Raw genomic sequence first — 446,672 nt, forward strand, 5'->3', positions numbered from 1 at the left:
TTTTCCTGAGCCTGGAGACGAGCCACTTCGGGATCGACGGGTTTGCCGTGACGCCACTTTCCCTCGAAGCGGCGGCCATCGTGAGTTACGAAAACACCGCTCCCTTCAGGCACCCCCTCGGTCCAGTTACCCTCGTACTGGCCATGCGGTCCCCGCGCGATGCCTTTGCCCGTGAGTTGCCCTTCGTACCAGCGCTCTTCCAGACGGTACCCACCTGGCGCCGTCAGCACGCCCCTGATCCAGCGTCCCCTGTCCCATCTGCCGCTGTATCGCCGACCATCGGGATAGGTCGCAACACCTTCCCGCAGCTCGCCATCGTTCCACACGCCGTCGTAGCGGACCCCGTTCTCGGTCCACTCTCCGCGTCCAGTTACCCGGCCCTTCTCCATCTGCCCCGAGAAGCGCACGCTCAACCTCCCGTCGCTGAACCATTCCAGGACACCCAAACCTTGAGCGCGACCATCGACGCAAGGGCCCGACCAAGTGGCGGTCAGCTTGGCTCTCCTCCATTGCTTGCCGCTGTACGGATTGCGCACGTCGCACTGATTGCCCGCGTCGACCCAGCGTGGCGCCGCCAGGAGGACAAAGGGCGCCGTCAACAGGGCGACGATCAGGATCACTGCCACGGCGGAGGGCACCCGGAGTGGCGACCGGTCGAAGACGAGCCAATAGCTCCTCTCTGGCCGCGGATCGGGATTGGCTGTCCCCCATCTACGGATCCCGTCATCGACAAGCTCGAGCAGTTTCAGTCGCACGATGTCCAGTTCGCCGGAAAAGATCGGATAATAGGTGAGGTGTGTCCCAGCATCGCGCCTGAGCCACCGACGCTTACTGCTCTCGAGGCGAGCATAGAAGGAGCGTGGATCGACGAGTTGCAGCGCCACGATCTCGAAGCTTACCCGCCCGCTCCCCATGGTGGCGGTATGCGCCCCCCTGATATCGGACCACCGCACGAGGTCCGTCGAATCCCTGCCAAACACCGTGATCCCTTCGCTGGAAATCACGAGGACGATCGGGCGCCGGATCGCATCCTTTATCCCATTCCAGAGTCCGAGTGCCGCGCCGCCGATGAAAATCGCGCCGTAGGCATACGCGCCGAGCGGATCCGTCGAGACGGTAGACCACCACAAGAGGGCACCGAAGCCTGCAATCACGAAGGCTGTGGCGATTCCCTTCCAACCGAGCATCGCCTTCTGGCGAACAGCGATCGGTTCGGTCGGGTCGGGCCGAGGTTCCTCTGCCGGTGTTGCGGAGATCACCGGTTTCGACATCTCGCCGTTCCGACACCGCTAGAGCGGTCTCCGAATCGCCTTGAGGCGCTATCCCACAGGCAATCCCATTTTTCCTTCTCCTGGAGGCGAGCTACCTCCGGATCGACGGGCCGACCATCACGCCACTGTCCTTCAAACCGCCGGCCATCGCTTGTCACGAAAACGCCCGTGCCTTCAGGAACACCATTGGTCCAATTGCCTTCGTACTGCCCCTGAGGTCCGCGAGCGACGCCCTTGCGCGTAAGTTGCCCTCGATACCAGTGGTCTTCCAGGCGGTAGCCGCCTGGCGCCGTCAGTACACCTCTCGTCCAGTCTCCGCTGTCCCACTTGCCGCCGTATCGCCGGCCGTCGGGATACATCGCGACTCCTTCGCGCAGGTCGCCGTCCTTCCACGTGCCTTCGTAGCGAATTTGGCTTTCGGTCAACTCCCCGCGCCCCGTGATCCGGCCTCCTTCCATTTGCCCCGAATAGCGCACAGTCAAAACGCCATCGCGAAACCATTCGAGGACACCCAAACCTTGAGCGCGGCCATCGACGCACGGTCCCGTCCAGGTGACGGTCGTCGTTTTCGCGCGTCTCCACTCCCGACCGCCGTACCGATTGCGCACTTCGCAATTCTCAGCCGCTTCGACCCAGCGCGGCGGACTGAGAAGGGCGAAGGGTGCGGCAAAAAGGGCAACGAAGAGTACCAAGCCTATCGCGAACGGCGCTCGCCCCGGCAAGCGCGTAAACAGAGCTTGAAAGTTCGCTTCGGGCGACGGATCGGGATCGGCCGTCCCCCACCGGCGGATCGCCTCGTTGACGGCCAGGAGCATCTGCTCCGGCTCCATGTCGAGTCCGGTGGACGCGAGCGCGTAGTATTTGGGGCGCAGTCCCGTATCTGGACCGAGCCAACGTGGCTTGTCGGCATCCAGCCGGGCATAGAAGGATCGAGGATCGACCAGTTCCAAAGCGACGATCGGCACGCTTACCCGTTGACTGCTCTCGACCGCGGCATGGGCCCCTTTGATATCGGACCACAGGATGAAATCGGGAGAGCGCCCCCGGTAGGCCGTGATCCCCTTGTCGGAGATCTGGATCGCAAAAGGCACCGGCCGGATCAGATTCCTGACGGCGAGACAAAGACCCAACGCACCAGTCGCGACGACAATGAAGCCGTATAAGTGGGCCGCCGCCGGGTGCGTCGGGACGAACGAATGCCACAGCCACCAGCCAAGTGCCGCGAACCCGATGGCCATCGCGATGGCGATCGTCCCGCTCACGAACCGCGAGCCGAACGGCATCTTCTGATGAATGGTGATTGTCTCGGACGGGGAAGGCCTGGCCCCTTCCCCCGGCGTTGCCTCGGCTTGCGCCGGTTCGCTAATGCGAGGAGCCCTCGAGCGACTTCACGATGTTCTCGCACATCACCTTGGCGTCGGCGAAGAGCATCATCGTGTTGTCGCGGAAGAACAGTTCGTTGTCGACGCCGGCATAGCCCGACGACATGCCGCGCTTCACGAACAGCACGGTCTGCGCCTTCTCGACGTCGAGGATCGGCATGCCGTAGATCGCGCTCTTGGGGTCGGTCTTGGCGGCCGGGTTGGTGACGTCGTTGGCGCCGATCACGAAGGCCACGTCGGTCGAGGCGAAGTCGCGGTTGATGTCGTCGAGCTCGAAGACCTCGTCGTAGGGCACGTTGGCCTCGGCCAGCAGCACGTTCATGTGGCCGGGCATGCGGCCGGCCACCGGATGGATGGCGTAGCGCACCTGCACGCCCTCCTTCTTCAGGAGGTCGGCCATCTCGCGCAGCGCGTGCTGGGCCTGCGCCACCGCCATGCCGTAGCCCGGGACGATGATGACCGACTGGGCGTTCTTCATCAGGAAGGCCGCGTCCTCGGCCGAGCCGGCCTTGACCGGCTTGTCGTTCTTCACCGCCGGCCCGCCGGCCGCCGCGCTGTCGGTGCCGAAGCCGCCCAGGATCACGTTGAAGATCGAACGGTTCATGCCCTTGCACATGATGTAGCTCAGGATCGCGCCCGAGGAGCCGACCAGCGCGCCGGTCACGATCAGCGCCGTGTTGCCCAGGGTGAAGCCGATGCCGGCCGCCGCCCATCCCGAATAGGAATTGAGCATCGACACCACGACCGGCATGTCGGCGCCGCCGATCGGCAGGATCAGCAGGAAGCCCAGCGCCAGCGACAGCACGACCAGCAGGACGAAGGTCGAGGTGTGGCCACGCATGGCGAACCAGACCAGCAGCACGACCAGCGCGATGCCCAGCAGCGCGTTCAGCGGATGCTGGCCCTTGAAGACCAGCGGTGAGCCCGAGACCAGGCCCTGCAGCTTGGCGAAGGCCACGACCGAGCCGGTGAAGGTGATGGCGCCGATCACGGTGCCCAGTCCCATCTCGATCAGGCTCTGGGCCTTGATCTTGCCGGGCAGGCCGATCCCGAAGGCCTCGGGCGAGAGGAACGCGGCGGCGGCGACGAACACCGCGGCGAGACCCACGAGCGAATGGAAGGCCGCCACGAGCTGCGGCAGCGCCGTCATCTGGATGCGTAGCGCCACGAACGTGCCGATCGCGCCGCCGATCACCAGGCCGGCCAGGATCAGCCAGGGCGAGAGGACGCCGGGCGACAGCACGGTGACGCCGATGGCGACCACCATACCGACGATGCCGAACAGGTTGCCCTGCCGCGAGGTCGTCGGCGAGGACAGGCCGCGCAGCGCCATGATGAAACAGATGGCGGCGATCAGATAGCCGTAGGCGGCCAGTTCCTGGGTGAACATCCCTTGCTCCCGCCGACTACTTCTTGACCGGCTTCTTCTTGAACATCGACAGCATCCGGTGCGTGACGATGAACCCGCCGAAGATGTTCACCGCGGCCAGAGCCACGGCGATGAAACCGAAGAGCTGCGCCGCGCCCAGGCCCTTGAGGCCCGCCGCCAGCAGCGCGCCGACGATGATCACTGAGGAAACCGCGTTGGTGACGGCCATCAGCGGCGAATGCAGCGCCGGGGTCACCCGCCAGACGACGTAGTAACCCACGAAGCAGGACAGCGCGAAGATGGTCAGCAGCGCCACGAACGGCATGTGGCCGTCCGGGATCGCGACCGGGCTCGCCGCCGCGGCGTCGGTGATCTGCTGCGCCAGGGCCTTGAGTTGGGCGGCGACGTCCTGCGCCTGGGTCGCGAGCTTGGAGGCCTCGCCTGCGATCTTGTCGTCCATGGAGCCGCTCCTAAGCCTGGGTCAGCGAGGGATGCACGATCTGCCCGTCGCGGGTGACCAGCGTGCCCTTCACGACCTCGTCCTCGAGGTTGATCGTGAGCGCCTTGGTCTCCTTGTCGACCATCGGCGTGATGAAGTTCAGCAGGTTGCGCGAGAACAGCGCCGAGGCGTCGGTCGCCAGCTCGCCCGGAAGGTTGGCCGGCCCGACGATCTTCACACCGTACTTCTCGACCACCTTGCCGAACTCCGACAGCGGGCAGTTGCCGCCCTGCTCGACCGCCATGTCGACGATCACCGAGCCGGGCTTCATCGTCTTGACCATCTCCTCGGTCACCAGCACCGGGGCCTTGCGGCCGGGGATCAGCGCCGTGGTGATCACGATGTCCTGGAGCTTGATATGGTCGGCGACGAGGGCGGCCTGCTTGGCCTGGTACTCGGCGCTCATCTGCTTGGCGTAGCCGCCCGCCGTCTCGGCCGCCTTGAATTCCTCGTCCTCGACCGCGACGAACTTGGCGCCGAGCGACTGGACCTGCTCCTTGGTCGCCGGGCGCACGTCGGTGGCGGTGACCACGGAACCGAGGCGCCGTGCCGTGGCGATCGCCTGCAGTCCGGCGACGCCCACGCCCATGATGAAGCTGCGCGACGGCGCGAGCGTGCCGCCGGGCGTCATCATCTGCGGGAAGATGCGGCCGTAATTGTTCGCCGCCACCAGCACGGCCTTGTAGCCCGCGAGATTGGCCTGCGAGGACAGAATGTCCATCGACTGCGCACGCGTGATGCGCGGAATCAGTTCGAGTGCGAACGAGGTGACGCCGCGCGACGCCAGCGCCTGCACCAGCTCCTTGTTGGTCAGCGCTCCGAGCGGCGCCATCAGGGTCTGGCCCTGGCGCAGCAGGCCGAGCTCGTCGAGCCCTTCCTCCGCCGTCATCGGCCGCTGGATCTTGAAGACGATGTCGCCCGCGGCGATGGCCGACGCCGCGTCCGGCACGATCGTCGCGCCGGCTTCGCTATAGGCCTGGTCCGTATAGGCGGCGACCGTTCCGGCGCCTGCCTCGATCGTGATCTCCGCGCCCAGCGCCTTCAGCTTCTTGACCGTCTCGGGAGTGGCGGCCACACGGGTTTCGTGGGGCATGCGTTCTTTGACGATAGCGATTTTCATGGGGCGCTTCAGATCCGTTTGACCGCGGCGGGACGCTTCGTGCGCTGCACCTTGCACAGCGATCTGTTCTTTGCCAAGCCGGTTTTTCGCCGCGCGGACGCCTTCGGCTTACCCGCACCCATGTCCCATGCTACGCCTCGACCATGGCTGACCAACCGCACATCCTGACCGGCTTCCATTTCACAAAGGCGACGCTCGCTTCGTTCGGTGAGCGCTGCACGATCATCGGGCACATGGACAATCCCACGCCCACCGTCGCCGACATCCCGCCCGGCACCGCCGCCACGGTGCAGGCGATCGTCAGCACCGGCAGCGTCGGGCTCTCGGACGCGATGATGGCGGCCCTGCCTAGGCTTTCCCTCTTCTGCTGCTACGGCACGGGCTACGAGCGCGTCGATCTCGAAGCGGCCCGCCGGCGCAACATCCTGATCACGCACGGCGCCGACGCCAATGCGCCCGACGTGGCGGAACTCGCGGTCGGCATTCTCCTGGCCTCGACCCGCCGCCTGGTGCGCGCCGACAAGATGATCCGGCGCGGCGAGTGGAAACAGCGCATCCCCAATCGCTTCGGCGCCATCGCCGGCCTGACCGGCGGCAGGGTCGGCATCCTGGGCCTCGGTGCAATCGGCCTGGAGGTCGCCCGGCGCCTCAAGGGATTCGATGTCGAGATCGGCTACTGCAACCGCAGTGAGCGCAGCGACGTCGACTTCCCCTACTTCCCGAACGTGATGGCGCTCGCCACCTGGTGCGACTACCTGATCGTCTGCCTGCGCTCGGATGCCTCCAACCGGCACATCATCAACGCCGACGTGCTGAAGGCGCTGGGTCCGCGTGGCCACGTCGTCAACATCTCGCGCGGCTGGGCGGTCGACGAGGCGGCCCTGGCCGATGCGCTGCGCAACGACATCATCGAAGGCGCGGCCCTCGACGTGTTCGACGAGGAGCCTTACACCGGCACCGAGCTTCTGGAACTCGACAAGCTGGTGATGACGCCGCATTTCGGCGGCGGCACGCAGCACGCCCAGCGCCGCATGACCGACCTCGTCTGCCGCAACCTCGACAACCATTTCGCCGGCAAGCCGGTCGTCTCCCCGGTGCCCGAACTGCGCGACTGGGCCAACTCCCCCGACGCGCCCAAGCCTCGTTAGCGCTTCTCGGTGCCGTTGCCCTACAGCCTCATCCTGAGGAGGCCCGAAGGGCCGTCTCGAAGGATGGGCAACAGGCAAGGTGCGCGCTCCCACCCTTCGAGACGCATCGCTGCGCGATGCTCCTCAGCGACTGTGTCTGAGGTCAAGCGTTTTGCCATGGTGTCCTGTCTCTGAGGATGGCGTTGAGGATGACAAGAAGTTTGCGGGCGACGGCGATGGTGGCGACCATCTTGGTCTTACCGGCGGCGATGAGGCGCTCGTAGAAGGTTTTCAAGGGTGGGTTCCAGCGCTTGGCGACTTGGGCGCCAATGAAGAGGGCCGTTCGGACCACCGCCCGTCCGCCCCCGATGCGGGCCTTGCCCTTCCAGAGACCGGACTGGCGTGTGTAGGGAGCCAGGCCGGCAAGCGCTGCAATTTTTTTATGATCGAGCCGCCCCAACTCGGGCAGTTCGGCCAGCAAGGTCCTGGCGATGATCGAGCCAATGCCTGGCACCGATGCCAGCAGGTCTTCCTTCTCCCGCCACAGCGGTGAACCGCGCACGGCGCCATCGATGTCATGGTCGATAGTGCCGAGTTCGCGCTCAAGAGCCTTCAACAATCGCTCGATGCTCTTGCGCACGCGCGGCGGCTCGGTGCGATACAGGCGCTGACGTTCGGACGCAATCATCTCGACGATCTGGCGCCGGCGCGCCATCAGATCGGAAAGCAGGCGAGCGGCCCCATCGGGCAGCAGCCGGATCTGGGGCCGGGTGGCCTCGGCGAAGCGGGCGATGACCGACGCGTCGATCGGATCGGTCTTGGCACGCTGTCCCAGCGCCTGGGCAAAGGCCCGGACCTGTGCCGGATTGACGATCACCACAGGCATGCCGTGGTCCGAGAGGGTCGCGGCGACGAGGGTCTCGTAGCCGCCAGTGGCTTCGACCGCCACGAGGTCCACCGTGTCGCCCAGGCGGCGGCACAGCTCGACGAGGCCTGTTGCGTCGCGGGAAACCGCAAAGGCCTCCTGCGACGGCAGGACATGCACATCCAGTCGGTCCTTCGACACGTCGATGCCGACAATGCGACGGTGTTCCATGGCAACCCTTCCTTGCGAAAGCGAGCTCGCGATGCGGCCCACGCGACTGTTCGGGTTCGCTGGAACGACGGACGGGCGACCTTGCTGAGGAACGAGCTTCGACGCCCCGGGGTGAGTCGGTCTACCCGCCGCCACCGCGCCGGCTAGTCTAGCCGATCCGGCAGACGCCGACTTACAAGGGTGAGGTCATTGCTTGGACGTCAAGCATGGTTGCTTCGCTGCGCTCAGCAACCATTAAGAATGCACTATGCGGCGACGCGGCGAGATGAGATCCACGGGGTGCCGCGGGCGACGACGGCGTTGACCTGGATGAGCATCTTGCGCGCACAGGCGATCATGATCTTACGATGGGGTTTGCCGGCGGTCTTCAGGCGTTGATACAGCGCCTTGATGGCCGGATTCCAGCGGAAGGCTGCCGCGAGGCTGGCGGCATAGAGCGTGCGACGCACCCGATCGCGGCCGCCGCCGATGCGGCTCTGGCCTCTCCATTTGCCCGACTGCCGCACGAAGGGAGCCAGCCCCGCCAGGGAGACAATCGGTTCACGCTCGAGACGCCCGAGTTCGGGCAGCAGCAGCAGCAGGCTGAGCGCGGTGCGCTCGCCGACCCCGTCGACGCTCTGGATCAGTTGCAGCCGGGCCAGCAGGTCAGGCTCGGCGGCGATGCTCTTCATCAGCAGGATCCGCTCTGCCGCCTCGCGCCGTTCCAGCCGCTCGACCTCCCGGCGCAGGAAGCGGCGCACATGCGCCAGATGCGCGGCCTCCAGGCGCGTCTTGGCCCGCACCACGTCGCCCTCCAGCTGCTCGATCAGCCGCAGATGCTCGGCAAGGGGAACCAGCCGCGCATCCGAAGCCTCGTGCACCTTGTCGAGCAACGCCGCGCAGGTGGCGATCAGCGCCGCATCCAGTGGGTCACTCTTGGCCCGGCGCAGGCGGTATTGCGCGAACGCCCGGACCTGTAGGGGCTGCAATACCGCTACTTCGAAGCCGGCCTCGCGCAACGTGCCAGTCACTTCCTGCGAGTACGAACCGGTGGATTCCAGACCGACCCGCACGACCTGCGCCGCGCGGAGCCATTGGATCAGCTGGTGATGGCCGGCCGCACTGTTGTCGAACGCCATGCGGTCTGCCGCGCCGTGCAGCGCCACGTCCAGCCGCGCCTTGCCGATGTCGATCCCGGCTACGACCATGCTAACATCGCTCATCTTCGTCCATCCTGCCTCGTCTTCGAACCTGGAGTTCGGGCAACCATCCGGATCGGGTGAAGAGGCCGGCCGCGATCTTGCTGAGCTCATCCCCCAAAGGGATCAGACGACGTCGATCCGACGACCGGCCGCGCGGGCCCGGATGGCCATCCGGGCCCGCGCGCTCCTTGCGAAGCGTCTAAAGGCTAGCCGTTTTTGCTAAGACGAGGACGACATCAATTCGGCGGATCTTTTCCAATGGCGATGCGCGCGCCCGTATATTTCGGCGGCGTGTCGAACCAGACGTCGACATAGGCGCGCAGGGCCGAAGGGTAGCGCCGCAACTCGGTCATGAGGCTGTAGGCCCGCGTCACGTCCTGCGCCTCGAAGCCCCAGGCCTCGATGCCCTGCTCGCGCGCAAGGAAAATCGCGCGTGAGAGGTGGAAGCGCTGGGACACGATGATCATGCGCGTCTGCCCGAAGACCGATTCCGCCCGCAGGATCGAGTCCAGCGTGCGAAGCCCCGCGAAATCCCGGTAGATCGCCTCGGGCGGCACACCGCGTTTGATCAGCCCTTCGCGCATCGCCGTCGGCTCGTCATAGTCGGCACGGCTGTTGTCGCCGCTTACCAGCAGGTATTTCACCTTGCCGGCCTTGTAGAGCGCAGCGGCCGCGTCGAGCCTGTAGACGAAGTAGCGATTGGGCCCGCCCTCCGGACCGATCGGCGCGGCCCCCAGCACGAGCGCCACCGGCACGTCGGGCAGCCTCTTCGGATCGTCGGTGATGTACGCCGCGGCCAGCGCTTCGAGCCGGCGTTCGGCGGCCCATGACAGGAGAGACATCAGGAGGGCCATCGCGCCGAGCGCGAGCACCGCGTACAACATCAACCGCATGTCATCGCCTTGATCACACTCCCGACACCCGCTCGTCACCCTCCGTAGAGAGCCCGCATGCCCCGCCTCAGCACCGCCGAAGCCACGGTCGAAACCCTCCTGCTGCACGGTCTCGACACGGTCTATGCCCTGCCCGGCCTGCATCAGGATCCGCTGTTCGACGCGTTCTATCACGCTTCGGACCGGCTGCGGGTGATCCATCCGCGCCACGAGCAGACGGCGGCCTACATGGCGCTGGGCGCGGCGCTGGCGACCGGCAAGCCGCAGGCCTTCGGGGTCGTACCCGGTCCCGGCCTGCTCAATGCAGGCGCCGCTTTGCTCACGGCCTATGGCATGAACGCGCCGGTGATCGGCCTGATCGGCCAGATCCCGCAGGCCGACATCGACAAGGGCCATGGCCACCTGCACGAGATCCACGATCAGCTGGGCCTCATGCGCCACATCACCAAATGGGCCGAACGAATCCGCAGCCCGCAGGAGGCGCCGACCCTAGTGAGCCAGGCGATCTGGCATGCCACCTCGGGCCGCCCGCGTCCCGTCGCGCTGGAATGCGCGCTCGATACCTGGGCCAAGCGCAGCGAGGTGGTGATCCCCGATGCGCCGCTGCCCCTCCCGCCGGAAACGATCGACGACGAGGCGATCGAGACGGCCGCGCGGATTCTCGGGCAGGCCGAGCGACCGATCATCGTATTGGGCGGCGGCGCCATGGACGCCTCAGACGAGATCATCAGGCTGGCCGAGATGCTCGAGGCGCCGGTCAGCTCCTACCGCCGCGGCCGCGGGATCGTTCCCTCCTCGCACCGGCTCGCCGTCGACATGCCGATTGGCCATCGCCTGTGGAAGGACGCCGATGCCGTACTGGCGGTCGGCACGCGCTTCTTCATCCAGAACGGCAATTGGGGGATCGACGACAGGCTGAAGGTGGTGCGGGTCGACATCGATCCCGACGAGCCCGAGCGTTTCCGCAAGCCCGATGCCGCGCTGGTTGGCGATGCCGCGCCGCAGCTTCGGGCGCTGATCGCGGCGCTTGGCCGCCACAACCGCAAGCGTGCCTCGCGCGCCGAGGAGCTGAACGGCCATCGCGCCTGGTTCGCGGGCCGGCTGTCCAAGCTCGAGCCGCAGCTCTCCTTCCTGAAGGCGATCCGCAACGCGCTGCCCGAGGACGGCATCTTCGTCGACGAGGTCTCGCAGATGGGCTTCGCCTCGCGCGTCGCGCTGCCCATCGAGAAGCCGCGCACGTTCCTGTCGCCGGGTTACCAGGACAATCTCGGCTGGGGATTCGGCACGGCCCTCGGCGCCAAAGCCGCGATGCCCGACCGCAAGGTCCTGGCGATCGCCGGCGACGGCGGCTTCATGTACCAGGTGGGAGAGCTCGCCACCGCCGCTCGGCACAACATCGCCGTGGTCGTCGTGGTGTTCGACAACGGCGCCTTCGGCAACGTGAAGCGCATCCAACAGGAGCGCTACGGCAACCGGCTGATCGCCTCGGACCTGCAGAATCCCGACTTCGCCAAGCTGGCCGATTCCTTCGGCATCGCCTCGTTCAAGGCGTTCGACGCCAGGCAATTGGAAGACGCCCTGCACAAGGCGTTCGCGCTGAACGCACCCGCGCTGGTCTGGGTCCCCCATGGCGACGTCCCCAGCCCCTGGGACTTGATCATGATGCCGAAAGTACGAGGATGATGAAGCTTCCACGACGCCCGCAGGCCGTTATCTTCGACATGGATGGCCTCATCTTCGATACCGAGCAGCTCTACCAGGAAGCGATCATGGCGGCCGCGGATGAAGTCGGGCAACCCATGACGCCCGACATCTTCCTCGCGATGATCGGCCGCCCGTGGATACGGTCGCGCGAGTTCCTCGTGGGGCACTACGGACCGGGCTTCGAAGTGGACGACTTCAGGGCGGCCTGGAATCGGCACTTCGACTTGATCGTGGATGCCCGACTCGCGTTGAAGCCCGGCGTCGTCGAACTGCTGGATGCCCTCGATCAGCTCGCCCTCCCGCGCGCCATTGCGACCTCGTCGACCCATCACACCGTCCGCCATCATTTGAGTGCGCATGATCTCACCGGACGTTTTCACCACGTCGTGGCGCACGGTGACTATCTGAACGGCAAGCCCGCACCGGATCCCTATCTGAAGGCGGCTGGATTGGTGGGCATCGATCCCGTCTGCTGTCTTGCGCTGGAGGATTCACACAATGGTGTCAGGTCGGCAGCCGCTGCCGGCATGATGACGATCATGGTGCCTGACCTTCTCGACGCAACCGACGAAATCAGAGAATTGTGCGCTCTGGTCGTGCCCGATCTGCACGCCGTTCGCGGCCTCGTCAGTCGATAGCGTCGGCGGTCTTGTCGAGCGGATAGGCAACGACGTCGCCGGCCACCGGGACAATCTTTGCCGTGGCGCTGGTCACGCGGACGGGGAACGCCACCACGCCACAGCCGGACAGGGCGACCGCGACGGTCAGGAGGACCGCAGCGCTCACGAATCGCTTGGGAGAGAGAATGCGGGTCATCATTCCGATGAAACGCCCTCCAACCGGATTTGTTGCCGCTACCGCAACCCTGCGAGGATCTCGGCAAAGTCCGTGCGGCACCTGAAACCCAACACACACTCCGCCTTGCCGGCGTCATAGACACGGTCAATCGTGTCGAACATGGTCCAGCCACGCTTTTCATAGAGTGCGCGATAGTCGGGGAAGAGGCGCGCCACGACCGCCGGCGCATCGGTGATCAAGTCGTGGCAATCGTCGCGCGTGAACGGCGTCGGTGCCGAGACGATGAACGTGTCGAAGCCGATCTCTTGCGCCTTTGACAGCGCGACGACATGCGCCTCGGCGGCATCCTCGACGCTGAGGCGGCGGAACAGGAACTCGTTGGCCTTGGTGTTCTCGCCCGACTGGACGATGGCATGGGCCATGTCGTCTTCCTCGGGAAAGAAACGCGAGGTGCGCAGGATCAGGACCGGCAGCTTGTGCAGGTGATTGAACAGCCGGCACAGTTCCTCGGCAGCGAGCTTGGTGACGCCGTAGATGTTGCGTGGCCTGAGCGGCGTCATCGTCTCGTCGATCCACACCGCCTCCTTCGCCCCGCCGGCCTTTCCGTCGCGAATCTCCTGCGAGATCATGAGCGAGGTCGTCGAGGTGAACACGAAGCGGTCGACGGGCGAGCCCGGCGCGACCGCTTCCTCCAGCAGGTTCAGCGTCCCCTGCACGTTGACGGCGACGAACTCGGAATTGTCATGGGTCTCGATATGCGGCTTGTGGCGCGCCGCGGCATGCACGATGGCGGTGATGCCCTCGTCGCGGATCACGCGACGGACCAGCGCGCGGTCGACGACCGAACCCACCACGCTCGTCGTGGCACCCGGTTCCGGATCGAGGCCCACGACCTTGTGGCCGTCGCGCGCGAGCCGCGGCACCAGGGTCTGGCCGAGCCAGCCCGAGGAGCCGGTCACCAGGATGTTCACGGCTGGCTCGCGTCCTCGAGTCCGGCCTCTTTAAGCGCCAGGTCCTGCCGCTGGGTCAGCGCATCGACATCGAAGCCGTCGATCAGCCCCTCGAAGAGCTGGTGCCAGTTGATCGAGGCGCGGAGATGGATGAACACCGAGCCCAGTCCGATGGCGGCGCGGTCCATGAACACGAACTCGCGCGGCGGCCGCACGCCGCCCATCTTGCGCAGCTCGCCGAACACGTTCTGCGCCATCTCGCGGCCATAGCCCTCGGCCATCCCCTCGGTGAGACGGCGCGGACGATCGTCCATCAGCGGCCCATAGAGGAAGGCGGCCCAGCGATTGAGGATCGCGATCATCTCCTTGGTCAGACCCGTAAAGCCCCAATCCTCGTAGGCCGCGACGGCGCGCGCCTCGTCGTCGGTCATCAGCGCGCGATAGAGCTCGATCGAGCCGCGCACGAAACGCGGCGGGAAGATGCGGATACAGCCGAAGTCCATCAGGTTCACCGAACCGTCGGGCCGCACCGAATAGTTGCCGAGATGCGGGTCGCCGTGGATGGCGCCGTAGAAGTAGAACGGCACGTACCAGGCGCGGAACATGGCGATGGCCAGTGCATCGCGCTCTTCCTGCGAGCGGGTCTTCCAGTTGAGCAGCGGCTCGCCCTGCAGCCAGTCCATCGTGAGCAGGCGCTCGGTCGAATGGGAGGCGACGACGGCCGCCACGTGGACCTGGGGCTCGTCGCGCAGCATGTGGCGGTAGAGCGCCGCGTGCCGGGCCTCGCGGCGATAGTCGAGTTCCTCGCGCAGGCGGCTGGTGATCTCGGCATGGATCTCGTCGGTGCGGATCGCCGGATCGACGCGCTGGCCGATCGCGAACACGAGCTTCAGCTGGTTGAGGTCGGCCTCCAGCGCCGAGGACATGTCGGGATACTGGAGCTTGGCCGCGACCTCGCGCCCGTCCAGCAGCGTCGCGCGGTGGACCTGGCCCAGCGAGGCGGCGAACGACGCTTCCTTGTCGAAGCGGGCGAACTTGGCCTGCCAGTCAGGGCCGAGTTCCGAGGCCATGCGGCGGCGCACGAAAGCCCAGCCCATCGCCGGCGCGTTGGCCTGCAACTGCGCCAGCTCGCGGGCATATTCCGGCGGCAGCGCGTCCGGGATGGTGGCGAGCAATTGCGCCGCCTTCATCAGCGGGCCCTTCAGCCCGCCCAGCGCCGCCTTCAGCTCGCCGGCATGCTTGTCGCGGTCGAGGTTGAAGCCGAGATAGCGCTGCCCCGCCAGCTTGACCGCCAGCCCGCCGACCGACGTGCCGACCCGGGCATAGCGCCCGAGCCGTCCGCCCAGGGAGTCACCTTCATCTGCCATCGCGGCCTACAGCTTCTCCAGCTCGTCGATGAAGCCCGAGATCACCTCGAGGCCCTTGTCCCAGAAGGCGGGATCGGAGGCGTCGAGACCGAACGGCGCCAGCAGCTCCTTGTGCCGCTTCACGCCGCCCGAGCGCAGCATGTCGAGATACTTCTCCTGGAACCCGTCGGGCTGGGCCTGGTACGCCGCGTAGAGCGAGTTCACCAGGCAGTCGCCGAAGGCATAGGCGTAGACGTAGAACGGCGAGTGGATGAAGTGGCCGATATAGGACCAGTAGTGCCTGTACTCGTCGTCGAAGGTGAAGGCCGGACCGAGGCTCTCCTTCTGCACCGCCATCCAGATCTCGCCGATTGCGTCCGGCGTCAGTTCGCCCTCGCGGCGCGCCATGTGGAGGCGCGACTCGAAATCGTAGAACGCGATCTGGCGCACCACGGTGTTCAGCATGTCCTCGACCTTGCCGGCCAGCATCGCCTTGCGCGTGGCCTTGTCGGGCGCGGTCTTGAGCAGCGACTGGAAGGTCAGCATCTCGCCGAACACCGACGCGGTTTCGGCGAGCGTCAACGGCGTGTCGGCCATCAGCGGGCCCTGCTTGGCCGCCAGCACCTGGTGCACGCCATGGCCCAGCTCGTGGGCCAGCGTCATCACGTCCCGCACCTTCCCCTGGTAGTTCAGCAGAAGATACGGATGCGCCGACGGCACCGTCGGATGGGCGAAGGCGCCCGGCGACTTGCCCGGCCGCGCCGGCGCGTCGATCCAGCCGGTGCCGAAGAACTTGCGACCGACATCGGCCAGCTCCGGCGAGAACGCGTTATAGGCGTCGAGCACGATCTTCTCGGCCTCGGGCCATGGGATCGTGCGATCGTCATGCTCGGGCAGCGGCGCGTTGCGATCCCAGTAGGGCATCGTCTCGACGCCGAACCACTTGGCCTTGAGCTTGTAGTAGCGATGGGCGAGCTTCGGGTACGCCGCCTTCACCGAGGCCGCGAGCGCATCGACGACCTCGTCCTCGACCACGTTGGCCAGGTTCCGGAACGATTGCGGTCGGGCGTACTTGCGCCAGCGATCGTCGATCTCCTTGTCCTTGATCAGCGTGTTGGTGATCAGCGAGAAGACCGCGATGTTGTCGCCCTGGACCTTGCCGAACGACTTGGCGGCCTCCTTGCGCACCGCGGCATCCTTGTTCGACAGCTTGTCGAGGATCTGCGGCTCGCTCAGCATCTCGTTGCCGAACGGATAGCGCAGCCGCGCGATCGTCTCGTCGAACAGGCGCGACCAGGCGCTGCTGCCGACCACCGACTGGTCGTGCTGGAACTTCTCCAGCTCGTCGGAGAGCTGATGCGGGCGGAACAGGCGCGCGTCGCGCAGCCACGGCCCATACTTCGCGAGTTCCGGTGCCTTCAGCTTCTCGGCGAGGTCGGCATCCTCGATCTTGTTGATCTCGAGCCGGAAGAACAGGAGCTTCGAGCCGATGTCGTTCAGCTTCTCGGAGATGTCCTGGGCGAACCGGTTGCGTTCCGGGTCGGACTGATCCTGGGCGGAATAGAGCTGGGCATAGGAGCCGATCCGCCCCAGCAGGTCGCTCATCGCCTCCAGGCGAACGATCGCCCCACCCAGCGCCTTGCCGTCGAGCCCGACGATCTTGCCCTGGTAGTCCTTCTCGAAAGATTCGGCCTCTGCGGCGGCGCGCTTCAGGTCGGCGTTCAGGTCCGTCCCGCCCGGGCTCGAATAGAGGTCGGCCAAATTCCAGGTCGGCAGATCGCCCAGCACAACGTTCATCCAAAAACTCCCTGCGTCGCTACTGATATGGGGCGCGCCCCGCTTCGTGACCAGAGGCCCCACTTCGTGCCTAGAGGGAAGTACTAGAGCGAACGCCGGATCGCAGCCACCCGATCTACCACGCTTCCGGGCTCGACGGGCACCAGCTCGAAGCCATGCGCACGATAAGTGCGCTCATGCACCGCCTCGAAGCGCCTTGCGTCCTCCAGGCCGATCCGCCGCGCCGCCGTGGCCTCGATGAATCCCATCAGGCGCACGAAGAAGACGCGACGCTCGTAGAAGCCGGAGCGCTTCAGCTCTTCGATTTCATTACGCAGCAGATCGGACGGCGGATGGCCGAGAAACGCGGCCAGCGCCTCGGTGCAGAAGGCCGACCGGTCGTGGAACTGGACCTCTCCCGACACGGCCAGCCGCCGCTGCCGCTGCAGCGCCACGATCCGGTCGATGAAATCCGGATCGGTCCAGGGCTCGGCGACGCCCTTGGCCTGTTCGAGGGCGATGACGTCGGTCGCCGCCTCCTCGACCACGGCGAGGCCGTCCACCTCGAGCTGCCGCACCACCGCCGTCTTCCCCGCCCCCGGCGCCCCGGTGAGGATGAACCTGCCCGTCCTCATGCTGTCTTCCCTTGTCGCGTATGAGGTAAAGGTCCCTCGCTTACGCTCGGGATGACAACTTTGCTGGGGTTTGCGCAGTGCGCCGATCAGACAAACGGTGTCATCCCGAGCGGGTTAACCACCGCCCTGGAGCGTAAGCGAGGGACCCTTCTGTTCTTCAGGTGCCGAGCTTTGCTCGGCTCAGAGCCGGTTGTAGGCCTTGAACCAGTCGACGAAGAGCGGGATGCCCCTCTCGACGCTGACCTTGGGGGTCCAGCCGAAGTCGCGGGTCGTGGCGTCGATGTCAGCGGCGGTTTCCGGCATGTCGCCCGGCTCGCCCGGCTTGAGCTCGATGACGGCCTTCCGGCGCAGGGCCTTCTCGAACAGGGCGATGACGTCGAGGATTTCCTCGCTGCGCGACCCGCCGAGATTGTAGAGCCGGTGCCCGGCGGTCGCGGGCGGCTGGTCGAGGGCCGCCAGCGTCCCGGCCGCGATATCGTCGATGTAGGTGAAGTCGCGCTTCAGCTTGCCGTGGTGATAGAGCGGGATCGTGCGGCCCTCGTGGATCGCCCGGGCGAAGATATAGGGTGACATGTCGGGCCGCCCCCAGGGTCCGTAGACCGTGAAGTAGCGCAGGCCGGTCGCCTTGAGGCCGTACTGGTGCACGTAGGTCTCGGTCATCAGCTCGCCGGACCGCTTGGTGGCGGCGTACAGCGAGACCGGATGGTCGACCCGGTCCCCGACCGCGAAGGGAATCTTGTCGTTGCCGCCATAAACCGACGACGAGGACGCATAGACCAGGTGCCTGAGCTGCGATCCCAGCTGGCGCGCCAGCTCCAGCACGACGAGATGCCCCATCACGTTGGTCTGGACGTAGATGTAGGGGTCGATCTGCGAATGGCGGATGCCCGGCTGGGCCGCCAGATGGACGATCCGGTCCAGACCGCCGTGGCGGTCGGCCAGCCCCAGCATCGTCGCGCGGTCCGATATGTCGCCCTCGACGAAAGTGAAGCCGGCGGTCTCGCGCAGGGGCTTCAACCGGGCGAACTTCAGCACCGGATCGTAATATTCGCTGAAATTGTCGATGCCCACGACCCGATCGCCGCGCGCGAGCAGGGCCCGGGCGACGTGGGAGCCGACGAACCCGGCAACACCTGTAACAAGGACTGAAGTCATGGCGGCGGACGCTTACAACATTTCACACCAGGGTGACACCTTGAAACGGCAGCGGGTTGCCGCCCGCCCCGCCTGACCTAAACCGTCGTTTTTCGGCCACGGCCGCCTTCCGCATTGCCTGCCGCGTGCAAACGTCGCTACCGTCCCCATATTGAAATGTCAGGGAGGTTGCCATGCCCCTCGCGGTAACCCTAGACGACAAGTACGTTCTCGAACGCGGACGCGTTTACCTCACCGGGACGCAGGCGCTGGTGCGCCTCCCCATGATGCAGCGCCAGCGCGACCTCGCCGCCGGCCTGAACACCGGCGGCTACATTTCCGGCTATCGCGGCTCGCCGCTCGGCGGCTTCGACCAGGCGCTGTGGCAGGCCAAGAAGTTCATCAAGAAGAGCCACATCGAGTTCCAGCCGGGCATCAACGAGGACCTGGCCGCCACCGCCCTGTGGGGCACCCAGCAGATCCACCTCTATCCCGGCGCGCGCTACGACGGCGTGTTCGGCATGTGGTACGGCAAGGGACCCGGCGTCGACCGCTCCGGCGACGTCTTCAAGCACGCCAACTATGCCGGTACCTCCAAGCATGGCGGCGTCGTGGCCCTCGCCGGCGACGACCACATGGCGAAATCCTCGACCGTCGCCCATCAGAGCGAGCCGGCCTTCATGTCGGCCGGCATGCCGGTCATCCACCCCGCCGGCGTCCAGGAATATCTCGACTGGGGCCTGCACGCCTTCGCGATGTCGCGTTACTCGGGCCTGTGGGTGGCCTTCAAGGTGCTCAGCGAGACGGTCGACAGCTCGGCCTCGGTCTACATCGACCCGCACCGGGTCGAGATCCACACCCCCACCGATTTCGTCCTGCCGCCCGACGGCGTGCACATCCGCTGGCCCGACGACTGGCTGGGCCAGGAGCGCCGCGTCGTCACCATCAAGCAGCCCGCCGCGCTGGCCTACTGGCGCGCCAACAAGCTCGACCGGCTGATGCTCGGCCGGCCCGACGCCCGCTTCGGCATCGTCACCGTCGGCAAGTCCTATCTCGACGTGCGCCAGGCGCTGGACGAGCTAGGGATCGAGGACACCGAAGCCGAGCGCCTGGGCCTCGCCATCTACAAGGTGGGCATGGTCTGGCCGCTGGAGACCGAGGGCGCCATCGCCTTCGCCGCCGGCAAGCGCGAGATCCTGGTGATCGAGGAGAAGCGCAACCTGATCGAGCAGCAGCTCAAGGAAGCGCTGTTCAACGCTCCGGCCGACCGCCGCCCCGTCGTGGTCGGCAAGACCGACGAGCGCGGCCAGATGCTGCTCAAGACCGACGGCGAGCTCACGCCCTTCGAGATCGCCTCGGCCATCGTCGCCCGCTTCGGCCTCGATTCGTTCAGCGGCCGCACCAAGGAGCGCTTCGAGGCGCTGAAGCGCCGCGCCGGCCGCCAGGTGCGCAACGAGGCCGGCCTCGCCCGTGTCCCCTATTTCTGCTCCGGCTGCCCGCACAACACGTCGACCAAGGTGCCGGACGGCTCGATGGCGATGGCCGGCATCGGCTGCCATACGCTGGCCATCGGCATGGAGCGCAACACCAAGACCTTCACCCACATGGGCGCCGAGGGCGCGCCGTGGGTCGGCGCCAGCCACTTCACCGACATGCCGCACGTCTTCCAGAACCTGGGCGACGGCACCTACTTCCATTCGGGCTATCTCGCGATCCGTCACGCGGTCGCGACCAACACCACCATCACCTACAAGATCCTCTACAACGACGCCGTCGCCATGACCGGCGGCCAGCCGCACGACGGCAACGTCCATCCCTGGACGATCAGCCAGCAGGTCCATGCCGAGGGCGTGGGCCGCATCGCGCTGGTGAGCGACGAGCCGGACAAATATCCGGTCGGCACGCCGTGGGCGCCGGGCGTCACCTTCCATCACCGCGACCAGCTCGATGAGGTCCAGCGCGAGCTGCGCGAGGTCAAGGGCGTCTCGGTCCTGATCTACGACCAGACCTGCGCCGCCGAGAAGCGCCGCCGCCGCAAGCGCGGCACCTTCCCCGATCCCAACAAGCGGCTCTTCATCAACGAAACCGTCTGCGAAGGCTGCGGCGACTGTTCCGTGAAGTCGAACTGCCTCTCGGTCGTGCCGGTCGAGACCGAGTTTGGCCGCAAGCGCGCCATCGACCAGTCGTCCTGCAACAAGGACTTCTCCTGCCAGAACGGCTTCTGCCCCTCCTTCGTGAGCGTCGAGGGCGGCACGCTGAAGAAGGGCAAGGCGGTCACCGCGAAGAAGACCGACGGCGCCGCCGCGCCGGAGCCGGAGATGCCGGCCGCGCCGACGCTTCCGTCGGTCGAGGACAAGCCCTACGGCGTCCTCATAACCGGCATCGGCGGCACCGGCGTCGTCACCATCGGCGCCATCATGGGCATGGCCGCCCATATCGAAGGCAAGGGCGCGACCGTGCTCGACCAGCTCGGCATGGCGCAGAAGGGCGGCGCGGTGATCAGCCACGTCCGCATCGGCGCGACGCCCGAAGCCCTGCACGCCGTGCGCCTGGCCGCCGGCGGCGCCAACGTGCTGCTGGGCTGCGACCTGGTCGTCAGCGCCAGCCCCAACGCGCTGGCCAGCCTCGAGCCCGGCGTCTCGCACGCCGTCGTCAACACGCACGAGACCATCACCGGCGAGTTCACGCGCCATCCCGACCTCGCCTTCCCGACCAACACGCTGAAGCTCTCGGTCGAGGCCGCGGCCGGCGCCGACGGGGTCGATTTCCTCGACGCCACCGGCATCGCCACCGCGCTGATGGGCGATTCGATCGCCACCAACATGTTCGTGCTGGGCTACGCCTACCAGAAGGGCCTGATCCCGCTCGCGCACGAAACGATCGAGCGCGCCATCGAGCTGAACGGCGCCGCCGTGCCGATGAACCTGGCGGCCTTCCGCTGGGGCCGCCGCGCCGCCGCCGACCGCGCCGCGGTCGAAAAGCTGGTCGCGCCCAAGGCGACCAAGGATAACGTTGTCGCCTTCACGCGCAGCCAGCCGAAGACGCTCGACGAGATCGTGGCCTCGCGCACGAAGCACCTGACCGGCTACCAGAACGCGGCGCTGGCCCAGCGCTACAAGGCGCTGGTCGACAAGGTGCGCGCCACTGAACAGAAGATCGGCCAGACCGGTCTCGCCGAGGCCGTCGCGCTCTACTACTCGAAGCTGCTCTCCTACAAGGACGAGTACGAGGTCGCCCGCCTCTACACCGAGACCGCCTTCCAGGCCGGCCTCAGCAAGCAGTTCGACGGCGACTACAAGCTCAAGTTTCACCTCGCCCCGCCGCTCTTCTCCAGCCGCGACCCGCAGACCGGCCAGCTCATCAAACAGGAGTTCGGTGCCTGGATGCTCCCGGCCTTCCGCGTGCTGGCGAAGCTCAAGGGCCTGCGCGGCACCAGGTTCGACGTGTTCGGCTACACCGAGGAACGCAAGACCGAGCGCAAACTGATCGCCGACTACGAAGCGCTGATCGACGAACTGCTGGCGACCCTATCCGCCCAGAACCACCCGCTCGCGATCAAGCTCGCCTCCATCCCCGACGACATCCGCGGCTACGGCCACGTGAAGGACGCGCACCTGGAGAAGGCCAAGAAGAAGGAAGCCGACCTGCTCCACCAATGGCGCAACCCGGAGGCGATGAAGGCGGCGGCGGAGTAAAACCAGACATATCTTTGCCAACTACCGCCATCGAAGTTGGTCCAGAACTTCGCGCTTATAGGCATCAGCAATCGCTACAAAACGCTCGATTGATCCTTGAAACATACCCGCAACAAGTGGCCCCCAGGCGTTCCCACGCTTTTTCGCCTCTGAAACCAGAAGATCATAGGCACTAGCTCCGTGTCCGCGACGATACTTCCAAGCAAATCGGCCGGGCGGCCCCCAGACGAATTCCTTCTGTCGATCCCGTTCGTCCGCAAAAGCCAATGCCAGAATTATTTCAAAGCGATCGAACAATCCTTCATAGGAACGTCCAAGAAATAGCGCTTCCTCAAGTGGCGATTGCAGAGTTGAGAACAAGTGCTCGCTCACAGGTGCAAAATTGCGCTCTCGACCAGGTAACAGCTTAAAGTGTTCCGACACATCACTAACGTTGTCGACCACAGGCATGAGCAAAGGCACATCAATTTGCCCTCGCATACTGCTGTCCAGTTGCACATGTCTCGTCAGGATTGCCGCTAACGAATCGAATCGCTCGTCCGCCAATGCAGCAATCCCCCCCGCATACATCAAACAGAAAACTGGATACCATGCTAGGTTGATCCAGATAGTTATACCTCCACCCGATCGTTCCGCATCCGCTAACCGCGCGAAGAGTCTTCCCAACAAAGCGAGCTGTCTCGTATCTGCCCAACGAGATAGCATTATCGTGATGGTGCGAAGATCTTCGATTGCGCTTTCGTATCTGGCAATTCTCTCTACTACCATCTCGTTGGAGATGGGACCGCTGACGGGAAACTCATCGCCCTCTAGCCATCTGAGAGTTTGCTTGAGATTGGAGGAAACGAAGTCATCAAGGCGAATATGCAACGTCGGATCGGAGAGGAGAGTTTTTATTTTTTCCCCAACATCCTCTCCCGAATTAGTCGCGGTCCCAATATCTGGAGTAAGCCTGATCAGAAGATCGGTACCAATTTGATCTTCCATACTCAGCGCTTCGAGCCCTTTCATTGTGAATATGAAATCTCCATCCCCGTCTACATAGCCGTAGTGCGGTGTTTGTTGAGATTGCGCGTCGTTTCCTACTTTATCTTGCACATAGGCCATTACTCGACTGGCCGTAATTATCCCCTCTTCGGAAGCTGCCGATCCCGAGAGAGCGTCGAGAACATGGCTAGTAAAAATTGAATGCCCTGGCCGCGTCCCATGGCCATCAGAAACAGGCTCGTCTCCCTTGCCTGCGGTCAATACTTGGCGCGAGTATCGCTGAAGCATGTCCCGTAGAAATCGCATGCTACCAGGCGATGCGGGCTTTCGGCTCAAAGCTAGACCACCGTAGCAGGCGTCCATGATGAATAAGATGTGCTTTGCAGGGATGAGTTCACTGTTCCTGGTCAACTCATCCCATCGGATAAGAGTCGAAAGATCTGCACTCTTGCCGTCAACCGGAACGAGAAAGCCAATTTCTCCTCTCCTGCCGGGTTCTGTATGGCCATGACCAGCAAAGAAGACGACAATCCGATCATCAGCGCTAGCCGATGGATCTTTAGCGAATCTCAGGAAAGTCTCCATAATTGCCGATTTCGTAGCATGCTCATCCAGCAGCAGTTCAACGTTGTCGGATGCAAAGCCAAAATCGGAGACAATTGCATCGGAGAAGGCCTGCGCATCATTGCGGGCGTATGCTAACGGCGGCTCGAAGCGATATTTGTTTACACCAATCACCAGCGCCCTACTGTTTAGGTATTGAGGGCGGTAAACCTGCATATCGGCCATCTATGACTTTCAGGGTTATCTGCTGTGAAATGCTACTATTCGTTGCGCTAAAAGACCAACGCGATCTCTGAGGATGATTCTTCCTAGTCCAGCATTCTTCCATAACGATGGCAGAGGCTTTACCTGAATACCGCCGACCAACATCCTCTAACTACAATAACCTGCCACCAATCTCTGCCAGCGAAACACACATCCACGCCCTATTTTGATCGGCTGCATTTGCCGCCATGTTTTCTCGTGTAGGAAAGCACCAGATTCTGCATCTTCTACGAGCTGCAGCTGCCCGCCCGTGGGCGCCGGGTGACGAGCATCGGCTCTATCAGAACGCGCTCGACCAGATCGAGCTGGCGGACCGGCTGGGCTACGACCATGCATCTCAGGTCGAACATCACTTCCTCGAAGAGTTTCCCCACTCACTGAGCCCTGAGTCCTTCCTCGCGGCGGCGAGCAAGCAGACCAAGATTTTCGCAAGCTAAATAATATAGCGCCAGCTAGGCCATCGAATAGCCCGATCCTGGCGAATAAACGAAATAAACGCAATAAACGAATCATTCGAAATGAGAGTCGCACCCCCCGGAACAGGTATCCTGGTACCGCTGCCGGGCCGGTCGCACCCGCCGCCACGTGCAAAGAACCCGTTCTAACGTCCTTTTAGAGCCCCTTTCGCCGGGCCGGCCGCCCTATCGCATCACCTTTTCGAAGCGGAAGGCCTCACCGTCGCCGGGCAGGTCATCGGGGCTCGGTCGATGCGGGTCCGGGTGATGCCGGTTGAAGAACTCGACGATCCTGAAGCCGCACTTGTTCACATAGAAGTGGATGTTGCGCTTCTCGAAGTAAGGCGTGTGCGTCTGCCACACGAGGGTCTGCGGATACCGCGCCTCGATGGCCTGCCAGGCCGCGTGCCCGATGCCCCTTCCATGGCCGCCGAGCGAGATGAAGAAGAGGTCCAGTGCGTTGCGGTGCGTGGCTTCGTCGATCATGACCACCGCACCGCCGACTTTGCGGCCTTCGGAGAGAATGCGCAGCGTGACGGCGCCGGGCGCGGCCAGCGAGGCGTCGAGGTCTTCGTCCGAAGGGATCGGGCCATCCGGCAGCGAGCCGAATTCCTCGATGACGGCCACGGCGAACGCTTCCTGCAACTCCCTCTTGAAGGCGGGAAGGTCGGCGGCCTCGGCGACGGCGAGCGTGATCTTCTTGCTGTTCATGCCGCGCTTCTAGTTCATGGCCGCCCCCGATGTCGCTTCATGGAGCGAAATAGGAGGACGCCCCCTCTTGCGGCGGGTCCATTGTCCGTCATGCTCTCTCCAAAAGGAGGGAACGCCATGAAATTCGGCATCTTCTACGAGCTGCAACTGCCCCGCCCGTGGGCCCCCGGTGACGAGCATCGGCTGTATCAGAACGCGCTCGACCAGGTCGAGCTGGCGGATCGGCTGGGCTACGATCATGCGTGGCAGGTCGAGCATCACTTCCTCGAAGAGTATTCCCACTCGCCCTCCCCTGAGTCCTTCCTCGCGGCAGCGAGCCAGCGGACCAAGAACATCCGTCTGGGCCACGGCATCTTCCAGGTGACGACCAACCATCCGACGCGCGTGGCCGAGCGCGTCGCGACCCTCGACCTGCTGTCGAACGGGCGCTGCGAGTTCGGCATGGGCGAGAGCGCCTCGATCACCGAGCTCGAGCCGTTCGGCGTCACCATGGAGAACAAGCGCGAGATCTTCGAGGAAGCGGTCCGCGCCATCATGCCGATGTTCAAGGACGGGCCCAGCGAGCACGCGGGCAAGGTCTGGAACATTCCCCTGCGCATGGTCGTGCCGAAGCCGCTGCAGAAGCCACACCCGCCGCTCTGGGTCGCCTGCTCGCAGCTGCAGACGCTGACCAAGGCCGGCGAATGGGGCATGGGGGCGCTGGGCTTCCAGTTCGTCTCGGCCGATGCCGCGCATGCCTGGGTGCACGCCTACTACAACGCCTTCGTGAAGCGGCAGAAGAAGCTCGCCGACTACAAGAGCAATCCCAACATCGCGCTGGTCAGCTTCTTCATGTGCGCCAAGACCGACGAGGAGGCGCGCGCCCGCGCCGACGGCGATACGTTCTTCCAGTTCGCGCTGCGCTTCTACGGCCAGTCGTCCGACCGGCGGCGGCCGGCCGCCGGCACGGTCAACATGTGGGAAGAGTACGAGAAGTGGAAGAAGGCCAACCCGGAGCAGCACGCGGCCTCGCTGCGCGGCGGGCTGATCGGCTCGCCGGACACGATCCGGCGCAAGCTGAAGAAGTTCCAGGAGTCGAACATCGACCAGGTCGTGCTGCTGAACCAGGCCGGCAAGAACCGCCACGAGGATATCTGCGAATCGCTCGAGCTGTTCGCGAAGGAAGTGATGCCCGAGTTCCAGGGCGCCCATCCCGAGTTGCTGAAGTGGAAGGAGCAGGTCCTCAACCGCGAGATCGACCTGGCGGAAATCGACACGACCGCCTTCACCGACCGCTACGGCGGCACGATGAAGGGCATCGCGCCGACGACACAGGCTGTCCCGCAGGGCGTACGCGCCGCAGAGTGAGGCGGCTCAGGGTACGACCATCGCATATGAGGTAAGGGTCCCTCACTACGTTCGGGATGACACCGTTTGTTTGATTGGCGCACTGCGCAAATCCCAACAAAATTGTCATCCCGAACGGAGTGAGGGACCTTTCACTTTCTTGGAACCGCCAACTACTCCGGCCTTACCAAGCCATATGCGATTGCCCTAGCTCAGGGCGCCAGATGCCCCAGCGGCAGGACGGCGCCTGCCTTCAAGGTCTGGATCGCGATGGTGCTCTTCACCTCGCGCACCAACGGCAGGTTGAGCAGCTTGCCCACCAGGAAGCGCTGATAGGCGTCGAGGTCGGGCACGGTCACCTCGAGCAGATAGTCGGCGTCGCCGGCGACCATGTGGCAGGCGACGACTTCCGGAAAGGCGATGGCTTCCTCCTCGAAGGTCGTGGCGCGGTCGTCGGCATGGCCCTCGATCTTCACGCCGACGAACACGGTGAGGCCTAGCCCGATGCGCTTGCGGCCGAGCATCGCGCGGTAGCCCTCGACATAACCCTCGCGCTCCAGCCGGTTGACCCGGCGCAGGCAGGGCGACGGCGACAGGCCCACCTTCTCGGCGAGATCGACATTGCTCAGCCGTCCGTCGGCCTGAAGCGCGGCCACGATGCGCCGGTCGATGGCATCCAGCTCTTCGATTGGCATCTTCGACTCTCCTGGCACGTACAGACGCTATCTCGTGCCACTGCACTGGCTTCCATGAGCCATGAAAGCAAGGACATGCCAACCGCGATCGACGAAAACTGACCTCGTTCCCCAAGGAGGACAGCATGACCGACCAGACTGAAATCGAGAGCTTCGCCGTACCCGGCGCCATCGCAGAGACGCTCCAGCGCTACATCGACGGCGCGCGCACGGGCGACATCGCCTTGCTGCGCTCGGCCTTCGCCGAGGGCGCCCGTGTGAGCGGCAGCTATGGCGGCAAGCCCGTCACCTGGAGCCTGGAGGAGTTCTGCGAGGCCGTCGCCAAGGGCGGGCCGGCGCCCGGCCTGCAAACCCGCATCGTGGTGATCGAGGCAGCCGGCGGGGCCGCGATGGCGCGGCTCGAGGCGCTCGACTGGCGTGGCACGCGCTACACGGATTTCTTCGTGATGGTCCGGCGCGAGGACGGCTGGCGGATCGACAGCAAGGTCTTCCATGCCCACACACGCGCCTGAAGGGCTGCCAGGAGGTCGCAGGAAAGTCACAGGAGACGTCATACGCTCGCCGCTTCCGTCAGCTAGTTAACGCCCACAAGACAAACCGCACCGGAGATGCGGCCAGTTTATCTTGCCCTGCGAACGGGATTGGGCCTCTAGTTGTGCGAGGGGAAGACGATGTCACGCAGCCTGGATGCTCCACTCAGTCCGAACGAGGAAGTGACATTGCGACGGGTCGCTCTCGGCATCTCGCCGCTGAAGGACCTCGCGCCGCGCGATCTCATGCGCCTGACATCTCTGTCGCTGGTCGAGATCGACGCCGGCGTGCCGCGCCTCACCGAGTTCGGGCGCCAGCGCTACCGCGCCCTTCCCCGTGCTGCAGACGTCAAGGATGTCACTCTGGAAGCGATGATCGCCGCGGTCGGCGAGAGGCTGCGCAAGACGACGGATTAGGCGGCGACAATGTGAAGTCTTTGCGACCTCCGCAACTGCCCGGGAAAGCTCGCGTTCATCACGCGACCCTTCCCAAGCAGGAGAGAGCAATGACCGACCTGACCCTGACTCCGAAGAACCTGATCGCCGCCGAACGTGTCACCGGCACCGACGTCTACAATCTGCAGGGCGACAAGCTCGGCACCGTCGAGGACATCATGATCGACAAGGTAAGCGGCCGCGCCATCTATGCCGTCATGTCGTTCGGTGGTTTCCTCGGCATCGGCGAGAAGCACCATCCCCTGCCGTGGTCGACACTGAAGTATGACGAGCGCCAGGGCGGCTACGTGGTGGCCCTCGACAGGAAGATCCTCGAAGGCGCCCCGACCTACGACGGTGCGGAAGACTTCAGCTGGACGCCCGACTACGGCCGCCAGGTCGACAAGTATTACGGCGTGCCGACCTACTGGTAAGGCACAGCGTCAATGATGCCGGCCAGATGCCTCATGCCGGGGCGACTGGCCGGCATTTTTTATGGCGTGACCTTCTGGCAGCCCGCCCCCTGCCAGCGGTAACCCTGCGCCGAGCCCGAGACCATCGTCCACTCGACGATGCAGCCCTGGCGCACCAGGGTCGGCGGGAAGCCGCCCATGGGCATCCACAGGCCACCGCCCCAGCCCCATCCCCAGCCGCCGAAGCGCTGGTACATCGGCGGCATGCCGGGATCGATGTACGACGTGTCCCATCGCCATTGCAGGATCTTGCTGCCGTCCTCGAGTTGGTAGCTGTTGTCGGGAATACGGCCCATGCTGTTCAGCAGCCCGGCCTCTGGCGCTCCGGCCATGGCGCGGAGCTGACCGTCGAACGCGGCCTCGCGTTCCGCCCGCGTCTCGCAGCCGGGCAGCAGCGTCAGAACGGCGAGGACCGCCAGAAGCGGTTTGAGTGTCATGTGGCGATAGTAGCGCGACATGGCTTGGCATTCACGCGCGGCTCGGGGATGTTCGCGGCGGGCGAACTCGGTTCGCTGAAGAACGGGAGACCGGATGGCATCGGCGTTGAGGTGGCTCGCCTTCGCAGTTTGCGTGGCGGGACTGGTGATGGGCCCGTTCCAGCGGACCTTCGAGGATGTCCGGCGCTACGGCTATCTCACCGACATCATGCCGTCCGACTGGCGGGCCACGAACGTCTGGCTCGACAGTAGCGAATGCACCGTGTCGCGCGGCGCGTGGCTGGCGGTGTGCGAGAACGACCGCCTGATCCCGATCTCCGAGCGGGCCATCGCCGACGATCCCGGCCATGCCCTGCTGCTCAGCGCCTGGGCCGCCCTCACCGGCGAGCGTGCCAGTCTGGTCGACGTGGCGCGGCTGAATACGCTCCTCAACCTGGCCGGGCTCGTGGCGCTCGCCGCCCTGCTGTTCTCCCTGCGGGCTTGGATCACTTCGATCTTTCTGCTCGCCCTGGGACCGGCCGAGTTCCTGGGATGGATGGGCACCTCGCCGCACTGGGCCTTCATCGGCATGGTGAGCCTGGCCGGAATCCTGCCGCTGGCGATCGCCACCCGCAGCAGCGCCGCGTGGATCGGGGGTGGGATCATCGCGCTGGCGCTGGTGACCCTGGTTCGCGAATCGATCGGCCTGATGGGCTTCGCGCTCACATTGGGCGCGGTGTGCGCGACGGCGCTTCGCGCGCCGCGCACGTCGCGGGCCCTGCCCCGCCTGGCGCTGATCCTCGTGCTCGCGGCCGGCGCCCTGCTCGCACCGAAATGGGCGACGATGGCGCGCGACGCCGCGCTTCCCATGGCGCCCGCCGAACGGCTTCAGACGCATGGCCTGTCGCACACGCTCTATCTCGGCCTGGGCTTCGTCGAGAACAAGTGGGGCATCCGCTACGACGACGACTACGGCGAGGACCTCGCCAACAAGGCCGGCATCGTCTTCTGCTCGCCCGAGTACTTCCGCATGATGTGGAAGCTCTATCTCGCGCGCATCGCCGAGGATCCGGTCGAGGTGGCCCGCATCTACTGGGAGAAGGCGGTGCGCCTGCTGGTCGTGCCGACGCTGCAGCCGGGACCGCCCTTCGGACTCGTCCTCCTCATCGGTCTCGCGCATCTGCTGGCGGCGACCTGGTTCGGGGCGTGGCGGCGCGTCGGCTTTCCGCAGGGCCTGGAGATCGAGTCGGTGTCGCTGGCCTTCCTCGGCCTCTTCCTCGCGCAGGCGATCCTGGCCTTGCCCAGCCACCTGTATGCCGTGCCGGTGAATGCGTTCATCCTGGTACTGTCCGGCGCGATCGTGGAGTTCTCCGCCCGGGCGCTGTGGACGGCGGTGCCGATCCGCCGGCGCGCTACTTGATCGCGCCCAGCGCCTTCTTGCACTCGTAGGTGAGCTGGTTGGTCCGCTGTTCATCGCACGGCTTCTGCCGCTCGATCATCAAGGCGATCACGTAGAAGGCGAACACGCCCAGGATCCAGGTGGTGATCGACCAGCCCATGGCGCTATCGAGCCGCCGGTGGAAATCAGGCGTGGCGCGCGACGGTGCCGCCACCGAAACGGCGCCGCGCACGAGCATGATCGTGAGGGGGAAGCTCGCCGCGCCGCAGGCCAGGTAAAGCAGAAAAACGTCGAGGGCGCTCATCTCACCAGGAAAGCTTGGGCATGGGAATCGGCCCGTTCTGCTTGGGTGCCCAGCCGCGGGCTTCCATGCAGCGCGCCATCAGGCGATCGAAGTTGTACTTGTACCCCTGGTTGGCCATGTCGGAGTACAGCTCCTGCTGACCGAAGCGTTCGCGCTCGCCCGAGAAGACGGCGCGGCGCTGATCGTCGATGTTGCGCTCCTGTTGCGTCATCGCACGCACCTGGGTCCGGCACTGCGACTGGTCCTTCGTGAACTGCTCGGCGTCGGCGCCTTCCTTGCTGAAGTCCCTGGGCGCGCAAGCCGACATCGCCGCCGCAGCCAGTACGAGGGCGATTGCGAGCTTCATGGGGTTCCGGCCAGGGCCGCCTCGATGGCCTTCAGCGCGTCGGACGCCTTGGCCCCGTTGGGACCGCCGCCCTGCGCCATGTCGGGCCGGCCGCCGCCGCCCTTGCCGCCCAGCGCCGCCACGCCCGCCTTCACGAGTTCGACCGCACTGTGGGTCTTGGCGAGATCCTCGGTGACGCCGACGACGGCCGAAGCCTTGCCATCCTCGACACCGATCAGCGCCACGACCCCCGAGCCCAGCTTCTTCTTGAACTCGTCGGCCATGCCCTTGAGGTCCTTGCCCGGCACGCCATTCAGCACCCGGCCGATCAGCTTGATCCCGCCGACATCGCGCACCTCGTCGGCCGCGGAACCGCCGCCCGAGCCACCGCCAGCCAATGCCAGCGCCCTGCGCGCATCCGACAGTTCGCGCTCGATCCTCTTCTGTCCCTCGACCAGCGCCGCCAGGCGCGCCGGCAGGTCCTCGGGCCGCACCTTCAAGGTCGCCGCGGCCTGGGCCAGCAGGTCGGCCTGATGGCGGACATGCGCCTCGGCCGCATTGCCGGCCAGCGCCTCGATGCGGCGGACACCGGCCGCGACCGCGCCCTCGCCCACGATCTTGAACAGGCCGATATCGCCGGTCCGCCTTGCATGCGTGCCGCCGCACAGCTCGACCGAGTATTTTTCGCCACCGGGGACGTCGGCATCGCCGCCCATCGTGAGGACGCGGACCTCGTCGCCGTACTTCTCGCCGAACAGCGCCATGGCGCCCGCGGCAATCGCCTCATCCGGGGTCATGAGGCGCGTCTCGACCGCCGAATTGTGGCGGATGCGGTCGTTCACCTCGTCCTCGACGTGGCGCAGCTCCTCGGCGGAGATCGCCTTGGTGTGGCTGATGTCGAAGCGCAGCCGGTCTGGCGCCACCAGCGAGCCCTTCTGCGTGACGTGCTTGCCGAGATGGCGGCGCAGCGCCTCGTGCAGCAGATGGGTGGCCGAATGATGCGCCCGCAGCTGGGCGCGGCGGACCGGGTCGATCGTCATGACCAGATCGTCGCCGACCTTGAGTTCGCCCTTCTCGACCGTGGTGTGATGGGCGTGGAGGTCGCCCACCATCTTCTGGACGTCGGCGACCGACGCTTCGTTGGCCCCGCTCGCCAGACGTCCCGCATCGCCCTGCTGGCCGCCCGACTCCGCATAAAACGGCGTTTGGTTGGTCACGATCCAGCCGGTCTGGCCGGCCTTCAGGGACTGGACTTCCTTGCCGTCGAGAAGGATCGCCTTGATCTGGCCCTCGGCGCGCTCGGTGTCGTAGCCCAGGAACTCGGTGGCGCCGGCTTTCTGGCGCACGTCGAACCAGATCGCCTGGTCCGCGGTCTCGCCGGAGCCCGCCCAGGCGGCCCGCGCCTTGGCGCGCTGCTCGTCCATCGACTTCTCGAAGCCGTCCGTGTCGACCTTGATGTCGCGCGCGCGCAGCACGTCCTGCGTGAGGTCGAGCGGGAAGCCGAACGTGTCGTAGAGCTTGAACGCGACCTCGCCCTTCAGCGTGCCGCCGGCGGTCAGCTCGCGCGTCTCGTCCTCCAGCAGCTTGAGGCCGGTGCCCAGCGTCTTCTTGAAGCGAGTCTCCTCGAGCTTCAGCGTCTCGGTGATCAGCGGCTGGGCGCGCGACAGCTCGGGATAGGCGTCGCCCATCTCGCGTACCAGCGTCGGCACCAGCTTGAAGACCACGGGGTCCTGCGCGCCCAGGATGTGGGCGTGGCGCATCGCGCGGCGCATGATACGGCGCAGCACGTAGCCGCGGCCTTCATTCGACGGCAGCACGCCGTCGGCGATCAGGAACGACGTCGCGCGCAGGTGATCGGCGATGACCTTGTGCGAGGCGCTCTGCTTGCCGTCGGGATCGACGCCGGTCTCGTGCGCCACCGCCTCGATCAGCGCGCGGAACAGGTCGATGTCGTAGTTGTTGTGCTTGTGCTGCAGGACGGCCGCGAGACGCTCGAGGCCCATGCCGGTGTCGATCGACGGCTTGGGCAGCGCGACGCGCTCTTCCTTGGTCACCTGCTCGAACTGCATGAAGACCAGGTTCCAGATCTCGATGAAGCGGTCGCCGTCTTGGTCCGGGCTGCCCGGCGGACCGCCGGGGATGCCCTCGCCATGGTCGTAGAAGATCTCCGAGCACGGGCCGCAGGGGCCGGTGTCGCCCATCGCCCAGAAATTGTCCGAGGTCGGGATGCGGATGATCTTGTCGTCGGACAGGCCCGCGATCTTCTTCCAGTGGCCCGCCGCTTCGTCGTCGGTGTGGAACACCGTGACCAGCAGCTTGTCCTTGGGCAGGCCGTAGTCCTTCGTCAGAAGGTTCCAGGCCAGCTCGATCGCGTGTTCCTTGAAATAGTCGCCGAACGAGAAGTTGCCCAGCATCTCGAAGAAGGTGTGATGGCGGGCTGTGTAGCCCACGTTCTCGAGGTCGTTGTGCTTGCCGCCGGCGCGGACGCACTTCTGCGAGGTCGAAGCGCGCGAATAGGAGCGCGTCTCCAGGCCGGTGAAGACGTTCTTGAACTGGACCATGCCGGCGTTCGTGAACATCAGCGTCGGGTCGTTGCGCGGCACCAGGGGGCTCGACTCAACGACTTCGTGGCCGTTCTTGCGGAAGTACTCTAGGAAGGTACGACGGATTTCGCTGACGCTTTGCATGCCGGCCTTGTAGCGTGCGCCCACCCGCCAAGTCCAGAACAGGGAACCCAGGGGAAATGGCCGCCGAGGCCCATTCTACCGCCACTCTTCGCCTCTCCGTGGGCGACCTCCGGATCGTCCATCCGATCACCGTACCGACCAGCCCCGTGCCGGCGGCTGACGTCGTGCCGGCCCTGCAGGGGCTGGTGAACGCCGTGGTCGCGGCCGCCGAGGCCGGCAAGGCGATTTCCTGCCGCAAGGGCTGCGGCGCCTGTTGCCGCCAGCTGGTGCCGGTCTCGCGCACGGAAGCTGAACGCCTGCTGTCGACGGTCGCGGCCCTGCCCGCGGAACGGCGCGCCGCGCTGGAAGGCCGGTTCGCCGCCGCCGAAGCCGCCCTTGCCGCCGCCGACCTCAAGGAGCGCAAGGGCCGTCCCGACCGGGAACTGTCGAAGGCCTACTTCGCGGTGGGCATTCCCTGCCCCTTCCTCGAGGAGGAGAGCTGCTCCATCCATCCCGACCGGCCGCTTGTCTGCCGGGAATATCTCGTCACCTCGCCCGCGGAACTCTGTGCCGGGCCCGAGCAGGAAGGGGTGACGCCGGTGCCTGTGCCCAAGGTCTCGCTGGCGGCGCGTGGCCTGCAGGACGAGCGCGAGGACTGGTTTCCGCTGGCGCTGCTGATGGATTGGGCGAAGAGCCGCCCCAAGATTGGGGCGCGGCGCACGGGACCGGAGTGGATCCAGCGATTTCTGAAGGGGATGTCGCGTAAGGCTTGAGGGGAGCGCGGCGCACTCGTGTCTGTTCTGCGCCGTGCGGGCTCTCGCGCCTCGCGCCTCGCGGCTTGTAGCCAAGCCGCTTGCAGGCGCTGCCGCGCGCCCCGCCCATTTTCTTATGCGCCTTGCGCATAAGAAAATGGGCGGTACCGCGCGTGGGGTGCGGTACCGCCCTTAGGGACCCGGAGACAGGGGATCAGGGTCCGCTATTCCTCGTCGTCGTCTTCCTTGCCGCCCTCCATCAGGGCGTTGGCGAGGATGCCGGCGTTGGCACGCACCTTGTTCTCGATCGCATTGGCGACCTCGGGGTGCTCCCGGAGGTAATTCTTGGCGTTCTCGCGGCCCTGGCCGATGCGGGTGCCATCATAGGAGTACCAGGAGCCCGATTTCTCGACGACGCCGGCCTTCTCGCCGAGATCGATCAGCTCGCCATTCTTGGACACGCCCTCGCCGTACATGATGTCGAATTCGACGACCTTGAACGGCGGCGCCACCTTGTTCTTCACGACCTTGACGCGCGTGGCATTGCCGACGACCTCGTCCTTGTCCTTGAGCGCACCGATGCGGCGGATGTCGAGGCGGACCGAGGCGTAGAACTTCAACGCATTGCCGCCCGTCGTCGTCTCGGGGCTGCCGAACATGACGCCGATCTTCATGCGGATCTGATTGATGAAGATCACCAGCGTGTTGGACTTGGAGATCGAGGCGGTGAGCTTGCGCAGCGCCTGGCTCATCAGGCGGGCATGCAGGCCCGGCAAGGAGTCACCCATCTCACCTTCGAGTTCGGCGCGCGGCACGAGGGCAGCGACCGAGTCGATCACCAGAACGTCGATGGCACCGGAGCGCACCAGCGTGTCGGCAATCTCGAGCGCCTGCTCGCCGGCGTCGGGCTGCGAGATCAGCAGGTTGCCGATGTCGACACCCAGCTTCTTGGCATAGCCCGGATCGAGTGCATGCTCGGCGTCGACGAAGGCGCAGGAACCGCCCTTCTTCTGCGACTCGGCAATCACGTGCAGCGCGAGCGTCGTCTTGCCCGAGCTTTCCGGTCCGTAGATTTCGACGATACGGCCCTTGGGCAGGCCGCCGATTCCCAGCGCGATATCGAGGCCCAGCGAGCCGGTCGAGATCGCCTCGATCTCCAGCGCCTCGCGCTGGCCCAGCTTCATGATGGAACCCTTGCCGAAGGCGCGCTCGATCTGGGCGAGAGCGGCGTCCAGCGCCTTGTTCTTGCTTTCCATGCCTTCTTTTTCGACCACCTTGAGCATCGCCGACATTGGCTCTCTCCTTCTTCCCATGCCCCTGTCAGGAGCGGCAATGCGGATAAGTCCGCAAAGGGTCTGGTCATCCAGTGGCGCCACTGTACCCATTTTGTTCCACACCGCAACGGAACAAATAAGTCACTGAAAGAGCTAATGTTCTTGACACAAGTTCTAGATACGTTCCTGTGCGTGACCTGTGGATAATTTGCCTTGAGGCCGCCCTCCATCGGGTCATCCGCCTATCGCGCGCGCTACCGAGATGTACAGGGGGATGCCGAACAACAGGTTGAACGGGAAGGTCACGCCCAGCGAGAGCGTGAGCGGGATCGCCGCGTTCGCCTGAGGCAGGGCGAGCCGCATCGCCGCCGGGACCGCGATGTACGAGGCCGAGGCCGCGAGCGTGATGAAGACGGCCATCCCTCCGGTGGACAATCCGATCCAAGGCGCAAGAAGTGCTGCACACGTGCCGCCGATCAGGGGCATGACGATCGCGAACACCGCGAGGCGCACCGACAGCAGCCGCCGCTCGTCGCGCAGCCCCCGGCCGGCCACGAGTCCCATGTCGAGCAGGAACAGGCAGAGGAAACCTGGAAAGGCATCGACGAGGAAGGGCTTCAGCAGCACCTGCCCCCGATCGCCGGTGATGACGCCGATCAGGAACGAGCCGAGCAGCATGACGACCGCGCCGTTCAGCAGGATTTCGCGCACCAACTCGATCCCCCGCCCCTGCGCCTGCCCGCCCCGCGCGAGGAGGAGTGCGCTCAGGATCGCCGGCGTCTCCATCGCCGCGGCAACCGCGATCATATAGCCCTCGAACGGAATGCCGAGTTGCCCGAGGGCGCTCGTAACCGCGACCAGTGTGACGGCGGAGATCGAGCCGTAATGGGCCGCCACAGATGCCGCATCGGGGACCGAGAGCCGTGTGGCCGCGCGCAGCAATGCGAAGGCCACGAACGGGATGGCGAAGGACAGCATCACGCCCGCCGCCAGGGCGGTCGCGAGGGTGGCGGACAGCCCATGATGGGCGACCTCGACGCCGCCGCGGAAGCCGATCGACATCATCAGATAGAGCGACAGCAGCTTCGCCACCGAGCCTGGAATGGAGAGATCGGAGCGGGCAAGGCTGAGGGCGGCGCCGAGCACGAAGAACAGCACCATCGGCGACAGGATGTTCTGGCCGGCGAGATCGAAGAAGGACATGGGGGGCCTCGGCGTTTTCGGTGCCCTCCATTAGGCGGTGGCGTCTCCACCGGGAAATTGATAGTTGGCGGCATATTATTGAGGAAAATTGATAAATCATGACCCGGCTGCACAACCTGGACGTCGATCTCCTCCGGGCGTTCGTGACGGTTGCCGACCTCGGCAGCTTCACGCGCGCCGCCGAAACGCTGCTGCGCCGCCAGTCGACGCTCAGCCTGCAGATCAAGCGCCTCGAGGACGGGCTCGGCAAACGCCTGCTCGACCGCGCGACGCGCCACGTCCGCCTCACTGCCGAGGGTGACGCCCTCCTGCCGCATGCCCGGCAAATGCTTGAATTGAACGATCGGCTGGTCGCCAGCCTCGCGCAGCCCGCGCTGGCCGGGATCGTGCGCCTGGGCACGCCGGAGGATTTTGCGACCAGCTACCTGCCGCAGGTCCTGGCGCGGTTCGCACAGGCCTATCCCGCCGTGCAGCTCGAAGTGACGTGCGACCTCACGCTCACCCTGGTCGAGCGTTTCCGTGAGGGCGCGTTCGACCTCGTGCTGGTCAAGCGCGAGCCCGAACGGTCCAACCGGGGCGTCCGCGTATGGCGCGAGCCGCTGGTGTGGGTCGCCGCCGATCAACGGGTGCTGCCCGAGGAGGGTCCCCTGCCCCTCGTCGTCTCGCCGCCCCCTTGTGTCTACCGCAAGCGCGCCACGGATAGCCTGAACCGCGTGCATCGCCGCTGGCGGGTTGCCTACAGCTGTGCCTCGCTTGCCGGCCAGCACGCCGCCGTGAAGGCCGGCCTCGGCGTCACCGTACTGCCGAAGGACATGGTGCCGGCCGGACTCACCGTGGTGGAAAGGCGCTCGATGCTGCCGGACCTGCACGACACCGAGATCGCCCTCCTCGCCGCGCGCGGCCTGGGCGCACCGGCCCGCAGGCTGCACGACCACATCGTTCGATCACTGGAAGACGTCGGAAGACTCTGACGGAGTCTTCTTCAAGGGCGCCTCGTTGCGCTATTTGGGTCCGAGCAGCCCGGCCGTCTTCAGCCCGTCGATGCCCGCTGCGTCATAGCCGATCTCCGCCAGCACCTCGTCATTGTGCTGGCCGATCTCCGGCGGATTGGAGACGAGCGGCGGCCGCCAGCCCATCATCTGGAAAGGCAGCAGCGGCAGCCGCGTCTGCACGCCGCCGGACAGAGTGGTCGGCGCCAGCGAGCCGTTCGCCAGCAGGTGCGGATGTTCGAACAGGTCCTGCGGCCGCGCGACCGGCGCGAAGGAGATGTCCGCCTCGAGGCACATCTGCTCGAGCGCCTCCTTGGTGTAGGCCTTGAACACCTCGGCGACCTTCGGCACCAGCCATGGCCGCGCCTCGATGCGCAGGTTGTTGGTGGCGAGCTTCGGGTCGGCAGCCAACTCGGGCTGCTTGAAGAATTCGCAGAAGCGCTTCCACTGGCCGTCGCTGGTGATGCCGACGAAGACCTGCAGATCGTCGGCCGTGTTGAAGATCTCGTAGACCGCCCAGGAGCTCACCCGCTCGGGCATCGGCGGCGGTGCAGCGCCGTTGATCGCCGTGATCGCGAGATGTTGGCCCATCAGAAAGACGACCGATTCGAAGAGCGCGCTCTCGACCAGCCCGCCCTTCCCCGTCCGGTCGCGCTGCTTCAGCGCCAGCACCGTCCCGAAAGCGCCGAACATGCCGCCGACGATGTCGATCACCGAGGTGCCGGCACGCAGCGGTCGCCCGCTGGGGCCGGTCATGTAGGCGAGCCCGCCCATCATCTGCACGACCTCGTCGAGCGCCGGCCGCTTCTCGTAGGGCCCAGGCAGGAAGCCCTTCAGTGCGCAATAGACGAGACGCGGGTTGATCTTCTCGAGATCCGCCGGCCCGAGCTTGCGCTTGGCCATCGAGCCCGGCGCGAAGTTCTCGATCAGCACGTCGGCCTTTTCGAGGAGCTTCACCAGCACCTTGCGACCCTCGGGCGAATCGGCGTCGAGCGCCAGGCTCTTCTTGTTGCGATTGAAGTAGCCGAAGAAGCCCGCACCGAAGCCGCGCAGCTTGCGCGTGCGGTCACCATCGACCGGCTCGACCTTGATCACCTCGGCGCCCAGGTCGGCCAGGATCATGCCGCAGGACGGCCCCAGGATCGTGTGGGTGAGTTCGACGACGCGGACGCCCTTGAGGGGCGGTTCAAACGATGAGGTCATGCCCCCTCAGATACCTCACCCCGTCGGGGCGAGCCACGTGTCGATATCCTTGGTGAGCGGCAGACCGGCCGCCTCGGCGAGGACCCGATGGCCCATGCTAGCACCGACCATGAACGCCTCCTGGTGCGGCAGCGCGTTGGCCTTGAGCATCGCGCGGATGGCCGGCCCGTCATGGCCCCAGCCGACCGCCTCGACCTTGCCGTCGAAGGCGCGGTTGAGGATCGCCAGGAAGCCGGCGCGCTCCTCCTCGGAAAGACCCGGCACGGCGTCGATGTCGCCCAGGATGAAGAGACGGCCGCGGAACTTCGCCACCAGGGAGGCGACGGAATTGCGCGGCTCGACAATAATTTCGCGGTTCGGACCGCGGCGGACACGTGCAGCCAGCGACAGCGGCATCACGGCGGCGCTGAGATGGGCGCCCGAATCCATGATCACAGAGGTGAGTTCACGATAGGTGATTCCGAGCCGCTCGGCCCGCTTCAGCCGCATCATCGCCACTTCGGGTTTGGGCGTCTTCCAGGCCTTGGCGGCGGCGCGGCGCCACACCCAGGCTTCCCACGACATGTCGAAGGTCGGCCCGTTATTGTGCCCGATGCCCGGGCGGCGTAGCAGCACCTCGACATTTGCATGCCGGACTGCAAGACGGTCGAAACGATCACCCATCGGGTCTATTCTAGAGCAGTTCGGGCGCAGGTAAAACGCGCTATACGAACGCCAATGACCTCCTGCTGAGGAGCGAGCGCAGCCAGCGTTTCGAGGCATGGGAACGAGCCCTTCGCTCGTTGCCCACCCTTCGAGACGCGGCCCTTCCGGGCCGCTCCTCAGGATGAGGTCCAGGTCAGGTGAGGAGCGAGGCGTGGACGATTTTCAGGTCGATGTACTGGTTGTGGGTGCGGGCAATGCCGCGGCGTGTGCGGCTCTGGCGGCGCGTGAGACGGGCGCGTCGGTGGCCATGCTGGAGGCGGCTCCCGAGGCCGAGCGCGGCGGCAACAGCACCTATACGGCCGGCGCGATGCGCGTGGTCTTCCACGGCGTCGACGATCTGGTGCAGCTCTACGACCTCACCGAGGACGAGAAGCACGACGTCGATTTCGGCAGCTATACCGCAGACCAGTATCTCGACGACATGGGCCGGGTGACCAACTACCGCTGCGACCCCGAACTGACCGACATCCTGATCGGCCGCTCCTTCGAGACGATGAAGTGGATGCGCTCCAAGGGCGTGCGATTCCAGCCCTCCTACGGTCGCCAGGCCTTCAAGGTGAACGGCAAGTACAAGTTCTGGGGCGGCCTCGCGGTCGAGGCCTGGGGCGGCGGACCGGGCCTCGTCGATCTCGAGCACAAGGCCGCCGTCAAGGCCGGCATCCCCATTCATTACGAGACGGCGGCGGTGTCGCTGATCGAGGAAGACGGCGTCGTGCGCGGCGTCATCGCCCGCCACAAGGGCCGCAAGGTCAGGATCGGCGCCAAGGCCGTCGTGCTGGCCTGCGGCGGCTTCGAGAGCAACACCGAGATGCGCACCCGCTATCTCGGACCGACCTGGGATCTCGCCAAGGTGCGCGGCACCCGCTTCAACACCGGCGCCGGCATCAACATGGCGCTGGCGATCGGTGCCAAGCCGCACGGCAACTGGTCGGGCGGCCACGCCGTCGGCTGGGACATGAACGCGCCGGAATTCGGCGACCTCGATGTCGGCGACAATTTCCAGAAGCACTCCTACCCGCTCGGCATCATGGTGAACGCCAACGGCCTGCGCTTCGTCGACGAGGGCGCGGATTTCCGCAATTACACCTACGCCAAGTACGGCGCGGTGATCCTGGCGCAGCCGCAGCAGTTTGCCTGGCAGATCTTCGACTCGAAGGTGCTCGACAAGCTGCGCGACGAATACCGCATCAAGCGCATGACCAAGGTGCGCGCCGACACGATCGAGGAGCTGGCGAAGAAGCTCGAGGGCGTCGACGAGCAGCAGTTCCTGAAGACCATCAAGGAATGGAATGCCGCGGTGATGACCGAGGTGCCGTTCAACCCGGCGATCAAGGATGGCCGCGGCACGCGGGGCCTCGCCGTTCCGAAGACCAACTGGGCCAACACGATCGACCAGGGACCGTTCGAGGCCTATGCCGTGACCTGCGGTCTCACCTTTACCTTCGGCGGTCTGAAGATCAGCAACGAGGGCGAGGTCGAGAACACCGACGGCCACGCGATCCCGGGCCTGTTCGCCGCGGGCGAGCTCGTGGGCGGGTTGTTCTATCATAACTATCCCGGCGGCACGGGTCTGGTCTCCGGCGCGGTGCTGGGCAAGCTCGCGGGCGACGGCGCCGGCAAGTACGTCGCGGGAAAGAACTGAGCCCCGCTTGCCGCTCGCCGGAATTGGCTTCAAGGTCCGGGCAAATTGAGGTTGCGCGACGCGGATGAACCGCGCGCGCCACAGGAGGAAGAACATGTTTCCCATCACCCGCCGCCACGCTCTGGCCCTCGGAGGCTCGTCCCTGCTGCTGCCGTCGACCTTGCGTGCCCAAGCCGCATGGCCAGCCGGTCCGGTCACCTTCGTCGTCGGCTATGCCGCGGGCGGCAGCACCGACATTAACGCCCGCGAACTGGCGCACGTCATGACGCCGGTGATCGGCCAGCAGATCATCATCGACAACAAGGGCGGCGCCGCCGGCTCGATCGGCCTGCGCGCGGTCGCGAACGCCAAGCCGGACGGACAGACCATATTTGTCGCCGTTGGCACGAACGTGATCATCAACCCGCACGTCCAGAAGGGCATGATCGACACCCTCGCCGCCCTGGCGCCGATCTGCCAGATCACGGACTACCAATACGTGCTGGTGGTGGGTAACTCGGTGCCGGCCAAGAATGCGGCCGAACTGGTGGCCCTGGCCAAGAAGGATCCCGACAAGCTGACCTATTCGTCGTCGGGCGTGGGCGGCAACAACCACCTGGCGGGCGCGCTGTTCGCGGAAGCTGCCGGCGTCAAGCTCACCCACGTGCCCTACAAGGGCACCGGACCGGCGGTGGCCGACGTGATCAGTGGCCAGATCACCATGAACTTCTCGTCGCTGCCGCCGGCGGTCTCCCAAGTCAAGGGCGGCAACCTCAAGGCGCTGGCGGTGACCGGCAACAAGCGCATCAAGTCGCTGCCCGACGTACCGACCTTGAAGGAACAGGGCATCGATGTCGTCGTCACCAGCTGGCAAGGCCTGTTCGCCCCCGCCAAGACGCCACCGGACATCCTCGACAAGATCGACAAGGCCGCCAAGGAAGCGATGAAGAACCCGAAGTGGGAAGAAGCGCTTGCCCGCGACGGCCTGGAAATGCCGCCCGATCGGACGCGCGCCCAGTTCACCAAGTTCGTCGCCGACGAGCATGCCTTCTGGGCCACGACCCTGAAGAAGCTCAACATCCAGATGGAGTAGCGGCCGCGGACCGCCTCAACCGGGCGTCCGTGCCTGCGCCTGTGTGCGCCGCCTCTTTTCGCCCACTGCCCTGAGGCGCTCGACATCCTCAGGCTTCACGCGCCCATAGCGCGGGCGCCAGTCATCGTTGGACGGCCAGAGCACATCCGACCGCCGCGTGGTGCGCGGCGCGTCGGCATCGCGCAGGAGTTCCAGCGCCTGCCCCGCGATCATGCGCTGCAGGTCCCGTCGCCATGGCGGGCCACACGGATTGCCCAGCGGGAAATCCGTGAAGAGGAAGCGCGGCACGCCGCAATATTCGACGATGTCGCGAGCCGAACCGACGATCACGGTCGGCATTCCGTTGGCTTCGAGATGACGAGCGACCAAACTCACGGTTTGGTGGCAGACGGGTCAAAGCGGTGAGAGCAAAGCCACGTCGGCGCCGTCGGCGCGCAATCGCGCCAGAACCTGCGGCGCATCGATCTCGATCGTCTTGCGCTGGCTGTACTCGGTGGGCACGCCATGGAAACGCGCCGCCACACCGCCGACCAGGCCCTCTGTCGCCCATTGCTGTACGGCCTCGATCGGCAGGAAGCTGGCCCGGTCGTCGGTATGGGTCGATTCCTTGTCCCACGCGAGATTGTCGGTAAAGAGTTTGGCCGGCGCCGGCGAGACCGCGCTGGACCAGACCTGCCGCGTGCCGGACGCATCGCGATTGCCGAGGTCGGGCGGACTTGCCGTGGTGACGAGACCGATCCTCGCCTGGGACAAGGGCTTGGCGAGAGGCGCGAACGGCACCGTGTCGAAGCGCGACCAGACATAGTCGGACGGATAACCGAGCGCGCGATAATAGTCCCTCGTGCGATCCCTGTAGCGGACGGTCTCGGTCATCGTTTCCTCGGGCTTCTATTGTTGCCGCCAGTCTAACCGCGTTTGGGCACCATGCAGAAGCCCTGCGCCTCGATGCCCAACGCCGGATTGAACTTCGAGCGGAAATTCTCCATGGCGATAGCGGCCGTCAGCTCGACGATTTGCGCCTCGCTGAAGTGCGTCTTGAGCTGGGCGACCAGCGCATCGTCGACCTTGCGATCGGTGTAGGTGATGCGCTCGGCATATTCGAGAGCAAGCCGCTCGACCTCCGAGAAGAGCGTGCTCTCGCGCCAGGTCGTGACCTCGGCCAGCTTCTCCATCCCGCCTTCCGTCGTTTCCAGCACACGGCCGGAATTGATGTCGATTCAAAACGGGCAGCCGTTGATGGTCGCGACGCGCACGTAGAGCAGTGCCGGGAGCCCCTTCGGCAGCAGCCCCGATTGCTCGATCGATTGGCCCAGCATGCCGGCAGCGCGAAGGATCGGCGGACAATGCGCCATCACCTTGGTCGGATTGAGCAGGCCGCCAAACATCTCGCGCTGGCGATCGAAGACAGCCCTCAGAGTCGGATCGCCGCCATCCTCTTCAATCTCGCTGACACGGGGCATCGTGCACCTCGCTGTTGCTGGGAAGCGAACGTTAGCGTTCGCGCGCGCGCCAAAGCGACGAACATCTTCTCATGACGCCATGAGACCGCCGAAGGCTTCGAAATGACCAGCCCAGCCAGCGCCCGGATCAAGGCCGCTGGAGATCGGGCCGCGCGATCCACCAGAAAGCCATCGCGGAGCCCAGCGCGCAGACGAGCACGAACGGGAGCAAAAAGGCGAGATTGGCCAGCAGATTCAGCCAGGCGGGATCGGCTGCATCGCCCTCGAAGCCCGCCAGCCCGGCAAACAGGCCCAGGAAAACAACCCCCAGCACGATCCCGGCCATCGCATAGGCGCGCCACCCGTCCCAGCCTCTGCGGCGCATGACAAGGAAAGCCGGCAGGCCGACAAGCAAGGCAAAAGGATAGGCAATGTAGCCCGCAAAGGCCGCGTACCCGAGCGTCTGCGCATTGCCGCCGGCAGCCAGCACGATCCCAGCGAGGATCAGCGCCGGCATCATTGGCGCAATGACGAAGCCCGCCACGGTGCGATACGCCCAGCTACGCGCGGACGGCATCCAACCCGTCCTGGCGCCCGAGCTTGCACGATCCGGTTCGGGCCATCGTTCTAGCGTCAGACGATCATGAAGTCGGTGTGATCCAGCGCCACGCCGAGGTTTTGCATCGTTGCGAAGACCACGGCCACTCCGGCACCGGAGCCATCGGCGTCGTAACTCACATTGCCCGTGGCGGCGTTGAAGATGATACGATCGCTCGCGTCCAGGGCTGCGGCGCCGTTTACGAAGGCCCCCGCACTGAGCGCTCCCTCGGCCCCGAGCTGCGTGAAAATCGCATTGTCCAGGTTGAAATGATCCTGGCCGTGCGCAAAGCCGGAGATCGTCGCAAGGTTGCCGGCGCCGATCGCAGAGTCGAAGACGAAAGTATCGCCCCCGCCGTTGCCGATCAGCGTGTCCACGCCTCCCCGGCCATTGAACACATCGGTGCCGTTGACACCGTCGATGACATTGTTCGCGCTGGTCCCGATCAGCGTGTCGTTCCAGAACGTTCCACCGAGATTCTCGATCGAGACATACGTATCTCCGGCTGCATCGCCGGTATTGATCGAAGCGTTGTCCAGCGATGCGGTAACGCCGGCTCCGCCAGAGACGCTGTATTGATAGTAAGAGACCGTATCGGTCCCGTCGCCGCCGTTGAATGCATCGGCACCCGCCCCTCCTTCGAGGAAATCGTCACCCGAACCGCCCAGAAGTTGGTCGTTGCCATCGCCGCCGGAAAGCGAATCGTTGCCGAAGCCACCGGACAACATGTTGTTGCCAGCATTTCCGATCAGGATGTCGTTGAACGACGAACCGCTCAGCCCCTCGATGGATGTGTAGACGTCACCAGCCGCCTCGCCAGTGTTGGCTGAAGGGTTGAGGAGCGATGCCGTCAAACCAATCGTGGAGTTCCCGTAGCCCGCAGTGTCAAAGCCCGCGCCGCCATCCAGTTGGTCGGCGCCACCACCTCCAAGCAGCCAGTTATCACCACCATTGCCGACGAGGATGTCGGCAAACACCGAGCCGGTGAGCCCTTCTATCTGGGCATAGGTGTCGCCCGCCGCCTCGCCTGTATTGATCGTCGCATTGGCCAGAGACGCGGTGACACCCGTGGTCGCGTTGAAATAGGACGCGTAATCGAAGCCCGCCCCGCCGTCGATATGGTCGGATCCAAGATTTCCCTGGAACGTGTTATCGAAAGCGTCACCCGTCAGGATGTCGTCAAAATTCGACCCCGCGAGAGACTCGATCGAGAGATAGGTATCGCCCGCCGCGTCCCCCGTGTTGATGCCTGGATTCGATAGCGAAGCCGTGATGCCAGTTGTGGCGGTAGTATAGCTCGCATAGTCGCTGCCGGCGCCGCCGTTGAGGACGTCGGCGCCCGCGTTGCCACGCAGCGTATTGGCACCGGCGTCGCCGACCAGGGTGTCATTGAAGCTGGAACCTGCCAGTCGCTCGATCGAGATATAAGTATCGCCGGCGGCTTCGCCAGTGTTTGCCGACGGGTTGGCAAGCGATGCGGTGACGCCGGTGGTGGCGTTGACATAGGAGGCGTAATCTCCACTTCCCGCGCCGCCACTCAGGATGTCGCTCCCGACGCCGCCGATCAGCATGTCATCGCCGTTGCCGCCTACCAGCGTGTCGTTGCCGGCGAGACCGCTCAGCGTATCGCCCGAGTCGCCACCAGTGACTACGTTGTCCAGATCATTGCCGGTTCCCGAGAAAGGTCCTGTGCCAATGAACCTCAGATTGTTGGCGAAGGAGTCGAGCGTATAGCTCGCCATCGTCGTCTCGATCGTGGTGGGAAGGACGGCCACGACCTCGTCGATGCCCTTGCTGGCCAGGGCAGCGTTCTCGGCCGGCGTAAGCGCCGCGAGGTTCGCCGAGGTGTCCGCCAGGATCACATGATCGGCGAGGGTCAGCGCGACTGTCCCCAAGGCTCGATACTGTGCCACGCTGAGCGTCAGCACGCCATCAGCTGCATCCACCCGGTCGATGCCCTTCGCCGCAAGCGCCGCGATGGCCGAGGCGGTGAGCGCGCTGATATTGGCACTGCTGTCACTCAGGGTGATGAGATCATTCGCCGTCAGGCCAATGCCATGTAAGGCGTCGTACTTAGCCACGGTAAGGGTTAGTGAATCGTTGTTCGCATCGAGGCGGTCGACGCCCTTCGTCCAAAGATCGAAAATTTGATCCGGTGTGAGCTTCGTCAGCTGCGAACCAGTGTCTGCGACGACGACCACAGCGGCATCCGCGAGCGATATTGCGCGCAGCGCCAGAGCCTGGGCCTTTGTCAGCGTCAGCGCACCGTCGGTGACATCGAGCCGATCCACGCCCTTCGCCGACAGGCTGCTGAGCTGCGCCGGCGTCAGCGCCCCGATCTCGGCGCCGGTACCGGCCACCGTCACCTTGTCCGCAACGGTGAGACTCACGGCTCCCAGCGACTGGACTTGTGCCAAAGACCAGGTGAGTGCGTTGTTGGCCACATCGATTCGGTCGACGCCCCTGCCGGCGAGCCCAGCGATATCGGACACGGACATCGCACCGAGCGCAGCGGCGGTATCGGCGAGCGTCACCGCGTCCCCGGCCGTCAGCTCGATCGTGCCGGCAATGGCGCGATACTGTTCCACGGACAGGGAGAGCGCATTATCGGTTGCATTGATCTTATCGACACCCGCCGCTACGGCGGCAGCGAGCTCCGCCGCAGTCAACGCCGCGAGATTGGCCCCGGTATCGGCGAGGGTCACGACGTCTTCGCTCGTCAGGGAGATCGGACCAAGTGCCTGGAACTTCGCCACGGTGAGCGCCAGCACGTCGTCCGTCGCATCGAGCATGTCAACGCGTTCGGCCATGTCGGCTAGCTGCTCCTCGGTGTAGCGCTGAAGCCGGACGCCGGTGTCAGCCACCGTTACAGAGATATCGCTCGCGATCGACGTGAATTTGGCATGTTGCGCCACGTTCATCCGGACATTGCCGGACCCCGTCAGAATGAGGGTCTCAACTTCGGACAGGCGCGGGAAGCGTATCGTCAAATCGACATCGCCCGCGGTCTCCACATGCAAGACGTCCGAGCCCAGCCCCAATTTGAAGACGTCCACCTCAGCGAACTGCTCGACCGACACTCGGAGCTGGTCGTCGTCCGCCCCGCCAAGGACCCTCAATCTCTCGGTATTCGTAAGGTTGAACCACGCCCCCGTCGTCACATCAGAAACATCCTGGTCTCCAATGCTCCTCAGGCTCAAGATATCGGTGCCGCCATCGCCATCGAACGTGCTGAAGGCGGTAAAGTCTCCCAGATTGAGAGTAATCTTATCGTCTGAATTCGTCCCGACGAAGGCTTCGACGTCGGAGAGTAAAGTTGAAGACAAGTCGATCGTCGTCGAGCCGTAGAGGCCAAGCGTGTCGAAGCCATCGCCTCCATAAAGTCGATAACCGTTCGCCCTGCCGCCCACATAGAGATAATCGTCATCCTCCTCGCCGAACAACGACTTCGCGCCGCCGTCTTCTGCGATCAACGTATCGCTGCCACTCCCACCGACCGCCGCACTCGTACCGCGGCCGTTGATGTGAAGCGTATCGTCGCCGCCGTTGCCGTTCAGTGTATCGTTGCCCCCGTCGCCGATCGCCGTATCGTTCAACTCGGTGCCGTCAAAAGTCTCGTTGGCCGAAGTGCCGATGAAACTCGCCATGCCCAGCTACTCCTGAAGATCACGCCCCACACCAAAACGGCCGCCTCTGGCGGCCGAACGAACTCGGTTGTCGGGGTCCCCTGCGCCGCGCGGCCGACGGCCATGCTGCCGAGAGGGCTTCAGCCGGAGCCCGCCCAAGTTCCCGCAATAAGAGAATATTCGGCACAAAATTCCCACAGAACGATGTTCTGTAAGTTAAGGGGCAATCGGTGCGATTGTAAATCGCAATCTATTGGCAACTAATGCAAGGTACGCTGGCAAACGTCAGATTTCGGACACGCGAACATGCCTGGCGGAAGTGCTTCCGCCTTCAGCCGGTGCGCCAGCGCCAATAACTCGTCGATCTATCTTGGAGGGGCTTCGACCGATAGCTGGGAAGCCTTCTGAGCGGTTCGCTCAAGAGCACCGCGAAGGTCCGCCCAGCGGACCTTCGCGTCATCAAACAGCAATCAGAATCCCAGCGCCTTGGCCTGCACCACGCCTTCGATGCCGACGATCTTGCCCATCAGGTCATCGGAGATCGGCTGGTCGACCTGGACCAGCGCGATGGCCGATCCGCCCGGCGTGTCGCGGCCGAGATGGAAGGTGGCGATGTTGACCTTGCCCTCGCCCAACAGCGTGCCGAGGCGGCCGATGAAGCCCGGCTTATCGTCGTTGGTGATGTAGAGCATGTGCGGCGCGAACTCGGCGTCGATCTCGATGCCCTTGATCTCGACGATGCGCGGATGCTTGCCGCCGAACAGCGTGCCGGTGACCGAGCGCGTGTACTTCTCGGTCGTGACCGAGAGGCGGATCATCGAATTGTAGTCAGTCTCGCGCTCATGCTTGACCTCCGCCACCTCGATGCCGCGTTCGCGCGCGATGACCGGCGCATTGACCATGTTCACCGAGGTGAGCTGCGGGCGCAGCACGCCCATCAGCGCGACCTGGGTCAGCGGCTTGACGTTGAGCTTCGCCACCTGGCCCTCGAACTCGATCGAAACCGCCTTGATGTCGGTGTCGGTGAGCTGGCCCGCGAACGAGCCCAGCTTCTCGGCGAGGTCGAGGTAGGGCGCCAGCTTGGGCGCATCCTCGGCCGAGACGTTCGGCATGTTGAGCGAGTTGGTCACGGCGCCCGTCAGCAGGTAGTCGGCCATCTGCTCGGCGACCTGCAGGGCCACGTTCTCCTGGGCTTCCACCGTCGAGGCGCCGAGATGCGGCGTGCAGACGAGGTTCGGCGCACCGAACAGGACGTTGCTCTTGGCCGGCTCCTCGACGAACACGTCGAAGCCCGCGCCCGCGATATGGCCCGAGACCAGCAGGTCGCGGACGGCCAGCTCGTCGACCAGTCCGCCGCGCGCGCAGTTGACGATGCGCACGCCCTTCTTGGTCTTCATCAGGTTGGCGCGGGAGAGGATGTTCTTGGTCTGCTCGGTGAGCGGCGTGTGCACCGTGATGAAGTCGGCGCGGGCGAGCACCTGCTCGAGCGTCGCCTTCTCGACGCCGAGCTCGGCGGCGCGCTGGTCGCTCAGGAACGGGTCGTAGGCCACGACGCGCATCTTCAGGCCGATGGCCCGCTCGGCAACGATCGAACCGATATTGCCGCATCCGATCAGGCCCAGCGTCTTGAAGCTGAGTTCGGTGCCCATGAACTTGTTCTTTTCCCACTTGCCGGCCTGGGTGCTGGCATTGGCCTCCGGCACCTGGCGGGCAACGGCGAACATCAGCGCGATGGCGTGCTCGGCGGTGGTGATGGCATTGCCGAACGGCGTGTTCATGACGACGACGCCGTGCGAGGTGGCGGCCTTGATGTCGACATTGTCGACACCGATGCCAGCGCGGCCGACGACCTTGAGCTTCTTGGCCACCGCCAGAACCTCGGCCGTCACCTTGGTGGCCGAGCGGATCGCCAGGCCTTCGTAGTTGCCGATGATCTCGCGCAGCTCGGCGGGCTTCAGGCCCGGCTTGAAATCGACGTCGCAGCCTCGTTCCGAGAAGATCTCGACGGCGCGGGGGGACAGCTCATCGGAGATGAGAACCTTGGGCTTGGCCATGGGATGACTCCAATTTCTTGTGCTGGGGGCGCGCCACTCCAGTGGCGCGATCATGATTCAAGAGGAAGACGCGTCACTGGAGTGACGCGCCCCCGGCTATGAAAATTCGCGCTCGATCTCGCCGTAGGCCCAGTCGAGCCACGGCAGCAGCGCCTCGAGATCGGCCTTCTCGACCGTGGCGCCGCACCAGATGCGCAGGCCCGGCGGGGCGTCGCGGTAGGAACCGACGTCGTAGCCCGCCTTCTCGGTCTCGAGCAGGTCGCCCATTTTCTTGGCCGCCGCAGCCTGCTTGTCGGCCGGCAATGCCGTGAACCACGGCGCCTTGATGACCAGGCACACCGACGTGTTGGAACGGATCGCCTTGTCGGCCGCCAGGAAGGCAGCCCAGGGCCGCTGCTCCACGAACTTTTCCAGCACGCCGAGATTGCCCTCGGAGCGTGACATCAGGCCCTGGAGCCCACCGACGCCCTCGCCCCACTTCAGACCGTCGATCGCGTCCTCGATGCACAGCAGCGACGGCGTGTTGATCGTGTCGCCCTTGAAGATGGCTTCGGAGAACTTGCCCCCCGAGGTGAGGCGGAAGATCTTGGGCATCGGCCAGGCCGGCGTGTAGCTTTCGAGACGCTGGATGGCGCGCGGCGACAGCACGAGCATGCCGTGCGCACCCTCGCCGCCCATGACCTTCTGCCAGGACCAGGTCACGACATCGAGCTTGGCCCACGGCAGGTCCATGGCGAACACGGCCGAGGTCGCGTCGCAGATCGCGAGCCCCTCGCGGTCGTCGGCGATCCAGTCGCCGTTGGGGACCTTCACGCCGGAGGTCGTGCCGTTCCAGGTGAACACGACATCATGCGTCCAGTCGACCGACTTCAGATCGGCGATCTGGCCATAGGGCGCCTTGAGCGTGCGGGTGTCCTTGAGCTTGAGTTGCTTCACCACGTCGGTGACCCAGCCTTCGCCGAAGCTCTCCCAGGTCAACATGTCGACCGGGCGGGCGCCGAGCAGCGACCACAGCGCCATCTCGACCGCGCCGGTGTCGGACGCAGGAACGATGGCGATGCGATGGTCGGCCGGGATGCCGAGGATCGCGCGCGTGCGGTCGACCGCCTCGACGATCTTCTTCTTGCCGAGCTTCGACCTGTGGGACCGCCCGACGGCAGCATCTTTGAGAACTTCCGGTGTCCAACCCGGACGCTTGGCGCAGGGGCCCGAAGAAAAATCGGGACGCGCGGGACGCAGAGACGGCTTTGTCATTGTCATTCTCCCTTACAGAAGAAATGCACTCCGGTGGGGGAGCGTGGCCCGCGGCCCGTATACGAGCCGGCGGGGGTGCCGTCAATGTGGAGAGATTGTCGCGCGTCGGCTCAGCGGCGCTGCAACTCATAGTAGGTCCCGGCGGTCGAATCTCTGAACACCTCCGTTGCGCGGTAGTCGTCGTGCAGCATGCCATAGATGGCATCGCTGCGGTTGGATGCCGCAACGGTGCCGAGATAGGCCGCCAAGATATCGGGCGGCCATGACCACATGTCGGAGACGATGACGCGATAGCCTCGGTCGAGCGCCAGGTCGATGTCGCGCTTCAAGGCCGCTGCATGTTCAGCCGCCGTCCAGCCGGGATGGCGGATCGCGCCGGCATTGACGGCAATCCACTTGAACTTCGGATCGGCGGACGGCGCTGGTGGGATCGCGACCTTGTTGTCCCAATCCCAGGTACGACTCCACAGCGCATACTTCCACGTCGTGATCGACTCGTAGCCGAAATAGAGGAAGACGCTGGAGTCGGGGGGGAAGCGCTTCTCCAGCGCCGCCGTCGCCGCGAGCCAACGCGTGTCGTCGCCGCGCCACCTGGCCAGCGCCGAAACGTTCCAGGCGAACGGCGCGAACGACAGGACCGCGAGCGTGATGGCCACACCACGGCGCGCCGGAAGCCATGCCACGAGCAGCAACGTCCAGGCCACGGTGAGCCATGGCATGACGTTGAGCTGCATCTGCGGATCCTGCGGCTGGGAATAGAAATTGAGGACCTGCCCTGCCCCCAGTGTGCCGAGGAAGACGATGGCGACCGCGCGCAGGCGGGGTTCGTGCCGGCGCGGCCACAGCACGATCACGCTGGCAAGAAAGATCGCAGCCTGCAGCACGACGGAGAAGGATAGCGGCGCCAGCGCCTCGCGCGCCGACCGCGGATCGACGAAGCCTCCGACCAGCACCAGGTAGTTACCGACGCCGGACAACATCATCCAGGCCTTGTCCCAGGAGAAGCCTGCCCAGCCTGTGGCGACACCCTTCCCGGTCCACAGGATGTCGTGCAGCCCGATCGCGCCGTTATGGCCTTCCCACGAGAGCTGCACGATGCCCGACGTCGCGAGGATCGACGCGACGAGTACGAGCACATGGCCAAGGCGTCGCCGCATCGGCTCCGGCGCGACCAACAGCGCCAGCACGAGCGCCGGCAGGGTCGGGAACATCAACCGCCATTCGATCAGCCAGCCGAGCGTGAACAGCACGCCGACGAGAGCTATCCGCTTCCCTGTCGGCCGGTCGAACCAGAGTCCGGCCAGCGCCATCGAGGCCAGCACGAACACATAGCCCGGCATGATGTCTTCGCTGATGACCGACAGCAGCAGGACGAAGCCGCAGCCGAGATGGAACACCGATGCCAGCCCCGCCACGAGCGCACTCCCCGTGAGCCGATGCGCGAAGGCGTAGATGACGACGGTGCCGAGGCTTGCCCAGAAGGCATTGAGATAGGCGAACTGCTTCCACGGCACGCCGCGCAGGATGCCCAGCATGTCGAGCAATCGGGCGCTGACGCCATAGAGCGGGAAGAACAGGTAGTTCGACGGGTCGAGCCGCGCGGTCGACGGGCTGGCGATCCAGGGCTCGGCCTGGATGCTCTTGTACATCCCGTTCGAACTGATGATGTGGACGTTCTGCAGCCACCCGATCAGCACGCACAAGGTCGACAGCGAGAGCGCGAAGGCGAGCAGCAGCTGCCAGGCGGGCGTCGTCCTCGTCACTAGTGCTTGCGGCCGACCAGGGTCACGGCGCCTTCGGCCCCGAAGGTCTCGGTGTGCGGGCAACCGCGCGCCATGGTGAAGATCTCACCGGGGCGAAAGGTCTGCGTCCTGCCCTCCCAGGCCAGCGTGATCGCGCCGTCGATCACCATCGCCTTCACGTCGTAGGGATGGCTGTGCTCGGCGTTGTGCTTGGGGCCCTGCGTCGAGCCGGTCAGGACCTCGTCATAGCCTTCGCGCTTCAAATCGGTCTCGAATGACTGGCGATCCATCCATCCCTCCTCAAGCCGCTTTGCGGGCCGTGACGGCATATTGCGCGCCCATCGGTAGCCATGCCAGCAGGGGATCGATGCCGCGCAGGAAGGCCAGGCCGGGCGGCATGAACATCAGGTAATCGGTATCGAGCGCATAGCGTGCCGCGTCGAGCAGCCCGTGCCGGACCTCGCCCGCATCGAGGAGGATGGCATTGCGGTCGATCGGCGTCCGGGCGGTGACATAGCGCACCAGCGGATTGCGTGGATTGTGCTCGAAGACGTAGATCCGGCCGCCGGGCTTGAGCACACGACCCAGCTCGGCATAGACCGCTGGCCGTTCGGCGACGGGCACGTGATGCAGCACGGCGCTGATCATGACGATGTCGAAGGCGGCATCGGCGAACGGCGTGCGGGCGCCCTGCTGCGGGGCCAGTTCCGGCGGGGCGCCCAGCTCACGGGGCCAGCGCCGTTCGACCTGTCGCAACATACCGGTCGAGATGTCGCAGCCGGTGAACGATCCCTTGGCGCCGAGCCCGATCAGGACGCGCATCAGGCTGCCGACGCCGCAACCATAGTCGAGCACGGAAAGCCCGCCGGTCCGCAAAGCGGGTTCCCGCCGCAGCAGCCAGCGCGCCTTCACCGCGATGAACTGGTCGGGCGAGCTGCCCATCAGGCGCTTGATGGGATTGTCGAGGCCGCCCTCATACTCGGCCGCGTAATCGTCGAACTCCGACGGCTCGCCCGACCAGGATTGCGGATCGGACCCGTTCACTTCGGGTCCCCGGGCTGACCGCCGACGATGTCCCGGATCATGAACAACGGCCGGCCCTTGCTCTGGTCGTATAGGCGGCCGAGATAGGCGCCGATGATGCCCAGCATCAGGAACTGCATGCCGCCCAGCAGGCCGACTGCGGCCATCAGCGACGTCCAGCCCGGAAGCGTGTGACCGTTCCACCAGCCCACGATCGAGTAGAGGAAGAAGCCGAAGCCCAAGGCGGCCATGACCCAGCCGATGGTCATCGAGGCCATCAGCGGCACGACCGAGAACGAGGTGATCGCGTCCGCGGCGAAGCGGACCATCTTGGCGAGCGGATACTTGCTCTCGCCCGCCACACGTGCGTGGCGGTCATAGACCAGCGGCACCTGGCGGCCGCCAATCCAAGCCACCATGCCGCGAATGAACCGGTGGCGCTCGGGCATGGCGAGCAGCAGGTCGAGGACACGCCGCGTCACGAGCCGGAAATCGCCGGCATCCGGCGGAATCTGAACGTCGGTCAGACGGCCGATCAGGCGATAGAATCCGGCGGCGGTGGCGCGCTTGAACAGGCTCTCGCCCTCGCGCTGGCGACGCTGGCCGTAGACGACGTCGGCTCCCTGATCCATCAGCGCCATCATGGCCGGCAACAGCTCGGGGGGATCCTGCAAGTCGGCGTCGATGATCAGGATGCGCTCGCCCCTGCATACCGACAGGCCAGCAGTGAGCGCCAACTGGTGCCCGTGGTTGCGCATAAGGCGCACGGCGACGATCCGCGGGTCACGGCCGGCCGCGGCCGCCAGTACATCCCAGGTGCGATCGCGCGACCCGTCGTCGACCAGCACGATTTCAACGGAGCCCCCGACCCCATCCAGGACGGCGCCGACCCGGCGCAGGAACTCGGGCAAGGCATCCTGCTCATTATAGCAGGGCGCCACCACGGAAACGGTCGGGCGTGGAGCGGGACTCATGTCGGGCAGCAATAGCCCATGCGCGCCGGGAAAACGAGCGGCCCTCCGCCTCATCCAGGCGTCTCCCCAAGCGCGCCGCAATGGGCTATCAAGCGCCACCATGACATCCAACGACAACGACCATCGCGGCCTGCTGCCGGCAGGGCTCGCCGACCTGCTGCCTCCCGACGCGGCGCGCGAAGCACGCGCCATCGACGTCGCCATCGAACGCTTCGCCGCGTTCGGCTACGAGCGGGTGAAGCCGCCGCTGGTCGAATTCGAGGAGTCCCTGCTGGGCGGACCGGGCGCCGCCCTCGCCTCGCAGACCTTTCGCCTCATGGACCCGGTCTCGCAGCGCATGATGGGCGTGCGCCCGGACATGACGGTCCAGGTCGCCCGCATTGCCGTGACACGTCTCAAGCACGAGCCGCGGCCCCTGCGCCTGTCCTACGGCGGCAACGTCATCCGCGTGCGCGGCAGCGCGCTCAAGCCCGAGCGGCAGTTCGCCCAGGTCGGAACGGAGTTGATCGGCGTCGACAGCGCGGAGGCAGACGCCGAAGCCGTCCTGCTGGCGGTCGATACGTTGCGCGCCATCGGCGTGTCGGACCTCACGGTCGATCTCAACCTGCCGACGCTGGTCGCCGCCGTGGCCAACGGCCTCAAACAATCCGGCGAAACGCTGAAACGTCTGCGACGTGCACTCGATCGCAAGGACGAAGGCGGCATCGCCAAAGCCGCGGACGACCAGCAGGTGGCGGAGCTTTTCGCCGGCCTCCTGCGAGCGGCAGGCCCCGCCGACCAGGGTATCGCGCAGCTCGCAAAACTCGAACTGCCGGAGGCCGCCGCCGCGGAGGCCGCACGCCTCGCCGAAGTCCTGAAGCTCATCGTCGCGGCCGAGCCAGACTTGCCGCTGACGATCGATCCCGTGGAGTATCGCGGCCTCGAGTACCAGACCGGCGTCTCCTTCTCGGTATTCGCGCTCAAGGGCCGCGAAGAGCTGGCACGCGGCGGACGCTATTCCGCGGGCTATCCCGAGGACGGGGTCAGCGAGCCGGCGACCGGTTTCACCGTCTACATGGACGCTGTGCTGGCGGCCTCCGAGCCGCCGCCGGAACGGCCGCGGCTCTATGTCGGACTTGGAACGCGCTGGGATGACGCCGTGCTCTGGCAGGCGAAGGGCTATGCCGTCGTGCGCGCTGTGGTCGCAGCGCCTGAGCCGCGTACCGAAGCCAAGCGCCTGCGCTGCAGCCACGCGCTGATCGACGGCGAGGCGGTACCTCTCTGAGGATGGAATTCGCCTCGCTCCGGGCGAGGGGAAGTGCTATCCGACATCACGCCTCTCCGGAACCGGCCCCGGGGAGGCGTTTTCGTGTGTGAAGGGAACCGGCCGAAGGAATCAGGCAATGGCCAATGTGGCAGTGATCGGCGCCCAGTGGGGCGACGAAGGCAAAGGCAAGATCGTCGACTGGCTGAGTGAGCGCGCCGAAGTCGTGGTGCGCTTCCAGGGCGGTCACAATGCCGGCCATACGCTGGTCATCGGCAACCAGACCTACAAGCTGGCCCTGCTCCCCTCGGGCGTGGTCCGTCCGGGCAAGCTCTCGATCATCGGCAACGGCGTGGTGATCGATCCCTGGCACTTCCTCGAGGAAGTGAAGAAGGTCACCGAGCAGGGCTTGTCGGTGACACCGGCCAGCCTGAAGATCGCCAACCATGCCGTGCTGATCCTGCCGCTGCATCGCGACCTCGACGGCTGGCGCGAGGATGCCCCCGGCGTCATCCGGGTCGGCACGACGCGCCGCGGCATCGGCCCCGCGTACGAGGACAAGGTCGGCCGTCGCGCCATCCGCGTCGGCGATCTCGGCGAGCCGGACATGCTGCCGCTCAAGGTCAATACGCTGCTGGCGCATCACAATGCCCTGCGCAAGGGACTGGGCCAGCCACAGATCGATGCCGCCAAGCTGACCGCCGAGCTGCTCGAGCTGGCGCCGAAGATCCTGCCCTTCGCGGAAGATGTCTGGGAGCGTCTCGCCGGGCTGCGCGCCGCCGGCAAGCGTATCCTGTTCGAGGGCGCTCAGGCCACGATGCTCGACATCGACCATGGCACCTATCCCTATGTCACCTCGTCCAACACGGTGGCGGCGCAGGCGATGATCGGCAGCGGCATGGGCAACGGTTCGGTCGGCTACGTGCTGGGGATCGCCAAGGCCTACACGACGCGCGTAGGCGACGGCCCCTTCCCCACCGAGCTGACCGACGAGATCGGCCAGGGTCTGGGCGATCGCGGCAAGGAATTCGGCACCAACACCGGCCGCCGCCGGCGCTGCGGCTGGTTCGACGCGGTGATGGTACGCCAGGCAGTGAAGCTGAACGGCATCGACGGCATCGCCCTCACCAAGCTCGACGTGCTCGATGGCGAGAAGGTCATCAAGGTCTGCGTCGGCTACGAACTCGACGGCAAGCGCATCGAGCGCTTTCCCTTCACCATGGGCGCGCAGGCCAAGCTGAAGCCGATCTGGGAAGAGTTCGAGGGCTGGAGCGAAAGCACCCAGGGCGCCCGCTCCTTCGCCGAGCTGCCGGCAACCTGCATCAAGTACGTGCGACGCGTCGAGGAACTGGTCGGCTGCCCGGTGGCGCTGCTCAGCACCAGCCCGCAGCGCGAGGACACCATCCTGATGACCGATCCGTTCCGCGACTGATCGTGGAACAGCTCAACGAGCTCCTCGCGCGGGCAAATCTCGGTCCCTGGGACAGCTGGAGCATGCAGTATCGCGTGCTCGCGGTGGTCGTCGGACTGCTGGCCGCCTACTGGGTCCTGCAGTTGTTGCTGCCGGTCGTATTTCGCGTCCTGCGGCCCTTCATCTTCTTGGCGGTGATCCTGGCCGCCGTCTGGGCCCTCTTCCCGACCGAGACCTGCTCGATCGAGATTTTGTCGAAGATCCCGAAGCTCTGCGTGCGTTGACGGATCTCCGTCGCCTTGAGCGGAGCGGAGCGTAGCCCAAGGGCCTCTTTTTCTTCCAACCGATCCGGCGTCGGAAAAGAGGTCCTTCGACTACGCGCCTGCGGCGCTCCGCTCAGGACGACGGCTCTAACCTACTTCAGGCTGACGTTCGTCAGGTCGACGAACCAGGACTGCGCCGGGACGAAGCCCTGCACGTTCTTGCTGAAGGCGCGCGGATTGAGGTCGTGCACGATGTAGAGCCAGGGCGGATTGTCGACCAGCCGCTCGTGCGCCACCTTGAAGTTCTGCAGGATCGTCGCGTCGTCCGTCGCCTCGGCCAGCGTCTTCAGCGCGGTTTCGAACTTCTCGTCGTTCCACTGCTCGAAGTTGGATCCCGTCGGCGAGAAGTTCGCCGCGGCGAAGTAGCGGTACATCATGCCGATGTCGCTCGACGGCGAGCTGACGTTGAGCGCCATCGCCCCATTGAGCGACGGGGCATCGGGCGTGGCGCGGCTGGCGTTCAGCAGCACCTGCCACTCGACGGCATCGACCTGGACGTCGACGCCGCAGGCCTGCTTCAGGTTCTCCTGCAGGGCCTCGTTCATCGGCAGCGGCAGCATCTGGCCCGAGCCCGACGTCGAGATCATGACTTTGAAGGAAAGCGGCTTCTGCGGCGTGAAGCCGGCCTCGGCCAGCAGCGCTTTGCCCTTGGCCGGATCGAACGTGTACTTGTTCACCGGATTGCCGAAGGCCGCATCCGTGGGCTTCAGCCAGCCGACCGACGGCTCGGCGGTGCCGTTCAGCATCGAGACGATGGCGCCGCGATCGATGCAGTAGTTCAGCGCCTGGCGTACGCGGACGTCGGCCAGCGGGCTGTTCTTGGCGGCCATGTTGTAGAACCACGGCCAGACATGCGGGTAGGAGTTGGTGGAGATCACGTAGCCCGCCTGCTTCAGCGACGGGATTCCGTCCGGCGGCGGCACCTCGATCCAGTCGACGCGCCCCGAGCGCAGCGCCGCCAGGCGTGTGTTGGCCTCGGGGATCGGCAGCAGCAGGACCGCATCGACCTTGGCCTTCTTTCCGGCATCCCAATAGTCGTCGTTGCGGCCCAGTGAGACCGACTGGCGCGGCACGACCTTGGTGATCTTGAACGGTCCGGTGCCGGCGCCGCCAGCCGCGGCCACCTTGTTCCAGTCCTTGCCGGCCTTCTCCCACTGCGTGGGCGAGGCGGTCAGGATGTAGGGCACCATCCAGGGGAAATATGAAGCAACGACGGTCGTGGTGAGCGCCACCGTGTTGTCGTCGATCTTCTTGTAGCTGGCGAGAATCGGCACGCGCGAGCGCATGATGCCGGCGGCGTTTGCCTCGAACTGCGGACTATCCTTGTTGAAGATGCGCTCGAGATTCCAGATCACCGCGTCGGCGTTGAAGTCGGTGCCGTCGTGGAACTTCACGCCCTTCTTGAGATTGAAGATCCAGGTCTTCTTGTCGTCGGGTGCCTGCTTCCAGCTCTCGGCGAGGCCCGGCCGCAAGGTCGCGAGCTGGTCCGACTTCGACAGGTCGAACAGGACGAGGCCCTCGAAGATCGGAAAGCCCAGGAAGCGCATGCCCTCGAAGCCGTTGTTCGGCATGCCCGTGGTGGTCGGGATGTCCGACGCCGTCATGGCAATGCGCAGCGTCTTCTCCTGGGCCTGCGCGGCCGACAACGGCAGCAGGGACGCGGCGGCCAATGCCACAGCGAGACGGAATCGGCGAAGGCTCATGCATTTGCTCCTGAAGTCAGCTCCCCAGCAGCGACATGCAATCAGCGGGCCATCAACTCCTCGAAGCGCTTGAGATAGTCGCGCGCATGCGCCTTGTAGTCGGCGCCGGGTATCTGCAGGTGGATGTCGGATACCATCGCCCAGGGGGCTTCGCGCAGTGCACTAGCGGCCTTTATCGCCCGGAAGGCGCGGCGCAGGTCGGACGGGACCTTGCCCTCGAAATAGGCATCCAGAAGCACCTCGTCCTCGGCTTCTCCGAACGAGCCGTTCGCCGACAGGTTGGCCAGGTCGAACAGGGCGGTGCCGAACCCGCCATATTCCCAGTCGATGAGCCAGAGGCGCTTGCCATCTTCCATCACATTGCCCGGCAGAAGGTCGTGATGACCGAAGACGATGGGCATCGGGACCTGCGCTGCTTCCAGCGCCCTGTTCGCTTCCAGGTAGCGCGGCACGTTGACGGCGAACGGGCTCTGCGATCCGGCGATGATGCGCCCGTAGTCGCGAATCACGTGGAAGACCCAGAAGAAGTTTGCCGGACCGGCGAGATGCTCTCCAACGGAGCGATGGCATTTGCGCAGGAGGGGCGCGAGGCGCGGGATATTCAGGCGCAGATCAGTTTCGGTAAAAGTCCGCCCATCGACGTGGCGCATCACGAGGATGCCGGGTTCGGTGTGGACCACCTCCGGCGAAAGACCGGCGGCATGCGCGGCGATCGAGGCAGCACGCTCGCGATCGCGGAAGACGTGATGGACCGGAATGTCGTCACCGCAGCGCACGACGAATTTCTCGCCGGAATCCTCCACAAGGTAGGACAGATTGGTCAACCCGCCCAGCAGCGGCGCCATCTTCACTCGGCCGCGCCAGCATGTCAGGGCCGCGATCCTCTGCTCGAGGTCAGTCACGGGCTTTTCGCATCGCGCGTGGTCTTCCAACCGTCATGCACTCGATCATTTCACGGGCCATCCCGCCACGCTACCCTCCCCGCCATCTCAAGGAGGAAATGAATGCCCGACGCACAGGTCCCCAACACCATCACCGGCCGCGACGCCTTCCTGCGCGTGTTGAAGGACGAGGGCGTCACCAAGATGTTCGGCAACCCCGGCACGACCGAGCTGCCGATCATGCATGCGCTCTCCTCGGCGCCGGAGATGGGCTACGTGCTCGCCCTCCAGGAGGCCGTCGTGATCGCCATGGCCGACGGCTATGCGCGGGCCTCCGGCAAGCTGGTCTCCTGCAACGTCCACGTGGCGCCGGGCCTCGGCAATGCCATCGGCTCAATCTACACCTCGATGATGTCGGGCACGCCGATGATCGTGACCGCCGGGCAGCAGGAACAGGGCCATGGGCTGACCGAGCCCCTCCTCTACGCGCCGCTGGTGCCGATCGCCCAGCCGGTCGTGAAATGGGCCACCGAAGTGAGCCGCATCGAAGACCTGCCGCGCATCCTGCGCCGCGCCGCCAAGGTTGCCACGACTGCCCCGACCGGGCCGGTCTTCATCTCGCTGCCGGGAGACATCCTGAACAACGAGGCCGCCATCGACATGGGCGAGGTGACCCGCGTCGACACGGCGGTGCGCCCGAGCGATGCCGCACTGGAACAGCTCGCGAAGCGTCTGCTCTCGGCAAAGAAGCCCGTCATCCTGGCCGGCCACGAGATCGCCACCTCCGATGCCTTCGCCGAAGCCGCGGCGCTCGCCGAGACGCTGGGCGCGCCGGTGCTGCAACAGACCGTGGCCTGGGGCGCACATTTTCCCTCGGAGCACCCCGCGTATCTCGGCGCGCTCAACCGCGACCAGAAGCATGTCCGCCGCGTGCTGTCCGACTACGACCTGATGCTCTGCGTCGGCTCCGACGTCCTCAAGATGTCGGTTTGGAGCGAGACCGAGCCGCTGCCGGAGACCACCAAGGTGGCGATGATCGGGCTGCGCGACTGGGAGATGGGCAAGAACTTCCCGGCCGAAATCGCACTCCGCGCCGACGTGAAGGAGACGCTCAAGGCGCTTGTGCCGCTGCTGAAGAAGCTGGGCGGCACCCAGCTCGCCCAACAGGCCAAGGCCTCTCTGGCCGAGATTTCCAAGCGTAACTGGAGCGCCCTGCGCGCGCAGAAAGCTGCCAAGGTCACGACGCCGACGACGGCGCCCCTGCCCGCCGAATGGGTGATGATGCGCCTCAGCGACAAGCTGCCCAAGGATGCCATCGTCGTCGAGGAAGGCCTTACCAGCACCGCGACCTTGCCGAGCTACTTCCCCTTTCGCGACCGCAACAGCTTCTTCGGCAATGTGAGCGGCGGCATCGGCTGGGGCATCGCCGCGGCCGTCGGCGTGCAGATCGCCGAACCGACGCGCCGGGTCGTGGCCGTGATCGGCGACGGCAGCGCCATGTACTCGATCTCGGCGCTGTGGAGCGCCGCCAACCAGAAGCTGCCGGTCATCTTCCTGATCACCAACAACGAGGGTTACCAGATCCTCAAGAACCGGCTGAAGCTGTTCCACGGCAACGACACGCCGATCGGCATGGACTTCAACGACCCGCCGATGAACATCGCCAAGATCGCCGAGGGCTTCGGCCTGCCCTCCGAGCGGGTCGACACGGCGGAAGGCTTCGATGCCGCCCTCGACAGGGCGCTCGCCCGGACCGACGGTCCGACACTGATCGAGGCCATGGTGAAGAAGGGCTGACGAGGAGACGCATCATGCGGGACGTCAGGCACGCTTTCGTCGAGACGCGCGGTTTCCCGACCCATGTGGCCCAGGCCGGCCGTGGCGCGCCCCTGCTCCTGCTGCACGGATGGCCCGAGTTCTGGGCGACCTGGGAGCCGATGTTCGAACGCCTGTCCGATCGCTTTCGTTTGATCGCGCCCGACTTCCGCGGCTTCGGCGAAAGCGGCAATCCCACATCGGGGCCCTCCGACCAGGCAGGTCCCGACGTGCTGGCGGACGATATCGTGGCCCTGCTCGACCGGCTGGGAATCGCCAAGGCGGGCTTCGTCGGCCACGATGTCGGTGCCTATGTGATGCAGCGGCTGGCGATCCGGCATCCGGACCGGGTGGCCGGGCTGTTCTTCTTTAATTGCGGCACGCACGGCGTCGGCGCGCGCTGGCGCGAGCCTGAGCAGATCAACGAGATCTGGTACCAGACCTTTCATCAGATGCCGTTTGCGCCCGCGATCGTCGGCGCTTCACGGGATTCGTGTCGCCATTATTTCCGGCATTTCCTGACGCACTGGTGCCATCGCAAGGACGCGTTCGACGGCGTCTTGGAGCGCTGGATCGACAACTTCATGCGCCCCGGCAACCTCCAGGGCGGCTTCAACTGGTACATCTCGCAGAATGCAGGGCGGCTTGCCGTGATGGCCGGAACGGCGCCCAAGCCGCCGATGATCACCCAACCGACGCGTGTCCTCTGGGGCCGCCACGACCCCGTTTTGAAGTCGGCGTGGATCGACGTCGTGGGAAACTATTTCCAAAACGTAGAGGCCGGCATCGCGGAGGATGCCGGTCACTTCGTTCACTATGAGCGGCCCGATCTCGCCGCCGAGGAGATCGCGAAGTTCTTCGAGCGGATCGGCCACCGCGCATAACGATGAAGGTTCGTCTCGATGAAGGCCATACAGACCGCTGATCTCAGCTCCATCGACAACTATGCCCTGGCCGACTTGCCCGTGCCCCAGCCGGGCGAGGGCGAAGTTCGCATCAAGGTCGCTGCTTGCGGGGTCGGGTTCGTCGACTCTCTGGTCGCGCTCGGCCGCTATCAGGTCAAGCCACCCTTGCCTCACGTGCCCGGTGGGGAGATCGGTGGCGTAGTGGATGCGCTGGGGCCAGGGGTCACGCGATTCGCACCCGGAGAGCGTGTTCTGGCACAGGTGCGCGGCGGCTTTGCAGAGTATGCAATCGCCTCCGAACGGGCCGTCAGCCGCATTCCCGACCGGATGAGCATGAACCAGGCCGCCGGATTTCGTGTCAACTACGGCACCGCCCTGCACGGGCTTCGCGATCGCGCGGCACTCAAAGCGGGGGAAACCTTGGTCGTGATCGGCGCGGCCGGCGGGGTCGGATTGGCCGCGGTCCAGATCGGTCGGCTGCTCGGCGCGAATATCATCGGTGTCGCCTCGACCGAGCAGAAGCGCCTCTTCGTGAAAGAGGCTGGCGCAGGAGTCACCCTCGACCGAACCGCCGAAGGATGGCGGGAACGGCTGAAGGCGGTGTCCCCGAACGGCGTCGACGTCGTCTTCGATCCGGTCAGCGGCCCCCTGCTGCAGCCTGCCTTCCGTTCGCTCGGATGGGGCGGGCGCTATCTCGTCGTAGGCTTTGCGGGCGGCGACATTCCGGCCCTGCCGGTGAATTTGCCACTCCTCAAAGGAGCAGCCCTGATCGGCGTGGACTATCGTCAGTTCGGCGCCGTGTTCGAGGCCGAAGCGGCCGCCAGCGAACTCGAGGAGCTGCTCGCCTGGGTCGCGAAGGGCGAACTCAACGTGCCGGTCGGCAGAACCTTCCCATTCGGCGAACACCGCGAAGCCCTGGAGTATGCGCTCTCCGGTGACGGAACCGGCAAGACCATTCTGGTGGTCGATCCGAGCCTCACCTGAAGCGGACCGGAGGTCGTTGGTAGGCGGTTCAGAAGCACTGACACGCAATATTGTTGCGCCGTCGGTCGCCCCACACCGGAAACAGGGGGTGCGACATTGGCTTCGATTGTTTCGTTTATTTCGTTTGTTTCGTTTATTCGCCGCGACTCGGACCTTTCGACGCCCGCTCGGTCGCCTTCTTGTGCTTCTGGATGGCCGGCATCAGGCCGGTCGGGTCGACCAGCTTGCCGTGCGCTAGCATGTTGTGGGCATGGGCCAGGTGGTGGAGCGCGAACGAGGTCTGCATCGCCCCGACCCGGCCCTGTGCGTCCTGGGCCGCATTGATGGCCTGCTTCACCAGCTTCAGCGCAAACAATGGCTTCTGGGCGATGCGTTCGGCCATTGCCAGGCCGAAGCTTTCGAGTTCGGCGCGCGGCACGACATGGTTCACCATGCCGAGGCGATGCGCCTCGGCGGCCTTGATCCAGTCGGCGGTGAACAGGAATTCCTTGGCCTTGCGGATGCCCATCTCCCAGGGATGGGCGAAGAACTCGGCACCGCCCACACCCATGGCCACCGAATGGTCGAGGAACTCGGCATCCTCCGAGCAGACGATGAGGTCGCACGGCCACATCAGCATCAACCCGCCGATCATCACCTTGCCGTGGACCAGCGCCAGCGTCGGCTTGGGAATGTTCCGCCAGCGCTCGCAGAAGCCGAGGTAGATCTCCTGCTCGCGCGCATACTGGGCCTCGGCGCCGGGCTTGCCGAAGCCGCCCCAGGTGCCGACGGTGTCGTGCCTGGACATATTTCCGTGCCCGTCGACCTCGCGCAGGTCGTGACCCGAGGAGAAGTGCGGGCCGTTGGCCGACAGCACGATCACCTTCACCGTGTCGTCATGAGCGGCGCGGTCGTAGGCCTCGTTGAGCGCATAGAGGAACGCCGTGTCCTGCGCGTTGCGCGTGTCCGGCCGGTTCAGGACGATGCGCGCGATCGCGCCCGGCAGGGTCTCGTAAAGAATGGGCGAGGTCGTCATGGCAGGCTCCCGGGTGATCCCGGGAGCCTACCGTACACAACGTTTCTCGTCGCTCAGGCGCGCGCCGGCTGAGTGGTCGGGCGGGCCGCCGCCTCGACGACCATGTTCTTCATGGCCTTCTGGAGCTTGTCGAAGGCGCGGACCTCGATCTGGCGCACCCGCTCGCGGCTGATGCCATACTTGGCCGACAGGTCCTCGAGCGTCTTCGGCTCGTCGACCAGACGTCGCTCGACGATGATGTGGCGCTCGCGGTCAGTCAGCTGCTTGAGGGCGGCAGCGAGCATGCCCTTGCGCTGGCCAAGCTCCTGGCTCTCGCCCAGTCGCGCTTCCTGGTTCGGTGAATCGTCGACCAGCCAGTCCTGCCACTCCATGTCGCCTTCGGCCTTCACCGGGGCATTGAGCGACGAGTCCGGGCCGGAAAGGCGGCGATTCATGTTCACCACCTCTTCCTCGGGGACGCCGAGGCGGGTCGCGATCTTGGTCACCTGCTCGGGCGTCAGGTCGCCCTCCTCGATGGCCTGCATCTGGCCCTTGAGCTTGCGCAGGTTGAAGAACAGCTTCTTCTGCGCGGCGGTCGTACCCATCTTCACGAGCGACCAGCTGTGCAGGATGTATTCCTGGATCGAGGCGCGGATCCACCACATGGCGTAGGTCGCCAGGCGGAAGCCGCGGTCGGGATCAAACCGCTTCACCGCCTGCATCATGCCGACATTGCCTTCGGAGATGAGCTCGGCGACCGGCAGCCCGTAACCGCGATAGCCCATGGCGATCTTGGCCACCAGGCGAAGATGGCTGGTGACGAGGCGATGGGCTGCTTTGGAATCGCCGTGTTCACGCCAGCGCTTGGCCAGCATGAACTCTTCCTGGGGCTCCAGCAGCGGAAACTTCCGGATGTCCGACAGGTATCGGCTGAGATTGCCCTCGGGCGTCAGGGACGACGGCAGGGCGGGAAGGTTTGCGGTGGCTGCACTCATGGCTACTCCCCCTTTCGTACGCGGGATCGCCGGTGAACGAGTGTTTAGCACTCTCGTCCCCCGACTGCTAAAACCGACTCTAGAAGTCGGAATGACCCCGGGTCAATATAATTCCTACTAATCCCCTCGGGTATTGGGGGCTTTACTTAACGCTGTTCAGCGTTCCGACCAACTTCCTGAAATCTTCAGGCAATTCTGTGGCAAATCTTACGTGCTCCCCCGTCTTTGGATGTCGAAAGGCGAGCACAGATGCGTGAAGAGCCTGCCGGGGGAACAGTTTCAACGCCTCGGGTGCACCGCCGTTGCGGGATTTGCGGCCGTAGACCGGGTCTCCCACCACCGGGCAGCCGATATGGGCCATGTGGACACGGACCTGATGGGTCCGGCCTGTCCCAAGCTTGGCGCCCACGAGACTTGCGATCGGCGCCAGAGGCGGCCCGAAGCGCTTCTCCAGCCAATATTCCGTGAAGGCGGCCCGCCCGCCGCTCGTGCGCACCGCCATGCGCTTGCGATCGACCGGGTGCCGTCCCAGCGCCTCCTCGACCGTCCCGCGCGGGGCCTTGGGGGCGCCCCAGACCAGGGCCGTATAGATGCGCTCCAGGTCGTGGGCGGCAAACAGCTTGGAAAGCGCATGGTGGGTCGCATCGTTCTTGGCCACGACCATGACCCCCGACGTGTCCTTGTCGAGCCGGTGCACGATCCCGGGCCGGCGCACGCCGCCGATGCCGGACAGGCTGTCGCCGCAATGGGCCAGCAGCGCATTGACGAGTGTCCTGTCGGGATTGCCGGGCGCAGGGTGCACCACCATTCCGGCAGGCTTGTTCAGGACCAGCAGATCGGCGTCCTCGAACAGGATTTCCAGCGCCATTTCCTGGGGCTGCGGAATGGCGGGCTCGGGTTCCGGAATATCGACGATGAAGACATCGCCTGTTTTGACCTTGCGGGACGGCTCTTCTATCGTCTGCCCCCCCGCAAGCGCTACGCAGCGGCCCTCGATCAGCGCCTTCACCCGGCTTCGCGTCAGGGAAGGCAAGGCAGCAGCCAGCGCGCGGTCCAGCCGTTCGCCGGCGGCGCTCTCATCGAAGGTCACGGTGTGGCGACCGGCGTCGCTCATGGAGTTTTCTTGGCGTCCCCTGCTCAGGCCTCTGCACCACTCTGGCTGAAGGTGCTGGTGATCGGAATGGGCCTGCTGATTGTGGTGGGCTTCGTCGTCGCGGTCGCCGAAATCGCCCGGCGCATCTCTACGCCCAACGCCGGCCGTTCGCCAGCATCGGAAGGCAGCCGCTTCACCGAGCGCATCGCGCTGCCCTCGGGCGCCCGAATCGTGTCGATGAACGCCGTCGGCGATCGCCTCGTCGTCCATGTCGAGACGCAGGGCGGGCCGACCTCGGCCTATGTCGTCGACCCGCGCAGCGGCGCTCTCCTGGGCACGATCGAATTCCCGCCCGGCGCCGGCCGCTGAGCACAACGACATCCGTACGAGGACAGGAATGAATTTCCGAAGCGACAACGAAGTCGGCGCGCATCCCGTCATTCTTGAAGCGGTGACGCGTGCCTTCTCCGGCGGCGGTACGGCCCCCTCTTATGGAGCCGACGAGTGGACACATCGGGTCGAACGCCGCCTGCGCGATATCTTCGAGAAGCCCGACCTGGTGGCCTTCCCGGTGGCGACCGGCACCGCCGCCAACTCGCTGGCGCTGTCCTGCTGCACGCCCGCCTGGGGCTCGATCTACTGTCATGCCGAGGCGCACATCGTCGTCGACGAGGCCAACGCTCCAGAATTTTTCACCTCCGGCGCCAAGCTCTCTCCGCTGCCCGGCGCCGCCGGAAAGATCGACCAGAAGAAGCTCGCCGAGGCCCTTGCCCAGCCAGTTTACGGTGTCGTGCATCATCCCCAACCGGCCGCCGTCAGCATCACGCAGGCGACCGAATGCGGTACGGTCTACGGCCCGGACGAAGTGGCCTCCATCGCGACCACGGCGCACCGGCACGGGCTCAAACTGCATATGGACGGCGCGCGCTTCGCCAACGCCCTCGCCTTTGTCGGCTGTTCGGCGGCCGAGCTTTCCTGGATGTCGGGCGTCGACGTGCTGAGTCTCGGCGCCACGAAGAACGGCGCCCTGGCGGCCGAGGTCGTGGTCTTCTTCGAGCCGGAACTCGCCCGCGAGTTCGAGTTCCGCCGCAAGCGCAGCGGCCATCTCTTCTCCAAGATGCGGTTCCTGTCGGCGCAGCTCGAGGCCTACCTGGCCGACGGGCTGTGGCTCGACAACGCCAATCACGCCAACGCCATGGCACGCCGTCTTGTGGCCGGCCTGACGACGCTCAAGGGCACGCAACTGCTCTATCCTGTCCATGCCAACGAGATCTTCGTCATCCTGCCGGCACAGATGCATGATGCGTTGCGGGCCGCAGGAGCGCAGTATCATCCTTGGCCGTCCGACCGGCCGGGCGAGCGTGCCTTCCGCCTCGTCACCGCCTTCGACACCGAGCAGGCGACCATCGATCGGTTCCTGAGTATCGCCAAGACAGCAGCGTGAGAGTCCCATGACCCACCAGCGTACCCTGACCGCCGCCCACTGGGGCGTCTACGAAGTCGAATACGACGACAAGGGCCAGGCAACGAAGCTTCACCCCTTCTCGCAGGATCCCGATCCTTCGCCGATCGGCCTGCACATGCTGTCCGACGAGGTCGCGCGGATGCGGGTGCGCCGGCCATCCTTCCGCAAGAGCTGGCTCGAGAAGGGCCCGGGCGCCGCGACCGACAAGCGTGGCCAGGAACCCTTCGTCGAGGTGCCGTGGGACGAGGCGCTCGACATGGTCGCCGGCGAACTGAAGCGCGTGAAGGACGCGCACTCGAACCGCGCGATCTTCGGCGGCTCCTACGGCTGGTCGAGCGCGGGACGCTTCCATCACGCGCAGAGCCAGGTCCATCGCTTCCTCAATGCGCTCGGCGGCTATGTGCGCCACCAGGATTCCTACAGTCTCGGCGCGGCGCGCGTGCTGATGCCGCACATCGTGGCCAGCATGGAAGACCTGATGGCGATGCACACGACGTGGGACGTGCTGGCCGAGCATTGCAAGCTGTTCGTCACCTTCGGCGGCGCGCCGCACAAGAATGCGCAGATCAGTGCCGGCGGGGCGATGGTGCATCGCCTCAAGGACGGGCTTTACGGCATGCGCGCCAAGGGCGTGCGCTTCATCAACATCACGCCGACCGCCGAGGACCTCGACACTGGCGGCGACATCGAATGGCTGGCGATCCGGCCGAACACCGACGCCGCGATGATCCTGGCGCTCTGCCATGTGATCTACACCGAGAAGCTCTACGACCGCGAATTCCTCGACCGCTGCACCGTGGGCTTCGACAAGTTCGCGCCGTCGCTGGCCGACAAGACTCCGGAATGGGCCGAGAAGATCACGGGCATATCCGCCCATCGCATCCGCGCGCTCGCGCGCGAGATGGCGGCGACCCGCACGACCGTGAACATCAACTGGTCGCTGCAGCGCTCGCACCACGGCGAGCAGCCCTTCTGGGCGCTGGTGTCGCTCGCCTGCATGCTGGGCCAGATCGGCCTGCCGGGCGGCGGGTTCGGCGCCAGCTATGGGCCGACCAACGGCATGGGCAGCACCGCGCCGCTGCTGTCGGGCCCGACCCTATCGCAGGGCACTAACGCGGTCTCCGACTTCATCCCGGTCGCGCGCTTCACCGACATGCTGCTCAATCCGGGCGGCAAGGTCCCGTACAACGGCCGCGACATCACCTACCCCGAGATCAAGCTGATCTACTGGGCGGGCGGCAACCCGTTCCATCACCATCAGGATCTGAACCGGCTGCGGGTTGCGTGGCAGAAGCCCGAGACCATCATCTTCAACGAGCAGTTCTGGACGCCGGCGGCGAAGATGTCCGACATCGTGCTGCCCGCGACCACCGGCCTCGAGCGCAACGATATCGGCTACGCGCGCCGCGAGCCCTTCCTGATCGCCATGAAGAAGGCACGCGAGCCCATCGGCGAGGCGCGCGACGACTATTGGATTTTCTCGGAGATCACCCGCCGTCTCGGGGCCGGCGATGTCTACACCGAAGGCCGCGACGAGATGCAGTGGCTCGTCCACATGTACGAGGAGGGGCGCCAGAAGTCGGCCAGGATGGACGTGCCCCTGCCCTCTTTCGAGGAATTCTGGGAAGCCGGCATCACCAAGGTGCCGGGCGAAAACACCGACCCGGTGATGCTCGCGAAGTTCCGGGCCGATCCGGCGGCCAATCCGCTCAAGACGCCATCGGGCAAGATCGAGATCTTCTCCGAGAAGATCGCCTCGTTCGGCTACGACGACTGCCCGGGGCATGCGACCTGGATGGAGCCGATCGAGTGGTTGGGCTCCAAGAAGGCGGAGCGGTATCCGCTGCACATGCTGTCGGACCAGCCGGCCGACAAGCTTCACAGCCAGCTCGACCACAGCCCGCACGCCAAGGCGACCAAGGTGAAGGGCCGTCAGCCGGTCACCCTGCATCCGGAAGACGCCGCCGCGCGCGGCATTGCCGAAGGTGATCTGTTGCGCGTCTTCAACGACCGCGGCGCCTGCCTCGCGTCGGCGCGTCTGTCGGACCGCATCCGCCGCGGCGTGGTCCGGCTATCGACCGGCGCCTGGTTCGACCCGGAGGATTCCGGCTCGAACGTGCCGCTGGAAAAGCATGGCAACCCGAACGCGCTGACACTCGACATCGGCTCATCGAAGCTCAGCCAGGGCTGCATCGCACAGACCTGCCTGGTCGAGATCGAACGCTTCGACGGAGTTGCCCCGCCTGTGACGGCGCACCAGCTGCCCTCCTTCACCGGCCGGTAGAGCTGCTCTCCGACTTCGCTTCGCCATTGACATCGCAGGCGCTTTATCTGCAAATGCGAGTGACTTGCAACAACATGGCGAGGCGAAGATGGATCAGATGATGCAGCTGCATTCCGCAGGTGACGTTTCCCGTGCGAAGCCCGAACGCGACGCCGCGAGCATCGAAAGCAGCCAGCTGATGGCCGGCCGCCGCGAGCTCCTCATTCGCCACGGCGCCAGCACCTACCGGCTGCGCGTGACCGCGTCCGAGAAGCTGATCCTCACGAAGTAGCCGTCGCAGGACAACACGGGCGCCTCCGCCGAGCGCGCTCGCCCTGCGACGCGGCTGCGGGCCTCGGCCCAGCTTCGCCATCTTGAGGCCGTCCAGTTTTTTTGTTGGACGGCCCGTCGGCGACACAAGACAGTCCCACCAGTAGGGGCTGGATGACGCCGGAAACATGACTCCCGATACCCTCGCAGAAGTGACCCTGCCGCCGTCGCCGGCCGGGTAGCCACCCGCATGGCTCCAACGGAGACAACGGCCCCTCGCAGCGTCAGCATCGTGACGCAGACCTGCGTGCGGCCCGAGCGCAATGAGGATTTCGCCCGCTGGCAGGATAAGACCAGCGCGTTCATCCAGCACTTTCCCGGCTTCATCGAACAGAAGCTGCTGCCGCCCAATCCGCCGCTGCAGGTCGACTGGGTCATCCTGCAACGCTTCGCGAGCCTGGCCGACGCACAGCATTGGCTGGGGTCCACCGAGCGCCAGAAGCGTATCGACGGCGCCGCGCCCATGCTGATCGGCCGCGATGACGTCCATATCGTCCAGGACGAGGCCGGCGGCATCAAACCGGCCCCTGTTTCGGCCATCATCTCCACGCGCGTAAAGCCCGGCAGGGAAGGCGAGTACCGCGCCTGGGAGCGCAAGATCGCCGCCGCGCAATCGAGGGCGCCGGGCCTGCAGGGGTATCGGTTCGAGCCGCCCGTGCCCGGCGTGCAGGAGGACTACGTCGCCATCCTGCGCTTCGACACGCAAGCCAATCTTCAGGCCTGGCTCGACTCGCCCGTCCGACAGGCCCTCGTCGAGGAAGCCGCGCCCCTCACCCACGAATTCCATTCCCGCATCGCAAGCTCCGGCTTCGAGCAGTGGTTCAGAGACAGTTCGCCCGGCAACGCGAGCCCGCCGGCGTGGAAGATGAACATGCTCGTGCTGCTGATGCTCTATCCGATCGTCATGCTGTTCGGGATCTTCGTCGGCACGCCCTTTCTCGACCGGGCGCTTCATCTGCCCTTTGCCGTCGCCCTGTTCCTGGGCAACGTCGTGAGCGTCGTGCTGACGGGCTTCCTCGTCCCGTGGATCGCCGGCCATTTCGGCTGGTGGCTGCGGCCCGCGCCCGAGCGCAAGCTGCAACTCAACCTCCTTGGCGGCGCGATCCTGCTCGCGACCTACGCCGCCATGGTGTTCCTCTTCTTGCGCCTGTTCTGAAGGCCCGCCAGACTCGGCCCTTCCAGCACGGTGGAGGTCTCATGGCCGGACGTCTCACTGCCGACGAGTTGTCGCGCTATCGCCGCGACGGGTTCCACTTTCCGATCCGCGTCCTGTCACCCGCGGAGGCACGCGCCTGTCGCGAGCGACTGGAGGAGCACGAGCGTGCGGCCGGCGGGCCGATCGCCGGCGACATGCGGCACAAGGTGCATCTCCTCTTCACCTGGGCCAATGCACTGGCGCGTCATCCCGCCATCCTCGACGCGGTGGAGGACGTCATCGGGCCCGACATCCTCTGCTGGAGCAGTACCTTCTTCATCAAGGAGGCACGCTCGCCCTCCTTCGTCTCGTGGCACCAGGACGCGACCTACTGGGGTCTCAGCACCGACGAGGTGATCACCGCCTGGGTGGCCCTCTCGGACGCCCCCGTCGAAAGCGGCGCGATGCAGTTCTGGCCGGGCAGCCATCTCAGGAATCAGATCGAGCATCGCGATACGTTCGACGAAAACAACCTTCTCAGCCGCGGTCAGGAGATTGCCGTCCAGGTGCCGGATGGCGCCGGCGTCGACGTCGCACTGAAGGCCGGCGAGATGTCGCTGCACAATGTGCTGCTGGCCCATGCGTCGGGGCCGAACACGACGGACGACCGCCGCGTCGGACTCGCCCTCCGCTACATCCCGCCCCATGTCCGCCAGCTCAAGGTCCGCGATTCCGCGACCCTGGTCCGCGGACGCGATCCTTATGGAAACTTCGATCCCGAGCCCGCACCGAAGGCCGACCTCGATGCGGCCGCGCTCGCCACTCATCGCGACGCCGTCGAGCGGTCGGCGAAGGCGCTGTATTCGGGCACCGACCGCACGACCTTCCGCGCCTAGCCGCGCAGGAGAGAGACGTGAATTTCGGGAAACCGGGTCGTCGCCTCCTGCTGGCCGGGCTCGTGACCGGATTGGCCCGGACCGACGCGTCGGCGCAGGCCGCCACAGCGCAGGCGTTCGTCGAAAATCTGTACCGCCCGTATCTCGCCAAGGGCTTCCGGGGACAGCCTTACGACGATACAGCCCGTTTCTTCGTTCCGGCCCTCGCCCACGCCATCGACCGCGATAATCGCGAGGCCAAGCTGCGGAACGAGGTGCCGACCCTGAATGGAGATCCCTTCGTCGACGCCCAGGATTGGGAAATCTCCAGGCTCTCGATCGACGTGACGGCCAGCGGTGATGCCGCAACGGCCCGGGTCTCGTTCCAGAACTTCGGCGAAACCAAACGCGTCCTGCTGGAGCTTGCGAAGACGCCGGCGGGCTGGCGCATCGCGGAGATCAAGGCGCCAAGCGGCTCCCTGAAGGCGCTATACAAACTCAAGTGATCGTCAGTGCCGCCAGGTCGAATCGACCTTGTCGAGCTTGCGCACCAGGGCGGCGAATTCAAGATCGCCGATGCCCACCGCCGACTCCATTTCCGAGAACCGATCCATGTCGGCGCCGGACTTGGCCGCCAGATTGTCGCCCAGGACGTTGAGCGTGCCGGCTGCCGCCGCATCGAGCTGGATCTGGCAGGCGCGCTCCAGACGATAGAGGCGCAGGAAAGCCTCGGGCACCGAGCGGCCCGTGGTCAGCAGGCCATGGTTGCGCAACATCATCGCCTGGTTGTTGCCGAGGTTCGCCAGCAGCCGCTCGCGCTCGGCGAGATCGAGGCTCGGGCCCTCATAGTCGTGATACGAAAGCCTGCCATGGAAGGCGGTCGCCACCATCGACACCGGCAGCAGCCCGTCCTTCAGCGCGCAGACCGCCATGCCGGCCCGCGTATGCGTGTGCATCACGACCTTGTGGCGCTCGGCGTGGGCCATGTGGACGGCCGAATGGATGATGAAGCCGGCATAGTTCACCGGATGCGGACTCGGCTCGACGATCTTCCCGTCGAGGTCGATCTTGACCAGGTTCGAGGCGGTCACCTCGTCGTAGTTCAGCCCGTAGGGGTTGATCAGGAAGTGCGGCGCCTCCCCCGGCACGCGCGCGGTGAGATGGCCGTAGATCAGCTCGGTCCAGCCGAAATGGTCGACCAGCCGGTAGGCGGCCGCAAGCTGGCGGCGCAGCACCCACTCGCCATCGGCGGGCGGCAGCGAATGCACGTCAATGCCGGTGAGCGGCAGTTCGGAAGCGATCGGCATGTCCATGGCGGGCCCTCCAACGGCAGCGACGAAGCTTAGGCCCGCGCGCTATGGTCGGGCAACCAAAGAGGGAACGCCAGAATGCCGGATGCCAAACGCCTCGACACGACGCGGTTGCAGAAGATCGCCCAGGCCTATTGGGAAAGCGCCGCCCTGATGGCCGCCGTCGAACTCGAGATCTTCACCGCGATCGCCCACGGGCACGACACCATCGCTGCCGTCGCGAAGGCCGTGGGCATTTCCAATCGCAACGCCGAGCGGCTGCTGACCGTGCTGGCGGCGATGACGCTGCTGTCGCGCGACGGCGAACGCTTCACCAATGCGCCCGACGTGCAGCGCTTCCTGGTGAAGGACGGCGAGCGCTATGCGGGCCCGTGGATCCTGTTCACCAAGCCGCGCTGGACGGCCTTCGGCGAACTTTCGGAGCGCCTGCGCGACAGCCAGGAGAACCGGCTGGGCGCCTATGTGGACTTCACGGTCGAGGATGCACGGCGCTATCACGCAGCCACCTATTCGATCGGCATGGGTGCGGCCCGCCTGTTCAGCCGCAGCGTCGATCTGTCGGGCCGCAAGCGGATGCTCGATCTCGGCGGCGGCTCCGGCGCCTACAGCATCGTGGCGACCCAGACCTACCCCGGCCTAGAGGCGATCGTGCTCGACCTTCCCCCGGTCACCGTGGTCGCCGACGAGTATATCGCCGCCAACGGCGCGAGCGGTCGTGTGCGCACCCTGCCCGGCGACTTCACCGAGACCCCGTTTCCGCAGAGCGTCGACGTCGTCGTGATGGCCAGCAACCTTCCGCAATATGAGCCCGCCCTGATTCGACGGGTGGTGGCCAAGGCGTTCGAGGCCCTCGTGCCGGGCGGCGAGATGCATCTGATCGGTGAGACCCTGCACGACGACAGGAACGGCCCGCTCTCGGCCGCGCTGTGGGGTCTGAACGAGGCCATCCAGAACAGCACCGGCCTGGCCCACACCGAATCGGAAGTGAAAGGATACCTCCAGGAGGCGGGCTTCGCCGAGGTGGCCGTCCACCCCTTCGTCCCGGGCGTCCTGTCGCGCATCGCGGGTCGGAAGCCCGGCTGAACGCTCCCGAACGGGGTTGTCGACGTATTCTCGGAAGTGAAATACCGCACAATCCAGCGAAAAGGCTGGCGCTCCCTACGGGATTCGAACCCGTGTTTTAGCCTTGAGAGGGCCACGTCCTAGGCCTCTAGACGAAGGGAGCATAGGGCCAGGAGCGGACTGATAGTCGAATGGCCGCTTGGACGCAACCCGGTTCTTGCCATCTTCCATTCTTGTTCAGGGGCGGCGAAATCCGCTCAAATAAAAGCGCCGGCGCGATAAGCCGCGCCGGCGCCCAAACTCTAATTTCGACCGAGCCCTACCAAAAGCGCGTCGCGCCAAGGAAGCTCACGGCGGTCCGCTCGTCGCGATGACGGGCGCCCAGCCCGGCACCGGCACAGGCCGCCGCACAGCCGATTGCCAGGGTGGCGGCCGCCAGGAAGGCCGCGATGATGGCCGTCTTGCGGGCGGCGTCCGCGGCATCGCGAGCCTTCTGCTCCGCAGCCTTCAGCTCGGCATAGGTCTCATCGACCCGCTTTTCGGCGTCGGCTTGTGACATGCCCGTCTGCTCGGCAACCACGCGCGCCAGATAGGTGCGGTCGCGAGCGTCGAGCTGCGGCGTCGTGAGGCTGCCCGCCAGGGCGCGCACCATCGGACCTTCGAGATCGGCACGCGTACGGCGAGCCTGCATAGCGGGCGCCGGGGCGCCCGTCGCAGGAGCGCCGGTCGCCGCCGGGTCAGCGGCTGCGCCAGTCGGCCCGGGGGCCAGCAGGCGATCGATCGCATAGTCGGTCGGCTTCAGCGAAAGCTGGCCCATCGCCGGATTGGACGCCGCGCCCGCCGTGCCGGCCGCCGCGATAGCGGTCGTGGCTTTGCCGGCGGCAGAGACGACGGCACCGACCCCGGAAGCCGCAAGCGCCGCGCCGAGCAGCACGCCGATCGACCAGACGCCGAAGCCATGGGCGCCGTCGCGGAAGTGGCTCTCGGTTTCATCCGTCGTACGCCAGGGTGAACGCATGCGGCCGGCGATGTAGCCGCCCGCCGCAAAGCTCGCGACCATGACGAGGGCCAGATAGACGGCGGCCAGGATGGCAGCGCCCTTGGCCGAAATGCCAGCGTAGGGATAGGGCGATACGACACTGAGGCCGAGCGCCGACCCGAACGCAAGCAGGACGACGGACATGGCCGCCGCGCCCAAAGCGCCAAGGATCACCGGACCCCAGTCGAGATAGCGGAACGGAGCGGCCTCGACTGGCACGGCGGTAGCGGGAGTGGTGATGGTAGCGGTTGCCATGATCGCTTCCTACCGGAGACCGAGGAAGGACAGGACGAACATGACGACGACGACGAGACCGACCAGATAGATGATGCCATTCATTGCAGATTCTCCTCAGTTGAGGAGGGGAACGCCATCTTCCCGCCTGAGTTCCGCCGGTTTGTGCAGATGAGTTGGACGGTTATATCGTTATCTAATACTCGCGGGCCGGGCGCCACTCCGGCTGACCATGTTTGGCTACCTACGCACCGTGAGGTCATGGTCGCTGCCAATCGGATATCCGCTTTGGGCGTGCCCCCGCTCAAGGTGGGCCCTCCCCGGCTCCCGTGCGTCGAGCTGCGTGTCTGCATTCCACGCCGCCGCGAGTGTCATCTGCATTACACTTAGCGCGGTGTGGCCACCAGACGCGTTATCAACAGACGCCTACCCTGGCGAAACGGACGAGAGGAGCGCGACAGGCAGCTCTTTCCAGAGAAGGTCGAGGCCGGGTTGTGATGGCAGATCCATGCTGCAAGCGCGAAGAACATCGTGCGCTGTCGTCCCGACTGGACGATCCAGCTTGAGCGACGTGCCAGAGCATGCGTCGGGACCAAAAGCGAGGGCGCCCTTCTCCGACATCATCGGCGCGACGAGACGCGGAACGGCGACCAGCATCCAATCATCGCCCGCTTGCCGCAGGAAGGCGACAACGGAGTGACGCGCCGGCCCCTGGACTTCGATCGCCTGGTAGGTGCCCTCGGAAAAAAGGTGCGGAGCGCGTTTGCGCAACGCAAGGGTGCGCCGAATCAACGCCTGCTTGATTCGGCCGTCGCGCCAGTTCCGGGCGAGGTCCGGCAGTGGCGCAGCATCCATCTTCGCGCGGGCCGCAAAGTCCACCGGTCGGCGATTGTCGGGATCGACGAGGCTGAAATCCCAAAGGTCGGTGCCCTGATAGAGATCGGGCACTCCCGGCACGGAGAGCTTGAGCAGACATTGCGCCAGCCCGTTCACCGCACCGGCGGGCGCGATCCGATGAACGACCGCCATCAGCTCGTCGAGGAGATCGGGCATGGCGGCTTCCGCCACCAGCCGCAGGGTGAAGGACCGTGCGGCCTTTTCATAAGCGTCATTAGGGGCGGCCCAGTCGCTCTCCAGTTTGGCCTCTCGCAACGCCTTCTGCTGCCAGCCGCACAGCCGTTCGGCGAAGGCTGTCCGGCCGGCCAGGTCGTCTCGCTGGAGATCGAGCGGCCAGGCACCGACCACCATCTGCAGCAGCATCGCCCTGTCGCCTGGGGTCAGCTTCGAGCCGCCCGTATCGATCCAGCGCGACAACAGATTGGTCCAGTCGGGCGCGAGTTCGCTCACCACCGCGAGCCGTGCCCGCAGATCCTCGCCGCGCTTGTGATCGTGCGTGGCCGTCGCCAGCATCGTATGCGGATAGTCGGCGCGCCGGCGCTGCATACGCGCATGAAAGGCGTCGATATCGAGCGAGAAGGTCTCGATGTCGAAGCCGACATCGTTGCGCGAAAGAAGGCGACCGTAGCGATAGAAGCCGGTGTCCTCGACCGACTTGGCAGCCACCGGCGCGCTCAATTGCTGGAGGCGCGCCATGGCACGCGGCCACGAGCCGGATGAAATTTGAGGGGCCAGCATCACTGCAAGCAGCGGCTCGACGGCCCAGCGATCCGTCGGAAGGCAGGTTCTGCTGACCTGCTTCCCTGCCTCGCGCAGGATCTCCGCATCGTGGTCGGAAAGCACATCGCCCGCGCCATAGGTACGATAGACCGGCACGTGCGCCAGAAACTCCCCAAGCAGCCGGCGCAGGGTCGGCCGCGGCACGAGGTCTCCCACGAGGCCCTGCCAGGCCGCGGCGCAGGCTTCGAGTTGCGCGGAGAAGCTTCGCGCCACGATCTCGCGGCGTGCCATCAGCTCTTCGTCCGCGAAGCTTGCAGGCCGGCCGCTCAGCTGCGCCCAGGTCTTCGCGAGAGCTGCCTCGCCTCTCGGATCGTGCTGGAGTGCGCTCACCTCGTCCATGAAGTCGTAGCCCGTCGTGCCGTCGCAGCCCCAGTCTTTGGGCAGGGTCTCGCCCTTCAGCAGGATCTTCTCGACGACGAGCCAGGCGCGAGGCCGTCCATGCTCCTTGGCCAGCGTATCGAGCCGCTCGCGCAACAGCCGGCAATAGCCCGCCGGATCGGTCAGTCCGTCGACATGGTCGATGCGGAGACCGTCGATCACCCCCTCGGCATAGAGCCGCAGCGGCAGAGCGTGGACTGCCTCGAAAGCCTCCGGCCGTTCCATCCGCAGGCAGACCAGCTCGTTGATGTCGAAGAAGCGGCGCCAGTTGATGCGATCGCCCGCCACCCGCCACGAATCCAGCCGATAGTGCTGCCGCGCCAGCAGGTTCGGGAGGCTGCCACGGCCTTCGACGCTGCCCGCGGACAGAGGAAAGCCGTTCTCGAAGTAGCGCAACTCGGGCCGCCCATCACTGCCCTGCGCGACCGAGAGTTCCCCCGCTTCAATGACTTCGGAGAGCGGCCGCCCGAGGACGGGCAGCAGGATCTTCGCCGGTCCTTCGTCCGTCGGCTCCCAGTCGATATCGAACCACCCGGCATGCGGACTCGCCCGCCCCTGGCGCAGCACGTCGCGCCACCAGGAATTGCGGGGATCGGCGGCCATGTGATTGGGCACGATGTCGAGGATCAAGCCGAGGCCCACGGCCCGCAGCGCTGCCGCCAGCGCGAGCAGCCCCTGCTCCCCGCCCAGCTCCGGATTGACGATGGTCGGATCAATCACGTCGTACCCGTGCATAGACCCCGGCCGGGCGACGGCAATGGGCGAAGCGTAGACGTGGCTAACGCCCAATGCCGCGAACCAGTCCGCATGGCGGGCGGCATCGGCAAAGGTGAAATCGCGATGGAACTGCAGCCGCAGCGTGGCGCGCGGAATCATGGGCGGCGCGCGACGATGGCGGCGGCGCGGCGGGCGACCACCGGTTGGTCGAACAGTTGCGCCGCTGGCGGTTCGAGCCGGCGCCGCCAATTGGGGTGCTGATCGATCGTACCCGGCAGGTTCGGCTGATCGGTCAATCCCAAGAGATCCTCCACCGGTGCAAGCATGAGCGGCGCCGGCGAGCTGGCGACGAAAGCCAGCGCCGCGTCGACGGCGGGCGCCGGATCGTCCGGTGCGGGAGCAGGTCCTTCAGCCGTCCCGGCTGCAGAGAATGCCCGCCACAGCCGACGACGATCCCTCTGCCGGTCCTCGGTCTCGCCGCCGCCGGAAAGGCCGAGTGAATGCCTGACCTCGATATCGCTTCCGCTCCACCAGCCGGCGACGGTGGGTAGGTCGTGCGTCGTGGTCATCGACACGGCATCCCGCCGCCAGCGCGCCGGTGTGCGGAAGCTGCCGCGATTGCGCTCGAACCACATCACGTCCATTCCGGCGATGCCCGCCTCGGCGATGCGGCGGCGGAAACCGCGGGGCACGGTCCCGAGATCCTCGCCAATCACCACCGCGCCGTGCCGGTGCGATTCGAGAGCCAACAGGCGCAGGAAGTCGTCCAGCGGATATTCGAGATAGGCGCCTTCCGCAGCCGACGCGCCTTCCGGCACCAGCCAGAGGCGCTGCAGACCCATGATATGATCGATGCGGACGCCGCCGGCATACCGCATGGCCGCCCGCACGGTCGAAAGAAACGGATCGAAGCCCGTCGCCACGAGCGCCTGCGGCGAGAAGCCCGACAGGCCCCAGTCCTGTCCCGCACGATTGAACTCGTCGGGCGGCGCGCCGATGTTGAGCCCCAGCAGCAGATCGCTCTGCCGAGACCAGGCGTGGCTGCCGGCGCGGTCCATGCCGATGGCGAGGTCGCTGATCAGGCCGATCTTCATGCCTGCACCCACCGCCGACGCTTGCGCGGCTTCGAACGACCGCGCAGCCAGCCACTGCAGGAACTGGTGGAAACGGACCATGCGTCCTTCGGCAGTCAGAAAGGCGGCCATCTCCGGATCGTCCGGTCGAGTCAGTCCCTGCCGGAACGACGTGGGCCAATCGCGCCAATTGCCGAGCGCCGGCTGGCTGCCCATCCACTTGCCGTGCAATGCCTCGAACAGTGCATGGCCCTGCAGCAGGTCGCCGCCCTCGCGCACAAAACCGTCGAATGCCCTGGCGAGTTCGGATCCGCCGGCAATCTCCTGTGCTTCGAAATCCTCATACAGGCGGCGCAGCAGGCCAAGCTTGGCCTCCGCCGCCGGCCGCCAATCGACCAGCGCCGCCTGCTCCAGGGCCATGCCCTCGCGTCGATGCTGGGCGACGCGCTCGGGTCCGAAGACGATCTCGGGATCGGCAAACAGGGGGTTGAAGAAGAGACGGCTCGACGGTGAATAGGGTCCATATCGGCCAGGATCGGCAGCGAACAGACTGTGCACCGGGCTGAGCGCAATCGCATCCGCCCCGTGTCGAGCCGCCCCCTCGGCCAGCTGGCGCACCGCCGTCGCATCGCCGATGCCACCATCCCCGGCGCGCCGCAGACTGTAGATCTGGGCCGCAACACCCCAGAGATGCTTGCCCTCGGCGCGATCCTCTATCGTCACGCACCGCGGCGGCGCGACCGCGACCGTGAGTTCGCGATCGCCGAATTCCAGCCGGTGATAACCTACGCGATCGAGAGCGGGCCCGACCAACCGGTCGCCGCGCATTGAGAATCTGAGCGTCGCAACGCTGCCGTCTTCGTAAGTGATTTGTCCGCGGGCAGCGCCCCCGGCACGGCCCGGAAGCGTGAGGCGGGCCCCCGCTTTCATCGTGACCAAGGGTGGCAAGGTATTCGGCCGACCGACTTTCTGCCGACTGGCCTCGATGTCGGTGGCTGTTGCCGTCCCTAACCCGAGGGCGTCCAGAATGCGGTGGAGCGACTCGATCGACACCTGCTGCGGGATGCCGAGCGCATCGGTCCAGCTCTCGGCGAGGCCGGCCGCGCGAGCAAGCTCGCGGATGTCCTCGTCGCTCACGGTGCCGGCACCAGAAGCGCCACCGTGGTGGCGCCGGCGATCCGGCCACCACGCACAGAGTCCACCGCGCCGGGGCGCGATTCGAACAGCAGATTGCCCTGCACCTGCTCGATCTGTGCGGAGTCGCGCCCGAGATTGGAGGCAACGACAAGCGTCGTGCCATCGCCCAGCCGCCACCGGGCCACGACCGTCGAAGGCTCCACGGCAGAAGAGCCGAGCGACCTCGCACCCTCGAGCCTCGGCGTCAGCGCCTCGCGACGAATGTTGAGAAGCTCACGGTAAAGACGTTGACGCGCCGCGCCGTGCCTGGCATCCGGCACGAGACGGCTTCGCTCGAACGTTTCGGGCTCGTTGGGGTCGGGAATGCTCGATGTCCCCTCTCCCGGCGCAAACCCCTCGAAGCCGGCAAACTCGCGGCGGCGCCCTTCACGAACCGCATCGGCGAGATCGCCGGTATGGTCGGTGAAGTACAGGAACGGCGAGGTGGCGGCCTGCTCTTCGCCCATGAAGATCATGGGCACGTGCGGGCAGAGGAGTTGCAGGGCAATCGCGGCTTCAAGCCGGTCCGGGTCGACCTGGCTGGTCAGACGGTCTCCGAAGGGACGGTTGCCGATCTGGTCATGGTTCTGGAGGAACAGAATGAAGGACGTGGGCGGCAGGTCGCTGCTGGGTGTTCCGCGCGCCTCGCCCTTGCGATAGGCAGAGGGATCGCCCTGATAGACGAACCCCTCGGAGAGCGCACGGGCCAGTCGCTCCGACGGCCGGTCCGCATAGTCGGCGTAATACCCGTCTTTCTCACCCGTCAGCATTGCATGCAGAACGTGATGCGCATCGTCGTTCCACTGCGCATCGAAGTCCCGGCGCAGGTGATCGGCCACGTTGCCGTCATGCTCAAGGACGAGATGCACATGCCGGCCGGGCTCAACGGACCGGCGAACCTCGGCCGCCATCTCGTCCAGCCACTCGGCTTCGGAGATCGCATGCACCGCATCGAAGCGAAGTCCGTCGAACCGGTACTCCTGCAGCCAGTACAGGGCGTTCTCGGTGAAGTAGCGGCGGACTTCGGGTCGGCGGAAGTCGATCGCCGCTCCCCACGGGGTCGCGATATCGTCGCGGAAGAAGGCCGGCGCATAAGCGGAGAGATAATTCCCGTCGGGCCCGAAGTGATTGTAGACCACGTCGAGGAACATCATCAGCCCCAGACCGTGCGCTGCATCGATCAGTGCCTTGAGCTCATCAGGCGTTCCGTAGCTCCGGTCGGGGGCAAAGGGCAGCACGCCGTCGTAGCCCCAGTTCCGGTGCCCCGGAAAATCGTTGATCGGCATCAGCTCGACGGCCGTGACGCCGAGTTCGGCCAGCACCGGCAAGGCCGCCTGCACGCCTGCGAACCCCCCGAAGGCGCCGGCATGCAGTTCGTACAGCACCGTCTCGTGCCACGGACGACCCCGCCAGTCCGGATGCCGCCAGTCATAGCCGCGAGGGTCAAAGACCAGACTCGCTCCATGAACGTCTTCCACCTGACCGCGCGAGCCTGGATCCGGCACCGCCACGCCATTTTCCAGGCGATAACGGTAGCGCGCACCCGCCGCGCAAGGAGCTTCCGCTTCGAACCATCCGCCGTCGACCGACTTCATCGAAAGGGGCGCGGCGCCGTCGATCTCCAGGCTGACATGCTTCTGGACCGGGGCCCAGAATCGGAAGCGCGTCGCGCCCGAGGGGAGCAACGACGCGCCGAACGGCAGGTCATGGACGAACTGGTTCTTCATCCGTGCGCCTTGGTGGCCAGCGCCAGCACCACACTGCGAGGTCCGACCATCAACTCATCCTCCTGCAACTCGCGCTCCGGGGCTTCGGGCGCAGCGCTGTCGAGGACAATGCGCGTCGGCCAGCGCGGTTGCGGCAAAAGGAATTTGTGCTCCGCACTATCTGAATTGAAGAAGGCGGTCAGCATCGTCACCGAACCGTTGTCACGGCTCGCACGCCGCAACACGAGGCAGCGATCCTCCGCGTTGTTCCACGACTCGGTGGACACGACCTCGCCGGAAGCATCGAACCAGGCGATATCGGCAACGGCTTCGGCCGGATGTTCCAGACCGTGCAGAAAGTACGGCGACCGCAGCACCGCATGTTCGTGCCGCAGCGCCACGATGCGGGCCACGAAGGCGGCGAGGCTCCTGCCCTCCGCCTGCTCGATCAACGACCAATCCAGCCACGATGTCTCGTTGTCCTGGCAGTAGGCATTGTTGTTGCCGTTCTGCGTGCGACCGAATTCGTCGCCGCCGAGCAGCATCGGTGTCCCCTGCCCGAGGAAAAGCGTCGCCAGCATGGCGCGCTGCAGCCGGCCCCGCGTATCGAGGATGCCCGGGTCGTCGCTCGGCCCCTCCACGCCCCAGTTGTCGGTGTAGTTCTCGCCGTGACCGTCCTTGTTGTCCTCGCCATTGGCTTCGTTGTGGCGCTCGACGTAGCTCACAGCGTCCAGCAGCGTGAAGCCGTCGTGAGAGGCCACGTAGTTGATAGAGGCCCAGGGGCGGCGATGGCGCCGATCGAACAGATCGCTGGACCCCGCGAGGCGGGCGGCAAAATCGGCCCGCTCACCCGGATCGCCGCGCCAGTAGCGCCTGACGCCGTCGCGAAACCGGTCGTTCCATTCGGCAAATCCCGGCGGATGGTTGCCGAGCTGGTAGCCGCCGGGTCCGATGTCCCACGGTTCGGAGATCAGCTTCACTTTCTGCAGCACGGGATCCTGACGAATCGCGTCGAAAAAACCCGAGCATGGATCGAACCCGTGCGCCTCGCGGCCCAGAGTGACTCCGAGATCGAAGCGAAAGCCATCGACGTGGAACGCCGTGACCCAGTAGCGAAGCGAGTCCATCACCATTTGCAGCACACGCGACGTCGACAGGTTCAGCGTGTTGCCGGTGCCGGTGTCGTTGATGCAGTGCCGCGGATTGTCCGGAAGGAGACGATAATAGCTGGCGTTGTCGAGGCCACGGAAGGAGAGCGTCGGCCCAAGTTCGCTGCCTTCGGCCGTATGGTTGTAGACCACGTCCAGGATGAGCTCGAGCCCTGCCGCATGCAGACGACGGACGGCAATCCGAAGCTCGTCGAGCGTTCCGTCGGAGAGATACCGCGGCTCCGGCGCGAAGAAGCCGATGCTGTTGTACCCCCAATAGTTCCGCAGGCCCTTTTCAAGCAGCGAGCGATCCTGGACGAAGGCATGGATTGGCAGCAACTCCACCGTCGTCACGCCGAGCCGGCGCAGATGGTCGATGAACACAGGGTCGCCCAGGGCCGCGAAGGTGCCCCGCTCGTGGGGACGCAAATCCTGGCGCATCTGGCTGACACCCCGGACATGGGTCTCGTAGATCACCGTGTCGGACCAGGGCACCGCGGGCGGCCGGTCGTCGGCCCAGTTGAAACTCTCATCGGCCACCACGCCCTTCATGACACCGGGCGCACTGTCGCGCCGGTCGAAGGACAGGTCGGCCCGCGGAGAGTTCACCCGATAGCCGTAGAGCGCGTCGGCATTGCGCATTTCGCCGGTGAGACGCCGGGCATAGGGGTCGAGCAACAGCTTGTGGGGATTGAACCGATGGCCCGCCTGCGGCTCGTAGGGACCATGCGCGCGATAGCCATACACCAGGCCCGCCCGGGCGTTCGGCAAGTACCCGTGCCAGACCTCGTCGGTGCATTCCGGCAAGTCGAAGCGTGCGATCTGCCTTCGCCCCGAGGGATCGAACAGGCACAGTTCGATCCGGGTCGCGTGCGCCGAGAAGACCGCAAAGTTGGTGCCGAGACCGTCCCACGTGGCCCCGAGGGGATAGGACGAACCCGGCAGGAGCCGGTCGGGCCACGACGAGGCCACCAGCTCAATCCTCGCTGCGCAGGATCACGGTCGAGAGCGGCGGCAAAGTGAGTTGGATGGAATGGGAGTGCCCGTGTGACGGCGTTTCGACGGCCGTCACGCTGCCGTCGTTGGCCAGGTCGCTGCCGCCATAGAAGCGGGAATCGGTGTTGGCGACCTCCCGCCAACGGCCCCCTTTGGGCACGCCGATGCGATAGGCGTAACGCGGCACCGGCGTCATGTTGCACACGACGAGGAGCGGCGGGGCCGAGGATGAGGTGCGAAAGAACGCGTAGACCGAGTTGGCGCGGTCGTCGCCCACGATCCAGGAGAAACCCGAAGGATCGCAGTCGGTCTCATGCAAGGCAGGCTCGGCGGCGTAGAGGTGGTTGAGGTCGCGGACCAGGCGCTGAATGCCGGCGTGCGCCCCGTCGTCGAGCAGCTGCCAGTCGATTTCGGTGTCGTGGTTCCACTCGCGCTCTTGGGCGATTTCGCAGCCCATGAACAGCAGCTTCTTTCCGGGATGCGCCCACATGAATCCGAAATAGGCGCGCAGGTTGGCGAATCGCTGCCAGCGGTCCCCGGGCATCTTGCCGATGAGGGACCCCTTCCCGTGCACCACTTCGTCGTGGGAGATCGGCAGCACGAAGCGCTCGGAGAAGGCATAGACCAGACCGAAGGTCATCTTGTCGTGATGGTAGGCGCGATAGATGGGCTCGTGCTCGATGTACTGCAGAGTGTCGTGCATCCAGCCCATGTTCCATTTGAACGAGAAGCCGAGCCCCTCCGGCAACGGCGCCGTGACGCCGGGCCAGGCCGTCGATTCCTCGGCCACCACGATGGCGCCAGGACAGCGCTCGCCGACGACGGCGTTGAGATGGCGCAGGAAGCCGATCGCCTCGAGATTCTCGCGTCCGCCGTAGACATTGGGAATCCATGCATCAGCCGGCCGGCTGTAGTCGCGATACAGCATCGAGGCCACGGCATCGACGCGCAGCCCGTCGACATGGAAGCGCTCCAGCCAGTGCAACGCGCTGGCGATCAGGAATCCCTGCACCTCACGCCGGCCGAAATTGTAGATGTAGGTATTCCAGTCGTGATGGTAGCCCTCGCGCGGATCCAGATGCTCGTAGAGAGCCGTGCCGTCGAAGCGCGCCAGCCCGTGAGGGTCGGTCGGGAAGTGTGCGGGGACCCAGTCCAGAAGCACACCGATTCCGGCGCGATGGGCTTCGTCGACGAAGCGGGCGAACGATTCCGGCGGGCCATAGATCGCCGCAGGCGCGAACAGGCCGAGCGGCTGATAGCCCCACGAGCCGCCAAACGGATGCTCCGTCACAGGGAGCAGTTCGACATGGGTAAAGCCCATCTCCTTGACGTAAGGGATGAGCCGCTCCGCGAGGAAATCCCAGAGCGGACGCTCTGCAGCACCCGCCCCTGTCTTCTGCCTCATCCACGAGCCGGCATGCACTTCGTAGATGGAGATCGGAGACGCTGCCGACTGCCGGTCGGCCCGACCGGCCATCCAGTCCTCGTCATTCCAACGCAAGCCCGCAGCCGGGGCAGCGACGATCGACGCCGTGCCAGGCGCCAGCTCCGCCTGCTGGGCGACCGGGTCTGCCTTGTCGGGCACACGTCCGCCGTCCGGTCCGAGAATGTCGAACTTGTAGCGGGTTCCCGCACCCAGACGCGGGATGAAAATCTCCCACACGCCCGCAGATGGCCGCAGGCGCATCGGATGCCGGCGCCGGTCCCAGGAATTGAAGTCGCCGATCACCGCCACGCGTTGGGCATTCGGTGCCCACACCGCAAAACGCACGCCCTCCACCCCGTCCATCGACAGGGCATTGGCACCGAGGGCTTCGGCCAGTTCGAAGTGTCGCCCCTCATTGAACAGATGAAGATCGAGGTCGCCCAGGGCGGGGCCAAAGGCATAGGGATCTTCCGTCTCCTGGAGGGCGCCGGGCCACTGGATCCGCAGCAGGTAGGCGCCAGCCCGCGCGACCGGTCCCTCGAACAACCCGGACACGAGTCCCGCCGACAACGTACCCAAAGATCGCCCGTCGTCTCGCCCCACGATCTCGACCCCCTCGGCGCCCGGCACGAACACGCGCACGATCCGGTGAGAGCCGTCTTCGTGCGGTCCGAGCGCGGCGAATGCGTCGAGGGGCCTCCCAGCCGCCAAGGCCTCCGCCGAATGTCGATCGAGCTGGCCCACAGGCGTTACCCCGCTCATGCGCTTTCCTGAGGAGGCGTTTCCCTCAGCAAGCGGGCTGCGAGGCGAGACAGGCCAGACATCGGGATCGGTATCCATGCCGGCCGGTTCGCGGCCTCGTAGCAGATCTCGTAGGCAGCCTTCTCCGCCAGGAAGAAGTCAAGGAGGTCGCCGCGGTCCATGCCCGTCAGGCCGACCGTGGCCGCGCGATAGGCCTCGAGGAAGGCCCGCTGAGCACCCCTGCGCAGCCGGGTCACAAGCGTCAGTCGGCGCGCCGGTGGGATCCGGTTTGCGATCAGATTTTTCGGATCGAGGGTCGCGGCAGCCGCATAGTCGAACGAGCGCAACAGACCCGCCACGTCGCGCATGGGACTAGCCTTGCGCCGTCGCTCCTCCAACGGCCGGGCGGGTTCACCCTCGAAGTCGATGATGTACGCGTCGGCGCTGGCGATCAGTACCTGACCGAGATGGAAGTCGCCATGGATGCGCGTAACGACCGAGTCGAGGCCGCTCTCGACGAGTTGCTGAAGCAGCGCCGTCAGCGCCTTGCGCCGCTCGAGAAGGCGCCTTGCGTCCGCCGCCGCCGCCTCGTTCTCCCAAGTCGTGACGCCCGCAATCGCGTCCATCGCCTGATCGAGCAGTGCAACCGCCCGCGCGCTCCACGCCGCCACGTCCTCCGGACCGGCAGTGCGCGGCGAGAACGCTTCGTTGTCAGTCGGGCGGGCAAGGACCTGGTGCATGGCACCAAGCTGACGGCCGATCGTCCCCGCGAACGCGTGATAGTCCTCGATATCGTCGTCACGCGAGTCGGCGGTTGCCTCCCGGCTGGCGAGATTGTCGAGGGCGCGGTTGAACTGGTTCAGAGTCCAGGTCCAGGCATCCCCCTGGTTCCGCACGAAGGCCTGCGCGATGCCTAGGGCATGACGTTCGCCGTCAGGCCCGATCCGGCTCACTTCGCCCAGCAGCGCCGGCGAATTGGCAAAACTCTGGCTGGTGAGATAACGGCTCATCTCGGCCTCGGGGTGTTCACCCGCCTGAATGCGCCGGAATATCTTCAACATGACCGCATCGTCGACGATCAGGGAGCTGTTCGACTGCTCCGCGGTGAGCCACATGACTGCCGCATCTGCCGGGCGGTTCAATAGCTCCGCCTTGTCAGGCATGGACTCGAAGACGATCTTGCCCTCCGGCCCGTCGATCGTGGCCCCGGTCGCCATGGCAGCCAGCATTTCCCGCGCGAACTCAGGTACTGCGAAGGCATCGGTGAGCAAGCCGATACGGCGTCCCTTTCGTACCCGCGCCAAGGCAAGCTGCGAGGGCAGCGCCGAACTCTGCTCGTCTTCCCAGCTCACCGACAACGGCAGCAGCCAGCGGCCGGTCTCGTCGCCCGCCGTCACCTCGATCTCGCTCATGAGAAGGTCGCGCGTACCCCCCCCGGGGAGCCGTGCCAGATAGGCGAAGCGCGAGGACTTCAGGGGCTTGTCCTTGGCGCCGAACCACCGCCGCTTGGCAAGATACGGTGGCAACGACTCCCGCTCCAACACAGGCGCGGCAGCCTGCACGCCCTCACCCAACGGTCCGCGCAGCACGACGGTGACGTAGTCGGGCAGCGGTTCCGGCGCAGGTGTGTGCCACGACGGCGCCTCGGTCTCGCTGGCCAGGATGAACCAGTAGAACCCGTACGGCGACAGGGTGAGCAGATAGGTGAGCTGGCCCACTGGCGGAAACAGCGACCCGCCATTCAGCTCGATCGGCACACGGCCCGCAAACTCCGAAAGGTCGAGCTCGACTGCCTGAGGCGTCCGCGAGACGTTCGCGACGCAGAGAATGACTTCGCCGTCGAGTTCGCGAAGATAGGCCAGCACCTTTCGATTCTTTGGATAGATGAAGCGCAGCGTGCCTCGCCCGAAAGCCGCATGGGTACGCCGTACGGCAATCATCTTTCGCGTCCAATGCAGGATGGAATGCACGTCCCGGGTCTGTGCCTCGACATTCACCGTTTCATAGCCGTAGAGCGCATCCATAATCGTGGGCAGAGCGAGTGCCGCCGGATCCGCTCGCGAGAAGCCGCCATTGCGGTCCGGCGACCATTGCATCGGGGTGCGCACGCCATCGCGGTCGCCCAGCCGGATATTGTCGCCCATGCCGATCTCGTCGCCGTAATAGATGACAGGCGCCCCCGGCATCGAGAGCAACAGGCAGTTCATCAACTCGATCCGGCGTCGGTCGCGCTCGAGCAGCGGCGCGAGCCGGCGACGGATGCCGAGGTTGAGCCGCGCGCGCCGGTCGGTGGCGTAAGTCTCCCACAGATAATCGCGCTCGGAGTCCGTCACCATTTCGAGCGTCAGCTCGTCGTGGTTCCGCAGGAAGATCGCCCATTGGCAATTGTCGGGGATCTGCGGGGTTTGCCGCATGATGTCGGTGATGGGAAACCGGTCCTCGCGCGCCAGCGCCATGTACATGCGCGGCATCAGGGGGAAGTGGAACGCCATGTGGCATTCGTCTCCCTGGCCGAAATATTCCTTGGTGTCTTCGGGCCATTGATTGGCCTCGGCCAGCAGCATGCGCCCCGGATAGGCCCTGTCGATCTCTGCCCTGATACGTTTCAGTACCTGATGCGTCTCGGGCAGGTTCTCGTTGTTCGTGCCCTCGCGCTCAACGAGATAGGGTACGGCGTCGAGCCGCAGCCCGTCGATGCCCATGTCGAGCCAGAAATGCATCACGCCCAGGATCGCCTCGAGCACGGCGGGGTTGTCGAAATTCAGATCGGGCTGATGGGAGTAGAAGCGGTGCCAGAAATAGGCCTTGGATTCGGGGTCCCAGGTCCAGTTGGACCGCAGGGAATCGATGAAGATGACGCGCGTGCCTTCGTATTTCTGGTCGGTATCCGACCATACGTAGAAGTCGCGCTCAGGCGATCCCGGCGGGGCAAGACGGGCGCGCTGAAACCAGGCGTGCTGGTCGGACGTGTGATTGATCACCAGCTCGGTGATGACGCGGATGCCAAGCTTGTGGGCCTCCTCGATCAGGCGCTTCACGTCGTCGAGCGTCCCGTACTCGGGATGTACGGCGGTATACTCCGCGATGTCATAGCCATCGTCCCGGCGCGGCGACGGGTAGAACGGCAGCAGCCAGATCGTATTGATGCCCAGTTCGGCAATGTAGGAAAGGCGCGAGATCAGGCCAGGAAAATCACCGATGCCGTCGTTGTTCGAGTCGAAGAACGACTTCACGTGAAGCTGGTAGATGATCGCGTCCTTGTACCATTGCGGGTCGGTCGCAACTGGAAGCGTGACGGGGGTATCGGCGACAGGTGCGTTCATGCGGCGCTCCGGGGCGACAGGCGCCAGATGGCAAAGGGAAGGATGGTTGGGTCGAGGCGAAGGTGCTGGTTTTTGCCGTGCCAGGCGAAGCGGTTTCCGCGCACGAGATCCTCGGCCTCGATGGTACCGTCGTCGGGCAACTTCCATTCCCACAGGGGGATTTCGAACCCGGTTTCCTGAACACGATGGGGATCGAGGCTCACGGCGACGAGAACCATGTCTGCGGCGCCTGGGACGCGCTTGCCGTAGACCAGGATCTGGTCGTTTCCGGCATTGTAGAAAGTCACCCCAAGATGGCTCTGCAGCGCTGGATGGGACTTGCGCAGCCGGTTTAGCATCGTGATTTCCGCCACGATGTTCCCCGGCCCGTTGAAGTCACGCGGCCTGATTTCGTACTTCTCCGAGTCGAGGTATTCCTCGCGACCCGGCAGCGCCGCGGCTTCGCAGATCTCGAAGCCTGAATAGACACCCCACAGGCCGGACAAGGTGGCGGCAAGAGCGGCGCGGATCAGAAAGCCCGCGCGACCGGAGCTCTGCAGGAAGAACGGATTGATGTCGGGCGTATTGACGAAGAAATTTGGCCGGAAGTAGTTCGCGACCTCTGTCGTCGACAGTTCGACGAGATAGTCGGTGATCTCCTGCTTGCCATTACGCCACGTGAAGTAGGTATACGACTGCGAGAACCCGACCTTGGCCAGCCGGTACATCATGTTCGGCCGGGTGAAGGCCTCCGACAGGAACATGACGTCGGGATGGCGACCGCGGACGTCGCCGATCATCCAATGCCAGAACGGCAACGGCTTGGTGTGGGGATTGTCGACGCGGAAGATCCGGACGCCCTCTTCCACCCAATGCAGCACCGCGTCGCGCAGAGCGAGCCAGAGCGACGGAACCGCGCCCTTGGCGTAGAAGTCGACATTCACGATGTCTTCGTACTTCTTGGGCGGGTTCTCGGCGTACTTGATGGTGCCGTCGGGCCGACGCTTGAACCAGTCCGGATGCTCTCTCAGCCACGGATGGTCAGGAGAGCACTGGATGGCGAAGTCGAGAGCGATCTCGAGCCCCTGCTCTCGCGCCGCGACAACAAGGCGGCGAAAGTCTTCCGGGGTGCCAAGCTGGGCGTGGATCGCGTCGTGCCCACCGTCCTCGCCGCCGATCGCATAGGGGCTGCCGACATCGTCGGGGCCAGGCGTCAGAGTGTTGTTGGGTCCTTTGCGGTTCGCCCTGCCGATCGGATGGATCGGGGGGAAGTAAAGAACGTCGAAGCCCATTGCCCGCACGCGCGGCAAGGCGGCAATGACGTCGTCGAACGTGCCATGTCTGCGAACGTCGTCCGTGATCGAGCGCGGAAAGAGTTCGTACCAGGCGGCGAATTCGGCCTGCGGCCGTTCGATCTCCACCGGAAACGGGCCTTCGTCAGTGCGAAACCGCCGTTCGGCAGCGGCAGCGACGGTCGCGCGGGAGTCGACGGACGTGAGCAGCGCAACCGAGGCGGCCGGATCCGAGGCCTTCGCCTCGGCAAGTAGCGCCTTGATCTTCGGTGCCTTGGCCAGCTCCTCAAGGAAGAGGGTTGCTTCCGTCAACTCGACGGCAACATCGATCCCGGCGCGATGCTTGACCTCCAGGCCGTGTGCCAGACTGCCATATTCGTCGCGCCACGCTTCGACGGAGAAATAGTGGCGGCCGACCCGGTCCGGTGTGATCGTCGCGCGCCAGCGATCGTTGGCGATATGAGTTAGCTTCGCCGACCGACGTTCGTCTTCGTCCGCTGACCACCAGATGACTTCAGCGCTCAGCAGATCGTGGCCGTCGGCGAAAATATCGGCCTCGATGACCATTGGCCGGCCGACCACATGCTTGGTAGCAAACTCACCTGCGTTTACGGAAGGGCTCACGCGTTCGATGACGATGGGCGATTTTGCAGCGGCGGCACCGGCTTCGCGCTTGCCGGACTTCTTGCCGTTGCGCACTGGTGGCGTCGGTCTCACGTCGAGCACACGAACTTCTCCCGGTTCCAGACTGACGGGCTCGCTGCCGTCCATCACGCCCAAGGCAGCACCCGCTACCGGCGGCAGGATTGCGAGATCCAGAGGCAGATCACGAGTCGCGAATGGATCAGTGTTGAACGCGATGATGCTGCAGTGGCTGGCTGTGCGCGCATCGGCGGAATCGGTCCGCAGCAGGACGGTGACGGCTTCCGCCGGGCTGGTGAGGGGACGCAGCCCCCCGACCCTGCCCTTGCCAGCTGTTTCATCCGAAAGGCTGATGGCCTGCCGCAGCATTTCGGCGGCGCATCCCTGAGGAACCAGCAGACCATCGGACGTTGCGGCGGCCACCATCAAGGTCCGGGCAGCCAGGTTCGGCGGTTGGGCTTCCGCATCGAACGGTGCGCGCGCCACACCGATTACAGGGGCTATCCGCCGCAGCAATTCATGTTCTTCGACGTACCAGGTAGCCCGGCCGTCCCACCAACAGGTCGAAGCGAATACCGCCGACAAACTTGCATCAACCAGTTCGTCGACGCGGGACCACGCCAACCCGGGCGTCCACCCCCAGAAGGCGCAGGCCGTCTTGCTGCGAGCACGGTCCAGAATCCGAGGCAACGCATAGGGAGGGAGGTCCGAAAGCCCGACGATGCGAAACCCTTGGGCACCCGCGGCCACTAGTTCCGCAATCCGCTGCGCCCACCATTCAGAGGCGGGCTCCTCCGCATCTGCGCGCAGGAGGAGAGACGTCGCCACTCGGCGGTCAACCCTGGGATCGAGCGGATTGACGCCCGGCTGGCTGTCGTAAATGCCCCTCAGCGCCTTCGCAGATGCCCCGCCCGCGGAGATGCGAGCAAGAACGATATCGACGAACAGAGCGAGTCCCGCCCTTTCACAGGCCTGCCTCAGTGCTCGCACGAGCACCGCCGGCGTCCCTATCTTTGCCAAGGAGGTAACCGAGCGGGCGTGATCCGAGACCAACAGAGGGTCGGCGCCCGTGCCAACGTCGAAAACGGGCCCGACACAGATATGATTGAACCCGATGGCGGCAGCCTCGCGCACGATCGTTTCGAAGGTGCGCATGTCGCCCAGCCGACGCAGGTCAACATGGAGCACCGTAACGGCACTCCCCTTCACGGTGGCGGGCACGACCGGCGCCCCCAAACTCGTTCTCTCCCTCATGGTCAAGAAACCCCGCGCTTTCCAAGAGGTTGCACGGCGAAGATCGCCCGGGCGCACGGAACAATTCGCGAGCAGGCACGTTCGCATTACCAATGCCTCTCCCACCGTCCGAAAACTTGCGCGACCGCGACGATCTCCTGTCCCTCGCACGACGGGCAGAACTGGGCTCGGTCAACAGTCATATTAAGCAGGGCGGGTTGGACGCGGCCGTTGTTGGCCTGCGAAGGGAATGGCTGTCCAAGGCGCACCGTCCGGCCGATGCAACCTTGAAAAGCCCGTGCGAAGGCGAAGCGTCGCGCATGCCCGATGGCGAGAGCGTCAGATTCGGCTACGAGCGAGATCTCGATCCCGACTGGCTCGAAAGGCGCACGCCGCTGTGTCACCCCGTGCCATCCGGCTGGCAGTCCGTGCGCGTTCTGTGCCGGAGCGGACAAGCAGCACTTTCGTGCCTTCTCCACCTGATCGCCCGCAGGGCGTCATCGGGTCCCGGCGCGCCCTCACGCCCTCTCACGATGCTTCACGCCGGTCGGTATTTTGAAACCACGGGACTGCTCGCTCTGTGGCCTCGCAGTGTCTTCGCACCTGCTGATCCCAGCGAGGCACGTGTCGATGTGCTGATTGGCGAACCCGTCCATTGCGACGGTCAGTTCGGGCTTTCGGATCCGGCTCTCGTACCGCGCGCTCGGCAGGCATTGTTGCTGGACACGACGCTAACGGGCTTGGATGTGGATTTGTCGGGTTGGCTGGCAAGCCTCGAAGGGTCGTTCGCCGCAATCTTCAGGTCCGGTCTGAAGCTCGATCAGGCGGGGTTGGAGCTGGCGAATGTCGGGATCATCCAGCTCTTCGTTCGGGTAGGATCCGCGTTCGACGCTGTATCGACGGCAGACGAACTCAAGCATATCCGCGCCCTCACCGGCAGCGGCCTGACCCTCGACGAAATGGGAGCGCTGTCGGCACCCTGGTTCCTCGATCGCTCCTATTTGGCCCAGTACACCAGCCGCCTGTTCGCCAACAATGCCGCGCTGGCAGCGGCAATCGGTACAGGTTCGATCCTGTTTGACGATCGATGCCATCCCTCTCTGATCTCGCCGGGCGCCGTTGCGCCCTTCTGCGCGATCAGACTGCGGAATGGCGATGCGTCGTCGCATGTTCGCCTGCTCCATCGCGTCGAGGACGAGATCGCCCGCAGGACTCTCAAACTCGACAAAGGCGGATCCTTTGGCTCTCGCGCCGACCGCTACGAGCTCATCGAGCCCGATCCTGAAGCCGGACAGCCGTTCCTGCGGGTGGCGATGGGCTATCGCGGCGGCGCCAACCGCGACGGCATAATCGATCTCTTTCACGAACTCGCTGCACTGCCTTCCCTGCCCTGATCGCCCCCCAGCGTCGGTCAGCGCCGCGCTCGAAGGCTCCGAACGATCTCGCTCACGATCGCCGATGGAAGCGGGCCGACATCGACGATGATCGGCCGTTCGTCCTCCGCTGGCTCCTGCAGGGCGGCGAACTGGCTGTCGAGCAGGCCGACCGGCATGAAATGCGAGGTTCGCGCCACGAGACGGTCGTGGATCAGCGCCTGGGTTCCCTTCAGATAGACGAGGCTCGCATCGGGGCGCCCGCCGATGACTATTTCGCGATAAGCGCGCTTCAGCGCCGAACAGGTGACGACGCCCGACTCCCCCCTCTCCCGCCAGCCATCGAGGCACCTGCCGATGGCCTCCAGCCAGGGCAGGCGGTCGGCGTCGTTCAGCGGTGTACCGCTTCTCATCTTCTCGACGTTCTGGCGTGGGTGAAGATCGTCGCCATCCTGGAACGCGCAGCCGAGCCGTTCGGCCAGCAGGCTGGCGACGGTGGTCTTGCCCGATCCCGAGACGCCCATCACGACGACGATGGTCTTCATTGCCGGTCAGCTTATCATGGGACCGGGATCAGGAAACGCAGGGGAGAGAAGAATGCAGCTCGGCATGATCGGCCTGGGGCGGATGGGCGCCAACCTCGTGCGCCGGCTGGTGCGGCACGGACACGACTGCGTCGTCTTCGACCAGAACCCGGAGGCGGTCGCGGCTCTCGTCGGACATAACGTCACCGGCGCCGCCGATCTGGCCGATCTGGTCGCCAAGCTGGCCAAGCCACGCAATGTCTGGGTCATGCTGCCGGCCGGCGAGATCACCGAGCAGACCGTGGCCGAGTTGGGCCGGTTGCTGGAACCCGGCGATACGATCATCGACGGCGGCAACGCCTTCTTCCAGGACGATGTCCGACGCGCGCGCGAGATGAAGGAAAAGGGAATCCACTATCTGGACTGCGGCACCAGCGGCGGCGTCTGGGGCCTGGAGCGCGGCTACTGCCTGATGATCGGCGGCGACAAGGAAGCTGTTGAACGGCTCGACCCGATCTTCGCCGCGCTCAGTCCAGGCGAAGGCACGATCCCGAAGACGCCCCGGCGCGAGGCGCGCGATCCCCGCGTCGGGCGCGGCTACCTCCATTGCGGCCCGAGCGGCGCCGGCCACTTCGTGAAGATGGTGCACAACGGCATCGAGTACGGGCTGATGCAGGCCTATGCCGAGGGCTTCGAGATCCTGCGCAAGGTCTCCTCCGAAGCGATACCGGCGGAGCGGCGCTACGACCTCGACCTCGCCGACATCGCCGAGGTCTGGCGGCGCGGCAGCGTCGTCAGCTCCTGGCTGCTCGATCTGACCTCGGCAGCTTTGGCGGAGGACCCTGCCCTCTCCAAGTACTCGGGCTTCGTCGAGGATTCCGGCGAAGGCCGTTGGACGATCAATGCCGCCATCGAGGAAGCCGTGCCGGCCGATGTCCTGTCCGCGGCGCTCTACGCCCGCTTCCGCTCACGTGACCGCGAAGGCACGGCCAACAAGCTCCTCTCGGCCATGCGCCACGCCTTCGGCGGCCACGTCGAGCCGAAGAAGTAAGTCAGAGAAACGACAGTCCGCCGCTCAAGCCCACGGTCTGGCCGGTCATGTAGGCATTGCCGATCACCATCAGGACCGCCTGGGCACATTCCTCCGAGGTCCCGAAACGGCCAAGCGGAATGCGGTCCGGCGATGAAGCGAGGCCTCCGCGGACCATGTCGGTCTCGATCAGCGAGGGCGCCACGGCATTAACGGTGACTCCGTCCTTCACGACCCGCGCGGCATAGCCCCGCGTCAGTCCCTCCATGCCCGCCTTGGAGGCATTGTAGTGCGGGCCGATGCCGCCCGCGCCGCGGGCCGCGCCCGAGGAAATGTTGACGATGCGGCCCCATTTGCGAGCCCGCATGCCCGGCAAGACCGCCTTGGTGCAGAGGAAGGCCGACTTGAGGTTGACCGCGATCGTGCGGTCGAACTGCTCCTCGGTGAGATCGTCGATGCCGGTCATGATCGCCAGACCAGCATTGTTCACCAGCACGTCGATCGGCCCCAGCTCGCGCTCGACCGAGGCGATCATGCCGGCGACAGCTCCGCCATCCGACACGTCTGCCGCCACGGCCATCGCCTTGCCCCCGCCCTTGCGGATGGCCGTCACGACCTCGTCGGCATCGGCCGCCCGCTCGCGATAGTTGACGGCCACGGCAGCGCCCTCCCGGGCAAGCGAGAGCGCCACGGCGCGCCCGATGCCGCGCGAGGCGCCGGTCACCAGCGCGACCTTGCCGACGAGCGAGGTCATGGCTCAGATCTCGTCAACGCCGAAGGCCTGGCGCATGGCCTTCACGCCTTCCTGATGCGGCGTCCACAGGCGGCCGCCGACCAAGCCGCCATCGACCACCAGGTCGTGCCCGTTGATGAAGGTCGAGTCGTCCGAAGCCAGGAAGACAGCCGCCTTGGCGATGTCGTCGACGACGCCGGCGCGCGGGATCGGCTGGTTATTGGCCATGCTGGCCTTCATGGCTTCGGCGTAGGAATCGGCTTTGTCCGGCGGCAGGCCCAGCGCCTTGGCGAAGATGCCAGTGGCAATGCCGCCCGGGGAGATCGAGTTCACTCGCACGTTCTTCTCGCCGAGCTGCATGGCCACGCACACGGTCAGATGATTCACCGCCGCCTTCGCGGCCCCGTAGATCATCGAAGTCGAGTAGCCCGCGCGGCGCGCGGCGACGCTGCCATTGTTGATGATGCTGCCCGAGCCCTGCTCCATCATGAGCGGCGCGGCGTGCTTCATCCCCAGCATCACCGAGCGGACGAGAGTCGCCATCGCCGCGTCGAAGCCCTCGACCGGCACCGTCTCGATACCTCCGACCGGCGCCGGGCCGCCGGCGTTGTTGAACAGGCAGTCGACCCGGCCCCACTTCGACAGGCAGGCGTCGAACACCCTCTTCACATCGTCCTCGCGCGTCGCATCGGCGGTCACGAAGAGACAGTTGTCCTTGCCGAGGGCGGCCTCGAGCGTGCGCCCCAGCTCCTCGCGCCGGCCCGTGGCGACGACCTTGGCCCCCTCCTGGACGAACAATTCGACGGCGCGCCGCCCGATGCCGCTGGTCGCGCCGGTAACGATGGTGATCTTGCCCTCGAGCCTGCCCATGCCTCTCTCCCCTTTGCCAGACGGGAATGATACACCACCGCCAACCAGGAGAAGCATATGACGGTGTTGGGAATTCTCGGCGGCAGCGGCGTCTACGACATGGCCGGTCTCAAGGACCCGGAATGGCGCCGGATCGACTCGCCCTTTGGCGAGACATCCGACGAGTTCCTGTTCGGCGTCCTGGACGGGCTCGACGTCGTCTTCGTCCCCCGGCACGGCCGTGGCCACCGTCATTCCCCGAGTTCGATCAACTACCGGGCAAACATCGATGCCCTGAAGAGGGTCGGCGTCACGGACATCCTGTCGCTCTCGGCCTGCGGTTCGCTGCGCGAAGACCTGCCGCCGGGGCACTTCGTCATCGTCGACCAGTTCATCGACCGGACCTTCGCCCGCGAGAAGAGCTTCTTCGGCGAGGGCCTGGTCGCGCACGTTTCGATGGCGCAGCCCACCTGCAACCGGCTGGCCGAAGCCGTGCACGCGTGCGCGCAGAAGGCCGGTTTCCCGGTTCGCAAGGGCGGCACCTACATCGCGATGGAGGGTCCGCAATTCTCCAGCCTGGCCGAATCGAAGCTCTATCGGAGCTGGGGCTGCGACGTGATCGGCATGACCAACATGCCGGAGGCCAAGCTCGCCCGAGAGGCGGAGATTTGCTACGTCACCGTCGCCATGGTCACCGACTTCGACTGCTGGCATCCCGACCACGACCATGTGCAGGTCGCCGACATCGTTCGCGTGCTACTCGAGAATGCCGAGAGGGCCAAGGCGCTGGTCGCCATGATCGCGCCGCGCCTGCGGGAATCGCGGCCGACCCCCTGCCCGTCGGGCTGCGACCGCGCGCTGGAACACGCGCTGATCACCTCGCCGACAGCCCGTTCGGACGAGATGGTCGCCAAGCTCGATGCCGTCGCAGGTCGGGTTCTGAACGGGTAGCGATCAGCGGGCGCGGGATGGCGCGCCCATGAGCCGCGAGATCTCGTCCGCCGCCGCGGTTAGCAGCGGAATGTAGCGGCTCATCACCTCGGGCTGCAGCCGCTCCACCGGCACTGTCAGCCCGAGCGCCGCCGCCGGTCGCCCGGCATGATCGTAGATGACCGCCGCTGCGCCGCCCACCTGCTCGCGCCACTCGCCGACATTCGTCGAATAGCCATCGCGACGGGCTTTCTCCAGCGCCTCGAGCAACTCGTCGCGGCGATAGAGTGTGTACGGCGTGAAGCGCTGCAGCTCCTCCGGTAGCGACCTCAAGGCTTCAGGCGACTGTGCGGACAGCAGCGCCTTGCCTGTAGCCACGCAATGCGCGGGCGTGCGCTGGCCGATCCGAGAATAGGCACGTACCGGCTGGGCGCTCTCGACATTGTGGATGGAGACGACCTCGCAGGCGGCCATGTCCAGCACGGAGAGATGCGCGGTCTCGTCGACCTCGGCAACGAGACGCTGCATCACCGGCGTGGCGACCTGCGCGACGTCGAGGCGGCTGATGACCATCGCGCCCAGTTCCCACAGCCGGGTCGTCACGGTGTAGCGCTGGTCGACCTGGGTGACATAGCCACGGGCCGCCAGCGTCTGCAGCAGCCGGTGCACGTTGCTCTTCGACAGGCCGAGCCTGGTCGCGAGCTCGGTCACGCCGACCGGCGTCGCACTGGCAGCCAGGGCCTCCAGTACTGACAGCGCCTTGACGACCGTCGTGTCCATGCTGCTCCGTTCCGTTCAATCGAGCGAGATGTTCAGCGAGCGGACCAACGGCTCCCAGAGCGCACGGTCCTTCGCCATGTACTTGTCGGCCGAACCCGGCTCCTGAGGTCCGGGGATCACGATCGCCAGCGGCTCGAAGCGCGCCTGCAGGACCCCCGAGGCCAGGATCTTGTTGATGGCGGCCTCGATGCGCGCGACCACCGCGGCGGGTGTCGCCTTGGGAACGGCGAGCGCGTACCAGCCCAGTGCCTCGAAGCCGGGGTATCCGCTCTCCGCCACCGTGGGGATCGAGGGAGCGACCGCCAGACGCTTGGTGCTGGTGATCGCAAGCGGCGCGACGGTCTTCTGGTCGATCTGCGGCAGAGCGCCGGAGATCACTTCGGAGAACATCTGCACCTCGTCGGCCAGCAGGGCGCGCATCGCGCCCGCGCTGCCCGGATACGGCACGTGGGTCATCTTGATGCCGGCGCGCTGGGCAAACAGTTCGGCCGCGAGATGGAGCGAGGAGCCGAGGCCCGAGGACGAGAAATTCACCTTGCCCGGATTGGCCTTCGCATAGGTGACGAACTCCGACAGTGTCCTGGCCGGGAACTTCGGATTGACGATGAACGCCACGGGGACCTCGGCGATGATCGACACCATCTTGAAGTCGCGGTCGGTATCGTAGGCCAGGCCCTTCTTGAGCAGCGGGTTCAGCGTGTAGGTCGTGCCCGTTCCCAGCAGCATCGTATAGCCGTCGGCCGGCGCATTGGCCGCCGCCGTCGCGCCGATCGCGGTGGCCGCACCACCCTTGTTGTCGACGATCACCGGCTGCCCCAGTTCCTTCGCCAGCGGCTCGGCGAGCACGCGCGCCAGCAGATCGTTCGTGGCGCCCGGCGGATAGGGCACGATCAGCTTGATTGGCTTGTCGGGATACGACTGCGCCGGCGCGGTGCCGGCGATGCCAAGCGAAAGGGCTACGGCGCCCGCGAGGGCGACGCAAAACTGTTTCCTGAACACGTTTCCTCCTGTTTGACGTTTGTCTTTTAGTTAGGCGGCCGCCGCGCATTCTCGGTCGATCTCAAGGGCCCCCGCCTTCAGGCGCGGGATCAGTTCGCGGCCGAAATCGCTGACATCGCCCAATGGGTCGAAGCCCCGGATCAGGAACGAGCCCACGCCAAGGCGGTAGTATTTCAGCATTGCCGCCGCGACCTGCTCCGGCGTGCCGACGAGGCACGAGGTGTTGCCCTTGCCCGCGGCCGCGCCCGCTACCGGCATCCACAGCCGTTCGTCATGCACGTCGCCGCGCTGCGCCAGGGCAACGAGACGTTCGGCCGACTTGTCCTGCGCCTTGCTCGGCATGGTCCCGCTCGACTTGAGATCGTCGAGGATCTTCTTTGCCTTGTCCCACGCCTTGCCTTCGGTCTCTGCGATGATCGGCCGGAACGAGACGTTGAAGCGCGGTGTCCGGCCGAACGGCTTGATCATGCGACGGAACTCTTCCATGCGCTCCGCCGTCTCGGCCAGCGGTTCGCCGAACATGGCGAAGGTATCGCAATGCTGCGCACCCATCTCCATCGCGCCCGGCGAAGAGCCCCCGAAGAACAACGGCGGATGCGGCTGCTGGAAGGGTCGGGCCTCGGAGAACACGTCCTTGAAGCGGTAGAACTTGCCCTCGTAGTCGAACGGCTTGGTCGAGGTCCAGACCTTGCGCATCACGTCGAGATACTCGGCGGCGCGCACGTAGCGCTCTTCCTTGGGCGAGAAGTCACCCTCGCGCTGCTGGTCGGCATCGCTGTTGCCGACGATGATGTGAAGCGCAAGGCGGCCGCCGGAGAGCTGGTCCATCGTCGCCGCGGCCCGCGCCGCCAGGGTCGGCGAAACGACCCCCGGCCGGTGGGCGATCAGGTAGCGAAGCTTCTCGGTATGGGCCGCGGCATAGGTCGCGACGTTGAAGCCCTCCGCCGAGGAGGCGTAGTAGCCGACCAGCACATAGTCGAATCCGGCCTTCTCGTGGGTCTGGGCGAACTCCCGAAGGAACGACGGCGAGATGCCTCCAGCGATCACGTGCAGCGAGGTGCCCTGCGGGGGCGCCACACCGATCATGCCGATCACATTGACGGGCATCGTATTCCTCCATTTGTTCTATATATTGGAACGTCGTTCCAATATACTCGCGGGCGTGAACTTTGCTGTCAAGGCGGAGCCCCTGCCGTCTATAAGGACCGCCCATGACCCAGCCCCTTCCTCCGCTCGACACCCTCCGCGACACCTGCACCAACATCGCGGAAGAAGCCGCACGCGAGATCATGCGGATTTATGCCGGCGATCACGGCGTTCGCGACAAGGAGGACAAGAGCCCCGTCACGGATGCCGACCATGCCGCTGAAGCGGTCATCCTGGCCGGCCTCCACAAGCTCACGCCCGGCATCGTGATTATTGCCGAGGAGGAAATGGCGGCCGGCCGAATCCCGTCGCTCGATGACGGACGGCCTTTCTGGCTGGTCGACCCGCTCGACGGCACCAAGGAATTCATCAAGAGGAATGGCGAGTTCACGGTGAACATCGCCCTCATCGAGAACGGCCGCCCGACCCTCGGTATTGTCCTCGCCCCCGCCACCGAAACGCTGTGGCGCGGCGCCCTGGGACTCGGGGCGGACAAACGCGAGGGCAAGGGCGCCTTCACGCCGATCCGCACGCGTACGCCGCCGCCCGAGGGGCTGACGGCCTGTGCGAGCCGCAGCCACGGCACCTACAACGACCTCGACATCTGGTTCCGCAACAACAACCTCACCGTGTCCGACCGCGTGCAGGCGGGCTCGTCGCTGAAGTTCTGCCTGATCGCCGAAGGCAAGGCCGACATCTATCCGCGGTTCGGACCGACCATGGAGTGGGATACCGGCGCGGCACAGGGCGTGCTCGAAGCCGCCGGCGGCGAAGTCGTCACCGTGGACGGCAAGCCCCTTCAGTACGGCAAGCCGCGCTTCGCCAACCCGCACTTCATCGCCCGCAGCCTGGCGGCGCGATGAGCCTGGTCGAGGCGACGGCGCAGTCCATCGCGCGGGCCGCAGAAACGCTGCGCGACGGTGGTCTCGTCGCCTTCCCGACCGAGACCGTCTACGGCCTAGGGGGTGATGCCACCAACGAGCGTGCCGTGGCAGCCATCTTCGAGGCCAAGGGCCGCCCTCAGTTCAATCCGCTGATCAGCCACGTGCTTGACGCCGCCGCCGCGCGTGCCTTCGTGCGCTGGAGCGACACCGCGGAGAAACTCGCGGCGCGTTTCTGGCCGGGGCCGCTCACCCTGGTGCTGCCCCGCTCCCCGGGCTCGACCATCGCCCTGCTCGCAACCGCCGGCCTCGACACGGTCGCGATCCGGGCGCCCTCCCACCCGGTAGCGCAGGCCCTGATCCGTGCGACGGGGCGCCCGATCGCGGCGCCATCGGCCAACCGCAGCGGCGAAGTGAGCCCGACCCGTGCCGAGCATGTGGCGCAATCCCTGGGCGCACGGGCGCCGATGATCCTCGACGGCGGCGCCTGTCTCGTCGGTGTCGAATCGACGGTGCTCGATCTCTCGACGGAGATCCCCATCCTGCTGCGTCCCGGCGGCGCGACGCGCGAGGCGATCGAGGAGGTGATCGGCGCCATCGCGCTCAGCGACGCCCTCCCGAGCGGCGACGCGGCGCGCAAGTCGCCCGGCCAGCTCCATAGTCATTACGCCCCGTCGCGTCCCGTGCGGCTGGAGGCGACATCAGTTTCGGCGGATGAAGGCCTGCTGGCCTTCGGCGGTACGGTGCCGGAGGGCGCCATGCTGACGATGAATCTCAGCCCGTCCGGCGATCTTGGCGAGGCCGCCGCCAACCTCTTCGCCATGATGCGGTTGCTCGACCGTCCCGGCATCGGCCGCATCGCCGTAGCGCCCATTCCGCATACCGGCCTCGGGCTCGCGATCAATGACAGACTAAGGCGAGCCGCAGCGGATGACGGCTCCCACAGGCAGCGCTAGTCTGCCGTCAAAGTGAGGAAACAATGCCCGACACCGCGATCATTCCGACCATCCCGACGGCCCCCGTCACGCCTGCGATCCTGGAGAGCCTGCGCGCCATCGTGGGCGACAAGGGCCTGATCGCCGACGACCAGGGCAAGCAGCCTTTCGTCACCGACTGGCGCGGCTCGATCGTCGGCAACGCCGCCGTCGTCGTGCGCCCGGCCAATGTCGAGGAAGTCTCCAAGGTGGTGAAGCTCTGCTACGACAACGGCATCGCCATCGTGCCCCAGGCGGGCAATACCGGCCTGATGGGCGGCGCGACGCCCTGGCCCTCGCACACCGGCATCGTCCTCTCCGTCGGCCGCATGAACAAGGTGCTGAACGTCGACCCGGTCGGCTATTCGATGACCGTCGAGGCGGGCTGTGTGCTGCAGACGCTGCAGGAGACGGCAGCCAGCCATGACCGCTTCTTCCCGCTGTTCCTGGGCGCCCAGGGCTCGTGCATGATCGGCGGCAATCTCTCGACCAACGCCGGCGGCGTTCAGGTGCTGCGCTACGGCAATGCGCGCAACCTCGTCATGGGCCTCGAAGTGGTGCTGCCGAACGGCGACATCTGGAACGGCCTGCGCGCGCTCAAGAAGGACAATACCGGCTACGATCTAAAGCACCTGTTCATGGGCGCCGAAGGCACGCTGGGCATCATCACCAAGGCCGTGCTGAAACTGTGGCCCGCCTCCAAGGACGTGGCCACCGCCTGGCTCGCCATCCGCGATCCGCAGGCCGCCATCGAGATCCTGTCGGAGGCACACGGCGCCTCCGAGGACAATGTCGGCTCGTGCGAGCTGATGAGCCGGACCTGCACCGACATGGTCCTGCGCAACATCCCCGGCACTCAGGATCCGCTGAAGGCCGACACGCAATGGTTCCTGCTCTTGGAGTGGACGTCGGCACGCCCCAAGGCCGAGGGCGCCGAGGGCATGTCCGAGAAGATGGAGCAGTTCCTCGCCGACCAGATGGAAGCCGGGCGCGTACTCGATGCCGTGATCGCCCAGAGCGAGGCGCAGGCGCGCAACATGTGGGTGATCCGCGAGTCGGTGGCACCCGCCTCCCGCGCCGAAGGACCGGGCCTCAGCTACGACATCTCGGTGTCGATCTCCAAGGTGCCGGAGTTCATCGAACGGGGCCTCAAGGCCGCGCTCGACATCCTGCCCAGCATCCGCCCCTACCCGCTCGGCCATATCGGTGACGGCAACATCCACTTCTCCTTCATGGGACCGAAGGGCATGGACCGGCCCACGCTCAGCCAGTACTCGCCCGCCATCACGCGCGCGGTGAACGACCTGGTGACCAGCCTCGACGGCTCGATCTCGGCCGAGCACGGCATCGGCATCGACAAGCTCGACGAGCTTGCGCACTACCGCAGCCGGATCGAACTCGACACGATGCGCACCATCAAGCGCGCGCTCGATCCCAAGAACATCATGAACCCCGGGAAAGTTCTGCGTATCTGATGAGCGATTTCATCGAAAAGCTGCGCGCCATCGTCGGCGACAAGGGTCTGATCACCGACGAGCAGGGCAAGCATCCCTACGTCACCGACTGGCGCGAGAGCTTCGTGGGCAATGCGCTCGCTGTCGTGCGGCCGGCCAACACCCAGGAAGTCGCCGACGTCGTGAAGCTGTGCGCGGCCGAGAAGGTCGCGGTGGTGCCCCAGGGCGGCAACACGGGCCTGGTCGGCGGCGGCACCCCGGACGAAAAGGGCCGGGAGATCGTCCTGTCGCTGAACCGCATGACGCGCATCACCGACATCGACCTCATCGGCTATTCGATGACGGTCGAGGCGGGCGTGATCCTGAAGACCATCCAGGAAACGGCCGCGCAACACGACCGTCTGTTCCCGCTGTCGCTGGCCGCCGAGGGAAGCTGCACGATCGGCGGCAACCTCTCGACCAATGCCGGCGGCGTGCAGGTGCTGCACTACGGCAACGCCCGCCAGCTCGTCCTCGGCCTTGAAGTGGTGACGCCCCAGGGCGAGATCTGGAATGGGCTGCGCGCGCTCAAGAAGGACAATACCGGCTACGACCTGCGCGACCTCTATCTCGGCGCCGAAGGCACGCTGGGCATCATCACCCGTGCGGTGCTGAAGCTCTGGCCCAAGCCCAAGGACGTGGCGACCGCCTGGGTCGCCGTCCCCTCACCCGAGGCCGCTGTCGCCCTGCTGAGCGGCGCGCATGCTGCGTCGGAGGACAATGTCACCTCCTGTGAACTCATGGGCCGCCAGGGCATCGACCTCGTGCTGCAGCACATCCCCGGCGCGGCCGATCCGCTGGCCGAGCGCCACGACTGGTACGTGCTGCTCGAATGGTCCTCGACCCGCGCCCGTCGCGACGGCGAGAACGCGGAGGGCTTGCGCGAAAAGATGGAAGCCTATCTCGGCGAAGCGATGGAACGTGGCCTCGTCCTCGACGCCACCATCGCGCAGAACGAGACACAGGCGCGCGCGCTGTGGAGCCTCCGCGAGAACCATACGGAGGCCTCCAAGAAGGAAGGCCCCTCCGTGAAGCACGACATCTCTGTTGCCGTCAGCAAGATCCCCACTTTCGTCACCGAAGGGCTGGCAGCGATGAAGAAGGCGCTCCCTGAAGGCCGGCCGGTCACCTTCGGCCATGTCGGCGACGGCAACCTCCACTTCAACTGCCAGGCGCCCGCAGGCTGGGACAAGGCGCGCTTCCTGCCGCACACCCATGCCCTGAACGCTGCGGTCTATGATCTGGTCGTCAGCTATGGCGGATCGATCTCGGCCGAGCACGGAATCGGCCTGCTCAAGGTCGACGAGCTCGCCCACTATCGCAGCAAGATCGAGATCGACACGATGCGCACGATCAAGCGCGCGCTCGATCCGCAGAACCTGATGAATCCGGGGAAGATCGTTCGGGTTTAGGACTCATCGGAGCGCGCCACTCCAGTGGCGCTCATGCATGGCGCCACTGGAGTGGCGCGCTCCATTGATAACCGGGTTTGTTCTATGGCCGCGGCGTGCGGTCGTTGGTTCGATCAACGATCTCGTACTGGACGTCGGTGATCTTGCCGTCGTGGTGACGCGCCGGCGGCGCAGGCTCGATGTCGCGGCCAAAGAAACCCAGGATCCAGCTCTTGGCCTTGAAGCCGAGCAACAGCACCAGCGCGACGGCCGCGATGCCCGCGATCACGGCGAAGCCCAGGACCGCCAGCACGATGAAGGCGATCAGACCCAGGATCGCCTGGATCCATACGCGGGCCGGCAGGCGCGCCAACAACTCGAGGAACTGCTTGCCGTTCATGTCGCCCAACGCTTCTCGAAGTCCCAGACCTCGGGGAATCCCATCAAGCCATGGATGTCCTGATATTGCGGCAACGGATCGCCGACACTGGTGCCGCTGTCCTTGAGGTGCGCGAACGACTGCCGCATCGCCTCGGCGGCGACGGTAAGGCCGAGGACGGGATAGATCGCGAGATCGAAGCCCCACTTCTTCAGACGGTCGACCTCGGCGCGCGGCGTCTTACCGAACTCGACCATGTTGGCGAGCAGCGGCTTGCTCACCTCGCGGCCGATACGCTCCAGCTCGGCCTCGCTCTCCGGCGACTCGACGAAGATGATGTCGGCGCCGGCCTCCTCGTAGAGCCTGGCGCGGCGCAGCGCTTCGTCGAGCCCCAGCGCCGTACGCGCATCGGTGCGCGCGACGATCAGCGTCTCCTCGTGCCGGCGCGCCTCCGCCGCGACCCTGATCTTGAGCGCCATCTCCTCGGCCGGCACCACGCGCCGTCCCGGCGTATGGCCGCACTTCTTGGGCGTCTCCTGGTCCTCGATCTGGATCGCCGCGACGCCCGCCGCCTCGTAGCCGCGGATCGTGCGCTGGACGTTCAGCAGCCCGCCATAGCCGGTGTCGGCATCGGCGATGAGCGGCGTCTCGACCACGGAGCAGATCATCTCGGCGCGGCCCAGCATGTCGGAGTAAGTCGCGAGGCCCGCATCGGGCAGGCCCAGCATCGAGGCCGTGGCGCCGTATCCCGTCATGTAGAGAGCGGGAAAGCCCATGCGGTCCGCGACGCGCGCGGAAATGCCGTCGTAGATGCCCGGCGCCAGGATGAACTCGCCCCGCGCCAGGAGCTCCCGCAGTTTCGCTGCCTGTCGATTGCCTGCCATACCTCTCTCCTCGCTCAGGAAAATGACCGAGTTGTGTCGATCGGACCAGCCCGACGCACACGAAAACGGCCGGCGATCGGGACCGCCGGCCGTTCCGTTCAGGAAAGTGTCAGCCGATCAGACGGAAACGGGCTTCAGTTCCTGCGAGCCCGCCGACTTGCAGAAGGTCGTCGTCTCGGTCGTGGTCTGGCCGTTCTTGGTCGCCGTCAGCTCGATCGGCCGGCAGGTGCTGCCGTCCGCGCGGCTGCTGGCCGGCGCGACCGGCTTGGCGCTCACGACGGTCGGCGGCGCCGTCGTCGCGGCCGAAGAGGAAGTCTTGGTCGGCTCGACCGTGTACGTCGTCGGCACGTTGTTTTCGGCGACGAAGGCATACTGCGTGGCTTCGGCCAGACGGCGACGCTCCTGATCGTCGAGCGCGCGGCCGACGAGATTGCCGGCCAGGCCGCCCACCAGCGCACCACCGACTGCGCCACCGACGGACCCGAAGGCCAGGCCGCCCACGACACCACCCAGCGCCGCGCCCATGACGGTGCCGGTCGTCTGGTTGGTCGGCTGCCCGCGATCGTCCGTGCAGGCGGCCACCAGCCCGAGGGCTGCGATCACGCCTACGATCCGGACGACGATCTTCCTGCCGGAGAAGAAGGCCGTGTCAGCAGTCACTGCAGTCATCTGGTGCATCTCCTTTTGTATTCAGGAACGTTCACTCTACTCCAGAGATATTGCTTGCTGCCACGGGCATCGTCCTCCGCATCCGCATAGGAGCGCGGAGCATCGCACGAGGCCAGCAGCAGGCCGGTCCGGACCAGGACGAGCGCGAGATCGTCGCGATCCGAGTCCGGTATGTCGGCAAGCGGGTCCTTGGAGTTGCGTTTGGTGATCAGGCAGCGATAGAGCGGCGTGCCATCGGTCAACCGGTCCGTCTGACGGCAGCGCAGGTTGCGCGGCTGGGCGGCCAGCGAATCGGCGGCAAGCTTGTGAAGCGCCGGATCGTCCACAACGTCGACCCCCTGCAGCCTGATCTCGCCCGTGCGGTCCTTGAGGCCGATCATCATGAGCGTCTTGCCGAAATGGTCGAAGTTGCCGGCGACAAACTCGGTCGCCTTCCGTGCGTCCTCGATCGCCTTCTGCCGGGCAGCGGCCTCCTCGGTGGCCTTGCGCTGCGCCTCCTCGTCGGCGCGCTTCCTATTGGCGATTTCCGCCTCGACCTTGCGTCGCGTCTCTTCTTCGATCTGGCGCTTGGCGGCATCGGCTTCGGCCTTCTGCCGGGCCGCGAGATCGGCTTGTGCCTTGGCGTCCTGCTCCGCCTTCGCTTTGGCCTCCTGCTCGGCCTTTGCCTTGGCTTCCTGTTCGGCCTTCTCGGCGCGCAGCTTGTCGGCTTCCGCCGCCGCCTTGCGACGCCCCTCCTCGGCCGCTTCGGCCGCGGCGCGCGCCTTCACCATTTCCGGGTCGGGCCCGCGCGTGGCCATCGCATAGTAGCCACCGCCCCCGACCGCCAGCAGGACGAGCGCCGCGATGCCGGCCCACATGCCGGTCCGGCTCTTCGCAGCCGGCGGGGGTGGAGCGGTCGGCGACACGGTCGCCGGTCCGAGAACGGACACGCGCGCAGCCGGCGCGTCGTCGCCCTTCCCCATAACCATGGTAGCGTTCGGCTCCGGCGCGGCCGTCATGCCGAGGATCGGCCGCCAGCCGGCAATCGACTGCGGACGGTCGCGCGCGGCGACGGTGAGACCGGCATCCACCCCAGCCAACACGCCCGGCGAGAATCCGTGCGGCGCCAGCTTGCCGAGCGGCTCGTAGCCGTCGTCCAGCATGCGGTCGAAGGCATTGGGCGGCGCCTTGCCCGCGATGGCGTGATAGATCGTGGCGGCGAGACCGTAGATGTCGGTCCACGGCCCCTGCTTGGCCGACGTCATCTGCTCGGCCGCGGCGTAGCCTGGGGTAAAAATCGCCGTCATCGCCGCCGTCCGGCCGACCATGGCCGCGCGCGACGCGCCGAAGTCGATCAGGGTCGGATTGCCGGCGGCGTCGAGCAGGATGTTCGCCGGCTTGATGTCGCGATGCAGGAAGCCCGCCGCATGGACCTGCTCCAACCCGTCGAGCAGCGGCCACAGGATGCGATTGATTTCCTCGGGCTTCAGCTTGCCGCCGGTGTTAATGCGCTCCTCGAGCGTGGCACCGCTCAGGAGCTCCATCACGATATAGGCAGTGCCATTGGCTTCGAGGAAATCGAAGACCTGCACGATCGCCGGCACGCGATGGAGGCTGGCGAGCGTGCGGCCTTCGGTGACGAAGCGGTCGCGTCCCCAGCCGAAATCGTCGGCCATCTTGGTCGTGCGCGGCAGCACCGTGGAGCCGTCCTGCCGCACCGCCAGGGCCGACGGCAGATACTCCTTGATCGCGACCTCGCGCCCAAGCTGGACGTCGCGGGCACGGTACGTGATGCCGAAACCGCCCTGCCCCAGTACCGATACGATCTCGTAGCGGCCGATCAGCTGGCCGGCTTTCAGCGAGACATAGTCGACCTCGGGCGGCGGCGTGGCACCGGAGACGGTCGTGGGCTCGTTCATGGGCGCTCTACGCCGCTAAGTGTGATGAACGACCAGCTCGACATCGCCGAGCCGCAACTTCGATCCTGCCTGCAGGGCAATCGGAGCGCCCGCCTTGAGAGCCGTACCGTTGACCGCGGTCCCGTTGGTCGAGCCGAGATCCTCGACCTGCAACGCCTCGCCGGCGACGCTGAGCCTGGCGTGTCGGCGCGAGACGGTCGGATGCGGCACGACGAGTTCGCACTGGTCGGCGGCCCGGCCGATGCACATCCCCTGGCTCTGGCCAACCAGTTTTTCCAATGACACTTCGAACGTGTGCTTGCGCCCCGCCGAATCGGGCCCTTCGAAGCGCAGCGTAATCTGAGGCACCATGCGCGTCGTCGTCCCGGGCGAGGCGAGCTTCGCCTGCCTGACGTGGAAGACCTGCACGGACCGGCTGACGTTCTTGAGCTGGTGCTCGCCGCCGTCATGGAACACGTACTCGGTGCGCAGCTCCACGAGGTCGCGGACGGCACGCGACACCGCGATGCCGCCGGGTTCCGCCAGCGTCTGGATGCGGGCGGCGAGATTGACGCCATCACCGAAGATGTTCTGGTCCTCGTCGTCGATGATGACTTCGCCGAGATGGACGCCGATGCGGAACAGCATGCGCTGCTCCTCGCTGAGCAAATCGTTGAAGCGGGCCATGCGCTCCTGGATATCGATCGCCGCGGCGACCGCCGAGACGGCCGAGCCGAACTCCGCCAGCATGGCATCGCCCGCCGTCCCGACGAGACGGCCGCGTCCGGAGTCGATGGCCGGACGCCAAACCTCGATCTGGGCTGACTTGAGGTGGCGGAACGTGCGCGTCTCAGCACCCTCCATCATCCGGGTGAACCCGGCGAGGTCGGCGTGGACGATGGCGGCTAGGCGGCGTTGCATGGTCTCTTCGGTTCAGCGGCCCTATCTCGATCTACCGCCCGGCTGCAATATACCTTGCCAAGCGGCTGTCGGCACGGCCCCAGATACTGCCGGCATCCTGCATTGAATCGCGGCAATCTTGGGACAACCGGAGCGATCAGATGCGGATGCCCCTCCGTCACCGGCCCGTAAACGACGGAGTACGACGTTCGCCGAGCGCAGCCAGACCTTCCTTGAGATCGTCGGAGGTCGCGCAGGCCCGCTGTGTCTGGCGGATCGAAGGCATGTCGGGAGCCGCCTGTGCGAACTGCTCGATTGCCCGCTTCATGCCCGACATAGACAGTGGCGCGAGGCCCGCCAGCCGTGCGGCCTTCTCGGCGACCTTGTCCTTGAACTCCGCGCGCTCGACCAGCCAGTCGAGATAGCCGACCGCCAGGAGCTCGGTGTCGTGGAAATCCTCCGACAGCAGGAACGCACGCTTGGCGAAGCTCGGGCTCACCTTCTGCGTGTAACGGCGCAGGCCGCTCGGATAATAGTGGAGGCCGAAGCGCGCCGCCGGCATGAAGAAGCGCATGCCCTTGACGCCGAGGCGGAAGTCGCAGGCCAGCGCCAGATCGGTGGCGCCGCCATAGACACCGCCGTTCAGCGCGCACAGGGTCGGCATGCGCATCGCCTCAATGCGGTCCATGACGACTTCGAATGTATTGTCGCCGCCCTCGTCCTTGCGCTCGCCCGCGGGGATCGAGCCGAGGTCGTAGCCGGAACAGAAGGTCTTGTCGCCGGCGCCCGTGATCACGGTGGCGCGCACGACCGGATCGGCGTCGACCTTCTCGACCGCCTCCCGAAGCAGCTTCAACCCCTCGGGGTTGAGGCGATTGTGCTTCGCCGGATCGTTCAGCGTGATGGTGGCGATGGGGCCGTCGATCGACAGCAGGACTGAGTTTGTCATGTGGCCTCCAAAATAGCCGAGCCGGTCGCCAAAAGCGACCGAGCGCGCCATATTGCGGAACGGAGGATTTTACATGACTTACACTGCCCCGCTGGCCGACATGCGTTTCGCGCTGCGCGAAGTGGCCGGCCTTTCCGGCGTCGCCGCCCTGCCGGGTTACGAGCATGCGACGGACGACACGATCGACGCCGTGCTCGAGGAAGCCGCCAAACTGGCCGGCAATGGCCTCGCACCTCTCAATCGCGACGGCGACAAGGTCGGCGCCAAGCTCGAGAACGGCGTGGTCCGTACCGCGCCCGGTTTCGCCGCGATCTACAAGGAGTTCGTCGAGGGCGGCTGGAACTCGCTCCCCTTCGATCCGGAGTTCGGCGGCCAGGGCATGCCGTGGCTGCTGGCGACCGCCGTGCAGGAGATGTGGCAGGCCGCCAACATGGGCTTCGGCCTGGTGCTGCTGCTGAACCAGGGCGCGATCGACGCGATCCACCATCACGGGTCGGAAGAGCAGAAGGCGACCTACCTGCCCAAGATGATCTCCGGCGAATGGACCGGGACCATGAACCTCACGGAACCGCAGGCGGGCTCCGATCTCGGCCAGCTCAAGAGCCGCGCGGTGAAGAACGGCGACCACTATCTGGTGACGGGCCAGAAGATCTATATCACCTACGGCGAGCACGACATGGCCGAGAACATCGTGCATCTCGTGCTGGCCCGGACACCCGACGCGCCGGCCGGCGTCCGCGGCATCTCGCTGTTCATCGTGCCGAAGTTCCTGGTCGGTGCCGACGGCAGCCTGGGCAAGCGCAACGACCTGCGCTGCGTGTCGCTGGAGCACAAGCTCGGCATCCACGCCAGCCCGACCTGCGTGATGTCGTTCGGCGACGATGGCGGCGCGGTCGGTTACCTGGTTGGGGAAGAGGGCCGCGGCCTCTCCTACATGTTCACCATGATGAACAACGCCCGCCTGTCCGTCGGCATCCAGGGGCTGGCCATCGCCGAGCGCGCCTACCAGCAGGCGGCCGCCTTCGCGCGGACCCGCGTCCAGTCGAAGGACGACGGCAGCGCCGCGCCCGCCTCCGTTTCGATCGTCCATCATGCCGACGTCCGCCGCATGCTGATGAGCATGCGCGCGCAGATCGAGGCGATGAGGGCGCTGGGCTACTACACGGCCGCCGGCATCGACGGCGCGCTGAAGCAATCGGACAAGGCGGCGGGCCGCAAGATCCAGGACCGGGTCGACCTGCTGATCCCGATCGTGAAGGCCTGGTTCACCGACCTCGGCAACGAGATCGCCTCGACCGGCGTGCAGATCCACGGCGGCATGGGCTTCATCGAGGACACCGGCGCGGCGCAGCACCTGCGCGATGCCCGCATCCTGCCAATCTACGAGGGTACCAACGGCATCCAGGCGCGCGACCTGGTGGGCCGCAAGGTCGCCAAGGATGGCGGCGAGACCATGCTGGCGCTGGTCGCCGAGATGCGTGCCACAGCCGAGGAGATGAGGGCCGCGCCAGGCGACGATATCGAGGCGATCCGTGCGGGCCTCGTGGCCGCCGCCGACGCGCTGGAGGATGCGACCCGGTGGGTCGCGCAGTCGGTCAAGGCCGAGTTGGTGAGCGCCCTCGCGGGGTCCGTGCCTTTCCTGCGCCTGGCCGGCACCGCCCTGGGTGCCTGGCTGCTCGCCCGCAGCGCCCTGGTGGCCCAGACGCGGCTCGGCCAGCGTGACGGCGATCCTGCCTTTCTCGAGGCCAAGCTGGTCACGGCACGCTTCTATGCCGAGGTGATCCTGCCCCCGGCCCTGGCCCAGCTCGGCCCGCTCAAGGCGGCGGGGCGGACGGTGTTCGCGCTGTCAGAGGAGCAGTTCTAAAGGCCGCCCGCTACAGCGCCTTCGCCATGTGGACGCGCATGTGCGTGTCCTTGCCATGGTCGGGCAGGCCGCGATGGACGACAGCGAAGCCGTGGCTGCCGTAGAGCCTGATGAGATGATCCATCATCTCGGCCGTGACCAGCGAGACGGTGCGGTCACCGCGTGAACGGGCGACCTCGTCGAGCCGCTGAAGCACCCAGCGTCCAAGGCCCGTGCCCTGCTTCGACGGGTCGACGGCCAACCGGTCGAGAAAGAGTTCCGCCTCCCGCCGCTCGGTGGCGGCAACTCCGACAATCTGGCCGCCCTGCTCCGCCACGAAAACGTCGCCGCGCTCGATCGAGGCCGGCAGCCACTTGTAGTAGTCGGCCGAAATTTTTCGCCCGAGCTTGGCGAGATAGGGCGCGAACGCGGCGCGCAGGACGCGGTCGGCATCGGCGCATTCCGCTAGTTGGGCAGTCCTGAAGATGAAGCTCATGCCCCAGCTTAGTCTTCCACTGAGGGCGCGCCACTGGAGTGCCGCCCTCAAAATAAGAAAACGCCCGGGCTTTCGACCGGGCGTTCTCAATTCGGTGCGAAGAAAGTGGGCTTTACGCCGCTTCCTGCCGCGTCGCCTGGTCGGCCGACGGACCGCTGTCCTGGCCCTTGGCATTGGTATCGCGCTCGACGAACTCGATCACGGCCATCTCGGCGGCGTCGCCGAAGCGGTAGCCCGCCTTCAGCACGCGGAGGTAGCCGCCGTTGCGCTTGGAGTAGCGCGGTCCGAGCGTCGTGAAGAGCTTGTCGGCCACGTAGGGATCGCGCAGGAAGCCGATCGCCTGGCGACGGGCGTGCAGGCCGCCGCGCTTGCCGAGCGTGACCAGCTTCTCGACGATCGGACGCAGGTCCTTCGCCTTGTGAAGCGTGGTCGTGATCTGCTCGTGCTTGATGAGGGCACCGGCGAGATTCATGAACATCGCCTTGCGATGCTCCGCCGTGCGGTGGAACTTCCGGCCGCGATTATTGTGACGCATGACTTCTTTCCTTCTACCGGCCTAGTACGGCTCTTCCAGCCGCTTGGCCATTTCCTCAATGTTGTCCGGCGGCCAACCCGGGATTTCCATTCCCAGGTGGAGGCCCATGCCGGCCAGCACTTCCTTGATCTCGTTCAGCGACTTGCGACCGAAGTTCGGGGTGCGCAGCATCTCCGCCTCGGTCTTCTGAACGAGATCGCCGATATAGATGATGTTGTCGTTCTTCAGGCAGTTGGCCGAACGGACCGACAGTTCCAGCTCGTCGACCTTGCGCAGCAGGTTGCGGTTGAACGGGAAGTCGTCCTGCTGCTCTTCCCTGCGGACCTCGCGCGGCTCCTCGAAGTTGATGAAGAGCTGGAGCTGGTCCTGCAGGATGCGAGCGGCGAGCGCCACGGCATCGGCCGGCATCGTCGTGCCGTTGGTCTCGACCGTCATCGACAGGCGATCGTAGTCGGTGACCTGGCCGACGCGGCTGTTCTCGATCTTGTAGGACACGCGCTTGACCGGGCTGAACACCGAATCGACCGGAATCAGGCCGATCGGAGCGTCTTCCGGACGATTCGCAGAGGCCGGAACATAACCCTTGCCCGTGGCGACCATGAGTTCCATCGAGATCGAGGCACCGTCGTCGAGCGTACAGATCAGGTGCTTGGGATCCATGATCTGGACGTCGCCCGGCAGTTCGATCATGCCGGCAGTGACCTCACCGGGACCGACGGCACGGAGGTAAAGACGCTGCGGGCGATCGCCCTGCATCTTCACGGCCATCGCCTTGATGTTGAGCACGATATCCACCACATCCTCGCGGACGCCCGGAATCGACGAGAATTCATGCAACACGTTGTCGATCTTGATCGACGTGACGGCCGCACCCTGGAGAGACGACAACAGGACGCGCCGCAGCGCATTGCCGAGCGTGAGACCGAAACCGCGCTCGAGCGGCTCGGCGACGATGGTCGCGGTGCGACCCGGATCGACGCCGGCTTCGGTGACAAGCTTCTCCGGCTTGATCAGGTCCTGCCAGTTCTTCTGAAGCACGTGGGCTACCCCTCTAGACCGGTTCAAGCGAGCCCCTCGGGACTCGCCGTACATTCTCCATGAGCGGGCGGCGCCGGCGGCGCCGCCTCCACTCGAAATCAGACGCGGCGACGCTTCGGCGGCCGGCAGCCGTTGTGCGGGATCGGCGTCACGTCGCGGATCGACGTCACGGCCAGACCCACCGCCTGCAGCGCGCGCAGAGCCGACTCACGCCCCGACCCGGGACCGCGCACCAGGATCTCGATCGTGCGCATGCCGTGTTCCATCGCCTTGCGGCCGGCGCCTTCGGCGGCCATCTGTGCGGCGAACGGAGTCGACTTGCGCGATCCCTTGAAACCCTGCTGCCCCGACGATGACCAGGCGATGGCGTTGCCCTGGGCATCGGTGATCGTGACGATGGTGTTGTTGAACGAGGCGTTCACGTGCGCGACGCCGGCGATGATGTTCTTGCGTTCCTTGCGACGGGGACGCGCGGCGCCGGTGGCGGCTGCAGCTTTGGCCATGTCCGTGATCCCTTCTTACTTCGTCACTTTTTTCTTGCCGGCGATCGGCTTGGCCGGGCCCTTGCGGGTCCGCGCATTGGTATGGGTGCGCTGGCCGTGGACCGGCAGGCCGCGACGATGCCGCAGGCCGCGATAGCAGGCGAGATCCATCAAGCGTTTGATGTTCATCGCCACTTCGCGCCGCAGGTCGCCCTCGACCGTGTAGTCACGGTCGATGGTTTCGCGGATGCGGATGACCTCGTCATCGCTCAGCGTGTTCACGCGGCGCGACTCGTCGATCCCAACTTTTCCACAGATCTCCTTGGCTTTCGCCGCACCGATCCCATGGATGTACTGAAGCCCGATCACGACACGCTTGGCGGTCGGAATGTTCACACCGGCTATACGAGCCAAAGTCCCAACTCCTTCAAAGACTTATGGCGCGCTCGCGCGCGCCCGTCACATATTCCGCTGGCCCCGGAAAAGCGCGCGATTATAGGTATCCGCACCCCCGAGTCAATGGAACTCACCCTTGTCAAGTCCCCGCCAGAACTCCTGCGATCTGGCGGTAAACCTCGTCCATCGCGGCCATCCCGTCGACCTTCCGAAGCACCCCGCGGGCGCTGTAGTAGGGCAACAAGGGCTCGGTCTGAGCCCTGTAGGCAGCCATACGAGTCTTCATAGTCTCTGCATTATCATCCTTGCGGCGCGTGAACTCCGTCGACCCGCAGACGTCGCACACCCCGTCGACCTTCGGCCGCTTGAACTTATCGTGGTAGCCCGCCCCGCACTTGGCGCAGGAGAAGCGGCCGACGATGCGCTCGGTCAGCGCCTTTTCATCGACTTCCATCTCGATCACCCGGTCGAGCTCCTTGCCCGATTCGGCCAGCATCTTGTCCAGCGCTTTGGCCTGGGCCTCGGTCCGCGGGAACCCGTCCAGGATGAAACCCTGTGCGCAGTCCGGCTGGGCGATACGGTCGCGGATCAGGCCCACCATCAGCTCGTCGGGGACCAGTTCACCCCGTTCCATGATGCCCTTGGCCTTCTGCCCGAGTTCGCTACCCGAAGCGACGGCCGCGCGTAGCATGTCGCCGGTTGAAAGCTGGATCAGCCCCCGCTCCTGCTGCAGCCGCTGGGCCTGCGTCCCCTTGCCGGCACCCGGCGGTCCGAGAAGAATGATGTTCATCGGCCCTTGCCCCGCAGCCGGGCCTTCTTGATGAGCCCCTCATATTGGTGGGCGAGCAGATGCGCCTGCACCTGGGTCACCGTATCGAGCGTGACGGACACCACGATCAGGAGGCTGGTGCCGCCGAAGTAGAAGGGCACACCGCCGCGGGCGATCAACAGCTCCGGCAGGATACAGACAGCCGAGAGGTAGAGCGCTCCGATGACCGTGAGCCGGTTCAGGATGTACTCAAGATATTCGGCCGTGTTCTTGCCCGGGCGAATGCCCGGAATGAACCCGCCGTTCTTCTTCAGGTTGTCAGCCGTGTCGACAGGATTGAACACAACCGTCGTGTAGAAGAAGCAGAAGAAGACAATCAGGCCGATATAGGCAATCAGATAGGCCGGCTGCCCGTGGCCGAGATGGGTCGAGAACCACTGGATCCAGCCCGGCTCGCCCGTGCCCTGGAAGGACGCGATGGTCGCCGGGAACAGCAGCAGCGAAGAGGCGAAGATCGGCGGAATGACGCCAGCCGTATTGATCTTGAGCGGCAGATGCGAGGCCTCGCCGCCATACATGCGGTTGCCAACCTGGCGCTTGGGATACTGGACGACGATTCGTCTCTGCGCGGTCTCGACGAAGACGACCACCGCCACGACGAGCACGATGCCGATGATCAGGGCGATGATGAACAGCGCCGACAGGGCTCCGGTACGACCGAGCTCGAGGGTCTGCACCAGGGCGTCCGGAAGGGCCGCCACAATGCCGGCAAAGATGATCAGGGACACGCCGTTGCCGACGCCACGGGCCGTGATCTGCTCGCCCAGCCACATCAGGAACAGCGTCCCACCGACCAGCGTCACGATGGTGACGAAGCGGAAGAAGACGCCCGGATCGATCACGACGGGCCCGGCCGAGGCGACCTGACTCTCAAGTCCGACTGCGATTCCGTAGGCCTGGAAGGTCGCCAGGACCACCGTACCATAGCGAGTATACTGGTTGATCTTCTTGCGGCCGGCCTCGCCTTCCTTCTTCAGCGCCTCGAGCGACGGCACGACCGTCGTCAGGATCTGCATGATGATGGACGCCGAGATGTACGGCATGATGCTGAGCGCGAGCACCGACATGCGTCCGATCGACCCGCCGGAAAACACATCGAGCAAGCCGGCGATACCGCCGGCATTCTGCTTGAAGATCTCGGCCAGGGCGGCCGGATCGACACCAGGGACCGGAATATAAGCGCCGACACGGAAGACGACGAGCGCGGCCACGGTGAACCACAGTCGCTTCTTCAGCTCGGTCGCCCTACCGATCGAACCCCAGTTCAGGTTAGATGCAAGTTGCTCGGCGGCGGATGCCATGGAACCTCACGCGTGAACGACACAAGGGGGAAACGACGCCCCCGTTGACGCCGTCCGGTTCAGGCCGCGTCGGCGACGGGCTTGGGCGGCAGTTCGACCTTACCACCGACTTTCTCGACCGCGGCAATCGCCGACGCCGAAGCGCCCGCGACCTTCACGTCGATCTTGGTCGTCAGCTCGCCCTTGCCAAGAAGACGGACACCGTCCGCGGCATTCTTGATCAGGCCGGCGGCGATCATCGCCTCGGCGTCGATCAGCTTGCCGGCGTCGAGCTTCTTGTCGTCGATCGCCTTCTGCAGCGTGCCCAGGTTGATCACCTGCCAGGTCTTCTGGTGGGGCGGACGGAAACCGCGCTTGGGGATGCGCCGGTAAAGCGGCATCTGGCCGCCCTCGAAGCCCTTGATGGCGACGCCCGTACGCGACTTCTGGCCCTTGACGCCACGACCTGCGGTCTTGCCCTTGCCGGAGCCGATACCGCGGCCGACGCGCATGCGTCCCTTGCGGGCGCCCGGATTGTCGGAGATCTGGTTCAGTCTCATGGTCTTTTACCTCCGCGCCACAGCCCTGGGGCTAGCGCGTTTCCTCTTCGACGCGCACGAGATGGCGCACCTTGTTGATCATGCCGCGCACTTCCGGCGTATCCACGAGCTCGCGGGTACGGTGGCGCTTGTTCAAGCCCAGGCCGATCAGCGTTCCGCGCTGGTCTTCCGTGCGGCCAATATGGCTGCCGGTCTGGGTGATCTTGATGGTCTTGCCCTGGGCCATGGTCCGCTTCCTTAAGCCGCCGCTTCGGCGGTGGTCTCGTCGCGACGGCCCAGCAGGTCACCGACCTTCTTGCCGCGGCGCGTCGCCACCATGCGCGGCGAGTTGAGCTGGTCGAGCGCCTTGAAGGTCGCCTTGATCATGTTGTGCGGGTTGGACGTGCCGACGGACTTGGCCACGATGTCCTTGATTCCCAAGGTTTCGAAGATGGCGCGCATCGGGCCGCCGGCGATGATGCCGGTACCTGCCGGAGCCGCGCGCAGCGTCACCTTGCCGGCGCCGAAGCGACCTTTCACGTCGTGGTGCAGCGTGCGTCCGTCGCGCAGCGGCACGCGGATCAGACCACGCTTGGCGGCTTCCGTCGCCTTGCGGATCGCTTCCGGAACCTCGCGGGCCTTGCCGGCACCGTGACCGACACGACCACGCTGGTCGCCGACGACGACGATGGCGGCGAAAGCGAAGCGACGACCACCCTTCACGACCTTCGCGACGCGATTGATCGTGACGAGCTTGTCAGTCAGTTCATTGTCCTCGTCGCGGTCACGGGGCCGATCGCGATCGCGAGGGGAACGGCCGGAACCACCGGGTGAACGAGCCATATTCTAACTCCCGATCAGAACGACAGGCCGCCCTCACGGGCGGCATTGGCCAGCGCAGCGATGCGGCCATGATACGTGTAGCCACCGCGGTCAAAGACGACTTCCTTGACACCGGCCGCAACGGCGCGAGCGGCAATCAGCTTGCCGACTTCGGCCGCTGCGCCCTTGTCGGCGCCGGTCTTGAGCGAGCCCCGGACGTCCTTGTCGAGCGTCGAGGCAGCGGCCAGGGTGACGCCCTTCCGGTCGTCGATGACCTGGGCGTAGATGTGCTTGCCCGAGCGGAAGACGCTGAGGCGTGGACGGCCGTTGCTGGCCTGGCGCAGCGCGTAGCGCGTGCGCCGCTGGCGACGGGCGAAAAGAGCATTGCGGTCGGACATGATTCTCTCGCCTCTACTTCTTCTTGCCTTCCTTGCGCCGGATCGTCTCAGTCGAGTACTTGATGCCCTTACCCTTGTAGGGCTCGGGCGGACGCAGGCTGCGGATCTCGGCCGCAATCTGGCCCACACGCTGACGATCGGAACCCGATATCTCGATCTCGGTCGGCTTGAGCGCCTTGATCTGGATACCGGCCGGAATGGGAATCTCGACATCGTGGCTGAAGCCGAGCTGCATCTTCAGCATCTTGGCGTCGGCCGCGGCGCGGTAACCCACGCCGTTGATCTCGAGGTTGATGGTGAACCCGTCGGAAACGCCGCGAATGACGTTGCTCGCCAGGTTCCGCGCCGTGCCCCACTGCATGCGGGCGCGGCGGCTGTCGTTACGCGGCTTGAAGACCAGTCCCTCGCCTTCCTTGGCGATGGACACGTCGTCATGGACGACGAGCTGGAGCTCTCCCCGCTTGCCCTTGGCCTTGAGATGCTGGCCCTTGAGCTCGATGGTGACACCGGCCGGAATGACGACCGGATTTTTGCCGACGCGCGACATGCTCAGAACACCTTGCAGATGACTTCGCCGCCGACATTGGCGGCACGCGCCTCGGCGTCGGACATGACACCGCGCGGCGTGGACAGGATCGAGATGCCCAGCCCGTTGAAGTGGCGCGGCAGCTCGCGGATCTTGGAGTAGACGCGACGTCCCGGCGTGGAGACACGCTTGATCTCCTTGATGACCGGACGGCCATTATCGTACTTCAGTTCGATCCGGAGTTCCCGGACGCCCGGCCGAAGCTCTTCCTCGAACCAGCCGCGGATATAGCCCTCGCGCTGGAGCACGTCGAGCACGCTGGAGCGGAGCCGCGAAGCCGGCGCCGTCACGCTCTCGAGGCGCGCCGACTGGCCGTTACGGATGCGGGTCAGCAAATCGCCGACGGGATCTGTCATCGCCATGGTCTACGGTCCCCGTTTACCAGCTCGACTTCACGACGCCGGGCAGAGCGCCCAGCGACGCGAGCTGACGCAGCGCAATGCGCGACAGCTTGAACTTGCGGTACACGGCCCGCGGACGGCCCGTGAGTTCGCACCGGTTGCGCACCCGCGTCGGCGAGGAATTGCGCGGCAGTTCCGCCAGCTTGAGGCGGGCCCCGAAACGCTCTTCCGGCGTCAACTTATCGTCGACCGCCATTGCCTTCAGCCTGGCGCGCTTGCCGGCGAATTGCTTCGCCATCTTAGCGCGACGGTTGTTCTTCTCGATCGAACTCGTCTTGGCCATGTGTTTCTCCGGCCTCAGTTCACGAACGGGAAGTCGAATGCGCGGAGAAGCGACCTTGCTTCCGCGTCCGTCTTCGCAGTCGTGCAGATGATGATGTCCATACCGCGCACCTGATCGACCTTGTCGTAGTCGATCTCGGGGAACACGATCTGTTCCTTCAGGCCCATGGCGTAGTTGCCATTGCCGTCGAACGACTTGCCGTTGAGCCCGCGGAAATCGCGAACACGCGGCAGGGCGATCGTGATCAGGCGATCGATGAACTCGTACATGCGGTCGCGGCGCAGCGTGACCTTGGCGCCGATCGCCATGCCCTCGCGCAGCTTGAAGGTCGCGATCGACTTGCGCGACCGGGTGATCACAGGCTTCTGGCCGGTAATCGCCGTGAGGTCGGCCACGGCGCCATCGACGGCCTTGCGGTCGTTGACCGCCTCGCCGACGCCCATGTTGATGACGATCTTGTCCAGCTTCGGCACCTGGAACGAGTTCTGGTAGGAGAACTCCTTCGTCAGCGCCTCACGCACGGTCTTGATGTAGTGTTCTTGCAGACGCGCGGGCATGGCCCGTTCTCCTAGCGGTCGATGGTCTCGCCGGAGGCACGCGCGATGCGCACCTTGCGGCCGTCTTCAAGGAACCGGAAGCCGACTTTCGTCGGCTTATCCGATTTGGGATCCAGCAGGGCCACGTTGGAGACGTGGATCGTGGCCTCGCGTTCGATGATTCCGCCGGCTTCCGCGCGGCTCGGCTTGGTGTGGCGCTTGATCATGTTCACGCCGGAAACAATCACGCGGTTCTCCTTGGGAAGAACACGCAGGACGTCGCCTACCTTACCCTTGCTGCCACCGGTGATGACTTTCACCCGGTCGCCCTTCTTGATCTTGAGTTTAATTGCCATGGCTAGAGCACCTCAGGCGCAAGCGAGATGATCTTCATGAACTTCTTGGCGCGCAGCTCGCGCGTCACCGGTCCGAAGATACGGGTGCCGATCGGCTCGTCCTGCTTGCTGATGAGCACGGCGGCGTTGCGGTCGAAGCGGATCGCGCTGCCGTCCTGGCGGCGCAGCGCGAAGGAGGTGCGGACGACGACGGCACGATGCACCTCGCCCTTCTTCACCTTACCGCGCGGAATGGCTTCCTTGATCGACACTACGATCACGTCACCCACGCTGGCATACTTGCGGCGAGAGCCGCCCAGCACCTTGATGCACTGGACTCGACGGGCGCCCGAATTGTCGGCGACCTCGAGGTTGGTTCGCATCTGAATCATGTCTGTGCTCCGATCCGCCTAAGCCTTCGCGCCTTCGACAAGAACTTCCCAGCTCTTGGTCTTGGACAGCGGACGGCATTCGCGGATGCGCACGATTTCGCCGATCTTGCCCTTGTAGGCATTGGCCTCGTCGTGCGCGTGATACTTCTTCGACTTGCGAATGAACTTCTTGTAGATCGGATGCTGAATGCGGCGTTCGACCTTCACGACGATGGTCTTGTCCATCTTGTCGCTGACGACGACGCCTTCCAGGATACGCTTCGGCATTTCGTGCTCCTTAACCGGCGGCCTTTTCGCCCAGCACCGTCTTGATGCGGGCGATGTCGCGGCGCACCTGGCGCGCGCGGGCAGTCTTCTGCAGCTGGCCTCCAGCCTTCTGGAAACGCAGGTTGAACGCTTCCTTACGAAGGTTGCCGAGCTCGTTCTTCAGCTCGTCCTTGGTCTTGGGGCGCAGATCGATGGCCTTCATGTCCTTCTCCCTCAGCCTTCGGCGCCGACGCGGGAAACGAAGCGGGTCTTGATCGGCAGCTTGGCCGCACCGAGAGCCAGCGCTTCCTTGGCGATCGTGCCCGACACTCCCTCGAGCTCGAACAGGATGCGGCCCGGCTTCACGCGCGCCGCCCAGAACTCGGGCGCGCCCTTGCCGGAGCCCATGCGGACTTCGGCAGGCTTCTTAGACACCGGAACGTCCGGGAACACACGGATCCAGACGCGGCCGGCACGCTTCATGTGACGCGTGATGGCGCGGCGGGCCGCTTCGATCTGGCGCGCCGTCAGACGATCCGGCTCCATCGCCTTCAGCCCATAGGAGCCGAAGTCGAGGTTGAAGCCGCCCTTGGCAGCGCCGCTGATACGACCCTTGAAGGCCTTGCGGTACTTGGTGCGCTTGGGTTGCAGCATGATGGATTACGCGTCCCTCTGCTCGGTGCGCTCGACGCGCGCCGGCGTACGTTGCGGCGCGGCTTCCTCGGCGCGCTTGTCGTGCGCCATCGGGTCATGCGCCATGATCTCGCCCTTGAACACCCAGACCTTCACACCGCAGGTGCCGAAGGTCGTGAACGCGGTGGCGGTGCCATAGTCGACGTCGGCGCGCAGCGTGTGCAGCGGCACGCGACCTTCGCGGTACCATTCCATGCGGGCGATTTCCGAACCGCCGAGGCGTCCCGAGCAGTTGATCCGGATGCCGAGGGCGCCCAGGCGCATCGCCGACTGGACGGCGCGCTTCATCGCGCGGCGGAAGGCGACGCGGCGCTCGAGCTGCTGGGCGATGTTCTCCGCGATCAGCGTGGCATCGATCTCGGGCTTGCGGATCTCGACGATGTTGAGGGCCACTTCGCCCTTCGTCATCTTGGCGAGATCGCCGCGCAGCTTCTCGATGTCGGCGCCCTTCTTGCCGATCACCACGCCCGGACGGGCGGTGTGGATCGTCACGCGGGCGCGCTTGGCCGGCCGCTCAATGATGATCTTCGCGACGCCGGCCTGGGCCAGCCGCTCGCGCAGCACCTTGCGGATATGGATGTCCTCATGGAGCATCTTCGCGTATTCGGCGCCTTCGGCGTACCAGCGCGAGTCCCAGGTACGGTTGATCCCGAGCCGCAGGCCGATCGGATTGACCTTCTGACCCATTACTTGTCCTCCGCCTCGGCGCGCTCACGCACCACGATGGTGAGATGAGCGAACGGCTTGACGATACCCGCAGCCCGGCCGCGGCCGCGCGTCTGGAACCGCTTCATGACCAAACCCTTGCCGACCGACGCCTCGGCGACGACCAGACGGTCGACATCGAGGTTGTGGTTGTTCTCGGCGTTGGCGATGGCCGAATTCAGGGCCTTCTTCACGTCGCGGGCGATCCGCTTCTTGGAGAAGGTGAGCTCGTTGACCGCAGTCGCGGCCTTCTTGCCACGGATCGTGGCGGCCACGAGGTCGAGCTTGCGCGGGCTGATGCGCACGGCGCGCAGGACAGCCTTTGCTTCATTGTCCGCCTCACGGCGGGGAGCGGATGGCTTGCTCATCGCGCGTTAATCCTTCGACACTTTCTTGTCACCGGCATGGCCGGTGAAGGTGCGGGTCGGCGAGAATTCGCCGAGCTTGTGACCGACCATTTCCTCGGTGACGTTCACCGGGATGAACTTCTTGCCGTTGTAGACGCCGAACGTCAGACCGACGAACTGCGGCAGGATCGTCGAGCGACGCGACCACGTCTTGATCACTTCGCTGCGGATGTTCCCGCGCGACTTCTCGGCCTTCTTGATCAGGCTGCCTTCAACGAAGGGGCCCTTCCAAACGGAGCGTGCCACTGTCTATCTCCTAGCGCGTCGCATGCCGGCGGCGGATGATCATCTTGTCCGTCGCCTTGTTCTTGCGGGTCTTCTTGCCCTTGGTCGGCTTGCCCCACGGCGTCACCGGATGACGGCCACCCGAGGTGCGGCCTTCGCCGCCGCCGTGCGGATGATCGACCGGGTTCATGACCACGCCGCGAACCGTCGGGCGACGGCCGAGCCAACGCTGGCGTCCGGCCTTACCGATGACGATGTTCTGGTTGTCGGGGTTCGACACTGCACCCACGGTGGCCAGGCACTCGCCCGGCACCAGTCGCAGCTCGCCCGAGCTCAACTTGATCTGCGCATAGCCCGCGTCCTTGCCGACGAGCTGGGCGTAGTTGCCGGCAGAGCGCGCCAGCTGGCCGCCGCGGCCCTTCTTCAGCTCGACGTTATGCACGATCGTACCGACCGGCATGTTGGCGAGCGGCATGGCATTGCCCGGCTTGATGTCGACGCGCTCGCCCGAGACGATCTCGTCGCCCGCCTTCAGGCGCTGCGGCGCCAGGATGTAGGCCAGTTCGCCGTCGGCGTACTTAACCAGCGCGATGAACGCCGTGCGGTTCGGGTCGTACTCCAGGCGCTCCACCGTCGCAGCGACGTCGAACTTGCGACGCTTGAAGTCGATGATGCGCAGCCGGCGCTTATGACCGCCACCCATGTGATGGCTGGTGATGTGGCCGTGATTGTTACGGCCGCCGGTGTTCGACTTGCCGCGCGTCAGCTCCTTTACCGGCTTGCCCTTCCAGAGGCCGGTACGGTCGACGATGACCAGCTGTCGCAGGGACGGCGTGATCGGCTTAAATGTCTTCAAGGCCATTTTTCTGTCTCCCGTCCTACAGGCCCGTGGTCACGTCGATCTTGTGACCCTCGACCAGCGAGACGATCGCCTTCTTCCAGTCGCTCCGCACGCCGGGACGGCCGCGGAATACCTTGCTCTTGCCCTTGACCGTGACGGTGTTGACCGCCTTGACCTTGACCTTGAACAGACCTTCGATGGCCTGCTTGATCTCGGGCTTGGTCGCATCGGCCGCGACCTTGAAGGTCACCTGGCTGTGCTCCGAACCGTTGGTCGTCTTCTCGGTGATCAGCGGCGCACGAATCACTTCGTACATACGCAGGCGCGAGACGGTTTGGGGGATGTACCGCTTGGCGCTCATTGCAGACGCTCCTCGAGGTGCTTCACGGCATCCTTGGTGAGCACCAGCGTATCGCGGCGCAGGATGTCGTAAACGTTTGCTCCCTGCTGCGGCAGCACATCGACATGGGCGATGTTGGCCGCCGCGCGGGCGAAGTTCGTGTCGATCTCGGCGCCGCCGATGATCAGGGCGCTGGTCAGGCCCAGGGCGCCGAAGTGGCCTTTGAGCTGGGCAGTCTTCGGCTCAGCCAGCGCGGCGGCATCGACGACGATCAGCTTGCCTTCGGCCGCCTTGGCCGACAGCGCGGTGCGCAGCGCGAGCTTGCGAACCTTCTTGGGCAGGTCGCTGGCGTGGCTGCGAACGACCGGACCGAACGCCTTGCCGCCGCCACGAAACTGCGGGGCCGCCTCGTTACCGTGACGGGCGCGACCGGTGCCCTTCTGGGCATACATCTTCTTGGCCGTCGCCGTGATCTCGGAGCGACCCTTGGTCTTGTGCGTGCCCTGCTGACGGTGCGACAGCTGCCACACGACGCAACGCTGCAGGATGTCCTTGCGGACGGGAACGGCGAATACCGCGTCGGCGAGATCGATCTCGCCGGCGCTGCCGCCTTCAATGGTCTTGACCGCGATCTTCATGATCTGATCCTTAAGCCTGCGGAGCGGCTTCAGCCGCCGGAGCCGCCGCCTCGGCAGCAGCCTTGCGCAGGCCGGCCGGGTACGGAGCATCCTTGTGACGGGCGCGCTTGGAGGCGTCCTTGACGATGATGTAGCCATTGGCCGGGCCCGGAACCGCGCCGGAAACCAGCAGCAGACCCTTTTCGTCGTCGACGGCGACGACCTTAAGGTTCTGCGTGGTCACCCGCTCGTTGCCGTAGTGGCCAGCCATCTTCTTGCCCGGGAAGGTACGGCCCGGATCCTGGCGGTTACCGGTCGAACCATGCGAGCGGTGCGAAACCGACACGCCGTGGCTGGCCTCGAGGCCGTGGAAGTTCCAGCGAACCATCGAGCCGGTGAAGCCGCGGCCGATCGTGGTGCCGACGACATCGACGAACTGGCCCGGCACGAAATGGCTGGGCACCAGCTCCGCGCCGACTTCGAGGACCGCGTCCTTGGCGACCCGGAACTCGACGAGCTTCTTCTTCGGCTCGACCTTGGCCTTGGCGAAGTGACCGCGCATCGGCTGGGTCACATTCTTCACCTTGGCCTTGCCGTAGCCGAGCTGCACAGCGGTGTACTTGTCCTTCTCTTCCGAGCGGACAGCAACAACCTGCAGCTGATCCACCTTCAGAACGGTGACGGGAACATGCTCCCCGGCGTCGTTGAAGACGCGGGTCATGCCGACCTTCTGGGTGACGAGACCGCAACGCATGGTCTTCTTCCTTCTTTCCTGGTCCGCTCTAGGCGCCGAGCTTGATTTCGACGTCCACGCCGGAGGCGAGGTCGAGCTTCATCAGCGCGTCCACGGTCTGCGGCGTCGGGTCGACGATATCGAGCACGCGCTTGTGCGTACGGATCTCGAACTGCTCGCGCGACTTCTTGTCGATGTGCGGCGAGCGGTTGACCGTGAACTTCTCGATTCCGGTCGGCAGCGGAATGGGCCCGCGCACCTGCGCGCCCGTCCGCTTGGCCGTGCTCACGATCTCGCTGGTCGACGAATCGAGCACGCGATGATCGAAGGCCTTCAGCCGGATCCGGATGTTTGTGTTGTCCATGGCCATGATGTTCGCCTTGTCGCGTCGGTTACGTTTTTACTTTACGACTTTGGTGACGACGCCGGCGCCGACGGTGCGTCCGCCCTCGCGGATGGCGAAGCGCAGGCCCTCGTCCATGGCGATCGGCTGGATCAGCTCGACCACCAGCCGCGCATTGTCGCCCGGCATCACCATCTCCGTGCCTTCCGGCAGCGTCACCACGCCCGTCACGTCCGTCGTCCGGAAGTAGAACTGCGGCCGGTAGTTCGTGAAGAACGGCGTGTGACGGCCGCCCTCTTCCTTCGTCAGGATGTACGCTTCCGCCTCGAAGTTCGTGTGCGGCGTGATCGCGCCCGGCTTCGACAGAACCTGCCCGCGCTCCACGTCCTCACGGCCCACGCCGCGCAGCAGCGCACCGATATTGTCGCCCGCCTCGCCCGAGTCCAGCAGCTTGCGGAACATCTCGACGCCCGTAACCGTCGTCTTCGTCGTGGCCTTCAGGCCCACGATCTCGACTTCCTCGCCGACCTTCACGATGCCGCGCTCGACGCGACCCGTCACCACCGTGCCGCGGCCCGAGATCGAGAACACGTCCTCGATCGGCATCAGGAACGGCTTGTCCTTGTCGCGCGCAGGCTGCGGAATGTACTTGTCGACCTCTTCCATCAGCTTCAGAACCGCCTGCTCGCCCAGCTCGGGGTTCTTGTCTTCCAGCGCCATCAGCGCCGAGCCACGCACCACCGGAAGGTCGTCGCCCGGGAACTGGTAGCTCTTCAGCAGCTCGCGCACTTCCAGCTCGACCAGGTCCAGAAGCTCCGGATCGTCGACCATGTCGCACTTGTTCATGAACACCACCAGCGCCGGAACGCCCACCTGGCGCGCCAGCAGGATGTGCTCGCGCGTTTGCGGCATCGGGCCGTCGGCCGCCGAAACCACCAGGATCGCGCCGTCCATCTGCGCCGCACCCGTGATCATGTTCTTCACGTAGTCGGCATGGCCCGGGCAGTCCACGTGCGCGTAGTGACGGTTCGCCGTCTCGTACTCGACATGCGCCGTCGAGATCGTGATGCCGCGCTCGCGCTCTTCCGGAGCCTTGTCGATCTGGTCGTAGGCCGTGAACGTCGCGCCACCCGTCTTCGCCAGGATCTTCGTGATCGCAGCCGTCAGCGACGTCTTGCCATGATCGACGTGACCGATCGTTCCGATGTTGCAGTGCGGCTTGTTCCGCTCAAACTTTGCCTTCGACATGTTCGTCTTCCTTACTTCAATCGTTTGTTAGCCAGCCAGCTTGGCGACGACCTTGTCGGCCTCGGCCTGCGGCACAGGTGCGTAGTGGTCGAATGTCATGCTGTAGGCCGCGCGCCCCTGCGTCATGGAACGCAGCGTGTTCACGTAGCCGAACATGTTGGCCAGCGGCACCATCGCGTCGATGACCTGCGCGTTGCCACGGGCATTCATGCCCTGGATCTGGCCGCGGCGGCTGTTCAAGTCGCCGATGCAGTCGCCCATGTAGTCGTCGGGCGTCACAACTTCGACCTTCATGATCGGCTCGAGCAGCTTGCACTGCGCCTTCGCCAGACCTTCCTTGAACGCCGCCCGGGCGGCGATTTCGAAGGCGAGCACGCTCGAGTCGACGTCATGGTAGTTGCCGTCGGTCAGCGTGACCTTGAAGTCGATCACCGGGAAGCCGGCGAGAACGCCGGTCTCACGTGACGCTTCGAGGCCCTTTTCAACGCCCGGAATGAATTCCTTGGGAATCGAACCGCCAACGATCTTGTTCTCGAACGAGTAGCCCGATCCGGCTTCGCCCGGCTCGAAGGTCAGCTTCACGCGGGCGAACTGCCCCGAACCGCCGGACTGCTTCTTGTGGGTATAGTCGATCTCGGCCTTGCGGCCCAGTGTCTCGCGATAGGCGACCTGCGGGGCGCCGACATTGGCGTCGACCTTGTAGGTACGGCGCAGGATGTCGACCTTGATCTCGAGATGGAGCTCGCCCATGCCCTTGATGACGGTCTGACCGGTTTCCTGGTCGGTCGAAACGCGGAACGTCGGATCTTCCTGGACCAGTCGGCCCAGCGCCTGGCCGAGCTTCTCCTGGTCGGCCTTCGACTTCGGCTCGATGGCGAGCTCGATGACGGGATCCGGAAAGTCCATGCGCTCGAGGATCACGGCGTTCTCGGGATCGCATAGCGTGTCGCCGGTGGTGACGCTCTTGAGGCCGGCCAGGGCGATGATGTCGCCAGCGCGGGCTTCCTTCACGTCTTCGCGGTCGTTGGCATGCATGAGCAGCATGCGGCCGATGCGTTCCTTGCGGTCCTTGGTGCTGTTCAGCACGCCGGTCGCAGACTGGAGCACGCCCGAGTAGACGCGGGCGAAGGTGAGCGAGCCCACGAAGGGATCGGTCATGATCTTGAAGGCGAGCGCGGACATCGGCGCATCGTCGCTCGACGGCAGCGTGATCGGCTCGTCGGTGCCCATCTTCACGCCCTTGACGTCCTCGACGTCGGTCGGCGCCGGCAGATAGTTCACCACGGCATCGAGCATGGGCTGCACGCCCTTGTTCTTGAAGGCCGAGCCGCACAGGATCGGCACGAACGCGTAGTTGATCGTGCCCTTGCGGATGCACTTGATCAGCGTGTCGTAGTCGGGCTCCTCGCCGTCGAGGAACTTCTGCATCGCATCATCGTCCTGCTCGACGGCCATATCGAGCAGCTTGGCGCGGTATTCCGCCGCCTTTTCCTTCATGTCGGCAGGGATCTCGACGACTTCGAACTTCGCGCCGAGCGTCTCTTCCAGCCAGATGATCGCCTTGTTGGCGACCAGGTCGACTAGGCCCTTGTACTCGCCCTCGGAGCCGATCGGGAGCTGCGTCACCAGCGGCTTGGCGCCCAGGCGATCAACGATCATGTCGACGGTGCGATAGAAGTTCGCGCCCGTGCGGTCCATCTTGTTGACGAAGCAGATGCGCGGCACGCCGTACTTGTCGGCCTGGCGCCACACCGTCTCGGACTGCGGCTCGACGCCGGCCACCGAGTCGAACACGCAAACGGCACCGTCGAGAACGCGCAGCGAACGCTCGACCTCGATCGTGAAGTCGACGTGGCCAGGCGTGTCGATGATGTTGACGCGGTAGTTGATGCCGGCGTTCGGGCCAGACTCAACCGTCCAGAAGCAGGTCGTCGCGGCGGACGTGATCGTGATGCCGCGCTCCTGCTCCTGCTCCATCCAGTCCATCGTCGCGGCGCCGTCGTGGACTTCGCCGATCTTATGCGACTTGCCGGTATAGTACAGGATGCGCTCGGTCGTCGTGGTCTTGCCGGCATCAATGTGCGCCATGATGCCGATGTTGCGGTAGTGCGCGATGGGGGTCGTGCGAGCCATGGAGAGGGGCTTTCTAGGAAAAGGCCTGGAGTTCGCTTACCAGCGGTAGTGAGCGAACGCCTTGTTGGCGTCGGCCATCTTGTGAGTGTCCTCGCGCTTCTTCACCGCGTTGCCGCGGCGATTGAAGGCGTCGAGCAGCTCGGCGGAGAGCTTCTCGGTCATGCTGTGGCCCGAGCGATCGCGCGCGGCCTGGATGATCCAGCGGATCGCCAGCGCCTGGCGGCGCTCCGGACGAACTTCCACGGGAACCTGATAGGTGGCACCGCCGACGCGGCGCGAGCGGACTTCGACGGCCGGCTTCACGTTCTCCAGCGCCTCGTGGAAGGCGGGGACCGGATCCTGCTTCAGCTTGGCCTCGACCTCGTCGAGAGCGCCATACACGATGTGCTCGGCGACCGACTTTTTGCCACGCTCCATCAGCGTGTTCATGAACTTGCTGAGGACGATATCGCCGAACTTTGCATCCGGCAGAACGACACGCTTTTCAGCTGCGCGACGACGGGACATGCTCTTCCTCCCCGTCCTACTTCGGACGCTTCGCGCCGTACTTCGAACGGCGTTGCTTGCGGTCCTTGACACCCTGCGTATCGAGGGTGCCGCGAATGATGTGGTAACGAACGCCCGGAAGGTCCTTCACGCGACCACCGCGGATCATGACCACCGAATGCTCCTGCAGATTGTGACCCTCGCCCGGGATGTAGCTCACCACCTCGTAGGCGTTGGTGAGACGAACCTTGGCAACCTTACGCAGCGCCGAGTTCGGCTTCTTAGGAGTCGTCGTATAGACGCGGGTGCAAACACCGCGCTTCTGCGGGCAAGCCTCGAGCGCCGGCACCTTATTGTGAGCCTTCAGGCCCTGGCGCTGCTTGCGGATCAACTGGTTAATAGTCGGCATTGATTTCCGGTTTCCTTAACGCCGTCTCGGGTCCGCCCAACATCGACGCAAAGACACAAAGCAATTGCGCGGGCATAGCGGCTAAAGCGCAGCCCCGCGCGAAAAGTTACTTTGTGGCCTAATGGCCTGACTTGTAGCGGTCCTCGGCGTCAGGCTGCGTTTTGGCTTACGCCAACCACCAGCCCCTCCGACGAGGTGGCGCGCTTATATGGCCGCTGTTCCTAGGCGTCAAGCACGCGACGCCGCTTTTCGCATTGATATCGTTGGATATTTCTGAGTCGCGGGATTCTGACTCGTTCCTGACTCGCATCCTCCGAAGGGCGCAAGAATCTAACAACCATATCTGGTGGTATTGCGGCAGCGAGGCCACAATCGAAGAAGGCCGCCCCCTTCCGAGGACGGCCTTCCCAGTTACTCGCTCAACGGCCGGGATCAGTCGGCCGCGCGCTCTTCCTCGAGCGTCGGGACCGGCAGGTCCTCGCCTTCCACGCCGGCGGCCAGGATCGCCCGGTCGCGCTGGGCGGCGATCGCCTTGAGACGGTTCACGACTCCGCCAGTACCCGCCGGGATCAGACGGCCGACGATGACGTTCTCCTTCAGCCCCTGCAGGGTGTCGACACGGCCGCCGACCGCTGCCTCCGTCAGCACCCGGGTGGTCTCCTGGAAGGAGGCCGCCGAGATGAAGGACTTGGTCTGCAGCGACGCCTTGGTGATGCCGAGCAGCACCGGATCGGCCTTCGCAGGCTTCAGTTTCTCGGCGAGGATCTTGGCGTTCTCCACTTCGAACTCCGCCTTGTCGATCTGTTCGCCGATCAGGAAGGTCGTATCGCCAGCCTCGGTGATCTCGACCTTCTGCAGCATCTGACGCGCGATCGTCTCGATGTGCTTGTCGTTGATCTTCACACCCTGCAGTCGATAGACCTCCTGGATCTCGTTCACGAGGTACTCGGCCAGCTTCTCGATACCCAGCACGCGCAGGATGTCGTGCGGCACCGGGTTGCCATCGATCAGCAGATCGCCGCGCTCCACATAGTCGCCTTCCTGGACGGCGATGCGCTTGCCCTTCGGGATCAGGTACTCGACAGGCTCCGCGCCCTCGCCTTCCGGCACGATCAGGACGCGACGCTTGTTCTTGTAGTCCTTGCCGAACTCGATGCGGCCCGAGATGTCGCAGATGATCGCGAAATCCTTGGGCTTGCGCGCCTCGAACAGCTCCGCCACGCGCGGCAGACCGCCCGTGATGTCGCGGTTCTTGCCGCCCTCGCGCGGGATACGCGCGAGGATGTCGCCGGCATTGACGTCCTGCCCGTTCTCGACCGAAAGCACCGAGTCGAGGGACAGCAGGTACCGGGCCTCCTGACCGTTGGCCAGCATGATCGGATTGCCGTCCGCACCGTGGATGGCGATGCGCGGACGCAGGTCGCCGCCGCGCGGCTGCCCCTTCCAGTCGACCACGACCCTGTTCGAGATGCCCGTCGAGTCGTCGATCACCTCGCGCATCGACACGCCCTCGACGAGATCGACATAGACCGCCTTACCCGCCTTTTCGGTGATGATCGGCAGGGTGTAGGGATCCCATTCGGCGAGCTTCTGGCCCTTCGTAACGAGGGTGTCGCTGTCGACCAGCAGGCGCGCACCGTACGGAACGCGATGCTTAGCCCGCTCGCGCTGCGTGCCGTCGATCAACACCAGCTCGGTATTGCGGCCCATGACGACCGGCACGCCCGAGCTGTTGATCACGACGTTGCGGTTGCGCACCTGGATGGTGCCGTCGTGGCTGGCTTCGATGTTCGACTGCTCCGCGCCGCGCTGCGCGGCGCCGCCGATGTGGAAGGTACGCATCGTGAGCTGCGTTCCCGGCTCGCCGATCGACTGGGCGGCGATGACGCCCACCGCCTCGCCGATGTTGACCGGAGTACCACGCGCCAAATCACGGCCGTAGCACTTGCCGCAGACGCCGATCTTGGTGTCGCAGGTCAGTACAGACCGGATGCGAAGCTCCTCGATGCCGGCCTTGTCGATCAGCTCGACCTTGACCTCGTCGATGAGTTCGCCGGCCTTGCTGATCACCACGCCCGTCAGCGGATCGACGATGTCGTCCAGCGCCGTGCGTCCGAGGACCCGCTCGGAGAGCGGCTCGATCACATCGCCGCCGTCGACGACCGCGCGCATCGTGAGGCCGCGCTCGGTGCCGCAATCCTCTTCGAGGATGATGCAGTCCTGCGCCACGTCCACGAGACGCCGCGTCAGGTAACCCGAGTTCGCCGTCTTCAGCGCCGTGTCGGCCAGTCCCTTGCGGGCACCGTGGGTGGAGTTGAAGTACTCCAGCACGGACAGGCCTTCCTTGAAGTTCGACAGGATGGGCGTCTCGATGATCTCGCCCGAGGGCTTGGTCATCAGACCGCGCATGCCCGCGAGCTGCTTCATCTGCGTCGCCGAACCGCGCGCGCCGGAATGGGCCATCATCCACACCGCGTTGACGGGCTTGCCCGGCGCCGGCGTCGAGATGCCCTTCATCATTTCCTCGGCGACCCGGTCCGAGCAACGCGACCAGGCGTCGACGACCTTGTTGTACTTCTCGCCGGAGGTGATCAGGCCGTCCTGGTACTGCTGCTCGTATTCCTTCACTTCCTTGTTGGTCTGGGCGACCAGCTTCACCTTGGCGGTGGGAATGACGAGGTCGTCCTTGCCGAACGAGATGCCGGCGCGGCAGGCGTGATAGAAGCCGAGACCCATCAGGCGATCGGCGAAGATCACCGTCTCCTTCTGACCGCAGTGGCGGTAGACGGAGTCGATGACGTTCTGCAGGTCCTTCTTGGTCAGCAGGCGGTTGATCAGCGAGAACGGCAGGTTCTCGTGCTTGGGCAGGATCTGCGCCAGCAGGATGCGGCCCGGCGTGGTCTCGACGACGCGCTTGGCGAACACGCCCTTTTCGTCGTAGGCCTCCAGACGCATCTTGATGCGCGCATGCATCGAGAGCGTGCGGCTGTGCAGGGCATGCTCCAGTTCGCCGATCTCGGAGAACAGCGAGCCTTCGCCCGGCTCGCCCTCACGCTCCAGCGTGATGTAGTAGATGCCGAGTACGATGTCCTGCGACGGCACGATGATCGGCTTGCCCGACGCCGGCGACAGGATGTTGTTGGTCGACATCATCAGCACGCGCGCTTCGAGCTGGGCTTCCAGCGACAGCGGCACGTGGACCGCCATCTGGTCACCGTCGAAGTCCGCGTTGAAGGCGGTGCAGACCAGCGGATGGAGCTGGATCGCCTTGCCTTCGATGAGCACCGGCTCGAACGCCTGGATGCCCAGGCGATGCAGCGTCGGCGCACGGTTCAGCAGCACGGGATGCTCGCGGATGACTTCCTCGAGGATGTCCCACACTTCAGGCCGCTCCTTCTCGACCATCCGCTTGGCGGCCTTGATGGTGTTGGCCATGCCGTAGTTCTGCAGCCGCGAGTAGATGAACGGCTTGAACAGCTCGAGCGCCATCTTCTTCGGCAGGCCGCACTGGTGCAGCTTGAGTTCCGGACCGACCACGATGACCGAGCGGCCCGAGTAGTCGACGCGCTTGCCGAGCAGGTTCTGACGGAAGCGGCCCTGCTTGCCCTTCAGCATGTCGCTCAGCGACTTCAGCGGGCGCTTGTTCGCGCCGGTGATGACGCGGCCGCGACGGCCGTTGTCGAACAGGGCGTCGACCGACTCCTGCAGCATGCGCTTCTCGTTGCGCACGATGATGTCGGGCGCGCGCAGCTCCATCAGGCGCTTCAGGCGGTTGTTGCGATTGATGACGCGGCGGTAGAGGTCGTTCAGGTCCGAGGTCGCGAAGCGGCCGCCGTCGAGCGGCACCAGCGGGCGCAGCTCGGGCGGGATCACCGGAACCAGCTCGAGGATCATCCACTCCGGACGGGCGCCGGACTCGATGAAGTTCTCGCAAAGCTTCAGCCGCTTCACGAGCTTCTTGCGCTTGGCCTCCGACGTGGTCTCACGCAGCTCCTCGCGCAAGCGCGGACGCTCCTCGTTGAGGTCGATCGCCTGCAGCATCCCGCGGATCGCCTCGGCGCCGATCTCGGCCTCGAAGGAGCCCTCGCCGTACTCGTCGAGCGCGTTGAGGTACTGCTCTTCGTTCAGCAGCTCGCGGTACTTGAGCGGCGTCAGGCCGGGATTGCTGACGACGTAGTTCTCGAAATACAGAATGCGCTCGAGGTCGCGCAGCGTCATGTCGAGCAGCAGTCCAATGCGGCTCGGCAGCGACTTCAGGAACCAGATGTGCGCCACCGGCGAGGCCAGTTCGATGTGGCCCATGCGCTCGCGGCGCACCTTGGTGAGGGTCACCTCGACGCCGCACTTTTCGCAGGTGATGCCGCGGAACTTCATGCGCTTGTACTTGCCGCACAGGCACTCGTAGTCCTTGATCGGCCCGAAGATGCGGGCGCAGAACAGGCCGTCACGCTCCGGCTTGAACGTACGGTAGTTGATGGTCTCCGGCTTCTTGATCTCGCCGTGGCTCCACGTGCGGATGCGCTCGGGGCTGGCGATCGAGATGCGGATCTCGTCGAAGGTCGGGGTGCCCTGCGGCTGGCCCAGTACGTTGATAAGGTCGGTCATTGTTGTCCTACTGTTCTGTGGACGTAATTCTCGAAGTCGGGAGGCCGATCACCCTCAGGTGATCGACTGGTTCAATTCGACGTTGAGGCCGAGGGAGCGCAGCTCCTTGACCAGCACGTTGAAGGATTCGGGGATGCCCGCCTCGAACGTGTCGTCGCCGCGCACGATGGCCTCGTAGACCTTGGTGCGGCCGGCCACGTCGTCCGACTTGACGGTGAGGATCTCCTGCAGCGTGTAGGCGGCGCCGTAGGCCTCCAGCGCCCACACTTCCATCTCGCCGAAGCGCTGTCCGCCGAACTGCGCCTTGCCGCCCAGCGGCTGCTGGGTGACCAGGCTGTACGGTCCGATCGAACGCGCGTGGATCTTGTCGTCCACGAGATGGTGCAGCTTCAGCATGTAGATGTAGCCGACGGTCACCTTGCGGTCGAACGGCTCGCCGGTGCGGCCGTCGACCAGGGTGACCTGGCCGGACCGGTCGAGACCGGCCATCTCCAGCATCTCGACGATGTCGGGCTCGTGCGCGCCGTCGAACACCGGCGACGCAAAGGGCACGCCCTTGCTCAGGTTGCGGGCGAGCTCGATCGTCTGCTCGTCGCTGAGATCGGCGATGTCGGCCTTGAAGCTCTTCTCGCCATAAATCTCGCGCAGCTGCTTCTTGATCTGGACCACCGACACCTCGCGGGCGTCCTCGAGCATCTTGCCGATCTTCTTGCCGAGACCCGACGCGGCCCACCCGAGATGGGTCTCGAGGATCTGACCGACGTTCATGCGCGACGGCACGCCGAGCGGGTTGAGCACGATGTCGACCGGGCCGCCCTCCTCTAGGTACGGCATGTCCTCGAGCGGCATGATGCGCGAGATGACGCCCTTGTTGCCGTGACGGCCGGCCATTTTGTCGCCCGGCTGCAGCTTGCGCTTGGTTGCGACGAAGACCTTGACCATCTTCATCACGCCCGGCGGCAGCTCGTCGCCGCGCTGCAGCTTGTCGACCTTGCTGTCGAACCGGTCCTGCAGGCGCTTCATCGACTCGTCGAACTGCTTGTTCAACGCCTCGATCTCGGCCTGCTTCTTGTCCGCCTTGACGGCGATCTGGCGCCACTGGCCAGGCGTGTACTCGCCCAGCACGTTGTCGGCGATCTTGGTGCCCGGCTTCAGGCCCTTGAGGCCACCGGCGACCACCTGGTTCATCAGCATTTCCTGGAGCTGGCTGTAGAAGCTGCGCTCGAGGATGGCCTTTTCGTCGTCACGGTCCTTGGCGAGACGCTCGATCTCGTCACGCTCGATGGCCAGCGCGCGCTCGTCCTTGTCGACGCCGCGGCGATTGAAGACGCGGACCTCGACGACGGTGCCTTCGACGCCCGGCGGCACCTTCAGCGACGTGTCGCGCACGTCCGCGGCCTTCTCGCCGAAGATGGCCCGCAGCAGCTTCTCTTCCGGAGTCATCGGGCTCTCGCCCTTGGGCGTCACCTTGCCGACCAGGATGTCGCCCGCCTTCACCTCGGCGCCGATATAGACGATGCCCGCCTCGTCGAGGTTCTTGAGAGCCTCCTCGCCGACGTTCGGGATGTCGCGGCTGATCTCTTCCTGGCCGAGCTTGGTGTCGCGGGCCATGACCTCGAACTCCTCGATGTGGATCGAGGTGAAGACGTCATCGCGCACGATGCGCTCGGAGAGGAGGATCGAGTCCTCGAAGTTGTAGCCATTCCACGGCATGAACGCGACGAGCACGTTGCGGCCGAGCGCGAGCTCGCCGTTCTGCGTCGACGGTCCGTCGGCCACGATGTCACCCTTCTTCACATGGTCGCCGACCCTGACGAGCGGCTTCTGGGTGATGCAGGTGCTCTGGTTGGAACGCTGGAACTTCAGCAGATTGTAGATGTCGACCGCCGGCCGGTTCGGGCCGACATCGTCCGTCGCGCGCACCACGATACGCATCGCGTCCACCTGGTCGACGATGCCGGTGCGACGCGCCGAGATGGCGACGCCCGAGTCGCGGGCCACCACCTCTTCCATGCCGGTACCGACCAGCGGCGATTCGGCCTGGATGAGCGGCACCGCCTGGCGCTGCATGTTCGAGCCCATCAGCGCGCGGTTGGCGTCGTCGTTCTCGAGGAACGGGATCAGCGCCGCGGCGACCGACACGATCTGCTTGGGCGAGACGTCGACGAAATCGATCGTCTCCGGCCGGCCGAGGATGTACTCGCCGCCCTTGCGGCACTGCACCAGCTCCGACACGAACTTGCCCTTGGCGTCGATCTCGGCGTTGGCCTGGGCGACCGTATAGCGGCCCTCCTCCATCGCGGAAAGATAGACGACCTCGTCGGTCACGTGACCGCCCGAAACCTTGCGGTACGGGCTCTCGATGAAGCCGTACTGGTTCACGCGGGCATAGGTCGCCAGCGAGTTGATCAGGCCGATGTTCGGGCCTTCCGGCGTCTCGATCGGGCAGATGCGGCCATAGTGCGTCGGATGCACGTCGCGCACCTCGAAGCCGGCGCGCTCGCGGGTCAGACCGCCCGGTCCAAGCGCCGAGAGACGACGCTTGTGGGTGACTTCCGACAGCGGGTTGGTCTGGTCCATGAACTGCGAGAGCTGCGAGGAACCGAAGAACTCGCGCACCGCAGCCGCCGCCGGCTTGGCGTTGATGAGGTCGTGCGGCATCACCGTGTCGATGTCGATCGAGCTCATGCGCTCGCGGATCGCCCGCTCCATGCGCAGCAGGCCGACACGATACTGGTTCTCCATCAGCTCACCGACCGAGCGGACGCGGCGGTTGCCGAGATGGTCGATGTCGTCGATCTCGCCCCGCCCGTCCTTCAGCCCGTGCAGGACCTTGACGACCGCGAGAATGTCCTCACGCCGCAGCGTGCGCTGCGTGTCGGGCACGTTCTCGAAATCGAGGCGCATGTTCATCTTCACGCGGCCGACCGGCGACAGGTCGTAGCGGTCGATGTCGAACAGCAGGCCCTGGAACAGGGTCTCGGCCTGCTCGAGCGTCGGCGGCTCGCCCGGACGCATGACGCGGTAGATGTCGAGCAGCGCTTCTTCGCGGTTCGAGTTCTTGTCGGCGGCCAGCGTATTGCGGATGTAGGGGCCAACATTGACGTGGTCGATGGCCAGGGTCGGCAGCAGGTCGATCCCGTTCTCGTCGAACATCTCGAGCACGGCCTCGGTGATTTCCTGGCCGGCTTCGACGTAGATCTCGCCCGTCTTTTCGTTGATGACGTCGAGCGCGGCGTAGCGGCCGATCAGCTCCTCGGCCGAAACGCGGACTTCAGTCAGGCCGGCTTCCTTGAGCTTGTTGAGCAGGCGCGGCGTCATCTTGGTGCCAGCCTCGGCGACGGACTTGCCGGTCTTCCCGTTCACCAGGTCGTGCGTCAGCTTCACGCCGCGCATCGACTCGGAGTCGAACGGCGTGTTCCAGCCGTCCTTGTCGCGCGTATAGACGACCTGACCGTAGAACGCCGACAGGATCTCCTCCGGCGACAGGCCCTGGGCCTCGGACGGGTCGAGCGTCTGGCCCTTGGCAATCGCGGCCGTGCGCTTCTTCCAGGTGGCGTCGTTGTCCAGCGCCAGCAGCAGCGTCGTCACCGGGATCTTGCGGCGACGGTCGATGCGGACGTGGATCAGGTCCTTGGCGTCGAACTCGAAGTCGAGCCACGAACCGCGATAGGGAATGATGCGGGCGGCGAACAGGTACTTGCCCGAGCTGTGGGTCTTGCCCTTGTCATGATCGAAGAAGACGCCCGGCGAACGGTGCATCTGCGAGACGATCACGCGCTCCGTGCCGTTCACGATGAAGGTGCCGTTGTCGGTCATGAGCGGCATGTCGCCCATGTAGACTTCCTGCTCCTTGATATCGCGGATCGAGCGCGAGCCGGCTTCCTCGTCGATGTCCCACACCACGAGCTGCAGCGTGACCTTGAGCGGAGCGGCATAGGTGATGCCGCGCTGCTGGCATTCCTCGACGTCGTACTTGGGCTCCTCGAACTCGTACTTCACGAATTCCAGGCTGGCGCGCTCGGCGAAGTCCTTGATCGGGAACACGCCGCGGAAGACTTCCTGAAGCCCCGACTGCGTGCGCTTGGGTGCCGGCGTGACGCGCTGAAGGAAGCTCTCGTACGAGCTCTTCTGAACCTCGATGAGGTTCGGCATCGGCGCCACCGATTCGATGTGGCCGAAGAAACGACGAATCCGTTTGCGCGTGTTGAAGGCCGTGGCCATCCTGCGTCCTCGAAGGTTCAAGGGCGGTGATAAACACCCGCTGCTTTCTCGGAGCTCCCGGCCCGCCAGCCGTTCGCCCCATCCGTTGCAGAGGGCCACTTGTCGGAACGGACCCCACAGGGAAGTCCGTTCGGAGAAGAGGCCCGAACGGGCCGGCCTCCCGAAGGAAGCCGGCCCGGCCGGTAAAATTTACTACTTGAGCTCGACCTTGGCGCCTTCGGCCTCGAGCTTCGCCTTGAGCTTCTCGGCATCGGCCTTCGGCACGCCTTCCTTGACCGCCTTCGGCGCGGCTTCGACCAGGTCCTTGGCTTCCTTGAGGCCGAGACCGGTGATCTCGCGGACAGCCTTGATGACGTTGATCTTCTTGTCGCCGGCGGCGGCGAGAACGACGGTGAACTCGTCCTTCACTTCAACCGGAGCAGCAGCGGCGCCAGCGGCCGCGGCGACCGCGACCGGAGCGGCGGCGCTGACGCCCCACTTCTCTTCCAGCAGCTTGCTGAGCTGAGCGGCCTCGAGGACCGTCAGGGCCGACAACTCTTCGACCAACTTCTCGAGATTAGCCATTTTAGTCTCCTGTAACCCGAACTTCGATAAACGTGATGTCGATTTGATAAAGACTTACGCTGCCTTCGCGTCGTCTTCCTTGGCTCCATAAGCCCCGAACACACGAGCCAGCTGACCGGCGGGCGCCACGAGCACGCCAGCGACCTTCGTCGCCGGGGCCTGCAGAAGACCGATGATCTTGCCGCGCAGAGCATCGAGAGACGGCAGGGTGGCGAGAGCCTGGACGCCTTCGACGTCCAATGTCTCACCATCCAGAGAACCGCCGACGATGGTCAGCTTTTCGTTGCCCTTGGCATAGGCCGCGACGACTTTCGCCGCTGCGACCGGATCCTTGGAATAGGCGATGGCGGTCGGTCCCGTAAACATGGGGCCGAGCGCCGTGAAGGGCGTGCCCTCGAGGGCACGCAGCGTGAGCCGATTCTTCGTGACCTTGTAGCTTGCGCCGGCTGCCCTGATCTTGCGACGCAGGTCCGTCACTTCCTGGACGGTCAAACCTGACTGGCGGGTAACCACCATCAGGTTGGCGTCCTTGAAGATCTGGTTCAGCTCGACGATCGCTTCGGCCTTTTCCGAACGATTCACGGCTTTCTCCAACTATGGTCCAACCCGGAGGATCCGGATCGGACCGGCTGCGTTACAGACTGCGCAGCCTCCGTTAGCGGGTTAGCGCGACACGGAGACCTTGCGGTCCGGTTCGCCTGCCCCGGAAGTTCGGGCACGTGCGCGCACCTTGAGGTGCAGCGTCGATTCCCTTGCCCCCGTCTGCACTGGCGGGTTTCCCCTTTACACCTTGCCCCGAAGGGCCCGGTACCGGTGGTCTCGGACAGGTGGAGCTTAAAGCCTTGCGGCCTCTTCGCTCCTTCCGCTGCGGGCCTCGCGGCCCTCAGCGAAATCTCTAAAAATCTGCGACCGCGGCTCAGTTGAGCGCGGTAGCCGGGTCGAGCTTGATGCCCGGACCCATCGTCGAACTCAGAGACACCTTCTTGATGAAAGTGCCCTTGGCGCCGCTGGGCTTGGCCCGGTTGATGGCCGAAATCAGGGCCTTCACGTTGGCGGTGATCGCCTCCTCGCTGAACGAGGCCTTGCCGACACCAGCATGAACAATGCCAGCCTTCTCGGCGCGGAACTCGATCGAGCCGGCCTTGGCGGCCTTGACGGCGGCGGCCACGTCCTGCGTCACGGTGCCGAGCTTCGGGTTCGGCATCAGGCCGCGCGGGCCCAGCACCTTACCGAGTCGGCCGACGATGCCCATCATGTCCGGCGTGGCGATGCAGCGCTCGAAATTCATCTCGCCAGCGTTGATCTTCTCGGCGAGGTCTTCGGCGCCGACGATATCCGCACCGGCAGCCTTGGCTTCCTCGGCCTTCGGGCCACGGGCGAACACCGCCACGCGCACGGACTTGCCGGTGCCGTTCGGCAGTTCGATCATGCCGCGAACCGCCTGGTCGGCGTGGCGCGGATCGATGCCGAGGTTCATCGCGACCTCGATGGTCTCGTCGAACTTCGCCTTGGCGTTCGCCTTGACGATCTTCACCGCCTCTTCGAGCGGGTACATCTTCTCGCGGTCGACCGTGGCGGACGCCGTCTTGTAACGCTTGCCCTGGGCCATGGTCCTACTCCACCACCTGGAGGCCCATCGAGCGGGCCGAGCCCACCACCTGGGCCATCGCCGACTCGACGGTATCGCAGTTGAGATCGGGCATCTTCTGCTCGGCGATCTCGCGAACCTGCTTCGTCGTCACCTTGCCGACGATCTGCGTACCGACCGTCTTGGCGCCCGACTCAATTCCGGCCGCCTTCTTCAGGAAGTAAGTCACCGGCGGCGTCTTGGTGACGAAGGTGAAGCTGCGGTCCTGGAACACGGTGATGACCACCGGGATCGGCATGCCCGGTTCCATCTTCTGCGTCTTGGCGTTGAACTGCTTGCAGAATTCCATGATGTTGACGCCCTGCTGACCGAGCGCAGGCCCGATCGGCGGAGACGGATTGGCCTTGCCAGCCGGCACTTGCAGCTTGACGTAGGCTTGGATCTTTTTAGCCATGCATGCCCCTTTCTGTGGGCGGCGCGGTCCGGCCATGGCAGGCCTCCCGCACCAGAAAATGGTCAAGCCCTTGATCCGTAAGGATTTTTGGCTCAACCCACCTCATGAGAAAAGGCCGGCGCACGGCCAGCCCTCCCAAGGGCGCGCGATCTACCAAATAAGATCGCCCGCCACAACCCCGATTTTGTCCCCCTATATGGGGACGAATCAGATCTTTTCCACCTGTGCGTAGTCGAGTTCGACCGGGGTCGACCGGCCGAAGATCGAGACGGCGACCTTGAGGCGTGCCCGTTCCTCGTCCACATCCTCGACAGTGCCGTTGAAAGAGGCAAACGGACCGTCCGCCACCTTGACCTGTTCGCCGATCTCGAAGCTGACGGCGGGCTTGGGACGCTCCACGCCCTCCTGAACCTGCTTCAGAATACGGCTGGCTTCGGCCTCGGAGATCGGTACCGGCTTGCCGCGGCCACCACCGCCCAGGAAGCCCGTGACCTTGGCCGTGTTCTTGACCAGATGCCAGGAGTCGTCCGTCAGGTCCATTTTCACGAGCACATAGCCCGGGAAGAACTTGCGCTCGGTGTTGACCTTGCTGCCGCGGCGGACTTCCACGACTTCCTCGGTCGGAACGATGACCTCGGTGATTTCATCGTCCAGGCCCTTCTTTCCGGCCTGTTCACGGATCGACTGAGCGACCTTGTTCTCGAAGCCCGAATAGGCGTGAACGACGTACCAGCGATGAGCCATGTCAGGAAACCCCGAGGAGAAGCTTCACGACGAAGCCAATGACCTTGTCGGCCACCAAAAAGAACAGCGACGAGATGACGACAAAGATGAACACCATGCTGGTGGTGATCATGGTTTCGCGCCGCGTCGGCCAGGTGACCCGGGCCACCTCGGCGCGGACCTCGCGGGCGAATTCGAGAGGATTCTTTGTCGTCATGATCGCCAATCTTCAAAAAATGGCAGGAGCGGAGGGGCTCGAACCCCCGACCCTCGGTTTTGGAGACCGATGCTCTACCAACTGAGCTACACTCCTGCAGACCATCACCGCCGGATTGGTGCCGGCGGCGATCCTCTATAGCACTACTTTACGACTTTGGTGACGACGCCGGCGCCGACGGTGCGTCCGCCCTCGCGGATGGCGAAGCGCAGGCCCTCGTCCATGGCGATCGGCTGGATCAGCTCGACCACCAGCCGCGCATTGTCGCCCGGCATCACCATCTCCGTGCCTTCCGGCAGCGTCACCACGCCCGTCACGTCCGTCGTCCGGAAGTAGAACTGCGGCCGGTAGTTCGTGAAGAACGGCGTGTGACGGCCGCCCTCTTCCTTCGTCAGGATGTACGCTTCCGCCTCGAAGTTCGTGTGCGGCGTGATCGCGCCCGGCTTCGACAGAACCTGCCCGCGCTCCACGTCCTCACGGCCCACGCCGCGCAGCAGCGCACCGATATTGTCGCCCGCCTCGCCCGAGTCCAGCAGCTTGCGGAACATCTCGACGCCCGTAACCGTCGTCTTCGTCGTGGCCTTCAGGCCCACGATCTCGACTTCCTCGCCGACCTTCACGATGCCGCGCTCGACGCGACCCGTCACCACCGTGCCGCGGCCCGAGATCGAGAACACGTCCTCGATCGGCATCAGGAACGGCTTGTCCTTGTCGCGCGCAGGCTGCGGAATGTACTTGTCGACCTCTTCCATCAGCTTCAGAACCGCCTGCTCGCCCAGCTCGGGGTTCTTGTCTTCCAGCGCCATCAGCGCCGAGCCACGCACCACCGGAAGGTCGTCGCCCGGGAACTGGTAGCTCTTCAGCAGCTCGCGCACTTCCAGCTCGACCAGGTCCAGAAGCTCCGGATCGTCGACCATGTCGCACTTGTTCATGAACACCACCAGCGCCGGAACGCCCACCTGGCGCGCCAGCAGGATGTGCTCGCGCGTTTGCGGCATCGGGCCGTCGGCCGCCGAAACCACCAGGATCGCGCCGTCCATCTGCGCCGCACCCGTGATCATGTTCTTCACGTAGTCGGCATGGCCCGGGCAGTCCACGTGCGCGTAGTGACGGTTCGCCGTCTCGTACTCGACATGCGCCGTCGAGATCGTGATGCCGCGCTCGCGCTCTTCCGGAGCCTTGTCGATCTGGTCGTAGGCCGTGAACGTCGCGCCACCCGTCTTCGCCAGGATCTTCGTGATCGCAGCCGTCAGCGACGTCTTGCCATGATCGACGTGACCGATCGTTCCGATGTTGCAGTGCGGCTTGTTCCGCTCAAACTTTGCCTTCGACATGGTGTCGCGACCCTCGTGATGCTTCAGCTTCTACACAGACCGAACTTAACTGGCCGACTTAAGCCAAACCTGGAGCGGGTGAAGGGAATCGAACCCTCGTCGTAAGCTTGGAAGGCTTCTGCTCTACCATTGAGCTACACCCGCTACACCCAAACAAGCCAATCTCGCGCTATGATCCGTTGGTGGAGGGGGAAGGATTCGAACCTTCGTAGACGCGAAGTCGGCAGATTTACAGTCTGCTGCCATTGACCGCTCGGCCACCCCTCCGAACCTGCGGCGCATGCGCGAGATATAGCCTGTTCGGCCCGCTATCAACGGGCGCGCGTTGCTCGCAAATCCAATGGGTTGCGTCAAGTCCAAATCCCACGAAGAGGCAGGATTTGCCCCCATCCGCTCCGCGCCATACAAGGCTCACCATGCGCCCCCGCCCCAATCGTCCCCACCGTCAGTCCCGCACCGGCAACCAATCCATATGGATTTTTGGCCGTCACGCCGTGCTCGCCGCCCTCGCCAATCCCGACCGGCGTATCGAGCGCGTGTTCGTCACAAAGGAAATGGCCGACACCCATGCCGCCGAGATCGGCAAGACGGCCATGACCATCACGTCGCGCGAGGACCTGAACCAGCGGCTGCCCAACGGCTCCGTCCACCAGGGCATCGCGGCCATGGTGGCGCCCCTGGACGATCCCGGGATGGAAGACATCCTGGCCCGCTGCGGCGACAACGCCCTGGTCCTGGCGCTCGATCAGGTGAGCGACCCGCACAATGTCGGCGCCATCCTGCGCTCCGCGGCGGCCTTCGGGGCGGCCGGCGTGATCGTCACCGACCGCCATACCCCCTCCGACACCGGCACCCTGGCCAAGGCCGCCTCCGGAGCACTGGAGATCGTACCGCTGGTGCGCGCCGTGAACCTCGCCCGCGCCCTGGACCAGCTCAAGGAAGCGGGTTTCTGGACCTACGGGCTGGCCGAAAGCGGCGACACGCGCATCGGCGACCTCGATCTCAAGGGCCGCACCTGCATCGTGCTGGGCGCCGAAGGCGAAGGACTGCGCCGGCTGACGGCGGAGAAGTGCGACCGGCTGGTGACGATTCCCACCAGCGACGCCCTCTCGGCCCTCAACGTCTCGAACGCCGCCGCGGTCGCGGCCTACGAATGGGCCCGTCAGCGACCGAAGTGATGCGACATTCGCGGAGTTCGGTTATCTATCCGTCGAAGGCAGGCCTAGGGCCGGGTTAGCACAGCGGTAGTGCAGCGGTTTTGTAAACCGAAGGTCGGGGGTTCGATCCCCTCACCCGGCACCAGCCTTCATTTCGCCGCGTCGGTCAGGCGGCGATCCAGCAGTTCCAGAGCGAGCAGGACTTCTGCCAGCAGGCGCTGGAAGGCGTAGAACCAGCCGGCCTTTCCGTCGAGCACGGCCCCCTTGGCGAACAGAACGTAACCCAGCACCAGGATCGGCGCGGGCCAACCCAATAGGCGGATTTTGTCGGCCCGGCCCAGCCGCTCGCGCGGGCTTTCGAGAAGGTGCTGCGCCTCTCGGGCGGCATATTTGAGCTGCGACCCCAACCAGCGCGACAGCGGCTTGCGGTCGTCGTGATAGATCGCGCCGGCGAGGGCTGAAATCCGGCCCTGCAGGCGGATGCGGTGACCGTGGCCCTCGTTCTCGTAGTGCGCTCCCTCGACGCGATAGAGCACGGTGCGCGGCGGATAGAGCGTCCCCCGCAGCGGACGGCCGTGGATCCGATAGACGAATGCCGCCTTGTAGCCCGCGTCCCGCGGCTCCGGCTGGAGGCGCGCCAGCTCGGAAATCAAGCCGTCGCTCAGTTCGTAATCGGCGTCGAGCGACAGGACCCAGCCCGTGCGGATCTGTGTCAGCCCGAAATTGCACTGTTGGGCGAAGCTGTCGAACGGCCGGTGGACAATTTCCACACGCGGATTCCCGGCCAGCACGTCGAGCGTGCCGTCGGTACTGCCGCTGTCGATCACGACGATGCGTCTGGCCCAGTCGAGCTTCGACAACGTCCGTTCGATGTTCTGGATTTCGTTGAAGGTGATCAGCAGCGGCGTGATGGTGTCGCGGTCCATGCGCGGCGAACCTATCGGGCCCCGGCCCGCATCGCCCGCCCGCGACTGTCCGTCATCCATGTCCAGGCGCTGCCGATGATGTCGTCGATCGCCGAATGCGCCGGTTTCCAGTCGAGCGCCTGCCGGGCCAGCGAGACGTCGGCCACCAGCACCGGCGGATCGCCCGCACGGCGCGCGGCTCGAACGGTTCGAATCTCGCGGCCGGTGAGAACTTTTGTACGCGCGATCAGCTCGCCAATGCTCGCGCCTTGCCCGCCCCCCAGATTGTACGCCTGGAATGTGCCGGCCTTGCACCGCGTCACCGCCGCGACATGCGCCGCCGCAAGGTCGGTCACGTGCACGTAATCGCGCACGCAGGTGCCGTCCGGCGTGTCGTAGTCGGTACCGAAGATCGAGATGTCCGGCCGGGTGCCCTGCGCGGCCTGCAGCAGCAGCGGGATGATGTGCGTCTCCGGATCGTGCTCCTCGCCCAGTTCGCCCTCGGGATCGGCGCCACCGGCGTTGAAGTAGCGCAGCGCGATGGCGCCCAGACCGTGGGCGGCACAGGCATCGCGCAGGATCTGCTCGCCCATCAGCTTGGTGCGGCCATAGGTGTTGATTGGCCGCTGGCATGTGCCCTCGACCACCGGCAAGGCATCGGGCACGCCGTAGGTCGCGCAACTGCTGCTGAACACGATCGAGCCCACGTCGTGCGCCCGCATGACCTCGATCAGCGTGATCATGCCGGCAACGTTGGTCCGATAGTAACGCACCGGTTCAGCCATCGACTCGCCGACATAGGCGAGCGCGGCAAAGTTGATGACCGCGTCAGGCCGATGCTCGCGGATCGCAGCGGCGAGCGCGACGGGATCGCCGATGTCGCCCTGGACCAGCGGTCCCCATTTCACCGCCCAGGCATGGCCGGTGTGCAGGTTGTCGTAGGCGATCGGGAGGTGGCCTGCGCGGGCGAGCGCCTTGCATGTATGAGAGCCGATATAGCCCGCCCCCCCAGCCACCAGTACACGCACTATCTCGTCCCCCGCTCGAATGCTCCCGGAGCAGGATAGACCAATTGCACGGTCAGCGCTGAATAAGCGTGTCGCCGAGCACGAGGACATCCATCTTCGTGCGGAGGAAGCAGTCGATCGCCTCCTCGGGCTTGCAGACGACCGGCTCGTTCTCGTTGAAACTGGTGTTCAGCACGATCGGCACGCCGGTGAGGTCGCGGAAGGCCGTGATCAGCCGCGCGTAGCGCGGGTTGCCCGCCCAGGTCACGGTCTGGAGGCGGCCGGTCCCGTCTACGTGGGTCACGGCCGGGATCTCCTTGCGCTTTTCCTCTCGGATGCGGAACACCTGCATCATGAAGGGCACGTCGTCGTCGGTCTCGAACCAGGCCGGCACCGCCTCGCGCAGGATCGACGGCGCGAAGGGCCGGAAGGATTCCCGTCGCTTGATCTTGAGGTTGAGGATGTCCTTCATGTCGGCGCGACGCGGATCGCCCAGGATCGAACGGTTGCCGAGCGCCCGCGGCCCCCACTCCAGGCGCCCCTGGAACCACCCGATCACCTTGCCTTCGGAGATCGCCTGGGCGGTATGCCGGCATAGCGTCGCTTCGTCGGCAATGCGCTCGATGCGGCAGCCCGCCGCGTCGAAATCGGCCCGGCGCCGGGCGATGGCGGCCGCGATCTCGTCCGGGGTCGCCGACGGCCCCCAATAAGCGTGATCCATCACGAAATGGCGCCTGGCGGACGGCCCGCCGGTCTTGTGCCAGGTCGCGAAGGCGGCCCCGATCGCTCCGCCGGCGTCCCCGCCTGCCGACTGGACGTAGAGCTTCTTGAATGGCGAGCGCTCCAGGATCTTGCCGTTGGCCACCGAGTTGTAGGCACAGCCGCCCGCCAGCACGACGGCGTCGGCACCGTAGCGGGCATGCAGCGCGTTCAGCAGGTTGAAGAAGGCGTTTTCGTAGGTGACCTGGGCCGAGCGCGCGATGTCGCGGTGCTTGTCCTCGAGTGGGGCCTCCGGGTCGCGCGCCGGCCCGAGCAGCTTCACGAGCTCATCGCTCCACAGGCGGCCGCCCGACGGGATGCCGTCCTTGACCTGATAGTTCGCACCCTCGCCCGAGGCATGCCGGAAGTAGCGCAGGGCGAGTGCGAAGGTACCGTCGTTCCGCAGGCGGACGATCTCCTTCATCTGCTCGACATAGGTCGGCTGGCCGTAGGGCGCGAGGCCCATGACCTTGTACTCGTCGCCGTAGTGCGGAAAGCCGATGAACTGGGTCATCGCCTCGTAGAAGACGCCGAGAGAATGCGGAAAGTAGACTCGGCCGTCGACCGACAGGGTTCCACCCTCGCCCAGGCCCCAGGCCGCAGAAGAAAAATCGCCGAAACCGTCGACCGAAACCGCCACGGCCCTTTCGTAGGGCGAGACCAGGAAGGCCGAAGCGAGATGGCAGAGATGGTGCTCGACCGTGTGCGCCGTTCCGCGGAACTCCTGCTCCGGAAGATGGCGCTTGAGGTTGCCCGCGATGTCGGCGCGCTCGCCGCGATTGCGCAGGCGGCTCATCACGTAATTGAGGCTGACACCCGACGTCAGCGCGAAGGCGAGCTTGCGCCAGCGGTTGGCGGTATTGTCGCTGTTGACCGCGACATGGTCGACATCGGCCAGCGAAATGCCTGCTTCACCCAGGCAATAGCGGATCGATTCGCTGGGAAAGCCGCCCCAGTGCTTGATGCGGCGAAACCGCTCCTCTTCGACCGCTGCGACCAGTTCACCATCCTTAACCAGGCAGGCGGCCGCGTCGGCGTGATAGGCGTTAAGCCCGAGAATGTAGGTCATGCAGCGATGTCGATCATCAGGAGGTCATTGCGCCCGGTGGTTTCGTATAGGCCAATTCTCGCGAGGGACCATCATTTTCACGGCTCCGCGCCTCCAATACGCCGCGCTTCGTCAATCCTCACGCACGAACCGTGCGACTCGCCGACGGCTTGACGAGGCCGACACTTCCTATCAAACGGACAGCCTCGAGCGGCTCCCTCTGTCCCCGGGGCCCCGATCGCGTGCTCGACCGAGGCGCGTCGCAACCCTCGCAAGTCGTTGACAAGTCGGATAAAACCCCTCGCTTCGATCGAAAGGCTTTCGTGCATGTCCAAGAATGATCTCGTCGTCGTGACCGGCGCCGGTGGCTTTATCGGGGGCCACCTTGTGAAGGTCCTGCAGCAGCGCGGGCACACCAAGATTCGCGCAGTCGATGTGAAGCCGCTCGAGGAATGGTACCAGAAGACGCCGGGCGTCGAGAACCAAGTGGGCGATCTCGCCCTGCTCGAGCCCTGCCGCAAGGCCGCCAAGGGCGCCGCAATGATCTACAACCTCGCCGCCGACATGGGGGGCATGGGCTTCATCGAGACCCACAAGGCCGAATGCATGCTGTCGGTGCTCGTCAGCACCCACATGCTGGTCGCCGCCAAGGAAGCCGGTGTGCCGCGCTTCTTCTATTCGTCCTCGGCCTGCGTCTACAACGGCGACAAGCAGACCGAAGCCAACGTCACGGCGCTGAAGGAAGAAGACGCCTACCCCGCCCTGCCGGAGGACGGCTACGGTTGGGAGAAGCTGTTCAGCGAGCGCATGGCCCGTCACTATCGCGAGGATTACGGCATCGCTACCCGCGTGGCGCGGTACCACAACGTCTATGGGCCGCAAGGCACCTATGACGGCGGCCGCGAGAAGGCCCCGGCCGCCATGTGCCGCAAGGTCATCGCCGCCAAGCTCTCGGGCAAGCACGAGATCGAGATCTGGGGTGACGGCGAGCAGACCCGTTCGTTCATGTACATCGACGACTGTACCGAGGGCACGATCAAGCTCGCGGAGAGCGACATCATAGAGCCGCTGAACATCGGCAGCGACGAACTGGTGAGCATCAACACGCTGGTCGACATGGTCGAGAAGATCGCGGGCATCAAGCTGAAGCGCAGCTACAAGCTCGACGCGCCGAAGGGCGTGCGCGGCCGCAACAGCGACAATACGCTGATCAAGAAGGTGATGAACTGGGCTCCTTCCATCCGTCTCGAGGACGGGATGGAGAAGACCTACAAGTGGATCTACGACGAGATGACCTCGGGCAAGGAATCGGTCGTCAACGCCCTTCCGAAGCAGGCCCTCGCGGCGCAGTAGGCTTCCGCGAATATCCAGACCTCGAACGCGCCGCGAAGGAACCTTCGCGGCGCTTTGCATTGGGGCTAACGTCCGATACCGCTCAGGCCCCTGTTGCTCTTCAGCAGCTCGTCGAAGAAGGCAATCGTCTTCGTCAGTCCGTCGTCGAGGGGAACCTTCGGCTCCCACTTCAACATCTCGCGCGCCAGGGTGATGTCGGGGCAGCGCTGCATGGGATCGTCGACCGGCAGCGGCTCGAACACGAGCTTGCTCTTGCCCCCGACTTTTTCGAGGATCTTCTCGGCCAGGTGCCGGATCGGCATCTCGACCGGGTTGCCGATGTTGACCGGCCCGGTGAAATCGTCAGGCGTATGGTCCATCAGGCGCAGCCAGCCGTCGAGCAGGTCGTCGACGTAGCAGAAGGCCCGGGTCTGCATGCCATCGCCGTAGATCGTGATGTCTTCCCCCTTCAGCGCCTGCACGATGAAGTTCGACACCACGCGCCCGTCGTTCGGGTGCATGCGCGGTCCGTAGGTGTTGAAGATGCGCGCCACCTTGATGCGAAGTCTGTGCTGGCGGTGGTAGTCGAAGAACAGAGTCTCCGCGCAGCGCTTGCCCTCGTCGTAGCAGGCGCGCGGGCCCAGCGGATTGACGTTGCCGCGGTAGCTCTCGACCTGCGGGTGCACGGTCGGGTCGCCATACACCTCGCTGGTCGAGGCCTGGAAAATCTTGGCACGCACCCGCTTGGCCAGCCCCAGCATGTTGATGGCGCCATGGACGCTGGTCTTGGTCGTCTGCACCGGATCGTGCTGGTAGTGGACCGGCGAGGCCGGGCAGGCGAGATTGTAGATCTCGTCGACCTCGACATAGAGCGGAAAGGTCACGTCGTGCCGCATCAGTTCGAAGCGCGGATTGTCGAGACAGGCCAACACGTTGGCCTTGCTGCCGGTGAAGTAGTTGTCGACGCAGAGCACGTCGTGGCCGGCCTCGAGCAGGCGCTCGCAGAGATGCGAGCCAAGGAAGCCCGCCCCGCCGGTGACCAGAATCCGCTTGCCCATGATGCCCCTCGGAACCGCCTCTTACGCCGCGGTCGACACTAGGCCATCAAGCTCTTGAATTCACTTCAAAATCACCGAAGGATGACGCTGCCCGGCCGCTGCGAGGACGGGCCAATACTGCAGGGGAAGCGTCCTATGAGCATCGAGATGGTCGGCCTGGCCGACATCGTGCGCGTCCATGGCGCCGCGCGTGCGGACACGGTGGCAGTCGTCTATGAAGGCCGGCCGACGACCTACGGTGGGCTCGATCGTGCCTCGAGCCGGATCGCCAGCGGCCTCATCGCCGAAGGCATCAAGCCGCAGGTCCGCGTCGCTCATCTCGACAAGAGCAGCGACCTGTTCTTCCAGTTGCTGTTCGGTGTCGCCAAGGCCGGCGCCGTGATGGTCTCGGTGAACTGGCGCCTGGCCGCGCCCGAGGTCCTCCAGATCGTCAATGACGCCGAGGCCGAGATGTTGTTCGTCGGCGAGGAGTACTTCCCCGTCGTCGAGGCGATCCGCGACCAGTTGAAGACCGTCCGCAGGATCGTGACCCTGGGGACGCGCCACGGCGATTGGGAGGCCTTCGGCGAATGGCGCGACCGGCACCCGGACGCCGACCCCCGCCTGCCTGCCCGGCCCCAGGACACTGCGGTGCAGTTCTATACCAGCGGCACCACCGGCCTGCCGAAGGGCGCCGAACTCACCAATGCCAACTTCGCCTTCATGTTCGAGCAATGGACGCGCAGCTGGCTCCTGGAGCCCGGGACCCAGAACATCGTCTGTCTGCCGATGTTCCATATCGGCGGCGCGGGCTGGGCCATCGCCGGCCTCTTCGCCGGCGCGACAAACCATGTCGTAAGGGAATTCATCCCCGCACGGGTGCTCGAGATCATCGAGCGCGACCGTATCGAGGTGATGCTGCTGGTGCCGGCCATGATCCTGTTCCTGGTACAGGCGCCGCAGATCCGAGAAACCGACCTGTCGAGCCTGCGCCTGATCGTCTATGGCGCGGCACCGATCCCGGGCGAACTGCTGAAGCAGGCCTTGTCGATCTTCGGCTGCGGCTTCCAGCAGGTCTATGGCCTGACCGAGACGACCGGCGCCATCACCCTGCTGCCGCCCGAGGATCACGACCCGTCGGACGCGCAAAAACTGCTGTCCTGCGGCTATGCCCAGGTCGGCGTGGAGTTGCGCATCGTGGACGAAGCCGGCGCGGACGTGGCTGCCGGCACGGTCGGCGAGATCGCCGTCCGGTCGCCGCAGGTGATGGCCGGCTACTGGCGGCTGCCCGATGCCACCCGGCGCGCCATCCACGGCGACTGGTTCTTCACCGGCGACGCGGGCTTTCTCGACGAAAAGGGCTATCTGTTCATCCATGACCGCGTGAAGGACATGATCGTGTCCGGCGGCGAGAACATCTACCCGGCCGAGGTCGAGAGCGCGCTGTTCGGCCATCCTGCCGTGGCCGACGTCGCGGTGATCGGCGTCCCCGACCAGCGCTGGGGCGAAGCCGTGAAGGCCATCGTGGTGCGCAAGCCCGGCGCCGACGCGACGCCGGCCGACCTGATCAGCTGGGCGCGCGGCCGCATCGCCGGCTACAAGCTGCCCAAGTCGGTCGATTTCATCGACGCCCTGCCCCGCAATCCGACCGGCAAACTCCTGAAACGAGAGCTGCGCAAGCCCTACTGGGAAGGCCGCCAGCGCAACATCAACTGAACGTCTCGATGTGACCGCCCTGCGGACCCGATCGCAAACGCGTCTCGAAATCTCGAAGCCACGGTTCTAGAACAGTCCCATGTCCACCCTGCCCGACAATCTCACGCCCGTCCGCGCCGCTCACGTTTTCGACGAAGCCAGGCTCGCCGATTACATGAAGGCCAATGTCGAGGGCTATCGCGGCCCGATCAGCATCCTCCAGTTCGAGGGCGGGCAGAGCAACCCGACTTTTCACCTCACCGACGCCGGCGGCAACATGTACGTGCTTCGCAAGAAGCCGCCGGGCAAGCTGCTGCCCTCGGCCCACCAGGTCGACCGCGAGTATCGCGTCATCAAGGCGCTGGCCGACCATACCGACGTGCCGGTGCCCAAGCCCTACGCGCTCTGCCAGGACGATTCGGTAATCGGCACCACGTTCTACATCATGCAGTTCCTGCCCGGCCGGGTCTTCGCCGACGTGCGGATGCCGGGCGTCTCGCCCGCCGATCGCGGCAAGATCTTCGATTCGATGAACGACGTGCTGGCACGTCTGCACAATGTCGACTATCGCGCCGTCGGCCTCGGCGACTACGGCCGCGAGGGCCAGTACATCCAGCGCCAGCTCGCGCGCTGGTCGAGCCAGTACGATCTCGCCCGCACCGAAGAGATCGCATCGATGGAAGCGCTGAAGAAGTGGCTTCCGGAGAACATCCCGCCGGGCGACGAGACGCGCATCAACCATGGCGACTATCGCCTCGGCAATACGATCGTGCATCCGACGGAGCCTCGCGTGATCGCCGTGCTCGACTGGGAGCTTTCGACGCTCGGCCATCCGCTGGCCGACCTCGGCTACAATTGCATGATGTATCATTTCGGCGAGGGCTTCGGCGCTTCCGGCGGCTATGCCGGCCAGGACCTGAAGGCTTTCGGCATTCCGACCGAGCAGGAATATCTCGCCGCCTATGCGCGCCGCACCGGCCGCAAAGAGGTGCCGGCCTGGACCTTCTACCTCGCCTTTTCCCTGTTTCGTCTCGCCGCCATCGTGCAGGGCGTCTACAAGCGCGGCCTCGACGGCAATGCCTCGTCGGAGACGGCCACGAAGTACGGCAACCGCGCCCGCGCGATGGCCGATCTCGCCTGGTCGATGGTCGAGAAGCGCGCCTGAGCGCGCTTCGCCTTCCTACTCGTCCCTATTCGTCGGTGTAGGGAACCATCGAAGTGTCGTTGCCCTTCGGGCAATTCGCGCTGTCGATGACGGCGTTCGCCGGGTTGCGATAGCGCTGGATGTCGTAGGGCGCGCTGTCGCTCGGCGGCCTCGGCGGGGGCGTCCGCAACGTCCATGAAACCAGCTGCTTGATCACGCTGCCCAAGGCCTGGTCGAACGCCTCGACGACTTTCGGCACCTTGTCGGCACGTGCCCGGACGCACCGCTCGAAGGAGGCGACGCCGATGATCTGCCGGTCGGGCATGCGCACCAGCTTGGCGATGATGCGGACCTTCACGATCGGCGGCTGGCCGTAGAAATACATGGCCTCGAAATTGCGCAGATCGGGCTGCAGCACGTAATTGGCGCGCAAGGCGATCGATTCGCGGGAAACCGCCACGATCTTGCGCGTGTTCTCGAACGAATCGACGATACGGGTCTGCACCATCAACGGCGCCCGGTCTGTCCATGCCGCCTTGGCATAGTAGTCCGTGGAGGTCGGCGTCATGGCGATGGCGATGCGACCGGTATCGAGGTTCGCGGCCGCCACCGGCGCCTCGACCGCAAGCTGCCAGTAGACCGACGGCAGGTCGGCGTCGAAGGTGCTCTTGGGCGAGACGGTGTAGAGGTCGGTCGGGTCGCCTACCGAGTCGACGGCACTGACGAACGAGCAGCCCGACAGGAGGGCAACAACAGCCGCGCAGACGGCCAGGCAACGGATCATTTCGGCGTGTATCCCTGCTTGCCGCTGAACACGAAGTTAGCCGGGTCGCGCTCCAGTCGTGTGGCGATGACGTTCAGATTGGCGGTGAGCTGGCGCAGATCCCGCAGCGCCAGCGAGAACTCGGTGAGGCCGATCTCGGTGAAATTCTTGATCGGGCGGCTGTTGTCCGTGACCAGCTTGTTCAGCTGTGTGGCGGCGGCGTTGATGTTGGACAGCGCCGCGCGGGTCTCGTTCAACGTCTTGCGCAGCTCGCCCGGATCCTTGCCGGCAAGAGCCTTGCGCGTCTCGGCGTCCTGCGGGCCGATCTCCTTGGCAATCAGGGTGAACGAGTTCGACAGATCATCCAGCTTGGTGAACGTCCTGCGGAAATCGGCGATCGCCCCCGGCAGTTCGGCCAGGGTAGTCTGGATGGCGCCATCGGACTTGGCGAAAGCGTTGGTCGCCGTCTGGAGGTTGCGCAGCGTGTCGGTGACCGCACCGATATTGTCCGGGCTCAACAGGTCGTTCAGCCGGTCCACGGTCGTGCTGGCCTTGGTCAGCAGCTCCTGCGCCGAGGTCGAGGTTGCCTGCAGGAACGAGGCGCCCTCGCGAATCTCGGGGTAAGGCTTATCACCCAGCTTCTTCTTGGGCTTCACCTGATCGACGTCGAGACGTCCCACGATCTGGATGAAGGGCGAGCCGGCGATGAACGGCTTCTCGAAGACGGCATAGGAACGGTCGCGGATGTCGATCGACCAGTCGACCGCCACCGTGACCTCGATCTTTTCCGTCAGGCGCTCCCGACCGGTCGAACGCTGCGTATCGACCCGGGAGGTGAGCTGGATGTTGACCACGCGGCCGACGCGCAAACCGCGGTAGAAGACCGGCGAATCGTTGGTCAGCCCCTGTACGTCGCCCGAAAAGAGAATGTCATAATAGGCGTACGATGTGCGGTCGCCTGCGCGCAGCTTCCAGATGACGAATCCGGCAAGGGCGGCGACGAACAGGATCATCGCCGCGCCAATCAGCACGTAGGGCGATTTTCTTTCCATCCGGTACTACTTCTGCTCCCGCCGCGCTGCGCGCCCTCTCGGTCCGTGGAAATATTCCCGGACCCAGGGATGATCGTATTCCAGCAATTCCGCCATCGTACCCACCACAACGCGCTTGTCGAGCAGGACTGCAATGCGGTCGCAAATTGCATTCAGGCTATCCAGGTCGTGCGTGACCATCAGAACCGTGAGCCCGAGGTTCCGGCTGAGGCCCTTGACGAGTTCATCGTAATGGGCGGCGCCGATCGGATCGAGGCCCGCCGTGGGCTCGTCAAGAAACAAGAGTTCCGGATCGAGAGCGAGCGCGCGGGCGAGGCTGGCGCGTTTGCGCATGCCGCCTGAAAGTTCAGACGGCTTCTTCTCCCCGGTGTCGGCCGGAAGGCCGACCAGAGCCACTTTCAGCGCCGCGATCTCGCGCATCGTCTGTTCTTCCAGCTCTGCATGCTCGCGAATCGGAACGATGATGTTTTCCGTGACGGTGAGCGAGGAGAACAATGCACCGTCCTGGAACTGGACGCCGGTACGGGCCAGCATCTGGCGCTGGGCCTTGCCGTGCAGGGTGCTGGTATCGACCCCCAGCATCTCGATGGTGCCCTCGCGCGCTTCGTTCAGGCCGATGATGGTCCGCAGAAGGACCGACTTGCCGGTGCCGGATCCGCCGACCAGACCGACAATCTCGCCTCGGAATACGTCGAAATCGAGATTGTCGTGGATCACCTTGTCGCCGAACTGTGTTCGGATTCCCCGCAGGCGCAAGACGACCTCCCGGCCGTCGCTGTGATCGACGATCTGCCCCCCTTCCACCTTGGCGCCTTCGGCCATCAGACGCCGGCGAGCAGGAAGATGATCGAGAACACCGCGTCCAGCACGATCACGCAGAAGATCGATTCGACGACGGACTTGGTCGTGAGCTGGCCCACGCTCTCAGCGCTGCCGCGCACCTGGAGCCCCTCGAAGCAGCCGATCGTGGCGATCACGATGCCGAACACCGGCGCCTTGATCATGCCGGTGTAGAAGTGCCAGGCACCGACCGTGTCGCGCAGCCGGTCGAAGAACTGCACGAAGGTGAAGTCGAGATAGACGGTGCAGGCCACCGCGCCGCCCAGCAGGCCCGCCATGTCGCCCCAGAAGGCCAGCAGCGGCATGGAGATCAGCAAGGCGCTGATGCGCGGCAGGACCAGCCATTCGATCGGATTGAGGCCGATCGTGCGCATGGCATCGACCTCCTGGTTGACCTGCATCGTGCCGATCTGGGCCGTGAAGGCGCTGCCCGAGCGGCCGGCGACGATGATCGCCGTCAGGAGCGGTCCCAGTTCGCGGAACATGCCGATACCGACCGCCTCGACGGTGAAGGTCTCGGCGCCGAACTGGCGAAGCTGCTGGACGCCCTGGTAGGCGATGACCACGCCGATCAGGAAGCACAGCACGCCGACGATCACGAGAGCTCTGATCCAGACCTCGTACATCTGCTGGATGATGGCATTCGGCCGGAAGCGCCGGGGCTGCAGAATGGCTTCGACGACGACCACCAGGATTTCGCCGAAGAAAGAGCAGAGATTGAGGATCTGCTTGTAGAAGTCGATCGTTCCGCGGCCGATCTCCTCCAGCCAGTGCGCCAGCCAGTTGACCTTACGGTCCGGCTGGGCCTGGCACATGTTCTCGCGGACCACCTTGAAGAGGGCAGCCTGCGCCTCGCTCCGGGTCTTCACCTCGGCGTCGGGGCCGCACCCGGCGAGCTCCAGGATTTCGAGCGCCCCGGCCGTGTCGACTCTCTCCAGGCCCGTCGCATCGACGGCTCGACGATCCTTCGAGCGGGTACCGGCGGCCGCGAGGGCGCTCTCGGCCTTCTTGCGGATTCCGCGGACGCTGAACACCGTCCAGGTCCCGCCGACTTCCACGACGGGCTTCCCCGCGTGCTCGGTGTAGCGAATTGTGGGTTCCGTTTCGGCCATCGGCGAAGATTAGTCGTCGCGCCGGTTAGCGCTGTCAATCTCCCTGCATTGCCTCTACGCCACGCCGCTGTCACGATCCGGGCAGGAGGACGGAATGGGCAAATGGCCACGACTGGACAAGATCGAGATGATCGACGGTCCGATCGACAAGCAAAGTTACGAACGCCAGATCAAAAAATTACAGGATCGGCTGCTCGAACTTCAGATCCACGATCTGCGAACCGGTGGCCGCGCGCTGATCTGCCTCGATGGCTGGGACGCCGCCGGCAAAGGCGGCCTGATCGAACGGCTGGTGGCGGGACTGGAGCCGAAGTCGGTGCAGGTCTGGCGCATCGGCGCGCCGACTCCCGAAGAGCAGGGCCGGCATTATCTCTGGCGCTTCTGGAACCGGCTCCCGGCGCCCGGCAACTGGGCCATCTTCGACCGCACCTGGTACGGCCGCGTTCTGGTGGAGAGGATCGAGGGCTTCTGCGAGAAGTCGGCCTGGGAGCGCGCCTACCGCGAGATCAACGAATTCGAGTGCCAGCTCGCCGACGATGGCGTCCGCATCGTGAAGCTGCTCGTGCATGTGAGCGCCGAGGAGCAGAAGCGGCGGATGATCGAGCGGCTGAGCAAGCCCAGCAAGCACTACAAGATCGGACTGGAGGATTTTCGCAACATCGCCAAGCGCAAACAGTATCTCGAAGCCTACGACGACATGCTGGAGCGCACCGACACCGAGCATGCCCCCTGGCACGTCATTGCCAGCGACGAGAAGATGCATGCCCGTCTGAAGGGCCTGCGGATCATCGCTGACAGGCTGGGCGAAGGCGTCGAGATCGGCGACCATGCGCTGGACCCGAAGATCCTCGAAGCCGCCTACGAAGCCTGGGGATGGCGGCCCGAGAAGAGCAGCAACGGCAAGAAGTAGCGGCGAGATATCGCTCGACTAGGCCTGGGTCGGCGCGCCCTTCGGCGACACGAAGAAGCTCGACCTGGCCCCGTCGCCGAGACGGGCGGCGATCCAGGGCAGCGCCTCCCGCATCGCCTCTTCGAATTTCCAGGGCGGATTGATCACGATGAGCCCGCACGCCGCGAGCTTGCCCTCGGGAGCGCGCGGCCCCAGTTCGAGTTCCATGCGCACGTATTCCACCTCCGCCAGGGACGCGACGAAGGACGAGACCGCCGCCTCGTCCTTGATCGGATACCAGATCGCGTAGCAACCGGTGGCGAAGCGGCGCAGCCCGTGCCGCACGGCGCGCGTCAGCACTTCGAATTCGTCGGTCGCCTCGAAGGGCGGATCGATCAGCACCAGGGCGCGGCGCTCGACCGGCGGCAGCGTCGACTTGATCGCGTGATAGCCGTCAGCCTGCCGGACCTCGACCGCGCGGTCGCCGGCGAACTCGCGCTTCAGCAGCAGCGCCTCCTCAGGATGCTTCTCGCAGGCGACAAACCGGTCGCCCGGCCGCAGGGCCGCCCGGACCAGTCGTGGTGAGCCGGGATATCGATGGAGAGCGCCCCCCGAGGGGCCGAACTTGCGGGCGTAGGCCTGCACGGCCGCGAGATAGCGCACGACGGAAGCGGGCATCCCGGTCCGGCTCTCGGCCATCAGGCGGCCGATGCCCGCCTCTGCCTCGCCCGTGCGGCGCGCCTGCGATCCGGCGAGATCATAGCCACCGGCCCCGGCATGGGTGTCGAGCACGAACAGCTTCTTGTCCTTGGCCGTCAGCAGGCGCAGCAGTTCGCAGAGCGCGGTGTGCTTCAGCAGGTCGGCAAAATTGCCGGCGTGATAGCCGTGGCGGTAGTTCACGGTGACATTCTCGGCCGATTTGAGATGATTCCCCGGGCACGGTATGTGCTTCGGGCGCAGGACACTACATTTGAGGATCGAAATGGCCAACCACGAGCTGCATTCTTCGCCCGAGACCTGCCACTGGGGCTATTTCGACAGCCAGCTCCCGCCGCAGCTTCGCATCAAGTCGGGCGACACGGCCACGATCCATTGCGTCTCCGGCGCCGCCGAAATCCTGCCGGGCGAGCCTTACAACGTGCTGCCCGAGCATCGCGAGATCCTCTCCAAGCTGAAGCCGCATATCGGCCGCCACATTCTGACCGGGCCGGTTCATGTCGAAGGCGCCGAGCGCGGCGACGTTCTGGCGGTCGAAGTGCTCGACATCAAGTTCCGCACCAACTGGGGCTGGAACGTGCAGCGGCCGCTGATGGGCACGCTGCCCGAGGATTTCCCCTTCTTCCGCCTGACCCACATCCCGATCGATTCCAACCGCGGCGTCTGCACCATGCCGTGGGGCACCGAGATCGAGCTCAAGCCGTTCTTCGGCATCATGGGCGTCGCCCCGCCGCCGGAATGGGGCCAGTGCAGCTCGGTCGAGCCCCGCGCCTTCGGCGGCAACATCGACAACAAGCATTTCCGGGTCGGCACCACGGTCTACTTCCCCGTCTTCGCCGACGGCGGCCTGTTCTCGACCGGCGACGGCCACGGTGTGCAGGGCGACGGCGAGGTCAACCTGACGGCGCTCGAGACCAGCCTCAGCGGCACCTTCAAGTTCACCCTGCACAAGGGCATGAAACTCAACAATCCGCGCGCCGAGACGGCGACCCACTGGATCACCCACGGCTTCGACCAGGACCTCGACGACGCCGCCAAGGAAGCCCTGCGCGACATGATCCGGCTGATCACCGCAAAGACAGGCCTCAAGCCCGAGGACGCCTACATGCTCTGCAGCCTTCAGGCCGACCTGCACGTCACCCAGACGGTCGACGGCAACAAGGGCATCCACTGCATGATCGAAAAGAAGATCATCGGCGGCTGACGTCGGGAACCGGGTACCGGCGGGCGCGACCATGACGCATATGCAGCTTCTCGACGAGGCGGTTGCCCGTCACAACGATGCCGAATGGTCCCGCCGCGCCCTGGATCTGATCCGCAACGACCAGCGCCGGTCGGCCGACACGCACCTCTTGCGGCTCGACCTGCCGGTGCTCGAGGGGATCGACGTCTATCTCAAGGACGAGTCGACCCATCCCACCGGCAGCCTGAAGCACCGGCTGGCCCGCTCTCTGTTCCTGTACGGCATCTGCAACGGCCGCATCCGCCAGGACACGCCGATCGTCGAGGCCTCTTCGGGCTCGACGGCGATTTCGGAGGCCTACTTCGCCCGTCTGCTGGGCCTGCCTTTCCATGCCGTGATGTCGGCATCGACCTCGGCGGAAAAGATCGCGGAGATCGAACGCCAGCACGGGAAATGCCATCTGGTAGCCGACGGTCGCGGGATCTACGCCGCCGCCGAGGCGCTGGCGACCGAGCTGCGCGGCGTCTACGTCGACCAGTTCACCTATGCCGAGCGGGCGACCGACTGGCGCGGCAACAACAATATCGCCGAATCGATCTTCGAGCAGATGAGCCGCGAACCTCACCCGGTGCCGACCTGGATCGTCATGAGCGCCGGGACCGGCGGCACCACGGCGACGCTGGGCCGGTACATCCGCTACATGCGCTACGCCACCCGTCTCTGCGTGGCCGATCCGGAGTTCTCGTCCTTCTTCGAAGCCTTCGCCACGGGCAACCTCCAGGCGACCTGCGAGCGCGGCTCGCGCATCGAGGGGATCGGGCGCCCCAGGGTCGAGCCGTCGTTCCTACCCAACATGATCGATCGCATGATGCGCGTTCCCGACGCCCAGTCGCTGGCCGGCATGCGCGTGCTGTCGCGCCTGCTGGGCCGCAAGGTCGGCGGCTCCACCGGCACCAACTTCGTGGCCCTCTGCATCCTCACGTCACGCATGAAGGCCGAAGGCCGCACGGGCTCTCTGGTGTCGCTGATCTGCGACGCCGGCGAACGCTACGGCCACACCTACTACAACGACGAGTGGGTGGCCGCGCAGGGCCTCGATCTCGAGCCGCACGAGCGTGCCCTCGAAGCCTTCCTGAAGGACGGCGACGCCATCATCTAGCTACTGCCTGTAGCTACTGGCGAGGGCGTGCCGGCGGGGCGCTGGCCGGGGGCGCAGCTGGCCGCGCGGGAATCGGCGTGTCCAGAAGCGGGGACTCGCGGTTGCGCGGCACTTCGCTGATCTCCTCGGAACCCGGCATCGGCAAGTTGGCCTGGTTTTTCCAGTTTGGACCGGCTGTCGCACCGCCACCCCCGGCGACCGGAGGGCCAGCTTCCTGCATCGTGCTGAAGTCGGAGTTGAAACGCTGGGGCTGGGCATGAGCGGCGCCGCCAACCACCGCGAGGACCGTCAGGCCCGTCAGGGCTACTTTCATTGGATTCTCCGGGTTCTGTTACCCGATCAACTCGCAGAGAGGTGCCTGCGTTGCGCGTCCTGCGCAGATTTAGCAGGCTTCAAACAGGTTTTCAGAAACACCCGCGACAGACATCGATCCGTCAACGGTCGGCGCGACACAAGATCCAGGGCTGCGACACCGGCTTCGATTGTTTCGTTCATTTCGTTTGTTTCGTTTATTTGCCAGGGCTGCGGCTTTTTCAACGGCCTCTCGGTCTATGCCGGCAGGGCTTGCGGGGCGCTCTGGGCGGACGATGGCGTCGGGAAAGCCAAGGCAATGGCGACGGCCGCCAGTCCCATGCCGAACGACGCGATGTAGAGATAGCCGTAGCCGTGGAAGGTATCGAAGATCCAGCCGCCGACCGCCGGGCCCAGCGCCATGCCGAGACTGGAGATCATTGCCGCGCCGCCGAACACCGTTCCCATGATGCGCAGGGGAAAATACTCGCGGGCCAGCACGGCATAGAGCGGCATCACCCCGCCATAGGCCATGCCGAACAGGATGGCGACGCCATAGAACTCTCCCGCGTCGCGCGTGAAATAGTAGCTGCCGGCCCCCACCGCCTGAAGCATCAGCCCGGCGACGACGACCCTGCGCGCGCCGAACCGGTCGCCCAGCAGGCCGAACAGGACACGGCCGCCCAGGCCCGCCAACCCTTCGACGCTGTAGATCGCGACGGCCGTCATGGCCGGCAGGCCGCAGGCGAGCGCGTAGCTCACCGTGTGGAAGATCGGCCCGGAATGCGCGGCGCAGCAGCAGAAGAAGGTGAGCGAGAGCACGATGAACTGCGGTGAACGCAGCGCGCGCCCCACGGTCATCCCCTCCCCGCCTTCCGCCGCCATCCCGGGCGATGCGGCAGTCGTCTCAGGCGGACGGCGGACCAGCAGCGCCGCCGGCACCAGGAGAACCCAGGCGACGATCGCGATGGTGAGTTGTGCCGTTCTCCAGTCGTAGGCGGAGATCAGCCACTGCGCGAAGGGCGAGATGGTCATCGGCGCCACGCCCATGCCGGCCGAGACCAGCGAGACGGCAAGGCTGCGATGCCTGTCGAACCAGCCGGTGACGGTCGCGATCATCGGCGCGAACACCGCACCGGCGGCAATGCCGACCACGATGCCGTAGAGGAGCTGGAATTCGAGCAGGCTGGTGGCCCGGCTGGCCAGCGCCAGGCCAAGGCCCAGGAGGACGGCACCCGACAGGACGACGATGCGCGGACCGAAGCGGTCGCTGAGCGCCCCCCACCCGAAAGCCGCGACGCCCATGGTCAGGAAATCCAGCGTCATGGCGCTGGAAATGCCGGTGCGCGACCAGCCTGTCGCTTCCGACATGGGCTGAAGGAAAACCGCGAGCGAGAACAGCGCCCCGATCGCCACGCATCCCATCAGCGCGCCCGCACCGACGATCACCCAGCCGTAAGACCGTTCCATCGCGATCCTCCTCAGGTCGGGTCAATACTTAACCAAACAGTTAATAATTGACAAGGAGGTCGGAGACGCGTCACTCCGGCTTGATATTGGCCTCGCGGATCAGGCGGCCGAAACGCTCGTACTCCTGGGCATTGTAGCGCGCGAACTGTTCCACGCTCATCGTGCCGGGTTCGCCGCCAAGCCCACGCAGCTTCGCCTGCACGTCGGGCAGCGCCACGATACGCGCCAGCTCGGCCTGCAGCCTGGCGACCACGTCGGGCGGCGCGCCCGCGGTCACGTAGACGGCATACCAGGTCGTCATGTCGAAGCCGGGCAGCCCCGCCTCGCCGAGCGTCGGCACGTCGGGCAGTTCGCTGCTGCGACGCGCCGAGGTGACGGCCAGCGGCTTGAACTTGCCGGCCCTGATCTGGCCCATCGACGAGGAGGTCGTGTCGAACATCATCTGCACGTTGCCGCCAATGATATCGAGATGCGCCTGTGCGCTGCCCTTGTAGGGCACGTGCATGCCCTTCACGCCGGCCGCCATGTCGAAGGCCTCGCCGGCGATATGCTGCGTGCTGCCGACACCCGACGAGGCATATTTGAACTCGCCGGGCCGGGCTTTCATCGCGGCGATCAGCTCGGCCACGGAATTCACCGGTACCGAGGCGCCGACCACCAGGACGTTGGGCACGCTCACCACGAGGCCGATCGGGATCAGGTCCTTGATCGGATCGAAGCCGAGCTTGAGCAGATGCGGCGCGATCGCCTGCCCGGTGTTGGTGGCGACGAGAATGGTATGGCCGTCGGGCGACGCCTTGGCCGTGAGGTCGGCGGCGATCGTGTTGGAGGCGCCCGGCTTGTTCTCGACGACGAAGGTGCCCTTCATCGATTCGGCGAGCTTATCCGCCAGCATGCGGGCCACGATGTCGGTGCCGCCGCCCGCACTGGCCCCAACCATCAGGCGGACCGTCCTGGTCGGATAAGGCGTTTGCGCGTGGCCAGCCAGCGGCGCGAGCAGGGCCGGGAGCGCCAGCAGGGACCGGCGCTTCAGGGCGCCGGCTCCACGGCAAGTTCGGTGCCGCTCACCGATTTCACGCGCACCTTCGCGCCCTTGAACATGTCGGGACCGGTGACGCTCCAGCTTCCGTCTCCCAGGATGACGCGGCCGCGACCGTTCAGGATGGGTTCGTCGAGCACGATGATCCGGCCGACCAGCGCCTCGCCGCGGGCATTGAGCGTCGATGTCGCCGGATTGTCCGCGTGCTGCAGGCGACGCAGCGTCCGGCGCAGACCGATGGCGGCCACGACGGAGATCACCGCGAAGGTCAGGAGCTGAAGCTCGATCGACAGATCGGACACGACCAGCAGGAACAGGCCCGCGGCCGCCGCCCCGATGGCGAGGAAGAGAAAGACCACGCCGGGCAGCATCATCTCGAAGACGAGCAGCACGGCTGCGACCGCCCACCAATACCAGAAGACGATCTTGAACATCGCCGGCTAGCCCGCGGTGGGAACGGAGCCGCGAGGCCGCGACCCGGTCGCCTCGACACCCCTCGCCTGCGCCTCCTTGGCGAGTTCTCCGATGCCGGCGATCGAGGCCATGACTCCCGCCGCCTCGACGGGCAGGAAGAACACCTTGGCATTGGGACTGGAGCCCATCTTCGCCAGCGCCTCGACGTATTTGGTACCGAGGAAGTAATTGGTCGCCTGCACGCCGTTGCCGGCGATCGCCTCGGCCACGACCGAGGTCGCCTTGGCCTCCGCCTCGGCCATGCGCTCGCGCGCCTCGGCGTCGCGAAAGGCTGCTTCCCGGCGGCCCTCGGCGGTAAGGATCGCCGACTGCTTCTCGCCTTCCGCGCGCTGTATGCTGGACTCGCGAATGCCCTCGGCCTCGAGGATCGTCGCCCGCTTCTCGCGCTCGGCCTTCATCTGACGGCCCATCGCCACCACGATATCCTCGGGCGGGGCGATGTCCTTGACCTCGATGCGCAGCACCTTGACGCCCCAGGGGCCGGTTGCCTGGTCGATGACCGCGAGCAGCGTGTTGTTGATGTCGTTGCGCTTCGACAGAGCCTCGTCGAGCGCCATGTTGCCCATGACCGAGCGGATGTTGGTCAGCACGAGGTTGGTGATGGCCTGATGGAGGTTCTGGACCTCGTAGGCGGCGCGGGCGGCGTCCACCACCTGATAAAAGGCCACGGCATCGACCTGCACGGTGGCATTGTCCTTGGTGATCACCTTCTGCGCCGGAATGTCGAAGACATTCTCCTGCATGTTCATCTTGCGGCCGATCGTGTCGATGAAAGGCACGATGAAATGCAGGCCGGGGGCCAGCGTGCGCGTGTAGCGGCCGAACCGCTCGACCGTCCAGTTCGTGCCCTGCGTCACCGTCTTGACGCCCGCGAAGATCAGCACCAGCGCCACGAGGACGACGGCCAGCACGAAGATCAGCGCACCCGATAACATTCAGCGTCTCCTCTTGATTGGCGGAGACACTAGCCCAAGGCCGGGCGCAGGACCATCGCGGGGCTAGTCGGCGGCGGCGGCGACCTCGGTCCGGAGCACGGGAACTTCCTTCGACACCGGCGCGATCCGCTGATCGGTGGCGAGCCAGCGATCGAGGAAGCCGTTGATCCAGCGGTCGAGCGGCGGATCGTAGAGGGCATGCATGGACAGGTGGACACCACGCTGTTGCGCGCCCGGCATCTTCAGGCGTTCGGCAGCCTTCAACGTCCAGATGGTCTTCATCTCGAGCGTCACCTCGGGATGGAACTGGAAGCCGAAAGCGTTGGGACCGCAGCGGAAGCCCTGCACGGGATAGCGCTCGTTGGTCGCCAGCAGCTCGCAGCAATCCGGGATGGTCATGCCCTCGCGGTGCCACTGATAGACCTTCATCGGGGACCTGAACCAGGCGCGGCCCGCTTCCGTCGGCTCGACGTCGACATAGCCGATCTCGACCACGCCCTCGGGATGCGGGGCGACCCGGCCGCCGGCCGCCCGCGTCAGGAGCTGGGCGCCCAGGCACAGTCCGAGAAAGGGAACGCCGGCATCGACGACCTTGGGGATCCACTCGAGTTCGCACTTGATGCCGGCCAGGGTGCCGCAATCGTTGGCCGACATGGGACCGCCGAAGACCACCACGCCCGCATAGTCGGACATGTCTTCGGGCAGATTGCACCCCAGGTTGGGGCACAGTCGATGGAGTTCGAAACCGCGCTTCTCGAGCAGTGCGCCAACCCGTCCGGGCCGCGAGTGCTCCTGATGCACGACGATGGCAATCTTTTTAGGGCCCATTTCTCTACACTGGCCAGCCGGTACCGTCATGGATTTGCAAGATACGCGCCAGCTGTGGCAACGACAAGGCAACCGGCGGCGGAGGGACGAAATGGCGCTAACTCTGGACTTCTACTTCGATTGCTCGAGCCCGTGGACCTATCTGGCGTTTCACGCGATCCAGCCCCTGGCGAGAGAAGCGGCAGCCGAGATCATCTGGAAGCCGATCCTCGTGGGCGGGGTGTTCAATGCCGTCAACCAGACGGTCTACGAGAACCGCGCGAAGCCCAACCCCTTGAAGCAGGCCTACAGCCAGAAGGACATGCAGGACTGGGCCCGGCTCTACGGGCTCGCCATCAAGTTCCCGCCGACGGTCTTCCCCGTGAACAGCGTGAAATGCATGCGCGGCGCCTTCGTGGCGCTCGACGAGGGCAAGCTCGCGCCCTACGCCACGGCCGCCTTCGAGGCCTATTGGGGCGAGGATCGTGACCTCGCGAAGGAGGATGTCCTGGCCGACATCGCCTTGAAGGCTGGCATCGAGCGCCAGCGCTTCTTCGCCGGCATCGAGAGCGAGGCTTGCAAGGCGCGCCTGCGCGCCAATACCGACGAGCTGATCGCGCGCGGCGGCTTCGGCAGCCCGACGATCTTCGTCGGCAACGACATGTTCTTCGGCAACGACCGCATGCCCCTGGTCAAGGCCGCGCTGGAGGCCGCATGAGCCGCAACAGAGATCCCGACTTCTGGGCAAGGGCCAACGCCCATCTGGTCCGTTATGGCGGCGCCTTCGCGCCGCTCATCGCCGAGAGCGCGGCGGGAAACTATTTCACAGACGCCGACGGCTGAAAAATCCTCGATTTCACCTCGGGCCGGATGAGCGCCATACTGGGCCACAGCCATCGCGAGATCGTCGAGGTGGCACGGCATTATATTGGCGAACTCGATTTCGGCTTCGAACTCGTGGACCGGCAGTCGAGAGGCGCGCTGGCCGCCTGCATCGTCGAGCCGATCCTGAGCTCGGGCTGCGTGCTGGAGCCGCCCGAAGGCTGGATGGCGGAGCTGGCCGCCAAATGCCGCGAGCGCGACATGCACCTGATCTTCGACGAGGCACAGACCGGTCTCGGCCGCACCGGCACCCTCTTCGCCTGTGAGCGGGCGGCGTGGTGCCGGATTATCTCACCCTCTCCAAGACCCTGGGCGCCGGCCTGCCCCTGGCCGCCATGCTGACGACGCCGGAAATCGAGGATGTCGCCGCCGAGCGCGGCTTCCTGTTCTACACGACGCATGCCTCCGATCCCCTGCCCGCCGCCGTCGGCCGGAAGGTCATAGAGGTCATTCTCCGCGATCGTTTCACGGAGCGCGCGGCAACTCTCGGCCCCCGGTTGAAGGCCGGTCTGCAGGCGCTGCAGCAGCGCCACGAGTGCATCGGTGACATACGAGGGCGCGGGCTCCTGCTCGGGCTGGACCTCGTGAAGGACCGGCGCTCGCGCCAGCCTGACCCTGAACTCGCCCAGCAGGTTGCGCAGAATTGCCTGGAATTGGGGATGATGACCAGCACGGTGCGCGGCGGCTTCGGGATTTTCCGCATTGCACCGCCCCTCACCGTCGAGGAGGCCGAAATAGACCTGGGTCTCGAGATCTTCGATCGCGCGCTCACCAAAGCTTTACGTTGAGAATTGAGGGAAATAGGCGCATCTGGTCCCGCAATTGGTATTAGCGTTTGAAACGGGCGGCTAACTGTTGTACCCGCTGGCGGTTTCCGGCCAACGGCGTTTGGAGTTTACGGATGTTCAAGAGGCTTACACAGGCGGCAATTCTTGCGGGGAGTGTCCTCGCCTTGGGCGCCTGCACGCTCGGCGAATCCAAGACAGCGGCTGCGCCCGTGAAGCCGCCGGCGGCCGACTACCAGGCGCCCGTTCCGCCGTCGCCTCCCGCGGCTCAGACCCGGGCCATCTGCTACAATGCAGCCGACCTTGAGATCGTGCGCTCCCGCATGGTGCAGCAGGAATTGCAGGTCGTGACACTGCAGTGCCAGGGTCCTGGCGGAGCCCGCGCCTACGAGAAGGTCTATGCCGACTTCGTCGGCAAGTTCCGCGCCGAGTTCGCGACCAATGCCCGCTCGCTCTCGCAGATCGCCAGCCGCAAGCGCTTCAACACCGACGTGTTCGTGACCGAAGTCGCCAACCGCACGGCGCAGCGCGCACCGACCGACAAGGAATTCTGCTCCCGCGGCAAGCGTGCCTTCGACTGGGCGATGGACCCGAAGGTCACGGCCCTCTCGCAGGTGCCGCCGCCGTACGACCTCGGCCCCGAAATGAACATCTACGCCTGCCCGGCCCAGTAAGCGGTCGAGGCAAGCACCAATCGAAAAGGCGGTCCCACGGACCGCCTTTTCTTTTGCCCTCCACCTGACACGGCAGGAGGAACTCAAATGTGCTGCGCGCCCCGTTCGCCACGACCGCGCCCGTTGGGTAATGCCCCCGACGTCGCGGCCTTCAGGACGGCGAGATAACCCGGCTTCAGTTCCATCGACGGGCCGCGGCCCGCCTCCAGCAACGCGCGATGCGCTTGCGGCAGGCGCCAGCAGGGAACGAACAGGAACAGGTGATGCTCGAGGTGGTAGTTCACCCAATAGGGCGCCACCAGCAGCCGCATCAGCGGATTGGCGTACGTGGTTCGCGTGTTGCGCAACGGATCGTCGTTGTCCGGCACGACGGCGTGCTCGGCGATGTTCCGGATGCGGCTCACGAGCTGGTACCAGGTGGCGAGCGGCAGAAGCCACATCGTGGGGTAGAGCCACCAGTAGCCGGCGGCCGATAGACCGGCGAACACGACGAGATTGGCGACCAGCGAACCTTTTTCCCTGGCCCAAAGAGTCCAAAGCTGCGAGGCAAGCGGCGCATCTGCGGGACCGAGCGCCCGGCGGATTTGCTCCCCGCGCCGGAGGAACGCCGTCTGCCCCGTAAGATCCCGCACGATCTTGCGTCGCAAACTGGTCCGGCTGGTCGGGAAGGCCTGGGACAGGCCAAGGTCGGGATCCCCGGCTTGCTGGGTGAACCGATGATGCTGCAGGTGATACGGCCGGTAGAGCGCAAGGCTGGTAAACACCGGGAAGGCGCAGAACCAGCTTCCCACCCGGTCGTTCAGGCGACGATCGGCGAACAGCAGCCCATGGGCGGCATCGTGCATCAGGATGGCGAGGCCGAGCTGGCGTCCGCCGATCACCATGACACCGAGCAGGAAGGTGAAAGGGTTGGGCCACCAGGCGAACAGCATCATGCTGCCCGCGATCAGCGCCCAGGCATGCAGGACGAGCAACCCGCCGACGAGGTTCGACTTGGCGCCGAGCCTGCGCGCCTGCTCCAGGGTGAGGAATTCGCCGATCCGGCTCATTCTTCGAGGCTGGTCGCGGCACGCGCGGCTGTCAACGGCGCCCGGAGGCCGCTATATGTTCAGCATATGCACCGCAAATCCATCCGCACCGACGTTCTCGACGTCACCTACGAGGAACACGGGCCTGCCGACGGCGCCCCCGTGATCCTGCTGCATGGCTTCCCCTACGACGTGCGCGCCTACGACGAGGTGGCTCCGGCGCTGGCAGCCGACGGCAATCGCGTGCTGGTTCCCTATCTGCGCGGCTATGGCCCCACCCGCTTCCTGTCGCCCGAAACGCCGCGGTCGGGTGAACAGGCCGCGCTGGGCCACGACCTGCTGCAGCTGATGGACGCGCTCGGTATCCAGCGGGCCGCCCTCGCCGGCTACGATTGGGGCGGTCGCGCGGCCTGCATCGTGTCGGCGCTGTGGCCCGAGCGCGTGCGCTGCCTCGTGAGCTGCACCGGCTACAACCTGCAGAACATCGCGGCCTCGGTCGAGCCCGCCGCCGCCGCCGCCGAGCACCGCCTCTGGTACCAGTACTATTTCAACACCGAGCGCGGACGCGCCGGGCTCACCAAGAACCGGCGCGACGTATGCAGGCTGTTGTGGAGCCTGTGGTCGCCGGAATGGACATTCGACGACGCGACGTTCGAGGCGACTGCGGCCTCGTTCGACAATCCGGATTTCGTCGACGTGGTGATCCAGTCCTATCGGCATCGCTACGGCTACACGAAGGGCGATCCCGCGCTCGAGCCGCTCGAGGCCCGACTGGCGAAGCAACCCGCGATCACTGTGCCCACCATCAATCTCCACGGCGCCGCCGACGGCGTCGGGCCTGCGTCCGACCGCGACGGCCAATCCGACAAGTTCACCAGCGTTTATGAGCGGCGCATGCTGCCGCGCATCGGCCACAACGTCCCGCAGGAGGCGCCGGCGGAGACCGTGACGGCCCTGCGCGACCTCATGAAGGGAATTCCGCAATGACCGCCATCGCCCTGATCGGGTCCACCGGCAATATCGGCAGCCGCGTCCTCGACGAGGCGCTTGCCCGCAAGCACAGCGTCACGGCCATCACGCGCGACGCCTCCAAGCTGAAGCCGCGCGCTGGCATGACCATCCGGCAAGGCAGCACGACCGACGTCGTCTCGATGTCCGCCATCCTCAAGGGCCACGACATCATCGTGGCTTCGGTGAAGTGGAACGAGGCCAGCGTCCATCACGTGCTGGAGGCGGTCCGCAAGAGCGGTGTGAAGCGCGTCCTGTTCGTGGTCGGCGCGGGCAGCCTGTTGAGGGCCGACGGGCGCACCCACCTCGATCACATGGCCGATCGCGGCATTCAGCCCCCGACCTCGAAGCCGGCATCGCTGGCGCTGGAAGAGGTGCGCAAGGCCAAGGATCTCGACTGGACGGCGATCTCGCCCCCCGCTTCGATCCAGCCCGGGGACCGCACCGGCAAATTCCGCCTCGGCAAGGATCACCTGCTCGAGGACAAGGAAGGCCAGAGCGCCATCAGCCGGGAAGACTTCGCGGTCGCCATCCTGAACGAAATCGAGAAGCCCAAGCACCTGCACAAGCGCTTCACGGCGGCCTACTGAGCCGCAGCAACGGCCTCAGCCTCTCTTGTCATCCTGAGGAGCGCAGCGAAGGGTCTCCCATCCGCTGCGCACACGTCTGACCGCGATGGGAGGTCCTTCGCTGCGCTCCTCAGGGCGACAGCGGCAGGACGTGCCTAGTCCAGCGTTTCCAGCAGGCGCGCGCAGAGATAAGTGCGCGGCTGCAGCGACGAGTAGTAGATCTGCTCGGTGATGGCGTGGGCGCCCTTGCCGTCGGCGCCCAGCCCGTCGAGCGTCGGGATGCCGAGGGCTGCCGTAAAATTGCCGTCGCTGCCGCCCCCGGTCAGCGGCACGTCGTTCAGTTCCTTGCCGATCTCGCGATAGATCGCCTGCGCCTTCTGGAAGAGATCGGTGATGCCGGCATCCTTCTGGTAGGGCGGCCGGTTCATGCCGCCTTCGACCGTAAGCTCGACCTCCTTGCCGATCGGCTCGAGGTTCAGGAACCAGTGCGTCATCTCCTCGGCGAGCTGCATGCTGGGCACGCGCAGGTCGACGTCGATCGAGCATTCGGCCGGTGTCACGTTGACGCCCGAGCCGCCACGGATCAGGCCGACGTTGCAGGTGATGCCGCGGGCATAGTCGGTCTTCTCCTCGATGCGCACGATCTGTCGGGCCATCTCCAGGATGGCGCTGCGGCCGTCCTCATGACGGACACCCGCATGGGCGGCACGGCCCTTCACTTTAAGCGTGAAACGCCCGACGCCCTTGCGCGAGGTCACGACCTTGTCGCCGTCGCGGCCCGGCTCCATCACCAGCGCGTATTTGTGTCCCTTGGCCGCCTCTTCGATGCTGGCGCGAGAAGTCGGGCTGCCGACTTCTTCCTCGGGAATGAACAGGAAGGTTACGGGCAGCTTGGTGCGCTTGCCCTGACGAATAAGGTGGCGCAGCGCGTAATAGGCGATGTAGCCGCCCGCCTTCATGTCGTAGATCCCGGGACCGTAGACGCTGTCGCCTTCCTGGCGGATCTTCAGGTCCTTTTCCTTCATCCCGATCGGATGCACCGTGTCGAGATGGGCGAGGATCAGGATGCCCTTGCCTTCGCCCGTGCTCCAGTCGGCCGGCGTCCTGGCCTCGAGAATGTCGCCGAAGCCGTCACGTCCCGGGGTTCGCTTGAGGTCGAGGCCGAGGTCGCGGAACTGGCCCTCGACCTTGTCGACCATGACATTGACCGCCTTGCCGTCGTGGCTCGGGCTCTCGATCTCGATCCACTCGACGATGCCCTCCAGGATCTCCTTGGGGTCGATCTTGGGCTCGTTCTTCAGCTCGGCGGCCATGTCTCTCACTCCGGTTGTCGACCCTCACCCGGGAAGAGGTCGCCTTCCCGGGATGAGGGGCTATTGGCTCTTGGGACTTAGATCGGATCCCAGGTGAAGTACTCGGGCGAGCGCTTCAGGTCGGTGAAATAGGGCTTCATCGACGGCACCGCGTGCTCGGCGATGTCCTCCAGGGTCCAGCCTTCGGAGTTATGCACGGACCGTACCGGACGGTTGGCGTTGAACAGCATGATCTCGTTCATGCGCACGCCGAAGATCTGCGAGCTGATGCCCTGCTCCTGCGCCGAGTCCGACAGCAGATATACCGCCATCGGTGCGATCTTGGCCGGGGTCATCTTCTTCGAACGCTCCAGGCGCGCCTTCTGGGCCTCGGTGTCGGCGGGGATGGTGCCGATCATGCGCGTCCAGGCGAACGGCGAGATGCAGTTCGAGCGGACGTTGAACGCCGCCATGTCGAGGGCGATCGAGCGCGACAGGCCGATGATGCCCATCTTGGCCGCCGAGTAATTGGCCTGGCCGAAGTTGCCGACGAGGCCTGAGGTCGAGGTGAAGTGCACGAAGGCGCCGGACTTCTGCTCCTTGAAGTAGTTGGCGGCCGCGCGGCTGGTGTTGAACGAGCCGTTGAGATGGACGTCGATGACCATCTTCCAGTCCATGTGGCTCATGCGATGGAAGATGCGGTCGCGCAGGATGCCGGCATTGTTGATGACGCCGTCGATGCGGCCGAAATTCTCCACGGCCGCCTTGACCATGCGCTCTGCGCCGGCAGGATCGGACACGCTGTCGCCGTTGGGGACGGCGTGGCCGCCGGCCGCCTTGATTTCTTCGCAGACCTTCTCGGCCGCCGTCGCGCTGCCGCTGCCCTCGCCGTCGACCGCGCCGCCGAGATCGTTGACCACGACCTTGGCGCCTTCCTTGGCCGCCAGCAGCGCCATCTCGCGGCCGATGCCGCCGCCCGCGCCGGTCACCAGCACGACCTTGTCCTTCAACATGTTCGCCATAGTCTTTTCTCTCCCTCTTCTAACGATCCAGTTTCGGGGCCCGCGGCTCACCGCGCAACAGTCGGGCGCTCAGCACCGTCGCGATTGCAAACGGCGTGAGCCCGATCACCATGGGCATCGCGATGTAGCGACTGCCGACCACGGTCAGGGCCGCGACCGCGACCGTACCCATGGCGCCCATGCCCATCTGCGCAAGGCCGGCGAGCGACGAAGCCGTGCCGGCGAGACGCGGATAGAGACCCACGGCACCGGCATTGGCATTGGCCACGATCATGCCGGTGCCGAAGCTCAGCAACATGTGCGGGCCGACGATGGCCCACCAGGTGACGATGCCGGACAGCGAAAGCGCCGCCATGCCGACCAGTGCCGCCACGTGAAACCAGCCCGAGAACATGATGATGTCGACGGGCGCGACGCGTCCGACCAGACGGTTGTTCACGAAAGTGCCCAGCGTGAATCCGCCGACCGACAGAAGAACGATCAGGCCGAACTCGCGCGGGCTGAAGCCCATGCTCTCCTGCAGGATGAACGGGACGCCCGCCAGCATCCCGAAGTTCAGCGCGAAGGCGAAACCCAGCGGCAGGATGTGGCCGAGGAAGCGGCGGTCGCGGAGCATTTCGCCCGAGCCGCGCAACAGGCTCGAAATGTCGATGCGCTCGCTGCGGAACTTGTTGGTCTCGCGCAAGCCCGCCAAGGTCACCAGGAAAAGGATCGCGCCGAAGCCGCCCACGAACCAGAACGTCGCCCGCCAGCTCGCCCATTCGCCGAGGAAGCCGCCGATCGTCGGCGCCAGCGACGGCGCGATGTTCTGTCCGAGCGATATCCAGCTCATGACCAGAGGCATCTCCTTGAACGTGTAGGCGTCGCGCGTCAGCGCCCGGCCGAGCACCGAGCCGGATGCCGCGCCAAGCCCCTGCAGGATGCGCAACCCGATCAGCCCGCCGATCGACGGCGCGAAGGCGCAGGCGAAGCTGGTGATCGTAAAGAACAGAAGGCCGCCCAGCAGGATCGGTCGCCGCCCATAGCGGTCGCTGAGCGGGCCGTAGAAGAGCTGCCCCACCGCAAAGCCCAGCATGTAGGTGGTGAGCGTCAGCTTCACGTTGTCCGGCGTCGCCAGCAGCTCGTGGCCGACCGACGGCATCACCGGCGTGTAGATGCTCATGGTGAGGGGGCCGAAACTGCCCAGCGCCACCAGCAGCGCGATGTAAGCGGGCGACCGCGGTGTCAGGTTCACTTGCTCTTCGCCCCGCCCGTTGCCTCTGCTGCACCCTCCGCGCCGAAATCCCCGCCCAGCGCCATCTCTTCCTGGGCCTTCGTCATCCTCGGGTAGTAATGGCGGAAGGCGCCGCGGATCTCGTCGAACGGGATGTCGGCGAAGACACCGCGGTAGGCGAGATATTCCATGTGTCGGCGGCCGCTGAGATCGAACGGATGATAGATCGAATCGCCCACCGCATCCCAATCCAGCGGCTTCAGGCCGAATTTGTCGGTGAGTTCCCGGTTGAAGGCCGGCGTCGCTTTGACCCAGCGACCCTCCAACCAGACGTCGGTGTAGCCGTGATAGTAGAAGACGTCGCTGCCCATCAGCTCGGACAGTCGCTGTGTCGTCATGTGATTGCGCACGTCGGCATAGCCCAGCCGGGCGGGAATCCCGACGGCGCGGCAGACCGCGGCCATGACGCCCGCCTTGTTGACGCAGTAGCCGTGCCCCGCCGCCACGGTGGTGCTGGCGCGATAGGCCTCGCGCTTCATTGGCGTGTTGTAGGGATCGTAGCGCAGCTCGTCGCGCACGGCGTAGTACAGGCGCAGTGCCTTGTCCCGGTCACTGCCGTCCCCGGCCACGCGCCTTGCGTAGGCCACGATTATCGGGTGTTGTGAATCGATCAAGTCGCCTGGAAGCCGGTAGGCCTCGAAGCTGGCGTCGTCACGAACGACGTCGTCGGCCGGGGTTTTGAGCGATTCGTAATCCATGTGCGGCGTTTTCTTTAAGGCAAGAGGCAGGAAAGTCCATGAGCGACGGCGCGCAATTCACCCATGCGCATATGGTGCGCTTCGAGCGGCATCTTCCCGGCCCGCCACCGCAGGCTTGGAGTTTCCTGGCCGACCCCGGCCGCCTGCCCGGCTGGTACGGCGAGGGCAGCATCGAGCCGAGGGTGGGGGGCGCCGTCTCGCTGATGGGCGGCCATATCCGCGGGGTGGTCACGCAATGGCAACCGCCGGGTCGGCTTGCCTACACATGGAATGTGTACAATCCGGGTGACGCGACCTCGCCCTACCCCGAATCCTACGTCATCCTGACGTTGGCAGCCACCATCGAGGGCACCCTACTGACGCTGGAGCACCTCCCGGTGCTGGAATCGTTCGTCAAGCTGAACGCGATGGGCTGGCATAGCTTCGTCGACATGGTCGACGCCGCCGTTCGCGGCGAGCCCGTCCACGGCCGGGATCACTACATGGCGCGCAACGCCAAGCAGTACGGCGTCGACCTGAGCCATCCGCTGGGGTGACCTACTAAAGCGACGGCGGGGCGTCGGCGTCGGACGTGACCAGGAAGTGGGCATTGGCGGTGGCGACGGGTCTCGACCGGTCTTCCTGCCAGGCCTCGGCGAAGACGTTGACCATGCGCCGGCCCTGCTTCGTCACCTTGGCGCAGGCGATCACGTCGACCGGGCGGGCCGAGCGCAGGTAGTCGACGGTGATGTTCACGATCTTTGGCACCGTCTCGGTCTCCGTCTCCCACAGGAGATGGAAGATCGCCGCCATCTCGAGCATCGCACCCAGCGTGCCGCCATGGATCGCCGGCAGGAAGGTGTTACCGATCAGCTCCGGGTGATAACGCATGCGGGTCAGCAGCTCGCCCGTGCCGTTCTCGGGGGCGATCTGCATCCACCGCGCATAGGGGATGGCCTCGGCCAGGCGGGCGACATTGCCTTCCTTGCGCGCTTCGGCGAGGCGGCTGAGCAGCGCGCTCATGGCTTGTCTCCCAGCGGCGGCCGGGTCGCCTTGCCCTTGGTGCCCAGCATGAAGGTGCCGGCGGCGGCCGCGATCGGGTCCTTGGCATCGCCGTGATGGGCGAAGGCGCGGGTGAAGGCGACCGACCGCGTGATGCGATAGCACTCGGCCTCGGCGATCACCGGCTTGCCGGGCTCGGCCGGCCGCACATAGTCGATGCGCAGGTCGAGTGTCGCGAAGGGCTCCGGTGCCTTCAGCATGGTCGCCACCGACATGCCGCAGCAGCCATCGAGCATGGCGGTGAGCGGACCGCCCGCCAGCACGCCGGTCTCGGGATTGCCGACCAGCTCCTCACGCCAATCGAGCTGCATCGAGGCGAACCCGCGCGAGGCGCCGATCACCTTCAGGCCCAAGGCCTTGTTGTGCGGGATGTTGTCTGAGAACCATTGCTGGAAGAGCGCGATGCGCGCGTCCTTTTCCATCTAAAACCCCATCTGGCGGGCGGCGAGATCCTTCATGATCTCGGTCGAGCCGCCACCGATCGACATGACCTTGGTCTCGCGATAGATGCGCTCGACCTTGGCGCCGCGCAGGTAGCCGGCGCCGCCGAATATCTGCATCGCCTCGTTGGCGCAATACTCCATCGTGGACGTCGCGAGGTTCTTCAGCATGCAGATCTCGGCCACCGGCTTCTCGCCCTGTCCGACCCGCCAGGCCAGCAGTTCGAGCGTCGACTTCACGGCGTTGATGCGCATCGCCATGTCGACCAGCCGGTGACGCACGACCTGGTTTGCGATCAGCGGCTTGCCGAAGGTGTGGCGCTCTCGGGCATAGGCGATGGCCTCGTCGAGGCAGACCCTGGCGTAGCCGCAGGCGCCGGCCGCCATGCCCAGCCTCTCGGAGTTGAAGTTCAGCATGATGCCGATGAAACCGCGATTCTCCTCGCCGATCAGGTTCTCCACCGGGACCTTCACATTCTCGAAGAAGAGCTGGGCCGTGTCGGACGCCCACCAGCCCATCTTCTTCAGCTTGGTGCGCGCGAAGCCGTCCCGGTCACGCTCGATCAGCAGCAGGGAGACGCCCCCCGCCCCCGGCCCGCCGGTGCGGACCGCGACGGTGTAGTAGTCGGCGCGCATGCCCGAGGTGATGAACATCTTGGAGCCGTTGACGACATAGTGGTCGCCCTCGCGCCGCGCGGTGGTCCTGAGGTTGGCGACGTCGGAGCCACCGCTGGGTTCGGTGATGGCCAGAGCGCTGATCTTCTCGCCGGCCAGGACCTCGGGCAGCACCTTGCGCTTCATCCACTTCGGACCGAGCGCGGCGATCGGCGGGGCGCCGATCGTGTGGCTGTTGAGGCTGGCGTTGAGACCGCCGCTGCCGTGGCGCGCCATCTCCTCGGCCTTGACGATGCCGAAGAAGGGGTCCGTGGGGACGCCGCCATACTCTTCGGGGAAGCCGAGCTGCAGCAGGCCCGCGGCCGACGCCTTGCGATACAGCTCGCGCGGGAATTCTTCGGCCTCGTCCCACTGGTCGACATGAGGCATGAGCTCGCGATCGACGAAGCGCCGGACGGTGTTCCGGAACGCCTCATGCTCCTCGGTGTAGAAGGGCGACGGCGGCCGGCTCGACAGGATGGCCTGCTCGGCGAGCGACATGGAATTCTCCGGTAACGAGCGTTCGATCGGCCAACAGTACAGCGCGCCCGTTGAAAATCCATTGACTCTCCGCAGGGCCGCCATGTCTTATGATTCACGTTAAACGCGAAGCCACCAAACGGCCGGTTTACAGGGTTAGGGAATGCTCGACTTCATCCAGCAGCTGGTGAGCGGTATCGCGCTCGGCTGTGTTTACGGCCTCATCGCACTGGGCTTCGTCCTCATCTACAAGGCGACGGAAGTCGTGAACTTCGCCCAGGGCGACCTGATGATGCTGGGCGGCTTCTTCGTCTTCACCTTCATCGGCCTGATCGGCCTCGACTACTGGCTGGGCTTCCTGTTCGCCGTCTGCGGCATGGCGGTGTTCGGCATGGCGACCGAACGCATCCTGATCCGGCCGATCCTGGGCTATCCGCAATTCTCCATCGTCATGGCCACGATCGGGCTCGGATACTTCCTGCGCTCGGTCGCCGGCATGATCTGGGGCACGGACGACCTCAAGATCGAGACCCCCTTCTCGACCGGCGTTTTCAAGCTGGGCGACCTGGTGATCGCCCACGACAAGCTGTCGGTGATCGTGGCCACCGTCATCCTGTGCGCGGTGCTCTACGCCTTCTTCAACTACACGCGGATGGGCACCGCCATGCGCGCCACGTCCGAGAACATGCTGGCCGCCTATTACATGGGCATCCCGGTCAAGCGGGTGGTCTCACTGATCTGGGCGATCAGCGCCGCGGTGGCGGCGACCGCCGGCGTGCTGCTGGCGCCGATCACCTTCATCCATTCCAATGTCGGCCTTGCACTGGGCCTGAAGGCCTTCCCGGCGGCAGTGCTGGGCGGCTTCGGCTCGATCCCCGGTGCGGTCATCGGTGGCCTGATCATTGGCGTCATCGAGACGCTGGCCGGCTTCTACCTGCCGCAGGGCTGGAAGGACGTCGCCCCCTACGTCGTGCTGCTGATCGTCCTGCTGGTCCGGCCGCATGGGCTGTTCGGCCCCAGCATGCGCAAGAAGGTCTGAGCCCATGCGTTTCGTCTTCAAGACAGACTACAACCAGGACATCCGCCTGCTGAAGCACAGCGGCTACTGGTGGTCCTACGGCGTGCTGCTGGCGGCCCTGATCGCCTTCCCCTACCTCGTCGGCAGCTACCTGCAGAGCCAGATCGTCTTCGTCTTCATCTACGCTATCGTCGGCGTGGCGCTGATCATCCTCACCGGCTTCACCGGCCAGGCCTCGCTGGGCCACGCCGCCTTCCTGGCGATCGGTGCCTATACCGCCGGCTTCCTGCAGAGCCAGGGCCTATCCTTCATCGTCTATTTCCCGGCGGCGGCCATCATCACCGGCGCGGTGGGTGCCATGGTCGGCTTCCCCGCCCTGCGCCTCAGCGGCATCTACCTGGTGATCGCCACCATCGCCTTCGCCTTCATCGTCGAGGAGATCCTGGCGCGCTGGGAATCGGTGACCCACGGCAACGAGGGCATGCGGGTCCGCACGCTCGACTTCCTCGGCCAGCCGGTGCCGCGCGACGGCGACGCCTTCTACTTCCTCTGCCTGCTGGTGCTGGTGGGATCGATCCTGCTGGCGCTGAACCTGCTGCGCTCGCCCACCGGCCGCGCCTTCATCGCCATCCGCGATTCCGAGACGGCGGCCAAGAGCATGGGCATCGACCTCGCCGGCTACAAGGTGAAGTCCTTCGCCATCAGCGCCGCCCTCACCGGCATGGCGGGCGTGCTGTTCGCCCACAAGATGTCCTTCATCTCGCCCGAGATGTTCACCCTCCTGCTCTCGATCGAGTTCATCATGGTGATCATCATCGGCGGCGCCTTCGGGGTGCATGGCGCGGTGCTGGGCGCGATCTTCATCGTCATGGTCGATCCCTTCCTGACGGCCCTGAAGGACGACGTGCCGGTGCTGGGTGCCAGCCTCGCCACGACGCTCGGCATGGCGCCCGACGCCGCGGGCAAGCTGCGCGACACCATGTCGGCGATCGGCTCGGCGGCGGGCCTCAAGGGCGCGATCTACGGGCTGATCATCATGATGTTCATCCTGTTCGAGCCCTACGGCCTCTACGGGCGCTGGCTCAAGGTGAAGCTCTTCTTCCAGCTGTTCCCGCTCTACAAGAAGGCCACCTTCAAGCGCCAGAAGACCTACGTGAAGTCGGAGCGCAACCGATGAGCTTCTTCACGGTCGACGGCATCTCGCTGCAGTTCGGCGGCCTCAAGGCGGTCGACAGCGTGAGCTTCAGCGTCGAGAAGGGCGAGATCTTCACCATCATCGGCCCCAACGGTGCCGGCAAGACCTCGATCTTCAACCTGATCTCGCGGCTCTACGATCCGACTTCGGGAAAGCTGTTCTTCGAGGGCCGCGACATCACCGAGGTGCCGGCGCACCAGATCGCCAAGCTCGGCATCGCCCGCACCTTCCAGAACATCGAACTGTTCGAGAATGCCTCGATGCTGGCCAATCTGCTGGTCGGCCGGCATTGCCACGCCACCACGCAGCTCTGGCAGGAAATCCTGTTCCTGCCGTCGGTCCGCCGGGCCGAGAAGGAGCACCGCCGCAAGGTCGAGGAGGTGATCGAGTTCCTCGACCTCCAGGCCTATCGCGACAAGCTGATCGCCGGCCTGCCCTACGGGGTGCGCAAGGTGGTCGAGGTTGCCCGCGCCCTCTGTTCGGAGCCGAAGCTGATCCTGCTGGACGAGCCCTCCTCCGGCCTCAACGTCGAGGAGACCGACGACATGTCGTTCTGGATCCGCGACATCCGCACCGAGCTCGGCGTCACGGTGCTGATGGTCGAGCACGACATGACCCTGGTGAACCGCGTGTCGGACCGCGTGCTGGCGCTGAACTACGGCAAGGTGCTGGCCTCCGGTACGCCCGCCGAGGTGCAGGCGCATCCCGACGTCATCGCCGCCTATCTCGGCGCCTGAGAGGAGCGGACATGAGCGACGACCCGATCCTCAAGGTCTCCAACATCGAGAGCTACTACGGCCCGATCATGGCGATCCGCGGCGTCAGCCTCGCCGTGCCGCGCGGCAAGATCATCACCGTGCTGGGCGCCAACGGCGCCGGCAAAACGACCATCCTCAAGACCATTTCCGGCGTGCTCGACCCGCTCAAGGGCACGATCGAGTTCGAGGGCAAGGCGATCCAGCGCATGGATGCCGACAAGATCGTGCGGTTGGGCCTCAGCCACGTGCCGGAAGGCCGCGAGGTCTTCCCGTTCCTGTCGGTGCGCGAGAACCTCGCGATGGGCGCCTTCCTGCGCAAGGACCGCGACGGCGTCGCCCGCGACCTGGAAAAGGTCTTCGTCTACTTCCCGCGCCTCAAGGAGCGCATCGACCAGCCGGCCGGCTCGCTGTCCGGCGGCGAGCAGCAGATGCTGGCGATCAGCCGCGCGCTGATGAATCGGCCGAAGCTGCTGCTGCTCGACGAGCCCTCGCTCGGCCTCTCGCCGCTGCTGGTGAAGGAGATCTTCAGCATCATCCGCCGGGTCAATGCCGAGGAAGGCACGTCGATCCTGCTGGTCGAGCAGAACGCCAAGATGGCGCTCGAGACGGCCCACTATGGCTACGTGCTCGAAGTCGGCCGCGTCGTGATGGACGACACCTGCGAGCGGCTGATGGGCAGCAAGGACATCCAGGAATTCTATCTCGGCGCCAAGGAAGAGAGTGCCCGCGGCGAACGCCGCTGGAAGAAAAAGAAGAACTGGCGCTGACGGGAACGAGGAAACCATGCCCACCAAAGCGACGCTGACGGTTGCCGAGACCCTGCCCAAGAGCTTCCTGCTGTCCTGCCGGACGCGCGGCGACAAGCCGGCGATGCGCGAGAAGCTCTACGGCATCTGGAACGCCATCTCGTGGACCCAGTGGCTGGAGCGGTCGAAATCCGTCACCTTCGCCCTGCACGAGATCGGCTTTCGGCCGGGCGACGTGGCCTCTGTGCTGGCCAACACCGTGCCGGAGTGGAACTACGCCGACTTCGGCATCCTGTGCGCGGGCGGCGTCTCCTCGGGCATCTACCCCACCGACTCGGCCAAGCAGGTCGAGTATCTGCTCAACGATTCGAAGACCTCGGTCCTGTTCGTCGAGGATGACGAGCAGCTCGACAAGGCGCTCGACGTGCGCGAGCGCTGCCCCAGCTTGCGCAAGATCGTGGTGTTCGACATGGAGGGCCTGCGCACCTTCGACGATCCGATGGTCGTCTCGCTGGACGAGTTCATGGCGTCGGGGCGCAACTACGGCCAGGGCAAGGAGGCGCTGTTCGAGGAGCTGGCCGCCTCGCGCACGCCGGACGATCTCGCCATCCTGGTCTACACCTCGGGCACCACGGGGCCGCCCAAGGGCGCCATGCACAGCCATCGCAACGTGGTCTACACGATGCAGAACTGCATGCATCCCGAACTGTCGCTCTCCTGGTACGAGGGCGACGAGCGACTGGCCTTCCTGCCCCTCTGCCATGTCGCCGAGCGCATTGCCGGCAGCTACTACTCGGTCGCGACCGGCGTCTGCAGCAACTTCGCCGAGAGCCCCGAGACGGTGCCCGACAATATCCGCGAGGTGCAGCCCACCCTGTTCGGCGCGGTGCCCCGCGTCTGGGAGAAGTTCTACGCCGGCATCACGATCGCGCTGAAGGACGCCACGCCGCTGCAGCAATGGGCCTACCGGCGCGCGATCTCGGCCGGCCTCGCCATCGCCGACGCGCGGCTGGCACGGCGCGAGCCCACCATTCTCGAGAAGCTGCACTTCCAGGCCGCCTACTGGCTGGTGCTGAAGAACATCCGGCGCATGATCGGCCTCGACCGCTGCCGCTGGCTGTTCACCGGTGCAGCACCGATCTCGCCCGAACTCATCCGCTGGTATCTGGCGCTCGGTCTCGACATGTACGAGGTCTACGGCCAGACGGAGAACTGCGGGCTGGCGACGGCGATGCCGGCGAACGCCATCAAGCTCGGCACCGTCGGAAAGTCCGTGCCCTACGGCCAGGTCGCGATCTCGCCGCTCGGCGAGATCCTGATCAAGGGCGACATGGTGTTCATGGGCTACCTGAACCAGCCCGAGAAGACCGCCGAGACGGTCGACAAGGATGGCTGGCTGCACACCGGCGACGTCGGCCTGATCGACGAGGAAGGCTACGTCAAGATCACCGACCGGATGAAGGACATCATCATCACGGCCGGCGGCAAGAATATCACGCCCTCGGAGATCGAGAACCTGCTCAAGGCGTCGCCCTATATCAGCGACGCCGTCGTGATCGGCGACAAGCGCGCCTACCTCACCTGCCTCGTCATGATCGAGCGCGAGACGGTCGAGAAGTTCGCCCAGGACATCGACGTGCCCTTCACGAACTACACCAGCCTGTGCCGCGCCAAGGAAGTGCAGGACCTGATCTGGTCGGAGATCGAGAGGGTCAACGCCAACTTCGCCCGGGTCGAGACGATCAAGCGCTTCTTCCTGATCGAGCAGCAGCTCACGCCCGAGGACGAGGAGCTGACGCCGACCATGAAGCTCAAGCGGTCGTTCGTGAACAGCAAGTACAAGGAACAGATCGACGCGATGTACCGGCCCCAGGCTGCCTGAGCCGGGGCGGTTCGAGGTCACGAAACGGGGAACAAGTAAACAACCTGGAGGAAATCGAAGTGATGCGTTCGTTTTGCGTAAAGGCCGCCCTGCTGGGCGGCGTGTTCGGCCTCGGCGCCCTGCCCGCGCTGGCGCAGCAGACCAAGGTTACCAATCAGGGCATCACGCCCACCGAGATCGTGCTCGGCACGCACCAGGATCTCTCGGGCCCGATCAAGTCGTGGGGCGTTCCCGTCACCAACGGCATGAAGATGGCCATCGACGAGGTCAACGCGGCGGGTGGCATCAACGGACGCAAGCTGAAGCTGATCGTCGAGGATGTGGGCTACGATCCCAAGCGCGCCGTCCTCGCGACCCAGAAGCTGGTCGAGAAGGACAAGATCTTCGCCATGCTGGCGCCGCTCGGCTCGCCGACCGTGCTCGCCGCGCAGGACATCCTGCTCGAGGCCGGCATCCCGCAGCTGTTCCCGGTCACGTCGGCCGAGTTCACCTACAAGATGGACCCGAAGAACCCGCAGGACCGGCTGAAGTTCAACAACGTGCCGCCCTACACCGAGAGCGTGCGCGCCGGCGCCCGCCACCTGATGCAGGAAAAGGGCAGCAAGAAGCCCTGCGTGATCTATCAGGACGACGAGTTCGGCAAGAACGTGCTCGACGGCTTCAATCAGGCCGTCAAGGACGCCAAGCTCACCGTCGCCTCGACGACCAGCTACAAGCGCGGCGCCTCGGACTTCTCCTCGCAGGTCGCCAAGATGAAGTCGGACGGCTGCGATCTCGTCGTGCTCGGCACCATCGTGCGCGAGACGGTCGGCGTCATGGCCGAGGGCCGCAAGATCGGCTTCTCGCCGGTCTACTTCGGCAGCACCGCGGCCAACGTCGTCGAGGTCCCGGCGCTCGGCAAGGAAGTGACGGAAGGCTTCTATGCCGTGGGCGGCATGGAAATCCCCTATCGCGACACCTCGACCGGCAAGGCCAAGGAGTGGGCCGAGGCCTATTACAAGCTCTACAACATGGAGCCGAACACCCAGTCGGCGCTGGGCTACAACGAGGTCATGACCTTCGCCCACTATGCCAAGCTGGCGGGCAAGGACCTGACCGGCGCGAAGTTCCTGGCCGCCATGGAGTCCGGCGATGTCTTCCAGGACATCTTCAACTCGCCGCCGGTGAAGTTCTCTCCAACGGAGCATCTCTCGGCCACCGTCTACCTGCTGCAGCAGGTCAAGGACGGGCGCTGGGTCGTCCTGAAGCGCGACCTCAAGAACTGACGCAACTCCTCCTCGATGGAAAAGGCCCGGGCCAGTCCCGGGCCTTTTCTTTTGCAATACGGAATCCTCCGTTTCGCCGTGCATAATCTCTGCGAAACTGGTCTAATTCCGCACAAGTCGCGCAAAGCGATGACGGAGCGGGTCGTGCGCGCCGCCCGCCTGAGAAGCAAAGAGCGCAGCAGTGGAGGAAACGAACAATGCATCTCAAGGCATTCGCGGTGACGCTTGCCTGCACGACGACGCTGGCGGCCATGCCGGCTCTCGCGCAGACCAAGGTTACCAACCAGGGCATCACGCCGACCGAAATTGTGATCGGCACGCATCAGGATCTCTCCGGCCCCATCAAGACCTGGGGCGTCCCCGTCGCCAACGGCATGAAACTCGCCGTCGAGGAAATCAACGCGGCGGGCGGGATCAACGGCCGCAAGCTGAGACTGATCATCGAGGACAGTGCCTACGACCCGAAGAAGGCCGTGCTCGCCAGCCAGAAGATGATCGAGAAGGACAAGGTGTTCGCCATGATCGGCGGCATGGGCTCCGCGCCGGTGATCGCCGCGCAGGACATCCTGTTCGACGCCGGCGTGCTCCAGCTCTTCCCGCTGACCGCCGCCGAATTCACCTACAAGTTCGACGCCGGAAAGCCGCAGGAACGGCTGAAGTTCAGCAACCTGCTGCCCTATGTCGAGAGCACCCGCGCGGCCGTGAAGTACATGGTCGAGTGGAAGAAGCCCACGAAGCCCTGCCTGATGTACCAGGATGACGAGTACGGCAAGAACGTGCTCGACGGCTTCACCCAGCAGCTTGACGTCATGAAGCTGAAGCCCGCGTCTGTCACGACCTACAAGCGCGGCGCCTCCGACTTCAGCGCCCAGATCGCCAAGATGAAGTCCGATGGCTGCGACCTGGTCGTGCTCGGCACCATCCTGCGCGAGACGATCGGCGCCATCGCCGAGGCCAAGAAGCTCGGCTGGGACGTCACCTTCCTCGGCGCGACGCCGACCAACATTCCCGACACCATCTCGCTCGGCAAGGACGTGGTCGAGGGCTTCTACGCCGCCGGCGCTTTCGAGACGCCCTATGCCGACACGGCCAAGGGCAAGGTCAAGGACTGGGTCGAGGCCTACAAGAAGATGTTCGGCACCGACGCCAACACGCAGTCCGTCATCGGCTACAACGCCGTCATGACGTTCGCGCACTATGCCAAGCTCGCGGGCAAGGACCTGACGGGCCAGAAGATGCTGGACGCCCTCGAGTCGGGCGACCCGTACCTCGACATCTTCAGCTCGCCGCCCAGCAAGTTCTCAAAGACCAACCACCTCGCGAACACCATCACCCAGGTGCAGCAGGTCAAGAACGGCCGCTGGGTGGTCATCAAGGAAGGCCTGGGCTTCTAGCCCTCGGCGCCTGCCACAGACACGAAACCCGGACGGGCGACCGTCCGGGTTTTTCTTGTCCTTGCGCAACATGAGAAGTCTTTCGTCGTCTCTCCACTTCGCGCCTTCGGCGCTGCGGTCGAGGCGACGAGCTGGCTAGACCGGCGGCACCGGCACCTTGTTGCGGCGGAGCTCCTGCTGCAGCACCGGAATGGCAGCGCCGGTCTGGCCCTCGTGGCATTGGGCGATCGCCACGCGCGCATTGATGTCTGCGTTGGTGTCGTCGTTGTCGCCCGCGCTGTCGCCCATGCCGCTCGCGACATACTCGCCGTAGGCCCAGCTGAGCTTGGTGCAGTAGGCGGCGGCCTGCGCCGCCGTCATACCCGGCGGCGGACCACCCGCTGTCTGCGTGCACGCCGCCGCGAGCAGCGGCAGAAGCATCAGTCCGGAAAGCCGGACCAAGTGACGATGGGCGCTCACGGGGGCGGAACCTCGACCTTGTTGTTGCGCAGCTCGCGCTGCAGCACCGGAATGCCCGCAGCGGTATTGCCCTCCTGGCACTGGGCGACCGCGACGCGGGCATCAATGTCGGACTGGCCGCCGCCTCTGCCGACGCCGCCCATCGATGTGCTGAGGCCGGCGACATATTCGCTGTAGACCGTCGTGAGCTTGGTGCAGTAGGCCGCGCCCTGCGCCGCCGTCATGCCCGGCGGCGGACCGCCCGCAGTCTGCGTGCATGCCGCCAGCGCGAGCGGCACTCCCATCAGTCCAAGAACCTGCGTCAACTTCACCATGCGATCCTCCTCAACGAGAGGCTAACGCACTGCGTGTCGAGCGGCTATGATCGCGTCGCAATGAGCGATGAACTTTCCGGGAGAGTGGCGGTCGTCACCGGCGGCGGTTCGGGCATCGGCGCCGCCTCGGCCGCCCTGCTCGCCGCAGCGGGTGCCGCCGTAATCGTGGCTGACGTCGCCGAGGGCTCGAAAGAGACGCAGGTCGGCCGCTTCGTGACGCATGACGTCGCATTGGAGGAGTCCTGGCAGTCCCTGCTGGCAGACATCCTCGAGCGCGAAGGGCGGCTCGACATCATGGTCAACAATGCCGGCGTCTCCGGCGGTCCCGGCAATCCGGAGACCACGACCGTCGAGAACTGGCAGCGGGTCCAGGCGATCAACTCCGAGGGCGTGTTCCTCGGCTGCAAGTATGCGATCCAGGGCATGAAGAATCTCGGCGCGGGCAAGACGGCCCCCGGGGGCTCGATCGTCAACATCTCCTCGATCGCCGGCCTGGTCGGCGGCGCCGGCCCCACGGCCTACACCGCCAGCAAGGGCGCGGTGCGGCTGCTGAGCAAGAGCGTGGCGCTCTACTGCGCCGAACAGAAATACGGCATCCGCTGCAACTCCGTGCATCCCGGCGGCGTCGACACGGCGATCTTCAACCCGTTGTGGCAGGCTGTCGGCCACGAACAGGGCAAGGCCTTCCTGGGCTCCCGCCATCCGATCGGCCGCATGGCCGAGCCCCAGGATCTCGGCGAACTCGTGCTGTGGCTGGCCTCGGACCGCTCTTCCTTCGTAACCGGCGCGGAGTTCACTTCCGACGGCGGCGTGACCGCCGGACTCATGAGGAGGTCGCTCCTTGCCCCGTCTTGAGAACAAGGTCGTCCTGCTGAGCGGCGGCGCGTCGGGCATTGGTGCGGCGACAGCGCGCATGATCGTGCGCGAGGGCGGCAAGGCCGTGCTGGCCGACCGCGACGAAGCCAAGGGCCGTGCTCTGGCGGCCGAGCTGGGCGACGCGGCGCACTTCGTGCCGCTCGACGTCGTTCAGGAAGAGAGCTGGCAGGCCGCCGTTGCGGCCTCCGTCGAGAAGTTCGGTTCGCTGCACGGACTGCTGAACGCGGCCGGCGTCGGCGTGCGCAACTCGATCGAGGACTGCACCCTGGCGGAGTACCGCCGCGTCAACGACATCAACTCGCTGGGCACGTTCCTCGGCTGCAAGCACGCCATCCCGGCGATGAAGGAGTCGGGCGGCGGCTCGATCGTCAATATCTCCTCGGTCCTGGGCCTGCGGGGCGCGTCCTACGCCATGGCCTACTGCGCCTCCAAGGGCGCGGTGCGCACGCTCACCAAGAACGTTGCGCTCCACTGTGCGCAGCAGAAGTACAACATCCGCTGCAATTCCGTGCACCCGGGCTACATCGACACGCCGATGATCGCGCCGAGGCTCGACGGCAACGTCGGCAACATGACCGGCCGACAGGCGCTGGAAGAACTCCACCCGCTCGGCCGCCTCGGCCAGGCCGACGAGGTGGCCCACATGATCCTGTTCCTGCTCTCGGACGAGTCGACCTTCTCAACGGGGTCGGAGTTTGTCTGTGACGGTGGCTTGACCGCGTAGGTCGAAACAGAAGGGTCCTTCGCTGCGCTCAGGATGACAACGGGGCTGGAAGTAGCGCAGTGCGCCAATCCCTCCAAAGCTGTCATCCTGAGCGAAGCGAAGGACCTTTCGTCTTTCCCCCTTAAGACTTCATCCCCGTGATCGATCCCGAGACGGCACGCGGGTCACGCTTGGGCCAGCGGCCGGCTTCGACCTGGGCGATGAAGTCGCCGACGATGCGGTTGAACTGGTCGGGGTCCTCGAGATTGATCGTGTGCCCGCAGTTCGGCATCACCGCCAGCGCCGCTGACGGGATCTCGCGCTTCATCAGCATCGAGGGGGCAAGGCAGGGCCAGTCCTCGTCGCCGGTCAGCACCAGGGTCGGCACCGTCATCGCGCGCATCTTGTCGACCAGGTCATAGAGCGAAGGCCGCTCGCCCTGGCAGCCGAGCTGGGTATTGGCCGAGCCCAGCGCCGAATGCTCGGCCAGCGCCTTCTTGAACTCGGCGAATCCGCGCGGGTCCTTGTTCTCGAACTGAACGCGCGTCGGGCCGTAGGCGTACTTCTCCGCGAAGGCCGCCATGCCCTCCTCGGTAAGCGACTTGGCCACGATGCCGACCTCGGCTTTGAACTTCGCCGTCTCGTGCTTCTCCGCGCCATAGCCGACGCCGGCGACGACCAGCGAGCGCGCCCGCGTCGGATGGCGGAACCCGAAATGCAGGCTGGCGAAGCCGCCCATCGAGAGGCCGACGACGTGCGCCTTCTCGATCTTCAGATGGTCCATCACCGCCGCGATGTCGTCGGTGGCGCGATTCTGGCTGTAGCTCTCGGGCTTCTCCGGCACGTCGGACGGCGGATAGCCGCGCGCACCGTAGGTGATGCAGCGATAGCGCTGGCCGAAATGGCGCATCTGCATCTCCCAGGAGCGATGGTCCGCGGCGAACTCGTGCACGAACACGATGGGCGCGCCCGCTCCCGTCTCCTCGAAGTAGAGCTTCACGCCATCATCAGTCGTCGCATAAGACATCAGTCGATCTCCCTGTCGGCGCCGACCAGCCCGCGCAGCTCGCGGGCCAGGGCAACGAATTCCGGCGATTGTGACGTACGCGGCCGTGGCAAATCCACCTTGATGTCAGCCGCTATGCGGCCCGGCCGCGGGCTGAACACGAGGATGCGATCGGCCAGCAGCAAGGCCTCGTCGATCGAGTGCGTGACGAACAGCACCGTCGTGCGCTGCTTCTCCCAGATCTGCAGCACCTCGTCCTGCAGCTTGCCGCGCGTCTGGGCATCGAGCGCACCGAACGGCTCGTCCATGAGCAGCGCCTTCGGCCGCGTCGTCAGCGCCCGCGCGATGCCGACCCTCTGGCGCATGCCGCCCGAAAGTTCATGCGGATAACGGTCGGCGAAGCCCGTGAGACTGGTCATCTCGATGAACTGCGTCGCCGTCGCGCGCCGCTCGGCGGCGGGCGTGCCGCGCGCCTTCATGTTGAACTCGACGTTCTTCTGCACCGTCATCCACGGGAAGAGGCCATGATCCTGGAAGACGATGGCGGCCTCCGGAGACGGGCCGTCGAGTTCGCGATTGGCGATCACGATCTGCCCCGCGGTCGGCTTCTCGAGCCCCGCCACCATCTGCAGCAGCGTGGACTTGCCGCAGCCCGAGCGGCCCAGCAGGCAGACGAAGTCGCCGGCATCGCAGGCGAAGTCGATGCCGCGCAGCGCCTCCACCGGCTCGGTCTTGCCGGGATAGATCTTCCCGACGCCGATGCATTCGAGGAACTTGCTCATTCGGGCGACGCCGTGAGGCCCTCCTGCCAGCGGCAGACATGGGCGCGGACCATGCGCACCGCCTGGTCGGCCAGCAGGCCGATCGCGCCGATCACGATGATGCCCGCGATGATGAGGTCGGAGCGGAAGGTGAGCTGGGCATTCAGGATCATGTAGCCCAGCCCCGACTTCACCGCGATCATCTCGGCCGTGACCACGGTCAGCCAGCCGCCGCCGACCGCCAGGCGAAGGCCGGTGAAGATCGCCGGCAGCGAAGCCGGCAGGATGATGTCCTTCATCACCAGGAACTCGCTGGCGCGCGCCGCCCGCGCCACCTTGATGAGTGTCCGCTCGATGCCGCGCACGCCGAAGATCGTGTTGATCAACAGTGGCCAGGTACCCGCCAGGAAGATCAGCGCGATGGCCGGCTTGTCGCCGATGCCGAGAAACAGCAGCGCCATCGGGATGAGCGCGATCGGCGGGATCGAGCGGAAGATCTGGATCGACCAGTCCGTCATCGTATCGAGCAGACGGTAGCGGCCGATCATCAGCCCCAGCGGCACCGCGAACAGGAAGGCGAGCGAAATGCCCACGGCCACGCGGCTGATGCTGGCCAGCGCATTGCCGAGCACCGTGTCCCAATCGTCGACGAACACCATCAGGACCTTGGCGGGCGGCGGCAACAGGACAGGCGGATAGACCTTGGCCTGCACCGCCAGTTCCCAGGCGAGCAGCAGCAGCGCCAGGGGCAGCAGCCCCAGCGCCCGTCGGAACGGCATCAGACGAAACCGAGATTCAGGAAATTATCCCAGTCGGGTTCCTTCTCCAGCATCTTGTCGTCGATCATCATCTTCGCGAGCGACTTGAGACCGCTGACGAAGGCGGGGCCGGAGTCGGCGCTGAAGAACAGGTTCTTGGTCGAGAGCTCGGCCACTTCCTTGGTCATCTTGAACTGCTTGATGGTGGTCTCGATGGCGATCGACGGATTGGCCGCCATCTCCTTGGTCGCCTTCACATGCGCCTGCACCATCTTCTTGGTCAGGTCGGGATCCTTCTTCACGAAGGCCGAGGAAGCCACGAAGCCCAGGTTGGTCTTGCCCATGGGGGAATCGTACGGCACCCACAGGCGCTTGCCCCAGCCGTTGACTTCGGCGAGCGCCGCGTAGGGTTCGAACACGCAGATGGCGGCGACGTCGCCGCGCATCAACGGGATCGGCTGGTCCTGATTGTCCATGAAGGCCATCTCGACCTTTCCGAAGACGCCTTCCTGCTTCAGCTTCCAGTTCAGCGACACCAAGCCGATCGAACCATTCTGCACGGCGATCTTCTTGCCGACGAGATCCTGGAAGCTCTTGATCGACGGCTGGGCCAGCACCATCCAGCCGCCATCGCAGCCATTGGCCAGCACCTGCATCGGGAAGCCCTTGGTCGCGACCTGCATGGTGGCCGAGAGGCCGCCATTGCCGATATCGACGTCGCCCGAGGCAACGGCCTGCATGCGCTGCACCAGCGAGGGAAACATGACCAGCTCGAGGTCGATGCCTTCGGGCTTGAGCAGCGCCGGCATCAGGAAGGCGGCGTTGGTCGTGGTGGTGAAGGCCGAGCCCATCTTCACCTTGCGGAGGTTCTGCCCAAGCGACGCGCGCGAGACGATGGCGGGGGCGGCAAAGGAAGCGGCAGCGGTAGCGAGGAGCTTGCGTCGCAACATGTATGAATCTCCATGAGCCGCGGAGGCGGCAGGGCAGCGGTGACGGAGCGCGCTCTGCAATCGCTGGGCCAATCCCTAGAAACCTTCATGCGCCTCAGATGCGGAATGATGGCGCCGTAATGCTAAGGTAACCGACATGAGTGAAATCGGTACCGGCCTGCAGAACGCATCAGGCATCCGCGCCGCCGTCGAGCGGGCGGGTTATGCCTTCGTCGAAGCCTCCGACATGCGGACGGCCCTCGCCCGGTTCGGGTCGCTTGCCGACTGGCCGGCTTTCGCCGAGAGCTGGAACGATCTCGAAGTCGACACCTACATGGGTGATGGCGGCCGCTACCGGAAGCGCCGCTTCGGCGTCTATGCGGCCGAGCGCCAGGGTGCCATCGTGCGTGGGCCCCATCAGCCGCACTATCAGGGCCTCGACTACAACAACCTGAATGGCGGCATCGAGCGCTGGTTCAAGCCGGTCAGGGACGAGATCGGCGACGGCGCATCGATGCGCACCATCCTCGAATATTGCCGCGCCCTGTTCGGCCGCCTCGCGCCCGCGGCAGCCAAGTGGCACATCGAGATCCATCAGTTCCGCATCGAGGCCAAGACCGGCGAGGCCGGCAAGCCGACCCCCGAGGGCCTGCATCGCGACGGCGTGGACTATGTGCTCGTGCTGCTGATCAATCGCCGCAATATCGCGAGCGGCACCACCACGGTGCACGATCTCGACAAGCGCGCCCTGGGCAGCTTTACCCTCACCGATCCGCTCGATGCAGCTCTGGTCGACGACTCCCGCTGCTACCACGGCGTCACGCCGGTCGAGCCGGAGAACCCCGCCGTGCCCGCCTATCGCGACGTTCTGGTCGTGACGTTCAAGAAGAAGCCGTAGCCGTTCAGGTCAGGCAACGGGGAGCTGAAAGCTGCCGAGCGTGCAGCTGACCGCGAAGATCGGGACCGGCTCGCAGAAGTCGACGGTTCCCTGAGCCCCCTTCGCCGCCGCCGCTGCGGCAATGAACGTTCTGATCTCGAAGCCGCCCTGCCCCGCTTCGCGATAGGTTTCGGCGTCGGTGTAGGAAAGCAGTGACTCGCGGTCATTCGCCGTCCAACGGCGCAGGAATTCCTGGTCCCATTTCTGGTTGATCTTCCCCGAGTCCGGCGTGGCCGGCCAGTGCGAGAGGCCGCCGGTGCCGATCAGCGCGATGCGCTCGGGAACCGAATCGGCGGCTCGCCGGAGCGCCTCGCCGAACGCCCAGGCGCGGGCCAGCGGGGCGAGCGGCGGGCCCTGGCAGTTGATGTTGGCCGGGACGATCGGCAGGTCGTAGTCGGGCGTCAGGAAGTGCAGCGGCACCGAGATGCCGTGATCGAACTTCCATTCCTCCGCGTAGGCCACGTCGACCGTCTGCATCACGTTCTCGATCAGCCGGCGCGACAGGTCCTTGTTGCCCGATACGGTCGTGCGCTTGATACGCAGGAACGCTTCGTCCTCGATCGGGCCCTCGTAGCTGTCGGCCATGCCAATGGCGAAGGCCGGCATGTTGTTCATGAAGAAGTTCGCGAAATGCTCGGCCGCGATGACCACCAGCGCGTCGGGCCGGGTGGCGCGGATATCGTCGCCCATGCGGCGGAACGCGCTCTCCAGTGCCTGGCGCGTCTGGGTGTCGGCGCGCTCGGCGCGGCCGGTCATGCCGGGGGCGTGGCTGCAGGCGCCGCAATAGACCAGGGGCATCAGCGCGTCTCCCGTTCGGCCTTGAGGCGCGAATCGTGCGCCTCGACGCCCTCATAGCCGGTGGCGGCATACACGCCCTCGCGCACCGGGCCGTACTCCTTCAGCCCCTGCCGCATGCGCTCGAGATAGTCGGTCCACTCAATGCGGTGCAGCGCCGCAAAGTGCATCAGGAGCTGGCCGTTGACGCCGAGCACATAGAGAAGCCCGATGTCGGGCTTCTCCAGCGCGCCGATCTCCTCCGGCGTGAGGTCGTAGTCGCCGAGCACGGCGTCGCGCTCCTCGGCGTAGCGCTGCCGCGTGCGCGGATCGCGGTTGAGCTGATAGATCAGCTTCTGGACCTGGTAGAGGCTCATCCCCAGCCCTCCCGCGATTCCGGACGGCGCGGTTACCCGCCGCTGCCGATGGTCACGCCGGCATCGGCGATGATGGTCTGGCCGGTGATGAAGGCGCCGGCCTTACCGGCCAGCATCACCGCAATGCCGCCGATATCGTCCGGCTCGCCGATCCGGCCGAGCGGCGCGCCCTTGAGGCGGACGGCGAGATACTTGGGATCGTCCCACAGCGCCTTGGCGAAGTCGGTCTTCACCAGCCCGGGGGCGATCGTGTTCACGCGAATATTGTCCTTGCCGTATTCGACCGCGAGGTTGCGCGCCAGCTGCATGTCGGCGGCCTTGGAGATGCCGTAGGCGCCGATCACCGGTGTGCCGCGCACGCCGCCGATCGAGGAGACGATGATGATCGAGCCGTCCTTCTTGGCGCGCATGTCGGGCAGGCAGAAGTTGATCAACCACATGCTCGACAGGATGTTGTTGTGCATCACTTTCATGAACACGTCGTCGGGGAGCTTCTCGTTCGGCCCGTAATAGGGGTTCGAGGCCGCGTTGCAGACCAGGATATCGACCGGCCCGAGTTGCTTGTTGGTCTCGGCGATCAGCTTCTGGCACTGCTCCTTGTCGGAGATGTTGCAGGGAATGACGATGGCTTCGCCGCCGGCCGCCTTGATCTCCGCCGCCGCTTCCTCGCAGGCCGGCGCCTTGCGGCTCGAGACCACGACCTTGGCGCCCTGCAGCGCGAGATGCAGGGCGATCGACTTGCCGATGCCCTTGCTCGAGCCGGTGACGACGGCGACCTTGCCGGTAAGGTCGAAAAGCGGCGATGCCATTGAGCTGTCCTCCAGAAGATTTCAGCTTCTTGTGTGGCATGAACGCAAAGAATCGAAAACCCCGGAACCATGGCCAGGGCCGCTCACGAAGGCCTGATTTGCTGTGTCGAAGATCACGACCCTAGTTTGGCGTCCAGTCCACAGGAGTTATGGATGCGCCTCACCACCAGGATCGGCGCCGTGCTCGCGGGTCTCCTCGCCCTGCCAGCCCTCGCGGTCGCCGCCACGATCGGCGGCGTCTACTATGCGCCGCAATATGATTATCGCGACTTCTTCGCCGCGACCGACGGCAAATCGTTCCCGGTGATCCTCGCGGGCGATGCCTTTCCCGGGGTCGATCCCGGCAAGGTGGCGCGCGACCTGCTGCCTGCGATGCAGCGCGCCAAGCCCCGCCCGGCGCTCACCTTCACGTACGACCGCCCAATTCCACCGGCGAGCCCCGACTACCGGCTCGTCCTGGTGTTCGATCCGGCCAACAATCTCAATGCGGATCCGGTGTGTGCCGGCGCGCCTCCCCGGTTTCAGCCGGGCACGCCGGGTCGCTTCTACGTCTATGCGATCTACTGCCGGAACGACCGGGCCATGTCCTTTACCACCGCTTGGACACAGGCGACCGGTCCCGACGATCCGCGCCTCGAGCGGCTCTTCCGGGAACTGTTCATGGTCATTTTCACCGATCAGCAGCGGCGTTTCGCCCAACTCGACCCCAGCCTGGTCCCCTGAAAGAGCCTGGACGACGACTGGGCGGTGTCGCGTAGACGGGCGGCAGAACGCATCCCTTTTTGGCGCCGCGCGTTGTATGGCTGGCGTGGCATGTCCTTGGTAAATCGCGAGTTCCTGCGCTGGGTGCGCATATGCTGCTTCGTCTCGATGATTTGGGCGGGCATGGCGGGCTTTTGGCTGCGCACAGCCGAGGCACGCACCGGCAAGGTCGTGCTAACGGTGACCGGAGACGAACGCATGTCGTCCGATCTCAAGGAGCTTTCCGAAGATTTCGAAAAGCAGCAACCGCTGACGGGCGATGCCCTGGGCGTCCTGCAGGGAGCTCAAGCGGTCGCCTCGCGGCTCAATACCGCGCTGCGATCACGCGGCTACTATGACGCGACGCTGAGCGCCACGGTCGATGGCAGGCCGATCGCCGACGCCTCGGCCCTGGAAGCGCTGGAATCGCGGCCCGATACCGAGGCAGCGACCGTCAATATCGCGATCGACACCGGCCCACGCTATCGCATCGGGTCCATCGCCATCCGCCCACCCGGTGCGCAGCAGTCCCTACCCGGAATCGACCGCGCGGAGTTGGGCATCGCCCCCGGCGACCCCGCGGATGCCTCCGCCATCATCGCCGCTCAGAACAAGCTGCTGGACGAACTGCGCAAGCAGGGCCACGCCCTGGCCGCCATCAAGGACCGCGAAGTCATCGTCGATCACGCCACGCGCGAGGCCGAGATCACTTTCATTGCGGAGCCCGGTCCGCTCGCCAAGATGGGCCCGGTGCGCTTCACCGGCACCGAGAAGGTCGATACCGTCTGGCTTCAGCGCCGCGTGCCCTTCAAGGAGGGCGAGCCCTACTCCCCGGCCAAGGTCGAGGAGTTGCGCGGAAAGCTCACCTCGCTCGGCACCTTCAACGCGGTTCGCCTGAAACCCGCGACCGAACTCGGCGCCAACGGCGAGTTGCCGATCGAAGCCGAACTGACCGACCGGCTGCAGCGTTCGTTCGGTTTCGGCGTGAGTTACGAGACACAGCTCGGCTTCGCGGTCGAGGGCTTCTGGGTCCACCGCAATCTGTTCGGCCAGGCCGAAAGCCTGCGCCTGTCCGGCGAGGTCAACCACATCGGCCAGGGCTACGCGATCCTCGATACGGGCTTTGCCTTCCGGGCGGCCTTCCGCAAGCCCGACTGGTGGCTTCCCGGACAGGATCTCCGCCTGGAAGCGGCGGCGCTGCGCGAGGTGCTCGATGCCTACACGCGCAAGGCCGTCACCTTCTATGGCGGCTTCGACCGCACCTTCTCACCGCGATGGCAAGCCCGACTGGGCTTCGCCGCTGAGGTGGCCGACATCACCCGCAACGGCATTACGCAGAATTATCGGCTGCTGGGTCTGCAGGGGACGCTTCTCTACAACAGGGCCAACAGCGACCTCGACCCGACGCGGGGCTATCGCATCGAATTCAACGTGCAGCCCTGGGTGGACACGGGGCCGGGTGGCGACATGTTCACCATCCTGCGCCTCACCGGCCGCCACTACTGGGATATCGCCGAACCCGGTCGCACCGTGCTGGCGACCCGCGCCTCGTTCGGTACGGAGCCCGCCATCAGCATCGCCGGCATCCCGCCCGACAAGTTGTTCTATGCCGGCGGTGGCGGGTCGGTACGCGGCTTCGTCTACCAGACCGCCGGACCGCTCGACGCCTATGGCAACCCGCTGGGCGGCGCGAGTGTGGTCGAGGCCAACGTCGAACTACGCCAGCGCATCGGCAAGGCGTTCGGCGCGGTGGCTTTCGTCGACGCCGGCAGCGCCTACCCTGATTTCCTGCCAAACTTCTCGCAGTTGGGCCCAAGGGTCGGCGCCGGGGTCGGCATCCGCTACTACACCGACTTCGGGCCGATCCGGGCCGATGTCGGTGTCCCGCTGAACCGCCGGCCAACCGATCCGCCGTTCGGCATCTACGTGAGCCTGGGACAGGCCTTCTGATGCGCGCGCTTCGCCTCTCGGCCTATGTCCTCATCGCCCTCGTGGCGGTGCTTGGTCTCGCCTTTGCCGTCGTGCAGACCACGCCGGGCAAACGGTTCCTTGCCTCCCTCGCATCCGACCTCGCCTCTTCGCCCGATCAGAAGATCACCATCACCGGCATCGACGGGTTCGTGCCGACCGACCTGCACGTGGCGAGGGTCGAGATTGCCGACCGCACCGGTCCGTGGCTGCAGGTCGAGAATGCGCAGCTGTCGTGGTCGTTCGCATCGCTCCTGCAGCGTCGGCTGCGCATCAACCTCCTGTCGGCCGCCAAAATCAGCGTGCTGCGCGCCCCGCAGGAAGAGAAGAAGGAGGCAACGCCTTCGAACGGTGGCCTCCGACTCCCCTTCGACATCGATCTGCGGGCGCTGCGCATCGACGACCTCCAGCTGGCGGCCGCTCTCGGAGGCATTGATTCGCACTGGAAGATCGGCGGCGAGGCCGCTGTCGCCAGCGACCTGGGCGAGATTCGCGCCAAGCTCGGGGCCGACCGGCTCGAAGGCCCCAAGGGCAAGCTCACCGCCGACGTCCGGGTCGACCGCTCGCCGCGCAAGATCGCTGCCGACATCACGCTCGACGAGGATCCGGGCGGCATGGTCGCGGCCCTGATGCAGCGGCCGGACTTGCCCGACATCTCGCTCAAGCTCTCCGCCCAGGGCGATCCGCGCGACGGCACCGCGACGCTCACGGCGAAGGCCGGCGACAAGGCGACTGCCAGGGGCAATCTGCGGTGGATGCCCGATGGCAGCGACACCAGTTTCCAGGCCGACCTAGATGCCGGCCCGATCGATGTGCCCGCCCAGGGTGTCGCTTGGAAAAGGCTGCATCTCGAGGCGGGCGGCAAGCTCACCGACGCGATCCGTGTGCAGGGCCAGGTCGAAGAGCTGAAGCTTGCAACGCTCGATCCTCGCTTCCCGCAACCGGGTACCGTCACGGTCGATGCCACGGTGTCTGATCTTGTCGGCGGCAAAATTAAAGTCCGGTCGTTCGAGGTCGGTATGCCGCTCCTGCGCCTGAAAGGCGACGGGGACTATGTCCCGGCGGACGACAAGGGCGAGGTCCGCGCGACCCTCGACCTGCCGAGCCTCGAGCCGCTCTCGGCTCTGGCGGGACGTGCCCTGAGCGGCAAGGCAGAGGTCCAGCTCACCGCAGGGATCGACAAGGGCAATCTCTCTGCCCGGTGGCAGGGCCGTATCGACGGTTTCGGTGCCCCCGACGTGCCGAAGGACCTGGTGGCCACCGTCAACATCGCCGGCAACGCCACCCTGGCGCCCGACGGGAACTGGACAATCCGGGACGCGAAGCTCGGCAGCGACAGCGGCACGCTCACCGTGTCCGGTCGCGGCCGCGAGCAGGCGGGCACCCTCGACCTGGCCCTCGATCTGCCCCGCTTGGCCGCCTTCCGGGCCGAGGTGGGAGGCGCTGCGACCGCGACGGCAACCGTAGGCTTCGGCGGACCCGAAACCTCGCTCAAGCTCAAGGTCGAGAGCCGCGACGTTTCCTACCAGAAAGTCACCTCGCGGCACCTCGTACTCGACACCGGCGTGTCGCTGGCAACCGACGGCAAGCTGGCGGGTACGCTCAAGGCCGAAGGCGACGTAGCTGGCCAGCCCCTCTCGCTCGATGGACGCTTCTCGCACGATCAGGCCGCCGGCCTCTCGGTCCCGAGCCTCCAGGGACGCTGGTCGAGCGCCGTGCTCGACGTTGCCAATCTTGCCATTGCCCAGACCCGCACCACCGGGCATGCGCGCCTGGCCATTACCCAGCTCAAGGACATCGAGGCGCTCGCCGCGCTGGGGCTCGAAGGGTCGCTCGTGGCGGAAGTCACCGCCGATCCCAACGCGCCTGCGGGCCGGCTCGACGTGTCTGTGAAAGGCACCGACCTGGCGGGTCAAGGTCTGGGCGCCGGCACTCTTGACCTCAGGGGCCATGTCGAGGATCCGGCCGGCCGCGCCGCCACAAACCTCACCCTCGACGCCACCCGCCTGCGGGGAGCCGGCGGGCTGTCGACCCTGAAGGCAACGGCCAAGGGCGATCGTCCCACCGGCATCGACGTCGCCGTTCAGGGCTCGGGACCGGAACTCTCGGCGGACGTCGCGGCCAGGATCGAGTTCCTGGCCGAGGAGATCCGGGTCGCGCTGTCCAGATTCACAGGCCGCTACCGCGACATCCCCCTCGGCCTGAATGGGTCGACCAAGGTTACGGTGGCCGGTGCACGCATCGTGATCGATCCGACGAGCCTGCGCGTTGGCGCCGGTCGGGTCGCCGTGCGCGGCACGCTCGATCCGGTGGCGAGCGACCTGCAGGCCGAGATCGCCGGGCTGCCGCTCGCCCTGCTCGACACCTTCGCCCCGGGCACCGGGCTCGAAGGCACGCTGCAGGCCAAGGTCCGCGCGACCGGGGCAATGGCGACGCCAAGGTTGGAGGCCACCTATAGCGCGGCGGGGGTGCGCGTGCGCCGGCCCGACGCGGGCTTGATCCCGGCGCTTTCCCTCCAAGGCACGGGCTCCCTCGTCGGCCAGCAGGCGAGCCTCGATGCGCGACTGTCGGCCGGCGGCAACACGAACTTGACAGTGAAAGGCACGGCTACGGTGCCGGGCGGCGGCGGTTCTGTCGCCGCCAGGATCGCCCTTGACGGCTCGCTGGACATCGCCCCCTTTGCGCCCCTTCTGGGCAATGACATTCGCAATGTCAGCGGGCGGCTGCGGCCCAACCTGTCGATATCAATCGACGGCAAGCAGATCACCGGCACCGGCGCGATCGACTTCGAGGGTGGTGCCGTGGCGATGCCGGAAACAGGCCTGAGGCTCAGCAACGGCCAGGGCCGCTTCGTCCTCCAGGGAGACACTCTGCAGGTCCAGAGGCTCACCTTCCAGGCTGGCACGGGCACGGTGACGGGCAGCGGCTCGATGCACTTCGATGCCGAGCGCGGCCTGGTCCTCGATCTCGGCCTCGCGACGCAGCGCGCATTGCTGGTCAGCCGGCCCGACATGGTGGCGACGATCTCCAGCACGCTCAAAATCACGGGGGCGACCAGCTCGGGCATTGAGGTTTCGGGACCCGTCACGATCGACCGTGCCGAAATCTCGGTGGGCGGCGGCCAGACCGCCTCCTTCCCGACCCTCGACGTGCGCGAGATCAACAAGCCGGGCGCCCCCATCGCCGCGGCGCAGCCTGCACCCGGACGGAGGGCCGCCAAAGCCCCGCCGCCCCCCGATGCCACGCCGATCAAGCTCGCACTGGATGTGCGGGCGCCGCAGGCGATCTTCGTGCGCGGTCGCGGCCTCGATGCCGAGATGAGCGGCCAGCTGACCGTCGGCGGCAGCCCCAGCGCGCCGGCGGTGATCGGCGGCTTCACCATGCGCCGCGGCACCTTCAGCCTGGGCAGCCGCCGGCTCACCTTCTCCAAGGGCATCGTGACCCTGGACAACCTCAATACAATCGACCCGCGCCTCGACTTCCTGGCGACCACGACGGCCAATTCCACGACGATCGGCGTGGCCATCACGGGGACTTCGCGCGAACCCAAGATCGAGATCACCTCGACGCCCTCCATGCCCCCCGACGAGGCCATGGCCCTCCTCATCTTCGGCAAGCCGGCCTCCCAGCTCGGCGCTTCGGAGCTGATTCAGGTTGCTCAGGCGCTGGCCGAGCTGGCCGGCCAATCCCCGGGCGAGGGTGTGTTGGGTCGCCTGCGCAAGGGGCTGGGGCTCGACCAGCTGAGCATCGGATCTTCGTCCTCCAAGGGGGAGCCCACGGGCGCGGGCGCCAACGGGGTATCCCTGGAAGCAGGCCGGTACGTGGCCCCGGGTGTCTATGTCGGCGCCCGACAGGGCGCCGCCGGCAATTCCAGCCGCGGCGTGGTGCAGCTCGATGTCTTCGACAACATCAAGGTCGAGGGCGACATCGGCGCCAATTCCACAGGTCGCGTGGGGGTCAAGGCGGAGTGGGATTACTGATCCAGGCGATGGCCGGATCGGACATCCGGACGGCGCAAAGTTTCTTTGTGCACGCCTAGGAACTTCTCTTGCGGCTGCGCGTTTAAGCCGACGGACGGACCCGCCGTGGGTTCAGATCCGAAAATCGAGGGAAACCACTCCATGCTCAGAAAACTGCTGGTCGTCGCCGCGGCGACATTCCTGTTGGGCGCTTGCGCGTCGGAGCCGCCTCCGCCGCCGCCTCCCCCGCCGCCGCCGCCGGTCCAGGCACAGACCTTCATGGTCTTCTTCGATTGGGATCGCTCCAACCTGACCAGCCAGGCCGTAGACACCGTCCGTCAGGCCGCCCAGGCCTTCAAGACCCGTGGCAGTGCCAACATCGTGGCGACCGGTCATACCGATACCTCGGGCTCGCCGCAGTACAACATGGCGCTGTCGCTGCGCCGCGCGAACTCGGTCAAGGAACAGCTCGTCCGTGAGGGCGTGCCGGCGACCGCCATCACGGTCAACGGCCGTGGCGAAGAAGGCCTGCTCGTGCAGACCGGCGACAATGTCCGCGAGCCGCAGAACCGCCGCGTCGAGATCGTCGTGGGTGGCCAGACCACGGTCAGCACCGTGTTCTCCGACCCGCGCTCGTACTGCAAGGCGCTGAGCGACAAGTGGCGCCAGTATCGCACGTCGGTGATCGGTTCGCCTGAGGCCGCCGCGATCGCGAAGTGCGAAGCGGGCGACTATGCCGGTGGCATCCCGACCCTCGAGGACGCCCTGATCTCGGCGAAGATCCCGCTGCCGGCTCCCGGCTATCGCTGGCCCGGCCGCCCGATCGGCCCGGCCTAGATCCGTCACCCAGACGATAGAAGGCGGCCCCTCGCGGGGCCGCCTTTTTCGTTGTAGGCAGGGCCCATGTTCGATGGCGACCTTGCCTCCTTCCTGGATTTCATTCGCCGGCATGGCGACGCCGCCTACAGTTTCCTCGCCATCTATTCGATGGCCAACAGTCTCCTGCTGGCCCTCTTCGCCGGGTATGCCGCGCAGGCCGGTGCGCTGGGCTACGAGCAGGCGCTGGCGGCCTGCTGGGCCGGGACGTTCACGGGCGACGCCCTGCGGTTCTGGGTCGGTCGGCGCTTCGGCACCCGCTGGCTGCGCCGCATCCCGCGCCTCCAGCGGGCCGTCGAGACGGCGGCACGACTGGCCGACCGCCACCATGTCTGGATGATCCTGATCCACCGCTACCCGCGCATCATCCGCAACGTCGCAGGCTTCGCCTACGGCGCCTCCACGCTGAGCTGGCCACGTTTCCTGGCGCTGAACTTCATCGCCGCCGGCCTGTGGGCCGCGATTGCCGTCTCCGCGGGATTCGGCTTCGGCTTCGTCTCGGAGAAGACGATGACCGATGCCCTCTCGGCGTTCGGCATCGCCATGCTGGTGGCCTTCCTCGCCCTGGGATGGTTCCTGACGCGACGTCTGGAGCGCGTGATGGAGCGCAACTAGGGCACCTGTGGACTGGCGACCCCCCGGTCGCGATGGCATAAGCCGCGCCTATCCACTGCCGGACGCCAAGATGAATCCTTTCTGGAGCCAACTCGCGCGCGAACTGTCGCCCTACACGCCGGGCGAGCAGCCGCGCATCGCCAACCTGGTGAAACTCAATACCAACGAGAGCCCCTTCGGCCCCTCGCCCCGCGCCGAAGCCGCGATGCGAGCAGCGGCCTCGGAGTCCCTGCGGCTCTATCCCGACCCCGAGGCCGTGGAATTGCGTCAGGTGCTGGCGGACCATCACGGCGTGCAGCCCGCACAGGTGTTCGTTGGCAACGGCTCGGACGAAGTGCTGGCTCACGCCTTTGCCGGCCTGCTGAAGCAGCAGCAGCCGCTTCTCTGTCCCGATATCACCTACAGCTTCTATCCGGTGTGGGCCCAGCTCTTCGGAATCACCCTGGAGACCGTACCCGTGGCCGACGGGATGGGCGTGCGCATCGAGGACTATCGACGCGGAGCCGGCGCCATCGTGATCGCCAATCCGAATGCGCCGACCGGCATCGCCCTGCCGCGTGCCGAAATCGCCCGTCTGCTGCGAGAGCATCCCGACATTCCCGTCCTGATCGACGAGGCCTATGTCGATTTCGGCGCCGAGAGCGCTGTGCCGCTGATCGCCGACCATCCGAACCTGCTCGTCGTTCAGACGATGTCGAAATCGCGCGCCCTGGCGGGCTTGCGCGTCGGCTATGCGCTGGGCGACGACGGCCTGATCGAGGCGCTACGCCGCGTGAAGGACTCGTTCAATTCCTATCCACTGGGCCGCATCGCCCAGGCCGGCGCCACGGCCTCGGTGCGCGACGATGCCTGGTTCCGCGAAAGCTGCAGCAGGATCGTAGCGACGCGCGAGGAGATGACACGCGAGCTGGCGGCCCTCGGGTTCGTCGTCCTGCCCTCCAGCGCCAACTTCGTCTTCGCCCGCCATCCTTCGCTGGGCGGCGCGGAATTCGCCGCCGCCCTCCGCGATCGGGCGATCCTGGTGCGGCACTTCAACAAGCCCCGCTCCGCGCCCTACGTGCGCATCACCGTCGGTACGAGGCATGACGTCCAGACGTTGATCGCGGCGGCATCGGACATCCTGAAAACCCCGTGATCGAGCTCGTACGACGGCGGCCTGTTGAAGCCGCCGTCACGATTGCTATGGTGCCGCACAGCCCGCGCACCATAATAAGCAGTCTGACACATGCCTCTAGGGCCGACTTTCGAAGACGAAGTGACCTTCCTTGTCGGCGTCGACGACGCTGGCCTCGTCGCCTCGCCGAGCTTCCAGACCTGGGACTACAAGGTCCCGCCCGGCTACAACCTTGAATCCTATTCCATCAAGTGGGGAGATCCCACGCCCGGCACGAGCGGCGGCGACGTAACTTACTGGTTCACTGACGCCTCGAACTGGTCGAATACCGAGAAGGCCGCATGGGAAGGCGGACTTTCACTCTGGTCTGCCGTCGCCGACATCGATTTCTCACTGGCAAACGACGTCAGCACCGCCAATTTCGTCATCACGCGCGGCAGCGACGGCAAGGCCTACCAGCAATTCGGCACCCCCCACACCGTCGTCGACGTCGGCAGCCCCACCCTGTCGACGCCACCGGCCACTGGCTCGCTTTTGTCGATCGATCCCAATGGTCGCGGCTACGGCCCGATCGGCGCGGCGCTCGATGTTGCCGGCGGCTATCCCTATTCGACGATCGTGCACGAGATCGGCCACATGCTCGGCATCGGGCATGGCGGCTACTACAATGGCGGCCAGAACGTCAGCGGCGAGCAGTTCAGCGCCTACGACACGACGATGTGGACAATCATGTCCTACATCTCGCCATGGGACGTGACGGCAACTTATTACGCCGACTACACGGTCACCGGCACGAACTGGGGCTCGACCCTCCCCAATACGCCCGACCACGCTCCGGACATTTTCAACTACGACCCGCTCACGCCGATGATGCTCGACATCCTCGCGGCGCAGCGGCTGTACGGCGCGCCGACCGGCGGACCGTTCGACGGTGGCGAGACGTTCGGCTTCAACGCCAGCATCGACGGTTACATCGGCCAATTCTACGATTTCACGGTCAACACTCATCCCGTCATCACGCTGTGGGATGCCGGCACCGGCAATACGCTCGACCTCTCGGGTTTCTCCGAGGCCGCGACCGTCAGCCTGACGCCCGGCACATTCTCCAGCGTCGGCGGCCTCGCCAACAACGTCGCCATCGCGCTCGACACCGTCATCGAGACGGCGATCGGCGGCAGCGGCAACGATTCCATCACGGCGTCGGACGTGGACTCGTCGCTGAGCGGCGGTGAAGGTAACGACCTGCTCACCGGCGGGGCGGGCGACGACACACTGATCGGTGACTACGGTAACGACGTCCTGGTCGGTGGTGCAGCCGCCGATCAGCTCTTTGGCGACTTCGGCAACGATATCCTCGACGGCAATGAGGGCGTCGACACGCTGAACGGCGGTGCCGGAGTCGACACCTTCGAATTCGCGGCCGGCCAGAGCAATGGCGACACGATCGTCGATTTCTCCGGCAGCGGCGGCCAAGGCGATCATCTGGTCTTCTACGGCTATGGGCTTGCAAGCCAGGGTGCCAGCTTCACGCAGGTCGACGCCACCCACTGGAGCATCAATTCGTCGGACGGTACGGTTCACGACGTGCTGACGATCGAGAATGGCGCCGCGATCGCAGCCGGCGACTACCGATTCGCGCCGGAATACGTGGAACTCGCCAATTCCAGCTACCTCGATTTTGCGAGTTGGCGGACCAACGCCAGCGCACCAAGCGGCGGCACGCCGCTGGAGAGCTTCTCCTTCAACATGGCGCTGGTTCTCGACCGGGCGAACGATCCGACCGAGCTGCTGGCCTCGAACTGGGCGACGCGGCAGGCCGCACTCGCCGACCAGAGCACGATCTGGTCGACTTATGGCGCCGATCCGACGGCCTACACCAACGTCGTGAACTACCTCGCCGATCTGGGGATCACGACCTACTACACGCCCGGCGCGCCAGCGAACCAGCAGTACGTCTCCTCTCCCGAATCGCGCACGATCTGGATCAACGTCAACGAAGGCAACTTCACGACGCTGTTCGGTCCCGGCGCAACCCTGATGACGACGGAGGTGGCGTCACCTCTCCCCGGCACGACCACGCAGACCGTCCACTACTGGAACGGCAACCTCGCGCTGCCGAGTGAGCTCGCGACCAACGGTGTCACCGGCCTCTGGTTCGACTACTACGGATTCGGCCAGTACCCCGACAACACCCCTCCTCAGACGCCGGGGGTTACCCTGCCGCAAGGTTGGCAGAGTCCGGGCAACTCTGCCGGGACAGCTACGGTTGACGCCAATCCTCAAGCCATTGCGCAGGACTACTACAACTTCCCCTTCAAGGGCTCGCTGTGGGATCCGACCTCGCCGACTTCGGTGGCCACGGGCGCCATCGGGCTCGTCGAGCCGGGCGTCGGCACTGCCCTCCCCGGCGATCCGGCCGGCTCGGGCTTCCTGGCCGCGCTCAACGCGTATCGCACCTCGATGGGCGTCTCGACTCCAGCAAACGTGATTTCCATCGCGACCGGCGGGCAGGAGTACCCGACCGTCACGCCCCCTGCCTTCAATGCCGCCGGCGAACGCTCGCTCGATGTCGGTATCGTGACGGCGGTCAACCCGCAGAGCCAGCTGATCGTCTACGCCGGCTCGGGCACGGCGAACGGCGCGCACAGCAACGGCTTCACCGCCTACCAATCGGCGTTCTGGGATACGGTCAACAATCCCGGGGTCATCACCTCGTCCTTCAACTACGCTTCGCTGTCGGCACCGGACTCGCCGTTCCTGATCGCCTCCAACGGCCTCTATGTCGATGCCGCCCTGCGCAACATCTCGGTTTTCAACGACGCCGGCGACGGCGGGTCGGGTGAGACCTTCGGCAACGGCTTGCCCAACGCCAGCTCGACCCACAACAGCCAGTATGTCGTCAGCGTCGGCGGCACGTCGATCAGCACCGTGTCCGCCGCGCGGGCGGACAGCACACTGAACGGATGGATCGCCAATGCCGGAGCCGGCGATCTCTCGACGCTGTGGCAACTCATCGCCGGAGGACTGACCCAGCTTCCGGCCAGCGGCGACATGAACAAGCTGATCGAGACGGTCTGGAATCGCTACTACGTCGACGGCAACGCGATCGCCAATCCGCGGGACACCGGCTACATCCACAACAATACCGGCGCGAGCGGCGTGGACACCAGCCAGCCCACGCCCGGCTACCAGGTCGACTACGGCCTCGATCCGAGGACTTCCGATCCCTCGCGTCAGCCGGGCCGCGGCATACCTGACGTCTCGGCCAACGCCGGCGGCAACATGCTGTATGTCGTTCCCAGTGCGGCGATGACGGAAAACCAGGACGACGACGGCACCAGCGCGGCGACACCGCTATGGGCCACGCTCGCCTCGCAGATCAATGCCGTCTTCAACGACCAGGGCCTGCCCGACCTGGGCTACATGAACGACCTGCTGTACATCGCGGCCGTCATCGCGCCGGGATCGTTCAGCGACATCACGATCGGAAACAGCACGTCGTCGTTCCTCTACAGCGGCAGCTACACCAGTGACGGCGTCTACGTCACGCCCACCGGCTACGGCTACTCGGCCGAGTCAGGCTACGATCTCGTGACGGGACTGGGAACGCCCAACGGCACACTGCTGGCGCGGGCGCTCACGCAGATCGCACATACCCAGACCTCCTTCGCTTCCACGCCGGACCTCATCCAGTCCGACGGCGCGGGCGGATGGACAGCCGGCGCCAGCCAGAGCCTGCTGATGCAGGGCAGTTCGGGCTTCAATGCCGGGGTACACGTTACGCTGGGCGGCGACGATATCGGCTTCTCCACCGGCACCAGCTCGAGCTTCGCCTGGACGGCGCGCATGGCCCAGCAGGTGCTGCAGCCCGAATTCGATTCCAACCTCGTTCGCATGTTCGACAAGTTCGGTCAGGGATCTCTTGCCCAGGCCGATGTCGGCATGGGCGACGTCGTTTCCGTGTCGATCGGCGGCACCAGCGGCACCGCCACCCAGGCCGGGCTCAGCGCTTCCTATGGGTTCGCCGACTTCAACCAGGGCGGAAGCACGGTGCGGCTGGCGCTGCCGGTCGCCATCGCCGAGACCGCCGGCGCCGCGAACGACCAGAACGCCGTGGTGCGCATCCGCCAGAACGGCGAGGACAGTCTTGCCGTCAGCTTCTACAAGGTCGACGATCTCGCAGGCACCATTGGCGGCCTCGCGCCGGGCGCGGCCGGATACGGGGCTGCCGTCGCCGGCCGCGCCTACCAGACGATCAGCGGCGGAACCGCAATCGGCGGGCCCGGCTACGGCAACTACACGCAGAGCGAACTCGTCCACGTCAACGCCGGCGACATCGTCGCCATGCAGCTCACCAACGGCAGCCAGGGCCAGGTCTACTACGCGTTCTCGCAGGCCAATTCCGACGGAATCGCGCACCTCTGGAACTACGGCGCGAATACCTGGGGCTGGGAAGACACGCGGGGCGGCGGCGATCACGATTTCAACGACCTGCTCGTTCAACTCGACTTCACCAGCGCCGCAGGACATGGTTGGCTCGTCTAGGCAACAGCGGCGGCGGCATGCGATGAAGACGTCCGAACAATGATCACGCGACGACGGAATCTTCTCATCGGCGCTTCGGCAGGCCTGTTTGCCCTACCCGGAGTCGCCCGAGCCCAGGAATTGCGCGTCCTGGACTCTGCGCCCAAAGCCGATGCGGTGATCGGCGGTCGCAGCAGCGCCTTCTATGTCCGCTTCAACCGACCCGTGGACCATGAGGATTCCCGCCTCGCCATCAAGCAGGGCGGCAAGATCATCGAGATCCTGCGTCCGCGTCTGGAATCGGCGCCGGATGTGCTGTTCGCCCGAGCGCCCACCCTGCAGCCGGGCCGCTACAGCCTCCATTGGATCGTAGGCGGCAATCCACAATTCGACGGCGAAATCCCCTTCACCGTCGGCGACGACTGAAGGTCAGTCGAGCAGCTCGCGCAAGACGCGGCCGGTGGCCGTGATGGCAAGCAACGTCGGCACCTTCAGCACGGCCTTCACCGCAGCCTTGGTCGCGGGCCCGTAGCTCATGCAGTCGAGCGCGACGAGGTCGGGCTTGGTTACGGCCAGGCGGCGTGCCACCGCGGCCGCTTCCTCCGGGCCGGCGCTGGGCACCAGGGCTTCGACCGTGACGGCCACGCCGTTGCGCGCCCATTTGGTGGCGAGCTTCTCGCCCTGCTCGGCGAAGGGCACCAGCAGGCCGAGCCGGCCGCGCGGCAGCAGACCCTCGGCGATGCCACTCAGCACCCGTGACGGGAAAAGGACGCCGGCATCACCTTCCATCGCAGGAAATTCACCGGTACAGGCATAGACGATGGCATCGCAGCCGTCGGCGCGCAGCTTGGCCAGTGTCTCCGGCGATCGGGCGATCACGGCCTGCTTGGAGATCTTCACGTCGCGGCCGCCGCGCAGCCGCGTGTAAAGCGTGTCGGCGCCGTTGAGCGGCGGCACCGCATCGACCTCGGCGTCGCTCAGGCCGTCGAGCGCGCCGCGCAGGATCACCTTGGTTCCGGCCGGCGCCTGGGCGGCAAACAGCTCGACGATGTCGTCGCGCGGCGCCTGTCCGATGGTGACGATGCCCAGGGTGCTCATGCTTCAGCCCTCCAATGCCACGGCGTCGCTGTCGTTCCAAGCCAGCCCCACCGCATCGCCCGGCGCCCGCGACGCCCGCTCGCCGGCATGCGTCTCGCGCACCAGCATCGACGCGCCGTTGCCGGGCTGAACGCGCAGCAAGGTCGAGCCGCCGAGATAGTTAGAGGTCTCGACCGTCCCCGACAGGCGCGCGCCCTCGGCGGCCACGAGCCGGATCTTCTCGGGACGCAGCGCACGAAGTCTGCCGCCTTCTTCGAGAATGTTGATCTCGCCGATGAAGTCGGCGACGAACCGCGTACGCGGCCGTTCGTAGATCTCGGTTGGCGTGCCGACCTGCTCGACCTTGCCGCCGTTCATGACGGCGATGCGGTCGCTCATGGCCAGCGCCTCCTCCTGGTCGTGGGTCACGAAAACCAGGGTGACGCCCAGCCGCTTCTGCAACTCCTTGAGTTCGAACTGCATCTGCTGGCGCAGCTTGCGATCGAGCGCGCCCAGCGGCTCGTCGCAGAGCAGCACCGGCGGCTCGACCACCAGCGCGCGGGCAAGCGCCACGCGCTGCTGCTGGCCGCCCGAAAGCTGACCGGGCTTGCGTGTTTCGAAGCCCGTCAGCGCCACCTGAGCCAGCGCCGCCGCGACCCGTCGCTCGATCTCCGGCTTCGGCACCTCGCGCATGCGCAGGCCGAAGGCCACATTCTCCGCCACCGTCCGGTGCGGGAACAGCGCATAGGACTGGAACACCATTCCCATGTCCCGCCGGTGCACCGGCAGGTCGGTGATGTCGCGGCCGCCGACATGGACGCGGCCCGAGTCGGGGTGCTCGAAGCCCGCGATCATGCGCAGGCTCGTCGTCTTGCCGCAGCCCGACGGCCCCAGCAGCGAGAAGAACTCGCCGGCGGCGATGTCGAGCGTGACGGAATCGACGGCCATGACGCGGCCGTCGAACGTCTTGGTCACCTGGTCCAGCTTGATGGCGGCGGAGGTCACGTACGCACGCCGCCCGTCAGCCCTTCAGGATCTTGGTGACGCGGGCGTCGATGTCCTCGCGGCGCGCATTGTACCATTTCCAGTCGGGCTGGATCAGAGCCGCGACCTTCTCCGGCGTGGTGAGGAGCTTGGCGTCGTACTTGGCGTCGAGCTTCACCTTCTTGTTCGCCGGCGAGTACCACACGGCCTCGGCCAGCAGCTTCTGCACGTCGGGCCGCAGCATGTAGTCGATATAGGCGAAGGCCAGCTCCTTGACCTTCGAGCCCGGCGTGACGTTCAGCACCTGCTCCAGCGCCAGCACGCCCTCGGAGGGGCTGGCAAAGTCGACCGGCTGCATGTTGGCGCCCTCGTAGCGATAGACGCCCGAATCGTGGATCACGCCCATCGACACCTCGGCCGACAGCAGCATCTTTTCCATCTGGCCGGTGAAATCGACCAGCTTGATTGGCTTCAGCGCCTCGAGCGCCTTGTAGGCGGCGTCGAGGTCGGTGAGGCCCTTGCCGTAGACCTTGCCCAGCATCATCAGGTGCGCCTGGCCCAGGCTATTCACCGGGATGAGATAGCCGCCGCGCGCGCCCGCCAGCTTGGGGTCGGCGAGGTCCTTCCACGAGGTCGGCTTGGTCAGGCCCTTGTCGGTGCGATAGCCAAGGCCGATGGCGCTGGTGAAGATCGTGACACCGACGATCTTGTCGCTCACCGCGTAGGGATAGACGTCGGCGATGTTGGGCACTTCCTTGGCGGTGATCTTGTCCATCACCAGCCCCTCGGTGACGGCGTTCCACTGCTCGTTCGAGTTGGCGTGCAGCACGTCGTAGATCGGATCGTTCTTCGAACTGACCTGCAGCTTGGGCAGGAACGGGAAGGCCTGGTCGGCCGACACCGTGCACTTGAACTCCTTTTCGAAGGCCGGCAGCACCGTGGCCTTCATGACCTCGCCCCACTTGCCGCCCCAGGTCGTGATCTTGAGCGTCTTCGTCTGGGCATGAAGGATCGATGGTGCCCCCACCGTGGCGAGGGCCGCAAGACCCGCACCGGCACGCAACGCTTTGCGACGTGAAATCATGGCAACCCCCTGTTCGTTCCCATCACAGCTTAACGTAGGCCTTGAGGCCGATCAGCCTCTCCAGCACCAGAACCACCGACAAAGCGAGCAAGATCGAGACCATCGAGGCCGCCGCGATGGCGCCATCGAGGTCGAATTTCATGTAGTTGAACAGCACCACCGGCAGGGTCTCGCCCTTGGGCACCACCAGGAACAACGAGACCGGGAACTGGTCGAACGACACGATGAAGGCGAAGACGCCACCGGCGAAGACGCCCGGCCGGATCAACGGCAGGGTGACCTCGAAGAAGACCCGCGTCGGGCTGGCGCCCAGCACGGCGGCGGCCTCTTCGATGCGGCGGTCGAAATTATGCAGGACGGCCAGGGTCGTGCGGATGACATAGGGTACCGCGACCAGCGTGTGGGCGGCGATAAGGCCCCAGACCGGGCGTCCGATCCCGGACAGGAGATAGGCCTGGAACAGCGCCAGGCCGGTCAGGATGGCCGGCACCATCAGCGGCGACATGAAAAAGGCCGTCATCACCGCGCGTCCCGGCAGGTTGCCCCGCGCCAGGGCGAGCGCGCAGGCACCACCGATCACGATCGACAGCACCAGGACCACGGAGGCCACCCATAGCGACAACCAAAGCGCATTCATGAACTCCGCACTGCCGAAGAACTTCTCGAACCAGCGCAGACTGACACCGACCGGCGGGAAGGAGATGTACGGCGTCGGATTGAGCGCGAAGACCAGCACGATGACGATCGGCAGCAGCAGGAACGCCAGCAGAAACGCGTTGAGCGTGAGATAGGCGGCGCGGCCCGCGTCGAACGGCCGGCGGTTGGGCGCGGCGCTCATGCCATCCCCTGACCGCCCGCCAGGCGCGCCAGAATGCGATTGTAGGCAACGACGATGGCCAGCGAGACCAGCAGCAGGATGACGCCGAGCGCGCCCGCGAAGTTCGGGTTGAAACTGGTGCCGACCTGCTGGGCGATCAGCATCGGCAAGGTCAGCACGTCGGTGCCGCCCATCAAGGAGGGCGTGACGTAGGCGCTGATCGACAGGGCGAAGACCAGCAGCGACCCCGCCAGGATGCCGGGCAGGCTGAGCGGCAGGGTCACCTCGACGAAGGCGCGGAAGCGTCCCGCGCCCAGGCTGCGCGCCGCCTGCTCCAGCCGCTCGTCGATGCGGCCGATCACGCCGGTCAGCGTCAGCACCATGAACGGCACGTAGATGTGGACCAGGGCAACGATGGTACCGAACTCGTTGTACATCAGCGGCAGCGGCTTCTCGATCAGGCCCCACTGCATGAGCGTCGTGTTGATCACGCCCTTGTCCTGGAGGATCGTCATCCAGGCGAAGGTGCGCACGACGATGCCGGTCAGCATCGGCGCGATCACCGCCATCAGCACCAGCGCGTGCCCGAGCCGGGACTGCATGCGCGCCATCCAGTGCGCCAGCGGATAGCCGATCAGCAGCGAAATGACCGTGGTGATGAGGCCGATGCGCAGGGTCGACCACAGGGCCTCGTGGAAGATGCCGGCCGTGTCGAAGATGAAGCGCTCGTAGTGACGCGTCGTCAGGAAGGCGTTCGGGTTGGTGACGGGATTGCCGGAATAGAACGACATCGCGGTCATCACCGCGAACGGCAGCACGAAGAACAGGACGAACAGCAGCGCGGCCGGGGCGATCAGCCAGGCGATCGGCGACGGGCGGGCGGCGGTCGTCATGCCGTCACGGTCACGAGGTGGCCGCAACGTCGCCCACGACCCGGACGCGCACGCGCACCGAGTTGCCGGGCAGGTAGGCGAGCGGCATGTCCTCGCTCTCGATCGTGTGCAGGGTCGCCCGGTCGGCGCCGGCCGCGACGGCGCGGTCGTTGGCGATGTGCTGCGCCGCTTCGATCGCCTCGACACGGGTCATGTCCTTGAAGATCTGGTCGCATTCACCCGAGACCTGCGCGATGGCCGCGCCCACGGCATTGGCGCAGTCGCCATGCTCGACATGGATCACCTGCGAGACGCCCGCCATTTTCTCGGGGATCAGGAACGCCCCGCCGCCGACCGCGATCAGCGGTACATCGCCCGCCTCGGTCTTCATGCGGTCGACCGCCTCCTCGGCAAGGCGCGCCGCCTCGGAAAACACCCGGGCGCAGGTTGCCGCATCGAGATGCGCCACCTTCGTCTTGTCGCCGAGATCGAACACGCCGGCCGCCACCGCCACATCAGTGGTGGTGAGCTGCGTGCCGCCAAAAGCGAGCGCGTCGGTCAGCAGGCGATAGCCCACCGAGACCGGACCGATGGAGAGCGGATCGAGCACCACATGACTGCCGCCACCCAGGCCGATCGACAGCAGGTCCGGCATGCGGAAGAGCGTGCGAACGCCGCCGACCTTGACCACCGAATTGGCCTCGCGCGGGAAGCCGAGCTTGAGCTGGCCCACGTCGGTCGTGGTGCCGCCGACGTCGATCACCATCGCGTCGCTGAGGCCCGAGAGATAGGCCGCACCGCGCATCGAGTTCGTGGCGCCGGAGGCGAAGCTGTAGACCGGCAGGCGCCGCGCCTGGCTGGCTTCGGCCACGGTGCCGTCGTTCTGGGTGATGAAGAGCGGCGCATCGATGCCGGAATCGCGGATCGCCTTCTCGAAGGCGGCGATCGTGTCGCGCGACAGGTCGGCCAGGGCCGCGTTCAGCAAGCCGGCATTCTCGCGCTCCAGCAGGCCGATGCGGCCGAGATCGGACGAACAGGTGATCGCGGCATCCGGAATCACCGAGGCCACCAGCTCGGCCGCGCGCTTCTCGTGGCTGGGATCGAGCGGCGAGAAGACCGACGAAATGCCGACCGCGCGCAGGCCGGCCGCCTTCATCTCCTGCGCCGCCTTCAGGACCGCGGTCTCGTCGAGCGGCATGAACGGGCGTCCGTCATATTCATGGCCGCCTTCGACCATCCAGACCCCGCCACACACCAGTTCGCCGAGATCCTCGGGCCAGTCGCAGAACGGCGGCAAGGAGGCGCCCGACGGGAGGCCGAGCCGCAGCGCGGCCACTTTGGTGAGATGCCGGCGCTGCACCACGGCATTGATGAAGTGCGTGGTGCCGATCATCACGCCGTCGATTTTCTTCAGCGCGCCATCGGCGCTCTTCAGCACGCCGGTCGCGGCAAGCTTCTTCAGGGAGTCGAGGATGCCCGTCGTCACATCCTGGCTGGTCGGCGCCTTCACCGCGCCGGAAACCCTGCCCTCCTCAATGAGGACGGCGTCGGTGTTGGTGCCGCCGACATCGATACCGATTCGTCTCATGACGCGAACACGCTCCTGAAGTCGAGATCATAGCCAAAGGCCCGCGGACCGACATGCGCCAGCCCCTCGGGGGTGAGGAAGATGTCGGGGCCGGGCAAGGCGATCACGGTGACCCGCTGCCCGTAGCGAATCGTTTCCGTGCCGACCGCCTCGCCGGAAACCGAGTCGAGGACGCAGATCAGGTCGGGCGTCATGGCGATCGGCCCGTCATCGCGAGAGGCCACGATCCATTCGTTCTGGAAATGGATGCGAAGGGCCGACCCGCGCCAGTCGTCCATGCCTTCGAATCGCGCGACGCCGCGCAGGAAGCCTTCGGTCGCCCGCCGTTCGACGTCGACGACCTTGCCCTTGTAGAGCAGCCGCCCCGGCTCGACGGTGAGGATGGCCGCTACCGGATCGTCGTGCGTCCGCTGCGCCTCGCGCACGGCATGGCCGATCGCGATCGCCTTGGTGGTGGTGCCATGGATGCCCCACGTCTTGACCTCGGCCCCCGTGCGGGGCGGCTGGCAGGTCGGTGCCGTGGAGCCGTATTCGACGCAGATCTTGCGAACGATCCGTTCCGCCCATTTCCACGAGGGCACGGTATCGACAATCGATTCGAGGCCGCGCACGTCGACCGCCGTGAGCGGACAGGGCTTGAGGCCGCCCACCGCCACGGAGGTCATCTGCGCCTCGGGATAGGCGCGGCCCATCGTGTCCGAATCGACGACGGGAACGCCGAGATGGGCCGCGACCATGAGCGGCCGCACGCCGTTGCCGCCGCCGATCTCCATCCCCATCACGGCGTCGAACCGTCGATTCGTATGACGCTCCATGAGGCGCGCGGCGCGGGCGATGGTCTCATGGTCGGTAAGCCGCTCGATACCGACGAGCGGCGCGCCCATGTTGGCGATGACACCGACCCAGTCGTCGTCGCCGAGCTCCGACGCCGGCATGAGCTGCACACGCCGGCCCTCGCGATAGAGAACCCGCATGTTGAGCAGCGACAGATAGGGATTGCCGCCGCCACCGGTGCCCAGGATCCAGGCGCCGACGGCCAGCGATTCAATGTCGTCCTCGGTGATGTCCCGCCGGCTCACCCGAAGACGCTCTTGAACTCGATGTCGTAGCTGAAGGCCCTGGGTCCGACATGCTGCAGACCCTTGGCACTGAGGAAGACCGGCGGCGGCGGCAGCGCGATCACCGTGACGCGCTGACCGTAGCGGATGGTCTCCGTACCGACCGCCTCGCCCGAGACGGAATCCAGCACGCAGATCAGGTCGGGCGACATGGCGATGGGCTTGCCATCGAGCCACGCCACGATCCACTCGTTCTGGAAGTTGATCTCCATGGCCGAGCCGCGCCATTCGTCCATGCCGTCGAAGCGGGTGCGGCCGCGCAGGAAGCCTTCGGTGGCCCGCCGCTCCACGTCCATGACCTTACCCTTGTAGAGGACCTTGCCCGGCTCGACCGAAAGAATGGCCGCAATCGGGTCCTCGTGCCGGCGCTGGGCCTCGCGCACGGCGTGGCCGATGGCGATGGCCTTGGTCGTGGTGCCCTGGATTCCCCACTTCTTCACCTCGGCGCCGGTGCGCGGCGCCTTGCAGGTCGAGGCGATCGAGCCGTACTCGACGCAGATCTTGCGGCTGACCCGCTCCATCCACTTCCAGGTCGGCACCTTCTCGACGACGGACTCCAGGCCGCGCACGTCGACGGTCGTCAGCGGACAGGGTTCGAGATCGCCGACCGCGACCGACGTCATCTGCGCCTCGGGATAGGCGCGGCCCATCATGTCGGCGTCGATCACCGGGCGCTTGAGGTGGGCCGCCGCCATCAGGGGCTGGATCGAATTTCCGCCGCCGATCTCGAGCGCCATGATCCCGCGGAAGCGATAGCGCGTGTGCCGCTCCATCAGGTCGACGGCGCGGGCGATGGTGCGGCTGTCGGTGAGGCGCTCCTGCCCGACCAGCGGCGCGCCCATATTGGAAACGGCGGCGACCCAGTCTTCATCGGCCAACTCAGACGCCGGCATGAGCTGGACGCGATAGCCCTCCTTGTAGAGGGCCCGCATGTTGAGCAGGCCGAGATAGGGGCTGCCGCCGCCGCCGGTCCCGAGGACCCAGGCGCCAACGGCCAGCGATTCGATGTCGTCGAGAGTAATGTCGGTCAGGGGCATGGGCCAATTCTTCGGGCGCGTTCGCTCTTGTCGGGTCAGACGAGGTCCGCCGGAGCCAGGCCTTGCAAGATCGGGACCATCGACGCAGCGTGTCTCTTCGCGTGATGAGTTCCAGTCCGCATGACATCCTGCCCCGTATTCAGGCATGTCTACGGATCGAGCAGTCAGTCATCAATACGTGCGAGCACGTATGAGGAGAACGCAGGTGGGGACCAGGCGCACGCCGCGCATTGCCGTAATCACGATGGGCCACGCGCCGCGTCCCGACGTGATGCAGGAAATCGCCCCCCTGCTCGGCGACGCCGAGTACGACGAGTTTGGCGCCCTCGACAACGTTCCGGAGTCGATGATCGCGAGCATGGCGCCGCGCGGCGACGAGCTGAGCTACCTGACGCAGCTGCGCGACGGCCGGCACGTCATCGTCGAAGCCGGATTCGTGACCAACCGCACTGAGGTGCTGGTCGCGGAACTCGACGGCCGCACTTACGATCTTCTCATTCTGGCGATGACCGGCATGCGGGCGCGGCTTTCGACACGGACGCCGCTCATCCACGGCCAGGACGCGCTCGATGCCTGGATTTCCGCGCTGGTCGCCAGCAACTCTCGGATCGGCATCATATTCCCGCTGGCAAGCCAGCAGTCGGCCGCGAGCGAGAGCGACTATGGCACCATGCTGAAGAGCTCTCTGGCGACCATCGGCGGCAGCCAGAGTTCCGATCTCACGCAGGCCATCGACCGCGTGTCCGGGGCGGACCTGATCGTGATGAATTCGGTCGGCTATACCGGCGAGATGGCGCAGCAGGTCTCGCGCACCAGCGGCAAGCCGGTCGTCACCGCCTGCCGCATCATCGGCAGCACGGCGCGCCTGCGCCTGTCAGAGATCGCCGGCAAGCCGCTCGATCTCCCCAGCACGACCTATACCGGCACCGAATTGTTGCGACGACTTCCGCAGGCCGCCCTCGAGACGCTCACACGACGCGAGACGGAAGTCCTGGTCCAGGTGCTGGAGGGCGCGGCCAACAAGTTCATCGCGCGAGCGCTGGGCATCAGCCACCGCACCGTCGAGATCCACCGCGCCCGCGCGATGCTGAAGTTGGGCGCGACGTCGACCCCGGAACTCATCCGGCGTGCGTTGAGGCAACCGGAACGCTGAGGTTTAGCGGCGGACCTCAAGGCGCGAGCGGCAGCAGGGCGGCACGGATCGGCGCGCTCGAGATCTGCATGAGGCCGGAAAACGGCTCGACCATCTCGATGATCAGGAACAGGGCCGCCGACGCCGAAAGGGCGACCAGCACGAGCGCCACGGCCGATGTCGGATTCACCGGCGAGAACAGGCAATAGCTGGCGAACAGCACGGTGAGCCAGAAAATCAGGACGATGAGGGTCGGCACGGGCAACCCGGACGTCGACTGTTCGAACAGAGCGAGCCTGGCCTGCGAAGTCGAAACCGTCAGCTGCAGGGCCTCCGCGACGAGAGCCGATTTCACCGGGGTTCCGGTTGGTAGGGCGTGGAGGCCGGCATAGAGCCTCGACGCCAGCGTCCCGCTCCCATACAGCCCGGCACTATCCCTCGACACCTTGTCGCCCCAGATCCTGTCGATCATCTGGCCGACGGCTTCCCTCAGCAGCACGCGGGTCGGCTTCGCTTCAGGACCGTATTGATCGAGCACCGCGTCGAGCAGGATGAGGTTGGCGGCAATCTGCCGGATTTCGCCGCGCTGGGCCTCGTAGCTGCTGCTCGCCGAGTTGATCAGGAGGCCGAGGACGAGGGCCGCGATCGTGCCCACCAGGCCGGCCCCCAGTCGGACGATGTCGCGGGCATGGTCGTTGAGATGTTGGTCCGGCAACAAGCGGCGCAGCGATGCACCGATGAGCGCGCCGAGGAGCATGACCCCGCAAGCCGCGAGCGAGATCCAGATGGGCTGCACGAAATCGACCTTTCCTGGGACCGCACGGTAGGGGCGGCCTCCAGAATTCTAGCACTCCTGCGAAACGGACACGGCTTGCTTTTTGCAGGGCCTCGGGCGTGCGTGTTAGCGTTCGCGTATCGCTTTCGGAGGTCGTCGATGCAGCCATCCATCCAGCCCGTGAAGGGGCAGCCCGTCGCTCCTCCCCTGATCGGCGGCGAGATTCCGCTGATCGACGTCGCGGAGTATCTCGCGGGTGTGCCGGGCGCCGCCGAAAAAGCCGCCGCCGAGCTGCGCTACGCCTTCGAGAATGTCGGCTTCTACTATCTTGCGGGCCACGGCGTGCCGCAGACGCTGATCGACGCCACCTACGAAGCGGCGGCTCGCTTCCATGCCCAGCCGATGGAGGCCAAGCTCGCGGTCAAGGTCGACGAGCACAATATCGGCTACATGCCGATCGCCCAGAAGGCGCCGCCCAATGCGGCCGCGCAGGGCAAGAAGCCCAGCCAGAACGAGGCCTATTTCCTGCGCCGCGAGCGCGACGCCAGCGACCCGGACGTGATCTCGGGCCGCCGCTTCCATGCGCCGAACAAGTGGCCGGCCGACCTGCCCGGCTTCCGCGAGACAACGCTGGAATACATCGCGACGCTGGAGAAGCTCTGCCAGAAGCTGGTGAAGCTCTACGCGCTGGCGCTCGATCTCCCCGAGACGTACTTCGATGCGTGCTTCGCCAAGCCGCACATGATCCTGCGCATGTCGCGCTATCCCCAGATCGACGGCGCCGACGAGAGCGTAGAGAGCCTGGTGCCGCACACCGACTCCGGCTTCATGACCCTGCTGCCGCCCAACAAGGTGCAGGGCCTGTCGATCCTGCTGCCCGACGGCCGCTGGATGGACGCGCCCGGCCTCGAGAACGCCTTCGTCGTGAACGGCGGCGACATCCTCTATCGCTGGAGCAACGAGCGGTTCCTCTCGACGCCGCACCGCGTGCGCAACGTCTCGGGCCAGCTCCGCTACGCCATCCCCTTCTTCTGCGATCCCGACCACGACACGATGATCGAGTGCCTGCCGTCCTGCCAGTCGGCCGGGAAGCCGGCCAAGTATCCGCCAATCAAGTTCGGCGACTATGCGCTGTGGTTCGCCGCCCAGCGCTACGGCCACATGTCCAAGGTCCAGGCGCCCTCCGAGGCCGAGATCGCGCCGGGCGAGCGCGCCACCTCACGCTGGCAGGCCTGAACCGATGCTCTTTCGTAACCTGCTGGCGGCGGGCTCCACCGCCGCGCTTCTGCTCGCCTCGCCCGTTTTCGCCCAGACCAAGACCATCAAGGCGGTGATGCATTCGGACCTCAAGGTCCTCGACCCGATCTGGACGACCGCCAATATCGTGCGCAACCACGGCTACATGGTGTGGGACACGCTGTTCGCGATGGACGAGAAGCTGCAGCCGCAGCCCCAGATGGTCGACACCTGGACCCTGAGCGACGACAAGCTCACCTACACGTTCACCCTGCGCGACGGACTCAAGTGGCACGACGGCAAGCCCGTCACGGCCGAGGACTGCATCGCCTCGCTGAAGCGCTGGGGTGCGCGCGATTCGACCGGCGTGAAGCTGCTGAGCTTCGTGTCCTCCTTCGAACCGGTGAACGACAAGACCTTCAGGATCGTGCTGAAGGAGCCCTACGGCCTGGTCATCGATTCGCTGGCCAAGCCGGGCGGCTCGACCCCGCTGATGATGCCCAAGCGCATCGCCGACACCGATCCCGCCAAGCAGATCTCCGAGTTCGTCGGCTCCGGCCCCTTCATCTTCAAGGCCGACGAGTGGAAGCCCGGCGACAAGACCGTCTATGTAAAGAACCCCGACTACAAGCCGCGCGCCGAACCCGCCTCCGGTCTGGCCGGCGGCAAGGTCGCCAAGGTCGATCGCGTGGAATGGCTGGCCATCCCCGACCACCAGACAGCGGTGAACGCGCTGCTGGCCGGCGAGATCGACTATATCGAGGCGCCGCCGCACGACCTGAAATCGCTGCTGCTGGCCGACAAGAATGTCAGGCTCGAGGTCTACAACAAGATCGGCGCGCAGTACGTCTTCCGCTGGAACACCGTCGTCCCGCCCTTCGACAACGAGAAGGTACGACGCGCCGCGGAATACGCCTTCGACCAGAAGGCCTTCCTTCAGGGCGTGATCGGCGACGAGAAGTATTACCAGACCTGCGACGCCATGTTCGTCTGCGGCACGCCGCTCGAAAGCAATGCCGGGATGGACGGATTGGTACGCGGCAACTTCGCCAGGTCGAAGGAGCTGCTCAAGGAGGCGGGCTATGACGGCACGCCGATCGTGATGCTGCACACCACCGACATCGCGGTGCTGACCAATGCCGGCCCGATCGCCAAGGACCTGCTCGAGAAGGGCGGCTTCAAGGTTCAGATGGTGCCGCTCGACTTTCAGGCCATCGTCGCACGCCGCCTGCGCAAGACGCCGCCGCAGGATGGCGGCTGGAACGGCTTCATGACGTCGTGGCTGTCGGTCGACATGATGAACCCTCTGACCAACAGCATGCTCACCGCCTCGTGCGACAAGGCCAACTTCGGCTGGCCCTGCGACGCCGAGGTCGAGCGGCTGCGCGACGCCTTTGCACGGGCACCCGATCTCGAGAGCCGCAAGAAGATCGCCGCCGACCTGCAGGCGCGCGCCATCACCTATGGCACTCACGTTCCGCTCGGCCAGTATACGTTGCCGACGGCGACGCGCTCGGACCGTCTGAGCGGTGTCGTGACGAGTCCCATTCCGGTATTCTGGAACATAGAGAAGAAGGGCAACTAACGCCGATTGCACCGGGTCGACGATGTTTTCCGAGAAGACCCGAATCGTCGGCGCCAGTGCCATCGGCAACGTCCTCGAATGGTTCGATTTCGCGATCTACGGCTATTTCGCGATCACCATCGGCCAGGCCTTCTTTCCGCATCAGGATCCGGTGGCGCAGCTGCTGTCGACCTTCGGCGTGTTCGCCATCGGCTGCCTGATGCGACCGCTGGGCAGCCTTCTGTCGGGCAGCATCGGCGACCGTTTCGGCCGGCGCGCCGCGCTCACCGTTTCGATGACGGCGATGGCCTTCTCGACCTTTCTCGTTGGAATCCTGCCGGGCTACGCGTCCCTGGGAATGGCGGCTCCCCTGCTCCTGACGCTCCTGCGCATGGTGCAAGGCCTGTCGCTCGGCGGCGAGTGCCCGACCGCCTTCATCTTCATGATCGAGCATGCGGGCGCGCGCAGGCGTGGCCTGGCCGGCGCGATGGCGACCGGCGGCGGCGCGGCCGGCCTCCTCCTCGGATCTGCCTCCGGCGCGCTCCTCACCGCCGTGATGCCGCCGGAGTTTCTGCAGGACTGGGGCTGGAGACTGCCGTTCCTGCTCGGCCTTCCGGTCGGGTTGATGGGCCTCTGGCTGCGACGGGGTGTACCCGAGCCACCGAGGGAAGCCGGTGGCGTGGCGGCCCCGGTGCGGGAGGTATTCAACCACCATCTCTGGCTGTTGGCGCGCCTGGCGTGCATGGCTTCGCTGGGCGCCGTGACGTTCTTCATCGTCTTCCTTTATCTGGTGAGCTGGCTGCAGTTGGTCGATGGCGTCTCGCCGGTGCGCGCCCTGGGCTTCAGCTCGATTGCCATGGCCGCGGCTCTCCCGATCTACCTTTCCGCAGGCTGGTTGAGTGACCGGATCGGCCGGCGGAAGCTGCTCCTCGGCGCGATGGCGGGGGCCCTGGTGGGCGCAGTGCCGCTGTTCTGGCTCATGCACCACGCCGATCCCGTCCTGGTCCTCGCCGGAGAACTGGGCTTCGTTCTGATCATCGGCACCGTATTCGGCATCGAACCTGCCTTCATGGTGGAAGCGACCCCCGCTCCGATCCGCTGCACGGCGGTCGCACTGGCCTTCAATCTCCCGGCAGGCATCCTGGGCGGGCTCGCGCCGCTCGCGGCGACCTGGCTGATCCATCGAACGGGCAACGACCTCAGCCCCGCCTTCCTCGTCATGGCGGCGGCGGCGGTTTCCCTGGTCGCCACGGCTTCGTTTCGTGACAGGACCGGGATGCCCGACGGCCAGCCTGCGGACGCTTCGAAGAGGTGATGCCTGCCGCTCATCTCGTGGCATAGTTCGGCGAGATGAACCCTACCAGCACTCGCCGCATCGTTGCGGCCGGCACCATCGGCAACCTGCTCGAATGGTACGATTTCGCGATCTATGGCTATTTCGCCGCCACCATCGGACGTGTCTTCTTCCCCGCCGAGAATCCAGTGGCGCAGGTCCTGGCCGCCTTCGGCATCTTCGCGCTGGGCTATCTGATGCGCCCGCTGGGCGGCATCGTGGTCGGCCATATCGGCGACCGGCTCGGAAGACGTGCCGCCCTCACCTTCTCGATTGCCGCCATGGCACTCCCGACCTTCCTCGTGGGCCTGCTGCCGGGCTACGAGACGATCGGCATGGCGGCGCCCATCCTGCTCACGCTGCTGCGCATGATCCAGGGCCTGTCGGTCGGCGGCGAGGCCACCACCGCAATGGTCTTCCTGGTCGAACAGGCCCCGCCCGGACGCCGCGGCCTGGTCGGCAGCTTCTGCTCGCTGGCCGCCACCGGCGGCTTTCTCCTGGGCTCGGGGATCGGCGCGGCCTTCGCCGCGCTCCTGTCGCCAGAGGCGCTTGCCGCCTGGGGCTGGCGCGTGCCGTTCCTGCTCGGTCTGCTGCTGGGCATCGTCGGCTGGTGGATCCGCAAGGTCCTCGTCGACGAGGCGCCGCCGAAGTCGGGCCACGGGTCGCCCCTGATCGAGACCTTGCGTCACCATGGCCGCGCCGTGATGCGCGTGGCCGGCATCACGGTCTTCAATGCCGTCGGCTTCTACCTGATGTTCCTCTACGTTGTGACCTGGCTTCAGACCGTCGATGGCATCGCCCCGGCGCGCGCTCTTGAGATCAATACCGTCAGCATGGTCTTCCTGCTCCCGGTAATGCTCCTGTCCGGCTGGCTGTCGGACCGTCTGGGCCGCCGCCCGCTGATGTTTGCCGCCATGGTCCTGGGCTTCGTCGGCGCGCTGCCGCTCCTGTGGCTGATGCATCACCCCGATCCGAGGCTGATCCTGCTAGGACAGCTCGCTCTGGTGGTGCCGGCCGGCATGGGCCTCGGCATCATCCCGTCCCTGCTGACCGAGGCGGTGGCTGGCCGTGTCCGCTGCACCGCCATCTCGCTGGGCTACAACATCGCCTTCGGCGTGATCGGCGGGCTGACGCCGCTCACCGCCGCCTGGCTGATCGCCCGCACCGAGATGGACCTGAGCCCGGCCTGGCTGTTCATGGGTGCCGCCGCCATTTCCATCGCCACCCTCCTCACCTTCCGCGAGACGTCGCGCGACGCGACGCTGCCGCCGTGAAGATCACGCGTCGCGCGCTGGCGCCGATCGCGCTCGCGGCAGCCACGCACCCGGCCCGGGCGGCGCTTCCTCCCTGGATGGACGCGCACACCCACGCCTTCGTGCGCGGACTGAAGCTTGCCGTCGATGCGCGCTACGCGCCGAACTACGACGCGTCCTGGGAGACATTGCTGAAGCTGGCCGAGGCCAACGGCGTCGGCCGTACGGTGCTGCTGCAGCCGTCATTCCTGGGCTACGACAATTCTTATCTGTTCGGTGCCCTGAAGGCCGAGCCGCAGCGTTTCCGCGGCGTGCCGTGGATTTCGCCCTCGGTCGAGACACGCCCCGAAGACTGGGAGGAGATGGCGCGGATCGGCGTGCGAGGCCTGCGCTTCCCGATCTTCGGCCTGCCGACGCCGCAATGGTCCGCCTATCACGAGATGCTGGGCGAGGCGCTGAAGCGGGACTGGCCGATCCACCTCTATGTCGAGAGCAGGCGCCTGCCCGAGATGCTGCCGTTCCTGCTCGACGGCGGCCACAAGGTCGTCATCCCCCACTACGGCCTGTTCGATCGCACGCTGGGACCCGCGCGCGATCCCGGCTTCAAGGTCCTGCTGGAGAGTGCGAAAACCGGCCGCGTCTTCGTCGTGATGTGCGGCGCCTATCGTGTCGGCCCGGAGCGCGCGCGGATGGCGGCCCCGATGCTGCTCGATGCCTTCGACCCGGAACGCCTGATGTGGGGCAGCGACTGGCCGCACACGGATACCGACCTCAACCGCGTCACGACCTATCCGATCACGCTCAGGACGTTCGAGGACTGGGTGCCGAACGAGACGGCACGGCGCGCCATCCTGATCGACACGCCGTCGCAGCTTTACGGTTTTTAGGACCTAGCGGAGCGACCGAAGTACTACGTGGCTAACGCCAGATCCTTCGCTTCGCTCAGGATGACATGGGCTACGCCGACCCACCCTCGACCGCGCGGCCTTCGGCACGCCAGCGCAGCATGCCGCCCGGCAGGTTCGCGACGTCGGTGACGCCCGCTTTCTGCAGGATCGCGGTGGCATGGGCGGAGCGGCTACCGGCGCGACAGACCGCGACGACCGGCTTGTCCTTCGACAAGTCCTTCGCACGCGCCGCCAGCTCGCCCAGGGGAACGAGCGTCGCGCCCCGGATATGTCCGAGAGGGCCTGAGAACTCGGCCGGTTCGCGCACATCCACGACCTGCACCTTCGCCAGATTCTCCTCGAGCCAGTGCGGCTCGACTTCCCAGACTCCGCCGAAGGTGAAGCGCAGCGGGGCCCAACAGGGCTCGGCCGGCAGTCCGGCGCCGTTGCCGGGCTGGCCGCACCGCAGATTGGCCGGCACCGCCTCGTCGATCTTCTTCGGATGCGGCAGGTCGAGGTTCTTCATGTAGCCGACATAGTCGGTCTCGCCGACTTCGCCGCCCAGTCGCGGGTTGAACCTCTTCTCCTCGGCGACGCTGCTCACCGTGAGGCCTCGGTAATCGTGCGCGGGATAGAGCAGGCAGCTCTCGGGCAGCGCGAAGATTCGCGAGCGGACGGAGCGATAGAGAGCGCGTGGATCGCCCTGCTGGAAGTCGGTGCGCCCCGAGCCGCGGATCAGAATGCAGTCGCCGGTGAAGGCCATGCTCTCATCGTCCAGCACGTAGGTGACGCAGCCCGAGGTGTGGCCCGGCGTGGCCCGGACCTCCAGGGAACGACGGCCGAACTCGATGCGGTCGCCGTCCTGCAGCAGCCGGTCGGCCCCCGCCGCGCCCGACGCCGCCGACAGCGCGATTTCGCTACCCAGCCGCTGCTTCAGCAGCCAGGCGCCGGTCACATGGTCGGCGTGGACATGGGTATCCAGCGTCGAGACGAGTGTGAGGCCTAGTTCGCCGATCAGCGCTGCGTCGCGCCGCGCCTGCTCGAATACCGGATCGATCAGCAGCGCCTCTTTCGAGACGCTGCAGCCGAGCAGATAGGTGTAGGTCGACGAGGTCGGGTCGAAGAGCTGGCGAAAGACAAACATAGGGCCCTCCCGTCTCAGGCCGGTGCACTGGCCTTGTCGAGGGCGGCGACCGACTCGGGATCGAGCTCGAGGGTCGTCGAGTTGAGCACGTCGTCGAGCTGCTTGAGACTCGTTGCGCTGACGATCGGCGCGGTGATCGCCTTGCGCTGCAGCAGCCAGGCGAGCGCCACCTGCGCCAGCGTGGCACCGTTGCTCTTGGCGGCGTCGTCGAGCGCCTTCAGGACGGCCGTGCCCTTGGGATTGATGTACTTCTTCACGCCCGCGCCGCGCTGGGCGCTGCCGACATCGGCTTCGGAGCGGTACTTGCCCGTCAGGAAGCCGCTGGCCAGCGAGTAGTACGGGATCACGCCGATCCCCTCCTTCAGGCACTCGTCCTCCAGCGCGCCCTCGAACAGGCCGCGCTCCATCAGATTATAATGCGGCTGCAGGCTCTCGTAGCGCGGCAGGCCCTTTTCCTTGGCGATCTTCGCGGCCTCGGCAAGGCGCGGCGCGTCGAAGTTGGAGGCGCCGATGAACCGGATCTTGCCGGCCTTCACGAGCTCGCCGTAAGTCGAGAGAGTCTCCTCCTGGGGCGTGTCCTTGTCGTCCTTGTGCGACTGGAAGAGATCGATGCGGTCCGTGTTGAGCCGCTTCAGCGAGGCGTCGACCGACTCCTTGATGTTCTTGGCAGAAAGCGCGCCGCTCGGCAGGCCCATGCCGCATTTGGTGGCGAGCACGATCTTCTCCCGCTTGGACGGGTCCTTCTTGAGCCAGGTGCCAATCACCGTTTCGCTCTCGCCGCCCTTGTTGCCCGGGAACCAGCGCGAATAGACGTCGGCGGTGTCGACGAAGGAGAAGCCGGCATCGACGAAGGCGTCGAGAAGCTTGTGCGAGGTCGCCTCGTCGGCGGTCCAGCCGAAGACATTGCCGCCGAAGGCGATGGGAACAAATTCCAGGTCGGACTTTCCGAGTTTGCGCTTCTGCATCTGTCTCTCCTCTGGGTTCTATTCCGCAGCCTGGGGCGGCGCCTCGGCGGCCGTCGCAGCCTTGGAGGTCGGCTCGGCTGCCTGTGGCGGTGCGCCCGGCGTTGCTGGCAGCGGAAATGGATAATTGTTGCCGGTGGCGAACTGAATGCCAAGCGCCGGGAACTGCTCGTACATGCGCCGGATCACCATGCGCTGGACCAGGGTCGGGTTCTTCGGGCGCGCCATGAACTTGAAGCGCACGATCAGAGAATTGTCCTTGATGTCGACGACACCCTGCATCTTGGGCGGATCCAGCAGGATCGGCTTGTAGGCTGGCTCCTCCATCATCGCGAGGCCGATCTTCTTCACCGTCTTGCGCAGAAGCTCGATGTCGGTGCCGTTGGCGAAGGCGATGTTGAACTTCACCACCGTCCAGTCGCGGCTGAAGTTGGTGATGTAACCGACCTGGCCGAACGGCACGATGTGGAGTTGGCCGTTCTGGTGGCGCAGCTTCAGCGAGCGCACGCTAAAGTCCTCGACCGTGCCCTTGACCTTGCTGCAGTCGACATACTCGCCGATGCGGAAGGCATCCTCGGCCAGAAAGAAGATACCCGACACGATATCGCGGACCAGCGACTGGCTGCCAAAGGAGACGGCGAGGCCGAACACCGAGGCGCCGGCGATCAGCGGCGTGATGTTGACACCGAGCTCCGACAGAACCAGCAGACCGCCGACGACGGCAATGGTGGAGGCGGCGACGACGCGCAGCAGCGGCATCAGGGTGCGCAGGCGAGAGGCGGCGACCTGGACCTCCTCCTCGGAATCGCCCGATACGTCCGCCGAGGGCAGCGGATTGGAGGCGATGTAGGAGTCCATGCGGTACTTCAGAAACCGCCAGCCGGCGTAGATCGCCACCGCACTGATCGCCGCCATCTTGGCCCCGCGATCTTGCGCCACCCATTCTTCGGCGGTCGCCGCGGCCAGGACGCGGACCATCACGGCCTCGGCGATCAGGATCGCAACATAGAGGCGCACGAGCAGGCGCAGGCAGTCGGCCACCACGTCGCCCGCCATCGGCAGTTCGGAGACGATGTGCCTTGTGATGCGGTGCATCAGCGTCTCGAACAGCAGCAACGCGATCAGGGCCGATTCGATGGTCGACATGCCGCGCGCCGCGGTGCCGCTCTCCGTCAGGGCAGCGTAGACCGAGGCGACGCCCAGCAGCGCGTAGAAGAACAGGCCGCCCATCCACCAGTTGCGCGCCGCATCGAGCTTGAGTTCGCGGCTGAAGCCGGTCGGGGGCACCATGGCCGTCAACCAGGCCGCCATGTCGAAACGCCAGCGCCAGACGATGACGAGCAACAGTACCGAGATGAGCGGTACGTAGAGGATGATGGCGGCACTCGTCATTTCGCGGTTTGCGCCCGTCGCCTCGAGCGCGCGCGCCGCGAGACTGCCCACCAACGGCAGCAGAATCACGAGGTCCAGCGCGGCCAGCAGGCGGCGCGCCGTACCGTCGTCGACTGGTGCGATCCGGCCCTCCGGCAGGTGCGGGCGCAGGAACGCGCGGAACACCAGGTTGAAGGCGCGCCAGTAGACGAGTGTGTGGAGCACCATCTGGCCGAGCTTGGCGCCCAGGCTGTCGGACGGGCCGAGCTGGCCCAGCACCAGCCTGCCGGCAACGGCCAGCGCCACCAGCGCCAGCGCGTCGAGCAGCAGGGCGCGAAAGAAGGCACGCAATGGCGTCTTGCTCGCCAGACGGTCGAAGGCGCGGACCCGGGCGCGGCTCAGGATCTGGCGGGCGATGGCTTCGGCCACGAGGCCGGCGACGACGATTCCGGCGAGAAAGAGCGCCGTCATGCCGCCGATCGCCTGCGGCAGGCCCAGGAGATGCGTGCCGAGTGCAGGAAGCTGGGCGACCGTGAATTCGAACCGTTCGGTCAGCAGCAACAGGAAACCGGCCGCGGCGGTGTGGCCCCCCGTCACCGTCTGGGCGATCGCCGGAAACGCCCAGGTGGCGGCGAACGCACCCATCGTCAAGGCGCCGCCACAGCTTGACCGTTTCATCGATTCTCCCCCAAAGGATGTCTTCCCGAACCTAAGGCAATTGGCGCCCAGCCGCCAGACGACACGACAGGAGAGACGCCCCGATGCTCGGCCTCATGCAGGATCGCCCGCTTCTGATTTCGCAGCTCATCGAGCATGCCGCCCTCAACCACGGCGACACCGAGATCGTCTCACGCACCGTGGAAGGCCCGATCCACCGTTACACCTACCGCGATGCGAACAAGCGCGCGAAGAAGGTCGCCGAAGCCCTGCTCGGCCTCGGCATCAAGGTCGGCGACCGCATCGGAACCCTGGCCTGGAATGGCTACCGGCACTTCGAGCTCTACTACGGCATCTCCGGCATGGGCGCGGTCTGCCACACGATCAACCCGCGGCTCTTCCCCGAGCAGATCGTCTACATCGTCAACCACGCCGACGATCAGCTCCTCTTCGTCGACCTCAACCTGCTCCCGGCCGTCGAGAAGCTGCTGCCGCAGATGAAGGGCGTGCGCCACGTCGTGGCGATGACCGACCGCGCCCATCTCCCCAAGGACTGCAACATCCCCAACCTGCTGGTCTACGAGGAGCTGATCGCCGACAAGCCCGGCACCTACGAATGGCCGGAGTTCGACGAGCGCACCGCCTCCTCGCTCTGCTACACGTCGGGCACGACGGGCAATCCCAAGGGTGTGCTCTATCACCATCGCTCGACGATCCTGCACGCCTACGGCGCGGCGCTGCCCGACACGCTGAACCTCTCGGCCCGTTCGGTCGTGCTGCCGGTGGTCCCGATGTTCCACGTCAACGCCTGGGGCCTGCCCTATTCGGCGGCCCTGGTCGGCGCCAAGCTCGTCTTCCCCGGTGTCGCCCTCGACGGCGCCAGCCTGCACGAACTGTTTGAGAAGGAGCGCGTCACCTTCACCGCCGGCGTGCCGACCGTGTGGCTCGCGCTGCTGAACCACATGAAGGCCAACAAGCTCAAGCTCTCGACCGTGAAGTACGCCGTGATCGGCGGCTCGGCCGCCCCGCCCGCGATGATCGAGACCTTCGACAAGGAGTTCGGGGTCGAGGTGCTGCATGCCTGGGGCATGAGCGAGATGAGCCCGCTGGGCACGGTCAATCATCCCAAGGAAAAGCATCTCGACTTCTCGCCGGCGGACCTCCTGGAAGTCCGCCTCAAGCAGGGCCGCCCGCCCTACGGCGTCGAGATGATGATCGTCGACGATGCCGGCAACGAACTGCCGCGCGACGGCAAGGCGTTCGGCGACCTGCTGGTGCGCGGCCCCTGGATCACCTCGGGCTACTTCAAGGGTGAAGGCGGCGAGGTGCTTCGCGAAGGCGGCTGGTTCGCCACCGGCGACGTCGCCACCATCGATCCCGACGGCTACATGCAGATCACCGACCGTTCCAAGGACGTGATCAAGTCCGGCGGCGAGTGGATCAGCTCGATCGACCTCGAGAACGCCGCCATGGCGCATCCCGGCGTCGCCGAGGCGGCGGTGATCGGCGTCGCGCACCCGAAGTGGGACGAGCGCCCGCTGCTGATCGTGCACAAGAAGCCCGACGCCCAGATCGACAAGCAGGAACTGGTCGAGTTCCTCGCGACCAAGGTCGCCAAATGGTGGCTGCCCGACGACGTGCAGTTCGTCGAGGCGATCCCCCACACCGCCACCGGCAAGATCCTGAAGACCCGCCTGCGCGAGGACTTCAAGGACTACAAGCTGCCGACGGCTTAATTGTCGTCCTGAGCGGAGCGAAGGACCTGGCGGAGCGACCGAAGAACTCCCTGGCGCGCGTGAGATCCTTCGCTTCGCTCAGGATGACATGATTTATCAGGCTCGCGCCGAATCTCAGCTCAACGCCGCCCACAGAAACAGCAAGGTGGCGCCGACGCCGAGCATCGTCCGCTTGACGTGCAGCTTGCCCCAGCGGCGCAGCAGCGTGTGGCTGTCCTCGCCGGCATCGTCGAGTTCGATTGCCTTCAGCTCAGCGTTGACGGGCAGGATCATCAGGGCCGTATAGGCCCAGTTCGAGCCCAGCATGATCGCGCCGACGATCCAGAGTTCGTCGCGCGTCTGCCACCACGCCGCCATGCCCAGCACGAAGCCCAGGGCGGCAAGTGTGCCCTGCATGATCGCGCCGCGCTTGTAGGCGGGCTTCCACTGCTGGAGCTGTGCGCGATCGTCGAGTTCGGAGCGGGCCGGATGCTCGGCGAAGCTCACGTAGAAGGCCGCACCGGCAAAGAGCGACGCCGTCACCAGGGCCAGAATTCCGAAGATCATGACATTCCTTCCGTGCGCGCTGGACCGCGGCGCCGTGGGAGCATTATCGTCGGTTCCGGGCGAAATAGGGAGCCCGAGGAGGAGCAGACCGTGGCCACCGAAACGATTCCCGTCATCGACCTCGGCCCCTACCTCGCGGGCGAACCCGGCGCGATGGACCGCACGGCCAGGGAGCTGCGCTTCGCGCTCACCGAAATCGGCTTCTACTTCATCGTGAACCACGGCATCGCGCGCGAGAAGATCGCCGCCATGTTCGCCGAGGTGAAGCGCTTCCACGACCAGCCGGTCGAGAAGAAGCTCGAGCTGAAGCTCGACCAGCACAATACCGGCTACCTACCGATGCGGGGCAACACGCTGCGCACCTCGACCGTCCAGACGGGCACCAAGGCCAATCTCAACGAAGCCTTCTTCGTGAAGCGCGAGATGGCGACGGATCATCCCGACGTGCTGTCGGGCCGCCGCTTCCGCGGCCTCAACCGCTGGCCCGACCTGCCTGGCTTCCGCGACACCGTCCTCGACTATTGCAACGAGATGGAGCGGCTGGTGCAGAAGATGGTGCGGCTCTACGCCCGCGCCCTCGACCTGCCGGCCAACTATTTCGACACCGCATTCGCCGAGCCGATGTTCTCGATGCGCATGACGCACTATCCGCCGCAGGACGGTCCGGTGGACGACGAGTTTGGCCTGGCGCCGCACACCGACACCAGCTTCCTCACCCTCCTTGCCCCTAATGAAGTGCAGGGCCTGTCGATCCGCAGCCAGAGCGGCAGCTGGATCGACATGCCGGCGATCGACAATGCGTATGTCGTGAATGGCGGGCAGATGCTGCAGCGCTACACCAACGACCTGTTCCTCGCGACGCCGCACCGCGCCATCAACAAGACGGCCGGCGCACGCTATGCCCTCCCCTTCTTCTGCGACAGCGGCATCGACTGGCCGGTCGCCGCCGTACCGACCACGGTCGGCCCCGACAAGCCGCCAAAATATCCCACGACCTGGTACAGCGACTACATGACCTGGTACCTGAAGCGGAACTACGACGTGCTCAACACGGAGGCCCAGCAGGCTGCCGAATGACCCCGCGCGCCGACGCCATCCCCATCATCGACGTCGGCCCCTGTCTGGCGGGCGAACCTTGCGCAGTCGAGCGCGCCTCCCGGGAGCTGCGCGCTGCGCTGACTGAAATCGGTTTCTATTTCGTGGTCAATCACGGCGTGCCGCCGGATCTGATCCGCAACACTTTCCATCAGGCCGCACGGTTTCATGCCCTGCCGCTGGACCGCAAGATGGACGTCAGGATCGACAAGCATAATGTCGGCTACCTGCCGATGCGGGGCGACACGCTGCGCACCTCCACGGTCCAGACCGTAACCAAGCCCAATCTCAACGAAGCCTTCTTCGTCGCGCGCGATCTCCCGGCCGACCACCCCGACGTCCTGGCCGACCGGCGCTTCCGCAGCGCCAACCGGTGGCCGTCGGACCTCCCGGGCTTTCGCGAGGCCGTCGTCGCCTATTGCGACACCCTGGAGCGGCTGGTCGGCAGGCTGATGCCGCTCTATGCCCGCGCCCTCGGCCTGCCGCCGGCATATTTCGACGCGGCGTTCGCCGAGCCGCAATACAAGCTGCGCATGACGCATTATCCCAACCAGCCGGCCCTCGCCGACGACGAGTTCGGCATTGCGCCGCACACCGACACCAGCTTCCTCACCCTGTTGGCGCCCAACGATGTGCCCGGCCTGTCGATCCGCAGCCGGGACGGGCGCTGGATAGAGGCACCCGTCCTGCCCGACGCCTACCTCGTAAACGGCGGACAGTTGCTCCAGCGCTGGACCAACGATGTCTGCCTTGCCACGCCGCATCGCGCCGTCAATCGCAGCGGCGGCGAGCGCTATGCGCTGGCCTTCTTCTGCGACAACGCCATCGACTGGCCGATCGCCGCGGTGCCGACCACGGTGGGCCCCGACAGACCGCCGAAGTACGCGACGACCTGCTACACCGACTACATGGTCGAATATCAGAAGCGGACCTACGACCTGCTGAACTCCGACGCGAAGGCTGCTGAATGAGCGATGCGATGAAGCTTGGACCCGTCATTCCGATCCTGCGCATCTTCGATGTCGCCAAGGCCAAGGAATTCTACGTCGACTTCCTGGGCTTCACTTGGGATTGGGAGCATCGCTTCGACGACAATGCGCCGGTGTACGCGCAGATTTCCCGCGCCGGCGTCGTGCTCCATCTCACCGAGCATCACGGCGATGGTGCGCCGGGTGCGGCGATGATGATCCAGACCAAGGGCATCGTGGATCTCCATCGCGAGCTCACCGAGAAGAAGTATCGCTACGCGCGCCCGGGTCTCGAGGACCAACCGTGGGGTGCGCGCACGGTCACGGTGACCGACCCGTTCGCCAACAAGCTTACGTTCAGCGAACCAAACGACTAGACTTTCTGCGCCACCGGCAGAAAGCCGGGGCTCGGGAGGCAAATGTGACTATTAGCGGGGCGACCCTCGCCCGCGTCGAAGCCCACGTCTTCCGCACCCCCATCGCGGAGCCCGTCCGCACCTCCTTCGGCACCATGACCGAACGCGCCGCCGTGTTCGTGAAGGTCGAGGATTCCGACGGCGCCCGGGGCTGGGGCGAGATCTGGTGCAACTTTCCCAACACCGCCGCCGAGCATCGCGCGCTGCTGTTCGCCGACATCGTGGCGCCGCGCGCGCTCGGCAGATCGCTCGACGATCCGATCGGCCTGTGGAGCGAGATCGACCGGGCGCTTCACGTCTTGCGCGTGCAGAGCGGCGATGCCGGCGCGCTCTCCGCCGCAGCGGCCGGCCTCGACCTGGCGATCCACGACCTGCGCGCGCGCAAGCGCGGCCTGCCGCTGTGGCGGGCGCTCGGCGGGACCGATAATACGCCCGTCCCCGTCTATGCGTCGGGCCTCAACCCCGGCAGCGCGGCCTACGACACGGTGGGCCGCATGCGCGCCGCGGGCTATCGCGCCTTCAAGATCAAGGTCGGCTTCGGCGAGGAGACCGATCTAGGCTCGCTGCGCCCGGTGGCTGCCGAGTTGCAGGAAGGCGAGCGGCTGATGGTCGACGCCAACCAGAGCTGGGACCTGCGCAGTGCGTGTGCGATGGCACCCCGGCTTGCCGAGTTCGGACTGGACTGGATTGAGGAGCCGCTGATGGCGGACCGGCCGCTGTCCGAATGGACCCAGGTTGCCGCCATGGCGCCGACCCGGCTGGCCGGCGGCGAGAATATGCGTGGCGCCGGGCCGTTCCAGGAGATGATCGACAGCGGCCTGTTCGGGGTGATCCAGCCCGATGCCGCCAAATGGGGCGGCCAATCGGGCTGCCTGCCGGTCGCCCGCGCCGCCCTCGCGGCCGGCCGCACCTTCTGCCCGCATTTCCTGGGCGGCGGCATCGGCCTTCTTCACTCGCTGCACCTGCTGGCCGCGGTGCGCGGCCCCGGCCTGCTCGAGGTCGATGCCAACCCCAATCCCCTGCGCGAAGGCATCCTGCAGGATGTTTTTTCGGTCCGTGACGGCCGCGTCAGCCTTCCCGGCGGGCAAGGACTCGGTCTAGAACCGGACATCAAGCCGCTCCTAACCCTAAGAAGCCTACATATCGAGCGGCGCGCGTAAGAGAGGAAACGCCATGCTGGGTTTGATGCAAGACCGTCCGCTGCTGATCTCGCAGATCATCGACTATGCGGCCGCCGCCTATCCCGACGTCGAGATCGTGACGCGAACCGTCGAGGGGCCGATTCACCGCTACGGCTACAAGGACGCGCACAAGCGCGCCAAGCAGCTCGCCGAGGCGCTGCAGGGGCTCGGCATCAAGCTGGGCGACCGGGTCGGCACCATCGCGTGGAACACCTACCGGCATTTCGAACTCTATTTCGGCATCTCCGGCATCGGCGCGGTGCTGCACACGCTGAACCCGCGCCTGGCGCCCGAGCATGTGGCCTATATCGCCAACCATGCCGAGGACCAGATCCTCTTCGTCGACCTTAACCTGATGCCGATCGTCGAGGGCGTCTGGGACCAGCTCAAGACCGTGAAGCATGTCGTGGTCATGACCGACCGCGCCCACATGCCGACCTCGACCAAGATCCCCAAGCTGCTCTGCTACGAGGAGCTGATCGCCGACAAGCCGGGCACGCTCACCTGGCCGGAGTTCGACGAGAAGACCGCCTCGTCGCTCTGCTACACGTCGGGCACCACGGGCAATCCCAAGGGCGTGCTCTACTCGCATCGCTCCACGATGATCCATTCGATGATGATGTGCTCGGGCCCGGTGCTGGCGCTCGACCCCGACACCACCATCCTTCCCGTCGTGCCGATGTTCCACGCCAATGCCTGGGGCCTCGTCTATGCCGGCCCCTTCTGCGGCACCAAGCTGGTGTTCCCCGGCTTCAAGCTCGACGGCGCCAGCATCTATGAGCTGCTCGACAAGGAGCAGGTGACCCTGTCGGCCGGCGTGCCGACCGTGTGGCTGGCCCTGCTCGACTACTGCCAGCAGAACAAGCTCAAGATGTCGTCGGTCAAGCGCACCCTGATCGGCGGCTCGGCCGTTCCCTACGCCATGATCGAGCGCTTCTGGAAGGAGCATGAAGTCGAGGTCGCCCAGGGCTGGGGCATGACCGAGATGAGCCCGCTCGGCACGTTGACGCGGTTCAACAGGGGCGAGCGTAACCTGCCAGATGCCGAGCGCTTCGCCATCACCGCTAAGCAGGGCCGCCCCGTCTTCGGCTGCGAGATGAAGATCATCGACGATGCCGGCAACGATCTGCCGCTGGACGGCAGCGTCTCGGGCAACATGGTCGTGCGCGGTCCGTGGATCGTGAAGGGCTATATGAAGGGCGACGGCAAGAGCCAGTTCCTCGAGAACGACTGGTTCCATACCGGCGACGTCTGCAAGATCGAGAGCGACGGCTCGGTGGTCATCACCGACCGCTCCAAGGACGTGATCAAGTCGGGCGGCGAGTGGATCAGCTCGATCGACCTTGAAAATGCCGCCATGGGCTGCCCCGGCGTGGCCGAAGCCGCGGTGATCGGAGTAGCTCACCCCAAGTGGGACGAGCGCCCCCTGCTCATCGTCGTCCGTCGTCCCGACGCCTCGGTCGAAAAGGGCGATGTCCTGAAGTTCCTCGACGGCAAGATCGCCAAGTGGTGGATGCCCGACGACGTGCAGTTCATCGAGGCGATCCCGCACGGCGCCACCGGCAAGATCCTGAAGACCGCCCTGCGCAAACAGTTCGAGGACTACAAGCTCCCGACCGCGTGAGCCTTGGTCTCGGGTGGGGCCTCCCGGGACTGACGCAGCTCTGCAATCGCATGGCGCGTCACCTGGAAGGCGCCGACCAGGGCGAGGCCGGACATGATCGCGGCGACGACATAGTCCGGCCAGCCGGTGCCCGAGCCGAACACGCCCGCGGCGGCGACCAGCACGGCCACGTTGCCGATCGCGTCGTTGCGCGTGCAGATCCACACCGAGCGCATGTTGCTGTCGCCCTCGCGCCAGCGATAGAGCAGCAGCGCCACGCCGAAGTTGGCGGCCAGCGCCAGGGCGCCGACCACACCCATCACCGGCGCCGCCGGCACGGTGCCGGCCAGTGCGTGATTGATCGTGGTGATGGCGATCCACAGGCCGAAGGCGCCCATGCTGGCGGCCTTGAGCAGCGAAGCGCGGGCGCGCCACTGGATCGCCATGCCCAGCACGAACAGGCTGATGCCGTAGTTGCCGGCGTCGCCCAGGAAGTCGAGCGAGTCGGCCAGCAGCGAGACCGACTGCGCGGCGACACCGGCGCTGATCTCGATCGCGAACATCGCGAGGTTCACCGCCAGCGCGATCCACAGGATGCGGCGGTAGGCGGGCGAGGAAGCTGCGGCGGCGCCGTGATCATGACTGTGCCCCGGACCGTGCGAATGAGAGTGGCAGCTCGCGCTCATGTCAGTGCTCCGCGATGTGGTTGACCATGTCCTCGACCATGCGGCGAACATGGAGGTCGTCGGCCTCGTAGTAGACCTGCTTGCCCTGCCGGTCGGCCCGTACCAGACGCGCGCCCTTCAGCAGCCGCAGATGATGGCTGACCAGCGACACCGAGAGGCCGAGCCGCTCGGCGATGTCCGACACCGCGAGCGGCGTGCGCAGGCAGGAGACCACGATCTTCAGCCGGGTCGGATCGCCCAGCAGCCGAAACAGGTCCGCCAGCGCCACGGCGTGGTCGTCGGAGAGGAGGGTTTTCTTTGCTTTCGACATTTGAATAACTGTTCAAATGTAAGAAGCACGTAGCCTGCCGTCAACCCGCGAGAATCGTTACGTTATTGCCTCCTGTGGACGGCGGATCGCGATGTCGCAAACCACGGCCGCAACGACGATTGCCCCTCCCGCAAGGGTCGTCCAGCCCGGCTGCTCGGCGAAGGCCAGCCAGACCCAGAGCGTGCCGAGCGGCGTCTGCAGCACGCCGATCAGGGCGCCGCGTGTCGCGGACACCAGCGGCGTGCCCAGGGCGAGCAGCAACAGGCCGAGGCCGAACTGGCTCGCGCCAAACAGGGCGAGCAGGAGCAGTTCCTCGCCGCTCACCGACAGCGGCCGCGCGAACGGCACCACGATCAGCGCACAGAGGAAAGCCGAAGCCCCGACCGCCGGTAGCATGCTGATCCCGGGATTGCGCCGGATCAAAACCAGCACGACCGACATCAGCACAGCCATGCCGAAGGCCAGCAGGTTACCCGCCACTCGTCCACCCGACGCCGCTGCCCCCATCATCACGGCCACACCGACGACGGCCGCGACCGTGGCGGCCAGGGTCACCCAGTCCTCTCGTTCGCCGATCACCAGCCAGGCGATGCCCGCCGTCACGAAGGGGATGGTGGCGTCGATCACCAGCACATCGACCACCGTCGACAGGCGAAGGGCATTCAGAAAGCAGATGGTCGCCAGCGCCGAGCACAACACGATCAGCAGACCGTCCCGGCCGATGGCGCACACTGCCGGCACGATCCGCCCCTGCTCGCGCCACGCCAGCATGGCAGCGAGGAACAGGCCACCGAAGACGCCGCGCCAGAACAGCATCGTCCACGCGTCGAGGTCGATCAGGCGCGTGTAGAAGCCGGCACTCGAATAGGCGACGGCCGAGGCCGCAAGCAGCGCCGTGCCGACGAAAGCCTGCCTAGTTCGCGAGGGCGACACAGTCGATCTCGAGATCGAAGGGACCGAACCAGCCTGCCGTGCACACGAAGACACGCGCGGGCTTGTGGTCTCCGAAATACTCGGCGTAGACCGTGTTGATGGTCCCGAAATAGGCCGGTTCGAGCAGTAGACGTTGCACTTCACCACGCGATCCAGCGCCGAGCCCGCCGCCTCCAGGCACGACTTCAGATGATCGAGCACCCGCCGCGCCTACGCGTCGATCGGCAGGATGTCGTAGCCGCCGGTCTCCGGATTGACCGGCGGCAGGCCCGAGACATAGACCCAGTCGCCCGCCCGAACGACCGGCGAGGTTGGGACTGTGTTGCGCCGGGCGAACTCGGACAGCGCCGGCACATGCGGCATCGTCATTTCAATTCTGGGCATCGGTCTCTCCCGCGTTTGGCAATGCCGACACCATACGGAGGGCCTGCTGACAGCGTTGTGTCAGTAGTAAAAGAGGCCCATAAAAAAGGGCCCGATGCGCCGCTCCGACCGCCTGTTCGACATCATCCAGCACCTGCGGACAGCCATGGGGCCGGTGACCGCTGCGACGCTCGCAGCCGAGCTCGAAGTGACGCCGCGCACCATCTATCGCGACATCGCGACCCTGCAGGCCCGCCGCGTCCCGATCGATGGCGCCGCCGGGATCGGCTACGTGCTGCGCAAGAGCTTCGATCTGCCGCCACTCATGTTCACGGAAGACGAGGTCGAGGCCATCGCCATCGGGGCGCGCCTGGTCCGCCGCCTGCGCGATGCCAAGCTGCAGGAGGCGGCCGACAGCGTCTTCTCCAAGGTGACGGTGGTGCTCCCCGAAGCGCTGCGCCGGCAGCTCACCTCGACGCCCTTCTACGTCTCGCCCGGCGACACGGTCGAACCACGCGGCGTCGACCTCGCCGACGTGCGCGCCGCGATCCGCGACAGCCGCAAGCTCCACATCGCCTATGCCGACGCGAAGGGCCGGCGCACCAACCGCACCATCTGGCCGATCGCCATGGCCTATTATGTCGACGTCACGCTGGTCGGCGCCTGGTGCGAGCTGCGCAACGGCTATCGCAACTTCCGCGTCGAACGCATCCAGTCGGCGACGGCCCTCGACGAGCATTTCGACCAGGATAATGGCCGCCTGTTCCGCGAATGGTCGGAACTGCCGAAGGCGCGGCCGGCCGAGAGAGCACCGGAGCCCAATCCGAATTAAGAGAAATACAGCGCCGCCACGTTGACGATCGCGCCGCTCCCCAGCGCCCACAGGGGATTGCGCCGTGTCGTGTAGACGAAGACGGTGGTGGCGAGACTGATCAGGACGGTGACGACGTCGTGGTCCACGGTGCGCATCATCGAGAGGCCGGAAGCCAGCATCATGCCGAGCGCGACCGGTATCAACGCGTCGCGCAGCACGGCCACGGCCGGATGATATGACCAGCGCGTGAGCGCACGGGCGGCGAAATAGGCGAGCGCGCTGGACGGAATCAGGAGGGCGAGTGTCGCCACCAGCAGGCCCGACAGGCCCGCAACCTGCCAGCCGATCAGGCTGACGAAGATAACATTGGGACCGGGCGAGGCATTGGCGATGGCGAAGGCAGTCGCGAAGGCCGCGTCGGTCATCCAGCCGTGGATGTCGACGACCTGGCGGTGGATCTCGGGCAGCAGCGCGTTCACGCCGCCGATCGAGACCAGCGACAGCAGCGCGAACGTCCGTGCCAGTTCGGCGAGCACGCCGGTCACTTGCGGCGCTCCCACAAGGTCGCGGCGAGGGCGGTCGGCACCAGCACGAGCACCACGGGCACGAGCGGCCAGCGCAGCAGCCCGATCGCGGCGAAGCCCGCCGCGCCGATCGCATAGGAGAGCGGCGTCGGCCTTATGTTGCGGATCATCTTGAGCGCCGTGCCCAGAACCAGACCGGCGGAGGCCGCCGCCGCTCCGATCAACGCGGCTCCCACCTCGGGGATGGTGGCGACACGTTCGTAAACGATGGCCAGGAGGGTCACGATGACCAGGGGCATCGCCATCTGGCCCAGAAGGCAGAGCAAGACGCCGACGATCCCCTGGTTGCGGTCGCCGATGATGACGGCGGCGTTGATCGTGTTCGGTCCTGGCAGGACCTGACCGATGCCCAGGATCTCGGCGAACTCGCGGTCGGTGAGCCAGCCCCGCTCCTCGACGATGATGTGGCGGGCCCACGGCGCCACGCCGCCGAAGCCCAGCAGGCCGATCTTGAGGAAGCCGAGGAAGAGTTCCGCCTTGCCGATGGTGCGGCGCGGCGTAGCCGACGAGTCATGCTGCATTGCGGGCAAGAATAGCAAAATTCAGTCCACGCGCCTCGCCGGCCGTTCCCAAGCGCGCTAGCCTCTACCGACCATGAGCAAAGCCATTCGCCCCCTCGATCCGCAGAACCGTCCGTTCTTCGCCGGCGAAGTCTCGGGCATCGACCCCACACGGCGCCTGAGCGACGAGGACGTCTCCTTCATCCATGACGGGATGAACCAGTACGGCGTGCTGGTGTTCCGCGACCAGCATCTCGGCGACGAGAGCCAGCTCGCCTTCAGCCGCCAGCTCGGACCACTCGAACAGGCAACCGGGGACATCATGCCGCCCGAGGAACGGCGCATGAGCATGGACCTCAACGACATCTCGAATCTCGACCGCCACGGCAATGTTCTGGCGCGCGACGATCGCCGCCGTCTGTTCAGCCTCGGCAACCAGCTCTGGCACTCCGACAGTTCGTTCAAGGACGTGCCGGCGCTCTACTCGCTCCTCTCGGCGCGCACCATTCCGTCGGCTGGCGGCAACACCGAGTTCGCCGACATGCGCGCGGCCTACGATGCGCTCAGTGAGGCAGAGAAGCGCGAGGTCCACGACCTCATCTGCCTGCACAGTCAGATCTATTCGCGCGGCATGCTGGGCTTCGAGGACTTCACCGAGGCCGAGCGCGCGAAGTGGGCACCGGTGCGCCAGCGCCTGGTGCGCCGCCATCCGGGCTCCGGCCGCCTGTCGCTCTATCTCGCCAGTCATGCCGGCGGCATCGAGGGCTGGCCGATGCCCGAGGCGCGCGCCTTCCTGCGCGATCTCACCGAACACGCCACCCAGCGTCCGTTCGTCTACGCCCATGTCTGGCGGCCCTTCGACCTCGTCATGTGGGACAACCGGGCCACGATGCATCGCGCCCGCCGCTTCGATTCGGGCGAGGTGCGCGACATGCGGCGCACCACGCTCACCAACATCGTCTCGAGCCTGGAGCAGGCACCCTAGAAGATGCGTTTGCAGTTCCTCGGATCCGGCGATGCCTTCGGCAGCGGCGGACGGTTCAACACCTGCTTTCATATCGAGCGCGCTCGGCACGGCAACCTGCTGGTGGATTGCGGCGCCTCGTCCATGGTCGCGATCCGCAAGTGGGAGGTCGAGCCCAATGCGATCTCGACCGTGCTGGTGAGCCACCTGCACGGCGACCATTTCGCCGGCCTGCCCTTCTTCCTGCTTGATGCCCAGCTCGTCAGCCGCCGCACCGCCCCTCTCCTCCTGGCGGGACCTCCTGGCTTTCGCGACCGGCTGATGACCGTGATGGAAGCGATGTTCGCGGGCTCGACCCAGGTGCAGCGCAAATTCGCCCTGGAGATCCGTGAGCTGGAGCTGCACGAGCGGGTCGAGGTGAACGGCCTTACCGTCACACCCTACCTGATGAAGCACTATAGCGGTGCACCTTCCTACGCGCTCCGCATCGAGACGGAGGGCAAGGTGCTCACCTACTCGGGCGACACCGAATGGGTGGAGGAGCTGATCCCGGCAGCCCGCGACGCCGACCTCTTCATCTGCGAAGCCTATTTCTTCGACAAGGCGATGAAGTACCACATCGACTACACGACGCTGGTCAATCACCTGCCCCGGATCGGCGCCCGGCGCACCATCGTCACCCACATGAGCGCCGAGCTCTTAGGCCGCGGTTCGGAGATCGCGCTCGAAGCGGCGCATGATGGGCTGGTAGTCGAGTTTTAGCGGCTCCTGTCATTCTGAGCGCCGCGAAGAATCTTACGCCAGCAACGGAGTCCTGCGGTCGATCCGTGAGTCCTTCGCGGCGCTCGGGACGACAGGGGTTAGCCCTTGGGTACCCACTCCTCGAGCCGAGTGTTCGTCACGGGGTCGAGCATGCGGGTGGCGCGCAGGACCATGCCGTGCCTGGCGAACACTTCCTCCGGCGTCGCGCTCTTGCCGACGCCCGGAAAGACCGGCCGGCCACTGGGTACGCTGGCGTCGGTTCGGGTCAGGAAGAAGACGTCGTAGCCGATGTTGAGGAACAGGCCGAACACGTCGGTACCGCCGACCACGGCCAGGGTTCCGTCAGCGAGATTGAGCTTCATCCACGCCTCTTCGAAGGGCGCCGAGGCAGGATTCCAGAGGATTGCGTTCGCGTTGTCGGGATCTGGGACCACACGCTCGACGCGGCGGGTCAGGACAATGCGACGGCGCGCCGCTTCCTTCGAACCACCTTCCGCGGAGTGCCGGCCGTTGGCGACAGCGGCCGCCCGATCCACCGAGTCCTGATAAAATCTCTGGTCGGCCGGGATCTTCAGGTTCTCCGGGAAGGACCCGTCCGACGCCGCGATCATGCCCTCGCGGGAGATGATCGCGAATCCCTCGATGCGTGGCCGCCTGCTGGTCATGGACTGCCCCTGAGATCACCGTGAATGCGCCGGACAACGAGCGTCCCGGCCAATGGATGCGGGGCACCCTAGCGCAAACGGAAGCGGCGGGGAAAAGCCCCGCCGCCCCTCATCGCAAGAAGGGAGCTCAGCCCTTCGGCAGGAGAACCGTGTCGATCACGTGGATGACACCGTTCGACTGCTTCACGTCGGCGATCGTCACCGTGGCAACGTTGCCGTTCTCGTCGGTGAGCGTGATCTTGTCGCCCATCATCTTCGCCTGCAGGACGCAGCCGCCGACCGTCTTGACGGGATGCGTGCCCTTGTCGTCCGCGATCATCTTTGCGATCGCCGGTGACATCGCATTGGCCGACACGACATGACAGGTGAGGATCTTCGTGAGCTTGGCCTTGTTCTCGGGCTTGACCAGCATCTCGACCGTGCCCGCCGGCAGCTTCGCGAAGGCGGCGTCGGTCGGCGCGAACACGGTGAACGGGCCGGGCCCCTGCAGCGTCTCGACCAGGCCTGCGGCCTTCACGGCCGCCACCAGCGTCGTATGGTCCTTCGAGTTGACCGCATTCTCGACGATGTTCTTGTTCGCATACATCGGCGCGCCGCCGACCATGGGATTTGCCGGGGTCGAGGAGGACGCCGGGGCCATGGTCTGGGCAAAGGCCGGCGCGACGGCAACCAGGGACAGGGCGGCGGCTGCGATAAGCGTGTGACGCTTGAGCATGATTTCTCTCCAGTTGGATTGGGGTTCTTCGAGCAGTGAGGCCGACGCCGGCGCGCTCGCCGTCGGCCCGACAGGGCGGCATCTCTTGCAGCCTTGTCGTTGTGTGGTACGCCCGTATTCCAAAGCCGGTTCATCGCGCCCCTCACACACTATCGTGACGGAACCAATGTCGACCGAGGCAATCTAACGGGAGTGAGACAGGCATGCGCGTCACCGATCTCAGGACAATCCTCGTCGAGGTGCCGCTCGACCGGCCGACGCGCAACTCGAGCGGCGTCAGCAACGACCGCATTGGCGCCGTATTGATCTTTGTCGACACCGACATCGGCGTCACCGGCGAGAGTTTTCTGTTCACCCTGGGCGGACGGCGCATCGAGGTGCTGCGCGCGATGGTCGACAGCCTGAAGCCCGCACTTCTTGGCGAAGACATCCGCTACGCCGAGCGCTTCTGGGAAAGGATGTGGCGCGAGCTCTACTTCCTCGGCCACAAGGGCGTGACGATCTTCGGACTCGCCGGCGTCGACACCGCGCTGTGGGATGCCAAGGGCAAGGCGCTCGGCCAGTCGGTCACCCACCTGCTGGGCGCCGCGCGCGACCGCATCCCGGTCTATTCCAGCGCCGGCCTGTGGCTGTCGGCGACGCCCGACGAGCTGGCGAAGGAAGCCGCCGGCTACGTCGCCGAAGGGTTCCGCGGCGTGAAGATGCGGGTCGGCAAGGCGCATGTGGAAGAAGACGTCGAGCGGGTCGCCGCCGTGCGCAAGGCGATCGGGCCCCGCGTGTCGCTGATGTGCGACGCCAGCCGCGGCTTCACGGCCGATCATGCGATCCGGCTCGGCCGCAAGCTGGAAGACTTCGACCTCACCTGGTTCGAGGAGCCGGTGGCGCCCTACGATCATCGCGGCTCGGCCCGGGTCGCGGCCGCGCTCGACACGCCGATCGCCAGCGGCGAGACCGAGGCGACGCGCTACGGCTTCCGCGAGATGCTGGCGCACGGCGCGGCCGATATCTGGATGGCCGATCTCGCCCGCGTCGGCGGCGTCAGCGAGTTCGTCAAGGTGGCGCATCTCGCAGCGGCGCACGACATCGCCATCTCCAACCATCTCTTCACGCAGCAGAGCATCGGCCTGCTGGGCGCCTTCGCCAACGCGACCTGGCTGGAATACATGCCCTGGACCTCGAAGCTCTATCGCGAGGCGATCGCGGTCGAGGACGGTCACATCGCCGTGCCCGACCGTCCCGGGCTCGGCTTCACCTTCGATCCCGACGCGATCGAGCGCTATCGGGTGCGCTGACGCATCGTGTTAGGGTCGCTCCCTTCCATAGGGGACCGACCGACGATGACCGCGTACAGTGATTTCAAGCCGCTTACCTTCCACGACGCCACGAAGCGCTTTGCCGAGGGCAGCGACACGCCGCGTGCCTATCTCGAGCGCTGCCTCGAGACCGTGGCCGCGCGCGAGCCGGTGGTGAAGGCTTTCACGGCCATCAACGAAGCCGGCGCCCGCGACGCCGCCGACGCCAGCAGCGCGCGCTGGAAGGCCGGCAAGCCGCTCTCCTCGATCGACGGTATGCCGCTCGCCATCAAGGACCTGCTCGAGACCAAGGACATGCCGACCCAGATGGGCTGCGAGGCCTTCAAGGGCAACTTCCCCAAGCGCGACAATGCCGCCGTCTGGGCGCTGCGCCAGGCCGGCGCGGTGATCCTCGCCAAGGCGGTGACGGCCGAGCTGGGCGGCTCGCATCCCGGCGCCACGACCAACCCGTTCGATGCGACGCGCACGCCGGGCGGCTCCTCCTCCGGGTCGGCCGCCGCGGTGGGCGCCAACATGGTGCCGGCCGCCATCGGTACGCAGGTCGGCGGCTCGATCATCCGCCCCGCCGCCTATTGCGGAAACTTCGCGCTGAAGCCGACGCAGGGCGGCATCAATCGCGGCGAACGCCTGGCCACCAGCCAGAGCACGCACGGTCCGCACGCCAACTCGCTGCAGGACATGTGGCAGGTCGCCATCGAGATCGCGCAGCGTGCCGGCGGCGATCGCGGCGAGATCGGCCTGATGGGCCCCTCGACCCTGCCCGCCGCCATCAAGCCCAACCGCCTCGTCGTGCTGGAGACCGAGGGCTGGGTCGAGGTCGACGACGCAACCAAGGCCGCCTTCGACGGCCTGCTGAAGCAGCTCCGCGATGCCGGCGTCGAACTGATCCGCCGCAAGGACCATCCCTGGATCGACGCCCTGGAGAAGTCGATCGCCAACGGTCGTGCCGTCTGCGGCGGCGTCACGAGCTGGGAGAATCGCTGGAGCCAGCGCGGCATCGTCGACAGCAATCCCGCCGGCGTCAGCGAACGGGCCAAGGCCACGCTCGCCAAGGCCGAGAAGATGACGCTGGACGACTATCGCATGGCGCTGCTGGCGCGCGGGGATGCCCAGCGCATTCATGCGACCATGGCGCAGCTGGCCGACGCCGCGATCACGCTCGCCTGCCCCGGCCCCGCACCGGTCTGGTCGGGCGACGTGCCAGGCCAGCCGCTGGCGCCGTATCCGACCGGCAATTTCGTGTTCAATGCACCCAGCTCGATGCTGTTCGCGCCGGTCGTCACCGTGCCGCTGATGAGCGTCGGCGGCATGCCGGTCGGCCTGCAGCTGATGGGCCAGCAGCACGAGGACGCCCGCATGACCGGCCTCGCGCGCTGGTTCGACGAGACGCTGACGCGGGTCTCCGCCTGAGGGCCCTCATTCTCACCACCCCCGTTTGACGGGGGAGGTGAGATTCGTGATCGTCAGACCGGCTGAATGCCCAGCGCGACGATGCGCGGGATGAGCGTCTTCTTCAGCCGCTCGTAGTCGATCATGACTTCCTCGTGGGGCATCGGCTTCTCCACGAGGGCGAAGCTGTCCATCATCTTCTTGCCGGGCTCGGAATCGGCAGCCGCGACCCAGAGGTCGGACATCCGCTTGACGATGTCCTTCGGCGTCGCGGCAGGTGCCGCCAGCGCCAGCCACCCAGATACGGTGAAGGCGTCGTCGGTGAAGCCCTGCTCCTGCGAGGTCGGCACGTCGGGAAGCTGGCGGGCACGCACCTTCGACGGTGCGGCAATGCCACGGACATCGCCCTTCACGATCAGGGCGTTCATCGCCTGCGGGCTGCCCATGGCGGCCTGCAGCTGGCCCGCGCCCATGTCCTGCCACATCGGCGCCTCGCCCTTGTAGGTCACGATCTCCATCGTGAGCCCGTACTTCTCGTTCAGCGTCTGGGCAAAGATGTGCGCCGAGGAGCCGAGCGCCCACGAGCCGAAGTTCACCTTGTTGGTCTTGGCGTATGCGATGAACGACTTGAGGTCCTTGACCTCGGCCGGCAGCGACTTGTGGACGACGACCGGCAGCACGCCCGAGGAGGTGCCCGAGACGATGGTGAAGTCCTTGTCGGGATCGAAACCCAACGTCTTGAACATCACTCGGTTCTGAATGAGCGTGCTCGAGACCGAGTGCAGGAACGTGTAGCCATCGGCCGGCGCGCGGGCGACCTGCGCCGCGCCGATATTGCCACTGGCGCCGGGCTTGTTGTCGACGATGACCTGCTGGCCGGTGGTCTGGCTGACAGATTGGCCGAAGGCGCGGGCGATGCCGTCGGTGAGGCCGCCGGCGGGAAAGTTCACGACGATGGTGATCGGCTTGTTGGGCCATGCGGCACCTTGTGCACGCACGATCGACGGCGCGGCGACGATCAGGCTGGCGCCGGCACCGGCCCGCAGCAGGCCGCGACGGGTGGTCGTTGCTTTGGTCATTTTTTCATAGCCTCCCAGTTTCGTTTTTAGGGGGCGATGCATAGCGTCTGACTTTGTCAGGAACTAGGCTGTGTACCTGCACCTATCTCCGCAAAGCGAAACGCAAGGCCGCTGGGCGGGGCAGCCAGAGCTTGCTAAGACCACCCGTCCGTTACGGGTCTCACTCAGGGAAGAACGTCCATGTCCGACGCTGTCATACGCTCCACAGAGGGGCGCATCGGAATCCTCACCATCAACAATCCGCCGGTGAATGCGCTGGCCGCGGCGGTACGCGCCGGCATCAAGGACGGCGTCGAGGCGTTCGGCCGGGATTCGAACGTCGATGCCATCGTGCTGATCGGCGGCGGCCGCACCTTCATCGCCGGCGCCGACATCCGCGAGTTCGGCAAGCCGCCGTCGGGCCCGAACCTGAACGACGTCATCGCGACCATGGAGAACTCGCCCAAGCTCATCGTGGCGGCGCTGCACGGCACGCCGCTGGGCGGCGGCCTCGAGACCGCGCTGGGGGCGCACTATCGCGTCGCGCTGCCGACCACCCGCATGGGCCTGCCGGAAGTGCATCTCGGCCTGCTTCCGGGCGCCGGCGGCACCCAGCGCCTGCCGCGCCTCACCGGCGCCAAGTACGCGCTCGACGCCATCCTGTCGGGCCGTCACATCCCAGCCGCCGAGGCCAAGAGCAAGGGCATCGTCGATGCCATCGTCGAAGGCGACCTGCTGAAGGGCGCGATCGCCCACACCGAGATGCTGCTGGCGCAGAAGGCGCCGCTGCGCCGCGTCCGCGACCTCACCGTGACGCTCGAGTCGCCGGAACTGTTCGCCGAGACCGAGAAGTCGATCGCCCGCAAGGCGCGCGGCTTCAAGGCGCCGTGGAACATCATCAAGTGCGTTCAGGCCGCCGTCGAACTGCCGTTCGACGAGGGCATGAAGCGCGAGCGCGAGCTGTTCAGCGAGCTGCTGACCTCGCAGGAATCGGCCGCCCAGCGCTATTACTTCTTCGCCGAGCGCGAGGCCGCAAAAGTCAAGGACGTGCCGGCCGACACGCCGCAGCGCGAGATCAAGACCGGCGGCATCATCGGCGCCGGCACGATGGGCGGTGGTATCGCCATGAACTTCGCCAACGCAGGCGTCCCCGTGACGATGCTCGAGACCAGCCAGGAAGCGCTGGATCGCGGCCTCAAGACCATCCGCACCAACTACGAGAACACCGCCAAGCGCGGCGGCATGAAGGCCGAGGACGTCGAGAAGCGCATGGCGCTGATCACGCCGACGCTCGACTACAACGATCTCAAGGATGCCGACGTCATCATCGAGGCGGTGTTCGAGACGATGGAAGTCAAGGAGACCGTCTTCAAGAAGCTCGACGAGGTCGCCAAGCCGGGCGCCATCCTGGCCACCAACACCTCCGGCCTCGACGTCAACCAGATCGCCACCTACACCAAGCGGCCCGGCGACGTGATCGGCATGCACTTCTTCTCTCCGGCCAACGTCATGAAGCTGCTGGAGAACGTGCGCGGCAAGGCGACCGAGAAGGACGTCATCGCCACGGTCATGTCGTTCTCCAAGAAGATCGGCAAGATCCCGGTCCTGGTCGGCGTCTGCGAAGGCTTCGTCGGCAACCGCATGCTGCGCATGCGGGGCATCCAGTCGGCCTACATGATGGAGGAAGGCGCCCTTCCCCAGCAGATCGACAAGGTGGTCTACGACTACGGCTTCCCGATGGGCCCGTTCGCGATGAGCGACCTCGCCGGCAACGACGTGGGCTGGCGCATCCGCCAGGGCAAGAAGGACAAGGAACAGCGCAACGTGCGCTACACCGGCTACGTCGCCGACGCGATCTGCGAGCTGGGCCGCTTCGGCCAGAAGACCGGCGCGGGCTACTACAAGTACAATCTGCCCGACCGCACGCCGATCCCCGATCCCGAGGTCGAGAAGATCATCGAGGAGACCTCGAAGAAGCTCGGCATCACGCGCCGTGCCATCTCCGACCAGGAGATCCTGGAGCGCGCGCTCTATCCGATGGTCAACGAGGGCGCCAAGATCCTCGAGGAAGGCATGGCCCAGCGCTCGCTCGACATCGACGTGATCTGGGTCAACGGCTACGGCTGGCCGGTCTATCGCGGCGGCCCGATGTGGTGGGCCGACAACGTCGTCGGCCTCAAGACCATCCACGACGCGCTGGTGAAGTATCGCGACCTCTCCGGCGACCCGTTCTGGGAGCCTGCTCCGCTGCTCAAGAAGCTGGTGCAGGAAGGCAAGAAGTTCTCTAGCGTCTGATCTAACGCGTTCGGGGCTTTCCCCCTCCGCCCTTCGGGCACCTCCCCCGTATGACGGGGGAGGAATTATTCCCACCTCCCCCGTCAGACGGGGGAGGCCGGGAGGGGGAAGGCAACAACAAGGTTCTATCTGGAAGGAAGCTCAAATGGCTGATGCAGTAATCGTCTCCACCGCCCGCACGCCGATCGGCAAGGCATTCCGCGGCATCTTCAACGACACGCACGGCGCCGACATGGGCGCGCACGTGATCAAGCACGCCGCCGAGCGCGCCAAGGTCGACCTGGCCGAAGTCGAGGACGTGATCCTGGGCTGCGCCGCGCCGGAAGGCACCACGGGCTCCAACGTCGCGCGCGTCTCGGCCATGCGCGCCGGCGCCCCGGTCAGCGTCTCGGGCGTGACCGTCAACCGCTTCTGCTCGTCGGGCCTGCAGACCATCTCGATGGCCGCGCAGCGCGTGCTGGTCGACAAGGTGCCGGTGATGATCGCCGGCGGCCTCGAGTCGGTGTCGCTGGTCCAGGGTCCCCCGGGCGGCAACAAGAACCGTTTGGTGAACCCGTGGGTCCAGGAGCATGTGCCCGGCATCTACCACGCCATGATCACGACGGCCGACACGGTCGCTGCGCGCTACGGCATCAGCCGCGAGGCCCAGGACGAGTACTCGCTGCAGAGCCAGCTTCGTACGGCGGCGGGCCAGCAGGCCGGCAAGTTCGACGACGAGATCGTGCCGATGGAGACCACGATGCTGGTCACCGACAAGAACACCAACGAGACCACCCGCAAGACGGTCAAGCTCACCAAGGATGAGGGCAATCGTCCCGAGACGACCCTCGAGGGCCTGGCCAAGCTGCAGCCGGTCGCCGGTCCCGACAAGTGGATCACCGCCGGCAATGCCAGCCAGCTCTCGGACGGCGCCTCCGCCGCGGTCATCATGAGCGACACCGAAGCCGCCAAGCGCGGCCTGAAGCCGCTCGGCATCTACAAGGGCCTGGTCGTCGCCGGCTGCGAGCCCGACGAGATGGGCATTGGCCCGGTTTACGCGATCCCGAAGCTCCTGAAGCGCTTCGGCCTCAAGATGGACGACATCGACCTCTGGGAGCTGAACGAGGCCTTCGCGGTGCAGGTGCTCTACTGCCGCGACAAGCTCGGCATCCCCAACGAGAAGCTGAACGTCAACGGCGGCTCGATCTCGATCGGCCATCCGTTCGGCATGACCGGCGCGCGCTGCACCGGCCACGCCCTGATCGAGGGCCGTCGTCGCAAGGCCAAGAACGTCGTCGTGACGATGTGCATCGGCGGCGGAATGGGCGCCGCCGGCCTCTTCGAGGTCGTGCAGTAACTGCACTCGTCTTCCCTCTCTTACGCCTCTCCCCCACTCGGGGGAGAGGTTGGGTAAGGGGGTTGCGCACTTCGTGGTACGCTCCAGGATGGCCGGGCGGAAATACACGATCGACGATATAAAAATTGTTGGCGATCCACTTACGGTAATTCGCAAGCTTTACAGCCGCGCCGGAATGGAAGCGCCGGGAGCGTCATTCTGCGCAGCTGCTCTTGTACAGCAGCTTCTATTGATGGCTGCGACACCCGCCCAAGTCGACCAGCGTAACGCCTGGATTTTCATCTCTTCAGACCGAGATTGGCTGAAGGCTGAGGATGGCAGCGTATCCAAACGCCCGTTTCTCCATATCGAGCCGCTTTTGCAAGCCGGTTCAAATTCGCATCGGATGGAAGTCCTTCTAACTGCTTTTGCGACCGCCGTTGTGACGGCCGGCACAGACGGCACGGAATGGATTGTCGGCGACCAGGGACGCCATCCATTGCCGGCCGGCGTGACCCTCGAAGAATTCCAAAGGGGATGTGGTCGAGTGGTCGCCTTTGTTTTTGCCGAGGGCGTCTCTTAGGCGAGGGCTCTTCGTACCCCCTCACCCCAGCGTGATGCCGAGGAACCTCATCACCACGAGGCCGATCATCAGCTGGTCCCGCCGTAACTCAGCAGAGCGCCGGCCAGCCTACCGCAAGTAGTGGCGCCGCACGGACTTGCCGATGGCGCCGTAAAGGTCGGCAATTCCAACCTTCCATTGCGCCGCCAGTTCCTCGAGGCCGATCTCGTCGGTGCCCTGGCGTCCGAGAAACACGACCTCGTCGCCGAGCCTGGCTTCGGGCACGTCGGTCAGGTCGACACGCAGCATTTCCGAATGCGTCGGGCCCAGCAGACGCACGCGCTTGCCGTGCAGCAACGCCGTTGCATTTTCGGGGATCTTGCGCGGATAGCCGTCGGACCAGCCATAGGGGACGAGCCCGATCTTCATGCCGGGCCGGCGCGGCAGGAACGGCGCGGGCATGACGTCGCCGATATCTTCGAGCGACTTCACCATCACGAGATGGCTGCGCAGGCCCACCAGCGCATGGCGCCAGACGCGCTCGCGTCCGGCCGACGCGGGAAAGCTCTGCCCGATGGCGAGGCGTCCCGGATCGACGGCATTCAGGTCGGCGTCGGGATGGCTGAGGATGATGGCCGAGCTCGAGACCATGCGGATGGGAACGTCGATACCGGCGGCTTCGATACGCTTCAGAGCGTCGATGCAGGAATTGACCTGCGCGTCGGTATAGACGGGATCGACCGGGCCGTAGGACGCCATGGGGTGGCCGTAGGCGCCGGCCAGTTCGAGCGTGTTGCTGTCCGCGATGGCCCGCGCCACGGCCGGCGCGTGATGGGGAAAGGCACCGGCGCGGAACCCGCCGCCGTCGAGCTTCAGGAACACCTTCAGCGACTTGGCATGAGACGACCATGCCGCCACGTCCTCGAGCGTCGAGAGCGTGGGCATGAAATTGTGCTCCTCCAGCGCCGGCGCGGTATCCGGCAGGCAGGTCGGATAGAGCAGGATCGGCAGGCGCACGCCCGCCTGACGCGCAGCCATCGCACGATCGAGGTTGCCGAAGGCTGCACCGGCGGCGCCGGCTTGTTCGGCCGTGCGGGCCACCTCGATGTCGCCGCAGCCGCTGGCGTCGCCCTTGACGCAGACGAACACACCGACCTCGGGGCCGACCAGATCGCCCAGTGTGGCGAGATTGTGCCTGATGGCCGAGAGGTCGATCTCGCACCAAGTGGGGCGTTGGGCGTGCATCATGGGTTTCCTGCAGAGGGTTGGCTAAATGCGGTGCGCCGCCTGGTAGCGGGCGAGAAAGGAGCGCAGGCGGTCGCTCTTCGGAGTGCCGAACAGTTCGGCGGGCGATGCGAGCTCGACGATCTCGCCTCCCGCCATGAAGGCCACGCGGCTCGAAACCTCGCGGGCAAACTGCATCTCGTGGGTGACGATCATCATGGTCATGCCGTCGGCGGCGAGCGATTGCACGACATCCAGCACCTCACCGACCAGTTCCGGATCGAGTGCCGAGGTGACCTCGTCGAGCAGGATGAGATGAGGCTCCATCGCCAGCGTGCGCGCGATGGCGACGCGCTGCTGCTGACCGCCCGAGAGCGCCGCCGGATACTGAGCCGCCTTTTCGGAGAGGCCCACGCGCTCGAGCAGCGCCATCGCCTTCTCCCGCGCCTGCCTGAGCGGCAGGCCGCGCACCTTCACCGGTGCTGCCGTCAGATTTTCGAGCACGGTGAGATGCGGAAAGAGATTGTAGCTCTGGAACACCATGCCGACGCGCGCCCGCATCGCGGCGACCTCGCGGTCGGGCCGCGCCTTGCGACTCCCGTCGGGGCGGATGCGGATGCCGACGGTTTCGCTGTCGATGCTGATCGCGCCGCTGTCATAGGTCTCGAGATAGTTCACACAGCGCAGAAGCGTGGTCTTGCCGCAGCCGCTCGGCCCGATCAGCGTCACGACCTCGCCCTTGCCGACGGTGAGCGACACCTCCTTCAGGACCCGGTTGGTGCCGAACGACTTGCCGACGCGGTCTATGACGACGAGCGGCTCGGGGAGAGGCTCAGGCATGCGAATGGCGCTCCAAGTAGCTCGCCAGCCGCGCCAGCGGAAAACAGATCAGGTAGTACCCGGCGGCGACACCGAGATAGGCCGGCATGAGTTCGCCCGTGCGCTCGCCGATCTCGCGGCCGGTCGAGAACAGTTCCCATCCCCCGATGGCGCTGATCAGGGACGTGTTCTTCACGACAGAAAGCGAGGTGTTGAGAAACGGCGCAACGCAGAGCCGCCGCGCCTGCGGCAGGATGACGATGCTGAAATTCTGGAGGCCGCGGAAGCCGACGCTGCGGCCCGCGTCCCATTGCGTCCGTGGCACCGCCATGAGGGCACCGCGGAACACCTCGCCCATGTAGGCGGCGAAATAGAAGCCCATCACCACGATGGCGGCGGCATAGACCGGCAGCGTGATGCCAAGATAAGGCAGGCTGAAATAGCAGCCGATCAGAAGGACCAGCAGCGGAATGCCGCGCGTGATCAGCGCATATCCCGCCGCCAGCACGCGCAGCGGCGGCCAGGCGTAAAGCCGGGTCAGCGCCAGTCCCATGCCGAGCACCGAACTCAGCAGGATGACGGCTGCCGCAAGCATCACGGTCACGCTTGCACCCCAGGCCATGTAGGTGAGCACGGACAGCTTCATGTGCGCACCGGAAAGCGCCAGGCCAGCAATCTCATCGCGGCCAGAATGATGGCCGCCATCGCCAGATAGAGCGCCGCCATCATGAAGAAGGTCTCGTAGGGCGCCGCGCTGCGATCGAGCAGCAGCTTGCCGGCCTGCGTCAGCTCGGCCACCGAAATCGTCGAGGCGATCGAGCTGTCCTTGAGGATCACGACGGCCTGGTTGCCCAGCACCGGCAGGACACGGCGCAGGGCCTGCGGCAGGACGATGTCGAACAGCGCCCGGCGCGGCATCATCCCGAGCGACAGGGCAGCCTCCGTTTGCGTGCGCTTCACCGACTCGATGCCCGCACGGTAGATCTCGCCGGCATAGGCGCTGTTCTGCAGCACCAGCGCGATCACTCCGCAGGCGAACGCCTCCGGATAGAGACCGATCTCGGGCAGGCCGAAATACAGGATGAAGATCTGCACCAGGACCGGCGTGTTTCGCATCACGTCGATGTAGGCGATCGTGAGGGCACGCACGGCGGCAAACCGGCTGCGCCGGCCGGCGGCGACGATGAGACCGCCGATCGCCGCGCCAACCAGCGCGAGGGCCGTCAGCGCCACGGTGATCTCCAGCCCTTCCAGCAGGGCCGGGAGAATGCGCAGGAGGAAGGCGGTGTCCACTGAACGAATACCGGCGCGATCGGAATCAGCGAATCGACTGGATCACTTCGCCGAGTAGAAGCGCGCCGGCGGCGGTGGGGCGCCGAACCACTTGCGGTAAAGCGCTTCGTATTCGTCGAAGCGCGAGCCATGCGTGTATTCGCCGACGATCGTGTCGAGGCAGAGCCAGAGCTGGAAATCTCCGGGCTTCATGAACAGCGCATTGCCGTTCAGGCTGCCAAGCTGACCCGGCAGCTTGACCCAGGCCCCGTTGGAACGGGCGACCTGAAATTCGGCGGCGGCCGAATCGGCCTGCACGGCGCCCACCCGCCGGCTTTTCAAGGCCTGGAAGGCCGCGCTGTCGGTATCGAAATACATCGCCTTGGCCTTGGGGGCGTAGCGCTTCGCGCGATCGATCATCGCGGCAGTGTTGGTGGCGCCGAAAACGACGTCGGCGCTGTCGAGATCCTCGATCTTCTTGATGGGCGAATCCTTCGGCACGACGACGAACGTGGTCGAATCCATGTATGGCCGCGTGAAGGCAAGCCGCACGGCGCGATCGGGGTAGATCGTGGCCGATGCGATGCCGAAATCCACACGCCCGGACAGCACGGCCGGGAAACGCCCGGCCGCGTTCACGACGACGAATTCGATCTTGTCGGGACTGCCCAGGATCGACTTGGCGAGCAGACGGGCAAACTCGATCTCGAAACCGGTATGGGTGCCGTTGTCGTCGATGAAGCCCGTGGGCATCGTGCTGTTGCTCACGGCCACGATCAGCTTGTCACGCTTCAGGATGGCATCCAGGCGCGACTCCTGTGCCTGGGCAGCGCCCAGCCCGACGGCGAAGGTCACGAAACCAAGGACAGCAGCGAAGCAAAGCGAAGTGCGATGGTCGAATCGCATCCATTTGAGCAGCGAGCGGCAAAAGCCCATAATTTACTCCCCCAACGCAGCAAATAGCCCGTAGCCAAGAGTTCAACACGTTGCGCCAGGACGGCAAAGCGCGTTAATCCCATGCTGAGCATCGCTAAAAGCGATGCTCGGTCACATTCGGGAGTCGCCGATGCTGCGGGAGTTCCAGACCTTCCTGGCGGTGTGCCGCTGGGGCACGTTCACCGCCGCCGCCCAGCGCCTCGGCATGACTCAGTCGGCGGTCAGCGATCACATCCAGCGACTCGAAGAATTCACCGGCGTGCAGCTCTTCCACCGCACCGGCCGATCGGCAACGCTGAACGCCGCCGGCGAGGCGCTGCGGCCGCTGGCCGAGGAAGCGCTGCAGATCACCGACCGCATGCGCACGGGCCATGGCGCGGACCAGCTGCGCGGCAGCCTGCGGGTGGGCACGATCACCTCGGTGCACAACAGCCTGATGGCGCGGGCGCTCGTCGCCTTTCGGCGGGCTCACCCCGCGGTAACGATCCGGCTCATTCGCCGCGAAGGCCCGATGACGGGCGATGTCGAGCGCGAGGAGTTCGACCTGGCCGCGTCCGTTCTGCCCAACCTGCCGTTGCTGCGCACGATCCGCTGGATCCCGATGTTCCGCAAACCCTTCGTGCTGATCGCGCCCGCGACGACACGCGCCGGCACCTGGCGCGAGGCCATGGCGATGCACACGTTCATGGGCTACGACCTGTCGTGGAGCGCCGGCGTGCAGATCGACGATTTCCTGTCACGCATGGGCGTGCCCCTTCGCGACACGCTCTGGGTCGACTATCTCGACACCATGATCACCCTGGTCGCGAGCGGCGTCGGCGTCGCCATCATCCCGCGCACGCCGCTGGGCGAATCCGCCGGGCTGGTGCGCGAATTCGAATTCGGCGCCGATACTTTCTATCGCGAAGTCGGCCTCCTGCGCCGCGCCCGGCCGCCCAACGGCGGCGCCATCGCCGATGCGTTCATCGACACGCTGATCGACGAGGTGAAGCGCGAGCCGTTCGCCGAACCGGTGGGCTGACCCGGCGGTGGAGACTCATTCGCTCTTCACCCCAGCATGACATCGAGGAACATCATCACCACCAGCCCGATCATCAGGCCAACCGTGCCGTGGGTCTCGAAGCCGCGGCGGTGGGTTTCGGGGATGATCTCGTCGCTAATGACGAAGATCATCGCGCCGCCGGCATAGGCCAGCCCCCAGGGCAGCAGCGATTGCGCCACGGTGACGGCGCCGGCGCCCAGCAGGCCGCCGACCGGTTCGACCAGCCCCGTCAGCAGCGCCACCAGGAACGCCTGGCGCTTGCTGTAATCCAGGCTCAGCAGCGCGACGGCGACGGCCAGCCCTTCCGGCATGTTCTGCAAGCCGATGCCGATCGCCAGAGCCACCGCCTTGCCGAGATCGTCGCCGCCGAAGCCCACGCCGACCGCGAGTCCCTCGGGGAAGTTGTGCAGGGTGATGGCGATGACGAACAGCCAGATGCGCCGGAAGCGCGGCGCGTCGGGTCCCTGGCGGCCCATGATGAAATGCTCGTGCGGCAGGTAGCGATGGACCAGCCACAGGCTGGCGGCCCCGAGCAGGATGCCGGCGATCACCAGGGTGACGGCGCCCAGCTTGGTTGCCCCCTGCTCCTGCGCGACGTCGATGCCGGGAATGATGAGGGAGAAGAACGAGGCCGCCAGCATCACCCCGGCGGCGAAGCCCAGCATGACGTCCTGGGCCTGCGCGGAGGGCTTTCGGATGACGAGGATCGGCAGTGCGCCGATGGCGGTCGCAAGCCCCGCGCACAGGCTGGCGAGGGCACCGGCCAGGATCGGCGACGATAAAGCGAAAGCGGAAAGCATCTGCACTCCCTCACCAGAACAAAAACCGGTCTGGCGAGAAAGCGCGACCTCGCGCCGAAGCGCAACTGATCTCAAGTATAGGCCGATCAGCGCCGGTTGCGGCGCAGATCCTCCTCGTCCTGCCACATCATGAACTGCGGGCCGAGATCGGCGATCCGGGTGGCGCCGATCTGAGCCATGCTGATATCGACCTCGCGCTTGAAAATCTGCAGCGCCTTGGCAGCACCCTGCACGCCGCCGGCCGTTACGCCGTACAGAGTGGGCCGGCCAACGAACACGAACTTGGCGCCCAGGCAGAGGGCGATGATCGCGTCGAGGCCGCGCCGGACGCCGCCGTCGAACATCACCGTCATCTTGTCGCCGACCGCGTCGCGGATCGCCGGCAGCACCTCGAGCGGCGACGGCGCGAGATCGAGCTGGCGGGCGCCATGGTTGGAGACCATGACGCCATCGACGCCCATCGACTGGGCGCGAATCGCATCGTCGGGGTGCATGATCCCCTTCAGCACGAAGTTGCCCTTCCACAGCTCACGGAAGCGCTCGACATGCTTCCACGTCATCGGGGCGCGGTTCTGGTAGGCGACCATGTCGGCCACCGTGTCGGCGGTGGCGTCGGGACCGGCATACTTTGCCCAGTTGTCGAAGTAGGGCGTGCCGTGGCGGAACCACTGCATCATCCAGGCCGGGTGCAGCAGCGCCTCGAACTTGGTCTTCCAGGTGAGCTTGAGCGGCCGCGACCAGCCGTTGCGCGTGTTGCGCTCGCGGTTGGAGCCCTCGGGCACATCGACCGTGAAGACGAGCGTGCGCAGACCGGCATCGGCCGAGCGCTTGATCATGTCCTCCGAGACGGCCTGGTCCTTGGCGGAATAGAGCTGGTACCAGCCATGGTCCGGCGCCAACCTGCCGAGATCCTCGATCGAACCGGTGCTGGAGCCCGACATGATGAACGGCACGTTGGCATCACGCGCCGCCTCGGCCAGCATCAGATCGGCGCCGTGCCGGAACAGACCGGCGAGACCCGTGGGCGCGATGCCGATGGGGCTGGAATAGGTCCGGCCGAACAGCGTGGTGGACTGGTCGCGCACCGAGACGTCGACGAGGTAGCGCGGCACGATGCGCGCCTTGCGGAAGGCCTGTTCGTTTGTGACGAGACCGACTTCGTCGTCGGTGCCGCCCTCGATGAAGTCGTAGGCGATCTTGGGCAGGCGCTTCTTGGCGAGCTTGCGCAGATCCTCGATATTGACGACGTCTTTCATTGCTTCTCACTCCCGCGTGACGCCAATTTTGCCGTTCTTTGATGCTGCGGGCCAGCGATGTTAGACGACTGGCCATGCAAATCAGGCACGCAAAACCGGGCGACGAAGCCCAACTCGCCCTCCTCCTTGAGGAACACGAGCATCATTACGGCAACCCGGTCGCTGCAGGTGCCGGCGATGCGGGTGCCGCCTTCCTCACCGCCGCGCCGCCTGGCGGCACGATGTGCCTGGTTGCGGAACGGCAGGGAAAGCTCATCGGGTTCGCCATCCTCAATCCCTACTTTCCGGGGCCCAACCTCACCCATGGGCTGTTCCTCAAGGAGCTTTACGTCAGTGGCGCCGCACGTTCCGCTGGGGTCGGCGAGAGGCTGATCGAGGGCATCCGCGCGCTGGCCCGCGAGCGCGGCGACACGCGGGTCATCTGGACAACCGGCGAGGGCAATTCCGGCTCGCAGCGCTTCTACGACCGTCTCGGCATGCGACGCGAGAAAAAGGTCTACTACGTGATGGACCCCTGAGTTAGCGTTCCCAAAACGCTAAGGAGGATTCGCCATGGAGCTGACCGACCAGCAGATCGAGCAATTCGATCGTGACGGATTCCTCGTGTTCCCCGACCTGTTCGACCGCAACGAAGTGGCGGTGCTTCGGCGCGAGGTCGCCCGGCTGTCCGGTGTCGACAGCGAAGAGGTCGTCCGCGAGCACACCGGCGGCGTCCGCACCATCTTCCGCGTCCACGAAAACGACGGCGCGACCCGGTCGAAGCCCTTCCACGCGCTGGTCCGCACGCCGCGCCTGCTGCGGCCGGTGCAGCAGGTGCTGAAGGACGACGGCGTCTACGTCTACCACACCAAGATCAACACCAAACCGGCCATCGAGGGCACGGTCTGGCAGTGGCACCAGGATTACGGCTCGTGGATGCGCGACGGCTGCCGGCGGCCCGACATGGCGACCTTCAACCTGATGATGACCGACACGACGGAGATGGGCGGCGCCCTCTACCTGATCCCCGGCAGCCATAAGCTCGGCCGCATCGAACCGGTCTACGACGAATCGACCTCCTACAAGTTCTGGGCGATGCCCAGGCAGCGCATGATCGAGATCCTGAAGAGCTCGCCCGAGCCCGTTGCCGTCACCGGCCGGGCCGGAACCTGCGTGCTGTTCCACTGCAACGTGCTGCACGCCTCGGGCCACAATCTCTCGGCCGAGGACCGCTGGCACATCTACGTGTCCTGCAACACGGTGGCCAACAAGCCGCAGCTCGGCGAGAACCCGCGGCCGGACTGGGTCGTGTCGCGCAACTGGAATCCCCTTCCTCTCGAGGCGGACGACGGCGTCCTGAAGGTGGCGTGACTCCCCTCCCGACATCCCTGATCCTCCACCAGTACGACTTCTCGAATTTCGCCGAGAAGGCCCGCCTGATGATGGGGTTCAAGGGCCTGGCCTGGCGGGCGGTCGAGATTCCCCCGATCGAGCCCAAGCCCAAGCTGACGCCGCTGACCGGCGGCTATCGCCGCACACCCGTGCTGCAGGACGGCGCCGACGTCTGGTGCGACACCAAGCTGATCGCGCGTGAGCTGGAGCGGCGCGTGCCGCAGCCGACCTTCTATCCGCCGAACAGCTCGGGCACGGCCGACGCCATCGCCTGGTGGGCCGAGCAGCAGTTCATGCGACCGACGGCGCTCTACGTGTCGGGCATCAATGCCGACCACATGCCCGAAGGGCTGCACGCCGATCGCGCGAAACTGCACGGACTGCCGATCCCGTCGATAGAGGCCGTGCGCAAGGCCGCCTATCGCAATCTCCAGCTCGTGCGGCCGCAGGTGAAGTGGATCGCCGACATGCTGGCGGACGGCCGTCCCTACCTGCTGGGCGATCTGCCCTGCATCGCCGACTTCGCGACCTATCACGTCGTCTGGTTCTTCCGCGGTCGCCATATCGACTGCCGCGAGGTGCTGAACGCCTATCCGCGCCTGATTGCCTGGCGCGACCGCATGGCCGCGATCGGCCACGGGCACCGAACGAACATCGACGCCGATGAGGCCCTGGCGGAGGCCCGCGCCGCGATACCGGCAACACCGCGCGCTTCAGAGCCGCAGGAAGGCGATCCCCTGCCCGGCCGGCGCGCCCGCGTGCGCGCCTCCGACAACGCCAGGGACTGGATCGAGGGCGAGGTGCATTTCATCGACGCCGACGAGATCGCGCTGCTGCACGAGAACGACGAGGTGGGGCAGATGGCGGTGCACTTCCCCCGGCTGGGATATGATTGGCGGGGTGCCAGCTAAAGGTCCCTCGCTTGCGCTCGGGATGTCAATTTTTGTGTGATGACAGCAGTGCGTCGACGCACAACATGACGACCGGCACCATTGTCATCCCGAGCCTAGCGAGGGACCTTTACTCTTACTTCGCGGTGAAACGCTCGATGCCCAGCCCGTCGATCGGCGTGTTGGTCGAGCCGGTCGCGATCAGTTCCGCCATCACCGCGCCCGTCCCCGGGCCGAGCTGGAAGCCGTGGGTCGAGAAGCCGAACTGGTGGAAGACGCCTTCGGAAGTCGAACTCCGGCCGACCACGGGAATGCCGTCCGGCATGTAGGCCTCGATGCCGGCCCAGGCGCGCACGATCGTGGCCTCGTGCATGGCCGGGAAAAGCTCCCAGACCGTCCGCGCGCTGATCGCGAGCTTGCCCCAGTCGATCACCGTCTCGTTGCTGTCGCGATAGGGCGTCGAGAGATGGCCGCCGCCGATCACCACGGTGCCGTTGTCGAGCTGTTTGAAGGAGAGCTTGCGGCCGCGCAGGATCACCACAGGCTTGATGAAGGCCGGCAGGCGGCTGGTCACCATCAGCATCGGCGCCACGACGGCGAGCGGCACGGGTTCGCCCAGCATGGCGGCAATACGGTCGGCCCAGGCGCCCGCGGCGTTCACGATCTTTGGCGCTTCGAAGTCACCATCCGTCGTCGCGACCCGCCAGTTGGCGCCACTCCTCGCGAGGCCGGTGACGGTCACGCCCTCGATCACCTCCGCCCCCTTCTCGACGGCGCGGCGGCGGAAGGCTTGGGTCGTGCGGAACGGATCGGCGGCCCCGTCGCGGCGCGAGACGACGCCGCCGGGGCAGCGGTCGGATACCGCCGGCACGAGGCGCCGCAGTTCGGCGGCATCGATCAGCTCCTCGTGCACGAAGCCGCGCAGGCGGAGATCGTCGACCCGCTCCCGGAAGCCCGCGAGCTCCGCCTCGCTCTCGGCCACCAGCACGGTGCCGTGGGCGCCGAAGCCGCAATCGTCGCCCACCAGCTCTTCGATGCGCTCCCAGATGTCCATCGACGAGATCGACAGCGGAATCTCGTGAAGATCGCGCGCGAGCTGGCGCACGCCGCCGGCGTTCACGCCCGAAGCATGGCGGCCGGCATAGTCCTTCTCGATCAGGATCGGCTTCAGGCCGCGCAGCGCCAGATGCAGCGCGGTCGAGCAGCCGTGAATGCCGCCGCCGATGACCACCACATCGGCCGTGCGGACCATGCTAGCGCTCCACGGCCTTGCGCTCGGCCTCGCTGATCGGCAGCGAGGCGAGCTCGGCCAGGGTGATCGGCTTCACCGGCGGGCGCAGGCGGTAGTAGCCGACCTCGTCCGGACTGGTCTTGCGCTCGGCAGCGATCAGCTCGGTGACGGTGAGGCCGCACAGCCTGCCCTGGCAGGGACCCATGCCGCAGCGCAGGAAGGCCTTCATCTGGTTCGGTCCCTCACAGCCCAACTGCGCCGTTTCACGCACCTGCCTGGCGGTGACCTCCTCGCAACGGCAGGCGATCGTGTCGCCCTCGGGCATGCGGAACGCATCGGCCGGCCGGTTGAGACAGTCGAGGAAGGCCCGTCCCATCTCCTCGCGCTGCAGGCGCTGGCGGATCGCCTGCGTGTCCGGCACGACCGAATCGGGCCTGAGCGCACGCACCGCGGCGATGGCCGCGATCCGGCCGCGCTCGGTGGCGGCGGTGCCGCCGGCGATGCCCGCCCCGTCACCGGCGACCGCGATGCCCGGTACCGAGCTGCCGAAATCGGCATCGAGCACCGGCACGAAGCAGAGCTGGCGGTCGTTCCAGACATGCGCGACGCCGGCCGCATTGGCGAGGTTGACGTTGGGCACGACGCCCTGGTGCAGCAGCAGCAGGTCGACCGGCAGGCGCCGCGTCCCTCCGGGTCCGGAGAAGACGACCTCGCGCAGCCGGTCAGTGCCGACCGCCTCGATTGCATGGGCACGATGCACCGGCACCTTCGCCCGGACCTCGCGCAACAGCGCCAACCCCTTGCCGAAGTACGGTGACAGCGCGAAATCGGGCAGATGGAAAATCGCCTGCAGCCAGTTGCGGTGCGGCGTGGTGTCGAGGATCGCGTCGATCGTGCCGCCCGCGCGCAGGGTCTGCGCCGCCAGCAACCATAGCAGCGGGCCGCCGCCCGCCAGCACCGTGCGCCCGCCGACGACGAGGCCTTGCGCCTTCAGCGCGGTCTGCGCGGCCCCGGCGGTCATCACGCCCGGCAGGGTCCAGCCGGGAATCGGGAACGGCCGCTCCTGTGAGCCGGTGGCGATGATGACCCTGTCGGCCTCGATCACGCGCGCCTTGCCGCCGATCGACACGCCGACGAGGCGCTGCCGGTCGAGGCTCCACACCGTGGCGCCGTTGACGATCAGCGCCCCGCTCGCCTTCGCCTCGTCGGCCAGGGCAGCGCCATCCCAGTAATCCTCGCCCAGGATCGCGCGGTTCTTGACCGGTGTGGAGGTGATGGCGCGATAGATCTGGCCACCGACACCGGGATTCTCGTCGAACAGCACGGTCGAGACGCCCGCCCGCGCGGCCAGCGCCGCGGCCGCAAGCCCGGCCGGCCCGCCGCCGATGACGACGAGTTCATACGAGGAGGAAAGATCAGCGGCGTTCATAGCGCACGACCGAAGGGAAGAAGGCTGTCACCCTGAGCGAAGCGAAGGGCCCTTCCCTGTTCGCAAAGGTCCCTCGCTGTGCTCGGGATGACAATGTGCGCGGTGCTCCGGGCTAGCGTCATCGTCCGGCCTCCCGGCGGCCGAGCTGGGTCTCGACCTTCATGCCCTCGCGCACCGGGATCAGGCAGCCCTGGCGGCTGCCGACGCCGTCGACCGTGACCAGGCAGTCGAAGCACACGCCCATCAGGCAGTAGGGCGCGCGCGGCGCGCCGGTGACGGGCGTGGTGCGGCAATGGTCGATGCCGGCCGCAAGCAGCGCGGCGGCGACGGTGTCGCCCGCTCGGGCGCTCACCTTCTTGCCGTCGACGGTGAGGACGACGGCGGGGCCGCTCTCAGCCAGCCTCTTGAACATGGAACCTCCGGGCACTGAACGGGGCGACGAGCGAGGCGTCGAGCGCACCGCGGGCAATCATCGGCGCGATGGTGAGGGCGTGGTTGGCAGCCAATGTCACGCCGGAATGGCAGCAGACCGTGAAGGCGCCGGGATGGCTCTTCGACTCGTCGTAGATGGGAAAGCCGTCCTGGGTCATGACGCGGATGGCGCTCCAGGTGCGCACCACGTTCACGTTGGCCAGCAGCGGGAACTGGCGCACCGCGCGCTCGGCCTCGGTGGCGCTGACGCCGATGGTGAGACCGCTCGGGTCGACGCTCTCTTCCTTGGAATCGCCGATCATCACCGTGCCCTCGTCGGTCTGGCGCAGGGTGACGACGGGATGGTTGAGGAAGGGCCGCAGCCGTTCGGTGACGACGATCTGCCCGCGCTCCGGCTTCATCGGACACTCGAGACCGACCATCGGCGCGAGGCGCATGTTGGCGTTTCCCGCCGCCAGCGCCACCTTGGCAGCACGGACCTCGCCCTGCGTCGTCGTGAGCCGGAACTCCCCGCCCTCGCGGACGATGTTGTCGACCCTGTGGCCCGGCAGGTAGGTGACGCCCCGCGCATTGAGCGCGGTATGCAGCGTGCGGAACAGGCGCAGCGAGTTCACGTGGCCGTCGAGCGGACAGAAGCTGCCGCCCACGACCTCGGGCCCGATGTCGGGCAGCATCGCCTTGACCTGATCATGGGTCAGCATCTCGGTCTTGTAGTCGACGATACCGGGCTGGTTGTGCAGGCGCTGCAGCACGTTGGCGCGCGCCTCCAGCTCCTTCTCCGACAGGCAGAGATGGAAGCCGCCGGGCCTCTGGAACGAGACGTCGAGGCCGGTCTCCTGCTTCAGCAGATCCGAGAAGCCGCGCCAGGCATTGGAGGAACGGATCGTCCACCCGGCATAGGGAGCAAGGCCCAACCCCTTGCTCTGCACCCAGACCAGCGCGAAGTTTCCGCGGCTGGCCCGGACGGCGCGGTCGCCCTCGTCGAGGATGACGACCCGGCAGCCCTCGCGCGACAGGCCCCAGGCGGTGGCGACACCGACCAGGCCGCCGCCCACCACCGCGACGTCGAATTCATCACCGGCCCTTGCTTCAGCGGCCATGCCCGGCGCTCCTTCCAATCAGCAGGCGTTCCAGCCCGAAAGCGCGATCGAGCACCAGCAGCGCCAGGACGGTGATGGCAATCACGCAGGCCGACACCGAGGTCACCAGAGGATCGATATTGTCCTGGATGTAGAGAAACATGCGTACCGGCAGGGTCTCGGTGCCCGGCGCCGCGATGAACACGGTCATCGTCACCTCGTCGAACGAATTGATGAAAGCCAGCGCCCAGCCGCTGACCAGTCCGGGCAATACCAGCGGCAGGGTTATACGCCGCAGGACCACGCTTTCCGAGGCGCCGAGCGACACGGCGGCATGCTCGATCGAGCGGTCGAGGCCGACCGCCGAGGCGAGCGTCAGCCTGAGCGCGAAGGGTATCACCACCACGATGTGCGACAGGACCAACCCGGTGAAGGTGCCGCCCAGGCCGATCTGGGTGAAGAAGCGCAGGAAGGCGATGCCGAGCACGAGATGCGGGATCATCAGCGGCGACATGAAGAGCGCCGTCACCGCTTCGCGGCCGGGAAAGCGATAGCGCGCGATGGCGAGCGCCGCCGGGACGGAGATCCCCACCGCGATCGCCGAGGAGATCGCGCCCAGCCACAGGCTGCGCCAGAAGGCCGAGATGAACTCGGGGTAGCGCGCGATGGCGTAGAACCAGCGCAGCGACCAGCGGTCGGTCGGGAACGACAGGTAGCCTTCGGGCGTGAAGGCGACGAAGCAGACGACCAGGATGGGCGCCAGCATGAAGGCAACGAACAGCGCGTGGTAGGCCAGCGCCAACGGCCCGTTGCGGCTCATGCGAAGACCTGCGCGTAGCGGCGCTCGACCAGCCGGTTGGCGCCCCAGACGATGGCGACCAGCGCCAGCAGCAGCAGCACCGCCACGGCGGCGCCGAGCGGCCAGTTGAGCGTGTTCAGGAACTCGTCGTAAGCAAGCGTCGAAGCGACCTTGAGTCGCCGGCCGCCGATGATGGCGGGCGTCGCGAAGGCGCTGGCGGCCAGCGCGAAGACGATTACCGCGCCCGACAGGATGCCCGGCATCACCTGCGGCAGCACGATGCGGCGCAGCACAGTGAAGGGCCCCGCCCCCAGCGCCACCGCCGCGTTCTCGATCTGCGGGTCGAGCCGTTGCAAAGAGGCCCAGACGGCCAGCACCATGTAGGGCATCAGCACGTGCGCCAGCGCGATCACGATGCCGGTCTCGGTGAACATGAAGGGCAGCGGTGCCGAGATCAGCCCCATGCCCATGAGCGCCTTGTTCACGAGCCCCGAATTGCCGCCGAACAGCAGCGCCCAGCCCAGCGTCCGGGCCACGACCGAGATCAGCAGCGGGCCCAGGATCACCAGCAGGAAGATGCCGCGCCACGGGCTGCGCATGCGGTTCAGGATATAGGCCTCCGGCGCGCCGAACACCGCCGCCAGCAGGGTCACGAAGAAGGCGATGCGGAAGGTCCGCGCAAACATCTCGTGGAAGTACGAATCGCTCAGCACTTCCTGCCAGTTCTTCAGGATGAAGACCGGCTCGATGCCCTTGTACTGGCCCCAGTCGTGGAACGAGAGCAGCACCGTCATGGCCAGCGGCACGATCACGACGCCGGCGAACAGGACCAGCGCCGGCAGGCAGAGGAGATAGGGCGCCGCCCTCACGCGCGGCCCTCCCAGGCGAGCTGCACGGCGTCGCCCTCCCCCGGCATCGCCTCGCCGGTATTCTGGCGGATCACCGTGACGAGGCCGGACGCGGTATCGACCTGGTAGAGCCAGTGATTGCCCTGGAAGATGCGCGTGCGCACCGTGCCGGCGAGGCCGGAGGCGGCGAAGGAGATGCGTTCGGGCCGCACGCTGGCGCCCCCCACCAGATTGGTCTTGCCGAGGAAATTGGCGACGAAGGGCGTGGCCGGCCGCTCATAGGCCTCGTGCGGCGGACCGATCTGCTCGGCCTTGCCCTGGTTCATCACCACGATGCGGTCCGAGAGCGCCATCGCCTCGGCCTGGTCGTGCGTCACCAGGATGGTCGTCGTCCCGACCGTGCGCTGGATCTGGCGCAGCTCGATCTGCATGCCTTCGCGCAGCTTGGCGTCGAGGTTGGAGAGCGGCTCGTCGAGCAGCAGGACCTGCGGGCGGATCACCAGCGCCCGCGCCAAGGCCACGCGCTGCTGCTGGCCGCCCGACATCTGGCGCGGGAAGCGCGTCGTGAAGGCGCCCAGCCCGACCAGTTCCAGGGTCTCAGCCACCCGCGTCTTCCGCTCGGCCGCGGCGACACCCTGCATCTCCAGGCCGAAGCCGACATTCTCCGCCACGGTCATGTGGGGAAACAGCGCGTAGCTCTGGAAGACGATGCCGAGGCCACGCTTCGCCGGCTTGATCGCCAGCAGATCCTTGCCGGCCAGCCGGATCGACCCGGAGGTCGGCTCTACGAAGCCCGCGATCATCTGCAAGGTCGTGGTCTTGCCGCAGCCCGAGGGACCGAGCAGCGCCACGAACTCGCCCTTCTCGACGCCCAGGGTCAGTCCGTCGACGGCGTTGTGCGTGCCGAACGACTTGGTGAGCTTCTCGAGTTCGAGAAATGCCATTTAATCCGTACCGTGCGAGACGATGCGGGCCGCGGTGTCGCGGTGCAGCCGGTAGAAGGCGTCCTGCGGCTGGTCCATGTCGAGGATCTCGGCCTCGGGCACGCGCAGAAAGAGGCCGCGCAGGACCCGCCCGATGCCGCCATGGGCGAACACGGCGACCGGACGTTCGATCGCCAGCGCTGCGATATCGTCGAGCGCCGCCCGGGCGCGCGCGGACGCCGCGATGTAGTTCTCGCCGCCCGGCGGCTCGTAGGTCCAGCGATCGAGCCGCCGCGCCGCCATCGCGCCCGGCCAGCGCGCCTCGATTTCCGGGCCCGTAAGACCGTCCCACTCTCCCCAACTCATTTCGCGAAGGCGATCGTCGAACGACCCTTCGTGATGTGTCAGGCCGGCCTCTTCTGCGGCGAGCGCCAGGGTCTCACGGACGCGACCGAGCGGGCTCGCCCGAACCACGACGTCCGCCGGTACGTGACCGGACTGACGCAGCTCATGCGCCAGTGCCCGCCCCATGGCGCGGGCCTGCGCCCGTCCCGTCTCGGTCAGCGGCGAGTCGAGAAAGCCCTGCGCCCGTTTCTCGGCGTTCCAGACGGTCTCGCCGTGGCGAAACACATAGACGGGATGATGCACGATCGGTCTCCGGGCCGCTCAGCGCTCGACCTCGCGGTTCCAGCGCTTGGTCCAGTCGTCGCGTGAGGCGTTGATGGCGTCCCAGTCGGGCGCGATGATCAGCTTTGCACGCTCGCCGACCGGCGCCATTTTCAGCTCCGGCATATTTACGTCGACCTTGGTGTTGACCGGGCCGTTGCCCATCTCCTTGGCCATGCCGGTCTGCACCGGTAGCGACAGCAGCGTCTTGATCATCTCGTGGGCCAGCGGATTGACCGAGGCCTTGGCGACCGGACAGGCCGAGGCGAGCAGGATGGGCGAGCCTTCCTTGGGATAGATGAAGTCGACCGGGAAGCCGGTGTTGGCGAAGGCCTGCACGCGGCCGGTGCCCCATACGGCGATGTTGGCCTGACCCGACTGGAAGAGTTCGGTCATCTTGCCCGGCGAGGGCTCGTAGACCAGAACGTTGGGATTGATGTCGGCCTTCATGACTTTGAAGCCCGGCTCGATGTTCTTCTCGCCGCCGCCGTTCATGCGGGCGAACATCATCAGCGTGTAGAGCCCGTAGGTGTTGTTGATCGGCGGGATCACCAGCTGCTTCTTGAACTTCGGGTCCTTGAGGTCGTTCCACGAGGTGGGGATCGGCCAGCCCTTTTCCTTGAAGACCTTGGTGTTGACCATGAAGCCGGTGCCGGTCTGGCCGACGGCCACCGCCTTGTCGTCCTTGAACAGCGCCGCCGGATAGAGCTCGCTCTTGTCGAGGCCCTGAATGGGCGCACAGAAGCCGAGCTGGATGGCCTGGTACATCACGCCGTCGTCCATGATGGCGACGTCGATCACCTGGTTCCCCTTCTGGGCCTGGAGCTTGGCCAGCGTGTCGGTGGAGTTGCCGGCGACATACTCGACCTTCACGCCGTGCTTCTTCTCGAACTCGGGAAAGACCTCCTTGCGCAGGTGGCTGTCCCAGACGCCGCCATAGGCCGCGACGGTGAGCGTCTTCTGTTGCGCCTCTGCGGGGAGCGAACCCGCCAACAAAGCCAGTGCCGCGATTGCGCCGAAGCCTGCCAAACGGGTCATTGTCCCCTCCGTTCGTGAGTTCCCCGCCATCAGTTTTTATATCGCGCTGCACGGCGTCAAATCCAATTTTGCGCCAAGCTCCATACTGAAATGTTATGAAGGACGATGCGCAGCCTGAACCCCCGCCAGATCGAGGCCTTCCGCGCCGTGGTGCTCACGGGCGGCGTCGGCATGGCTGCTAACCTGATCAACGTCACCCAACCGGCCGTCAGCCGGATGATCCGCGACCTCCAGCAGCAGCTCGGCCTCACGCTCTTCGAACGCCGTGGCACGGGACTGGTGCCGACCAGCGAGGCGCTGTCCCTCTACGCCGAGGTGGAGCGGGCCTTCGTGGGACTCGAACGCATCTCCCAAATGGCCACCGAGCTGCGGACCCGACGGGCCGGCTTCCTGCGGATCGCCGCATTACCCGCGCTGGCCAACGGTTTTCTGCCGCGGTTCGCGGGAAGCTACCTGGTCGAGCGGCCCAAGCTCGATCTCGTTCTGTCAGGCCTCGTCTCGCACGCCGTCGTCACTTCCGTGGCCCAGGGCCAGAGCGACCTGGGCTTTGCCGAAGGCTCGATCGAGCACACGGCCGTGCGGCTCGAACGCATGCCGCCCGCCCCCTATATGGCGGTGCTGCCGCAGAACCATCCGCTCGCTCGCAAGAAGCGGCTTCGGCCGGCCGACTTCGAGGGCGAGAGTTTCATTTCGCTCGGGCATTCCTCGGTGTCGCGCTTCCGAATCGACCGCTTGTTCGCCGACCATGGCGTGAGCCGCGTCATGCGCATCGAGACGCCGCTATCGGAGATCGCCTGCGCCCTCGCCGGGTCCGGGGCGGGCGTCACGCTGTGCGATCCCTTCACCGCGACCGAGTACGCGACCCGCGGCATCGTCGTGCGGCCTTTCGAGCCGCGCATCCACTTCGAGTTTGCTGCCCTCTACGCCGCGCAGGGCACACTGCCCCCGGTGGCGCGCGACTTCATCGACAGCTTCCGAGCGCGCATCACCGACTTCCTGCGCTCGCTGCCCCGGCGCTAGCCGAACTGGACGCCGTACTCGCCGGCAATCGCCACGATCTGCGTTGGCGCGAGGGCCTGTCCCGCCTCCCGGGTCGCACGGTCGAAGTGGCGGAACATCTCGGCCGCCTGAAGGCCGGGCGTGGCGACGACGAGCAGCCGCACCGTTTCCGCGGTATCGTTGCGAAACCCGTGCACGTCGCCACGCATGAAGGTCGCGCTTGCGCCTGCCGGTACCTTGCGCTCGCCCCTCTCGCCGATCAGCGTCAGCTCGCCCTCGACAACCAACAGCATCTCGTCATCGGCGTCGTGGCGATGGGGCGGCACGAAGTAGCCCGGCGGGATCGGGTGATCGGCGACGAAGGCCGCCACCGTACCGCCACCGGCCTTCACGATCATCGGCGCGCCCAGAACATCGAGTGTCTCGCTCATCTTTTCCTCCCGCTTCTTGACGGGCCAGCAATAAGCGCGCACCGCCCGCGATGGCAGACGGTGATTCTGGACAGATTGTTCGGCAAGGCGAACAATTGGGCATGGAAGCCTTCGCCGGCATCGAGGCCTTCGCCCGCGTGGTGGAGACCGGAAGTTTCACCGCCGCCGCCCAGACGCTGCAGAGTGCCAAGTCTTCGGTCAGCGAGACGGTGCGCGCGCTCGAGGAGCGCATGGGCGTGCGCCTGCTCGACCGCACCACGCGCCGGGTGCGCCCGACGGAGGCCGGCACGGCCTTCTATCGCCACTGCCGGCGGCTGCTCGACGACCTCGCGCTGGCGCGCAGCGAGGCCCAGGCCGCCCAGACGGAACCTGCCGGACGGCTTCGCATCGCCGCCCCCGATGGTTTCGCCGAGCGTTACATCGTGCCCGGCCTGCCCGCCTTCCTCGCCGCTTATCCGACCATCGAGGTCGAACTGATCGCAGGAAGCGCCGCACTGCGGCTGGTCGACGAAGGCATCGACCTTGCGATCCGCATCGCAGAGAAGCCCGAGCCCACCCTTGTCGTCCGCCGCATCGCCACGTCGCGCGTCGTCATCGTCGCAACCCCCGGCTATCTCGCCCAACACGGCACCCCCCGAAAGCCGCGCGACATACTCGGCCACCGGCTGATCGGCTTCGCTCCGCTCGCCTGGCGCGACACCTGGTGCATCGGAAGGGAGCCCATCGCGGTCCAACCCCGTCTTCTCGTCAACAGCTCCGAGGCGTTGCGCGTCGCGGCGATGTCTGGCCTCGGTCTCGCCGCGATTCCGGAGTGGCTGATCGCCGATGCACTGGCTGCCGGTTTTCTCGTCCGTGTCCTCGGCAGCCACGAAACGCCGTCGGGCGGCGTCTATGCCGTCTATACGAGCAACCGCCTTCTCACGCCGAAGATCCGCGCCTTCGTCGACCACACCGTGCGCGACCTGCGCAGCCGGGGACTATCCCGATAGCTGACCCGTCGGCCCGAAGGGCAGCAGGAACGTGAGTTCGTGCTTGTTGTTGTGGAGGTGCAGCACCGTCGCGCCCGGCAGGGAAGCGAAGGCCTGGGCGGTTTCGTGATCGGTCTCGCCCTGGAACTTGATCGTGCAGACAAAGTTCCGGACCAGCCCGGTCGCCCGCCAGCGCTCCACCAGCCGCAACAGCCGTGCCGGGTAGCAGATCACATCGGAGAACAGCCAGTCGACGGGGCCGACGCTGGCGGGGTCGAGGCCGAATGCACTCTCGCCGCGCCATTCCACGCCGGGCATCGCCGCGACCTTGGGATCGAGCGGCGCCTTGTCCACGGCGACGACGCTCGCGCCCAGCCGCGCCAGCACCCAGGTCCAGCCGCCCGGACAGGCGCCGAGATCGAGACAGCGTTCGCCCGGCTGCGGCCAGCGGCGCAGGCGCACCAGAGCCTCCCACAGTTTCATGTAGGCGCGGCTGGGCGGCCCGACCTTGTCCTCGACCAGCTCGACCTCGCCGTTGGCGAAGGGTGAGCTGCAGCACGCCGCCGCGAGCAGGCGATCGGGCGCAAGCAGTGTCCACGAGCCCAGCGGCGCGGTCGGCGCGGCGGCGGGAAAGATCACCGGCTTGGCCGAAACATGCGGTAACTTCTCCTGGATGAGGGCGGCGCGGCGATGATGCAGCGGCGCATACATTGCCCAGTTGCGCTGGATGTCCCGCAGCGACTTCGCTGCCGTGCCGATCGAGGCGACCGGCAGCTCGATGCAGTCGTGCCAGATGTTTGCCGCCCACGCTGCGCGCAGCGGCGGCGACTCGGTCAGAAAAAGTCGGCCGTGCTCGGCCTGGATCTCGACACCACCGCGCGCCAGCTCTTCGCGCAACTGGCTTTCGAGACCATCGACCGCGAGATAGGCCGTGATCACGAGGTCTCTCGGAGATTGAACATATTCAATATCAATGTAACAGCCCGGCCATGGAAAATCCGTCAAACCTCATGCTAGCGTTATTCAACAACGGAGGGAGAGAGTCATGTTCACCAAACGGTTCCTGATTGCCGCACTGCTCGCCGGATCGATTGCCGCCACGGGCGCGACCACCGGCGCAGCTTATGCGCAGGGTCAACCGATCGTCGGAATCTCAACGGTCATCACCTATTCGATCGACGCGACCATCAGCGCCATCGATCCGGCCAAGCGCACCGTGACCTTCACCGGTCCGGCCGGCCGCTCGCTGACCTCCAGCGTCGGCCCCGGCATCAAGATGGACACCAGCAAGGTCGGCGACCAGGTCTCGGTGGCGTTCGAAGAGAAGCTGAGCTTCGTCCTCTCCGGCCCGAACACGGCGACTCCCAGCGGCCGCGACGTCGGCGTCACCGCCGCCGCCACGACGGGCACCCGCGCCGCCGGGGTCATGGCCGACCAGAGCGTGGCCAACTGGTGGGTCACGGGAGTCAACACGACCGCCAACACGATCTCGCTCGTGAATCCCAACGGCGGCGAGGTCCGGACCTACAACGTCGTGTCCACCGAAGGCCGCGCCCAGCTGCCGCGCGTCAAAACGGGCGACAAGCTGACGGCGATCGACACGCAGGTGCTGGTCGTGGCGATCACGCCGAAGAAGTAGCAATCCGAAGAGAGGCGGCGCTGGTAGCGCTTCGCCCGCGCCGCCTCTGCGGACTTAGCCGCCGCGCCGGCCGAGACTTCCCCGCACCGACCCACCCGGCGTGCGCAGTTCGATGGTCAACTGGTCGCCGGTCGCCTTGCCGGTCGCGGTGAAACCGCCCATCGAACAGTCCCGGTTCTCATAGATCCGGCCGCTGCCGGAAATGTCGCCGCTCGACGACACGGTGAGCGAAAGGGCGGAGGTGCCACAACCCGGCTGGGTAACCCGGCCGATCAGCTGGCCACCGGCAATACTCAACTCCGCCGTCACCACTCCCGACGCCCCGGCGAAGCCACTGCTGGACAGGCCGCCCCCGTAGACACCGTCGTAGATGCCCGTGCCGGTTCTCGAGGGCGGCGCCGCCGCACCCTGCGACGCCGACGGCCGCCCCCCCGGCACCGGCGGCGCATCGCGCAGCAGCGCCGGCACCTGCGCCGCGGTGAGAAAGCCAGTCGCCGCATGCCCCTTGGCCTTCTGCCAGGCCGCTATCATCTCGCGCGAGCGTTGACCGAACGTGCCGTCCGAGCCGCGCGTATCGTAGCCCAGCGAAGTCAGTACCCCCTGGATCCGCTGGCGGTCGGCGGGAAGGAGTTGGAGCGCTTCCTCCCCTTCGCGCGCCACGACAGCCGGGTCAGCCTCGGGCGATGCCGTCGGCGGCGGCACCACGGCGACCGCCTCGGTCGTCGCCACTTCCGCGTGCGGCTGGGGCCGCGACGTCAGCGCGTAGTAGCCGCCTCCCAGGCCCAGCAACAGGACGGCGCCAATCGCGGCGGGCTTCCAACGAGAGCGACGCCGGGGGCCGATGGCGTGCGCCGCAGGCGCGGAGGGCGGTGTCGGAGGCGTTGGCGGTGTTGGTGGGGTCGGAGGCGTGGGCGGCGCGACCGGCCTCGGCATGATCTGCGTCGCGTTGGCATCGACCACCGGCCCGCCCAGCAGGGCGCGCCAGGCGGCAATCGTCTGCGGCCGCTCGTCGTAGCGCACGGCCAGTCCCGCATCGATTCCCGCCAGCAGCGTCGGCGAGAAGCCATCAAGCTGGAGCCCTCTGAGCGGCTGGTAGGTGTCCTCGAGCAGGCGATCGAAGGCACTGGGCGGTGCCTTGCCGGTGATGGCGTGGTGCAGTGTCGCCGACAGGCCGTAAATGTCCGTCCACGGCCCCTGCTTGCCCGTGGTGAACTGCTCGGGCGCCGCATAACTGGGCGTGAAGATCGCCGTCATGGTCGAAGACCGGCCGGCAATCGCCAGTCGCGCCGCGCCGAAATCGATCAAGGTTGGAATGCCGGCCTCGCTCAGCAGGATATTGCCGGGCTTGATGTCACGATGCAGGAAGCCGGTTTCGTGGACCTTCTGCAGCCCCTCGAGCAGCGGCGGCAGGAACGTGTCGACATCCTGCGGCGACAGCGGCCCCGTCGTCTTGACCCGTTCCTCCAGCGTGCCACCGCGCACCAGCTCCATCACCATGTAGGAAGTGCCGTTGGTCTCGACGAAGTCGAACACCTTCACGATGGCCGGGGCGTCGTGAAGGCTGGCGAGGGTGCGGCCTTCGGCCACGAAGCGCTCGCGTCCCCACGAGAAGTCTTCCGCCACTTCGGTGGAGCGCGGCAGGACCGAGGCGCCGTCCTGGCGAATGGCGAGCGCCGGCGGCAGATACTCCTTCAGGGCGACTTCGCGGTCGAGCTGGGTGTCGCGGACACGGTAGGTGATGCCGAAGCCGCCCTGCCCCAGCACTTCGAGAACCTCATAGCGGCCGACAACCCGCCCCGGTGCCAGGGCGACATAGTCGACGACGGCGTCCGCCGCCGGACCGACGGGTTCGGCGGGCCTCTCGCCCGGATCGTCCTTGATATGCATGTCACTCCTGCCCCGCAAAGCAACGTCTTGGAAAGACGGGCGTTCCCGTGCGAGCGCCAGACGATGTGCGGCGCGAGCGAGGTGTTCATGGCACGGGCTTTAAAGGCTACGGAGGAGGCCGCGCTCCCTCCGGCCCACCAGAACGAAATACGCGTGCCCACGGCAGGAACCTGGGTGGGACTGGCAGCCGGCCTTCTCGTCGTCGCCGCCGGCTTCGTCTGGACGATGCTGTAGCGAGCCCCCTTCCGGCGGGTTAACCTCCGGGCAACACGGAGGAATTTCATGGCGAAGTTCGGCATTGGTCAGTCGGTACGAAGGGTCGAAGACCCGCGGCTCCTCACCGGCGGCGGTCGCTATACCGACGACACCAAACTCTCGGCCCCGGCCGCACGGGCGTATGTGCTGCGCTCACCACACGCCCATGCCGACATCAAGAGCATCGACACTGCGGCCGCGAAAAAGGCGCCCGGCGTTCTTCTGGTTCTCACCGGCGAGGACGTGAAGGCGGCGGGCTACGGCGATCTGCCGTGTCTCGTGCCCGTGACCAACCGCGATGGCACGCCGCGCGGCGAGACACCCCGCCCGATGTTGGCCCAGGGCCGCGTCCGCCACGTCGGCGACCCGGTGGCGCTGGTGGTGGCCGAGACCCTGGAGCAGGCCAAGGATGCCGCCGAACTGATCGAGGTCGACTACGAGGCCCGCCCGCATACGGTCGGCACCTTCGAATCGGCCCAGCCCGGCGCGCCTCTCGTCCACGACCACATCAAGGGCAACCTCGTCTTCGACTGGGAGATGGGCGACCGCGCCCGCACCGACACGGCGTTTGCCGAGGCCGACAGGGTCGTGAAGCTCGAGATCGTCAACAATCGCCTGGTCGTGAACTCGATGGAGCCGCGCGGCGCCATCTGCGAATACGACCCCTCGGACGATCGCTCGACCCTGTGGGTCTCCTCGCAGGGCGTCAGCGTCATCCGCCCCGTGGTCGCCGACATGATCCTGAAGATCGGCCAGGCCAAGCTGCGTGTGCGCACCGGCGACGTGGGCGGCGGCTTCGGCATGAAGATCTTCGTGCATCCGGAATATCCGCTGGTCGTGTGGGCCAGCCGCGAGCTCAAGCGCACGGTGAAGTGGATCCCCGACCGGCAGGAGGCCTTTCTCTCCGACGTGCAGGGCCGCGACCATGTCTCGCTGGCCGAGATGGCGCTCGACAAGGATTGCAAGTTCCTCGGCCTGCGCGTCACGACGCACGCCGCGCTCGGCGCCTATCTCAGCCATTTTGGGGCGTTCATTCCGACGATGGCCGGCAGCGGCATGCTGGCCGGCCTCTACCAGACGCCCGCGATCTACGTGAACGTGAAGGGCGTGATGACCAATACCGTGCCAACCGACGCCTATCGCGGCGCCGGACGGCCCGAGGCGGCCTACCTTTTGGAACGCTTCGTCGACCATATCGGCCGTGAGACCGGCCTCGGCCCGGCGGAGATCCGCAAGCGCAACCTCGTGAAGGCCAACCAGATTCCCTGGAATACGGCTTTGGGCGATACGTTCGATTCCGGCGACTTCGACAATGTCATGCTGAAGGGTCTGGAGAAGGCCGACTGGAAAGGCTTCGCGGCCCGCCGCGCGGCGTCGCTGGCCAAGGGCAAGTGGCGTGGCATCGGCATGGCAACCTATGTCGAGAAGTGCTCGGGCGGCGCGCCGGAAAGTGCCATCGCCAAGTTCAACGAGGATGACACGATCACCGTTTTCGTCGGCGTCCAGACCAACGGCCAGGGCCACGAGACCGCCTTCACCCAGATCATGTCGGCCCGTCTCGGTGTCGATGCCGATCGTATCCGCATCGTGCAGGGCGATTCGGACTTCACGCCCGAGGGCATGACCGGCGGCAGCCGCTCGATCCCGGTGGCAGGTGCTGCCGTTCTCGGCGTCAGCGACAACATCATCGAGAAGGGCAAGCTCGTCGCTGCCTCGGCGATGGAAGCGGCGGTCGGCGACATCGAATATGCCGACGCGACCTTCCGCATCGTCGGCACCGACCGCACGATGAGCCTGTTCGACGTGGCCCGCGCCGCCCGCGATCCCAAGCACGTACCGGAAGGAAACAAGCCCGGCCTGGACGATACCTTCACGCGCACGCCGCAGGCCGCGACCTTCCCCAACGGCTGCCATGTCTGCGAACTCGAGGTCGATCCGGAGACAGGCACGCTGGAGATCGTGAACTACACGATCATGGATGATTTCGGCACGGCGCTTAATCCGCTGCTGCTGCAGGGCCAGGTCCATGGCGGTGTCGGCCAGGGTGTCGGCCAGGCGCTGACCGAGAAGACGATCTACGATCCCGACTCGGGCCAGCTCATGAGCGGTTCGTTCATGGACTACGCCCTGCCGCGCGCCGACGTGGTGCCGCATGTCCACTTCGACATGCACAATAGCCTGTGCACGACCAATCCGCTGGGCGTTAAGGGCGCGGGCGAAGCCGGCGCCATCGGCGCCCCGCCTTCCGTCATCAACGCCATCGTCGACGCGATCCACCCGCACACTGGGCTGAAGCACATAGACATGCCCGTGACCGCCTCGTCCCTGTGGGCCGCCATCGATGCCCACCGAGCCAAGAAAGCAGCGTAGAGAGTATGACCGACAATCCGAAAGACCCGCCCCTCGCCGCCGCCCTCGCCGATTCGGTGAAGGCGATCGATGCCGACTACGCCGAGGAGATGCGCGAACTTCGCGCCCTCTTCGAGGAGGCGCGGCTGGAGGCTGAAAAGGACGAGCCGAACGACGTCAAGCTGAAGGCGCTGCTCAACGACGCCAATGAGATGGCCCGCACCTTCGCTACGCTGGATCCCGCCTGGCAGGCCGTGCAGCGCGTCGCACGTATGTTCGGGATTCTCTAGTTAGCAGCCATCGACCGCCGGCGCTCCAGCGTCCGGCGGATCGTGCGGTTTGTCTTTTCATCGAGGTAGAAGGCGCGCTCGCTGCGATAATGTTCGTAGCGTGCGACTTCTATCGCACCGACGGCAGCGGCCAGCCTGTCCGCGTCGGCCTTTCGCTCGAAGGCGCAATGAATGGCCGGGCCACACTCGTCGTCAACGGTGCGAACGGAATAGTGGCCCTGCGGGGAAAACGTGACGATCAGGTCGTGGAGCGCGCGCGCCGTCTCTACGATCGGCTGACCGCCGTCGTCGGCCTGGCCCAACACCAGGTACGGGCTGATATCCTCTAGAGTTCTGCTGTCACTCATGCGGGATCAACGATGGGTGCACTGCAATAGTTGCGTCGATCTTATGACGCGAAAGCGCGAGCAACCATTTGCAACAGCAAGCGTTCTCCCAATCACACGAGTTTAGCCGCGGATGTACCGGTGAACTCGTAAAGGCCCGCCCGGCACTGCTGGAGCGGGTCTTTTGTATTGTCTGCGCGACTTTTGGGCGTCTCTCGTCTAAAGATTTCGCCATCCGATCAGCCCCGGAGTTATCCCATGGCCGCCTTCCTTCGTTCGAAGGTCTTCGCGATCACCTTCCTGGCCGTGCTTCCCGCGGCCGCGCAGGATACGGTCAGTGTCGGTAACATGACGAAGCACGCGTTTGGCACGCCGGTCTCTTTTCAGAACGGGGACCGAGGTTGTCTCATCACGTTCGAGGACGATCGCGGCCGCGCTTTTCGCGAGCTTGCGGATTTCGAACTGTGTACCCAGGAGAAGTCACTGCAGGGCAAACGCCTCGCCCTCACCTACAGAGCCACGCGCGTTCAATCGCCCTCGTGCCAGGGCGACCCGGACTGCAAGAAGAGCGACACAGTCGTCGTGGTCGTAGCTGTGAAACCGACGACGATCGGCACCACACCTCCGCAGCCTCCACGCCCCGCGCCCGCGTCACCAGACCCTGTTGCGCAGGCGAAGAGGCCGGCCTCGTTCTGTACGCCTGCGGAGACGGTCGTCTTCTCCTGCTACACCAACCCGAGCAAGCTCGTGTCAGTCTGTGCGTCGAAGGACGCCGCGCCGAACAGGGGCTACCTGCAGTATCGCACCGGCAATCCCGACGCCAAGACTCCGATAGACCTCACGCTCCCGTCCGCCCAGGTCCCGCCGCCCCAGGCAGCGAACGGCGACTCCCTGTCCTTCTCCGGCGGTGGCGGTGCCTGGCTGCGCGTCTCGACGACAACGGTCGCCTTCGTCGTCTATACTGGCATCGGCAAGTGGGGCTCGCGCGGAGAGATTCGGGAGAAGGCCGGCGTCGCCGTCGAGCGCGACGGCACGCAGGTCGCCAATCTGAAGTGCACCGGGACGCCGATCAGCCTGCTCGGTCCCGATTGGTTCACGAAAGCGGGTATCCAGTCCGGCGGGCGGGACTTCGACCTACCCGAATGACCATCCACTTGAAGAAAGACGTCCGATGTCGCGCCCGCTGAAGATTTTTGTCGCGCTCCTCTCGCTCACCCTGTCGCCGTTGACCGGGGCGCAGGCACAGGAACCGTGGCGTACCTACGAGGGGCTGGAGGCGATCGAGATCCCCTTCGCCAACGGGCCTATCTCCGTGCACCATGTGCCGGAAATCTGGCTCAGCCTGAACGGCGCCAGGCCGCGATGGTTCGGCATGGATACGGGCTCCACCGGCATCGTCGTCTCGGCCGAGCACTTCATCCCCGGACCGGGCGACGTCTCGAAGGGGCCCGGGCGACTGGTCTACAACAGCAGCGGTCGCGTCCTGAGTGGGGAGCACTGGATGACGGATGTGGTCATCCGCCGCGACGAGCACACACCGGTCGCAACGGCGCGCGTCCAGGTGCTTAGGGTGAGCCAGATCACCTGCCTCGAACATGCCCGCGACTGCCGGCCCGAATCAAACCCGCGCAATGTCGGGTTCATGGGCATTGGCTTCGATCGCGGCAAAGCGCAAGCGACCGCCGACAACGCATCGCCCAAGAACCCCTTCGTCAGCATCGTCTCGCTGGCCTCCGGCCGGCCGGCGAGCGCGGTGCGACCCGGCTACGTGATCACCCGGACCGGCGTGCATCTCGGCATGACGCCCGCCCTCACCCGCCATATGGCCTTCGTGAAGCTGACGCCGAAGGCGCATGCGCCGGGCGTGCCCGACTGGAACGGGGCTCCCATGACCGTGTTGGTCGACGGTGTCGCCGGCCGGGGCACGATGCTGATGGATACCGGCATCAACTACATGTTCCTCTCTCCGCCGGCAGGCACGCGCCTCGAGCGTGGCCGGCGCGCGCCGGAGGGCACGAGGGTCGAGCTCTTCATGCCGGATCGCCAGCGCCCGCAGCCTGCCTCCTACGAGTTCAGGGTCGAACGACGCGGCAATCCGCTCCATCCCGAGCGTGTCGAGGTGGTGCATGACGCGACGGTCTTCGTGAATACTGGCCGGATGTTCCTGGAGGGTTTCGATTATCTCTATGACGCCGCCGGCGGCTATGTCGGCTACGGATGGAACGGCCGGGTCAGCCACGAGTATGGCGGCGTGACGCCGGGCTCGTACGGCGCGCCTTAGAATAAAACGCCGGCCCGTGTCGGGAAGCAGCGTCTTCGGGCGTCCTTGGGTCAGAATGATCTGACAAGGAGCCTGAGATGACTGCCCTGCCCGCAAACGACCGCGAACTCGTCCTCACCCGCTTGATCGACGCGCCGCGTGAAAAGCTCTACCGCTGCTGGACCGAACCGGCGCTTCTAAAGCAGTGGTTCGCCCCCAGGCCCTACGAGACGCCCGTCGTGGACGTGAATGTGCGGCCGGGCGGTTCCAATCTGATCGTCATGCGCGGTCCCGACGGGACTGACATGCCCAACCGCGGTGTCTATCTCGACGTCGTACCGAACGAGCGGCTGGTCTTCACGGATGCCTTCACCGAAGCGTGGCAGCCCTCGGCCAAGCCGTTCATGACGGTAGTCCTCACCTTCGAGAAGCAGGGCGACAAGACACTTTACACGGCTCGCGTCCGCCACTGGACGGTCGAGGACCGAGATGCCCACGAGAAAATGGGCTTTCACGTGGGTTGGGGGATCTGCACCGATCAGCTTGCGGCCCTGGCCGCGACGCTCTGACCATCGATGCAACGCGAGCGTCCTCCTGGGGTTTAGTGGAAACACCCCCTGGAGGATCCATGGTCAGGAAGACACTTATCGCCATAGTCGCCTGCGGCGCCATCGCAGGGAGCGTTAACGCGCAATCGGGTGGCGCGGGGTCGAGCAGCGGCGGCAGTTCGACAGCGCCGGCTCCGGCCGGCACCTCGCCAACCGTTCCGCCGCCGCCTGCTTCCCCGCCGCCGAGCAGCACTTCGCCCGTCACGCCCACGCCCTCCTCACCGGGCGCCCCGAGCGCGGGCCAGCCCGGCGTCGGTTCGGACACGAGCCGGCAGGCACCGGCCGCCGGGACCCGGTGACAACGGGAGGAACGATCGCCGCATACGCGCTATAGAGAAGGGGCATGCTTCAGCCTCTCCACAAGACCATCATCGGAACGATCAGACGCATGCCGCTTCCCGCTGCGCGGCTCGCGTTCCGCGCCTACGACAAGGTGCTCCGCCTCCAAGGTGCGGAGCATCTCGCCACCACCCAGTTTGGCGCGCGGCTGTACTGCAACCCGCTCGATCTCATCCAGCGTATGATCCTGCACTTCGGCGTCTGGGAACCGGACGTCTCGCAGGTCATCGCTGACAACCTGGCGCCGGGCGACGTGTTCGTCGATATCGGCGCCAACATCGGCTACGACACGCTCCTCGCTTCGTCGCGCGTCGGTTCCTCGGGAAGCGTCGTCTCGATCGAAGCTTCGCCGCGCACCTTTGCGCTCCTGCACCGCAATCTCGCGGTCAATGCCTCGTCGTCGAACGTCCGCCCTGTTAATGCGGCCGTCTCGGACAGGCCCGGCATGCTCGACCTCTACGAGGTCAATCCGGGAAACATTGGAGCGGCCACCACTCTGGCCTCCCGCGGTGGCACCCTGATGGCCTCCGTCCAAGCCCTGCCGCTGGAGCAGATTCTGACACCCGACGAAATGTCACGGGTTCGCCTGATCAAGATGGATGTGGAAGGGGCCGAGCCGCCGATCCTGCGCCATCTGCTGGAACAGCTATCGGCCTATCCGGCAACGATGGACATCGTGGTCGAGGCAACTCCCGATGACGATCCAGAATCGTGGCAGGATGTGTTCGCGCGCATGCGCGCCGCGGGCTTCACGGCCTGGGCGATCGAGAACGACTACGAGCTCGAATGGTATCTGCGCTGGCGCCGGCCGGCCACGCTGCAGCAGGTCGAAGCAATGCCGACGCGCCAGCAGGACCTTTTGTTCACACGTCGTTAGACGCCGGCCCTACCGCACACTCGCCAGCACGGCCTCCCGCAGCACGCGCAGCGGCGCTACCCGTTGGTCCGGTGTATCGTAGTTCCCGGCCGTCACCGCCACGATCATGTCCAGGCCGGGGAACACCCATAGACGCTGGCCGCCATTGCCATAGGCGCCCTGATAGCGTTCGAGCCGGTTGCGATTCCAGCGCGGCCCGGACGGGACCGCAAACGTCATGTCGCCCATGTACCACTGGTAGCCATAGCGGCGAACCTCGTCGCAGCTCACGTAGAGTGTCGTGGCGCGCGCGATCCATTCCTTGGGGACGATCCGCCTTCCGCCCAACTCTCCACCCCGCAGGACCAGTTGCCCGATCCGCGCGAGATCGCGCGGCCGCAGGCGCAGACCGGACGCCGCGAACTCGTCGCCCCGTGCGTCGGTCAGCCATTCGCTGGCTCCCATGCCCAATGGATCGAACAGCGCCTCACTGGCGAAGTCGTGCAGGCTCTTGCCGGTCCCCTGTGAGATCATCCGTCCCAGGAGCGCCGTGGCGCCGCCACTATAGATCCATCGCGTACCGGGCTCGACGACGACGGGCCGGCCGAGCACGTAGCGATATCGGTCGGACGCACGGTCCATCTCGATCTCGCTGTTGGTCGGGTCAGTGTAGGGAACGGAGAGTTCATCCCAGTCGGTGCCCATGGTCATGGTGAGGGCGTTGTGGACCGTCCATCTCGCGCGGGCCGGATCCGCGGCGAGGTCGCGATAGGCGGGAAACGCCGCGAGCAAGGGCGCCTCCGGTGGCGGCACCCTGCCGCGCTCCAGAGCGATGCCATACAGAAGACCGACGATACTCTTCGAGACGGAGCGCAGGTCGTGCAGCGTGTCCGGACCGAAAGCGACAGCGCCGAGCGACCGGCCGCGCGACCAGTCGGTTCCATCAAAGTACCGCTCCAGCACCAGGTTGCCGCCCCGCACGACCAGAACGCCGTGGACGTTCCAGATACGCTCGTCGGCTACGAGAGCGTCGAGCTTGGATGAGAGGTCCGGTGCCAAGCCCGCCGAGTCCGGGGATTGCATCTGCCAGGCTGCGGGTTGGGCAGACGAGTTCGATGGCGCCATGAGCATCGCTCCCAGGAAGGCGAGGAAAGGTCGACGATCGAGAGAATCCGGTTTCACGCGCCCGACGCTATCACACCTCCCTCGATTGATTCGGTGCCCGAAACGGACCTGGAACGGGATCGGCAACCTTCTGTAGCCACTTCGTTGACTAGGGACCGACCAGGGAGAAGGTCCATGCGCCATCAAGTTCTGCCGGCGACTTCCGCTGACGTCGCGTACGTTGCGTCTCTTCTCGAGGATGAGCCGGGCGCGGCGGATTGGCCTGAAAAGGAACCCGGTCGCCGGCTTATCGAGGCATGCGCTTTCAGTGCCCAGATCTGGGCGGCGCGACGCCTGAGCGACGGCGCGACCAGTGCCCTGTGGGGCGTAACCCCACGGCTCGACAATCCCGAGATCGGCTATCTATGGATGATGACCCTCGCTGTATTCGAGGGCGAATCGCGTGAGTTTTCAATGCTGTGCCGTCTCGTCTTTGGCGAGATGCTCGATCAGTTCCCTCGCCTGGAGCAGCATATCGACGCGCAGGAGGATCGGACGCTCGACCTCTTGCGGGGGTTGGGATTTCATATCGGCGAGCCGCAGCGGCAACTTGGATCGGCGACGACATTTCGCCACGTGTGGCTCGAATCAAGGTCGTTCGACTCTTTCTCCAACGTTCCAGGAGGCACGACCACACTGGCCCATTGAGCCGAACTGAAAATGAGTCGAACTGAAAAAGAGAAAGCCCCGCCGCCATCTCAGGCGCGGGGCCACTGTCCGCCGAACGGTCACCATTACATCCATGGCTCACCCCGGCGGTGTCCGCGACCAATCTGATCGCTTGAACGAACTGCATATGGGATGTCCGCTATCGAATTCAAGAGAGCACACGTGCTGAAGTTCGTTTCGTCTTCGTTTTTTGGTTTGCGAACGGATCGAAGGTCTGCCTAACGTAGGCCGGCTCGGGGAGATCACATGACGCAAAACCTTGGTTCGTTGCTCACTCTGGCTCGCCTCCTTCCGGCCGGTGTGCTTGGACTTTCGGTCGGCCTCGCAGCCGCCGATGCCGCAGCCTCCAGCGCTGCCGAACCAGAGAGCAAGAAGGATTCGGTTGCGGAACGACTCGAATCGCTTCGTTCCGATGTATCGAGCGCTCTCGAACGGCATCGCAAGGAGGGCGGGCCCTTCGTGCTCGTCGATCCCGAGCAGAGGCTCGCCTGGTGGGGCAACGGCGGCTGGCGCAACGGGGGTTGGCGCAATGGCGGCTGGGGCAACTGGCACAACTGGTGATGATGACTACCTCCCCTGAAATCGGGATGGTGGTCGTGCAGCCGACGGCCTTCTGCAACATCGCCTGCACCTACTGCTATCTGCCCGACCGCTCGAACAAGCACGTCATCGCCCAGTCGACCGTGACGCGGCTGTTCGAGCAGATCTTCGCGTCCGGCTGGTCCTGTCCCGAGATCACCGTGATCTGGCATGCGGGCGAGCCGCTTGCTGTCCCGGTCTCGTTCTATCGCGAGGCCTTCGCGACGATCGAGCGGATGCGGCCGGCATCGGTCCACGTGAAGCACTCGTTCCAGACCAACGGCACGTTGATCGATGCCGCCTGGTGCGATCTGTTCAAGGACTGGAAGGTGGGGGTCGGCGTGAGCCTCGATGGGCCGCGCGAACTGCACGATCTTCACCGCAAGAGCCGCAGCGGAAAGGGCACGTTCGACAAGACCATCGCCGGCATCCGCTGCCTGCGCGACAACGGCGTGGACTTCCACGTGATCTCGGTCCTGTCGCACACCAGCCTCGATCAGCCGGAAGGGCTGCTCGACTTCTACCTGTCCGAAGACATCGACCAGATTTGTTTCAACGTGGAGGAGTCCGAAGGCGATCACGTCTCGAGCCTTTTCCACGGGCCCGAACTGCGCAGACGCTATGCCGCGTTTCTGCGCCGTTTCTGGCACCTCGCCCGCCAGAGCGGCCGTGTGCGCTTCGTGCGAGAGATCGACCTCGCCCTGCCGCGCATGTTTCGCCCCGAAGGCGTCCCGGCACGCAATATCCAGGTCGAACCGCTGGCGATGCTGAACGTCGACAGCCACGGAAACGTCTCGAGTTTCTCGCCCGAGCTTCTCGGCCTGAAAAACCCCGACTATCGCGACTTTCTCCTGGGCAACATCAACTTCCAGTCGCTGCAGGAAATCCACGCCACCTGCCTCGCGTCGCCGCTCTACCGCGACATCACCGCCGGTGTGCAGGCCTGCAGCAGGTCCTGCGATTACTTCTCCGTGTGCGGCGGCGGCGCCCCGGTCAACAAACTGTTCGAGAATGGCAGCTTCTCCGGGACAGAGACGTCGTACTGCACGCTGACGCAGATGGTCCCCACCGACGTGATTCTCGAAGCCTACGACAGGCTGAGCGAGACGGCGGTCGCTCCGCAGACCGCCCTTTCCCTTTCGCCTGTTTCGAGCGGCGACGCTGCCGCTTAGCTGCCAAGGATGCCATGACCCGCAAGAAGCTTTTCACCCTCGCCTCCCTGGTCGCCGCCGGCGCGATGCTGGGCGGTCTCGCCGCCAGCGCGCAGCAACAGCCCCCGCAGGCAGCCCCTTCGACGCCGAAGGATGCCGGGCCGCCGCCGGGCGGCGGCGCACCGTCGCCCGAAGGCAATCGCCCCTTCCCCGTCATGTTCGTGACCAGCGTCGAGCTGATCCGCTCCGAAAAGACCGGCGGCATGGACATCGTCCGCGCCCGCGGCCTCGTCACTTCAAACGCCTGGGGCGAGCCACATCTCCTGCCGATCACCCGCGGCGAAGGCATCGACGGCATGCTCGACCTCATCTTCCAGGCCAGCGCGCCGTCGGACATGGCACCGCTCGGCCCGTTCATGCAGGTCGAGGCGATCCTGCCGATCGCCCATGGCCATCCTTACAAGGGCATCCGCGTCCGCTCGGGCTACAATGCCGTGTCCCTCAAGACCCTGCCGGGTTTCGCCGAGGTCGCGCCGCCCAAGGAAGACTGCGCCAAGTGCCTGGGCAAGTATTTCCAGGCCAAGGGCGCCGCCGCCCCGGCCGGCCAGGCCGCCGGCAATGTCGTGAAGGAAGAAGACCTTCCCTATCCGCTCCGCATCATCCGTCCCGCAGACGGCATCCCGAGCTACGAGTACGAGCCCAACCGCCTCACCCTCGTCCTCTCCGAAGCCGGCCAGATCGTCGACGCCGCCTGGGACTGAGGGGGACTTAAAGTCTTTGATACAAGCGTTCATCTAAGTTTCGATTGCCAATTTGCAGGGGTTTGCGCAGGCTGCGGCCCGACTGAGGGAGAACGACATGTCACAGGATCGACGTACACTTCGCACGCTGGCGCAGCTCCTGCCGTCCGGCGCGCTCGGCCTTTCGGTGAGCCTCGCAGCGGCCGATGCATCGGCCACCGCCGTTGCAGCTCCCGAGGATTCCAACAAGGCGTCGGTCGCAGACCGCCTGCAGTCGATCCGGACCGATGTCTCCGGCGCGATCGAGCAGTACCGCAAGGACGGCGAACCCTTCGTCGCCATCGATCGCGAGCAGACGCTTGCGTGGTGGGGCAACGGCTGGCACCGCGGCTGGGGCTGGCGCAACGGCGGCTGGGGCAACGGCTGGCACAATGGCGGCTGGGGCAATGGCGGCTGGGGGAACGGCTGGCACAACTGGTAGGCCGCCGTTCGGAGCAAGCGATCTGATCGTCGTCCACCCGCCTATCCCGAGCGGCGAAAGCGCCGCACAGCCTTCGAGGATGCCATGACCCGCAAGAAGCTTTTCACCCTCGCCTCCCTGGTCGCCGCCGGCGCGATGCTGGGCGGTCTCGCCGCCAGCGCGCAGCAACAGCCCCCGCAGGCAGCCCCTTCGACGCCGAAGGATGCCGGGCCGCCGCCGGGCGGCGGCGCACCGTCGCCCGAAGGCAATCGCCCCTTCCCCGTCATGTTCGTGACCAGCGTCGAGCTGATCCGCTCCGAAAAGACCGGCGGCATGGACATCGTCCGCGCCCGCGGCCTCGTCACTTCAAACGCCTGGGGCGAGCCACATCTCCTGCCGATCACCCGCGGCGAAGGCATCGACGGCATGCTCGACCTCATCTTCCAGGCCAGCGCGCCGTCGGACATGGCACCGCTCGGCCCGTTCATGCAGGTCGAGGCGATCCTGCCGATCGCCCATGGCCATCCTTACAAGGGCATCCGCGTCCGCTCGGGCTACAATGCCGTGTCCCTCAAGACCCTGCCGGGTTTCGCCGAGGTCGCGCCGCCCAAGGAAGACTGCGCCAAGTGCCTGGGCAAGTATTTCCAGGCCAAGGGCGCCGCCGCCCCGGCCGGCCAGGCCGCCGGCAATGTCGTGAAGGAAGAAGACCTTCCCTATCCGCTCCGCATCATCCGTCCCGCAGACGGCATCCCGAGCTACGAGTACGAGCCCAACCGCCTCACCCTCGTCCTCTCCGAAGCCGGCCAGATCGTCGACGCCGCCTGGGACTGAGACCCACACCGAAGGATTGCGGTAGAGCGTAGGCCCGGTGGCACGCATGCCGCAATCCGATGCTCCGACTTCCTGCGAAGGGAACCTTGCGCCAGGATGAGAGCCACGCCCTCACGGATGGCTCCGTATGACGTGGTAGATGGTCTTCTTGTTTCCCGCTCTATAGCGGCGCCAGCGCCTGGCGCAGCGGGTCGCTCGGCACCTGCATCAACCCGTCGAATGGCTGGCCGAGCTCGAGGATGAGATAGATCGCGCTGGCGGCCGACAGCGCGCAAAAGAACAGTATGCTGAGCATCGTGGCATTGGCATCCGCCGACATGGCGAAGGTGCCGAAGATGTAAGCAGAGCCACAGGACCAACACGAAGACGAATGGATTGGAGAGCGAGTCGGACGGGTGCGCGTAAAGCGCGAGCTGGATTTGCGCCACCGTATCGCTCACCGCCGATGCCCGCGCCTGCAACGAACTCCGGAGCGGGTCTTGAGGCGCGAGTTGGCGCAGTTTGGCGATGACCTGGGATTCCGTTGTCGACGCCTGCGCCGGGGTGGGAAACGCGGCACCTTCGTCGCGCCAGATGGAATTCACGATGGCAACAACGTCCTGACGGAGGGCGCTCCGCAGCGCCATTCCTTCGGTGCCGTAATCCTTGAGGAGCCGGTCGAGTTCTATGAGATTGGCCGTCAGCTGGCCGACCTGGCTGTGGGTGGTCTCGTAGGAGGCGCGCGTGGAGGCGAAGAGCAAGGCCGTCACCAGCGCCGCCATGGTGGCCACCAGCGCAGTCGCCATCTTGATAACATCCATGGAGTCGCCGGTCAGGTGCTTTTCCGGCAGCTTTCGGCGCAGGAAGACACCTGTGGCGGTGCTGATCAGGATCAGGCCGAGGGCAAGGAGACCAGTTTGGACGGCGCTCAACTCTTCACCTCGTACGGGCACGACGCACCCGCTGCGATCCGCATGACGATCCTAGCGTTAACGCCTTACCAGATCGTTACGCCATTCAGTCGCCAACCGGGGCAGCAGCCGGACTCTGCTCGAGCTCTCGCTCGGTGCGGCTGGCGGCCACCTGCTTGCGGAACCGGTCGAGATCTGAGCCGCGCAGCTGAGCGCGCTTCAGCTCGGGATGGGTGATCGGATTGACCGGCTTGCCATCGACCTGAAGCTCGAAGTGGAGGTGGGCGCCGGTCGAACGGCCGGTGCTGCCGACGTAGCCGATCACGTCGCCGCGCGACACCGTCATGCCCGGCTGCAGGCCGCTCGCGAAGGCGGAGAGATGGCCGTAGACCGACGCCAGCTTGCCGCCATGTTCGAGGCGAACCCAGTTGCCGTAGCGCCCGTTCGGCGCGGCACCCACAACGAGACCGTCGGCCGCTGCCACCACGGGAGTGCCCGTGGGCGCCACCAGATCGACGCCCTCATGCATGAACAGGGAGCGTGACGAGGGCCGCGCCGACAAGGCATAGGCCGGCGGCGCGCGGAAACCGCCATAGGAAGACCCTCCATAGGAGGAACCTCCATACGAGGAGAGGCCGGAGGATGATGCACCGCCGACGCCGGCGCGCGGCATGTCGGTGGCGCCGCCGGTGGGCAGCCCGGGCGGCAGGGGCTTCGCGAGCTTCGGGCCACCGGCGCCCTGCGGCTTGCCCCCGTAAGGCGGCGGCGGCTGGTCGAACGGATCGGCGCGCAACCCGAAGCCCGATGAGATCGATATGGTATCGAGCGGAAGACGGAACGACGGCGGCGTCGCCGCCTGCCCGCTTGCCATCCAGAAGCGTTCGGTATTGTCGCGCGTGCGGAAACGATGGATCGCCATCACGCCCTTCGGCGTGCGCAGTTCCATCCAAAGAACCCGGCCGACATCGAGGGGCGCGCCCGCCTGGGTGAAGGTCTGCTCGTAGCGCACATAGAACCTGTCGCCGTCGCGCATCTCCTTCTTCAGGTCGACCGACGTCTCGAACGCCTGCAGGGCCTCGAGCATGGCCGGCGCCGGCACGCCCGCCGCCGCCGCGGAGGCTTCGAGCGATCCGCCGGCGATAACCCCTGAGATGCCGACGCGGCGCTGGAACGGGAGATAGGCCGCCACACGGGCATCGTCTCCGCCATCGCCCAGCAACCGTTCGGCCTCGGTGCGGCCATAGGCCAGAACCAGTTCGGGAACGGGGCCCGTGCTGACGGGCGGCGGCACCGGGTCCGCCAGGGGAATGATCGGCTGGACCTGTTCCAGCGCGAGCTCAATGGAAAGAACGCGGGCGAGCAGGTCGTTTACTGACGCAAGCTTCAGGAAGGACAGATGTTCGCGAAGGCCGGCGTCCGCAGCGGGCTGGTCATGGACGGGCTCCGTGCCGATCACTCGCGGCAGATCGCGCGCGATGCTCTGGGACATCCCGCCGAATAGCAATGAGACGGCAAAAGCCGCAGCGACCGAGGGTCGGATCATCCAGTCCTTCTATAGGGCCGACGCCGGGGCATCGCTCGTGACCGCCGCGTGGTCGGAGACCTTACCTCACTTGCGGGACCGGTTTCCATGCCCGGACTCGCCTTTCCGCTTCGGTAATTTGCGCAGGGGTCATGCGCGCAGACAGGGTGGCGAGGTCCTTTTGGGCCTGATCGAGGCGATCCTGGTTCTTGGCCGTGTAACGGTCGGTCGAAAGCTTGATCCATTTGTAGGCCTCGACGTCGTCGCGCGGCGGGATGCCCTCGCCGAAGCCCAACATGAAGCCGATATTGTTCTGAGCCCGTGCATAACCCTGCTTGGCAGCGGCAAGATAGAGCTTGGCGGCTTCATTGAGGTTGCGCTGGACGCCCTCGCCGCTCCAGTACATGGCGCCGAGCAGCGTCTGCGCCTCGGCATCCCCCTTCGCGGCCCAGACCTTCCAGATGCGCACGGCGGTCGCCATGTCCTTGCGCTCGTAGGCGCCGGCCGCCTGACGCATCTGTTCTTCGAAGGATTGCGCCATCGACGGTGCCGAGAGCGACGAGACGAGGAGGAGCAGAAGCGCAGGCAGGAGCGTTTTCATGCCGACATGATATGCCGACGCCCCTCCTCTTCGACAAGTCCGCCATCGGACACTCTCGCGTAATGGCAACGGTCGCATTTGGGCAACGCGCGGGAGCCGGCGGCGTTGGCCGTCGAGTTCCAACTCGGATGGAGACTCGTGATGGCCACCACCGTTCGCAATCTGGATATCGTCGCGCCAGGCACCCCGCCCTCGGAAGAATTGCGTGCCCATGAGCAGACTTACGAAGGCTTCAGCAAGCTGATCCTGTTCGCCGTGCTCCACATCATTCTGGTGCTGGCCTGCATGGCTCTGGGCTTCGTGGGCCACTTGCCTTTCCTTGCCGTCATCCTGGGACTGGGCGGGACGCTGGCGCTGCTCGTGGGATTCGCGATCTCGGGCTAACCGGTCCTTGCTCTTCCGGCGGCCTCCGATGCAGCCGCAGGGCACCGTCCGCCATAGACATGCGTCCAGGCCCGGGTGAATTCGGCACCCAGCAGAAATATCTGCGCGGAGTAGAAGATCCAGAGCAGCAGGACGATCAACGCGCCGGCCGCCCCGAAGCTCGAGGCGACGTCCGACTGGCCGATGTAGAGGGCGATCAGATACTTCCCGCCCTCGAACAGCGCGGTTACGGCGAGGGCACCGACTGCGACGTCTCGCCAGCGGATCGCCGTGTCCGGCAGGACCTTGTACATGATCGCGAACAGGCTTGAGATGAGGACGACCGAAATCGCCAGATCGGCTGCCTGCACTGCCATCACGGCGGCTGGGAAGGTATATTTGAGATACGTCCCCAGCGCTGTCAGCGCCGCACTTAGCGCCAGCGACACCATCAGGACGAAGCCCAGCGTGATCACCAGGCCGAAGCTGGCGAGCCGGGCGCGCATCAGCCGAGACATGGTCGAGCGTCTGGGCTTCGCCTTCCAGATCGCATTGAGGGCCGACTGGACTTCGCCGAACACGCCGCTGGCAGCGAGCAGAATGGTGAAGAGGCCGATCACGGTCGCGATGAGGCCCGTCATGCGATCGCTGGCGCTGCGGATCATGGCCTGCATCGCTTCCGCGGTTTCTCGGCCCATCAGCCCGCTCAACTGCTCGACGACAGCTCCCTGCGCAGCCTCCTGTCCGAAGACCAGCCCGGCAACCGCAATGACGAGCAGCAGTACGGGCGCCAGGGAAAACAGCGTAAAGTAGGCTATGGCCGCCCCCCGGCTGAAGGCATCGTCGTCGACGAACCCTTCGACGGTTTCGGTGAGCAGCCGCCGGATGCGACCGGAGGCGGACAGAGATTCCAGGGGGCGCTTTTCCACGGACGGAAAACGCGGCTGGACGAAATTCGCTCCCTCAATGGGACATGGTTATGACATGTTCGCCGCTCTTTGCCCGACGCCGATCCAGGATATCGACATGACCAGTACCAGCCGTCGTTTGGTTCTCGCTGCCGCCGCCCTGACTCTGATGCCGTCGCTGCCTTCTCTCGCGCAGACCGCTCCCGACGTCCCCCAGAAAGTCGAAATCCTGCTCGACTGGAAGGCCCTGCCGACCTACGCGGGATTTTTCCTCGCACGCGAGATGGGGGCTTTCGAACGGCGTGGCCTCGAAGTGTCCTTCGCCGAAACGCAGGGCGCGATCTCCTCGGCGGAAATGATCGGCTCCGGCAAGCAATACTGGATCGGTTCGTCGAGCGGCATTGCCACCGCTATCGCCTGCTCCAAAGGGCAGCCGATCAAGAGCCTTGCCGTCTACTACGCCAAGACACCGACCGTGATCTACACGCGCGGCGAGGACCGCATCGCCCATCCGCGCGACCTCTACGGCAAGACACTGGGTCTGGTCCCGGGCAGCATCACCAACGAGGAATTTCGAGCTCTGGTCGCCGCCAACAAGCTCGACCGCAGCAGGATCCAGGAGAAGACGGTCAACTGGAATGCCTACGACCTGGTCGAAAAGAAGGTCGATGCCCTGATCGACTATGACGAGATGGCGCCTTCGGAGCTGATCGCCGAGGGACGCCATATCATGATGATACGGTTGGCCGATTTTGGCGTGAGAGCCTACAGCTTGAACCTCATCGTCAACGATGCCGCCTGGGCCGACCCGGCCAGACGCGAGATCGCGCGAAAGGTCGAGGAGGCCGTCCAGGAAGGCTACAACATGGTGCGGGAACGTCCCGGCGATGCCGCCCTGTACTTCTCCCGCATCTTCCCGCGCATGGCGCCCCGCTACGTCGACCGCAGCATCGCCACGGTGTCGCAGCAACTCGGCGGCCCGCCCACGGGACAGCAGACCCGCGCGGGCTGGGAAGCGACGATCAAGACGCTCGAGCAGCTCGGCCTGCTCGCCCGGCCGATTACGGTCGACGAGGTGGCCATCTTCAACTGAGTCCCTCGCACGAGGACGGCTGTTACCAGCCCCAGAGCAGGTGCCGCGATACCCAGCCCCGAATGCTGCCGTCACGCTGAACCTTGACCCAGCCCGTCCGCCGCTCGAGGGTCTTCAGGGTGTCGCCGTAGGAGACCTTGCCAACGATCCGGCTGGTCGTCGTCGGCTGGCTGCGCATGTTGGCGCTCTTGACCTTCACGATGTGATACGCGGTGCTGCTGGTCAGCGTCCGCAGAATCCAGCCCTTGTCGCTTTCGAAATCCTGGACCTGCAGCCAGTCGCCGCGTCGACCGACGATCTTCAGGGGGAAGCCCTTTCCCAGCACCCAGTCCGCTGAATAGCGCGTCCCGGGGCCGGAGCGCAGGTTCACGTCGTCGCGCGACACGCTGACCATTTGCTGCGCAACGGCCTGCGGCATATCCAGCGCAAAGATACCGGCGACGAGGACCATCAGGAAATAGCGAGCGAAGAGCATTCGTGGGCTTTCCTTCCCGGAGATGTTCAGGGGAACACCCACCCCGGTTCAGGACCTGTGGGACGGGTGCGCGTCGATCCCGCCATTGTCGCCCGATTACGCCGACACGTCACCCGCTTGACAGGCGACGTCAGACAGGCCGCGTCAGACAGGCCGTGTCTGCGGCCGTGCATGCAGGCGATTGGCCGCGGCGATCACGATGGTGGTGATCGCGACCATCGTCAGGCTGAGCACCGCGATGGCGCCCACGTCGCCGCTTTCCTTCAGGTCGAAGATCAGCACCGACAGGACCTTCGTCTCCGACGTGAACAGGATCACCGCCCCGGAGAGCTCGCGGATCGTCGCGACGAAGATGAAGCACCAGGTGGCGATCACGGCCGAGCGCAGCAGCGGCGCGGTGATGTCTGCCAGCGTGCGCAGGCGCGTGGCGCCCAGCATGCGGCCCGCCTCCTCCAGCTCGGGGTGCACCGCATGGAAGGCCGAGCCCAGCTGTTGGTAGGCCGCCGGCAGCTCGATCGTCACGAAGGCGATCAGCAGGATCCACAGCGTGCCGTAGAGGGCGAGCGGCGGGCGCGTATAGGCGAGGAACAGGCCGACGCCCAGCACGATGCCCGGGATGGCCAGCGGCGCGGTGGCGAGGAAACCCAGCACGCGATACCCGCGCACCGCCTTACGCGCCACGATGTAGGCGATCATCAGCGCCAGCAGTGCGCCCAGGGTGGCCGAGGCGGTCGCCAGCAGGAAGGTGTTCTTCAGTGCGGGCATCGTCGAGCTCAGCTCGAGGAAGGTGAACTTCACGTTGTGCAGCGTGATCGTCTCCGGCCCGACGATGCGCGAAGCGACCCTCGAGAAGGCCGAGTTGAACAGCGCCGCGTAGGGCAGGAAGAGCGGCATGGCGAGGACGAACAGCGCCACCGCCACGGCCGGCACGCGCAGCCACCCCAAGCGAATGGGCCGCGGCGCACCGTACTTGCCGCCCAGCACAGCATAGCCGCGCCGGCCGAGCGCCATCGCCTGGGCGCGCAGCAGCAGCACGGTCAGCACCAGCAACGGCACCGAAGCCGCCGCCGCGAGCTCGGGCTTGGGCGGGAACTGGAACAGGCTCCAGATGCGCGTGGTGAGCGTGTGGAAGCCGGCGGGAATGGCCAGGATCGCGGGCGAGCCGAACAGGTTCAGCGCCTGCAGGAAGGCAACCAGCGCGCCCGCCAGCAGGGTCGGCAGTGCCAGCGGCACGGTGATCAGGCGCGCGGTCTGCCAGGTCTTCGCCCCCAGCATCGACGACGCGTCTTCCAGTTCGCCGGGCATCCGATCGAGCGCATTGGCGACCAGGATGAAGACGTAGGGAAACGTGTAACAGGAGATCACGAAGATCAGCCCGCCCAGACTGTAGATGTCGAACAGCGCCTCGTCGGGCGGCATGCCGCTGAGCAGGCGCCACAATTGATTTAGCAGGCCCGAATTGGGCGCTGCCAGCATCTCCCAGGCGATGGCGCCGACGAAGGGCGGCGTCACCAGCGAGGCCATCACCAAGGTGCGGATCGTGCGGGCAAGCGGCATGTCGGTGCGCGCCACCAGCCAGCCCAGAGGTGCCGCAACCAGGCAGCAAATGGCGCTCACCGAGCCGGCGATGATCAGGGTCGTGATCAACGGGTCGACGAACGTGGGATCGGTGAACAGCGCCACGAAGTTGGCGAGCGTGACTCCGCCATCCTTGCCGGTCAGGCTTACGACGAGCAGCCAGCCGACCGGCAGCACGATCATCACCACCAGGAGGGCGGCGACCGCGACGAGGACCGGCCGCGAGAGATCGAAGCTGCGCGTCATACCTTGAAGTAACGCTGGTAGCGGGACTTGATCTCGTCCGCCTGCTTCTCGACCTCGGCCGGATCCTCGGGCAGCGTCTTGATCGACGCCAGCGCCGGCCGCCCGGCCTTGGCCTTCACCAGCTTGTTCGCAGGATACTGGCCACTCACGTTGACGATGAACTCCTGTCCTTCGGGCGACATGATCCAGCCGACGAGGAGACGCGCGGCATTGGGATTGGGCGAGGCCTTGAAGATCGCCATCGGGTTGGAGATCTGTGGCGTGCCCTCGACGGCGTGCACCACCTCGATCGGCGAGCCGCGCTCCTTCGCCATCCAGAAGAGATAATCGCTGCCGTCGACGGCGATGGCGCGCTCACCGGCCTCGATGCGCTTGGGTGGTTCGGTGGCCGACTGGACCTGCAGCACCTTCTGCTTGGAGAGCTTCTCGAAATACTCCCAGCCCAGCGCCTTCGCGAGCTGCTGGGTCGCCGTCATGATCGTGCCGGAATAGCCCGGATGGCCCTTCACCAGCTTGCCCGAGTATTTCGGATCAAGCAGATCGACGAAGCCCTTGGGCGCGTCCTCGGGCTTCACCAGCTTCGTATTGTAGGCGATGGTCGAGAGATGAGTGCGCTGGTTGACGAAGGCGGCGTCGGCATCGCGCTGGTCGGCCGGCAGGTTCTCCGCCATGTCGGGCGTCAGGAACGGCTCCAGCCAGCCCTGCCGTTTCCACACGATGAAGTGCGCCACATCGGAGCTGTTGGCCACGTCGACGCGACGGATGTTGCTGCCGACTTCCTGGCCGATGCGGTTGAACAGCCGCTCCGCACCGGTGCGCTCGACCGCGACCTTGATACCCGGATACTTGGCCTCGAAGGCCTTGGCCATCGGCTCGGCCACGGAAAGATCCATCGCCGTGTAGTAGGTGACCTTTCCTTCCTTCTTCGCGGCCTCCAGCAGCTCCGGTGTGATGGCCTGCGGTGGCGGCGCGGCGGACAGGATCCGCGCGCCGAGTGGTGCGAGGACGGTGGAAGCCGCGGCGGCGGCGACGAACTGACGACGGCGCATGGGCTACACCTTGAAGTATTTGACGTACTGGGCCTTGATCGCGTCGGCCTGGTCCGCAACGACGCTCGCCTCTTCCTTCAATGTCTTGATGTCGGAGAACTTCTTCATGTCGGCGCGGTCCACGGCCTGCGGATGCGCCGAGCGAAGCGCGCCGACGTCTATGTTGAGCTGTTGCGCCTCACGGGTCATCGACCAGGCCTGGAACAGGCGCGCCGCATTGGGATTGGGCGCATTGGCCATGACAGCGGACGGTCCGGTGATCAGCGGCGTGCCCTCGCTCGCATAGACCAGCTCGACCGGCTCGCCTCGCGTCTTCAGGTCCTCGACGACGTATTCGCTGCCATCGGCCATCACCGCGCGCTCGCCCTGGGCCAGCTTCTTGGGCGGCTCGGTCGCGGACTGGACCTGCATGACCTTCTGCTTGGAGAGCTTCTCGAACCACGACCAGCCGAGGTCACGGCTGAGCTGCTGCGTCGCCGTCATGATGGTGCCGCTGTAGCCCGGATGCGCCTTGACGATCTTGCCCATCCACTTCGGATCGAGCAGGTCGGCATAGGATTTCGGCGCATCCTCGGCCTTCACGAGCTTGGTGTTGTAGGCGATCGGCGAGAGTGTGATGCGCCACGCGGCGAACATGCCGTCGGGGTCCTTGTGCACGGCGGGAAAGAACTGCGCCACGTCCTCCGGAACGAACGGCGCGAGCATCTTGGCCCGCTTCCACACGATGAAGTGCGCGGCGTCGGTGCTGTTCACCACGTCGCAATTGTAGATCTTGTTCTGAAACTCCTGGCCGATGCGCTGGTAGTTGCGCTCCGCGCCCGAGCGCTCGACCTTCATGGTGATGCCGGGATACTTCGCCTCGAAGGCCTTGGCGACCTTCTCGCCCAGCGCCAGGTCGACCGACGTGTACCACGAGAACTTGCCTTCCTTCTTCGCCGCGTCGATCAGGGCCGGCGTAATTTTAGTGGGCTCCGGCGGTGCCGCCCGCACCGGGGTGATGAACGAACCCGCGGCCGCCGCCGTCGAGGCGGCAAGCACATGGCGTCGCGTCAGCTTCCTCGTCATGGTCATTCCTCCGCCAGTGCCCGGCATTGTTCCGCCGGCAGGTGCAGCCAGACCGCCTGGCCGACCGCGATGTTGCGCCCGGGCGGCGCGGTGACGCGCAGCTCGGTCTTGTCGTCGAGCGTGACCGTGTAATCGCGCGTCGCACCCAGAAAGACCTGCCGCGTCACCACGCCGTGCAGGTGGTTCTCCACCCCCGACGGCGGCGATTCGAGATCGATGCCGATCTCGTGCTGGCGAACGGAAACGGCGACCCGCCGGCCCGCGACCAGCTTCCGTCCAGTCGTGCGCAGCACGCCGCCGGCGACGGAAACGCGGTTCTCGTCCAGGGCATTCGCGGCGAGCACGTTGGAGCCGCCGATGAAGCGCGCCACGAACTCCGAGCGCGGCCTTGCGTAGATCTCCTCCGGGGAGCCGAGCTGCTCGACCCTGCCCTTGTTCATCACTGCGATCAGGTCGGCCGTGGTCATGGCCTCCGCCTGGTCGTGAGTCACATAGACCGTCGTGTAGCGATACTGGTCATGCAGGCGGCGGATCTCGAACCGCATCTCCTCGCGCAGGTTGGCGTCGAGGTTGGACAGCGGCTCGTCGAGCAACAGGGTCTCGGGCTCCACCACCAGCGCGCGCGCCAGCGACACACGCTGCTGCTGCCCGCCCGACAGCTCGCCCGGATAGCGCTCGGCCAGCGCCTCGAGGTGCGCGGTCGAGAGGATCGCCTTCAGCTTGGCATCGATCGTCGCGCGGTCGAGCTTCCGGATCTTGAGCCCGTAGGCCACGTTCTCCGCCACCGTCATGTGCGGCCACAACGCGTAGCTCTGGAAGATCATCGACATCTTGCGGCCTTCGGGCGGCACCGTGCGCGACGGCGAGGACAGGACTTTGCCGCCCACTTCTATTTCGCCAGACGAAGGCTCGATGAAGCCAGCGATCAACCGCAGGGTCGTGGTCTTTCCACATCCCGACGGGCCCAGCAGGCAGACGAGCTGGCCATGCTCCACGCGCAGCGACACGTCGTCGACAGCGACGGCAGCGCCGTAGTGCTTGGAAAGGCCCTTCAGTTCTACTGAGGCCACGATTCCTCCCTGTTGGTTCACACCTTATTCATTTCGTTTCCGGCGCGCTATATTCGCGACCTCAATTGAAGGAATGCCGGCATGCAGGAACAGAAAATCATCGGTCGCCGCGAGGGCGCCGTGGGTCACGTCGTCTTCAACAACCCGGCGAAGCTCAATGCGGTCTCGCTCGACATGTGGGACGGCTTCGTCAGCATCCTGAAGGACTTCGCCCAGGATCCGGAGATCCGTTGCCTGGTGGTCAGCGGCTCGGGCGGCAAGGCCTTCGTGTCCGGCGCCGACATCTCTAAGTTCGAAAGCGAACGCGCCAACGCCGAAGCGCAGGTCCGCTACGACGCCATTTCCAAGGAAGGCTACGAGGCGCTCTACGACTTCCCCAAGCCGACCATCGCCAAGATCACCGGCTACTGCATCGGCGGCGGCATGAACCTCGCGGCCTGCTGCGACCTGCGCTACTGCAACGAGGGCGCGCGCTTCGGTGTGCCGGCCGCCAAGCTCGGCCTCGGCTACGGCTTCCTGCGCATCGAGCGCTTCTCGCGCATCGTCGGCCTGCCCCGCGCCATGGAATTCCTCTTCACGGCCAAGCAGTATTCCTCGAAGGAAGCCTACGACATGGGCCTGGTGCACGGCGTCGCCGCCGATGCCGAACTGGACGCCATGGTCGACGGCATCACCGGCGCCATCGCGCAGAACGCGCCGCTGACGATCGCGCTCGCCAAGGCCGCCGCGCGCGAGATCGCCAAGCCCGAATCGAAGCAGGACCACGCCAAGCTCGACAGGATGGCCGAGGCCTGTTTCGACAGCGAGGATTTCAAGGAAGGCCGTCGTGCCTTCATGGAAAAGCGCAAGCCGGCCTTCAAGGGCCGCTGACGAGCAACGAGGAAACCCCGATGACCGCCTTGCCCCTCTCCCACCTCACCGTCCTCGACCTCACGGCGCATCGCGCCGGGCCGACCGCCGTGCGCCAGCTCGCCGACTGGGGCGCGCATGTCATCAAGATCGAACCGCCACCGCCGCCCTCCGAGGGCGGCAAGAACAACGATTCGATGGGCGGCGCGCGCCACGGGTTCGACTTCCAGAACCTGCACCGCAACAAGAAGTCGATGACGCTTAACCTCAAGAGCCCCGAGGGCCACGCGATCTTCATGAAGCTCGCGGCCAAGGCCGACGTCATCGTCGAGAACTACCGCTCCGACGTGAAGCATCGCCTCAAGGTCGACTACGACACCGTGGCGAAGATCAACCCGCGCATCATCTACGGCTCGATCGCAGGCTTCGGCCAGAGCGGCCCGGATGCAGCGCGCCCCGGTGTCGACCAGATCGCCCAGGGCATGGGCGGGCTGATGTCGATCACCGGCGAGCCGGGCCGCGGCCCGATGCGCGTCGGCATTCCGATCGCCGACCTGACCTCGGGTCTCCTGCTCGCCCAGGCGATCATGCTGGCGCTCTACACGCGCGAGCGCACCGGCAAGGGCCAGTGGGTTCACACCTCGCTGATCGAGGCGCAGATCTTCATGCTCGACTTCCAGGCCTCGCGCTGGCTGATGAAGGGCGAAGTGGCGAAGCAGGCCGGCAACGACCATCCGACCAGCATCCCGACCGGAGTCTTCCCCACCAGCGACGGCTACATCAACATCGCCGCCGCCGGCGACAAGATGTGGAAGCGCGCCGCGCTGGCGCTCGGCGCCCAGGCGCTGATCGACCATCCCGAGCACGCCACGCCGGCATTGCGCTCGCAGAACCGCAAGGCGCTGAACGAGCGTCTGGCCGAAGTCACCAAGACCAACACCAGCGCCCACTGGATCGAAGCGTTGAACAAGGCAGGCGTCCCCTGCGGCCCGATCAACACGATCGACATGACCTTCGCCGAACCGCAGGTCCAGCACCTCGGCATCGCCCGCCCGGTCAACCATCCCGCGCTCGGCGAGATCAAGGTGGTCGGCCAGCCGATCAACCTCTCCGACTACCCGCAGCCCAAGTCCCTCAACCCGACGCCGGATCTCGGCCAGCACACGGACGAGGTCCTCGCCGGTCTGGGTTACGACGCGAAGGCCATCGCCGGCCTCAAGTCGGATGGCGCAGTCTAGTCCATAGCGTTCGTCAAATCCGCGAAACGCCTTCTTCCGTCCGCAGCGCCTGATCCTCGATCTGGATGGTGGTGTGGGTCAGGTCGTACGTGTCGCGCATCGCCGCTTGTGCTGCAGCCAGAGTCTCGCGGGAACGGGCCATGTCGGCGATCACGAGATGGCAGCTCAGGGAGTCGACGCCGGACGTGATGGTCCAGACATGAATGTCATGGACCGCCGTCACGCCGGGAATGGCGAGCAGCGTCCTTTCCAGCAACGTCAGATCGACGTGGGGTGGCGTACCCTCCATCAGGATATGAATCGCCTCGCGCAGGAGCATCCATGTGCGCGGAATGATGAAGAGGCCGATGCCGGCGCCGACCAAGGGATCGGCGGGCGTCCATCCGGTGAGGAGGATTACGACGGCGGCGATGAGGACGCCGAGCGACCCCAGCATGTCGCTCATCACCTCGAAGTAGGCACCCTTGACGTTGAGGCTGTCCGACGAACCCGCTGACAGCAGCTTCATGCTGATGAGATTGACGATCAGGCCGGCTATGGCGACCGCCATCATGGGCCCGCCGAGGACCGGAGGCGGATTCAGGAAGCGATCATAGGCTTCGTAGAGCACGAACGCCGTCACGACCAACAAAACCACCGCATTGGCCAGCGCGGACAGCACCTCCATGCGGACGTAGCCGAACGTCTTTTGCGGTGTTGCCGGACGCTCGCCGAAGTTGATGGCGATGAGAGCGAGAGCGAGGCCGCCGGCGTCCGTCAACATGTGGGCGGCGTCGGCGATGAGCGCCAGGCTGCCTGTGATCAGGCCGCCGATCACCTCGACCACCATGAACGAGGCCGTCAAAACCAGCGCCCACCGCAGGCGCGTCTTGTGCTGGGCGGCAGCCGAGCCGCCGGCCTGCGAGCGGCTGGGCGAACCGTGGGAATGCCCTGGACCGTGGGAATGCCCGCCTGCCATGATGGTCTCCTCAAGCGCCAGTGCCGATATGCATGCCGTTTAGAACAGCATACCAGTCAGATGGATGACAGGGCCCCACCGCCAGCCTAGCGCTTCAGGTACCCTCGCAGCGCCCGGAGGAATTCGGCCGGGCGCTCGATCTGCGGCAGGTGGCCGGCTTCGGGGATGGTCACCAGCTTCGACTGTTCCAGGGACAGCCGCATCTTCCGCGCGCCGTGCTTGTCGAGGACCGGCGAGCGGTCGGCTTCACCGAAGATCAGCAGGACCGATCCCTTGGGCGGTGGCGCGGCTTCTTCACCCGACAGCAAGACGTCGACGACGCGGTCGGCGTCGGCAGTGGTGAAGCCGTCGAGCGTCCGCAAGATCTCCGCCGGCACCTTGGAGCGGTCGTGGAAGGCGAGCGGCAGGACCTCGGGGCCGAAATGCAGGCGCTGCAGGTTGCCGCGCGCCAACCGACGGATCGGCGTTTCGCCCGCGAGCCAGCGCAGCATCTTCGAGTAGCCCGGCGGCTGGTAGCCGTTCACCACCACGAGCCCCGCCGAACGTTCGGGATACTGGCCGGCGAAGCGCCAGGCGATCGTCGCGCCCAGCGAGTTGCCGACCAGGGTGGCACGCTCGATGCCCAGCGCGGTCAGCAGCTCGGCAAGCCACGCAGCATAGGCGCCGAAGCTCGGCAGGCCTTCGGACGAGTGGATCGGCGGCAGTTCGGGCGCCACGACGAGATTCGTGCGTTCGAGATCGTCGGTTACGGTCGACCAATAGGCTTCCGCGCCCGCCCAGCCGCCATGCAGCAGCACGATTGCCTCACCGGTGCCGCCGGTCCAGACTCGCGCCGGGCGCTGTCCGAGCGAAATTGTCTTCAGCTCCACGTCACGCCCTCTGAACATATGAAGCGGGAGATATAGAAGATGGCCACGACGCGGAGAACAGCTTTAGTGACCGGCGCAGGCCGAAACATCGGCCGGGCCTGTGTCCTGGAGCTTGCCCGGATGGGCTACGACGTCGTGATCAACGGCTCCTCCGACCGCGCGGCGTGCGAGTCGGTGGCCAAGGAAGCCGCATCGCGCGGCGTCGAGACCCTGGTCGCGATGGCCGATGTCGGCAGCCCCGCGGAGTGCCGGCGCATCGCCCAGGAGGCGATCGCCAAGTTCGGCTCGGTCGACGTGCTGGTGAACAACGCGGCGCTGCGGCCGGCCAAGCCCTTCCTCGAGATGAGCGAGGCCGACTGGCGGCGCGTCATCTCGGTTGATCTCGACGCCGCCGTGTGGCTGTCGCAAGCCTGCCTGCCAGGCATGCTGAAGAAAGGCTGGGGCCGCATCGTCAACTTCACCGGCATGAATGCGATGCACGGATATGCCGGACGTGCCCCGGTCTCGGTTGCCAAGCATGGCGTCTGGGGCCTCACCAAGGCGCTGGGCAAGGAGTTCGGGCCCAAGGGCATCACCGTCAACGCCATCTCGCCCGGCCCGATCTCGGCCGATGTCGAGGACGACGGCGAGTCGAACCATCATCGTCTCGAGACGATGGCCAAGGTTCCGCTCGGCCGCATGGGCACGCCCGCCGAGATCGGCTCCGTGCTCGGCCTGCTCGTGTCCGACGGCGGCGCCTACGTAAACTGCCAGATGATCCAGGTGAACGGCGGCGGACAGACCTGACCGAGCAAAACCCGTCGTCCTGAGCGGGGCGCCGCAGGCGCGCAGTCGAAGGACCACTTTTCGCTTCGACACGCCGTGCGTCGGAAAAGAGGTCCTTCGACTACGCCACCCTACGGATGGCTCCGCTCAGGACGACGGAGAGATCAATCCATCGGCAGGCCGGTGGTGCGGGCGATGGTGCTCCAGCGCTCGACCTCGGCCTTCACGAAGTCGCCGAAGGCCTGGCGGCTTTCGAGGTCGATGCGGGCGCCCTGCTCCTGCCAGATGCGCTTGATGTCGGGTTCGGCCAGCGCTGACTGCACGGCGGCGTGCAGCCCATCGAGCGCTGCGGCCGGCGTCCTCATGGGCGCAAACAGGCCGTACCAGGTGCTGACCTCGAAATCCTTCACCCCGGCCTCGGCGAAAGTCGGCACGTCCGGCAGTACGCTCTCGCGCTTGGTGGTCGCCACGGCGAGTGCGCGCAGCTTGCCGGACTGCACGTACGAGGCGACCGTGCTGAGCGGCTGGAAGGTAGCGTCGAGCTGCCCGGCCAAGAGGTCCTGCAACGCCGGGCCGCCGCCGCGATAGGGCACGTGCATCAGCTTGATGCCGGTGCGCCGCTGCAGCAGTTCGATGGCGAGATGCGGCATGGTGCCGAGGCCCGACGAGCCGATGTTGATCGAGTCCGGCGCCTTGCGCGCCGCGGCGAGGAAGCCTGCGAGATCCTTGACGTCGAGCTTGGCCGGATTGACGACCAGCCCGACCGGCACCTTGGCGATGTTGCTGACGGGCGCGAAGTCGCGCAGCAGATCGAAGCCCGACTCGGGGTAGACGACCGTCGCGAAGGACTGTGCGCTGTTCGCGACCAGCAGGGTGCAACCATCGGGCCGCGCCCGCGCCACCACCATGCCGCCCAACGTGCCGCCGGCGCCGCTGCGGTTCTCGACCACGACCGGTTGGCCGAAGTGTCGGCTGACATGCGCCGACACGGGACGCGCGAAAGTGTCGTTCGAGCCGCCGGGCGGGAACGGCACGATCCAGTTCATGGCCCGCGGCGGACGCCATTGCTGTGCCGAAGCGGATCCCGCCGCGCCCGTGGCCAGCAGGCCGCCCAGGGCGCCCAGGGCGCCCCGGCGAGAAAGAGACCGCAAGACCGTCATGGGCTCACTCCATCTGGACGTTGGCGGCCTTGGCAATGCGGGTCCACCGCTCGACCTCGCGGCCGATGAAGTTGGCGAAGTCGGCACGGCTTTCGAGCTCGACCTTAGCGCCATGCTCGGCCCACAGCCGCTTCACCTCGTCGGAGCCCAGCGCCCGCTGTACGGCGGCATGGACGCGGTCGAGCACGATATCGGGCGTGCGGATCGGCGCGAACAAGCCGAACCAGGTGGTCATTCGGAAGTCGGCCAGCCCCGCTTCATGCGCCGTCGGCACGTCCGGCAGCTGCGCATCGCGGCGTCGGTTGATGACCGCGAGCGCGCGCAGCTTGCCGGACCGGACGGCCGCCGCCACCGCGCTCACCAGCACGAAGGCGGCGCCGATCTGGCCTGCCAGCAGGTCCTGCAGCATCGGCGCGCCGCCGCGATAGGGAACATGGGTGAATTTCACACCTGCACGGTCCTCGAAGAGGCCGATGGCGAGATGCGTCACCGTGCCGAGGCCGGCCGAACCGATATCGATGCCACCCGGCGCCTTCTTCGCCATCTCGATGAAGGCTTCGAGATTGGCGGTGTCGATCCGCGCCGGATTGATCACCAGCGCGTAGGGCACGCGGCCGAAGGCGGCGATCGGCGCGAAGTCGCGCAGGAAGTCGAAGCCGGCCCGCGGGTAGATCGTCGGCGCATAGACGAGGCCGGTGTCGCCCACCAGCATCGTATAGCCATCGGGCGCGGCACGGGCGGCGACAGCGGTGCCGACCGTGCCGCCGGCGCCGCTGCGATTGTCGATCACCACCGATTCGCCGATCGCCTCGGCGACCCGCGCCGCGACCGGGCGCGAAAACATGTCGGACCCGCCGCCCGCCGGAAACGGCACGATCCAGGAGACCGTGCGCGTCGGCCAGTCGTTGGCGCGCGCCGGAGCCACCGCCCCGGCGCCGGCCGCCATCAATCCCCCCAGCAAGCTCCGCCGTGCAATCCCGCTCATTCGGCCGGGAGCTTAGCGTCCGCCCGCGGCGGCGCAATACCGGGTGTTATTGCGGCTCGATCTTCGCGAGCTTGATGTACTTCGTCCAATCCTCGCGCTCCTTGGCGACGAACGCATCGCACTGCTCGATGGTCCAGTCCTTTGGCGGCGGCAGGAAGCCGAGCTGCTTCACCCTTTCCAGCACCGACGGCTCGTAGAGCGCGTCCATGATCAGACGATTCAGCTTCTTCTTGATGTCGTCCGGCGTCTCCTTGCGCACCGAGAAGCACGAATAGGAGATGATCACATACTCCGGATAGGTCTCGGCGACGGCCGGGATATCCGGGAAGAGCGCAGACCGCTCCTTCGAGGTCACGGCCAGCGCGCGGACGTAGCCCGAGCGGACGTAGCTCTCGCCCACCACCTGGTCGGGGAACACGCAGTCGACGCGGCCGGCATTGAGGTCCTGGATCGAGGCGACGGCGTCGCGATAGGCCACTTCCTCGAACTTCACACCGGTCGTCACCTCGAACAGGGCGGCCGGGACGCGCGAGGAGGCATTGCCGTAACCGGAGAAGAGCGGCTTGGGCTGCTTCTTGGCGTACTCGACGAATTCCTTCACCGTCTTGTACGGCGCGTCCGGCTTCACCAGCATGAAGTTGCCGATGGTGCCGTTGACGGCGACCGTCGTGAAATCCGACGGCTCGTAGGTCATCGTCTTGTAGAGACTGAAATTGGCCGCCAGCGTGCTGGTCGAGCCCAGCAGGATCGTATAGCCGTCGGCCGGCGCGTTCTTGACCTGCGTGGTGCCGATCATGCCCGTGGCACCGGCCTTGTTCTCGATGACGAAGGGCTTGCCCGTCACCGTCTCAAGCTGCTTGCCGATCAGGCGGGAGATGATGTCGGTCGAGCCGCCTGGGCCGAACGGCACGAGGATCTTCACGACGCGCGCGGGATAGGCCTCCTGCGCCTGCGCACCGGCGCCCAGCGTGACGGCGACCGGAAGGCCGCCGAGAGCGGCCAGAACATTTCTACGCTTCATGTATACGCTCCTCGATCGAGACGGGACCCGTATAAGTCGGCGCGGCCAAAAGGCGAGCCTGTGTTTGCCCGCCGTTTCGGAGAGCGACCGCTTGCACGAAAAAGCCCTCCTCCGACGGATCGGAGGAGGGCCAATTCCCGCAAGCTGCGGCGATTTTACATGCCGAGTTGGCTGATGAACTTGGTGTTCAGGTAGGCCTCGAGCGCCTCGATGCCGCCCTCCGAGCCGTAGCCCGAATCCTTCATGCCGCCGAACGGCACTTCCGGGAGCGCCAGACCGTGATGGTTGATCGACACCATGCCGCTTTCGAAGGCGGCGCCGACCTTGGTCATGGTCTTGCTGTTGGTTGTGTAGGCATAAGCCGCGAGGCCCCACGGCAGGCGGTTGGCTTCCTTCATCACGCCATCGAAATCCTTGAACGACGAGATCGGGGCCAGCGGGCCGAACGGCTCCTCGTTCATGATGCGGGCGTCGAGCGGCACGTCGGTGAGGACGGTGGGCTCATAGAAGTAGCCCTTGTTTCCCTTGCGCTGGCCGCCGGTCTGGACCTTGGCGCCCTTGCCGATGGCATCGCTCACGAAACCGTCGATCGCGTGCAGGCGGCGCTCGGCGACGAGCGGCCCCATACGCGTGTCCTTGTCGAGGCCGTTACCGACCTTCAGGTTCTTGGCATAGGCCGTGAACTTCTCGACGAACTCCGGATAGACCTTCTCGTGCACCAGGAAACGCGTCGGCGCGACGCAGACCTGTCCGGCGTTGCGGAACTTGTTGGCACCCAGGATGTTCACCGCCTGGTCGATGTCGGCATCCTCGAACACGATGGCCGGCGAATGGCCGCCCAGTTCCATGGTGACGCGCTTCATGTGCGCACCGGCCAGGGCCGCGAGCTGCTTGCCGACCGGCGTCGAGCCGGTGAACGTCACCTTCTTGATGATCGGATGCGGGATCAGATACTCGCTGATCTCCGACGGCACGCCGTAGACGAGCTGGATGACGCCCGCCGGCACGCCGGCATCGACGAAGGCCTTGATGAGCTGCGCGCAGGAGCCGGGCGTGTCTTCCGGTCCCTTGATGATGATCGAGCAGCCCGTGGCCAGTGCCGCCGAGGCCTTGCGCACCACCTGGTTGATCGGGAAGTTCCACGGCGTGAAGGCGGCGACCGGACCCACCGGCTCCTTCGTCACGAGCTGGTACACGTTCTCGAAGCGCGCCGGGACGATGCGGCCATAGGTGCGACGGCCTTCCTCGGCCATCCAGTCGATGATGTCGCCGGCCAGCAGGGTCTCGCCCTTCGCCTCGATCACCGGCTTGCCCTGCTCCATCGTCATGATGGTCGCGATCTCGTCGGCACGCTGGCGCATCAGCTCGGCGGCCTTGCGCATGATCTTGTAACGGTCGAACGGGGAGACCTTGCGCCACTGCTGGAAGCCCTTCTCGGCGGCCTCGAGAGCGCGATCGAGATCGGCCTTCTCGGCATGGGCCACCTGGCCGATCACTTCTTCCGTGGCCGGATTGATGACCGGGATCGTCCGGCCGTTGGCGCCCTTGGTCCAGGCACCGTCGATCATCAGGGATACGTCGCTGTAGTTCATTATTTCCTCCTCCTACTTCTAGCTTCCGCGATACGTCGAATAGCTCCACGGCGTACAGAGCAGCGGGACGTGATAATGCCCCTCCGGCTCGGCAATGGAAAAGCGTAAAGGCACGATGTCGAGAAAAGGCGGATCGCCCTGCTCGATGCCCCTGCTGCGGAAATGGTCACCCACGGCGAAGCGCAGCTCGTAGCGGCCGATCGGCAGCGGCCGGCCGCCGATCAGCGGCGCGTCGGTGCGGCCATCGGCGTTGGTCGTGGCCGTGGCAATGCGATGGGCGCGCTCGCTGGCGAATTCATACAGCTCGATCGCGACGCCGACCGCCGGCCGCCCCGCATGCGTGTCGAGCACATGCGTGCTGAGGCGGCCGTTCACCCGGGGCATGCCCTCGCCCGTCACCTTCACCGCCAGCCGCAGCCGCGTGATGAAGAAGATTTCCTGCAGGGCCGTGGCGAATTCGGTGGCCGCATCGTGCCGCAGCCGGCGTTCGAACTGGGCCAGGATCGAATCGCGCGTGTGCCGGCGGACGCAGACGATGAAGGGGAACCCGAACTTCGCCTTGTAGGCATCGTTGAGACGATGGAAGCGTGCGAATTCTTCCTCCGGGAGCGTGTCGAGCCCGACGCTCGCCTGTTCGTGCCGCGACTCCTCGGTCAAAGCACCCGCCCTCGCCGCCTTGCCGGCGAGATCGGGATGGCCACACACGAAGGCAAGCTGGCGCTCGCGTGGCGCCGCGCGCACAGCCCCCATCATCGCTTCGTGCAGTGCGGTGACTGTGGCGAAGGGCCGCTTGGCGGCCGTGGCGTCGGCGACCCACGGCGCCAGTTCAAACGTGTCGCCGACGGCGGCCGCGAAGTCGCCTGCGGTCGCGTGGTTGAGGTCGTCGAGGCTCTGGATCATGCCGGCCGACCTAGCACGCGCAGAAGTCAGCCTCTATAGTCCCGGCCAGCAAAAACCCATGGGAGGAGCCGCAATGACCGGCCGCAACACCTTCACCCGCCGTCGCCTCGGCCAGTCGGCTCTCGCCGGCGCCGCCCTGCTGGGCGCCCCCCTGCCGCTGCGCCAGGCGTTCGCCCAGGGCGCGCCCGCGAACCTCAAGGTCGGCCTGCTGCTGCCGACGTCCGGCCTGCAGGCGCAGATCGGCCAGGCCTGCAAACGCGGCGCCGACGTGGCCAACGACGTGTTCGCCGACATGAAGATGCCGGTGAAGCTCGAGATCGTGAATTACGACACCGAAACCAAACCGGACGTCGCCCGGACCCAAGCCGAAAAGGCGATCGACGCGGGCTGCCACATGCTAGTCGGCGCTTTCGATTCCGGCCAGACCATCGCCATCGCCCAGGTCTGCGAGCAGCGCGGCGTGCCGCTGGTCGTGAACATCGCGGCGGCCCCACAGATCACCGAGCAGGGCTACAAGTTCGTCGTGCGCAACTTCCCGACGGCGCCGATGCTGATCACCGGCGCGCTGTCGCTGCACAAGGAAATCTTCAAGATCTCGGGCAAGACGCCGAAGACCGCCGTGCTGATGAGCGTGAACGACACGTTCGGCACCTCGATGATCAACGGCATCAAGGCACTCTTCCCCAAGCTCGACATGCCCTACGAGCTGGTCGACACGATCAGCTACGACGTCGCCGCCAAGGATCTCTCGGTCGAGGTCGCCAAGGCCAAGGCCACCAAGGCCGAGCTGCTGCTGCCGGTCAGCCGCCTGAACGATGCCAAGCTGCTGGTGCAGGAGATGGTCAAGCAGCGCTGGGAGCCGATGGGCGTCCTGAATCCCGGCGCACCGGGCCTGTACGAACAAGACTTCCTCAAGACCATGGGCAAGTACGGCGAGTACATGATCTCGAACGTGCCGTGGCTCGACCCGAAATCGGCGATGACGCAGTCGCTCGAAAAGCGCCATGCCGCGAAATATCCGAACGACCAGCTCGACCTCAACGGCGGCTTCACCTTCGAGGGGATCCTGATCGCCGCCCAGGCCTGGCTCGCCGCCAAGTCGACCAAGCCCGGCGACCTCATGGAAGCGCTGCGCAAGATCAAGATCGACCAGCACGTCATGGTCGGCGGTCCGATCCAGTTCGACTCCAAGGGCCAGAACGTCAACATCAAGGCCGCTGCCGTCGAGAACCTGAAGCGCAAGCCCACGGTCGTGCTGCCGCTCGAATCGGCCGCCGCCCCGCTCGTCTTCCCGATGCCGCCGTGGAACGACAAGCGCCGCACCTGATCCATTCGCTCTAACTTTCCCTCTCCGCCGTGGCAGAGAGGGTATGACCCACCTCACCCAGCCTCTCCCCCCGCGCCGCGGGCGGAGAGGAGCATGAAAGCATGACCGCAGACTTTCTCCTCTCGCTTGCCCAGGCGATCACCAAGGGTCTGTTGACCGGCATGGTCTACGGGCTCATGGCGCTCGGGCTCTCGGTCATCTTCGGCGTCATGCGCGTGGTCAATTTCGCGCACGGCGAGATGATGGTCGTCGGCATGTATCTCGCCTGGATGGGCTTCGAATACCTGCAGGTCTCGCCGATGCTGAGCCTGCCGGTGATCGCCGTGATCTTCTTCGGCGCGGGCTATGCGCTGCAGCGCGCGGTGATCTCGCCGTTCATCGGCCGGCCCGAGCATCAGCAGTTCCTGCTGCTGCTGGCCATCGCCATCCTGCTGGTCAATGTCTCGCTGGTGATCGCCGGTCCCGACTCGCGTGGCGTGCAGATGGACTCGCAGTTCGAATCCTATGAACTCGGCCCCTTCGTCTTCGACGCCGTGCGCGTTCACGCGGCCCTGACGGCGGTGGTGATCGCGGGCCTGCTCTGGCTCTTCTTCACCCGCACCCGCACCGGCAAATCGATCCGCGCCGCCGCCGACAACAATCTCGGTGCCCTGGTCGTCGGCCTCGACGTCCGCCGGCTGTACGCCTTCACCTTCGGCGTGGGTGCGGCCTGTGTCGGTGCCGCCGGCGCACTGATGATCACGATCATTCCAGTGACGCCGTTCCTCGCCGCCGAATACACGCTGCTCGCCTTCGTCATCGTGATCGTGGGCGGGCTCGGCAGCATGACCGGGGCGCTGGCCGGCGGCCTGCTGATCGGCGTCAGCGAGGCGGTGGCCGGGCTCCTCCTGCAGCCGTCGCTGAAGAGCATGGTGAGCTTCGGCATCCTCATCCTCGTGCTGCTGCTGCGGCCGCAGGGACTGTTCGGCAAGAGCGGCCCATGACACTGCTTGCGCGTCTCACCGGGGGCGTGCCGGGCCGCTCGCTATGGTGCCTCGGCCTGCTGCTCGTGCTCCTGCTCGTGGCACCGGCGCTGCTCGGCAAATACGGCCTCTCCGTCCTGATCCTGGTCCTCTACTTCGCCTTCGTCGGCCAGGCCTGGAACATCATGATGGGCTTCGCCGGCCAGCTTTCACTGGGCCATGCGCTCTATGCCGGCGTGGGCGGCTATATCGCCGCCGGCCTGTTCTTCCACTACGGCATCGGCCCGTGGGCCGGCGTCTTTGCCGCGGTCGCGGCCGCCGTCGCCGCCGGGTCGATCGTCGGCTATCTCGGCTTCCGCTTCTCGCTGGCCGGGGTCTATTTCGCGCTGCTGACGATCGCCTTCAGCGAGTTCACGCGCATCGCCTTCGATCACTGGGGCTGGGCGGGCGGCTCGGGCGGCCTATTCCTCAAGGTCGATGCCACCTCAGACATCCTGAACCTGCGCGGCGGGCCGCTGCTCTTCTACTATGTGATCCTGGCGCTGGCCGCCGGCACCTTCATCCTCTGCCGCCTTCTCCTCGAAAGCCGGCTCGGCCGCTACTGGCTGGCCATCCGGGAAGACCCGGAAGCGGCCCAGGCGGTGGGCGTCCCGGTCCTGCGCTGCAAGATGATCGCGATCGTGATCTCGGCGGCACTGACGGCGCTGGCCGGCGTCTGGAACGCCTTCTACTACAACAACCTCTTCCCCGAGACGGCCTTCGCCATGGGCCGCTCCATCGAGTTCACCCTGGCGCCGATCATCGGCGGGCTGGGCACGCTGTTCGGACCGATCATCGGCGCCATCGTGCTGACCGGGCTGGGCGAGATCTTCACCGACCTCAGCGAGGTCTTCCACATTTCCGGCCTGAAGCAGATCTTCTACGGTCTCGCGCTGCTGGTGATCGTGATGTACCGCCCGGCCGGCGTCTGGCCGTGGATCGCCGACCGCCTGGGCTTCGGGGAGAAGCGGCGATGAGCGGCGCCCGCCTCGAACTCGACGGGATCGGCAAGAGCTTCCGCGGCCTTCGTGCCGTACACGACGTCTCGTTCGACGTGCCTGCCGGGGCCATCAACGCGCTGATCGGACCCAACGGTGCGGGCAAGACCACGATCTTCAACATGATCGCCGGCGTCTACCGGCCCGACGCCGGCAGCGTGCGCCTCGACGGGCGGCAGATCTCCGGCCTGCGGCCCGACCGCGTCTGCGACGCGGGCGTCGGCCGCACCTTCCAGATCGTGAAGCCGTTCAAGGGATTGAGCGTGCTGGAGAATGTCACGGTGGGCGCCCTGCACCGCCGGCCGGCCCTTCCCGAGGCCCGCGCCTATGCCGCCGACATTCTGATGCAGCTCGGCCTGCACGATCGCCGCCACCAGGCGGCCGAGAGCCTCACCCTGCCGGACCGCAAACGCCTGGAGGTCGCGCGCGCGCTCGCGACCGAGCCCAAACTGCTGCTGCTCGACGAGGTGATGGCGGGGCTTCGGCCGACCGAGATCGACGTGATGGTGACGTTCCTGCAGGAGCTCAACAGCCGCACCGGCCTCACCATCCTGCTGATCGAACATGTAATGCGGGCCGTCATGGCACTCGCCTCCAACATCGTCGTGGTGAGCTACGGCGAGAAGATCGCCGAGGGTACGCCGGCCGAGATCGCGCGCCACCAGGCCGTGCTCGACGTCTATCTCGGCGAGGCGGAGCCCGCATGAGCGCCCCCCTTCTCAAGGTCGAGAACCTCGACCTCTTCTACGGCGATGCGCAGGCGCTGGCCGCCGTTTCGCTCGAGATCGCACCGGGCGAGATCGTGGCGATCGTCGGCGCCAACGGCGCGGGCAAGAGTTCGCTGATCCGCTCGGTCCACGGCATCGAGAAGCCGGCAGGCGGTCATGTCCGCTTCGACGGCACCGACATCACCGGCTGGCCCTCATATCGCGTCTGCGAGGCCGGTGTCGGTCATGTCGCCGAGGGACGCCAGGTCTTCCCCAATCTCTCGGTCCTCGAAAATCTTGAGATGGGCGCGACGCCCAAGCGCGCGCGGGCGCTCGAGAAACAGACGCTGGAGCGCGTGTTCGCAATGTTCCCGAGGCTGGCCGAGCGGAGGCGCCAGGCCGCCGGCACGCTGTCGGGCGGCGAGCAGCAGATGGTGGCGATCGGCCGCTGCCTGATGGGCCAGCCGCGCCTCATCATGTTCGACGAGCCTTCTCTCGGCCTCGCCCCACCATCGTGCAGGAAGTCTTCCGCATCGTGCGCCGGCTGAACGAAGAGGGCCTCACCATCCTCCTGGTCGAGCAGAACGTGATGGCGTCGCTGCGCATCGCCGATCGCGGCTACGTGCTGGAGAACGGCCGCATCGAACTCGAGGGCCGGGGCGCCGACCTGCTGACCAACGACCGAGTCCGCCAAGCCTATCTCGGGCTGTAGTCTAGCGTGGGTTCTCGACGCCGACGGGCAGATGTTCCGTCGGCAACGGCGTCACGGTCATGAGTGTGACGCCCGATGCCGCTTCGAAGCGATGCCACATGCCCTTCGGCACGATCACCATCATCCCGGCGCGCAATTCCAGCGCCTCGGGTCCCTCGTCGGGCAGAAGATGCAGCAGCGTCTCGCCTTCGATGACATGGACGATCTCGTCGCCGCTCGGATGGCGTTCCCAGCCACCGCTCCCGCTGAACTTGCTGGTGAAGATCGCCCCGTCGCGATAGGGCGCGACCTGTCCCAGCCCCTTGCGCCGGTCAGCTTCGGGACTTGCGGGGGTGCGCGCGAATTGGGTGAGCCTGTCGAGTTCGGCATTGAGATCCAGAACGGCGACCAATCCACCCTCCCTGCGGAAAGCGTCACCTTAGGCAGGGCGTTACCGGCAGGCAATGTTGACGGCCGCCGCGACCGGCTGCAATTCTTGAGCTTCCGGTACTGACGCTGTCGCGTGCGACGCGGATCGGTCCGGGATGGCGCCGGCTCCTCCCGACGACGGGACGACCGCCCTCCCCGGCAGACTTTGCCATGGGAGAAACACCAAGATGAATCGTCGTGACATGCTCAAGGCCGGCCTTGCCGCCGGTGCCCTCGGCCTCACGCCGCGCCTCGCGTCGGCGCAGGCCGTGACCTATGCTCCCGTGCCGAAAGGATGGCGGACCTACGTGCTGACCACGAGGGTCGAGCCGACGGCCGGCGCGACCAGGGCGTGGATTCCGCTGCCGACGTTCGAAGCGGCCGACTGGCAGCGCCCCGGCGCCGTGACCTGGACCGGCAACGCGCGCGTGGCCGAACGCGTGCGCGATCCCAAGTATGGCGCTGAGATGCTGAAGGTCGAATGGGCGGCCGACCAGCAGGCGCCTGTCATCGAGATCGTGGCGCAGGTCCAGGCGCAGAACCGATCGGTCGTGCCGGGCCAGGGCAATGCCACATCGCTCAGCGACGCCGAGCGCAAGCTGAACCTGATGCCGACCACCTTCCTCCCCACCGACGGGATCGTGAAGGAGACGGCCGACGGGATCGTGCGCGGCAAGCAGGGCGACGCCGCCAAGGCGCGCGCGATCTACGACTGGGTCGTCGACAACACGTTTCGCAACGCCAGGACGCTGGGCTGCGGCGTTGGCGACATCACCACCATGATCCGGACCGGCAACCTCAACGGCAAGTGTGCCGACCTGAACGCGCTCTATGTCGGCCTCGCCCGCTCGGTCGGGCTGCCGGCCCGCGACGTCTACGGTATCCGCGTGATGCCGTCGGAGTTCGGCTTCAAGGCGCTGGGCGCGGGATCGGAGGTCGTTTCCAAGGCGCAGCATTGCCGGGCCGAAGTCTGGCTCGCTGGGTCGGGCTGGACTCCGGTAGATCCCGCCGACGTCCGCAAGGTCGTGCTGGAAGAACCACCGACCAACCTCGCCATGTCCGATGCCAAGGTGGTTGCCGCCCGTCGCGCCCTGTTCGGCGCCTGGGAGGGCAACTGGCTCGCCTACAACGTAGCGCACGATGTGAAGCTGCCGGGCTCCAAGGAGGACCCGATCGCCTTCCTGATGTATCCGCAGGCCGAAAACCGGTCCGGCTTTCTCGATTCGCTCGACCCGGAAAGGTTCAAGTACCGGATCACGGCGCGAGAATTGACGGCCTAGCCCGCTGACGATGCGACGGGCGGGGCATTCCGCTCCGCTCCGATCCGCTTTATATCCGGCGGATGAACGCACTCAACGACGCGGCGCCGCCTCTGTCGCCCGCCAGACTCGTGCATCGCTATTACCTTGCGATGTCGGTGCCGTTCCTGATCGACCTCCTCACGCTCGCCATCTACTGCGCGCTCAACGGGGCGCCGCAGTTCGCGCTGCCATCGCTGGCGGTTTCCGCATCGTTCCTCCTCGGCGGCGTGGGGTTAGGTGCCGCCTTCCTGATCCGGCCCATACGGGCCTTCATGGACGGCCGCACCGCCTTCAGCGACATCGAGCGGCAGCTTTCGAAGTTGCCGCGCAATTCCGCCATTGTGGTTGGTGTGATGTATGCACCGATGGTGGGCCTGCAGATCGTCTCCCGTCGCCTCGACATCGCCATGGGCTCCATGCTGCAGCAGGCCGCCTGGCCGGATGCCCTCGCCAATCTCACGGTCGGAACCGGCTTCAATGTCGTGCTCACCTTCTTTGTCGTCGCAGCCTATCTCGATCACCTTTGCGAAGAGCTTTTCCGGTCGCACGGCGTGAACATCGCTATTTTCGAAGGGCGCTTTCGCCGTAAGGTGTCGCTTGCCCTGCTGTTCGTCTCTTTCTCGACGATGGTGCTCGTCATCGCCGACATGCTGAGTTATTCCGGCGAGCGTCTGGTGCGTGAAGTTTCGACAGACATCTCGACGTCGGCGATCGCTACCATTTTCATATATTATTGGGTGTCCAGAGCACTCACGCGGCCGATCACGCGGCTGGACGGCGGCCTGCGCCGGGTCGCCGACAATGACTACATGGTGCGCCTGCCCGTCACGTCGAACGACGAACTGGGCCATGCCGCCAGCCGATTCAACCAGATGGTCGAAGGCCTCGCGGAGAAGGCCTATCTTCGCGACACTTTCGGCAAATACGTGAGCGAGACCGTCGCCGCCTCAATCCTCTCGAACCGCGGCAATACCGGCCGCAGCATCGACACCACGGCCGACGCGACCCTGATGTTCACCGACATCGAAGGATTCACCCGCCTCTCGGAAAGTACCACGCCCGCCGACATGGCTGACTTGCTGAACGCCTATCTCGGGACCGTCGTCCCGGTCATCCAGCGTCACGGTGGCATCGTCAACAGCTTCATCGGCGACGGACTCTTCGTGAGCTTCGGATTGCCGCGGCCGCTGGAGAATCACGCGAAGGCCGCCATCGCGGCCGCGATCGACATCCAGCAGGCTCTCTCGACGGCCCGGTTCGCACGTGGTCTTACCCTCCCGACACGCATCGGCCTCAACACCGGCCCCGTCATCGGAGTGACGATCGGCACCGACAATCGGCTCAGCTACACGCTGCTGGGAGACGCGGTGAACGTGGCCTCGCGCATCGAGCAGCTCAACAAGAAGTTCGGCACGCGCATCCTCGCTGCCGAGAGCACGGTGGCGGCTGCGGACGCCGCGGTTTTCTGCGAACGGTTGGGCACGACTGACGTGCGCGGGCATCATGACGGCGTCGTCGTGTATCGTGTGGGAGAGCCACTGTGACGGTCGCGGGGAACGAGCAGCCCATCGCCACGGCGTCCGAGATCGGCAGCCTGCGCCGCCGCTACCTGCTTCGAGCCGTCTCGGCGGCCGGAGTCGACATCGTCTTCACCGGCCTTTTCGTCGCCTTCTCCGATGCATGGGCCTATGCGCCGCGATCGATCGCCGTCGGCCTCTTCCTCCTGCTGGGCGTCAACGCCCTGGTCAATCGTCGCCTGTTCATACCGATCGAAGAGTACTTGGCGGGAAGTCGACGGTTCGAGGAGGCAGAGCGGCGGATCACGCAACTTCCGCTCCTGACAGCGTCGCGCGTGGGCCTGCTCGTGCTGGTGATGGTGGGCTTTCGGGTGACCGCGCCCTACCTCTGGCCCGACGACACCTTCCGCGGCCTGCCGACCCAGACGCTCGCCGACACCGTTGCGCTCTGCCTGCTGCTGCCGCTCTTCTACTTCACGTACATCTATTTCGTCATGAGCGACTATCTGGGCGACCTCTGCGGATTCATCTTCAGGCGCACCGGCCGCAACCTGTCGCTGTTCTTCGGCCGCTACCGCCTGAAGCTCGGCATCGCCCTCCTCGTCATCTCGCTCGCGCCGATGACGGCTGTCGTGATCGACCTCGTGAGCTATGACGGCGTGAAACTGCAGTTCGAGATCGCGACCGACGTCGCCATCGCGCTTATGGGCGTCGCCGTCTCGATCTATTTCATCGGGCGTTCCCTGCTGCGCCCCATCCGCATCCTGTCCCGCGCCATGTCGAAGGTCGCCGGCGGAGACATGTCGGTGCGGGTCCCCGTCACGTCGAACGACGAGGTCGGTGAACTCACGGGCCAGTTCAACGCCATGGTCGAGGGGCTGCGCGAACGCGAGCAGATCCGCGAAACCTTCGGCCGCTACGTCGACGAGAGCGTGGCCTCGACCATCCTGCAGCGCGGCGGCAACGGGGTGCTGGCCGGCGAGACCCGCGAGGCGACGATCCTGTTCACGGACGTGTCGGGCTTCACGACGATCGCCGAGAGAATACCTCCGGACCAACTCTTCGGAGCCCTCAACGAGTATCTCGAGACGGTGCTTGCTCCCATTCGCGCCCATGGCGGCGTGGTGAACACTTTCATCGGCGACGGTCTGTTCGCCTCCTTCAACATGCCGCTCGCCTGCCCGGGCCACGCTTCGGCCGGCATCCGTGCGGCCATCGACATCCAGCGCGCCGTCGCAGGCCGCAGCTTCGGCGAAGCCAAGGTGCCGTTCGTCACCCGCATTGGCATCAGCACCGGTGCGGTCATTGGCGGCTCCATCGGTGCCGGCCAGCGACTGAGCTTCACGTTGCTAGGCGACACGGTGAACCTCGCCGCGCGGCTCGAGAAGTTGAACAAGGATCACGGCACGAGCATTCTCGTGGCGGAGACGACGCGCGCCGGCTGCGGTACCGAGTTCGTGTTCAAGCCGCTCGGCAGCACGACCGTCCGCGGCCGGAGCGGGTCGGTCGCCATCTTCACCGTCGATACTCTTTGAGGTCCGTCGCCCATGAATCCGTCCGCCCTGTCACCGGAGCAGCTCGAACTGCAGGCCCGCGCCCGCGAACTGGCGGCCGGCCCCGTCACAGACCGCGCCGCCGAGGTCGACCGCACCGAGCAGTACCCGTGGGACAATGTCGAGCTGCTGAAGGACGCCGGGCTGATCGGCATGACGATCCCCAGGCAGTACGGCGGCCAGGGCAAGGGCTGGCTCGACGCCGTGCTCGCCATCGAAGCCCTGTCGTCCGCCTGTGCCGTCACCGGCCGTATCGCCGTGGAGACCAACATGGGCGCCATCAGCGCGGTCATGGCCTACGGTTCGGAAGAGCAGAAGAAGATGGCGGCCGACATGGTCCTGGCCGGCGACAAGCCCGCCATCTGCATCACCGAGCCCGATGCCGGCTCCGACGCCAACGGCATGACCACGCGCGCCGACAAGAAGGGCAACCGCTACGTCCTGAACGGCCGCAAGCACTGGATCACCGGTGGCGGCGTCTCCCGCCTGCACCTGATCTTCGCCAAGGTCTACGACGAGAAGGGCACGTTCGAAGGCATCGGCGGCTTCCTCGCCATCCGCGACGAGACCAAGGGCCTCAAGATCACCAAGCGTGAGCCGACTATGGGTTTGCGTGGCATCCCCGAGGCGGTGATCGACCTCGAGGACATGGACGTCCCGCCCTCGTCCCTCGTGATCCCGCCGCGCGGCCTGAAGAAGGGCTTCGCCGACCTGATGACCGCCTACAACAGCCAGCGGGTTGGCGCGGCCACCGTGGCGCTCGGTATCGCCGACGGCGCCTACCGGCTGGCGCTCGACTGGTCGGAGACGCGGCACCAGTTCGGCCGGCCGATCAACGAGTTCCAGGGCCTGCAATGGAAGCTCGCGGACATGTCGATCAAGCTCTCGGCGTCCCGCGCCCTCGTCTACAACGCCGCGCGCTCGGGCGAAGGCGGCTTCCCCGACATGCTGATGGCCGCCCAGGCCAAGGTCTTCACCTCCGAGAGCGCCATCCAGATCGTCAACGAGGCGCTGCAGTTCTTCGGCGCCCGCGGCTACAGCCGCGAACTGCCGCTTGAACGCATGGCCCGTGACGTCCGCATGTTCACCATCGGCGGCGGCACGGCGGAGGTCCTGCGCAACGTCGTGGCCGGCGCGCTGCTCAAGAAGAAGCTGCCGCAGACGCGCGATGGATGGGACAAGGTCTGATCTCCCCTCTTGTCATCCTGAGCGCAGCGAAGGATCTCCCGCCCGCCACGTAGAGTCGTCCGCCCGCGCGGTGAGGTCCTTCGCTGCGCTCAGGACGACAGCAGCTACCGCCCGAACCGGTTCCATTTGCCGTCGTTGCCGCGCATCAGGACGAACTCCTTGCCCTTCTTCGAAGGATCGTCGCGCGGCGTGCAGGCGATCGAGATCCACGACTGGAAATCCCAGCGCGCCGAACAGCTCTCGCTGTCGCAAGGCAGTTCGATCTCCGCCTCGGCCGCAAGTCCGTCACCCGAAGGCGTAAAGACCGAAAGTGTCCCCCGGGGCGGCTGGAGCGAACAGGCCACCGTCAGGAACCGCGTCTTGTCGGAAGCCCACACTGGCGCACCGTGCACCGTGAAAAGCCGGCCCGTGCGCTTCATCACCAGCGTCCAGGTGAAATCGTCGACACCGGGCGTCCGCACGACATAGAAGCGGCCGGGATCGTCGTAGCGCTCGTAGAGATACTGGTGGCCGGCGTTGCCATAGGGACAGTCCTGCAGCTCGATCGCCGTGCCGCCATCGATCGGCAGCCGCAGCCGATCGCCGTGTCGTGAAACGCTAGGCACGTCGGCCCGGAGGCGTTGCGCTTCCTGCGGCCATTCGGTCGTCCGGCTCTCGCGCTCGTATGCGGGGTTGACAGTACCATTCGCAGCGCAGGCCCTGGGCTCCTCGCCCGTCTGCTGCGCGATCAACATGCCTGGAAACAGTAGCATGGCAAGACAGACCAGACGCGCCAGCATGCGAGCCTCTCAGGTGGGTCGCCTGAGCATCGTCTCCAGGCTCACCGAGCGCAACGTCGCCTCGGCGATTTCATCGATCTCCGTGAGCACCCGTTGCAACGCCGCGCCGATCTCCGTGTCCTCGCCCGCCTCCTTGGCGCGGTTGCCCGGCGCGGGTTCGAACAGGGCGACGATGTCCATCAGCGTAATGCGGCGGCGGTTGCCGGTGAAGCGGTAGCCGCCCGACGCGCCGCGCCCGCCCTGCACCAGGCCGGCGGCAGACAGTGTGCCGAGGACCTTGGCCAGCGAATGCGTCGAGACGCCGAAGCGCTCGGCAAGGTCGGCCGACGACAGGGTCTGCGCGGGATCTCGTGCCAGCTCGAGGATGGCGTAGAGGCCGAGCCGCGTGGCCGTCTGCAGCTTCACGCCCCGCTCCTCATGGGAGTTCCTTGTCGAGTTGCAGTGACGGGCCGGCGACCATGCCCTGGGCGCGGAAGAAGGAGAGGATCAGATGGTCCTTGCGGTCGACCAGGGTGCGCACGCGCGTCACGCCCTGTTCCTTGAAGCGCGCGGCCAGCGCCTCGAACAGCGCGCTGCCCACCCCCTTGAGGCGCGTCTTCGGATCGACCTGGATGGCGAAGACCCAGCCGGCGGCCGGCTGGCCAAACTCCCAGGCGCGGACCTCCCCGGCGATGAAGCCGGCCAGCGCGCCCCTGGCGGTTTCGGCGACCAGGAAATGGCGGTCGGGCGCCAGCCTTTCGCGCCAGTAATCGGGCTTGTCCGATCCAGTCAGCCGCGCATCCAGGGCCGAAATCGAGGGCAGGTCGGAGGCTTGGGCGGGACGGATGGCGGGCATGTCTGGGGAGAGAATGACCTTGCGGCGGGGAAAGTAAATAAGTAATTCAGTACTGAATTACAGAAATAGGGAACGCCATGGACCCCGCCGCCGCGCCCATCGACTTCCGCACCGACCCTTCGCGCTACAAGCACTGGAAGCTCGCGTTCGAGAGCGGCGTCGCCTATCTCACGATGGACGTGAACGAGGAAGGCGGCCTGAAGCCCGGCTACAAGCTGAAGCTCAATTCCTACGATCTCGGCGTCGACATCGAGCTGGCCGATGCCGTGCAGCGCCTGCGCTTCGAGCACCCCGAGATCGGCGCCGTGGTGATCCGCAGCCAGCGCGACCGCATCTTCTGCTCCGGCGCCAACATCAACATGCTCGGCCTCTCGACACACGATCACAAGGTCAACTTCTGCAAGTTCACGAACGAGACGCGCCTGGCCATCGAAGACGCCAGCACCCACTCCGGCCAGACCTACATCTGCTCGATCAACGGCATCGCCGCCGGCGGCGGCTACGAGCTGGCGCTGGCCTGCGAGCAGATCCTGCTGGCCGATGACGGATCGAGTGCGGTGTCGCTGCCCGAGCTGCCGCTGCTGGCGGTGCTGCCGGGCACCGGCGGTCTGACCCGCCTGGTCGACAAGCGCATGGTGCGCCGCGACCATGCCGACTTCTTCTGCACGACGGCCGAGGGCCTGCGCGGCAAGCGGGCGCGCGAGTGGCGTCTCGTTGACCAGCTCATCCCGCCCTCGAAGCTGGTGGAGCAGACACAGAAGATCGCCGAGGAGGTCGCCGGGAAGTCGTCGCGTCCCAAGGATGCCAAGGGCATCGCGCTGCCGACGGTGGAACGGCAGATCGAGGGCGACACGCTCCGCTACGCCAACCTCACCGTCGAGATCGACCGTGAGGGCCGTTCGGCGAAGTTCCGCCTCAACGGCCCCTCCTCCGCGCCGCCTGAAGACGTGCACGCGGCCGGCGCCGCCTTCTGGCCGCTCGCACTGGCCCGCGAGTTCGACGATGCGATGATGCATCTGCGCCTCAACGAGACCGAGATCGGCACCTGGGTGCTGACCAGCCAGGGCGATGCGGCGCTGGTCGAGGCCTATGACGCGCTGCTCGCGCAGAACGCCGACGACTGGCTGGTGCGCGAGATCGTGCTCTACTGGAAGCGCACCCTGAAGCGGCTCGACGTCAGTTCGCGCAGCCTGATCGCGCTGATCGAGCCCGGTTCCTGCTTCACCGGCACCCTGCTCGAGATCGCGCTGGCCGCGGACCGTTCATACATGCTGGACGGCGTGTTCGAGGGCTCGAACCTGCCGGCCGCCACAGTACGGCTCACCGACATGAATTTCGGCCCCTACCCGATGGGCAACGGGCTGACGCGGCTCTCGACGCGCTTTCTCAATGATCCCCGCCATGTCGACACGCTGAAGGACCAGGCCCGCGAACCGCTGGATGCCGCCGCCGCCGACGAGGCCGGCCTCGTCACCTTCACGCCCGACGACATCGACTGGGAAGACGAGGTGCGCCTCGCCGTCGAGGAACGCGCCGGCTTTTCGCCCGACGGGCTGATCGGCATGGAGGCGAACCTGCGCTTCCCCGGCCCCGAGACGATGGAAACCAAGATCTTCGCGCGCCTGTCGGCCTGGCAGAACTGGATCTTCCAGCGGCCCAACGCGACGGGCCCGGAAGGCGCGCTGAAACTCTACGGCACGGGCAAGCAGAGCAAGTACGACCGCAAGCGGGCTTAAGGGATGAACTACCCCAACCTCATCCTGAGGAGCGCTTCGCAGAAGCGCGTCTCGAAGGATGGGCAACAGACAAGGTGCTCGTTCCCACCCTTCGAGACGGCGCTTCGCGCCTCCTCAGGGTGAGGTGATCTCCGGCAAGCAGAACCGAAGGAGGCAGACATGGCCATCGACTACAGCCAGCTCATTCCCAACAACGTCGATCTCTCGTCGGACCGCCGGCTGCAGCGCGCGCTGGAGAACTGGCAGCCGCGCTTCCTCGACTGGTGGAAGGACATGGGCCCCGACGGCACCTCGGCCTTCGACGTCTATCTGCGGACCGCCATCTCCACGGACTCGAACGGCTGGGCGAACTTCGGCTACGTGAAGATGCCCGACTATCGCTGGGGCATCTTCCTGGCCGACCGCGATCCGAACCGCCAGATCGCCTTCGGCGACAACAAGGGCAAGCCCGCCTGGCAGGACGTGCCCGGCGAAATGCGCTCGACGCTGCGCCGCCTGATCGTGACGCAGGGCGACACCGAGCCGGCCTCGGTCGAGCAGCAGCGCCTGCTCGGCAAGACCGCGCCGTCGCTCTACGACCTGCGCAACCTGTTCCAGATCAACGTCGAGGAAGGCCGCCATCTCTGGGCGATGGTCTATCTGCTGCACGCCTATTTCGGCCGCGACGGCCGCGAGGAAGCCGAGGCGATGCTGGAGCGCCACTCGGGCGATCCCGACAAGCCGCGCATCCTGGGCGCCTTCAACGAGGCCACGCCGGACTGGCTGTCCTTCTTCATGTTCACCTACTTCACCGACCGCGACGGCAAGTACCAGCTCGCCTCGCTGGCCGAATCCGGCTTCGATCCGCTGGCCCGCTCCTGCCGCTTCATGCTGACCGAGGAAGCCCACCACATGTTCGTGGGCGAGACCGGCGTCGGCCGCATCCTCCAGCGCACCTGCGAGCTGATGAAGGAGCACAGGACCGACGACGTGCGCAGCCTGGGCGCCATCGACCTGCCGACCATCCAGAAGTATCTCAACTTCCACTTCTCGGTGTCGCTCGACCTGTTCGGCCAGGAAGCCTCGACCAATGCGGCCAACTACTACACGCAGGGCGTGAAAGGCCGCTTCCTCGAAACCCGCATCGACGACGACCACCTGCTCACCAACGCGACCTACGAGATCGAGACGGTCGAGGACGGTCGCATCGTGAAGAAGGCGGTCCCCGCCCTGCAGGCACTGAACGAGCGGCTGCGCCAGGATTACATCGACGACTGCGCCAAGGGTGTGCTGCGCTGGAACAAGGCGATCGAGCGTGCCGGCATCCCGTTCGAGATGACCCTGCCGCACCGCGCCTTCGACCGCCAGATCGGCGCCTTTGCCGGCCTGCGCGTTTCTCCCGACGGCAAGGTCCTGTCCGAAGCCGAATGGAATGCCAACAAGGACAGGTGGCTGCCGACCGACGAGGACCGCGCCTACGTCACCTCGCTGATGGGCGCCGCGGTCACGCAGCCCGGCAAGTTCGCGCACTGGATCGCCCCGCCGGCCCGCGGGATCAACAACCAGCCGGGCGACTTCGAATACGTGCGGTTCAATTAGAAGACGCTGAAAGAAAAACCCGCCTGCGCTTGGGTCGCAGGCGGGTCCAGGGAACCTCTAGGTGTGACAGAGGCTCTGAGGCCGCCCTGGTTGGCGGTAGATCCGACTTTGCCTTAACGGGCTCGATCCGGGTTGTGATCAGACGGTGGCGAACCCCTCCCATGAAGGGCGCTTCACCTCATATGAAGGGCAATTCTTCGCATTGCGCCCAATAGGTGGTGTGAGGCACGTTGCGCAGCCTGATATTCAGAGCGCAACGTTGCGAGGTCCAGCCTTGAGTCCCATCCAGTTTGCCGGGGTCGCCTTCGTCTGCATCATGGCCAGTGCGATCGGCGGCGTCCTCCTGCGGACCCGCCTGCCCGAGCATCACGTCAGCGGCGATTCCAAGGACGTGATCAAGCTCTCGATCGCCCTGGTGGCGACGATGTCGGCCCTCGTACTCGCCCTGCTCTTTGCCTCGACCCGCACCTCGTTCGAACGCACGAGCGCCCTGGTCAGCCGCCTCACGGCCGATATCACCGAACTCGACCGGGTGCTGAAGCACTACGGGCCGGAAGCGCAACCGGTGCGGAAGGCCCTGCGCGCCGAGATTCAGCCGATGATCGATTCGATCTGGCGCGAGCAGGCCATCGCGCGCGGCGTCAATCTGGACGAAGCCAAATCCCCCGAGGAGGAAGTCCTGTTCATGCTGCAGGACCTGCAGCCCAACTCCCCCCGTCAGCGGGCGCTTCAGGCTCGCGCCCTCCAGGTCAGTTCCGATCTCGCGCAGGCGCAGCTTGCGCTGTTCGCCCAGCCAACCGATTCGATCTCGAACACGTTCCTGATTGTCCTGATCGTATGGCTGATGTTCATCTTCGGTATCTTCAGCATTTCCGCACCGCCCAATCCGACCCTGTTCATCGTGATCGCGATTTGCATCCTCTCTGCGTCCGCGGCCTTCTACCTGATCCTGGAACTCGGTTTGCCGTTCGGCGGGCTCATGCAGCTTTCCGAGGAACCGCTGCGCAACGCGCTGAAGTAAGGCGGCCCGCGAGAGGCGCGCACCGGGCGCCCTCTCGCGGGCGCACCTTTACGGTGCCGGCGTCGAAGGTGGCGGACACGCAGTGGCCACGACGCGCATCTTCGAACCATCAGGGTCGATGCAGTCCAGTTCGCGGGGAGCCGGTACAGGTGCTGCCACCGGCACCACGGCGGGGACTGGCTCGGACGGAACAGGGGCGGCGACAGGCGCAGGTGCGGACGGGACCGGGGGCACGTCCGGGATCGACTGGATCGGGACGGGCACGACGGCGCCACATCGTTGCTCGGCCAACGTCGCGAGATATTGCTGACGCGACTGCAGCGCAGCGACTTCCTTGCCAGCGGCATTCTGGAAATCCATTCCGAACCACAATATCGGAATGAGGACGCCGGCAGCGCCAACGATCACGTTCTGGGCAACCTTCTTGCCCTCTTCCGATCCCAGTTCCGAAATTCGCTTGTTGTTTGCCTGCACCTCGGCATTGATCGCGGCGCAGTCCATGTAGCGATCCTGCGCTTGCACCACGGCGACAGGCGCCGGTGCACGTCCCGCACAACCCGCAAGCCCCACCATCAGAGCAGCGGTCATCGCTGTCTTTCCAATAGACATGTTTCTCCCCCGAGTTGTCTTCTTACTGCAACCGCAGAATGTATGACTTAGGGGGTTGCGAGTTGTCTGTAAATATCAACGCAGCACAAAGCGTGGAAATGAGTTCGGCGGATCACCCTCGAACCTCTTCCGGTTGAGCAGAAAGAACGACGGGCACAATGACCGCGCCTGGCGTCAGTCCCGCCGCAAGCTCGCGTGGCACGACCGATGCCTGTTAGCCGCGCAGCTTCGCGAGGGCCGGCACCAGTGCAAAATGCAGCCGATCCTCTCCCTGGCCGATCCCAAGCTGTGAGCTATCAATTCAACGGAGGCGCGCTCGCTTCCTCGTCGACCGTCGCTAGGGTGCCCCCTCGGCCTTGATGCGCTCGATCATCGCCCTGAGCCTCGTGTCTGAAACGGCGGTGGCATGCAGCGGCACCAGCGCCGAGGCAAAGCCCTCATAGTCGATGTCACTCACGGTCAGGACACCTGCCGCTTCGGCCACACGACGCGCCGATGCCTCATGTTCTTCCCGCAGCCGCCGGTAGAAGTCGACCGAATCGCGCGCGGAAGTGCGGATGATCACCCTGTCTTCGCTCGACAGCGTCTCCCAGATCAGCCGGGAGAAAAGCAGGACACTCGGCGGCCTCGCATGCTCCGTGAGGCTGAAGTGCTTCGCCACGCGATGATGTTCCAGGGCAACGAAGGACGACCAGGTTCCGTCGGCCAGGTCGACGACCCCTGCACGCATGGCGGTCGCAACCCTGGACTGAGGCATGGCGACGGCCTGGGCGCCCAAGGCACGCACCATCCGCGACCAGTTGGAGGACGCCTGGACGCGGTACTTCATGCCGCGCAAGTCGGCCGGCTTGCGGATCGGCTTCACGCCATAAGTCGATTTCGGCCCGCTATCGTAGAAGCACAGGCCGATCACGCCCGCGCTCTCGAGCGAAGCCAGGATTTCCTCGCCGATCTGTCCGTCGAGCACCTTCCGCTCGTGCTCGGTCGAGCGGAACAGGTAGGGCAGCGTGAGCACGACGCTGGCCGGTACGGCGCTATTCAACGTGTTGAGACTGATCCGCGCCATGTCGAGGGTGCCGTTGCGGAGCTGGCCCAGCGTGTAATTCTCTGATTCCTGGTCGCCGGCGCCCAGGTTCGACAGGACGAGACGACCGCCGCTGCGTTCGCGAATCAGATCGCCCATGTAGGCGGTGGCGCGCACCATCGGGTAGCTCGACGGATAGATATCCGAAGAGACGATATCCCGTGCCATGGCCGCCTGACCGAACGCCAGCGCGGCAATGATTACTGCAATCGGTACGATACGCATGTTCCAGCCCGTCTTTTAATCTCTGCGTAAGCAACCGAACAGATCGACCAAAGTTGCATCATGCTGGCGATTTTTGCTCACGCTGGCTCCAGCACGCTTCCTAATTCAGAGGCTAGTGCATCCGCTCCCCAGAAGAGCGCATCTACGCCCATCGCGGGGGAATAGCTCGGACTCGTTCCAGGGAACCGGTCATGCGCCGCCTTGTTGCATCTGCTCAAAAGGGAGAATCCCATGAAGACGGTGAACCGATCCTATGACAGCTACGCGCAGGCTCGCGCGGCAGTGGAAGCGGTCGAAAAGGCGGGCATCCCTTCATCCGACGTGAGTTTGATCGCAAATAAGCATGTCAGCGCCGAACACGGGCACGTCGACCATGTCGCTGATACAGCCGCAGGTGCCGGAATTGGCGGTGTCTTGGGCGGAGGCGCCGGCCTGCTGGCGGGTCTTGGGCTCCTGGCGATCCCCGGCCTCGGCCCCGTCGTTGCTGTGGGCTGGCTAGGGGCGATGGCGGTGGGGGCTGCGGCCGGCGTTGCAACCGGCGGCCTGGTGGGCGCCCTGATCGGCGCCGGCGTCGATCAGGAAGAAGCCGCCGTCCTGTCAGAAGCCGTCCGGCGTGGCGGCACACTCGTCACCGTGCGCGTTCCCGATGACGAGGTGGGGCGCATCGAAGGTCTGTTGTCGATTCACCGCCCCACCGACATCGGCGCGCGCGCCGCGACGTGGCGTAAAGAGGGCTGGAAGACATTCGACCCGGACGCGCCCGCCTACCTGCCGAACGAGACCGAGATCGAACGCATGCGCCGCGACTGGCGCGACGAGGGCATGGGCAAACAGGCCTGACGTAAACTCCGTTAGAGCATTCCGCCCGCAACCATATCGAAGCGGGAGCGGATTTCGGAAACCGTGGGAGCCTTGTCCGCCTCCATCTCCGGAAATTCCTTGGCAAGGTCGGCGCGGTCGAACTCGTTGAGATGCAGGTTGGCGGCCGAGTGATCGTCGGGAAGTGCGTTCAGCGCATTGTGGAGGTGAAACAGGTGCCAGTGCGCCGGGCCGGCGACGGCGCCCGATTCGAGATGGGCAAGCCGCTCCTGGAAACGCTGCAGCACCTTCTTACGCTCTTCCGACATGACCAGCCTCCTTCGTCTTATTGCGAGAGTGCGCCACCATACTGCAGGACGCCACGGCAACGCAGCGACAAATCCGACGACGTAAGCTCGGTCCGGCGCGGTGGGAAGAACGTCGTTGCGCTGGTTTCGCAGGAAACTTTCACTGTGACTTTTGCGTTGCTCCGTTACGAACAAAGGAGCCCTGATCATGCAAAAGCTCAGCATCGCCCTGGTCATTGGCGGCCTCACTTTGATGCCGCTGTCTGCCATCGCTCAGAACCTCGCCTCCGCCCCGCTGACGGCGCCCGTCGTCAGGTCGGATCATCTGGTGTTCATGGGGAGCACCGCGGATCGCGTCCCTCTGTCGGCCATGGAGACCGTGCGGTCCGCTGCCGACGCAGCGAAGCAGTCGCCCATACGTATCGAGGGACGTGCCGACTATGCCAACGCGGTCAAGCAGGAGCTGGTTCGGCAGGGAGCGCCTGCCGCCTCCATAAGCATCAGGCCCGTTCCGGCTCAACCATTGGCCAAGGCCGGTGATGGCCTGTCTGTTGCCACCGATCGCGGTGTGACCCTGCGCTTCTAGGATACGTCGCCAATGCCGCAAAGAGCCCGCCCAGTAACCTGGGCGGGTTCGTTTTTGAGGGGAATGAAAGAAGGAAAACCCGCCCTGACATGGTCAGGGCGGGTTCCTGCAGCCCCTCGGGGGAGAGGGACGGCTACTGTAGCCGTCGAAGGCCGCAACTACACAACGCAGTGGCACGCAGAAGGTTGCGAGAAAACTTATTCAGTCGAGACGCGGCCCTCTCGGTCGACGGTCAGAACCACTTCGACCTGTCCTCTCAAGGCACGGGCTCGCCAGGTTCCGTCGGAGCCTGCCACCAGGTTCTTCACCGATCTGTAACCGTCCGCCTCGATGGCGCTTTTCGCGAAGCTGCCGCCCTCGACGTCGGTCCCGGCCGCCAGTGCCGGCATTGCAACCGCGCCGCCTTCGGCCGTTTGGGGGACGATCACGGGCGGTCGTTCTCGCATATGCAGGGGAACCGGCGCCTGGCGAGCTTCCATGGGCGGTCTGACGCCCGAAGTTTCCACGACAGGCTTCATGGCCTGTGGTGCAGGGTCGGAAGCCGTCGCTGCCTTGGCGGACGACCGTAAAGGGGCTCCGTCAGGCAACGGGGCGACGATATGTGCCGCAGTTACGGCAGTCAGCAACATTGCGGAAGCGAGAACAAAAACGACGCCTTGCTTCATGGAAGATCCGTCCTGGAGTTTGCGGCCAGACAACGCCGAACGGGTCGGAAGCGTTGCGAGACTCTCGCCTGATCAGTATCGAAGAGGTTCAGAATCCTCACCGGGTCCCCGACATGGCGCTTTCGTCAGGCATTTCCTTCTCTTCCACCCACACGGTCGAACTCCCAGCCCGCTTCAATGCGGCGGTGCCCTTCATCGACCGTCACCCCCTGGAAGGCCGGGGCGCAAAGGCCGCGATCCTGACGCGTGAAGAGACGGTGACCTATGCAGCGCTCGCGGAGCGGGTGAATCGGACGGGCAACGCGCTGCTCGCGTTCGGGCTGAAACCCGGCGACCGGCTGCTGATGGTCGTCAAGGACTGTCCGGCCTTCTTCTATCTGTTCTGGGGAGCCATCAAGGCGGGCATCGTGCCGGTACCGCCCAACACCCTGCTGCGGGCATCCGACTATGCCTACATGATCGAGGACTCGGGCTGTCGACTCGTCGCCTATTCATCGGAGTTCACCGGTGAAATCGAGCCGGCACTTAAGCAGCTCGCGGAAAAGGCGCCGAAGGCGATGACGGTCGACGCCTTCCTGGCCGAGATGGGCAAGGCCTCGCCGACGCTCGAGGCCCGGCTTGCCGCCCCGGAGGATGATTGCTTCTGGCTCTATTCTTCGGGCTCGACCGGCCGTCCCAAGGGCGCGGTCCACGCGCAGCGTGACATGGTGGTCACCAGCGAACTCTATGGCGTGCGGGTGCTGGGCGTCACCGAGCAGGACATCAGCTATTCCGCCGCCAAGCTCTTCTTCGCCTATGGCCTCGGCAACGGCATGACCTTCCCGCTGTGGGTCGGCGGCACTGCCGTCCTCGACGATCGCCGGCCGACACCGGACACCACCTTCTCCAACATCGAGACCTTCAAGCCTACGATCTTCTACGGCGTGCCGACGCTCTATGCCGCGCAGCTCGCCGCCCTCGAAACCACCAGGCGCGACCTCTCCAGCCTGCGCGCCTGCGTCTCGGCGGGAGAAGCCCTGCCCGGCGACATGTTCCGCCGCTGGAAGGAACAGACCGGCACGACCATCCTCGACGGCATCGGTTCGACCGAGGCGCTCCACATCTTCATCGGCAACCGGCTCGACGATTTTCGGCCAGGGACCAGTGGCAAGCCGGTGCCGGGTTACGAGGTCCGCATCCTCGACGAGAACGGGGACCCGGTAGCGAAGGGCGAAAGCGGCCGCCTGTGGATCAAGTCGGAGTCGGCGGCGAAGTATTACTGGAACAAGCCCGAGAAGACGGCCGAGACGATGGTCAACGGCTGGCTCAACACCGGCGATACCTATCGCGAGGACGAAGACGGGTATTTCATCTACGAGGGCCGCAGCGACGACATGCTGAAGGTCGGCGGCATCTGGTGCTCGCCGGTCGAGATCGAGAACTGTCTGGTGGGCTACCCCGCGATCCTCGAAGCCGCGGTCATCGGCCATGCCGATGAGCAGGGTCTCATCAAGCCCAGGGCGATCGTCGTGCTGAAGCAGCAGGGCGACGCTGGCGCCGCGCTGACCGACGCGCTGATGGCCCACTGCAAGAAGACGCTCGCGCCGTACAAGTATCCGCGCTGGGTCGAATACGTCCCCGAGCTGCCCAAGACCGCCACCGGCAAGATCCAGCGCTTCAAGCTGCGGGGTTAGGTGTATGCCGGTCGTCCCGACAAGAGAGGGCGGCTTCCAGCCCGACTTCCTCCCGTCGATCCAGTGAGCGACGCTCCGCAGATCCGACCTTTCAACGCAGGCGACCTCGACGCCTGCTACGCGATCTCACTTGCGACGGGTCATGCCGGTGGCGATGCCTCGCACCTCTATCGCGACTCGAAGATGATGGGGCACATCTACATCGCGCCCTATGCCTTGCTCGAACCCGGCCTCACCTTGATCGCGGAGGATCGTGACGGCGTTGCGGGCTTCGTCGCCGGTGTCGTCGACACCGCCGCCTGGGAAGAGAGACTGGAGCGCGAATGGTGGCCCCCTCTCCGCCGACGCTACGCCGATCCGGTCGACGTACCTCCCGACAGGCAAACCGCCGACCAGCGCCGCGCGTCGATGATCCACCATCCCGCCCCAACGCCGGTCGAGATCGTCGCGCGCTTTCCCGCGCACCTGCACATGAACCTGCTGCCCCGCCTGCAGCGGCGTGGCGTCGGATCGTTGCTTCTTGGAACCTGGTTGTCAGCGGCGGGCGCGCGCGGCGCACTGTCGTTTCACGTCGGCCTCAACCGCATGAACAGGGACGCACTCCGCTTCTGGTCCAGGCAGGGCTTCTCGGCCCTCGCCCTCAAAGCCCGCGTCGAAGGCCGGACCTGCTGGATGGGACGCGACACCGCCCCGCAGGATAATCAAGTTATTGTGTAGGCCTCGCACCTAGCCCGCCACTTTTTCGTCGCGGCTTCGTGGAAGCATGAGCGTCCATGGTGCTTCCGAAGAACTCCGAGACGCCCGGCTGGCCGATCGCGCGCCTGTTGCCGGCGTTGATGGTCGGCCTGGTCTTCGTCTCCATCGCACCGGTGATCGTCGTCGCCTGGTTGGCCGCGCAGAGCAATCTCGACGCCTCCTCCCTGCAGCGCGCCGAAGTGACGATCGACCTGATCGAGCGCCGGCTAGAGGCGCATCTGAGGCCGGTGCAGAACCAGCTCACCTATCTCAGCGAAGCCATCGCCCGCGGCGAGGTCGATTTCGACGACCGCGAGCAGTGGCGCATCTTCGCGCTGGGCACGCTGGCGGCGGTGCCGCAGACCGTCGGCTTCGTCGTGCTGCCGGTGGAGGGCGAGCCCACGCGCTTCGTCCGCGCCGACCGGACCATGCGGCCCGAGCGGCGCGAGAACGTGCGCGGGGCCGAGGCGCTTCTGGACCGAGCGCGCACCATGGACGGTCCCGGCTGGGGAGAGCCCGTCTGGTCGTTCGTCGTGGGTGAGCCGATCCTGCCGATCATCGTGCCGGTGCGCGTGCGCGGCGAGTTCCGCGGCGTCATCGGCGCGGCGATCGGCACGACCGACCTGTCGCGCTTCCTGAAAGAGATCGAGCTAACCGGCGAGCGCACGCCGTTCATCCTGGCCGGCCGAAACGAGGTCCTGGCCCATCCCAAGCTCGCAAAGACGCTGAACGGCGATGCCCGCGCCCAGACCCGTCTGGTCACATTGGAGCCAGACCCGTCTGGTCACATTGGAGGAAGTCGGCGATCCCGTGCTCGCTTCCGTCTGGGCGCCCGATCCCAATCCGCTGTCATGGGACCGGCCCGATGCCCGCGTCGAAGGCCATTGGAACTGGGTTGGCGAGCGCTCCTTCGCCTGGATACGGCGCAACGTCGAGGCCTACGCGCCGGCCGAGTTGATCGTGGGCTATCACGAAGCCGGCCGCGAATCGGCGTGGGCGCGCTGGATCGTGCGCAGCATCCTGATCGCCGGCGGCGTGCTGATGATCCTTACCGGGCTGGCGGCGATCTATCTCGGCAGGCGCCTGGCAGAGCCCATCCTGGCGCTCGCCGGCGCGGCGAGCGCCGTCGAACATCTCGACCTCGACAACGTGCCCACCCTGCCTAGGAGCCGCGTACGCGAGATCAGCCGTGCAAACCATGCCTTCGAACGCATGGCCCGCGGCCTCGAACTCTCGGCGACCTACCTGCCCCGCGCCCTCGTGGCACGGCTGACCGCGCAGCAAGGCAGCCTGCCGGTCAACGAGGATCGTGCCGTCACCATCCTGTTCAGCGACCTCGAGGGCTACAGCGCCTACGCGCGCGACCGTCCGGCCGCCGAAACGGCGGCCTACCTGAACGATCTCCTGTCGCGCATCGGCCCGGCCATCGAGGCGAGCGGTGGCACCATCGACAAGTATATCGGCGACGGGCTCATGGCCTTCTGGGGCGCGCCCGATTCGATCCCCGACCACGCCCGGATCGCCTGCCAGGGCGCCCTGGCGGTCGCCAAGGAGGTCGAGACATTCAACATCGAACGCCGGGCGCGTGGCCTGCACGCCTGCCGCATGCGCATCGGCCTGCACACCGGCACGGTGCTGGTCGGCAATATCGGCTTTGCCGGCCGGGTCGATTACACCGCGATCGGCGAAGCGGTGAACGTCGCCTCGCGGCTGGAGCAGTTCGGCCGAAGCGCGCCGCGCGACGGCGAGGTCACCATCGTGGCGAGTGCGAGCTGCCGCGAGGCGGCCGGGACCGGATTTGCCTGGGCGATCCTCGATGGTGCCCCGGCCGACATCGCCGCCACGGCAACCCTGCCCCTCGCTACGCTGAGAGCCTCGGCGACCGTCCATTAAGCGATTGTTGGACCCTGCATTTTCCGCTTTTATAGCCGCCAACGGAAAACAGGGAGCGACGGCTCATGAAGAACAAATTGATGGGGACCGCAACACTTGCGGCGGCGATGGCGGTCGGCCTGCCGGCGATGGCACAGAGCCCGATCAAGGTTGGTTTCGTCAGCACCTTTTCCGGCCCCCAGGCTGCGATCGGCGAGGACATGCGCCGCTCGGTCGAACTCGCCAAGGAGCATCTCGGCGGCAAGATGGGCGGCAAGCCCTTCGAGATCGTCTACGAGGACGACCAGTTCAAGCCGGACGTCGGCAAGGCGCGCTCCGAGAAGCTCGTCCAGCAGGACAAGGTGAACTTCATCGCGGGCTACATCTGGTCGAACGTGCTGCTGGCCTCCTACAAGACCGTGGTCGACGAGGGCGACACGATCCTGATCTCGGCCAATGCCGGCCCCTCGCAGATCGCGGGCGAGCTCTGCAACAAGAACTTCTTCTCGACCTCGTGGCAGAACGACCAGACGCCGATGGCGATGGGCGAGTATCTCAACACCAAGGGCGTGAAGAGCCTCTACCTGGTCGGCCCCAACTACGCCGCCGGCAAGGACATGCTCGCGGGCGTGAAGCGCACCTACAAGGGCAAGATCGTCAGCGAAGACTTCACCAAGTGGCCCGACCAGCTCGACTTTTCGGCCGAGATGACCAAGATCGCCGCCGCCAAGCCGGACGGCATCTTCATCTTCTATCCCGGCGCGCACGGCGTTCAGTTCGTGAAACAGTGGGCGCAGTCGGGCCTCAACAAGACGGTGCCGCTCTACCAGGTGTTCTCGATCGACGCGATCACCCTGCCGCAGCAGGGTGACCTCGCTCTGGGCACGCTGGGCGCCCAGGAATGGGTCAACGACCTGCCGAACGAGGCCAACAAGAAGTACGTCGAGGACTTCAAGAAGAAGCACGGCACCTACCCGTCCTACTACGGCGCGCAGAGCTACGACGCGATCATGCTGATGGCCTCGGCCGCCGAGGCGCTGAAGGGTGACCTGTCGAACAAGGACAAGGTCCGGGCCGAAATGAAGAAGGCCAACTTCAAGTCGGTGCGGGGCGACTTCAAGTTCGGCAACAACAACTTCCCGATCGAGAATTTCTACATCCAAGAAACGGTCAAGGACCCGCAGGGCATGATGACGGTGAAGACCATCGCCACCGCCGTTAAGGACGCGGTCGATCCCTTCGCCGAAAAATGCCCGATGAAGTAGGGATCATGTTCCTCCCCATTTGAATGGGGAGGAAGACTATTGGGAGCGCGGCAACGCGCTCCCGTTTTGTTTGAGAGCGTGACGGAATAGATGGACTATCTGCTGCTCCAGGTGCTGAACGGCGTGCAGCTCGGCCTGCTGATGTTCCTGCTCGCCGCCGGCCTGACCCTGACCTTGGGCATCATGGACCTGGTCAACCTGGCGCACGGCTCGCTCTACATGATGGGCGCCTACATCGCCTGGACCCTGATCGGCGTCACCGATTCCTTCGTGCTGGGCGCACTGCTTGCGCTGCCCGCGACTTTCCTGCTGGGCGTGGTCGTCGAGGCCGTGGTGATCCGAAAGCTCTACGCGCGCGACCATCTCACCCAGGTGCTGGCGACCTTCGGCCTGATCCTCTTCTTCAACGAGCTGGTGCGCGCGCTCTGGGGCCCCGCCGGCAAGAGCATCGCGGTGCCGGGCTTCCTGAACCGCACCATCGAGATCCTGCCGGGCGTGCCCTACCCGGCCTACCGCTTCGCCATCATCGTGGTGGGCGCGCTCGTGGCGATCCTGCTGGCCTGGCTGGTGGCGCGCACGCGGCTCGGCATGCTGATCCGCGCCGGCGCCTCGAACCGCCGCATGATCGGCGCGCTGGGCGTCAACATCGAGCTCCTGTTCAGCCTGGTCTTCGGCCTCGGCGCGGTGTTCGCGGGCCTGGCCGGGCTGATGTCCGCCCCTATCGCCTCGGTGCGGATCGGCATGGGTGACGACATCCTGATCCTGGCCCTCGTGATCATCGTCATCGGCGGCATCGGCTCGATCAAGGGCGCCTTCATCGCCGCCATGGTGGTCGGCCAGATCGACATCGTGGGCCGCGCCTTCCTGCCCGACATCCTCAAGACCTTCATGAGCTCCAGCGCCGCCTCGAGCGCCGCGCCCGCCATCTCCCAGGTGATGGTCTACGTGCTGATGGCCGTGGTGCTGGTGTGGCGACCGACCGGCCTGTTCGGCCAGCGCACATGATGGCCGCTCTCCGCACGCCGCGCGGGATCGCGACGGCCCTGATCCTCGTGGTGCTGGCAGCCCTGCCGCTGCTCACCCAGGCCTTCGACCAGCGCTATCTCCTGTCGATCGGCACGCGCATCGTCATCTGGTCGATCGCCGCGGTCAGCCTCAACATGATCCTGGGCTATGGCGGGCTGGTCAGCTTTGGCCATGCGATGTTCTTCGGCATCGGCGGCTATGCGGTCGGCATCCTGTCCGCCCACGGTATCTCCAGCGGCTGGATCCAGTGGCCCGTCGCCCTGCTCGCGGCCACCGCCTGGGCCGTCGTGATCGGCGCGCTGTCGCTGCGAACCCGCGGCCTCTACTTCATCATGATCACGCTCGCCTTCGCCCAGCTCGTCTACTATGTGGGCAGCGGGCTCGAAGCCTATGGCGGAGACGACGGGCTCAACATCAGCCGCAGCCGCTTCCCCGGCCTGATCGACCTGCGCGACAAGGCGAACTTCTACTGGCTGTGCTTCGCCCTTCTCTGCGCCAGCCTGTGGTTCTGCGGCCGCTACGCCAACTCCCGCTTCGGCCTGGTGATCCGCGGCGCCAAGTCGAACGAGCTTCGCATGACCGCGCTGGGCTTCCCGGTGTTCCGCTACCGGCTGGCGGCGTTCACGATCTCCGGCGCGTTCGGCGGCCTCGCCGGCATCCTGCTCGCCAACGAGGGTGCCTACATTTCGCCCGCGATGATGTCGTGGATGAAGTCGGGCGACTTGATCGTCATCGTCGTGCTGGGCGGCATGGGCACGCTGTTCGGCCCGCTCTACGGCACCATCGCCTTCTTCGTGCTGGAGGAGGCGCTGCCGCCGATCCTCAACCTCGCCCACAAGGGATGGGGCGAATATTGGATGATCGTGTTCGGCCCGCTGCTGGTCCTGATCGCGCTCTACGCGCGCGGCGGCATCGATTCCTTGCTGGGGCGCCGCCATGACTGACCCCCTGCTGCGCACCGAGGGGCTCGTGAAGCGCTATGGCGGCCTGCTGGCCACCGACAATGTGTCGATCGACGTCCGGCCGGGCGAGATTCACGCGCTGATCGGCCCGAACGGCGCCGGCAAGACCACCCTGATCCATCAGCTCACCGGCGTGGTCGCTCCCGATTCCGGTGCCATCCATTTCGCCGGTCGCGACGTCACCCGCCTGCCGACCCATGCGCGTGTGCGGCTGGGGCTCGGCCGCTCCTTCCAGATCACCTCAGTGCTGCGCGAGTTCACGGCGCTGGAGAACGTGGCCCTCGCGGTGCAGGGCCATGCCGGCCACTCCTTCCGCTTCCTGGTCGATGCCCGCCAAGACGAGAGGCTGCGCGGCCCCGCCCGCCGCCTGCTCGAAGAGGTCGGGCTGGGCGAGCGCGCCGACACCCTCGCCGCGTCCCTTAGCCACGGCGAGCAACGCCAGCTCGAGATCGCCATGGCGCTGGCCGGCGATCCGCGCCTGCTGCTGCTCGATGAGCCGATGGCCGGCATGGGCGTCGAGGAGAGCCAGCGGCTGATCGGCTTCCTCCAGGCGCTGAAGCAGAAGCACGCCATGCTGCTGATCGAGCACGACATGGACGCGGTGTTCCAGCTCGCCGACCGCATCACCGTCCTGGTCTATGGCCGCGCTATTGCCAGCGGCACGCCCGATCAGATCCGGGCGAACAAGGACGTACGCCAGGCCTATCTCGGCGAGGAGATGGCCTGATGCTGAAGGTCCGCGAACTCGACGCCTTCTACGGTCCCAGCCAGGCGCTGTTCGGCATGGAACTGCGCGTCGATGCCGGCGAGGTCGTGACCCTGATGGGCCGCAACGGCATGGGCAAGACGACCACCGTGCACACGATTATGGGCCTGCTGCCGGCGCGCCGCGGCGCGGTCGAGTTCGAGGGCGTCCGGGTCGAGGGGCTGCCCGCCTTCCGCATCGCCCGGCTCGGCCTCGGGCTGGTGCCCGAGGGACGCCAGATCTTCCCCAACCTCTCGGTGCGCGAGAACCTTTTGGCCGCCAGCGCCAACCGCACGGCGCGGCCAAGCCCGTGGACCATCGCGCGGGTCTTCGAGTTCTTCCCGCGACTGGCCGAGCGCCAGCGCAACATGGGCAACCAGCTCTCGGGCGGCGAGCAGCAGATGCTGGCGATCGGACGCGCCCTGATGACCAACCCCAAGCTCCTGATCCTCGACGAAGCGACCGAGGGGCTAGCACCGCTGATCCGGCAGGAAATCTGGTCCTGCCTCGGCCGGCTGAAGAACGATGGTCAGGCGATCCTGGTCATCGACAAGAACGTGTCGGCCCTGATCCCGCTGGCCGACCGCCACCACATCGTCGAGAAGGGCCGGGTCGTCTGGGTCGGCTCGTCCCAGGCCCTGGCCGGGGACAAGGACCTGCAGCACAGGTATCTTGGCGTTTGATCCTGCGGAGTTGCCGATGCGTCTGCTTGCCGTTGCCTCGTTGCTCATCCTCGCCGCTGCCGGTCCCGCCACCGCACAGGGCTCGGTCAACGTCTACAACTGGTCGGATTACATTGCCGAAGACCAGGTCAAGGACTTCGCCAAGGATACCGGCATCAAGGTCAACTACACGACCTACGACAGCAACGAGATCCTCGACGCCAAGCTGCGCACCGGCAAATCCGGCTACGACATCGTCGTGCCGACGGCCTCGCCGTTCTTCGTGCGCCAGCTCCAGGCCAACATCTTCCTGCCCCTCGACAAGGCGAAGCTGAAGAACTGGAAGAACCTCGATCCCGAGATCATGACGGCCTTGGCCAAGTACGATCCGGGCAACGCCCATGGCGTGCCGTGGATGTGGGGCACGACGGGCATCGGCTACAACGTCGCCGAAATCAAAAAGCGCCTGCCCGATGCACCGGTCGATTCGCTGCGCATGATCTTCGATCCGGCGGTCGTCTCGAAGTTCCAGGATTGCGGCGTCATGCTGCTCGACAGCGCCACCGACGTGCTGCCGGCGGCGCTCAAGTATCTCGGCCTCGATCCCGATTCGAAGAAGCCCGAGGATCTCGCCAAAGCCGCCGACGTCGTGAAGGCGGTGCGGCCCTACGTCCGCAAGTTCCATTCGTCGGAGTACATCAACGCGCTGGCCGGCGGGAACATCTGCCTCGCCTTCGGCTTTTCCGGCGACATCTTTCAGGCGCGCGATCGCGGCGCCAAGGCCGCCAGCAAGGTCGACATCGAGTATTCGATCCCGAAGGAAGGCTCGCAGCTCTGGATCGACGTGGTCGCGATTCCGAAGGACGCGCCCAACCCGGCCAATGCCTATCGCTTCCTCGACTTCATGCTGGAGGCCAAGGTCGCAGCGGCCTCGACCGAACTCACCGGCTACGCCAACGGCAACAAGGCCGCCTTCACGCTGCTGCCCAAGGACATCTCGGAGAACCCGCTGATCTATCCGCCAGCCGAGGTGCGCGCGAAGTTCTACACCATCACCGCCGGCACCGGGGAGCAGGTCCGCGAGCGCACGCGGCTGTGGACGACCATCAAGACGGGTCGTTGAATTGGATTCAGGACCGATCGTACGCATCGAGGGACTGACCAGACGCTTCGGGCCGATCGTCGCCGTAGACCGCGTCGATCTCGAGATCGCGCGCGGCGAGCTGTTCGCGCTGCTGGGCGGCTCGGGCTGCGGCAAGACCACCCTGCTGCGCATGCTGGCCGGCTTCGAGACGCCCGACGAAGGACGGCTGTTCATCGACGGCCAGGACATGACCGACGTGCCGCCCTACCGGCGGCCGGTGAACATGATGTTCCAGTCCTACGCCCTGTTCCCGCACATGGATGTGGCGGCCAACGTGGGATACGGGCTGCGCCGCGACGGGGTGAAGGCGCCCGAGATCGCCGCGCGGGTGGCGGAGATCCTGACGCTTGTGCATTTGCAGGACCATGCGAAGCGCAAGCCGTCGCAGCTTTCCGGCGGCCAGCGTCAGCGGGTGGCGCTGGCGCGGGCGCTGGTGAAGCGGCCCAAGCTGCTGCTGCTCGACGAGCCGCTGGCCGCGCTCGACCGCAAGCTGCGCGAGGGCACGCGCTTCGAGATGGTGCGCCTGCAGGAGCAGCTCGGCCTCACCTTCGTCATGGTGACCCACGACCAGGAAGAGGCGATGTCCATGGCGACGCGGCTGGCCGTGATGAACGCCGGCCGCATCGCCCAGATCGGCACGCCGCACGAGGTCTACGAGCACCCGGCCTCGCGCTTCGTGGCCGACTTCATCGGCATCGCCAACATCCTCGACTCGCCCTGTGGGGGCTGGATCGCGCTGCGCCCGGAGAAGATCACGCTCTCAGCCGACCGGCCCGCCCTGCCGCAGACCGTTGCCGGCCGGATCGTCGACATCGCCTATGAGGGCGACCGCTCGCTCTATCGCGTCGAGACCGACGGCCACGGCATGATGACCGTCTCGACGACCAACACCAGCCGGAGCGCCGGCGAAGCCTTCGCGCGCGGCCAGCCCGTCTGGCTGGGCTGGGCCGACGAGGCCGGCCAGAGGCTGGAGGCCTAGGCGATGCGCTTCGTCATCGGGCTCCCGTTCCTGTGGCTCGGGATCTTCTTCCTGCTGCCCTGCCTCCTGGTGCTGGCCATCTCGCTGGGGACCTACGCGCCCGACTCGGTGCCGCCGGTCGACCTGGGCCTCAGCTTCAAGAGCTTCGCGCTCCTCTTCTCCGACGATCTCTATCTGGCGGCCTGGCTCTCCTCCCTGCGCATCGCCGCGACCTCGACCCTGGTCGCGCTGCTGCTGGGCTATCCCATGGCCTATGCCATCGCACGCGCCGCGCCCAACCGGCGTCCGCTGCTGCTGATGCTGGTCGTCCTGCCCTTCTGGACCTCGTTCCTGATCCGCATCTATGCCTGGATGGGCCTGCTGGCCGACAACGGCCTGATCGAGCAGTTCCTGCGCTGGACCGGCCTCGCGTCGAACCCCGGTACCATCCTCGGTACCGAATGGGCGGTCCATCTCGGCATCGTCTACGCCTACCTGCCCTTCATGGTGCTGCCGCTCTACGCCACCCTGGAGAAGCTCGACGACAGCCTGCTCGAAGCCGCGGCCGATCTTGGCGCAAGGCCCTTCGCGACTTTCCTGACCGTCACCCTGCCGCTGTCTCTGCCCGGCATCGTCGCCGGCTGCCTGCTGGTGTTCATCCCGGCGGTCGGCGAATTCGTGATCCCCGACCTGCTGGGCGGCACCGAGACGCTGATGATCGGCAAGGTCCTGTGGGACGAGTTCTTCACCAACGGCGACTGGCCGCTGGCCTCGGCGGTCGCGGTCTGCCTGCTGGTGCTGCTGGTCGGCCCGATCGCGCTCTTCCAGCGCAACCAGTCACGCAGCCTGGAGCGGCGCACATGAGCGTCTTTGCATGAGGGGCCGCGCATGAGGGGCCGCGCCCGCTTCGCCTTCGGCATGCTGGCCTTCGGCTACGCGTTCCTCTACCTGCCGATCGCGCTGGTGATCGTCTATTCGTTCAACGACTCGCGCCTCGTCACCGTCTGGTCGGGCTTTTCGCTGAAATGGTGGCACGCGCTGTTCGCCAACGAGGCGATGCTGCAGGCCGCGTGGCTGTCGCTGCGCATCGCGCTGGTCAGCGCGACCGGCGCGGCCCTGCTCGGGCTCGCCGCCGGCTACGCGCTGGTGCGCGCACCGCGCTTTCCCGGGCGCACCCTGTTCGGCAGCCTCGTGGTGGCGCCCATGGTGATGCCGGAAGTCGTCATGGGCATCTCGATGCTGCTGCTGTTCGTCGGCTCGGAAAGGCTCTTCGGTGGCCCGGACCGCGGCTTCCTTACCATCGCAATCGCCCACACGACCTTCTCGATCGCCTTCGTGGCGATCGTCGTGCAGGCCCGTCTCTCCGACTTCGACCGCGCGCTGGAAGAGGCGGCGATGGATCTCGGCGCCACGCCCTGGGTGACCTTCCGCACCATCACCCTACCGCTGATCGCGCCGGCCGTCGGCTCGGGCTGGCTGCTCGCCTTCACCTTGTCGCTGGACGATCTGATCCTGACCCAGTTCGTTGCCGGTGCGCAGTCGCAGACCCTGCCGATGCGCGTCTATTCCAGCGTGCGTCTGGGCGTCGATCCCCAGATCAACGTGCTCGCCACCATCATCGTCACGGTCGCGGCCTGTGCCCTGATCCTGTCGGGATGGCTGACGCGGCAGAAAGTTTGAGCTAAGAAAACCTCCTCAGGGAGGAAAAAATGCTACGTTCCGGAACGTCCAAGGCGTCACGCCGTAATGTGCTGAAGGGGGTCGGTATGGCCACTGTCGGTGCATCTCTGGGTGCTTCTCTGCCCGGTGGCGGCGCGGCTCAGGCGCAGGGCGCCCCGGCGGCCGCCAAGGGGCCGAAGCTGCTGGAAATGGACGGCAAGGCGAAGCTCGCTGTGCTGGGTGACAAGCCGCTCGTCGCCGAGACGCAGGCCGATCTGCTCGACGACAACGTCACCCCGACCAACAAGCTCTTCATCCGCAACAACGGACAGGTGCCCGACATCACGGGCGATCCCAAGGCGTGGAAGGTCAAGATCGACGGCGAGGTCAACACGCCGCTGGAGATCACGGTCGGCGACCTGATGACCAGGTTTCCCGCCGTCACCTACCAGCTGATGCTGGAATGCGGCGGCAACGGCCGCTCCTTCTTCTCCCCCGAGGCGCGCGGCAACCAGTGGACCAACGGCGGCGCGGGCTGTCCGATGTGGACCGGCGTGCGTCTGGCCGACGTGCTGAAGGCCGCCGGCCTGAAGCCGTCCGCCGTCTATACCGGTGCCTATGGCGCCGATCCGACCCTGGCCGGCGAAACCGACAAGCCCACCATCTCGCGCGGCGTGCCGATCGCCAAGGCGATGGAGGAACACACGCTGATCGCCTTCAAGCTCAACGGCCAGGACCTGCCGCTGATCCATGGCGCGCCAGTGCGCCTCGTGGTCCCGGGCTGGCCCGCCTCGGTGTCGACCAAGTGGCTGAACCGGATCTGGATCCGCGACAAGGAACATGACGGTCCCGGCATGGGCGGTTTCTCCTACCGGGTGCCGAAGACGCCGATCGTCCCCGGCAGCAAGGGCAACGACAAGGACATGGCGATCCTGGAATCGATGCCCGTCCGCTCGGTCATCACCTTCCCCGCCGACGGCACGCGCCTCACCTCGCGCAAGCTCGACCTGCGCGGCCATGCCTGGGCCGGCGACTTCGACATCAAGACCGTCGACATCTCGACCGACTACGGTGTCACGTGGAAGCCCGCGAAGGTCGACGCGCCGGCCAACAAGTATGCCTGGCAGAACTTCAGCGCCTCGGTCGAGCTGCCGACCACGGGCTACTACGAGGTCTGGGCCAAGGCGACCGACAGCAAGGGCGTGACCCAGCCCTTCCAGGCCGCCAACTGGAACCCGCAAGGCTACGGCGCCAATCCGATCAACCGCATCCGCGTGCTCGTCGAATCTTGAGCAAGGTCAATGTGATACACGCCGCCGTCCTCGGCCTGACGGCGACGTTCGTGCTGCTCGCCTTCGATCGCGCCGGCGAGCTGCACAGGGACAAGTATGTCTACGTGCCGCCGGCGCCCAAGGTGGCGGCGGTGGCACCAGCCGCTGTCGACCCCGACAAGGGCAAGCCGCCGCCGCACAACGACAAGGTCGAGGACCTGCCCGAGGGCAAGAACCGCGAGCTGACGTTCTATACGTGCACGGCCTGCCACGGCGTCGCGCTGATCAAGGCGCAGGGGCTGACGCGCGACCTCTGGGATTCGACCATCGATCTGATGCTGGAGAAGCATCGCATGCCGCCGATCAAGGCCGAGGAGCGCTCGGAGATCCTCGACTATCTCGCCGAGAGTTTCCCGCCCCGCCGCAAGGGCCGCGGCAGCGACAATCCCTTCCTGAAGTAGAGAGGGCGAAGGCTAGGCCGTCGCCTTCGCCCACTTCTCCGACCAGACGTGCAGCGGCAGGAACAGCCGCAGCAACTCGTTGCCCAGCGCCGTGAGCCGGTAGCCAACCGCCTGGTCGAGTTCGACCAGCTTCGCCTCGCGCAATTCGGCGAGCCGTGTGTTCACGATGGTCGGGCTGGCGCCAATTAGATCCTGCAGCTCGCGGAACCGCCTGGGCTCCTCGCGCAGCTCCCAGACGATGCGCAGGGTCCAGCGCCGGCCCAGCAGGTCGAGCAGCGCCATGATCGGGCGGCCGGTCGTCGAGCCGCGCACGCGCTTCACCATCTATTACACTCCGTTACTACATTTTCTGTAGCGGTACACATTTCCCGTTGCTACGGAATATGTAGCAACCCGCCTGGAGACCTTCCATGCCCCGCATCGCTCCCGCCGAAGAGCCCTACCCGCCCGAGATTGCAGTCGCTCTGGCGCGCACCATGCCCCCGGGCGTGGCGCCGCTGGTCCTGTTCCGGACGATGGCGCGGAACCCGCGCGTCTTCGGGAAGATGTTTGCTGGCGGTCTGCTCGAGAAGGGTGCGCTCTCGCTGCGCCAGCGCGAGGTCGTGATCGATCGCACGACGGCACGGCTTGGGGCCGAGTATGAATGGGGCGTCCACATCGCCTTCTTCGCGGAAAAGGTCGGCTTCGACGCGGAAAGGATCGCCGCGACAGTCCACGGTCCGGCCGATGCCGCCTGCTGGTCGGCCGACGAACGGGTGCTGCTGGCCACCGTCGACGATCTGGTCGACCGCCGCACGATCGGCGACACGGCATGGAGCGCCCTCGCCGCCCACTTCGACGAGGCGCAGATAATCGAAGTGATCGCGCTGGTGGGCTACTACCACACGATCAGCTTCCTCTGCCGCGCCCTCGACCTGCCGCTCGAAGCCTATGCCGCACGCTTCCCGGACGGGCATTGCCCGGGAGCGCAAACGCAACAAACGAAATAAACGAAACAGACGAAACGAGAGTCGCACCCCAGAACGGGGTATCCTGGTACCGTTTACGGGTCGACGCTGGCCGTCTGGTACCTGCAAAAACCCGTTCAGCAGCCTGCTAGCGCTTCGCCTTCGTGAGGCGGTCGACCCCGAGGATCAGCAGCCCGAAGACGAGGCCCCAGAAGGCCGAGCCGACGCCCATCAGCGTGACGCCCGAGACGGTGACCGCCAGCGTGCCCGCCGCAGCGAGACGGTCCTGGTCGCCGGCCAGAGCGATCCCCAGTGCGCCGGCCATCGAGCCCAGCAGCGCCGTGCCGGCGACGGTGGCCAGCAGCGCCGGTGGCAGCGCGCCGAACAGCCCGACCAGCGAGGTCCCGAACAGGGCGATCACGCCCCAGAACAAGGCATAGAACGGCCCTGCCTTCCAGCGCTGCGCCGGATCGGGATGGGCGTCGGGGCCGGTGCATAGCGCCGCCGAGATCGCGGCAAGGTTCGACGTGTGGGCGCCCAGGAACGCCGTGCCCAGCGATGCCGCACCCGTCACCGCCAGGATGGGCTGCGTCGGCGGCGGGTAGCCCGAGCCGCGCAGCACCGCGAAGCCCGGCAGGTTCTGCGACGCCATGGTGACGAGATAGAGCGGCACGCCGAGACCAACGAGCGTCGCCACGTCCCATGCCGGAGCGGTGACGACTAGGGTCGAGAGGCCGAGCGACGGCAGCGGCTTCACGAGGCCGAGCGACCAGGCGAGCAGCGCACCGCCCGCCAGCACGATCAGCGAGGCCAGAGCCGGAAAGAAGACGCGCGCCACCAGGAACAACGCGATCAACGGCAGGACCAGTAGCGGCGCGGAGGGCACATGCTCCACCATCGCCATGACGAGGCGCAGCAGGATGCCCGCCAGCATGGCCGCGGCAATGCTGGGCGGAATCTTCCCGATCAGCCGGCCGAGCGGCTTCACCGCGGCGGTCAGCAGGATCAGAAGCGCCGCCAGCACGAAGGCGCCGACCGCCGCCGCGAAGCTCGGCACGCCGGACGTCGAGGCGATCAGCGCTGCGCCCGGCGTCGACCAGGCGGTGATGATCGGCATGCGGTACCGCACGCTGAGCAGCAGCGCGCTCGCCGCCGTGGCGAGGCCGAGCCCCGAGACCCAGGAACTGGCCTGATCGGGCGTCGCGCCCACCGCCTGCGCAGCGGCCAGCACGACCGGCAAGGTGCCGCCCACGCCCGCGATCGTCGCGACCAGAGCGGCGGCCGCGACGGAAACAAGACCGCCGGTTTTCATGGGCGCATGCCTGTCGAACGCGAAACCATTGTCATCCCGAGCCGCAGGCGAGGGACCTTTGGTTGGCGCCACGAAAGGTCCCTCGCTGCGCTCGGGATGACAGGGTTGTTCGATTGCATGCCGTGCGCCAGATCAAGCATTCGCGCGCTCGACCATCGCCTGCAGCAGGATCTGTGCGCCGGCGCCGACGTCGCTCTTGCTGGCGTCCTCGATCTCGTTGTGGCTGACACCGTCCTTGCAGGGCACGAACACCATCGCCGTCGGCGCGACACGGCTGACATAGCAGGCGTCGTGGCCGGCACCGCTCACGATATCCATGTGCGGATAACCCGCCTGCTCGGCACCGCGGCGCACCGCATCGACCAGCTCCTTCGCGAACGGCGACGGCGGGAAATACCAGATCTGCTCGATCTTCACCTCGAGGCGGTGGCGCTTGGCGATCTCGGCGGCGGCGGCGCGCATCTCGGCATCCATCTTCGTCAGCTCGCCGTCATCGGGATGGCGGAAGTCGACCGTCATGAAGACGCGGCCCGGGATGGTGTTGCGCGCCTGCGGGAGACTGTCGATAACGCCGATGGTCGATCGCCCATTGGGGCGGTTGCCGATGCGACGGCACTCCACGATCAGCTCGGCGGCACCGACCAACGCATCGCGGCGGCCTTCCATGGGCGTCGTGCCGGCATGGCTCTCCATCCCCGTCCAGCTGATCTCGTACCAGCGCTGGCCCTGCGCGCCCGTGACGACACCGATCGTCTTCTTTTCGCGCTCCAGGATCGGGCCCTGCTCGATATGGGCCTCGAAGAAGGCGCCGACCGGCCGGCCACCAACCGGCTCCTTGCCGTCGTAGCCGATCTGCTTCAGCGCCTCGCCGAAGGTCACGCCGTCGCGGTCCTTGATCGACAGAGCATGCTCCAGCGTGAAGGCGCCGCCGAACACGCCCGACGCCACCATCGCCGGCGCGAAGCGGCAGCCTTCTTCGTTGGTCCATACGGCGACTTCGATCGGCGCCTCGGTGACGTAGTTCGAATCATGCAGCACGCGCAGGACTTCGAGTCCCGCCATCACGCCATAGGCGCCGTCGAACTTGCCGCCGGTCGGCTGGGTGTCGAGATGGGATCCGGTCATCACCGGCGGCCTGGCCGGATCGCGGCCCTCGCGACGGGCGAAGACGTTGCCCAGCTGGTCGACCTTGATGGTGCAGCCCGCCTCCTTGGCCCAGCGCACGAAGAGATCGCGGCCCTGTCGGTCGAGATCGGTGAGTGCGATTCGGCAGACGCCACCCTTCTCCGTGCCGCCGATCTGACCCAGTTCCATCAGGCTCGACCACAGCCGGTCGTGATCTACGCGAAGATTGGGGCGGTCGGCGGTGGTCATGGTGACTCCGTTGTCAGCAGGCCGTTAACGGACTAAATTCAGTCCAGGATCAGGAGGACCCTAGCATGAAGTACTCCACCCGGATCAAGCCCATCAGCTACCTCAAGGCGAACGCTGCCGAGGTCGTGCGCGGCCTCGCCGAAAGCGGCGAGCCGATGATCATCACACAGAATGGCGAAGCGACCGCTGTCATTCAGGACATCGCCAGTTACGAGGAGACGCAGGAGACACTTGCGCTCCTCAAGATCCTTGCGCTGGGCGAGCAAGAGGTCAGAGAAGGCAAGACGGTGCCCGCCGCGAAGGCGATGCGACGGTTCCGCGACCGAATCAAGCGGACAAGAGCGGGGGAATGAAGCGCTACACGGTGACATTGACCGAGCAGGCGCTTCTCGATCTCGACGACATTGCCCGCTACATCGCGCTCCACGACTTGCCGGAAAAAGCCGAGCACGTCGCCAATCGAATCGAGGAAGCTCTCGCGTCGCTCGCCAGCTTGCCGGACCGCGGACCATATCCGCGGGAGCTTCTGACTTTGGGCAACCGCAGCTTCCGGGAAATCCATTTCAAACCATACCGCATCGTCTATCGCGTCTATGAGCGAGAGGTCGTTGTGTTCCTCATCGCGGACGGTCGTCGCGATATGCGTGCCCTGCTGGCCAGACGCCTGCTGGGCGCTTAGGCCGGTGCTAGCCGGATCGGTTGCGCGCCGCTATTGCTCGAACCTCACAACATTGGATGTGTAACCGCATGCTTCCGCTGTCCGATACGCTCGTTCTCGACCTGACTCAGGTCATCGCCGGTCCCACGGCTGGCCAGATCCTGGGCGACATGGGCGCCGACGTGATCAAGGTCGAGCCGCTGAACGGCGAGCATTTCCGGCCGCATTTCGGCGGCGCCTGGGTGCCGTCGATGAACCGCAACAAGCGCGGCCTGGCGATCGACCTGCGCAGCGAGGGCGGCAAGGACGTGCTGATGCGGCTGGTGAAGAAGGCCGACGTGTTCATGGAAGCCTTCACGCCGGGCGTGATCGACAAGCTGGGCTTCGGCTGGGACGTGGTCTCGAAGGTCAATCCGCAGACCGTCTATGCCTCGATCTCGGGCTACGGCCAGACCGGCCCCTACTCGCCTCGCGCCGGCTACGATCCCTGCATCCAGGCCGAGATCGGCCTGATGGATGCCACCGGCCCCTACCAGGGCGAGATGTGCCGCGTCGGCACCGCGCCCATCGATTATTCGACCGGTCTCGCCTGCGCCGGCGGCATCGCCTTCGCTCTGCTGCACCGGATCAAGACCGGCAAGGGCCAGCGCCTCGACCTGTCGCTGTTCGATGTCGGCATGCACATGATGAGCCACTGGATCACCAATCACGGGCTCACCGGCGAGAATCCCGAGCGCATGGGGACCTCGAACACGATCCTCTGCCCGCTACGCGTCTTCCCGACAAAGACACAGCCGGTGTTCGTGGCCGGCACCAACGATGCCTTCTGGCGCCTGTTCTGCAGCGCGCTCGGCAGGAAGGACTGGCTCGACGACGAGCGCTTTAAGACCAATGCCGGCCGCGTCGCCCATCGGGCGCTCCTCGAAGGGATGATCGAGGCCTATTTCCTGGAGCACACCGCCGACGAGCTGCTCGAAAAGCTGATCCCCGCCGGCATGCCCTGCTCCGCCGCCTACAAGGTGAGCGACGTGATTGCGAGTGACCATGCCAGGGCGCGCGGCAGCGTGCTGGAGATCGACTATCCCGGCATCGGCCCGGTGAAGTCGGCCGCCAACCCGATCAAGCTGTCGGGCGCGCCGGTCGAGACACGGCAGAAGTCGCCCGGCATCGGCGAACACACGGTCGAGATCATGCGCGAGGTGGGCTATAGCGATGATGAGATCGCCGCCCTGAAGACGGCGAAGGCCATCGCGACGAGCTGAGGTCCAACCGTGAAGATCGTCTATTCCGAGAAGCACGCCCAGCACGACCCGCAGCATTTCGTGGTGCGGGGAACCAAGCAGCGCAGCGCCGAGCAGCCCGAACGCGCGACCCGCCTGCTGGCCGCCGCGACGGAAGCGGGCCACACGATCCTGGCTCCCGGATCATACGGTCCGGCGCCGGCGGCCACCGTGCATACGCCGGAGTACCTCGACTTCCTGCAGATCGCCGCGCGCGAATGGGCGAAGCTGCCGGGTGCGGGGCCGGAGGTCGTGCCCAACGTCCACCCCGCGCGCGCGCATGCCTCCTACCCGAAGGCCCTGGCCGGCCGTGCCGGCTGGCATCAGGTCGACACCGGCTGCCCGATCGGGCCGCACACCTGGGACGCGGCCCTCGCCGCCACCGAGGTCGCCGCCACGGTCGCCGACATGGTGCTGGCGGGCGAAGATCACGGCTACGCGCTCTGCCGGCCGCCGGGCCATCACGCCTATGCCGACATGGCGGGCGGCTTCTGCTTCCTGAACAACACCGCCGTGGCCGCGCAGCGACTGCGGGCCGCGCATCAGCGCGTGGCGATCCTCGATGTCGACGTGCATCACGGCAACGGCACGCAGGGCATCTTCTACGAGCGCGACGACGTGCTCACCGTCTCGATCCACGCCGATCCCGACCATTACTACCCCTTCTTCTGGGGCCACGCGCAGGAGCACGGCGCGGGCAAGGGTCAGGGCTTCAATCTCAACCTGCCCTTGCCGCTCGGCTCGCCCGACGCGCCCTGGCTCGAGGCCGGAGACAAGGCCCTCGCGCGCATCCGCGAATTCCAGCCGACCGCGCTGGTCGTGGCGCTGGGCCTCGACGCCAGCGAAAGCGATCCGCTGCAGGGCCTCAAGGTCACCGGCGCCGGCTTCCATGCCATGGCCGAGAAGATCGCGCGCATGGGCCTGCCGACGGTCCTGGTCCAGGAAGGCGGTTATCTCGGCGACGATCTCGGCCGCAACCTGGTCCAGGTCCTCGCCGGCTTCGAGAAAGGCCGCGGCGCCTAGCGCACGCGGCTGTCAGGGCTCGGCGAGCCGGCGGTATTTCACTTCGAGACGCGTGAGGACGGCGAGGTTGCGCGTGGCCTCGGCGCCGGCCCAGCGGCGGTTGAGGGCGCTGGCCTCGCGGACCCGTTCGAGGGTCCGTCGATAGGTTTCGATCCAGGTCGAACTGTCGTTGGCCTGCACGCCCTCGCGCATCGCCTGGCTCAGCGTCCTGTCGATGTTGATCATGCGACAGGTGTAGCCATAGGCCGCGAGCCTGAGATCAGGGGAAGCGATCCAGGTTTCGAGGATGCTCGGCACATAGGAGGGACAATCTTCCAGCGCCTGGGCGGCTGCGGGCGTAGCGCACGCCAGGGCGAGGACGAAGATCGAAATCGTGCGCAAGGAAGCGGCAGCCAGCGTCAGTGGAAGTCCCGACTATGGATGCGAATCTTGGGGCGGTCGAGGACGATGCGGCTGCGATCGTAATCGGGCTTGGCGGTTGGCTTGGCCGGCACATTCCTGCTGGAACGATGGCGCGTGGCATTGGCTTCCGCGACCTTCACGCGGCGGTCTCCCGGATCGCTGCGAACCTCATCGCCCCGAGGGTGGGTCAGGTGAAACAGGTCGAGCTCGGAAATAGAATCGAGTTCGGTCGACAGGTCCCAGATCTCCTCGGCGACAAGGTGGATCACCTTGTACGGTTCATCGCCTTCGCACTGGATACGTCCTCGCACCCCCACCATGCGCGCGCCCATCACGACGCGGCGATACGCTTCGAACACCGTGGGCCAGACCACGAGATTGGCGATGCCGAACTCGTCCTCGAGAGTGACGAACACCACGCCGGAAGCCGTTCCCGGCCGCTGGCGCACCAGCACCAGGCCGGCCAGCGTCAGGACATCGCCGGTCCTGGCGGATCCCAGCGCCTCGGTACTGGAAATCCCCTGCTGGGCGAAGGTCTGCCGCAGCAGCTGCATCGGATGGGAGCGCAGCGACAGAGAGAAGCTGCTGTAATCGTCCACCACCTGCTCGCCCATCGTGAGACCGGGCAGGATGACGGCAGGTTCCAGGTCGCGCACCCGCGGTTGGGTGTCGAGCAGGGGCAGCCGCCCATCCGCAAAGCCGCGCACGGCCCACAACACGTCGCGGCGCGTGAGGCTCAGCGACGCGAAGGCATCGGCGCGGGCCAGGGCGATGATCTGCTTTTTGCTGAGACCGCCACGCCGCCACAGGTCGGCAGGATCGCTATAGGGGGCCGCGCCGCGCCGTTCGACCATCCTGTCGGCCGCCTCCTTGGAGAGGCCTGTGACCTGGCACAAGCCGAGACGCAAGGCGCAGCGATTGTTCGTCCCCGATTCCAGGGTGCAGTCCCGGTCGCTGGCATTGATGTCGGGCGGCAGTATCTCGACGCCATGATCGCGTGCGTCCCGCACGAGCTGGGCGGGCGCATAGAAACCCATCGGCTGGGAATTGATCAGGGCCGCGGCGAAGACCTCGGGATAGTAGTGCTTCACGTAGGACGAGGCGTAGACCAGGATTGCGAAGCTCGCGGCGTGGCTTTCCGGAAAACCGTATTCGCCGAACCCTTCGATCTGCTTGAAGCAGCGTTCGGCAAAGTCGCGTTCGTAGCCCCGTTCCACCATGCCATCGATGAAGGGGGTCTTGAACTTGTAGATGGTGCCGTTGTGCCGGAACGTCGCCATGGCACGACGCAGTTCGTCGGCCTTCTCCGGGGCGAAGCCCGCGCCGACGATGGCGATCTGCATCGCCTGTTCCTGGAACAGGGGAACGCCCAAGGTTCTCTTCAAGACGGCTTCGAGTTCCGGCTTCGGATAGACGACGGCGCCGGGGTTTGCACGGTTCTTCAGATAGGGATGCACCATGCCGCCCTGGATAGGCCCCGGCCGCACGATCGCCACCTCGACGACCAGGTCGTAATACTCCCTGGGTTTCAGGCGCGGGAGCATGGACATCTGTGCCCGGCTCTCGACCTGGAAGACACCGACCGAGTCGGCGCGGCACAGCATCTCGTAGACACTTGGGTCGTCCGGCCGCATGTTGAGATCGAGCTTCTTGCCGAAATGTTTCTCGATCATCGTGAAGCTCTTGCGCAATGCCGTCAGCATGCCGAGCGCCAGCACGTCGACCTTGTAAATGTTCAGCACATCGAGATCGTCCTTGTCCCACTCGATGACGGTGCGATCCTTCATCGCCGCATTCTGGATCGGCACCAGCTCGTCGAGCCGGTCCTGGGTGAGCACAAAGCCGCCGACATGCTGGGAAAGATGGCGCGGAAATCCGCACAGGGCAGACGAGAGTTCGAGCGCCAGCATGATGCGCGGATCGACCGGATCGAGGCCGGCTTCCCGCACATGCTCGACCCTCACACCACTCGAGCCCATCCCCCACACCGTGTCGGCCATCACGCCCACCGTGTCGGGCGACAGGCCGAGCGCCTTGCCGACCTCACGGATGGCACTGCGGCTCCTGAAAGAGATCACCGTGGCGGCCAAGGCGGCTTTCGAGCGATGCTTCTCCTCGTAGATCCACTGGATGATCTCTTCGCGACGCTCGTGCTCGAAATCGACATCGATGTCAGGTGGCTCGTTCCGGGAATTCGAGAGAAAGCGCTCGAAAAGCACTTTCGTCTCTTTTGGATTCACTGAGGTGATACCAAGGCAGTAGCAGACCGCGGAATTGGCTGCCGAGCCGCGGCCCTGGCAAAGGATTTCGCGTCTGCGCGCCTCCATGACGATCTCATGCACCGTCAGGAAATAGGGGGCGATTTCCTTCAGCGCGATGAGCTCGAATTCTTTCCGGATCGTACTGGCCACCTCCTCCGGAACACCGTCGGGATAGCGCCACGCCGCGCCTTCCCAGGTGAGGCGCGTGAGCTTGTCCATGGGCGTCTCGCCGCCTTCGTAGACGACCGGATACTGATAGGTGAGCTGGCGCAGCGAAAAGGTGCAGCGCCGAACGATCTCCTGCGTGGCGGCGATGGCGTGCGGATGGCGGTGGAACAGCCGGACCATCTCGGCCGGTTCCTTGAGGTGACGTTCGGCGCTGGCGAAGCGACGGAAGCCCAGATCGTCGACCGTGCAGCCCAGCCGGATGGCCGTCACAACGTCCAGCAGGGCGCGCCGTTCGGGCACGTGATAGTGCACGTCGTTGGTGGCGACGAGCTTCATGCCGTGCCGGTCGGCGATATCGTCGAGCAAGGCGATACGACGCGTGTCGTCGCCGCGATAGAGCATGGAAGCCGCAAGATAGCAGCGATCCCCGAACAGCCCTGCGAGTTTCTGAAGCTGCCCGCGAAAGACCGGTTCCTCCGGCTTGCGCGGAGGCAGGACAATCGCCAGCACGCCTTCGGCATGTTCGGCAAGGTCATCGAAGCCGATGTCGCACTGCCCCTTCTCGGTACGCCGGTTGCCGAGGGTCAGCAGGCGGGACAGGCGTTTGTAGGCGGCGAGGTCGGTCGGGTAGACGAGCAGCGAATAGCCATCGCGCGTCTCGAGACGACTGCCGACCAGCAGCTTGATCCTGTCGGGATCGGCTTTCTTCTCGCCGCGCGACGCCGCAAAGGCTCGCACGACGCCAGCCAGGGTGTTGCGATCGGTGATGCCGATGGCGGTGTGGCCGAGCTTGATCGCCTGATCCACCAGCTCCTGCGGATGCGAGCCGCCGCGCAGGAAGCTGTAATTGGTCGTGACCTGGAGCTCGGCATAATCCATGGGATCACGGCCGGGCGAGTTCGTGCACACGGGAGAGCGGGATGCCACGCACGTCGATTCCCTCGCTCTTCAATGCATGGAGGAAATCCTCGCAGGCGCTGACCAGCGGCGCCTGGGCCGCTTCGGCGCAGGCGGCATAGAAGCAGTCATGCACCGGCCGGCCGCACTGCAGGGCGATGGCCAGGGCGCGATTGCGCAGCTGCGGCGACTCGACGAAGGCCGAGATGAACGACGGCAGGGCGATGTTACGCACGATGGGCTCCGCCTGCTCGGCCGTGATCTCGCCGCGCGTCGCCTTCTGCCAAGCCAGCTCGGCGACGCCCGCGATCAGGATGTCCGGGGCGATCATCTCGTGCCGGTTGGCCAGCAGCGAGCGTGCCTGCGGCCGCAAAGGCTCCTCGACGAACCATTTTATGGCGACGCCGGGATCGACGACGACGATCACTGGCCCTCTCCCATCCGTGCGATGGCGGCCGGCGGTGTCATGGCGGCGATGCGATCGGCTTCTTCCAGCGGATCGAGCACCAGCGGCTGGCCCGACGCATAGGTCAGCAGGTCGCGCAGATCGGCTTCGAGAGAGCGGCCCCTGGCGCGCGCATGATTCTTCAGACGCTCGATGATCGCGCCATCGAGACCGCGGATGGTGAGCGTGGTGCCCCGTTTGCTCGTCGTCTCCATATCTCTCCCCTTCAGGCGCAGAATCCGTGGAGGAACCAGCGGGCCGTCGGCTGGCCATTGGCCGCGAGCTGATAGGGCCCGTCGCGGAACAGCCAGAAGCGGCCGCCGTCATCGTCCTCGACTCGGTAGTAATCACGCACCAACGGCAGGGTGCCGGCCGGCGGGCGGCTGCCGTCGGGCCGCGGACGCCACCATTCGTCGGCGATCCGCTCCGGACCGTCGGCACGCACGATGCGATGGGCATGCCGGCGCCAGCGGAAGACCGAGGGCGGATCGTCGGGCACGAAGGCGGTGACATCGACAGGCTCGGGCCGCTGCAGCAGGCGCGTCGGCCGTGCACCCTTGAGGCTGGCGACGCGGCGCCAGGCACCCGCCGCTGCGGGCTTCGAAGCAACGGCGGTGGCGACCTGGACACGTTCGGGCAGGTGACTGTCGCGCGACAGCAGCCGCACGACGTTCTCCGCGCCCAGCCGCAGCACCAGCCTGTCGGCGAGGTCGAGCGTGCCGTCCGCCCCCGCTGCGACCATGGGCGAGTCCTGATCGGGCAGCGCATCCTGCGTGCCGCTCCACGCCTCGACCTCGGGCGCGGCCAGGATCATCAGTTCGACGCCAAAGCCGGGATCGAGTTCGCCCAGCCTCTCCTCGAACAGCTTCATCAGCTTGGGATTGTCGCGGTTGGGCCTGCTGGTACCGATCGAGGTCCGGTCGACCGAACCGTCGACGCGGTAGAGCGAGATTTCGATCAGGCGCGCGCCAACGCCCGCCTGCTCGAACTGGCGGCACAGCGCGGCCAGCAGGCGGCTGGTTGCGGCGGCAATGTCCTCGGCCCTGCCGATCGGTTCAGCGAAGGCGAGACGCGTGCGAAAGGCGGGCGGCGGGCGGCGCGGCTCGATCGGCTCGTCGAGCCTGCCCAGCGCCTGGTCGATGCGCTCGAGCGGCTGGCTGCCGAAACGGCGGGCGAGCGGCGCGCGCGGCATGGGATAGAGGTCCCCGATGCGGCGCAATCCGAGCTTCAGGAAGGTCTCGAGGATCGGTGCCTCGAGGCGCAGCCCCTCGACCGGCAGCGAGGCGAGCGCATCGCGCTGGCCGCGCGACGGGCAGAAGAGATCGGCCTGGCGCTCGGCAAAGCGCGCCAGTGCCCAGGCGGCACCCGCCGTGTCGGCCATCGCGGCACGACAGGAAAGATCTCGCCGGACAAGGCGCGTGACCAGGTCGGCCAGCAGCGCGCGTTCGCCGCTCTCGCCCTCGCCGAAGAGATGCGTGCAGCCCGTCACGTCGAGCAGCAGGCCGGCATCGCCGCCGAAGCCGCCGGCGCTGCACGTCGTTTCGCCGTCCTGCGCGAGGGCGCCGCCCAACGTATCGATCGCGACCCAGGGCGTGTAGCGATCGCACCAGCCGGCGATCGCTTCGATCAGGCGAAGGTCGGCCTGCGGCTCTCCCGCTTCGGTGACGAGATCGGGCAGCAGGGCGCGCGCATCGGCCAGCCGCATGTGCGGGCGCAGACCCGCGGCACGGGCGTGCGGATTGACGGCGGCGAGACGCGGGCAGCCCTCGCGCCAGACGACGGTGGCGGACGCCCTATCCGACCAGTCTTTCTTCGAAGTGCGTGCCAGGCGATCCGTGGAGAGCTTGGGGAACCACAGCGAGACAATGCGTTTCATCGTTCCACTCCAGGAGCCAGGACGGTGTTTCGTCGGCGGACGGCGTGCCGAAGCGGTTGCGCCGAAGCTCGAGGCGCCAGCGCGCGGCGCCGACATCCTTGAGGCCGGGCATCGAGCAGGACGGCGCCGAAGCGATCCGCCACCGGGTCGCGCACACGCTTTGCGGCGGTGCCGGCTGGGCGCGCAGCAGCAGGGCGGGCACGCCGTTCTTCTCGGCGGCGAGCGACAGGCGGCGGCCGGCCGTGGAATCGGCACTGCGGGTCTCGCCCACGACGGCCGAGATGCCGGGGCAGCGCAGCCCTTCTTCCATCGCCCAGAAGAGATCCTCGTCGCGCTTTGCCGTGACCATCAGCAGGCGCGCGGGATCGAACCAGGAGGAGAGCGCCGGCGCATAGGGCACGGCATCGAACGTGCCGGTGGGACGGCGGCACCACAGGATCGTGCCCGGCCCGAAGCGGCCCAGCAGATGGGCCGCGAAGCCGAGCACCGGGCCATCGTGCGGCGCCACGCGGCCGGAGGGGGCAGGTCCCGCCTCGATCTCGTGCAGGGCGCCCGTCAGCAGCCCGCCTTCGGGCAGCACGGCGTCGATGGCGGGGATTCCGAGCGAAACCGAGCTGGCCCGCCCGCGGCGGCACACACTGTTCGCTCTCTCCAGCCGACGGACTTTTTCCCGCAAGGAAGCCGGTACCGAGGCGGCCGTATCGTTGGCGACCCGGGCGGCGGGGGAATCAAAGGCTTTCGGGGAAATGACCGGCATCGCCCCCTCGTCTGGCTGATGGATGGGCTGGGGATTAAATGTTCTTCTTTTGTTCTAGTTCCCTCAAAATCGAGAGTCAACGGGACTAAAGGGCTGGCATATCGAGTGCATCCGGGGAGAAGCTGCGCCCTGTCCCGGAGGCTCCATGACTCTTCGTCTGTCCCTCGCCGCCCTGTGTGCCACCGCCTTCGCCCTGTTGGCGGGTCCGGCCCTGGCCCGCTGTTCCAAGAACCTGGTCGAACTCGGTCCCACCCTGCAGGGACGCGGCGTGCAGATCGCCTCGCTCGATGGGGCGCAGATGGCGGCGGACACGGCGAGCCGCGCCATTGTCACCTTCCTCGGCCATGCCAGCTTCGAGATCGACACGCCGCAGGGCGTACGGGCCATCACCGACTACAACGGGCTGAACGGCTTCGGCCGCAAGCCCGACATCGTGACGATGAATAACGCGCACTCCACGCATTACACCGACACGCCCGAGGACGGGATCACCTACGTGCTGCGCGGATGGCCCAGCGACGCCGGTCAGACCGAGGCGCGCCACGAGGTCTCGCTGAAAGACCTCAAGGTCACGAACCTGCCGACCAATGCGCGCGACTGGGGCGGCGGCTCGGCGCGCATCAACGGCAACTCGATCTTCACTTTCACCATCGGCGATCTCTGCATCGCCCATCTCGGCCACCTGCATCACCGGTTGACCAAGGACCATCTCGACGAGCTTGGCCGCATCGACGTGCTGATGGTGCCGATCGACGGTGCCTACACCGTCGGCCTGCCCGTGATGGTCGAGGTCATTCGCCAGGTGCAGCCGCGTATCGTGCTGCCGATGCACTATTGGGGGCGCGGCCAGGTCGCCCGCTTCGAGGAATTGATGGCCGACCAGGACGCGGTCTTCATCTGGCCCGACCGCCGCACCATCGAAGTCGCCCACGACACGCTGCCCGAGAAGCTCACCGTCTACGTCGTCGGCGGGAATGGCGGCGACTGATCTGCCTTCCTCAGAGTCGCGTCGCCTCGTCGATCAGTTCCTGGGCGGCGATGTCCAAGAGCTCGTCCTCGGCGGTGCCGTCGAGCACGCGTTCCTTGCCGATCTCGAGAAGCACCGGCACGGCGAGCGGCGATATACGGTCGAGCCGGCGATAGACGATGCGGCCCTTGGCGCGCTTCAGCAGATCGCCCAGCCGCTTGAGGTCGGCGAGTTGCCAGGCCGCGTCCTGGCGCGTGGCGCGCAGCAGGATGTGGTTGGGCTCATGCTGGCGCAACGTGTCGTAGATCAGGTCGGAGCTGAACGTGACCTGCCGGCGCGACTTCTCCTCGCCGGGAAAGCGTCGCTCGATCAGGCCGGCGATCACCGCGACGTTGCGGAACGAGCGCCGCAGCATGCTCGATTCGTCCATCCACGCTTCTAGGTCGTCGCCCAGCATGTCCTCGTCGAACAGCTCGTCGAGCTGCTTCGGCGAAGCCGGCCGCAACCCCCAGAGGCCCAGCACATAGTCGGTCGCGACGAAGCCCAGCGGCCGCAGGCCCATGCGTTCCATGCGCCGCGTCAACAGCATGCCCAGCGTCTGGTGGGCGTTGCGGCCCTCGAAGCAATAGGCGACCAGGAACTGCTTTCCGCCGCGCGGGAATCCCTCGACCAGCAATTTGTCGGCCGGCGGCAGCATCGAGCGGAAGACCTGGATGCGCAGCCACTCCTGCACCTCGGCCGGCAGCTTCGGGTGCTTCAGCGGATCCTGCAGGATTCCGCGCACCCTTGCCGCGAGGAAGGTCGAGAGCGGCAGCCGGCCGCCGCCATAGGCCGGCACCTTGGGATCGCCGCTGGTGGCGGGCGAGCAGATCGCCGCCAATTCCTTGACGCCCTCGAAGCGCAGCAGGCGGCCTGCGAACACGAACGTGTCGCCCGGGACCAGCCCCTGCACGAACCCCTCCTCGACCTCGCCCAGCACCGCGCCCCGCCGCAGCCGCACCTTCATCAGGGGCAGCTCGACGATGGTGCCGACATTCATACGGAACTGCTTGGCCACCAGCGGCGAGGCCAGCATCCAGCGTCCATCGGGAAGTTGCTTCAGCCGATGCCAGCGATCGTAGGCCGCCAGCGCGTAGCCGCCGGTCGCCACGAAGTCGAACGTGTCGTCGAAATCCTTGCGCGGCAGGTCGCGATAGGGCTGCGCGCGGCGGACCTCGGCGAAGAAGGCCTCGCGGTCGATCGGCTGGGCGCAGGCGGTGCCCACGATGTGCTGGGCCAGCACGTCGAGACAGGGCGGACGCGGCGGATCGCCATCGAGCTCGCGCGCCTCGACCGCTTCAAGCGCCGCCAGCGATTCCAGCACCTCGAAGCGGTTGGCCGGCGCGATCATGGCGCGGCTGGGCTCGTCGAGCCGGTGGTTGGCGCGGCCGATGCGCTGCATCAGGCGGCTGACGCCCTTGGGCGCGCCCATCTGGATGACGAGGTCGACATCGCCCCAGTCGATGCCGAGATCGAGCGACGAGGTCGCGACCACCGCGCGCAGCTTGCCCGCCGCCATCGCCGCCTCGACCTTGCGGCGCTGCTCGACGGCCAGCGACCCATGATGCAGGCCGATCGACAGATTATCGTCGTTGATCCGCCACAGCGCGTCGAACGCCAGCTCCGCCTGGGCGCGCGTGTTGACGAAGATGATCGACGTCTTGTGCTGCCGGATGATGTTGTAGATCTCCGGCACCGCATGGCGTCCCATGTGCCCGCCCCACGGCAGCCGCTCGTGCGCATCGATGATCGACACGACCGGCGGCGCGCCAGGTTCGCCATCACGATCTCCACCGGCTGGTCGCGCAGGTTCAGGAACTCGGCGAGCTCCGGCGGATCGGCGACGGTGGCCGACAGGCCGACGAAACGCGCCTGCGGCGCGAGCGTCGCCAGCCGCGACAGGCAGAGCGCCAGGTGATGGCCGCGCTTGCTGGTGGCGAAGGCGTGCAGCTCGTCGATGATCACGCATTTGAGGCTGGCGAAGAACTTCGCCGCATCGAGATAGGAGAGCAACAGCGCCAAGGATTCCGGCGTCGTCATCAGCAGGTCGGGCGGCCGCTCGCGCTGACGCAGGCGCCGGCTCTGGGGCGTATCGCCGGTCCGGCTCTCGGCGCGTACCGGCAGCTGCATCTCGGCCAACGGCTGTTCGAGGTTGCGGCGGATGTCGGTCGCCAGGGCCTTCAGAGGCGAGATGTAGAGCGTGTGCAGCTCCCCCTGCCCCTTCTTGTAGGCAAGGTCCTTGCCGGCCTGCCGCCGCTCCGTGAGTTCGATCAGTGACGGAAGAAAACCCGCCAGCGTCTTGCCGCCGCCGGTCGGCGCGATCAGCAGCGCGCTCTTGCCCTGTCGCGCCAGATCGACGAGTGCCAACTGGTGCGGCCGCGGCGCCCAGCCGCGACTTTCGAACCAGCGTGCAAACAGGTCGGGAAGCCCCATATCCATGGGGTAGGATGCATCAGGAGCCATGGCAATCACGACGGCAACCGAGACCCTGAATCCCCGTACGTGGCTCTATCCGACGCCGCGCGGCCTTTATTGCGAACCGGGCGATTTCTATATCGATCCAGCCTTTGCCGTGCCGCGTGCGGTGATCACGCACGGGCATGGCGACCATGCGCGGCCGGGCCATCGCAAGGCGCTGGCCACGCCCGAAACGCTGGCGATCATGCGTACGCGTTTCCAGGACATGCCCGACACCGAGCAACAGGCGCTGAAATACGGCGAGAGCGTGCGCATCGGCGAAGTGGAGGTCGGCTTCGCACCGGCCGGTCACATTCTCGGGTCGGCGCAGGCAGTGCTGGCATACAAAGGCCAGCGCATCGTCGTATCGGGCGACTACAAGCGCCGGCCGGATCCGACCTGTCCGCCGTTCGAGCCCGTACCGTGCGACGTGTTCATCACCGAGGCGACCTTCGCGCTGCCGGTCTTCCATCATCCCTCCGATGCCGGCGAGATCGGCAAGCTGCTGCGCTCCGTCGACACGTTCCCCGAGCGCACTCATCTGGTGGGCGTCTATGCGCTCGGCAAGTGCCAGAGGGTCATCCGCCTGCTGCGGGAAGCCGGCTACGACAAGCGCATCTGGCTGCATGGCGGCCTGATGTCCCTGTGCAAGCTCTACCAGGAGCATGGCGTCGATCTCGGCGACGTGGCCCCGGTCTCCGAGGCGATCCTCGAGACCTTCAAGGGCGCCATCGTGCTCTGCCCGCCCTCGGCGATCGCCGACCGCTGGTCGAGGCGCTTCGCCGATCCGATTGCCGCGGTGTGCTCGGGCTGGATGAACGTGCGTGCCCGCGCGCGGCAACGCGGGGCGGAACTGCCGCTGATCATCTCCGATCACGCGGACTGGCCGGAACTGACGCAGACCCTGAAGGATGTCGGGGCGCCGAAAGTGTGGGTGACGCACGGCCGCGAGGAGGCGCTCGTCCACTATGCGCGCGGGCTCGGCATCGAGGCCGAGGCGCTGCACCTGGCCGGCCGAGAGGACGAGGAGTCCTGAACCGTGCAGGCCTTCGCCCGCCTTCTCGACTCCCTCGCCTTCCAACCGGCCCGCAACGCCAAGCTGCGGCTGATCGAGACGTACCTGCGCGAGACTCCCGATCCCGACCGTGGCTGGGCGCTGGCGGCACTGACCGGTGGGCTCGACTTTCCGTCGGCCAAGCCCGCGCTGCTGCGCGGCTTCGGCCAGGAGAAGATCGGCGAGGAGCTGTTCGCCCTTTCCTACGACTATGTCGGCGATCTCGCCGAAACGCTGGCGCTCATCTGGGAAACCGATCCGGCGGCCGGTCCGCCCCCGACGCTCGGCGAAGTCGTCGAGACGCTGCAGCGAGCCACGCGCACGCAGACGCCGGCGATCCTGAAACGCTGGCTCGACGCGCTCGATTCGACCGGCCGCTGGGCCCTGCTGAAACTCCTGACCGATGCGCTGCGGGTCGGCGTCTCGGCGCGGCTGGCCAAGCAGGCGGCGGCGAACATCGGCAGCCAGCCTGTCGATGCCGTCGAAGAGGTCTGGCACGGGCTGGAGGCACCCTACCGGCCGCTGTTCGACTGGTTGCTAAACGGCGCGCCGCGGCCGCAGTCCAACGCCGGCGCCGCCTTCCTGCCGGCCATGCTGGCCAATCCGATCGACCGTGCCGAACTCGACGCGCTCGATCCCGCGCACTTTCGGGCCGAATGGAAATGGGACGGCATCCGCGTACAGGTCGCCGCGTCCGGCGGGCTGAAGCGGCTCTACAGCCGCGCCGGCGAGGATGTATCCGGGGCCTTTCCCGACATCATCGAGGCGATCGACTTCGAGGGCGTGTTCGACGGCGAGTTGCTGGTGCGCCGTGAGACGGCGGTCGCGCCGTTCAACGACCTGCAGCAGCGGCTCAACCGCAAGACGGTGACCCCGAAGATGCTGAAGGAGCATCCAGGGCATGTCCGCCTCTACGACGTGCTGTGGCTGGAAGGAGAGGACCTGCGCGGCCTCTCCTTCGACGAGCGCCGCATCCGCCTCGAAGCCTGGATCGCGCTGAAGGAGCGCCCGCGCTTCGACCTGTCGCCGCTGGTGACCTTCGCCGACTGGGAGGAACTTGCCGCCAAGCGCGAGGAGATGCGCGCCGACGGCATCGAGGGGCTGATGCTGAAGCGCGGCGACAGCGCCTATCTGTCCGGCCGGCCCAAGGGCCCGTGGTTCAAGTGGAAGCGCGATCCCATGCTTGCGGACTGCGTGATGATGTATGCCCAGCGCGGCCACGGCAAACGCAGCTCCTTCTACTCCGATTTCACCTTCGGGTGCTGGCGCGACGCAGCAGAGGGCGGGCGCGAGCTTGCGCCCGTCGGCAAGGCCTATTTCGGCTTCACCGACGAGGAGCTGCGCTGGCTGGACAAATGGGTGCGCGACCATACGACCAACCGCTACGGCCCGGTGCGCGAGGTCGAGCAGAAGCTGGTGCTGGAAATCGCTTTCGACGGCATCGCCCGCTCGACCCGGCATAAATCGGGGGTGGCCATGCGCTTTCCGCGCATCAACCGCATCCGTACCGACAAACCGGCCGCCGAGGCCGATACGGTCGACAACCTCCTGCGGCTGCTGACCAATTCGGCCCCGGAATCGCCCCTTGCAGGGGGTATGTCGCATGCCCATTATCCGGGCGTCACCGTAACCGAAGAGCCATGATCGACCCGTTCGGCCGCCACATCTCCTACCTCCGCGTCTCCGTGACGGATCGCTGCGATTTCCGCTGCGTCTATTGCATGGCCGAGGACATGACCTTCCTGCCCAAGGCGGAGGTGCTGTCCCTCGAGGAGCTGGAGCGTCTGTGCACGGCCTTCGTCCGTCGCGGCGTCAAGAAGCTGCGCCTGACGGGCGGCGAGCCGCTGGTGCGCAAGAACGTGATGTCGCTGTTCCGCGGCCTCGGCCGGCACCTCGACAGCGGCGCGCTGGAAGAACTCACCCTGACGACCAATGGCAGCCAGCTCGCCAAGTACGCCCAGGAACTGGCCGATATCGGCGTGCGCCGGGTGAACGTGTCGATGGACACGCTCGATCGCGACAAATTCCGCCAGCTCACGCGCTGGGGCGATCTCGACCAGGTGATGCGCGGCCTCGACGCCGCCCAGCGCGCCGGGCTCGCCATCAAGATCAACGCGGTGGCGCTACGGGGCGTCAACGACGGCGAGTTCGACGAGATGATCCGCTGGAGCCACGGCCGTGGCATGGACCTGGTCCTGATCGAGGTCATGCCGATGGGCGAGATCGGCGACGCAGCCCGGCTCGACCAGTATCTGCCGCTGTCGCTGGCACGCACCGAGATCGCGCGGCACTTCACGCTGACCGAGACCGACTACCGCACCGGCGGCCCCGCGCGTTATTTCCGGGTCGAGGAAACCGGCGGGAGGCTGGGCTTCATCACGCCCCTCACCCACAATTTCTGCGAAAGCTGCAATCGCGTGCGCCTTACCTGCACCGGCACGCTCTACATGTGCCTCGGCCAGGAGGATGCGGCCGACCTGCGCGCGCCGCTGCGCGCCTCGGAGAGCGACGAGGTGCTGGACCGTGCGATCACCGAGGCGATCGCCCGCAAGCCCAAGGGCCACGATTTCATCATCGACCGCCGCCACAGCGGCCCCGCCGTGCCGCGGCACATGAGCGTGACCGGCGGCTGAGCCTTCGGGCTTTCTTCTCCAAAGACCAGCCCTGACCTCATCCTGAGGAGCATTGCGCAGCGATGCGTCTCGAAGGATGGGCAACGGACAAGGTGCGGGTTCCCATCCTTCGAGACGCGCCCCTGCGGGGAGCTCCTCAGGATCGTGGTGGGTGATCTGAAGGACTTCAAGCCTCCGGCGTGGCCTGTGAAGCCGCCGTCCTGATCTGCGCTCGCCGCACCGCCTCGCGGTGGGAAATATAGAGAGCGCTGGCGAAGATCACCGCCGCGCCCACGAAGGTCCATACGTCGGGCGTCTGGAAGAACAGGAAATAGCCCAGCATCGTGTTCCAGATCAGCGACAGGAAGCCGATCGGCTGCAGCAGCGTGATGTCGGCGAGCTGGTAGCCGCGCTGCTGGCAGATATGGCCGAGCGTGCCGGCCAGTCCCGCCAGCAGGAACCAGACGATGTCGCCCCACTGCGGCGTCTGCCAGAACCACAGCGCGAACGGCAGAGCGCAAGCGACGATCACGATGTTCTGCCAGATCACGATCGTGGTCGAGGAATCGGTGCGAGCCAGCGCCTTGGAAATCAGGTTCGAGGCCGAGAAGATAGGTGTCGAGATCAGGACGCAGATGACGCCGATATGGATGTCGCCGAAGCCCGGCCGGATGATGATCATGGCGCCGATGAAGCCCACGATGACGGCGATCCAGCGCCGCAGGCGCACCTTCTCGGCGAGGAACAGCGCAGCGCCGATCGTGACGAAGATCGGCCCCGTGAACCCAAGCGCCGTGATCTCGGCCAGGGTTGTGAGCGGCAGCGCCACGAACCACAGCATCATGCCCGCGGTATGGATGGCGCCGCGCGAGATGTGCAGCGGCAGGCGCCTGGTGTGGAGCGAGCGGTAGAGGCCGAGCCGCATCACGATCGGCACGAGGAACAGCGCGCCGAAGAAATAGCGCAGGAAGGCCATCACGTAGGAGTTGAGATGCTGCGCCGGGATCAGCGTGAAGACGTTGAGCAGCGCGAACAGGACGCCCGACAAAGCGACCCAGAGGATGCCGCGCAAATTCGGCGGCAGCGCGAGCCAGCGGGCAACGAGGGCGGACACGCAACGACTATGTCACAGGCCCTGCGACCCTGCATCCTCTGCGGTGTGGCGGCTTCCGTGCGGCGAGGTGAGGTGCCGGCTCAGGCCGCGGCCGTGCCAGGCACCTGATCCTCGCGCAGCCGGGCGACACGGGCCACCAGCTCCTCGAGATAGGGATCGTGGATGCCCAGCGACCGCGCATGCTCCGCCGTATTGATCAGATACTCTCGGCAAGCACCGCGGCGGCCCTCGGCGAAGGCGATGTGGTAAGCGGCCCGCTCGATCGGCAGGTCGCCGCAATACTGGCAATGCCCGGTCTCGACGACGAAGGTCACGGCGCTGACGGTGCGCCCGTCCCGCAGCTTCGTCGGCACCCAGCGCGGCTTGTAGACTCCCGCCAGCATCTCGCGGTTCCACAGCAGGCCGAGTTCCTGCCGCACCAGTTCGGGCGACAGGCGATAGGCGATGCCTTCGCACGTGCCGCCATCGGCCAGCGCCAGCATCAGGCCCGGCAGTTCGGGCGTGCCCCGGCCCATCGGCGTCCAGAAGCAGAAGGAGCGGCGCCACCCATCCACCCTGCAAGGCTGGACTTCGGCATACTCGAGGGCCGGATTCCACATCAGCGAGCCGTAGGCGAAGATCCAGGTCTCCTCACCCGGCGGGCGGTTGAGCAACGCTTCGTTTAGGCTGGCCTCGCGCTCCGGCGACGACAGGAAGAAGTCGTAGCCGGCGGCTCGGGCGTCGGCGACGATCTGGTCGATCCGTTCCGACGTCAGGTCCTCGCGTGTCAGCAACCGCTGTGCCTCAGGTGCCGTAGACGATGGACATGGTCTCGGCCACGCAGGCCGGACGCTCCTGGCCCTCGATCTCGATGGTGACCTGGTTGGTCAGGCGCACGCCGCCCTTGTCCATCGGCTCGGCCGCGATCAGCTTTGCACGCGCCCGCACCTTCGAGCCTGCCGGGACCGGGCTGGTGAAGCGCACCTTGTTGCAGCCGTAGTTAATGCCGTTGCGCACGTTGTTGATGTGCGAAATCTGCTGGCTGAGCATCGGGATCAGCGACAGGGTCAGGAACCCATGGGCGATGGTCTTGCCGCCCGGCATGTCCTTCTTGGCGCGCTCGACGTCGACATGGATCCATTGATGGTCGCCGGTCGCATCGGCGAAGAGGTTGATGCGCTCCTGCGTGATCTCGACCCAGTCGCTCATGCCGATTTCCTCTCCCACGTGCTTCTGCATCTCGCTGGGATGGGCGAACTCTCGCTTTGCCATCATTTCCTCTGTTCCATTAATTTCGCATCAACTGCAATATTGACCGGAAACGCATACCTGTCTGCTCGGCGCTTCCTTCCGCGTTTGTATCGTCGCGGCCTTTTGCCCATCATGCCACTCACAAGAATGCACAGGAGGAGACCCCCATATGGCGTACGAGACCGTCCTCTATGACGTCGCCGATCGCATCTGCACCATCACGCTCAACCGCCCCGACAAGCTCAATGCCTGGACGCGGCAGATGCACCTCGAACTCAAGGACGCCATGCACGAGGCTCGCGCCGATTCAGAAGTGCGCGCCATCATCCTGACCGGCGCCGGTCGCGGCTTCTGCGCCGGGGCCGACATGGGCGGCCTCCAGGCGATCGGCTCCGGCGCCTCGGCCGACCGGTCCACCAAGGCCCAGGTGGGGCTGCCCGGCGGCAGCACGCTGCCCGAGTTCAGGATGAATTACTCCTATTTCCCGACGATCCCGAAATTCATCATCGCCGCCATCAATGGTCCGGCCGCCGGTCTCGGCATGGTGATCCCGCTCTATGCCGACCTGCGCTTCGCGGGCGAATCGGCGGTCTTCACCACCGCCTTCGCCCAGCGTGGCCTGATCGCCGAGCACGGGATCAGCTGGCTGCTGCCACGGCTGGTCGGCTTGCCGACGGCGCTCGACCTGCTCTGCTCGGCCCGCAAGTTCCGCGCGCCCGAGGCGCTGGCAATGGGCCTCGTGAACCGGGTCATTCCCGACGACAAGCTGCTGGCCGAGGCTCGCGCCTACGCGACCCTGCTGGCCAACACCGTCTCCCCGCGCTCGGTGGCGGTCATGAAGCGGCAGCTCTGGGAAGCCGAGTTCCAGACCCTGGCCGAAGCCACGGTCCAGGCAAATCACGAAATGGAGCTGTCTTTCCAGACGGCGGACTTCAAGGAAGGCGTCGCCCATTATCTTGAGAAGCGGGCCGCGAGGTTTACAGGCAGGTAGGCCCCTACACCTTCTCCGTTTGCCCGGCCTTCGGCTGCCAGGTCATGAGACGACGCTCGACGGTGCCGACCAAGCTGTCGAGCGCGAGGGCGCAGGCCGTGAGGACCAGGATGCCGGCAAACACGGTGTTGATGTCGAAGGTCCCCTCAGCCTGGAGGATCAGGTAGCCGACGCCCATCGAGGAGCCGAGATACTCGCCGACCACGGCGCCCACGAAGGCAAGGCCCACCGCATTGTGCAGGCTGGCGAACACCCAGCTCATGGCGCTCGGCAGGTAGATCGAGCGCAGGAGCTGGCGCTGCGAGGCGCCCAGCATGCGGGCATTGGCGATCAGGTTGGGACTGACCTCGCGCACGCCCTGGTAGACATTGAAGAAGACCACGAAGAAGACGAGCGTCACGCCCAGCGCCACCTTCGACCAGATGCCGAGGCCGAACCAGACCGCGAAGATGGGCGCCAGCACAACGCGCGGCATCGAGTTGAAGCCCTTGATGTAGGGATCCGTGATCGCCGAGGCGGTGGGGGACAGCGCCAGCCACAGGCCGATGCCCAACCCTGACGCCGCGCCGATCACGAAGCCCAGCGCCGTCTCGAGCAAGGTGATGCCGAGATGGGGGAAGATCTCGCCGCTCGCGAACCAGTCGAAGATCACCCAGAAGACCTTCTGCGGCTCGCCGAAGAAGAAGGCGGCGCGGTTGGCCTTGTCGAAATAGAAGGGCGGGATCAGTCCCGGCGCGGTCATCACGTACCAGGCCACGATCAACAGGCCGAGGAGAAGCAGTTGCAGGATCCTGAGCCGCATCTCAGATCGCCTTCTGCTGCGCATAGGCCTTCAGCACCTCTTCCTTCATCGCCGCCCAGATCTCGCGATGCAGGTCGAGGAAGGCCGGCGTCATGCGAATCTCCGAAACGTCGCGCGGCCTGGGGAGATCGACCCTGAAATCGCCGATCGGCCGCGTCGCCGGTCCGGCCGACAGGACCACGACCCTGTCGGAGAGCGCGATGGCCTCCTCGAGATCGTGGGTGATGAACAGCACAGACTTGCGGTCCTCGGCCCACAGCGCCAGCAGTTCGTTCTCCATGAGCTGGCGCGTCTGCACGTCGAGCGCCGAGAAGGGCTCGTCCATCAGCAGGATGTCGGGGCTGAGGATCAGTGTCTGGGCCAGCGCCAGACGCTTGCGCATGCCGCCCGACATCTGGTGCGGATAGCGGTCGCCGAACCCCGCCAGGCCGACGCGGCGCAGCCAAGCCTCGCCCTGCCCGACCGCCTCGGCCCGCGGGACGCCGCGAAATTCGAGGCCGGCGATCACATTGTCGATGCCGGTGCGCCACGGCATCAGCGCATCGGCCTGGAACATGTAGCCCGCACGCCGGTTCACGCCATTGCCCGCCAGCAGCCTCTCGCCGAACACCTCGACGGTGCCCGATGACGGCTCAAGCAGTCCCGCCGCCACGTTGAGCAGGGTGGACTTGCCGCAGCCGGTCGGTCCGACCACCGACACGAACTCGCCGCGCGCGACGTTCAGCGTGGCGTTTGCCACCGCCGTGTAGGCCTGGCTCGCATCGTCGCGGGCGGCGAAGCGACAGGTGATGTCGGCCAGCGTGAGCGCCGGCACTTCCTTCGTCATTGTCACGTCGAACTAGCTGCGCTTTGCGGCGCGCTGAGCGAACTCATCGTTCCAGGTGTCGGCGAGCTTCACCGAGCCGGCCTTGATGGCCGGATCGCTCTCGACCAGGAACTTGAGACAATTCTCCGTCGCGCCGGCGGGCATGGTGCCGTCCGGCGAGATCGTCTCACGGACGCCCGCGAACGACTTCTCGTAGACCGCCCGGTCGCCCAGCAGGTACCCCTCGGGCACGGCACTGGCGACATCGGCCGGCGAGGCCGTCTGCAGCCACTGGTTGGCGCGCACGATGCCGGTGGCCAGCGCCTGGGTTGTGCCGGGGTTCTTCTTGATGAAGTCGGATTGCGAATAGAGGCTGGCCGCCGGAAAGGCACCGCCGAACACTTCCTGGTTGCCCTTCGTCGTGCGCGTGTCGACGACGACCTTCACGAGGTTCTTGTCGGTCAGGATGGTGAGGGCGGGATCGGTCTGCGACACGCCATCGACCTCGCCCTTCTCGACCGCGGCGATGACCGAAGCGCCGGCGCCGACGCCGATCGCCACGACGTCGCTGGCCTTCAACCCGCCCTTGGCCGCCCAGAAGTTCAGCAGCATGTGGGTCGAGGAGCCGGGCGCCGTGACGCCGAACTTCATGCCCTTGATGTCGGCCGGGCCCTTTACCCTGGCGGCCACGTCGTTGCGCAGCGCGATGCAGATCTGCATGCCGCGGCCGATCAGGGCGAAGCCCGTCACGTCCTGGCCGCGCTGCTGCATGCGGATCGTGTGCTCGTAGGCGCCGGCGACCACGTCAGCGCTGCCGCCCATCAGGGCCTGCAGCGACTTGGCGCCGCCCTGGAAGTCGTTGATCTCGACGTCGATGCCGGCTTCCTTGAAGAAGCCCTTGCGCTCGGCGATGGTGAGCGAAAGGTAATAGAGTGCGGACTTGCCGCCCACGGCCAGGATGACCTTGCTCTTTTCGGGCTTGGCCTGCGCCCGCGCGACATGGGGCGCCGCCAGTAGCATCGGGGCGGCCGCCAACAGGGTACGGCGCCGCATCTGCAGCTTGGTCATGATTTCCTCCGCGAAAGGCTTGTTTTCCGGCAGCTTGCCGCAAGCCAACCGTCGCGGCAACCGACCAGCGGAGGACGTCAGAACATCCCGTTTGGATTGGCGGCCTTTTCCGGCACGATCTGCAAGACGTCCCAGTGCTCGACGATCTTGCCCTCGCCATCCAGGCGGAAGATGTCGATGCCGGCCCAGACGTGATCGCCGGGCCAGTCCTGTCGGCAGTGCAGCACGACGAGATCGCCTTCGGCGATCACCCGCCTGAACTCGACGCGCTTTCCGGGATACTCGCGGGCGGCTTCTTCGAAATAGTCGATGAAGCCCTGCTTCCCGCTGGCGACCCCGGGATTGTGCTGGATGTATTCGGCGCCGACATAGCGCTCGACCGCCTCGCGCGGACAACCCTGATTGAACATCAGGTCGTAGAATTCCGTAACCGTCCGCTTGTTGCGTTCCAGCCGGTCGTCCACCGCGGGCTCCCGCCTAGTTGAACTTCCGCTCCTGCCACCACGGGAAGTATGACGGCATGCCGTCGCTCACCTTCATGGGGAAGCGGGCCGGACGCTTCTCGAGGAAGGCGGTCACACCCTCCTTTACGTCCTCGGATTTGCCGCGCGAATAGATGCCCTTGGAATCGACCTTGTGCGCTTCCATCGGATGGTCGGCGCCCAGCATCTTCCAGATCATCTGGCGGTTCAGAGCGACCGAGACCGGCGCGGTATTGTCGGCGATCTCGCGGGCCAGCGCATAGGCGGCCGGCAGGAGATCGTCGGACTTGTGGATCGAGCGCACCAGCCGGCCGTTCAGCGCCTCCTCGGCGGAGAAGACACGGCCGGTCATCACCCATTCCAGCGCCTGCTGCGGCCCGACGAGACGCGGCAGGAACCAGCTCGAACAGGCTTCCATGACGATGGCACGGCGCGTGAAGACGAAGCCATAGCGTGCCGCCTCCGAGGCGAGGCGGATGTCCATCGCCAGCTGCATCGTGATGCCGACACCGACCGCCGGTCCGTTGCAGGCGGCGATGGTGGGCTTCAGCGATTCATAGAGGCGCAGCGTGAAGAGGCCGCCGCCGTCGCGATGGCCGTCGAGGCCGGGATCGACCGGCCCGCGATTCTCGGCATTGAAGGTGTTGGCGCCGCCCGACAGGTCGGCCCCGGCGCAGAAGCCGCGGCCCGCACCGGTGAACACGACCGCGCGCACATCGTCGTCGCGGTCGGCACGGTCCATGGCGTCGAGCAGTTCGGAGAGCATCTTGCCGGTGAAGGCGTTGAGCTTGTCGGGACGGTTGAGGGTGATGGTGAGGATACCGTCCTTGGTCTCGTACTTGATCTGCTCGTAGTTCACGGGAAGGCCCCTCAGCTCTGGTTGATGAGGACGACACCACCCACGATGAGAGCAATGCCGCCAATCTGCTTGATGCCGAACGGCTCACCGAAAAGGAAGTGGCCGGCCACTGCAACGATCGCATAGGAGAGCGACACGCTGGGAAAAGCCACCGAAACCGGAATCTTCCGCAGAGCGATGATGTAGAGGAACGCGGCTGAGCCGTAGAGCGCCAGGCCCGCGATGGTCGAGGGGCGCAGCAACTGGCTCACGAAATCGGGCGCGTCCGCGCCGGTCTTGAGCAGGATCTGGCCGCCGATCCCGGCCAGAACGCCGATCGCGAGCGCCACGTAGTAGATCGTCATGCTTCAGCTCTCCCTACGGCGCGGCTCGTGCGAAGGCTCGCGATGCGGCTGGCCGGCCGCCCGCGTATCGACCTTCGGCTGCTCGATGTCGAGCCCTTCGGCGCCGCGGCTGAAGACTTCCCGCACGAGGTATTGCGGCTTGCGGTTCACGGCCAGGAACATGCTGCCGAGATATTCGCCGATCATGCCGATCACGAGCAGCTGCACACCCGCCAGCACCAGCACCGCGACCATCAGCGACGCCCAACCCTGCGGTGCCCTGTCGGAGAGGATCGCCTCGATGATCGTGATGCCGGCGGCCACGGCGCCCAGGGCGCCGAAGACCAGGCCGAGGATCGTCGCAAGCCGGAGCGGCATCACCGAGAAGTTCAGGAACATCGCCAGCCACAGTCGCAGCAGGCGGCGCAGCGTGTAGTTCGAGCGCCCTTCGGCCCGCGGCAGATGGTTGACCTGCAGGCGGCTCACGTTCTGGGTGATCTGGAAGATCAGGCCGTCGACATAGGGTGCCGGCCCCTCGTAGCTCGACGTGACCCGCTCGCGCAGGAAGCGCGACACGCAGCGGAAGCTCGAGAGATAGAGGCCGGGCGGCTTGTCGATCAGCTTGTCGGCGCACCAGTTGGTGAAGCGGCTGCCCAGATTGCGCCAGGCCGCATGCTTCTTTTCTTCGTAGTAGGTGTAGACCGCGTCGTAGCTGCCGTCGCGCGCATGCTCGAACAGGCGACGGACTTCCTCGGGCGGGTTCTGCAGGTCGTCGTCCATGGTGATTGCGTAGGCGCCGCGCGCCCGAGCGAAACCCGCCATGACCGCATTGTGCTCCCCGAAATTGCGGCTGAGGCTCAGGACGGTCACCGGCGCCCCGGGCTCGACGGCGAGCTGCTTGCAGACGTCGAGGCTGTTGTCCGGGCTGCCGTCGACGACCAGGACGATCTCCAGACCGCCCTCGATATCGAGCGCGCGCAGCGCCTTCACCAGCTCGCCGACGGTCGCGGCGCCGTTATAGACCGGCACGATGATGGAAAGGGCCGGCGTCTCTTCAGAATTCTCAAGCATCACGCACCGCTACGATCATGAGGGAACCGCCGAACGGCAGGCTGAGCCCGGCGCCGATGGCGGCGCGCTCGATGGCGAGCGCAGTGGAGAATATTGCGTCGAGCCAGCGCGGATAGTCGCGCACATCGCTCTCCGCGTCGTCGCGCTCGACCAGCCGGTGGAGGAGCATCAGGGGAAACAGCAGCGTGTTCCAATAGCTCGCCCGAAGGATACGGAAGCCCGGCTCAGCGATCAGGGCGCGGGCCTCGCCGCGCGTGAAGCGGCGGGCATTGTGCACGCGCCTGTCATGAGCCGACAGCATCCAGGAATAAGCGGGAAGATTGAACACGGCGATCGCGCCCGGCCCGAGGCAGCGATGCGCCTCTTTCAGGGCATGCGCGGGTTCGACGTTGGCGTGACACAGCACGTCGAGCGAAACGTAGGCCCCGATCGTTCCGTCCCCCAGCGGCATTTCGTTGACCGAGCCCGAAATGACCGGTCGCCCCGCCTTGGTCCTCGCCATGCCGGCCGCAAGGGGATCGTATTCGAGGCCGATGGTCGGCCGGCCGGCAACGTCCAAGCCCAGGACGCGCAACATGCCGCCGGTGCCGCATCCGGCATCCAGGACCGGTCCACAAGCCGCCGACCGCGAGAGCGCCCGGGCAAGCTGGTCTGCGACCAGCCGGCGCAGGCCGCGATACCACCACATACGGTCCTCGACCGCATGCATATGCTCGTATTCGGCCCGTTCCACGAAGCGGCCTCTCCCAGGAAGTCTCCTCTTCCTGTCCGCTTATGATATCTTCGCCCCGCCTTGCCAACCGTTCAGACCAAACCTCCGACCATCCCGCCGCGTGTCGAGCAGCTCCTGCTGGTGTCGCTGTTCGCGTTGCCGGTCCTCTGGCTCGCCGGCTATTTCTTCCCGCCCATCAACCATGACGTCGCCGCCATCCTCGACGTGTCGACCCGGTGGATCGGCGGCGAGAAGCTCTATGTCGAGGTCCTGGACGAGAACCTGCCGCTGACCTTCGTCGTGCACGGACTGCCGGTGCTGACGGCCAAGCTCCTGCCCGGCACCGTGGCCTTCTGGTTCACGGCCTGGGTGGTGGCCGGCATCTTCGCGTCGTTCTGGGCCTGCCGGCGGCTCATCCGCCTCGTGCCTTCAGCTGACCACGCGCTCACCGAGGCGCTGCTGCCGCCGGTTCTGCTGTTCCTGTTCTCGGTGCTGCCCAACGAGCATTTCGGCCAGCGCGAGCACATCATGTTCGTGGCCTGCGCGCCCTACCTGATCGCCTCGATGGCGCGCGCCGAGGGCGTGAACCCCTCGCGCTTCGCCTCGATCCTGGTGGGCCTCGTGGCCGGTGTGGCGCTGGCCATGAAGCCGCACTACCTGGCGATCCCGGCGGCGGTCGAACTCTACTTGCTGGTCCGGCGCGGCGTGCGTCCGACCTTCACCGACCCGATTCCCTGGGCGATCGGCCTGCTTGCGGTCGCGCACCTCGCCCTGATGTACCTGGTGTTCCCGGAGTTCGGGCATTTCGTGCTGCCGCTGGCGGTCGAGGCCTATGCGCCGATCGGCGAGTCGGGCTGGCGCGAGGTTCTGACCAGCAACGTGCTGGGCCCGACATTGCTGGCGCTGGCGATCTTCGGCCTGCTCGCCGTCGTGTTCACCAAGACCATCGCCGCCCGCGTGCTCGTCGTGTTCGGCGTGGGCGCCGCCCTCTCCGCCATCGGCCAGGCCAAGGGCTGGCCCTACCACGTGCTGCCGGCGCTTTCGGCCGCCATCCTCCTCGCGGCCCTCACCGTCTCGCAGACCGTCGACCGTTACCTGCCGATCAGCCGCAGCGCCCACCGCCTGCCGGTGGCGGTGATCTGCGCCACCTTCATGGTGCTGCTCTACTTCCAGGCCGCCCTCTACACGCCGCCCTTCTACAAGCAGCGCCAGTTCGAGGATTCGATCGGCGGCCGGCTGCAGCACATCATCGAGCAGAACGCGCCAAACCGTACCCTCCTCGTCCTGTCGCCGGGCATCTACCCGTTCTGGCCCATGGTGAACTACATCGGCGGCCGCATGACCACGCGGTTCCTGACCATGTGGGTGCTGCAGGGCGTCTACGCGACCTGTGACGACTTCCCTGCGCTCTACAATCCGCCCGACACGATGGGCGATTCCGAGAAATTCGTGTTCGACTCGGTGAGCGAAGATTTCGCCCGCGAGCATCCCGACCTGCTGATCGTCGACCGCATCGCCGGCGTGCCGCGCTGCCAGGGCAAGGAGTTCGACTACCTCGAATACTTCCTGCAGAATCGGGTGTTCGCCGACGCCTTCGAGAACTACGAACACCTGATGGACTTCGACCGCTACCGGATCTATCGGCGGAAGAAGCTGAAGAAGTAGCCGTATCTGTCGTCCTGAGCGCGGCGAGGGACCCAGCAGAACGACCAACACACTCCGTGGCTGGCGCGAAGCTCCTTAGCTGCGCTCAGGATGACAAGGAACTTCTTACCTCTTCCACGGCGGCGCCAGCGCGACGGCACGTGCCGCTTCGGGAATCCTGTCGGCATCGGGCACCTTGAAGACGCCCGAAGCCACCAGGACGATCTCGCCGCCGCAGACGAGGTCGCAGCTGGCGAAGCAGAAGTTGATCGTGCGCCGGGCGATGCGTGCCTTGCCTTCGAGCCACTGCCCCAGTTTGGCGCCGCGCACGAACTCGCTGGTGAGCGAGATGGTGGGATGCGGCCAGAACAGGCCGGTCGAGAAGCCCGAACCCACGCCCATCACCATGTCGGCGACGGTGACCAGCAGGCCGCCATGGGCCCAGCCCATCGGATTGCCGTGCCGCTTCTCCAGCGGCAGGCCGATTCTGAGCCCGTCCTCTTCCGCCTTGAACCAGAGCGGCCCCACGAGCCCGACGAAGTCGTCGGTGACATCGAGCTTGCGGAAGCCTTCCGGTACGGAAGCGGTCATGGATCCAGCCCGTCCTTCGAGGCTGTGAGACGGTCGAGCATCGCGCGCACCACCGGATCGAACGGGGTGGCGCGATGGGTCTCCTCGTTCAGCGACACCATGATCACCTTCTGAACGGCGGTGCAGTTACCCTCGCCGTCGAACAGGCCCTGGCCGACAACGCACTTGCGGTCGTGCGCCTCGATCAGGCGGCAGCAGGCCACGGCCGTGCCGGGATAGAACATCTGTCGCTTGAAGTCGGCTTCGATGCGGCCGACGACCAGACGGAAGCGCGGCAGCCCCGTCCGCACGATCTGACGAAGGTACGCGACTCGCACATTCTCCAGCAGCTCGAGAAAGGCGCCGTTGTTGATGTGCCCGTTGGCGTCGACGTCCGCGAAGCGCAGGTTTTCAGTGGTCGAGAAGCCGTAGATGCCGCGGTCGGCAAGATCGAACGCCATGAAGACTAGAACTCCGAGAATTCCAGGGTGAGATGCGCGGCCTCTGACGGCGGGACGACCAGTCGGCCCGAATCGGGCTTCGTGAACCTGACACCGTTCTTCTTCAGCAGGTCCTCACAGGCCGCGAGGCTCTCGACGCGCACCGTGAGCAGCGCCGGATGATCGCCCGAGCGTACCGGCGTGATACCGGGATAGCGGACGGCATAGTCCTTGGGTGTCATGTAGCGGATCGGCTGGGTGCCGGTGTCGACCACCAGCCCTTCGCCCTCGCGCTTGACGGAGCCCGGCCCGAAATACTTTTCGAGTTCGGGAATCCACTTGGCCGGTTGCTCGGCGATCACGGTGACGCCCAGGATGCCGCGCGCGCCGTTCGGATGGGCGGCCCATTCCGGCCGGTAGACGAACTCAGGCGTCTGGTGTTCGCAGACGAAGAAGCCGACGACCGGCATATTGTCCTTCGGGATGCGCACCGTGCGGAACTTGGCGAGTTCCGTCTTGCCGTCCACCTCCACCGCCCGGTCGAAGAAGAGCGGCGCATCGGGATTGAGGCCGGCCGCCTTGAAGGCTTCGTAGGCCACGTCGGCGCCGTCGGTGGCCAGGGCCACGTTGGCGAGACCGCCCCCGCCCTTCAGCCATTCGCGCCGCTCGGCGTTGAACTCGGTATCCTCGACGATGCCCAGGATCTCGAAATAATCGGTGTCGAAGATCATCAGGTGGTTCGCCGTACCGAGCTTCTTGTGGAAGCCCCGCGGCTGGACCTGGAAACCGAGCTTCCTGTACGCCGCCTCGGCTGCGTCGATGCCGTCGACCATGACCACCACATGGTCGAGACCCTTCACTGCACGCTTCATACGGGCCTCCTGCGCACCATGTTAACCCCCTTGGAGGTCATGACCAGTTCGCCATTCTGATTCACCGCGGTCCAATGCTCGTGGATGACGCCCAGGGTCGGGCGGCTCTTGGACGGGACCTTGTTCGCACACTCGACCCAGGCGGTGAGCGTGTCGCCCGGCCGCACGGGCTTCAGCCAGCGCAGCTCGTCGAGTCCCGGAGAGCCCAGTGCCGTGCGCTTGTCGACGTAGTTATCGACGAAGAGCCTCATCAGCTTGGCGGAGACGTGCCAGCCGGACGCACAAAGCCCCCCGAAAAGCGAGGATTTGGCGGCTTCGGCATCGACGTGAAAGCTCTGCGGATCGAACTTTTCGGCAAACTCGATTATTTCTTCGGCCGTGAAGCTGGTCGAGCCGAGCGGGTATTTCCGGCCAACTTCGTAGTCTTCCCAATAACGGGGCTCTGCGGATTGCATGAGTCGGTCTTCGCAGAGCATGGGCGATCACGCAAGCATGTCCTCCGGCGCGGGCTATGGTATCTTTGGACCCGGAAACCAGCGCGCAATGACCGATCAAAATCTCGTCCGACGGCTCACCACGATCCTCTCCCTCGACGTGGTGGCATTCAGCACCATGTCGGCGCGTGACGAGGAACGTGCTCTGGCCCTGCTGGCCGCCCGCCTGGATTCGGCTGGCACGCTCGTGCGCCAGCATCGGGGGCGCGCCTTCAAGATGACCGGCGACGGACTGCTCGCGGAATTCGCGAGCCCGGTCGAAGCCGTCCGAGCCGCCCTCGAAATCCAGGAGGCCATGCGCTCCGCCAACGCGACAGCACAGGCCGACGACCAGCTCACGTTGCGCATCGGCGTCAACCTGGGTGACGTCGTGGAGAGCGGCGACGATCTCATGGGCGATGCCGTGAACGTGGCGGTGCGGCTCGAGTCGATCTCAGAGATCGGCGGCGTCTGCATCTCTTCATCAGTGTACGAACAGATCGTCGGCAAGCTGATGCTGGGCGCTGAGGATCTCGGCGAACAGCACCTCAAGAACATTCCGCGCTCCATCCATGCCTATCGCCTGACCATCGACGGCGCACGACCGGCCGCTGCTGCCCATCCCGCACACGCAGTGGCCCGATCGATGCCGCAGATACGGCTCTTCCTGGTGGGGGGCGTGGCGGCGGTCCTGATCCTGGGCGCGCTCGCCGGGACGTTCTATCTACGCCATCCAACGCCGTCGCCGTCCTTGCAGACGGCCGAGCCCACCTCTGCCTCGCCGGTCGTAAATCCACCCATCCCGGAAACGGCGGCAAGACCCGCCGCGCCAAGTCCAGTGGTGCCGGCCAATCCGCAAATCACCGCCACCCCTCAGGCGCCAGCCCCGCCGGCAGTTCCTCCCGCTCCTCGCCTCTTCGCAGCCAAGGAGGTTCCGTTCGTTCCCGACTATCACTGGCGGGCCCTGCAGAATTACACCGACGCGCCGGGGGCCAAGGCCTTCGCGTTGAATGTGCGCGGTATCTTCGGGACGGCCATGGACCGGGTCGATGAAGCGGCCGCACGGCAAGCCGCTCTCGACGACTGCAACAGGAAGGTCGAACGCGAAGTATCGGTCGTTCGCGCCTACGACAGCTGCATGCTCTATGCGGTCGAGAACGACGTGGTCTGGTCGTTCCGGCCGCCGCCGATGCCGCCGGCACCCTACGTGCCCGCCGCCAGGCCTTCGCCGCCGATCGCCTTCGATCCCGCGACGGCCCCGCTGCTCGGTGCCTTGGCGCGCGAACGGCTGCCCGCGCATTACCTCACCAACCGGCACCACCGCGTGCTGGTACTTGGCCACAATCGCTTCGACTGGTGGACGCTGAGCGAAACCGACGCCGATGCGATCCGCCGCAACCTGCAGATCTGCGGCCACCTCACGGGACGGCCCTGCGTGGTCTACGCCTTGAACAACGAGGTGCTGGTCCGTACGCCGCAGACGATGCGCGCCACCGACATCTTCACGCCACAGGACATCGGCGTCGCCCTCGATGACGCCCAGACCAAGGCTCTGGAACAATATCTGGTTGCCAACGACTGGCGCGCCGTCGCACTGGCGGTAAATGGGCGGATGGGGATCGTGAGCGGCCGGCCCAGTGAGCAGGACGCCACCTCCAAGGCCCTTCAGGCCTGCCGGGACGCCGGAGGGTCGGACTGCGCCATCACGGCCATCGGGCCGTTCACGGTGGCGCCACAGTAGGCCATCGAGAGGAACGATGTTCGAGCGAGGCGCTCCAAAGCCTCTCCATGGGGGGGGCTTGACCGCCGGCCGTCTCCGCCCCTATCGTGCGGCTGCGAGTAAGTCGCAACAGCGGGAAGAAACGGCCGTCAGAGCATGTTTATCTGTATCTGCAAAGCCATTCGCGAGCGGGAAGTCGATGCCGCCGTCCGGGCAGGAGCCCGGCGTCCGGCCGACGTCTTCCGCGCCTGTGGCAAGAGCCCCCAATGTGGCACCTGCGCCTGCGACATGCGCGATCGCATAGCCCACGCGATCGCCCATGAACGGTCTGTAGAGCCGACGCTCCTAGCCGCCGACTGATCCCGGCTCCCGAGCGATCAGCTCGGGCCCTTTCCTTCGCCCATCTGGCTCTGCAGGTAGTTCTGCACGCCGACCTTCTCGATCAGGCCGATCTCGGTCTCGAGGAAATCGATGTGCTCCTCGGCGTCCTCAAGGATGCTGACCGCGATCTCACGGCTGACATAGTCCTTCGCCGCCTCGCAGGCCGTCACCGCCTCGACCAGCGAGGTGCGTGCGGCGGTCTCGAGCTTGAGGTCTGCATCGAGCGCCTCCGGCACGTTCTCGCCGATCGCGAGCCTGCCCAGGTCCTGGAGGTTCGGCAGGCCGTCGAGCATTAGGATGCGCTCGATGAGCTTGTCGGCGTGCTTCATCTCGCCGATCGACTCCTCGTAGATCTTCTTGCCGAGGCGATCGAAGCCCCAGTGCTTCATCATGCGGGCATGGAGGAAATACTGGTTGATCGCCGTCAGCTCGTTCTTCAGGAGCTTGTTGAGTTCGGCGATGATCTGCGGGTTGCCCTTCATGGCGAACTTCCTCTTTGAATGAGTCGGTTCTCACAAATACCCACCGATTCCGGGCACGCAACCACAGAGTGAGCGACTGAGAAACGTTCGCTGAAAAAAGCGTGCGCTGGTCTTCGAAGCTCAGCGAGTGAGAACGACTTGCCGGATTCCAGCGTCTGCGAAGAGGTGTGGAGGGAACGTGCCGGAACCCACACGGCGAATCGGGGCTTTGGGAATTTACAGGAAAAAACGTAGCACCATCGCAACGCGCAACGTCATAAGGTGAGGTGCGTTCATGTCGGACGCCGCCCGCCCGGGACGATCCGGGCCAGCCAGCTAAGGATAGCGTTATGTCCAATTTCACTCTTCCGAAACTCCCCTATGCCGATGACGCGCTTGCGCCGGTGATTTCGGCCAACACCATCTCCTTCCACTACGGCAAGCATCACAAGGCCTATGTCGACAAGGTGAACGAGCTGGTCCCTGGCACGGCCTACGAAGGCCTGTCGCTCGAGGACATCATCAAGAAGTCGGCCAAGGACGAGAAGGGCAAGGCGATCTTCAACAACGCCGGCCAGATCTGGAACCACACCTTCTACTGGAACAGCATGACGCCCAAGGGCGGCGAGCCGACCGGCAAGATCAAGAGCGCGCTCGACGACAGCTTCGGCGGTCTCGACGCCTTCAAGGCGGCCTTCAAGGCAGCGGCCGTCGGCCAGTTCGGCAGCGGCTGGGCGTGGCTCGTGAAGGGCGCGGACGGCAAGCTCAAGATCGAGACGACCGCCAACGCCGACACCCCGATCGCCCATGGCGGCACCCCGCTCCTCGTCGCCGACGTGTGGGAGCACGCCTACTACCTCGACTTCCAGAACCGCCGGCCGGACCACGTCCAGGCCTGGCTCGACAAGCTCGCGAACTGGTCGTTCGCCGAGACAAACCTAGGCTAAGGAGCATTCAATGTTGGGCACCATTCTTCTGATCGTCCTGATCCTCATTCTGATCGGGGCGCTGCCGACCTGGCCGCACAGCAGCGGCTGGGGTTACTACCCTAGTGGCGGTATCGGACTGGTGCTCATCATCGTCGTCATCCTTCTGTTGATGGGGCGCATATAGCGGCCCATCCGGCAGTCCAAGGGGCGCCTTCGGGCGCCCCTTCTATTTCGCGCCGGAATTATGCTCAGTATCTGAAGGTCAGGTTGATCGAGCCGAACTGCGTGATGCGATCGCGCTCGAAAAATTCAGGGGTCCGCAGGATCTGGGTGTACGAGATCCGCATGCCGCGCCAGAGAACGGCCAGCCCCGCCTGCACTTCGCCGACGAAGGGACGGTGTCCCACGCGCTGGCTGAAGCCGTCGGTATTGCCGTCCAGGAAGATGTTGCGGGCAACCGCCTGCCCGTCGAAGCCCGCGAACAGATACCAGCCGAAGCTTCCGTCGCCGATGAAGGCATCCGATCCGGGCAATGCCGGCCGGGCACGCGTGGGCCCGAAATCATCCCGAAGGTTCTTGCCGATGCGCGCCGTGCCGCCGACGCTGCCATAGGTCGCGACATTGCCGACCGCCAAAGCCGCACGCGGGATAAAATCCACCTCCAGCTTGGGATTGTCGATCAGCACGGCGCGGCCGGTGCGCCAGCGCCGCTCGAACGTGAGGCCGACCGTGGGCTCGTTGTGCAGCTGATTGCCCCAGCCATAGGCTGGTGACACACCGATCAGCTGATGGAAGTTGTTCTGCACGAACTCGCCGCCCGCGGCCGGCCCGATCACGCCGAGATCGACCTGCAGCGTGTCGAGGCGCGTCGGCTCGTCGATGCCGGTCCGGGGATCGTGGCGCTTGTAGGTGTACTGTAGCGCGAAGCTCGCATAGAGCCAGGCCGCGTAGGGCCTGTCGTTGTAGATCGGGTTCGACACATAGGTGTTTTCCGGCGTGTAGATATTCTGGCCGGCGGAGATGGCGATGCGGCGGATGACCGAATCGGCCGCGGGCTCGCCCAGGAACGTCGGGATGGTCGTCATGGCCACGATGCCGTGCGGCATCTCGGTGATCGCGGGCGACAACCAGCCGATCCGGACGCCGCTCGTGTAATCACGGTCCGACCTGCCGAACCGATTGAAGACGTCGTTCTCGACCTGGAACGTGTAGATATTCCGCTGCTCATCCTCCGTAGCCGAGGGCCGGGGCGGCGGCTTTACCTCGTCGGAAGACTGGGCCCCCGCAGAAGCGCAGAAGGCAAAAAAGGCTGCCATCGCCACAGCGACGGTCTTGGCGTGGCGATGATGCATTCCGGCTGGAACGCACGTTGTCTCGGCAGGTTGCGGCTACCGAACGTTCACGGAGGCTGCGCGGTCCCACAGGTCCCGGCGCCACCACACCGCGATCGCCAGCGTGAAGAAGATGCCCAGCACGCTGTAGAGGGTTCCCGTGGCGGCGAAACCCGTCCACTCCACCAGCGGGCCCGACAGGAGCAGCCCGAGCGGCATGCCGTAGACCGCGAGCATGCGCACGCCCATGACGCAGCCGCGCAAGGCGGGATGGGTGACCCGGAGCAGGATCACCGACATCGGGATCATGCAGAAGCTCTGGAAGAGCCCCGCTCCGAACAGGACGATCTCGCCCATCAGTGGGGTCTTGAGCCAGGAAAAGACCAGGTTGAGCGACAGCCAGACGAGCGTGCAGACGATCATGGTGCGCGCCGGCCGTATATGGGCGCCGTACAGGGACACCAGGATCGAGCCGGTGAGCGCGCCGCCGGCAAAGCTGGCGATCAGCCAGCCGAGCCCGGTCTGGTCCAGGCGGTAGATGTCCTTGGCCACGTAGGCGAGCAGGGAGCCGGTCAACGGATAGGCCGCGAAGTTCACCAGGAAGGCCAGCAGCATCACCGCGCGCACGACCGGCGTCGACCAGACATAGGCGAAGCCCTGCCGCAACGCCCCGAGCGCCGACGGCATGACCTCTCCGTCGCCCAGGATGCGCAGCCTCCGCGTGCCCACGCCCAGGGTCAGCGCGAGGCACACGGCGTAAACGCCGCAGACCGCGACGTAGGCCAGGCCCGAGCCGAGGGAAGCGACCAGGGCGGCGCCCGAGAGCGCGCCCACGATGCGCGCGGAATCCGCCGTCGTCCGCGACACGCCCATGGCCCGCATCAGATAGTCGGCCGGCATGGTCTCGCCGACCAGGAGGTTGCGCAACGTGATGTCGGAGGGGCGCACCAGCCCCATGATCGTGGCGAGCAGGAAGACCGGCACGGGCGCCGCCAGGCCGCTCAGGAACAGGACCGCGAGGCAGCTCGCCAGGACGAGATAGGCCGTCCGCATGAGAAGCAGGACGTTGCGGTTGCCGATGCGGTCGCCCGCCATGCCGAACAGGGGAGAGATCAGCGTTCCGAGGAACTGCAGCGAGCCGAATACCGCCAGCGCCAGGACCGAGCCGGTCGAAACCAGCACGAACCAGCCTAGGATCACGGTTTCCATCTCGAACGCCCAGGAGGCGAGAAGGTCGGCCGGCCACTGGAACCGGAAGCTCCGAATCTGAAAAGGCGCCAGGGCGGGCGCACGCGCGATGAGGCTCAATTCCTGTTCGTTCCCTCACCCTGCGCCTTCGTCGGAAGCGCTTCGGGTAAGAGCGAAGCTGCGCTTCCAAGGCATCGACTGCAATAATCGGCTCGGCATGGCGCATCCGCACTAATGGCTGGGCTCGGCGCCCTACAAAACCCTAATTCTAGTGGCCCTATTACGCACCCAAACTGAGAATATAAGTCGCGCCCCGTTGCGTTGGGGACCGGGTCAGAGCATTGTTATGATGAATGCCGTCAAGCGGTAATTTGCTGGAACCGCGTGCGGGTAATGTCTTGGAGAAATCCGCTATGGGCGGTGCCGTGAAGCGTACGAAGTTTCATCTCATTCTGATCAAGCCGACTCATTACGATGACGATGGCTATCCGATCACCTGGCTTCGGTCCCACATCCCCTCCAACACGCTTGCCGCCCTGTACGGGCTTGGCGAGGATTGCCGCGCGCGGCAGGTGCTCGGGCCGGACGTGGACATCGTCATCCACCCGATCGACGAGACCAACACGCGCGTCAGGCCGGACCGGCTCATGGCCCAGATCGAGCGCAGCGGCGGCAAGGGCCTGATCTGCCTCGTCGGCGTCCAGACCAACCAGTATCCCCACGCGGTCGATCTCGCCCGCAAGTTCCTGAAGGGCCGCTTCCCCGTGGCCATCGGCGGCTTCCATGTGTCGGGCTGCCTGTCGATGCTGCCGGTGATCCCGCCCGAGATTCAGGAAGCCATGGACATGGGCGTCTCGATCTTCGCCGGCGAGGCCGAGGAAGGCCGTTTCGACCTGGTGATGCGCGACGCGATGAACGGCACGATGAAGCCGCTCTACAACTACATGGACGATCTGCCGGGTCTCGAGGGCGCTCCGACCCCTCACCTGCCGCCGTCGGCGCTGTCGCGCAACGAGGGCGGCATGTCGAGCTTCGACCTCGGCCGCGGCTGCCCGTTCCAGTGCTCTTTCTGCACCATCATCAATGTGCAGGGCCGCAAGAGCCGCTTCCGCACTGCCGACGACCTCGAAGCGATCATCCGCGAGAACTACAAGCAGGGCATCACGTCGTTCTTCATCACGGACGACAACATGGCCCGCAACAAGCACTGGGAAGACTTCTTCGACCGGCTCATCGAGCTGAAGGAGAACGAGGGAATCCAGCTGTCCCTGATCATCCAGGTCGACACCCAGTGCCATCGCATCCCGAACTTCATCAACAAGGCGCGCTGGGCCGGCGTCTATCGCGTCTTCATCGGCCTCGAGAACGTCAACCCGGACAATCTGCTGGCCGCCAAGAAGCGCCAGAACAAGATCACCGAGTACCGCAAGATGCTGCAGGCGTGGCACACCAGCGGCGCCTCGACCTGGGCCGGTTACATCCTGGGCTTCCCCGGCGACACGCGCGCCTCGATCCTGCGCGACATGGAGATCATCAAGAAGGAGCTGCCGCTCGACATCCTCGAGCTGTTCATGCTCACTCCGCTGCCCGGCTCCGAGGATCACCAGACCCTGTGGAAGCAGGGTGTGTGGATGGACCCCGACCTCAACAAGTACGACGTCCATCATCGCTGCGTGCATCATCCGAAGATGAGCGACGCGGAGTTCGAGCAGGTCTATCGCGAAGCCTGGAAGTCCTACTACACGCCTGAGCATATCGAGACGGTGGCCCGCCGGCATGGCGCGATCCCGGGCCGTGATCCGGCCGAGCCGGCGCGCTTCATGACCATGTTCAAGATCATGTTCGAGGCCGAAGGCGTCCATCCGCTGGAAGGCGGCGCGGTGCGCATGAAGTATCGCCTCGACCGCCGCTACGGCATGCCGATCGAGCCGATCGGCGTGTTCCACTACAAGGTGGCTGCGGATTTCTGGCGCAAGCTCAAGATCTACGCGCGCCTCACGCTGCAGGGCATCGCCATCGGCCGCAAGGTCAAGAACGACCCGAAGCGCCTCGAATACACCGACCTCGCGCTGCAGCCCGTGGTCGACGACGACATGGACAAGCTGTCGCTGTTCGCCGAGACGGCGGGCGGCGGTGCGGCCGTCAACAAGCGCCGCGGCGAGGACCTCGCCCGCGCCAAGGTCGTGGCCCAGCAGAACCAGCAGCGCCTCGCCGCCGCGGAATAGCGGCGCGCTCGAACTGGCGGCGCGGGCCCTGCGCCGGGCCGCCAGTGTCCCTCAAATTATCTAGTGAACGACGGGCGGCGTGACTTCGCCGAGCCCGTCTGCGTCGGTGGCCGAGATCGTCGTGCGCACCATCGAGCGCTCGCGCGTGTAATCCCACGGGCGGCCGCGGTGGAGCATGGCGCGGTTGTCCCACATCACCGCATCGCCCTGACGCCATTTGTGGCTGTAGACGAACTCCGGCCGAGTCCTCGTCGAGGAGCTGCGAGAGCAGCTGGCGCGCGTCGCGGTCGTCCATGCCGTCGATCGCATAAGCGTGGCTCGCGACATAGAGCGCGCGGCGATCGTTGGCCGGGTTGCGCCAGTTCAGCCGCCAGCGCACCGGCGGCAGCGCCTTGCGCTCCTCGGCGTTGGCGAGGTCGGGATGGATCTGGTCGCGGCTGTTGGCGTAGGAGTGCGTCGCCACCGAGTTCTTCAGCCGCTCCTGCATGTCCGCCGGCAGCCGCTCCCAGGCGAGCCGCGTCGAGGTGTACTCGGTCTCGCCGCCCGCGCCCGGCAGCACGCGCGCAGTCAGCACGGAGGCGAGCGCCGGCGTCTTCTTGAAGGAAGAGTCGGTGTGCCAGAGCGCATTGGCCTTGGCGACCAGCACCTGGCGATGATCGGGCGGCACGATCTCGCCCTGCTGGCCGACGTTGGTCAGGCGCGAGTAGAAGCTGTTCTCGCCGAGCGACGCTGCCTTGGTGAGCTCGAGCGGCCCGAAGGCGCGGCTGTAGGCCACCTGGATGTCGTCGGCGATCTGCTGGTCCCGAAACACAAGGAGTGAATGTGTTTCGAAGGCCTCGCGGACGGCCTTGTAGGCCTGGGCATCGGTCGCGACGTCAAGCAGGGATACGCCTTTCACTTCGACGCCAAAGCCATCGGCCAGTGGGACCAGTTCCATCGCGTTCCTCCTCGCAGTTTCTTTTGTGACCGGGAATTTATCGCACTGGCGCGGCGGGCGGCTATAGTGCGATTCCTGCACCCGAGGCATTGCTGTATCCCGTATGGCCGTCCAGTCCCCGCCCGCTCCCCGCCTCGCCTTCGTCTGTGCCAGCACCTCCACGGCCCGCGAGGCCAAGGCCCGCCTCGAGAAGATCTATGGCGCAGCCACCACCGCCGAAGCCGACATCATCGTCGCGCTGGGCGGCGACGGGCTGATGCTGCAGACACTCCACCGCAACATGCGGCGGCTCAAGCCGATCTACGGCATGAACCTCGGCACGGTCGGCTTCCTGCTCAACACTTTCAAGGAAACCAACCTGTTGAAGCGCCTCAAGAAGGCCCGCCAGGTGACTCTGACGCCGCTGCGCATGGTGGCCACCAACACGCGCGGCAAGGCCTCGGAAGTGCTCGCCATCAACGAGGTGTCGCTGCTGCGCTCGAGCCGCCAGACCGCGCGCATCGAGGTCGCCGTCGACGGCCAGAAGCGCCTTCCCGAATTGCATTGCGACGGCGTGCTGGTGGCGACGCCCGCCGGCTCGACCGCCTACAACCTCTCGGCCCACGGACCGATCCTGCCGCTGGGGGCAGGCCTGCTGGCGCTGACGCCGATCAACGCCTTCCGGCCGCGGCGTTGGCGCGGCGCGTTGCTGCCGCGCACCTCCAAGGTCGAATTCACGATCCTCGATCCGAAGAAGCGTCCCGTCGCAGCGGCGGCCGACTCGGTGGAAATCCCCAACGTCGCCCATGTCGCCGTGACCGAGGCCAGCGACACCAAGCTCACCCTGCTGTTCGACCCCGAGCACGATCTCGAGGAACGCATCCTGAAGGAGCAGTTCGCTCCTTGAGCGGCAAGGACATTCCCTCCAAGCCGGGCAAGAAGAGGATCATCGGCCACGAGGGGTGGCAGCCTCTCGCGCTGGCGCTCGTCATCGGCACGGTGGGAGGCTTCGTCTTCAACTGGTTGCGCATGCCTCTCGCCTGGATGCTGGGCGCCTGCGTCTTCTCCACCGTCGCCGCCTTCCTCGGCCTGCGCGTGGGCATGCGGGTGCGGCTGCGGCAGGGCATGATCATCATCCTGGGTGTCCTGCTCGGGTCGGGCTTCACCCCCGAACTGCTGCAGCGGCTGGGCGAATGGGCGGTCAGCCTCTGTGTCCTCACCGGCATGACCATGACCGGCGCCACCCTCTGCTACGCCTGGCTGCGACGCGTCACCGATTGGGACAAGGTCACCTGTTACTTTGCCGCCATGCCGGGCGGCCTAAACGACATGACCATCATGGGCGGTGCGATGGGCGGCGACGAGCGCTCGATCGCGCTCGCGCATGCGCTTCGGATCCTGACCGTCGTCCTCACCATCCCGATCTGGTACCGGCTGGTGAACGGTGCGCAGACCAGCGTCCTGACCATGGTCCACGGCCCCACGGGCAACGACTGGAAGGACTATGCCGTCCTGATCGGCTGCGGCGTGATCGGCGCAATCGCCGGCCGCCTGCTGCGCCTGCCCGCCAGCTTCATGATGGGACCGATGATCGTGAGCGCCCTCGCCCATCTGGGCGGCCTCACCAACTCCCAGCCGCCGGGCTTCCTGGTCGCCGCCGCCCAGGTCGTGGTCGGCACCGGCATCGGCTGCCGTTTCGTCGGCGCCAACTTCGACAAGCTGCACAAGGAGATGGCGGCCTCGATCGGCGCCGCCTTCATCCTGATCGCCTGCGCGGTGGGCTTCGCCGAGATCACCCACGCGCTGACCGGTCTCAACCTCGACGCCACGGTGCTGAGCTACGCCCCCGGCGGCTTTGCCGAGATGAGCCTGATCGGCCTGGCCCTCGGCATCGAGATCGCGATGGTGGCGACCCACCATCTGTTCCGGCTGTTCCTGATCATCATTACCGGACCGATCGTCTTCCGCACGATCCTGAGACGCGCCCGCCGCTGACCGGGCTCCCCCGCCGGGGCTACCAGGACGCCCTCAACCGATCTTCGCGGTATCTGGGTACCCTTCCGGGGACTGCCCGAGTCATTTCATTTATTTCGTTTGTTTCGTTTATTTCGACTCTGCTCTGTAGCGACACCGCCGCGGCGCCCCCCAACAGAGGGAGTCCGCTCTGAACCCAGACGCTCTAGGCCCGCACCGTGATGCCGCCGTCGACCACCAGCAGGTGGCCGTTCACATAGGCCGACTGGTCTGAGGCGAGGAACAGGGCGGCGTTGGCCGTGTCCCAGCCCGTGCCCATCTTGCCGGTCGGCGAGGCATGGTCGCGGATGGCGATCATCTTCTCGTAGGCCTGGTTATGGTCCTTCTCGCTCCTGGCATACTGCTCGGCCAGGAAGTCGATCATCGGCGTGTGCATCAGGCCGGGCAGGATCGCGTTGCAGCGGATGCCCTTCTCCGCATACTGCGAGGCGATCGCCATGGTGAGCGAGTTCACCGCGCCCTTGCTGGCATTGTAGGCGAGATACGAAATCCCCTTGGGGCTGCGGATCGAGGCGATCGAACTCACGTTCACGATCGCGCCCTTGCCCTGCTTCTCCATGATCGGCAGCACGTGCTTGGCCGTGAGGAAGAAGCTCTTAACGTTGACGTCGAAGACGCGGTGCCACTCGTCCTCGCTCAACTCGACCGGCCCGCCCTGCGAGCCGATGCCGACATTGTTGTCGAGAATGTCGACCCGCCCCCACTTCGCCATGCAGGCGTCGACCATCGCCTTCACGTCGGCATTGTTTGAGGCATTGGCCTCGTAGGCGACCGCGAAGCCGAGACCGACCTCCTTCTCGATCAGCCCGACCGTTTCTTCGGCCGCCGCCCGCTTCAGGTCGACGCAAAACACCCTGGCGCCTTCACGCGCGAAAGTGATCGCCGTGCACTTGCCGTTGCCCCAGCCCGGCCCGCTCGAGCCCGCCCCGACGACGATCGCCACCCTGTCCTTCAGCTTGCCGGTCATGCCGCTCCGCTCCCACGTCGTCTTCCTCTCCCGTCTTCTGGGGAGGGAAGGATTGAGATCGAGCCTAGCACGAACGGCCGGTTGGGAATCATGGTGACGATGCGGCACGCCCTGTCCATGATCGTGGCCATGGACACGAACCATCACGAGACGATGATGCGGCAGGCACTCGAACTCGCCGCCGTCGCGGACAAGGAAGGCGACATGGGCGTTGGCGCCGTGATCGTGCGGGAAGGCAAGATCGTCGGCCGCGGACGCAACCGCATCCACACGGCCAACTCGCTGGTCCACGCGGAGACCGACGCCATTGCCGATGCATGCCGCACGCTCGGCACGGACGACTTGTCGGGCACTACGCTCTATACCACGGTAGAGCCTTGCCCGATGTGCGCCGGCGCCTTGTTGAACGCCAAGGTCGGCCACTGGGTGCTGGGACTGCGCTTCAAGACGGTGGGACGCAATTTCGGCCGCTACTCCGTCGAGACGTTTGCCGAGTTCGTGGGCGCCGACATCAAATTCACGACCGGCATCCTCGAGGAGGAGTGCCTCTCGCTGCGCAGCCGCTACTTCGCGCGCAAGTGATGGGTGAGCGCGAGGGCCAAGCAGTGCCTTAGCTGACCCAGGGGCAACCGGTCGTCGGGCCCGAACTTGATAGCCCGCTTGCCGTCATACGCGAAGGTGTCTGGATAGAGCTCGCGGAACTGGCGGATCAAGCCGCTCTGGCAATGGAAGTAGACAGCGTAGCCACCGCTGTCGCCCTTCAACCGGTCGATGCGCACGGTGGTGCCGCTGCCCGTCTCTTCGGTGAGATAGCTGGGCTGGCCCCATTTCAGTGTCTCTGTCAGCACGCCCACGCCGTCGGTCGCGGCCGCCACATCGAAGATGGTCTCGCGCAGCGCCATCAGCCGGGCGCGCACAACCGGCGGATAGGCCTTGAACGTTGCAGCCACCCTGGGATCGCCAAACCGTTTCATCGGAGAAGCCTAGCACGAAGCTGCCGGGCCGGGCTGGCGAGCCGGGCGCCCGCGTGGGAAGCTTCTCCAAACAAGAATGAATCGGAGGAGCGTCCATGCGTCGTCGTGCGTTCACCGCCTCGGCCCTTGCAACCGCGCTGGCGTCGCCCGCGATCGCGCAGGCGCCATGGCCCGCCAAGCCGCTCCGTCTCGTCATCCCCTATCCGCCCGGCGGGCCGTCGGACGTTTCGAGCCGCATCGTCATGGAGCGGGCCGCTCAGCTCCTGGGCCAGGGCGTGCTGTTCGACAACAAGGCCGGCGCCTCGGGCATGATCGGGGCAGAGTTCGTGAAGAACCAGCCGGTCGACCATCACACGTTCCTCACCACGACGACGGCGATGGTCTGCATCACACGCCACCTCCAGGCGATCCCCTTCGACCCCGATCGCGACATTGTCCCGGTCTCGCACATGTCGACCTCGTGGGGCGCTTTCGCCGTCCATCCGTCGGGACCGGCCAACACGGTCGCGGAGTTCGTGGCCTATGCGAAAGCCAATCCGGGGAAGCTGAACTACGGCTCGGCCGGGCTTGCCACCATCACCCACCTGTTCGGCGAGATGCTCTGCCTGGAAGCCGGCATCCGGATGACGCACGTGCCCTATCGCGGCAGCGCGCCCGCGACCAACGCGCTGCTGGCCGGCGAGATCCAGGCGCAATTCGACCAGACCACCCTGCCGCATATCAAGGCGGGCAAGCTCCGCGCCCTCGCGATGCTGGCCGAAGTGCGCCACCCTGATTTCCCTGACGTCCCGACCCTGCAGGAGACAGGCTACGGCAAGGAAGGCGGCGATTCCTGGTTCGGCATCCTCGCGCCTGCCGGCACCTCCCCCGAAGCCGTCGCGCGTCTCGACAAGGCGATTGCAGAAGCTCTCCGCGCGCCCGACATCGCCGCCAAGGTCCACAATGGCGGCATGCGCGTGACCTATCTCGGTCCGGACGACTTCAAGGCACGCATCGGCGTCGAGAGCCAGTTGTTCGGCGCGATCATCAAGAAGGGCGACATCAAGCTGCCGTGAGGATAGCGGACCTCATGATTTGCGACGGGGGCGAGGCTGCGACGACCAGACGGCCGGCCAGAGGAGCGACAGCAACAGCACGGCCAGAAGACCGCCACCTGCCGACACGAAGGCAAAGCGGTAGCCGGCGAGGAAGCCGGCCATGTTCATGAAGCCCTGCGCGCCGTGGGCCTGCAGCGCCGTCAGCACCGAGGCGCCGGCGACGATGCCGATCGTGCGGGTCAGCAGCGACAGGCTGCCCGCGACGCCACGGTCGCGGGCCGGCAGGGTCGCCGTGACGATGTCGGTGTAGGCGACCGTCAGCAGGCCCTGTCCCACGCCTTCGAGAACCAGCAGCGCCGCCACGACGAGCACCGGCGTGTCGATGCCGGTGAAGCCCAGCGGCAGCAGGCCGAGCCCCACGCAGGCGATGCCCGCAAAGACGGTTGGCCGCTGGCCGATGCGGCTGACCAGGAAGGCCGAGAGCGGTGCTCCGGCGAGGCTGCCGCCATAGGCCATCGCCAGCACGATGCCGACGCCCACGGGCGTCAGCTTCAGCACGTTCACCAGGTAGTAGGGCGTCAGCAGCAGGATCGCGAAGCCCGCGAGGTTGGCGAGCGCATTGAGCGCGTTGGGAATCGTGAAGCGCGGATCGGCGAAGAGCGACGGCCGGATGATCGGCTCCGGCACCCGGTTGGCGCGGCGCACATAGGCCACGATCAGCACCAGCGCGACGATGGCCATCGCCAGCGCCCACGGACCCGGGATTTCCTTTCGCTGCGAGAAGGTGAGCGACAGGAGAAGCGTGCTCATGCAGGCAGCCAACAGCACCGCCCCCGGCGCATCGAACGGGCGCGAATCGGGCTTGGGCGAGGGCAGCAGACCGGACAGAGCGAGCGTTACGAGGGCAAGCGGCACGCGCACCCAATAGACGGCGGGCCAGCCCCAGAGTTCGACCAGCACGCCGCCGAGGAACGGGCCGATGGCGGCCGCAATCGCCATGGTGCTGGCGAAGCCCGCCAGCGCCTTGGTGCGGTCGCTCTCGGGAAACAGCGAAGTCGCGAGTGCGGGCGTGCAGGACAGCGCCAGCGCCGTGCCGACACCCTGGCCCCCGCGCGCCCACAGGAACAGCGGCCAGTCCGGCGCCGCCGCGCAGGCCGCGCAGCCGAGCGCGGAGATCGCGAGGCCGATGCGGAAGATCAGCCGATGCCCGAACAGATCGCCCAGCTTGCCACAGACGAGCATCAGCGAGCCGTAGGTGAGCACGTAGCAGATCACCAACCACTGCACGTCGCCCAGAGGCACCCTGAAGTGCGCCGTGATGGCCGGCAGCGCCACGTTGACGGCGATGTCGAGCGGGGCAAGCGATGCGCCCAGCCCGACGATGGCGAGGCCGAAAGCGGGGCGGACCGTCATGGGAGGTTGGGCGCTCCCTTCCCTATTGCGTCGTCCTGAGCGGAGCCGCCCCGAGGGCGGCGTAGCCGAAGGACCTCTCTTCCCACGCACGAGGACATCTCGAAAGGAATAGGGGTCCTTCGACTACGCTTCGCTCCGCTCAGGACGACGGTAATCAGAGGTTCTTCTTCAGGAATTCGAGCATCCTCTCCCAAGCCGCGTTGGCCGACTTCACGTCATAGGCCTCGCTGCGCTCGTTGGAGAAGGCATGCGCTGCGTCGTAGCGGAAGATCTCCGGACTGTGGCCGGCGCCCTTCATCGTCTTCTCGAGCGCATCGACGGCGGCCGGCGTGCACCAGTCGTCCTTGTTGGCGAAGTGGCCCTGCAGCGGCACGGTGATCTTGGCCGGATCCGCGAGCTGGCCCGGCGGGATGCCGTAGAAGGGCACGCCGCAGGAGATGCCTTCGATACGGGCGCAGGCCGCGATGGTGAGCGCGCCGCCCATGCAGAAGCCCATCACGCCGACCTTGCCGCCCATTTCGGCGAGATGCTTCACCGCGCCGGCAATGTCCTGGTCGGAAGCGCCGACGAAGTCGAGGCCGCTCATCATGTGATTGGCCTCGTCCGGCTTCTGGGTCACGCGGCCCTTGTAGAGGTCGGGCGCCAGCGCGTTGTAGCCCTGCCGCGCGAACCGGTCGGCGACGCCGCAGATCTGGTCGTTGAGACCCCACCATTCCTGGATCACGACGATCCCCGGCTTGCCCTTGCCCGCTTCGGCCAGATAGCCCTTGCAGGTCGACCCGTCGGGACGCTTGAAGTCGATCAGACTGCCCATGTCATTGTCCTCCTCAATATGTCTTGAACTCTACACCGACCTCACCCCGAGGAGCACGCCGAAGGCGTGCGTCTCGAAGGGTGGGAACGCGCACCGTGCCTGTTGCCATCCTTCGAGACGCATCGCTGCGCGATGCTCCTCAGCGACTGTGTCTGAGGTCAAGCGTTTTGCCATGGTGTCCTGTCTCTGAGGATGGCGTTGAGGATGACAAGAAGTTTGCGGGCGACGGCGATGGTGGCGACCATCTTGGTCTTACCGGCGGCGATGAGGCGCTCGTAGAAGGTTTTCAAGGGTGGGTTCCAGCGCTTGGCGACTTGGGCGCCAATGAAGAGGGCCGTTCGGACCACCGCCCGTCCGCCCCCGATGCGGGCCTTGCCCTTCCAGAGACCGGACTGGCGTGTGTAGGGAGCCAGGCCGGCAAGCGCTGCAATTTTTTTATGATCGAGCCGCCCCAACTCGGGCAGTTCGGCCAGCAAGGTCCTGGCGATGATCGAGCCAATGCCTGGCACCGATGCCAGCAGGTCTTCCTTCTCCCGCCACAGCGGTGAACCGCGCACGGCGCCATCGATGTCATGGTCGATAGTGCCGAGTTCGCGCTCAAGAGCCTTCAACAATCGCTCGATGCTCTTGCGCACGCGCGGCGGCTCGGTGCGATACAGGCGCTGACGTTCGGACGCAATCATCTCGACGATCTGGCGCCGGCGCGCCATCAGATCGGAAAGCAGGCGAGCGGCCCCATCGGGCAGCAGCCGGATCTGGGGCCGGGTGGCCTCGGCGAAGCGGGCGATGACCGACGCGTCGATCGGATCGGTCTTGGCACGCTGTCCCAGCGCCTGGGCAAAGGCCCGGACCTGTGCCGGATTGACGATCACCACAGGCATGCCGTGGTCCGAGAGGGTCGCGGCGACGAGGGTCTCGTAGCCGCCAGTGGCTTCGACCGCCACGAGGTCCACCGTGTCGCCCAGGCGGCGGCACAGCTCGACGAGGCCTGTTGCGTCGCGGGAAACCGCAAAGGCCTCCTGCGACGGCAGGACATGCACATCCAGTCGGTCCTTCGACACGTCGATGCCGACAATGCGACGGTGTTCCATGGCAACCCTTCCTTGCGAAAGCGAGCTCGCGATGCGGCCCACGCGACTGTTCGGGTTCGCTGGAACGACGGACGGGCGACCTTGCTGAGGAACGAGCTTCGACGCCCCGGGGTGAGTCGGTCTACCCGCCGCCACCGCGCCGGCTAGTCTAGCCGATCCGGCAGACGCCGACTTACAAGGATGAGGGAATTCGCTAGAGTAGTTTTCTGAGCTCCGTCTTCAGGATCTTGCCGTAGTTGTTCTTCGGCAGCGCCTCGATGAACCGGTAGTCCTTGGGGCGCTTGAAGCGGGCGATGTTGTCGAGGCAGAGCCTATCCAGCTCGACGGGCGACAGGGTCTGCCCGGTGCGGGCGACGATGAAGGCCACGACCTCCTCGCCCCATTCCGGGTGCGGGCGGCCGACCACCGAACATTCCGCGACGCCGGCATGGAGGTTCAGAACGTCCTCGATCTCTCGCGGATAGATGTTGGAGCCGCCCGAGATGATCATGTCCTTGGAGCGGTCCTTGAGCGTCAGCAGCCCCTCCTCGTCGAAGGCGCCGACGTCGCCGGTCCACAGCCAGCCGTCGCGCAGCGAGCGCGCCGTGGCCTCCGGGTTGTTCCAGTAGCCCGCCATCACGGGATCGCCTTTGCAGATGATCTCGCCGACCTCGCCCACGGGAAGCGGGCGCCCCGCCTCGTCGACGATCCGAACCTCCATGCAGGAATCGGCGCGGCCGGCAGAGGCCAGGCGCTGCTCCCAGCGCGGATGGAAGCGGTCCCAGTGATACTCACGGCCGAGATGCGTGATGGTCATCGGGCTCTCGCCCTGGCCATAGAGCTGCGCCAGCTTGTTGCCCAGCAAGTCGAGCGCGCGTTTCAGGTCCGACACGTACATCGGCGCGCCGCCGTAAGTGATGAGTCTCAGCGCCTCGGGCTTCAGGTCGGCCACGCTGCCATGCTCGATCAGCCGCTTCACCATGGTGGGCGCGAGGAAGATCGAGCATTCGGGCCAGCGGTTCATCAGCTCGACCGTCTCGGGCACCTCGTACTTGCCGCTCTCGGGAAAGACCTGCACCGAGCCGCGCGCCAGCATCGGGAAATTCCACAGGCCCGAGCCGTGGCTGATGGGAGCGGCATGCACGATCGAGCCGCCGGGCGGCGGGCGGTCGACGTCGGCGTAGTAGTTGAGCGTCATTGACAGCAGATTACGGTGCGTCAGCATGGCGCCCTTCGGCCGGCCGGTGGTCCCGGATGTGTAGAACAGCCAGGCTAGGTCGGTGGGTTCCGCATCGGCGATCGGGCTCGGATCGCCCACCGCCATGAAGGTGTAGGAGCGCGTCGTGACGTCGACGATCTCCTTCAACTCCGGCGCCTCCCGCGCGGCCTCGGCGATCGTGTCGGCGAGGTCGGGAGTCACGAAGCAGAGCCGGGCGCCCGAATTCTCCAGGATGAACGCGAATTCCTTCGCGTGCAGCTTGGCGTTCATCGGCACGGCGCAAAGGCCGGCGTGCCAGATCGCGTACATGACCTCGATCGATTCGACGCAATTGGCCATCGCGAAGGCCACGCGGTCGCCACGCGCGAGGCCGAAGCGGCCGGTGAGATGCGTGCTCATCACCGAGACCTTGCGCCACAGCTCGCGATAATTGAGGTGCGGCGACGTCCCGCGGGCCAGCGCGGTCAGGTCGCGGAACTCCTGCGCGGAGCCCAGCAGCAGATGGGCGATGTTCATGGGCGTCGTTTCCTCGCGCGCCGACTATTGCAGGCGTGGCATCGACCTTGCAATGTGCCGCCCATGCAGGATTTCGATTTCGCCATTGTCGGCGCCGGCATCGCCGGCGTCTCCGTCGCCTATCACCTCGCGCCCCATGCGAAAGTGATCATCCTCGAGCGCGAGAACGTGCCCGCCTATCACACGACAGGACGGTCGGCGGCGCTGCACTCCGAGACCTATGGCAGTGCGCAGATCCGCGCCATCACGGTCGCCTCGGGCCGCTTCTACCGCAATCCGCCGCCGGGCTTCTCCGATCATGCGCTGCTGACGCCCCGCGGCGCTCTGGTCGCAGGACATGCCGGACAGGAATCCGCGGTAAAGGCCGCCGCCGCCGACTATGCGCAGCTCGTGCCCTCGGTGCGCTGGCTGGAGCCGGAAGAGGTGCTGCGCCGCCACCCCCTCCTCAGGCCCGAGGCGGCGGGCGGCGGCGCGGTGTTCGAGCCGGAAGCCGACGACATGGACGTGGCCGCCATCCATGGCGGCTTCCTGAAGGGCGCGCGCGCCGCCGGCGCCGTGCTGCAGCTCAATGCCGAGGTCGCGGGCCTCACCCGCCAGGATGGGCTGTGGACCCTGGTTCTGCGCGACGGCGAGACAATTCGCGCGGCCAATATCATCGATGCGGCCGGCGCCTGGGCCGACGTGCTGGGCGGCCTCGCCGGCTGCGTGCCGATCGGGCTGGTGCCGAAGCGGCGCACCGCCTTCACCTTCGACCCGCCGCAGGGGCTCGACCTCGGGCCGCTGCCGATGCTGATCGACTTCGACGAGAGCTTCTACTTCAAGCCCGAGGTCGGCCAGTTCCTGGGCTCGCTCGCCGACGAGACGCCGTCGCCGCCGTGCGACGCCCAGCCCGAGGAGATCGACGTCGCCACCGCCGTCGACCGCATCGAGACGGCGAGCACGCTGCAGATCCGCCGCATCAAGAACAAGTGGGCCGGCCTGCGCTCCTTCGTGCACGACAAGAACCTGGTCGCGGGCTACGACCCGAAGATCGAGGGCTTCTTCTGGCTGGCGGGCCAGGGCGGCTACGGCATCCAGACCGGCTATGCCGCCGGCCAGCTCGCCGCCGCGCTGGCGCTGGGCAAGCCCCTGCCGGCCGAGGTCGCCGATCTCGGCGTCACGGAGGAGTCGCTGTCCCCAGCGCGCTTCGCAGCCGGCTGACACCTTTCGGAAAAATGGTGCGGACGGAGGGAATCGAACCCTCACGAGGTTACCCTCAACGGATTTTCGTACCACTTCGGCTTTTGCCGCCGATCCGCCCGGCCGCGGCCGGACGGTCGTTCGTGGTCTGGACTATCCCTTCACCCTGGCGCCTGCTTTAGGTGCTGCCCGTCTAGTCTCTACACCTTCCCGTCACCGGGCTTGGCTCGGGATTGCCGTTCAAGGTTTCCCCGACTTTGAGCAGTTCTGCATCGCCGGTTTCCCGGCGAGCACTCAAACTTTCGTCTAAGTCCGATGCGTCTACCAGTTCCGCCACGTCCGCACGGTAGACTGTATAGCGACTGCGCGCGAATAGGCCAAGATGAGGCGGTAGCGGTCTGCAATCAGAATGCTGCAAGTACCAGTTCGCTCATCGAGGCAGTCCCCTGGTCCTGTTGCACCTTCTCCTCCTGCGATTTGAACGAGGACGGGCTGGCCCGCGTGTCGACTGACTCAACTGCTTTGTCGTCGTCTCAAGCTTGTTGCGGGGAACATTGGCCTTCATGTTCGAAGATGAAAGTCTCCAGCATCCGAGGAATTGACGCCAATACGTCCGCATTGTCGATGAACTCGCCGGCGATTTCGTCCTCGAGATCCTGCTCACGCGTCAAATGATCGAGATTGAGGAGCGAGAGGCTCGCCCGCATCACGCGAGACCAAGGCGAAACATTGGGCATCGCAGAATCAAGTCATCCTACCGGCTTTGAAACACAATGGGGGGCGCGTCGCCCCTTCCCGGCGGAAATGACGGAGTCAGCGTCGGGTCGATCCGTTTGACAGGATGCTCCGGCACGCTGAGGTCGAGCAGAAGACCCTGCTCTCTTTCCCGGATGTAGATGATGCCACTCAGCCAAGACGAGCTGATGAACGGCGAATCGTACGCCTTCGGATCCGATGAAGCGAAGTCGTAACCGCCCGCACCGGCTTTCTTTGCTCCATAGAAGGTCAAGCCTGCAAACTGGATCGCCGTTCCGTCCCGTCCCACGCTCTGCGCTTTGATAGCCGACTTGAACCTCGCGAAGTCATTGTCGTAGTCGCGTGGCTCCCCGGCAACAATGATGATCGGAGAATCGGGATTGGTGAGAACCACGAAACGGTTCTCCCGGCTTGCGCTTCTGTTCTTGTGAACCGGGTCCAGCCACCGATAGGAATCGATGCCTTCATGCACGACACGCACGGCGCAATACGCATCGCCTTCCTTGACGAAGATCCAGTCACCGTCTTCCTCCAGCAGGTCGAGCGTGCTGGAGAAATATATGTCAGTTCGCGAGCGATAGTTGGCGCGATGGCCCGAACGCTGTGCAATCAAAACGTTGCGATCCTGAACGGACGCAAAACCGTTGGCCACCCGCTGCTCTTGATCCAGTGCACCGGACTTGTCGAGACGGGTGATCTGCGGCGCAATACGGGCCGCACGATCTCCATTGAAAACGATACCCTGCCACCGGTTCTGGGCACTCATCACCGTATAGGGCAGGTCGGGATCGAGAGCGAAAGACCCCAGAATGTACGATGGGGTTACAAAGCCATAGCGATACACGCTCTTGTCCGGATCGAGCATGGTATCGCGCTCCTTGGTGATGCCGACGCCGGGCACCCTCTGCGCGATGCCGTACCTGCCGCGCGCGGCTGGATTCTTGCCCAGGCTCAGCACAACCGGTGGCGGAAAGTAGCTGCTGGTAGCCTGCTGCGGCGCATAGAGCGGCAGATATCCTATCGGACCGAAGATCAGATTGAAGCTGCGATCTTCTCCTCCCAGCCAGGCCGGGTCTTGAAAGGAATAGACCCTGCTCTTGGCACCGCCACGCACGCCGTTGGCCAAGGTCTCCTGCGCAATCAGCGCGTAACCCAGGTCCAACAACACCTCGGCCTTCTGCCGCAGGACCGGATCTTCGCTGAAATCCCGGATGTTCTGTATCGCTCTCCGGCTGTATTGTTCATAAGTGGGCGAACCGACCTCGACGTACATGCCCCTTTTGGCCCGATCATCCATGAGTTTGGACCAATAGTCGCGCCAAGCGACGTAGTGCTCCGCCGGCGTGCGGCCGTCCTCGAAAACGCGGTTGGCGAACTCGGGGTTATTCTTCAGGAATTGGGATACGAGAAGGAACGACGACCGTGACGAGAAGGAATGATTCTCGGACCCCCGAAGGTTCCAGACATTCCTCAAGTCTGATGCAACGTCATAATCGTTGTATAAAGTCCGGGAAGCAATCTTGTAGAATTCCTCTTCCAGGTTGCGCTGCGCCTCCCTTCCCAGCCTCCCCGGGTAGCTTCCAGAACGTTCGTTGAAAAGCCCGTATAGGCGCACGACGTCTAGGGAGAACAAGCCCAAGCCTACGATCGGGTTCCTTTCGAACCGCCATGTGTGCGCGAAGTACCTGTTGATCGCCTCGACATCCTGCTCGAAGAGCAGCGACGGAATCGCATACCATACCCATTGCTGATCCGTCGTGAGCACGGCCCCTGTGATGCCGGCCGCAAGGGAGGCTCTTGCGCGCTCGAGATAATCCGGTGGCATCGACTTCAGAGGAGGCGGGGGCCAGTGTGCGGGTTGCGTCCTTTCCGGGACGGCGACAGAGACCCGACAGACTGCCGTTCCTTCCACTCCTGAAACGGACATCGTGTAAGTCGTCGTGCGAGCGGGGCTCTCGATCAGAGACTTCTTTCCCGACTCGACCTGGATCATTTTGCCTTCACGACTTAGAGTCGCCAAATCGGTGTTCCGGACCGTCCAGGTCAGATGGACTTTCTCCCCCACCTTCAAGACGATAGCCGGACGCGCATTTATTTCGCATCCAGCACCCTTGATGACAGCTGCAGCCGGCCGTCCGTCTCCACTGAAGCGGGCATCTCCCCGAGCACTTGCCGAGGAAGCACACGCCAGCACAAGAAGCGCAGATAAGGCTTGAATGCGCATTGAGTTCCCGCCGATCAGATTTTTCAAAAGTGCGCACACGCGTACTCAGGAGGCCTCGATCCGGAGAGTATCAGAAGTATCGCTGGATTTCCCAGCCAGGTTCACAGCGCAAAGGCGCGATAGCGCCGGCACTTCAGCCCCCAGTAGCCCTCGTACGTCGCTGCCGGCCGCCTCGATTAACAAATGATGCGCTCTAGGATGCACAGCCGCGCAGCACAGGCCATCCTTAATCAAAGATCGTGCCGATTGTTCAACTCTGCGTCGACGATTTCTTTCGTGAAGCGGAGGAACGCCGACTTGTCGACGGTAAGATCGGCGTTGTTCGGGTTCTTCCTGGACTGCTTGTTTTCGACCTTTTCGCCGACGACGTAGTAATAGTTGAAACCGAGCTGGCTAGCGATTCTCAGGAACGCCGACCCGTGCACCCCACCTTCGGGGAAAATCTCGACCAGCGTCGTGTTGGGACGGCAGAAGAGGATGTTGGTCAGCTGCGCGCCGTGTGCCGACAGGACAATGCGCGCATTTCGAAAAGCGTCGATCTGCTCCGGCAGCGACAGCATTGCGGGCGAAACGATACGGAAGCCCATGTCTTTGAGCCCGGGCAACAACTCGTCCTCGTTGAGGATGCGCCGCATAGACGATTCGTTTCTCGTCACGTACAGCAGTTCGCCGCTACGGTCACGCGAGTGGCGAACGGGCGCCGGCAGCAGCAGATCGAGAAAACGCGCCATTTCTCGCACTTGCGTGCCGATACGCTGGCCGCCCCCGAAAGTCAGGCCGGACGAATTGACCGTTCTGCCGCGCAACAGGCGGTCTCTGTGATTTGCGGAGACGAGCGGCCGCCAGGAGAGCATATCCACCGACTGCTGCTGGTACGAAATAGGGAGGTCGGGGACGACGACATCCAGACTGCTTCCACGGAGGTTCTCGCGCAGAAGCGAGGACTTGCTGCACACGAACAGCTTGCCCATGCTGTCCAGCCACCATCGACAGTAGTTGCCCATGCGCTGGGAGGCGAGCGGCAGCACGATGCGGCCGTCGTCTATGTCAAGAGCTGCGGCTAGCTCCTCCGCAGAAGCGCCTTGATAGCTCGCGAAGAGCTTTGGCACGACTGCGGTCTCACGTACCGGCCGACCATCTATCACTGTCAATCCAGCACGAATGTCGACATGGCTGTCGTTGGCGTAGACCACATACACCGGTCCAGCATCGAAGCCGGCTTCAATTCCATTGGACTCAGGGAGAGAAGCGCGGAAGTGATTGTGCACCAGATAGGTCTGCTTCTCCAAGACCTCCAGGAAGAGGCCCTTTCGTATCTCGAAGACGCCGGTGTTGTCCGCCACCGACTCCGACAGCGACAATGGGTCCGGCGCCTTGCTTACATCCTCGCTCACACGGCATTCCTCCCGTCGCTGGGCGCATCAACGACGATCCACACAAAGATGCTGAAAACTGCACCTGGCAGGCATCTGGATTTCGCAGCTGGAACATCCATCCGACCAAGTGTACGCGCCGATGTGCACTTACATAACGAATTCTGCGCGAAAGTTAAGCGATCAGGAAGTTGAGCCGTTGATCCCCCCTCTCAATCCTGCGCGATTCGATCATAAATTGCTCCACAAGACCTCTTTTTGCTCGTATAGTGTGGATTTTATGCATGCATCGGATTGGAAGGACTACTTCGGATGCGCATGTTGCCTACGACATGGTCTCCGACATGCGAAAGCTCAACATTACAAAATTACTCTCGCATTGACTTGTCGAGAATCTGACCTGCAGCAGGGAGTCCAAGGCGACGATCATACCGGTCTCTTTTTCGACGAAAGTTCGAGGCCGTTTGGCAGAGCGTCCGGAATGCAGGGTTGCCAACACCCGATGTTGCCATCGAAGAGGTATGCCGAGTGAAAGGCGTTTATCTTCTTGCCAAGTTGTTAGACTGCCCTTGCAAGAGGCGGCAAAGGGCCAAGTTGGGATTGTCCCTGCTCGGAGGTCGGGGGATAGAGTTGTCCGTCCCGTCCCTCGGCAGACTTTCGTGTCGATCGGCCAGCCGATGGCGACAGGCACGGTCGTCTAACGGCCTCACGCCTCCGGCACCTGCTCGTGGTAGTGACACGCCGCCCAGTGGCTCGGACGCTTCTCCTTCAGGACCGGTGCGCAGTGGCTGCAGTCCGGCCGCGTGATCGGCCCGTGGGTGTGGAAGCGGCAACCCGACGGCGGGCGGATCGGATTGGGGACGGCCGCTCCCGGCATGATGCGCTTGCATGTCACCGTCGGATCAGGATCGGCACTGCCAAGATACATCACCGCGATGCGCGTCGAGATATGCTCCATCACGCTGAGATCGTGGGCGATAAACAGGTAGGTAAGGCCAAACCGCTTCTGCAGTTGCTCCAGCATATTGATGACCTACGCCTGGATCGACACGTCGAGCGCGGAGACCAGCTCGTCGCAGATCAGCGGCTTGCGCTCTTTCTAGAGCCTGCTACCGCTTGCTGCCGGGCGATCGCATTCCCGTGTCTCCAAGATATTGGGGGCCTCGACGGTCGGCTGTTCGAAGGAGCTTCCAGGGGAAACATGCTCGCCCATATCGGATCTGAACGATCCCTGGATGAAGGAGGTGGATTGCGAGCGCAAGCTTCAGACAGTTGTCCAAGTTCAGGCCGCCTACCAGATGCACCTGCTGCTAGGTCGGGCCGGCGACACCAAAGGTGCCGGAAAATCCGTCGACTTGGGATTGGCGGACCTCCTTCTTTCGAAGTGGAACAGGGTACTAGGCGTTTCCCTTTGAGCTTCCCCTCAGGCCGGCCAAACGAGCGGCATCGCGACTGGAGGCAAACGCTGCGATTCGGATCGATTCGGCCATGATCGCCGCCTTCTTCTTCCCGTTCGAGTAGAAGGCGTTCTTCAGATAGGTGAGTTGCTCGTCCAGCTGCTTGCCCTTGACCGGGTCGCCCGCCGCAACGGTCGCAATGACGATCTTCATGATCTGAAACAGCGCTTCCTCATTCTCGGTGAGGATCGCACTCGCCTTCTTGCTGCTATCCTCTGACATGGGGATCCTCGGCTGTTGGGGGCGAACTTCTAGCCGTCGCCCCTTGGAGGGTCCAGGGATCCGCGAAGGGATCAACATGCATGACGCGCCACTGGAGTGACGCGCCCCCCCAGCGCTAATCCCGGTAGTGACAGGCCGCCCAGTGACCCGGGCGCTTCTCCTCGAGCACCGGTGCGCGCTGGCTGCAGTCGGGCCGTGCGATCGGGCAGCGGGTGTGGAAGTGGCAGCCCGAGGGCGGGCGGATCGGGTTGGGGACGTCGCCTTCCAGCATGATGCGCTTGCGCTTCACCGTCGGATCGGGGATCGGCACGGCCGAGAGCAGCGCTTCCGAGTAGGGGTGTATCGGCGTGTCATAGAGCTCCGCCGCCGGCGCGATCTCGACGACGCGGCCGAGATACATCACCGCAATGCGCGTCGAGATATGCTCCACCACGCTGAGATCGTGGGCGATGAACAGGTAGGTGAGACCGAACTGCTCCTGCAGGTCCTCCAGCAGGTTGATGACCTGCGCCTGGATCGACACGTCGAGCGCGGAGACCGGTTCGTCGCAGATCAGCAGCTTGGGCTCGACGGCCAGCGCGCGGGCGATGCCGATGCGCTGGCGCTGGCCACCGGAGAATTCGTGCGGGAAGCGCCGCATGTGGTCGGGCCGCAGCCCCACCGTCTCGAGAAGCTGCACGACCCGGTCCTCGTGCGCCTGCCGCGAGGGCGCGAGCTTATGGATGGTCAGCGCCTCGCCGATGATCGCGCCGATCGTGAGGCGCGGGTTCAGCGACGCGTAGGGATCCTGGAAGATGATCTGCATGTCGCGCCGCAGCGACTGCAGTTTCTCGGGGCCCATCTTCGTGACGTCGGCGCCCTGGAACCAGACCTCGCCCGAGCTCGGCTCGATCAGGCGCAGGATGCAGCGGCCGGTCGTCGACTTGCCGCAGCCTGATTCGCCCACCAGACCCAGCGTCTCGCCGGGAGCGATGTCGAAGCTGACGCCGTCGACGGCATGCACCTTGTCGATCACGCGCGAGAGGATGCCGCCGCGAATGGCGAAATGCTTGCGCAGGTCGCGCACCGACAGGAGCGGTTCGGCAGCGTCGGGCGCCGGCACGGCAGCGGGAGCCGTCATGGATGTATTGCTCACAGCACGCACCGCACGAAGTGGCCCGCTCCGACTTCCTTGAGCGGCGGGATCCCCTGGTTGCAGATATCCATCGCGAACTTGCAGCGCGCGGCGAAGCGGCAGCCCGGCGGCGGTTCGAGCATGTTGGGCACGGTGCCGGCGATCGCTTCCAGCCGCTGCTTCTTGGCGGCACTGCGATCGACGCGCGGGATCGAGCGGATCAGGCCCTGCGTATAGGGATGCCGTGGATTGCCGAACAGCGCCTCGACGGGCGCCTCCTCGACCACCAGGCCGGCATACATGACCGTCACCCTCTGGCAGGTCTCCGCGACCACGCCCATGGCGTGGGTGATCAGCATGATCGCCATGCCGAAGCGATCCTTCATCTCCTGCATCAGCTCGAGGATCTGCGCCTGGATGGTGACGTCGAGCGCGGTCGTGGGCTCGTCGGCGATCAGCAGCTTGGGCTGGCAGGAAAGCGCCATGGCAATCATGACGCGCTGGCGCATGCCGCCGGAGAACTGGTGCGGATAATCGTGCACGCGGCGCTGCGGATTGGGGATGTTGACCAGCCGCAGCATCTCGGCGGCGGCGACCAGCGCCTGCTTGCGCGAGAGCTTCTGGTGCAGCTCGATCACCTCGGCGATCTGGTCCCCCACCGTGTAGACCGGATTGAGTGAGGTCATCGGCTCCTGGAAGATGATCGCGATCTCCTTGGCGCGGATCGAGTTCATCTCCGAGGCTTCGAGCGGGATCAGGTCCCTGCCCTTCCACAGGATCTCGCCAGCCTCGAAGCGGCCGGGCGGCATGTCGATCAGCTTCAGCACCGAGCGCGCGGTGACGGTCTTGCCGCAGCCCGACTCGCCCACCACGCCCAGCGTTTCGCCGCTGTCGATGTGCAGGTCGACTCCGTCGACGGCACGCACCATGCCGTCCTCGGTCTTGAACCAGGTTTTCAGTCCGCGAATGTCGAGCAGAGGTTCGGCCACGCTACACCAGCACTAGAGGACACGTCGCGGATCGAGCGCGTCGCGCAGCCCGTCGCCGATGAAGTTGATGGCCAGCACGGTGATGAAGATCAGCGAGCCGGGGAACAGCGCCCAATGCGGCGCGATATCGAGATAGTCCTTGGCGTCGCGCAACACGCTGCCCCAGGTCGGGACATCGGACGGGAAGCCGAGGCCGAGGAACGACAGCGTCGATTCCGCGATGATGGCGGCGGCGATGTCGATGGTCGCGACCACGATCACCGGACCGAGTGCGTTGGGCAGGATGTGCTGAGTCACCTGGCGCAGCCGCGAAGCGCCGAGCGCCCGGGCGGCCTCGACGAACTCCTTTTCGCGCAAGGAGAGGAACTGGGCGCGCACCAGGCGCGCCGCCGACATCCAGCGCGTGCCGCCGATGACCGCCACGATCAGCACGAAGGCCCCGCCCTCGACCCCCAGCACGCCCTTCACCGGTTCGCGGAACAGATAGATCACCAGCAGGAGCAGCGGCAGCTGCGGCAGCGACAGGAAGAGGTCGGTGACCCACATCAGCGCCGCATCGACCCGTCCGCTCGCCATGCCGGCGACGGAGCCGACCAGCAGCCCGAAGAAGATGGCGACGACCATCGCCGCGACGCCCACCGCGATCGAGATGCGGCCGCCGTAGATCAGGCGGGCCAGCAGATCCTGCCCCAGATCGTCTGTGCCCAGCGGATGGTTCCAGGAAGGTCCCTGCAGCTTGGCGGCGAAGTCGATCTCGTTGATCGGCACGCGCCAGATGAACGGCCCGAACAGCACCGCGAACAGGATCACGGCGAGCGCGATGGCCGAGAACAGCGCCATCTTGTGGCGCCGGAAGCGCCGCCAGGCTTCCTGCCAGGGCGAGAAGTTCTGCCGCTTGGCCGCGGCAGCGGTCGCCGCCGTTGCGGGCGCGTCAGCGGTAAGCGATGCGGGGGTCGAGCCAGCCATAAAGGATATCTGCAATGAGGTTGAAGATGACGACCAGGCAGGCCGAGACGAAGGTGACACCCATGACGACGGGCGTGTCGTTGGAGAGCATCGAGGTGATCAGCAGCGAGCCGATGCCGGGGACACGGAAGATCTGCTCGGTGACGACCGCGCCGCTGAAGACGATGGGCATCTGCAGCGCGACCAGCGTCACGACCGGGATCAGGGCGTTGCGCACCACGTGCCGGGTGATGACCTTGCGTTCGCCGATGCCCTTGGAACGCGCCGTGGTGACGTAGTCGAGGCGGATCACGTCGAGCACCGAGGAGCGCACGAAGCGCACCAGCGCCGCGCCCTGGAAGAGGCCCAGCACCGTCACCGGCATGATCGACTGCTTGATGTGCTCCCAGTAGAACTCCCAGCCCGTCGCGCTGATGTCCGCGCGGTAGACGAAGGGCAGCCAGTCGAGCTGGATCGAGAAGACCAGGATCAGCACCAGCCCTGTGAAGAAGGTCGGGAGCGAGAAGCCGATGAAGGCGAAGGTGTTGGCGATCTGGTCGAACAGCGAATAGGGCCGGGTGGCCGCCAGCACGCCGACGGGAATGGCGACCGCAATGGCCAGGATCTGCGAGGCGCCGATGACGACCAGCGTCACGGGCAGGCGCTGCATGATCAGCGTGCTCACGTCCATGCGGCTGACGAAGGAGAAGCCCCAGTCGCCCTGCATCAGGGCGGTGAGCCAGTGCCAGTAACGCATCCACACCGGGTCATCGAGGCCGAACTTGGCGCGCAACGCGGCGCGCACCTCCGGCGGCACGGCCGGGTTGGTTGCGAGTTCATCGAAGGGATCTCCGGGCGCCAGGGCCAGGAGGCTGAAAAGCACGACGCTGATCCCGAGCAGACTCGGGATCATGATCAGGAGCTTCCGGATTACGTACTGCCTGCTCACGCGATGGACCTGCAAATAAGAAAGCCCTCCCCGCGAGTCACGGGGAGGGCGTTTTCGGACCTAGGCGTCCTTGAACCAGTCGCTGAGATCGGAGGTGTTGTTGTCCCAGCCGCTGATCTGGCAGTTGAGCTTCGATGCCTGCGCCGAAACCGTCGGGCGCTGAACGATGCCCATCAGGATGTGGTTCTGGACCGCGAGGTCGTTCATCTTGATGAACGCCGCCGCGCGCTTGACGGGATCGAGCTCCACTTCGGTCTCGCGGTAGAGCTTGTCGGCCTCAGGGCTCTGCCAGCGCGTGATGTTGCGGCCCTGCCACTTGTTGTCCTTGGTGGCGGCTTCCCACGAGACGAGCTGGAGCATGTGCGTGCCCGGATCCGGCTGGCCCATGGTCGTCGTGTACATCTCAAGGTCGGTGTAGAACTTCGTGTAGGTGTCCGGATTGGCCACGTCCGACGAGAAGAACACCGAGGCCGTCACCGACTTCAGCTCGATGTCGATGCCGGCCTTCTGGGCCGCCTGCTTGATGATGGCCTGCGTCTTCTGGCGCGGCTGGTTGATCGAGGTCTGGTAGACGAACTTGAGCTTCTTTCCGTCCTTGGCGCGGATACCGTCCGCGCCCTTCTTCCAGCCAGCCTTCTCGAGGATGTCGCTGGCCTTGTCGACGTTGAACTCGATCGGATTGTTCTTGGAATCGAAGCGCGGCGGACCGTACAGGAAGTTGCGCGTCGCCGGACCGGTGCGGCCGTAGATGTGGTCCTGGATCGACTTGTTGTCGACCAGCAGCGCAATCGCCTTGCGCACCTCCGGATCGCTGAGCGTCGGATGCTTGGTCTTCAGGCTCGCCCGCTCGCCATCGACCTCGGTCCACGGATCGGTCGTGTTCATGAGGAAGAACTCGATGTTGCCGCCCGGCGTGATCGAGACCTTGCCCTTGCCGCCCTTTTCCAAGCGCGTGAGGATCTCATCCTCGACCTGGAGGTTCCAGGCGAAGTCGAATTCGCCGGTCTGCAGCACCGCGCGCGCGGCCGAGACGGCGTCGCCGCCGCCTTTCATCTCGACCGAGTCGAAGTACGGCTTGTTGGCCTGATGATAGTTCGGGTTTGCGACGCCCGTTACCAGATCGCCCGGCTTGAAGTCTTTGAACATGTAGGGACCGGTGCCCACCGGCTTCAGGTTGGTGGGGGCGTCGCGCGATTTGGCGCCGATGAAGTCGGCGAACAGGTGCTTGGGGATCAGCATGCCGCGCGTGCCCACGAAGGCGTCGGCCCAGAACGGCGTCGGCTTCTTGAAGGTTACCTTGACGGTGTACTGGTCGACCTTCACGACCATGACGTCCTGGTAGGACGCGATCGTGTAGGCGGCGGTTGCCGGGTCCTTGGCATATTCCCAGTTGAACACGACGTCGTCGGCCGTGAACGGCTTGCCGTCATGCCAGGTGACGCCCTGCTTCAGCTTCCACGTCACCGACGTGCCGTCGGCGGAAAGACCGCCATTCTCCTTGGTCGGGATCTCGGCCGCGAGCTTGGGCTTGAGGTTACCCTCGCCGTCCCACGCCGCCAGCGGCTCGTAGAAAAGGCGCGACCCGTCCTGGTCCTTGGTGCCGACCGCGAAATGCGGGTTGAGCAGGGTCGGGCCCTGCCACCACAGCAGCTTGAGCGGGCCGCCGCCGCCGCGCTTGGTCGGCTTGTAGGTCGAGGCCGGCTGCGCCATCGCCACGCCTGACGACAGGAGGATCTGGCCCGCCGCCGGCGCACCGATGCCCACAGCCATCATCGCCTGCACGAAACCACGTCGCGAGAGCTTGCCGGCCTTCACCTTGCCGATGAGGCCACGCAGTTCACGTTCCTTCATTTCAACACTCCCAAGATCAATGCCCTTCCCGGTGCCGCCCTCGCTATGCTGCAAGATGCGTGCAATCCTTGATCGTTACAGGCTGTAACGTTGCCGTCAATGACAGCACTTGCTGTGGGGAGACACTGAATGGCTTGGATTTCTCTTTTCCTGGCGGGACTGTGCGAAATCGGCTGGCCCGTGGGCCTGAAACTCGGCTGGACGGAGCAGGGCGTCCGGCCGGGGTGGCTGCTTTTCGCCGCCGTTGCCATCGTGGTGAGCGGCGCGCTGCTTATGTGGGCACAGCGCACCATCCCGATGGGCACCGCCTACGCAATCTGGACGGGCATCGGCGCAGTCGGCGCCTTCGTCGTTGGCATCCTGGCCTTCGGCGATGCCGCCTCGACGATCCGCATCGTCTCGATCGCGCTCATCGTGGCCGGCATCGTCGGCCTCAAACTCGCGTGAAGGGTGCGCGTTGCGGATGAAAGACAAGGTCGCGCCGTGGAAGGTGCTCGAGTCCAAATACAATTATCGCGACCGCTGGCTGGCGCTGCGGTCCGACACGGTCGAACTGCCCAATGGCCGTGTGCTCACGCCCTTCCACGTCATCGAGCAGCCCGACTGGGTCACCGCCATCGCGATCACGCACGATGGCGGGATCGTCCTGGTCGAGGAATATCGCCACGGCGCGAGGCAGGCCGTGATCGAGCTGCCGAGCGGCATCCATGACGGGCCGGGTGAGCCGCTCGACCAGATGAAGCGCGAATTACGAGAAGAGACCGGCTTCGTGAGCGAGGAATGGCACCCGCTCGGCGCCTTCTTCGCCAACGCGCCGCGCCTCAGCAACCGCGTGCACTGTTTCCTGGCCCTCGACGCTCGCAAGGTCGCCGAGCCGGCGCTGGACGAGGGCGAGGTCATCGTGAGCCACGAGGTGCCCCTCCCCCGCTTCCTCGAGGAGCTGCGCGACGGACGCCGGACCTTCCACGGCTTTCAGGGCGGAGCGATGTGGCTGCTCCACACCTACGCCCGCAAGACCCGCGATAGACGGCTGGCGGCGCTGCTGGACTAAGCTTACCGCCGCAGATCCCGCAGGCGGCCGGCGACGGCACACACCATGAACCCGCCGATCAGCGAGACATGCTCCATGGCGACGCGGAAGTGCGGCGTGCGGGCCGGCTCCTGCATCGCCCAGAATGGATGGGCGAGCACGATGGCGACGACCAGAAAGCCGCTCAGGATGCCGCAGCCCAGCCACAGCCAGCGATCCAGCAGGATCAGCAGAGAGCCGATCAGCAGGGTCGCTATCAGCACGACGTTGAGCAAGCCCGCCGGCTGGAGGCCGATGGAGGCCAGTTCGGCGGCGCTGCCCTGGAATTCGGCAAGGTGGCGGAGCCCCGCGCTCCAGAAGACGAAGGTCAGCACCAGCCTGGCCAGAAACCAGCCGATCCCGCTGTCCAGGAAAGCCGCGATCGCCCGCGGCATATCGTTCCGGCCCATATGGCTTCTCCCCCGAGAGTGCTTTTGTGCATCATAAGGCGACAAGCTGACCTCTTCCACCTTGCCTCGTTTTGTGCGTAATTTGGCCATGATCCGCAAACAACCCGACCGGGGCTGGCGCGCGGCGGCATTCGCCGTGGCGTTGTTTGCGATCACGCTCAACTTCTTCCAGCCGCTGGCCCACGCCGTCCTGATGCGGGACGGCGGCCCCGAGGCAGCGGCCCGGACATGGGGCGTCTTCTGTCTGCCCGGTGCCGACCAAGACGGTTCGCAGTCCCCCGGCCAACAGGCGGGCAAGGTTCACGAATGTTGCCTGGGCCTGGCGCACGCGCCCGTGCTCGCCGAGCCCAGCGCCACCGCCTTCCTGCTCGTCGAGCCGGTCGTCCAGACCATCGTCTTTGCGGCGAACGACGAAGCCCTCGCTCCCGTCGGCATCCGCGACGGGCCTCACCGACCACGCGGTCCACCCTCCCACGTCTGACGCCTGAACCCGCGACGCCCTGCCGTGCGTCGCGTTCGTTTGTCATTCGTGGGGAGATTTTCATGTTGTCCATTCGCGTGGCCACGGCCACCGCTTTCGCAGCCCTCGGGCTGGTCCCGATGCTTGCCCGCGCGCAGGGTGCGCCGCCGGCCGGCGATCCAGCGCCCGCCACGAGCCAGCAGCCAGTGTCACTGCCACCGATCACGGTGAGTGCCGGCCGCGGCTCCGATCTGCAGAAGCTCGACGTCAGCACGACCGTGATGAGCCGCGAGCAGATCCAGGCGATGCCCGAGACCGGCGTCGACCAGCTCGTGAACCGCATCCCCGGCGTCTGGTTGCCGAACATCCCGACAGGCCAGCTCCATCCGACCGCCCAGCCGGTGAACATCCGAGGCTTCGGCACCAGCACGACGATCAACACCCTGATCATGGTCGATGGCGTGCCGGTCAACGATCCCTATTTCCGGACCATGAACTGGAGCACCATCCCGAAGAATTCGGTCGAGCGCATCGAGGTCATCCGCGGCGGCGGCGCCACCAGCCTGTGGGGCAACATGGCAATGGGCGGCGTGATCAACATCATCACGCGCGAGCCGACGAGCACCTCGGCCTCGGCCGATACCAGCTACGGCAGCTACAATACCTCCACGGCAGAGGCGGCCGGGAGCTACGTCATCAACGACAAGGTCAAGATCGGGGCGAGCTACAATCATGCCCAGAGCTCGGGCTACAACCTCACGCCCGCCCAGTACCAGAACGCCAATCTCGTTCCGACGGCGTCCAAGGCAGACAACGTCGCCGCCAGCGTGTTCGTGACCCCCAACGAGAACCTGAAGCTCTTCGCCAAAGGCTATTGGAACCAGACCTACGAGGACGGGCTGGTCTGGACCTATGCCCACAACAACTGGTCGACCTACCGCGTGCTGGCCGGTGGCAGCTACAAGTTCGACGAGAACCAGTCGCTCAACTTCAGCGGCTGGGCGAGCGGCGGTTCGTTCGGCACCATCAACGTCGCCAGCGGCTCCTACACGCTGAACAACATCAACGCGACCAACCAGTATGTCAGCCAGATCGAAGCCGCGCCCAATTCGGACGTCGGCGGTTCGGTCTTCTACGAAGCCAATTTCGGACCTCTGCGCGACGTCAAGATCGGCGTCGATGCCCGTCGCACGATGGTGACCGACTACAACAACCTCTATGCCAGCGTGTCGGCCAATCCCACGACCTTCGTCGTGAACGGCGAGCACCGTTTCCAGGGCATCTTCGGGCAAGGAACCTACCGCTTCACCGGCATCCCGATCGATATAACGGTCGGCGTGCGCGGCGACTTCTGGCAGGCCATGAACGCCAGCGTTCTCACGACGAACTCGAGCAACCTGAACGTGGTGCCGAACGCCAGCGCGGCGAGCTTCGATCCGCGCATCGGCATGAAGTTCTACGCCAGCGACGAACTGACCCTGCGCGCCGCGATCTATCGCAACTTCTCGGCGCCCGGCATGAACCAGATGTACCGGGTGTTCGCCAGCGGCACGAGCTACTCGACGATCAATCCCAACCTCCAGCCGATGACCAACTTCGGCCAGGAGGTCGGCTTCGACTTCGAGTGGAAGGGCTTCACCCTGTCGGGCACCTATTTCAACAACAACCTGGACAACTTCATCGACTACATCACGGTCTGCAACACCAGCCCGGCATGCGCCGCGCCCTATGTCGGCGCGGCCGGCCTCGGCGCCAACTTCACGACGGTCCGCCAATACCAGAATGTCGGCAACGCGACCTTCCAGGGTCTCGAGCTGATCGCGACCTGGCAGCCGTTCGAGCAACTGAGGCTGACCGGCGGCTTCACCAGTACGAATGCCTATCTCACCAGCTCGGTGAATCCGACGCTGGTGCGCACGGGCGTGCAGCTCGGCCAGGTGCCGGGCTACATGTTCACGGCCGGCGTCGAGTGGCGGCCGATCGAGACCCTCGTCCTGACGGCCGCGCTGAAATCGTTCCCGCAATACTGGAACGACACGAACCATACGCAGTTGAACGACGGCGCCACCCTGATCGACCTCGGCCTGCGCTGGACCCCCGTGAAGGACGTCGACATCTATGGCAGTATCCAGAACCTGACCAACGTCCAGTACCTGGCGCAGGGCTATACGCGAACCTCGTTCGAGGGATCGACCGTCAGCGCCTCTGCCATCCCGCAGCTCGGCATGCCGCTGACTGCCACCGCCGGCCTGAGGGTGAAATTCTGATGCGCGCTCTTCTCGCCTTTACAGCCTTGCTGTTGTTCGCCGGCACCGCCGCTGCCCAGCACCAGCACGGCAAGCCGGGCGCGGCCGCACCGGAGGCCTTCACCGCCACGCCGGCCTTCGGTCCCGACGGCACGCTCTGGCTGGTCCGCGCGATGGCCGACAAGATCGTCGTCGTGCACTCGACCGACCTCGGCAAGACCTTCTCGGAGCCGGTCGCGGTCACGCCGGAGCCGATGAACCTCGACTGGGGGCCCGACGCACGGGCCCGCATCGTCGTCGATCCGAAGGGGCGACTGGTCGTGACCTTCGCGATCTTCCAGGACCGCAACTTCAATGGCCGCGCCTACTACTCGCGCTCGAACGACAACGGCGCGAGTTTCAGCAAGCCACAGCCGATCACCGCCGACACGACCAGCCAGCGCTTCGAGACGGCAGCCGTCGATCCAGCCACAGGCCGCGTCTTCGCGGCCTGGCTCGACAAGCGCAACGTCGCCAAGGCGCGCGCCGCCGGGAAGCCTTATCCCGGCGCGGCGCTCGCTTATGCCTGGGAGGATGGCGAGGCGGGCTTCGGCCCGACCTCCATCGCCCTCGACAATACCTGCGAATGCTGCCGTCTCGGGGTTGCCTTCGCGGGCCCCGGCAAGCCCGCCGTGGTGTTCCGCAACATCTTCCCAGGCTCGATCCGCGACCATGGCGTCATCACCTTCAAGGACGAGAAGACGCCGGGCCCCGTGCGCCGCGTCAGCGCCGACGAGTGGAAGATCGAGGCCTGCCCGCATCACGGCCCCAGCATCGCGATCCTGCCGGACGGCTCCTATCACGTCGCCTGGTTCACCGACGGCTCGGCACGCAAGGGTCTGTTCTATGCCCGCGCGGACAACGGCGACACGCCGTTCGGCGCGCCGCGCGCGCTGTCGACGCCCAAGCGGCAGCCGGCGCGGCCGTATCTCCTGGCCAACGGCACCGCGCTCCATCTCGTGTGGAAGGAGTTCGACGGCACGAAGTCGACCGTACGCTGGCAGGTGAGCCACGATAGCGGCCGCACCTGGAGCGATCCGCGCACCGTCGCCGATACCGAGGACGCCTCCGACCATCCCCTGCTCGCAGCCAATGCCGGCCGCGCCTATCTGTCGTGGCTCACCAAGGCCGACGGCTATCGCCTGATCCCCCTAGAGGACCAGCCATGACGTTTCGTCCCGTCCTCCTCGCCCTCCTGCTCGCGGTCGCCTCGGCCGGCGCCCAGGCGGCCGACTTGCAGTCCTTCGGCCGCGGAAGCTGGTCCAAGCTGCGCGCCGCCCATGACGGCCAGCCGACCGTCGTGCATTTCTGGGGCCTCACCTGTGCCCCCTGCCTCGTCGAGATGCCGGAATGGGGCAAGCTGCAGGCCGAGCGGCCCGACATGCGCCTCGTGATGGTGGCGGCCGATCCGGTGCCGCAGGATCCGGCACGGGTCTCCGACATGCTGGCGCGGGCCGATCTCGCGAAGGCCGAGAACTGGGCCTTCGCCGACCGTTTCAACGAGCGCCTGCGCTACGAGATCGATCCCGCCTGGCCGGGCGAGCTGCCGCGCACGATGCTGATCGATCGTGACGGCAAGGAGACCGTTCTTACAGGCGTCGCCGATCTCGGCGAGGTCCGCGCCTGGCTCGACGCGCAGAAAAAGCGCTGACGCCCCAACCTCTTCCTTCGCCCATTCTCTCCAGGAGTTCCTTCGATGCTCGTCCGCCGCCTATTCCTCGCCGCCGCGGTTTCTCTGCTCGCATTCCCCGCCCTGGCGGACGACTACAAGATCGGGTCGATCGACATCACCACGCCGTGGACCCGTGCCACGCCGCCGTCTGCGCGCACCGGCGGCGGCTTCATGACCATCACCAACAAGGGGACCGTGGCGGACCGGCTGGTCTCGGCGCGAAGCAACGCCTCCGACAAGGTCGAGATCCACGAGATGCAGATGGACGGCAACGTGATGCGCATGCGCGAACTGGCGAAGGGTCTCGAGATTCCGCCGGGCGCCACCGTGATGCTGAAGCCCGGCAGCTACCACATCATGTTCATGGAACTGAAGGCGCCGCTCGCCAAGGACGCCAAGGTGCCCCTCACCCTGGTGTTCGAGAAGGCCGGCAGTATCGACGTCCAGCTCAACGTCGAAGCCATGGGCGCCATGCCGCACGGGCACGGGAAGAATTAACCCGTCATCTCGACCGGAGCGCGCAACTCCAGTTGCGCTCAAGCTTTGCAGATCAACAAGGCATGAGCGCCACTAGGCGCGCTCCATTGATAGTTTTCGCGGTTGCTACAGCGCCTTCAGCAGTTCGATCGCGATCAGCACCATGCCGATGACCGAGACGAACCAGGCCGCCGTGCGCAGCCAGGCGATGCCGGCGACGTAGATCACGGCGTAGGCGACGCGGCCCCAGAAGAAGATCGCGGCGCCCATCGCGGTCATGGCGTTGGCCTTACCGGCGACCGCTGCGATCAGCACCAGCGCCGCGAACAGCAACATGTTCTCGACCATGTTGAGATGGGCGCGCTTGGCGCGCCCGGCCCAGCCCTTGATCTCGGGCAGGCCTTCGCGGTTGCCCGCCAGCGTCGGCAGGCCGACCGCCCGGTTGGCGCCCGTCGCCGCCACCAGCATCTGCCCGAACGTCAGGATCACGGAGAAAAGGAGGTACTTGAGGTCCGGCGACATCGGCGTTTCTCCCGTTGTTGTTATTTGGTCCCGAAGAGACGGTCGCCCGCATCGCCGAGCCCGGGAACAATATACCCGTGCTCGTTGAGCTTTGCATCGATCGCTGCCGCGAACACCGGGACGTCGGGATGGACCTCGGCGAAGGTCCGTGCACCCTGCTCCGAGCCCAGCACGCAGATGAACTTGATGCGCTTGGCGCCCGACTCCTTCAGCCGGTCAACCGCGGCGATGGCCGAATGGGCCGTCGCCAGCATTGGATCGCAGACGATGACGTCACGGTCGGAAATGTCCTGAGGGATCTTCAGGTAGTACTCGACCGCCTGCAAGGTGCGCGGGTCGCGATAGAGACCGACATGACCGACCCTCGCCAGCGGCACGAGGTCGGTGACGCCCTCGGCCAGGCCGAGCCCGGCGCGCAGGATCGGCACCACCACCAGCTTCTTGCCGTCGAGCATCGGCGCGTCCATCGCCTCGATCGGCGTCTCGATTCGCGTCTGCACCATAGGCAGGTCGCGCGTAGCGTCGTAGCCCAGCAGCAGCCCGATCTCGCGCAGCAGGCGGCGGAAGTTTGTGCTCGACGTCGCCTTGTCGCGCAGCTTGGTGAGCTTGTGCTGAACCAGCGGGTGCGTCACGACATGGATCGAGTGCGGCAATGACATCGTCTTCTTCTCCCCAAAAACTCTAGAACACCGTGCCGTCGCTCTCGACGGTGATGGGCGGGCCGCCGCCGGGCCGGCGCGCCGCCGCCAGCCGGCGTCCCGCAAACCAGGTGCCGGCTTCCAGCACCTTCACGAGCGGCAGGCGCGCCGCATCCATCCCGAGATGCAGGCGGACATGCTCGGCGATCCGGTCGAGCAGCGCCACGGTGAGCGCCCGCCATTCCACGATCGCCTCGTCGCCGGGCGCGAAAGCCTTCTCTAGCAGCACGCGCTGCTTGGGCCGAAGCGCGCCGGCATCGACCAGCAGACCGCCGTTGCGATACTCGGGCAGGCCGGTCAGCGCATCGAGCGCCACGACTTGCAGGCCTGCCCCCTCGATCGGCTCGACCAGCGAGTAGCTCATCCATTGCGAGAGCTTGTGGAAGGGCACCAACCCGACCACCGGATGCTCCCAGACGTCGCCGCGCGGCGATGGCCAGATCGGCGAGAGCTTGTCCAACACAGCTGCCAGGATGGCGTCGGCCCTCACCTCGCCGCTCGTCGCAACGATATCGAACAGCGCGCCCGGCCGCTCCAACCCGACGCCCCCCAGCTTGCGCAGCAACTCCGCGCGCCCCTCGAGGCCGAGCAGCGGATTGTGCGCCTTCACCTGGAAGCCCATCGCGATGTCCATCGGCGTCAGTTGCGCCAGGCGCTCGGCATCGACCCGCAGCGGATCGCCCTTGGCGTCGCGGCTGAAGGCGCCATTGGCGAACATGTGCAGGCTGGCCACGCCCAGCCCCTCGGAACGCGCGTAGGTCTCGTCCGTGCCAGGCTCGCGGAAACTCCAGGCCGCGCCTGCGCCGGCGTCGAGCAGAACGGACACCACCGCGAGGTCCATGCGCCGACGCGCGATCTCCTCGGGCGGCAAATGCTTCAGCCGCTCGGCCAGCGTGCTCCAGCGGTCACGGCCGCCCGATTCGAAATGCCGCCAGCGCGAATGGAATGGGATCGCCGCCGGATTGGGGAAGCGCTCGCGCGTGACGGCCAGCGTCGCCTGAACCGCTGCCTCCAGCCCGTTGGGATCGAGCTGGAACCACTGGGATTGCCCATCCTCGACATACTTCAGGACCTTCGCCGCCCGTTCCCGGATGGCGACGGGTGTGCGCAGGTACGCCAGCGAATCATTCATCAAGGCCACGTCCCTTGGCACGCGCCAGTTCGTTCGATCCCGGCTTGGTCGGGCTGAAATAGCCCGCCGCCTTCTTGGCATCCATCTCGACCAGCGCGTCGGCGGGGATCAGATGCTCGGGGATCGGCACCTGCTCGACGATCTCGATGCCCTGCTCGCGCAGCGCGTCGGACTTCATGTTGCTCATCGAGGCGAAGCGGTCGATGCGGCTGATACCCAGCCAGTGGAAGATGTCGGGCATCAGCTCCTGGAAGCGCATGTCCTGCACGCCCGCCACGCATTCGGTGCGGTTGAAGTACTGCGCGGCCGAATCGCCGCCCGGCTGGCGCTTGCGCGCGTTATAGACGAGGAACTTCGTCACCTCGCCCAGCGCCCGGCCTTCCTTGCGATTGTAGATGACGACGCCGACGCCGCCCTTCTGCGCCATGTCGATGCAGATCTCGATGCCATGGGCGAGGTAGGGCCGGCAGGTGCAGATGTCGGAGCCGAATACGTCGGAGCCGTTGCACTCGTCGTGGAGGCGGCAGGCGATCTTCGTCTCGGGCTTGCCGAGCTTCGACACGTCGCCGAAGAAGTAGATCGTCGCGCCCCCGATCGGCGGCAGGAACAGTTCGAGGTCGGGCCGCGTCACCAGCTCGGTGTACATGCCGCCGGTCTCCTCGAAGAGCGTGCGGCGCAGGTCGACTTCCTTGACGCCGAAACGCTCGGCGATGCCGGGCAGCCACCAGACCGGCTCGATCGCCGCCTTGGTCACCTTCACATCGCCCGAACCGCTCAACAGGTCGTTGTCGGGCTTCAGCCGGCCGGCGGCCATCGCCTCCATGATCTCCGGCATGTTCACATGCGCCTTGGTGATGGCGATGGTCGGCCGGATATCCCACCCCGCCGCCAGTTTGTCGGCGAAGACCTCGGAGACGAGATGGCCCCACGGGTCGAGCGACACGATCTTCTTGGGATCGAACCAGCTCTCGAACGGCCCGATGATCTCGGCCGGCGAGGTGTTGGTGAGGTCGGGCCGATGATCAGCCTTGAGCTCCTTCGCCGCAATGGCGAGGGCACGGTAGATCCCGTAGCTGCCGGAATGGACGCCGATGACGTTGCGATGGGACGTGAGGCCGACCGTTCCGACGACCGGCCCGCGGACCGCCGGGTCGCGCGCGCCCCACACCACCGGAGGGGCCGGCTGGCCGCCTTGGCTGGGATGGGTATTCAGTCTGATATGCGCCATGTGCTTTCCGGTCCTCTGGGAGCTGGAAAGCGAGGAACTGTACAGCGAGTAGATGACCAAAGGAAGACGCTGCGCCCTTGCGTCTTGTTGTCGGGCGGGAGACCCTTCACGCGACATGATGAAAATCACCCTGGCCGCTTTCTACATGCTCCTCGTCCTGGTCGCCGCGCCGGCCGGACTGTGGGCGGCCGACCCGGTGCCGACGCCGAGGCCTATCTACTTCTCCTCCGGTGCCAGGAGCGGCACCGTGGGTGGCCACGTCCAACGCGGCGAGCAGAACCTCTATTCGCTGCTGGGGGATGCCGGCCAGTTCATGACCGTCTCGATCACGACACCCGGCGGCAATGCGGTGTTCCAGATCTACGAGCCCGACACAGCAATCGGCCGAGACGGCGACGGACAACTGACCTTTACCGGCAAGGCGCTGCGCACCGGCGCTCCGGGCGAGGACGCGACGCGCTGGACGGGCCGCCTGCCGCGCAAGGGCACCTACATCATCGCAATCGGCAGCACGCGCGGGAACGCCAACTACAGCATGGACGTGAAGATCGAGTAGATTCACTGATGCGGCGAGAGCGATCGACTATCTGATGTTCCGGACCGCAGCTTACTTCCCGCCACCATCACCATCACCGCCCCCATCGCCACCGCCGTCACCGCCGTCACCGCCGTCACCGCCGTCACTGGAAATCTCGATCGAGAGACCTCCCCAGAAGCCGCTTCGGTCGGTCTTCGTTCCTTCTGCCTCCGTTTTCGGCCAGGCATTTGCGATGACCTTCGCCACGATGGAACCGACAAAAAAACCGGCAAAGATACAGGTCCCCCAGGCTTGGTCGTTTCTTGCCAGGGGATTCAGATAATAGATCGCGGCTCGCGAAGCGCAGGCGATCGCGGCGGCGAGCACCAGTAGAACGAGCCCAAAAGGAATTACGATCTTGCGCGACATGCGTGTGATAGTCACTGTTTATACTATCGCATTTCAACAAGGGAACCGCTCAAAGATCGCGCGTCACCAGAAGGTTCCGCAATCGGTGTGACCGCGATCGTCCTCGCGCAGTGGGACTTCTCCTGAAATGCACCACGCCTGCCAGTGCAACATGCATTGCTTCCCGCCTTGCTATCGGAATGCCAGCGTTCATTCCGTTGGAGCCTCTAGGGCGGCGGCCGCCTACTTCGAGCCCTTCGTGGTGGCGAGATAATCGACGATCGCCGCCATCTCGCCAGCGTCGACCGGCGCCTTGTAGGCATGGATCATCTTGTCGACGATGCCGTGCCAGGCAGCCTTCGTCAGGTTGGGCTGGGTCAGCACCATGCCGGCCGAATGGCACGACAGGCAGTTCGCGTTGATCGTCTCGGCGGTCGCGCCGCCGGGAAAGACCTCGGTGCTGATCGGCAGGTCGACCGACACCGATTTCAGGACGAAGGCCGTCGCGCCGGACGAAGCCACGGCGGCCGGCGCCGGCGGCGGAAGCTGAACCGCGGGATGGCCGATGAACGCCAGCGTCAGCCCGGCAATGGCTGCGACGGCAAAACCCAGGGCAGCACCGTTGATCTGCATCGCTCAGGCCACCTTCAGGTGCACGGTCTCGATGCCGTTGTGCATGAAGCCGCTGGGGTTCCAGTTGTTTGCCAAAGGCTGCACCAGCCCGCCGTCGTTGGTGCAGCGAACCATCAGCGCGACGTTGCCTGCAGCGGGCATCACCTCGGCCTGCCATTGCCGGAAGCTGTACTTGCCCTCGTCGCGGCCCAGCACCGTGGGCAGCCAGCTCGTGCCGCCGTCCACCGAAAGCTCGACCGACTTCACGCCGGTGTCGCCGCCGAAGGCGATGCCGCGCACCAGGGTCTTGGTGCCGGCCTTCAGGGTCGCGCCGTCTTTCAGGTTGGTCACGAACGAGCGCGGCACCATGCGGTTGATCGGCACCATGGTGAGGTCGGTCTGGCCGGGCTTCATGTCGGCGCCCGGCGTGTCGGGAATCAGATAGGCGTTCCTGGTCCAGAAATTCTCGTCGGGCGCGCTCAGCACTTCGATACGGGCCAGCATCTTCACCCAGTAGGTCGAATACCAGCCCGGCACGACAAGGCGCAGCGGGAAGCCATTGAGCAACGGAAGCTGCTCGCCGTTCATGGCGTAGGCGATCATGACCTCGCCATCGCTTGCATGGTCGAGCGCCAGCGACTTCATGAACTTCGGCGCCTCGGGCACCACCGGATCGTCGAGCCCGGCAAAGCGCACCGCCGTCGCGCCGGCCTTCACACCCGCCCGGTCGAGCACGTCCTTGAGCCGCACCCCCATCCATTTCGCGTTGCCCATCGCGCCGTTGGCCCATTGCGCGCCGGGAACCCGCGGCTCGGTGAAGCCACGCGAGTTGCCCGAGCACTGGTTGACCGCCGCCAGCTCGACCCGCGGCAACCCGTCGACGATCTCTTTCAACGTCAGAGACAGTTCCTTGTCGACATGACCGCGCACCGAAAGCCGGAACGTGCCGACATCGATCTCGGTCGGGATGACCGCCCAGTGCCAGCGCACATAGAAGGAATCGTTGGGCGTGAACACGCCACGGTCGAAGACCTCGAACGGCGTCTCGAGCAGCGGCGGCCGCGTCCGCTGCAGGATCATCGGCCCCTTCTGCGGAAAGCCCTTCGTCAGGGCGCGCTCGGACGGTGCGAACGGCAATTCGACCACCGCCTGCCCCCAGGCCGAGCCCGACACCACCATGAGGCCGCCGGCGCTGGCCTTACCCAGAAAAGATCGCCGCGTCGTTCTCGTCATTGCACTACGCCCATTCACCCACGCTGGCCGGTACACTACTCACAACAGATTGCGTGGGACCAAGGCCTTTCTGTCGCGCCCATCGCATACGAAGGATGCAGCTTCCCGCTTCGCTATCGGAATGCTCGCGTTCACGCCATTGCAACATTTCCAGCAGCAGTTGCCAGCAATTGATCGGTTGTGAAAGCGGCGCGAATAAGCGTCGGCACGAAGAAGAGAGATACAGGGGAAAGACGGCGGGTGACGCCAGCACGACGGGCGGCCTGGTGCGCGTGAGTGTCCAGCCCGGCCGCCTGCATTTATTCTATCCCGACACCGAGAACGCGATTACGGCGTAGACCATCCGTTCGCGGCCAGGTCGATGGCGCGGCGATACATGGTCATCGCGGCTTCGGGCGTGTTGTAGCCTGCGTGTGCCGTGAGGGTGACGTTGTCGAGTGTGAGCAGCGGCTCTTCGGGCAGGGGCGGCTCCTTGCCGAAGACATCGGTCGCGTAGTGGCCGATCCGGCCCGAGCGCAGCAGTTCGACCAGTGCCGGTTCGTCGACCACTCCCGCCCGTGCGGTGTTGACGATGAGGACGCCCGGCTTCGTCTTCTCGAGTCTGGCCCGGTCGAGGAAGCCGCGCGTGCCGTCGTTCAACGCGAGATGAATACTGACGATCTCGGACTGCGCCAGCAGTTCGTCGATCGGTACGGCCGGCACACTGCCGCCCGGCACGGACGAGCGGTTGTAGGCGATCACCTTCAGGCCGACGCCCTGGGCGATGCGCGCCATCTCGCGGCCGATGCCGCCCAGCCCGACCACGCCCAGAGTCTTGCCCCTGAGCTCCATGCCCTGCATCGGCCGCCAGCCGCCGCCGCGGACGATGCCGTGCATGGTCGCGATGTGGCGGGCCGCGGCGAACACCAGGCCCATCGCATGCTCGGCGACCGTGGTGTCGCCGTAGCCGCCGATGGTCGAGACCTTGATGCCGAGTCGTTCCGCCGCCGCGAGGTCGACGAAGCTGGCGGCGCCCGTGCCGAGGAAGACGATGTGCTTCAGTCCGGTGCAGCGCTTCAGCGTCGGCTCGCTGAAATAGGTCGCGTCGTTGATGACCGTGTCGTAGCCCGCGACCTTGCCCAGCACCTCCTCCTCGGAGACCGGGCCCATGCCGACCGTAATCGGGATGTCTGCCGGCCCGTGGACCTGCCTCCAGACGCGGTCGATGTCCGGCGTCGAATCGATGAACAGTGTCTTGGGCATGTTCGTTTTCCCCCGGCTTTCGCGACGATAGTCCGCAGGAGCCGAGCTGTCTGCTAGGGTGGCGGAATGAACCGACGCTTCCTCCTCGGCACCCTGCCGCTCCTCGCCGCTGCGCCCGCCCTCGCCCAGCAGCTTCCCGCCATCCGCACCCTCACCGTGGCGCCGGGCCCGACCGGCACGAGCGTCACCGGCAGCCTCGCCGACACCAAGGCGCGTGGCCTCTACTACGTGCCGGGACAGGCCGGCCAGACCATGAACGTTGCCGTCGCCTCGCCCGGCAACAACGTCGTTTTCCAGGTCTGGGAGCCGGGCACCGGCGTAAAGACAAATACCGATGGGACCCTCGCCCTCGACGGCAAGCCCCTGCACGATGCCGGTCCGAGCGAGGAGCCTGCCGCCTGGATCGGCGCCCTGCCCAAGACCGGGCCCTATCTGCTGATCGTCTACAGCCGCCGCGACGCGGCCAGCTATACGCTCACCGTTTCCGTGACCGGCTCGTAACCTTGCCGGACAGAGGGAGGATGGCATGACCGACCTGTTTCCGACGACCGGAGAGGCCGAGGAGGAGAAGCTCAAGGACGAGACGGCGGCCGGCGCCGGCATCGTGAGCCATCTCGGTCCCGACTCTTTCAAGAAGGACGGGCTGCGGCCCTTCTTCGAGTACCGTGCGCTCGGCCTGAAGGAACTGACCGGCGGCAAGGTAGGTGCGCACGTGATCCGCGCCGTGCCCGGCCAGCATCCCGACGCGCCGCGCCACAGCCACGCGCTCGACTTCCAGTTCGTCTACGTGCTCAAGGGCTGGGCGATCTTCGAATACGAAGGCTACGGCCAGCACAAGCTCGTCGCGGGCTCGACCGTCTATCAACCGCCTGGCGTGAAGCACAAGGAGATCGACCACAGCGACGATCTCGAGCTGATCGAGATCACCATGCCCGCCGACTTCGCGACGACGGTGGTCGAGTAGTCGTCCGAGCAGCAACGTAGCTATGGCGCTCCGCAGAGGGCAGAGCACCGGAGCCTGCGCACCCGAGATGTAAAGTGAGCCGTCCGCGCCGTCGTCCTGGCGGGACCGCAGCGAGAACTGTACCGGGCCGCGCTGCGCCGCCATGTTGGTGCTGACAGACTCTGTGAAGGAGGGCCGAATGCTGCCATCCGGTGCTGCCGATATCTTCCGCATCCTGCGCTCCCGGCGCGTCGAGGAGGAATTGGCCGCGCGCCAGAACCCCTTCCTCGTCGAGGCCCTGCGCAAGGAAAAGCTCGAAGGGCAGCGCATCGCTGCCTGGGCGCGAACGGTGGCGCTGGCGGCAAGCGGCGTCCTGATCGCTTTCCAGAACCCGAGCTGGAGCGTTCTCTACTTTCATGGATTTCTGCTGGTCTTCATCGCCTTGGGCTGGGCGCAGCTGCGTTATGCGACGGTGGGCCATTCCCGCATCGAGCTCACGCTGATCATGGCCGACCTGGTGCTTCTGGCGGCCATCCTCACTGTTCCGAATCCCTTCGCGCCGGGCGCCTTTCCAACGGCCATGATCTATCGGTTCGAAACGTTTCCCTACTTCTTCATCATCCTGGCGCTGGCCACGCTTGCCTATTCCTGGCGCACCCTCTTCACCATGGGCGTTGCCACCGCGTTGATCTGGCTCCTGTCGGTGGTGGGCGTCGCCGTGTTCGGCACGACCGACCCGGAACTGGGGAGCAGGGTCGCCACTGCTTTCGCCGCCATGCCCGGCGTGCGCGACCTCGTCGATCCGAACTCCGTGATCTGGTCGCTCCGAGCACAGGAGATCGTCATCTTCTTCCTCGTCTCGGCGATTCTTGCTCTCCGCGGGCAACGGTCGAACGCGCTGTTGATTCGCCAGGCCGGTATCGCGGCAGAACGCGCCAACCTCTCGCGTTACTTTCCCCCCTCACTGGTGGACGAACTGGCGTCCGCCAGCGGTGACGTCGGGTCAGTCCGGTCGCAGGAGGTTGCGGTGCTGTTCGCCGACATCGTGGGCTTCACCCGGCTCGCCGAGCGCGAGAAGCCCGAAACGGTGATACAGATCCTCAGGAGCTGCCATGCGGTTATCGAGGAGGCGATCTTCTCGAACGGCGGCACTCTCGACAAGTATCTGGGGGACGGCGTGATGGCGACCTTCGGCACACCGAGGGTCTCGCCGGCCGATTGCGCCAACGCGCTCGCTGCCGCCAGGGACATCGTCGACGGCATTGCATCGGGCAATACCTTGCTGGCGACGTCCGGTCTTCCCCAACTGCGCATCTCGGTCGGCGTTCATTTCGGGCCGGCCATCATCGGCAATATCGGGTCGGAGCGAAGACTTGAATTCGCGACGCTCGGCGACACCGTGAACGTGGCCAGCCGGCTGGAGGCGGCGACTCGCAATCTCGGATGCCAGATCGTCGCCAGCGACGCGGTGGTGTCTCGTGGTGAGGGCGGCGTGAGAGGCGACTTCCGACGCGTTCCGGCGCTCAGCCTGCGCGGTCGCGAGGCGCCCATCGATGTCTGGGTTGCCTAGCCGCAGCCGAGCCGTCCTCAAGCTCCATGTCGCAGCAGCCGCCCCGAATAGGTGTTGGTCGGACGATCGTCGCGCATCGTCACCTCGCCGTTGACCAGGATGTACTTGTACCCTGACGCCCGTTGCACACGGCGCCATTCGCCACCCGGCAGGTCGTGCGCGATCTCGTCGGGCAGCACCTTCAGCCCGTCATAGTCGTAGATGACGATGTCGGCCGGGGCGCCCTTCTTCAGCATGCCGCGGCCGCGGAAGCCTGCCACCTCGGCCGGCAGCGCCGACAGCCGCCAGTGCACGTCCTCGAGGCTCAGCATGCCGTGCTGGCGAACCACCTTGCAGATCGTTTCGGTCGGATAGCGGCCGGCCGTCAGGAACTTGGTGTGGGCGCCGCCGTCCGATACGCCGAACAGGATGTAGGGATCGTCGACCAACTCCTTGAGATACTCGATGCTGCCGTTGGGCGGGGCGGCAAAGAACTCGGTCTCGAGATTCTCCTCGACCGCCATGTCGAGCATGACGTCGACCGGATGCTTGCCCATCTTCTCGCCGGCATGGGCCAGCGTGTGGTCCAGCCACTTCCTGTTACGTTCGGTCTTGGGCCCGACGATCGCGATCTGCGGAAATGGGCCGGTCGCGGTGATCGGCAGGTTCTCGCGCAACTTCGCGCGGCGCGCCGGATCGGCGAGCTTGGCCAGCCGCTCCTCGCGCGTGCCGGTGGTCGCGTCGCACCAATCCTGTGAATCGTCGAACAGGTTCCAGTCTTCGAAGGTGAAGGTGAAGCCCGCATCGGTGGTGAGCCCCTGCCCCACGACCCTGATGCCGCGCTCGCGGCAGCTCTTCAGCCAGGCGAGCCCGCGGCGATGGATCTCGGGCCGGTGATCGAAGGCCTGGATCACGTTCATGATCATCGGCCGGCCACTCAGCGTCGATAGCTCCTCGTAGAAGGCGCGGTCGGCGGAGTTGTCGCCAGAGATCAGCAACATCTGCATGAAGCCCTCGTTGCGCTCGGCCAGCACGCGGGCGAATTCCCGGCAGGTCTCGTCGTGCATCACGTCGGTCGGCATCGGGGTGCCGTCATAGTCGCGCTGCACGGCTGCCGGGCCGGTGGGCTTCATGCGCTGCGCCGACCAGCCGCAGGCGCCGGCATCCATCGCCTCGCCGAGCAGGCGCTTCATCTCGACATGCTGCTCCGGCGTCGGCATCTTGCCGGCTTTCGCGGCCTCGAAGCCCATAACCCAGATGAGCAGCGGCGACACCGGCACATAGGGCAGGATGTTCACCGCCTTGGGCGCGGCATCGACGCTGTCGAGGAATTCCGGGAAGGTGACCCAGTTCCAAGGCATGCCCTGCTGCATCGAAGCCATGGGGATCGCCTCGACCCGCGTCATCGACATCATCGCGCGCTCACGCTCGGCCGGGCGGACCGGCGCGAAGCCGAAGCCGCAATTGCCGATCACCACCGAGGTGATGCCGTGCCAGGAGGAGAGCGTGCAGTAGGGATCCCAGAAGAGCTGCGCGTCGTAGTGCGTGTGCAGGTCGACGAAGCCCGGCGCCACGATCAGGCCGCCGGCGTCGATGACCTCGTCGGCATCACCGGCGGCGATCTGGCCGATCTCGGCGATGCGGCCATCCTTGATGCCGATGTCGCCGCGAAAGCGCGGCAGCCGGCTGCCGTCGACGATCATCCCGCCGCGGATCACGCGATCATAGCGCGCCATTCGTTTCCTCCGGTGTTTTGCCGGAAGCGTGCGGGCCTGCTGTCTACCTGTCAACGCGAGCGGGTCGCGCCGCAGAACTCAGTTGCGCTTCGTCACCTGGATGAACGTGTTGTTGGTATTGGGCCGGTAGCTCACATTGTAGTGCCCGCCTGACCCGACCGCGTCACAGCTCGCGCCCACGGTCTGGACGCGCCCAATCGCATAGGTCGTCCAGGCGCTGCCCTTCGACATGTCGACGTCGAGCTGGAAGAGCAGGTTCGGCGAACTCTTCTGGGCGTTCTGATACTGCCAGCAGATCCAGTTCTGGTAGCCCGGCTTGAGCTGCATGGTCTTCCATTCGCCTTCGCCCCACTTGTAGCGATAGCTGATCTGCGCCTGTGTCTGGTTGTGGAGGCAGGCGCAGCCATGCGTGGTCTGTTGCGCTGCCGTCGGACGGGCGCCCGCAGTCGCCAAGGCGATCGTTGCGATCGCCATCAATCCCAGCTTCATTTTCTCCCCCGAGTGATGGATCAGGCTAGGGTTATCTCTTTGAGACTGCAAGCTTCCCAACGCGTAGCCTCAGCCCACCTTCCCATTGCAATCAAAAGTGACCACGCGCGGCTTGTAGGGAGCCGGCGGTGGAACGGCAGGGAAGCTCTTCTTCGGCCAGCTGCCGTCGGCCAGATGCCGATCGATCACAGGCACCAGGAGCTGCAGCATGATCCAGGCACGCAACCGCACGCCTTCCGGCGTGCCGTGGATCGCATCGGTGAACAAGTCGGGGTCGGAGGGCATCAGCCGGGCAACATCCAGGAAGTCGATCCGGTGTTCCCGCGCGTACTTCTGCAGCACGCGGTTCTGAAACAGCGCCAGACGCTCCAGGTCCCGGTAGCGGAAAGGCGCGTAGCCGTAGTTCAGATACTCCAGAATGAGGCGATGGCGCACCGGGTCGAGCACCATGCCGTCCGTCACCAGCCACTTGAACGAGGCGATCGCCAGTTCAGCCCCCGCCTTCTCCGCTGTGGCATCGATGCGGGCGAGGTCGGCCAGAATGTTCGACAGGTTCACCGGCAGGTCGTCGCGCAACAGGTCGGGATCGCTCTCGTCGAGCCCCTTCGGCCAGACCAGCTTGTAGTCGGGCTTGGGCCATTCGCGCCCGTCCATAACCGGGGCGGTGCCGGCGCCCGCCGGGCCGAGGCCGGTCGGGCGAGGGCCATATCGGTCGATGAGATTCTGCAGGCGCCGGGCCAGCGCAAAGGTGTAGCCCAGATGCTCCAGCACCTGCCCGAACAGACCCGGCGCCGGCCGCGCCATGATCGGCAAGTCGGAGCGACGCGGCGGAAGATCGGCCACCAGCGTCTTCAACTCGAACTGGTTGGCACCTTCGTAATAGACGACGAGATCAGGTGCGAGCGGCGCCACCTCGTTGCGCACGATGGCCGCGATGTCCGGCGAGCGGATGCTCTCGCGTCCGGCATTCAGGACCTCGAATCCGAGGTCGAGCTTCTTCGCCGCGGCCCAGCGATTGAGCCAGTAGCCGACGTGCTCGGGATACGAATAGAGGAAGTGATGCGAACTCACCGTGGTCGAGGCGCCGATAAAGGCGATGCGGATCGTTTTCGGCTGGCGGGCAACCGGCACCGGCGGTCCGCGAAACCCGTAGGCGTTGGTCACCAGCCCGATCGGTGTCGTCGTGTCGGGCAGGAAACGAAAGCGCGGCCAGGGGCTGCCGTCGGGCGGATCGTAGACGTAGATCTGCCCCGGCGCGTCCTTGAGATAGGGATGCGCGCAGGGATCGGGACCGACGAAGGCGCTGTTCCATGCCTTGAACATATCGGACCGGCGCGTGCCTTCCGTCACACCGCTCGCCTCGACCCGCCGTATCAGGTCAGCGGCTGCCTGCGTCGGCCAATGGCGATTGGAAAGCGGTGGCGGATCTTCACCGAACCAGGCTCGCTGAACGCCCTCCGAGAGCGGAATCTCGCCCAGATATTTCAATGCGTCGCTCGGCGCTTCGGCGTCGAGCCAGCGCACCATCCCCTCTGCCGCCACTGTACAGAGCACGATGGAAATCAAAGCAAGCAGGGTGTTTTTCAAGATAGTCGGCACCGTCTCATTTTCTAGTACGTCTCGCGCGACGGCGCCATACGAGCAAGACCGGCGTGCTATAGACTTATAAGGACCACGCGGAGAGTTGAATGCAGTTTGGCTGGCTTACCCTTGCAATGTCGCCCTCACCCGACGAGGACGGGGCACGCATCGACGACATCGTGGCGCAGGCCTGCGAGGCCGAGCGGCTGGGCTTCAGCGACGTCTGGCTGACCGAGCATTACTTCACCGGCGAGAGCGTGTACTGCGACTCGCTGATGTTCGCGGCGGCGCTGGCGATGAAGACCAGCAAGGTGCGGCTGGGCTTCGCCGTGGTGCAGACACCCTTTCATCATCCGGTGCGCCTCGCCGTCCAGCTGGCGCTGCTCGACAATCTCAGCAAGGGCCGCATCGACGTCGGCATCGGCAAGGGCACCGCCTACAACGAATACGAATTCGTCGGCCACGGATTGCGCAGCACCGACAGCCGAGAGCGCATGGAAGAGACGGTCGACATCCTGCAGCGCGCCTGGACGGAATCGCCGCTCGACTATGAGGGCCGCTTCCACAAGCTGCACGTGCCGGCGATCCGGCCGAAGCCGGTACAGCAGCCAGGCCCGCCCCTGTGGCGCAGCGTGATCTCACCGGGATCGTTCCGGGAATGCGGCCGGCTCGGCATGCCGATCCTGACCGCACGCCTTCCCGTCGAGCGCATCAAGGAGCGCTGGGCGACCTATGCCACGGGGATCGACGAAGGCGGCCACGATGCCGCAACCAAGGCGCGGCTGCTGGCCCAGAGCGCCCTCTGGCGCAACGTCTATGTGGGCGAGTCCGATGCCGAGGCGGAAGACGCGCTGGCCGCCCTGCTGGTCGAGACGCGCGTCCACATGATGCATGTGCGCGAGGCGCACAATCCCGCCGACTTCGAGCCCGAGCCCGCGACGCTCAACGCCTGGACCGATCCCAAGGTGCCGGATTCAGAAGCCGTGCCGTTCCTGCTGCGCACGGGCTGCCTCTACGGTTCCGTCAACCGGGTGCGTGACCAGGTCGCCGAGCTGCGCGACGTTGGGGTGCAGCACCTGCTCTGCCAGACCGGCTTCGGCGCGATGAGCCACGCCCAGAACCTCGCCTCGATGCGCCGCTTCGGCGAGCAGGTGATGCCGGCATTCGCCTGAGCGGATGCCCCGCCCCCACTACCTCACCGTCCTCGACCGGTCGGGCCTCCTCACCGCTCTCGCGCGTTTCGATCCGCATGTGGCGGGCACGCCGCCGCTGGGTCTCGATCTGCCCGGAAGCGACATCGACGTGATCTGCCAGGCGACCGACGCCGAAGCCTTCACCAAGACGCTCTGGGACTTCGCCAGCCCTTTCGACGGCTTCACCATCCATCAATGGACAAACGACGGCCGGCCCGTCGTGGCGTCGTTCCACCTCGACGGCTGGCCGGTCGAGGTGTTCGGCGATCCGCGGCCGGTCGCCGGGCAGCCGGGCTTGCGGCACTTCGAGATCGAGCGCCGGCTTCTCGCATTGGGCGGTCACGGGCTGCGCGCTGCCGTGATGCAGTGCCGTCGCGAGGGCCTGAAGACCGAGCCCGCCTTCGCCCGGGTGCTCGGCCTCGAGGGCGATCCCTATGCCGCCCTGCTGGCGCTCGAACAAATGCCGGACGCGGACGTCGTCCGGATGCTGAACGCCTGCCTTACTTAGGGCAATCGCCGAGACGCTTGCCGCTCAGTTCGCTCTTGCCCTTCACGGTGGTACCGGACTTGTCGGCCGCCTCGAGCTGGCCAACCCCCTGGTAGCTCGTCGGCGTGTAGGTTATGTCGGCCTTCGCCGTCACGCCAGGCATCTGGTCGTTCGGCGGGCAGGTCAGTGTCGCAGCGAGCACGCCGGCCTTCTTGGCGCCCGTCTCGTACTTGCAACCATGTTGCTTGATCTCATCCGGCGTCGGGAACAGCAGGCGCTCGAGCTGCGCATTCTCCGCCGTGAGGCAGACCTTCTTCGACGAGGGCGGCATCGGCTGTATGCCCTCCATCGTGGTCGTCTCGGTCGTCTCCCATTCGCCTGCCTGGATGGCCGTCTGCGCACCGGCGGTGCCGGCAAACAATGACGAGACGAGCGCGACGGCGGCGACGGCCGGCAGTCCGAACAACTTCATGAAAACTCCTGATAGCACCTGAGCCCCGACCATAGCCGATAACCGCGCGCGCCGCCGCCTGCTTCGGCAGGGGACCTCAAGCAAGATCAGGCCACTTCGCACGGAGTGCATCGGCAAGGGCATCGACTTCGAAAGCCATGGCGCGCTCGCCGGCGAAGGCCTGTGCCCGCGAGCCGGCCGGCAGGAGCGGCATGCGCACGCTTCGTGGGTCCAGGGCCATCAGACAGGAGGTCGGGTATTCATCAGCGGCCAACCAATCCCCGACATGCAGCACCAGCGTCTCCGCGGGGAGGGTCGGCACCACGCCCGGCGAAGGAGACATTTCGAGGATCGCGATACGGCGCGCGCCGATCGCCTTCAACATGTCCAGGCGATCGACCAGAACCTGCCCGAGCGTGTCCCGCCGCGAGAATGAATCGGCATCGACGACGGGCGCCACGACGGCCGGCAGTCGCTCCAGCAGCTTCTGGCCGAGGGCGCGGGCAATCAGCGGCGCGGTCTTGAGCGGCAGATGAGGCGCCGGAGTGCCGGCGGACACGACGGGGATCACGGCGACGGCGTCACCGCCGAAACGGATCAGGGCTTCCTGTCGGGTGAGATCGTCGAGCCAGACGCCGGGCAGAGTGTTCATCGGCCGCACGCTAGCACGTGCTACGGTGGCTTCAATGAATCCGCTTGTATCGGTCCTGCAGCGCATGGGGCGCCGTGCTACGACGCTGCTGCCCTTCTCGCTGCTGCTGGGGTTGCTGTTCCAGGACGTCGCCGCGACGGCGCGGCCGCTGCTGCTGCCCCTGGTGGTGGTGCTGCTGATGCTGGCGCTGGCCCGCATGGACTGGGGCCGACTGCGCGCCCTGCTGCGCCGCCCGGGGCCCGCGCTGCTGCTGGCGATCCTCAACCTGATCGCGGTGCCGCTCGTGGTGTGGCCGATCTGGCAGGGGCTGGGCCTGTGGCCGAGCCTCGTCACGGCGCTCTGCCTCAGCGCCATGGCGCCGGGCATCATCTCGGCCGCGACGACGGCGACCTTCCTGCGGCTCGACGCCTCGCTGGCCCTCCTGCTCTCGCTGTTCACCAACTTCCTGGTGCCCTTCACCCTGCCGCCGCTGGCGCTCTGGCTGCTGGGCTTCGACCTCAAGATCGGTCTCTTCGACCTCAGTCTGAGGCTGGCGATGATCGTGGCCATCGCACTGGTCGGCGCGCTCGTCATCCGTCGCTGGCTGGGGACGCGCATCGTCGAGGCTGGCACGACTCTTGATGGTGTGTCGGTGCTGGTGCTGATGATCTTCGCCATCCCGCTGATGGATGGCGTGGTCGCACGTGCCGCGGCCGAGCCGGTGAAGCTTGCGGGCTTCATCGCAGGCTCATTCGGAGGGATGCTTCTTTGCAATCTGGTGATGGCGATCGCGACCTTGCCGTTCCTCGACCGGCGCAGTGCTCTCACTGTGGGCTACTGCTCGGGTGGGCGGCACAACGCGCTCCTGATGGCGGTTCTGCCGGCAACGGCCGATCCCGATATCTTCCTGTTCATCGCCGCGGTGCAGTTCCCGATCTACATCATCCCCACCCTGCTGCAGCCACTCTACCGACGCTTGCTGGCCCGATGAGGCCGTTGTAACGATCCGTCGGACAGAACCTTGGGAGACTTGAATCCATGAAGCGCAGACTTCTTCTCGCATCGGCAGCGATGCTGCTCGCGACACCGGTTTTCGCCCAGACCAAGTGGGACATGCCGACCGGCTATCCCGCCACCAACTACCATACCGAGAACATCCAGACCTTCGCAGATGATGTGAAGAAGGCCACCGACGGCAAGCTCACCATCCAGGTCCATTCCAACGCCTCGCTGTTCAAGGTGCCCGAGATCAAGCGCGCCGTTCAGTCGGGCCAGGCGCAGATCGGCGAGCTGCTGATGTCGAACCTCGAGAACGAGAATGCGCTGTTCGGCGCCGACGTGGTGCCGTTCCTCGCCTCCTCCTATCCCGAGGCGATGAAGCTGTGGAAGGCGCAGAAGCCGCTGCTCGAGAAGAAGCTCGAGGCACAGGGCATGATGCTGCTGTTCGCCGTGCCGTGGCCGCCGCAGGGCCTCTACACCAAGAAGGACGTGAACTCGGCCGCCGACCTCAAGGGCCTGAAGTTCCGTGCCTACAATGTCGGCACGACGCGGCTGGCCGAGCTGGCCGGCATGGTGCCCGTCACCATCCAGGCCGCCGACCTGCCCCAGGCGCTGGCGACCGGCGTCGCCAACGCGTTCATCTCCTCGGGCTCGACCGGCTACGACAGCAAGGTGTGGGAGTCGCTCGACCATTTCTACGACACCAAGGCCTGGCTGCCGAAGAACATGATCTTCGTGAACAAGGAGGCCTTCGGAAAGCTCGACAAGGCCCAGCAGGAGGCCCTGCTCAAGGCGGCGGCCGAGGCCGAACTGCGCGGCTGGAAGCTCTGCGAGGAGAAGACCAACTGGTACACCGACCAGCTCAAGGCCAAGGGCATGAAGACGCTCGAGCCCTCGCCGCAGCTCATGACCGACCTCAAGAAGTTCGGCGATCAGCTCACCAAGGACTGGCTGGCCAAGGCCGGCGCCGAGGGCCAGCAGCTGGTCGATGCCTACAAGAAGCAGTGAGCGAACTTTGCGCCGCTTTCTCGACGTTCTCTACTGGGTCTGTGGCGCTCTCGCCGGGCTGATGCTGGTCGCCCTCTGCGTCGTCATGATGCTGATGTCGGTCGGCCGCGAGTTCGGCATCAACCTGAAGGGCGGCGACGAGATATCCGGATGGCTCTGTGCCGCCCTGTGCTTCCTGGGTCTCGCGCATACTTTCAAGCAGGGCGACCTCATCCGCGTCACCCTGCTGGTCGACCGCTTCGAGGGCTCGCGGCGGCGCCTCGTCGAGCTGGTCGCGCTGTTCACCGGCGGCATGTTCCTCGCGCTGTTCGCCTGGTTCCTTTCGAAGATGGTCTACGATTCCTGGCGCTTCAATGAGTTTGCCCAGGGCGTGATCGCGATCCCGATCTGGATCCCGCAATCGGCGCTCGCCGTCGGCGTGGTCCTCCTGCTGGTCGCCTTCGTCGACGAGTTCGTGCGCGTGCTCATGGGCAACAAGCCCTGCTACATGCGCGATCCGCCCAAGACCGCGGACGAGATCATCGAGCGCGCCGCCGAGAGCGGAGTCTGACCATGGACCTGCTGGAGATGGGCCTTCTGCTGCTGGGCGTGCTCGCCCTGCTGCTGGGCGCGGGCGTGTGGATCGCCATGTCGCTGATGGCCTGCGGCTGGGTCTCGCTGCTGCTGGCCGGGAAGATGACGGCGGGCCAGATCCTCGCCACCACCACCTGGGGCGGCGCCAATTCCTGGACCCTGGCCGCCCTGCCGCTCTTCATCTGGATGGGCGAGATCCTGTTCCGCACGAAACTCTCCGAGGAGATGTTCCGCGGCCTCGCGCCCTGGGTCGGCTGGCTGCCGGGCCGGCTGATGCACGTGAACGTGCTGGGCTGCGGCATCTTCGGCTCGGTCTCGGGCTCGTCAGCCGCGACCTGCGCCACCATTGCCAAGATCGCGCTGCCCGAGCTCAAGAAGCGCGGCTATGACGAGGAGATGAGCCTGGGCTCGCTGGCCGGCGCCGGCACGCTGGGCATCCTGATCCCGCCCTCGATCACCATGGTCGTCTATGCCGTGGCCGCCGAAGTCTCGATCATCCAGGTCTTTCTCGCGGGCTTCATACCCGGCCTGATCGTGATGGCGCTCTATTCGGGCTATATCATCTGGTGGTCGCTCCGCAATCCCGACAAGACGCCGCCCGACGACCTCAAGCACCTCACCTTCCGCGAGCGGCTGAAGGAATCGGCCAACCTCATCCCCTGCACGCTCCTGATCCTGCTGGTCTTCGCCTCGCTGATCTTCGGCTGGGCGACGGCGACCGAGTGCGCCGCCTGGGGCGTCATGGGCTCGCTGGCCATCTCGATCTGGTCGCGCATGCTCACCTGGAAGTCGTTCTGGGACAGCGTCATGGGCACGGTGCGCCTCACCTGCATGATCATGCTGATCCTGGCCGGTGCCTCTTTCATGGCGGTGGCCATGGGCTACACCGGCGTGCCGCTGGCGCTCGCCGCCTGGGTCAACAGCCTGGGCCTCAGCCCCTTCATGCTGATCGCGGTGCTGACGCTGATGTACATCGTACTGGGCACCGCGCTCGACGGCATCTCGATGATCCTGCTCACCACCTCGATCGTGCTGCCGATGATCAAGGCCGCGGGCTTCGACCTCGTCTGGTTCGGCATCTTCATGGTGCTGGTGATCGAGATGGCGGAAGTCTCGCCGCCGGTCGGCTTCAACCTGTTCGTGCTGCAGGCCATGAGCGGCAAGGACAGCATGTACGTGGCCAAGGCCTCGCTGCCCTTCTTCTTCCTGCTGGTCGCGGCCGTCGCCATCATCACGATCTGGCCGTGGTCCGTCATGGTCCTGCCGAAGCTCGCCTTTCCAGGCTGACGTAGAAGTCCTTCAGCAAATCGAGCACGTCGAAAACGGGAAGGCCCAGCGCCTTCTCGAGCGCCGGCTTGTAGGGCGGCAGGTTGGTGCATTCGAGCACCACCGTGTCGACCGCCGGATGCTCCGCCACCAGTTCCAGCCCGGCCGCGACGACCTCGTGCTCGACCGCCTCACGATCGAGCGTCAGCCCGTTGCGTAGGAAGGTGCCGGCAAAGGAACTCTCCTCGGGCAGTCCGACCACGGGCGTATCCGCGGGCGCGCCCACCGCGGCGAAATGCGCCGGCGTCAGGTTCTTCGCCGAGGCGGTGATCACGCCGACCTTGCGATCCTTCATGCCCCTGATGTGGAGCAGCGCCGAGGTCGCCACCGGCACCGGCGACACCGCGGCGAGATCGTCCTGATACAGCGCCAGGAATCCGCAGCTCGTGCCAAGCCCGACCGCGCCTTCGGCGGCCAACGCTTCGGCATTCGCCTTCAACGCAGCCAGCACGCGCGGCCGATCGGGATGCGCCGCCACCGCGTCGGCAGACCCGATCCCCTCCATCGTCCGGAAGATCACTGGGAAGTCGTAGGACGCCGCATTGCCGACATCCCCCACGATCCGCGGAAACCGCGTGTCGAGCATCAGGATGCCCAGCGGACCACGGGGCGGCCGATCAGACATTGCGCTTCGCGATCGCGCGGCCGGCAACGTAGCCGAAGGTGAGGCAGGGCCCGATCGTCGTGCCGGCACCGACCGACTTGGTGCCGATCGGACTCGCCATCGCGATCCCCGCGCAATAGAGCCCGCCGATCACGCTGCGGTCCGGCCGCAGCACGCGACAGTACCGGTCGGTGCGCGGGCCCCCCTTGGTGCCGAGGCTCACATAGAGGAAGGGCGCGGCATAGAACGGCCCCTGCTCGACCGTGCCGAGCGCGCGGTTCTTGGTATAGAAGCGCTCCCACACCGTCTCGCCGCGATGGAAATCGCGATCGACGCCTTCCTTCGACCAGCCGTTGAAGCGGTCGACCGTGGCGCGCAGCGCCGCCGGATCGAGGCCGATCTGGGCGGCCAGCGCCTCGATCGTGTCGGCCTTGCGAATGAACCCCTTCTCCTTCGAGCCGAAGTGCATGGAGAGCGTCATCGCCCCGGCGTAACGCGCGTCGAAGATCCGCCAGGCCGGCAGATGCTGGTGACGTCCGTCGGGACCGCGCTCGTCGATCGCGACACCGAGCGCCGGACTGCCTTCGCTGACGAAGCGCTTCGCGTCGCGGTTCACCAGGATCACGTGCGGGGCGTAAGTCTCCAGCAGCGGCTGGGCGTGGCGGCGGCCTTCGTAGGTTGTAAAGGTCGCGGGCGAGATCAGCGCCTGGTCCATGTGCGCGAGTTCGGCGCCGACCTCGGCCGCCATCACCTGGCCGTCGCCGGTGTTGGTGTCGGGCGCGCCGGTGAGATCGATGCCGGGGAAATACTTGGCCATGAGGTCGCGGTTCCAGTCGAAGCCGCCGGTCGCCAGCACGACACCGCGCGCGGCCCGGATGGTGCGGCGCTCGCCGCCGACCGTGGCCTCGACGCCTGCCACCGCATCGCCGTCCATCAGCAGCCGATGGACCGGTGCTTCGAGTTCGATGCGGCACCCTTTGTCGAGACAGCCCCGCACCAGTCCGATCACCAGCGCATTGCCCGCCCCGACCCGCGCCGTCAGCAGTCGCCAGAGCAGGGTCGGCGCCATGCCGAGCGCCCCCCGCACCGGGTTCTTGAGGACGCCGTCGACCAGCTCGCGATAGGTGAAGAGCTGCGTCTTCACCGAAGCCCGCACCCGGTTCCACCAGCGGCCGAGAAGGAACTTGCTGAGGGGCGTGGTCGAGACCATGCGGCCGAACGGCCTGCCGCCCGGCAAATCGGCATAGGGGTCGGGATGGTTGACCAGCTCGAAGCGGAGCGGCGTCTCGTCTTCCAGGAAGCGCAGCATCGGCGCCGATTGCTCGGCCAGCACCTGCCACAGCTCCTGCTCGCTCTCCTCCCAGCCGGCCGGCGCCGCGCCCTTGATGTAGCGCATCGTCTCCTCGGGCGAGTCCTCGATGCCGGCCGCCCTCATGTGATGGTTGCACGGCACCCAGGTACCCGCGCCCGACATCGCCGTCGTGCCGCCGAGCCAGCGGGACTTCTCGAGCACGATCACGCGGGCGCCGTCGTGCGCGGCCGCCAGCGCGGCCGACAGGCCGGCAGCGCCCGAGCCCACCACGATGACGTCGTACTCCATCAGGGCGTGCGCCTTATTTCGGCGGCTCCGGCCACTTCTTCTGCTCGCCGCGCACCGTCTCGAACCAGCGCGACAGCCGCATCACGCCGGAATCGTCGAAGCGGCGGCCCGAGATCTGGAGGCCGATCGGCTTGCCTTGCGTTGTGTAGGCACAGTTGATCGAGGCGGCCGGCTGTTCGCTCATGTTGTAGGGCATGGTGAAGCCAATGTGGTCCATCGCCCGGTTCACGTCGTTGGAGGGCATCTCCCATTCGGCCGGGAAGGTGGGCACCGGCGAGGTCGGCGACAGCACGTAGTCGAACGGCTGCGTCGCCTTCACGGTGGCGGCGCGGATGGCCATGTAGTTGTTCACGCCCCGGATCACCGTCGGCCCCGAAACATCGGCGCCGGCGCGGCACCAGTCGGCGATGAAGGGCAGCACTTTCGCCTGGCGCGCATGGCTCAGCGCCGAGAAATCGACCCAGCTCCGCACCCGCCAGAAGATGTCCTGGAGGTCGAGCATGGCGGGGGTCATGAACGGCGCGACGGGTTCGACATGCGCACCGGCCGCCGCGAACAGTTTCGCCGCAGCCTCGATCGCTGCCTTGGTTTCCGGCTCGACAGGCATGCCGCAGCCCGCGTCCATGTGCAGCCCGATCCTGAGGCCCTTCGGTTCGAGCGGCCCGGCGCCAAAATCGATGTCGACCGGCGGCAGGTTCATGTGGTCGCGCCAGTCGGGCTTGGAAAGTTCGGCCATCAGCAGGCAGGAGTCCGCGACGCTGCGCGTCATCGGCCCGATGGCGCGGCCGAAGAACGGCGGATCGACGGCGATCCTGCCGAGGCTGGGCTTCAGGGTGAAGATGCCGTTCCAGCTCGCTGGCAGGCGGACCGACCCGCCGATGTCGGTGCCAAGGTGCAGCGGGCCGTAACCCGCCGCCGCGGCGGCGCCCGCGCCGGCGCTGGAGCCGCCGGGATTCCAGGCGAGGTTCCACGGGTTGCGCGTCAGCGGATGAAAGGAGCTGCGGCCCGAGGACAGCATGCCGTAGTCGGGCATCGTGGTCTTGGAGAGGATGACCGCCCCCGC

Annotated in this window: 443 protein-coding genes, 5 tRNA genes and 3 pseudogenes (2 of these 451 running past the window's edge); 180 read left to right on the forward strand and 271 right to left on the reverse strand. The window is 65.8% G+C overall.

The features are described 5' to 3' along the window. The 5 genes from ACQY78_RS05155 to ACQY78_RS05175 all read right to left on the reverse strand — a co-directional run. Positions 1-1,271, reverse strand: partial view of a hypothetical protein gene (locus ACQY78_RS05155; protein WP_428683398.1) — the 5' portion only. The gene continues 85 nt to the left of window position 1, outside the view; the window shows 1,271 of its 1,356 coding nt (coding positions 1-1,271); its start codon is at positions 1,269-1,271; its stop codon lies off the left edge, out of view. Then, positions 1,256-2,554, reverse strand: a complete 1,299-nt coding sequence (locus ACQY78_RS05160; protein WP_428683400.1) for a hypothetical protein — start codon at positions 2,552-2,554, stop codon at positions 1,256-1,258. The genes ACQY78_RS05155 and ACQY78_RS05160 overlap by 16 nt, the downstream gene beginning before the upstream one ends. A gap of 79 nt (positions 2,555-2,633) precedes the next feature. Further along, positions 2,634-4,043, reverse strand: coding sequence for an NAD(P)(+) transhydrogenase (Re/Si-specific) subunit beta (locus ACQY78_RS05165; RefSeq protein ID WP_428683402.1), 1,410 nt, complete (start codon positions 4,041-4,043; stop codon positions 2,634-2,636). Between the two features lie 16 nt (positions 4,044-4,059). After that, positions 4,060-4,482, reverse strand: coding sequence for an NAD(P) transhydrogenase subunit alpha (locus tag ACQY78_RS05170; RefSeq protein WP_296322225.1), 423 nt, complete (start codon positions 4,480-4,482; stop codon positions 4,060-4,062). A gap of 10 nt (positions 4,483-4,492) precedes the next feature. Further along, a complete protein-coding gene (locus ACQY78_RS05175; protein WP_428683404.1) occupies positions 4,493-5,641 on the reverse strand; it encodes a Re/Si-specific NAD(P)(+) transhydrogenase subunit alpha in 1,149 nt (382 codons plus the stop codon). Positions 5,642-5,784: 143 nt separating this feature from the next. Here ACQY78_RS05175 and ACQY78_RS05180 point away from each other — a divergent pair, with 143 nt between their 5' ends. Further along, complete coding sequence (locus ACQY78_RS05180) at positions 5,785-6,789, forward strand: 2-hydroxyacid dehydrogenase (protein ID WP_428683406.1); 1,005 nt, start codon at positions 5,785-5,787, stop codon at positions 6,787-6,789. 142 nt (positions 6,790-6,931) lie between these two features. Here ACQY78_RS05180 and ACQY78_RS05185 read toward each other — a convergent pair whose 3' ends face one another. The 3 genes from ACQY78_RS05185 to ACQY78_RS05195 form a co-directional block, all read right to left on the reverse strand. Continuing rightward, complete coding sequence (locus tag ACQY78_RS05185; RefSeq protein ID WP_428676352.1) at positions 6,932-7,864, reverse strand: IS110 family transposase; 933 nt, start codon at positions 7,862-7,864, stop codon at positions 6,932-6,934. A gap of 245 nt (positions 7,865-8,109) precedes the next feature. Next, positions 8,110-9,051: an IS110 family transposase gene (locus tag ACQY78_RS05190; protein ID WP_428683408.1), complete on the reverse strand. Its 942-nt coding sequence runs from the start codon at positions 9,049-9,051 to the stop codon at positions 8,110-8,112. A 230-nt stretch (positions 9,052-9,281) separates the two neighbouring features. Further along, positions 9,282-9,938 carry a SanA/YdcF family protein gene (locus tag ACQY78_RS05195; protein ID WP_428683410.1) on the reverse strand — a complete coding sequence of 219 codons (657 nt, stop codon included), beginning with the start codon at positions 9,936-9,938 and terminating at the stop codon, positions 9,282-9,284. A gap of 57 nt (positions 9,939-9,995) precedes the next feature. Here ACQY78_RS05195 and ACQY78_RS05200 point away from each other — a divergent pair, with 57 nt between their 5' ends. Together ACQY78_RS05200 and ACQY78_RS05205 are read left to right on the forward strand one after the other, a co-directional pair. Next, positions 9,996-11,621 carry a thiamine pyrophosphate-dependent enzyme gene (locus ACQY78_RS05200; RefSeq protein WP_428683412.1) on the forward strand — a complete coding sequence of 542 codons (1,626 nt, stop codon included), beginning with the start codon at positions 9,996-9,998 and terminating at the stop codon, positions 11,619-11,621. Further along, positions 11,618-12,280, forward strand: a complete 663-nt coding sequence (locus tag ACQY78_RS05205) for an HAD family hydrolase (protein WP_428683414.1) — start codon at positions 11,618-11,620, stop codon at positions 12,278-12,280. Before ACQY78_RS05200 ends, ACQY78_RS05205 begins: the two co-directional genes overlap by 4 nt. Here the strand turns inward: ACQY78_RS05205 and ACQY78_RS05210 are convergent. From ACQY78_RS05210 to ACQY78_RS05235, 6 genes are all read right to left on the reverse strand, one after another. Next, positions 12,270-12,428 carry a DUF6726 family protein gene (locus ACQY78_RS05210; RefSeq protein ID WP_428683416.1) on the reverse strand — a complete coding sequence of 53 codons (159 nt, stop codon included), beginning with the start codon at positions 12,426-12,428 and terminating at the stop codon, positions 12,270-12,272. The genes ACQY78_RS05205 and ACQY78_RS05210 overlap by 11 nt on opposite strands. A 68-nt stretch (positions 12,429-12,496) precedes the next feature. Next, positions 12,497-13,411: an NAD-dependent epimerase/dehydratase family protein gene (locus tag ACQY78_RS05215; RefSeq protein ID WP_428683418.1), complete on the reverse strand. Its 915-nt coding sequence runs from the start codon at positions 13,409-13,411 to the stop codon at positions 12,497-12,499. Continuing rightward, entirely contained in the window at positions 13,408-14,757 is a 1,350-nt protein-coding gene (locus ACQY78_RS05220; protein WP_428683420.1) for an ABC1 kinase family protein, read from the reverse strand. The genes ACQY78_RS05215 and ACQY78_RS05220 overlap by 4 nt, the downstream gene beginning before the upstream one ends. 6 nt (positions 14,758-14,763) lie before the next feature. Then, positions 14,764-16,533, reverse strand: coding sequence for a M3 family oligoendopeptidase (locus tag ACQY78_RS05225; protein WP_428683422.1), 1,770 nt, complete (start codon positions 16,531-16,533; stop codon positions 14,764-14,766). An 83-nt stretch (positions 16,534-16,616) separates the two neighbouring features. After that, positions 16,617-17,147 carry an AAA family ATPase gene (locus ACQY78_RS05230; protein WP_428683424.1) on the reverse strand — a complete coding sequence of 177 codons (531 nt, stop codon included), beginning with the start codon at positions 17,145-17,147 and terminating at the stop codon, positions 16,617-16,619. A gap of 180 nt (positions 17,148-17,327) precedes the next feature. Next, on the reverse strand, positions 17,328-18,302 hold the full coding sequence (locus ACQY78_RS05235; protein WP_428683426.1) for an NAD-dependent epimerase/dehydratase family protein: 975 nt from the start codon (positions 18,300-18,302) through the stop codon (positions 17,328-17,330). Between the two features lie 173 nt (positions 18,303-18,475). On the opposite strand from ACQY78_RS05235, the gene ACQY78_RS05240 reads away from it, so the two are divergent. Beyond that, positions 18,476-21,976 (forward strand): indolepyruvate ferredoxin oxidoreductase family protein, encoded by a 3,501-nt coding sequence (locus ACQY78_RS05240; protein WP_428683428.1) that lies wholly within the window; start codon positions 18,476-18,478, stop codon positions 21,974-21,976. A gap of 21 nt (positions 21,977-21,997) precedes the next feature. On the opposite strand, the gene ACQY78_RS05245 is transcribed toward ACQY78_RS05240, so the two are convergent. Then, positions 21,998-23,752, reverse strand: a complete 1,755-nt coding sequence (locus tag ACQY78_RS05245) for a caspase family protein (protein ID WP_428683430.1) — start codon at positions 23,750-23,752, stop codon at positions 21,998-22,000. 227 nt (positions 23,753-23,979) lie between these two features. On the opposite strand from ACQY78_RS05245, the gene ACQY78_RS05250 reads away from it, so the two are divergent. Then, positions 23,980-24,228, forward strand: a complete 249-nt coding sequence (locus ACQY78_RS05250; protein ID WP_428683432.1) for a hypothetical protein — start codon at positions 23,980-23,982, stop codon at positions 24,226-24,228. 204 nt (positions 24,229-24,432) lie between these two features. On the opposite strand, the gene ACQY78_RS05255 is transcribed toward ACQY78_RS05250, so the two are convergent. Then, positions 24,433-24,957, reverse strand: a complete 525-nt coding sequence (locus ACQY78_RS05255; RefSeq protein WP_428683434.1) for a GNAT family N-acetyltransferase — start codon at positions 24,955-24,957, stop codon at positions 24,433-24,435. A gap of 117 nt (positions 24,958-25,074) precedes the next feature. Here ACQY78_RS05255 and ACQY78_RS05260 point away from each other — a divergent pair, with 117 nt between their 5' ends. Beyond that, positions 25,075-26,304 (forward strand): LLM class flavin-dependent oxidoreductase, encoded by a 1,230-nt coding sequence (locus ACQY78_RS05260; protein WP_428683436.1) that lies wholly within the window; start codon positions 25,075-25,077, stop codon positions 26,302-26,304. A gap of 191 nt (positions 26,305-26,495) precedes the next feature. On the opposite strand, the gene ACQY78_RS05265 is transcribed toward ACQY78_RS05260, so the two are convergent. Further along, on the reverse strand, positions 26,496-26,978 hold the full coding sequence (locus ACQY78_RS05265) for an Lrp/AsnC family transcriptional regulator (protein ID WP_428683438.1): 483 nt from the start codon (positions 26,976-26,978) through the stop codon (positions 26,496-26,498). Positions 26,979-27,103: 125 nt separating this feature from the next. Between ACQY78_RS05265 and ACQY78_RS05270 the strand changes: the two genes are divergently transcribed. From ACQY78_RS05270 to ACQY78_RS05280, 3 genes are all read left to right on the forward strand, one after another. Further along, on the forward strand, positions 27,104-27,490 hold the full coding sequence (locus ACQY78_RS05270) for a nuclear transport factor 2 family protein (RefSeq protein WP_428683440.1): 387 nt from the start codon (positions 27,104-27,106) through the stop codon (positions 27,488-27,490). A 159-nt stretch (positions 27,491-27,649) separates the two neighbouring features. Next, positions 27,650-27,925 carry a hypothetical protein gene (locus tag ACQY78_RS05275; RefSeq protein WP_428683442.1) on the forward strand — a complete coding sequence of 92 codons (276 nt, stop codon included), beginning with the start codon at positions 27,650-27,652 and terminating at the stop codon, positions 27,923-27,925. 89 nt (positions 27,926-28,014) lie between these two features. Beyond that, positions 28,015-28,377 carry a PRC-barrel domain-containing protein gene (locus ACQY78_RS05280; protein WP_428683444.1) on the forward strand — a complete coding sequence of 121 codons (363 nt, stop codon included), beginning with the start codon at positions 28,015-28,017 and terminating at the stop codon, positions 28,375-28,377. Between the two features lie 59 nt (positions 28,378-28,436). On the opposite strand, the gene ACQY78_RS05285 is transcribed toward ACQY78_RS05280, so the two are convergent. Next, positions 28,437-28,874 (reverse strand): hypothetical protein, encoded by a 438-nt coding sequence (locus tag ACQY78_RS05285; RefSeq protein ID WP_428683446.1) that lies wholly within the window; start codon positions 28,872-28,874, stop codon positions 28,437-28,439. A gap of 73 nt (positions 28,875-28,947) precedes the next feature. On the opposite strand from ACQY78_RS05285, the gene ACQY78_RS05290 reads away from it, so the two are divergent. After that, a complete protein-coding gene (locus ACQY78_RS05290) occupies positions 28,948-30,252 on the forward strand; it encodes a hypothetical protein (RefSeq protein WP_428683448.1) in 1,305 nt (434 codons plus the stop codon). On the opposite strand, the gene ACQY78_RS05295 is transcribed toward ACQY78_RS05290, so the two are convergent. The 3 genes from ACQY78_RS05295 to alaS are packed head-to-tail and all read right to left on the reverse strand — an operon-like array spanning position 30,245 to position 33,547. Continuing rightward, positions 30,245-30,535 (reverse strand): hypothetical protein, encoded by a 291-nt coding sequence (locus tag ACQY78_RS05295; protein WP_428683450.1) that lies wholly within the window; start codon positions 30,533-30,535, stop codon positions 30,245-30,247. The genes ACQY78_RS05290 and ACQY78_RS05295 overlap by 8 nt on opposite strands. 1 nt (position 30,536) lies before the next feature. Continuing rightward, positions 30,537-30,881: a hypothetical protein gene (locus ACQY78_RS05300; RefSeq protein ID WP_425065186.1), complete on the reverse strand. Its 345-nt coding sequence runs from the start codon at positions 30,879-30,881 to the stop codon at positions 30,537-30,539. Next, a complete protein-coding gene (gene alaS, locus ACQY78_RS05305; RefSeq protein ID WP_428683452.1) occupies positions 30,878-33,547 on the reverse strand; it encodes an alanine--tRNA ligase in 2,670 nt (889 codons plus the stop codon). The genes ACQY78_RS05300 and alaS overlap by 4 nt, the downstream gene beginning before the upstream one ends. Before the next feature lie 56 nt (positions 33,548-33,603). On the opposite strand from alaS, the gene ACQY78_RS05310 reads away from it, so the two are divergent. Beyond that, a complete protein-coding gene (locus ACQY78_RS05310) occupies positions 33,604-34,299 on the forward strand; it encodes a YkgJ family cysteine cluster protein (RefSeq protein ID WP_428683454.1) in 696 nt (231 codons plus the stop codon). A gap of 203 nt (positions 34,300-34,502) precedes the next feature. On the opposite strand, the gene recA is transcribed toward ACQY78_RS05310, so the two are convergent. Both recA and ACQY78_RS05320 read right to left on the reverse strand, forming a co-directional pair. Then, positions 34,503-35,570: a recombinase RecA gene (gene recA / locus ACQY78_RS05315; protein ID WP_428683456.1), complete on the reverse strand. Its 1,068-nt coding sequence runs from the start codon at positions 35,568-35,570 to the stop codon at positions 34,503-34,505. A 216-nt stretch (positions 35,571-35,786) separates the two neighbouring features. Then, a complete protein-coding gene (locus tag ACQY78_RS05320; protein ID WP_428683458.1) occupies positions 35,787-36,755 on the reverse strand; it encodes a sodium-dependent bicarbonate transport family permease in 969 nt (322 codons plus the stop codon). A 98-nt stretch (positions 36,756-36,853) separates the two neighbouring features. On the opposite strand from ACQY78_RS05320, the gene ACQY78_RS05325 reads away from it, so the two are divergent. Then, complete coding sequence (locus tag ACQY78_RS05325; protein ID WP_428683460.1) at positions 36,854-37,726, forward strand: LysR substrate-binding domain-containing protein; 873 nt, start codon at positions 36,854-36,856, stop codon at positions 37,724-37,726. 30 nt (positions 37,727-37,756) lie between these two features. Here ACQY78_RS05325 and ACQY78_RS05330 read toward each other — a convergent pair whose 3' ends face one another. Further along, entirely contained in the window at positions 37,757-38,947 is a 1,191-nt protein-coding gene (locus ACQY78_RS05330; RefSeq protein ID WP_428683462.1) for a CaiB/BaiF CoA transferase family protein, read from the reverse strand. Between the two features lie 15 nt (positions 38,948-38,962). Beyond that, on the reverse strand, positions 38,963-39,610 hold the full coding sequence (locus tag ACQY78_RS05335) for a hypothetical protein (protein WP_428683464.1): 648 nt from the start codon (positions 39,608-39,610) through the stop codon (positions 38,963-38,965). A 193-nt stretch (positions 39,611-39,803) separates the two neighbouring features. Here ACQY78_RS05335 and tcuA point away from each other — a divergent pair, with 193 nt between their 5' ends. Next, on the forward strand, positions 39,804-41,294 hold the full coding sequence (tcuA, locus tag ACQY78_RS05340) for an FAD-dependent tricarballylate dehydrogenase TcuA (protein ID WP_428683466.1): 1,491 nt from the start codon (positions 39,804-39,806) through the stop codon (positions 41,292-41,294). Positions 41,295-41,388: 94 nt separating this feature from the next. Beyond that, entirely contained in the window at positions 41,389-42,366 is a 978-nt protein-coding gene (locus tag ACQY78_RS05345; RefSeq protein WP_428683468.1) for a Bug family tripartite tricarboxylate transporter substrate binding protein, read from the forward strand. 15 nt (positions 42,367-42,381) lie between these two features. Here ACQY78_RS05345 and ACQY78_RS05350 read toward each other — a convergent pair whose 3' ends face one another. The 12 genes from ACQY78_RS05350 to ACQY78_RS05405 all read right to left on the reverse strand — a co-directional run bounded on the left by ACQY78_RS05350 (position 42,382) and on the right by ACQY78_RS05405 (position 55,280). Then, positions 42,382-42,705 carry a hypothetical protein gene (locus ACQY78_RS05350; RefSeq protein ID WP_428683470.1) on the reverse strand — a complete coding sequence of 108 codons (324 nt, stop codon included), beginning with the start codon at positions 42,703-42,705 and terminating at the stop codon, positions 42,382-42,384. A gap of 54 nt (positions 42,706-42,759) precedes the next feature. After that, positions 42,760-43,239, reverse strand: a complete 480-nt coding sequence (locus tag ACQY78_RS05355) for a hypothetical protein (protein WP_428683472.1) — start codon at positions 43,237-43,239, stop codon at positions 42,760-42,762. 32 nt (positions 43,240-43,271) lie between these two features. Next, on the reverse strand, positions 43,272-43,538 hold the full coding sequence (locus ACQY78_RS05360) for a carboxymuconolactone decarboxylase family protein (protein ID WP_428683474.1): 267 nt from the start codon (positions 43,536-43,538) through the stop codon (positions 43,272-43,274). 45 nt (positions 43,539-43,583) lie between these two features. Then, positions 43,584-43,826: a hypothetical protein gene (locus ACQY78_RS05365; RefSeq protein WP_428683476.1), complete on the reverse strand. Its 243-nt coding sequence runs from the start codon at positions 43,824-43,826 to the stop codon at positions 43,584-43,586. Between the two features lie 127 nt (positions 43,827-43,953). Further along, a complete protein-coding gene (locus tag ACQY78_RS05370) occupies positions 43,954-44,349 on the reverse strand; it encodes a hypothetical protein (protein ID WP_428683478.1) in 396 nt (131 codons plus the stop codon). Positions 44,350-44,438: 89 nt separating this feature from the next. Then, entirely contained in the window at positions 44,439-48,050 is a 3,612-nt protein-coding gene (locus tag ACQY78_RS05375) for a hypothetical protein (RefSeq protein ID WP_428683480.1), read from the reverse strand. Between the two features lie 449 nt (positions 48,051-48,499). Then, positions 48,500-50,083 (reverse strand): phosphoglycerate dehydrogenase, encoded by a 1,584-nt coding sequence (serA, locus tag ACQY78_RS05380; RefSeq protein WP_428683482.1) that lies wholly within the window; start codon positions 50,081-50,083, stop codon positions 48,500-48,502. Between the two features lie 96 nt (positions 50,084-50,179). After that, positions 50,180-51,343 (reverse strand): phosphoserine transaminase, encoded by a 1,164-nt coding sequence (locus tag ACQY78_RS05385; RefSeq protein ID WP_428683484.1) that lies wholly within the window; start codon positions 51,341-51,343, stop codon positions 50,180-50,182. A 104-nt stretch (positions 51,344-51,447) separates the two neighbouring features. Then, positions 51,448-53,100: a hypothetical protein gene (locus ACQY78_RS05390; protein WP_428683486.1), complete on the reverse strand. Its 1,653-nt coding sequence runs from the start codon at positions 53,098-53,100 to the stop codon at positions 51,448-51,450. Then, positions 53,100-53,369: a cupin domain-containing protein gene (locus tag ACQY78_RS05395; protein WP_428683488.1), complete on the reverse strand. Its 270-nt coding sequence runs from the start codon at positions 53,367-53,369 to the stop codon at positions 53,100-53,102. The genes ACQY78_RS05390 and ACQY78_RS05395 overlap by 1 nt, the downstream gene beginning before the upstream one ends. A 10-nt stretch (positions 53,370-53,379) precedes the next feature. Beyond that, positions 53,380-54,123: a methyltransferase domain-containing protein gene (locus ACQY78_RS05400; RefSeq protein WP_428683490.1), complete on the reverse strand. Its 744-nt coding sequence runs from the start codon at positions 54,121-54,123 to the stop codon at positions 53,380-53,382. Next, entirely contained in the window at positions 54,120-55,280 is a 1,161-nt protein-coding gene (locus ACQY78_RS05405) for a glycosyltransferase family 2 protein (protein ID WP_428683492.1), read from the reverse strand. The genes ACQY78_RS05400 and ACQY78_RS05405 overlap by 4 nt, the downstream gene beginning before the upstream one ends. Between ACQY78_RS05405 and ACQY78_RS05410 the strand changes: the two genes are divergently transcribed. The 3 genes from ACQY78_RS05410 to ACQY78_RS05420 all read left to right on the forward strand — a co-directional run bounded on the left by ACQY78_RS05410 (position 55,177) and on the right by ACQY78_RS05420 (position 58,014). Continuing rightward, positions 55,177-56,340, forward strand: coding sequence for an ATP phosphoribosyltransferase regulatory subunit (locus ACQY78_RS05410; RefSeq protein WP_428683494.1), 1,164 nt, complete (start codon positions 55,177-55,179; stop codon positions 56,338-56,340). The two genes, ACQY78_RS05405 and ACQY78_RS05410, sit on opposite strands and share 104 nt — an antisense overlap. Positions 56,341-56,458: 118 nt before the next feature. Continuing rightward, positions 56,459-57,751, forward strand: a complete 1,293-nt coding sequence (locus tag ACQY78_RS05415) for an adenylosuccinate synthase (RefSeq protein WP_428683496.1) — start codon at positions 56,459-56,461, stop codon at positions 57,749-57,751. A gap of 2 nt (positions 57,752-57,753) precedes the next feature. Next, positions 57,754-58,014 (forward strand): hypothetical protein, encoded by a 261-nt coding sequence (locus tag ACQY78_RS05420; RefSeq protein WP_298313634.1) that lies wholly within the window; start codon positions 57,754-57,756, stop codon positions 58,012-58,014. A 131-nt stretch (positions 58,015-58,145) separates the two neighbouring features. Here ACQY78_RS05420 and ACQY78_RS05425 read toward each other — a convergent pair whose 3' ends face one another. Together ACQY78_RS05425 and ACQY78_RS05430 are read right to left on the reverse strand one after the other, a co-directional pair. Beyond that, positions 58,146-59,756 (reverse strand): ABC transporter substrate-binding protein, encoded by a 1,611-nt coding sequence (locus ACQY78_RS05425; protein ID WP_428683498.1) that lies wholly within the window; start codon positions 59,754-59,756, stop codon positions 58,146-58,148. 41 nt (positions 59,757-59,797) lie between these two features. Further along, on the reverse strand, positions 59,798-60,601 hold the full coding sequence (locus tag ACQY78_RS05430; RefSeq protein WP_428683500.1) for a phosphotransferase: 804 nt from the start codon (positions 60,599-60,601) through the stop codon (positions 59,798-59,800). Between the two features lie 159 nt (positions 60,602-60,760). Between ACQY78_RS05430 and ACQY78_RS05435 the strand changes: the two genes are divergently transcribed. The 3 genes from ACQY78_RS05435 to ACQY78_RS05445 are packed head-to-tail and all read left to right on the forward strand — an operon-like array spanning position 60,761 to position 64,341. Then, a complete protein-coding gene (locus tag ACQY78_RS05435) occupies positions 60,761-62,434 on the forward strand; it encodes a thiamine pyrophosphate-binding protein (protein ID WP_428683502.1) in 1,674 nt (557 codons plus the stop codon). A 14-nt stretch (positions 62,435-62,448) separates the two neighbouring features. Further along, positions 62,449-63,336, forward strand: coding sequence for an alpha/beta fold hydrolase (locus tag ACQY78_RS05440; protein WP_428683504.1), 888 nt, complete (start codon positions 62,449-62,451; stop codon positions 63,334-63,336). A gap of 18 nt (positions 63,337-63,354) precedes the next feature. Beyond that, positions 63,355-64,341 (forward strand): NADPH:quinone oxidoreductase family protein, encoded by a 987-nt coding sequence (locus tag ACQY78_RS05445; RefSeq protein WP_428683506.1) that lies wholly within the window; start codon positions 63,355-63,357, stop codon positions 64,339-64,341. A 133-nt stretch (positions 64,342-64,474) separates the two neighbouring features. On the opposite strand, the gene ACQY78_RS05450 is transcribed toward ACQY78_RS05445, so the two are convergent. The 3 genes from ACQY78_RS05450 to ACQY78_RS05460 all read right to left on the reverse strand — a co-directional run bounded on the left by ACQY78_RS05450 (position 64,475) and on the right by ACQY78_RS05460 (position 67,444). Next, positions 64,475-65,356 (reverse strand): enoyl-CoA hydratase, encoded by an 882-nt coding sequence (locus ACQY78_RS05450; protein WP_428683508.1) that lies wholly within the window; start codon positions 65,354-65,356, stop codon positions 64,475-64,477. 53 nt (positions 65,357-65,409) lie between these two features. Then, positions 65,410-66,330, reverse strand: coding sequence for an RNA polymerase sigma factor RpoH (rpoH, locus tag ACQY78_RS05455; RefSeq protein ID WP_428683510.1), 921 nt, complete (start codon positions 66,328-66,330; stop codon positions 65,410-65,412). A gap of 142 nt (positions 66,331-66,472) precedes the next feature. Further along, positions 66,473-67,444, reverse strand: a complete 972-nt coding sequence (locus ACQY78_RS05460; protein ID WP_428683512.1) for an RluA family pseudouridine synthase — start codon at positions 67,442-67,444, stop codon at positions 66,473-66,475. A 9-nt stretch (positions 67,445-67,453) separates the two neighbouring features. Here ACQY78_RS05460 and ACQY78_RS05465 point away from each other — a divergent pair, with 9 nt between their 5' ends. The 7 genes from ACQY78_RS05465 (at position 67,454) to ACQY78_RS05495 (ending at position 73,997) form a co-directional block, all read left to right on the forward strand. Continuing rightward, positions 67,454-67,792 (forward strand): DUF6476 family protein, encoded by a 339-nt coding sequence (locus ACQY78_RS05465; protein ID WP_425065154.1) that lies wholly within the window; start codon positions 67,454-67,456, stop codon positions 67,790-67,792. A 28-nt stretch (positions 67,793-67,820) separates the two neighbouring features. After that, positions 67,821-68,867, forward strand: a complete 1,047-nt coding sequence (locus ACQY78_RS05470) for a threonine aldolase family protein (RefSeq protein ID WP_428683514.1) — start codon at positions 67,821-67,823, stop codon at positions 68,865-68,867. A gap of 7 nt (positions 68,868-68,874) precedes the next feature. After that, on the forward strand, positions 68,875-71,172 hold the full coding sequence (locus tag ACQY78_RS05475; protein ID WP_428683516.1) for a molybdopterin-dependent oxidoreductase: 2,298 nt from the start codon (positions 68,875-68,877) through the stop codon (positions 71,170-71,172). 88 nt (positions 71,173-71,260) lie between these two features. Next, a complete protein-coding gene (gene hemP, locus ACQY78_RS05480) occupies positions 71,261-71,443 on the forward strand; it encodes a hemin uptake protein HemP (RefSeq protein ID WP_428683518.1) in 183 nt (60 codons plus the stop codon). A 228-nt stretch (positions 71,444-71,671) separates the two neighbouring features. Continuing rightward, a complete protein-coding gene (locus tag ACQY78_RS05485; protein WP_428683520.1) occupies positions 71,672-72,637 on the forward strand; it encodes an antibiotic biosynthesis monooxygenase in 966 nt (321 codons plus the stop codon). Between the two features lie 41 nt (positions 72,638-72,678). After that, complete coding sequence (locus ACQY78_RS05490; RefSeq protein ID WP_428683522.1) at positions 72,679-73,512, forward strand: phytanoyl-CoA dioxygenase family protein; 834 nt, start codon at positions 72,679-72,681, stop codon at positions 73,510-73,512. 17 nt (positions 73,513-73,529) lie between these two features. Continuing rightward, positions 73,530-73,997 (forward strand): DUF3828 domain-containing protein, encoded by a 468-nt coding sequence (locus ACQY78_RS05495; protein ID WP_428683524.1) that lies wholly within the window; start codon positions 73,530-73,532, stop codon positions 73,995-73,997. Positions 73,998-74,000: 3 nt separating this feature from the next. Here ACQY78_RS05495 and ACQY78_RS05500 read toward each other — a convergent pair whose 3' ends face one another. Further along, positions 74,001-74,804, reverse strand: coding sequence for a class II aldolase/adducin family protein (locus ACQY78_RS05500; RefSeq protein ID WP_428683526.1), 804 nt, complete (start codon positions 74,802-74,804; stop codon positions 74,001-74,003). Between the two features lie 75 nt (positions 74,805-74,879). On the opposite strand from ACQY78_RS05500, the gene ACQY78_RS05505 reads away from it, so the two are divergent. Continuing rightward, positions 74,880-75,884, forward strand: coding sequence for a methyltransferase (locus ACQY78_RS05505; RefSeq protein ID WP_428683528.1), 1,005 nt, complete (start codon positions 74,880-74,882; stop codon positions 75,882-75,884). A gap of 66 nt (positions 75,885-75,950) precedes the next feature. On the opposite strand, the gene ACQY78_RS05510 is transcribed toward ACQY78_RS05505, so the two are convergent. The 9 genes from ACQY78_RS05510 to ACQY78_RS05550 all read right to left on the reverse strand — a co-directional run bounded on the left by ACQY78_RS05510 (position 75,951) and on the right by ACQY78_RS05550 (position 94,631). Next, positions 75,951-76,026: transfer RNA gene (locus tag ACQY78_RS05510), tRNA-Glu, on the reverse strand. 156 nt (positions 76,027-76,182) lie between these two features. Beyond that, the gene (locus ACQY78_RS05515; RefSeq protein WP_428683530.1) at positions 76,183-77,157 is read right to left on the reverse strand and encodes a hypothetical protein; all 975 of its coding nucleotides are present in this window, start codon (positions 77,155-77,157) and stop codon (positions 76,183-76,185) included. A gap of 405 nt (positions 77,158-77,562) precedes the next feature. Continuing rightward, positions 77,563-80,067: a malto-oligosyltrehalose synthase gene (gene treY, locus ACQY78_RS05520; protein WP_428683532.1), complete on the reverse strand. Its 2,505-nt coding sequence runs from the start codon at positions 80,065-80,067 to the stop codon at positions 77,563-77,565. After that, the gene (malQ, locus tag ACQY78_RS05525; protein WP_428683534.1) at positions 80,064-82,118 is read right to left on the reverse strand and encodes a 4-alpha-glucanotransferase; all 2,055 of its coding nucleotides are present in this window, start codon (positions 82,116-82,118) and stop codon (positions 80,064-80,066) included. The genes treY and malQ overlap by 4 nt, the downstream gene beginning before the upstream one ends. Further along, positions 82,115-83,884, reverse strand: a complete 1,770-nt coding sequence (gene treZ / locus ACQY78_RS05530; RefSeq protein WP_428683536.1) for a malto-oligosyltrehalose trehalohydrolase — start codon at positions 83,882-83,884, stop codon at positions 82,115-82,117. The genes malQ and treZ overlap by 4 nt, the downstream gene beginning before the upstream one ends. Then, positions 83,881-85,983 (reverse strand): glycogen debranching protein GlgX, encoded by a 2,103-nt coding sequence (glgX, locus tag ACQY78_RS05535; RefSeq protein WP_428683538.1) that lies wholly within the window; start codon positions 85,981-85,983, stop codon positions 83,881-83,883. The genes treZ and glgX overlap by 4 nt, the downstream gene beginning before the upstream one ends. Before the next feature lie 4 nt (positions 85,984-85,987). Then, entirely contained in the window at positions 85,988-88,195 is a 2,208-nt protein-coding gene (gene glgB / locus ACQY78_RS05540; RefSeq protein ID WP_428683540.1) for a 1,4-alpha-glucan branching protein GlgB, read from the reverse strand. Then, positions 88,192-91,497 carry a maltose alpha-D-glucosyltransferase gene (gene treS, locus ACQY78_RS05545; protein ID WP_428683542.1) on the reverse strand — a complete coding sequence of 1,102 codons (3,306 nt, stop codon included), beginning with the start codon at positions 91,495-91,497 and terminating at the stop codon, positions 88,192-88,194. Before treS ends, glgB begins: the two co-directional genes overlap by 4 nt. Continuing rightward, positions 91,494-94,631: an alpha-1,4-glucan--maltose-1-phosphate maltosyltransferase gene (locus tag ACQY78_RS05550; RefSeq protein ID WP_428683544.1), complete on the reverse strand. Its 3,138-nt coding sequence runs from the start codon at positions 94,629-94,631 to the stop codon at positions 91,494-91,496. The genes treS and ACQY78_RS05550 overlap by 4 nt, the downstream gene beginning before the upstream one ends. 149 nt (positions 94,632-94,780) lie before the next feature. Here ACQY78_RS05550 and ACQY78_RS05555 point away from each other — a divergent pair, with 149 nt between their 5' ends. Continuing rightward, complete coding sequence (locus tag ACQY78_RS05555) at positions 94,781-96,037, forward strand: hypothetical protein (RefSeq protein ID WP_428683546.1); 1,257 nt, start codon at positions 94,781-94,783, stop codon at positions 96,035-96,037. Between the two features lie 17 nt (positions 96,038-96,054). Here ACQY78_RS05555 and ACQY78_RS05560 read toward each other — a convergent pair whose 3' ends face one another. Further along, positions 96,055-96,561, reverse strand: coding sequence for a gluconokinase (locus tag ACQY78_RS05560; protein ID WP_428683548.1), 507 nt, complete (start codon positions 96,559-96,561; stop codon positions 96,055-96,057). 52 nt (positions 96,562-96,613) lie between these two features. Between ACQY78_RS05560 and gnd the strand changes: the two genes are divergently transcribed. Then, positions 96,614-97,591, forward strand: coding sequence for a phosphogluconate dehydrogenase (NAD(+)-dependent, decarboxylating) (gene gnd, locus ACQY78_RS05565; RefSeq protein WP_428683550.1), 978 nt, complete (start codon positions 96,614-96,616; stop codon positions 97,589-97,591). Between the two features lies 1 nt (position 97,592). Here the strand turns inward: gnd and ACQY78_RS05570 are convergent, their stop codons facing one another. Together ACQY78_RS05570 and ACQY78_RS05575 are read right to left on the reverse strand one after the other, a co-directional pair. After that, positions 97,593-98,324 carry an SDR family NAD(P)-dependent oxidoreductase gene (locus ACQY78_RS05570; protein ID WP_428683552.1) on the reverse strand — a complete coding sequence of 244 codons (732 nt, stop codon included), beginning with the start codon at positions 98,322-98,324 and terminating at the stop codon, positions 97,593-97,595. Between the two features lie 3 nt (positions 98,325-98,327). Then, positions 98,328-99,173 (reverse strand): SDR family NAD(P)-dependent oxidoreductase, encoded by an 846-nt coding sequence (locus ACQY78_RS05575; protein WP_428683554.1) that lies wholly within the window; start codon positions 99,171-99,173, stop codon positions 98,328-98,330. Positions 99,174-99,230: 57 nt separating this feature from the next. On the opposite strand from ACQY78_RS05575, the gene ACQY78_RS05580 reads away from it, so the two are divergent. Then, positions 99,231-100,103: an S-methyl-5'-thioadenosine phosphorylase gene (locus ACQY78_RS05580; protein ID WP_428683556.1), complete on the forward strand. Its 873-nt coding sequence runs from the start codon at positions 99,231-99,233 to the stop codon at positions 100,101-100,103. A 3-nt stretch (positions 100,104-100,106) separates the two neighbouring features. Here ACQY78_RS05580 and ACQY78_RS05585 read toward each other — a convergent pair whose 3' ends face one another. Genes ACQY78_RS05585 through ACQY78_RS05595 form a run of 3 tightly spaced genes read right to left on the reverse strand, consistent with a single transcriptional unit; the run spans position 100,107 to position 102,968 of the window. Then, complete coding sequence (locus tag ACQY78_RS05585; RefSeq protein WP_428683558.1) at positions 100,107-100,862, reverse strand: IclR family transcriptional regulator; 756 nt, start codon at positions 100,860-100,862, stop codon at positions 100,107-100,109. A 15-nt stretch (positions 100,863-100,877) separates the two neighbouring features. Next, positions 100,878-101,861, reverse strand: coding sequence for a Bug family tripartite tricarboxylate transporter substrate binding protein (locus ACQY78_RS05590; protein ID WP_428683560.1), 984 nt, complete (start codon positions 101,859-101,861; stop codon positions 100,878-100,880). A gap of 30 nt (positions 101,862-101,891) precedes the next feature. Beyond that, positions 101,892-102,968: an LLM class flavin-dependent oxidoreductase gene (locus tag ACQY78_RS05595; RefSeq protein WP_428683562.1), complete on the reverse strand. Its 1,077-nt coding sequence runs from the start codon at positions 102,966-102,968 to the stop codon at positions 101,892-101,894. A 104-nt stretch (positions 102,969-103,072) separates the two neighbouring features. Between ACQY78_RS05595 and cysQ the strand changes: the two genes are divergently transcribed. From cysQ to ACQY78_RS05615, 4 genes are read left to right on the forward strand one after another with little or no spacing between them, the layout of a single operon-like run. Further along, a complete protein-coding gene (cysQ, locus tag ACQY78_RS05600) occupies positions 103,073-103,870 on the forward strand; it encodes a 3'(2'),5'-bisphosphate nucleotidase CysQ (protein ID WP_428683564.1) in 798 nt (265 codons plus the stop codon). Next, the gene (locus ACQY78_RS05605) at positions 103,867-104,844 is read left to right on the forward strand and encodes an L-threonylcarbamoyladenylate synthase (RefSeq protein WP_428683566.1); all 978 of its coding nucleotides are present in this window, start codon (positions 103,867-103,869) and stop codon (positions 104,842-104,844) included. The genes cysQ and ACQY78_RS05605 overlap by 4 nt, the downstream gene beginning before the upstream one ends. A 23-nt stretch (positions 104,845-104,867) precedes the next feature. Next, a complete protein-coding gene (locus ACQY78_RS05610) occupies positions 104,868-106,337 on the forward strand; it encodes an FAD-binding oxidoreductase (protein WP_428683568.1) in 1,470 nt (489 codons plus the stop codon). After that, positions 106,337-107,767, forward strand: a complete 1,431-nt coding sequence (locus ACQY78_RS05615) for an FAD-binding oxidoreductase (RefSeq protein ID WP_428683569.1) — start codon at positions 106,337-106,339, stop codon at positions 107,765-107,767. Before ACQY78_RS05610 ends, ACQY78_RS05615 begins: the two co-directional genes overlap by 1 nt. Positions 107,768-107,849: 82 nt before the next feature. Here ACQY78_RS05615 and ACQY78_RS05620 read toward each other — a convergent pair whose 3' ends face one another. The 6 genes from ACQY78_RS05620 to ACQY78_RS05645 all read right to left on the reverse strand — a co-directional run bounded on the left by ACQY78_RS05620 (position 107,850) and on the right by ACQY78_RS05645 (position 113,404). Further along, on the reverse strand, positions 107,850-108,146 hold the full coding sequence (locus ACQY78_RS05620) for a hypothetical protein (RefSeq protein WP_428683571.1): 297 nt from the start codon (positions 108,144-108,146) through the stop codon (positions 107,850-107,852). Continuing rightward, entirely contained in the window at positions 108,143-109,009 is an 867-nt protein-coding gene (locus ACQY78_RS05625) for an isocitrate lyase/PEP mutase family protein (protein WP_428683573.1), read from the reverse strand. The genes ACQY78_RS05620 and ACQY78_RS05625 overlap by 4 nt, the downstream gene beginning before the upstream one ends. A gap of 117 nt (positions 109,010-109,126) precedes the next feature. After that, positions 109,127-109,678 (reverse strand): glycine zipper domain-containing protein, encoded by a 552-nt coding sequence (locus ACQY78_RS05630; RefSeq protein ID WP_428683575.1) that lies wholly within the window; start codon positions 109,676-109,678, stop codon positions 109,127-109,129. Then, the gene (locus tag ACQY78_RS05635; protein WP_428683577.1) at positions 109,675-111,576 is read right to left on the reverse strand and encodes a serine/threonine protein kinase; all 1,902 of its coding nucleotides are present in this window, start codon (positions 111,574-111,576) and stop codon (positions 109,675-109,677) included. The genes ACQY78_RS05630 and ACQY78_RS05635 overlap by 4 nt, the downstream gene beginning before the upstream one ends. 15 nt (positions 111,577-111,591) lie before the next feature. Beyond that, positions 111,592-112,476, reverse strand: a complete 885-nt coding sequence (locus tag ACQY78_RS05640; RefSeq protein ID WP_428683579.1) for an FHA domain-containing protein — start codon at positions 112,474-112,476, stop codon at positions 111,592-111,594. 157 nt (positions 112,477-112,633) lie between these two features. After that, positions 112,634-113,404, reverse strand: coding sequence for an enoyl-CoA hydratase/isomerase family protein (locus tag ACQY78_RS05645; RefSeq protein WP_428683581.1), 771 nt, complete (start codon positions 113,402-113,404; stop codon positions 112,634-112,636). A gap of 73 nt (positions 113,405-113,477) precedes the next feature. Here ACQY78_RS05645 and ACQY78_RS05650 point away from each other — a divergent pair, with 73 nt between their 5' ends. Further along, positions 113,478-115,268, forward strand: a complete 1,791-nt coding sequence (locus ACQY78_RS05650; protein WP_428683583.1) for an acyl-CoA dehydrogenase — start codon at positions 113,478-113,480, stop codon at positions 115,266-115,268. A 10-nt stretch (positions 115,269-115,278) separates the two neighbouring features. On the opposite strand, the gene ACQY78_RS05655 is transcribed toward ACQY78_RS05650, so the two are convergent. The 44 genes from ACQY78_RS05655 to ACQY78_RS05870 form a co-directional block, all read right to left on the reverse strand. Continuing rightward, complete coding sequence (locus tag ACQY78_RS05655) at positions 115,279-115,743, reverse strand: GNAT family N-acetyltransferase (RefSeq protein WP_428683585.1); 465 nt, start codon at positions 115,741-115,743, stop codon at positions 115,279-115,281. A 112-nt stretch (positions 115,744-115,855) separates the two neighbouring features. Beyond that, positions 115,856-116,278: a 50S ribosomal protein L17 gene (gene rplQ, locus ACQY78_RS05660; protein WP_428683587.1), complete on the reverse strand. Its 423-nt coding sequence runs from the start codon at positions 116,276-116,278 to the stop codon at positions 115,856-115,858. Between the two features lie 21 nt (positions 116,279-116,299). Next, entirely contained in the window at positions 116,300-117,370 is a 1,071-nt protein-coding gene (locus ACQY78_RS05665) for a DNA-directed RNA polymerase subunit alpha (RefSeq protein ID WP_428683589.1), read from the reverse strand. A gap of 44 nt (positions 117,371-117,414) precedes the next feature. Continuing rightward, complete coding sequence (gene rpsK, locus ACQY78_RS05670) at positions 117,415-117,819, reverse strand: 30S ribosomal protein S11 (RefSeq protein WP_216961746.1); 405 nt, start codon at positions 117,817-117,819, stop codon at positions 117,415-117,417. Positions 117,820-117,834: 15 nt separating this feature from the next. Beyond that, the gene (gene rpsM, locus ACQY78_RS05675; protein WP_230552260.1) at positions 117,835-118,212 is read right to left on the reverse strand and encodes a 30S ribosomal protein S13; all 378 of its coding nucleotides are present in this window, start codon (positions 118,210-118,212) and stop codon (positions 117,835-117,837) included. 121 nt (positions 118,213-118,333) lie between these two features. Then, positions 118,334-118,984, reverse strand: coding sequence for an adenylate kinase (locus ACQY78_RS05680; RefSeq protein ID WP_428683592.1), 651 nt, complete (start codon positions 118,982-118,984; stop codon positions 118,334-118,336). Then, on the reverse strand, positions 118,981-120,324 hold the full coding sequence (gene secY, locus ACQY78_RS05685; RefSeq protein ID WP_428683594.1) for a preprotein translocase subunit SecY: 1,344 nt from the start codon (positions 120,322-120,324) through the stop codon (positions 118,981-118,983). The genes ACQY78_RS05680 and secY overlap by 4 nt, the downstream gene beginning before the upstream one ends. A 59-nt stretch (positions 120,325-120,383) precedes the next feature. Beyond that, complete coding sequence (gene rplO, locus ACQY78_RS05690) at positions 120,384-120,863, reverse strand: 50S ribosomal protein L15 (RefSeq protein ID WP_425065036.1); 480 nt, start codon at positions 120,861-120,863, stop codon at positions 120,384-120,386. A 31-nt stretch (positions 120,864-120,894) separates the two neighbouring features. Next, positions 120,895-121,089 carry a 50S ribosomal protein L30 gene (rpmD, locus tag ACQY78_RS05695; RefSeq protein WP_425065035.1) on the reverse strand — a complete coding sequence of 65 codons (195 nt, stop codon included), beginning with the start codon at positions 121,087-121,089 and terminating at the stop codon, positions 120,895-120,897. Positions 121,090-121,100: 11 nt separating this feature from the next. Further along, a complete protein-coding gene (gene rpsE / locus ACQY78_RS05700) occupies positions 121,101-121,685 on the reverse strand; it encodes a 30S ribosomal protein S5 (protein WP_298313435.1) in 585 nt (194 codons plus the stop codon). Between the two features lie 14 nt (positions 121,686-121,699). Further along, positions 121,700-122,062: a 50S ribosomal protein L18 gene (gene rplR / locus ACQY78_RS05705; protein WP_425065034.1), complete on the reverse strand. Its 363-nt coding sequence runs from the start codon at positions 122,060-122,062 to the stop codon at positions 121,700-121,702. 13 nt (positions 122,063-122,075) lie between these two features. Next, complete coding sequence (gene rplF / locus ACQY78_RS05710; RefSeq protein WP_428683598.1) at positions 122,076-122,609, reverse strand: 50S ribosomal protein L6; 534 nt, start codon at positions 122,607-122,609, stop codon at positions 122,076-122,078. Positions 122,610-122,611: 2 nt separating this feature from the next. Continuing rightward, positions 122,612-123,010 (reverse strand): 30S ribosomal protein S8, encoded by a 399-nt coding sequence (gene rpsH, locus ACQY78_RS05715; RefSeq protein WP_304847713.1) that lies wholly within the window; start codon positions 123,008-123,010, stop codon positions 122,612-122,614. A 16-nt stretch (positions 123,011-123,026) separates the two neighbouring features. Further along, positions 123,027-123,332, reverse strand: coding sequence for a 30S ribosomal protein S14 (gene rpsN / locus ACQY78_RS05720; RefSeq protein ID WP_428683600.1), 306 nt, complete (start codon positions 123,330-123,332; stop codon positions 123,027-123,029). 14 nt (positions 123,333-123,346) lie between these two features. Further along, on the reverse strand, positions 123,347-123,889 hold the full coding sequence (gene rplE / locus ACQY78_RS05725) for a 50S ribosomal protein L5 (protein WP_298313443.1): 543 nt from the start codon (positions 123,887-123,889) through the stop codon (positions 123,347-123,349). An 11-nt stretch (positions 123,890-123,900) separates the two neighbouring features. Further along, positions 123,901-124,224, reverse strand: a complete 324-nt coding sequence (gene rplX, locus ACQY78_RS05730) for a 50S ribosomal protein L24 (protein WP_425065030.1) — start codon at positions 124,222-124,224, stop codon at positions 123,901-123,903. 2 nt (positions 124,225-124,226) lie between these two features. Next, the gene (gene rplN / locus ACQY78_RS05735; RefSeq protein WP_298313445.1) at positions 124,227-124,595 is read right to left on the reverse strand and encodes a 50S ribosomal protein L14; all 369 of its coding nucleotides are present in this window, start codon (positions 124,593-124,595) and stop codon (positions 124,227-124,229) included. Between the two features lie 18 nt (positions 124,596-124,613). Beyond that, positions 124,614-124,862, reverse strand: a complete 249-nt coding sequence (gene rpsQ, locus ACQY78_RS05740; protein WP_298313447.1) for a 30S ribosomal protein S17 — start codon at positions 124,860-124,862, stop codon at positions 124,614-124,616. A 10-nt stretch (positions 124,863-124,872) separates the two neighbouring features. After that, positions 124,873-125,064, reverse strand: coding sequence for a 50S ribosomal protein L29 (gene rpmC, locus ACQY78_RS05745; RefSeq protein ID WP_298313449.1), 192 nt, complete (start codon positions 125,062-125,064; stop codon positions 124,873-124,875). A gap of 11 nt (positions 125,065-125,075) precedes the next feature. Further along, positions 125,076-125,495 carry a 50S ribosomal protein L16 gene (rplP, locus tag ACQY78_RS05750; protein ID WP_230552238.1) on the reverse strand — a complete coding sequence of 140 codons (420 nt, stop codon included), beginning with the start codon at positions 125,493-125,495 and terminating at the stop codon, positions 125,076-125,078. 6 nt (positions 125,496-125,501) lie between these two features. Next, on the reverse strand, positions 125,502-126,221 hold the full coding sequence (rpsC, locus tag ACQY78_RS05755; protein ID WP_428683604.1) for a 30S ribosomal protein S3: 720 nt from the start codon (positions 126,219-126,221) through the stop codon (positions 125,502-125,504). Next, on the reverse strand, positions 126,221-126,607 hold the full coding sequence (gene rplV / locus ACQY78_RS05760) for a 50S ribosomal protein L22 (protein WP_020695011.1): 387 nt from the start codon (positions 126,605-126,607) through the stop codon (positions 126,221-126,223). The genes rpsC and rplV overlap by 1 nt, the downstream gene beginning before the upstream one ends. A 6-nt stretch (positions 126,608-126,613) precedes the next feature. Continuing rightward, on the reverse strand, positions 126,614-126,892 hold the full coding sequence (gene rpsS / locus ACQY78_RS05765; protein ID WP_304847675.1) for a 30S ribosomal protein S19: 279 nt from the start codon (positions 126,890-126,892) through the stop codon (positions 126,614-126,616). 10 nt (positions 126,893-126,902) lie between these two features. Continuing rightward, complete coding sequence (rplB, locus tag ACQY78_RS05770; protein ID WP_425065028.1) at positions 126,903-127,733, reverse strand: 50S ribosomal protein L2; 831 nt, start codon at positions 127,731-127,733, stop codon at positions 126,903-126,905. A gap of 16 nt (positions 127,734-127,749) precedes the next feature. Continuing rightward, entirely contained in the window at positions 127,750-128,073 is a 324-nt protein-coding gene (locus tag ACQY78_RS05775) for a 50S ribosomal protein L23 (protein ID WP_298313459.1), read from the reverse strand. Beyond that, a complete protein-coding gene (rplD, locus tag ACQY78_RS05780; RefSeq protein ID WP_428683608.1) occupies positions 128,070-128,690 on the reverse strand; it encodes a 50S ribosomal protein L4 in 621 nt (206 codons plus the stop codon). The genes ACQY78_RS05775 and rplD overlap by 4 nt, the downstream gene beginning before the upstream one ends. Before the next feature lie 10 nt (positions 128,691-128,700). Continuing rightward, a complete protein-coding gene (gene rplC, locus ACQY78_RS05785; RefSeq protein WP_428683610.1) occupies positions 128,701-129,423 on the reverse strand; it encodes a 50S ribosomal protein L3 in 723 nt (240 codons plus the stop codon). 28 nt (positions 129,424-129,451) lie between these two features. Further along, the gene (gene rpsJ / locus ACQY78_RS05790; RefSeq protein WP_068198221.1) at positions 129,452-129,766 is read right to left on the reverse strand and encodes a 30S ribosomal protein S10; all 315 of its coding nucleotides are present in this window, start codon (positions 129,764-129,766) and stop codon (positions 129,452-129,454) included. 36 nt (positions 129,767-129,802) lie between these two features. Next, the gene (gene tuf / locus ACQY78_RS05795; RefSeq protein ID WP_428683612.1) at positions 129,803-130,993 is read right to left on the reverse strand and encodes an elongation factor Tu; all 1,191 of its coding nucleotides are present in this window, start codon (positions 130,991-130,993) and stop codon (positions 129,803-129,805) included. A gap of 27 nt (positions 130,994-131,020) precedes the next feature. Continuing rightward, positions 131,021-133,126 carry an elongation factor G gene (fusA, locus tag ACQY78_RS05800; RefSeq protein WP_428683614.1) on the reverse strand — a complete coding sequence of 702 codons (2,106 nt, stop codon included), beginning with the start codon at positions 133,124-133,126 and terminating at the stop codon, positions 131,021-131,023. Positions 133,127-133,162: 36 nt separating this feature from the next. Beyond that, positions 133,163-133,633, reverse strand: a complete 471-nt coding sequence (rpsG, locus tag ACQY78_RS05805; RefSeq protein WP_422012797.1) for a 30S ribosomal protein S7 — start codon at positions 133,631-133,633, stop codon at positions 133,163-133,165. A 16-nt stretch (positions 133,634-133,649) separates the two neighbouring features. Next, positions 133,650-134,021, reverse strand: a complete 372-nt coding sequence (gene rpsL, locus ACQY78_RS05810) for a 30S ribosomal protein S12 (RefSeq protein ID WP_298313471.1) — start codon at positions 134,019-134,021, stop codon at positions 133,650-133,652. Positions 134,022-134,453: 432 nt separating this feature from the next. After that, positions 134,454-138,626: a DNA-directed RNA polymerase subunit beta' gene (gene rpoC, locus ACQY78_RS05815; protein WP_428683617.1), complete on the reverse strand. Its 4,173-nt coding sequence runs from the start codon at positions 138,624-138,626 to the stop codon at positions 134,454-134,456. Positions 138,627-138,680: 54 nt separating this feature from the next. Then, on the reverse strand, positions 138,681-142,850 hold the full coding sequence (gene rpoB, locus ACQY78_RS05820) for a DNA-directed RNA polymerase subunit beta (protein ID WP_428683619.1): 4,170 nt from the start codon (positions 142,848-142,850) through the stop codon (positions 138,681-138,683). Positions 142,851-143,042: 192 nt separating this feature from the next. Next, positions 143,043-143,414, reverse strand: a complete 372-nt coding sequence (gene rplL, locus ACQY78_RS05825; protein WP_422012790.1) for a 50S ribosomal protein L7/L12 — start codon at positions 143,412-143,414, stop codon at positions 143,043-143,045. Between the two features lie 54 nt (positions 143,415-143,468). Next, positions 143,469-143,996 (reverse strand): 50S ribosomal protein L10, encoded by a 528-nt coding sequence (gene rplJ, locus ACQY78_RS05830; protein ID WP_428683621.1) that lies wholly within the window; start codon positions 143,994-143,996, stop codon positions 143,469-143,471. A 334-nt stretch (positions 143,997-144,330) separates the two neighbouring features. Beyond that, on the reverse strand, positions 144,331-145,023 hold the full coding sequence (gene rplA, locus ACQY78_RS05835) for a 50S ribosomal protein L1 (RefSeq protein ID WP_428683623.1): 693 nt from the start codon (positions 145,021-145,023) through the stop codon (positions 144,331-144,333). Between the two features lie 4 nt (positions 145,024-145,027). After that, positions 145,028-145,456 carry a 50S ribosomal protein L11 gene (rplK, locus tag ACQY78_RS05840; RefSeq protein WP_428683625.1) on the reverse strand — a complete coding sequence of 143 codons (429 nt, stop codon included), beginning with the start codon at positions 145,454-145,456 and terminating at the stop codon, positions 145,028-145,030. 207 nt (positions 145,457-145,663) lie between these two features. Then, positions 145,664-146,200 carry a transcription termination/antitermination protein NusG gene (nusG, locus tag ACQY78_RS05845; RefSeq protein WP_425065016.1) on the reverse strand — a complete coding sequence of 179 codons (537 nt, stop codon included), beginning with the start codon at positions 146,198-146,200 and terminating at the stop codon, positions 145,664-145,666. A 1-nt stretch (position 146,201) separates the two neighbouring features. Continuing rightward, positions 146,202-146,396, reverse strand: coding sequence for a preprotein translocase subunit SecE (gene secE, locus ACQY78_RS05850; RefSeq protein WP_428683628.1), 195 nt, complete (start codon positions 146,394-146,396; stop codon positions 146,202-146,204). A gap of 20 nt (positions 146,397-146,416) precedes the next feature. Further along, a tRNA-Trp gene (locus ACQY78_RS05855) sits at positions 146,417-146,492 on the reverse strand. 47 nt (positions 146,493-146,539) lie between these two features. Further along, a complete protein-coding gene (gene tuf, locus ACQY78_RS05860; RefSeq protein ID WP_428683612.1) occupies positions 146,540-147,730 on the reverse strand; it encodes an elongation factor Tu in 1,191 nt (396 codons plus the stop codon). A gap of 70 nt (positions 147,731-147,800) precedes the next feature. Beyond that, positions 147,801-147,874, reverse strand: a tRNA-Gly gene (locus tag ACQY78_RS05865). A 36-nt stretch (positions 147,875-147,910) separates the two neighbouring features. After that, positions 147,911-147,997: transfer RNA gene (locus ACQY78_RS05870), tRNA-Tyr, on the reverse strand. 149 nt (positions 147,998-148,146) lie between these two features. On the opposite strand from ACQY78_RS05870, the gene rlmB reads away from it, so the two are divergent. Together rlmB and ACQY78_RS05880 are read left to right on the forward strand one after the other, a co-directional pair. Next, on the forward strand, positions 148,147-148,908 hold the full coding sequence (rlmB, locus tag ACQY78_RS05875; protein WP_428683630.1) for a 23S rRNA (guanosine(2251)-2'-O)-methyltransferase RlmB: 762 nt from the start codon (positions 148,147-148,149) through the stop codon (positions 148,906-148,908). A gap of 49 nt (positions 148,909-148,957) precedes the next feature. Further along, a tRNA-Thr gene (locus ACQY78_RS05880) sits at positions 148,958-149,032 on the forward strand. Between the two features lie 4 nt (positions 149,033-149,036). Here ACQY78_RS05880 and ACQY78_RS05885 read toward each other — a convergent pair. The 3 genes from ACQY78_RS05885 to ACQY78_RS05895 are packed head-to-tail and all read right to left on the reverse strand — an operon-like array spanning position 149,037 to position 152,627. After that, entirely contained in the window at positions 149,037-149,813 is a 777-nt protein-coding gene (locus ACQY78_RS05885) for a glycosyltransferase family 2 protein (protein ID WP_428683632.1), read from the reverse strand. Between the two features lie 11 nt (positions 149,814-149,824). Continuing rightward, positions 149,825-150,820 (reverse strand): UDP-glucose 4-epimerase GalE, encoded by a 996-nt coding sequence (gene galE, locus ACQY78_RS05890; RefSeq protein ID WP_428683634.1) that lies wholly within the window; start codon positions 150,818-150,820, stop codon positions 149,825-149,827. A gap of 52 nt (positions 150,821-150,872) precedes the next feature. Then, the gene (locus ACQY78_RS05895) at positions 150,873-152,627 is read right to left on the reverse strand and encodes a carbamoyltransferase family protein (RefSeq protein WP_428683636.1); all 1,755 of its coding nucleotides are present in this window, start codon (positions 152,625-152,627) and stop codon (positions 150,873-150,875) included. 306 nt (positions 152,628-152,933) lie between these two features. Between ACQY78_RS05895 and ACQY78_RS05900 the strand changes: the two genes are divergently transcribed. Then, entirely contained in the window at positions 152,934-153,959 is a 1,026-nt protein-coding gene (locus ACQY78_RS05900) for an NAD-dependent epimerase/dehydratase family protein (RefSeq protein WP_428683638.1), read from the forward strand. Between the two features lie 65 nt (positions 153,960-154,024). On the opposite strand, the gene ACQY78_RS05905 is transcribed toward ACQY78_RS05900, so the two are convergent. Then, on the reverse strand, positions 154,025-154,996 hold the full coding sequence (locus ACQY78_RS05905; protein ID WP_428683640.1) for a UDP-glucuronic acid decarboxylase family protein: 972 nt from the start codon (positions 154,994-154,996) through the stop codon (positions 154,025-154,027). 135 nt (positions 154,997-155,131) lie between these two features. On the opposite strand from ACQY78_RS05905, the gene ACQY78_RS05910 reads away from it, so the two are divergent. Beyond that, positions 155,132-156,691 carry a fatty acid--CoA ligase gene (locus ACQY78_RS05910; protein ID WP_428683642.1) on the forward strand — a complete coding sequence of 520 codons (1,560 nt, stop codon included), beginning with the start codon at positions 155,132-155,134 and terminating at the stop codon, positions 156,689-156,691. 79 nt (positions 156,692-156,770) lie between these two features. Then, positions 156,771-157,835: a phosphotransferase gene (locus ACQY78_RS05915; RefSeq protein ID WP_428683644.1), complete on the forward strand. Its 1,065-nt coding sequence runs from the start codon at positions 156,771-156,773 to the stop codon at positions 157,833-157,835. Between the two features lie 25 nt (positions 157,836-157,860). Here the strand turns inward: ACQY78_RS05915 and ACQY78_RS05920 are convergent, their stop codons facing one another. The 4 genes from ACQY78_RS05920 to ACQY78_RS05935 are packed head-to-tail and all read right to left on the reverse strand — an operon-like array spanning position 157,861 to position 161,527. Further along, positions 157,861-158,598, reverse strand: coding sequence for an ABC-type transport auxiliary lipoprotein family protein (locus tag ACQY78_RS05920; protein WP_428683646.1), 738 nt, complete (start codon positions 158,596-158,598; stop codon positions 157,861-157,863). Then, a complete protein-coding gene (locus tag ACQY78_RS05925) occupies positions 158,595-159,629 on the reverse strand; it encodes an MlaD family protein (protein ID WP_428683648.1) in 1,035 nt (344 codons plus the stop codon). The genes ACQY78_RS05920 and ACQY78_RS05925 overlap by 4 nt, the downstream gene beginning before the upstream one ends. Positions 159,630-159,635: 6 nt before the next feature. After that, a complete protein-coding gene (locus ACQY78_RS05930) occupies positions 159,636-160,451 on the reverse strand; it encodes an ABC transporter ATP-binding protein (RefSeq protein WP_428683650.1) in 816 nt (271 codons plus the stop codon). Then, positions 160,451-161,527: an MlaE family ABC transporter permease gene (locus ACQY78_RS05935; protein ID WP_428683652.1), complete on the reverse strand. Its 1,077-nt coding sequence runs from the start codon at positions 161,525-161,527 to the stop codon at positions 160,451-160,453. Before ACQY78_RS05935 ends, ACQY78_RS05930 begins: the two co-directional genes overlap by 1 nt. Positions 161,528-161,675: 148 nt before the next feature. Here ACQY78_RS05935 and ACQY78_RS05940 point away from each other — a divergent pair, with 148 nt between their 5' ends. Next, positions 161,676-162,491 carry a polyphosphate kinase 2 family protein gene (locus ACQY78_RS05940; protein ID WP_428683654.1) on the forward strand — a complete coding sequence of 272 codons (816 nt, stop codon included), beginning with the start codon at positions 161,676-161,678 and terminating at the stop codon, positions 162,489-162,491. An 18-nt stretch (positions 162,492-162,509) separates the two neighbouring features. Here ACQY78_RS05940 and ACQY78_RS05945 read toward each other — a convergent pair whose 3' ends face one another. Beyond that, positions 162,510-163,370, reverse strand: a complete 861-nt coding sequence (locus ACQY78_RS05945; protein WP_428683656.1) for a 23S rRNA (adenine(2030)-N(6))-methyltransferase RlmJ — start codon at positions 163,368-163,370, stop codon at positions 162,510-162,512. A gap of 82 nt (positions 163,371-163,452) precedes the next feature. On the opposite strand from ACQY78_RS05945, the gene ACQY78_RS05950 reads away from it, so the two are divergent. Together ACQY78_RS05950 and ACQY78_RS05955 are read left to right on the forward strand one after the other, a co-directional pair. Further along, a complete protein-coding gene (locus ACQY78_RS05950) occupies positions 163,453-164,391 on the forward strand; it encodes an acetamidase/formamidase family protein (RefSeq protein WP_422028977.1) in 939 nt (312 codons plus the stop codon). 40 nt (positions 164,392-164,431) lie between these two features. Next, positions 164,432-165,529, forward strand: coding sequence for a PLP-dependent cysteine synthase family protein (locus ACQY78_RS05955; RefSeq protein ID WP_428686326.1), 1,098 nt, complete (start codon positions 164,432-164,434; stop codon positions 165,527-165,529). Positions 165,530-165,542: 13 nt separating this feature from the next. Here the strand turns inward: ACQY78_RS05955 and ACQY78_RS05960 are convergent, their stop codons facing one another. The 6 genes from ACQY78_RS05960 to ACQY78_RS05985 all read right to left on the reverse strand — a co-directional run bounded on the left by ACQY78_RS05960 (position 165,543) and on the right by ACQY78_RS05985 (position 170,566). Then, on the reverse strand, positions 165,543-165,842 hold the full coding sequence (locus tag ACQY78_RS05960) for a hypothetical protein (protein ID WP_428683659.1): 300 nt from the start codon (positions 165,840-165,842) through the stop codon (positions 165,543-165,545). 236 nt (positions 165,843-166,078) lie between these two features. Then, positions 166,079-167,290: an MFS transporter gene (locus tag ACQY78_RS05965; RefSeq protein ID WP_428683661.1), complete on the reverse strand. Its 1,212-nt coding sequence runs from the start codon at positions 167,288-167,290 to the stop codon at positions 166,079-166,081. Positions 167,291-167,360: 70 nt separating this feature from the next. Continuing rightward, positions 167,361-168,230, reverse strand: a complete 870-nt coding sequence (locus ACQY78_RS05970) for a Bug family tripartite tricarboxylate transporter substrate binding protein (protein WP_428683663.1) — start codon at positions 168,228-168,230, stop codon at positions 167,361-167,363. An 89-nt stretch (positions 168,231-168,319) separates the two neighbouring features. Then, a complete protein-coding gene (locus ACQY78_RS05975; RefSeq protein WP_428683665.1) occupies positions 168,320-168,763 on the reverse strand; it encodes an NfeD family protein in 444 nt (147 codons plus the stop codon). Positions 168,764-168,769: 6 nt separating this feature from the next. Continuing rightward, the gene (locus tag ACQY78_RS05980; protein WP_428683667.1) at positions 168,770-169,738 is read right to left on the reverse strand and encodes an SPFH domain-containing protein; all 969 of its coding nucleotides are present in this window, start codon (positions 169,736-169,738) and stop codon (positions 168,770-168,772) included. A 63-nt stretch (positions 169,739-169,801) separates the two neighbouring features. Further along, on the reverse strand, positions 169,802-170,566 hold the full coding sequence (locus ACQY78_RS05985) for a glutamine amidotransferase-related protein (protein ID WP_428683669.1): 765 nt from the start codon (positions 170,564-170,566) through the stop codon (positions 169,802-169,804). A 91-nt stretch (positions 170,567-170,657) separates the two neighbouring features. Here ACQY78_RS05985 and ACQY78_RS05990 point away from each other — a divergent pair, with 91 nt between their 5' ends. The 3 genes and pseudogenes from ACQY78_RS05990 to ACQY78_RS06000 all read left to right on the forward strand — a co-directional run bounded on the left by ACQY78_RS05990 (position 170,658) and on the right by ACQY78_RS06000 (position 172,886). Further along, complete coding sequence (locus ACQY78_RS05990; RefSeq protein WP_428683671.1) at positions 170,658-171,263, forward strand: 2-hydroxychromene-2-carboxylate isomerase; 606 nt, start codon at positions 170,658-170,660, stop codon at positions 171,261-171,263. Further along, positions 171,260-172,215: pseudogene (locus ACQY78_RS05995) on the forward strand (aminotransferase class III-fold pyridoxal phosphate-dependent enzyme). The gene ACQY78_RS05990 and the pseudogene ACQY78_RS05995 overlap by 4 nt, the downstream one beginning before the upstream one ends. A 113-nt stretch (positions 172,216-172,328) precedes the next feature. Further along, the gene (locus ACQY78_RS06000; protein WP_428683673.1) at positions 172,329-172,886 is read left to right on the forward strand and encodes a hypothetical protein; all 558 of its coding nucleotides are present in this window, start codon (positions 172,329-172,331) and stop codon (positions 172,884-172,886) included. Between the two features lie 83 nt (positions 172,887-172,969). Here ACQY78_RS06000 and ACQY78_RS06005 read toward each other — a convergent pair whose 3' ends face one another. Then, the gene (locus tag ACQY78_RS06005) at positions 172,970-173,935 is read right to left on the reverse strand and encodes a fatty acid desaturase family protein (RefSeq protein WP_428683675.1); all 966 of its coding nucleotides are present in this window, start codon (positions 173,933-173,935) and stop codon (positions 172,970-172,972) included. 66 nt (positions 173,936-174,001) lie between these two features. On the opposite strand from ACQY78_RS06005, the gene ACQY78_RS06010 reads away from it, so the two are divergent. Both ACQY78_RS06010 and ACQY78_RS06015 read left to right on the forward strand, forming a co-directional pair. Further along, on the forward strand, positions 174,002-174,901 hold the full coding sequence (locus tag ACQY78_RS06010) for an alpha/beta fold hydrolase (RefSeq protein WP_428683677.1): 900 nt from the start codon (positions 174,002-174,004) through the stop codon (positions 174,899-174,901). After that, entirely contained in the window at positions 174,898-175,512 is a 615-nt protein-coding gene (locus tag ACQY78_RS06015; protein WP_428683679.1) for an NAD(P)-dependent oxidoreductase, read from the forward strand. The genes ACQY78_RS06010 and ACQY78_RS06015 overlap by 4 nt, the downstream gene beginning before the upstream one ends. A gap of 134 nt (positions 175,513-175,646) precedes the next feature. Here ACQY78_RS06015 and ACQY78_RS06020 read toward each other — a convergent pair whose 3' ends face one another. The 4 genes from ACQY78_RS06020 to ACQY78_RS06035 form a co-directional block, all read right to left on the reverse strand. Continuing rightward, positions 175,647-176,804: a M20 family metallopeptidase gene (locus ACQY78_RS06020; RefSeq protein ID WP_428683681.1), complete on the reverse strand. Its 1,158-nt coding sequence runs from the start codon at positions 176,802-176,804 to the stop codon at positions 175,647-175,649. Positions 176,805-176,881: 77 nt separating this feature from the next. Continuing rightward, entirely contained in the window at positions 176,882-177,805 is a 924-nt protein-coding gene (locus tag ACQY78_RS06025) for an SDR family NAD(P)-dependent oxidoreductase (RefSeq protein WP_428683683.1), read from the reverse strand. Between the two features lie 19 nt (positions 177,806-177,824). After that, positions 177,825-179,039 (reverse strand): multidrug effflux MFS transporter, encoded by a 1,215-nt coding sequence (locus ACQY78_RS06030; protein ID WP_428683685.1) that lies wholly within the window; start codon positions 179,037-179,039, stop codon positions 177,825-177,827. Next, entirely contained in the window at positions 179,036-179,776 is a 741-nt protein-coding gene (locus ACQY78_RS06035) for a transglutaminase-like domain-containing protein (protein WP_428683687.1), read from the reverse strand. The genes ACQY78_RS06030 and ACQY78_RS06035 overlap by 4 nt, the downstream gene beginning before the upstream one ends. Positions 179,777-179,814: 38 nt before the next feature. Here ACQY78_RS06035 and ACQY78_RS06040 point away from each other — a divergent pair, with 38 nt between their 5' ends. After that, positions 179,815-180,312, forward strand: coding sequence for an SRPBCC domain-containing protein (locus tag ACQY78_RS06040; protein WP_428683689.1), 498 nt, complete (start codon positions 179,815-179,817; stop codon positions 180,310-180,312). Between the two features lie 4 nt (positions 180,313-180,316). On the opposite strand, the gene ACQY78_RS06045 is transcribed toward ACQY78_RS06040, so the two are convergent. From ACQY78_RS06045 to ACQY78_RS06055, 3 genes are read right to left on the reverse strand one after another with little or no spacing between them, the layout of a single operon-like run. Continuing rightward, the gene (locus ACQY78_RS06045) at positions 180,317-180,778 is read right to left on the reverse strand and encodes a PaaI family thioesterase (RefSeq protein ID WP_428683691.1); all 462 of its coding nucleotides are present in this window, start codon (positions 180,776-180,778) and stop codon (positions 180,317-180,319) included. Beyond that, entirely contained in the window at positions 180,775-181,239 is a 465-nt protein-coding gene (locus ACQY78_RS06050; RefSeq protein WP_428683693.1) for a PaaI family thioesterase, read from the reverse strand. The genes ACQY78_RS06045 and ACQY78_RS06050 overlap by 4 nt, the downstream gene beginning before the upstream one ends. Further along, the gene (locus ACQY78_RS06055; protein ID WP_428683695.1) at positions 181,240-182,412 is read right to left on the reverse strand and encodes an acyl-CoA dehydrogenase family protein; all 1,173 of its coding nucleotides are present in this window, start codon (positions 182,410-182,412) and stop codon (positions 181,240-181,242) included. It abuts the gene before it with no gap. A gap of 142 nt (positions 182,413-182,554) precedes the next feature. Here ACQY78_RS06055 and ACQY78_RS06060 point away from each other — a divergent pair, with 142 nt between their 5' ends. The 7 genes from ACQY78_RS06060 to ACQY78_RS06090 all read left to right on the forward strand — a co-directional run bounded on the left by ACQY78_RS06060 (position 182,555) and on the right by ACQY78_RS06090 (position 190,649). Further along, positions 182,555-183,430, forward strand: coding sequence for a branched-chain amino acid ABC transporter permease (locus ACQY78_RS06060; RefSeq protein ID WP_428683697.1), 876 nt, complete (start codon positions 182,555-182,557; stop codon positions 183,428-183,430). Between the two features lie 4 nt (positions 183,431-183,434). Then, positions 183,435-184,586: a branched-chain amino acid ABC transporter permease gene (locus ACQY78_RS06065; protein ID WP_428683699.1), complete on the forward strand. Its 1,152-nt coding sequence runs from the start codon at positions 183,435-183,437 to the stop codon at positions 184,584-184,586. Further along, on the forward strand, positions 184,583-185,341 hold the full coding sequence (locus tag ACQY78_RS06070) for an ABC transporter ATP-binding protein (RefSeq protein WP_425064980.1): 759 nt from the start codon (positions 184,583-184,585) through the stop codon (positions 185,339-185,341). Before ACQY78_RS06065 ends, ACQY78_RS06070 begins: the two co-directional genes overlap by 4 nt. Before the next feature lie 11 nt (positions 185,342-185,352). Continuing rightward, a complete protein-coding gene (locus ACQY78_RS06075; RefSeq protein ID WP_298308277.1) occupies positions 185,353-186,129 on the forward strand; it encodes an ABC transporter ATP-binding protein in 777 nt (258 codons plus the stop codon). Between the two features lie 16 nt (positions 186,130-186,145). After that, positions 186,146-187,990, forward strand: a complete 1,845-nt coding sequence (locus ACQY78_RS06080) for an AMP-dependent synthetase/ligase (protein ID WP_428683702.1) — start codon at positions 186,146-186,148, stop codon at positions 187,988-187,990. Positions 187,991-188,052: 62 nt separating this feature from the next. After that, positions 188,053-189,255 (forward strand): ABC transporter substrate-binding protein, encoded by a 1,203-nt coding sequence (locus ACQY78_RS06085; protein ID WP_428686327.1) that lies wholly within the window; start codon positions 188,053-188,055, stop codon positions 189,253-189,255. A 197-nt stretch (positions 189,256-189,452) separates the two neighbouring features. After that, complete coding sequence (locus ACQY78_RS06090; protein WP_428683704.1) at positions 189,453-190,649, forward strand: ABC transporter substrate-binding protein; 1,197 nt, start codon at positions 189,453-189,455, stop codon at positions 190,647-190,649. 135 nt (positions 190,650-190,784) lie between these two features. Here ACQY78_RS06090 and ACQY78_RS06095 read toward each other — a convergent pair whose 3' ends face one another. Both ACQY78_RS06095 and ACQY78_RS06100 read right to left on the reverse strand, forming a co-directional pair. Continuing rightward, the gene (locus ACQY78_RS06095) at positions 190,785-191,108 is read right to left on the reverse strand and encodes a hypothetical protein (protein ID WP_428683706.1); all 324 of its coding nucleotides are present in this window, start codon (positions 191,106-191,108) and stop codon (positions 190,785-190,787) included. Then, a complete protein-coding gene (locus tag ACQY78_RS06100; protein ID WP_428683708.1) occupies positions 191,105-191,422 on the reverse strand; it encodes a hypothetical protein in 318 nt (105 codons plus the stop codon). The genes ACQY78_RS06095 and ACQY78_RS06100 overlap by 4 nt, the downstream gene beginning before the upstream one ends. Before the next feature lie 60 nt (positions 191,423-191,482). Between ACQY78_RS06100 and ACQY78_RS06105 the strand changes: the two genes are divergently transcribed. Together ACQY78_RS06105 and ACQY78_RS06110 are read left to right on the forward strand one after the other, a co-directional pair. Beyond that, positions 191,483-192,277: an SDR family oxidoreductase gene (locus ACQY78_RS06105; protein ID WP_428683710.1), complete on the forward strand. Its 795-nt coding sequence runs from the start codon at positions 191,483-191,485 to the stop codon at positions 192,275-192,277. Continuing rightward, positions 192,264-193,022, forward strand: a complete 759-nt coding sequence (locus ACQY78_RS06110; protein ID WP_428683712.1) for a glucose 1-dehydrogenase — start codon at positions 192,264-192,266, stop codon at positions 193,020-193,022. Before ACQY78_RS06105 ends, ACQY78_RS06110 begins: the two co-directional genes overlap by 14 nt. 121 nt (positions 193,023-193,143) lie before the next feature. Here the strand turns inward: ACQY78_RS06110 and ACQY78_RS06115 are convergent, their stop codons facing one another. Genes ACQY78_RS06115 through ACQY78_RS06130 form a run of 4 tightly spaced genes read right to left on the reverse strand, consistent with a single transcriptional unit; the run spans position 193,144 to position 196,476 of the window. Then, positions 193,144-194,028, reverse strand: coding sequence for an alpha/beta fold hydrolase (locus ACQY78_RS06115; RefSeq protein ID WP_428683714.1), 885 nt, complete (start codon positions 194,026-194,028; stop codon positions 193,144-193,146). Beyond that, positions 194,028-194,789 carry an ABC transporter ATP-binding protein gene (locus ACQY78_RS06120; RefSeq protein WP_428683716.1) on the reverse strand — a complete coding sequence of 254 codons (762 nt, stop codon included), beginning with the start codon at positions 194,787-194,789 and terminating at the stop codon, positions 194,028-194,030. The genes ACQY78_RS06115 and ACQY78_RS06120 overlap by 1 nt, the downstream gene beginning before the upstream one ends. Then, complete coding sequence (locus tag ACQY78_RS06125) at positions 194,786-195,547, reverse strand: ABC transporter permease (RefSeq protein ID WP_428683718.1); 762 nt, start codon at positions 195,545-195,547, stop codon at positions 194,786-194,788. Before ACQY78_RS06125 ends, ACQY78_RS06120 begins: the two co-directional genes overlap by 4 nt. Next, positions 195,547-196,476: an ABC transporter substrate-binding protein gene (locus tag ACQY78_RS06130; RefSeq protein WP_428683720.1), complete on the reverse strand. Its 930-nt coding sequence runs from the start codon at positions 196,474-196,476 to the stop codon at positions 195,547-195,549. Before ACQY78_RS06130 ends, ACQY78_RS06125 begins: the two co-directional genes overlap by 1 nt. 136 nt (positions 196,477-196,612) lie before the next feature. Between ACQY78_RS06130 and ACQY78_RS06135 the strand changes: the two genes are divergently transcribed. Then, entirely contained in the window at positions 196,613-197,353 is a 741-nt protein-coding gene (locus tag ACQY78_RS06135) for a 2OG-Fe dioxygenase family protein (protein ID WP_428683722.1), read from the forward strand. 9 nt (positions 197,354-197,362) lie between these two features. On the opposite strand, the gene ACQY78_RS06140 is transcribed toward ACQY78_RS06135, so the two are convergent. The 3 genes from ACQY78_RS06140 to ACQY78_RS06150 are packed head-to-tail and all read right to left on the reverse strand — an operon-like array spanning position 197,363 to position 199,352. Beyond that, entirely contained in the window at positions 197,363-198,190 is an 828-nt protein-coding gene (locus tag ACQY78_RS06140; RefSeq protein WP_428683724.1) for a hypothetical protein, read from the reverse strand. Continuing rightward, positions 198,190-198,543 (reverse strand): hypothetical protein, encoded by a 354-nt coding sequence (locus ACQY78_RS06145; RefSeq protein WP_428683726.1) that lies wholly within the window; start codon positions 198,541-198,543, stop codon positions 198,190-198,192. Before ACQY78_RS06145 ends, ACQY78_RS06140 begins: the two co-directional genes overlap by 1 nt. Before the next feature lie 32 nt (positions 198,544-198,575). After that, positions 198,576-199,352: an SDR family NAD(P)-dependent oxidoreductase gene (locus tag ACQY78_RS06150; protein WP_428683728.1), complete on the reverse strand. Its 777-nt coding sequence runs from the start codon at positions 199,350-199,352 to the stop codon at positions 198,576-198,578. A 153-nt stretch (positions 199,353-199,505) separates the two neighbouring features. Here ACQY78_RS06150 and ACQY78_RS06155 point away from each other — a divergent pair, with 153 nt between their 5' ends. The 8 genes from ACQY78_RS06155 to ACQY78_RS06190 all read left to right on the forward strand — a co-directional run bounded on the left by ACQY78_RS06155 (position 199,506) and on the right by ACQY78_RS06190 (position 213,575). Then, positions 199,506-200,075 carry a hypothetical protein gene (locus ACQY78_RS06155; RefSeq protein WP_428683730.1) on the forward strand — a complete coding sequence of 190 codons (570 nt, stop codon included), beginning with the start codon at positions 199,506-199,508 and terminating at the stop codon, positions 200,073-200,075. A gap of 90 nt (positions 200,076-200,165) precedes the next feature. After that, positions 200,166-202,043, forward strand: coding sequence for an autotransporter assembly complex protein TamA (locus ACQY78_RS06160; protein ID WP_428683732.1), 1,878 nt, complete (start codon positions 200,166-200,168; stop codon positions 202,041-202,043). Further along, the gene (locus ACQY78_RS06165) at positions 202,043-206,041 is read left to right on the forward strand and encodes a translocation/assembly module TamB domain-containing protein (protein ID WP_428683734.1); all 3,999 of its coding nucleotides are present in this window, start codon (positions 202,043-202,045) and stop codon (positions 206,039-206,041) included. Before ACQY78_RS06160 ends, ACQY78_RS06165 begins: the two co-directional genes overlap by 1 nt. Positions 206,042-206,182: 141 nt before the next feature. Beyond that, a complete protein-coding gene (locus ACQY78_RS06170) occupies positions 206,183-206,857 on the forward strand; it encodes an OmpA family protein (protein ID WP_428683736.1) in 675 nt (224 codons plus the stop codon). 66 nt (positions 206,858-206,923) lie between these two features. Next, on the forward strand, positions 206,924-207,511 hold the full coding sequence (locus ACQY78_RS06175; RefSeq protein ID WP_428683738.1) for a DedA family protein: 588 nt from the start codon (positions 206,924-206,926) through the stop codon (positions 207,509-207,511). Positions 207,512-207,581: 70 nt separating this feature from the next. After that, positions 207,582-208,646 (forward strand): histidinol-phosphate transaminase, encoded by a 1,065-nt coding sequence (hisC, locus tag ACQY78_RS06180; RefSeq protein WP_428683740.1) that lies wholly within the window; start codon positions 207,582-207,584, stop codon positions 208,644-208,646. Positions 208,647-208,766: 120 nt separating this feature from the next. Beyond that, positions 208,767-213,170, forward strand: a complete 4,404-nt coding sequence (locus ACQY78_RS06185; protein ID WP_428683743.1) for a M10 family metallopeptidase C-terminal domain-containing protein — start codon at positions 208,767-208,769, stop codon at positions 213,168-213,170. 120 nt (positions 213,171-213,290) lie between these two features. Then, positions 213,291-213,575 carry a hypothetical protein gene (locus ACQY78_RS06190; RefSeq protein WP_428683745.1) on the forward strand — a complete coding sequence of 95 codons (285 nt, stop codon included), beginning with the start codon at positions 213,291-213,293 and terminating at the stop codon, positions 213,573-213,575. A gap of 3 nt (positions 213,576-213,578) precedes the next feature. Here the strand turns inward: ACQY78_RS06190 and ACQY78_RS06195 are convergent, their stop codons facing one another. The 8 genes from ACQY78_RS06195 to ACQY78_RS06230 all read right to left on the reverse strand — a co-directional run bounded on the left by ACQY78_RS06195 (position 213,579) and on the right by ACQY78_RS06230 (position 221,726). Then, positions 213,579-214,247, reverse strand: a complete 669-nt coding sequence (locus ACQY78_RS06195) for an AroM family protein (protein WP_428683747.1) — start codon at positions 214,245-214,247, stop codon at positions 213,579-213,581. 3 nt (positions 214,248-214,250) lie between these two features. Next, entirely contained in the window at positions 214,251-215,174 is a 924-nt protein-coding gene (locus tag ACQY78_RS06200) for an ABC transporter ATP-binding protein (RefSeq protein ID WP_428686328.1), read from the reverse strand. 73 nt (positions 215,175-215,247) lie between these two features. Then, positions 215,248-216,294, reverse strand: a complete 1,047-nt coding sequence (locus tag ACQY78_RS06205) for an extracellular solute-binding protein (RefSeq protein WP_428683749.1) — start codon at positions 216,292-216,294, stop codon at positions 215,248-215,250. Positions 216,295-216,316: 22 nt separating this feature from the next. Then, complete coding sequence (locus ACQY78_RS06210; protein ID WP_428683751.1) at positions 216,317-217,132, reverse strand: ABC transporter permease; 816 nt, start codon at positions 217,130-217,132, stop codon at positions 216,317-216,319. Continuing rightward, entirely contained in the window at positions 217,129-218,004 is an 876-nt protein-coding gene (locus ACQY78_RS06215) for an ABC transporter permease (RefSeq protein ID WP_428683753.1), read from the reverse strand. Before ACQY78_RS06215 ends, ACQY78_RS06210 begins: the two co-directional genes overlap by 4 nt. 10 nt (positions 218,005-218,014) lie before the next feature. Continuing rightward, positions 218,015-219,571, reverse strand: a complete 1,557-nt coding sequence (locus ACQY78_RS06220) for a hydantoinase/oxoprolinase N-terminal domain-containing protein (RefSeq protein ID WP_428683755.1) — start codon at positions 219,569-219,571, stop codon at positions 218,015-218,017. After that, positions 219,568-220,650 carry a DUF917 domain-containing protein gene (locus ACQY78_RS06225; protein ID WP_428683757.1) on the reverse strand — a complete coding sequence of 361 codons (1,083 nt, stop codon included), beginning with the start codon at positions 220,648-220,650 and terminating at the stop codon, positions 219,568-219,570. The genes ACQY78_RS06220 and ACQY78_RS06225 overlap by 4 nt, the downstream gene beginning before the upstream one ends. Next, on the reverse strand, positions 220,647-221,726 hold the full coding sequence (locus ACQY78_RS06230; protein WP_428683759.1) for a DUF917 domain-containing protein: 1,080 nt from the start codon (positions 221,724-221,726) through the stop codon (positions 220,647-220,649). The genes ACQY78_RS06225 and ACQY78_RS06230 overlap by 4 nt, the downstream gene beginning before the upstream one ends. Positions 221,727-221,931: 205 nt before the next feature. On the opposite strand from ACQY78_RS06230, the gene ACQY78_RS06235 reads away from it, so the two are divergent. Then, entirely contained in the window at positions 221,932-222,879 is a 948-nt protein-coding gene (locus ACQY78_RS06235) for an AroM family protein (protein ID WP_428683761.1), read from the forward strand. A 16-nt stretch (positions 222,880-222,895) separates the two neighbouring features. Here ACQY78_RS06235 and ACQY78_RS06240 read toward each other — a convergent pair whose 3' ends face one another. After that, on the reverse strand, positions 222,896-223,654 hold the full coding sequence (locus ACQY78_RS06240) for a hypothetical protein (RefSeq protein WP_428683763.1): 759 nt from the start codon (positions 223,652-223,654) through the stop codon (positions 222,896-222,898). Between the two features lie 138 nt (positions 223,655-223,792). On the opposite strand from ACQY78_RS06240, the gene ACQY78_RS06245 reads away from it, so the two are divergent. From ACQY78_RS06245 to ACQY78_RS06265, 5 genes are read left to right on the forward strand one after another with little or no spacing between them, the layout of a single operon-like run. After that, a complete protein-coding gene (locus ACQY78_RS06245) occupies positions 223,793-224,869 on the forward strand; it encodes an isopenicillin N synthase family dioxygenase (RefSeq protein ID WP_428683765.1) in 1,077 nt (358 codons plus the stop codon). 4 nt (positions 224,870-224,873) lie between these two features. Next, entirely contained in the window at positions 224,874-226,454 is a 1,581-nt protein-coding gene (locus tag ACQY78_RS06250; RefSeq protein ID WP_428683767.1) for an ABC transporter substrate-binding protein, read from the forward strand. Between the two features lie 22 nt (positions 226,455-226,476). Then, positions 226,477-227,748 carry an MFS transporter gene (locus ACQY78_RS06255; protein ID WP_428683769.1) on the forward strand — a complete coding sequence of 424 codons (1,272 nt, stop codon included), beginning with the start codon at positions 226,477-226,479 and terminating at the stop codon, positions 227,746-227,748. A 35-nt stretch (positions 227,749-227,783) separates the two neighbouring features. Continuing rightward, positions 227,784-229,040 (forward strand): MFS transporter, encoded by a 1,257-nt coding sequence (locus ACQY78_RS06260; protein WP_428683771.1) that lies wholly within the window; start codon positions 227,784-227,786, stop codon positions 229,038-229,040. After that, positions 229,037-229,906, forward strand: coding sequence for an amidohydrolase family protein (locus tag ACQY78_RS06265; protein ID WP_428683773.1), 870 nt, complete (start codon positions 229,037-229,039; stop codon positions 229,904-229,906). Before ACQY78_RS06260 ends, ACQY78_RS06265 begins: the two co-directional genes overlap by 4 nt. Positions 229,907-229,976: 70 nt before the next feature. Here ACQY78_RS06265 and ACQY78_RS06270 read toward each other — a convergent pair whose 3' ends face one another. The 3 genes from ACQY78_RS06270 to ACQY78_RS06280 are packed head-to-tail and all read right to left on the reverse strand — an operon-like array spanning position 229,977 to position 234,061. After that, positions 229,977-231,050 (reverse strand): rhodanese-like domain-containing protein, encoded by a 1,074-nt coding sequence (locus tag ACQY78_RS06270; protein WP_428683775.1) that lies wholly within the window; start codon positions 231,048-231,050, stop codon positions 229,977-229,979. Positions 231,051-231,064: 14 nt separating this feature from the next. After that, the gene (locus tag ACQY78_RS06275) at positions 231,065-232,015 is read right to left on the reverse strand and encodes an aldo/keto reductase (RefSeq protein WP_428683777.1); all 951 of its coding nucleotides are present in this window, start codon (positions 232,013-232,015) and stop codon (positions 231,065-231,067) included. 18 nt (positions 232,016-232,033) lie between these two features. Then, positions 232,034-234,061, reverse strand: a complete 2,028-nt coding sequence (locus tag ACQY78_RS06280; protein WP_428683779.1) for a mechanosensitive ion channel family protein — start codon at positions 234,059-234,061, stop codon at positions 232,034-232,036. A gap of 83 nt (positions 234,062-234,144) precedes the next feature. On the opposite strand from ACQY78_RS06280, the gene ACQY78_RS06285 reads away from it, so the two are divergent. Then, on the forward strand, positions 234,145-235,776 hold the full coding sequence (locus ACQY78_RS06285; protein WP_428683781.1) for a 3-(methylthio)propionyl-CoA ligase: 1,632 nt from the start codon (positions 234,145-234,147) through the stop codon (positions 235,774-235,776). Between the two features lie 114 nt (positions 235,777-235,890). On the opposite strand, the gene ACQY78_RS06290 is transcribed toward ACQY78_RS06285, so the two are convergent. Then, entirely contained in the window at positions 235,891-236,322 is a 432-nt protein-coding gene (locus ACQY78_RS06290) for a DUF1772 domain-containing protein (protein ID WP_428683782.1), read from the reverse strand. 90 nt (positions 236,323-236,412) lie between these two features. Here ACQY78_RS06290 and ACQY78_RS06295 point away from each other — a divergent pair, with 90 nt between their 5' ends. From ACQY78_RS06295 to ACQY78_RS06315, 5 genes are read left to right on the forward strand one after another with little or no spacing between them, the layout of a single operon-like run. After that, positions 236,413-237,399 (forward strand): isopenicillin N synthase family dioxygenase, encoded by a 987-nt coding sequence (locus tag ACQY78_RS06295; RefSeq protein ID WP_428683784.1) that lies wholly within the window; start codon positions 236,413-236,415, stop codon positions 237,397-237,399. Beyond that, positions 237,396-238,388: an isopenicillin N synthase family dioxygenase gene (locus ACQY78_RS06300; protein ID WP_428683786.1), complete on the forward strand. Its 993-nt coding sequence runs from the start codon at positions 237,396-237,398 to the stop codon at positions 238,386-238,388. The genes ACQY78_RS06295 and ACQY78_RS06300 overlap by 4 nt, the downstream gene beginning before the upstream one ends. Beyond that, the gene (locus ACQY78_RS06305; protein WP_428683788.1) at positions 238,385-238,762 is read left to right on the forward strand and encodes a glyoxalase superfamily protein; all 378 of its coding nucleotides are present in this window, start codon (positions 238,385-238,387) and stop codon (positions 238,760-238,762) included. The genes ACQY78_RS06300 and ACQY78_RS06305 overlap by 4 nt, the downstream gene beginning before the upstream one ends. A gap of 44 nt (positions 238,763-238,806) precedes the next feature. After that, positions 238,807-239,961: a mandelate racemase/muconate lactonizing enzyme family protein gene (locus tag ACQY78_RS06310; RefSeq protein ID WP_428683790.1), complete on the forward strand. Its 1,155-nt coding sequence runs from the start codon at positions 238,807-238,809 to the stop codon at positions 239,959-239,961. Positions 239,962-239,974: 13 nt separating this feature from the next. Continuing rightward, on the forward strand, positions 239,975-241,606 hold the full coding sequence (locus ACQY78_RS06315) for a long-chain-fatty-acid--CoA ligase (protein ID WP_428683792.1): 1,632 nt from the start codon (positions 239,975-239,977) through the stop codon (positions 241,604-241,606). Here the strand turns inward: ACQY78_RS06315 and ACQY78_RS06320 are convergent. The 5 genes from ACQY78_RS06320 to ACQY78_RS06340 form a co-directional block, all read right to left on the reverse strand. After that, entirely contained in the window at positions 241,585-242,271 is a 687-nt protein-coding gene (locus tag ACQY78_RS06320) for a cation transporter (protein ID WP_428683794.1), read from the reverse strand. The two genes, ACQY78_RS06315 and ACQY78_RS06320, sit on opposite strands and share 22 nt — an antisense overlap. Before the next feature lies 1 nt (position 242,272). Further along, positions 242,273-242,581 carry an ArsR/SmtB family transcription factor gene (locus tag ACQY78_RS06325; RefSeq protein WP_298314864.1) on the reverse strand — a complete coding sequence of 103 codons (309 nt, stop codon included), beginning with the start codon at positions 242,579-242,581 and terminating at the stop codon, positions 242,273-242,275. Between the two features lie 57 nt (positions 242,582-242,638). Then, the gene (locus tag ACQY78_RS06330; protein WP_428683796.1) at positions 242,639-243,514 is read right to left on the reverse strand and encodes a DMT family transporter; all 876 of its coding nucleotides are present in this window, start codon (positions 243,512-243,514) and stop codon (positions 242,639-242,641) included. Continuing rightward, complete coding sequence (locus ACQY78_RS06335) at positions 243,495-243,653, reverse strand: hypothetical protein (protein ID WP_428683798.1); 159 nt, start codon at positions 243,651-243,653, stop codon at positions 243,495-243,497. The genes ACQY78_RS06330 and ACQY78_RS06335 overlap by 20 nt, the downstream gene beginning before the upstream one ends. A gap of 71 nt (positions 243,654-243,724) precedes the next feature. Further along, entirely contained in the window at positions 243,725-243,898 is a 174-nt protein-coding gene (locus ACQY78_RS06340) for a hypothetical protein (RefSeq protein WP_428683800.1), read from the reverse strand. Between the two features lie 94 nt (positions 243,899-243,992). On the opposite strand from ACQY78_RS06340, the gene ACQY78_RS06345 reads away from it, so the two are divergent. After that, entirely contained in the window at positions 243,993-244,709 is a 717-nt protein-coding gene (locus ACQY78_RS06345; RefSeq protein WP_428683802.1) for a helix-turn-helix transcriptional regulator, read from the forward strand. On the opposite strand, the gene ACQY78_RS06350 is transcribed toward ACQY78_RS06345, so the two are convergent. Beyond that, a complete protein-coding gene (locus ACQY78_RS06350; protein ID WP_428683804.1) occupies positions 244,706-245,236 on the reverse strand; it encodes a chromate transporter in 531 nt (176 codons plus the stop codon). The two genes, ACQY78_RS06345 and ACQY78_RS06350, sit on opposite strands and share 4 nt — an antisense overlap. Beyond that, the gene (locus tag ACQY78_RS06355; protein ID WP_428683806.1) at positions 245,233-245,796 is read right to left on the reverse strand and encodes a chromate transporter; all 564 of its coding nucleotides are present in this window, start codon (positions 245,794-245,796) and stop codon (positions 245,233-245,235) included. Before ACQY78_RS06355 ends, ACQY78_RS06350 begins: the two co-directional genes overlap by 4 nt. Before the next feature lie 73 nt (positions 245,797-245,869). On the opposite strand from ACQY78_RS06355, the gene ACQY78_RS06360 reads away from it, so the two are divergent. Further along, positions 245,870-246,760 (forward strand): TauD/TfdA dioxygenase family protein, encoded by an 891-nt coding sequence (locus tag ACQY78_RS06360; RefSeq protein ID WP_428683808.1) that lies wholly within the window; start codon positions 245,870-245,872, stop codon positions 246,758-246,760. A 3-nt stretch (positions 246,761-246,763) separates the two neighbouring features. Then, positions 246,764-247,501, forward strand: a complete 738-nt coding sequence (locus tag ACQY78_RS06365) for an MBL fold metallo-hydrolase (protein ID WP_428683810.1) — start codon at positions 246,764-246,766, stop codon at positions 247,499-247,501. A gap of 98 nt (positions 247,502-247,599) precedes the next feature. On the opposite strand, the gene ACQY78_RS06370 is transcribed toward ACQY78_RS06365, so the two are convergent. Both ACQY78_RS06370 and ACQY78_RS06375 read right to left on the reverse strand, forming a co-directional pair. After that, on the reverse strand, positions 247,600-248,166 hold the full coding sequence (locus tag ACQY78_RS06370; protein ID WP_428683812.1) for a dihydrofolate reductase family protein: 567 nt from the start codon (positions 248,164-248,166) through the stop codon (positions 247,600-247,602). A gap of 127 nt (positions 248,167-248,293) precedes the next feature. After that, positions 248,294-248,806, reverse strand: coding sequence for a fasciclin domain-containing protein (locus ACQY78_RS06375; protein ID WP_428686329.1), 513 nt, complete (start codon positions 248,804-248,806; stop codon positions 248,294-248,296). A gap of 278 nt (positions 248,807-249,084) precedes the next feature. Here ACQY78_RS06375 and ACQY78_RS06380 point away from each other — a divergent pair, with 278 nt between their 5' ends. Both ACQY78_RS06380 and ACQY78_RS06385 read left to right on the forward strand, forming a co-directional pair. After that, positions 249,085-250,173 carry a mandelate racemase/muconate lactonizing enzyme family protein gene (locus tag ACQY78_RS06380; RefSeq protein ID WP_428683814.1) on the forward strand — a complete coding sequence of 363 codons (1,089 nt, stop codon included), beginning with the start codon at positions 249,085-249,087 and terminating at the stop codon, positions 250,171-250,173. 45 nt (positions 250,174-250,218) lie between these two features. Continuing rightward, entirely contained in the window at positions 250,219-251,604 is a 1,386-nt protein-coding gene (locus ACQY78_RS06385) for an amidase (RefSeq protein ID WP_428683816.1), read from the forward strand. A gap of 53 nt (positions 251,605-251,657) precedes the next feature. Here ACQY78_RS06385 and ACQY78_RS06390 read toward each other — a convergent pair whose 3' ends face one another. Then, entirely contained in the window at positions 251,658-252,662 is a 1,005-nt protein-coding gene (locus ACQY78_RS06390) for a Bug family tripartite tricarboxylate transporter substrate binding protein (protein WP_428683818.1), read from the reverse strand. Positions 252,663-252,842: 180 nt separating this feature from the next. Between ACQY78_RS06390 and ACQY78_RS06395 the strand changes: the two genes are divergently transcribed. The 3 genes from ACQY78_RS06395 to ACQY78_RS06405 all read left to right on the forward strand — a co-directional run bounded on the left by ACQY78_RS06395 (position 252,843) and on the right by ACQY78_RS06405 (position 256,834). Beyond that, positions 252,843-254,936 carry a 3-hydroxyacyl-CoA dehydrogenase NAD-binding domain-containing protein gene (locus ACQY78_RS06395; protein ID WP_428683820.1) on the forward strand — a complete coding sequence of 698 codons (2,094 nt, stop codon included), beginning with the start codon at positions 252,843-252,845 and terminating at the stop codon, positions 254,934-254,936. A gap of 145 nt (positions 254,937-255,081) precedes the next feature. Next, complete coding sequence (locus ACQY78_RS06400) at positions 255,082-256,272, forward strand: acetyl-CoA C-acyltransferase (RefSeq protein WP_428683822.1); 1,191 nt, start codon at positions 255,082-255,084, stop codon at positions 256,270-256,272. A gap of 88 nt (positions 256,273-256,360) precedes the next feature. Continuing rightward, positions 256,361-256,834, forward strand: a complete 474-nt coding sequence (locus ACQY78_RS06405; RefSeq protein ID WP_428683824.1) for a hypothetical protein — start codon at positions 256,361-256,363, stop codon at positions 256,832-256,834. Between the two features lie 108 nt (positions 256,835-256,942). Here ACQY78_RS06405 and ACQY78_RS06410 read toward each other — a convergent pair whose 3' ends face one another. Genes ACQY78_RS06410 through ACQY78_RS06430 form a run of 5 tightly spaced genes read right to left on the reverse strand, consistent with a single transcriptional unit; the run spans position 256,943 to position 260,983 of the window. Further along, positions 256,943-258,061, reverse strand: a complete 1,119-nt coding sequence (locus tag ACQY78_RS06410) for an alanine racemase (protein ID WP_428683826.1) — start codon at positions 258,059-258,061, stop codon at positions 256,943-256,945. A 21-nt stretch (positions 258,062-258,082) separates the two neighbouring features. Next, positions 258,083-258,877 carry an amino acid ABC transporter ATP-binding protein gene (locus tag ACQY78_RS06415; RefSeq protein WP_428683828.1) on the reverse strand — a complete coding sequence of 265 codons (795 nt, stop codon included), beginning with the start codon at positions 258,875-258,877 and terminating at the stop codon, positions 258,083-258,085. Beyond that, positions 258,870-259,502, reverse strand: a complete 633-nt coding sequence (locus ACQY78_RS06420) for an amino acid ABC transporter permease (RefSeq protein WP_428683830.1) — start codon at positions 259,500-259,502, stop codon at positions 258,870-258,872. The genes ACQY78_RS06415 and ACQY78_RS06420 overlap by 8 nt, the downstream gene beginning before the upstream one ends. Next, entirely contained in the window at positions 259,499-260,149 is a 651-nt protein-coding gene (locus ACQY78_RS06425; RefSeq protein ID WP_428683832.1) for an amino acid ABC transporter permease, read from the reverse strand. Before ACQY78_RS06425 ends, ACQY78_RS06420 begins: the two co-directional genes overlap by 4 nt. Positions 260,150-260,191: 42 nt before the next feature. Continuing rightward, positions 260,192-260,983, reverse strand: coding sequence for a transporter substrate-binding domain-containing protein (locus ACQY78_RS06430; RefSeq protein WP_428683834.1), 792 nt, complete (start codon positions 260,981-260,983; stop codon positions 260,192-260,194). Between the two features lie 211 nt (positions 260,984-261,194). On the opposite strand from ACQY78_RS06430, the gene ACQY78_RS06435 reads away from it, so the two are divergent. Beyond that, positions 261,195-262,085, forward strand: coding sequence for a LysR family transcriptional regulator (locus tag ACQY78_RS06435; protein ID WP_428683836.1), 891 nt, complete (start codon positions 261,195-261,197; stop codon positions 262,083-262,085). Positions 262,086-262,111: 26 nt separating this feature from the next. Here the strand turns inward: ACQY78_RS06435 and ACQY78_RS06440 are convergent, their stop codons facing one another. Further along, on the reverse strand, positions 262,112-262,906 hold the full coding sequence (locus tag ACQY78_RS06440; protein ID WP_428683838.1) for a ZIP family metal transporter: 795 nt from the start codon (positions 262,904-262,906) through the stop codon (positions 262,112-262,114). Positions 262,907-262,992: 86 nt separating this feature from the next. Then, entirely contained in the window at positions 262,993-264,162 is a 1,170-nt protein-coding gene (locus tag ACQY78_RS06445) for an alpha-hydroxy acid oxidase (protein ID WP_428683840.1), read from the reverse strand. A 74-nt stretch (positions 264,163-264,236) separates the two neighbouring features. On the opposite strand from ACQY78_RS06445, the gene ACQY78_RS06450 reads away from it, so the two are divergent. Genes ACQY78_RS06450 through ACQY78_RS06460 form a run of 3 tightly spaced genes read left to right on the forward strand, consistent with a single transcriptional unit; the run spans position 264,237 to position 266,444 of the window. Beyond that, positions 264,237-264,680, forward strand: a complete 444-nt coding sequence (locus tag ACQY78_RS06450; protein ID WP_428683842.1) for an N-acetyltransferase family protein — start codon at positions 264,237-264,239, stop codon at positions 264,678-264,680. 34 nt (positions 264,681-264,714) lie between these two features. Continuing rightward, on the forward strand, positions 264,715-265,512 hold the full coding sequence (locus ACQY78_RS06455) for a phytanoyl-CoA dioxygenase family protein (RefSeq protein ID WP_428683844.1): 798 nt from the start codon (positions 264,715-264,717) through the stop codon (positions 265,510-265,512). Beyond that, positions 265,509-266,444 carry a glutathione S-transferase family protein gene (locus tag ACQY78_RS06460; RefSeq protein ID WP_428683846.1) on the forward strand — a complete coding sequence of 312 codons (936 nt, stop codon included), beginning with the start codon at positions 265,509-265,511 and terminating at the stop codon, positions 266,442-266,444. Before ACQY78_RS06455 ends, ACQY78_RS06460 begins: the two co-directional genes overlap by 4 nt. A 115-nt stretch (positions 266,445-266,559) precedes the next feature. Here the strand turns inward: ACQY78_RS06460 and ACQY78_RS06465 are convergent, their stop codons facing one another. The 9 genes from ACQY78_RS06465 to ACQY78_RS06505 all read right to left on the reverse strand — a co-directional run bounded on the left by ACQY78_RS06465 (position 266,560) and on the right by ACQY78_RS06505 (position 274,868). Next, the gene (locus ACQY78_RS06465) at positions 266,560-267,675 is read right to left on the reverse strand and encodes an NAD(P)/FAD-dependent oxidoreductase (RefSeq protein ID WP_428683848.1); all 1,116 of its coding nucleotides are present in this window, start codon (positions 267,673-267,675) and stop codon (positions 266,560-266,562) included. 1 nt (position 267,676) lies between these two features. Continuing rightward, on the reverse strand, positions 267,677-269,083 hold the full coding sequence (locus tag ACQY78_RS06470; RefSeq protein ID WP_428683850.1) for an NAD(P)/FAD-dependent oxidoreductase: 1,407 nt from the start codon (positions 269,081-269,083) through the stop codon (positions 267,677-267,679). A gap of 118 nt (positions 269,084-269,201) precedes the next feature. Continuing rightward, positions 269,202-269,495, reverse strand: coding sequence for a (2Fe-2S)-binding protein (locus tag ACQY78_RS06475; RefSeq protein ID WP_422029156.1), 294 nt, complete (start codon positions 269,493-269,495; stop codon positions 269,202-269,204). Then, positions 269,476-270,615, reverse strand: a complete 1,140-nt coding sequence (locus ACQY78_RS06480) for an NAD(P)/FAD-dependent oxidoreductase (protein WP_428683852.1) — start codon at positions 270,613-270,615, stop codon at positions 269,476-269,478. The genes ACQY78_RS06475 and ACQY78_RS06480 overlap by 20 nt, the downstream gene beginning before the upstream one ends. Beyond that, complete coding sequence (locus ACQY78_RS06485; RefSeq protein ID WP_428683854.1) at positions 270,605-271,414, reverse strand: ABC transporter permease; 810 nt, start codon at positions 271,412-271,414, stop codon at positions 270,605-270,607. The genes ACQY78_RS06480 and ACQY78_RS06485 overlap by 11 nt, the downstream gene beginning before the upstream one ends. Next, entirely contained in the window at positions 271,411-272,262 is an 852-nt protein-coding gene (locus tag ACQY78_RS06490) for an ABC transporter permease (protein WP_428683856.1), read from the reverse strand. The genes ACQY78_RS06485 and ACQY78_RS06490 overlap by 4 nt, the downstream gene beginning before the upstream one ends. Beyond that, complete coding sequence (locus ACQY78_RS06495; protein WP_428683858.1) at positions 272,259-273,185, reverse strand: ABC transporter ATP-binding protein; 927 nt, start codon at positions 273,183-273,185, stop codon at positions 272,259-272,261. Before ACQY78_RS06495 ends, ACQY78_RS06490 begins: the two co-directional genes overlap by 4 nt. Further along, positions 273,186-273,812, reverse strand: coding sequence for a histidine phosphatase family protein (locus tag ACQY78_RS06500; RefSeq protein ID WP_428683860.1), 627 nt, complete (start codon positions 273,810-273,812; stop codon positions 273,186-273,188). Positions 273,813-273,830: 18 nt separating this feature from the next. Further along, positions 273,831-274,868, reverse strand: a complete 1,038-nt coding sequence (locus ACQY78_RS06505; protein ID WP_428683862.1) for an ABC transporter substrate-binding protein — start codon at positions 274,866-274,868, stop codon at positions 273,831-273,833. A gap of 105 nt (positions 274,869-274,973) precedes the next feature. On the opposite strand from ACQY78_RS06505, the gene ACQY78_RS06510 reads away from it, so the two are divergent. Beyond that, entirely contained in the window at positions 274,974-275,888 is a 915-nt protein-coding gene (locus tag ACQY78_RS06510; protein WP_428683864.1) for a LysR substrate-binding domain-containing protein, read from the forward strand. On the opposite strand, the gene ACQY78_RS06515 is transcribed toward ACQY78_RS06510, so the two are convergent. Continuing rightward, positions 275,885-276,298 carry a cupin domain-containing protein gene (locus tag ACQY78_RS06515; protein ID WP_428683866.1) on the reverse strand — a complete coding sequence of 138 codons (414 nt, stop codon included), beginning with the start codon at positions 276,296-276,298 and terminating at the stop codon, positions 275,885-275,887. The genes ACQY78_RS06510 and ACQY78_RS06515 overlap by 4 nt on opposite strands. 101 nt (positions 276,299-276,399) lie before the next feature. On the opposite strand from ACQY78_RS06515, the gene ACQY78_RS06520 reads away from it, so the two are divergent. Continuing rightward, positions 276,400-277,287: a LysR family transcriptional regulator gene (locus ACQY78_RS06520; protein ID WP_428683868.1), complete on the forward strand. Its 888-nt coding sequence runs from the start codon at positions 276,400-276,402 to the stop codon at positions 277,285-277,287. Here the strand turns inward: ACQY78_RS06520 and ACQY78_RS06525 are convergent. Then, the gene (locus ACQY78_RS06525; RefSeq protein WP_428683870.1) at positions 277,276-278,205 is read right to left on the reverse strand and encodes an SAM-dependent methyltransferase; all 930 of its coding nucleotides are present in this window, start codon (positions 278,203-278,205) and stop codon (positions 277,276-277,278) included. The two genes, ACQY78_RS06520 and ACQY78_RS06525, sit on opposite strands and share 12 nt — an antisense overlap. Before the next feature lie 106 nt (positions 278,206-278,311). Between ACQY78_RS06525 and ACQY78_RS06530 the strand changes: the two genes are divergently transcribed. Next, the gene (locus ACQY78_RS06530; RefSeq protein ID WP_428683872.1) at positions 278,312-278,905 is read left to right on the forward strand and encodes a hypothetical protein; all 594 of its coding nucleotides are present in this window, start codon (positions 278,312-278,314) and stop codon (positions 278,903-278,905) included. A 54-nt stretch (positions 278,906-278,959) separates the two neighbouring features. Here the strand turns inward: ACQY78_RS06530 and ACQY78_RS06535 are convergent, their stop codons facing one another. Next, the gene (locus ACQY78_RS06535; RefSeq protein ID WP_428683874.1) at positions 278,960-280,792 is read right to left on the reverse strand and encodes a serine/threonine protein kinase; all 1,833 of its coding nucleotides are present in this window, start codon (positions 280,790-280,792) and stop codon (positions 278,960-278,962) included. An 87-nt stretch (positions 280,793-280,879) separates the two neighbouring features. On the opposite strand from ACQY78_RS06535, the gene ACQY78_RS06540 reads away from it, so the two are divergent. From ACQY78_RS06540 to ACQY78_RS06550, 3 genes are read left to right on the forward strand one after another with little or no spacing between them, the layout of a single operon-like run. Continuing rightward, the gene (locus ACQY78_RS06540; RefSeq protein WP_428683876.1) at positions 280,880-281,026 is read left to right on the forward strand and encodes a hypothetical protein; all 147 of its coding nucleotides are present in this window, start codon (positions 280,880-280,882) and stop codon (positions 281,024-281,026) included. A gap of 48 nt (positions 281,027-281,074) precedes the next feature. Continuing rightward, positions 281,075-283,417: a xanthine dehydrogenase family protein molybdopterin-binding subunit gene (locus ACQY78_RS06545; protein WP_428683878.1), complete on the forward strand. Its 2,343-nt coding sequence runs from the start codon at positions 281,075-281,077 to the stop codon at positions 283,415-283,417. A 5-nt stretch (positions 283,418-283,422) separates the two neighbouring features. Beyond that, on the forward strand, positions 283,423-283,686 hold the full coding sequence (locus ACQY78_RS06550) for a hypothetical protein (protein WP_428683880.1): 264 nt from the start codon (positions 283,423-283,425) through the stop codon (positions 283,684-283,686). Here ACQY78_RS06550 and ACQY78_RS06555 read toward each other — a convergent pair. Further along, positions 283,683-284,033: a hypothetical protein gene (locus ACQY78_RS06555; protein WP_428683882.1), complete on the reverse strand. Its 351-nt coding sequence runs from the start codon at positions 284,031-284,033 to the stop codon at positions 283,683-283,685. The two genes, ACQY78_RS06550 and ACQY78_RS06555, sit on opposite strands and share 4 nt — an antisense overlap. Positions 284,034-284,270: 237 nt before the next feature. Between ACQY78_RS06555 and ACQY78_RS06560 the strand changes: the two genes are divergently transcribed. The 4 genes from ACQY78_RS06560 to ACQY78_RS06575 all read left to right on the forward strand — a co-directional run bounded on the left by ACQY78_RS06560 (position 284,271) and on the right by ACQY78_RS06575 (position 288,096). Further along, complete coding sequence (locus tag ACQY78_RS06560) at positions 284,271-285,158, forward strand: hypothetical protein (RefSeq protein ID WP_428683884.1); 888 nt, start codon at positions 284,271-284,273, stop codon at positions 285,156-285,158. 25 nt (positions 285,159-285,183) lie between these two features. Further along, on the forward strand, positions 285,184-286,293 hold the full coding sequence (locus ACQY78_RS06565; protein ID WP_428683886.1) for a hypothetical protein: 1,110 nt from the start codon (positions 285,184-285,186) through the stop codon (positions 286,291-286,293). Positions 286,294-286,370: 77 nt separating this feature from the next. Continuing rightward, positions 286,371-286,841, forward strand: coding sequence for an SRPBCC family protein (locus ACQY78_RS06570; protein WP_428683888.1), 471 nt, complete (start codon positions 286,371-286,373; stop codon positions 286,839-286,841). 382 nt (positions 286,842-287,223) lie between these two features. Next, positions 287,224-288,096, forward strand: a complete 873-nt coding sequence (locus ACQY78_RS06575) for an FkbM family methyltransferase (RefSeq protein WP_428683890.1) — start codon at positions 287,224-287,226, stop codon at positions 288,094-288,096. A gap of 9 nt (positions 288,097-288,105) precedes the next feature. On the opposite strand, the gene ACQY78_RS06580 is transcribed toward ACQY78_RS06575, so the two are convergent. Then, the gene (locus tag ACQY78_RS06580; protein ID WP_428683892.1) at positions 288,106-289,158 is read right to left on the reverse strand and encodes a serine hydrolase domain-containing protein; all 1,053 of its coding nucleotides are present in this window, start codon (positions 289,156-289,158) and stop codon (positions 288,106-288,108) included. Positions 289,159-289,374: 216 nt separating this feature from the next. On the opposite strand from ACQY78_RS06580, the gene ACQY78_RS06585 reads away from it, so the two are divergent. The 6 genes from ACQY78_RS06585 to ACQY78_RS06610 all read left to right on the forward strand — a co-directional run bounded on the left by ACQY78_RS06585 (position 289,375) and on the right by ACQY78_RS06610 (position 293,669). Continuing rightward, the gene (locus tag ACQY78_RS06585) at positions 289,375-289,887 is read left to right on the forward strand and encodes a hypothetical protein (RefSeq protein WP_428683894.1); all 513 of its coding nucleotides are present in this window, start codon (positions 289,375-289,377) and stop codon (positions 289,885-289,887) included. 267 nt (positions 289,888-290,154) lie between these two features. Then, positions 290,155-290,469, forward strand: a complete 315-nt coding sequence (locus tag ACQY78_RS06590) for a hypothetical protein (RefSeq protein ID WP_428683896.1) — start codon at positions 290,155-290,157, stop codon at positions 290,467-290,469. After that, positions 290,469-291,659: a cyclophane-forming radical SAM/SPASM peptide maturase GrrM/OscB gene (gene grrM / locus ACQY78_RS06595; RefSeq protein ID WP_428683898.1), complete on the forward strand. Its 1,191-nt coding sequence runs from the start codon at positions 290,469-290,471 to the stop codon at positions 291,657-291,659. The genes ACQY78_RS06590 and grrM overlap by 1 nt, the downstream gene beginning before the upstream one ends. Before the next feature lie 14 nt (positions 291,660-291,673). Then, positions 291,674-292,399: a hypothetical protein gene (locus ACQY78_RS06600; protein WP_428683900.1), complete on the forward strand. Its 726-nt coding sequence runs from the start codon at positions 291,674-291,676 to the stop codon at positions 292,397-292,399. A 97-nt stretch (positions 292,400-292,496) separates the two neighbouring features. Next, a complete protein-coding gene (gene grrA / locus ACQY78_RS06605; RefSeq protein WP_428683902.1) occupies positions 292,497-292,859 on the forward strand; it encodes a GrrA/OscA1 family cyclophane-containing rSAM-modified RiPP in 363 nt (120 codons plus the stop codon). An 84-nt stretch (positions 292,860-292,943) separates the two neighbouring features. Beyond that, a complete protein-coding gene (locus tag ACQY78_RS06610; protein ID WP_428683900.1) occupies positions 292,944-293,669 on the forward strand; it encodes a hypothetical protein in 726 nt (241 codons plus the stop codon). Between the two features lie 160 nt (positions 293,670-293,829). Here ACQY78_RS06610 and ACQY78_RS06615 read toward each other — a convergent pair whose 3' ends face one another. The 3 genes from ACQY78_RS06615 to ACQY78_RS06625 form a co-directional block, all read right to left on the reverse strand. Continuing rightward, positions 293,830-293,988 (reverse strand): hypothetical protein, encoded by a 159-nt coding sequence (locus ACQY78_RS06615; protein ID WP_428683904.1) that lies wholly within the window; start codon positions 293,986-293,988, stop codon positions 293,830-293,832. A gap of 677 nt (positions 293,989-294,665) precedes the next feature. Continuing rightward, complete coding sequence (locus ACQY78_RS06620; RefSeq protein WP_428683906.1) at positions 294,666-296,102, reverse strand: M23 family metallopeptidase; 1,437 nt, start codon at positions 296,100-296,102, stop codon at positions 294,666-294,668. Between the two features lie 61 nt (positions 296,103-296,163). Then, positions 296,164-296,682: a tetratricopeptide repeat protein gene (locus ACQY78_RS06625; RefSeq protein ID WP_428683908.1), complete on the reverse strand. Its 519-nt coding sequence runs from the start codon at positions 296,680-296,682 to the stop codon at positions 296,164-296,166. A gap of 141 nt (positions 296,683-296,823) precedes the next feature. Here ACQY78_RS06625 and ACQY78_RS06630 point away from each other — a divergent pair, with 141 nt between their 5' ends. Continuing rightward, a complete protein-coding gene (locus ACQY78_RS06630) occupies positions 296,824-297,066 on the forward strand; it encodes an aa3-type cytochrome c oxidase subunit IV (protein ID WP_428683910.1) in 243 nt (80 codons plus the stop codon). On the opposite strand, the gene ACQY78_RS06635 is transcribed toward ACQY78_RS06630, so the two are convergent. Next, on the reverse strand, positions 297,063-297,974 hold the full coding sequence (locus tag ACQY78_RS06635) for a YihY/virulence factor BrkB family protein (RefSeq protein ID WP_428683912.1): 912 nt from the start codon (positions 297,972-297,974) through the stop codon (positions 297,063-297,065). The two genes, ACQY78_RS06630 and ACQY78_RS06635, sit on opposite strands and share 4 nt — an antisense overlap. 97 nt (positions 297,975-298,071) lie before the next feature. On the opposite strand from ACQY78_RS06635, the gene ACQY78_RS06640 reads away from it, so the two are divergent. Further along, positions 298,072-299,046 carry an ABC transporter substrate-binding protein gene (locus ACQY78_RS06640; RefSeq protein ID WP_428683914.1) on the forward strand — a complete coding sequence of 325 codons (975 nt, stop codon included), beginning with the start codon at positions 298,072-298,074 and terminating at the stop codon, positions 299,044-299,046. 22 nt (positions 299,047-299,068) lie between these two features. Here ACQY78_RS06640 and ACQY78_RS06645 read toward each other — a convergent pair whose 3' ends face one another. From ACQY78_RS06645 to ACQY78_RS06665, 5 genes are all read right to left on the reverse strand, one after another. Continuing rightward, positions 299,069-299,521 (reverse strand): SH3 domain-containing protein, encoded by a 453-nt coding sequence (locus tag ACQY78_RS06645; protein ID WP_428683916.1) that lies wholly within the window; start codon positions 299,519-299,521, stop codon positions 299,069-299,071. Positions 299,522-299,665: 144 nt separating this feature from the next. Next, entirely contained in the window at positions 299,666-301,345 is a 1,680-nt protein-coding gene (locus ACQY78_RS06650) for an ABC transporter permease (RefSeq protein ID WP_428683918.1), read from the reverse strand. Further along, positions 301,342-302,394 carry an ABC transporter substrate-binding protein gene (locus ACQY78_RS06655; protein WP_428683920.1) on the reverse strand — a complete coding sequence of 351 codons (1,053 nt, stop codon included), beginning with the start codon at positions 302,392-302,394 and terminating at the stop codon, positions 301,342-301,344. The genes ACQY78_RS06650 and ACQY78_RS06655 overlap by 4 nt, the downstream gene beginning before the upstream one ends. A 3-nt stretch (positions 302,395-302,397) precedes the next feature. Next, positions 302,398-303,459, reverse strand: coding sequence for an ABC transporter substrate-binding protein (locus ACQY78_RS06660; RefSeq protein ID WP_428683922.1), 1,062 nt, complete (start codon positions 303,457-303,459; stop codon positions 302,398-302,400). A 2-nt stretch (positions 303,460-303,461) separates the two neighbouring features. Then, complete coding sequence (locus ACQY78_RS06665) at positions 303,462-304,529, reverse strand: ABC transporter ATP-binding protein (protein ID WP_428683924.1); 1,068 nt, start codon at positions 304,527-304,529, stop codon at positions 303,462-303,464. An 81-nt stretch (positions 304,530-304,610) separates the two neighbouring features. Between ACQY78_RS06665 and ACQY78_RS06670 the strand changes: the two genes are divergently transcribed. Then, a complete protein-coding gene (locus ACQY78_RS06670) occupies positions 304,611-305,399 on the forward strand; it encodes an enoyl-CoA hydratase (protein WP_425064866.1) in 789 nt (262 codons plus the stop codon). Between the two features lie 20 nt (positions 305,400-305,419). After that, positions 305,420-306,616, forward strand: coding sequence for a CaiB/BaiF CoA transferase family protein (locus tag ACQY78_RS06675; RefSeq protein WP_428683927.1), 1,197 nt, complete (start codon positions 305,420-305,422; stop codon positions 306,614-306,616). Between the two features lie 13 nt (positions 306,617-306,629). On the opposite strand, the gene ACQY78_RS06680 is transcribed toward ACQY78_RS06675, so the two are convergent. Together ACQY78_RS06680 and ACQY78_RS06685 are read right to left on the reverse strand one after the other, a co-directional pair. Next, entirely contained in the window at positions 306,630-307,574 is a 945-nt protein-coding gene (locus ACQY78_RS06680) for a cation diffusion facilitator family transporter (protein WP_428683929.1), read from the reverse strand. Between the two features lie 86 nt (positions 307,575-307,660). Further along, the gene (locus tag ACQY78_RS06685; protein ID WP_428683931.1) at positions 307,661-308,443 is read right to left on the reverse strand and encodes an alpha/beta fold hydrolase; all 783 of its coding nucleotides are present in this window, start codon (positions 308,441-308,443) and stop codon (positions 307,661-307,663) included. 66 nt (positions 308,444-308,509) lie between these two features. Between ACQY78_RS06685 and ACQY78_RS06690 the strand changes: the two genes are divergently transcribed. After that, complete coding sequence (locus ACQY78_RS06690; protein WP_428683933.1) at positions 308,510-309,229, forward strand: SDR family NAD(P)-dependent oxidoreductase; 720 nt, start codon at positions 308,510-308,512, stop codon at positions 309,227-309,229. A gap of 143 nt (positions 309,230-309,372) precedes the next feature. Here ACQY78_RS06690 and ACQY78_RS06695 read toward each other — a convergent pair whose 3' ends face one another. The 5 genes from ACQY78_RS06695 to uraD all read right to left on the reverse strand — a co-directional run bounded on the left by ACQY78_RS06695 (position 309,373) and on the right by uraD (position 314,866). Continuing rightward, positions 309,373-310,368 carry a Bug family tripartite tricarboxylate transporter substrate binding protein gene (locus ACQY78_RS06695; RefSeq protein ID WP_428683935.1) on the reverse strand — a complete coding sequence of 332 codons (996 nt, stop codon included), beginning with the start codon at positions 310,366-310,368 and terminating at the stop codon, positions 309,373-309,375. A 4-nt stretch (positions 310,369-310,372) separates the two neighbouring features. Next, the gene (locus ACQY78_RS06700; protein ID WP_428683937.1) at positions 310,373-311,314 is read right to left on the reverse strand and encodes a Bug family tripartite tricarboxylate transporter substrate binding protein; all 942 of its coding nucleotides are present in this window, start codon (positions 311,312-311,314) and stop codon (positions 310,373-310,375) included. 85 nt (positions 311,315-311,399) lie between these two features. Continuing rightward, positions 311,400-312,374, reverse strand: coding sequence for a Bug family tripartite tricarboxylate transporter substrate binding protein (locus ACQY78_RS06705; RefSeq protein ID WP_428683939.1), 975 nt, complete (start codon positions 312,372-312,374; stop codon positions 311,400-311,402). Positions 312,375-312,529: 155 nt separating this feature from the next. Then, on the reverse strand, positions 312,530-313,966 hold the full coding sequence (locus ACQY78_RS06710; RefSeq protein WP_428683941.1) for an NAD-dependent succinate-semialdehyde dehydrogenase: 1,437 nt from the start codon (positions 313,964-313,966) through the stop codon (positions 312,530-312,532). A gap of 18 nt (positions 313,967-313,984) precedes the next feature. Then, positions 313,985-314,866, reverse strand: coding sequence for a 2-oxo-4-hydroxy-4-carboxy-5-ureidoimidazoline decarboxylase (gene uraD / locus ACQY78_RS06715; RefSeq protein ID WP_428683943.1), 882 nt, complete (start codon positions 314,864-314,866; stop codon positions 313,985-313,987). Positions 314,867-314,939: 73 nt separating this feature from the next. On the opposite strand from uraD, the gene ACQY78_RS06720 reads away from it, so the two are divergent. The 5 genes and pseudogenes from ACQY78_RS06720 (at position 314,940) to ACQY78_RS06740 (ending at position 319,611) form a co-directional block, all read left to right on the forward strand. Further along, positions 314,940-316,193, forward strand: coding sequence for an ABC transporter substrate-binding protein (locus ACQY78_RS06720; protein ID WP_428683945.1), 1,254 nt, complete (start codon positions 314,940-314,942; stop codon positions 316,191-316,193). A gap of 101 nt (positions 316,194-316,294) precedes the next feature. Beyond that, on the forward strand, positions 316,295-317,176 hold the full coding sequence (locus tag ACQY78_RS06725) for a branched-chain amino acid ABC transporter permease (protein WP_422012474.1): 882 nt from the start codon (positions 316,295-316,297) through the stop codon (positions 317,174-317,176). Further along, the gene (locus ACQY78_RS06730) at positions 317,173-318,171 is read left to right on the forward strand and encodes a branched-chain amino acid ABC transporter permease (protein ID WP_428683948.1); all 999 of its coding nucleotides are present in this window, start codon (positions 317,173-317,175) and stop codon (positions 318,169-318,171) included. The genes ACQY78_RS06725 and ACQY78_RS06730 overlap by 4 nt, the downstream gene beginning before the upstream one ends. Beyond that, the gene (locus ACQY78_RS06735; RefSeq protein ID WP_428683950.1) at positions 318,168-318,899 is read left to right on the forward strand and encodes an ABC transporter ATP-binding protein; all 732 of its coding nucleotides are present in this window, start codon (positions 318,168-318,170) and stop codon (positions 318,897-318,899) included. The genes ACQY78_RS06730 and ACQY78_RS06735 overlap by 4 nt, the downstream gene beginning before the upstream one ends. Then, positions 318,896-319,611: pseudogene (locus ACQY78_RS06740) on the forward strand (ABC transporter ATP-binding protein). The gene ACQY78_RS06735 and the pseudogene ACQY78_RS06740 overlap by 4 nt, the downstream one beginning before the upstream one ends. A gap of 1 nt (position 319,612) precedes the next feature. On the opposite strand, the gene ACQY78_RS06745 reads toward ACQY78_RS06740, so the two are convergent. Next, a complete protein-coding gene (locus ACQY78_RS06745; protein WP_428683952.1) occupies positions 319,613-320,002 on the reverse strand; it encodes a cupin domain-containing protein in 390 nt (129 codons plus the stop codon). Between the two features lie 205 nt (positions 320,003-320,207). On the opposite strand from ACQY78_RS06745, the gene ACQY78_RS06750 reads away from it, so the two are divergent. From ACQY78_RS06750 to acdA, 4 genes are all read left to right on the forward strand, one after another. Beyond that, positions 320,208-321,299, forward strand: a complete 1,092-nt coding sequence (locus tag ACQY78_RS06750; RefSeq protein WP_428683954.1) for a transglutaminase-like domain-containing protein — start codon at positions 320,208-320,210, stop codon at positions 321,297-321,299. Positions 321,300-321,361: 62 nt separating this feature from the next. After that, positions 321,362-322,864: an adenylate/guanylate cyclase domain-containing protein gene (locus tag ACQY78_RS06755; protein WP_428683956.1), complete on the forward strand. Its 1,503-nt coding sequence runs from the start codon at positions 321,362-321,364 to the stop codon at positions 322,862-322,864. Next, positions 322,861-324,372 (forward strand): adenylate/guanylate cyclase domain-containing protein, encoded by a 1,512-nt coding sequence (locus tag ACQY78_RS06760; RefSeq protein WP_428683958.1) that lies wholly within the window; start codon positions 322,861-322,863, stop codon positions 324,370-324,372. Before ACQY78_RS06755 ends, ACQY78_RS06760 begins: the two co-directional genes overlap by 4 nt. 12 nt (positions 324,373-324,384) lie before the next feature. Beyond that, a complete protein-coding gene (gene acdA / locus ACQY78_RS06765; RefSeq protein ID WP_428683960.1) occupies positions 324,385-325,578 on the forward strand; it encodes a 3-sulfinopropanoyl-CoA desulfinase in 1,194 nt (397 codons plus the stop codon). Between the two features lie 104 nt (positions 325,579-325,682). Here acdA and ACQY78_RS06770 read toward each other — a convergent pair whose 3' ends face one another. From ACQY78_RS06770 to ACQY78_RS06780, 3 genes are read right to left on the reverse strand one after another with little or no spacing between them, the layout of a single operon-like run. After that, entirely contained in the window at positions 325,683-326,357 is a 675-nt protein-coding gene (locus tag ACQY78_RS06770; protein WP_428683962.1) for a hypothetical protein, read from the reverse strand. Between the two features lie 9 nt (positions 326,358-326,366). Continuing rightward, complete coding sequence (locus ACQY78_RS06775) at positions 326,367-326,762, reverse strand: Rrf2 family transcriptional regulator (protein ID WP_428683964.1); 396 nt, start codon at positions 326,760-326,762, stop codon at positions 326,367-326,369. A 10-nt stretch (positions 326,763-326,772) separates the two neighbouring features. Continuing rightward, positions 326,773-327,192, reverse strand: coding sequence for an N-acetyltransferase family protein (locus tag ACQY78_RS06780; protein ID WP_428683966.1), 420 nt, complete (start codon positions 327,190-327,192; stop codon positions 326,773-326,775). Between the two features lie 77 nt (positions 327,193-327,269). Between ACQY78_RS06780 and boxC the strand changes: the two genes are divergently transcribed. The 3 genes from boxC (at position 327,270) to ACQY78_RS06795 (ending at position 331,527) form a co-directional block, all read left to right on the forward strand. Beyond that, positions 327,270-328,928: a 2,3-epoxybenzoyl-CoA dihydrolase gene (gene boxC / locus ACQY78_RS06785; RefSeq protein ID WP_428683968.1), complete on the forward strand. Its 1,659-nt coding sequence runs from the start codon at positions 327,270-327,272 to the stop codon at positions 328,926-328,928. A gap of 159 nt (positions 328,929-329,087) precedes the next feature. Continuing rightward, positions 329,088-330,506 (forward strand): benzoyl-CoA 2,3-epoxidase subunit BoxB, encoded by a 1,419-nt coding sequence (gene boxB, locus ACQY78_RS06790; protein WP_428683970.1) that lies wholly within the window; start codon positions 329,088-329,090, stop codon positions 330,504-330,506. A gap of 274 nt (positions 330,507-330,780) precedes the next feature. Further along, entirely contained in the window at positions 330,781-331,527 is a 747-nt protein-coding gene (locus tag ACQY78_RS06795; protein ID WP_428683972.1) for a hypothetical protein, read from the forward strand. Positions 331,528-331,575: 48 nt separating this feature from the next. Here the strand turns inward: ACQY78_RS06795 and ACQY78_RS06800 are convergent, their stop codons facing one another. Beyond that, entirely contained in the window at positions 331,576-332,115 is a 540-nt protein-coding gene (locus ACQY78_RS06800; protein ID WP_428683974.1) for a hypothetical protein, read from the reverse strand. 358 nt (positions 332,116-332,473) lie between these two features. Then, a complete protein-coding gene (gene dctP, locus ACQY78_RS06805; RefSeq protein ID WP_428683976.1) occupies positions 332,474-333,445 on the reverse strand; it encodes a TRAP transporter substrate-binding protein DctP in 972 nt (323 codons plus the stop codon). Positions 333,446-333,676: 231 nt separating this feature from the next. On the opposite strand from dctP, the gene ACQY78_RS06810 reads away from it, so the two are divergent. Further along, entirely contained in the window at positions 333,677-334,285 is a 609-nt protein-coding gene (locus ACQY78_RS06810; protein WP_428683978.1) for a hypothetical protein, read from the forward strand. Positions 334,286-334,296: 11 nt separating this feature from the next. On the opposite strand, the gene ACQY78_RS06815 is transcribed toward ACQY78_RS06810, so the two are convergent. Beyond that, entirely contained in the window at positions 334,297-334,572 is a 276-nt protein-coding gene (locus ACQY78_RS06815; protein WP_428683980.1) for a hypothetical protein, read from the reverse strand. 187 nt (positions 334,573-334,759) lie between these two features. On the opposite strand from ACQY78_RS06815, the gene ACQY78_RS06820 reads away from it, so the two are divergent. Next, positions 334,760-335,137, forward strand: coding sequence for a hypothetical protein (locus ACQY78_RS06820; protein WP_428683982.1), 378 nt, complete (start codon positions 334,760-334,762; stop codon positions 335,135-335,137). A gap of 197 nt (positions 335,138-335,334) precedes the next feature. Here the strand turns inward: ACQY78_RS06820 and ACQY78_RS06825 are convergent, their stop codons facing one another. Continuing rightward, positions 335,335-335,802 (reverse strand): hypothetical protein, encoded by a 468-nt coding sequence (locus ACQY78_RS06825; RefSeq protein WP_428683984.1) that lies wholly within the window; start codon positions 335,800-335,802, stop codon positions 335,335-335,337. 113 nt (positions 335,803-335,915) lie between these two features. Between ACQY78_RS06825 and ACQY78_RS06830 the strand changes: the two genes are divergently transcribed. From ACQY78_RS06830 to ACQY78_RS06900, 15 genes are all read left to right on the forward strand, one after another. After that, positions 335,916-337,475 carry a benzoate-CoA ligase family protein gene (locus ACQY78_RS06830; protein WP_428683986.1) on the forward strand — a complete coding sequence of 520 codons (1,560 nt, stop codon included), beginning with the start codon at positions 335,916-335,918 and terminating at the stop codon, positions 337,473-337,475. A 63-nt stretch (positions 337,476-337,538) separates the two neighbouring features. Next, a complete protein-coding gene (locus ACQY78_RS06835) occupies positions 337,539-338,192 on the forward strand; it encodes a GNAT family N-acetyltransferase (protein WP_428683988.1) in 654 nt (217 codons plus the stop codon). A 56-nt stretch (positions 338,193-338,248) separates the two neighbouring features. Further along, complete coding sequence (locus ACQY78_RS06840; RefSeq protein WP_428683990.1) at positions 338,249-339,376, forward strand: cache domain-containing protein; 1,128 nt, start codon at positions 338,249-338,251, stop codon at positions 339,374-339,376. A 46-nt stretch (positions 339,377-339,422) separates the two neighbouring features. Further along, complete coding sequence (locus ACQY78_RS06845) at positions 339,423-340,103, forward strand: adenylate/guanylate cyclase domain-containing protein (RefSeq protein ID WP_428686330.1); 681 nt, start codon at positions 339,423-339,425, stop codon at positions 340,101-340,103. 65 nt (positions 340,104-340,168) lie between these two features. Continuing rightward, positions 340,169-341,347 carry an ABC transporter substrate-binding protein gene (locus ACQY78_RS06850; protein WP_428683992.1) on the forward strand — a complete coding sequence of 393 codons (1,179 nt, stop codon included), beginning with the start codon at positions 340,169-340,171 and terminating at the stop codon, positions 341,345-341,347. Between the two features lie 90 nt (positions 341,348-341,437). Next, positions 341,438-342,352, forward strand: a complete 915-nt coding sequence (locus ACQY78_RS06855; RefSeq protein ID WP_428683994.1) for a branched-chain amino acid ABC transporter permease — start codon at positions 341,438-341,440, stop codon at positions 342,350-342,352. Beyond that, positions 342,352-343,317 (forward strand): branched-chain amino acid ABC transporter permease, encoded by a 966-nt coding sequence (locus tag ACQY78_RS06860; protein ID WP_428686331.1) that lies wholly within the window; start codon positions 342,352-342,354, stop codon positions 343,315-343,317. The genes ACQY78_RS06855 and ACQY78_RS06860 overlap by 1 nt, the downstream gene beginning before the upstream one ends. Continuing rightward, on the forward strand, positions 343,310-344,062 hold the full coding sequence (locus ACQY78_RS06865) for an ABC transporter ATP-binding protein (RefSeq protein ID WP_428683996.1): 753 nt from the start codon (positions 343,310-343,312) through the stop codon (positions 344,060-344,062). The genes ACQY78_RS06860 and ACQY78_RS06865 overlap by 8 nt, the downstream gene beginning before the upstream one ends. Then, positions 344,062-344,763: an ABC transporter ATP-binding protein gene (locus ACQY78_RS06870; RefSeq protein ID WP_428683998.1), complete on the forward strand. Its 702-nt coding sequence runs from the start codon at positions 344,062-344,064 to the stop codon at positions 344,761-344,763. The genes ACQY78_RS06865 and ACQY78_RS06870 overlap by 1 nt, the downstream gene beginning before the upstream one ends. Positions 344,764-344,779: 16 nt before the next feature. Next, positions 344,780-345,865, forward strand: a complete 1,086-nt coding sequence (locus ACQY78_RS06875; RefSeq protein ID WP_428684000.1) for a polyamine ABC transporter substrate-binding protein — start codon at positions 344,780-344,782, stop codon at positions 345,863-345,865. A 1-nt stretch (position 345,866) separates the two neighbouring features. After that, a complete protein-coding gene (locus tag ACQY78_RS06880) occupies positions 345,867-346,865 on the forward strand; it encodes an ABC transporter ATP-binding protein (protein WP_428684002.1) in 999 nt (332 codons plus the stop codon). A 3-nt stretch (positions 346,866-346,868) separates the two neighbouring features. Continuing rightward, a complete protein-coding gene (locus ACQY78_RS06885; protein WP_428684004.1) occupies positions 346,869-347,708 on the forward strand; it encodes an ABC transporter permease subunit in 840 nt (279 codons plus the stop codon). A 24-nt stretch (positions 347,709-347,732) separates the two neighbouring features. Continuing rightward, the gene (locus ACQY78_RS06890) at positions 347,733-348,524 is read left to right on the forward strand and encodes an ABC transporter permease (RefSeq protein ID WP_428684006.1); all 792 of its coding nucleotides are present in this window, start codon (positions 347,733-347,735) and stop codon (positions 348,522-348,524) included. An 86-nt stretch (positions 348,525-348,610) separates the two neighbouring features. Beyond that, positions 348,611-349,795, forward strand: coding sequence for a sulfite oxidase (locus ACQY78_RS06895; protein WP_428684008.1), 1,185 nt, complete (start codon positions 348,611-348,613; stop codon positions 349,793-349,795). Beyond that, positions 349,792-350,235, forward strand: coding sequence for a hypothetical protein (locus ACQY78_RS06900; RefSeq protein WP_428684010.1), 444 nt, complete (start codon positions 349,792-349,794; stop codon positions 350,233-350,235). Before ACQY78_RS06895 ends, ACQY78_RS06900 begins: the two co-directional genes overlap by 4 nt. Before the next feature lie 12 nt (positions 350,236-350,247). Here the strand turns inward: ACQY78_RS06900 and ACQY78_RS06905 are convergent, their stop codons facing one another. Beyond that, a complete protein-coding gene (locus ACQY78_RS06905; RefSeq protein WP_428684012.1) occupies positions 350,248-350,559 on the reverse strand; it encodes a winged helix-turn-helix transcriptional regulator in 312 nt (103 codons plus the stop codon). 86 nt (positions 350,560-350,645) lie between these two features. Here ACQY78_RS06905 and ACQY78_RS06910 point away from each other — a divergent pair, with 86 nt between their 5' ends. Next, entirely contained in the window at positions 350,646-351,224 is a 579-nt protein-coding gene (locus tag ACQY78_RS06910) for a carboxymuconolactone decarboxylase family protein (RefSeq protein WP_428684014.1), read from the forward strand. Between the two features lie 106 nt (positions 351,225-351,330). Here the strand turns inward: ACQY78_RS06910 and ACQY78_RS06915 are convergent, their stop codons facing one another. Together ACQY78_RS06915 and ACQY78_RS06920 are read right to left on the reverse strand one after the other, a co-directional pair. Next, a complete protein-coding gene (locus ACQY78_RS06915; RefSeq protein ID WP_428684016.1) occupies positions 351,331-352,494 on the reverse strand; it encodes a benzoate/H(+) symporter BenE family transporter in 1,164 nt (387 codons plus the stop codon). A gap of 132 nt (positions 352,495-352,626) precedes the next feature. Further along, a complete protein-coding gene (locus ACQY78_RS06920; RefSeq protein WP_428684018.1) occupies positions 352,627-353,868 on the reverse strand; it encodes a Zn-dependent hydrolase in 1,242 nt (413 codons plus the stop codon). Positions 353,869-353,933: 65 nt separating this feature from the next. Here ACQY78_RS06920 and ACQY78_RS06925 point away from each other — a divergent pair, with 65 nt between their 5' ends. The 4 genes from ACQY78_RS06925 (at position 353,934) to ACQY78_RS06940 (ending at position 356,829) form a co-directional block, all read left to right on the forward strand. Beyond that, positions 353,934-354,221, forward strand: coding sequence for a type II toxin-antitoxin system Phd/YefM family antitoxin (locus tag ACQY78_RS06925; RefSeq protein WP_428684020.1), 288 nt, complete (start codon positions 353,934-353,936; stop codon positions 354,219-354,221). Then, complete coding sequence (locus ACQY78_RS06930) at positions 354,218-354,547, forward strand: type II toxin-antitoxin system RelE/ParE family toxin (RefSeq protein ID WP_428684022.1); 330 nt, start codon at positions 354,218-354,220, stop codon at positions 354,545-354,547. Before ACQY78_RS06925 ends, ACQY78_RS06930 begins: the two co-directional genes overlap by 4 nt. A 68-nt stretch (positions 354,548-354,615) precedes the next feature. Next, the gene (locus ACQY78_RS06935; RefSeq protein ID WP_428684024.1) at positions 354,616-355,788 is read left to right on the forward strand and encodes a CaiB/BaiF CoA transferase family protein; all 1,173 of its coding nucleotides are present in this window, start codon (positions 354,616-354,618) and stop codon (positions 355,786-355,788) included. Between the two features lie 9 nt (positions 355,789-355,797). Next, on the forward strand, positions 355,798-356,829 hold the full coding sequence (locus ACQY78_RS06940) for a histone deacetylase family protein (RefSeq protein ID WP_428684026.1): 1,032 nt from the start codon (positions 355,798-355,800) through the stop codon (positions 356,827-356,829). Positions 356,830-356,841: 12 nt separating this feature from the next. On the opposite strand, the gene ACQY78_RS06945 is transcribed toward ACQY78_RS06940, so the two are convergent. The 6 genes from ACQY78_RS06945 to ACQY78_RS06970 are packed head-to-tail and all read right to left on the reverse strand — an operon-like array spanning position 356,842 to position 363,635. Further along, the gene (locus tag ACQY78_RS06945) at positions 356,842-357,210 is read right to left on the reverse strand and encodes a hypothetical protein (protein ID WP_428684028.1); all 369 of its coding nucleotides are present in this window, start codon (positions 357,208-357,210) and stop codon (positions 356,842-356,844) included. A gap of 17 nt (positions 357,211-357,227) precedes the next feature. Beyond that, the gene (locus tag ACQY78_RS06950; RefSeq protein ID WP_428684030.1) at positions 357,228-360,539 is read right to left on the reverse strand and encodes an error-prone DNA polymerase; all 3,312 of its coding nucleotides are present in this window, start codon (positions 360,537-360,539) and stop codon (positions 357,228-357,230) included. A 4-nt stretch (positions 360,540-360,543) separates the two neighbouring features. Then, positions 360,544-360,984 (reverse strand): type II toxin-antitoxin system VapC family toxin, encoded by a 441-nt coding sequence (locus tag ACQY78_RS06955; protein WP_428684032.1) that lies wholly within the window; start codon positions 360,982-360,984, stop codon positions 360,544-360,546. Continuing rightward, positions 360,981-361,217 (reverse strand): FitA-like ribbon-helix-helix domain-containing protein, encoded by a 237-nt coding sequence (locus ACQY78_RS06960; RefSeq protein ID WP_428684034.1) that lies wholly within the window; start codon positions 361,215-361,217, stop codon positions 360,981-360,983. Before ACQY78_RS06960 ends, ACQY78_RS06955 begins: the two co-directional genes overlap by 4 nt. A gap of 11 nt (positions 361,218-361,228) precedes the next feature. Beyond that, positions 361,229-362,878: a DNA polymerase Y family protein gene (locus ACQY78_RS06965; protein ID WP_428684036.1), complete on the reverse strand. Its 1,650-nt coding sequence runs from the start codon at positions 362,876-362,878 to the stop codon at positions 361,229-361,231. Then, complete coding sequence (locus ACQY78_RS06970) at positions 362,796-363,635, reverse strand: ImuA family protein (protein ID WP_428684038.1); 840 nt, start codon at positions 363,633-363,635, stop codon at positions 362,796-362,798. Before ACQY78_RS06970 ends, ACQY78_RS06965 begins: the two co-directional genes overlap by 83 nt. Positions 363,636-363,780: 145 nt before the next feature. Between ACQY78_RS06970 and ACQY78_RS06975 the strand changes: the two genes are divergently transcribed. Beyond that, positions 363,781-364,623, forward strand: coding sequence for an MBL fold metallo-hydrolase (locus tag ACQY78_RS06975; RefSeq protein ID WP_428684040.1), 843 nt, complete (start codon positions 363,781-363,783; stop codon positions 364,621-364,623). Positions 364,624-364,633: 10 nt separating this feature from the next. Here the strand turns inward: ACQY78_RS06975 and ACQY78_RS06980 are convergent. Further along, positions 364,634-367,104: pseudogene (locus tag ACQY78_RS06980) on the reverse strand (ligase-associated DNA damage response DEXH box helicase). Between ACQY78_RS06980 and ACQY78_RS06985 the strand changes: the two are divergent. The 3 genes from ACQY78_RS06985 to moaA are packed head-to-tail and all read left to right on the forward strand — an operon-like array spanning position 367,103 to position 370,785. After that, positions 367,103-368,134, forward strand: a complete 1,032-nt coding sequence (locus ACQY78_RS06985) for a ligase-associated DNA damage response exonuclease (RefSeq protein ID WP_428684042.1) — start codon at positions 367,103-367,105, stop codon at positions 368,132-368,134. The pseudogene ACQY78_RS06980 and the gene ACQY78_RS06985 overlap by 2 nt on opposite strands. A 3-nt stretch (positions 368,135-368,137) precedes the next feature. Further along, positions 368,138-369,796, forward strand: a complete 1,659-nt coding sequence (locus ACQY78_RS06990; protein ID WP_428684044.1) for a cisplatin damage response ATP-dependent DNA ligase — start codon at positions 368,138-368,140, stop codon at positions 369,794-369,796. Further along, positions 369,793-370,785, forward strand: a complete 993-nt coding sequence (moaA, locus tag ACQY78_RS06995) for a GTP 3',8-cyclase MoaA (RefSeq protein WP_428684046.1) — start codon at positions 369,793-369,795, stop codon at positions 370,783-370,785. The genes ACQY78_RS06990 and moaA overlap by 4 nt, the downstream gene beginning before the upstream one ends. Before the next feature lie 166 nt (positions 370,786-370,951). Here the strand turns inward: moaA and ACQY78_RS07000 are convergent, their stop codons facing one another. The 3 genes from ACQY78_RS07000 to ACQY78_RS07010 all read right to left on the reverse strand — a co-directional run bounded on the left by ACQY78_RS07000 (position 370,952) and on the right by ACQY78_RS07010 (position 373,132). Beyond that, the gene (locus ACQY78_RS07000) at positions 370,952-371,878 is read right to left on the reverse strand and encodes a DMT family transporter (RefSeq protein ID WP_428684048.1); all 927 of its coding nucleotides are present in this window, start codon (positions 371,876-371,878) and stop codon (positions 370,952-370,954) included. A gap of 80 nt (positions 371,879-371,958) precedes the next feature. Further along, positions 371,959-372,651 (reverse strand): gamma-glutamylcyclotransferase, encoded by a 693-nt coding sequence (locus tag ACQY78_RS07005; protein ID WP_428684050.1) that lies wholly within the window; start codon positions 372,649-372,651, stop codon positions 371,959-371,961. A 10-nt stretch (positions 372,652-372,661) separates the two neighbouring features. Continuing rightward, entirely contained in the window at positions 372,662-373,132 is a 471-nt protein-coding gene (locus tag ACQY78_RS07010) for a MaoC family dehydratase (RefSeq protein WP_428684052.1), read from the reverse strand. Between the two features lie 145 nt (positions 373,133-373,277). Here ACQY78_RS07010 and ACQY78_RS07015 point away from each other — a divergent pair, with 145 nt between their 5' ends. Beyond that, on the forward strand, positions 373,278-374,099 hold the full coding sequence (locus tag ACQY78_RS07015) for an enoyl-CoA hydratase (protein ID WP_428684054.1): 822 nt from the start codon (positions 373,278-373,280) through the stop codon (positions 374,097-374,099). A gap of 4 nt (positions 374,100-374,103) precedes the next feature. Here the strand turns inward: ACQY78_RS07015 and ACQY78_RS07020 are convergent, their stop codons facing one another. The 8 genes from ACQY78_RS07020 to ACQY78_RS07055 form a co-directional block, all read right to left on the reverse strand. Further along, positions 374,104-374,901, reverse strand: coding sequence for an ABC transporter permease (locus ACQY78_RS07020; RefSeq protein ID WP_428684056.1), 798 nt, complete (start codon positions 374,899-374,901; stop codon positions 374,104-374,106). A gap of 1 nt (position 374,902) precedes the next feature. Then, complete coding sequence (locus ACQY78_RS07025; protein ID WP_428686332.1) at positions 374,903-375,727, reverse strand: ABC transporter ATP-binding protein; 825 nt, start codon at positions 375,725-375,727, stop codon at positions 374,903-374,905. A 12-nt stretch (positions 375,728-375,739) separates the two neighbouring features. After that, positions 375,740-376,774, reverse strand: coding sequence for an ABC transporter substrate-binding protein (locus ACQY78_RS07030; protein ID WP_428684058.1), 1,035 nt, complete (start codon positions 376,772-376,774; stop codon positions 375,740-375,742). A gap of 77 nt (positions 376,775-376,851) precedes the next feature. Beyond that, positions 376,852-377,238, reverse strand: coding sequence for a nuclear transport factor 2 family protein (locus tag ACQY78_RS07035; RefSeq protein ID WP_428684060.1), 387 nt, complete (start codon positions 377,236-377,238; stop codon positions 376,852-376,854). Positions 377,239-377,251: 13 nt separating this feature from the next. Further along, positions 377,252-378,115, reverse strand: a complete 864-nt coding sequence (locus ACQY78_RS07040) for a crotonase/enoyl-CoA hydratase family protein (protein WP_428684062.1) — start codon at positions 378,113-378,115, stop codon at positions 377,252-377,254. 11 nt (positions 378,116-378,126) lie between these two features. Beyond that, on the reverse strand, positions 378,127-378,459 hold the full coding sequence (locus ACQY78_RS07045) for a DMT family transporter (protein ID WP_425066745.1): 333 nt from the start codon (positions 378,457-378,459) through the stop codon (positions 378,127-378,129). Between the two features lie 3 nt (positions 378,460-378,462). After that, positions 378,463-379,509 carry a glycosyltransferase family 2 protein gene (locus tag ACQY78_RS07050; protein ID WP_428684064.1) on the reverse strand — a complete coding sequence of 349 codons (1,047 nt, stop codon included), beginning with the start codon at positions 379,507-379,509 and terminating at the stop codon, positions 378,463-378,465. Beyond that, positions 379,502-380,242 (reverse strand): class I SAM-dependent methyltransferase, encoded by a 741-nt coding sequence (locus ACQY78_RS07055; protein WP_428684066.1) that lies wholly within the window; start codon positions 380,240-380,242, stop codon positions 379,502-379,504. Before ACQY78_RS07055 ends, ACQY78_RS07050 begins: the two co-directional genes overlap by 8 nt. Before the next feature lie 60 nt (positions 380,243-380,302). Between ACQY78_RS07055 and ACQY78_RS07060 the strand changes: the two genes are divergently transcribed. Beyond that, complete coding sequence (locus tag ACQY78_RS07060; RefSeq protein WP_428684068.1) at positions 380,303-381,886, forward strand: hypothetical protein; 1,584 nt, start codon at positions 380,303-380,305, stop codon at positions 381,884-381,886. Positions 381,887-381,991: 105 nt separating this feature from the next. On the opposite strand, the gene ACQY78_RS07065 is transcribed toward ACQY78_RS07060, so the two are convergent. The 4 genes from ACQY78_RS07065 to ACQY78_RS07080 are packed head-to-tail and all read right to left on the reverse strand — an operon-like array spanning position 381,992 to position 384,202. After that, positions 381,992-382,456, reverse strand: coding sequence for a PaaI family thioesterase (locus ACQY78_RS07065; protein ID WP_428684070.1), 465 nt, complete (start codon positions 382,454-382,456; stop codon positions 381,992-381,994). Beyond that, positions 382,453-382,896: an acyl-CoA thioesterase gene (locus tag ACQY78_RS07070; protein WP_428684072.1), complete on the reverse strand. Its 444-nt coding sequence runs from the start codon at positions 382,894-382,896 to the stop codon at positions 382,453-382,455. The genes ACQY78_RS07065 and ACQY78_RS07070 overlap by 4 nt, the downstream gene beginning before the upstream one ends. Positions 382,897-382,901: 5 nt before the next feature. After that, the gene (locus tag ACQY78_RS07075) at positions 382,902-383,747 is read right to left on the reverse strand and encodes a VOC family protein (RefSeq protein ID WP_428684074.1); all 846 of its coding nucleotides are present in this window, start codon (positions 383,745-383,747) and stop codon (positions 382,902-382,904) included. After that, entirely contained in the window at positions 383,744-384,202 is a 459-nt protein-coding gene (locus ACQY78_RS07080) for a MaoC family dehydratase (protein ID WP_428684075.1), read from the reverse strand. Before ACQY78_RS07080 ends, ACQY78_RS07075 begins: the two co-directional genes overlap by 4 nt. An 88-nt stretch (positions 384,203-384,290) precedes the next feature. Here ACQY78_RS07080 and ACQY78_RS07085 point away from each other — a divergent pair, with 88 nt between their 5' ends. Together ACQY78_RS07085 and ACQY78_RS07090 are read left to right on the forward strand one after the other, a co-directional pair. Beyond that, positions 384,291-385,961, forward strand: a complete 1,671-nt coding sequence (locus ACQY78_RS07085; RefSeq protein WP_428684077.1) for an adenylate/guanylate cyclase domain-containing protein — start codon at positions 384,291-384,293, stop codon at positions 385,959-385,961. A 135-nt stretch (positions 385,962-386,096) separates the two neighbouring features. Then, complete coding sequence (locus ACQY78_RS07090) at positions 386,097-386,300, forward strand: (2Fe-2S)-binding protein (RefSeq protein ID WP_422012331.1); 204 nt, start codon at positions 386,097-386,099, stop codon at positions 386,298-386,300. A 17-nt stretch (positions 386,301-386,317) separates the two neighbouring features. Here ACQY78_RS07090 and bfr read toward each other — a convergent pair whose 3' ends face one another. Beyond that, complete coding sequence (gene bfr, locus ACQY78_RS07095) at positions 386,318-386,803, reverse strand: bacterioferritin (RefSeq protein WP_428684079.1); 486 nt, start codon at positions 386,801-386,803, stop codon at positions 386,318-386,320. A gap of 329 nt (positions 386,804-387,132) precedes the next feature. Here bfr and ACQY78_RS07100 point away from each other — a divergent pair, with 329 nt between their 5' ends. After that, entirely contained in the window at positions 387,133-387,729 is a 597-nt protein-coding gene (locus ACQY78_RS07100; protein WP_428684081.1) for a superoxide dismutase, read from the forward strand. 10 nt (positions 387,730-387,739) lie between these two features. Then, positions 387,740-387,895, forward strand: coding sequence for a DUF3309 family protein (locus ACQY78_RS07105; RefSeq protein WP_425066754.1), 156 nt, complete (start codon positions 387,740-387,742; stop codon positions 387,893-387,895). A gap of 64 nt (positions 387,896-387,959) precedes the next feature. Here ACQY78_RS07105 and ACQY78_RS07110 read toward each other — a convergent pair whose 3' ends face one another. Continuing rightward, positions 387,960-389,027, reverse strand: coding sequence for a lipid A deacylase LpxR family protein (locus tag ACQY78_RS07110; RefSeq protein WP_428684084.1), 1,068 nt, complete (start codon positions 389,025-389,027; stop codon positions 387,960-387,962). Positions 389,028-389,099: 72 nt separating this feature from the next. Next, complete coding sequence (locus ACQY78_RS07115) at positions 389,100-390,350, reverse strand: MFS transporter (RefSeq protein ID WP_428684086.1); 1,251 nt, start codon at positions 390,348-390,350, stop codon at positions 389,100-389,102. Between the two features lie 293 nt (positions 390,351-390,643). Between ACQY78_RS07115 and ACQY78_RS07120 the strand changes: the two genes are divergently transcribed. After that, complete coding sequence (locus ACQY78_RS07120; protein ID WP_428684088.1) at positions 390,644-392,455, forward strand: B12-binding domain-containing radical SAM protein; 1,812 nt, start codon at positions 390,644-390,646, stop codon at positions 392,453-392,455. Here ACQY78_RS07120 and ACQY78_RS07125 read toward each other — a convergent pair. Beyond that, positions 392,373-393,392: a TauD/TfdA dioxygenase family protein gene (locus ACQY78_RS07125; protein ID WP_428684090.1), complete on the reverse strand. Its 1,020-nt coding sequence runs from the start codon at positions 393,390-393,392 to the stop codon at positions 392,373-392,375. The two genes, ACQY78_RS07120 and ACQY78_RS07125, sit on opposite strands and share 83 nt — an antisense overlap. A gap of 103 nt (positions 393,393-393,495) precedes the next feature. Between ACQY78_RS07125 and ACQY78_RS07130 the strand changes: the two genes are divergently transcribed. Next, positions 393,496-394,278: an NAD kinase gene (locus tag ACQY78_RS07130; RefSeq protein ID WP_428684092.1), complete on the forward strand. Its 783-nt coding sequence runs from the start codon at positions 393,496-393,498 to the stop codon at positions 394,276-394,278. Continuing rightward, a complete protein-coding gene (locus ACQY78_RS07135; RefSeq protein WP_428684094.1) occupies positions 394,275-395,366 on the forward strand; it encodes an AbrB family transcriptional regulator in 1,092 nt (363 codons plus the stop codon). The genes ACQY78_RS07130 and ACQY78_RS07135 overlap by 4 nt, the downstream gene beginning before the upstream one ends. Positions 395,367-395,550: 184 nt before the next feature. Here ACQY78_RS07135 and ACQY78_RS07140 read toward each other — a convergent pair whose 3' ends face one another. Further along, positions 395,551-396,372: an SDR family NAD(P)-dependent oxidoreductase gene (locus ACQY78_RS07140; protein ID WP_428684096.1), complete on the reverse strand. Its 822-nt coding sequence runs from the start codon at positions 396,370-396,372 to the stop codon at positions 395,551-395,553. 90 nt (positions 396,373-396,462) lie between these two features. On the opposite strand from ACQY78_RS07140, the gene ACQY78_RS07145 reads away from it, so the two are divergent. After that, the gene (locus ACQY78_RS07145; RefSeq protein WP_428684098.1) at positions 396,463-396,954 is read left to right on the forward strand and encodes a nucleoside deaminase; all 492 of its coding nucleotides are present in this window, start codon (positions 396,463-396,465) and stop codon (positions 396,952-396,954) included. On the opposite strand, the gene ACQY78_RS07150 is transcribed toward ACQY78_RS07145, so the two are convergent. Then, positions 396,936-397,346: a DUF1801 domain-containing protein gene (locus ACQY78_RS07150; protein WP_428684100.1), complete on the reverse strand. Its 411-nt coding sequence runs from the start codon at positions 397,344-397,346 to the stop codon at positions 396,936-396,938. The two genes, ACQY78_RS07145 and ACQY78_RS07150, sit on opposite strands and share 19 nt — an antisense overlap. Positions 397,347-397,441: 95 nt before the next feature. Here ACQY78_RS07150 and ACQY78_RS07155 point away from each other — a divergent pair, with 95 nt between their 5' ends. Next, complete coding sequence (locus ACQY78_RS07155) at positions 397,442-398,401, forward strand: Bug family tripartite tricarboxylate transporter substrate binding protein (RefSeq protein WP_428684102.1); 960 nt, start codon at positions 397,442-397,444, stop codon at positions 398,399-398,401. Positions 398,402-398,413: 12 nt separating this feature from the next. On the opposite strand, the gene ACQY78_RS07160 is transcribed toward ACQY78_RS07155, so the two are convergent. The 4 genes from ACQY78_RS07160 to ACQY78_RS07175 all read right to left on the reverse strand — a co-directional run bounded on the left by ACQY78_RS07160 (position 398,414) and on the right by ACQY78_RS07175 (position 403,415). Next, complete coding sequence (locus ACQY78_RS07160) at positions 398,414-399,796, reverse strand: MFS transporter (protein ID WP_428684104.1); 1,383 nt, start codon at positions 399,794-399,796, stop codon at positions 398,414-398,416. Positions 399,797-399,950: 154 nt separating this feature from the next. Further along, positions 399,951-400,610, reverse strand: coding sequence for a dienelactone hydrolase family protein (locus ACQY78_RS07165; protein ID WP_428684106.1), 660 nt, complete (start codon positions 400,608-400,610; stop codon positions 399,951-399,953). A gap of 158 nt (positions 400,611-400,768) precedes the next feature. Then, the gene (locus tag ACQY78_RS07170) at positions 400,769-401,701 is read right to left on the reverse strand and encodes an IS110 family transposase (RefSeq protein ID WP_428676352.1); all 933 of its coding nucleotides are present in this window, start codon (positions 401,699-401,701) and stop codon (positions 400,769-400,771) included. 193 nt (positions 401,702-401,894) lie between these two features. After that, complete coding sequence (locus tag ACQY78_RS07175; protein ID WP_428684108.1) at positions 401,895-403,415, reverse strand: AMP-binding protein; 1,521 nt, start codon at positions 403,413-403,415, stop codon at positions 401,895-401,897. A 63-nt stretch (positions 403,416-403,478) separates the two neighbouring features. On the opposite strand from ACQY78_RS07175, the gene ACQY78_RS07180 reads away from it, so the two are divergent. After that, positions 403,479-404,615 (forward strand): NAD(P)/FAD-dependent oxidoreductase, encoded by a 1,137-nt coding sequence (locus ACQY78_RS07180; protein ID WP_428684110.1) that lies wholly within the window; start codon positions 403,479-403,481, stop codon positions 404,613-404,615. Between the two features lie 512 nt (positions 404,616-405,127). Here the strand turns inward: ACQY78_RS07180 and ACQY78_RS07185 are convergent. From ACQY78_RS07185 to ACQY78_RS07230, 10 genes are all read right to left on the reverse strand, one after another. Then, entirely contained in the window at positions 405,128-405,331 is a 204-nt protein-coding gene (locus ACQY78_RS07185) for a hypothetical protein (RefSeq protein WP_428684112.1), read from the reverse strand. A gap of 17 nt (positions 405,332-405,348) precedes the next feature. After that, on the reverse strand, positions 405,349-407,343 hold the full coding sequence (locus ACQY78_RS07190) for a hypothetical protein (RefSeq protein ID WP_428684114.1): 1,995 nt from the start codon (positions 407,341-407,343) through the stop codon (positions 405,349-405,351). A gap of 461 nt (positions 407,344-407,804) precedes the next feature. Then, positions 407,805-408,968: a glycosyltransferase family 61 protein gene (locus tag ACQY78_RS07195; RefSeq protein WP_428684116.1), complete on the reverse strand. Its 1,164-nt coding sequence runs from the start codon at positions 408,966-408,968 to the stop codon at positions 407,805-407,807. A gap of 685 nt (positions 408,969-409,653) precedes the next feature. Next, on the reverse strand, positions 409,654-409,971 hold the full coding sequence (locus ACQY78_RS07200; protein ID WP_428684118.1) for a hypothetical protein: 318 nt from the start codon (positions 409,969-409,971) through the stop codon (positions 409,654-409,656). A 373-nt stretch (positions 409,972-410,344) separates the two neighbouring features. Beyond that, positions 410,345-410,557 carry a hypothetical protein gene (locus tag ACQY78_RS07205; protein ID WP_428684120.1) on the reverse strand — a complete coding sequence of 71 codons (213 nt, stop codon included), beginning with the start codon at positions 410,555-410,557 and terminating at the stop codon, positions 410,345-410,347. Positions 410,558-410,741: 184 nt separating this feature from the next. Then, positions 410,742-411,746 carry an ABC transporter ATP-binding protein gene (locus tag ACQY78_RS07210; RefSeq protein ID WP_428684122.1) on the reverse strand — a complete coding sequence of 335 codons (1,005 nt, stop codon included), beginning with the start codon at positions 411,744-411,746 and terminating at the stop codon, positions 410,742-410,744. 11 nt (positions 411,747-411,757) lie between these two features. Next, positions 411,758-412,669, reverse strand: a complete 912-nt coding sequence (locus ACQY78_RS07215; RefSeq protein ID WP_428686333.1) for an ABC transporter ATP-binding protein — start codon at positions 412,667-412,669, stop codon at positions 411,758-411,760. Positions 412,670-412,741: 72 nt separating this feature from the next. Then, positions 412,742-413,695: an ABC transporter permease gene (locus ACQY78_RS07220; protein WP_428684124.1), complete on the reverse strand. Its 954-nt coding sequence runs from the start codon at positions 413,693-413,695 to the stop codon at positions 412,742-412,744. Then, on the reverse strand, positions 413,661-414,623 hold the full coding sequence (locus tag ACQY78_RS07225) for an ABC transporter permease (protein ID WP_428684126.1): 963 nt from the start codon (positions 414,621-414,623) through the stop codon (positions 413,661-413,663). Before ACQY78_RS07225 ends, ACQY78_RS07220 begins: the two co-directional genes overlap by 35 nt. Before the next feature lie 60 nt (positions 414,624-414,683). Next, on the reverse strand, positions 414,684-416,474 hold the full coding sequence (locus ACQY78_RS07230; protein WP_428684128.1) for a peptide ABC transporter substrate-binding protein: 1,791 nt from the start codon (positions 416,472-416,474) through the stop codon (positions 414,684-414,686). Positions 416,475-416,603: 129 nt separating this feature from the next. On the opposite strand from ACQY78_RS07230, the gene ACQY78_RS07235 reads away from it, so the two are divergent. Both ACQY78_RS07235 and ACQY78_RS07240 read left to right on the forward strand, forming a co-directional pair. Continuing rightward, positions 416,604-416,921, forward strand: a complete 318-nt coding sequence (locus ACQY78_RS07235) for a DMT family transporter (protein ID WP_428684130.1) — start codon at positions 416,604-416,606, stop codon at positions 416,919-416,921. A 16-nt stretch (positions 416,922-416,937) separates the two neighbouring features. After that, positions 416,938-417,525, forward strand: a complete 588-nt coding sequence (locus ACQY78_RS07240; protein WP_428684132.1) for an NUDIX hydrolase — start codon at positions 416,938-416,940, stop codon at positions 417,523-417,525. A gap of 2 nt (positions 417,526-417,527) precedes the next feature. Here the strand turns inward: ACQY78_RS07240 and ACQY78_RS07245 are convergent, their stop codons facing one another. Continuing rightward, positions 417,528-417,953: a DoxX family protein gene (locus ACQY78_RS07245; RefSeq protein ID WP_428684134.1), complete on the reverse strand. Its 426-nt coding sequence runs from the start codon at positions 417,951-417,953 to the stop codon at positions 417,528-417,530. 88 nt (positions 417,954-418,041) lie between these two features. On the opposite strand from ACQY78_RS07245, the gene ACQY78_RS07250 reads away from it, so the two are divergent. The 5 genes from ACQY78_RS07250 (at position 418,042) to ACQY78_RS07270 (ending at position 422,868) form a co-directional block, all read left to right on the forward strand. Then, on the forward strand, positions 418,042-418,434 hold the full coding sequence (locus tag ACQY78_RS07250) for a DUF2946 family protein (protein ID WP_428684136.1): 393 nt from the start codon (positions 418,042-418,044) through the stop codon (positions 418,432-418,434). A gap of 62 nt (positions 418,435-418,496) precedes the next feature. Beyond that, entirely contained in the window at positions 418,497-420,680 is a 2,184-nt protein-coding gene (locus ACQY78_RS07255; RefSeq protein ID WP_428684138.1) for a TonB-dependent receptor, read from the forward strand. Continuing rightward, positions 420,674-421,867, forward strand: a complete 1,194-nt coding sequence (locus ACQY78_RS07260) for an exo-alpha-sialidase (RefSeq protein ID WP_428686334.1) — start codon at positions 420,674-420,676, stop codon at positions 421,865-421,867. Before ACQY78_RS07255 ends, ACQY78_RS07260 begins: the two co-directional genes overlap by 7 nt. After that, the gene (locus tag ACQY78_RS07265) at positions 421,864-422,349 is read left to right on the forward strand and encodes a TlpA family protein disulfide reductase (protein ID WP_428684140.1); all 486 of its coding nucleotides are present in this window, start codon (positions 421,864-421,866) and stop codon (positions 422,347-422,349) included. The genes ACQY78_RS07260 and ACQY78_RS07265 overlap by 4 nt, the downstream gene beginning before the upstream one ends. Before the next feature lie 45 nt (positions 422,350-422,394). Next, positions 422,395-422,868, forward strand: coding sequence for a copper chaperone PCu(A)C (locus ACQY78_RS07270; RefSeq protein WP_428684142.1), 474 nt, complete (start codon positions 422,395-422,397; stop codon positions 422,866-422,868). Positions 422,869-422,973: 105 nt separating this feature from the next. Here the strand turns inward: ACQY78_RS07270 and ACQY78_RS07275 are convergent, their stop codons facing one another. Genes ACQY78_RS07275 through ACQY78_RS07290 form a run of 4 tightly spaced genes read right to left on the reverse strand, consistent with a single transcriptional unit; the run spans position 422,974 to position 426,427 of the window. Then, positions 422,974-423,369, reverse strand: coding sequence for an MAPEG family protein (locus ACQY78_RS07275; RefSeq protein ID WP_428684144.1), 396 nt, complete (start codon positions 423,367-423,369; stop codon positions 422,974-422,976). A gap of 20 nt (positions 423,370-423,389) precedes the next feature. Beyond that, entirely contained in the window at positions 423,390-424,028 is a 639-nt protein-coding gene (gene upp / locus ACQY78_RS07280; RefSeq protein ID WP_428684146.1) for a uracil phosphoribosyltransferase, read from the reverse strand. 22 nt (positions 424,029-424,050) lie between these two features. Further along, the gene (locus tag ACQY78_RS07285) at positions 424,051-425,199 is read right to left on the reverse strand and encodes a DUF1688 family protein (protein WP_428684148.1); all 1,149 of its coding nucleotides are present in this window, start codon (positions 425,197-425,199) and stop codon (positions 424,051-424,053) included. Further along, positions 425,192-426,427, reverse strand: coding sequence for a GTP cyclohydrolase II (locus tag ACQY78_RS07290; RefSeq protein WP_428684150.1), 1,236 nt, complete (start codon positions 426,425-426,427; stop codon positions 425,192-425,194). The genes ACQY78_RS07285 and ACQY78_RS07290 overlap by 8 nt, the downstream gene beginning before the upstream one ends. Positions 426,428-426,542: 115 nt before the next feature. Here ACQY78_RS07290 and ACQY78_RS07295 point away from each other — a divergent pair, with 115 nt between their 5' ends. Next, positions 426,543-426,983 (forward strand): hypothetical protein, encoded by a 441-nt coding sequence (locus ACQY78_RS07295; RefSeq protein WP_428684152.1) that lies wholly within the window; start codon positions 426,543-426,545, stop codon positions 426,981-426,983. Positions 426,984-427,034: 51 nt separating this feature from the next. Here ACQY78_RS07295 and ACQY78_RS07300 read toward each other — a convergent pair whose 3' ends face one another. The 5 genes from ACQY78_RS07300 to ACQY78_RS07320 all read right to left on the reverse strand — a co-directional run bounded on the left by ACQY78_RS07300 (position 427,035) and on the right by ACQY78_RS07320 (position 430,439). Next, positions 427,035-427,373, reverse strand: a complete 339-nt coding sequence (locus ACQY78_RS07300; RefSeq protein ID WP_428684153.1) for a hypothetical protein — start codon at positions 427,371-427,373, stop codon at positions 427,035-427,037. A gap of 222 nt (positions 427,374-427,595) precedes the next feature. Beyond that, positions 427,596-427,985: a c-type cytochrome gene (locus ACQY78_RS07305; protein WP_428684155.1), complete on the reverse strand. Its 390-nt coding sequence runs from the start codon at positions 427,983-427,985 to the stop codon at positions 427,596-427,598. Between the two features lie 3 nt (positions 427,986-427,988). Continuing rightward, entirely contained in the window at positions 427,989-429,197 is a 1,209-nt protein-coding gene (locus ACQY78_RS07310) for a molybdopterin-dependent oxidoreductase (protein WP_428684157.1), read from the reverse strand. Positions 429,198-429,328: 131 nt separating this feature from the next. Then, positions 429,329-429,496 carry a hypothetical protein gene (locus ACQY78_RS07315; RefSeq protein ID WP_428684159.1) on the reverse strand — a complete coding sequence of 56 codons (168 nt, stop codon included), beginning with the start codon at positions 429,494-429,496 and terminating at the stop codon, positions 429,329-429,331. Positions 429,497-429,524: 28 nt separating this feature from the next. After that, the gene (locus tag ACQY78_RS07320) at positions 429,525-430,439 is read right to left on the reverse strand and encodes a 2-hydroxyacid dehydrogenase (protein WP_428684161.1); all 915 of its coding nucleotides are present in this window, start codon (positions 430,437-430,439) and stop codon (positions 429,525-429,527) included. A gap of 66 nt (positions 430,440-430,505) precedes the next feature. Between ACQY78_RS07320 and ACQY78_RS07325 the strand changes: the two genes are divergently transcribed. The 3 genes from ACQY78_RS07325 (at position 430,506) to ACQY78_RS07335 (ending at position 432,952) form a co-directional block, all read left to right on the forward strand. Further along, positions 430,506-430,940: a hypothetical protein gene (locus ACQY78_RS07325; RefSeq protein WP_428684163.1), complete on the forward strand. Its 435-nt coding sequence runs from the start codon at positions 430,506-430,508 to the stop codon at positions 430,938-430,940. A 25-nt stretch (positions 430,941-430,965) separates the two neighbouring features. Further along, positions 430,966-431,403, forward strand: a complete 438-nt coding sequence (locus ACQY78_RS07330; RefSeq protein ID WP_428684165.1) for a cupin domain-containing protein — start codon at positions 430,966-430,968, stop codon at positions 431,401-431,403. A gap of 178 nt (positions 431,404-431,581) precedes the next feature. Further along, a complete protein-coding gene (locus tag ACQY78_RS07335) occupies positions 431,582-432,952 on the forward strand; it encodes an adenylate/guanylate cyclase domain-containing protein (protein WP_428684167.1) in 1,371 nt (456 codons plus the stop codon). A gap of 17 nt (positions 432,953-432,969) precedes the next feature. Here the strand turns inward: ACQY78_RS07335 and ACQY78_RS07340 are convergent, their stop codons facing one another. The 3 genes from ACQY78_RS07340 to ACQY78_RS07350 all read right to left on the reverse strand — a co-directional run bounded on the left by ACQY78_RS07340 (position 432,970) and on the right by ACQY78_RS07350 (position 436,743). Continuing rightward, complete coding sequence (locus ACQY78_RS07340; protein WP_428684169.1) at positions 432,970-434,667, reverse strand: N-acyl-D-amino-acid deacylase family protein; 1,698 nt, start codon at positions 434,665-434,667, stop codon at positions 432,970-432,972. A 78-nt stretch (positions 434,668-434,745) separates the two neighbouring features. Further along, positions 434,746-435,156, reverse strand: a complete 411-nt coding sequence (locus ACQY78_RS07345) for a hypothetical protein (RefSeq protein ID WP_428684171.1) — start codon at positions 435,154-435,156, stop codon at positions 434,746-434,748. A gap of 69 nt (positions 435,157-435,225) precedes the next feature. Then, positions 435,226-436,743 carry a hypothetical protein gene (locus tag ACQY78_RS07350; protein WP_428684173.1) on the reverse strand — a complete coding sequence of 506 codons (1,518 nt, stop codon included), beginning with the start codon at positions 436,741-436,743 and terminating at the stop codon, positions 435,226-435,228. A gap of 101 nt (positions 436,744-436,844) precedes the next feature. Between ACQY78_RS07350 and ACQY78_RS07355 the strand changes: the two genes are divergently transcribed. Then, on the forward strand, positions 436,845-437,909 hold the full coding sequence (locus ACQY78_RS07355; RefSeq protein ID WP_428684175.1) for an LLM class flavin-dependent oxidoreductase: 1,065 nt from the start codon (positions 436,845-436,847) through the stop codon (positions 437,907-437,909). Between the two features lie 4 nt (positions 437,910-437,913). Further along, a complete protein-coding gene (locus tag ACQY78_RS07360) occupies positions 437,914-438,438 on the forward strand; it encodes a DUF4269 domain-containing protein (protein WP_428684177.1) in 525 nt (174 codons plus the stop codon). On the opposite strand, the gene ACQY78_RS07365 is transcribed toward ACQY78_RS07360, so the two are convergent. Then, the gene (locus tag ACQY78_RS07365) at positions 438,431-438,889 is read right to left on the reverse strand and encodes a DUF3617 domain-containing protein (RefSeq protein ID WP_428684179.1); all 459 of its coding nucleotides are present in this window, start codon (positions 438,887-438,889) and stop codon (positions 438,431-438,433) included. The genes ACQY78_RS07360 and ACQY78_RS07365 overlap by 8 nt on opposite strands. Before the next feature lie 76 nt (positions 438,890-438,965). Then, positions 438,966-439,520 carry a hypothetical protein gene (locus ACQY78_RS07370; protein WP_428684181.1) on the reverse strand — a complete coding sequence of 185 codons (555 nt, stop codon included), beginning with the start codon at positions 439,518-439,520 and terminating at the stop codon, positions 438,966-438,968. A 34-nt stretch (positions 439,521-439,554) separates the two neighbouring features. On the opposite strand from ACQY78_RS07370, the gene ACQY78_RS07375 reads away from it, so the two are divergent. From ACQY78_RS07375 to ACQY78_RS07390, 4 genes are read left to right on the forward strand one after another with little or no spacing between them, the layout of a single operon-like run. Beyond that, positions 439,555-440,490, forward strand: coding sequence for a hypothetical protein (locus tag ACQY78_RS07375; RefSeq protein WP_428684183.1), 936 nt, complete (start codon positions 439,555-439,557; stop codon positions 440,488-440,490). 47 nt (positions 440,491-440,537) lie between these two features. Beyond that, on the forward strand, positions 440,538-441,506 hold the full coding sequence (locus tag ACQY78_RS07380; protein WP_428684185.1) for a TRAP transporter substrate-binding protein: 969 nt from the start codon (positions 440,538-440,540) through the stop codon (positions 441,504-441,506). 7 nt (positions 441,507-441,513) lie between these two features. Then, positions 441,514-442,056, forward strand: coding sequence for a TRAP transporter small permease (locus ACQY78_RS07385; protein ID WP_428684187.1), 543 nt, complete (start codon positions 441,514-441,516; stop codon positions 442,054-442,056). Between the two features lie 2 nt (positions 442,057-442,058). Then, positions 442,059-443,366 (forward strand): TRAP transporter large permease, encoded by a 1,308-nt coding sequence (locus ACQY78_RS07390; RefSeq protein ID WP_428684189.1) that lies wholly within the window; start codon positions 442,059-442,061, stop codon positions 443,364-443,366. Here the strand turns inward: ACQY78_RS07390 and ACQY78_RS07395 are convergent. The 3 genes in view from ACQY78_RS07395 to ACQY78_RS07405 are tightly spaced (at most 10 nt apart) and all read right to left on the reverse strand, a layout consistent with a single transcriptional unit that may run on beyond the window. Further along, entirely contained in the window at positions 443,332-444,030 is a 699-nt protein-coding gene (locus tag ACQY78_RS07395) for an aspartate/glutamate racemase family protein (protein WP_428684191.1), read from the reverse strand. The genes ACQY78_RS07390 and ACQY78_RS07395 overlap by 35 nt on opposite strands. Next, positions 444,023-445,612 carry an FAD-dependent oxidoreductase gene (locus tag ACQY78_RS07400; protein ID WP_428686335.1) on the reverse strand — a complete coding sequence of 530 codons (1,590 nt, stop codon included), beginning with the start codon at positions 445,610-445,612 and terminating at the stop codon, positions 444,023-444,025. The genes ACQY78_RS07395 and ACQY78_RS07400 overlap by 8 nt, the downstream gene beginning before the upstream one ends. Positions 445,613-445,622: 10 nt before the next feature. Next, positions 445,623-446,672: the 3' portion of an amidase gene (locus tag ACQY78_RS07405; RefSeq protein WP_428684193.1), read on the reverse strand. Its footprint extends 342 nt past the window's final position; 1,050 of the gene's 1,392 nt are visible here — the last part of the coding sequence; its start codon lies off the right edge, out of view — the gene reads right to left on this strand; the stop codon is at positions 445,623-445,625.

The sequence above is a fragment of the Reyranella sp. genome, from assembly GCF_965279625.1.
In the GTDB taxonomy this organism is placed as follows: domain Bacteria; phylum Pseudomonadota; class Alphaproteobacteria; order Reyranellales; family Reyranellaceae; genus Reyranella.

Excerpts from the sequence above, each read along its gene's own strand:
- ACQY78_RS05160 (WP_428683400.1), bottom strand. The coding sequence starts at position 2,554 with ATGCCGTTCGGCTCGCGGTTCGTGAGCGGGACGATCGCCATCGCGATG.
- ACQY78_RS05165 (WP_428683402.1), bottom strand. The coding sequence starts at position 4,043 with ATGTTCACCCAGGAACTGGCCGCCTACGGCTATCTGATCGCCGCCATC.
- ACQY78_RS05170 (WP_296322225.1), bottom strand. The coding sequence starts at position 4,482 with ATGGACGACAAGATCGCAGGCGAGGCCTCCAAGCTCGCGACCCAGGCG.
- ACQY78_RS05175 (WP_428683404.1), bottom strand. The coding sequence starts at position 5,641 with ATGAAAATCGCTATCGTCAAAGAACGCATGCCCCACGAAACCCGTGTG.
- ACQY78_RS05180 (WP_428683406.1), top strand. The coding sequence starts at position 5,785 with ATGGCTGACCAACCGCACATCCTGACCGGCTTCCATTTCACAAAGGCG.
- ACQY78_RS05185 (WP_428676352.1), bottom strand. The coding sequence starts at position 7,864 with ATGGAACACCGTCGCATTGTCGGCATCGACGTGTCGAAGGACCGACTG.
- ACQY78_RS05190 (WP_428683408.1), bottom strand. The coding sequence starts at position 9,051 with ATGGTCGTAGCCGGGATCGACATCGGCAAGGCGCGGCTGGACGTGGCG.
- ACQY78_RS05195 (WP_428683410.1), bottom strand. The coding sequence starts at position 9,938 with ATGCGGTTGATGTTGTACGCGGTGCTCGCGCTCGGCGCGATGGCCCTC.
- ACQY78_RS05200 (WP_428683412.1), top strand. The coding sequence starts at position 9,996 with ATGCCCCGCCTCAGCACCGCCGAAGCCACGGTCGAAACCCTCCTGCTG.
- ACQY78_RS05205 (WP_428683414.1), top strand. The coding sequence starts at position 11,618 with ATGATGAAGCTTCCACGACGCCCGCAGGCCGTTATCTTCGACATGGAT.
- ACQY78_RS05220 (WP_428683420.1), bottom strand. The coding sequence starts at position 14,757 with ATGGCAGATGAAGGTGACTCCCTGGGCGGACGGCTCGGGCGCTATGCC.
- ACQY78_RS05225 (WP_428683422.1), bottom strand. The coding sequence starts at position 16,533 with ATGAACGTTGTGCTGGGCGATCTGCCGACCTGGAATTTGGCCGACCTC.
- ACQY78_RS05230 (WP_428683424.1), bottom strand. The coding sequence starts at position 17,147 with ATGAGGACGGGCAGGTTCATCCTCACCGGGGCGCCGGGGGCGGGGAAG.
- ACQY78_RS05235 (WP_428683426.1), bottom strand. The coding sequence starts at position 18,302 with ATGACTTCAGTCCTTGTTACAGGTGTTGCCGGGTTCGTCGGCTCCCAC.
- ACQY78_RS05240 (WP_428683428.1), top strand. The coding sequence starts at position 18,476 with ATGCCCCTCGCGGTAACCCTAGACGACAAGTACGTTCTCGAACGCGGA.
- ACQY78_RS05245 (WP_428683430.1), bottom strand. The coding sequence starts at position 23,752 with ATGGCCGATATGCAGGTTTACCGCCCTCAATACCTAAACAGTAGGGCG.
- ACQY78_RS05250 (WP_428683432.1), top strand. The coding sequence starts at position 23,980 with ATGTTTTCTCGTGTAGGAAAGCACCAGATTCTGCATCTTCTACGAGCT.
- ACQY78_RS05255 (WP_428683434.1), bottom strand. The coding sequence starts at position 24,957 with ATGAACAGCAAGAAGATCACGCTCGCCGTCGCCGAGGCCGCCGACCTT.
- ACQY78_RS05260 (WP_428683436.1), top strand. The coding sequence starts at position 25,075 with ATGAAATTCGGCATCTTCTACGAGCTGCAACTGCCCCGCCCGTGGGCC.
- ACQY78_RS05265 (WP_428683438.1), bottom strand. The coding sequence starts at position 26,978 with ATGCCAATCGAAGAGCTGGATGCCATCGACCGGCGCATCGTGGCCGCG.
- ACQY78_RS05270 (WP_428683440.1), top strand. The coding sequence starts at position 27,104 with ATGACCGACCAGACTGAAATCGAGAGCTTCGCCGTACCCGGCGCCATC.
- ACQY78_RS05275 (WP_428683442.1), top strand. The coding sequence starts at position 27,650 with ATGTCACGCAGCCTGGATGCTCCACTCAGTCCGAACGAGGAAGTGACA.
- ACQY78_RS05280 (WP_428683444.1), top strand. The coding sequence starts at position 28,015 with ATGACCGACCTGACCCTGACTCCGAAGAACCTGATCGCCGCCGAACGT.
- ACQY78_RS05285 (WP_428683446.1), bottom strand. The coding sequence starts at position 28,874 with ATGTCGCGCTACTATCGCCACATGACACTCAAACCGCTTCTGGCGGTC.
- ACQY78_RS05290 (WP_428683448.1), top strand. The coding sequence starts at position 28,948 with ATGGCATCGGCGTTGAGGTGGCTCGCCTTCGCAGTTTGCGTGGCGGGA.
- ACQY78_RS05295 (WP_428683450.1), bottom strand. The coding sequence starts at position 30,535 with ATGAGCGCCCTCGACGTTTTTCTGCTTTACCTGGCCTGCGGCGCGGCG.
- ACQY78_RS05300 (WP_425065186.1), bottom strand. The coding sequence starts at position 30,881 with ATGAAGCTCGCAATCGCCCTCGTACTGGCTGCGGCGGCGATGTCGGCT.
- alaS (WP_428683452.1), bottom strand. The coding sequence starts at position 33,547 with ATGCAAAGCGTCAGCGAAATCCGTCGTACCTTCCTAGAGTACTTCCGC.
- ACQY78_RS05310 (WP_428683454.1), top strand. The coding sequence starts at position 33,604 with ATGGCCGCCGAGGCCCATTCTACCGCCACTCTTCGCCTCTCCGTGGGC.
- recA (WP_428683456.1), bottom strand. The coding sequence starts at position 35,570 with ATGTCGGCGATGCTCAAGGTGGTCGAAAAAGAAGGCATGGAAAGCAAG.
- ACQY78_RS05320 (WP_428683458.1), bottom strand. The coding sequence starts at position 36,755 with ATGTCCTTCTTCGATCTCGCCGGCCAGAACATCCTGTCGCCGATGGTG.
- ACQY78_RS05325 (WP_428683460.1), top strand. The coding sequence starts at position 36,854 with ATGACCCGGCTGCACAACCTGGACGTCGATCTCCTCCGGGCGTTCGTG.
- ACQY78_RS05330 (WP_428683462.1), bottom strand. The coding sequence starts at position 38,947 with ATGACCTCATCGTTTGAACCGCCCCTCAAGGGCGTCCGCGTCGTCGAA.
- ACQY78_RS05335 (WP_428683464.1), bottom strand. The coding sequence starts at position 39,610 with ATGGGTGATCGTTTCGACCGTCTTGCAGTCCGGCATGCAAATGTCGAG.
- ACQY78_RS05345 (WP_428683468.1), top strand. The coding sequence starts at position 41,389 with ATGTTTCCCATCACCCGCCGCCACGCTCTGGCCCTCGGAGGCTCGTCC.
- ACQY78_RS05350 (WP_428683470.1), bottom strand. The coding sequence starts at position 42,705 with ATGCCGACCGTGATCGTCGGTTCGGCTCGCGACATCGTCGAATATTGC.
- ACQY78_RS05355 (WP_428683472.1), bottom strand. The coding sequence starts at position 43,239 with ATGACCGAGACCGTCCGCTACAGGGATCGCACGAGGGACTATTATCGC.
- ACQY78_RS05360 (WP_428683474.1), bottom strand. The coding sequence starts at position 43,538 with ATGGAGAAGCTGGCCGAGGTCACGACCTGGCGCGAGAGCACGCTCTTC.
- ACQY78_RS05365 (WP_428683476.1), bottom strand. The coding sequence starts at position 43,826 with ATGCCCCGTGTCAGCGAGATTGAAGAGGATGGCGGCGATCCGACTCTG.
- ACQY78_RS05375 (WP_428683480.1), bottom strand. The coding sequence starts at position 48,050 with ATGGCGAGTTTCATCGGCACTTCGGCCAACGAGACTTTTGACGGCACC.
- serA (WP_428683482.1), bottom strand. The coding sequence starts at position 50,083 with ATGGCCAAGCCCAAGGTTCTCATCTCCGATGAGCTGTCCCCCCGCGCC.
- ACQY78_RS05385 (WP_428683484.1), bottom strand. The coding sequence starts at position 51,343 with ATGACAATGACAAAGCCGTCTCTGCGTCCCGCGCGTCCCGATTTTTCT.
- ACQY78_RS05395 (WP_428683488.1), bottom strand. The coding sequence starts at position 53,369 with ATGGATCGCCAGTCATTCGAGACCGATTTGAAGCGCGAAGGCTATGAC.
- ACQY78_RS05410 (WP_428683494.1), top strand. The coding sequence starts at position 55,177 with ATGACATCCAACGACAACGACCATCGCGGCCTGCTGCCGGCAGGGCTC.
- ACQY78_RS05405 (WP_428683492.1), bottom strand. The coding sequence starts at position 55,280 with ATGGCGACGTCGATGGCGCGTGCTTCGCGCGCCGCGTCGGGAGGCAGC.
- ACQY78_RS05415 (WP_428683496.1), top strand. The coding sequence starts at position 56,459 with ATGGCCAATGTGGCAGTGATCGGCGCCCAGTGGGGCGACGAAGGCAAA.
- ACQY78_RS05425 (WP_428683498.1), bottom strand. The coding sequence starts at position 59,756 with ATGAGCCTTCGCCGATTCCGTCTCGCTGTGGCATTGGCCGCCGCGTCC.
- ACQY78_RS05430 (WP_428683500.1), bottom strand. The coding sequence starts at position 60,601 with ATGGCGCCGCTGCTGGGCGGGTTGACCAATCTGTCCTACCTTGTGGAG.
- ACQY78_RS05435 (WP_428683502.1), top strand. The coding sequence starts at position 60,761 with ATGCCCGACGCACAGGTCCCCAACACCATCACCGGCCGCGACGCCTTC.
- ACQY78_RS05440 (WP_428683504.1), top strand. The coding sequence starts at position 62,449 with ATGCGGGACGTCAGGCACGCTTTCGTCGAGACGCGCGGTTTCCCGACC.
- ACQY78_RS05445 (WP_428683506.1), top strand. The coding sequence starts at position 63,355 with ATGAAGGCCATACAGACCGCTGATCTCAGCTCCATCGACAACTATGCC.
- ACQY78_RS05450 (WP_428683508.1), bottom strand. The coding sequence starts at position 65,356 with ATGACGACCTCGCCCATTCTTTACGAGACCCTGCCGGGCGCGATCGCG.
- rpoH (WP_428683510.1), bottom strand. The coding sequence starts at position 66,330 with ATGAGTGCAGCCACCGCAAACCTTCCCGCCCTGCCGTCGTCCCTGACG.
- ACQY78_RS05460 (WP_428683512.1), bottom strand. The coding sequence starts at position 67,444 with ATGAGCGACGCCGGTCGCCACACCGTGACCTTCGATGAGAGCGCCGCC.
- ACQY78_RS05470 (WP_428683514.1), top strand. The coding sequence starts at position 67,821 with ATGAATTTCCGAAGCGACAACGAAGTCGGCGCGCATCCCGTCATTCTT.
- ACQY78_RS05475 (WP_428683516.1), top strand. The coding sequence starts at position 68,875 with ATGACCCACCAGCGTACCCTGACCGCCGCCCACTGGGGCGTCTACGAA.
- hemP (WP_428683518.1), top strand. The coding sequence starts at position 71,261 with ATGGATCAGATGATGCAGCTGCATTCCGCAGGTGACGTTTCCCGTGCG.
- ACQY78_RS05485 (WP_428683520.1), top strand. The coding sequence starts at position 71,672 with ATGGCTCCAACGGAGACAACGGCCCCTCGCAGCGTCAGCATCGTGACG.
- ACQY78_RS05490 (WP_428683522.1), top strand. The coding sequence starts at position 72,679 with ATGGCCGGACGTCTCACTGCCGACGAGTTGTCGCGCTATCGCCGCGAC.
- ACQY78_RS05500 (WP_428683526.1), bottom strand. The coding sequence starts at position 74,804 with ATGGACATGCCGATCGCTTCCGAACTGCCGCTCACCGGCATTGACGTG.
- ACQY78_RS05505 (WP_428683528.1), top strand. The coding sequence starts at position 74,880 with ATGCCGGATGCCAAACGCCTCGACACGACGCGGTTGCAGAAGATCGCC.
- ACQY78_RS05515 (WP_428683530.1), bottom strand. The coding sequence starts at position 77,157 with ATGGCAACCGCTACCATCACCACTCCCGCTACCGCCGTGCCAGTCGAG.
- treY (WP_428683532.1), bottom strand. The coding sequence starts at position 80,067 with ATGATTCCGCGCGCCACGCTGCGGCTGCAGTTCCATCGCGATTTCACC.
- treZ (WP_428683536.1), bottom strand. The coding sequence starts at position 83,884 with ATGAAGAACCAGTTCGTCCATGACCTGCCGTTCGGCGCGTCGTTGCTC.
- glgB (WP_428683540.1), bottom strand. The coding sequence starts at position 88,195 with ATGAGCGGGGTAACGCCTGTGGGCCAGCTCGATCGACATTCGGCGGAG.
- treS (WP_428683542.1), bottom strand. The coding sequence starts at position 91,497 with ATGAACGCACCTGTCGCCGATACCCCCGTCACGCTTCCAGTTGCGACC.
- ACQY78_RS05560 (WP_428683548.1), bottom strand. The coding sequence starts at position 96,561 with ATGAAGACCATCGTCGTCGTGATGGGCGTCTCGGGATCGGGCAAGACC.
- gnd (WP_428683550.1), top strand. The coding sequence starts at position 96,614 with ATGCAGCTCGGCATGATCGGCCTGGGGCGGATGGGCGCCAACCTCGTG.
- ACQY78_RS05570 (WP_428683552.1), bottom strand. The coding sequence starts at position 98,324 with ATGACCTCGCTCGTCGGCAAGGTCGCGCTGGTGACCGGCGCCTCGCGC.
- ACQY78_RS05575 (WP_428683554.1), bottom strand. The coding sequence starts at position 99,173 with ATGGGCAGGCTCGAGGGCAAGATCACCATCGTTACCGGCGCGACCAGC.
- ACQY78_RS05580 (WP_428683556.1), top strand. The coding sequence starts at position 99,231 with ATGACGGTGTTGGGAATTCTCGGCGGCAGCGGCGTCTACGACATGGCC.
- ACQY78_RS05585 (WP_428683558.1), bottom strand. The coding sequence starts at position 100,862 with ATGGACACGACGGTCGTCAAGGCGCTGTCAGTACTGGAGGCCCTGGCT.
- ACQY78_RS05595 (WP_428683562.1), bottom strand. The coding sequence starts at position 102,968 with ATGCCCGTCAATGTGATCGGCATGATCGGTGTGGCGCCCCCGCAGGGC.
- cysQ (WP_428683564.1), top strand. The coding sequence starts at position 103,073 with ATGACCCAGCCCCTTCCTCCGCTCGACACCCTCCGCGACACCTGCACC.
- ACQY78_RS05605 (WP_428683566.1), top strand. The coding sequence starts at position 103,867 with ATGAGCCTGGTCGAGGCGACGGCGCAGTCCATCGCGCGGGCCGCAGAA.
- ACQY78_RS05610 (WP_428683568.1), top strand. The coding sequence starts at position 104,868 with ATGCCCGACACCGCGATCATTCCGACCATCCCGACGGCCCCCGTCACG.
- ACQY78_RS05615 (WP_428683569.1), top strand. The coding sequence starts at position 106,337 with ATGAGCGATTTCATCGAAAAGCTGCGCGCCATCGTCGGCGACAAGGGT.
- ACQY78_RS05620 (WP_428683571.1), bottom strand. The coding sequence starts at position 108,146 with ATGAACGGCAAGCAGTTCCTCGAGTTGTTGGCGCGCCTGCCGGCCCGC.
- ACQY78_RS05625 (WP_428683573.1), bottom strand. The coding sequence starts at position 109,009 with ATGGCAGGCAATCGACAGGCAGCGAAACTGCGGGAGCTCCTGGCGCGG.
- ACQY78_RS05630 (WP_428683575.1), bottom strand. The coding sequence starts at position 109,678 with ATGACTGCAGTGACTGCTGACACGGCCTTCTTCTCCGGCAGGAAGATC.
- ACQY78_RS05635 (WP_428683577.1), bottom strand. The coding sequence starts at position 111,576 with ATGAACGAGCCCACGACCGTCTCCGGTGCCACGCCGCCGCCCGAGGTC.
- ACQY78_RS05640 (WP_428683579.1), bottom strand. The coding sequence starts at position 112,476 with ATGCAACGCCGCCTAGCCGCCATCGTCCACGCCGACCTCGCCGGGTTC.
- ACQY78_RS05645 (WP_428683581.1), bottom strand. The coding sequence starts at position 113,404 with ATGACAAACTCAGTCCTGCTGTCGATCGACGGCCCCATCGCCACCATC.
- ACQY78_RS05650 (WP_428683583.1), top strand. The coding sequence starts at position 113,478 with ATGACTTACACTGCCCCGCTGGCCGACATGCGTTTCGCGCTGCGCGAA.
- ACQY78_RS05655 (WP_428683585.1), bottom strand. The coding sequence starts at position 115,743 with ATGAGCTTCATCTTCAGGACTGCCCAACTAGCGGAATGCGCCGATGCC.
- rplQ (WP_428683587.1), bottom strand. The coding sequence starts at position 116,278 with ATGCGTCACAATAATCGCGGCCGGAAGTTCCACCGCACGGCGGAGCAT.
- ACQY78_RS05665 (WP_428683589.1), bottom strand. The coding sequence starts at position 117,370 with ATGTACGGCGAGTCCCGAGGGGCTCGCTTGAACCGGTCTAGAGGGGTA.
- rpsK (WP_216961746.1), bottom strand. The coding sequence starts at position 117,819 with ATGGCCAAAGCTGCAGCCGCCACCGGCGCCGCGCGTCCCCGTCGCAAG.
- ACQY78_RS05680 (WP_428683592.1), bottom strand. The coding sequence starts at position 118,984 with ATGAACATCATTCTTCTCGGACCGCCGGGTGCCGGCAAGGGGACGCAG.
- secY (WP_428683594.1), bottom strand. The coding sequence starts at position 120,324 with ATGGCATCCGCCGCCGAGCAACTTGCATCTAACCTGAACTGGGGTTCG.
- rplO (WP_425065036.1), bottom strand. The coding sequence starts at position 120,863 with ATGAGACTGAACCAGATCTCCGACAATCCGGGCGCCCGCAAGGGACGC.
- rpmD (WP_425065035.1), bottom strand. The coding sequence starts at position 121,089 with ATGGCCCAGGGCAAGACCATCAAGATCACCCAGACCGGCAGCCATATT.
- rpsE (WP_298313435.1), bottom strand. The coding sequence starts at position 121,685 with ATGGCTCGTTCACCCGGTGGTTCCGGCCGTTCCCCTCGCGATCGCGAT.
- rplR (WP_425065034.1), bottom strand. The coding sequence starts at position 122,062 with ATGTCCGACCGCAATGCTCTTTTCGCCCGTCGCCAGCGGCGCACGCGC.
- rplF (WP_428683598.1), bottom strand. The coding sequence starts at position 122,609 with ATGTCGCGCGTCGGCAAAAATCCGGTCGTCATTCCGGCCGGTGTCACC.
- rpsH (WP_304847713.1), bottom strand. The coding sequence starts at position 123,010 with ATGGCGATGACAGATCCCGTCGGCGATTTGCTGACCCGCATCCGTAAC.
- rpsN (WP_428683600.1), bottom strand. The coding sequence starts at position 123,332 with ATGGCCAAGACGAGTTCGATCGAGAAGAACAACCGTCGCGCTAAGATG.
- rplE (WP_298313443.1), bottom strand. The coding sequence starts at position 123,889 with ATGCCCGCGCGTCTGCAAGAACACTACATCAAGACCGTGCGTGAGGCG.
- rplX (WP_425065030.1), bottom strand. The coding sequence starts at position 124,224 with ATGGCAATTAAACTCAAGATCAAGAAGGGCGACCGGGTGAAAGTCATC.
- rplN (WP_298313445.1), bottom strand. The coding sequence starts at position 124,595 with ATGATTCAGATGCGAACCAACCTCGAGGTCGCCGACAATTCGGGCGCC.
- rpsQ (WP_298313447.1), bottom strand. The coding sequence starts at position 124,862 with ATGCCGAAGCGTATCCTGGAAGGCGTCGTCGTCAGCGACAAGATGGAC.
- rpmC (WP_298313449.1), bottom strand. The coding sequence starts at position 125,064 with ATGAAGGCCATCGATCTGCGCCCCAAGACCAAGGACGAGCTGAAGAAC.
- rplP (WP_230552238.1), bottom strand. The coding sequence starts at position 125,495 with ATGCTGCAACCCAAGCGCACCAAGTACCGCAAGGCCTTCAAGGGTCGT.
- rpsC (WP_428683604.1), bottom strand. The coding sequence starts at position 126,221 with ATGGGTCAGAAGGTCAATCCGATCGGCCTGCGGCTCGGGATCAACCGT.
- rplV (WP_020695011.1), bottom strand. The coding sequence starts at position 126,607 with ATGAGCAAGCCATCCGCTCCCCGCCGTGAGGCGGACAATGAAGCAAAG.
- rplB (WP_425065028.1), bottom strand. The coding sequence starts at position 127,733 with ATGGCCTTGAAGACATTTAAGCCGATCACGCCGTCCCTGCGACAGCTG.
- ACQY78_RS05775 (WP_298313459.1), bottom strand. The coding sequence starts at position 128,073 with ATGAGCGCCAAGCGGTACATCCCCCAAACCGTCTCGCGCCTGCGTATG.
- rplD (WP_428683608.1), bottom strand. The coding sequence starts at position 128,690 with ATGAAGATCGCGGTCAAGACCATTGAAGGCGGCAGCGCCGGCGAGATC.
- rplC (WP_428683610.1), bottom strand. The coding sequence starts at position 129,423 with ATGCGTTGCGGTCTCGTCACCCAGAAGGTCGGCATGACCCGCGTCTTC.
- rpsJ (WP_068198221.1), bottom strand. The coding sequence starts at position 129,766 with ATGGACAACACAAACATCCGGATCCGGCTGAAGGCCTTCGATCATCGC.
- tuf (WP_428683612.1), bottom strand. The coding sequence starts at position 130,993 with ATGTCGAAGGCAAAGTTTGAGCGGAACAAGCCGCACTGCAACATCGGA.
- fusA (WP_428683614.1), bottom strand. The coding sequence starts at position 133,126 with ATGGCTCGCACGACCCCCATCGCGCACTACCGCAACATCGGCATCATG.
- rpsG (WP_422012797.1), bottom strand. The coding sequence starts at position 133,633 with ATGTCCCGTCGTCGCGCAGCTGAAAAGCGTGTCGTTCTGCCGGATGCA.
- rpsL (WP_298313471.1), bottom strand. The coding sequence starts at position 134,021 with ATGCCGACTATTAACCAGTTGATCCGCAAGCAGCGCCAGGGCCTGAAG.
- rpoC (WP_428683617.1), bottom strand. The coding sequence starts at position 138,626 with ATGACCGACCTTATCAACGTACTGGGCCAGCCGCAGGGCACCCCGACC.
- rpoB (WP_428683619.1), bottom strand. The coding sequence starts at position 142,850 with ATGGCCACGGCCTTCAACACGCGCAAACGGATTCGTCGTTTCTTCGGC.
- rplL (WP_422012790.1), bottom strand. The coding sequence starts at position 143,414 with ATGGCTAATCTCGAGAAGTTGGTCGAAGAGTTGTCGGCCCTGACGGTC.
- rplA (WP_428683623.1), bottom strand. The coding sequence starts at position 145,023 with ATGGCCCAGGGCAAGCGTTACAAGACGGCGTCCGCCACGGTCGACCGC.
- rplK (WP_428683625.1), bottom strand. The coding sequence starts at position 145,456 with ATGGCTAAAAAGATCCAAGCCTACGTCAAGCTGCAAGTGCCGGCTGGC.
- nusG (WP_425065016.1), bottom strand. The coding sequence starts at position 146,200 with ATGGCTCATCGCTGGTACGTCGTTCACGCCTATTCGGGCTTCGAGAAC.
- secE (WP_428683628.1), bottom strand. The coding sequence starts at position 146,396 with ATGACGACAAAGAATCCTCTCGAATTCGCCCGCGAGGTCCGCGCCGAG.
- tuf (WP_428683612.1), bottom strand. The coding sequence starts at position 147,730 with ATGTCGAAGGCAAAGTTTGAGCGGAACAAGCCGCACTGCAACATCGGA.
- rlmB (WP_428683630.1), top strand. The coding sequence starts at position 148,147 with ATGCGCCCCCGCCCCAATCGTCCCCACCGTCAGTCCCGCACCGGCAAC.
- ACQY78_RS05885 (WP_428683632.1), bottom strand. The coding sequence starts at position 149,813 with ATGGACCGCGACACCATCACGCCGCTGCTGATCACCTTCAACGAAATC.
- ACQY78_RS05895 (WP_428683636.1), bottom strand. The coding sequence starts at position 152,627 with ATGACCTACATTCTCGGGCTTAACGCCTATCACGCCGACGCGGCCGCC.
- ACQY78_RS05900 (WP_428683638.1), top strand. The coding sequence starts at position 152,934 with ATGTCCAAGAATGATCTCGTCGTCGTGACCGGCGCCGGTGGCTTTATC.
- ACQY78_RS05905 (WP_428683640.1), bottom strand. The coding sequence starts at position 154,996 with ATGGGCAAGCGGATTCTGGTCACCGGCGGGGCGGGCTTCCTTGGCTCG.
- ACQY78_RS05910 (WP_428683642.1), top strand. The coding sequence starts at position 155,132 with ATGAGCATCGAGATGGTCGGCCTGGCCGACATCGTGCGCGTCCATGGC.
- ACQY78_RS05915 (WP_428683644.1), top strand. The coding sequence starts at position 156,771 with ATGTCCACCCTGCCCGACAATCTCACGCCCGTCCGCGCCGCTCACGTT.
- ACQY78_RS05920 (WP_428683646.1), bottom strand. The coding sequence starts at position 158,598 with ATGATCCGTTGCCTGGCCGTCTGCGCGGCTGTTGTTGCCCTCCTGTCG.
- ACQY78_RS05925 (WP_428683648.1), bottom strand. The coding sequence starts at position 159,629 with ATGGAAAGAAAATCGCCCTACGTGCTGATTGGCGCGGCGATGATCCTG.
- ACQY78_RS05930 (WP_428683650.1), bottom strand. The coding sequence starts at position 160,451 with ATGGCCGAAGGCGCCAAGGTGGAAGGGGGGCAGATCGTCGATCACAGC.
- ACQY78_RS05940 (WP_428683654.1), top strand. The coding sequence starts at position 161,676 with ATGGGCAAATGGCCACGACTGGACAAGATCGAGATGATCGACGGTCCG.
- ACQY78_RS05950 (WP_422028977.1), top strand. The coding sequence starts at position 163,453 with ATGGCCAACCACGAGCTGCATTCTTCGCCCGAGACCTGCCACTGGGGC.
- ACQY78_RS05955 (WP_428686326.1), top strand. The coding sequence starts at position 164,432 with ATGCAGCTTCTCGACGAGGCGGTTGCCCGTCACAACGATGCCGAATGG.
- ACQY78_RS05960 (WP_428683659.1), bottom strand. The coding sequence starts at position 165,842 with ATGAAAGTAGCCCTGACGGGCCTGACGGTCCTCGCGGTGGTTGGCGGC.
- ACQY78_RS05965 (WP_428683661.1), bottom strand. The coding sequence starts at position 167,290 with ATGGAACGGTCTTACGGCTGGGTGATCGTCGGTGCGGGCGCGCTGATG.
- ACQY78_RS05970 (WP_428683663.1), bottom strand. The coding sequence starts at position 168,230 with ATGGTTGGGGCCAGTGCGGGCGGCGGCACCGACATCGTGGCCCGCATG.
- ACQY78_RS05975 (WP_428683665.1), bottom strand. The coding sequence starts at position 168,763 with ATGTTCAAGATCGTCTTCTGGTATTGGTGGGCGGTCGCAGCCGTGCTG.
- ACQY78_RS05980 (WP_428683667.1), bottom strand. The coding sequence starts at position 169,738 with ATGTTATCGGGTGCGCTGATCTTCGTGCTGGCCGTCGTCCTCGTGGCG.
- ACQY78_RS05985 (WP_428683669.1), bottom strand. The coding sequence starts at position 170,566 with ATGGGCCCTAAAAAGATTGCCATCGTCGTGCATCAGGAGCACTCGCGG.
- ACQY78_RS05990 (WP_428683671.1), top strand. The coding sequence starts at position 170,658 with ATGGCGCTAACTCTGGACTTCTACTTCGATTGCTCGAGCCCGTGGACC.
- ACQY78_RS06000 (WP_428683673.1), top strand. The coding sequence starts at position 172,329 with ATGTTCAAGAGGCTTACACAGGCGGCAATTCTTGCGGGGAGTGTCCTC.
- ACQY78_RS06005 (WP_428683675.1), bottom strand. The coding sequence starts at position 173,935 with ATGAGCCGGATCGGCGAATTCCTCACCCTGGAGCAGGCGCGCAGGCTC.
- ACQY78_RS06010 (WP_428683677.1), top strand. The coding sequence starts at position 174,002 with ATGCACCGCAAATCCATCCGCACCGACGTTCTCGACGTCACCTACGAG.
- ACQY78_RS06015 (WP_428683679.1), top strand. The coding sequence starts at position 174,898 with ATGACCGCCATCGCCCTGATCGGGTCCACCGGCAATATCGGCAGCCGC.
- ACQY78_RS06020 (WP_428683681.1), bottom strand. The coding sequence starts at position 176,804 with ATGGCCGCCGAGCTGAAGAACGAGCCCAAGATCGACCCCAAGGAGATC.
- ACQY78_RS06025 (WP_428683683.1), bottom strand. The coding sequence starts at position 177,805 with ATGGCGAACATGTTGAAGGACAAGGTCGTGCTGGTGACCGGCGCGGGC.
- ACQY78_RS06035 (WP_428683687.1), bottom strand. The coding sequence starts at position 179,776 with ATGGATTACGAATCGCTCAAAACCCCGGCCGACGACGTCGTTCGTGAC.
- ACQY78_RS06040 (WP_428683689.1), top strand. The coding sequence starts at position 179,815 with ATGAGCGACGGCGCGCAATTCACCCATGCGCATATGGTGCGCTTCGAG.
- ACQY78_RS06045 (WP_428683691.1), bottom strand. The coding sequence starts at position 180,778 with ATGAGCGCGCTGCTCAGCCGCCTCGCCGAAGCGCGCAAGGAAGGCAAT.
- ACQY78_RS06050 (WP_428683693.1), bottom strand. The coding sequence starts at position 181,239 with ATGGAAAAGGACGCGCGCATCGCGCTCTTCCAGCAATGGTTCTCAGAC.
- ACQY78_RS06055 (WP_428683695.1), bottom strand. The coding sequence starts at position 182,412 with ATGTCGCTCGCCGAGCAGGCCATCCTGTCGAGCCGGCCGCCGTCGCCC.
- ACQY78_RS06060 (WP_428683697.1), top strand. The coding sequence starts at position 182,555 with ATGCTCGACTTCATCCAGCAGCTGGTGAGCGGTATCGCGCTCGGCTGT.
- ACQY78_RS06065 (WP_428683699.1), top strand. The coding sequence starts at position 183,435 with ATGCGTTTCGTCTTCAAGACAGACTACAACCAGGACATCCGCCTGCTG.
- ACQY78_RS06070 (WP_425064980.1), top strand. The coding sequence starts at position 184,583 with ATGAGCTTCTTCACGGTCGACGGCATCTCGCTGCAGTTCGGCGGCCTC.
- ACQY78_RS06075 (WP_298308277.1), top strand. The coding sequence starts at position 185,353 with ATGAGCGACGACCCGATCCTCAAGGTCTCCAACATCGAGAGCTACTAC.
- ACQY78_RS06080 (WP_428683702.1), top strand. The coding sequence starts at position 186,146 with ATGCCCACCAAAGCGACGCTGACGGTTGCCGAGACCCTGCCCAAGAGC.
- ACQY78_RS06085 (WP_428686327.1), top strand. The coding sequence starts at position 188,053 with ATGCGTTCGTTTTGCGTAAAGGCCGCCCTGCTGGGCGGCGTGTTCGGC.
- ACQY78_RS06090 (WP_428683704.1), top strand. The coding sequence starts at position 189,453 with ATGCATCTCAAGGCATTCGCGGTGACGCTTGCCTGCACGACGACGCTG.
- ACQY78_RS06100 (WP_428683708.1), bottom strand. The coding sequence starts at position 191,422 with ATGGTGAAGTTGACGCAGGTTCTTGGACTGATGGGAGTGCCGCTCGCG.
- ACQY78_RS06105 (WP_428683710.1), top strand. The coding sequence starts at position 191,483 with ATGAGCGATGAACTTTCCGGGAGAGTGGCGGTCGTCACCGGCGGCGGT.
- ACQY78_RS06115 (WP_428683714.1), bottom strand. The coding sequence starts at position 194,028 with ATGTCTTATGCGACGACTGATGATGGCGTGAAGCTCTACTTCGAGGAG.
- ACQY78_RS06120 (WP_428683716.1), bottom strand. The coding sequence starts at position 194,789 with ATGAGCAAGTTCCTCGAATGCATCGGCGTCGGGAAGATCTATCCCGGC.
- ACQY78_RS06125 (WP_428683718.1), bottom strand. The coding sequence starts at position 195,547 with ATGCCGTTCCGACGGGCGCTGGGGCTGCTGCCCCTGGCGCTGCTGCTG.
- ACQY78_RS06130 (WP_428683720.1), bottom strand. The coding sequence starts at position 196,476 with ATGTTGCGACGCAAGCTCCTCGCTACCGCTGCCGCTTCCTTTGCCGCC.
- ACQY78_RS06135 (WP_428683722.1), top strand. The coding sequence starts at position 196,613 with ATGAGTGAAATCGGTACCGGCCTGCAGAACGCATCAGGCATCCGCGCC.
- ACQY78_RS06140 (WP_428683724.1), bottom strand. The coding sequence starts at position 198,190 with ATGCCCCTGGTCTATTGCGGCGCCTGCAGCCACGCCCCCGGCATGACC.
- ACQY78_RS06145 (WP_428683726.1), bottom strand. The coding sequence starts at position 198,543 with ATGAGCCTCTACCAGGTCCAGAAGCTGATCTATCAGCTCAACCGCGAT.
- ACQY78_RS06150 (WP_428683728.1), bottom strand. The coding sequence starts at position 199,352 with ATGGCATCGCCGCTTTTCGACCTTACCGGCAAGGTCGCCGTCGTCACC.
- ACQY78_RS06155 (WP_428683730.1), top strand. The coding sequence starts at position 199,506 with ATGCGCCTCACCACCAGGATCGGCGCCGTGCTCGCGGGTCTCCTCGCC.
- ACQY78_RS06160 (WP_428683732.1), top strand. The coding sequence starts at position 200,166 with ATGTCCTTGGTAAATCGCGAGTTCCTGCGCTGGGTGCGCATATGCTGC.
- ACQY78_RS06165 (WP_428683734.1), top strand. The coding sequence starts at position 202,043 with ATGCGCGCGCTTCGCCTCTCGGCCTATGTCCTCATCGCCCTCGTGGCG.
- ACQY78_RS06170 (WP_428683736.1), top strand. The coding sequence starts at position 206,183 with ATGCTCAGAAAACTGCTGGTCGTCGCCGCGGCGACATTCCTGTTGGGC.
- ACQY78_RS06175 (WP_428683738.1), top strand. The coding sequence starts at position 206,924 with ATGTTCGATGGCGACCTTGCCTCCTTCCTGGATTTCATTCGCCGGCAT.
- hisC (WP_428683740.1), top strand. The coding sequence starts at position 207,582 with ATGAATCCTTTCTGGAGCCAACTCGCGCGCGAACTGTCGCCCTACACG.
- ACQY78_RS06195 (WP_428683747.1), bottom strand. The coding sequence starts at position 214,247 with ATGAGCACCCTGGGCATCGTCACCATCGGACAGGCGCCGCGCGACGAC.
- ACQY78_RS06200 (WP_428686328.1), bottom strand. The coding sequence starts at position 215,174 with ATGGCCGTCGATTCCGTCACGCTCGACATCGCCGCCGGCGAGTTCTTC.
- ACQY78_RS06205 (WP_428683749.1), bottom strand. The coding sequence starts at position 216,294 with ATGATTTCACGTCGCAAAGCGTTGCGTGCCGGTGCGGGTCTTGCGGCC.
- ACQY78_RS06210 (WP_428683751.1), bottom strand. The coding sequence starts at position 217,132 with ATGAGCGCCGCGCCCAACCGCCGGCCGTTCGACGCGGGCCGCGCCGCC.
- ACQY78_RS06215 (WP_428683753.1), bottom strand. The coding sequence starts at position 218,004 with ATGACGACCGCCGCCCGCCCGTCGCCGATCGCCTGGCTGATCGCCCCG.
- ACQY78_RS06220 (WP_428683755.1), bottom strand. The coding sequence starts at position 219,571 with ATGAGACGAATCGGTATCGATGTCGGCGGCACCAACACCGACGCCGTC.
- ACQY78_RS06230 (WP_428683759.1), bottom strand. The coding sequence starts at position 221,726 with ATGCCCCTGACCGACATTACTCTCGACGACATCGAATCGCTGGCCGTT.
- ACQY78_RS06245 (WP_428683765.1), top strand. The coding sequence starts at position 223,793 with ATGCAGCCATCCATCCAGCCCGTGAAGGGGCAGCCCGTCGCTCCTCCC.
- ACQY78_RS06250 (WP_428683767.1), top strand. The coding sequence starts at position 224,874 with ATGCTCTTTCGTAACCTGCTGGCGGCGGGCTCCACCGCCGCGCTTCTG.
- ACQY78_RS06255 (WP_428683769.1), top strand. The coding sequence starts at position 226,477 with ATGTTTTCCGAGAAGACCCGAATCGTCGGCGCCAGTGCCATCGGCAAC.
- ACQY78_RS06260 (WP_428683771.1), top strand. The coding sequence starts at position 227,784 with ATGAACCCTACCAGCACTCGCCGCATCGTTGCGGCCGGCACCATCGGC.
- ACQY78_RS06270 (WP_428683775.1), bottom strand. The coding sequence starts at position 231,050 with ATGTTTGTCTTTCGCCAGCTCTTCGACCCGACCTCGTCGACCTACACC.
- ACQY78_RS06275 (WP_428683777.1), bottom strand. The coding sequence starts at position 232,015 with ATGCAGAAGCGCAAACTCGGAAAGTCCGACCTGGAATTTGTTCCCATC.
- ACQY78_RS06280 (WP_428683779.1), bottom strand. The coding sequence starts at position 234,061 with ATGAAACGGTCAAGCTGTGGCGGCGCCTTGACGATGGGTGCGTTCGCC.
- ACQY78_RS06285 (WP_428683781.1), top strand. The coding sequence starts at position 234,145 with ATGCTCGGCCTCATGCAGGATCGCCCGCTTCTGATTTCGCAGCTCATC.
- ACQY78_RS06290 (WP_428683782.1), bottom strand. The coding sequence starts at position 236,322 with ATGATCTTCGGAATTCTGGCCCTGGTGACGGCGTCGCTCTTTGCCGGT.
- ACQY78_RS06300 (WP_428683786.1), top strand. The coding sequence starts at position 237,396 with ATGACCCCGCGCGCCGACGCCATCCCCATCATCGACGTCGGCCCCTGT.
- ACQY78_RS06305 (WP_428683788.1), top strand. The coding sequence starts at position 238,385 with ATGAGCGATGCGATGAAGCTTGGACCCGTCATTCCGATCCTGCGCATC.
- ACQY78_RS06315 (WP_428683792.1), top strand. The coding sequence starts at position 239,975 with ATGCTGGGTTTGATGCAAGACCGTCCGCTGCTGATCTCGCAGATCATC.
- ACQY78_RS06320 (WP_428683794.1), bottom strand. The coding sequence starts at position 242,271 with ATGAGCGCGAGCTGCCACTCTCATTCGCACGGTCCGGGGCACAGTCAT.
- ACQY78_RS06325 (WP_298314864.1), bottom strand. The coding sequence starts at position 242,581 with ATGTCGAAAGCAAAGAAAACCCTCCTCTCCGACGACCACGCCGTGGCG.
- ACQY78_RS06340 (WP_428683800.1), bottom strand. The coding sequence starts at position 243,898 with ATGCCCAGAATTGAAATGACGATGCCGCATGTGCCGGCGCTGTCCGAG.
- ACQY78_RS06345 (WP_428683802.1), top strand. The coding sequence starts at position 243,993 with ATGCGCCGCTCCGACCGCCTGTTCGACATCATCCAGCACCTGCGGACA.
- ACQY78_RS06355 (WP_428683806.1), bottom strand. The coding sequence starts at position 245,796 with ATGCAGCATGACTCGTCGGCTACGCCGCGCCGCACCATCGGCAAGGCG.
- ACQY78_RS06360 (WP_428683808.1), top strand. The coding sequence starts at position 245,870 with ATGAGCAAAGCCATTCGCCCCCTCGATCCGCAGAACCGTCCGTTCTTC.
- ACQY78_RS06365 (WP_428683810.1), top strand. The coding sequence starts at position 246,764 with ATGCGTTTGCAGTTCCTCGGATCCGGCGATGCCTTCGGCAGCGGCGGA.
- ACQY78_RS06370 (WP_428683812.1), bottom strand. The coding sequence starts at position 248,166 with ATGACCAGCAGGCGGCCACGCATCGAGGGATTCGCGATCATCTCCCGC.
- ACQY78_RS06375 (WP_428686329.1), bottom strand. The coding sequence starts at position 248,806 with ATGGCCCCGGCGTCCTCCTCGACCCCGGCAAATCCCATGGTCGGCGGC.
- ACQY78_RS06380 (WP_428683814.1), top strand. The coding sequence starts at position 249,085 with ATGCGCGTCACCGATCTCAGGACAATCCTCGTCGAGGTGCCGCTCGAC.
- ACQY78_RS06385 (WP_428683816.1), top strand. The coding sequence starts at position 250,219 with ATGACCGCGTACAGTGATTTCAAGCCGCTTACCTTCCACGACGCCACG.
- ACQY78_RS06390 (WP_428683818.1), bottom strand. The coding sequence starts at position 252,662 with ATGACCAAAGCAACGACCACCCGTCGCGGCCTGCTGCGGGCCGGTGCC.
- ACQY78_RS06395 (WP_428683820.1), top strand. The coding sequence starts at position 252,843 with ATGTCCGACGCTGTCATACGCTCCACAGAGGGGCGCATCGGAATCCTC.
- ACQY78_RS06400 (WP_428683822.1), top strand. The coding sequence starts at position 255,082 with ATGGCTGATGCAGTAATCGTCTCCACCGCCCGCACGCCGATCGGCAAG.
- ACQY78_RS06405 (WP_428683824.1), top strand. The coding sequence starts at position 256,361 with ATGGCCGGGCGGAAATACACGATCGACGATATAAAAATTGTTGGCGAT.
- ACQY78_RS06410 (WP_428683826.1), bottom strand. The coding sequence starts at position 258,061 with ATGATGCACGCCCAACGCCCCACTTGGTGCGAGATCGACCTCTCGGCC.
- ACQY78_RS06415 (WP_428683828.1), bottom strand. The coding sequence starts at position 258,877 with ATGCCTGAGCCTCTCCCCGAGCCGCTCGTCGTCATAGACCGCGTCGGC.
- ACQY78_RS06420 (WP_428683830.1), bottom strand. The coding sequence starts at position 259,502 with ATGAAGCTGTCCGTGCTCACCTACATGGCCTGGGGTGCAAGCGTGACC.
- ACQY78_RS06435 (WP_428683836.1), top strand. The coding sequence starts at position 261,195 with ATGCTGCGGGAGTTCCAGACCTTCCTGGCGGTGTGCCGCTGGGGCACG.
- ACQY78_RS06440 (WP_428683838.1), bottom strand. The coding sequence starts at position 262,906 with ATGCTTTCCGCTTTCGCTTTATCGTCGCCGATCCTGGCCGGTGCCCTC.
- ACQY78_RS06445 (WP_428683840.1), bottom strand. The coding sequence starts at position 264,162 with ATGAAAGACGTCGTCAATATCGAGGATCTGCGCAAGCTCGCCAAGAAG.
- ACQY78_RS06450 (WP_428683842.1), top strand. The coding sequence starts at position 264,237 with ATGCAAATCAGGCACGCAAAACCGGGCGACGAAGCCCAACTCGCCCTC.
- ACQY78_RS06455 (WP_428683844.1), top strand. The coding sequence starts at position 264,715 with ATGGAGCTGACCGACCAGCAGATCGAGCAATTCGATCGTGACGGATTC.
- ACQY78_RS06465 (WP_428683848.1), bottom strand. The coding sequence starts at position 267,675 with ATGGTCCGCACGGCCGATGTGGTGGTCATCGGCGGCGGCATTCACGGC.
- ACQY78_RS06470 (WP_428683850.1), bottom strand. The coding sequence starts at position 269,083 with ATGAACGCCGCTGATCTTTCCTCCTCGTATGAACTCGTCGTCATCGGC.
- ACQY78_RS06475 (WP_422029156.1), bottom strand. The coding sequence starts at position 269,495 with ATGTTCAAGAGGCTGGCTGAGAGCGGCCCCGCCGTCGTCCTCACCGTC.
- ACQY78_RS06480 (WP_428683852.1), bottom strand. The coding sequence starts at position 270,615 with ATGGCCGCTGAAGCAAGGGCCGGTGATGAATTCGACGTCGCGGTGGTG.
- ACQY78_RS06485 (WP_428683854.1), bottom strand. The coding sequence starts at position 271,414 with ATGAGCCGCAACGGGCCGTTGGCGCTGGCCTACCACGCGCTGTTCGTT.
- ACQY78_RS06495 (WP_428683858.1), bottom strand. The coding sequence starts at position 273,185 with ATGGCATTTCTCGAACTCGAGAAGCTCACCAAGTCGTTCGGCACGCAC.
- ACQY78_RS06505 (WP_428683862.1), bottom strand. The coding sequence starts at position 274,868 with ATGACCCGTTTGGCAGGCTTCGGCGCAATCGCGGCACTGGCTTTGTTG.
- ACQY78_RS06510 (WP_428683864.1), top strand. The coding sequence starts at position 274,974 with ATGCGCAGCCTGAACCCCCGCCAGATCGAGGCCTTCCGCGCCGTGGTG.
- ACQY78_RS06515 (WP_428683866.1), bottom strand. The coding sequence starts at position 276,298 with ATGAGCGAGACACTCGATGTTCTGGGCGCGCCGATGATCGTGAAGGCC.
- ACQY78_RS06520 (WP_428683868.1), top strand. The coding sequence starts at position 276,400 with ATGGAAGCCTTCGCCGGCATCGAGGCCTTCGCCCGCGTGGTGGAGACC.
- ACQY78_RS06530 (WP_428683872.1), top strand. The coding sequence starts at position 278,312 with ATGTTCACCAAACGGTTCCTGATTGCCGCACTGCTCGCCGGATCGATT.
- ACQY78_RS06535 (WP_428683874.1), bottom strand. The coding sequence starts at position 280,792 with ATGCATATCAAGGACGATCCGGGCGAGAGGCCCGCCGAACCCGTCGGT.
- ACQY78_RS06540 (WP_428683876.1), top strand. The coding sequence starts at position 280,880 with ATGGCACGGGCTTTAAAGGCTACGGAGGAGGCCGCGCTCCCTCCGGCC.
- ACQY78_RS06545 (WP_428683878.1), top strand. The coding sequence starts at position 281,075 with ATGGCGAAGTTCGGCATTGGTCAGTCGGTACGAAGGGTCGAAGACCCG.
- ACQY78_RS06550 (WP_428683880.1), top strand. The coding sequence starts at position 283,423 with ATGACCGACAATCCGAAAGACCCGCCCCTCGCCGCCGCCCTCGCCGAT.
- ACQY78_RS06555 (WP_428683882.1), bottom strand. The coding sequence starts at position 284,033 with ATGAGTGACAGCAGAACTCTAGAGGATATCAGCCCGTACCTGGTGTTG.
- ACQY78_RS06560 (WP_428683884.1), top strand. The coding sequence starts at position 284,271 with ATGGCCGCCTTCCTTCGTTCGAAGGTCTTCGCGATCACCTTCCTGGCC.
- ACQY78_RS06565 (WP_428683886.1), top strand. The coding sequence starts at position 285,184 with ATGTCGCGCCCGCTGAAGATTTTTGTCGCGCTCCTCTCGCTCACCCTG.
- ACQY78_RS06570 (WP_428683888.1), top strand. The coding sequence starts at position 286,371 with ATGACTGCCCTGCCCGCAAACGACCGCGAACTCGTCCTCACCCGCTTG.
- ACQY78_RS06575 (WP_428683890.1), top strand. The coding sequence starts at position 287,224 with ATGCTTCAGCCTCTCCACAAGACCATCATCGGAACGATCAGACGCATG.
- ACQY78_RS06580 (WP_428683892.1), bottom strand. The coding sequence starts at position 289,158 with ATGCAATCCCCGGACTCGGCGGGCTTGGCACCGGACCTCTCATCCAAG.
- ACQY78_RS06585 (WP_428683894.1), top strand. The coding sequence starts at position 289,375 with ATGCGCCATCAAGTTCTGCCGGCGACTTCCGCTGACGTCGCGTACGTT.
- ACQY78_RS06590 (WP_428683896.1), top strand. The coding sequence starts at position 290,155 with ATGACGCAAAACCTTGGTTCGTTGCTCACTCTGGCTCGCCTCCTTCCG.
- grrM (WP_428683898.1), top strand. The coding sequence starts at position 290,469 with ATGATGACTACCTCCCCTGAAATCGGGATGGTGGTCGTGCAGCCGACG.
- ACQY78_RS06600 (WP_428683900.1), top strand. The coding sequence starts at position 291,674 with ATGACCCGCAAGAAGCTTTTCACCCTCGCCTCCCTGGTCGCCGCCGGC.
- grrA (WP_428683902.1), top strand. The coding sequence starts at position 292,497 with ATGTCACAGGATCGACGTACACTTCGCACGCTGGCGCAGCTCCTGCCG.
- ACQY78_RS06610 (WP_428683900.1), top strand. The coding sequence starts at position 292,944 with ATGACCCGCAAGAAGCTTTTCACCCTCGCCTCCCTGGTCGCCGCCGGC.
- ACQY78_RS06615 (WP_428683904.1), bottom strand. The coding sequence starts at position 293,988 with ATGTCGGCGGATGCCAATGCCACGATGCTCAGCATACTGTTCTTTTGC.
- ACQY78_RS06620 (WP_428683906.1), bottom strand. The coding sequence starts at position 296,102 with ATGATCCGACCCTCGGTCGCTGCGGCTTTTGCCGTCTCATTGCTATTC.
- ACQY78_RS06625 (WP_428683908.1), bottom strand. The coding sequence starts at position 296,682 with ATGAAAACGCTCCTGCCTGCGCTTCTGCTCCTCCTCGTCTCGTCGCTC.
- ACQY78_RS06630 (WP_428683910.1), top strand. The coding sequence starts at position 296,824 with ATGGCCACCACCGTTCGCAATCTGGATATCGTCGCGCCAGGCACCCCG.
- ACQY78_RS06640 (WP_428683914.1), top strand. The coding sequence starts at position 298,072 with ATGACCAGTACCAGCCGTCGTTTGGTTCTCGCTGCCGCCGCCCTGACT.
- ACQY78_RS06645 (WP_428683916.1), bottom strand. The coding sequence starts at position 299,521 with ATGCTCTTCGCTCGCTATTTCCTGATGGTCCTCGTCGCCGGTATCTTT.
- ACQY78_RS06650 (WP_428683918.1), bottom strand. The coding sequence starts at position 301,345 with ATGACGCGCAGCTTCGATCTCTCGCGGCCGGTCCTCGTCGCGGTCGCC.
- ACQY78_RS06655 (WP_428683920.1), bottom strand. The coding sequence starts at position 302,394 with ATGCGCCGTCGTCAGTTCGTCGCCGCCGCCGCGGCTTCCACCGTCCTC.
- ACQY78_RS06660 (WP_428683922.1), bottom strand. The coding sequence starts at position 303,459 with ATGACGAGGAAGCTGACGCGACGCCATGTGCTTGCCGCCTCGACGGCG.
- ACQY78_RS06670 (WP_425064866.1), top strand. The coding sequence starts at position 304,611 with ATGCAGGAACAGAAAATCATCGGTCGCCGCGAGGGCGCCGTGGGTCAC.
- ACQY78_RS06675 (WP_428683927.1), top strand. The coding sequence starts at position 305,420 with ATGACCGCCTTGCCCCTCTCCCACCTCACCGTCCTCGACCTCACGGCG.
- ACQY78_RS06680 (WP_428683929.1), bottom strand. The coding sequence starts at position 307,574 with ATGGCAGGCGGGCATTCCCACGGTCCAGGGCATTCCCACGGTTCGCCC.
- ACQY78_RS06695 (WP_428683935.1), bottom strand. The coding sequence starts at position 310,368 with ATGACGGTCTTGCGGTCTCTTTCTCGCCGGGGCGCCCTGGGCGCCCTG.
- ACQY78_RS06700 (WP_428683937.1), bottom strand. The coding sequence starts at position 311,314 with ATGGCGGCCGGCGCCGGGGCGGTGGCTCCGGCGCGCGCCAACGACTGG.
- ACQY78_RS06705 (WP_428683939.1), bottom strand. The coding sequence starts at position 312,374 with ATGAAGCGTAGAAATGTTCTGGCCGCTCTCGGCGGCCTTCCGGTCGCC.
- ACQY78_RS06710 (WP_428683941.1), bottom strand. The coding sequence starts at position 313,966 with ATGAACTACAGCGACGTATCCCTGATGATCGACGGTGCCTGGACCAAG.
- uraD (WP_428683943.1), bottom strand. The coding sequence starts at position 314,866 with ATGATCCAGAGCCTCGACGACCTCAACCACGCGACCGCAGGCGACTTC.
- ACQY78_RS06720 (WP_428683945.1), top strand. The coding sequence starts at position 314,940 with ATGACCGGCCGCAACACCTTCACCCGCCGTCGCCTCGGCCAGTCGGCT.
- ACQY78_RS06725 (WP_422012474.1), top strand. The coding sequence starts at position 316,295 with ATGACCGCAGACTTTCTCCTCTCGCTTGCCCAGGCGATCACCAAGGGT.
- ACQY78_RS06730 (WP_428683948.1), top strand. The coding sequence starts at position 317,173 with ATGACACTGCTTGCGCGTCTCACCGGGGGCGTGCCGGGCCGCTCGCTA.
- ACQY78_RS06735 (WP_428683950.1), top strand. The coding sequence starts at position 318,168 with ATGAGCGGCGCCCGCCTCGAACTCGACGGGATCGGCAAGAGCTTCCGC.
- ACQY78_RS06750 (WP_428683954.1), top strand. The coding sequence starts at position 320,208 with ATGAATCGTCGTGACATGCTCAAGGCCGGCCTTGCCGCCGGTGCCCTC.
- ACQY78_RS06755 (WP_428683956.1), top strand. The coding sequence starts at position 321,362 with ATGAACGCACTCAACGACGCGGCGCCGCCTCTGTCGCCCGCCAGACTC.
- acdA (WP_428683960.1), top strand. The coding sequence starts at position 324,385 with ATGAATCCGTCCGCCCTGTCACCGGAGCAGCTCGAACTGCAGGCCCGC.
- ACQY78_RS06770 (WP_428683962.1), bottom strand. The coding sequence starts at position 326,357 with ATGCTGGCGCGTCTGGTCTGTCTTGCCATGCTACTGTTTCCAGGCATG.
- ACQY78_RS06780 (WP_428683966.1), bottom strand. The coding sequence starts at position 327,192 with ATGCCCGCCATCCGTCCCGCCCAAGCCTCCGACCTGCCCTCGATTTCG.
- boxC (WP_428683968.1), top strand. The coding sequence starts at position 327,270 with ATGGACCCCGCCGCCGCGCCCATCGACTTCCGCACCGACCCTTCGCGC.
- boxB (WP_428683970.1), top strand. The coding sequence starts at position 329,088 with ATGGCCATCGACTACAGCCAGCTCATTCCCAACAACGTCGATCTCTCG.
- ACQY78_RS06800 (WP_428683974.1), bottom strand. The coding sequence starts at position 332,115 with ATGACCGCTGCTCTGATGGTGGGGCTTGCGGGTTGTGCGGGACGTGCA.
- dctP (WP_428683976.1), bottom strand. The coding sequence starts at position 333,445 with ATGCGTATCGTACCGATTGCAGTAATCATTGCCGCGCTGGCGTTCGGT.
- ACQY78_RS06810 (WP_428683978.1), top strand. The coding sequence starts at position 333,677 with ATGAAGACGGTGAACCGATCCTATGACAGCTACGCGCAGGCTCGCGCG.
- ACQY78_RS06815 (WP_428683980.1), bottom strand. The coding sequence starts at position 334,572 with ATGTCGGAAGAGCGTAAGAAGGTGCTGCAGCGTTTCCAGGAGCGGCTT.
- ACQY78_RS06820 (WP_428683982.1), top strand. The coding sequence starts at position 334,760 with ATGCAAAAGCTCAGCATCGCCCTGGTCATTGGCGGCCTCACTTTGATG.
- ACQY78_RS06825 (WP_428683984.1), bottom strand. The coding sequence starts at position 335,802 with ATGAAGCAAGGCGTCGTTTTTGTTCTCGCTTCCGCAATGTTGCTGACT.
- ACQY78_RS06830 (WP_428683986.1), top strand. The coding sequence starts at position 335,916 with ATGGCGCTTTCGTCAGGCATTTCCTTCTCTTCCACCCACACGGTCGAA.
- ACQY78_RS06840 (WP_428683990.1), top strand. The coding sequence starts at position 338,249 with ATGGTGCTTCCGAAGAACTCCGAGACGCCCGGCTGGCCGATCGCGCGC.
- ACQY78_RS06845 (WP_428686330.1), top strand. The coding sequence starts at position 339,423 with ATGGCCCGCGGCCTCGAACTCTCGGCGACCTACCTGCCCCGCGCCCTC.
- ACQY78_RS06850 (WP_428683992.1), top strand. The coding sequence starts at position 340,169 with ATGAAGAACAAATTGATGGGGACCGCAACACTTGCGGCGGCGATGGCG.
- ACQY78_RS06855 (WP_428683994.1), top strand. The coding sequence starts at position 341,438 with ATGGACTATCTGCTGCTCCAGGTGCTGAACGGCGTGCAGCTCGGCCTG.
- ACQY78_RS06860 (WP_428686331.1), top strand. The coding sequence starts at position 342,352 with ATGGCCGCTCTCCGCACGCCGCGCGGGATCGCGACGGCCCTGATCCTC.
- ACQY78_RS06865 (WP_428683996.1), top strand. The coding sequence starts at position 343,310 with ATGACTGACCCCCTGCTGCGCACCGAGGGGCTCGTGAAGCGCTATGGC.
- ACQY78_RS06870 (WP_428683998.1), top strand. The coding sequence starts at position 344,062 with ATGCTGAAGGTCCGCGAACTCGACGCCTTCTACGGTCCCAGCCAGGCG.
- ACQY78_RS06875 (WP_428684000.1), top strand. The coding sequence starts at position 344,780 with ATGCGTCTGCTTGCCGTTGCCTCGTTGCTCATCCTCGCCGCTGCCGGT.
- ACQY78_RS06885 (WP_428684004.1), top strand. The coding sequence starts at position 346,869 with ATGCGCTTCGTCATCGGGCTCCCGTTCCTGTGGCTCGGGATCTTCTTC.
- ACQY78_RS06890 (WP_428684006.1), top strand. The coding sequence starts at position 347,733 with ATGAGGGGCCGCGCCCGCTTCGCCTTCGGCATGCTGGCCTTCGGCTAC.
- ACQY78_RS06895 (WP_428684008.1), top strand. The coding sequence starts at position 348,611 with ATGGCCACTGTCGGTGCATCTCTGGGTGCTTCTCTGCCCGGTGGCGGC.
- ACQY78_RS06905 (WP_428684012.1), bottom strand. The coding sequence starts at position 350,559 with ATGGTGAAGCGCGTGCGCGGCTCGACGACCGGCCGCCCGATCATGGCG.
- ACQY78_RS06910 (WP_428684014.1), top strand. The coding sequence starts at position 350,646 with ATGCCCCGCATCGCTCCCGCCGAAGAGCCCTACCCGCCCGAGATTGCA.
- ACQY78_RS06915 (WP_428684016.1), bottom strand. The coding sequence starts at position 352,494 with ATGAAAACCGGCGGTCTTGTTTCCGTCGCGGCCGCCGCTCTGGTCGCG.
- ACQY78_RS06920 (WP_428684018.1), bottom strand. The coding sequence starts at position 353,868 with ATGACCACCGCCGACCGCCCCAATCTTCGCGTAGATCACGACCGGCTG.
- ACQY78_RS06925 (WP_428684020.1), top strand. The coding sequence starts at position 353,934 with ATGAAGTACTCCACCCGGATCAAGCCCATCAGCTACCTCAAGGCGAAC.
- ACQY78_RS06930 (WP_428684022.1), top strand. The coding sequence starts at position 354,218 with ATGAAGCGCTACACGGTGACATTGACCGAGCAGGCGCTTCTCGATCTC.
- ACQY78_RS06935 (WP_428684024.1), top strand. The coding sequence starts at position 354,616 with ATGCTTCCGCTGTCCGATACGCTCGTTCTCGACCTGACTCAGGTCATC.
- ACQY78_RS06950 (WP_428684030.1), bottom strand. The coding sequence starts at position 360,539 with ATGGATTATGCCGAGCTCCAGGTCACGACCAATTACAGCTTCCTGCGC.
- ACQY78_RS06960 (WP_428684034.1), bottom strand. The coding sequence starts at position 361,217 with ATGGAGACGACGAGCAAACGGGGCACCACGCTCACCATCCGCGGTCTC.
- ACQY78_RS06965 (WP_428684036.1), bottom strand. The coding sequence starts at position 362,878 with ATGAAACGCATTGTCTCGCTGTGGTTCCCCAAGCTCTCCACGGATCGC.
- ACQY78_RS06970 (WP_428684038.1), bottom strand. The coding sequence starts at position 363,635 with ATGCCGGTCATTTCCCCGAAAGCCTTTGATTCCCCCGCCGCCCGGGTC.
- ACQY78_RS06975 (WP_428684040.1), top strand. The coding sequence starts at position 363,781 with ATGACTCTTCGTCTGTCCCTCGCCGCCCTGTGTGCCACCGCCTTCGCC.
- ACQY78_RS06985 (WP_428684042.1), top strand. The coding sequence starts at position 367,103 with ATGGCAATCACGACGGCAACCGAGACCCTGAATCCCCGTACGTGGCTC.
- moaA (WP_428684046.1), top strand. The coding sequence starts at position 369,793 with ATGATCGACCCGTTCGGCCGCCACATCTCCTACCTCCGCGTCTCCGTG.
- ACQY78_RS07010 (WP_428684052.1), bottom strand. The coding sequence starts at position 373,132 with ATGATGGCAAAGCGAGAGTTCGCCCATCCCAGCGAGATGCAGAAGCAC.
- ACQY78_RS07015 (WP_428684054.1), top strand. The coding sequence starts at position 373,278 with ATGGCGTACGAGACCGTCCTCTATGACGTCGCCGATCGCATCTGCACC.
- ACQY78_RS07020 (WP_428684056.1), bottom strand. The coding sequence starts at position 374,901 with ATGCGGCTCAGGATCCTGCAACTGCTTCTCCTCGGCCTGTTGATCGTG.
- ACQY78_RS07025 (WP_428686332.1), bottom strand. The coding sequence starts at position 375,727 with ATGACGAAGGAAGTGCCGGCGCTCACGCTGGCCGACATCACCTGTCGC.
- ACQY78_RS07030 (WP_428684058.1), bottom strand. The coding sequence starts at position 376,774 with ATGACCAAGCTGCAGATGCGGCGCCGTACCCTGTTGGCGGCCGCCCCG.
- ACQY78_RS07045 (WP_425066745.1), bottom strand. The coding sequence starts at position 378,459 with ATGACGATCTACTACGTGGCGCTCGCGATCGGCGTTCTGGCCGGGATC.
- ACQY78_RS07050 (WP_428684064.1), bottom strand. The coding sequence starts at position 379,509 with ATGCTTGAGAATTCTGAAGAGACGCCGGCCCTTTCCATCATCGTGCCG.
- ACQY78_RS07065 (WP_428684070.1), bottom strand. The coding sequence starts at position 382,456 with ATGACCGCTTCCGTACCGGAAGGCTTCCGCAAGCTCGATGTCACCGAC.
- ACQY78_RS07070 (WP_428684072.1), bottom strand. The coding sequence starts at position 382,896 with ATGGCGTTCGATCTTGCCGACCGCGGCATCTACGGCTTCTCGACCACT.
- ACQY78_RS07075 (WP_428684074.1), bottom strand. The coding sequence starts at position 383,747 with ATGAAGCGTGCAGTGAAGGGTCTCGACCATGTGGTGGTCATGGTCGAC.
- ACQY78_RS07080 (WP_428684075.1), bottom strand. The coding sequence starts at position 384,202 with ATGCAATCCGCAGAGCCCCGTTATTGGGAAGACTACGAAGTTGGCCGG.
- ACQY78_RS07085 (WP_428684077.1), top strand. The coding sequence starts at position 384,291 with ATGACCGATCAAAATCTCGTCCGACGGCTCACCACGATCCTCTCCCTC.
- ACQY78_RS07090 (WP_422012331.1), top strand. The coding sequence starts at position 386,097 with ATGTTTATCTGTATCTGCAAAGCCATTCGCGAGCGGGAAGTCGATGCC.
- bfr (WP_428684079.1), bottom strand. The coding sequence starts at position 386,803 with ATGAAGGGCAACCCGCAGATCATCGCCGAACTCAACAAGCTCCTGAAG.
- ACQY78_RS07100 (WP_428684081.1), top strand. The coding sequence starts at position 387,133 with ATGTCCAATTTCACTCTTCCGAAACTCCCCTATGCCGATGACGCGCTT.
- ACQY78_RS07105 (WP_425066754.1), top strand. The coding sequence starts at position 387,740 with ATGTTGGGCACCATTCTTCTGATCGTCCTGATCCTCATTCTGATCGGG.
- ACQY78_RS07110 (WP_428684084.1), bottom strand. The coding sequence starts at position 389,027 with ATGGCAGCCTTTTTTGCCTTCTGCGCTTCTGCGGGGGCCCAGTCTTCC.
- ACQY78_RS07120 (WP_428684088.1), top strand. The coding sequence starts at position 390,644 with ATGGGCGGTGCCGTGAAGCGTACGAAGTTTCATCTCATTCTGATCAAG.
- ACQY78_RS07125 (WP_428684090.1), bottom strand. The coding sequence starts at position 393,392 with ATGGAACTGGTCCCACTGGCCGATGGCTTTGGCGTCGAAGTGAAAGGC.
- ACQY78_RS07130 (WP_428684092.1), top strand. The coding sequence starts at position 393,496 with ATGGCCGTCCAGTCCCCGCCCGCTCCCCGCCTCGCCTTCGTCTGTGCC.
- ACQY78_RS07140 (WP_428684096.1), bottom strand. The coding sequence starts at position 396,372 with ATGACCGGCAAGCTGAAGGACAGGGTGGCGATCGTCGTCGGGGCGGGC.
- ACQY78_RS07145 (WP_428684098.1), top strand. The coding sequence starts at position 396,463 with ATGGTGACGATGCGGCACGCCCTGTCCATGATCGTGGCCATGGACACG.
- ACQY78_RS07150 (WP_428684100.1), bottom strand. The coding sequence starts at position 397,346 with ATGAAACGGTTTGGCGATCCCAGGGTGGCTGCAACGTTCAAGGCCTAT.
- ACQY78_RS07155 (WP_428684102.1), top strand. The coding sequence starts at position 397,442 with ATGCGTCGTCGTGCGTTCACCGCCTCGGCCCTTGCAACCGCGCTGGCG.
- ACQY78_RS07160 (WP_428684104.1), bottom strand. The coding sequence starts at position 399,796 with ATGACGGTCCGCCCCGCTTTCGGCCTCGCCATCGTCGGGCTGGGCGCA.
- ACQY78_RS07165 (WP_428684106.1), bottom strand. The coding sequence starts at position 400,610 with ATGGGCAGTCTGATCGACTTCAAGCGTCCCGACGGGTCGACCTGCAAG.
- ACQY78_RS07170 (WP_428676352.1), bottom strand. The coding sequence starts at position 401,701 with ATGGAACACCGTCGCATTGTCGGCATCGACGTGTCGAAGGACCGACTG.
- ACQY78_RS07175 (WP_428684108.1), bottom strand. The coding sequence starts at position 403,415 with ATGAACATCGCCCATCTGCTGCTGGGCTCCGCGCAGGAGTTCCGCGAC.
- ACQY78_RS07180 (WP_428684110.1), top strand. The coding sequence starts at position 403,479 with ATGCAGGATTTCGATTTCGCCATTGTCGGCGCCGGCATCGCCGGCGTC.
- ACQY78_RS07185 (WP_428684112.1), bottom strand. The coding sequence starts at position 405,331 with ATGCCCAATGTTTCGCCTTGGTCTCGCGTGATGCGGGCGAGCCTCTCG.
- ACQY78_RS07190 (WP_428684114.1), bottom strand. The coding sequence starts at position 407,343 with ATGATCCAGGTCGAGTCGGGAAAGAAGTCTCTGATCGAGAGCCCCGCT.
- ACQY78_RS07200 (WP_428684118.1), bottom strand. The coding sequence starts at position 409,971 with ATGCTGGAGCAACTGCAGAAGCGGTTTGGCCTTACCTACCTGTTTATC.
- ACQY78_RS07205 (WP_428684120.1), bottom strand. The coding sequence starts at position 410,557 with ATGAAGATCGTCATTGCGACCGTTGCGGCGGGCGACCCGGTCAAGGGC.
- ACQY78_RS07210 (WP_428684122.1), bottom strand. The coding sequence starts at position 411,746 with ATGACGGCTCCCGCTGCCGTGCCGGCGCCCGACGCTGCCGAACCGCTC.
- ACQY78_RS07215 (WP_428686333.1), bottom strand. The coding sequence starts at position 412,669 with ATGGTGCGTGCCGTCGACGGAGTCGACCTGCACATCGACAGCGGCGAA.
- ACQY78_RS07220 (WP_428684124.1), bottom strand. The coding sequence starts at position 413,695 with ATGGCTGGCTCGACCCCCGCATCGCTTACCGCTGACGCGCCCGCAACG.
- ACQY78_RS07230 (WP_428684128.1), bottom strand. The coding sequence starts at position 416,474 with ATGAAGGAACGTGAACTGCGTGGCCTCATCGGCAAGGTGAAGGCCGGC.
- ACQY78_RS07235 (WP_428684130.1), top strand. The coding sequence starts at position 416,604 with ATGGCTTGGATTTCTCTTTTCCTGGCGGGACTGTGCGAAATCGGCTGG.
- ACQY78_RS07240 (WP_428684132.1), top strand. The coding sequence starts at position 416,938 with ATGAAAGACAAGGTCGCGCCGTGGAAGGTGCTCGAGTCCAAATACAAT.
- ACQY78_RS07245 (WP_428684134.1), bottom strand. The coding sequence starts at position 417,953 with ATGGGCCGGAACGATATGCCGCGGGCGATCGCGGCTTTCCTGGACAGC.
- ACQY78_RS07250 (WP_428684136.1), top strand. The coding sequence starts at position 418,042 with ATGATCCGCAAACAACCCGACCGGGGCTGGCGCGCGGCGGCATTCGCC.
- ACQY78_RS07255 (WP_428684138.1), top strand. The coding sequence starts at position 418,497 with ATGTTGTCCATTCGCGTGGCCACGGCCACCGCTTTCGCAGCCCTCGGG.
- ACQY78_RS07265 (WP_428684140.1), top strand. The coding sequence starts at position 421,864 with ATGACGTTTCGTCCCGTCCTCCTCGCCCTCCTGCTCGCGGTCGCCTCG.
- ACQY78_RS07270 (WP_428684142.1), top strand. The coding sequence starts at position 422,395 with ATGCTCGTCCGCCGCCTATTCCTCGCCGCCGCGGTTTCTCTGCTCGCA.
- ACQY78_RS07275 (WP_428684144.1), bottom strand. The coding sequence starts at position 423,369 with ATGTCGCCGGACCTCAAGTACCTCCTTTTCTCCGTGATCCTGACGTTC.
- upp (WP_428684146.1), bottom strand. The coding sequence starts at position 424,028 with ATGTCATTGCCGCACTCGATCCATGTCGTGACGCACCCGCTGGTTCAG.
- ACQY78_RS07285 (WP_428684148.1), bottom strand. The coding sequence starts at position 425,199 with ATGAATGATTCGCTGGCGTACCTGCGCACACCCGTCGCCATCCGGGAA.
- ACQY78_RS07290 (WP_428684150.1), bottom strand. The coding sequence starts at position 426,427 with ATGGCGCATATCAGACTGAATACCCATCCCAGCCAAGGCGGCCAGCCG.
- ACQY78_RS07295 (WP_428684152.1), top strand. The coding sequence starts at position 426,543 with ATGATGAAAATCACCCTGGCCGCTTTCTACATGCTCCTCGTCCTGGTC.
- ACQY78_RS07300 (WP_428684153.1), bottom strand. The coding sequence starts at position 427,373 with ATGTCGCGCAAGATCGTAATTCCTTTTGGGCTCGTTCTACTGGTGCTC.
- ACQY78_RS07305 (WP_428684155.1), bottom strand. The coding sequence starts at position 427,985 with ATGCAGATCAACGGTGCTGCCCTGGGTTTTGCCGTCGCAGCCATTGCC.
- ACQY78_RS07310 (WP_428684157.1), bottom strand. The coding sequence starts at position 429,197 with ATGACGAGAACGACGCGGCGATCTTTTCTGGGTAAGGCCAGCGCCGGC.
- ACQY78_RS07315 (WP_428684159.1), bottom strand. The coding sequence starts at position 429,496 with ATGCAGGCGGCCGGGCTGGACACTCACGCGCACCAGGCCGCCCGTCGT.
- ACQY78_RS07320 (WP_428684161.1), bottom strand. The coding sequence starts at position 430,439 with ATGCCCAAGACACTGTTCATCGATTCGACGCCGGACATCGACCGCGTC.
- ACQY78_RS07325 (WP_428684163.1), top strand. The coding sequence starts at position 430,506 with ATGAACCGACGCTTCCTCCTCGGCACCCTGCCGCTCCTCGCCGCTGCG.
- ACQY78_RS07330 (WP_428684165.1), top strand. The coding sequence starts at position 430,966 with ATGACCGACCTGTTTCCGACGACCGGAGAGGCCGAGGAGGAGAAGCTC.
- ACQY78_RS07335 (WP_428684167.1), top strand. The coding sequence starts at position 431,582 with ATGCTGCCATCCGGTGCTGCCGATATCTTCCGCATCCTGCGCTCCCGG.
- ACQY78_RS07340 (WP_428684169.1), bottom strand. The coding sequence starts at position 434,667 with ATGGCGCGCTATGATCGCGTGATCCGCGGCGGGATGATCGTCGACGGC.
- ACQY78_RS07345 (WP_428684171.1), bottom strand. The coding sequence starts at position 435,156 with ATGAAGCTGGGATTGATGGCGATCGCAACGATCGCCTTGGCGACTGCG.
- ACQY78_RS07355 (WP_428684175.1), top strand. The coding sequence starts at position 436,845 with ATGCAGTTTGGCTGGCTTACCCTTGCAATGTCGCCCTCACCCGACGAG.
- ACQY78_RS07360 (WP_428684177.1), top strand. The coding sequence starts at position 437,914 with ATGCCCCGCCCCCACTACCTCACCGTCCTCGACCGGTCGGGCCTCCTC.
- ACQY78_RS07365 (WP_428684179.1), bottom strand. The coding sequence starts at position 438,889 with ATGAAGTTGTTCGGACTGCCGGCCGTCGCCGCCGTCGCGCTCGTCTCG.
- ACQY78_RS07370 (WP_428684181.1), bottom strand. The coding sequence starts at position 439,520 with ATGAACACTCTGCCCGGCGTCTGGCTCGACGATCTCACCCGACAGGAA.
- ACQY78_RS07375 (WP_428684183.1), top strand. The coding sequence starts at position 439,555 with ATGAATCCGCTTGTATCGGTCCTGCAGCGCATGGGGCGCCGTGCTACG.
- ACQY78_RS07380 (WP_428684185.1), top strand. The coding sequence starts at position 440,538 with ATGAAGCGCAGACTTCTTCTCGCATCGGCAGCGATGCTGCTCGCGACA.
- ACQY78_RS07390 (WP_428684189.1), top strand. The coding sequence starts at position 442,059 with ATGGACCTGCTGGAGATGGGCCTTCTGCTGCTGGGCGTGCTCGCCCTG.
- ACQY78_RS07395 (WP_428684191.1), bottom strand. The coding sequence starts at position 444,030 with ATGTCTGATCGGCCGCCCCGTGGTCCGCTGGGCATCCTGATGCTCGAC.